This is a genomic window from Shewanella sp. LZH-2, assembly GCF_016859145.1.
GTDB lineage: Bacteria > Pseudomonadota > Gammaproteobacteria > Enterobacterales > Shewanellaceae > Shewanella > Shewanella xiamenensis.
Map to the genome: position 1 here is coordinate 3,321,515 of NZ_CP069350.1, position 461,373 is coordinate 3,782,887.

The 461,373-nt window shown below is 46.4% G+C and carries 391 protein-coding genes, 11 tRNA genes, 3 pseudogenes and 2 riboswitches (2 of these 407 only partly in view); of the genes and pseudogenes, 163 read left to right on the forward strand and 242 right to left on the reverse strand.

Annotation, left to right across the window (positions count from 1 at the left end):
* On the reverse strand, positions 1-1,126 hold the 5' portion of the coding sequence (gene ptsP, locus JM642_RS14640; protein ID WP_144375347.1) for a phosphoenolpyruvate--protein phosphotransferase. 1,109 nt of this gene lie to the left of the window's left edge; 1,126 of the gene's 2,235 nt are visible here — the first part of the coding sequence; the start codon lies at positions 1,124-1,126; the stop codon falls past the left edge of the window.
* Positions 1,127-1,149: 23 nt separating this feature from the next.
* A complete protein-coding gene (gene rppH / locus JM642_RS14645) occupies positions 1,150-1,674 on the reverse strand; it encodes an RNA pyrophosphohydrolase (RefSeq protein ID WP_037415562.1) in 525 nt (174 codons plus the stop codon).
* A gap of 690 nt (positions 1,675-2,364) precedes the next feature.
* On the opposite strand from rppH, the gene mutH reads away from it, so the two are divergent.
* Together mutH and JM642_RS14655 are read left to right on the forward strand one after the other, a co-directional pair.
* The gene (mutH, locus tag JM642_RS14650) at positions 2,365-3,036 is read left to right on the forward strand and encodes a DNA mismatch repair endonuclease MutH (RefSeq protein ID WP_172589447.1); all 672 of its coding nucleotides are present in this window, start codon (positions 2,365-2,367) and stop codon (positions 3,034-3,036) included.
* Between the two features lie 123 nt (positions 3,037-3,159).
* A complete protein-coding gene (locus JM642_RS14655) occupies positions 3,160-4,227 on the forward strand; it encodes an adenylate/guanylate cyclase domain-containing protein (RefSeq protein ID WP_172589446.1) in 1,068 nt (355 codons plus the stop codon).
* A 29-nt stretch (positions 4,228-4,256) separates the two neighbouring features.
* Here JM642_RS14655 and oxyR read toward each other — a convergent pair whose 3' ends face one another.
* The 3 genes from oxyR to JM642_RS14670 form a co-directional block, all read right to left on the reverse strand.
* Complete coding sequence (oxyR, locus tag JM642_RS14660) at positions 4,257-5,168, reverse strand: hydrogen peroxide-inducible genes transcriptional activator OxyR (RefSeq protein ID WP_050991326.1); 912 nt, start codon at positions 5,166-5,168, stop codon at positions 4,257-4,259.
* A gap of 229 nt (positions 5,169-5,397) precedes the next feature.
* Positions 5,398-5,763, reverse strand: a complete 366-nt coding sequence (locus JM642_RS14665; protein WP_037415552.1) for an Hpt domain-containing protein — start codon at positions 5,761-5,763, stop codon at positions 5,398-5,400.
* 185 nt (positions 5,764-5,948) lie between these two features.
* On the reverse strand, positions 5,949-6,878 hold the full coding sequence (locus tag JM642_RS14670; RefSeq protein WP_203432063.1) for a TIGR01212 family radical SAM protein: 930 nt from the start codon (positions 6,876-6,878) through the stop codon (positions 5,949-5,951).
* A gap of 587 nt (positions 6,879-7,465) precedes the next feature.
* Here JM642_RS14670 and gltB point away from each other — a divergent pair.
* From gltB to JM642_RS14710, 8 genes are all read left to right on the forward strand, one after another.
* Positions 7,466-11,914 (forward strand): glutamate synthase large subunit, encoded by a 4,449-nt coding sequence (gene gltB / locus JM642_RS14675; protein ID WP_203432064.1) that lies wholly within the window; start codon positions 7,466-7,468, stop codon positions 11,912-11,914.
* Between the two features lie 6 nt (positions 11,915-11,920).
* The gene (locus JM642_RS14680; protein WP_203432065.1) at positions 11,921-13,327 is read left to right on the forward strand and encodes an FAD-dependent oxidoreductase; all 1,407 of its coding nucleotides are present in this window, start codon (positions 11,921-11,923) and stop codon (positions 13,325-13,327) included.
* Between the two features lie 246 nt (positions 13,328-13,573).
* On the forward strand, positions 13,574-14,284 hold the full coding sequence (locus JM642_RS14685; RefSeq protein WP_203432066.1) for a 5'-methylthioadenosine/adenosylhomocysteine nucleosidase: 711 nt from the start codon (positions 13,574-13,576) through the stop codon (positions 14,282-14,284).
* A 31-nt stretch (positions 14,285-14,315) separates the two neighbouring features.
* Positions 14,316-15,305, forward strand: coding sequence for a cobalamin biosynthesis protein (locus tag JM642_RS14690; RefSeq protein ID WP_203432067.1), 990 nt, complete (start codon positions 14,316-14,318; stop codon positions 15,303-15,305).
* 55 nt (positions 15,306-15,360) lie between these two features.
* Positions 15,361-15,738 carry a DUF2721 domain-containing protein gene (locus JM642_RS14695; protein ID WP_037415657.1) on the forward strand — a complete coding sequence of 126 codons (378 nt, stop codon included), beginning with the start codon at positions 15,361-15,363 and terminating at the stop codon, positions 15,736-15,738.
* Complete coding sequence (locus JM642_RS14700; RefSeq protein WP_037427599.1) at positions 15,735-16,361, forward strand: trimeric intracellular cation channel family protein; 627 nt, start codon at positions 15,735-15,737, stop codon at positions 16,359-16,361. The genes JM642_RS14695 and JM642_RS14700 overlap by 4 nt, the downstream gene beginning before the upstream one ends.
* A gap of 1 nt (position 16,362) precedes the next feature.
* Complete coding sequence (locus tag JM642_RS14705) at positions 16,363-16,854, forward strand: nuclear transport factor 2 family protein (protein WP_203432068.1); 492 nt, start codon at positions 16,363-16,365, stop codon at positions 16,852-16,854.
* A gap of 123 nt (positions 16,855-16,977) precedes the next feature.
* Positions 16,978-17,406, forward strand: a complete 429-nt coding sequence (locus tag JM642_RS14710; RefSeq protein ID WP_037427601.1) for a hypothetical protein — start codon at positions 16,978-16,980, stop codon at positions 17,404-17,406.
* Positions 17,407-17,566: 160 nt separating this feature from the next.
* Here the strand turns inward: JM642_RS14710 and tyrS are convergent, their stop codons facing one another.
* A complete protein-coding gene (gene tyrS / locus JM642_RS14715) occupies positions 17,567-18,763 on the reverse strand; it encodes a tyrosine--tRNA ligase (protein WP_037415520.1) in 1,197 nt (398 codons plus the stop codon).
* A 126-nt stretch (positions 18,764-18,889) separates the two neighbouring features.
* On the opposite strand from tyrS, the gene JM642_RS14720 reads away from it, so the two are divergent.
* The 5 genes from JM642_RS14720 to JM642_RS14740 all read left to right on the forward strand — a co-directional run bounded on the left by JM642_RS14720 (position 18,890) and on the right by JM642_RS14740 (position 23,531).
* Positions 18,890-20,287 (forward strand): peptidoglycan DD-metalloendopeptidase family protein, encoded by a 1,398-nt coding sequence (locus JM642_RS14720; RefSeq protein ID WP_037427603.1) that lies wholly within the window; start codon positions 18,890-18,892, stop codon positions 20,285-20,287.
* A gap of 20 nt (positions 20,288-20,307) precedes the next feature.
* On the forward strand, positions 20,308-21,417 hold the full coding sequence (locus tag JM642_RS14725) for an anhydro-N-acetylmuramic acid kinase (protein WP_203432069.1): 1,110 nt from the start codon (positions 20,308-20,310) through the stop codon (positions 21,415-21,417).
* Between the two features lie 406 nt (positions 21,418-21,823).
* Positions 21,824-22,519, forward strand: a complete 696-nt coding sequence (gene aqpZ / locus JM642_RS14730; protein WP_037427605.1) for an aquaporin Z — start codon at positions 21,824-21,826, stop codon at positions 22,517-22,519.
* Positions 22,520-22,675: 156 nt separating this feature from the next.
* Complete coding sequence (locus tag JM642_RS14735) at positions 22,676-23,056, forward strand: DUF2750 domain-containing protein (RefSeq protein WP_037415505.1); 381 nt, start codon at positions 22,676-22,678, stop codon at positions 23,054-23,056.
* A gap of 19 nt (positions 23,057-23,075) precedes the next feature.
* Positions 23,076-23,531: a hypothetical protein gene (locus JM642_RS14740; RefSeq protein WP_037415501.1), complete on the forward strand. Its 456-nt coding sequence runs from the start codon at positions 23,076-23,078 to the stop codon at positions 23,529-23,531.
* Between the two features lie 104 nt (positions 23,532-23,635).
* On the opposite strand, the gene erpA is transcribed toward JM642_RS14740, so the two are convergent.
* Positions 23,636-23,986: an iron-sulfur cluster insertion protein ErpA gene (gene erpA, locus JM642_RS14745; protein WP_011071517.1), complete on the reverse strand. Its 351-nt coding sequence runs from the start codon at positions 23,984-23,986 to the stop codon at positions 23,636-23,638.
* The gene (locus JM642_RS14750) at positions 23,979-24,785 is read right to left on the reverse strand and encodes a DUF6776 family protein (RefSeq protein WP_047537771.1); all 807 of its coding nucleotides are present in this window, start codon (positions 24,783-24,785) and stop codon (positions 23,979-23,981) included. The genes erpA and JM642_RS14750 overlap by 8 nt, the downstream gene beginning before the upstream one ends.
* A gap of 74 nt (positions 24,786-24,859) precedes the next feature.
* On the opposite strand from JM642_RS14750, the gene JM642_RS14755 reads away from it, so the two are divergent.
* The 3 genes from JM642_RS14755 (at position 24,860) to hemL (ending at position 29,133) form a co-directional block, all read left to right on the forward strand.
* On the forward strand, positions 24,860-26,584 hold the full coding sequence (locus JM642_RS14755; RefSeq protein ID WP_203432070.1) for a chloride channel protein: 1,725 nt from the start codon (positions 24,860-24,862) through the stop codon (positions 26,582-26,584).
* A gap of 210 nt (positions 26,585-26,794) precedes the next feature.
* Positions 26,795-27,814, forward strand: coding sequence for an aspartate carbamoyltransferase (locus JM642_RS14760; protein ID WP_037415482.1), 1,020 nt, complete (start codon positions 26,795-26,797; stop codon positions 27,812-27,814).
* A gap of 26 nt (positions 27,815-27,840) precedes the next feature.
* Positions 27,841-29,133 (forward strand): glutamate-1-semialdehyde 2,1-aminomutase, encoded by a 1,293-nt coding sequence (gene hemL / locus JM642_RS14765; RefSeq protein WP_037415480.1) that lies wholly within the window; start codon positions 27,841-27,843, stop codon positions 29,131-29,133.
* An 87-nt stretch (positions 29,134-29,220) separates the two neighbouring features.
* Here hemL and JM642_RS14770 read toward each other — a convergent pair whose 3' ends face one another.
* Positions 29,221-29,418 (reverse strand): hypothetical protein, encoded by a 198-nt coding sequence (locus JM642_RS14770; protein ID WP_037415478.1) that lies wholly within the window; start codon positions 29,416-29,418, stop codon positions 29,221-29,223.
* Positions 29,419-29,949: 531 nt separating this feature from the next.
* Here JM642_RS14770 and nhaD (JM642_RS14775) point away from each other — a divergent pair.
* The gene (gene nhaD, locus JM642_RS14775) at positions 29,950-31,197 is read left to right on the forward strand and encodes a sodium:proton antiporter NhaD (protein ID WP_037427613.1); all 1,248 of its coding nucleotides are present in this window, start codon (positions 29,950-29,952) and stop codon (positions 31,195-31,197) included.
* A 55-nt stretch (positions 31,198-31,252) separates the two neighbouring features.
* Here the strand turns inward: nhaD (JM642_RS14775) and JM642_RS14780 are convergent, their stop codons facing one another.
* Together JM642_RS14780 and JM642_RS14785 are read right to left on the reverse strand one after the other, a co-directional pair.
* Positions 31,253-32,365 carry a general secretion pathway protein GspB gene (locus JM642_RS14780; protein WP_069454475.1) on the reverse strand — a complete coding sequence of 371 codons (1,113 nt, stop codon included), beginning with the start codon at positions 32,363-32,365 and terminating at the stop codon, positions 31,253-31,255.
* Positions 32,365-34,032 (reverse strand): ExeA family protein, encoded by a 1,668-nt coding sequence (locus tag JM642_RS14785; RefSeq protein WP_088586972.1) that lies wholly within the window; start codon positions 34,030-34,032, stop codon positions 32,365-32,367. The genes JM642_RS14780 and JM642_RS14785 overlap by 1 nt, the downstream gene beginning before the upstream one ends.
* 174 nt (positions 34,033-34,206) lie before the next feature.
* On the opposite strand from JM642_RS14785, the gene JM642_RS14790 reads away from it, so the two are divergent.
* Complete coding sequence (locus tag JM642_RS14790; RefSeq protein ID WP_188869714.1) at positions 34,207-35,457, forward strand: multifunctional CCA addition/repair protein; 1,251 nt, start codon at positions 34,207-34,209, stop codon at positions 35,455-35,457.
* A 235-nt stretch (positions 35,458-35,692) separates the two neighbouring features.
* Positions 35,693-35,959 (forward strand): Lpp/OprI family alanine-zipper lipoprotein, encoded by a 267-nt coding sequence (locus JM642_RS14795; RefSeq protein ID WP_007650000.1) that lies wholly within the window; start codon positions 35,693-35,695, stop codon positions 35,957-35,959.
* Positions 35,960-36,569: 610 nt separating this feature from the next.
* Here the strand turns inward: JM642_RS14795 and JM642_RS14800 are convergent.
* The 4 genes from JM642_RS14800 to folB all read right to left on the reverse strand — a co-directional run bounded on the left by JM642_RS14800 (position 36,570) and on the right by folB (position 39,215).
* The gene (locus JM642_RS14800) at positions 36,570-37,409 is read right to left on the reverse strand and encodes a putative RNA methyltransferase (RefSeq protein WP_037415466.1); all 840 of its coding nucleotides are present in this window, start codon (positions 37,407-37,409) and stop codon (positions 36,570-36,572) included.
* An 84-nt stretch (positions 37,410-37,493) separates the two neighbouring features.
* Positions 37,494-38,294: an undecaprenyl-diphosphate phosphatase gene (locus tag JM642_RS14805; RefSeq protein ID WP_203432071.1), complete on the reverse strand. Its 801-nt coding sequence runs from the start codon at positions 38,292-38,294 to the stop codon at positions 37,494-37,496.
* A gap of 18 nt (positions 38,295-38,312) precedes the next feature.
* The gene (folK, locus tag JM642_RS14810; protein ID WP_203432072.1) at positions 38,313-38,816 is read right to left on the reverse strand and encodes a 2-amino-4-hydroxy-6-hydroxymethyldihydropteridine diphosphokinase; all 504 of its coding nucleotides are present in this window, start codon (positions 38,814-38,816) and stop codon (positions 38,313-38,315) included.
* Positions 38,817-38,864: 48 nt separating this feature from the next.
* Entirely contained in the window at positions 38,865-39,215 is a 351-nt protein-coding gene (gene folB / locus JM642_RS14815; protein WP_037415457.1) for a dihydroneopterin aldolase, read from the reverse strand.
* 261 nt (positions 39,216-39,476) lie between these two features.
* On the opposite strand from folB, the gene plsY reads away from it, so the two are divergent.
* Positions 39,477-40,088, forward strand: a complete 612-nt coding sequence (gene plsY / locus JM642_RS14820; RefSeq protein WP_037415454.1) for a glycerol-3-phosphate 1-O-acyltransferase PlsY — start codon at positions 39,477-39,479, stop codon at positions 40,086-40,088.
* Between the two features lie 76 nt (positions 40,089-40,164).
* Here plsY and tsaD read toward each other — a convergent pair whose 3' ends face one another.
* Positions 40,165-41,181 carry a tRNA (adenosine(37)-N6)-threonylcarbamoyltransferase complex transferase subunit TsaD gene (gene tsaD, locus JM642_RS14825; RefSeq protein WP_037431043.1) on the reverse strand — a complete coding sequence of 339 codons (1,017 nt, stop codon included), beginning with the start codon at positions 41,179-41,181 and terminating at the stop codon, positions 40,165-40,167.
* Between the two features lie 214 nt (positions 41,182-41,395).
* Here tsaD and rpsU point away from each other — a divergent pair, with 214 nt between their 5' ends.
* The 5 genes from rpsU to JM642_RS14850 all read left to right on the forward strand — a co-directional run bounded on the left by rpsU (position 41,396) and on the right by JM642_RS14850 (position 46,224).
* Entirely contained in the window at positions 41,396-41,611 is a 216-nt protein-coding gene (gene rpsU, locus JM642_RS14830) for a 30S ribosomal protein S21 (RefSeq protein WP_006080725.1), read from the forward strand.
* A 6-nt stretch (positions 41,612-41,617) separates the two neighbouring features.
* Positions 41,618-42,061, forward strand: a complete 444-nt coding sequence (locus JM642_RS14835; RefSeq protein WP_011717923.1) for a GatB/YqeY domain-containing protein — start codon at positions 41,618-41,620, stop codon at positions 42,059-42,061.
* Between the two features lie 83 nt (positions 42,062-42,144).
* Positions 42,145-43,869: a DNA primase gene (gene dnaG / locus JM642_RS14840; protein ID WP_037431044.1), complete on the forward strand. Its 1,725-nt coding sequence runs from the start codon at positions 42,145-42,147 to the stop codon at positions 43,867-43,869.
* A 135-nt stretch (positions 43,870-44,004) separates the two neighbouring features.
* Entirely contained in the window at positions 44,005-45,855 is a 1,851-nt protein-coding gene (gene rpoD, locus JM642_RS14845; protein ID WP_086024099.1) for an RNA polymerase sigma factor RpoD, read from the forward strand.
* A gap of 292 nt (positions 45,856-46,147) precedes the next feature.
* Positions 46,148-46,224, forward strand: a tRNA-Ile gene (locus JM642_RS14850).
* Positions 46,225-46,463: 239 nt separating this feature from the next.
* Here JM642_RS14850 and JM642_RS14855 read toward each other — a convergent pair.
* Positions 46,464-48,584 carry a methyl-accepting chemotaxis protein gene (locus JM642_RS14855; RefSeq protein WP_203432073.1) on the reverse strand — a complete coding sequence of 707 codons (2,121 nt, stop codon included), beginning with the start codon at positions 48,582-48,584 and terminating at the stop codon, positions 46,464-46,466.
* A gap of 415 nt (positions 48,585-48,999) precedes the next feature.
* Between JM642_RS14855 and JM642_RS14860 the strand changes: the two genes are divergently transcribed.
* Both JM642_RS14860 and JM642_RS14865 read left to right on the forward strand, forming a co-directional pair.
* On the forward strand, positions 49,000-50,550 hold the full coding sequence (locus JM642_RS14860; RefSeq protein WP_037415432.1) for a peptide MFS transporter: 1,551 nt from the start codon (positions 49,000-49,002) through the stop codon (positions 50,548-50,550).
* 369 nt (positions 50,551-50,919) lie between these two features.
* On the forward strand, positions 50,920-51,978 hold the full coding sequence (locus tag JM642_RS14865; protein WP_239000450.1) for an LLM class flavin-dependent oxidoreductase: 1,059 nt from the start codon (positions 50,920-50,922) through the stop codon (positions 51,976-51,978).
* 52 nt (positions 51,979-52,030) lie between these two features.
* Here JM642_RS14865 and gabT read toward each other — a convergent pair whose 3' ends face one another.
* From gabT to JM642_RS14915, 10 genes are all read right to left on the reverse strand, one after another.
* Positions 52,031-53,308, reverse strand: coding sequence for a 4-aminobutyrate--2-oxoglutarate transaminase (gabT, locus tag JM642_RS14870; protein WP_203432074.1), 1,278 nt, complete (start codon positions 53,306-53,308; stop codon positions 52,031-52,033).
* Positions 53,309-53,371: 63 nt separating this feature from the next.
* On the reverse strand, positions 53,372-54,820 hold the full coding sequence (gene gabD, locus JM642_RS14875) for an NADP-dependent succinate-semialdehyde dehydrogenase (protein ID WP_203432075.1): 1,449 nt from the start codon (positions 54,818-54,820) through the stop codon (positions 53,372-53,374).
* A 53-nt stretch (positions 54,821-54,873) separates the two neighbouring features.
* A complete protein-coding gene (locus tag JM642_RS14880) occupies positions 54,874-56,160 on the reverse strand; it encodes an FAD-binding oxidoreductase (RefSeq protein ID WP_203432076.1) in 1,287 nt (428 codons plus the stop codon).
* A gap of 312 nt (positions 56,161-56,472) precedes the next feature.
* Positions 56,473-57,288: an ABC transporter permease subunit gene (locus JM642_RS14885; RefSeq protein WP_037415420.1), complete on the reverse strand. Its 816-nt coding sequence runs from the start codon at positions 57,286-57,288 to the stop codon at positions 56,473-56,475.
* Positions 57,285-58,190, reverse strand: a complete 906-nt coding sequence (locus tag JM642_RS14890; protein ID WP_037415417.1) for an ABC transporter permease subunit — start codon at positions 58,188-58,190, stop codon at positions 57,285-57,287. Before JM642_RS14890 ends, JM642_RS14885 begins: the two co-directional genes overlap by 4 nt.
* Positions 58,187-59,323 (reverse strand): polyamine ABC transporter ATP-binding protein, encoded by a 1,137-nt coding sequence (potA, locus tag JM642_RS14895; protein ID WP_037428537.1) that lies wholly within the window; start codon positions 59,321-59,323, stop codon positions 58,187-58,189. The genes JM642_RS14890 and potA overlap by 4 nt, the downstream gene beginning before the upstream one ends.
* Positions 59,324-59,483: 160 nt before the next feature.
* Entirely contained in the window at positions 59,484-60,584 is a 1,101-nt protein-coding gene (locus JM642_RS14900; protein WP_037415411.1) for a polyamine ABC transporter substrate-binding protein, read from the reverse strand.
* Positions 60,585-61,206: 622 nt separating this feature from the next.
* Entirely contained in the window at positions 61,207-62,562 is a 1,356-nt protein-coding gene (locus tag JM642_RS14905) for a glutamine synthetase family protein (protein ID WP_037415407.1), read from the reverse strand.
* 1 nt (position 62,563) lies between these two features.
* A complete protein-coding gene (locus JM642_RS14910) occupies positions 62,564-63,325 on the reverse strand; it encodes a gamma-glutamyl-gamma-aminobutyrate hydrolase family protein (protein WP_037415404.1) in 762 nt (253 codons plus the stop codon).
* A gap of 384 nt (positions 63,326-63,709) precedes the next feature.
* Complete coding sequence (locus tag JM642_RS14915; RefSeq protein WP_037415400.1) at positions 63,710-64,258, reverse strand: cupin domain-containing protein; 549 nt, start codon at positions 64,256-64,258, stop codon at positions 63,710-63,712.
* Positions 64,259-64,491: 233 nt separating this feature from the next.
* Here JM642_RS14915 and JM642_RS14920 point away from each other — a divergent pair, with 233 nt between their 5' ends.
* On the forward strand, positions 64,492-65,799 hold the full coding sequence (locus tag JM642_RS14920; RefSeq protein ID WP_188869718.1) for an FAD-binding oxidoreductase: 1,308 nt from the start codon (positions 64,492-64,494) through the stop codon (positions 65,797-65,799).
* Positions 65,800-65,841: 42 nt separating this feature from the next.
* Here the strand turns inward: JM642_RS14920 and JM642_RS14925 are convergent, their stop codons facing one another.
* Together JM642_RS14925 and JM642_RS14930 are read right to left on the reverse strand one after the other, a co-directional pair.
* A complete protein-coding gene (locus tag JM642_RS14925) occupies positions 65,842-66,354 on the reverse strand; it encodes a DUF2937 family protein (protein ID WP_069454462.1) in 513 nt (170 codons plus the stop codon).
* A 92-nt stretch (positions 66,355-66,446) separates the two neighbouring features.
* Complete coding sequence (locus tag JM642_RS14930) at positions 66,447-67,304, reverse strand: sulfurtransferase (protein ID WP_188869721.1); 858 nt, start codon at positions 67,302-67,304, stop codon at positions 66,447-66,449.
* 530 nt (positions 67,305-67,834) lie between these two features.
* Between JM642_RS14930 and JM642_RS14935 the strand changes: the two genes are divergently transcribed.
* Complete coding sequence (locus JM642_RS14935; protein ID WP_203432077.1) at positions 67,835-68,656, forward strand: transporter substrate-binding domain-containing protein; 822 nt, start codon at positions 67,835-67,837, stop codon at positions 68,654-68,656.
* Positions 68,657-68,677: 21 nt separating this feature from the next.
* On the opposite strand, the gene JM642_RS14940 is transcribed toward JM642_RS14935, so the two are convergent.
* A complete protein-coding gene (locus tag JM642_RS14940) occupies positions 68,678-69,583 on the reverse strand; it encodes a LysR family transcriptional regulator (RefSeq protein WP_037415386.1) in 906 nt (301 codons plus the stop codon).
* Positions 69,584-69,718: 135 nt separating this feature from the next.
* Between JM642_RS14940 and JM642_RS14945 the strand changes: the two genes are divergently transcribed.
* On the forward strand, positions 69,719-70,975 hold the full coding sequence (locus JM642_RS14945; RefSeq protein ID WP_037415384.1) for an adenylosuccinate synthase: 1,257 nt from the start codon (positions 69,719-69,721) through the stop codon (positions 70,973-70,975).
* A 173-nt stretch (positions 70,976-71,148) separates the two neighbouring features.
* On the forward strand, positions 71,149-71,562 hold the full coding sequence (locus JM642_RS14950) for a thioesterase family protein (RefSeq protein WP_037415381.1): 414 nt from the start codon (positions 71,149-71,151) through the stop codon (positions 71,560-71,562).
* Here the strand turns inward: JM642_RS14950 and JM642_RS14955 are convergent.
* Positions 71,551-73,080 (reverse strand): bifunctional diguanylate cyclase/phosphodiesterase, encoded by a 1,530-nt coding sequence (locus tag JM642_RS14955; RefSeq protein ID WP_203432078.1) that lies wholly within the window; start codon positions 73,078-73,080, stop codon positions 71,551-71,553. The two genes, JM642_RS14950 and JM642_RS14955, sit on opposite strands and share 12 nt — an antisense overlap.
* A gap of 85 nt (positions 73,081-73,165) precedes the next feature.
* Entirely contained in the window at positions 73,166-74,005 is an 840-nt protein-coding gene (locus JM642_RS14960; protein WP_037415376.1) for an HDOD domain-containing protein, read from the reverse strand.
* 365 nt (positions 74,006-74,370) lie between these two features.
* Between JM642_RS14960 and yegQ the strand changes: the two genes are divergently transcribed.
* Entirely contained in the window at positions 74,371-75,744 is a 1,374-nt protein-coding gene (gene yegQ / locus JM642_RS14965) for a tRNA 5-hydroxyuridine modification protein YegQ (protein WP_037415375.1), read from the forward strand.
* Positions 75,745-75,747: 3 nt separating this feature from the next.
* On the forward strand, positions 75,748-75,999 hold the full coding sequence (locus JM642_RS14970; protein ID WP_011621854.1) for a YfhL family 4Fe-4S dicluster ferredoxin: 252 nt from the start codon (positions 75,748-75,750) through the stop codon (positions 75,997-75,999).
* Between the two features lie 85 nt (positions 76,000-76,084).
* Here JM642_RS14970 and JM642_RS14975 read toward each other — a convergent pair whose 3' ends face one another.
* The gene (locus tag JM642_RS14975) at positions 76,085-76,621 is read right to left on the reverse strand and encodes an SCP2 sterol-binding domain-containing protein (RefSeq protein WP_037428553.1); all 537 of its coding nucleotides are present in this window, start codon (positions 76,619-76,621) and stop codon (positions 76,085-76,087) included.
* Positions 76,622-76,759: 138 nt separating this feature from the next.
* Between JM642_RS14975 and JM642_RS14980 the strand changes: the two genes are divergently transcribed.
* Positions 76,760-77,761: a peptidase U32 family protein gene (locus JM642_RS14980; protein ID WP_169546908.1), complete on the forward strand. Its 1,002-nt coding sequence runs from the start codon at positions 76,760-76,762 to the stop codon at positions 77,759-77,761.
* Between the two features lie 31 nt (positions 77,762-77,792).
* The gene (locus JM642_RS14985; protein ID WP_203433832.1) at positions 77,793-78,665 is read left to right on the forward strand and encodes a U32 family peptidase; all 873 of its coding nucleotides are present in this window, start codon (positions 77,793-77,795) and stop codon (positions 78,663-78,665) included.
* A 15-nt stretch (positions 78,666-78,680) separates the two neighbouring features.
* Here the strand turns inward: JM642_RS14985 and JM642_RS14990 are convergent, their stop codons facing one another.
* Positions 78,681-79,400: a DUF998 domain-containing protein gene (locus JM642_RS14990; RefSeq protein ID WP_203432079.1), complete on the reverse strand. Its 720-nt coding sequence runs from the start codon at positions 79,398-79,400 to the stop codon at positions 78,681-78,683.
* A gap of 702 nt (positions 79,401-80,102) precedes the next feature.
* On the opposite strand from JM642_RS14990, the gene JM642_RS14995 reads away from it, so the two are divergent.
* Positions 80,103-81,461: a YjiH family protein gene (locus JM642_RS14995; RefSeq protein ID WP_037415367.1), complete on the forward strand. Its 1,359-nt coding sequence runs from the start codon at positions 80,103-80,105 to the stop codon at positions 81,459-81,461.
* A 413-nt stretch (positions 81,462-81,874) separates the two neighbouring features.
* Here the strand turns inward: JM642_RS14995 and JM642_RS15000 are convergent, their stop codons facing one another.
* A complete protein-coding gene (locus tag JM642_RS15000; protein WP_172588458.1) occupies positions 81,875-82,501 on the reverse strand; it encodes a TIGR02391 family protein in 627 nt (208 codons plus the stop codon).
* A 114-nt stretch (positions 82,502-82,615) separates the two neighbouring features.
* Positions 82,616-83,098 (reverse strand): hypothetical protein, encoded by a 483-nt coding sequence (locus tag JM642_RS15005; protein ID WP_203432080.1) that lies wholly within the window; start codon positions 83,096-83,098, stop codon positions 82,616-82,618.
* A 668-nt stretch (positions 83,099-83,766) separates the two neighbouring features.
* On the opposite strand from JM642_RS15005, the gene JM642_RS15010 reads away from it, so the two are divergent.
* From JM642_RS15010 to JM642_RS15025, 4 genes are all read left to right on the forward strand, one after another.
* On the forward strand, positions 83,767-84,162 hold the full coding sequence (locus tag JM642_RS15010; RefSeq protein ID WP_203432081.1) for a hypothetical protein: 396 nt from the start codon (positions 83,767-83,769) through the stop codon (positions 84,160-84,162).
* Positions 84,163-84,497: 335 nt separating this feature from the next.
* Positions 84,498-85,580, forward strand: a complete 1,083-nt coding sequence (locus JM642_RS15015; RefSeq protein ID WP_203432082.1) for a UDP-2,3-diacylglucosamine diphosphatase — start codon at positions 84,498-84,500, stop codon at positions 85,578-85,580.
* 2 nt (positions 85,581-85,582) lie between these two features.
* The gene (locus tag JM642_RS15020) at positions 85,583-87,472 is read left to right on the forward strand and encodes a lysophospholipid acyltransferase family protein (RefSeq protein WP_203432083.1); all 1,890 of its coding nucleotides are present in this window, start codon (positions 85,583-85,585) and stop codon (positions 87,470-87,472) included.
* Positions 87,473-87,571: 99 nt separating this feature from the next.
* Positions 87,572-88,003 carry a CBS domain-containing protein gene (locus tag JM642_RS15025; protein WP_203432084.1) on the forward strand — a complete coding sequence of 144 codons (432 nt, stop codon included), beginning with the start codon at positions 87,572-87,574 and terminating at the stop codon, positions 88,001-88,003.
* Positions 88,004-88,302: 299 nt separating this feature from the next.
* Here the strand turns inward: JM642_RS15025 and JM642_RS15030 are convergent, their stop codons facing one another.
* Positions 88,303-89,655 carry an NCS2 family permease gene (locus tag JM642_RS15030; protein ID WP_037415303.1) on the reverse strand — a complete coding sequence of 451 codons (1,353 nt, stop codon included), beginning with the start codon at positions 89,653-89,655 and terminating at the stop codon, positions 88,303-88,305.
* Between the two features lie 517 nt (positions 89,656-90,172).
* Between JM642_RS15030 and torE the strand changes: the two genes are divergently transcribed.
* The 4 genes from torE to torD all read left to right on the forward strand — a co-directional run bounded on the left by torE (position 90,173) and on the right by torD (position 94,774).
* The gene (gene torE, locus JM642_RS15035) at positions 90,173-90,343 is read left to right on the forward strand and encodes a trimethylamine N-oxide reductase system protein TorE (protein WP_011071462.1); all 171 of its coding nucleotides are present in this window, start codon (positions 90,173-90,175) and stop codon (positions 90,341-90,343) included.
* A 26-nt stretch (positions 90,344-90,369) separates the two neighbouring features.
* Entirely contained in the window at positions 90,370-91,548 is a 1,179-nt protein-coding gene (gene torC / locus JM642_RS15040; protein ID WP_140906910.1) for a pentaheme c-type cytochrome TorC, read from the forward strand.
* Positions 91,549-91,563: 15 nt separating this feature from the next.
* Entirely contained in the window at positions 91,564-94,053 is a 2,490-nt protein-coding gene (gene torA, locus JM642_RS15045) for a trimethylamine-N-oxide reductase TorA (protein ID WP_203432085.1), read from the forward strand.
* A gap of 67 nt (positions 94,054-94,120) precedes the next feature.
* On the forward strand, positions 94,121-94,774 hold the full coding sequence (gene torD, locus JM642_RS15050) for a molecular chaperone TorD (protein WP_203432086.1): 654 nt from the start codon (positions 94,121-94,123) through the stop codon (positions 94,772-94,774).
* Positions 94,775-94,861: 87 nt separating this feature from the next.
* Here the strand turns inward: torD and torS are convergent, their stop codons facing one another.
* A complete protein-coding gene (gene torS, locus JM642_RS15055; RefSeq protein ID WP_203432087.1) occupies positions 94,862-97,936 on the reverse strand; it encodes a TMAO reductase system sensor histidine kinase/response regulator TorS in 3,075 nt (1,024 codons plus the stop codon).
* Between the two features lie 56 nt (positions 97,937-97,992).
* Here torS and torT point away from each other — a divergent pair, with 56 nt between their 5' ends.
* Positions 97,993-99,060 carry a TMAO reductase system periplasmic protein TorT gene (gene torT, locus JM642_RS15060; protein ID WP_203432088.1) on the forward strand — a complete coding sequence of 356 codons (1,068 nt, stop codon included), beginning with the start codon at positions 97,993-97,995 and terminating at the stop codon, positions 99,058-99,060.
* Between the two features lie 28 nt (positions 99,061-99,088).
* Here the strand turns inward: torT and torR are convergent, their stop codons facing one another.
* Positions 99,089-99,799: a two-component system response regulator TorR gene (gene torR, locus JM642_RS15065; RefSeq protein WP_037430273.1), complete on the reverse strand. Its 711-nt coding sequence runs from the start codon at positions 99,797-99,799 to the stop codon at positions 99,089-99,091.
* A gap of 179 nt (positions 99,800-99,978) precedes the next feature.
* Between torR and JM642_RS15070 the strand changes: the two genes are divergently transcribed.
* Positions 99,979-100,371, forward strand: coding sequence for a PilZ domain-containing protein (locus JM642_RS15070; protein WP_086024078.1), 393 nt, complete (start codon positions 99,979-99,981; stop codon positions 100,369-100,371).
* Between the two features lie 95 nt (positions 100,372-100,466).
* Here the strand turns inward: JM642_RS15070 and radA are convergent, their stop codons facing one another.
* Entirely contained in the window at positions 100,467-101,831 is a 1,365-nt protein-coding gene (gene radA, locus JM642_RS15075) for a DNA repair protein RadA (protein WP_037415324.1), read from the reverse strand.
* 102 nt (positions 101,832-101,933) lie between these two features.
* On the opposite strand from radA, the gene JM642_RS15080 reads away from it, so the two are divergent.
* Positions 101,934-104,312, forward strand: a complete 2,379-nt coding sequence (locus JM642_RS15080) for a PilZ domain-containing protein (RefSeq protein ID WP_144345724.1) — start codon at positions 101,934-101,936, stop codon at positions 104,310-104,312.
* Between the two features lies 1 nt (position 104,313).
* Here the strand turns inward: JM642_RS15080 and JM642_RS15085 are convergent, their stop codons facing one another.
* Both JM642_RS15085 and serB read right to left on the reverse strand, forming a co-directional pair.
* Complete coding sequence (locus tag JM642_RS15085) at positions 104,314-105,300, reverse strand: alpha/beta hydrolase (protein ID WP_047535378.1); 987 nt, start codon at positions 105,298-105,300, stop codon at positions 104,314-104,316.
* A gap of 104 nt (positions 105,301-105,404) precedes the next feature.
* Positions 105,405-106,397: a phosphoserine phosphatase SerB gene (gene serB, locus JM642_RS15090; RefSeq protein WP_203432089.1), complete on the reverse strand. Its 993-nt coding sequence runs from the start codon at positions 106,395-106,397 to the stop codon at positions 105,405-105,407.
* 43 nt (positions 106,398-106,440) lie between these two features.
* Here serB and JM642_RS15095 point away from each other — a divergent pair, with 43 nt between their 5' ends.
* Positions 106,441-107,652 carry an AhpA/YtjB family protein gene (locus tag JM642_RS15095; protein ID WP_239000451.1) on the forward strand — a complete coding sequence of 404 codons (1,212 nt, stop codon included), beginning with the start codon at positions 106,441-106,443 and terminating at the stop codon, positions 107,650-107,652.
* A gap of 168 nt (positions 107,653-107,820) precedes the next feature.
* Here JM642_RS15095 and deoD read toward each other — a convergent pair whose 3' ends face one another.
* The 11 genes from deoD to pnp all read right to left on the reverse strand — a co-directional run bounded on the left by deoD (position 107,821) and on the right by pnp (position 121,069).
* Positions 107,821-108,531, reverse strand: coding sequence for a purine-nucleoside phosphorylase (deoD, locus tag JM642_RS15100; protein ID WP_011621831.1), 711 nt, complete (start codon positions 108,529-108,531; stop codon positions 107,821-107,823).
* A 91-nt stretch (positions 108,532-108,622) separates the two neighbouring features.
* Positions 108,623-109,837, reverse strand: a complete 1,215-nt coding sequence (locus tag JM642_RS15105; RefSeq protein ID WP_069453334.1) for a phosphopentomutase — start codon at positions 109,835-109,837, stop codon at positions 108,623-108,625.
* A gap of 9 nt (positions 109,838-109,846) precedes the next feature.
* Positions 109,847-111,178, reverse strand: coding sequence for a thymidine phosphorylase (gene deoA / locus JM642_RS15110; RefSeq protein ID WP_047535367.1), 1,332 nt, complete (start codon positions 111,176-111,178; stop codon positions 109,847-109,849).
* Between the two features lie 184 nt (positions 111,179-111,362).
* Positions 111,363-112,133, reverse strand: a complete 771-nt coding sequence (deoC, locus tag JM642_RS15115; RefSeq protein WP_047535365.1) for a deoxyribose-phosphate aldolase — start codon at positions 112,131-112,133, stop codon at positions 111,363-111,365.
* Between the two features lie 411 nt (positions 112,134-112,544).
* Positions 112,545-113,384, reverse strand: coding sequence for an outer membrane protein OmpK (locus JM642_RS15120; protein ID WP_037415346.1), 840 nt, complete (start codon positions 113,382-113,384; stop codon positions 112,545-112,547).
* Between the two features lie 348 nt (positions 113,385-113,732).
* Positions 113,733-114,992: a NupC/NupG family nucleoside CNT transporter gene (locus tag JM642_RS15125; RefSeq protein WP_037415347.1), complete on the reverse strand. Its 1,260-nt coding sequence runs from the start codon at positions 114,990-114,992 to the stop codon at positions 113,733-113,735.
* Positions 114,993-115,168: 176 nt separating this feature from the next.
* A complete protein-coding gene (locus JM642_RS15130) occupies positions 115,169-115,933 on the reverse strand; it encodes a TatD family hydrolase (RefSeq protein ID WP_172587603.1) in 765 nt (254 codons plus the stop codon).
* Positions 115,934-115,943: 10 nt separating this feature from the next.
* On the reverse strand, positions 115,944-116,126 hold the full coding sequence (locus JM642_RS20520) for a hypothetical protein (protein ID WP_313906202.1): 183 nt from the start codon (positions 116,124-116,126) through the stop codon (positions 115,944-115,946).
* Between the two features lie 69 nt (positions 116,127-116,195).
* A complete protein-coding gene (gene prfC, locus JM642_RS15135) occupies positions 116,196-117,776 on the reverse strand; it encodes a peptide chain release factor 3 (protein ID WP_203432090.1) in 1,581 nt (526 codons plus the stop codon).
* Between the two features lie 99 nt (positions 117,777-117,875).
* A complete protein-coding gene (gene nlpI / locus JM642_RS15140; protein ID WP_037415349.1) occupies positions 117,876-118,778 on the reverse strand; it encodes a lipoprotein NlpI in 903 nt (300 codons plus the stop codon).
* Between the two features lie 191 nt (positions 118,779-118,969).
* Positions 118,970-121,069 (reverse strand): polyribonucleotide nucleotidyltransferase, encoded by a 2,100-nt coding sequence (gene pnp / locus JM642_RS15145; protein ID WP_055647284.1) that lies wholly within the window; start codon positions 121,067-121,069, stop codon positions 118,970-118,972.
* A gap of 195 nt (positions 121,070-121,264) precedes the next feature.
* Here pnp and JM642_RS15150 point away from each other — a divergent pair, with 195 nt between their 5' ends.
* Entirely contained in the window at positions 121,265-123,319 is a 2,055-nt protein-coding gene (locus JM642_RS15150) for an EAL domain-containing protein (RefSeq protein WP_203432091.1), read from the forward strand.
* A gap of 86 nt (positions 123,320-123,405) precedes the next feature.
* Here the strand turns inward: JM642_RS15150 and rpsO are convergent, their stop codons facing one another.
* The 14 genes from rpsO to rlmE all read right to left on the reverse strand — a co-directional run bounded on the left by rpsO (position 123,406) and on the right by rlmE (position 136,704).
* Complete coding sequence (gene rpsO / locus JM642_RS15155) at positions 123,406-123,675, reverse strand: 30S ribosomal protein S15 (RefSeq protein ID WP_037415266.1); 270 nt, start codon at positions 123,673-123,675, stop codon at positions 123,406-123,408.
* A gap of 125 nt (positions 123,676-123,800) precedes the next feature.
* Positions 123,801-124,754 carry a tRNA pseudouridine(55) synthase TruB gene (gene truB, locus JM642_RS15160; RefSeq protein WP_203432092.1) on the reverse strand — a complete coding sequence of 318 codons (954 nt, stop codon included), beginning with the start codon at positions 124,752-124,754 and terminating at the stop codon, positions 123,801-123,803.
* Positions 124,754-125,197, reverse strand: coding sequence for a 30S ribosome-binding factor RbfA (gene rbfA, locus JM642_RS15165; RefSeq protein WP_047535354.1), 444 nt, complete (start codon positions 125,195-125,197; stop codon positions 124,754-124,756). Before rbfA ends, truB begins: the two co-directional genes overlap by 1 nt.
* Before the next feature lie 66 nt (positions 125,198-125,263).
* Positions 125,264-127,921, reverse strand: a complete 2,658-nt coding sequence (gene infB, locus JM642_RS15170) for a translation initiation factor IF-2 (protein ID WP_037415258.1) — start codon at positions 127,919-127,921, stop codon at positions 125,264-125,266.
* Positions 127,922-127,946: 25 nt separating this feature from the next.
* Positions 127,947-129,446 (reverse strand): transcription termination factor NusA, encoded by a 1,500-nt coding sequence (nusA, locus tag JM642_RS15175; protein ID WP_037415246.1) that lies wholly within the window; start codon positions 129,444-129,446, stop codon positions 127,947-127,949.
* Positions 129,447-129,475: 29 nt separating this feature from the next.
* Positions 129,476-129,931 (reverse strand): ribosome maturation factor RimP, encoded by a 456-nt coding sequence (gene rimP, locus JM642_RS15180; protein ID WP_047535349.1) that lies wholly within the window; start codon positions 129,929-129,931, stop codon positions 129,476-129,478.
* 168 nt (positions 129,932-130,099) lie between these two features.
* Positions 130,100-130,176: transfer RNA gene (locus tag JM642_RS15185), tRNA-Met, on the reverse strand.
* An 83-nt stretch (positions 130,177-130,259) separates the two neighbouring features.
* A tRNA-Leu gene (locus JM642_RS15190) sits at positions 130,260-130,346 on the reverse strand.
* An 11-nt stretch (positions 130,347-130,357) separates the two neighbouring features.
* A complete protein-coding gene (gene secG / locus JM642_RS15195) occupies positions 130,358-130,690 on the reverse strand; it encodes a preprotein translocase subunit SecG (protein ID WP_011716140.1) in 333 nt (110 codons plus the stop codon).
* A 1-nt stretch (position 130,691) separates the two neighbouring features.
* Positions 130,692-131,474 (reverse strand): triose-phosphate isomerase, encoded by a 783-nt coding sequence (gene tpiA, locus JM642_RS15200; RefSeq protein WP_011071430.1) that lies wholly within the window; start codon positions 131,472-131,474, stop codon positions 130,692-130,694.
* A gap of 193 nt (positions 131,475-131,667) precedes the next feature.
* On the reverse strand, positions 131,668-133,005 hold the full coding sequence (glmM, locus tag JM642_RS15205) for a phosphoglucosamine mutase (protein WP_055647286.1): 1,338 nt from the start codon (positions 133,003-133,005) through the stop codon (positions 131,668-131,670).
* 74 nt (positions 133,006-133,079) lie between these two features.
* Entirely contained in the window at positions 133,080-133,913 is an 834-nt protein-coding gene (gene folP / locus JM642_RS15210) for a dihydropteroate synthase (protein ID WP_203432093.1), read from the reverse strand.
* 158 nt (positions 133,914-134,071) lie between these two features.
* On the reverse strand, positions 134,072-136,045 hold the full coding sequence (gene ftsH / locus JM642_RS15215) for an ATP-dependent zinc metalloprotease FtsH (RefSeq protein WP_037429699.1): 1,974 nt from the start codon (positions 136,043-136,045) through the stop codon (positions 134,072-134,074).
* A gap of 29 nt (positions 136,046-136,074) precedes the next feature.
* Positions 136,075-136,704 carry a 23S rRNA (uridine(2552)-2'-O)-methyltransferase RlmE gene (gene rlmE, locus JM642_RS15220; protein ID WP_011625490.1) on the reverse strand — a complete coding sequence of 210 codons (630 nt, stop codon included), beginning with the start codon at positions 136,702-136,704 and terminating at the stop codon, positions 136,075-136,077.
* Positions 136,705-136,794: 90 nt separating this feature from the next.
* On the opposite strand from rlmE, the gene yhbY reads away from it, so the two are divergent.
* Positions 136,795-137,094, forward strand: coding sequence for a ribosome assembly RNA-binding protein YhbY (yhbY, locus tag JM642_RS15225; RefSeq protein ID WP_011071425.1), 300 nt, complete (start codon positions 136,795-136,797; stop codon positions 137,092-137,094).
* 56 nt (positions 137,095-137,150) lie between these two features.
* Here the strand turns inward: yhbY and secF are convergent, their stop codons facing one another.
* From secF to JM642_RS15260, 7 genes are all read right to left on the reverse strand, one after another.
* Positions 137,151-138,035 (reverse strand): protein translocase subunit SecF, encoded by an 885-nt coding sequence (gene secF, locus JM642_RS15230; RefSeq protein ID WP_037415220.1) that lies wholly within the window; start codon positions 138,033-138,035, stop codon positions 137,151-137,153.
* A 2-nt stretch (positions 138,036-138,037) separates the two neighbouring features.
* Positions 138,038-139,912: a protein translocase subunit SecD gene (gene secD, locus JM642_RS15235; RefSeq protein WP_203432094.1), complete on the reverse strand. Its 1,875-nt coding sequence runs from the start codon at positions 139,910-139,912 to the stop codon at positions 138,038-138,040.
* 377 nt (positions 139,913-140,289) lie between these two features.
* Complete coding sequence (locus JM642_RS15240; RefSeq protein ID WP_203433836.1) at positions 140,290-140,799, reverse strand: hypothetical protein; 510 nt, start codon at positions 140,797-140,799, stop codon at positions 140,290-140,292.
* A 296-nt stretch (positions 140,800-141,095) separates the two neighbouring features.
* On the reverse strand, positions 141,096-141,572 hold the full coding sequence (greA, locus tag JM642_RS15245) for a transcription elongation factor GreA (RefSeq protein WP_011071421.1): 477 nt from the start codon (positions 141,570-141,572) through the stop codon (positions 141,096-141,098).
* Between the two features lie 265 nt (positions 141,573-141,837).
* Positions 141,838-142,656, reverse strand: coding sequence for a DUF4198 domain-containing protein (locus JM642_RS15250; RefSeq protein ID WP_037431543.1), 819 nt, complete (start codon positions 142,654-142,656; stop codon positions 141,838-141,840).
* Between the two features lie 29 nt (positions 142,657-142,685).
* Complete coding sequence (locus JM642_RS15255) at positions 142,686-143,198, reverse strand: DUF2271 domain-containing protein (RefSeq protein ID WP_203433838.1); 513 nt, start codon at positions 143,196-143,198, stop codon at positions 142,686-142,688.
* A gap of 16 nt (positions 143,199-143,214) precedes the next feature.
* On the reverse strand, positions 143,215-143,811 hold the full coding sequence (locus tag JM642_RS15260; RefSeq protein WP_203432095.1) for a PepSY-associated TM helix domain-containing protein: 597 nt from the start codon (positions 143,809-143,811) through the stop codon (positions 143,215-143,217).
* Between the two features lie 411 nt (positions 143,812-144,222).
* Between JM642_RS15260 and JM642_RS15265 the strand changes: the two genes are divergently transcribed.
* On the forward strand, positions 144,223-144,858 hold the full coding sequence (locus JM642_RS15265) for a hypothetical protein (RefSeq protein WP_047540206.1): 636 nt from the start codon (positions 144,223-144,225) through the stop codon (positions 144,856-144,858).
* A 289-nt stretch (positions 144,859-145,147) separates the two neighbouring features.
* On the opposite strand, the gene JM642_RS15270 is transcribed toward JM642_RS15265, so the two are convergent.
* The 10 genes from JM642_RS15270 to JM642_RS15315 form a co-directional block, all read right to left on the reverse strand.
* Positions 145,148-145,222: transfer RNA gene (locus tag JM642_RS15270), tRNA-Gln, on the reverse strand.
* Positions 145,223-145,242: 20 nt separating this feature from the next.
* Positions 145,243-145,327, reverse strand: a tRNA-Leu gene (locus JM642_RS15275).
* Between the two features lie 81 nt (positions 145,328-145,408).
* A tRNA-Met gene (locus JM642_RS15280) sits at positions 145,409-145,485 on the reverse strand.
* Position 145,486: 1 nt separating this feature from the next.
* A tRNA-Gln gene (locus JM642_RS15285) sits at positions 145,487-145,561 on the reverse strand.
* A 22-nt stretch (positions 145,562-145,583) separates the two neighbouring features.
* Positions 145,584-145,658: transfer RNA gene (locus JM642_RS15290), tRNA-Gln, on the reverse strand.
* 45 nt (positions 145,659-145,703) lie between these two features.
* Positions 145,704-145,788, reverse strand: a tRNA-Leu gene (locus tag JM642_RS15295).
* A 54-nt stretch (positions 145,789-145,842) separates the two neighbouring features.
* Positions 145,843-145,919, reverse strand: a tRNA-Met gene (locus JM642_RS15300).
* Between the two features lie 207 nt (positions 145,920-146,126).
* Positions 146,127-147,218 (reverse strand): redox-regulated ATPase YchF, encoded by a 1,092-nt coding sequence (gene ychF / locus JM642_RS15305; RefSeq protein ID WP_203432096.1) that lies wholly within the window; start codon positions 147,216-147,218, stop codon positions 146,127-146,129.
* A 137-nt stretch (positions 147,219-147,355) separates the two neighbouring features.
* Positions 147,356-147,943 carry an aminoacyl-tRNA hydrolase gene (gene pth, locus JM642_RS15310; RefSeq protein WP_037431406.1) on the reverse strand — a complete coding sequence of 196 codons (588 nt, stop codon included), beginning with the start codon at positions 147,941-147,943 and terminating at the stop codon, positions 147,356-147,358.
* A 167-nt stretch (positions 147,944-148,110) separates the two neighbouring features.
* The gene (locus JM642_RS15315) at positions 148,111-149,325 is read right to left on the reverse strand and encodes an FAD-dependent monooxygenase (RefSeq protein ID WP_055648091.1); all 1,215 of its coding nucleotides are present in this window, start codon (positions 149,323-149,325) and stop codon (positions 148,111-148,113) included.
* A gap of 501 nt (positions 149,326-149,826) precedes the next feature.
* On the opposite strand from JM642_RS15315, the gene miaB reads away from it, so the two are divergent.
* The 6 genes from miaB to JM642_RS15345 all read left to right on the forward strand — a co-directional run bounded on the left by miaB (position 149,827) and on the right by JM642_RS15345 (position 156,027).
* Positions 149,827-151,251, forward strand: coding sequence for a tRNA (N6-isopentenyl adenosine(37)-C2)-methylthiotransferase MiaB (gene miaB / locus JM642_RS15320; protein ID WP_055648090.1), 1,425 nt, complete (start codon positions 149,827-149,829; stop codon positions 151,249-151,251).
* Positions 151,252-151,494: 243 nt separating this feature from the next.
* On the forward strand, positions 151,495-152,559 hold the full coding sequence (locus JM642_RS15325; RefSeq protein ID WP_055648089.1) for a PhoH family protein: 1,065 nt from the start codon (positions 151,495-151,497) through the stop codon (positions 152,557-152,559).
* Complete coding sequence (gene ybeY, locus JM642_RS15330) at positions 152,549-153,010, forward strand: rRNA maturation RNase YbeY (protein ID WP_023268295.1); 462 nt, start codon at positions 152,549-152,551, stop codon at positions 153,008-153,010. The genes JM642_RS15325 and ybeY overlap by 11 nt, the downstream gene beginning before the upstream one ends.
* A gap of 39 nt (positions 153,011-153,049) precedes the next feature.
* Positions 153,050-153,925, forward strand: a complete 876-nt coding sequence (gene corC / locus JM642_RS15335) for a CNNM family magnesium/cobalt transport protein CorC (protein WP_055648088.1) — start codon at positions 153,050-153,052, stop codon at positions 153,923-153,925.
* 42 nt (positions 153,926-153,967) lie between these two features.
* Positions 153,968-155,536: an apolipoprotein N-acyltransferase gene (lnt, locus tag JM642_RS15340; RefSeq protein ID WP_099456848.1), complete on the forward strand. Its 1,569-nt coding sequence runs from the start codon at positions 153,968-153,970 to the stop codon at positions 155,534-155,536.
* Positions 155,533-156,027, forward strand: a complete 495-nt coding sequence (locus tag JM642_RS15345; RefSeq protein WP_037431688.1) for a prepilin-type N-terminal cleavage/methylation domain-containing protein — start codon at positions 155,533-155,535, stop codon at positions 156,025-156,027. The genes lnt and JM642_RS15345 overlap by 4 nt, the downstream gene beginning before the upstream one ends.
* 56 nt (positions 156,028-156,083) lie before the next feature.
* On the opposite strand, the gene JM642_RS15350 is transcribed toward JM642_RS15345, so the two are convergent.
* Complete coding sequence (locus JM642_RS15350; protein ID WP_023268299.1) at positions 156,084-156,584, reverse strand: zinc ribbon-containing protein; 501 nt, start codon at positions 156,582-156,584, stop codon at positions 156,084-156,086.
* Between the two features lie 121 nt (positions 156,585-156,705).
* Between JM642_RS15350 and leuS the strand changes: the two genes are divergently transcribed.
* The 14 genes from leuS (at position 156,706) to lipA (ending at position 170,843) form a co-directional block, all read left to right on the forward strand.
* Positions 156,706-159,285: a leucine--tRNA ligase gene (gene leuS / locus JM642_RS15355; RefSeq protein WP_037415179.1), complete on the forward strand. Its 2,580-nt coding sequence runs from the start codon at positions 156,706-156,708 to the stop codon at positions 159,283-159,285.
* Positions 159,286-159,344: 59 nt separating this feature from the next.
* Positions 159,345-159,839: an LPS assembly lipoprotein LptE gene (gene lptE / locus JM642_RS15360; protein WP_037415176.1), complete on the forward strand. Its 495-nt coding sequence runs from the start codon at positions 159,345-159,347 to the stop codon at positions 159,837-159,839.
* Between the two features lie 52 nt (positions 159,840-159,891).
* Positions 159,892-160,923 (forward strand): DNA polymerase III subunit delta, encoded by a 1,032-nt coding sequence (gene holA, locus JM642_RS15365; protein ID WP_099456849.1) that lies wholly within the window; start codon positions 159,892-159,894, stop codon positions 160,921-160,923.
* A 12-nt stretch (positions 160,924-160,935) separates the two neighbouring features.
* Positions 160,936-161,574 (forward strand): nicotinate-nucleotide adenylyltransferase, encoded by a 639-nt coding sequence (gene nadD, locus JM642_RS15370; protein ID WP_047536934.1) that lies wholly within the window; start codon positions 160,936-160,938, stop codon positions 161,572-161,574.
* Positions 161,575-161,691: 117 nt separating this feature from the next.
* Complete coding sequence (rsfS, locus tag JM642_RS15375; RefSeq protein WP_011071401.1) at positions 161,692-162,021, forward strand: ribosome silencing factor; 330 nt, start codon at positions 161,692-161,694, stop codon at positions 162,019-162,021.
* Positions 162,021-162,491, forward strand: coding sequence for a 23S rRNA (pseudouridine(1915)-N(3))-methyltransferase RlmH (gene rlmH, locus JM642_RS15380; protein ID WP_037415165.1), 471 nt, complete (start codon positions 162,021-162,023; stop codon positions 162,489-162,491). Before rsfS ends, rlmH begins: the two co-directional genes overlap by 1 nt.
* Before the next feature lie 60 nt (positions 162,492-162,551).
* Entirely contained in the window at positions 162,552-164,408 is a 1,857-nt protein-coding gene (mrdA, locus tag JM642_RS15385) for a penicillin-binding protein 2 (RefSeq protein ID WP_172587448.1), read from the forward strand.
* Complete coding sequence (gene rodA / locus JM642_RS15390; protein WP_037415160.1) at positions 164,405-165,508, forward strand: rod shape-determining protein RodA; 1,104 nt, start codon at positions 164,405-164,407, stop codon at positions 165,506-165,508. Before mrdA ends, rodA begins: the two co-directional genes overlap by 4 nt.
* A gap of 17 nt (positions 165,509-165,525) precedes the next feature.
* Positions 165,526-166,602 carry a lytic murein transglycosylase B gene (gene mltB / locus JM642_RS15395; protein ID WP_055648082.1) on the forward strand — a complete coding sequence of 359 codons (1,077 nt, stop codon included), beginning with the start codon at positions 165,526-165,528 and terminating at the stop codon, positions 166,600-166,602.
* Positions 166,586-167,428 (forward strand): septal ring lytic transglycosylase RlpA family protein, encoded by an 843-nt coding sequence (locus tag JM642_RS15400; RefSeq protein WP_037415153.1) that lies wholly within the window; start codon positions 166,586-166,588, stop codon positions 167,426-167,428. Before mltB ends, JM642_RS15400 begins: the two co-directional genes overlap by 17 nt.
* A 144-nt stretch (positions 167,429-167,572) precedes the next feature.
* Positions 167,573-168,748: a serine hydrolase gene (locus JM642_RS15405; RefSeq protein WP_037430803.1), complete on the forward strand. Its 1,176-nt coding sequence runs from the start codon at positions 167,573-167,575 to the stop codon at positions 168,746-168,748.
* 120 nt (positions 168,749-168,868) lie between these two features.
* On the forward strand, positions 168,869-169,135 hold the full coding sequence (ybeD, locus tag JM642_RS15410; protein WP_037415150.1) for a DUF493 family protein YbeD: 267 nt from the start codon (positions 168,869-168,871) through the stop codon (positions 169,133-169,135).
* 92 nt (positions 169,136-169,227) lie between these two features.
* Positions 169,228-169,881, forward strand: coding sequence for a lipoyl(octanoyl) transferase LipB (gene lipB, locus JM642_RS15415; RefSeq protein WP_037430802.1), 654 nt, complete (start codon positions 169,228-169,230; stop codon positions 169,879-169,881).
* Positions 169,878-170,843, forward strand: coding sequence for a lipoyl synthase (lipA, locus tag JM642_RS15420; protein WP_023268311.1), 966 nt, complete (start codon positions 169,878-169,880; stop codon positions 170,841-170,843). Before lipB ends, lipA begins: the two co-directional genes overlap by 4 nt.
* Before the next feature lie 70 nt (positions 170,844-170,913).
* Here the strand turns inward: lipA and rimI are convergent, their stop codons facing one another.
* Together rimI and JM642_RS15430 are read right to left on the reverse strand one after the other, a co-directional pair.
* A complete protein-coding gene (gene rimI, locus JM642_RS15425; protein WP_226770112.1) occupies positions 170,914-171,327 on the reverse strand; it encodes a ribosomal protein S18-alanine N-acetyltransferase in 414 nt (137 codons plus the stop codon).
* 125 nt (positions 171,328-171,452) lie between these two features.
* Complete coding sequence (locus JM642_RS15430; protein WP_055648081.1) at positions 171,453-171,803, reverse strand: DNA polymerase III subunit psi; 351 nt, start codon at positions 171,801-171,803, stop codon at positions 171,453-171,455.
* A 215-nt stretch (positions 171,804-172,018) separates the two neighbouring features.
* Here JM642_RS15430 and dpsA point away from each other — a divergent pair, with 215 nt between their 5' ends.
* Complete coding sequence (gene dpsA / locus JM642_RS15435; protein ID WP_055648080.1) at positions 172,019-172,486, forward strand: DNA starvation/stationary phase protection protein DpsA; 468 nt, start codon at positions 172,019-172,021, stop codon at positions 172,484-172,486.
* Between the two features lie 83 nt (positions 172,487-172,569).
* Here dpsA and JM642_RS15440 read toward each other — a convergent pair whose 3' ends face one another.
* The 7 genes from JM642_RS15440 to JM642_RS15470 all read right to left on the reverse strand — a co-directional run bounded on the left by JM642_RS15440 (position 172,570) and on the right by JM642_RS15470 (position 179,748).
* Positions 172,570-173,775, reverse strand: a complete 1,206-nt coding sequence (locus tag JM642_RS15440) for a heparan-alpha-glucosaminide N-acetyltransferase domain-containing protein (RefSeq protein WP_055648079.1) — start codon at positions 173,773-173,775, stop codon at positions 172,570-172,572.
* Complete coding sequence (locus tag JM642_RS15445; RefSeq protein WP_099456853.1) at positions 173,765-175,912, reverse strand: TonB-dependent siderophore receptor; 2,148 nt, start codon at positions 175,910-175,912, stop codon at positions 173,765-173,767. Before JM642_RS15445 ends, JM642_RS15440 begins: the two co-directional genes overlap by 11 nt.
* 84 nt (positions 175,913-175,996) lie before the next feature.
* Entirely contained in the window at positions 175,997-176,287 is a 291-nt protein-coding gene (locus tag JM642_RS15450; protein ID WP_192937891.1) for a DUF2946 domain-containing protein, read from the reverse strand.
* Positions 176,288-176,445: 158 nt separating this feature from the next.
* Positions 176,446-176,522 (reverse strand) — tRNA-Trp (locus JM642_RS15455).
* Positions 176,523-176,829: 307 nt separating this feature from the next.
* Complete coding sequence (locus JM642_RS15460) at positions 176,830-177,798, reverse strand: hypothetical protein (RefSeq protein WP_099456855.1); 969 nt, start codon at positions 177,796-177,798, stop codon at positions 176,830-176,832.
* A 43-nt stretch (positions 177,799-177,841) separates the two neighbouring features.
* Positions 177,842-178,717: a 3'-5' exonuclease gene (locus JM642_RS15465; protein WP_203432097.1), complete on the reverse strand. Its 876-nt coding sequence runs from the start codon at positions 178,715-178,717 to the stop codon at positions 177,842-177,844.
* A 104-nt stretch (positions 178,718-178,821) separates the two neighbouring features.
* Entirely contained in the window at positions 178,822-179,748 is a 927-nt protein-coding gene (locus JM642_RS15470; RefSeq protein WP_099456857.1) for a DUF808 domain-containing protein, read from the reverse strand.
* Between the two features lie 256 nt (positions 179,749-180,004).
* Here JM642_RS15470 and rpiA point away from each other — a divergent pair, with 256 nt between their 5' ends.
* A complete protein-coding gene (gene rpiA / locus JM642_RS15475; RefSeq protein ID WP_099456858.1) occupies positions 180,005-180,664 on the forward strand; it encodes a ribose-5-phosphate isomerase RpiA in 660 nt (219 codons plus the stop codon).
* A gap of 91 nt (positions 180,665-180,755) precedes the next feature.
* Here the strand turns inward: rpiA and JM642_RS15480 are convergent, their stop codons facing one another.
* Positions 180,756-181,946 carry a class I SAM-dependent methyltransferase gene (locus tag JM642_RS15480; protein WP_047536960.1) on the reverse strand — a complete coding sequence of 397 codons (1,191 nt, stop codon included), beginning with the start codon at positions 181,944-181,946 and terminating at the stop codon, positions 180,756-180,758.
* A 271-nt stretch (positions 181,947-182,217) separates the two neighbouring features.
* Complete coding sequence (locus tag JM642_RS15485) at positions 182,218-183,351, reverse strand: endonuclease/exonuclease/phosphatase family protein (protein ID WP_203432098.1); 1,134 nt, start codon at positions 183,349-183,351, stop codon at positions 182,218-182,220.
* A 611-nt stretch (positions 183,352-183,962) separates the two neighbouring features.
* On the opposite strand from JM642_RS15485, the gene JM642_RS15490 reads away from it, so the two are divergent.
* From JM642_RS15490 to JM642_RS15505, 4 genes are all read left to right on the forward strand, one after another.
* Complete coding sequence (locus tag JM642_RS15490) at positions 183,963-184,643, forward strand: hypothetical protein (protein ID WP_037430570.1); 681 nt, start codon at positions 183,963-183,965, stop codon at positions 184,641-184,643.
* A gap of 22 nt (positions 184,644-184,665) precedes the next feature.
* Positions 184,666-186,039 carry a magnesium transporter gene (gene mgtE / locus JM642_RS15495; RefSeq protein ID WP_037430572.1) on the forward strand — a complete coding sequence of 458 codons (1,374 nt, stop codon included), beginning with the start codon at positions 184,666-184,668 and terminating at the stop codon, positions 186,037-186,039.
* Between the two features lie 316 nt (positions 186,040-186,355).
* Positions 186,356-187,444, forward strand: a complete 1,089-nt coding sequence (locus tag JM642_RS15500; protein WP_069453358.1) for a methyl-accepting chemotaxis protein — start codon at positions 186,356-186,358, stop codon at positions 187,442-187,444.
* 335 nt (positions 187,445-187,779) lie between these two features.
* Positions 187,780-188,517 carry an ABC transporter substrate-binding protein gene (locus tag JM642_RS15505; protein ID WP_239000515.1) on the forward strand — a complete coding sequence of 246 codons (738 nt, stop codon included), beginning with the start codon at positions 187,780-187,782 and terminating at the stop codon, positions 188,515-188,517.
* Between the two features lie 71 nt (positions 188,518-188,588).
* Here the strand turns inward: JM642_RS15505 and carB are convergent, their stop codons facing one another.
* The 7 genes from carB to JM642_RS15540 form a co-directional block, all read right to left on the reverse strand.
* Complete coding sequence (gene carB, locus JM642_RS15510; RefSeq protein WP_069453359.1) at positions 188,589-191,813, reverse strand: carbamoyl-phosphate synthase large subunit; 3,225 nt, start codon at positions 191,811-191,813, stop codon at positions 188,589-188,591.
* Positions 191,814-191,840: 27 nt separating this feature from the next.
* The gene (carA, locus tag JM642_RS15515) at positions 191,841-193,016 is read right to left on the reverse strand and encodes a glutamine-hydrolyzing carbamoyl-phosphate synthase small subunit (protein ID WP_203432100.1); all 1,176 of its coding nucleotides are present in this window, start codon (positions 193,014-193,016) and stop codon (positions 191,841-191,843) included.
* Between the two features lie 168 nt (positions 193,017-193,184).
* The gene (gene dapB, locus JM642_RS15520; protein WP_037415093.1) at positions 193,185-193,997 is read right to left on the reverse strand and encodes a 4-hydroxy-tetrahydrodipicolinate reductase; all 813 of its coding nucleotides are present in this window, start codon (positions 193,995-193,997) and stop codon (positions 193,185-193,187) included.
* 70 nt (positions 193,998-194,067) lie between these two features.
* Complete coding sequence (locus JM642_RS15525; protein WP_037415090.1) at positions 194,068-194,685, reverse strand: FKBP-type peptidyl-prolyl cis-trans isomerase; 618 nt, start codon at positions 194,683-194,685, stop codon at positions 194,068-194,070.
* Between the two features lie 192 nt (positions 194,686-194,877).
* The gene (locus JM642_RS15530; protein WP_011621754.1) at positions 194,878-195,687 is read right to left on the reverse strand and encodes a M48 family metallopeptidase; all 810 of its coding nucleotides are present in this window, start codon (positions 195,685-195,687) and stop codon (positions 194,878-194,880) included.
* 134 nt (positions 195,688-195,821) lie between these two features.
* Positions 195,822-196,415, reverse strand: coding sequence for a GNAT family protein (locus JM642_RS15535; RefSeq protein WP_203432101.1), 594 nt, complete (start codon positions 196,413-196,415; stop codon positions 195,822-195,824).
* Between the two features lie 120 nt (positions 196,416-196,535).
* Positions 196,536-197,891 (reverse strand): DEAD/DEAH box helicase, encoded by a 1,356-nt coding sequence (locus tag JM642_RS15540; protein ID WP_203432102.1) that lies wholly within the window; start codon positions 197,889-197,891, stop codon positions 196,536-196,538.
* Between the two features lie 833 nt (positions 197,892-198,724).
* On the opposite strand from JM642_RS15540, the gene JM642_RS15545 reads away from it, so the two are divergent.
* A complete protein-coding gene (locus tag JM642_RS15545) occupies positions 198,725-198,979 on the forward strand; it encodes a hypothetical protein (protein ID WP_203432103.1) in 255 nt (84 codons plus the stop codon).
* A gap of 568 nt (positions 198,980-199,547) precedes the next feature.
* Here JM642_RS15545 and dnaJ read toward each other — a convergent pair.
* Together dnaJ and dnaK are read right to left on the reverse strand one after the other, a co-directional pair.
* Positions 199,548-200,681, reverse strand: a complete 1,134-nt coding sequence (gene dnaJ, locus JM642_RS15555; RefSeq protein ID WP_037414972.1) for a molecular chaperone DnaJ — start codon at positions 200,679-200,681, stop codon at positions 199,548-199,550.
* A gap of 109 nt (positions 200,682-200,790) precedes the next feature.
* Complete coding sequence (dnaK, locus tag JM642_RS15560) at positions 200,791-202,710, reverse strand: molecular chaperone DnaK (RefSeq protein ID WP_047533951.1); 1,920 nt, start codon at positions 202,708-202,710, stop codon at positions 200,791-200,793.
* Positions 202,711-202,996: 286 nt separating this feature from the next.
* On the opposite strand from dnaK, the gene JM642_RS15565 reads away from it, so the two are divergent.
* The 3 genes from JM642_RS15565 to JM642_RS15575 all read left to right on the forward strand — a co-directional run bounded on the left by JM642_RS15565 (position 202,997) and on the right by JM642_RS15575 (position 204,930).
* Entirely contained in the window at positions 202,997-203,917 is a 921-nt protein-coding gene (locus tag JM642_RS15565) for a DMT family transporter (protein ID WP_203432105.1), read from the forward strand.
* A gap of 123 nt (positions 203,918-204,040) precedes the next feature.
* The gene (gene ybaK / locus JM642_RS15570) at positions 204,041-204,517 is read left to right on the forward strand and encodes a Cys-tRNA(Pro) deacylase (protein ID WP_203432106.1); all 477 of its coding nucleotides are present in this window, start codon (positions 204,041-204,043) and stop codon (positions 204,515-204,517) included.
* 110 nt (positions 204,518-204,627) lie between these two features.
* Positions 204,628-204,930 (forward strand): hypothetical protein, encoded by a 303-nt coding sequence (locus JM642_RS15575; protein WP_037414983.1) that lies wholly within the window; start codon positions 204,628-204,630, stop codon positions 204,928-204,930.
* A 58-nt stretch (positions 204,931-204,988) separates the two neighbouring features.
* Here the strand turns inward: JM642_RS15575 and JM642_RS15580 are convergent, their stop codons facing one another.
* The 5 genes from JM642_RS15580 to JM642_RS15600 form a co-directional block, all read right to left on the reverse strand.
* Positions 204,989-206,266: a glutamate-5-semialdehyde dehydrogenase gene (locus tag JM642_RS15580; protein ID WP_203432107.1), complete on the reverse strand. Its 1,278-nt coding sequence runs from the start codon at positions 206,264-206,266 to the stop codon at positions 204,989-204,991.
* A gap of 12 nt (positions 206,267-206,278) precedes the next feature.
* Entirely contained in the window at positions 206,279-207,397 is a 1,119-nt protein-coding gene (gene proB / locus JM642_RS15585) for a glutamate 5-kinase (RefSeq protein ID WP_037414989.1), read from the reverse strand.
* A gap of 177 nt (positions 207,398-207,574) precedes the next feature.
* Entirely contained in the window at positions 207,575-208,864 is a 1,290-nt protein-coding gene (locus tag JM642_RS15590) for an NCS2 family permease (protein ID WP_037414991.1), read from the reverse strand.
* 409 nt (positions 208,865-209,273) lie between these two features.
* Positions 209,274-211,463 carry a TonB-dependent siderophore receptor gene (locus tag JM642_RS15595; RefSeq protein WP_203432108.1) on the reverse strand — a complete coding sequence of 730 codons (2,190 nt, stop codon included), beginning with the start codon at positions 211,461-211,463 and terminating at the stop codon, positions 209,274-209,276.
* 919 nt (positions 211,464-212,382) lie between these two features.
* Positions 212,383-213,921, reverse strand: a complete 1,539-nt coding sequence (locus JM642_RS15600; RefSeq protein ID WP_203432109.1) for a leucyl aminopeptidase family protein — start codon at positions 213,919-213,921, stop codon at positions 212,383-212,385.
* 218 nt (positions 213,922-214,139) lie between these two features.
* On the opposite strand from JM642_RS15600, the gene JM642_RS15605 reads away from it, so the two are divergent.
* The 3 genes from JM642_RS15605 to JM642_RS15615 all read left to right on the forward strand — a co-directional run bounded on the left by JM642_RS15605 (position 214,140) and on the right by JM642_RS15615 (position 218,049).
* On the forward strand, positions 214,140-215,600 hold the full coding sequence (locus tag JM642_RS15605) for an aminoacyl-histidine dipeptidase (protein ID WP_203432110.1): 1,461 nt from the start codon (positions 214,140-214,142) through the stop codon (positions 215,598-215,600).
* A 184-nt stretch (positions 215,601-215,784) separates the two neighbouring features.
* The gene (locus tag JM642_RS15610) at positions 215,785-216,339 is read left to right on the forward strand and encodes a cache domain-containing protein (protein ID WP_047533938.1); all 555 of its coding nucleotides are present in this window, start codon (positions 215,785-215,787) and stop codon (positions 216,337-216,339) included.
* Between the two features lie 63 nt (positions 216,340-216,402).
* A complete protein-coding gene (locus JM642_RS15615; RefSeq protein ID WP_203432111.1) occupies positions 216,403-218,049 on the forward strand; it encodes a methyl-accepting chemotaxis protein in 1,647 nt (548 codons plus the stop codon).
* A gap of 30 nt (positions 218,050-218,079) precedes the next feature.
* Here JM642_RS15615 and dinB read toward each other — a convergent pair whose 3' ends face one another.
* The 17 genes from dinB to JM642_RS15700 all read right to left on the reverse strand — a co-directional run bounded on the left by dinB (position 218,080) and on the right by JM642_RS15700 (position 235,763).
* Positions 218,080-219,153, reverse strand: a complete 1,074-nt coding sequence (gene dinB, locus JM642_RS15620) for a DNA polymerase IV (protein ID WP_203432112.1) — start codon at positions 219,151-219,153, stop codon at positions 218,080-218,082.
* A 174-nt stretch (positions 219,154-219,327) separates the two neighbouring features.
* Positions 219,328-221,331 carry a methyl-accepting chemotaxis protein gene (locus tag JM642_RS15625; protein WP_203432113.1) on the reverse strand — a complete coding sequence of 668 codons (2,004 nt, stop codon included), beginning with the start codon at positions 221,329-221,331 and terminating at the stop codon, positions 219,328-219,330.
* Positions 221,332-221,630: 299 nt separating this feature from the next.
* Positions 221,631-222,098, reverse strand: coding sequence for a bacterioferritin (gene bfr, locus JM642_RS15630; protein WP_047533927.1), 468 nt, complete (start codon positions 222,096-222,098; stop codon positions 221,631-221,633).
* Between the two features lie 9 nt (positions 222,099-222,107).
* Positions 222,108-222,581 carry a bacterioferritin gene (gene bfr, locus JM642_RS15635; protein ID WP_172589313.1) on the reverse strand — a complete coding sequence of 158 codons (474 nt, stop codon included), beginning with the start codon at positions 222,579-222,581 and terminating at the stop codon, positions 222,108-222,110.
* A gap of 238 nt (positions 222,582-222,819) precedes the next feature.
* Positions 222,820-223,044, reverse strand: a complete 225-nt coding sequence (gene nqrM / locus JM642_RS15640) for a (Na+)-NQR maturation NqrM (RefSeq protein ID WP_011071354.1) — start codon at positions 223,042-223,044, stop codon at positions 222,820-222,822.
* An 11-nt stretch (positions 223,045-223,055) separates the two neighbouring features.
* On the reverse strand, positions 223,056-224,114 hold the full coding sequence (locus JM642_RS15645) for an FAD:protein FMN transferase (RefSeq protein WP_037415060.1): 1,059 nt from the start codon (positions 224,112-224,114) through the stop codon (positions 223,056-223,058).
* Positions 224,115-224,212: 98 nt separating this feature from the next.
* The gene (nqrF, locus tag JM642_RS15650) at positions 224,213-225,469 is read right to left on the reverse strand and encodes an NADH:ubiquinone reductase (Na(+)-transporting) subunit F (protein ID WP_037427058.1); all 1,257 of its coding nucleotides are present in this window, start codon (positions 225,467-225,469) and stop codon (positions 224,213-224,215) included.
* A gap of 46 nt (positions 225,470-225,515) precedes the next feature.
* The gene (nqrE, locus tag JM642_RS15655) at positions 225,516-226,124 is read right to left on the reverse strand and encodes an NADH:ubiquinone reductase (Na(+)-transporting) subunit E (protein ID WP_006080469.1); all 609 of its coding nucleotides are present in this window, start codon (positions 226,122-226,124) and stop codon (positions 225,516-225,518) included.
* A 5-nt stretch (positions 226,125-226,129) separates the two neighbouring features.
* Positions 226,130-226,762, reverse strand: a complete 633-nt coding sequence (locus tag JM642_RS15660) for an NADH:ubiquinone reductase (Na(+)-transporting) subunit D (RefSeq protein ID WP_037415013.1) — start codon at positions 226,760-226,762, stop codon at positions 226,130-226,132.
* Complete coding sequence (locus tag JM642_RS15665; RefSeq protein WP_037415022.1) at positions 226,762-227,550, reverse strand: Na(+)-translocating NADH-quinone reductase subunit C; 789 nt, start codon at positions 227,548-227,550, stop codon at positions 226,762-226,764. The genes JM642_RS15660 and JM642_RS15665 overlap by 1 nt, the downstream gene beginning before the upstream one ends.
* A complete protein-coding gene (locus JM642_RS15670; protein WP_037415023.1) occupies positions 227,543-228,742 on the reverse strand; it encodes an NADH:ubiquinone reductase (Na(+)-transporting) subunit B in 1,200 nt (399 codons plus the stop codon). The genes JM642_RS15665 and JM642_RS15670 overlap by 8 nt, the downstream gene beginning before the upstream one ends.
* Positions 228,742-230,076, reverse strand: a complete 1,335-nt coding sequence (locus tag JM642_RS15675; RefSeq protein ID WP_037415063.1) for a Na(+)-translocating NADH-quinone reductase subunit A — start codon at positions 230,074-230,076, stop codon at positions 228,742-228,744. Before JM642_RS15675 ends, JM642_RS15670 begins: the two co-directional genes overlap by 1 nt.
* Positions 230,077-230,479: 403 nt before the next feature.
* Positions 230,480-232,531: a TonB-dependent receptor gene (locus tag JM642_RS15680; protein WP_203432114.1), complete on the reverse strand. Its 2,052-nt coding sequence runs from the start codon at positions 232,529-232,531 to the stop codon at positions 230,480-230,482.
* Positions 232,532-232,661: 130 nt separating this feature from the next.
* Positions 232,662-233,171: an S-ribosylhomocysteine lyase gene (gene luxS, locus JM642_RS15685; RefSeq protein WP_037415025.1), complete on the reverse strand. Its 510-nt coding sequence runs from the start codon at positions 233,169-233,171 to the stop codon at positions 232,662-232,664.
* A 155-nt stretch (positions 233,172-233,326) separates the two neighbouring features.
* Entirely contained in the window at positions 233,327-234,433 is a 1,107-nt protein-coding gene (locus tag JM642_RS15690) for a TRAP transporter substrate-binding protein (RefSeq protein ID WP_188871449.1), read from the reverse strand.
* A 212-nt stretch (positions 234,434-234,645) separates the two neighbouring features.
* On the reverse strand, positions 234,646-234,966 hold the full coding sequence (locus tag JM642_RS15695) for a BolA family protein (protein WP_037415031.1): 321 nt from the start codon (positions 234,964-234,966) through the stop codon (positions 234,646-234,648).
* A 134-nt stretch (positions 234,967-235,100) separates the two neighbouring features.
* Positions 235,101-235,763: an alpha-ketoglutarate-dependent dioxygenase AlkB gene (locus JM642_RS15700; RefSeq protein WP_203432115.1), complete on the reverse strand. Its 663-nt coding sequence runs from the start codon at positions 235,761-235,763 to the stop codon at positions 235,101-235,103.
* A 259-nt stretch (positions 235,764-236,022) separates the two neighbouring features.
* Between JM642_RS15700 and JM642_RS15705 the strand changes: the two genes are divergently transcribed.
* Both JM642_RS15705 and JM642_RS15710 read left to right on the forward strand, forming a co-directional pair.
* Positions 236,023-237,156 carry a methyltransferase gene (locus tag JM642_RS15705; RefSeq protein ID WP_203433840.1) on the forward strand — a complete coding sequence of 378 codons (1,134 nt, stop codon included), beginning with the start codon at positions 236,023-236,025 and terminating at the stop codon, positions 237,154-237,156.
* A gap of 211 nt (positions 237,157-237,367) precedes the next feature.
* On the forward strand, positions 237,368-240,520 hold the full coding sequence (locus JM642_RS15710) for a DUF2339 domain-containing protein (protein WP_203432116.1): 3,153 nt from the start codon (positions 237,368-237,370) through the stop codon (positions 240,518-240,520).
* A 78-nt stretch (positions 240,521-240,598) separates the two neighbouring features.
* On the opposite strand, the gene JM642_RS15715 is transcribed toward JM642_RS15710, so the two are convergent.
* Positions 240,599-241,891: an aminotransferase class I/II-fold pyridoxal phosphate-dependent enzyme gene (locus JM642_RS15715; RefSeq protein WP_203432117.1), complete on the reverse strand. Its 1,293-nt coding sequence runs from the start codon at positions 241,889-241,891 to the stop codon at positions 240,599-240,601.
* Between the two features lie 593 nt (positions 241,892-242,484).
* Here JM642_RS15715 and JM642_RS15720 point away from each other — a divergent pair.
* A complete protein-coding gene (locus tag JM642_RS15720) occupies positions 242,485-242,883 on the forward strand; it encodes a GreA/GreB family elongation factor (protein ID WP_203432118.1) in 399 nt (132 codons plus the stop codon).
* Positions 242,884-243,411: 528 nt separating this feature from the next.
* Here the strand turns inward: JM642_RS15720 and JM642_RS15725 are convergent.
* Positions 243,412-244,191, reverse strand: a complete 780-nt coding sequence (locus JM642_RS15725; protein ID WP_203432119.1) for a helix-turn-helix transcriptional regulator — start codon at positions 244,189-244,191, stop codon at positions 243,412-243,414.
* Positions 244,192-244,377: 186 nt separating this feature from the next.
* On the opposite strand from JM642_RS15725, the gene JM642_RS15730 reads away from it, so the two are divergent.
* Entirely contained in the window at positions 244,378-245,268 is an 891-nt protein-coding gene (locus JM642_RS15730) for a DMT family transporter (RefSeq protein ID WP_203432120.1), read from the forward strand.
* Between the two features lie 134 nt (positions 245,269-245,402).
* Positions 245,403-247,034 (forward strand): methyl-accepting chemotaxis protein, encoded by a 1,632-nt coding sequence (locus JM642_RS15735; protein WP_144374734.1) that lies wholly within the window; start codon positions 245,403-245,405, stop codon positions 247,032-247,034.
* Between the two features lie 149 nt (positions 247,035-247,183).
* Here the strand turns inward: JM642_RS15735 and JM642_RS15740 are convergent, their stop codons facing one another.
* On the reverse strand, positions 247,184-248,023 hold the full coding sequence (locus JM642_RS15740) for an FAD:protein FMN transferase (protein ID WP_037415047.1): 840 nt from the start codon (positions 248,021-248,023) through the stop codon (positions 247,184-247,186).
* Between the two features lie 562 nt (positions 248,024-248,585).
* Here JM642_RS15740 and JM642_RS15745 point away from each other — a divergent pair.
* From JM642_RS15745 to JM642_RS15760, 4 genes are all read left to right on the forward strand, one after another.
* Positions 248,586-249,923: a Na+/H+ antiporter NhaC family protein gene (locus tag JM642_RS15745; protein ID WP_055647033.1), complete on the forward strand. Its 1,338-nt coding sequence runs from the start codon at positions 248,586-248,588 to the stop codon at positions 249,921-249,923.
* 190 nt (positions 249,924-250,113) lie between these two features.
* Positions 250,114-250,809 carry a hypothetical protein gene (locus JM642_RS15750; RefSeq protein ID WP_037415052.1) on the forward strand — a complete coding sequence of 232 codons (696 nt, stop codon included), beginning with the start codon at positions 250,114-250,116 and terminating at the stop codon, positions 250,807-250,809.
* Positions 250,810-250,820: 11 nt separating this feature from the next.
* Positions 250,821-251,576: a 23S rRNA pseudouridine(2604) synthase RluF gene (locus tag JM642_RS15755; protein ID WP_203432121.1), complete on the forward strand. Its 756-nt coding sequence runs from the start codon at positions 250,821-250,823 to the stop codon at positions 251,574-251,576.
* Positions 251,577-251,949: 373 nt separating this feature from the next.
* A complete protein-coding gene (locus tag JM642_RS15760; protein ID WP_169547450.1) occupies positions 251,950-252,219 on the forward strand; it encodes a hypothetical protein in 270 nt (89 codons plus the stop codon).
* Positions 252,220-252,226: 7 nt separating this feature from the next.
* On the opposite strand, the gene JM642_RS15765 is transcribed toward JM642_RS15760, so the two are convergent.
* Positions 252,227-252,847, reverse strand: a complete 621-nt coding sequence (locus tag JM642_RS15765) for a LysE family translocator (protein WP_203432122.1) — start codon at positions 252,845-252,847, stop codon at positions 252,227-252,229.
* Positions 252,848-252,933: 86 nt separating this feature from the next.
* Positions 252,934-254,484 (reverse strand): peptidase S10, encoded by a 1,551-nt coding sequence (locus tag JM642_RS15770; RefSeq protein WP_239000452.1) that lies wholly within the window; start codon positions 254,482-254,484, stop codon positions 252,934-252,936.
* Between the two features lie 203 nt (positions 254,485-254,687).
* Between JM642_RS15770 and JM642_RS15775 the strand changes: the two genes are divergently transcribed.
* The 4 genes from JM642_RS15775 to JM642_RS15790 all read left to right on the forward strand — a co-directional run bounded on the left by JM642_RS15775 (position 254,688) and on the right by JM642_RS15790 (position 260,765).
* Positions 254,688-255,233 carry a thioredoxin family protein gene (locus JM642_RS15775; protein WP_037427092.1) on the forward strand — a complete coding sequence of 182 codons (546 nt, stop codon included), beginning with the start codon at positions 254,688-254,690 and terminating at the stop codon, positions 255,231-255,233.
* Positions 255,234-255,733: 500 nt separating this feature from the next.
* Positions 255,734-257,200, forward strand: a complete 1,467-nt coding sequence (locus JM642_RS15780) for a sigma 54-interacting transcriptional regulator (RefSeq protein WP_203432124.1) — start codon at positions 255,734-255,736, stop codon at positions 257,198-257,200.
* Positions 257,201-257,359: 159 nt separating this feature from the next.
* Positions 257,360-258,793: a cytochrome c oxidase accessory protein CcoG gene (ccoG, locus tag JM642_RS15785; protein WP_144374738.1), complete on the forward strand. Its 1,434-nt coding sequence runs from the start codon at positions 257,360-257,362 to the stop codon at positions 258,791-258,793.
* Positions 258,794-259,160: 367 nt separating this feature from the next.
* The gene (locus JM642_RS15790) at positions 259,161-260,765 is read left to right on the forward strand and encodes a long-chain fatty acid--CoA ligase (protein ID WP_203432125.1); all 1,605 of its coding nucleotides are present in this window, start codon (positions 259,161-259,163) and stop codon (positions 260,763-260,765) included.
* Positions 260,766-260,865: 100 nt separating this feature from the next.
* On the opposite strand, the gene JM642_RS15795 is transcribed toward JM642_RS15790, so the two are convergent.
* The 4 genes from JM642_RS15795 to JM642_RS15810 form a co-directional block, all read right to left on the reverse strand.
* Positions 260,866-262,653, reverse strand: coding sequence for an ABC transporter ATP-binding protein/permease (locus JM642_RS15795; protein ID WP_203432126.1), 1,788 nt, complete (start codon positions 262,651-262,653; stop codon positions 260,866-260,868).
* A 287-nt stretch (positions 262,654-262,940) separates the two neighbouring features.
* Positions 262,941-263,498, reverse strand: coding sequence for a heme utilization protein HutZ (gene hutZ / locus JM642_RS15800; RefSeq protein WP_203432127.1), 558 nt, complete (start codon positions 263,496-263,498; stop codon positions 262,941-262,943).
* A 33-nt stretch (positions 263,499-263,531) separates the two neighbouring features.
* Positions 263,532-264,092, reverse strand: a complete 561-nt coding sequence (gene hutX / locus JM642_RS15805) for a heme utilization cystosolic carrier protein HutX (RefSeq protein ID WP_203432128.1) — start codon at positions 264,090-264,092, stop codon at positions 263,532-263,534.
* Between the two features lie 24 nt (positions 264,093-264,116).
* Positions 264,117-266,210, reverse strand: a complete 2,094-nt coding sequence (locus JM642_RS15810; RefSeq protein ID WP_203432129.1) for a TonB-dependent hemoglobin/transferrin/lactoferrin family receptor — start codon at positions 266,208-266,210, stop codon at positions 264,117-264,119.
* 245 nt (positions 266,211-266,455) lie between these two features.
* On the opposite strand from JM642_RS15810, the gene JM642_RS15815 reads away from it, so the two are divergent.
* The 7 genes from JM642_RS15815 to JM642_RS15845 all read left to right on the forward strand — a co-directional run bounded on the left by JM642_RS15815 (position 266,456) and on the right by JM642_RS15845 (position 271,871).
* Complete coding sequence (locus JM642_RS15815) at positions 266,456-267,274, forward strand: energy transducer TonB (protein ID WP_188871475.1); 819 nt, start codon at positions 266,456-266,458, stop codon at positions 267,272-267,274.
* A 96-nt stretch (positions 267,275-267,370) separates the two neighbouring features.
* Positions 267,371-268,114, forward strand: coding sequence for a MotA/TolQ/ExbB proton channel family protein (locus JM642_RS15820; RefSeq protein ID WP_226871904.1), 744 nt, complete (start codon positions 267,371-267,373; stop codon positions 268,112-268,114).
* The gene (locus tag JM642_RS15825; protein WP_172587419.1) at positions 268,111-268,548 is read left to right on the forward strand and encodes a biopolymer transporter ExbD; all 438 of its coding nucleotides are present in this window, start codon (positions 268,111-268,113) and stop codon (positions 268,546-268,548) included. Before JM642_RS15820 ends, JM642_RS15825 begins: the two co-directional genes overlap by 4 nt.
* Positions 268,549-268,641: 93 nt before the next feature.
* Entirely contained in the window at positions 268,642-269,595 is a 954-nt protein-coding gene (locus JM642_RS15830) for a hemin ABC transporter substrate-binding protein (RefSeq protein ID WP_109277627.1), read from the forward strand.
* A 2-nt stretch (positions 269,596-269,597) separates the two neighbouring features.
* Positions 269,598-270,614 carry an iron ABC transporter permease gene (locus tag JM642_RS15835; RefSeq protein WP_037427112.1) on the forward strand — a complete coding sequence of 339 codons (1,017 nt, stop codon included), beginning with the start codon at positions 269,598-269,600 and terminating at the stop codon, positions 270,612-270,614.
* An 11-nt stretch (positions 270,615-270,625) separates the two neighbouring features.
* Positions 270,626-271,444, forward strand: coding sequence for a heme ABC transporter ATP-binding protein (locus JM642_RS15840; protein WP_050991314.1), 819 nt, complete (start codon positions 270,626-270,628; stop codon positions 271,442-271,444).
* A gap of 85 nt (positions 271,445-271,529) precedes the next feature.
* Entirely contained in the window at positions 271,530-271,871 is a 342-nt protein-coding gene (locus JM642_RS15845; RefSeq protein WP_203432130.1) for a DUF2956 domain-containing protein, read from the forward strand.
* On the opposite strand, the gene JM642_RS15850 is transcribed toward JM642_RS15845, so the two are convergent.
* From JM642_RS15850 to JM642_RS15860, 3 genes are all read right to left on the reverse strand, one after another.
* Positions 271,868-272,236: a hypothetical protein gene (locus tag JM642_RS15850; RefSeq protein WP_239000453.1), complete on the reverse strand. Its 369-nt coding sequence runs from the start codon at positions 272,234-272,236 to the stop codon at positions 271,868-271,870. The two genes, JM642_RS15845 and JM642_RS15850, sit on opposite strands and share 4 nt — an antisense overlap.
* A gap of 114 nt (positions 272,237-272,350) precedes the next feature.
* Positions 272,351-273,820, reverse strand: coding sequence for an FAD-dependent oxidoreductase (locus tag JM642_RS15855; protein ID WP_203432131.1), 1,470 nt, complete (start codon positions 273,818-273,820; stop codon positions 272,351-272,353).
* Positions 273,817-274,149 carry a winged helix-turn-helix domain-containing protein gene (locus JM642_RS15860; RefSeq protein ID WP_037421538.1) on the reverse strand — a complete coding sequence of 111 codons (333 nt, stop codon included), beginning with the start codon at positions 274,147-274,149 and terminating at the stop codon, positions 273,817-273,819. The genes JM642_RS15855 and JM642_RS15860 overlap by 4 nt, the downstream gene beginning before the upstream one ends.
* Positions 274,150-274,347: 198 nt before the next feature.
* Here JM642_RS15860 and JM642_RS15865 point away from each other — a divergent pair, with 198 nt between their 5' ends.
* Positions 274,348-274,899 (forward strand): DUF924 family protein, encoded by a 552-nt coding sequence (locus JM642_RS15865; RefSeq protein WP_203433844.1) that lies wholly within the window; start codon positions 274,348-274,350, stop codon positions 274,897-274,899.
* Between the two features lie 166 nt (positions 274,900-275,065).
* On the forward strand, positions 275,066-275,887 hold the full coding sequence (locus JM642_RS15870) for a transporter substrate-binding domain-containing protein (protein WP_239000516.1): 822 nt from the start codon (positions 275,066-275,068) through the stop codon (positions 275,885-275,887).
* A gap of 5 nt (positions 275,888-275,892) precedes the next feature.
* Here the strand turns inward: JM642_RS15870 and JM642_RS15875 are convergent, their stop codons facing one another.
* The 3 genes from JM642_RS15875 to JM642_RS15885 all read right to left on the reverse strand — a co-directional run bounded on the left by JM642_RS15875 (position 275,893) and on the right by JM642_RS15885 (position 277,352).
* Positions 275,893-276,330 (reverse strand): universal stress protein, encoded by a 438-nt coding sequence (locus tag JM642_RS15875; protein WP_055647015.1) that lies wholly within the window; start codon positions 276,328-276,330, stop codon positions 275,893-275,895.
* 172 nt (positions 276,331-276,502) lie between these two features.
* Entirely contained in the window at positions 276,503-276,934 is a 432-nt protein-coding gene (locus JM642_RS15880) for a universal stress protein (protein WP_037421550.1), read from the reverse strand.
* A gap of 19 nt (positions 276,935-276,953) precedes the next feature.
* Entirely contained in the window at positions 276,954-277,352 is a 399-nt protein-coding gene (locus JM642_RS15885; RefSeq protein ID WP_172587413.1) for an STAS/SEC14 domain-containing protein, read from the reverse strand.
* Positions 277,353-277,548: 196 nt separating this feature from the next.
* Here JM642_RS15885 and JM642_RS15890 point away from each other — a divergent pair, with 196 nt between their 5' ends.
* Both JM642_RS15890 and JM642_RS15895 read left to right on the forward strand, forming a co-directional pair.
* Positions 277,549-278,973, forward strand: a complete 1,425-nt coding sequence (locus JM642_RS15890; protein ID WP_203432132.1) for a coniferyl aldehyde dehydrogenase — start codon at positions 277,549-277,551, stop codon at positions 278,971-278,973.
* A 22-nt stretch (positions 278,974-278,995) separates the two neighbouring features.
* On the forward strand, positions 278,996-279,604 hold the full coding sequence (locus tag JM642_RS15895; RefSeq protein ID WP_037421559.1) for a TetR/AcrR family transcriptional regulator: 609 nt from the start codon (positions 278,996-278,998) through the stop codon (positions 279,602-279,604).
* 88 nt (positions 279,605-279,692) lie between these two features.
* Here the strand turns inward: JM642_RS15895 and JM642_RS15900 are convergent, their stop codons facing one another.
* The 10 genes from JM642_RS15900 to JM642_RS15945 form a co-directional block, all read right to left on the reverse strand.
* Entirely contained in the window at positions 279,693-280,499 is an 807-nt protein-coding gene (locus JM642_RS15900) for a CsgG/HfaB family protein (RefSeq protein ID WP_203432133.1), read from the reverse strand.
* Positions 280,499-280,894, reverse strand: a complete 396-nt coding sequence (locus tag JM642_RS15905; protein WP_023269023.1) for a curli assembly protein CsgF — start codon at positions 280,892-280,894, stop codon at positions 280,499-280,501. Before JM642_RS15905 ends, JM642_RS15900 begins: the two co-directional genes overlap by 1 nt.
* Positions 280,895-280,904: 10 nt before the next feature.
* Positions 280,905-281,315, reverse strand: coding sequence for a curli production assembly/transport protein CsgE (locus JM642_RS15910; protein WP_203432134.1), 411 nt, complete (start codon positions 281,313-281,315; stop codon positions 280,905-280,907).
* Positions 281,316-281,551: 236 nt separating this feature from the next.
* Positions 281,552-283,207, reverse strand: a complete 1,656-nt coding sequence (locus JM642_RS15915) for an ATP-binding protein (RefSeq protein WP_203432135.1) — start codon at positions 283,205-283,207, stop codon at positions 281,552-281,554.
* 40 nt (positions 283,208-283,247) lie between these two features.
* The gene (locus tag JM642_RS15920; protein ID WP_203432136.1) at positions 283,248-284,684 is read right to left on the reverse strand and encodes a sigma-54 dependent transcriptional regulator; all 1,437 of its coding nucleotides are present in this window, start codon (positions 284,682-284,684) and stop codon (positions 283,248-283,250) included.
* A 97-nt stretch (positions 284,685-284,781) separates the two neighbouring features.
* On the reverse strand, positions 284,782-285,981 hold the full coding sequence (locus tag JM642_RS15925; protein WP_037421576.1) for an FtsX-like permease family protein: 1,200 nt from the start codon (positions 285,979-285,981) through the stop codon (positions 284,782-284,784).
* Positions 285,982-285,992: 11 nt separating this feature from the next.
* The gene (locus JM642_RS15930) at positions 285,993-287,297 is read right to left on the reverse strand and encodes an ABC transporter permease (protein ID WP_203432137.1); all 1,305 of its coding nucleotides are present in this window, start codon (positions 287,295-287,297) and stop codon (positions 285,993-285,995) included.
* A gap of 8 nt (positions 287,298-287,305) precedes the next feature.
* Positions 287,306-288,046, reverse strand: a complete 741-nt coding sequence (locus tag JM642_RS15935; protein WP_023269017.1) for an ABC transporter ATP-binding protein — start codon at positions 288,044-288,046, stop codon at positions 287,306-287,308.
* A gap of 108 nt (positions 288,047-288,154) precedes the next feature.
* Complete coding sequence (locus JM642_RS15940; protein WP_037428407.1) at positions 288,155-288,430, reverse strand: hypothetical protein; 276 nt, start codon at positions 288,428-288,430, stop codon at positions 288,155-288,157.
* Between the two features lie 93 nt (positions 288,431-288,523).
* Entirely contained in the window at positions 288,524-289,786 is a 1,263-nt protein-coding gene (locus tag JM642_RS15945) for an HlyD family efflux transporter periplasmic adaptor subunit (protein ID WP_037428408.1), read from the reverse strand.
* Positions 289,787-290,175: 389 nt separating this feature from the next.
* Between JM642_RS15945 and pyrC the strand changes: the two genes are divergently transcribed.
* The 5 genes from pyrC (at position 290,176) to JM642_RS15970 (ending at position 294,312) form a co-directional block, all read left to right on the forward strand.
* Positions 290,176-291,207, forward strand: a complete 1,032-nt coding sequence (gene pyrC, locus JM642_RS15950) for a dihydroorotase (protein ID WP_203432138.1) — start codon at positions 290,176-290,178, stop codon at positions 291,205-291,207.
* 136 nt (positions 291,208-291,343) lie between these two features.
* Complete coding sequence (locus JM642_RS15955; RefSeq protein WP_203432139.1) at positions 291,344-292,390, forward strand: hypothetical protein; 1,047 nt, start codon at positions 291,344-291,346, stop codon at positions 292,388-292,390.
* 131 nt (positions 292,391-292,521) lie between these two features.
* Entirely contained in the window at positions 292,522-292,884 is a 363-nt protein-coding gene (locus tag JM642_RS15960) for a nuclear transport factor 2 family protein (RefSeq protein ID WP_037421594.1), read from the forward strand.
* Between the two features lie 195 nt (positions 292,885-293,079).
* The gene (locus JM642_RS15965) at positions 293,080-293,526 is read left to right on the forward strand and encodes a hypothetical protein (RefSeq protein ID WP_037421597.1); all 447 of its coding nucleotides are present in this window, start codon (positions 293,080-293,082) and stop codon (positions 293,524-293,526) included.
* 492 nt (positions 293,527-294,018) lie between these two features.
* Entirely contained in the window at positions 294,019-294,312 is a 294-nt protein-coding gene (locus JM642_RS15970) for a DUF3144 domain-containing protein (RefSeq protein WP_037428416.1), read from the forward strand.
* Between the two features lie 745 nt (positions 294,313-295,057).
* Here the strand turns inward: JM642_RS15970 and JM642_RS15975 are convergent.
* From JM642_RS15975 to JM642_RS15990, 4 genes are all read right to left on the reverse strand, one after another.
* Positions 295,058-296,194, reverse strand: a complete 1,137-nt coding sequence (locus tag JM642_RS15975) for a glucosaminidase domain-containing protein (protein ID WP_239000454.1) — start codon at positions 296,192-296,194, stop codon at positions 295,058-295,060.
* A gap of 435 nt (positions 296,195-296,629) precedes the next feature.
* On the reverse strand, positions 296,630-297,712 hold the full coding sequence (locus JM642_RS15980; protein ID WP_203432140.1) for an HD domain-containing phosphohydrolase: 1,083 nt from the start codon (positions 297,710-297,712) through the stop codon (positions 296,630-296,632).
* A gap of 77 nt (positions 297,713-297,789) precedes the next feature.
* Positions 297,790-299,325, reverse strand: coding sequence for a methyl-accepting chemotaxis protein (locus JM642_RS15985; RefSeq protein WP_197062286.1), 1,536 nt, complete (start codon positions 299,323-299,325; stop codon positions 297,790-297,792).
* Positions 299,326-299,735: 410 nt separating this feature from the next.
* Positions 299,736-299,954 carry a hypothetical protein gene (locus JM642_RS15990; protein WP_037421608.1) on the reverse strand — a complete coding sequence of 73 codons (219 nt, stop codon included), beginning with the start codon at positions 299,952-299,954 and terminating at the stop codon, positions 299,736-299,738.
* Between the two features lie 833 nt (positions 299,955-300,787).
* Between JM642_RS15990 and JM642_RS15995 the strand changes: the two genes are divergently transcribed.
* The gene (locus JM642_RS15995; protein WP_144345938.1) at positions 300,788-301,573 is read left to right on the forward strand and encodes a 5'-methylthioadenosine/S-adenosylhomocysteine nucleosidase; all 786 of its coding nucleotides are present in this window, start codon (positions 300,788-300,790) and stop codon (positions 301,571-301,573) included.
* Between the two features lie 117 nt (positions 301,574-301,690).
* Positions 301,691-302,959 carry a NupC/NupG family nucleoside CNT transporter gene (locus JM642_RS16000; RefSeq protein WP_037421611.1) on the forward strand — a complete coding sequence of 423 codons (1,269 nt, stop codon included), beginning with the start codon at positions 301,691-301,693 and terminating at the stop codon, positions 302,957-302,959.
* A gap of 187 nt (positions 302,960-303,146) precedes the next feature.
* Here JM642_RS16000 and JM642_RS16005 read toward each other — a convergent pair whose 3' ends face one another.
* The 11 genes from JM642_RS16005 to JM642_RS16055 form a co-directional block, all read right to left on the reverse strand.
* On the reverse strand, positions 303,147-303,530 hold the full coding sequence (locus JM642_RS16005; protein ID WP_144374760.1) for an MAPEG family protein: 384 nt from the start codon (positions 303,528-303,530) through the stop codon (positions 303,147-303,149).
* 91 nt (positions 303,531-303,621) lie between these two features.
* Positions 303,622-304,446, reverse strand: a complete 825-nt coding sequence (locus tag JM642_RS16010; protein WP_203432141.1) for a cobalamin-binding protein — start codon at positions 304,444-304,446, stop codon at positions 303,622-303,624.
* A gap of 15 nt (positions 304,447-304,461) precedes the next feature.
* The gene (locus JM642_RS16015) at positions 304,462-305,487 is read right to left on the reverse strand and encodes a DUF2235 domain-containing protein (RefSeq protein ID WP_203432142.1); all 1,026 of its coding nucleotides are present in this window, start codon (positions 305,485-305,487) and stop codon (positions 304,462-304,464) included.
* 147 nt (positions 305,488-305,634) lie between these two features.
* Entirely contained in the window at positions 305,635-306,258 is a 624-nt protein-coding gene (gene cobO, locus JM642_RS16020; RefSeq protein ID WP_172587401.1) for a cob(I)yrinic acid a,c-diamide adenosyltransferase, read from the reverse strand.
* A gap of 15 nt (positions 306,259-306,273) precedes the next feature.
* Positions 306,274-307,806, reverse strand: coding sequence for a cobyric acid synthase (locus JM642_RS16025; protein ID WP_239000517.1), 1,533 nt, complete (start codon positions 307,804-307,806; stop codon positions 306,274-306,276).
* A gap of 212 nt (positions 307,807-308,018) precedes the next feature.
* Complete coding sequence (cobU, locus tag JM642_RS16030) at positions 308,019-308,618, reverse strand: bifunctional adenosylcobinamide kinase/adenosylcobinamide-phosphate guanylyltransferase (RefSeq protein WP_169547417.1); 600 nt, start codon at positions 308,616-308,618, stop codon at positions 308,019-308,021.
* Entirely contained in the window at positions 308,615-309,403 is a 789-nt protein-coding gene (locus JM642_RS16035; protein ID WP_037414785.1) for an adenosylcobinamide-GDP ribazoletransferase, read from the reverse strand. The genes cobU and JM642_RS16035 overlap by 4 nt, the downstream gene beginning before the upstream one ends.
* Before the next feature lie 91 nt (positions 309,404-309,494).
* A complete protein-coding gene (cobT, locus tag JM642_RS16040; RefSeq protein WP_047538319.1) occupies positions 309,495-310,547 on the reverse strand; it encodes a nicotinate-nucleotide--dimethylbenzimidazole phosphoribosyltransferase in 1,053 nt (350 codons plus the stop codon).
* Positions 310,548-310,691: 144 nt separating this feature from the next.
* On the reverse strand, positions 310,692-311,831 hold the full coding sequence (locus JM642_RS16045) for an iron ABC transporter permease (protein WP_052184009.1): 1,140 nt from the start codon (positions 311,829-311,831) through the stop codon (positions 310,692-310,694).
* Positions 311,828-312,715: an ABC transporter ATP-binding protein gene (locus tag JM642_RS16050; RefSeq protein ID WP_037414795.1), complete on the reverse strand. Its 888-nt coding sequence runs from the start codon at positions 312,713-312,715 to the stop codon at positions 311,828-311,830. Before JM642_RS16050 ends, JM642_RS16045 begins: the two co-directional genes overlap by 4 nt.
* Before the next feature lie 123 nt (positions 312,716-312,838).
* Positions 312,839-313,070, reverse strand: a riboswitch (cobalamin riboswitch).
* A 175-nt stretch (positions 313,071-313,245) separates the two neighbouring features.
* Positions 313,246-313,968, reverse strand: coding sequence for a histidine phosphatase family protein (locus JM642_RS16055; protein WP_203432144.1), 723 nt, complete (start codon positions 313,966-313,968; stop codon positions 313,246-313,248).
* Positions 313,969-314,184: 216 nt separating this feature from the next.
* On the opposite strand from JM642_RS16055, the gene metH reads away from it, so the two are divergent.
* Entirely contained in the window at positions 314,185-317,919 is a 3,735-nt protein-coding gene (gene metH, locus JM642_RS16060; protein WP_037428437.1) for a methionine synthase, read from the forward strand.
* 499 nt (positions 317,920-318,418) lie between these two features.
* Here the strand turns inward: metH and JM642_RS16065 are convergent, their stop codons facing one another.
* From JM642_RS16065 to JM642_RS16095, 7 genes are all read right to left on the reverse strand, one after another.
* Positions 318,419-318,763 (reverse strand): hypothetical protein, encoded by a 345-nt coding sequence (locus JM642_RS16065; protein ID WP_203432145.1) that lies wholly within the window; start codon positions 318,761-318,763, stop codon positions 318,419-318,421.
* Between the two features lie 517 nt (positions 318,764-319,280).
* Positions 319,281-320,297, reverse strand: coding sequence for an IS110 family transposase (locus JM642_RS16070; RefSeq protein WP_037431787.1), 1,017 nt, complete (start codon positions 320,295-320,297; stop codon positions 319,281-319,283).
* Between the two features lie 267 nt (positions 320,298-320,564).
* Positions 320,565-321,302: a hypothetical protein gene (locus JM642_RS16075; RefSeq protein ID WP_047538308.1), complete on the reverse strand. Its 738-nt coding sequence runs from the start codon at positions 321,300-321,302 to the stop codon at positions 320,565-320,567.
* 417 nt (positions 321,303-321,719) lie between these two features.
* Complete coding sequence (locus JM642_RS16080; RefSeq protein ID WP_203432146.1) at positions 321,720-322,697, reverse strand: transposase; 978 nt, start codon at positions 322,695-322,697, stop codon at positions 321,720-321,722.
* A gap of 255 nt (positions 322,698-322,952) precedes the next feature.
* A complete protein-coding gene (locus JM642_RS16085; protein WP_203432147.1) occupies positions 322,953-323,765 on the reverse strand; it encodes an HNH endonuclease signature motif containing protein in 813 nt (270 codons plus the stop codon).
* Positions 323,766-325,048: 1,283 nt separating this feature from the next.
* Positions 325,049-326,629 (reverse strand): Na+/H+ antiporter NhaC family protein, encoded by a 1,581-nt coding sequence (locus tag JM642_RS16090; RefSeq protein WP_203432148.1) that lies wholly within the window; start codon positions 326,627-326,629, stop codon positions 325,049-325,051.
* 83 nt (positions 326,630-326,712) lie between these two features.
* Positions 326,713-326,884: riboswitch (Lysine riboswitch) on the reverse strand.
* 140 nt (positions 326,885-327,024) lie between these two features.
* Positions 327,025-327,987 (reverse strand): dienelactone hydrolase family protein, encoded by a 963-nt coding sequence (locus JM642_RS16095; RefSeq protein WP_203432149.1) that lies wholly within the window; start codon positions 327,985-327,987, stop codon positions 327,025-327,027.
* Positions 327,988-328,269: 282 nt separating this feature from the next.
* On the opposite strand from JM642_RS16095, the gene JM642_RS16100 reads away from it, so the two are divergent.
* From JM642_RS16100 to JM642_RS16115, 4 genes are all read left to right on the forward strand, one after another.
* Positions 328,270-330,543 carry a hypothetical protein gene (locus JM642_RS16100; protein WP_203432150.1) on the forward strand — a complete coding sequence of 758 codons (2,274 nt, stop codon included), beginning with the start codon at positions 328,270-328,272 and terminating at the stop codon, positions 330,541-330,543.
* A 9-nt stretch (positions 330,544-330,552) separates the two neighbouring features.
* A complete protein-coding gene (locus tag JM642_RS16105) occupies positions 330,553-332,286 on the forward strand; it encodes a hypothetical protein (protein WP_088586052.1) in 1,734 nt (577 codons plus the stop codon).
* A gap of 123 nt (positions 332,287-332,409) precedes the next feature.
* The gene (locus JM642_RS16110; protein WP_203432151.1) at positions 332,410-334,722 is read left to right on the forward strand and encodes a toxin-antitoxin system YwqK family antitoxin; all 2,313 of its coding nucleotides are present in this window, start codon (positions 332,410-332,412) and stop codon (positions 334,720-334,722) included.
* Positions 334,723-334,934: 212 nt separating this feature from the next.
* Positions 334,935-336,032 (forward strand): calcium:proton antiporter, encoded by a 1,098-nt coding sequence (locus tag JM642_RS16115; RefSeq protein WP_047538288.1) that lies wholly within the window; start codon positions 334,935-334,937, stop codon positions 336,030-336,032.
* Between the two features lie 62 nt (positions 336,033-336,094).
* Here JM642_RS16115 and JM642_RS16120 read toward each other — a convergent pair whose 3' ends face one another.
* Both JM642_RS16120 and pbpG read right to left on the reverse strand, forming a co-directional pair.
* Positions 336,095-337,651: a rhomboid family intramembrane serine protease gene (locus tag JM642_RS16120; RefSeq protein ID WP_050991360.1), complete on the reverse strand. Its 1,557-nt coding sequence runs from the start codon at positions 337,649-337,651 to the stop codon at positions 336,095-336,097.
* 211 nt (positions 337,652-337,862) lie between these two features.
* Entirely contained in the window at positions 337,863-338,828 is a 966-nt protein-coding gene (gene pbpG / locus JM642_RS16125; protein ID WP_037414829.1) for a D-alanyl-D-alanine endopeptidase, read from the reverse strand.
* Positions 338,829-339,593: 765 nt separating this feature from the next.
* Here pbpG and JM642_RS16130 point away from each other — a divergent pair.
* Positions 339,594-340,034 (forward strand): DUF2846 domain-containing protein, encoded by a 441-nt coding sequence (locus JM642_RS16130; protein ID WP_037428736.1) that lies wholly within the window; start codon positions 339,594-339,596, stop codon positions 340,032-340,034.
* A gap of 109 nt (positions 340,035-340,143) precedes the next feature.
* Here the strand turns inward: JM642_RS16130 and lysS are convergent, their stop codons facing one another.
* Both lysS and prfB read right to left on the reverse strand, forming a co-directional pair.
* Complete coding sequence (lysS, locus tag JM642_RS16135) at positions 340,144-341,646, reverse strand: lysine--tRNA ligase (protein WP_037414843.1); 1,503 nt, start codon at positions 341,644-341,646, stop codon at positions 340,144-340,146.
* Between the two features lie 29 nt (positions 341,647-341,675).
* A protein-coding gene (gene prfB / locus JM642_RS16140) for a peptide chain release factor 2 (RefSeq protein ID WP_164925631.1) occupies positions 341,676-342,774 on the reverse strand; the annotation gives its coding sequence in 2 pieces (ribosomal slippage) (positions 341,676-342,698 and positions 342,700-342,774; 1,098 coding nt in all).
* Between the two features lie 515 nt (positions 342,775-343,289).
* On the opposite strand from prfB, the gene fdhF reads away from it, so the two are divergent.
* On the forward strand, positions 343,290-347,573 hold the full coding sequence (gene fdhF / locus JM642_RS16145; protein WP_203432152.1) for a formate dehydrogenase subunit alpha: 4,284 nt from the start codon (positions 343,290-343,292) through the stop codon (positions 347,571-347,573).
* Between the two features lie 92 nt (positions 347,574-347,665).
* Here fdhF and JM642_RS16150 read toward each other — a convergent pair whose 3' ends face one another.
* The 5 genes from JM642_RS16150 to ohrR all read right to left on the reverse strand — a co-directional run bounded on the left by JM642_RS16150 (position 347,666) and on the right by ohrR (position 353,863).
* Positions 347,666-349,330, reverse strand: a complete 1,665-nt coding sequence (locus JM642_RS16150) for a methyl-accepting chemotaxis protein (protein ID WP_172589510.1) — start codon at positions 349,328-349,330, stop codon at positions 347,666-347,668.
* A 129-nt stretch (positions 349,331-349,459) separates the two neighbouring features.
* A complete protein-coding gene (chrA, locus tag JM642_RS16155) occupies positions 349,460-350,611 on the reverse strand; it encodes a chromate efflux transporter (RefSeq protein WP_172587384.1) in 1,152 nt (383 codons plus the stop codon).
* Between the two features lie 183 nt (positions 350,612-350,794).
* Positions 350,795-351,949 (reverse strand): 23S rRNA (uracil(747)-C(5))-methyltransferase RlmC, encoded by a 1,155-nt coding sequence (rlmC, locus tag JM642_RS16160; protein ID WP_172589508.1) that lies wholly within the window; start codon positions 351,947-351,949, stop codon positions 350,795-350,797.
* Positions 351,950-352,128: 179 nt separating this feature from the next.
* Positions 352,129-353,304: an FAD-dependent oxidoreductase gene (locus tag JM642_RS16165; RefSeq protein ID WP_055647426.1), complete on the reverse strand. Its 1,176-nt coding sequence runs from the start codon at positions 353,302-353,304 to the stop codon at positions 352,129-352,131.
* Between the two features lie 64 nt (positions 353,305-353,368).
* The gene (gene ohrR, locus JM642_RS16170) at positions 353,369-353,863 is read right to left on the reverse strand and encodes a hydroperoxide resistance transcriptional regulator OhrR (protein ID WP_109277516.1); all 495 of its coding nucleotides are present in this window, start codon (positions 353,861-353,863) and stop codon (positions 353,369-353,371) included.
* A gap of 129 nt (positions 353,864-353,992) precedes the next feature.
* Here ohrR and JM642_RS16175 point away from each other — a divergent pair, with 129 nt between their 5' ends.
* From JM642_RS16175 to JM642_RS16185, 3 genes are all read left to right on the forward strand, one after another.
* Positions 353,993-354,418 carry an organic hydroperoxide resistance protein gene (locus tag JM642_RS16175; RefSeq protein WP_069453421.1) on the forward strand — a complete coding sequence of 142 codons (426 nt, stop codon included), beginning with the start codon at positions 353,993-353,995 and terminating at the stop codon, positions 354,416-354,418.
* 215 nt (positions 354,419-354,633) lie between these two features.
* Complete coding sequence (locus JM642_RS16180; RefSeq protein WP_055647425.1) at positions 354,634-356,058, forward strand: hypothetical protein; 1,425 nt, start codon at positions 354,634-354,636, stop codon at positions 356,056-356,058.
* A gap of 100 nt (positions 356,059-356,158) precedes the next feature.
* Positions 356,159-356,344: a hypothetical protein gene (locus JM642_RS16185; protein WP_011621607.1), complete on the forward strand. Its 186-nt coding sequence runs from the start codon at positions 356,159-356,161 to the stop codon at positions 356,342-356,344.
* A gap of 95 nt (positions 356,345-356,439) precedes the next feature.
* Here JM642_RS16185 and JM642_RS16190 read toward each other — a convergent pair whose 3' ends face one another.
* Genes JM642_RS16190 through JM642_RS16200 form a run of 3 tightly spaced genes read right to left on the reverse strand, consistent with a single transcriptional unit; the run spans position 356,440 to position 357,726 of the window.
* Complete coding sequence (locus tag JM642_RS16190; RefSeq protein ID WP_037414668.1) at positions 356,440-356,730, reverse strand: hypothetical protein; 291 nt, start codon at positions 356,728-356,730, stop codon at positions 356,440-356,442.
* Between the two features lie 55 nt (positions 356,731-356,785).
* Positions 356,786-357,319 carry a class I SAM-dependent methyltransferase gene (locus JM642_RS16195; protein WP_203432153.1) on the reverse strand — a complete coding sequence of 178 codons (534 nt, stop codon included), beginning with the start codon at positions 357,317-357,319 and terminating at the stop codon, positions 356,786-356,788.
* The gene (locus JM642_RS16200) at positions 357,316-357,726 is read right to left on the reverse strand and encodes a hypothetical protein (protein ID WP_047538262.1); all 411 of its coding nucleotides are present in this window, start codon (positions 357,724-357,726) and stop codon (positions 357,316-357,318) included. Before JM642_RS16200 ends, JM642_RS16195 begins: the two co-directional genes overlap by 4 nt.
* A gap of 500 nt (positions 357,727-358,226) precedes the next feature.
* Here JM642_RS16200 and fccA point away from each other — a divergent pair, with 500 nt between their 5' ends.
* The 3 genes from fccA (at position 358,227) to JM642_RS16215 (ending at position 362,058) form a co-directional block, all read left to right on the forward strand.
* Positions 358,227-360,017 (forward strand): fumarate reductase flavoprotein subunit FccA, encoded by a 1,791-nt coding sequence (fccA, locus tag JM642_RS16205; RefSeq protein ID WP_037414671.1) that lies wholly within the window; start codon positions 358,227-358,229, stop codon positions 360,015-360,017.
* 244 nt (positions 360,018-360,261) lie between these two features.
* Entirely contained in the window at positions 360,262-361,251 is a 990-nt protein-coding gene (gene ldhA / locus JM642_RS16210) for a lactate dehydrogenase LdhA (protein WP_037414672.1), read from the forward strand.
* A 69-nt stretch (positions 361,252-361,320) separates the two neighbouring features.
* Positions 361,321-362,058, forward strand: coding sequence for a dienelactone hydrolase family protein (locus JM642_RS16215; protein WP_203432154.1), 738 nt, complete (start codon positions 361,321-361,323; stop codon positions 362,056-362,058).
* A gap of 59 nt (positions 362,059-362,117) precedes the next feature.
* On the opposite strand, the gene JM642_RS16220 is transcribed toward JM642_RS16215, so the two are convergent.
* Together JM642_RS16220 and JM642_RS16225 are read right to left on the reverse strand one after the other, a co-directional pair.
* Complete coding sequence (locus JM642_RS16220) at positions 362,118-362,663, reverse strand: DUF3332 domain-containing protein (protein WP_037414674.1); 546 nt, start codon at positions 362,661-362,663, stop codon at positions 362,118-362,120.
* 247 nt (positions 362,664-362,910) lie between these two features.
* Positions 362,911-363,456, reverse strand: coding sequence for a mechanosensitive ion channel family protein (locus tag JM642_RS16225; RefSeq protein ID WP_037414676.1), 546 nt, complete (start codon positions 363,454-363,456; stop codon positions 362,911-362,913).
* Positions 363,457-363,546: 90 nt separating this feature from the next.
* Here JM642_RS16225 and JM642_RS16230 point away from each other — a divergent pair, with 90 nt between their 5' ends.
* From JM642_RS16230 to ahpF, 4 genes are all read left to right on the forward strand, one after another.
* Entirely contained in the window at positions 363,547-364,290 is a 744-nt protein-coding gene (locus JM642_RS16230) for a fused MFS/spermidine synthase (protein ID WP_172587457.1), read from the forward strand.
* An 89-nt stretch (positions 364,291-364,379) separates the two neighbouring features.
* The gene (locus JM642_RS16235; protein WP_069453424.1) at positions 364,380-365,915 is read left to right on the forward strand and encodes a leucyl aminopeptidase; all 1,536 of its coding nucleotides are present in this window, start codon (positions 364,380-364,382) and stop codon (positions 365,913-365,915) included.
* Between the two features lie 312 nt (positions 365,916-366,227).
* Positions 366,228-366,797: an alkyl hydroperoxide reductase subunit C gene (ahpC, locus tag JM642_RS16240; RefSeq protein ID WP_011621596.1), complete on the forward strand. Its 570-nt coding sequence runs from the start codon at positions 366,228-366,230 to the stop codon at positions 366,795-366,797.
* 108 nt (positions 366,798-366,905) lie between these two features.
* Positions 366,906-368,483, forward strand: a complete 1,578-nt coding sequence (ahpF, locus tag JM642_RS16245; RefSeq protein WP_203432155.1) for an alkyl hydroperoxide reductase subunit F — start codon at positions 366,906-366,908, stop codon at positions 368,481-368,483.
* Positions 368,484-368,532: 49 nt separating this feature from the next.
* Here ahpF and JM642_RS16250 read toward each other — a convergent pair whose 3' ends face one another.
* The 6 genes from JM642_RS16250 to brnQ all read right to left on the reverse strand — a co-directional run bounded on the left by JM642_RS16250 (position 368,533) and on the right by brnQ (position 374,461).
* Positions 368,533-368,952 carry a GNAT family N-acetyltransferase gene (locus JM642_RS16250; RefSeq protein WP_037430839.1) on the reverse strand — a complete coding sequence of 140 codons (420 nt, stop codon included), beginning with the start codon at positions 368,950-368,952 and terminating at the stop codon, positions 368,533-368,535.
* 35 nt (positions 368,953-368,987) lie between these two features.
* A complete protein-coding gene (locus JM642_RS16255) occupies positions 368,988-369,365 on the reverse strand; it encodes a hypothetical protein (RefSeq protein ID WP_239000455.1) in 378 nt (125 codons plus the stop codon).
* Positions 369,362-371,086: a single-stranded-DNA-specific exonuclease RecJ gene (recJ, locus tag JM642_RS16260; protein ID WP_203432156.1), complete on the reverse strand. Its 1,725-nt coding sequence runs from the start codon at positions 371,084-371,086 to the stop codon at positions 369,362-369,364. The genes JM642_RS16255 and recJ overlap by 4 nt, the downstream gene beginning before the upstream one ends.
* Positions 371,087-371,184: 98 nt before the next feature.
* Positions 371,185-371,910 (reverse strand): bifunctional protein-disulfide isomerase/oxidoreductase DsbC, encoded by a 726-nt coding sequence (gene dsbC, locus JM642_RS16265; RefSeq protein WP_037414691.1) that lies wholly within the window; start codon positions 371,908-371,910, stop codon positions 371,185-371,187.
* Positions 371,911-372,061: 151 nt separating this feature from the next.
* Positions 372,062-372,964, reverse strand: coding sequence for a site-specific tyrosine recombinase XerD (gene xerD, locus JM642_RS16270; protein ID WP_203432157.1), 903 nt, complete (start codon positions 372,962-372,964; stop codon positions 372,062-372,064).
* An 81-nt stretch (positions 372,965-373,045) separates the two neighbouring features.
* Complete coding sequence (gene brnQ / locus JM642_RS16275) at positions 373,046-374,461, reverse strand: branched-chain amino acid transport system II carrier protein (protein WP_069453432.1); 1,416 nt, start codon at positions 374,459-374,461, stop codon at positions 373,046-373,048.
* Positions 374,462-375,030: 569 nt separating this feature from the next.
* Here brnQ and JM642_RS16280 point away from each other — a divergent pair.
* Positions 375,031-375,741 (forward strand): methyltransferase, encoded by a 711-nt coding sequence (locus JM642_RS16280; RefSeq protein ID WP_037414698.1) that lies wholly within the window; start codon positions 375,031-375,033, stop codon positions 375,739-375,741.
* 32 nt (positions 375,742-375,773) lie between these two features.
* On the opposite strand, the gene JM642_RS16285 is transcribed toward JM642_RS16280, so the two are convergent.
* Together JM642_RS16285 and JM642_RS16290 are read right to left on the reverse strand one after the other, a co-directional pair.
* Complete coding sequence (locus JM642_RS16285) at positions 375,774-376,769, reverse strand: two-component system response regulator (RefSeq protein ID WP_047535039.1); 996 nt, start codon at positions 376,767-376,769, stop codon at positions 375,774-375,776.
* A gap of 2 nt (positions 376,770-376,771) precedes the next feature.
* Positions 376,772-380,098, reverse strand: a complete 3,327-nt coding sequence (locus JM642_RS16290) for an MHYT domain-containing protein (protein ID WP_239000456.1) — start codon at positions 380,096-380,098, stop codon at positions 376,772-376,774.
* A 401-nt stretch (positions 380,099-380,499) separates the two neighbouring features.
* Here JM642_RS16290 and srmB point away from each other — a divergent pair, with 401 nt between their 5' ends.
* The 5 genes from srmB (at position 380,500) to JM642_RS16315 (ending at position 389,722) form a co-directional block, all read left to right on the forward strand.
* Complete coding sequence (gene srmB / locus JM642_RS16295; RefSeq protein ID WP_037414703.1) at positions 380,500-381,762, forward strand: ATP-dependent RNA helicase SrmB; 1,263 nt, start codon at positions 380,500-380,502, stop codon at positions 381,760-381,762.
* Between the two features lie 297 nt (positions 381,763-382,059).
* Positions 382,060-383,271, forward strand: coding sequence for an efflux RND transporter periplasmic adaptor subunit (locus JM642_RS16300; protein ID WP_037414704.1), 1,212 nt, complete (start codon positions 382,060-382,062; stop codon positions 383,269-383,271).
* Complete coding sequence (locus JM642_RS16305) at positions 383,271-386,477, forward strand: efflux RND transporter permease subunit (RefSeq protein ID WP_203432159.1); 3,207 nt, start codon at positions 383,271-383,273, stop codon at positions 386,475-386,477. Before JM642_RS16300 ends, JM642_RS16305 begins: the two co-directional genes overlap by 1 nt.
* A 168-nt stretch (positions 386,478-386,645) precedes the next feature.
* Positions 386,646-387,350: a TatD family nuclease-associated radical SAM protein gene (locus tag JM642_RS16310; RefSeq protein WP_037414706.1), complete on the forward strand. Its 705-nt coding sequence runs from the start codon at positions 386,646-386,648 to the stop codon at positions 387,348-387,350.
* 134 nt (positions 387,351-387,484) lie between these two features.
* Entirely contained in the window at positions 387,485-389,722 is a 2,238-nt protein-coding gene (locus JM642_RS16315; RefSeq protein ID WP_172587376.1) for a PAS domain-containing protein, read from the forward strand.
* Here JM642_RS16315 and JM642_RS16320 read toward each other — a convergent pair.
* From JM642_RS16320 to JM642_RS16330, 3 genes are all read right to left on the reverse strand, one after another.
* The gene (locus JM642_RS16320) at positions 389,703-391,103 is read right to left on the reverse strand and encodes a hypothetical protein (RefSeq protein ID WP_069455325.1); all 1,401 of its coding nucleotides are present in this window, start codon (positions 391,101-391,103) and stop codon (positions 389,703-389,705) included. The two genes, JM642_RS16315 and JM642_RS16320, sit on opposite strands and share 20 nt — an antisense overlap.
* 85 nt (positions 391,104-391,188) lie before the next feature.
* Positions 391,189-391,719 (reverse strand): hypothetical protein, encoded by a 531-nt coding sequence (locus JM642_RS16325; protein WP_037414709.1) that lies wholly within the window; start codon positions 391,717-391,719, stop codon positions 391,189-391,191.
* Positions 391,712-392,455: a helix-turn-helix domain-containing protein gene (locus JM642_RS16330; protein WP_037414710.1), complete on the reverse strand. Its 744-nt coding sequence runs from the start codon at positions 392,453-392,455 to the stop codon at positions 391,712-391,714. The genes JM642_RS16325 and JM642_RS16330 overlap by 8 nt, the downstream gene beginning before the upstream one ends.
* Positions 392,456-392,898: 443 nt before the next feature.
* On the opposite strand from JM642_RS16330, the gene JM642_RS16335 reads away from it, so the two are divergent.
* Entirely contained in the window at positions 392,899-393,720 is an 822-nt protein-coding gene (locus JM642_RS16335; RefSeq protein ID WP_037414755.1) for a hypothetical protein, read from the forward strand.
* A 10-nt stretch (positions 393,721-393,730) separates the two neighbouring features.
* A complete protein-coding gene (locus JM642_RS16340; RefSeq protein ID WP_037430318.1) occupies positions 393,731-394,255 on the forward strand; it encodes a hypothetical protein in 525 nt (174 codons plus the stop codon).
* Between the two features lie 63 nt (positions 394,256-394,318).
* On the opposite strand, the gene JM642_RS16345 is transcribed toward JM642_RS16340, so the two are convergent.
* The 8 genes from JM642_RS16345 to tkt all read right to left on the reverse strand — a co-directional run bounded on the left by JM642_RS16345 (position 394,319) and on the right by tkt (position 404,070).
* Positions 394,319-394,858, reverse strand: coding sequence for a hypothetical protein (locus JM642_RS16345; RefSeq protein WP_172589495.1), 540 nt, complete (start codon positions 394,856-394,858; stop codon positions 394,319-394,321).
* Position 394,859: 1 nt separating this feature from the next.
* On the reverse strand, positions 394,860-395,606 hold the full coding sequence (locus JM642_RS16350; RefSeq protein ID WP_203432160.1) for a winged helix-turn-helix domain-containing protein: 747 nt from the start codon (positions 395,604-395,606) through the stop codon (positions 394,860-394,862).
* 165 nt (positions 395,607-395,771) lie between these two features.
* The gene (gene nhaD, locus JM642_RS16355; protein ID WP_047539845.1) at positions 395,772-397,241 is read right to left on the reverse strand and encodes a sodium:proton antiporter NhaD; all 1,470 of its coding nucleotides are present in this window, start codon (positions 397,239-397,241) and stop codon (positions 395,772-395,774) included.
* A 240-nt stretch (positions 397,242-397,481) separates the two neighbouring features.
* Positions 397,482-398,219: a DUF481 domain-containing protein gene (locus JM642_RS16360; protein ID WP_203432161.1), complete on the reverse strand. Its 738-nt coding sequence runs from the start codon at positions 398,217-398,219 to the stop codon at positions 397,482-397,484.
* 136 nt (positions 398,220-398,355) lie between these two features.
* Positions 398,356-399,423, reverse strand: a complete 1,068-nt coding sequence (gene fba / locus JM642_RS16365; RefSeq protein WP_011071213.1) for a class II fructose-bisphosphate aldolase — start codon at positions 399,421-399,423, stop codon at positions 398,356-398,358.
* A gap of 199 nt (positions 399,424-399,622) precedes the next feature.
* Positions 399,623-400,798 carry a phosphoglycerate kinase gene (locus JM642_RS16370; RefSeq protein WP_047539863.1) on the reverse strand — a complete coding sequence of 392 codons (1,176 nt, stop codon included), beginning with the start codon at positions 400,796-400,798 and terminating at the stop codon, positions 399,623-399,625.
* Positions 400,799-400,930: 132 nt separating this feature from the next.
* Positions 400,931-401,947 carry an erythrose-4-phosphate dehydrogenase gene (gene epd / locus JM642_RS16375; RefSeq protein WP_203432162.1) on the reverse strand — a complete coding sequence of 339 codons (1,017 nt, stop codon included), beginning with the start codon at positions 401,945-401,947 and terminating at the stop codon, positions 400,931-400,933.
* A gap of 128 nt (positions 401,948-402,075) precedes the next feature.
* Complete coding sequence (tkt, locus tag JM642_RS16380; protein ID WP_203432163.1) at positions 402,076-404,070, reverse strand: transketolase; 1,995 nt, start codon at positions 404,068-404,070, stop codon at positions 402,076-402,078.
* A gap of 476 nt (positions 404,071-404,546) precedes the next feature.
* Between tkt and metK the strand changes: the two genes are divergently transcribed.
* Complete coding sequence (metK, locus tag JM642_RS16385) at positions 404,547-405,698, forward strand: methionine adenosyltransferase (protein WP_037414745.1); 1,152 nt, start codon at positions 404,547-404,549, stop codon at positions 405,696-405,698.
* Between the two features lie 150 nt (positions 405,699-405,848).
* Here the strand turns inward: metK and JM642_RS16390 are convergent, their stop codons facing one another.
* The 4 genes from JM642_RS16390 to JM642_RS16405 form a co-directional block, all read right to left on the reverse strand.
* Positions 405,849-406,820 (reverse strand): sensor domain-containing diguanylate cyclase, encoded by a 972-nt coding sequence (locus JM642_RS16390; protein WP_235522154.1) that lies wholly within the window; start codon positions 406,818-406,820, stop codon positions 405,849-405,851.
* 323 nt (positions 406,821-407,143) lie between these two features.
* Positions 407,144-407,488 carry a hypothetical protein gene (locus tag JM642_RS16395; RefSeq protein WP_169547379.1) on the reverse strand — a complete coding sequence of 115 codons (345 nt, stop codon included), beginning with the start codon at positions 407,486-407,488 and terminating at the stop codon, positions 407,144-407,146.
* Positions 407,478-409,490 carry an EAL domain-containing protein gene (locus JM642_RS16400; RefSeq protein ID WP_239000457.1) on the reverse strand — a complete coding sequence of 671 codons (2,013 nt, stop codon included), beginning with the start codon at positions 409,488-409,490 and terminating at the stop codon, positions 407,478-407,480. Before JM642_RS16400 ends, JM642_RS16395 begins: the two co-directional genes overlap by 11 nt.
* 125 nt (positions 409,491-409,615) lie before the next feature.
* Positions 409,616-410,176, reverse strand: coding sequence for a GNAT family N-acetyltransferase (locus tag JM642_RS16405; RefSeq protein WP_186293762.1), 561 nt, complete (start codon positions 410,174-410,176; stop codon positions 409,616-409,618).
* A 153-nt stretch (positions 410,177-410,329) separates the two neighbouring features.
* Between JM642_RS16405 and JM642_RS16410 the strand changes: the two genes are divergently transcribed.
* Positions 410,330-411,343 carry a deoxycytidine triphosphate deaminase gene (locus tag JM642_RS16410; protein WP_037429465.1) on the forward strand — a complete coding sequence of 338 codons (1,014 nt, stop codon included), beginning with the start codon at positions 410,330-410,332 and terminating at the stop codon, positions 411,341-411,343.
* A gap of 15 nt (positions 411,344-411,358) precedes the next feature.
* On the opposite strand, the gene JM642_RS16415 is transcribed toward JM642_RS16410, so the two are convergent.
* Positions 411,359-411,589 carry a hypothetical protein gene (locus JM642_RS16415; protein WP_037414628.1) on the reverse strand — a complete coding sequence of 77 codons (231 nt, stop codon included), beginning with the start codon at positions 411,587-411,589 and terminating at the stop codon, positions 411,359-411,361.
* A gap of 70 nt (positions 411,590-411,659) precedes the next feature.
* Here JM642_RS16415 and JM642_RS16420 point away from each other — a divergent pair, with 70 nt between their 5' ends.
* A complete protein-coding gene (locus JM642_RS16420; protein WP_047539874.1) occupies positions 411,660-412,076 on the forward strand; it encodes an META domain-containing protein in 417 nt (138 codons plus the stop codon).
* A 68-nt stretch (positions 412,077-412,144) separates the two neighbouring features.
* Here the strand turns inward: JM642_RS16420 and JM642_RS16425 are convergent, their stop codons facing one another.
* Both JM642_RS16425 and JM642_RS16430 read right to left on the reverse strand, forming a co-directional pair.
* A complete protein-coding gene (locus JM642_RS16425; RefSeq protein WP_037429470.1) occupies positions 412,145-413,467 on the reverse strand; it encodes a dicarboxylate/amino acid:cation symporter in 1,323 nt (440 codons plus the stop codon).
* Between the two features lie 162 nt (positions 413,468-413,629).
* A complete protein-coding gene (locus JM642_RS16430) occupies positions 413,630-413,926 on the reverse strand; it encodes a DUF4234 domain-containing protein (protein ID WP_037429472.1) in 297 nt (98 codons plus the stop codon).
* A 218-nt stretch (positions 413,927-414,144) separates the two neighbouring features.
* On the opposite strand from JM642_RS16430, the gene JM642_RS16435 reads away from it, so the two are divergent.
* The gene (locus tag JM642_RS16435; RefSeq protein ID WP_037414619.1) at positions 414,145-414,588 is read left to right on the forward strand and encodes a GNAT family N-acetyltransferase; all 444 of its coding nucleotides are present in this window, start codon (positions 414,145-414,147) and stop codon (positions 414,586-414,588) included.
* A 58-nt stretch (positions 414,589-414,646) separates the two neighbouring features.
* Here JM642_RS16435 and JM642_RS16440 read toward each other — a convergent pair whose 3' ends face one another.
* Positions 414,647-415,939: an HAAAP family serine/threonine permease gene (locus JM642_RS16440; protein ID WP_037414617.1), complete on the reverse strand. Its 1,293-nt coding sequence runs from the start codon at positions 415,937-415,939 to the stop codon at positions 414,647-414,649.
* 448 nt (positions 415,940-416,387) lie between these two features.
* Positions 416,388-418,955 (reverse strand): acylase, encoded by a 2,568-nt coding sequence (locus tag JM642_RS16445; RefSeq protein ID WP_203432164.1) that lies wholly within the window; start codon positions 418,953-418,955, stop codon positions 416,388-416,390.
* Positions 418,956-419,223: 268 nt separating this feature from the next.
* On the opposite strand from JM642_RS16445, the gene yjjX reads away from it, so the two are divergent.
* The 3 genes from yjjX to JM642_RS16460 all read left to right on the forward strand — a co-directional run bounded on the left by yjjX (position 419,224) and on the right by JM642_RS16460 (position 423,562).
* Complete coding sequence (gene yjjX, locus JM642_RS16450; RefSeq protein ID WP_055647393.1) at positions 419,224-419,763, forward strand: inosine/xanthosine triphosphatase; 540 nt, start codon at positions 419,224-419,226, stop codon at positions 419,761-419,763.
* Positions 419,764-419,914: 151 nt separating this feature from the next.
* On the forward strand, positions 419,915-420,844 hold the full coding sequence (locus JM642_RS16455) for a bifunctional helix-turn-helix transcriptional regulator/GNAT family N-acetyltransferase (RefSeq protein WP_203432165.1): 930 nt from the start codon (positions 419,915-419,917) through the stop codon (positions 420,842-420,844).
* Positions 420,845-421,111: 267 nt separating this feature from the next.
* Complete coding sequence (locus tag JM642_RS16460; protein WP_203432166.1) at positions 421,112-423,562, forward strand: ankyrin repeat domain-containing protein; 2,451 nt, start codon at positions 421,112-421,114, stop codon at positions 423,560-423,562.
* A 150-nt stretch (positions 423,563-423,712) separates the two neighbouring features.
* On the opposite strand, the gene JM642_RS16465 is transcribed toward JM642_RS16460, so the two are convergent.
* A complete protein-coding gene (locus JM642_RS16465; RefSeq protein WP_203432167.1) occupies positions 423,713-424,906 on the reverse strand; it encodes a serine hydrolase domain-containing protein in 1,194 nt (397 codons plus the stop codon).
* Positions 424,907-425,183: 277 nt separating this feature from the next.
* Between JM642_RS16465 and JM642_RS16470 the strand changes: the two genes are divergently transcribed.
* Genes JM642_RS16470 through JM642_RS16480 form a run of 3 tightly spaced genes read left to right on the forward strand, consistent with a single transcriptional unit; the run spans position 425,184 to position 426,273 of the window.
* Positions 425,184-425,582 carry a hypothetical protein gene (locus JM642_RS16470; protein ID WP_144346605.1) on the forward strand — a complete coding sequence of 133 codons (399 nt, stop codon included), beginning with the start codon at positions 425,184-425,186 and terminating at the stop codon, positions 425,580-425,582.
* A 1-nt stretch (position 425,583) separates the two neighbouring features.
* Entirely contained in the window at positions 425,584-425,934 is a 351-nt protein-coding gene (locus JM642_RS16475; protein WP_203432168.1) for a hypothetical protein, read from the forward strand.
* Positions 425,935-425,955: 21 nt separating this feature from the next.
* On the forward strand, positions 425,956-426,273 hold the full coding sequence (locus JM642_RS16480; RefSeq protein ID WP_239000458.1) for an ankyrin repeat domain-containing protein: 318 nt from the start codon (positions 425,956-425,958) through the stop codon (positions 426,271-426,273).
* A gap of 84 nt (positions 426,274-426,357) precedes the next feature.
* On the opposite strand, the pseudogene JM642_RS16485 reads toward JM642_RS16480, so the two are convergent.
* Positions 426,358-426,537 (reverse strand): annotated as a pseudogene (locus tag JM642_RS16485) (NADH:ubiquinone reductase (Na(+)-transporting) subunit F); the annotation flags it as partial.
* 97 nt (positions 426,538-426,634) lie between these two features.
* Between JM642_RS16485 and JM642_RS16490 the strand changes: the two are divergent.
* From JM642_RS16490 to JM642_RS16500, 3 genes are all read left to right on the forward strand, one after another.
* Positions 426,635-427,669 (forward strand): transposase, encoded by a 1,035-nt coding sequence (locus JM642_RS16490; RefSeq protein ID WP_203432169.1) that lies wholly within the window; start codon positions 426,635-426,637, stop codon positions 427,667-427,669.
* A gap of 463 nt (positions 427,670-428,132) precedes the next feature.
* Positions 428,133-428,639 (forward strand): hypothetical protein, encoded by a 507-nt coding sequence (locus tag JM642_RS16495; RefSeq protein ID WP_239000459.1) that lies wholly within the window; start codon positions 428,133-428,135, stop codon positions 428,637-428,639.
* A 42-nt stretch (positions 428,640-428,681) separates the two neighbouring features.
* Complete coding sequence (locus tag JM642_RS16500) at positions 428,682-428,999, forward strand: ankyrin repeat domain-containing protein (RefSeq protein ID WP_203432170.1); 318 nt, start codon at positions 428,682-428,684, stop codon at positions 428,997-428,999.
* 84 nt (positions 429,000-429,083) lie between these two features.
* Here the strand turns inward: JM642_RS16500 and nqrF (JM642_RS16505) are convergent, their stop codons facing one another.
* The 6 genes from nqrF (JM642_RS16505) to JM642_RS16530 are packed head-to-tail and all read right to left on the reverse strand — an operon-like array spanning position 429,084 to position 434,956.
* On the reverse strand, positions 429,084-430,301 hold the full coding sequence (gene nqrF / locus JM642_RS16505; RefSeq protein ID WP_069453452.1) for an NADH:ubiquinone reductase (Na(+)-transporting) subunit F: 1,218 nt from the start codon (positions 430,299-430,301) through the stop codon (positions 429,084-429,086).
* Positions 430,302-430,352: 51 nt separating this feature from the next.
* A complete protein-coding gene (gene nqrE, locus JM642_RS16510) occupies positions 430,353-430,961 on the reverse strand; it encodes an NADH:ubiquinone reductase (Na(+)-transporting) subunit E (protein WP_011071187.1) in 609 nt (202 codons plus the stop codon).
* A gap of 9 nt (positions 430,962-430,970) precedes the next feature.
* Positions 430,971-431,591 (reverse strand): NADH:ubiquinone reductase (Na(+)-transporting) subunit D, encoded by a 621-nt coding sequence (locus tag JM642_RS16515; RefSeq protein WP_011071186.1) that lies wholly within the window; start codon positions 431,589-431,591, stop codon positions 430,971-430,973.
* Positions 431,588-432,382 carry a Na(+)-translocating NADH-quinone reductase subunit C gene (locus tag JM642_RS16520; protein WP_047539897.1) on the reverse strand — a complete coding sequence of 265 codons (795 nt, stop codon included), beginning with the start codon at positions 432,380-432,382 and terminating at the stop codon, positions 431,588-431,590. The genes JM642_RS16515 and JM642_RS16520 overlap by 4 nt, the downstream gene beginning before the upstream one ends.
* A complete protein-coding gene (locus JM642_RS16525; RefSeq protein ID WP_203432171.1) occupies positions 432,372-433,586 on the reverse strand; it encodes an NADH:ubiquinone reductase (Na(+)-transporting) subunit B in 1,215 nt (404 codons plus the stop codon). Before JM642_RS16525 ends, JM642_RS16520 begins: the two co-directional genes overlap by 11 nt.
* Positions 433,586-434,956: a Na(+)-translocating NADH-quinone reductase subunit A gene (locus JM642_RS16530; RefSeq protein ID WP_203432172.1), complete on the reverse strand. Its 1,371-nt coding sequence runs from the start codon at positions 434,954-434,956 to the stop codon at positions 433,586-433,588. Before JM642_RS16530 ends, JM642_RS16525 begins: the two co-directional genes overlap by 1 nt.
* 453 nt (positions 434,957-435,409) lie before the next feature.
* On the opposite strand from JM642_RS16530, the gene JM642_RS16535 reads away from it, so the two are divergent.
* The 3 genes and pseudogenes from JM642_RS16535 (at position 435,410) to JM642_RS16545 (ending at position 437,994) form a co-directional block, all read left to right on the forward strand.
* Positions 435,410-436,450, forward strand: a complete 1,041-nt coding sequence (locus JM642_RS16535; RefSeq protein ID WP_203432173.1) for an NADP(H)-dependent aldo-keto reductase — start codon at positions 435,410-435,412, stop codon at positions 436,448-436,450.
* Between the two features lie 290 nt (positions 436,451-436,740).
* A pseudogene (gene ompV / locus JM642_RS20525) lies at positions 436,741-437,514 on the forward strand (outer membrane protein OmpV).
* Positions 437,515-437,535: 21 nt separating this feature from the next.
* Positions 437,536-437,994, forward strand: coding sequence for a hypothetical protein (locus tag JM642_RS16545; RefSeq protein ID WP_203432174.1), 459 nt, complete (start codon positions 437,536-437,538; stop codon positions 437,992-437,994).
* A 95-nt stretch (positions 437,995-438,089) separates the two neighbouring features.
* On the opposite strand, the gene JM642_RS16550 is transcribed toward JM642_RS16545, so the two are convergent.
* Genes JM642_RS16550 through JM642_RS16565 form a run of 4 tightly spaced genes read right to left on the reverse strand, consistent with a single transcriptional unit; the run spans position 438,090 to position 441,320 of the window.
* Positions 438,090-439,376 (reverse strand): ATP-binding protein, encoded by a 1,287-nt coding sequence (locus tag JM642_RS16550; protein WP_203432175.1) that lies wholly within the window; start codon positions 439,374-439,376, stop codon positions 438,090-438,092.
* Entirely contained in the window at positions 439,376-440,077 is a 702-nt protein-coding gene (locus tag JM642_RS16555) for a response regulator transcription factor (protein ID WP_172587358.1), read from the reverse strand. Before JM642_RS16555 ends, JM642_RS16550 begins: the two co-directional genes overlap by 1 nt.
* A 1-nt stretch (position 440,078) precedes the next feature.
* Positions 440,079-440,462 carry a DUF3019 domain-containing protein gene (locus JM642_RS16560; RefSeq protein ID WP_144374820.1) on the reverse strand — a complete coding sequence of 128 codons (384 nt, stop codon included), beginning with the start codon at positions 440,460-440,462 and terminating at the stop codon, positions 440,079-440,081.
* A 9-nt stretch (positions 440,463-440,471) separates the two neighbouring features.
* On the reverse strand, positions 440,472-441,320 hold the full coding sequence (locus JM642_RS16565) for a MipA/OmpV family protein (RefSeq protein ID WP_203432176.1): 849 nt from the start codon (positions 441,318-441,320) through the stop codon (positions 440,472-440,474).
* 309 nt (positions 441,321-441,629) lie between these two features.
* Here JM642_RS16565 and JM642_RS16570 point away from each other — a divergent pair, with 309 nt between their 5' ends.
* On the forward strand, positions 441,630-442,052 hold the full coding sequence (locus JM642_RS16570) for a VOC family protein (RefSeq protein WP_037429007.1): 423 nt from the start codon (positions 441,630-441,632) through the stop codon (positions 442,050-442,052).
* Positions 442,053-442,236: 184 nt separating this feature from the next.
* On the opposite strand, the gene JM642_RS16575 is transcribed toward JM642_RS16570, so the two are convergent.
* The 10 genes and pseudogenes from JM642_RS16575 to JM642_RS16620 all read right to left on the reverse strand — a co-directional run bounded on the left by JM642_RS16575 (position 442,237) and on the right by JM642_RS16620 (position 454,018).
* Positions 442,237-442,926: a hypothetical protein gene (locus JM642_RS16575; RefSeq protein ID WP_172587357.1), complete on the reverse strand. Its 690-nt coding sequence runs from the start codon at positions 442,924-442,926 to the stop codon at positions 442,237-442,239.
* A 244-nt stretch (positions 442,927-443,170) separates the two neighbouring features.
* The gene (gene dbpA / locus JM642_RS16580; RefSeq protein WP_170919379.1) at positions 443,171-444,580 is read right to left on the reverse strand and encodes an ATP-dependent RNA helicase DbpA; all 1,410 of its coding nucleotides are present in this window, start codon (positions 444,578-444,580) and stop codon (positions 443,171-443,173) included.
* A gap of 286 nt (positions 444,581-444,866) precedes the next feature.
* Positions 444,867-445,724 carry a pirin family protein gene (locus JM642_RS16585; protein ID WP_172590322.1) on the reverse strand — a complete coding sequence of 286 codons (858 nt, stop codon included), beginning with the start codon at positions 445,722-445,724 and terminating at the stop codon, positions 444,867-444,869.
* Between the two features lie 528 nt (positions 445,725-446,252).
* Positions 446,253-447,572 (reverse strand): hypothetical protein, encoded by a 1,320-nt coding sequence (locus JM642_RS16590; RefSeq protein ID WP_203432177.1) that lies wholly within the window; start codon positions 447,570-447,572, stop codon positions 446,253-446,255.
* Between the two features lie 434 nt (positions 447,573-448,006).
* Positions 448,007-448,984: pseudogene (locus tag JM642_RS16595) on the reverse strand (transposase).
* 125 nt (positions 448,985-449,109) lie between these two features.
* Positions 449,110-449,721 carry a hypothetical protein gene (locus JM642_RS16600; protein ID WP_203432178.1) on the reverse strand — a complete coding sequence of 204 codons (612 nt, stop codon included), beginning with the start codon at positions 449,719-449,721 and terminating at the stop codon, positions 449,110-449,112.
* Positions 449,722-449,780: 59 nt separating this feature from the next.
* Positions 449,781-450,053, reverse strand: a complete 273-nt coding sequence (locus JM642_RS16605) for a hypothetical protein (protein WP_203432179.1) — start codon at positions 450,051-450,053, stop codon at positions 449,781-449,783.
* 699 nt (positions 450,054-450,752) lie between these two features.
* Entirely contained in the window at positions 450,753-452,459 is a 1,707-nt protein-coding gene (locus JM642_RS16610; protein WP_172587717.1) for an amidase, read from the reverse strand.
* Positions 452,460-452,536: 77 nt separating this feature from the next.
* Positions 452,537-453,649, reverse strand: a complete 1,113-nt coding sequence (gene aguA, locus JM642_RS16615; RefSeq protein WP_203432180.1) for an agmatine deiminase — start codon at positions 453,647-453,649, stop codon at positions 452,537-452,539.
* Between the two features lie 168 nt (positions 453,650-453,817).
* Positions 453,818-454,018: a YheV family putative zinc ribbon protein gene (locus tag JM642_RS16620; RefSeq protein WP_011071175.1), complete on the reverse strand. Its 201-nt coding sequence runs from the start codon at positions 454,016-454,018 to the stop codon at positions 453,818-453,820.
* A 276-nt stretch (positions 454,019-454,294) separates the two neighbouring features.
* On the opposite strand from JM642_RS16620, the gene JM642_RS16625 reads away from it, so the two are divergent.
* Complete coding sequence (locus JM642_RS16625) at positions 454,295-456,208, forward strand: ABC transporter ATP-binding protein (protein WP_203432181.1); 1,914 nt, start codon at positions 454,295-454,297, stop codon at positions 456,206-456,208.
* 35 nt (positions 456,209-456,243) lie between these two features.
* A complete protein-coding gene (locus JM642_RS16630; protein ID WP_203432182.1) occupies positions 456,244-456,705 on the forward strand; it encodes a DUF2390 domain-containing protein in 462 nt (153 codons plus the stop codon).
* Positions 456,706-456,722: 17 nt separating this feature from the next.
* Here JM642_RS16630 and JM642_RS16635 read toward each other — a convergent pair whose 3' ends face one another.
* Positions 456,723-457,130, reverse strand: a complete 408-nt coding sequence (locus tag JM642_RS16635; protein WP_203432183.1) for a GFA family protein — start codon at positions 457,128-457,130, stop codon at positions 456,723-456,725.
* An 88-nt stretch (positions 457,131-457,218) separates the two neighbouring features.
* Positions 457,219-457,554, reverse strand: coding sequence for a helix-turn-helix domain-containing protein (locus JM642_RS16640; RefSeq protein WP_203432184.1), 336 nt, complete (start codon positions 457,552-457,554; stop codon positions 457,219-457,221).
* Positions 457,555-457,656: 102 nt separating this feature from the next.
* Between JM642_RS16640 and JM642_RS16645 the strand changes: the two genes are divergently transcribed.
* Both JM642_RS16645 and JM642_RS16650 read left to right on the forward strand, forming a co-directional pair.
* On the forward strand, positions 457,657-458,439 hold the full coding sequence (locus JM642_RS16645; protein ID WP_144346679.1) for an SDR family oxidoreductase: 783 nt from the start codon (positions 457,657-457,659) through the stop codon (positions 458,437-458,439).
* 70 nt (positions 458,440-458,509) lie between these two features.
* The gene (locus tag JM642_RS16650) at positions 458,510-459,169 is read left to right on the forward strand and encodes a cupin domain-containing protein (protein ID WP_055648274.1); all 660 of its coding nucleotides are present in this window, start codon (positions 458,510-458,512) and stop codon (positions 459,167-459,169) included.
* Positions 459,170-459,239: 70 nt separating this feature from the next.
* Here JM642_RS16650 and JM642_RS16655 read toward each other — a convergent pair whose 3' ends face one another.
* Both JM642_RS16655 and JM642_RS16660 read right to left on the reverse strand, forming a co-directional pair.
* Entirely contained in the window at positions 459,240-460,835 is a 1,596-nt protein-coding gene (locus JM642_RS16655; RefSeq protein ID WP_203432185.1) for a GMC family oxidoreductase, read from the reverse strand.
* Between the two features lie 46 nt (positions 460,836-460,881).
* Positions 460,882-461,373, reverse strand: the 3' portion of a protein-coding gene (locus JM642_RS16660) for a hypothetical protein (RefSeq protein ID WP_047539290.1). It continues 15 nt past the right edge of the window; the window shows 492 of its 507 coding nt (coding positions 16-507); its start codon lies beyond the right edge, outside the window — the gene reads right to left on this strand; it ends in the stop codon at positions 460,882-460,884.

Here is a 461,373-nt window from a genome sequence, read left to right on the forward strand (position 1 = left end):
CGGAAAGTAACTGTTCAACGCCTGTAATCGCAGGTACACCAAGCGCACGCGCTAAAATCGCCGCATGGGAGTTAACGCCACCGAGCTCGGTCACAATCCCGGCTAATTTTTGTCGAGGAAATTCAGCCAACATTGTAGCATCGGCTTCTTTCGTCACTAAAATTACAGGTTTATCAGGTTCATGCTCTAATCGCTCAGGCTCAATCAATTGCCTTAGCACCTTTTGCCCCAAATCGCGGATATCACTCGCCCGCTCCTTGAGATAAGGATCTTCCATCGCCAAAAACTGCTGAATATAACGCAACGAAACCCGGCTCACCGCCGATTCAGCCTCCCAGCCCTGCTGTACTTCACGGGTATATTCACCACCGAGGCTGGCATCATCGAGTAGTAACTGTAAGGCATTGAATATTGAGGCGACCTCCTCATCCTGTTCTCGGTCGAAACGCTGAGATAGCGCACCAATCGCCTCTTTACAACGCCCCATTGCCGCGACTAAACGGCTGGATTCAAGGGCAATGTCCTCGCAGCGCACATCGGGCTGTTCGAGGGAAATCTCCCCACCGAGCACTAACGCGTGTGCAATAGCGATCCCACTGGATGCAGATGTCCCTTGGAATAAAATCTGTTGATGGAGTGAACTGACCTGCGCCTTTTGTTTTAATCCTCGGATCGCCATCGCAAGCTGCGCAGCCAAGGTCATTAAAAAGGCTTCTTCGCCTTCGCTAAATTGCCGTGCACTAGCTTGCTGCACCACAATCACACCCACAACCGCTTTTTGATAAATAATAGGGACAGCTAAAAAGGCACGGTATTCTTCTTCTGCAACCTCGGGAAAGAGCTTAAAGCGCGGATGTAAACGTGCATCGGCTAAATTCACCGCCTCCTCACGCTCGGCAGCTAAGCCCACCAAGCCCTGAGTTAAAGGCATGCGCACTCGACCGACAGCGCTCTTTTCGAGACCATCGGTTGCGGATAAAACGAGTTCTTGCTGCTCTAGGATATAGACCGAGCAACATTGGGTTTCCATCGCAGCCTTGGTCGATGAAACTAGGACTTCTAATGCGGTTTCTAAGCTGTGGGCAGAAGCCACAGCTTGGGTAATATCCCTGAGCGTATTTAACACTGTTTTCAATCCTCTTTTGAAAATCAGCCCGTTGTCTTTTGTCTTACCCGCTTCCTCGGTATTTCCTGGGTTTGGAATGACAATGCCGTTACCGCAAATTCTTTCATGACCTTACGATAAACATCACGCTTAAATGAGACAACCTGCCGCACCGGATACCAATAACTTACCCAGCGCCAATCGTCAAACTCAGGGTGGCCTGAAGAACTTAAATTAATCGCACTATCTTGGCTTTTGAGTTGTAACAGAAACCACTTTTGCTTTTGGCCAATACACACAGGCTTACTGTCCTGTCTCACTAAGCGTTTAGGTAAACGGTATCTTAGCCAAGAGCGCGTCGAGGTTAATATAGTGACATGCTCGGGTTTTAAGCCAACTTCCTCATACAATTCACGGTACATAGCCTCTTCGGCCGATTCACCATCATCTACACCGCCTTGGGGAAACTGCCATGAGTGTTGTCCAAACCGTCTGGCCCACATGACTTGGCCATATCTGTTACAAATTATTATGCCCACATTTGCGCGAAAGCCGTCGCTATCAATCACATGGACTCCAAATAAGGATAAATTTTAATAAAGCGATTGTTTCACAAAGCCCGTCTCTCAGCAAACCTCTATTTTCAGCTTATCTTTGGATAAATAGTTTCAACTTACTACTTTATCAACAACTCATCGACTTAATCTAAGGGGATATCCACATTTTCTGTGGATATCTCTGTTTGAAACTAGGGTAAACTAGGTATATCGTTCAAAAAACAACAAATAGAATATACATCACAACGCATACCACATCAAAAAAATAACCTATAAATCATTAAGATAAACCTTAACAATTTACAAAATATCTATCCAAACACACAAACGCTCACTTTTTAACCTAAAATAAATTCTATTATTTAATTAGAGTAATCCTTAAATGTTATACACAGAGCACACCCAAAATTACCCACATCCCTATTTAAAAATGCCACTTACTACCATTGACTCAAAGATTTTATTCAGTTAAAGGCACACGCATTGTGAGTTATCCATAATATCTGTGGATAAATATGTGAGAAACGCAAGGGAAAGCCGAGAGTAACTTTGAACACTTTAACTGACACTTGTCAAAAACCAGATAAAAACAATAAAAATCAAAGCATTAGGCGAAAAAAGTTAGCAATGCGTTTATTCTTATTTTAATGTTCATTTTTTGACCTTGGTTGCTAAGCAGTTATTTTCCAGTAAAATTCGCCTATGAAACCTATTATTCCCCCTCAAAATCTGAGCGAATTGCTCGAACGCGCTAATATGATGGCCGGTGTATCTTTGGCGCAAATTGCTGCCCATCGCGGCATTCGTGTCCCCGACAATCTGAAACGCGATAAAGGTTGGGTGGGACAACTCATTGAAATGGAATTAGGTGCGATAGCAGGTTCGAAACCCGAGCAAGATTTTCTTCACCTCGGAGTAGAGCTAAAAACTATCCCCATTGATCATCAGGGCAAACCGCTAGAAACCACCTATGTATGTGTTGCACCGCTGACTAATATCGAAGGATTAACTTGGCAAGACAGCTTAGTGTGTCACAAGTTACAACGAGTACTGTGGGTACCAGTAGAGGGAGAGCGACATATCCCTGTGGGTGAACGCAGAGTTGGCACACCGATACTGTGGCAGCCCGATCCACAAGAGCAAGCATTACTGCAACAGGATTGGGAAGAAATCATGGAGCTGATTGCTCTTGGTAAAGTCGAAAATCTCACCGCTAGGCACGGTGAAGTTCTCCAATTACGCCCTAAAGCCGCTAATAGTAAAGCATTGACTCAAAGTATTGCCGAGGATGGCAGCCTCAAAATGACCAATCCTCGCGGTTTTTATCTCAAGACCGCCTTTACAGCAATGATATTAAATAAAGTGTTTGGTTAAATTTTCGTAGCTATATAGCGTTGTATTGATCCAGATCACAAATATCACTGGCACTCTAGTGATGATTTTCTATAAACTACGGCATCCTGAAATATATGGCCGTATTCGGATACAAAACCCGTTGTGAGAACTCGTAGACAAGCGAAAAAACTTCTTTTTGCGATATTAGCTTGGGCGATAGCCATGGCTGCATTCGTGTTTTTTCGATATGCCCAATCACCAGAACTGCCGCAATGGGCTGTAGGTTCGGCTGATCTCGCGACACTCGCTGTCTATATGGGGATTATTTTTGGCAGCTTACACTGGATGTCCAATCTGATAGCTGATTTTAGCGCTATCAATCGCCTACCTTATATCTTCTCAGTCATTTTTAAAGGATTGTTCCTGTTATTAGGTGCAACAACCTTAGCTTATATGACCCAATTTCTAAATATGTGGGCCATTGAAAATCACATGTCGACCCTTAGACAAATGCTTACGGCGCATATTCTCTATAGTCCCTCATTCCAAGCCTTAATTGTTTATTTAGTCGTTGTACGAGTGAGTTTAGCCTTTGTGGAGCAGATGGGGCTTTTAGTTGGGCCACGTATTTTACTCAATATTGGTTTAGGCAAATACCATAAGCCAAGATACGAACAGCGTTTATTTCTTTACTTAGATATGGTCGCCTCAACAACTCACGCTGAATCCCTTGGCGATTATCGCTTTAGTCGCCTAATCCAAGATAGTTTTAGCTTACTTTCAGATACTGTGAGTAATAACGAAGCTGAAATCTACCGCTATATGGGTGATGCCGTATTAATCCATTGGCCCTTAGAGGAAGGTGTTGTGCACGACCGCTGCATGAATATCTATTTTGAATTTAGCCAGCAATTAAATTGGCAGAGACGTTACTTTGAAGAACACTATGGTTTTGTGCCTAAATTTAAAGCGGCGGCTCACTGTGGGCAAGTCGTTGCTGCAGTTGTTGGTGTTCAAAAACAAGAAATTAGCTTCTTTAGTGATGTGCTAAATACGTTAGCGAGACTGCAGGATCAATGTAATCCCTTAGGACAGCGTATGTTGATCTCTGGCGCCTTAGCGGGACGACTCGATAATCCTGACAGTGAGTATCGTTTGACTAATCTGGGCCCGATTAAATTAAAAGGGAAACAACACTCGATTGAAGTGTTTGGTGTTTCCCCTTTATAAACCTCACCAAAAGCAAAAATACTCAGTGATTATGCGGTTTCGTTAGCTAACAATTTTTGGATCAATAAACCTAGCGTACGGAAAGTTAAAATTCGGCTGGTTGTTTGTCGCCATACTAAACCGATATCGCGATATGGCGCTTCACCTGGTGGAGTCATGACCACCAGATCGGTATCATTCAAGATCCCTGCATCAATCGCCATTTGCGGTAAGAACGTTGTGCCCAGTTTACTATTTACCATTTGTACTAAGGTATGCAGACTCGTGGCAGCAAAAGGATTGACTTTAGCACTGTCGCCCAACTGACAAGCAGTAATGGCATGGCCAGTAATACAATGCTCACTCTGCAACAGAAAAATACTCTCATCAGGTAATGTCTGATAATCGATCGGCTGATGAATTCCCCCCACTAAATCTTTGTGGATAACCATCTTAAAGGGATCAATACCTACCTTCATGCTGTGGTAGCCACTGGTATCAACGGGTAGAGCAAGAATGAGTATATCTAACTCCCCTTTACCCAACGCATCGAGTAAGCGCTCTGTTGTATCCTCTTTGAGTAATAGGCTCATCGCGGGATAAGCGTGTTGGCACTGTTTGACAACGCGGCTGAGTAAAAATGGAGCAATGGTAGGAATACAACCTAAGCGGATATCCCCCGTCATAGGCTCACCTTGGTTTTTAACCAATTCAACCAAATCATCTACATCCGTGAGGATTTTGCGAGAACGTTGCACCACTTCCTCACCAATAGCGGTGAACATAAAAGACTTGTGATCCCGTTCAATTAACTGGTGGCCAAGCTGTTCTTCAAGATTCTGAATGCCGCTTGACAGAGTCGATTGGCTGACAAAACACACCTTAGCGGCGCGATTAAAATTCTGCTCTTGATGAAGATTCACCAAGTAATATAGATTCTTAAGGCTAGGTAAATTTTTCATTTTATCGATTGCCACTACGGTTATGAATTAATAAATTTAATCAACTCTAGCATAAGTTATCAACTAAAACGCGGCTAAATTACTCAATAGTGTGAGCAAAATCGATTTTCAATCAAGGTAAAACGCATGAGGCGACTCAGAATACAGGAGGGAAAAGCAAAAGAGGGGATAAAACGAGAAGGAAGAAGTTATCGAGGTGCAACCTTTACGCCGCACCTCGCAAACCAAACTAGGCTTTAGCCTGTAAGAATTGCTTTAATTGCTGCAGATCGGCACTCGCAAATTCAACAATTTGCGCAACCCAAGTTGCATGTTCAACTTCCCAACGCGCTTCTTCGCCATGCTGCAGTAATTGGGCAATTTGCTGAATACGTTTTAAACCAACTGAACCCGCTGCACCTTTAAATTTGTGGGCCTCAGAACATAAAGTGTCCTTGTCAGCAGCTTCGTTAGCCTTTACTAGATTCCCAACATATTCAGGCATTAATTGCTCAAATAACACCACGCTCTTTAGCAAAGTACCGGCACCAATCGCGCTGCAATACTGTTCTAACGTATTGAGATCTAGAATTGTCTCTAATTCAACTGTGGCCATCTAGGCCTCCCTTAAGTAGTCCAATGCTTAAAACAAATTTATGACATGATACCCACTAAAATTGTCAGCGCAACTTATAGCAGCATTTGTGGTCAAAAGATGTTTTTATTAACAAAAAATCAACTATATCAAATACTATTAGCGATAAAAAATTACCAAATGAATCCATTCAGCAAATATGGACATTATGGTCGCGCTAATGCCGCGCCTTGTCCACCCTTACGCGCAAGATCCTCAACAATCGCCACTAAGCCATTCCAACGATAACCACACCAATCGGGTGCCAGCAGTATCGGTTTTTTCGCATAGGCGGTCACCCGATGAAATATCACCTCTTTCGGTGTATGCCGAACCAGTTCGCCGACACAAGCCGCATACTCCTCAATACTGAGCAAAGGTAAGCGCCCTGCGCGCCAAGCTTTTGCCATAGTACTGCCCTCAACCACATGTAATGGATGCAGCTTTAAACCATCTACGCCCTGCGTCAGCACGGCCTGAAGGGTCGCCATGTAATCGAGACGAGTTTCACCGGGTAAACCTAAGATAAGGTGAGTACACACCTTTAAACCGCGGCTTCTCGCCCGCAAAACGGTATCGCAATAACAGGCAAAATCATGGCCACGATTAATCTTGTGTAGCGTCTTGTCGTTGGCGGTTTGTAGCCCAAGCTCCAACCACACATCAACGCCTTTTTGCTGGTAACTTGCTAGTAAATCTAACACATTATCTGGCACACAGTCGGGACGAGTGCCAACACACAGGCCCACAATCTCACTGTCTTTGACCGCCTCATCGTATTTAGCCATCAGCACTTGATACTCATCATAAGTGCTCGTATAAGCCTGAAAATAAGCGATAAACTTATCCGCATTCAGCTTGGGTTTCGCCTCTTTATAACGGGCTTTCCCTTGTTCTAGCTGCTCACTGATGCTGAGCGTTTCCGTTTGCTGATAACTAAAGGACGCCACGTTGCAAAAGGTACAACCACCACGTCCAAGCGTGCCGTCACGGTTAGGACAAGTGAATTTGGCATCTATGGTGAGCTTGCGTAATCGCTCACCGTATTTAGCCTTACAAACAGCACCAAATGTGTTTACATATGCATCGAGCCCCATTAGCTCGCCTGCCATATTTCATGTCGTTTCATTAAAAATAACCAAGATAAAATCACAAGAAAGAAGAAATAATGATGTGTAGATAGACGAAAAAACTCATAATAAACAATGCGAGCACACTTTTCTTGTGCGGTAAATCAAACTCTCATAATATTCACCATATCCAAGCTAAAAACCTGAGCAGCCCCTCACAGGGCCTTTACATTCTGTGATAGCACTCACAACCAAACGGAATAACAATTCACTTATTTCATATTTTTATACAAACACTGTATTTGCAATAAAAATCACTATTTCTAAATCAAAAACAATCCGTGCCAATGTTACATTTTGGTAACTTACAAGTTTTTCATTTTTTAAAATTCTTTTTATTCATAACGTTATACAGCACTTTAATCAGTTAACGTTAACGTCAAGCAATTGTGTTTTGTGTATGAAACATGAATTAATACCCATATTTTATGCAAAATTTTGGTTTGACCTTTAGTTAATCTCAGGATAATTTGGGTGGTTCGGGTGCATATCTATAGAAAGTCTTTACATTTCTCCCGAGTAGTAATTTCGTTGAGGTCAAGGGAGGTTTTTGTATGAGCTTATATCATCCCAGTTTTGAGCGGGACAATTGTGGGTTTGGCTTGATTGCACAAATGGATGGCGAAGCCAGTCATCGTATCGTGCGCACAGCTATCCATGGCCTTGATCGCATGAAACACCGTGGCGGTATCGCCTCTGATGGTCGAACTGGGGACGGCTGTGGTTTATTGATGCAGCTACCATTGCAATTCTTTGAGGCCGTAGCCGCAGAAAATGACTGGCACTTGAGCCGCAAATTCGCTGTAGGCATGTTGTTTTTAAGCCAAGATGAGGAATTAGCCGACCAAGCTAAATTCATCCTCGAACGCGAACTCGAGCGTGAAACATTAAGTATCGCTGGTTGGCGTAAAGTCCCTATCAATCCTGAGGTATTGGGTGAGATTGGTAAATCGAGCCTACCGCAAATCTATCAAGTGCTGATTAACGCCCCCATTGGTTGGCGTGAGAAAGATCTTGAGCGACGTCTCTACATGGCTCGCCGCCGTTTAGAGCAACAAATTACTGACGATAAAGACTTTTATGTCGCGAGTCTTTCAGGTCAAGTCATCGTCTACAAAGGCTTAATGATGCCTGCCGACCTGCCCGCATTCTATCCCGACCTTGCCGACATCCGTTTGAAGAGCTCTATTTGTTTATTCCATCAACGCTTTTCAACCAATACGTCACCTAAATGGCCACTCGCTCAGCCCTTTAGGTATCTTGCCCATAACGGCGAGATCAATACGATTACCGGTAACCGCCAATGGGCCCGTGCCCGTGCCTATAAATTTAATTCGCCGCTGCTGCCTGACTTACAGCAGGCGGCACCGTTTGTGAATGAAACGGGTTCTGACTCTTCCTCCCTCGACAATATGCTCGAGATGCTGCTCTCTGGCGGGATGGACTTATACCGCGCCATGCGTTTGCTTATTCCGCCAGCGTGGCAAAGTAACCCAGAGATGGATGACGAGCTAAAAGCCTTCTATGACTTTAACTCCATGCATATGGAGCCATGGGATGGTCCTGCGGGGATCGTAATGACCAACGGTCGCCACGCCGCTTGCGCGGTCGATCGTAACGGTCTGCGCCCATCTCGTTATGTGATCACTAAAGATCGTATCTTAACCCTCGCCTCAGAAGTCGGCATTTGGGACTACGCCGCCGATGAAGTGATTGAAAAAGGCCGTGTCGGCCCTGGCGAGCTGTTAGTGTTAGATACATTAAATGGCCGTCTATATCAGTCATTCGAAATCGATAACGACCTTAAGCGTCGCCACCCCTACAAAGAATGGATGGCGAAAAACAGTCGTACTTTAATTCCTGCCGAGCAGCTAACGACAGAGCAACATGGCGCCAGTGAATTAAGCCCTGAGCAACTACTGCAATACCAAAAGCAGTTTGGTTACACCCGCGAAGAGCTTGAACAAGTGATTTGGGTACTGGCAAAACAAGGCGAAGAAGCGACTGGCTCCATGGGCGATGATACGCCAATGGCCGTATTGTCGAAAAAGTCACGCTCGCTCTATGACTATTTCAGGCAAAAATTCGCTCAAGTCACTAACCCGCCTATCGATCCATTGCGTGAAAAGCACGTGATGTCTCTGGCGACCTGCATTGGCCGCGAACAAAACCTCTTCAACGAAACGACTGGCCATGCCTATCGAGTGATGTTCAACTCACCGATCTTATTATTCAGTGATTTCAATCAATTACTCGGATTAGATAGCACTTACTATCGCGCCAATATCGTCGATTTAAACTACGATCCGAAAGAAGGCTTAGAACAGGCGATTCGCCGCATCACCTCGGAAGCCGAGCGTTTAGCCCGCAGTGGCACTACGCTGCTGATTTTATCCGACCGTGCGATTGATAAATCGGCGCAGGTAATCCCAGCGGCCATGGCAGTCGGCGCAGTACAACAAATGCTGGTGAGTAAGAGCCTGCGCTGCGATACCAACATCATTGTCGAGACCGCCTCGGCGCGAGATCCGCACCACTTTGCAGTGCTACTCGGCTTTGGTGCTACGGCGATTTATCCGTATCTAGTGTATGAATCAATCTCAGATCTAGCGAAACGCCATCAACTGACCGATACCACGGCGTTGATGCTGAACTTCCGCTACGGCATCGAGAAGGGTCTACGTAAGATCATGTCGAAAATGGGGATCAGCACCGTCGGCTCCTACCGTTGTAGCCAGCAGTTTGAAGCCATTGGTATCGCCAGTGATGTGATTGAACTGTGCTTTAAAGGAGTGGTGAGTCGTATCGAAGGCGCAAGCTTTGAGGATATCGCCAACGATCAAGCGCTGCTGCATAAAGCCGCTTACCGCGCCCATGTGCCACTGCCACAAGGCGGTTTACTCAAATACGTGGATGGCGGTGAGTACCACTGCTTCAACCCTGATGTGGTCAACACATTGCAGGCATCCTTAATCGACAAAAATTTTGCGACCTATAAGAAGTTTGCCGAATTAGTGGATAACCGCCCTGTTGCCACCCTAAGGGATTTGATTGGCATTAAGGCTGACCAAGCTGCAATTGAACTGGATAAGGTCGAAGCTGCTAGTAACTTGTTCCCACGTTTTGACAGTGCGGCCATGAGTATCGGTGCCTTAAGCCCCGAGGCTCATGAGGCATTAGCCATTGCAATGAACCGTTTAGGTGGCCGCTCTAACTCGGGTGAAGGTGGTGAGGATGCTCGCCGCTTTAACACCGAGCGTAACTCGGCAATTAAACAAATTGCCTCGGCACGTTTTGGCGTAACCGCCCATTACCTAGTCAATGCCGATGTGTTGCAGATTAAAGTGGCCCAGGGTGCAAAACCCGGTGAAGGCGGACAACTGCCAGGCCATAAGGTGAGTGTAGAAATTGCAGGGCTGCGCCACGCGCGTCCCGGTGTAACCTTGATTTCACCACCGCCACACCATGATATCTATTCTATCGAAGACTTAGCCCAGCTGATTTTCGATTTAAAACAAATCAACACCAAGGCACTGATCTCTGTGAAGTTAGTGTCTGAACCAGGTGTCGGCACTATCGCCACCGGTGTGGCAAAAGCCTATGCCGATATGATCACTATTTCTGGCTACGATGGTGGCACGGGCGCGAGCCCTATCACCTCGGTGAAATACGCTGGCAGCCCATGGGAACTCGGCCTTGCCGAAGTGCATCAATCTCTGGTGGAAAATGGCCTACGCCATAAGATCCGCTTGCAGGTCGATGGCGGCCTAAAAACCGGAACCGACGTCATCAAAGCAGCCTTACTCGGCGCCGAGAGCTTTGGCTTCGGGACTGTGCCCATGATTGCCTTAGGTTGTAAGTACCTGCGTATTTGCCACCTGAACAACTGCGCTACCGGTGTCGCAACTCAGGACAAGAAACTGCGCGATAACCACTACCACGGCTTACCAGAGCGAGTGATGACTTACTTTGAGTTTGTTGCCGAGGAAGTCCGTGAGTGGATGGCGACTTTAGGGGTCAGCAAGTTTGAAGACTTAGTGGGCCGCAGTGAGTGGCTACATACCTTAGAAGGCCAGACCGATAAACAACGCGGACTCGATTTAGCGCCAATCCTGTATCAGCCGAAGGTCAGAGCCAGTACCTCGCGCACCTGGCAGGAAACCAACCCACCAGCAGATTTAGGCTTACTCAACCAACATCTGCTCAACGAGTGCCAGAGTGCGGTCGATAAGGGCGAGTGTTTCGATGCCGCTTACAGTATCAACAACACTGACCGCTCAGTGGGCGCACGCCTGTCGGGCTATATCGCGACTACCCTTGGCGTTAAAGGCACTAAGGCACCGATAAAACTCAGCTTTAACGGCAGCGCCGGCCAAAGCTTTGGGGTATGGAACAGCCCCGGCCTTGAACTCAAGCTCTGCGGTGATGCCAACGACTACGTTGGTAAAGGCATGTCGGGCGGTAAGATTGTGATTTATCCACCGCTGGGTAGCCCATTCCAGAGCGAGCGCAGCGCTATTGTCGGTAACACTTGTCTGTATGGCGCAACTGGCGGACGCTTCTTCGCCGCAGGTCAAGCGGGTGAACGCTTTGCGGTACGTAACTCGGGCGCGATTGCTGTAGTTGAAGGCTTAGGCGATAACGGCTGCGAATACATGACCAGCGGGATTGTGGTCGTGCTCGGTAAAACCGGGGTCAACTTCGGCGCGGGGATGACGGGCGGCTTTGCCTATGTTTTCGACCAATTTGGCCGCTTTAATCGCCGCGTCAATAGCGAACTGGTAGACACCCAAAAACTCGAATCGCCTATTCATCAACAGCATTTGAAAGGCTTGATTGAAGAACATGTGGCCGAAACAGGCAGTGAGCACGCAAAGATGATCTTAAGCGACTTTGCCAACTGGTTAGATTGCTTTGTATTAGTGAAACCGAAAAATATCGCCGTTGCAGATCTGCTCAAATTAGAGCAATCGAGCCCGGAACTGGCAGTAAAAGCGGGGTAATAGCAGATGAGTAACGATTTTCAATTTATTGAAGTGGGTCGTAAAGACCCAACTAAACACCCTGCGGCAAAGCGTTCGACTCAGTTTATTGAGATTTATCAACCCTTTGAGCAAGCACAGGTGAGTGAACAAGCGGACCGTTGTCTCGATTGCGGTAACCCTTATTGTGAGTGGAAATGCCCGCTGCACAACTATATTCCCAACTGGCTGAAACTGGCGCAACAGGGTCGGATCATGGAGGCGGCGGATTTAGTCCATGAGACCAATACCCTGCCCGAGATCTGCGGCCGCGTCTGCCCACAGGACAGACTCTGTGAAGGCGCTTGTACCCTAAACGCCGACTTTGGCGCAGTGACTATCGGTAATGTGGAGAAATACATTACCGATACCGCCATCGCCCAAGGCTGGCGTCCGGATATGAGTAAAGTCACGCCGCGCAAGGAAAAGGTCGCGATTGTGGGCGCAGGCCCTGCTGGTTTAGGCTGTGCCGATATTCTTGCCCGTAATGGGGTTAAGGCTGTGGTGTTTGATAAGTATCCCCAGATTGGTGGCCTGCTGACCTACGGTATTCCCGCCTTTAAACTGGATAAAGCCGTGATGGCAACTCGCCGCACTGTGTTAGAAGGCATGGGAATCGAGTTCAAGCTGGGCGTAACTGTCGGTAAAGACGTCGCCTTTAACCAACTGCTTGAGGAATACGATGCCGTCTTCCTCGGCATGGGCACCTACACCGCCATGAAAGCGGGCCTTGAGGGCGAAGATGCCCAAGGCGTGTACCAAGCCCTGCCCTACTTGATTGGCAATACCCATCACCTGATGGGCAGCAGTAATCCTGACACCCCTTACCTCAATCTTGCCGGTAAGCGCGTTGTGGTCCTCGGTGGTGGTGATACCGCCATGGACTGTGTTCGCACCGCAGTTCGCCAAGGGGCCAGCAGCGTGATTTGTGCCTATCGCCGCGATGAAGCCAACATGCCGGGTTCTCGCCGCGAAGTGCAAAACGCCCGTGAAGAGGGAGTGAACTTCCTGTTTAACCGTCAACCCGTGGCGATTAAAACCCAGGATGGCAAAGTGGTGGGTGTCGAATGCGTTGAAACTCAAATGGGTAAAGCCGATGCGAGTGGCCGTCAACGTGCCGAAGCGATTGAAGGCAGTGAGCAGCTACTCGACGCCGATGCGGTAATTATCGCCTTCGGTTTCCAACCTAGCCCTGCGCCTTGGTTTGCCGATTACGGCATTGAACTCGACCAATGGGGCCGAGTAAAAGCCAGTAAACAGGCCGATAATCCATTCCAAACCACCAATCCAAAGGTATTTGCTGGCGGCGATATGGTCCGTGGCTCGGATCTGGTTGTGACCGCAATTGCCGAAGGACGTGATGCCGCACAAGGCATTCTTAACTACTTAGATTAATGGTTTTTTGTTGTACCGCTGTACCTGTGAGTCTCGGACTCGTACCCACGAGTCCACCATTTGCTTGTGAATTTTGGCGCACCTTCGGGTGCGCATTTTTTTGCCCGACCTGTGTTTTATCCCATCCCAATCAAGCAATCGCAATCCCACAATAACGCCAAAGCATAACTGTGGTATATTAGCCGCCATTCTGTTATCCCACTCTTTAGTGGCATCACACATTCAGTTGAATCAAAAGGGTCTCCCATGAAAATTGGTATTATTGGCGCAATGGAGCCAGAAGTTGCCCATCTTATTGCGGCTATGACAAACGCCTCTTCGCAAACGATTGCAGGTGTTGAATTTATCGCTGGCACCTTAGCGGGTAAAGACGTTGTAGTCACCCGCTCTGGTATTGGTAAAGTTGCCGCCAGTATCGCCACCACACTGCTGATTGAAAAATACGCCCCCGATGCGGTAATTAACACAGGTTCTGCGGGTGGTTTTGTCGATTCACTGTCGATTGGCGATATCGTGATTTCATCCGAAGTGCGCCACCACGACGTGGATGTCACCGCATTTGGTTACGAAATTGGCCAAATGGCGCAGCAACCTGCGGCATTTATTCCGGCGCCATACTTAGTAGAAGCGGCTAATAAGGCCATCGCACAATTAGGAGAAGTGAAAGCGATTGAAGGCTTAATCTGTACTGGCGATAGCTTTATTTGCGACCCAGTACGTACCAAGACCATGTTGGAGCATTTCCCAACCATGGCGGCCTGTGAGATGGAAGGCGCGGCAATTGCTCAAGTGTGCCACCAGTTTGGCGTGCCATTTGTGGTGATTCGCTCGCTCTCTGACAACGCCAACAACGACTCGCCCGTCGATTTTGATTCCTATATTGTGAAAGCGGGCTACCATTCAGCGCTGATGGTGATGTTGCTACTTGAGCAATTAGATCCAAACTCAGTACAGTAATAAACAAAAGCATATTTGTGGAAAGTACCTGATGAACAGCTCTTTTTATCAACAACTTGTCGAAATTGATGGCGCTTTGTTTGAAGGCTTCTTGGTACTTTTCTTAGCTTTATTACTGGCGCGTTTAGCGCCATTACCCAGAGAAATGCAGCCACTGATTTGGTTTAGTCACTTATCCAAACAACTCGCAGCCAAAGTCAATCGCCCCGGGCGCGCGCCCAGCCAACAGGCAACCGCTGGCTTTTTAGCCATGTTGTTACTGGTATTCCCCTTCTGGGCGATTATTACTTTTTTGCTCGAGCTCGCAGCCTTCCCATGGTTTTTTGAGTTTTTAGTGCTGTATCTGTGTTTGAGTGATGCAGGCTTTAGCCAAGTGGCCGACGAAATCGCTAAAGCATTAAACCGCGAGGATAATGCCAGCGCAAAAAAGTTATTACAGCCGTGGGTTATCCGTGATACGGATAATCTGTCGGAAGTAGGCTTAACCAAAGCGACGATAGAAAAACTAGCTACAGCGCCGATTTACGGCACAGCATCGACTATCTTCTTTTTTGCGATCGCGGGCGCGCCTATGGTGCTGGCGGTCAGAATGATTAAACAACTCGAGCTCAGCTGGCCACCTATACAACCTAAATATCAGCATTTTTGCAGCACTGTGAATATTATCTCAACGGTACTACTGGCAATACCCGCTTGGTTATGGAGCCTATCTATTGCGATTCAGGGTGGCCCTAAAGCCTTGGCATTACTGTTTCGCACCTCTAAAAATCATCCCGCCCTACGGGGTTATGTGATGAGTGTGTCCTTAGTGGCGAATATTTTACGGATTGAATTAGGCGGACCGCAGAAGTTTTCGGGGCAACGCATTGATGTGGCGAAGATAGTCTATGGCCCACAGCCGCACCATGAGAGTATTACCCCAGCAGTAAAACTCACCTCACGCGCCTGCGTAATTTGGTTTAGTTTTATCACGCTTCTTCCCTTCCTTTGGGCGGGTTTACGCTGGCTACAAACCCTGTGATATGATGCCTCTCATCTTAACATTAGGTTAAAGGCTGACTATCTTGTTCGAAAACATGCATGTCTCATTAACAACTCCTGCGTTGTTATTTCCGGCAATTTCTTTGCTATTACTTGCTTATACCAACCGATTCTTTGCACTGGCAGCATTGATCCGTCAGTTAAGTAACGGCGACAAACCCGTGCATCAGGATCAGATTAAAAACTTAAGTCAGCGGATCAGGATTATTCGCCGCATGCAGGAAGCTGGTGTATCGAGTTTTGCCCTGTGTGTGCTCTGTATGATTTTTATTTATATCGGTTTTAACAAGACTGGCTCCATCATCTTTGGTGCCAGCTTGTTACTCTTACTTTATTCACTGATTTTATCTGTCATTGAAATTCGTATTTCTGTGGATGCGCTGAATATCCATATCAAAGAGATGAGTAAATGAACCATTGGATTTACTTCTTCGATTTATGTGGCACAGCAGTATTTGCCCTTTCCGGCGCCTTAGCTGCAGGACGTCATCGCATGGACCCCTTTGGGGTGATAGTGCTTGCATCGGTCACTGCTGTAGGTGGTGGCAGTATCCGTGATGCGCTGATTGGTGCCACACCCGTGTTTTGGATCCGCGACCCGAACTACATCATAGTCATACTCGCCACTGTCCTAGCTTGTTTGCTGTTAGTACGCCGACCACGCAAGATGCCGGAGTATACGCTCCCCGTAGCTGATGCCTTAGGTTTAGCCCTGTTCACTGTGATTGGTGCAGAAAAAGCCCTCAATATGGGGCTAAGTGGCATGATTGCCGTCGTGATGGGCTTGATCACAGGCGTTGGAGGAGGCATTATTCGAGACTTACTGTGCCGACAAATCCCTATGGTGTTGCGCACAGAAATCTATGCCACGGCCTCAATTATCGGCGGTATTGGTTATACCGTAAGCTTAGCCTTGGGTATGGGCGAAAAAACGGCACTGTTTTTAGCCATGACCAGTGCATTAATGATCCGCCTATGCGCCATCAAATGGCATTTGTCGTTACCCGCCTTTGATCTCAAAACCAAGAGGGAATAGTTTGCGAATATTGTGTCTTTTAGTCTGCCTTATGTTTATTCCAGCGCTGTTTCCTGTGTCTGTACATGCAAACTCAGGGGAAATGCCTGCGGAACAACAGTTAGCCATCAAATATATGAACGCGCTCACTGAACACGACTATAAAACACTCGGCAAATTCTATAACCGCGATAGTATTTTCTTCGATAAAACTGCCAATCGTAAATACACGGGTGGTCGTTTTATTATCGACTTTTTCGAGCGCGCCCATGAGGGAGTGCTCGAATATGATTTTAATATCGAGCATATGTATAACGCGGGCTCATTAGTGGTGATGATTGGTAACTATCACTTTAAGGGGCCTGGGGAGCAATTTGGTAAGCCCGGCAAAATCATTGATGTCGCTATCCCTGGCGTGACTAGCCTTAAACTTGATATGCGCAACTATAGAGTCGCAGAGCATGTGGATCTGATTGACTATCAGACAATGTCAGACCAATTAGCGATGCAATAATCACAAAATTTCGCTTTGATTGAAACTTGAGCCCTAAAAATGAGTCGAAATCTACAATGAGTCATGCGACTGAACCATGGCGCTGAATGCCTAATTCGTTCGTTTAGTTTCAATGAGGTTTGTATGAAGTTTTTTGGACTGATTGCCCTGCTCGCCCTAAATGCTTTGATACTCGTGCCCAACGCACAAGCGCAGCAGCCGATTATTGTTTCCTATGCGGTGCAACCTGTAAGCCATTTCAATCAACAACTGCGTGTTGCCCAAGCACAACATCAAGCTTGGAGTGAAGATCCCAAAACCATAAGTAACCAATACGCGGGGCAAAAGTTCACCCTAGTTCGGACCCAGCCGACAAAGTATGGAATATTGACCTATCAAGTGAGTGAAATATCTAAACAACATCCACAAATGCTGTTGATTTTATCACTCAAAAAAGATGCCCAACGCTGGCAGGTCGATTCAGCTCAACTAGCTTGGAAGTGTCGTGATGGCCAGCATTTTGGCACCGACAGATGTAATATTGGTGAACATGAGGCCAGTACGGCACCTTAAGCCTGCATCTCACATGTAGCCAGCACCAGATAAAATGCAGATATAAAAAGAGCGCCCTTAGGCGCTCTTTTTACTACTTGGTAAGTACTTATTAACCGTAATAAGCACTTATTCACTGTACTCGAGTCGTGATATTCGATTCAAGCTAAACTCAGATTAGTTAAACCAGAGTCACTTTCGCAAACTTACGCTTACCGACTTGGAATACGGCAACCGTGCCAGCGCTTAAGGTCATACGGCTATCGTCAACCTTCTCACCATCCATCTTCACCGCGCCTTGCTTGATCATACGCATCGCATCGGAAGTCGAACCGACTAAGTCGGCATCTTTAAGTAAGTTAGCAATCGCTAAGCCTTCACCCGCCGCTAGTTCAACCTCTGGGATATCATCTGGGATAGCGCCCTTTTGGAAACGGTCAATAAAGGCTTGATGGGCACTTTCAGCAGCGGCTTCGTCGTGGAAGCGCGCGATGATTTCCTTCGCGAGCGCAATCTTGGTATCACGAGGGTTAGCACCGTTGGCGATATCTTGTTTGAACTGTTCAATCTCGGCCAAGGGACGGAATGACAGCAACTCAAAGTAGCGCCACATTAATTCGTCTGAAATCGACATGATCTTGCCGAACATTTCATTGGCGGGCTCACTCACACCAATGTAGTTGTGCGCCGATTTAGACATTTTCTTCACGCCATCTAAACCTTCAAGCAGTGGCATCATAATCACAGCTTGTGGTTTTTGGCCTTCGGCTTTCTGTAACTCACGACCCATTAATAGGTTGAACTTCTGGTCAGTCCCCCCTAATTCAACGTCGGCCTTGAGCGCTACAGAGTCATATCCTTGCAGTAGCGGATACATAAATTCGTGGATAGCGATTGATTGACCCGATGCATAACGCTTCTTAAAGTCATCACGTTCCATCATACGAGCAACAGTTTGCTGTGAGGCTAAACGAATCATCCCAGCCGCGCCTAATGGCTCTAACCAGCTCGAGTTGAACTCGATACGCGTTTTTGCAGGATCAAGGATTTTATAGACCTGCTCTTTATAGGTCTCGGCATTGGCTAACACTTGCTCACGAGTCAGTGGTGGACGAGTGCTGTTTTTACCACTTGGATCACCCACCATACCGGTAAAGTCACCAATTAAGAAAATGACCTCATGACCTAACTCTTGGAATAATCTTAACTTATTTAAAATTACTGTGTGTCCAAGATGGATATCCGGTGCAGTAGGATCTGCGCCTAACTTGATACGAAGTGGACGTCCTTCTTTGAGTTTTTCCAGCAGATCCGATTCGAGTAGGATCTCGTCGGTACCACGTCTAATTTCTGCTAATACTTGGTCTAAATCAGCCATCTCGGCGGGGACTCCTAAGGCCATAGTCATAAAATGAGGAGACTTATGTTACTTGTTAGCCACCACAATTGAAAGTGTGTACACTAACGGGATTATTCAAGCCTTAGGTTATCGGTATCGGCGTCAATGGGAAAGGTTATAACGTTATTTAAATTGTTGCCTAAAAAGCATCAAATTCTCCTCAGCATTCTTTCTGTTATCACAATGATAACCTTGCTCTTTCCATCTGAAGAAGCCCAAGCTTCAAGACAAACTCAAGGTATTGCAGATCATCAAGTCAACACCCGTTACGATGTGCCCTTAGCCTTTCGCTCACCAGAGCGTCCAGAAGGCATTGAAGGACAAACACAGGATGAGGCAAATCAAGCCACAGCCTTGTCTTCAGTAGACGCGTTAGCTGCGGGTAATCATTCAGCCCCCGAAACCCTAGAGAGCGCCCACCATAGGGATGTTGAGCATTTTAATGTTAAGAATGGCGATACTTTAGCAGCCGTTTTTGAGCGAGCAGGACTCACCAGCAAAGATGTATATGAAATCACTCAGTTACCGCTCGCCAAGCAGAATCTATTAAAAATCATTCCCGGCGAAGAAATTGTGATCTCTAAGGACGTCAATGGTGATTTAACCGAAGTGCGCTACCGTGTTGATGCGATATCAACCTTAGTGATCACTAAAGATCACGACAGGTATTTTGAAAAAATCACCGAAAAAGACATTGAAATTCGCACTCAATTCACCAGCGCGAAAATTAAGAGTAACTTCTGGAACGCTGCCGTAGATGCGGGCTTAAATGCTAACCAAATTATGCAACTCTCGACCGTGTTTGGCTGGGATATCGACTTTGCCTTAGATTTACGCGAGGGCGATAGCTTCGCCATTATCTATGAGCAAGAGTATGCCGAAGGCGAGTTTTTACGTAATGGCAATATCTTAGCTGCGGAGTTTATTAACCAAGATGAGCGCTACACTGCAGTGCGCTACACCGACGGTAACTACTATTCCGAAAATGGTACAAGTATGCGTAAGGCATTCTTACGCTCACCGGTTGACTTTAAATATGTCAGTTCAAACTTTAATCCTAGACGCCTGCATCCAGTGACAGGACAAGTTAAAGCTCATCGTGGTGTTGACTATGTTGCCGCAATTGGCACCCCCATTAAAGCGGCAGGCAATGGACGAGTTATCGAATCCGGCTACAATCAATTTAATGGTAACTATGTGTTCATTAAGCACAACGATACCTACACGACCAAGTATTTACATTTGACCAAGCGTAATGTCAGCAAAGGGGCTAGCGTTAAGCAGGGGCAAATTATTGGCACATTAGGCAAAACAGGACGCGTCACGGGTGCTCACCTACACTATGAATTTATCGTCAATGGGGTGCACCGCAATCCAAGAACAGTGGATTTGCCCAAGGCCGAATCAATCGCCCGTAAAGAAAAATCTCAATTCGATACTATCAGCAAACAGTTGATGGCAAGCATTTCACAGAACAAGCAAACCCAATTGGCGATGCAATAACGACGGATGGATCCCATCAAATGAACAAGGCTTATTATATTGGACTGATGTCAGGCACCAGTATGGATGGTGTCGATGCTGTGCTAGTAGACTTTGCGGGCGAACAGCCGCAGCTGATTGCAACGCATACCGAGGCGATCCCGAGCCATTTGCTCAAAGGATTACAACGCCTGTGTCTGCCAGGCAATGATGAAATCAACCGCCTTGGCCGCCTAGACCGCAGTGTTGGCAAATTATTTGCTCTTGCAGTCAATAACTTGCTCGCCAAAGCCATGATAGCCAAAGAAAACATCATAGCAATTGGTAGCCATGGCCAAACTGTGCGCCATATGCCAAATCTTGAGGTAGGTTTTACCCTGCAAATTGGCGATCCCAACACCATAGCAACCGAAACGGGCATAGATGTGATTGCCGATTTTCGCCGCAAAGACATCGCCTTAGGCGGCCAAGGCGCGCCATTAGTGCCCGCATTTCACCAGCAAACCTTTGCCCAAGTCGGAAAAAAACGCATCATCCTCAATATTGGTGGTATTGCCAATATCACCTATCTGCCGGGTAATAGCGATGAAGTCTTAGGTTTTGATACTGGGCCGGGCAACACCTTAATTGATGCCTGGATTCAGCAAGTAAAGAATGAACCCTATGACAAAAACGGTACTTGGGCAGCATCGGGTAAAACCGATCAACAGCTACTCGCGCAATTGTTGTCGCACCCTTATTTCTCCCTCGCCTATCCCAAGAGCACGGGGCGTGAATTGTTTAATCAGGCTTGGTTAGAGCAGCAATTATCGGCGTTTAATCAATTAGATGAAGAAGATATTCAATCGACACTGCTCGATTTAACCTGTCACAGTATTGCCCGCGACATCCTTAAACTCGCCCAAACAGGGGAATTATTTGTCTGTGGTGGTGGCGCTTTCAATGGCGAGCTAATGCAGCGTTTAGCAGAGTTACTGCCGAATTATCATATCGATACCACCTCAGCACTCGGAGTCGATCCTAAATGGGCCGAAGGCATCGCCTTTGCATGGCTTGCGATGCGCCATCACTTAGGCCTGCCAGCCAATCTACCCGCCGTCACTGGCGCCTCCCGCGAAGCCGTTTTGGGTGGACGTTTTAGCGCTAAGTAACATTAATGGACACAAATGCTCTCGAGTATTTGTGTCCTGATGATTCTCTTCTTCTATCGACTAAATCACTTTTAATAAAGCCAATTCAAAAACACTGCCAACAACCAATATCCCCTCACATTAAAGTTATCTTTGTCTTTGATATTAATCTAAATACTTAAAACCCATCTATGCTTGATCACAGTTGTGTCATACAAACTTGCTAAAGTGGTTGTTAACTAAGCCGTAAACACGCAAAGCCAGGTTGTGATGGTCTACAGAGATCCGAACAATCTGCGGGCACAACACTTCAATTAAGGGAATGGTTATTTATCTAGCTACACTTAACCAGCAAGATAAACAATGGTTTATGCAATGGCGTCAAAAAGCCATACCGGCATCAATCGACTGAATAGGAAATCAATCAATGAATATGTCACAAAAAATGGCGGCAGAATTTTTGGGCACTTTGTGGCTGGTGCTCGGTGGCTGTGGCAGCGCAGTACTGGCAGCAGCTTTTCCTGAGGTGGGGATAGGCTTACTCGGAGTGTCACTCGCCTTTGGCTTAACCGTTCTCACTATGGCCTTCGCGATTGGTCATATCTCAGGTTGCCACCTCAACCCGGCGGTATCATTTGGACTCTGGGCTGGCGGACGTTTTCCAGCATCGGAACTGTTGCCTTATATCATTGCCCAAGTAGCGGGTGGTATTGTCGGTGCAGGAGTATTGTATTTAATCGCCTCAGGGCAAGAAGGTTTTAGTCTCGCGGCAGGTTTTGCTTCTAATGGCTTTGGTGAACATTCTCCAGGCGGCTATAGCATGATATCGGTAATGATCTGCGAAATTGTAATGACCTTATTTTTTCTACTCGTCATTTTAGGCTCAACCGATGAACGAGCGCCTAAAGGCTTTGCCCCGATCGCTATTGGTTTATGCTTAACCCTAATCCACCTCATCAGTATCCCTGTATCTAACACCTCAGTAAACCCTGCCCGCAGCACAGGCCCAGCGCTATTTGTTGGTGATTGGGCCGTCTCACAATTATGGCTATTTTGGGCAGCTCCGATCATTGGTGCCATTTTAGCGGGTGTTATCTACCGTTATTTCAACGCTGCCAAGTAATCCCTCTATGCCAACAGCGCTTTAGCTGCGCTGTTGTGCTTTTTCAAACCCCGCTCTAATGTTACCATCTTGGCAACTGGTGAGTTTTGCTGTGCCCACGTTTTTACTTTTGTGGCACGACAGGCTTCGCCCTATTCACGCATAAGAGATATTTTCATGAGCAAGACTGTTAAAACCTTTGCAGAAGCCGCTGGCATGACTCCAGAAGCGCGTTACGACTACCTCGTTGAACAAATCAAGCAACATAAAGTGTTATGGACGCTTCAAGATCAAGATGGTTGCGTAATGCTAACCACTGAAGATGAAGACTGTATCCCAATGTGGCCAACCGAAGAAGCGGCTGAATCTTGGGCAGTCGATGATTGGAGCGACTGCCAAACCTTAGCGATTCCCTATGATGAATGGCATGAACGATGGGTACCCGGCATGGAAGATGACGATCTGTTCGTTGCCGTATTCCCTGTACAGGACGACTTAGGTGTGGTGATCCCACCCTATGAGTTAGATCAACGTCTAGTCACTAAACAAAGCCACTAATCCACAAGGGCAAACCACAATGTCGCTGAGCGAGCAAGAATCCTCTTTGGCAACGCAGGCTACGCCACCCTTGGCAAAAGCCCGTTTACCTAAACGCTTAATTGCTTTGCTGCTACTTTATGTCGCAGCATCGGTAAGCGGTTTAATCGCCAAACAAGGGGTACTTTTCTGCCTGTTAACCCTATTGATGGTGCTCGGGATTATAGGTCGCCAAAAGGCTGGGCTAATTATGCTAAGAGGTTATACCTTAGTGCAGTTAGCATTAGTAAGTATGCTGCCAGTACTGTTATACGATCCTGACAACCTCGTCGCAGGACCAACCACAGTGCACCTTGGTCAGTGGCAGGGAAAACTACCTGACTATGTGATTTTTACTGTGTTGATTGTCTTATCTTTATTGCAGGTTTGGATTGCATTCGATAAGGACGTTAAAGCTTGGTTTAAACCCAAGTTAAACCTCAATATTATGAACTAACGGCCTATACCAACGCAGCTCAGTAGATCATTACCAATAAAAAAGCCGTCTTCTCGACGGCTTTTTTATTTTCTATATCAGCTAACTACATTTGTAACACAAGCTTATACAGAGAAACTTGCACCACAGCCACAGGTGGTTGTGGCATTAGGGTTCTTCACAAAGAAACGCGAACCTTCGAGACCTGAAGTGTAATCCACTTCACCGCCAACGAGGTATTGTAAGCTCATGGGATCGACGACCAATTGGACGCCTTGTTTCTCAACAGTGAAGTCGCCTTCATTGACCTTTTCATCAAAGGTAAAGCCGTACTGAAATCCAGAACAACCACCGCCAGTAACATACACGCGTAGCTTAAGTGCAGGATTTTGCTCTTCTTCCAACAAGCCTTTTACCTTAGCGGCTGCCGCATCGGTAAATTTAATTGGCATTGTTGCGTCAGCTTGATCAGTCATTACTACCTCTTACATCAGTTTTCTGGGGCAAATTATCCGTTACCTGACTATTTTGTTCAAGTATTACCCGCGGTTCTTTTTCACCCTGTAATAATTCAGGGACACTATAGACATGTTCTGTCTGCGAATTTTTAGTCCAGCGGCTCGAAGGCACCACCACTTTCACTTTGACTTGCACCACATTAAAGCCAGCTGGCACAGTAACTTTGGTATCTATGACCTGAAAATAGCGAAAATCAAATTCAAGCTTAGAACCCGTGAGTTTGTTCACACTTAACTCAACAGATTTACCATCTTGCACACCAATAAGCGTGATTTCGGTGCGGCCTTGAATCGCCTGCTTACGTTTTTGCAGCTGAGTCAAAATCAGTTTGAAATTATATTCATCAACCAAGGCCCCTGGCGTCATTTCAAGGCCATGGATAGCCACACCTTCAGCGTTGTCATCTGGTGACATAATGCTGCGATAAAAGGCTAATTCGTGCTCTAGCTCTTTTTGTTTTTTCATCTGCTGTGCAAACATATCTTGCATTTGCGCATTGGCTTCGCGTTCAACAGATAGCTCTAAATTGCGGGTAGCGAGTTCCTGGGTTTGCAACTCAAGTTCAGCGGTAACACGTTGTAATTTACCCCCACCAATGTGCTTCACGACAGCTTCATCACTGTTTAATACAATAAAGCTCACCCAAGCACCCAATAAAAATGCTACAAAAACTAATAACAATAAATACTTGGTCGATGGACGATACTTTAAATCCATGACTTGCAGCCGGTCTAGCCAACGATGATAATTTGGCATTAGGTAACAGCCCCTTATATAAAATACAATCAACTCAAGAACGAGTTCGATACAATACAACTCAGGCCAATGCAGTGCAATTAACGATAAATAAAGCCGCGATTCAAGACGCTATCAGCACAGCTAAAAAGTACTTAACTAACGAGCTACGTGATCATTTATCTCAAGCCAAGATCAGTGCGCAGCTGTGCTTACTGGCCTTGTTATTCGCCATCTTCGCCTCCTGCGTGATCCTGTTGTTTCGACTCTTACTCCAGTGGGCAAACCATTACACCCAAATCGAGACGCAGGATTTTACGGGTAACATCACCGACTGGCGAGCATTGTTGCCACTTTTTGGCGCCTTGTTGATCTGGATTGTCGCCAAACTCGGCTCTAAACGTTACAAGCGCATGGGGATTGCCTATGTATTACATAGGGTTAAATTGCATTACGGCAAAATCCCCTTGCAATCTGCTGCAGGGCAATTTTTTCAGGCCTTGTTTGCCTTAGGGACTAATTTTTCGGTAGGCCGTGAAGGCCCCGCCATTCACCTTGGCGCCGTAAGTGCCAGTGTTCTAGCCGAAAAATTTAATCTTCCCGATAATAGTGTGCGAATTATGTGCGCCAGCGGCATTGCAGCTGGGATTGCCGCCACCTTTAACGCCCCGCTAGCAGCAGTGATTTTTGTACTCGAAGTGATCGTGCGCGAGTACAAAGTGCATTACTTCTTCCCGATTATGCTATCCGCCATTTGCGGCGCGGTTTCCAGCCAGCTGGTGTTTGGCAATGTGCATGAGTTTGACCGCATTCAGGTGATCCATATTCCATTGGATCACTATCCGATTTTAGCCCTTGGCGGTATTGCACTAGGCTGCGCCGCCGCCTTCTTCAATTACACGCTCCTTAAAGTCACTGCCACGGGGCAAAACTGGCCACTGATTTATCGGCTCTTGCTGGCGGGAGGTATCACCACCCTGATTGGCTTAATCTTGCCGCAGGCGCTGGGCACTGGAGATTTAGCGATCAGTGAAGCCATTAGCGAGCATCCCAGTTTATTGCTGTTAATCGCCCTGCTTGCCGCAAAGATTATCGCCACCATTGCGGCGATAGGGCTTGGGATCCCGGGCGGATTGATTGGCCCGCTCTACGGCATCGGCGCCTTAATCGGTGCCATCTTAGCCTTAGTCAGTGCGATGTTATTCCCTTCGATTGCGCCTTACGTTGGCCTCTATACAGTGATAGGCATGACTGCCATGATGGGCGTTTGCCTAAGTGCGCCGCTCGCTGCATTAGTCGCGCTGCTCGAAATGACCAACGATGCCAGTATTATTCTGCCCGCGATGTTTGTCACAGCTCCCGCATTTTTGATTGCCTATCAAGGTTTTAAAACTAACTCTATCTTCTTCAAGCAGTTAGAAATTATGGGCTTAGGCTATAAAGTGGCCCCAGTGAATTTGGCGCTACAGAAAAAAGGCGTGCGCGCCCTGATGGATAAGCGCTTCGTTATCGTCAACAACAACGATGAGCTACTGCTCGAGGTGTTAAAACGCGCCGAAGGTCGCCCTGTGTTAGTACGTAATGCCGATGGGGTAATAGAAATGCTCAGCCTTGAGATGCAATCCTTTGATGACAACATCACCCTCTCACGCCATCCCATGCAGGGACTGAGTGATACCAAAACCTTAGATGAGGTCTATTCAATACTGTCACCCAAGCGCAGCGGTGAAGTCTTTATCTATCAAGACACGCCAGATAACGTGGTAGGGGTGATTAGTTGGCCGAACCTACAGCAAGAAATTCGCTCAGGCCAAGTCTAAGCCAAGTCACAGACTAAACAGTCAACCAAGAGTGGATTGGATTCACAAAATCCTGTTGTTTCACTGTAAAAATACACTACAGAGGCAAGGGTACTATTTCGCTGCCTTGGTGCATCTGTTACAATCGCGCCTCAGCCACCCTACATAACATTAGGGCTACGAGCGCAATATCTGCACTTGAACGCCCCCTAGCAATTGGAAAACAGGCTGATGAACCAGTTCGAAGGATCCCACATCCTCTCCGTAAACCAGTTAGATCTTGATTCAATCCAAACTATTTTTAATGTCGCCCACCGCATGATGCCCTATGCACTTCGTGAGAAGCGCACAAAAGTGCTCGAAGGCGCCATTTTAGGTAACCTGTTTTTCGAGCCAAGTACCCGTACCCGCGTCAGTTTTGGCTGTGCCTTTAACTTACTCGGCGGCCATGTGCGTGAAACCACTGGTATGGCCTCTTCGTCCTTATCTAAGGGTGAATCCCTGTACGATACCGCCCGCGTACTCTCAACCTATTCCGATGTGATTGCGATGCGCCACCCTGACTCTTACTCTGTCAAAGAGTTTGCCGAAGGTAGCCGCGTCCCCGTAATCAATGGCGGTGATGGTTCGAACGAGCACCCAACCCAAGCATTGCTCGATTTGTTTACCATTCAAAAAGAGTTAGGTCATGCTGGCCGCGGTATCGATGGCATGCATATCGCTATGGTCGGTGATTTAAAGTTTGGCCGCACCGTGCATTCATTGTCGCGTTTGCTGTGCATGTATAAGAACATCAGCTTCACACTGATTTCACCAGCTGAATTAGCTATGCCTGATTATGTGATCTCAGACATTGAAAATGCTGGCCATAGCATCAAAATAACAGACCAGCTTGAAGGCCACTTAGATAAAGCAGATATTCTTTATCTGACCCGCATTCAAGAAGAGCGCTTCCCATCCCAGGAAGAAGCAAACAAATACCGCGGTAAATTCCGTTTGAATCGCAGTATTTACACCCAACATTGCAAATCTAACACAGTGATCATGCACCCGCTGCCACGGGATTCGCGTGCGCAAGCTAATGAGTTAGATAATGATTTAAACAGCCATCCTAATCTCGCTATCTTCAGACAGGCGGACAATGGACTGTTAATTCGTATGGCACTGTTTGCATTGACACTCGGGGTTGACACACAACTCGAAAAATATGAGTGTCCCGTTAATTGGTATTCACGTAAAGCCGATCGCTAATCGGCTACATACTTTAAGGACTTAACATGACCCGTTCCGAAGCGCTATTTGAACAGGCTAAAAAAACCATCCCCGGCGGTGTTAACTCTCCGGTTCGTGCATTTAACGGTGTAGGTGGCTCACCCCTGTTTATTGAAAAAGCTGATGGCGCTTATATTTACGATGCCGATGGTAAAGCTTATATCGACTATGTAGGCTCTTGGGGCCCGATGATCCTCGGCCACAACCATCCGAAGATCCGTGAAGCCGTATTGGCTGCGGTACATAATGGTCTGTCTTTTGGCGCGCCAACTGAGCTTGAAGTGCAAATGGCTGAGAAAGTGATCGCCATGGTACCTTCTATCGAGCAAGTCCGTATGGTGAGCTCAGGTACTGAAGCGACCATGAGTGCAATTCGCTTAGCGCGCGGTTTTACTAATCGTGACAAGATCTTAAAATTTGAAGGCTGTTACCACGGCCACGCCGATTGCCTATTAGTGAAAGCAGGTTCCGGTGCATTAACCTTAGGCCAACCCAGCTCTCCTGGTATTCCTGAAGATTTCGCAAAGCACACCTTAACTGCTGTGTATAACGATCTGGATTCTGTTCGTTCGCTGTTCGAGCAATATCCAACTGAGATTTCTTGCATCATCATCGAGCCCGTTGCTGGCAACATGAACTGCATTCCACCTATCCCAGGCTTCCTCGAAGGTCTGCGTAGCCTGTGTGATGAGTTTGGTGCGCTGCTGATTATCGACGAAGTGATGACAGGTTTCCGTGTATCAAGAAGTGGCGCTCAAGGTCACTATGGCGTTAAACCAGACTTAACCACACTCGGTAAAGTCATCGGTGGCGGTATGCCTGTAGGTGCATTTGGTGGCCGTAAAGATGTGATGCAGTTTATCGCACCAACTGGCCCTGTATACCAAGCAGGCACGCTTTCAGGTAACCCTATTGCGATGTCAGCGGGTCTAGCACAAATGGAAGCTCTGTGTGAAGAAGGTCTGTACGAAGCGCTGAGCGCTAAAACCAAGCGCATCGCCGAAGGCTTTAAAGCGGCGGCTGATAAGCACGGCATCCCAATGGCGATCAACTATGTTGGCGGTATGTTCGGCTTCTTCTTTACTGAGCAAGAGCAGATCACTCGCTTCGACCAGGTGACTAAGTGCAATATTGAGCACTTCCGCACTTTCTACCATGGCATGTTAGATGAAGGCGTTTACTTAGCACCGAGTGCTTATGAAGCTGGCTTCCTGTCGATGGCCCATGGCGAAGAAGAATTGCGCCTCACGCTTGAAGCGGCTGATCGCGTATTAGCTCGCATGAAAGCGGCAATGTAAGCGAGCGCTTAAAATATCAAGGGACGCATTAGCGTCCCTTTTTCTTACTTAGCTTTTGAAAGTAATATTGTGCAAATCTTAGCCCAATCAATAGCTATCGGACTTTTTTGAACCTAAGGCCGACTTAAAGATAATCGCTGCGACTAAGGCTTGTAGAGTTAACGTGATGTGATCAATCACTAAGCTAGGATTGTGGAATATACCCAAAGCAAGTAATTGTTTACCACTGTAGATCAGCCAAACCAAAGAGCCTAAGAGTAAGAGACTCCGGAGTACAAAGTTCATTTTGCATCATCCTCAAAATACAACATCCAGTGTCCTAACGATAAAAGAGGCACAAGATACCGCTCACTTTCTGTTCGGTCAATATTTCGACGTGGCCATATCTGTGACTCACTCAGCACATTCCGTACAATTGTCGGTAATAAACTCAAATCCAGCATCTATTTGAACCATTGAATTTTCAATCAGAATTTTCTCTCTAAAGAAAAATTAATTGCAGGATCGATAAAATAACGGTTTAGACTTTAATCGTAGATCTTACTTTACACTCAATAACCAACCCGAAACAAACAACATAAAAAACCAATAGCAAACCACAATACAGTATTAAAAACTAAAAATGCACCCAAACAGCTGAGACACACATCACAAAGCAACACAAAACTGAGTTACAGCTAACAGTTGCGTTATTCGCGCCATTATGTTCTGATCCGCACGCGTTAACACGGCAAACTTAATTAAGCCTTGATAATGCCACTCAATAGCTCGCCTTTGGCCTGCCACGACATTAAAACAGCAGTTGGAATTGCAGTTATGCTATATACCTTTCTGATCATACTGGCACTGCTTGCATTGCTCAGTATTATTTTTGAAGAAGTAACCCACCTTAATAAAGCAAAAACCACCTTATTCTTTGGCTGTATTTCATGGGTAGCACTATTCATGGCTGCTGGAGATCCTAGCCATGAGAAGTTAGTTGCTCATCAACTCAATGAAAACTTGCTTGAAATTGCCACCTTGTGGCTATTTTTAATGTCGACAATGACCTTTGTGGCCTATCTTAACGCCAAAGGTATGATTCAAATCATGGTGCAGAAGCTCTTTCCACAAAAGGTTTCTGTTCGGTTATTGATGATACAAGTCGCATTATTCTCGCTAATTCTGTCCGCCTTTTGTGATAACGTCACCGCTACATTGGTTTCTTTGGGCTTATTAACCACCTTCAAACTCGATAAACAGATGCGTCGCAGAATGGCGGTGTTGATTATTTTCGCAGTGAACTCAGGTGGTGTAGCATTGATCACTGGTGACGTCACCACCCTGATGATCTTCCTCGCGGGTCACGTGCATATATCCGAACTGTTAATGCTGTTCATCCCATCAGCCGTGAGTGTCGTTTTACTGGCAACGCTCTTTTCGCTAAAAGCTGAAGGTATCGTCTCAACAACCCCAATTAAACATAGTTATCAAACGGTTGATCTACTGATTGCCCTCGTGTTCTTCTGCACGATTTTAATGACCATGTTACTCAACATTTTGTTTGGCATCCCTCCAGTACTGACCTTCTTAACCGGTCTGTCCATCATGTTCCTGATTGGTCATACAACGCGCAGCGATAAAGAAGAAATCAAGATCCTTGAATATATCCGCCAAGTTGAATATGACACTTTGTTATTCTTCTTAGGGATTTTATTGCTAGTTGGCATGCTTAAAGAAATCGGCACCTTAGATATGCTGACCGAGGCCTATGCCCTATTTAATCCAAATATCTCAAACTTTGTCACAGGCATGGGTTCAGCTCTTATCGATAACGTGCCACTCACTGCTGCCCTATTAAAAGCAGAACCTGTACTCAACACTCCAGAATGGTTAGGCTTAACCTATAGCGTGGGCGTAGGTGGTTCATTATTAGTGATTGGTTCAGCCGCGGGTATCGTCGCCATGAGCAAAGTAAAAGAGCTCACTTTTGTAAGCTACTTGAAATATGTACCTGCACTATTCCTATGCTACTGTGTTGGCTATGGCTTAACTTTATTCCTCGCATATAACTTCTTTGCTTAATTTAAAACGATAAACAAAAGGCGCCAACAGGCGCCTTTTGTCTTAAGAGAATGCCTTACATCGCCGGAACCCTAAACTGTGTTCCTTGAATGTCTAAAACGACATCCCGCGGACGAATGGCAATGATCTTTAACTTACCACCAATCATATCGCCTTCCTGTAACTCGGCACCGTCAACGTTTAACCAACGCTGACTCGCATCCGTCGAATAAACATGGGCAACAATATTAAATTCCGGTACTTGTAGTTGTAATCCCGCAGGCAGTTGCCCGTATTTAGGAATATCGCCATTTTCCGTTTTAGGGATAGGATCAAGCTTAGGCTCTGTCACAGGTGTTTTAGCCGCTTTGACATATTCCACCTCTTTCAGTGCATCTTGGAAGGTCGCGACCAATTCATCATCTTGACGACTCTGCGCCGTATCCAAGCCAACATCCGTCGCCGCAGCATTAACTTGTTGACGCAGCGCCTCAAGTGTTGCTAACCCTTGACGATTAGCATTCGCCCCCAACATTATTGGTTCAGGATCGGCAAACTCTTGCGCCAGCTCCCCATTTTCGGCAGATGATGGCTGGGCGCGAGTTGTTTCATCTAAGGCCGCTGACGTCGCAAGATAGTCATCATAACTAGGATCAGCATTTGAGGAGGTATTTGTAGCGACAACCTGTGACGAATCTACGCTCGGATAAGCTTGGGCGCTTAAAGGCACATCATTTAATACCTGCTCCCTGGGCAAAGCGACTTTCCCAGCTAATCGAAATCCTGCGGCGTTCCCCTGAGTAACAGTATCTTCCTGTGTGGCAACCGTAGTGGCTGCACTTACTGGGTCATTTAAGGATGCGGTCCGGTTAGCCTGACTCGTTGAGACAGAGCTATCAGAACCTGTATTTGAAGCATGCTGAGTTATCACTGTGCCCGTTTGAAGATCACTTCTACTATCATCATTAGCCTTCAAGGGCATCATTGAATTGACCTGTTGCCAATGCGCAACGCCCCATGCCACACCGATACCAAGAGTAATCGCAACGGCAAGCAGCGACAATTTTGCAGCAGGGAAAGAAGCCTTGCGTGGCGCAGGATAACTTGCCCTCGGCGTTAGTACCGCATCGGGTAAAGGTGAAGCTTGCTGTTGTTTATTACGGGTTACCGCGTCGAGTAAAATGGACATTAACTCTGGGCTCCATTATCGGTTAGGCGCGGCCCTTGATCACTTAAGTACAAATTCAGTCTCACTAACGTTTGATTGCCTGCAATACCGTCAGCCTTCAATCCATGTTGGCTTTGAAAGGCTTTAAGATCATTCTCCAACTTAAGATCAAATTGGCTGACTCGGCGTGAAGGTCGTTTAGCCACATGGGCAAGCGCATTCTCCAGCCACTGTAATTGCCCAGGGCTCGATTTTTGGCTAATTTCCAGCATAGGTAAATTGGGGGCCTGCCAGAGAATTTCAAAGGTGCCGCTAAAGTGTTGATTGAACCAAGCTCTATCAACCCAAAGCTGCTGCTCGCCCAATTGCATCAATAGCTGATCACTATCAACTGCAATGACAGCACCATAAAAATCTTGTTGATTATCATCAACTAAATATACAACGGCAGGATAATTTAGCCGCGTAATCGACATCCAATTTCCCTGCTGTTGATAACATGACAGCCCCTGTTCCCGTGCAGACTGACAGGCAGTGAGGCCTTTAAATGGGACTTTGCCCCACACATTAAAAAGACCTGCAAAGGCGGTATCAATACTTCGACTTTGTTTGATAGCCTCCTGTAATACCCGCAGACTTGGGTCAGCCGCCACAACAGTATTTTGCACTTGAGTGAGTGCTGGTTCAGTATTATTTACTGGCGTTTGGCTTTGCTGAACAGAACTGTCAGTTACAACTGTTTGTTTGGCGTGGATAACAGGCTCAGTCGTCACATTGGCAACCGCGAGTTTATCCGTAAACAACCAATAGGATACTCCAAAAGCTAGTACCAATGCGGCGGCGATAGCACTTGGCCACAGATACTTATGCTGCTGCGGTTCTTCCTCCCCTAATACTTCAGCAGCCGCTTGTCTCACCATATGGTGATCAATGGGCACCTTAGATTGAGCATACCCAGCCATAAGGGCTCGCTCGCACAATAAGTTGATGAGACGAGGAATACCACCACTGTATTTATGCAGTACCTTAATGGCTTTTCGCGTAAATAAAGGTTCAAAACGACCAGCAACCTGCAAACGATGCAATACGTAAAGGGCAATTTCATCTTCATTTAGCGGCAATAAATGATAACGAGCAGTGATCCGCTGGGCTAATTGCCGCAGTTCTTGTCGTTTGAGTAGCAGTTGGAGTTCAGGTTGGCCAATCAAAATGACTTGCAGCAGTTTTTTCGTATCGGTCTCGAGATTGGTGAGCAACCTTAATTGCTCTAATACTTCGGCACGCAGATGCTGCGCCTCATCGATGATGAGAACGGTATTGCGGCCCTTCTCATGATTGGCGAGTAAAAAACGGCTCAGATGGTCAGTCAGTTGCTTGAGCGTTGGATTTTCACCATAACTAATCTTCAACTCATCGCATAGGGTGGCGAGTAACTCCAACTCAGTCAGCGAAGGATTTAAAATAAATGCTGTATCAGTATTGTCAGGTAATTGTCCTAGTAAACAACGAGATACTGTTGTCTTCCCTGTGCCGACCTCTCCCGTTAGTAACACAAAGCCACCCGTCTCACCCAACCCGTAGGTTAAATGGGCTAAGGCTTCTCTGTGTCTGTCACTCAAGAATAAATAATGTGGATTGGGTGCAATCGAAAAAGGGTTATCACTGAGTCCATAAAAGGCCTTGTACATACCACCAATCATCCTAAGCTAAAAATAACGCCCCACGTTAAAACGTCCAAAGGATATTGTCAAAGCATCAGCAACATGGATGTGACATTCTAATAAATATCTACACTCTAGTTCGCCTTGCAATGGCATCATCATGATAAGCTATGCCTATGGCACACTCGCTAAAATAATCCTGTGAAAATTTACTTAGTTGGCGGCGCTGTACGAGACAGCCTGCTAAACCTTCCAATAAAAGATAAAGATTATATGGTTGTCGGCGCTACTCCTGAGCAAATGCAGCAATTGGGCTATCGCCAAGTAGGTAAAGACTTCCCGGTCTTTTTACACCCTAAAACCCAGCAAGAATATGCGTTAGCGCGTACGGAGCGTAAAGTGGGTTTGGGTTATGGTGGTTTTAGCTGTTATGCCAGTCCCGATGTTACCCTAGAGCAAGATTTGCTAAGACGCGATCTCACCATTAACGCGATTGCCCAAGATGAAGAAGGCAATTTGTATGATCCCTATAATGGTGTCGCGGACATACAGGCACGGCAACTGCGGCATGTGTCAACAGCCTTTGCAGAAGATCCTTTAAGGGTGTTACGAGTGGCACGCTTTGCCGCACGTTTTCATAGTTTAGGTTTCAAGATTGCCAAAGAAACCATGTCCTTGATGCAGCATATGAGCCAAACCGAGGAGTTAACGGCGCTTACGCCTGAGCGCGTTTGGCAAGAAGTCGATAAAAGTCTCGGCGGCCCCAATACAGAGATTTTTTTCCAAGTGCTGCGTCAATGTGGTGCATTGAAAATCCTATTCCCCGAAATTGATGCACTTTTTGGCATCCCACAACCGGAAAAGTGGCACCCTGAGATAGATACAGGTCTGCACACTCTGATGGTGTTAACACAGGCAACATTACTGACTCAAGACAAAGCCGTACGCTTTGCAGCCTTAGTGCACGATCTGGGTAAGGCATTAAGCCCCAAAGAACACTGGCCTAAACACCATGGCCATGGACAAAAAGGATTACCCATCATTAAAAAACTGTGTGAACGGTTACGAGTCCCTAACGAGTATCGCGACCTCGCTCTATTGGTTAGTGATCAGCACCAAAACGTGCACCAAGCATTTGAATTAAGAGCGGAGACAATTGTTAAAGTCTTCGATAAAGCCGATTTTTGGCGTAAACCAGAACGACTAAATCAACTCCTATTGGCTTGTATCGCCGATATGCGAGGACGCACAGGCTTCGAGCATCAAGCCTACCCGCAAAGTGACTACCTTAATGCGTGTTTTTTAGCCGCTAATAATGTGGATATAAAAGCCATCATCGCAGCAGGATTTCAGGGAGGACAGATAAAACAAGCGCTCAATTTGAGGCGGATTGATAACGTCGAGCAAGTGAAACTCAACTGGCCACACCAACAAGCCAAACTGACGCCATAAAATTGTAATTTTTTTGTAAACACATAAACACTTTCTAGTAAATGGGACACCATTTTTCGATGAGAGATGACGATATAACCGGGAAAAAACGCTTTTAAAAAAAAATTTATATGTCTATAGTGGTTAAACGCATTAATATTCGTAGCAAATTAAAATAGCTATGTCATAATTAGGCAGTTTCGATTACCAAGTGACGAAACATTCAAATCCAACCTATTTTAAGGGATTTTTTACAATGAACAAAAAAGTACTGATGATTGCTGGTTTAGCAATGACTGCCCTACTAGGTGGTTGTGCAAACACTACTGCTCTGGAAGAAAGCGTTGCAACTCTGGGCAACAAAGTTGATCAATTGTCAGCTGATGTTGGCTCTCTGAAATCAGAGCAAAGCAAACTGTCTGCAGACGTTAAAGATGCTAAAGCAGCAGCTATGGACGCACAAGCAGAAGCTAAACGCGCTAACGACCGTCTAGACAACGTTGCTTCTCGTTACAAGAAGTAATGATAGGTAATTAACCTGTAATTCATCAGGTTAAGATCAAAGGCTTGAGAGAGATGAAAGCGAATAGCACATCGATCCAAGCCTTTTTTTATGGTTGATTGTCAGCTTTCACAAGCTAATTCCGTAATAAGTCAAGCTGTGTTGAATAGCTGAAATTTAGCTAATGCTTATTAGCTTCACAAACCAAACTCTCAGCTTGACATCAAGATAAACTCTTATCGAAAGAAAACGACTTTCCAGTATTAATCATTCTTAAACTGGTATATCCATCGTAAAATCGATTTTTCACTTTTCATAATCCTCTCCCCTGTTCTCACTAAAAACGTTATTTTTATTAAATCTCTTAACGGGTATTTTAATGAAAGTACAACAGCGCAAACTCAAGCAATTTGCGAGACAAAAGCAGTTAAAAGGTTATATCTGTAATGAACGACGGCTGAATAAATACAAACTTCAAGGCATGCAGTCTTGGGTTAACATGAAAGCAACATAAAAGCTCGATTATTATCATGCACTTGCATTATTCACCCTACAGAAGCATCAAGAAATAGAATACCTAAGCTTATGAATAGGTTAAAAAACACCCAATACGATTATTTATTTTAGCGAGTTAAGATCTGATTAAAGACTTTTGTGCTAAGACTAAAATAAAGTCAATTTCTAGATTATTGAATACTTGAGTCCGAATAAGATGTTTGACTTTATCCGATGCACGCCACGCATAAGGTGTCATATCAAGCAATACCAAAACTTGTTCACCTGTTATCGATAAACTAAATTGCACTCGCTGCTGCTCTTTTACGATTAACCCAGTAGGTAAATTTATTTGGACTGATTTTTCAATGAGTTCTGGATAAATGAGTGTCTTGAGTTGCCATAAATGCCGAGCACCTGGGATCACCTGCAACATAAGCCCTTGCTCTTTAAGCACGCGGACGCATTCTTTTCCCTTCAACGGCTTATCGACAACAGTAATAAAATCGAAGCAATTATCTGCAAAGGGTAACGCTTTGGATGTACTGAGATAGAGCGATGCTGGCGTTTGCGCTTTAGCTGCAGCAAAAATAGTATTTTCTGCATCCGAAACGCCACTGTAGTGGACGTTCATCCCATTTGTCAGCCTTGACAGCAACGAAGATAACGCACGTAAATAAAAGCCCTCAGCACACTCGTAGTCCAACAAACAATCATCAGCCTGCAAATGCGCAGCAATCATCTCACCCATTTTGTCGATTAAAGGCGTAAAAATCCCCGACTCGAGTAAGAAACGTTTAGCTCTGACCTGTTGACGACTATCCCCCGTCGGCTTTTGACGAGCAGGCTTGGTGAACACCCAATATCCAGCTTCATTCTTATCAAAGTGGTGCTTATTGGCACAATAAAAACCTTGGGACGCCTGATGTTGCATCAGTGGCAAACTACATGTAGGACATTGATATTGAAGGCTCATAAACAACTCCAAATACGAAAATTCATGCCTAAAAACACAAAAATCGGGTACTTGACCCGATTTTTTGGCAAAAGAGCGAGTGCATTATAAGAAGATAAATCCACACAACACAGCACCAAGGGCAAGACGATAAATAACGAAAGGCGTCATACCCATGCGGCTAATGATTTTCAAGAAATAATGTATACACAGATAAGCCGCAGCGAAAGAAATCACAGTGCCTAGTGTAAGCGCTTGATAGTCAATGGGAAGCGGGCTTTCAGCCAAATCTTTACCCACTAAAATAGCCGCGCCTAAGCTGACAGGTACAGACATCAAAAACGAGAAACGCGCAGCAGCATCGCGGCTAAGACCTAACATCAGCGCGGCGGTCATCGTCGCACCTGAGCGAGATGTCCCCGGGATTAACGCCAGCGCCTGAGCAAAACCAATTAATAATGCCTTGCGCCACCCCGTTTGATAAACCGTCAAATCACGGCGTGATATCTTATCCGCCCACCAAAGCAGCAAACCAAAGACCACTGTTGTCACAGCAATAACGCCGGCATTGCGTAAATGGGTTTCGATAAAGTCTTTGGCCATAAAACCAAAAAATACAGCAGGTAAAGTAGCAAGAATAATCCACCATGCCAGTTTGCTATCGTCAGAATGCTGACCTTTAACCATGCTGGCAATCCACGCCTTAAACATAGCCCAAAGTTCATGCCTAAAATAAATCACTACGGCAAACAATGAACCTGTATTCACGGCAACATCGAAGGATAACCCTTGATCTTCCCAGCCTAAAAGCTGTGCAGGTAGGATAAGGTGCGCCGAACTTGAAATGGGGAGGAACTCTGTTAATCCTTGAATTAACGCTAAAATAATTACCTGAAACGTATCCATGACAATCCTATCAATCAATTAAAAAGTCAGTCCAAAAGGCCATTCAAAGGCCACCGGCCACAGCTTTTGTGACGTTTTATCATATTCATCCCACATTGCGGCATAGGTTTTTAGCTGCAATGGGTGAATCAAATTGGGGGCGATTTCCGCTAAAGGCCAAAGCACAAACGCATTGCTGACGATTTCAGCTCGGGGCAGTATCACAGGGATTTGACAAACAACATCATCATAAAGCAACAGATCAATATCTAAGGTTCTTGGACTAAACTTTTTGGCCCCCACCAACCGGCCGTGATTTTGCTCGATTTGCTTAAACTGCGCAACTACCTCAGCAATATTCAGACTCGTTTGTGCACAGACCACCATGTTTAAAAAGTTGGTACCATTAAATCCAACCGCTTCACTCTCGTACATTGAGGAGAGTTGCAGCGGGCCAAAGTATTCCCGTAAGGACAGCAAGCCCGCCTTAAGGTAGCGAGTGGGTTCTATATTACTACCTAAACTAATGTATATACGTGCCATACGAATGTCCGAACCGTCCAAACCGAAAACCCGAATCTAAAGATTCAATTAACGTGAGCGCTCAATCTCAACCCCAACAGAAGCGGCTGAAGGGACAGCACCTGGCTTCATCACCACCACTTTTACCCAACTCACCTTAAACTCGGTCAGCAAACACTGGGCAACCCGCTCGGCAACCGTCTCAATCAACTCAATGGGCTTTTCGGTAATGAGCTGAGTCAGGCGATTCGATACCGTCTCATAGCAGAGCGCGTATTGATAATCGTCTGTTACCGCTGCGGCCTTATTATCCCAAGCCATATCCAGATCTAAAAACAAGCTTTGGTGAATTTTCTTTTCCCATTCATAGACGCCAATCACAGTATCAATACGTAATTGTCGAATAAGCACTTTATCCATATTAATTCCTACTCACTCATACCAATGAGGTCTGATAAGCTAAACGCCATAGAGTCTGTATAATCCACCGTTCAATTGAACGACTAATTTACTTTCTACTCGGGCCAATCCGAAGTAGGATAACGCCCAAAAGGATTTGTTCGTTCAGAAACTATCGCAACCGGATAAGTTGCGTAATCGCCATCGCTTATGACTGAATGCTTGCCAAGTGGCCGTTAAATTGTGGCGCGATAATACCTTAAGACGTGTAAGGAAACCAATGTGAGTCAATTAACACTGACACTTTTGATGATTGTGGCCGCCTATTTAGCCGGTTCTGTCTCAAGTGCTGTGCTAGTGTGTAGGATAAGAGGCCTTCCCGACCCAAGAACGCAGGGATCGGGCAACCCCGGAGCAACCAATGTGCTGCGCATTGGCGGCGCAAGTTCGGCTGCCATGGTGTTATTTTTCGACATGCTGAAGGGTGCTCTACCAACGTATCTTGCCTATTTAATGGGAATTGACGCCATTTCCCTCGGCCTTATCGCAATCGCCGCCTGTCTTGGCCATATCTATCCGATCTTTTTTGGTTTTAAAGGTGGCAAAGGCGTTGCAACAGCATTTGGAGCCATGGCGCCAATTGGTGATGACTTGGCCATCTGCTTGATGGCTTCCTGGGTCGTCTTAGTCTTGATTAGCCGCTACTCTTCCCTTGCTGCCATTATTACCGCATTGCTTGCACCACTTTATACTTGGTGGCTTGACGATAGGTTTACCATTCCAGTTGCGATGCTCTCGACCCTGATAATCATTCGCCATAAAGAGAATATTCAGCGACTTCTCAAAGGGGAAGAATCTAAGGTATCACGTAAAAAGCGTCCTCCTCCGCCCTAAGCCATTTGAGCATTATCATACATAAATAAAAACAGTGCTTAATGCACTGTTTTTATTTAGATTAACTCGCAGAATATCAAGCAACAGGCGGCAAAGTATCGAGCGGCCATCGCGGTTGACCTTTTACTGCTAAGTCTTCCTGCTGCCCAGCCTTCAAACGCTGTAATCCAGCAAAGGCAATCATGGCGCCATTATCAGTACAAAATTCACCACGAGGATAATAAACGCGACCACCAATAGAGGTCATCATCTCAGCCAGCGTTTCCCGTAAGCGGGTATTGGCACTCACGCCACCGGCAATCACTAAACGGTTATAACCGGTCTGTTTTAAGGCGCGGCGACATTTAATCGCTAAGGTATCTACAACCGCTTCTTCAAAAGCTCGGGCGATGTTGGCGCGGGTTTGCTCATCATCAGGTTCAGCGGCAATGGTATTGGCGGTAAAGGTTTTAAGGCCGGAGAAACTAAAATCAAGCCCAGGCCTATCTGTCATTGGACGCGGGAACTGATAACCAGCAGGCTCGCCTTTGGCGGCAAGTTTGGCTAAGCGTGGGCCACCAGGATAATCCAGCCCCATTAACTTGGCCGTTTTATCGAAGGCTTCACCGGCAGCGTCATCTACCGACTCACCTAATACTTCATAAAGGCCAATACCATCGACTTTGACCAACATGGAATGACCGCCTGACACCAACAGTGCAACAAAAGGAAACTCCGGAGCATCTTCCTCAAGCATAGGTGCCAGCAAATGCCCTTCCATATGATGAACACCGATGGCGGGCTTGTTCCATGCAAAGGCTAGCGAGCGACCAACACAGGCGCCCACTAATAAAGCCCCAATTAATCCAGGGCCCTTGGTATAAGCGATACCGTCGATGTCGGCAATGTCGGTATTGGCGTTTTTCAACGCTTGGCGGATCAGCGGGACAATTTTGCGCACATGGTCGCGGGAGGCTAGTTCAGGCACCACGCCACCATAATCCGCATGCAACTTAACCTGACTATATAACGCATGGGAAAGTAACCCCAGCTTATCGTCATAAACGGCAATACCTGTCTCGTCACAGGATGTCTCAATACCTAGAACCCGCATGGTGCCTCAAATCAAAACGTTTAAAGGGCGCTAATTCTACCTGTATGATGACAATTACTCCAGCCGACAATCACGTTATTCAGCCCCCCAAACCAAGCTGAAATGATTAGGGCTTTACAAGCCTAGTGGTCTCGGTATAAAATTCCGCACCATTTTAAATACACTTGGTTCAAGTCATTGAACCAGACAACCTACACCTAAGGGGTGATGGCGTATGCCAATTATTAAAGTACGTGAAAACGAACCATTCGACGTAGCTCTGCGTCGTTTCAAGCGCTCTTGTGAAAAAGCTGGTATTTTAGCCGACGTGCGTGCTCGTGAATTCTACGAGAAGCCAACTACTGCTCGTAAGCGCGCAAAAGCAGCTGCAGTTAAACGTTTAGCTAAAAAGCTTTCTCGCGAAAACGCACGTCGCGTACGTTTATACTAATCTCTTATGAGCCTAATTGATCAGCTAAAAGACCATATGAAACAGGCCATGATCGCCAAAGAGAAGGCGAGACTGAGCACTATTCGTATGGCACTTGCAGCCATCAAACAGATTGAAGTGGATACCCGCGAAACTCTGAATGATGAGCAGGTTATAGCTGTCTTAACCAAAATGGTGAAACAACGTCGCGATTCGATTGCTCAATATGAAGCAGCGGGTCGTAGCGAGTTGGCCGCAGCAGAAGCAGAAGAGATTCAAGTTATTGAAACTTTCCTGCCTACTCCCCTCTCTGAGGCGGAAATTGCCGCGTTCATCGATGCTGCTATTGCTGAAATAGGCGCATCCTCCATGGCGGATATGGGCAAAGTAATGGGAGCATTAAAACCTAAAGTTCAAGGACGTGCAGACATGGGCGCTATCGGCGCTATGATCCGTGCAAAATTGCAATAATTAGCGTTTCAATGTATGAACAAGCCGTGCCTATGCGCGGCTTGTTTGTTTAAATTCGCGCAAGGCGAGATTTTAAGCACTCAATGGCAATACCTCGTGATTTTATCAATGAGCTAATCGCTCGCACCGACATCGTCGAACTTATCGACCGCAAGGTGCCCTTGAAAAAGGCGGGTAAAAACTACTCGGCCTGTTGTCCTTTTCATAGTGAAAAATCACCTTCGTTTACCGTTAGCCGCGATAAACAGTTTTATCATTGTTTTGGCTGCGGCGCCCACGGCAATGCCATCGATTTTGTGATGGAGTACGACAGACTCGATTTTATCGATGCTATTGAAGATCTTGCCGGACAACTGGGCTTAGAAGTCCCAAGAGAACAAGGCACGGGTAAACGCCAAGACGATGGCCTAAGCCGTGATCTCTACCAATTAATGGAAGAAGCGAGTCGCTTTTTTCAAACCCAGTTAAGACAACACCAAGACAAACAAAAAGTCATCGACTACCTCGCCTATCGCGGATTATCCGATGATATTGTTGAGCATTTTGGGATTGGTTTTGCACCCGACGGTTGGGATGGCTTATTAAGCCGCTACCGACACAGTCAAGATGCACAGGATAAACTCCTGACCGCTGGCATGCTGATCAGCAATGACAGCGGTAAAAGATACGACAGATTCCGTGACCGCCTGATGTTTCCCATTCGCGACCGCCGTGGTCGTGTGATTGGATTTGGTGGCAGAGTATTGGGAGATGGCACCCCCAAGTACTTGAATTCGCCAGAAACGCCCATATTTCATAAGGGCAATGAACTCTACGGGCTATACGAGCTAAAGCAACGTCATCGTGATCCAGACAAAATACTGATTGTCGAAGGCTATATGGACGTCGTTGCCCTAGCCCAATATGGTGTTGATTATGCGGTTGCATCGCTTGGCACCTCGACGACAGCTGAACAATTTCAATTGTTGCTGCGTAGTGCTAAAGAAGTCATTTGCTGCTACGACGGCGATAGAGCCGGTAATGAGGCCGCCTGGCGCGCCTTAGAAACTGCCTTGCCCCTGTTAAAACCCGGGGATAAAGTACGTTTTATGTTTTTATCGCAATCTGAAGATCCAGATTCTATGGTTCGCAAGATTGGTAAAGACGCATTCGAGCAACTGATGGACAGTGCTATCAGCCTGCCCGAATTTTTGTTTGATACATTAACGACGAAATACGGTACCGATAAAGGTAATTTAGCCAAACAAGCCTTTGGCCTAATTGAAAAAATTCAAGACACTGTGCTGCAAAACCTCCTACTTGAGAGCTTAGCTCATAAGTTAGGAATGAACAGCTCAGACGATATGAAGAAAAAACTGGGTTTTAGTGTCAAACAAACTAAGCCCACAGCATCAACGGGACTCAAAGGACGCGGTACACCATTACGACTTGCCATCGCCTTGTTAGTACAGCATCCCGAGCTGGGACTGGGGTTATCTCCGCAACCAGCATTAAACCATCTGCAAATGCCAGGCATCGACTTGCTGCCATTGCTGTTGGCGTTAACTCGAGAGCATAAGTTAAACAGCGCACAACTACTTGAGCAATTCAGAGACAGCCCCCACAGCGGGACGCTGCATAAATTAGCCCAATGGGACCATCAAGTGGCGGAAGAAAACTTGCTCGAAAAGTTTAAACAGACCCTGGTTTGGTTGAACAATCAATATATTGAACAACGATATCAGGAATTGAGTCTAAAACAGACCCATACTAAGGAAGAAAAGATCCAGCTGCAGAAGCTGATCTCAGTCATGAAAGGACTAAACTGAGGCAAAAATGTCCTCATTCAGTATCCCAGTGACTAGCACAGGTAAGTGCACATGGCTATAATTGACGATTTGCGCGGCACTTAGCACGAGCTAACTGTCCGTCGTTGTAACAGTTTCCCAACTTGGATGATATCTATGGATCATACTCCGCAGTCGCAACTCAAGCTGTTGCTTGCCAAAGGTAAAGAGCAAGGTTACTTAACCTATGCAGAAGTGAACGATCACTTACCTGCAGACATGGTCGATTCTGACCAGATCGAAGATATTATCCAGATGATAAATGACATGGGTATTCGGGTATTCGAAGAGGCTCCCGATGCCGATGACATGATGATGTCGGAAGACAACACAGACGAAGATGCAGCAGAAGAAGCAGCCGCCGCCCTTGCCACGGTAGAAAGTGAGCTTGGCCGCACCACGGATCCTGTGCGTATGTACATGCGCGAAATGGGTACCGTTGAACTGCTGACCCGTGAAGGCGAAATCGTTATCGCCAAACGCATCGAAGAAGGCATTAACACAGTTCAAAGCTCAGTAGCCGAATACCCACAAGCGATCGCCATGATCCTTGAGCAATACGACCAGTATGAAGCCGATGAACTGCGCCTGTCTGATATTATCTCTGGATTTGTTAACCCTGACGAAGAAGACTTAGGCCCAACCGCTACTCACATCGGTTCTGAATTATCAGAAGAAGATCTTGAAGATGAAGATGATGAGGAAGACGAGGAAGACGAAGACGGTGATGCCGACGGCGATGATGATGGTAATAAAGGTCCCGATCCTGAAGAGGCTCGTGAACGCTTTAGCCAGTTAAGAACCGCCTACGAAAACGCGCTCAAAATCATCGAAGCCAAAGGCCGTGAACATCCAGAATCGATCAAAGCACTGTTTGAGATCGGTGAGATTTTTAAAGAGTTCCGCCTAGTACCTAAGCAATTTGACCGCTTAGTGAAAAGTATGCGTTCGATGATGGACCGTGTTCGCGTGCAAGAGCGTCTCCTGATGAAGCTTTGCGTCGAACAAGCCAAAATGCCAAAGAAAAACTTTGTAAAGTTCTTCACTGGTAACGAAACCAACCTCGATTGGTTTAATGCAGAAAAAACCTCAAACAAACCTTATGCCGAAGGCTTAAGAATGGTTGAGGATGACGTGCAGCGCTGCCGTAGCAAACTGGCCGCCATCGAAGAAGAAACAGGCTTAGTTATTGCCGCGATTAAAGATATTAACCGCCGTATGTCAATCGGTGAGGCTAAAGCTCGTCGTGCGAAGAAAGAAATGGTTGAGGCAAACTTACGTCTGGTAATTTCTATCGCTAAGAAATACACCAACCGCGGTCTGCAATTCTTGGACTTAATCCAAGAAGGTAACATCGGTCTGATGAAGGCTGTTGATAAATTTGAATATCGCCGTGGTTACAAATTCTCGACCTATGCGACTTGGTGGATCCGTCAGGCAATCACCCGCTCAATCGCGGACCAAGCCCGTACGATCCGTATTCCAGTACACATGATCGAAACCATCAACAAGCTGAACCGTATCTCTCGCCAAATGCTACAGGAAATGGGCCGCGAACCCTCACCTGAAGAATTGGCAGAGCGAATGATGATGCCGGAAGACAAAATCCGTAAGGTACTGAAAATCGCTAAAGAACCGATCTCCATGGAAACCCCAATCGGTGACGATGAAGATTCGCATTTAGGCGATTTTATCGAGGATACCACCCTCGAATTACCTCTGGACAGCGCCACCAGCGAAAGCTTGAAGAGCGCTACCCATGAGGTATTAGCAGGCTTAACAGCCCGTGAAGCCAAAGTACTGCGCATGCGTTTTGGTATCGACATGAACACCGACCACACGCTAGAAGAAGTGGGCAAACAATTTGACGTAACCCGTGAACGTATCCGTCAAATTGAAGCAAAAGCGCTGCGTAAACTGCGTCACCCTTCACGCTCAGAAATCTTAAAGTCCTTCTTAGACGAATAGATAAGTGTCAAATATTAAGCCTAAGCCCCGCACTGCGGGGCTTTTTTCGCCATCATTCAGTTAACGAGTAACAAACCAGCACAATATACAGCTCAACCCCCTTTCAAAATCAGAGAGTTAAATTACCTTGCACCATGAATCGCACGGCAAAAAACCTTTGCAGAAACAACTGTTGATTAACAGATAACCAATTGAATCAATTCGGTGAATTTCATCGAAAAACACGGGTGACAAGCGCAAACAAGCTTAGTATACTGCCACTCGCTTTAGGTGATGACGATTGCCTTTAGTAGGCCCCTTAGCTCAGTTGGTTAGAGCACACGACTCATAATCGTTAGGTCCACGGTTCAAGTCCGTGAGGGGCCACCACCAAATTCAACAAAAAAGCCCATTTAATAATGGGCTTTTTTGTTTCTGCAATCTGTCGACACTCACTCATACCAACGCGACTCATTCCCGATAACTAACTCAAACGCGATTTCGATTTGTCCCTTTAGGTAATGGCCCAATTAAAGCAAAAACAAAGGCGCTAACTGATAACCACGTTAGCGCCTTGATAAGGTTAGAAAGCCTGTCAGACCTTAAATAGCAGGAGGCTGACCATCTGGTTAGGTTTTTAACTTACCTAATTGCTGATGTTGTTGTTTCACCAGCTCGGCGAGAACGACGCTGCTTTGCTGTGCTTCGCCTGCAAGACGAGCGAGTTCAGAGGCTGAGTCGGATATGCCAGTAATATTTCGATTAACCTCTTCAGTAACGGCACTTTGCTCCTCTGCCGCCGCAGCAATATGGGTCACTTGCGCTGAAATCTCCTCAATCTGGCTAACCATAGAATTAAGGGAGGTAAGCGCTTGCTCCGTTTGCGAAACGGCCATTTGTGCACGCTCAGCACCTTTATCAATAATCCCCGATGCACTAAGAACCTCTTTTTGGAGCGCATCAATCAGCACGCTAATATCGTCAGTGGAGCTTTGGGTTTTGGAGGCAAGTGCCCTTACTTCATCGGCAACCACCGCAAAACCCCGTCCTTGCTCACCTGCGCGAGCAGCCTCAATAGCCGCATTTAAAGCGAGTAAGTTTGTTTGCGCGGCAATGGAGCTAATCACTTCGAGGATACGGCTAATATTAGTGCTACTTTCAGCCACTTTACTGACGGCGACTTTAGCCTGCATAGACTCTTGCGACATAGTAGTCACATAATCCATCGCTTTAGTCAGACTCTCTTCACTGAGACGCACATTGCGTGACATAGCCTCCGTTTCGGCAGCGGTTTGTTCAGAAGCTTTGGCAACCTCAAGGGCTGTAGCACTCATTTCATTAACCGCAGTCACAACACTCTCAATCTCACCATATTGACGATGTACGCTATCGCGGGTTAATTCTGCAATTTTTGCAGAGGATAAACTTTCCTCCTGTGTCCGCCCTGCCAACGCTTTAAGCTCGGAGATTAAATCCTTAAGTTTATTGATAAAGGAATTAAATCCTTTACCCAGAGCGATAAGTTCTGCGTGTGAATCGACTTCAATCGATTGAGTTAAATCGCCATCGGCACTGGCTAAATTTTCAACGCGGCCCTGAATGACTTTGAGTGGTGCAATCACGCTGCGGATCACTATGCTGATGGTAACAACCGCTAGAATGGAAACCGCTAGGCCAACAATCAATAAGATGCTGCCAAGTGATGTTGCCATTTCGTCCATTGTTTCATTTAGTTGAATCGAACTCTTGAGTGCCATTGATTTAGGGACTTGAATCGCAAGTGACCACTCTGCGTTGGCAAGGGGAATATTAATCGGATAGGCGACGATAATTTCATCGTCATTTGCCATGTAACCGCCATTTTTATGCAATCCAACAATTTGTGTTGCCAATTTGGGGTCAATAGACTCGGCTAACGGACGCGCCTTTTTACTGTAGTGGCTTGCGGCAACCACTAAACCACGGGTACTGAGCAAAGTCACTTTAGCTTGGCCGTCATAAAGGCTTTTAGACAGTTTATCAATTAACACTTGGAATACTGGTAGGTTGAGATCCACCCCAACCACACCAATAAATTGTTTATGCTTAAGTACAGGAACCGTTAACGACGTCATTAACGCTGTATTGCCAGGGGTGATTTCGTAGAGATAAGGTTCCATTAAACAAGGCTTTAAGGTCTCCTTTGCACATAAAAACCATTCAGCATCTCGTATACCAAATTCGTTGAGAGTTGTTTTATATTTTTCCGATGAATCATCAACTTGGTTATGTTCAACTGTGCCATCATCATTGCGAGTGTAATACACCTCCAATGCCCCAGATGAAGCAACACTATGGCTGACATTAACATTTAAAAATTCACTGTCGAGTCCATCATACCCATTAGCTTCGAACTGGGCATACATTGACGAGATTTGCGTATTTTTCTTTAACACAGCAGCCACAGCGAGTTCTAAACGATCACGCTTGAGTGGCAATTCTTCTGACGTGCTTTCAAGTATGCCTGAAAAGGAATAAGGGATCCGGTAAGCTTCGTTGATAAAACCTGCGACCATTTCGCCATATTCGCCCGCTCGCGCTTCAAGCTTATCGTGGGTCTCCTTTTGCAATGTTTCTTGAACCTGATAGGAAAGTTCAGCATTTTGATCCGAGAGGGTCCACCATAGACTGATGGAGAGAATAGCCACTATTGAGAGAAATAAGGCGGAAGTGATCCACAACAACTTAGTACTGATGGACAAATGCTTCATCGAGTAAACTCCAAATATAAGGTCAAGAGCCTAATTATTTTGATCTAGTTCATTTTTATTTTTGCTGACTAATTTAAAAAATAGCACTCTGCGTCGGGATTACCAGTCTTTAAGATAGTGAATTGTTAACTATAAGTAAAACTTTTCACCGACAGATTTAGGGCCAATTGCGACCTTTATCCCAATAGGTGGCAATTTGATATTTATCCCAAATCGATGAACGCAAATATGACCAAACTCACAAACCACAAAGATTAGCGAGCCACACTTTTTTACAAAAATTAATTCCAGATTAAAAACCCCTATTTCATTTGTAACAAAGTCTATTCTTTGGCGTTGTGGCATTGGTTTGCGCAGGCTATCGCCTTATACTCTTGGCCTTAAACACAAAACAACAATAACGGAAGCAAGCTTTATGACTCTTGGTACCAATCAGGTAAGCAAGACACATTCGTTTATGACTGTGTCACTTATCGAATTATGGGAACGTTTTGGTTATTACGGCATGCAAGCGCTGATCGTGTACTTTATGGTGCAGCGTCTTGGCTTTGATGACTCCCGTGCAAACTTAGTTTGGAGTGCCTGTGCGGCGCTGATTTACGTGTCGCCAGCCATCGGTGGTTGGGTTGGGGATAAAATTCTCGGCACCAAACGCACTATGTTGCTCGGTGCGGGGATTTTATCTGTCGGCTATGCCCTGATGACAGTGCCGACCGAAAACACTTGGTTTATGTTCTCCGCTCTTGGGGTGATTGTGGTCGGTAACGGCCTATTTAAACCCAATGCCGGTAACTTAGTCCGTAAGATTTACGAAGGTGATGACTCTAAGATCGACAGCGCCTTTACCATCTACTACATGGCGGTAAACGTAGGTTCGACTTTCTCTATGCTGTTAACGCCTTGGATTAAGGACTATGTTAACGCGCAATATGGTAACGAATTTGGCTGGCATGCCGCTTTTGCCGTGTGCTGTGTGGGCCTAATCGTCGGCTTAGGTAACTATGCCCTGATGTATAAGAGCCTCGCCAACTATGGTTCAGAGCCTGATACTCGCCCCGTCAACAAAAAGAATCTTGCGATCGTATTGATATTAGCGGCACTTTCCGTTGTTGCTTCGGCCATCATTCTTGAATATGAAGATGTTGCCCGAGTATTCGTGTATGCCGCGGGTGTGGCAGTATTAGGGATTTTCTTCCACTTAATTCGTACCAGTGAGCCAAGTGAGCGTGCAGGCCTTATCGCAGCGCTTATCCTCACAGTGCAAACCGTCTTCTTCTTTATCTTCTATCAACAAATGTCGACTTCGCTGGCCCTGTTTGCGCTGCGTAACGTCGATTGGGATTTCCAAGTCTTTGGTACCCATTTATGGACTTGGTCTCCTGCACAGTTCCAAGCACTGAACCCAATCTGGATCATGGTGTTAAGCCCAGTTTTAGCTTGGAGTTATTCTTGGGCTGGTCGCAATAATAAAGACTTTTCGATTGCCGCTAAGTTTGCCTTAGGTTTTGCGGTTGTCGCGATTGGCTTCTTTATCTATGGATTTGCAGGTCAATTTGCCGTTGAGGGTAAAACCTCTTCTTGGGTAATGATTTGGGGTTACGCTTCTTACTCTTTGGGTGAATTACTGGTCAGTGGTCTTGGTTTAGCCATGATCGCTCGCTACGTACCGGCTCGTATGGGCGGCTTTATGATGGGCGCGTATTTCGTGGCATCGGGGATTTCCCAGTACTTGGGCGGCGTTGTGGCTAACTTTGCCAGCGTGCCACAGGACTTAGTCGATCCACTGCAAACTCTGCCCGTCTATACCAATCTATTCAATAAATTAGGTATTGCGGCCGTGGTCTGTACTTTTATCGCCTTAGCCGTATTACCACTGATGCGCCGTTTGACAGAAAGTCATCACGCCCATAACAGCATTGAAGATAACGCGGCGGCATCACTACGTGATGTGAAAGCCGAGCAATAATCCTTCATTCACATAAGTGATATGTGAGCGATAAAAACTGCCGACAAGCCCCGCTTGCGGCAGTTTTTTTATACCTTTAGGTTACTGCTCATCACCAAACAATCTGAACTTTCTGTGCTGATTTTTCATGCATCGGCTTGGGATAAGGCTTTCACCCCTGTTTGCAAAACTAAGATGTTCGGTTCCAATTTTAACTCAGTGTTAAGCTAAAGCCTTGAGCTTGTTTATCGTTGATACGTCACCATATCCTAGGGTAAGACTCAATCAGCACTGACAGAACAATCGCTTTAGCGCCCACCACATTCATCCGTGGGACACCAAATAAGGCCGTTGCGACAGAGCTGACACACGCAAAGAGGCGCTTAATTTATGGCTACATCATCCACATCCACATCATCTGTCATCCCATCGCAGGCTGTGCCCGCGGCTAAATCTCCCCTGGCGGATATTCCCTTTTCACTGTTAGAACTTGCCCCTGTTCGCTATGGCACCAGTATCAGAGACACGCTACGCGCCAGCCTGCAATACGCTAAGGTGGCCGATGACTTAGGCTTTAATCGTTTCTGGTTTGCCGAGCACCACAATATGCCCGGTATCGCCAGCGCCGCGACATCAGTACTAATTGGCTTTATTGCTGAAAATACTAAACGCATTCGCGTCGGCGCGGGCGGGATTATGCTGCCCAACCATGCGCCCCTAGTGGTTGCCGAGCAGTTTGGTACGCTCGAGAGTCTTTATCCTGGGCGTATCGATTTAGGGCTTGGCCGCGCCCCTGGGAGCGATCAAATCACCAGTCGCGCCCTTAACCGCGATATGAGCCGTGCGGAGCAATTTCCCGCCGAGGTGAGCGAGTTACAAAACCTACTCGGCGACTACAATGGCCATCATCCCGTGAGAGCGATTCCCGGCGAAGGCACCCATGTACCGATTTGGCTACTCGGCTCTAGCCTGTTTAGCGCCCAGCTTGCGGCACAGCGCGGCTTACCCTATGTCTTTGCAGGGCATTTTGCGCCAAGGTTCCTCTACGATGCGATTGAGATTTACCGCCGCGACTTTAAGCCATCTAAGGTGTTGGATAAGCCCTATGTCATGCTTGGCCTGCCGCTTATCGCCGCCGAGACAGACGCCGAAGCCGAATACTTGAGTACCACCTCCAAGCAACGGGTACTTGCGCTAATCCGTGGTGAGGCGCTTTGGTTAAAGCCCCCCGTGCATAGCATGGATGGCCTATGGAGCGAGCAGGAAAAAACCTATGTCGATAACTTCTTAGGCTTATCCGTCACCGGTGGCCCCACCACCATCAAGCACCGCTTAGAGATGATAGTGAAGGAGCTGGGTGTCGATGAGTTTATCTTTACCAACGATTTGTATGATCAGGACAAACGTGAGCGAGCACTGCAAATCCTGATGGAAATGAAAGGAAATTAAGCGTTAAACCACGCCATAAAAAATCCCGCCTAAGCGGGATTTTTTATCTCTGTTAACCTTTTAACACGGCATCGAAGCAGGCTTTAAGAATGCCCAGCCCCGCTCCAAGCTGCTCGTCTGGCACTGTCAATGGCACCAAAATCCGCAGCACGTTTCCGTAGGTGCCGCAGGAGAGGAGAATCAATCCTCGGTTTCTTGCTTCGGCTAAGATTTGAGCACAGTACTGAGGTGCAGGTTTGCCCTCTTCCATTAATTCAATGGCGATCATCGCCCCTAGACCACGCACATCGGCAATTTGTGGATGTTCGACTTGCATGGTATTTAACGCCGACTTAATCCGCTCGCCAATCGCATTGGCACGCTCAAGCAGTTTTTCCTCTTCAAACACCTCAAGTACGGCAAGCGCCGCCGCACAGGCCAGTGGGTTACCGCCGTAGGTGCCGCCAAGGCCACCGGGACCAATAGCATCCATGACTTCAGCTTTACCCGTAATACCTGAGAGTGGGAAACCACCAGCAATGGATTTAGCAAAGGTGGTGATATCGGCGCTCACGCCCATTTGCTCCATCGCGAAGAAGGTCCCCGTGCGACCCGCCCCCGTTTGCACTTCATCGGCGATAAGCATAATGCCTTCGCGGTCACACAGTGCGCGTAAACGTTGCATAAAGGCTGGCGAAGCGGCATAAAACCCGCCTTCGCCCTGCACAGGTTCGAGAATAATTGCGGCAATATCGCTCGGCTCGGCATCATTTTTAAAGATACGTTCGATAGAGGCCATCGCATCATCATCGGACACGCCGTGTAGCGCACAGGGAAACTCAGCGCGGAACACATTCGCCGACATTAACCCCATGCCTTTACTGTAAGGCGCGATCTTTCCCGTTAACGCCAGTGCCGCCATAGTGCGACCATGATAACCCGAGGTAAAGGCAATCACGCCCGCCCGCTTAGTATATGCTCGAGCAACTTTAACTGCATTTTCAACCGCTTCTGAGCCGCTGGTGAATAAGGCCGTCTTCTTGGCAAAATCCCCCGGCACTAACTGATTCAGTTTTTCACAGACTTGAATATAGCTTTCATAACCCAGCACCATAAAACAGGTGTGGGAGAAGTCCTCAAGCTGCGCCGCAACAGCCGCCTTAACCTTAGGATGTAAATGCCCAGTGTTGAGCACAGCAATACCACCTGCAAAGTCGATAAACTCTCGACCTTCAACATCCCACACACTCGCGTTTTCAGCGCGGGCAGTAAAAATTGGGTGAATTTGACCCACTCCACCAGCTACAGCGGCTTGGCGACGTGCCATTAATGAATCATTAGTTGTGCTCATTTTGTGTTCCTTACTTGCATTCCCAACTTGCTGAAGTCGCATTGCCTGTCAAGCGTCAGTCACTTAAACAGACATACAGATATATTTGATTTCTAAATATTCTTCGATACCGAACTTAGAGCCTTCTCGGCCGAGCCCTGAGGATTTCATTCCGCCAAACGGCGCGACTTCGGTGGAGATCAACCCAGTGTTGACACCTACCATGCCGTATTCCAATGCCTCGGCCACTTTCCACACTAAGGAGATATCACGGCCATAAAAATAAGCCGCTAACCCAAACTCGGTATCATTGGCTTGCTTAATCACATCGTCCACATCGGTAAACTTAAACAGCGGCGCCAGTGGGCCAAAGGTTTCTTCACGGGCCACGCGCATACTGCTATCGACATGCGTCAGTACCGTGGGCTCGAAGAAGTTGCCGCCTAAGCTATGGGGCTTACCGCCCGCGACTACTGTCGCCCCTTTACTGAGCGCATCCTCAAGGTGGCTCTGGACTTTTTCTACCGCCGCGCGATTGATAAGCGGTCCCGTAGTGACGCCTTCAGTAATCCCCTCGCCCACCTTTAATTTGCCCACGGCAATGCTGAGCTTGCGAGCAAATTCATCATACACGCCCTCCTGAACATAAATGCGGTTAGCGCAGACACAGGTTTGCCCCGCATTGCGATACTTAGCGATCATGGCGCCTTCAACCGCCGCATCGATATTGGCATCATCGAATACGATAAATGGCGCGTTGCCGCCTAATTCTAAAGATAATTTCTTCAGCGTCGGCGCGCATTGCTCCATCAACTTAATGCCCACTTGGGTCGAGCCGGTGAAAGACAACTTACGCACGATTGGGTTACTGCACATCTCATTACCAATGCCGATAGCATCACCGGTGATCACACTGAATACCCCAGCGGGGATCCCGGCGCGCTCGGCCAGCACGGCTAAGGCTAATGCGGTAAAAGGCGTTTGCGGCGCAGGTTTCACCACCATAGTACAACCCGCAGCCAGTGCTGGCGCGGCTTTACGGGTAATCATCGCCGCTGGGAAGTTCCAAGGGGTAATAGCCGCGGTCACGCCCACGGGCTGCTTGATCACCATGATGCGTTTATCGCCCTGATGCCCAGGAATCGTATCGCCATAGACGCGTTTCGCTTCTTCGGCGAACCATTCGATAAAGGAGGCGGCGTAGGTGACTTCCCCCTTAGCTTCGGCAAGGGGTTTGCCCTGCTCAGTGGTCATCATTAACGCTAAGTCATCACTGTTTTCATTGAGTAATTCAAACCAGCGACGCAGCTTGGCACCACGCTCTTTTGCAGTAAGTGCTCGCCATGCAGGCAACGCCGCTTCAGCTGCCGCAATCGCCGCTTGCGTTTCGGCTTGCCCCATCACAGGGACGCTTGCGATCACCGCGCCCGTCGCGGGATTAGCGATAGCGACAGTTTCTTTTGACTGCGCATCGCACCACTGACCATTGATATAACATTGCTGACGCAGCAGACTCGGGTCTTTTAACAACACTGGAAATTCCTCTCGCTGCGAGGTAATGCCTTACCTCGTATAAAAAATTCAAATTAAATACCTAATTTGTCTCTTAGACTGTAATACCATGCCCCCAACGCACTAAAAGGCACACGTAAGGCGTGTCCGCCGGGGAAGGGATAATGAGGCAGCGCCGCAAAAGCATCGAAACGCTTGGCTTGACCATTGAGCATTTCGGCAATTAACTTGCCTGCCAAGTGGGTATAAGTAACGCCATGGCCGCTACAACCCTGTGAGTAATAGATATTTTTACCAATACGACCGACCTGTGGTAGACGCGATAAGGTCAATAAAAAGTTACCCGTCCAAGCATAATCAACCTTAACCCCTTTTAACTGTGGGAAGGTTTTGAGCATATTCGGGATAATCAGGGATTCAATATCCGCAGGATCGCGGGCACCATACACTACACCACCGCCGTAGATCAGGCGCTTGTCGCCAGACAGCCTAAAATAATCAAGCAGATAGTTACAATCTTCGACGCAGTAGTCTTGGGGCAACAGACTTGCAGCTAGCTCTTCATCCAAGGGCTCTGTGGTGATCACTTGTGTACCGCAAGGCATTGATTTAGCTTGCAATTCAGACATAAGTTTACCGAGGTAAGCGTTACCTGCCACCACCACAAACTTGGCTTTTACACTGCCCTTAGCGGTGTGTACGACAGGGCTATCGCCTTCATCGACCCGCAGCACCGCTGAGTCTTCAAAAATCTTGCCGCCGAGGGATTCTACTGCACGGGCTTCACCCAAGGCTAAATTCAGCGGGTGAATATGACCGCCGCTCTTGTCCAACATACCGCCGACATAGCGCTCAGTATTTACCACAGTTCGAATGCCGTTTGCATCGAGCATCTCAAGCTTGCCAACATGGCCATGGCTTTCCCATAACTGCTTTTGATGGCGTAAATGTCCCATCTGCTTTTCGTTCATCGCCGCAAATACGCCGCCATCTTTGAGATCGCAGTCAATGTTGTACTTAGCAATACGTTCACGGATGATGCGTCCGCCCTCGAAGGCCATTTGACCAAAGAGCTTGGCTTGTTCTTTGCCAACGGTTTTTTCAATGGTATCAATGTCACGGCTATAGCTGTTGACGATTTGTCCGCCATTACGCCCCGAGGCTCCCCAACCAATTCGCGCCGCTTCGAGCACCACAACACTAAAACCCGATTCGAGTAAATGCAGTGCGGCAGACAGGCCTGTATACCCCGCACCAATCACACAAACATCGGCTTCAATCGATTCCTGTAAACGCGCGCGCTCAACCTTATCGTTGGCCGATGCCGCATAATATGATCCAGTGTGAGGTATGGCTGACATGATGTTCCCTTGATTTTTATGTTCATTATTTTAAACAACTATCACATCCTACACCTTCAAATCGGGAAACACTAGCCATAAAAGCACAATAATTTACACAATGTTTGATATTTCAAACAAAGTATCCTTGATGCCTTAAACAGATTTGAAAATTGAGTGTAGAGGTACAGATAAGAAGACTTGGCGGGCAGGGAGAAGGATGGCCTTTGGTATCAAGGCCATCCTTTTTCACGCGAGATTTCGACTCAGTGCTTGCTCACTCTGCTCTTGAATCTCAGCACTGGAATCCTCATTTGGGCATGTTAGTACACGTTAGTTAAGCGGCATTCGTTCACGTTTTTCGGCGCGTCTTGCCATATACCACGACAGGAAAGCGATTAACGACACACACAGAATGATAAGTGTTGCCAAGGCGTTGATCTTAGGCGATACCCCCAAGCGCACCGAGGAGAACACCACCATAGGTAAGGTCGTCGCACCGGGGCCTGAGGCAAAGCTTGCAATCACTAAGTCATCGAGTGACAGACTAAAGGATAACAACCACCCCGCCACTAATGCCGGCGAAATCATAGGCACAGTGATCAGGAAGAAGGTCTTAAGCGGCGTTGCACCAAGATCCATTGCCGCCTCTTCGATTGACATGTCTAACTCACGCAATCTTGAAGACACCACCACAGCCACATAGGCCGCACAGAAGGTCGAATGGGCAATCCATACGGTCACCATGCCGCGCTCTTTCGGCCACCCCAAAAGATCTGCCAAATGCACAAATAGCAGCAGTAATGACAAACCCGTGATGACCTCGGGCATAACCAAAGGCGCTGTGATCATATTCGACAAGGTGAGCTTGGCCCATGAACGCTTAAACCGCGTCATCACAAAGGCAGCCATAGTGCCGATAATCACCGCCATAGTGGAGCTGTAAAACGCAATTCTTAGGCTGGTCCACACGGCATCGAGGATCTGCTGATCGGCAAATAGCTCGCCGTACCACTTAGGTGAAAAACCGCCCCACACTGTCACAAGCTTGGATTCGTTAAAAGAATAGATCACTAGAATCAGCATAGGCGCGTATAAAAAGAACAACCCAAACCACAGCATTACAGAAGAAAAACTCAGCTTTTTCATAGGTCTTTCTCCAAACTACGTGCTTGATAGCGATGGAATAAGGTAATAGGAATAATCAGTAGTGCCAGCATCACAATCGCCAGTGATGAGGCCATAGGCCAATCACGGTTATTGAAGAATTCCTGCCACAACACTTTACCTATCATTAACGAATCTGGTCCGCCGAGCAGTTCAGGGATCACAAACTCGCCTACTGCCGGAATAAATACCAACATCGATCCAGCAATCACCCCACTTTTGGATAAAGGAAAAGTAATTTTCCAGAAAGTGTTAATCCGGCTTGATCCTAAATCCGAAGCAGCCTCAATCAAGCTCATATCTAACTTCACTAAGGTCGCATACAGCGGCAAGATCATAAAGGGCAAATAGGCATAGATAATCCCGATATAGACGGCGATATTGGTGTTCAAGATTTGCAATGGCTCAGAAATGACTCCTAACCACATCAATGTGTTATTGATAATCCCCGTGTTACTTAAGATCCCCATCCAGGCATAAACGCGGATTAAGAACGAGGTCCAGGAAGGTAGCATCACCAATAACAACAGCACGGTTTGCAACCTTGCTGGCGCACGGGCAATGGCATAGGCCATAGGATAACCAATGATCAAACAGCCAATGGTTGAAATGAGCGCCATTTTTAATGAGCTGAGATACGCAGTGTAATACAGCGAATCATCTAGCAACATCAAATAGTTACCCAAATGCAGGAAGATATTTAGTACATCATCTGCATATTGAAAAGTCGCCTCATAGGGCGGAATTGAAATCGCCGCCGTAGAGAAACTAATTTTAAGGACAATGGCAAAGGGCAAGGCGAAGAACAGCAATAGCCATGTATAAGGTAGACTTATCGTCCAGAAGCGTCCTTTAAGCCATTTAAGTTTGGACTTTATCTTCATGATCTTAACACCACGCCACTGGTGTCCTCCCAACTGATAAACACTTCATCATCCCAGGTTGCATGGTCGGCGCGGCGTTCACGGTTTGTCATACTGCATTGCACAATCTGACCATTTTCAAGGCGAATGTAGTACACCGAGATCCCACCTAAATAGGCAATATCATGCACTATGCCCTTAGCCCAGTTGTATTCACCTTCAGGTTGTTCACGGCTGATAATGGTTTTCTCTGGGCGGACAGCTAGCCATACGTGCTTTTCTTCAACACTGGTGGTTACCCCGTAACCCACATAGAAAGGCTGTACTAAATCATTGGGTTTAATGATGAGGTGGTCGACTTCGTCCACTTCAATCTCACCGCCAAAGAGGTTCACTGAACCGATAAATTCGGCAATCATGCGACTATTTGGACTCTCGTAGATATCCATAGGAGAGCCGGTTTGAGCTATCCAACCATCACTCATAATCGAGATCCGGCCCGCCATGGTCATGGCCTCTTCCTGATCATGGGTCACCATCACACAGGTCACACCAACACGTTCGAGGATTTCAACCACTTCTAACTGCATCTGAGTACGTAGTTTTTTATCTAGTGCACCCATTGGCTCGTCAAGCAATAATAATTTCGGACGTTTTGCCAAAGATCGAGCAAGGGCGACCCGTTGGCGCTGACCACCAGAAAGCTGATGCGGTTTACGTTTCCCGTATTGCTCCATATGTACCAACTTGAGCATTTCCTGTACGCGTTGCTCAATTTCAGCTTTCGGTAACTTGTCTTGCTTTAAACCAAAGGCGATATTTTGTGCCACCGTCATATGGGGAAATAGCGCATAGGATTGGAACATCATATTGATCGGACGTTCATAAGGCGGTAGATCGGTAATATCTTCACCATCGAGAAAAATCCGCCCAGATGTCGGTCTTTCGAACCCCGCGAGCATACGCAACAAGGTAGACTTACCCGAGCCTGAGCCTCCAAGTAAGGCAAAAATTTCGCCTTTATTGATCGTCAATGATACGTCGTCAACTGCACGCACATCATCAAACAGCTTACTGACCCGCTCAATCTTAAGCAGGACTTTTTCTTGCGTCTTTGTAGTGGGTTTATTGGTGACGCCCGAGGTGCTTGCCATAGTACTTCTCCACCCGAGTATTGATGTGATAACACATTCAACACTTGAGATTTACACAATGAATTAATGAATAGAGATTTAATCTTGCAGACTTAATGCCCAAAGGAGCTGCCATTGTCTTGTTTATCAAAAGGGGCAAGCTGTGCTTGCCCAATGTCGATTATTGGCCAGATTTCACTTTGGTCCAGACGCGAGTTAATACACGTTGGATTTTCAATGGACGAATTTCGCCAATATACAATTTATCCAACACTTCTTTTGGTGGATAAATCGCTGGGTCATTGCGAATCGCTTCATCGACTAAGGGCTGCGCAGGATCGTTAGGATTTGCGTAAGCCACATAGTTAGAGATAGGTGCAATCACCTCAGGGCGAAGTAAGTAGTTGATAAGCTTGTGAGCATTTTCCACGTTAGTGGCGTCTGCTGGGATGGCTAACATATCAAACCACAGGTTGGCGCCTTCTTTAGGAATAGAGTAACCAATCTTATTGCCATTACCCGCTTCATCGGCGCGGGCAGCAGCTTGGAACACATCACCAGAGAAACCATAAGCCACGCAAATATCACCATTGGCGAGATCAGAGATATAACGTGATGAATGGAAATACGTCACATAGGGACGAATCTTTTCGAGTAACTCACCGGCTTTTTCGTAATCTTCGGCCTTAGTACTATTAGGATCGAGCCCAAGATAAATCATCGCCTGTGGCACCATATCATCGGCCGAATCTAACATGGCAAAGCCACATTTAGAGATTTTTTCAGCATATTTTGGGTTAAAGATCAGCTCCATAGAATTTAATGGTGCATCTTCACCCACAGCCGCTTTCACTTTATTGATGTTGTAACCAATACCATTCGTTCCCCACAGATAAGGGACTGCATATTGATTACCTGGATCGGCCTTCTCTAACAGCTTCATCAGGTCAGCATTGAGGTTTTTAAAATTGGTGAGTTTAGAGCGGTCTAGTGGCTTGAATGCACCGGCCTTAATCTGTTTAGCGAGGAAATGGTTAGATGGGACAACGATGTCATAGCCGCTGCGACCAGATAATAACTTAGCTTCGACGACTTCGTTGCTATCAAACACATCGTAAATCACCCGAATCCCAGTTTCCTTTTTGAAGTTTTCTAAGGTGTCTTCTGCAATATAATCAGACCAATTATATACACGCACAACTTCTTCAGCTTGAGCAGCTACGCTGGCAAGTGATCCTGCGGTTACTAGCGCCAAAGTCGTCATCTTATTAAATAGCTTCATGCTTTCTCCTTTCTCGGGTAGCAGAATTGCCTTTAACAATTCTGAAATTGTGTCACCGACCATCTGCTCGGTTATTGTTGTTATTCTCGACCAATGCTACACCTTAAAAACCGCATCGGCAGTCTCTACAGCACCATAATGCCTTCATCTCTAGGTCGCTGCAATGAATGGGATTATCAGATTTCATGCCAAATTTATCTATATCTATATTTGCATTAACAAGCATAAAAATAGACTAGTTATCGTAACACCATACATCTTGCAATATTAAGGCAAATGCCTCAAGCCCCTAGGGAAACCGCTGCAACCATCTTACAAAGTTATTAACTAACAGCCAGTTAAAACCAAACTTACAGGTTCAACTTTATGTATTTACTCTTAGGACCCAAGCACCGCACACAGAGACACTAAATGAATGAGCACTCAAAAGAGCAGATAAATCTTCCCTTTATCCAAAGTTAGCACTTAAGGTTAAAAGCACTCTGCACCAAAGTTAAGCAAGCAACCCAAAATGGTGCAGAGAGTTTTTAATCACTGTTTGAATGTTCTCATTGTCAGGCGTTATAATCCGTTAACAAAATGACAACATTGAACAAAAACAGTGCAACCTATGTAAAACATTTTATACACTGAGTAATAAAAATTCTCGCTCCCACGAACTCACCACTCTGCGGAAATTTTCAAGCTCGGCCTGTTTGACGGCCACAAAGCCCGTGGTAAAGGACTCACCTAAATATTCCTTACAGGCATCACTTTCTTCCATCGCGGCTAACGCCTCTTCCAAGGTTAATGGTAAGCAGTGTGGGTTATTGCTCCGGCTTTCATTGGATTTACCTTGAACGGGTGTGGAGGGTTTGAGTCCCTCGACCATACCGATATAACCACAGAGTAAACTCGCAGCAATGGCTAAGTAGCAGTTAGCATCCGCACCAGGAATGCGGTTTTCAATACGACGATTTTGAGGTGAAGATTCCGGAATACGTAAACCACAGGTCCTATTTTCAACACCCCATTCCAAGTTAACGGGCGCAGAGGTTCCCGGTAAGAATCGACGGAACGAGTTAGCATTTGGCGCCATCAAAGGTAGGAGTTCAGGGATAAATTTCTGTAGCCCTGCGATATAGCTCAAAAACAACGCACTTTGCGTACCATCTTCGTTGGTAAATATATTTTTACCGGTTTCTTTGTTAATCACACTTTGATGAATATGCATAGCACTACCCGGCTCATCGGTTACGGGTTTTGCCATAAAGGTAGCGCAAACATTATGCTTTAGTGCCGCTTCACGTAGAGTGCGCTTAAACACAAACACCTGATCCGCTAGTGATAACGGGTTGCCGTGACTGAAGTTAATCTCCATCTGTGCTGGGCCATCTTCATGGATAAGCGTATCAATATCTAAACCCTGAATTTCGCACCAGTCATACATGTCTTCAAACAGAGGATCGTATTCGTTGGCGGCATCAATTGAAAAAGACTGACGCCCCGCTTCCGGTCTGCCTGAGCGACCAATAGGCGGCTTGAGGGGTAAATCGTGATCATCGCTGCGGCTGGTCAGGTAAAACTCCATCTCAGGTGCAATAACAGGCTCCCAGCCTTTTTCATCATAAAGAGACAGCACTTTTTTCAAGACGTTACGAGGTGATAATTCGATAGGATTGCCCATTCTGTCGTAACAATCGTGGATCACCTGTGCCGTAGCTTCAATCGTCCAAGGCAGCATAAATACTGCATTTTCATCGGGAACGCAGACAAAATCGATATCGGCATCATCGAGCAAACTGTAATAGATATCATCGTCGACAAAGTCACCGGTGACGGTTTGCAGCAACACGCTTTCGGGTAAGCGCATACCTTTTTCATCGAGAAATTTATCTACTGGGGCAATTTTGCCACGGGCGATACCAGTCATATCGCTGATAACACATTCGACTTCTGTGATTTTTCGTTCTTTTAAAAAAGCGATTAGCTTATTCATTTTATTTCACTCGAGTTGTAGCCCTACGACGACACGCATCGCCAAAGGCATTGAATATTGAGAGGTAAAATGGGTTTTCACTTACTTTCCATTCAGGATGCCATTGCACACCGAGGGCAAATTCAGTGGCATCGATCACGGAGAAAGCCTCCACAAGACCATCAGGAGCACAAGCTTCTGGCCGCAACCCCATCCCAAGGCGCTCCACGCCTTGAGTATGCACAGAGTTAACCTCTGCAGAGTTACGGCCCCAAGCCTCGTAAATGACCCCCCCAGGCTCCACAGTAATACTGTGGGATGGCCCATATTGCACCTCTAACGAGGCCTCTTTATCTTCTCTATGTTCAATAAAACCGCCCACTTCGTGTAACTTCTGGTGCAGACTGCCACCAAAAGCCACGTTCATTTCTTGAAAACCGCGACAAATCCCAAGCACGGGGACTCCCGCAGCAATGGCAGCTCGAATAAGTGGTAGTGTCGTAGCGTCTCGCTTAGGATCGTGGTGAGTACCCGCTTCACTCGGTACCCCCGCATAAAGGTGTGGCTCAACGTTAGAGGGCGAACCCGTAAACAGAATACCGTCAAGTCTTGCCAGAATGGCTTCGATAGGTTGGTCCGCGCCTAAGGATGGGATCACAAGTGGCCACCCCTTAGCACCATTTACCACACCTAATAGGTATTTTTCGCCAACAATATTAAAAGGGTGTGAACCCAATCGTTGGTTACACGCAATAACACCAATAAGGGGTAACAGGGTAGACATAACTCACCTTCCAAGCATTTATTCACGAGTACAATGAACAAGTTAATTTTTAATGTTCATTTTTTCACACAGTACACCGAAATTTAACCCCAGGCAAGAGGTTAAACACTTGTTAATGACAGTTTGATTTTAATGCGTAATTTTTAGTTTTAATACAGAAACTTAAACTAACAATCTTTGTTTTTTGATGATAAAACAACCACCAGCAGTATTGTTAGGATAAAAATTAGCCAAAGATAAAGACTGAAAACCTAAGTTCATTTGAAAAATATTATTTACACTTTGAATGATATATTACAATCCAAAGCCGGACTAACATGGTGAGTAACTGGTGGGTTCTCAAAGAGAACGCTACCCTAGGCAATCTAGGACAGCGTTACGCAATTAGAAATTAGCAGGGGTTGTAGCACTGATCAGCCGACAAGGCTCATCGAAGGGATTGCGAAATCGATGGGGTAGCTCACTATTAAAGTAATAGCTATCACCCGCTTCTAAGATATATACCTCGTCGCCAACGGTAAGCTCGAACTTACCTTCAATCACCATGGCAGCTTCTTCACCTTCGTGTTTCAGCATTTCCTCGCCCGTATCCGAACCCGGTGGATAGGTTTCACTCATCACCGACATGGCACGATTGGGAAAATCACGACCAATCAATTTGAATTCTAATGGCCCTGTACCTATGTTGAGGAGTTCATCGGAGCGATATACCACTTTTTGCTCACACTCAATTGAAGCTTCAATTGAGAAAAAATCGACTAAAGACATAGGGATACCCGACAATACTTTTTTCAAAGAACTGACGGATGGGCTAACACTGTTTTTTTCGATCATTGAAATCGTACTGTTAGTCACACCAGCACGCTTAGCCAACTCGCGTTGAGATAAGCCTTTCATTTTTCGAACAGTTCTGAGACTGGCTCCAATATCCAAATTTCACATCTCCCCAAAGGATCGGTCGCCCCGATAGATGAAGAACGGTTGTTCAGGATAAACACCATCCCAAACACATTTTAGCCCTAAAAGCGTGAGTTTAATCGCTTCCGTTGTATTCTAGCTAAAAAGTGTGTTAAATAAAACGAACACTTTAAAGCAGTATCACAAAAGTGTGATGAGTATACTGAGACAAGCCCAATTTACAATAAAAACAATTTTTTGGAGCCCTAATGGCCACTAAACCTCCAGTGCATAGTGAACAATACCCTCACTCTTATTATCTTGATACTGCTAAAGAAATTTACGCTCACCCTCAACTTGAAGGCAGCATAACGGCAGATGTTTGTATTGTGGGTGGCGGCTTTAGCGGCATTAACACAGCGATTGAGCTAAGACAGCGAGGCTTAAGTGTGGTGTTGCTTGAGGCAAAACGAATTGGCTGGGGCGCTTCAGGACGCAATGGCGGCGAGCTGATCCGAGGTATTGGCCATGACCCAGCGCAATTTATAAACGAAATTGGACAAGAAGGTGTTAGTGCGATCCAGCAAATGGGCTTTGAAGCCGTGGAGATCGTTAGAAATCGGATACAGACCCATGATATCGATTGTGACTTACAAATGGGCTATTGCGATCTTGCAGTGAAGCCTCGACATATGATTGAGCTTCAAGACGAATTCGACAGTCTTAAAAGCCTAGGATATCAGCATGAAATAAAGCTGCTGACCCAATCCCAACTCAGTGAAGTTATCGGCTCAGAATTTTACCAAGGTGCCCTAGTGGATATGGGAAGTGGCCATTTACATCCACTTAACTTGGCCTTGGGTGAGGCTCGTGTTGCCCGTGAATTAGGTGCGCAATTATTTGAATACAGCGCCGTAGAAAAGATTATTTCAGGCAATAAACCGCGAGTATTAACGGCAAAAGGCGAAGTGACTTGCCAATATCTCGTACTCGCAGGCAACGCCTATATTGGCCATAAATTAAATAGCTACATCGGCGGTAAGGTGCTTCCTGCGGGGAGTTATCTACTTGCAACTGAACCACTCACAGAAGCGCAATGCCAAAGCCTTATCCCGCAAAACATGGCATTTGCAGATATGCGAATCGCCCTAGATTACTTCCACTTATCAGCGGATAGACGCTTACTGTTTGGTGGCCTTTGTACTTATTCAGGCAAAGACCCAAAGGATATAGAGGCAGCGCTTAGGCCCAATCTTGAAAAGGTATTCCCACAATTAAAAGGCGTACGCATCGATTACGAATGGGGCGGCATGATAGGCATTGGCGCCAACCGTATGCCGCAAATTGGTCGCCTACCCGATGCGAGTAATATTTTTTACGCCCAAGCCTATGCAGGTCATGGCGTAAATGCCACCCACATGGCAGCAAAACTCCTAGCCGAAGCCATTTGTCAGCAAGCAGGATATTTTGATGTATTCGCCAAGATTAAGCATATGACCTTCCCTGGCGGCCCCACATTCCGCTCGCCTATGCTGGCTGCAGGTATGCTGTACCACAGGTTTAAGGACTTATTCTAAGGTTTGCTCTGTCGTTGGATAAACGCGCAAGTATCCAACGACCTATAGGGCGCGGGTTAATTTAATCCGCCTACGCCGCCTTGCCCACAGAATAAAAGGCAGTGAACCAAGATAATGCACGATTAACGCCACCAACACGCCAAAACCGATACCACTGGCGGTTAACGGGATGCCAGGCTTAAAGTTAACAATAGTCTGCTCTAAATATTCAAAACGAGCGGGATTGAACATATAGGCGGTTTTCTCGAAGAGATTGCCCTGCTCAAAAGTCTGCATTCCCTGTTGAAGTGTTTGCAGCAGAGCCAACGTCTGGCGCTTTTGCTCGGCATCCGCCCTAACGCTAGGCTCTTCATTTTGCAAATGGCGGGCGATCATGGTTTCCACATCGCTGAAGTGATACGCCTTAGCCGTGGCCTTATAGCCCTCAACTTGCCATTGAGTCGAAGTATAGAGCCCCGCCAAAAATTGCTGATAATGATCGGCTAATTGGGGGAGTTGCAGCGCCATCACTAAGATAAAGCCAAAGATCAATTTATCGAACAATCTGGTTATCATGACAAACTCCTTGATAAGTCAAAGGACATATCACCGTCAATTGATTGCGGCAAGGTTAGCATTCCGAAGGACTGCACTCCACCTAATATCGTTTAACGCTCGATGGGTAAATCGTTGCGACTGCCCCAGTCCGCCCAAGAACCATCGTAAAGTACAGCATCAGTATGCCCCGCAGCGACCGAGGCTAAGATTAAAATACAGGCGGTAATACCCGAGCCACAGCTAAAAATCCTTAACGGTTTATCGCTAACAAGCCCTTGAAACAGCTTAACCAATTCGGCCACATCTTTGATTTTGAAGCCATTGAGCACGTCACCAAAGGGGAGATTGACCGAATGGGGAATATGCCCGCTGCGCACTCCAGGTCGCGGCTCACTCACTTGGCCTAAAAAGCGCGCCGATCCCCGTGCATCAATAATTGCACTATCGCTATCATCAAGTTTGGCTAACACAGCCTCAGCATCCATCACCTTCGCAGGCTGATATTCCAGTACAGCAGTCAGTTCCTCACTATCGCTTGCGCCATAATCTATCCCTTCTTCCTGGTAGCGAGATGAGGTGACTCTATCTTCAGCCATCCATTGAGGTAAGCCACCATCGAGCACATACACACGGTGAAATCCCATTACTTTGAAAATCCACCAAGCGCGCGGAGATGAATAAATACCTTGATTATCATAGATAACAACCACGCTGTTCGGGCTAATACCAAGCTTGGCAATTCCTTCTACAAACTGTTCAAATTTGGGTAACGCATGGGTTTGAGAAGACGTTTTATCGCAAAAATCCTCTTCCACATCAAAGCACCTCGAGCGAGGAATACATACAGGCTCTGAATAGACAATCGGCTCTTTGCCCAAAACCACGGCCATACTGGCGTCGAGTAACACTAAATCAGGCGAGGTAAGATGCGCTTCGAGCCATTGAGTACTGACGAGAGGATATTCCATTGGTTGTCCTTATTGTTGTTTTATTGATTCAAATTCAACACCCCATCGCGATTATCTTGCATTAATGGCGTATTGAAGTTTCGAGGTATTTTGACAGCAATTTAACCTGAAAACGCCCCCTAAATACTTTCAAAATGATTTAGGCTTTGTGGTGATTCACCTCCACTAAACCAGCTATTTTCTACAGGTGCAACAAGCATTTTTCGATAACCTTGATACTTAACGGCCTATAATCGCTGAATCAAAACTAAGCCAATACATTGAATAACAATATAAAAAACACGCTCAACTTTAGTTATTGAAAAGGGTAAACCGAGGTAGCGCCAGATAAACCATCTTATCTTTAACCCTAGCTCATCAGCTAGCCATCTTCGCCTTCACGACTTCTAGTCTCATAGGTACCGTTTACTCGTTATCTGTAGGTAAAGTGAGAGTCACAATTGTATGTGCACAGCTCAAAATAATTGGCCTCATAATAAAGACTTATGCTATAAGTTACCCCATTAGGAATAGGCTAATATGGACATAAAATGCGTGTTTGCGGTGAGACTAAGGCTAAAATTGAGCAGCGACGTTTTTCGACACTGTTTTTTTTACTGAGTACCTCACTATTATTGTCATTCTTAGTGAGCCATCAAACTAAAGCTCAAGAAAGTCAAAATGTTACACAAAAATCCTCATATCAGACTGTTACCTTAGCAGCCGAAGACAGTTGGCCCCCATTTGCAAACCAGTTTGGCCAAGGCATTTCTCATCGACTGATCGAAGCCGCATTTAAACAAGCTCACATTGAGGTCAATAGTCTTGTTGTGCCCTACAGCCGAGCCTTGATGATGGCCGAAAAAGGGGCTGTCGATGGAGTATTTAATGTCACCAGAGAAGCCAGCACAGAGCAACGTTTCGTCTTTGGGGATATGCCATTATTTGTCGCAAAAGCCTCATTCTATCAACGAAAGCAACGTTCTTTACTTGCTGAAAACAAATGGCAAATACCAAAAGGCAGCAATGTTGGAGTAATAAAAAGCTATGAATATGGGGACGAATTTCCTGAATTAGTCAAACAACGTCAATTGAACATCGTCACGGTCGCCACCCAACAGCAACTTATCAATTTACTGCTGATTGGCCGAATCGATGCGGCTGTTATGTTTGATCTTGTCGCACAAGAAAACCTGCAAAAAATGGGTGTAAGCGATGAAGTCATCGCCGCCTTTGACAACCACAGCAGTCAGATTTATTTAGCGTTCTCGAAGGAAAACCCTAAAGCTGCGTTATTGGCTAAAGCCCTCGATCAAGGCTTATCCATGCTGAAAGAAAATGGCCAATATCAGCAATTGTTGAGTGCTAATTAATTACCTAATCCAGCCTTGAAGTTAGCTCCCCACACTCTGTCCTTGAATGCGGATAATCTCTTGATTGACCCACTGCAATAACTGTTTAATGGCTTTAGATAAAATCTGATTTTGGCGCACAATATAGCCTAGGCTTGTACTTGGAAAATCCGGCAGTGGTGTCACCTTACTCTTTAAGTTTGTCTTAGTGTAAATGGAAAACTCAGGCACAATAGCCACCCCAAAGCCAGCCTCCGCCCAATCGATTTGGGCATCAACACTGCCGACTTCCATAATCCGATAGCGAGGCAAATTTAAGCTAGGTAAGGCGGGATCGAGCAGCTCGCGAGTACGGGTATCGTGCCCAAGTAAAATCAAGGTAGGTTGCTCCGCTAATGGCATATCATCACGCCCTTGACTCTGCTGCCATAGCGCTAAATTATTCCCAAGTGCGCACCATTTGATTTGCTGCAACTCAGTAAAATGTAGCGGCTGACTTTCTTTCTGTGCGATGACAAAACCTAAATCCGCCTCGGCATTAGTGACCAGTTCCGAGGCTTGAAACGAAGTCGTATTAAGCAGGGAAAAATCAATCCCGGGGAATTCCGCTTTAAACAATTGAAAAGGCTGAATTAACAACAAGCGAGAAATGATGTCGCTAGCCGCTATGGTTAAGGTACCTTGGCTAAGATCGTTGATGGCATTGAGATCCGCCTGACACACTTGCAACTCCATCAAGGTCTTCTGACTGCTCTCGAGCAAACGGAACCCCGCCTGAGTTAACCTAAACGGATTACGTTCAATCAACTTCACCCGCGTGTTCTGCTCAAGTTGTTTGATATGCAGGCTGACATTGGGCTGTGTCATATGCAGCGCCGCAGCTGCCTTACCAAAGTGTTTACACTCAGCCAATGTCACAAAGGTTTTTAGCCAATGAAGTTCGAGCATTGCTTTTATCTCCATCCATCATTCCCAATGGCGTCATGATATATGACTTTCTTATCGATGCGATAACTATAATTAATTTCTCTTATTCGATAACGGGGTCTAGCATAACCGCTTAATTCCTGTGGAGATGATGTTATGCCGTCTATCGTAGTTGTGGGTGCAAATTGGGGTGATGAAGGCAAAGGCCGCATCGTAGATTATTTAGCCGCAGATGCTGCTGCGAGTGTTCGCTTTCAAGGCGGTAACAACGCAGGCCATACAGTCGTAAACGACTATGGCACCTTTAAATTACACCAATTACCTAGCGGTATTTTCAATCCAAACTGCGTTGCAGTACTTGGCCCTGGCATGGTGATCAGCCCTGAAAAACTCAGTGTTGAGATCGCCGAAGTCGAAGCGGCTGGCATTGAAGTTAAATTATGCATTTCTGACCGCGCAACCCTTTGCTTACCGATCCACGCACTGGAAGATACCTTAGAAGAACAACGATTAGGCGATCTGGCCTACGGTTCAACCCGTCAAGGTATCGCTCCAGCCTATGGCGATCGCGTGATGAAAAAAGGCATTCTGGTTGGTTGGTTAAAGCAACCCGAAGTGCTGCAAGAGCGCATTCAATTTATGCTTGATTGGAAGCTACCACAATTAAAGGCGCTCTATCCAAGCTGTGACTTTTCCCAAACTGCCGCCGAAATGACTCAGTGGTTATTAGATGTCACCGCGCCATGGCGTCCCTTTATCTGTAACGTGACAGAGCCATTAAAAGCGCTGCAAAAACAAGATGCTAACTTACTGTTTGAAGCGCAATTAGGCGCAGGTCGTGACTTAATTTACGGTGAATATCCGTACACAACCTCTTCTAACGTAACAGCGGCTTTCGCAGGTTTAGGCAGTGGCTTACCCGCGCTGCGCCCAGAGCGCATCATTGCCGTAGCCAAAGCCTTTAGCTCATCTGTCGGTACAGGTACTTTAGTTACCGCGATGGAAGAGCAAGATGACTTCCGTAAAAACGCCAACGAGTTTGGGGCTACTACGGGTCGTCCACGTGATATGGGTTACTTCGATGCCGTTGCTACTCGTAATGGTGTTGAGCTGCAAGCAGCAACTGAAATCGCCCTGACCAAGATTGACTGCCTGACAGGCATGAAAGATCTCAAGATTTGTGTTGCCTACGACGGTGAGCACACTGAGAACCCAATTTGGCCACAAACGGCTGCATTAAGCCCAGTGTATGAGCAAATGGAAAGCTGGAGTGAAGACATCACCACTTGCCGCACCTTCGAAAGTCTGCCAAAGGCTGCACAACATTATGTTGAACGCATCGAAGCCCTCATGGGCGTGCGCGTCAGCATGGTGTCAGTTGGACCTGAGCGCGATCAAATGATCATTCGCTAACGCATCGATTACCCTACAAAAAAGCCATATTCGTTTCGGCGAATATGGCTTTTTACTTTTGCTTTTTATACTCATCCCCCATTCCAATGGGACTGAGCGACTCTCTTGGGTTTTGTTTCACAAAATAAACCGCTAGACTGCGCTCAAATGAATAATCCTATATCGATGATTTTATGCCGCAATTTAGCCCGACTTATTCTTTTCCTGTGCAAATTTACTACGAAGATACCGACTTTTCTGGTGTGGTGTATCACCCGAACTTTTTGAAATACTTCGAGCGTGCCCGTGAGCATGTGATTGGCGCCGAGCGTTTACGCGAGCTCTGGCAACAGCAACAATTAGGTTTCGCCGTGTATCGCAGTGATATGTTGTGCCACGAAGGCGTGGAATTTGCCGACATCATCGATATCCGCACTAAGTTCTACTTTGAGAGTAAATACCGCACTGTATGGCAGCAGGAAATTTGGCGACCCAACGGCAAAAAACCTGCGGTCACGGCCACCATTGAAATGGTCTGTATGAATCAAGCGCGACAACTCGCGCCGATGCCAGCAGAGTTAATCACTCAATTAAGCTTAGGAATGTGACCCCATATTGACGCAAAGCATTTTGGGGGCAGGACGGAGTCGATGCCAGTGCATCTCAAGCTCTACTGCCCGCATTGGCTTGGCGTAGCATATGCCTTGAATCCGATCGACGCCCATCTTGACTAAGAAATTAAGCACCTCTTGGGTTTCAACGCCTTCGACCGTTACTTCATAACCGAGTTTTTTAGCAATATTAATGCTGGCCTCAAGGATATATTCAGAGGGTTCGTTCGGTTTCAGATCCTCAAGAAATGCTTTATCAATCTTCACTTCGTTTGCAGGTAAATGTTTTAAATAAGCGAGGGAAGAATGACCAGTACCAAAATCATCGATGGCCAGTTTTACCCCAAGGCTGCGGATTTGCGCTAAGGTATCAACGGCTTTATTTAAATCTGCCATCAAAGTACTCTCAGTAATTTCAATCATTAAGCATTCTGGCGGTAACTGGTAATGCTTTAGGCGCGCATCGATTTCATGGGGTAAGGTTTCACTATCGAGATCGCGAGTCGATAAATTCAACGCAACACAAACAGAAATCCCCGCTAATCGCCATTTTACCTGCTGCTGGAGCACTTGTTCTAAGGCCCAATGGCTAACGAGATCGATCATACCCGCGCATTCGGCAAGTGGGATAAATTCCCCAGGAGAAACCAATCCTAGCTCTTCATGTTCCCAGCGGATTAATGCCTCGACCTGAGTGCATCCCCCTGAGGAAACATCCTGCTTAGGTTGGTAAACCATGTATAAATGATTGCGTTGTAAACCATTAGGCAAGCTATCAATAATCTTTAATTCTCGCAGCTGGCGAATATCGTCATTCTCACTGTAACAGGCAATTTCGATTCGAGTTGAACGGGCTTTTTTGAGTGCCAAATCGAGTCTTCTGAGCATATTACTCACGTCGGCATGGTGCTGCGCTAATTGCAAACAGCCAATTTGTAGGCGCACACTGACTGGCGTATCCTTAATTTTAAAGGGTACCTGCAAGCGACCACGTAAATGCAGCAACGACTCCTGCGACAAACTCTGCTCATAATAGAGAAAAAACTCATCACCATTTAAGCGGGCAATCAGTTTCGGCTTTAGGCTTAAGCCAGTTAACCGCTCGGCAAACTGTTTTAGCAAAATATCGCCAAACACAAACCCAAAAAGATCGTTCACATAGCGAAAACGATAAATATCAATAAGTACTAAAGTACCTTGTGTGATAGGCATTAGCGAAGCCAGTGCGCGTTTAAGCCCAACACGATTATTTAAGCCTGTCAGCTTATCTTTGCCCATCCCCGCGGGTAACGCGGCTAACATCTCATTTAAGGAATGATACAGGGACGCATACTCTTGCGGCACGTCTGTAATGTTAAGTGGGCTTCGGTCCGTCTTTTGCTTTTCAAGTTGAGGGCATAACTGTGCTAAGAATTGCTGCTGTTGGCGCAATGCTTGGGATCTTGTGCGTAAAAGAAACAGCACGGCGATCAAAACGATAACCAACGCTAAACTGATAAACTCCAGAATAACCATATCTAGGCCTCAATCTTACAGCGTAAGCTAATGACCAATATTTCCTCACCATAGGACAAGATTAATTTCCTTCTAAGCCCTAGGATTACTGGTAACTTTCTTTGATTGAATGGAATTTATCCATAAATTCATCACTTGCTAAGTCATTCGCCGAGACGGGTAATCCACGGCTAACAAACACATCCATCCGCTGCTCAAAATCAGCTCCTGCGCGTAACTCGCCAGTGTAGAATGCCGCGGCACGGATAAAATCTAAGTAGGTAACATGGTCGGGTAAATAGGGCAAATCAGCCCATCGCTCAACTACTTCCATCACCTCAGGGGCAAAATCCCAACTTTTTAACACGGCACGACCTAAAGGGCCTTGCATTTTACGTACTAAAGAACGCAATTGCTCAATACTGGTAAATAACTCAGGATGGGCCTCCGCCTCGGTGAGCACAGGCAAAGCACCGATATTATGGACTAAACCTGCAAGGGTTAAAGTGTCTAAATTTAACTGGCTAGGACGACGCTTATTGTACATCTGCAATATGGCACAAGCCGCGGCCGTCACATCGATAGAAGTACGCCAAACCTCATCCATCACTTCCCACACCATTTCATTGGTGGAAATAAATAGCTGCTCCATCGCCACTGATGTCGCAATACTCTTAATTTGGATTAAGCCAATGCGGGAGACTGCGCTATTAATACTCTCGGCGGGAATCCCACGACTATACAAGGCACTGTTGGCCACTTTAATAATACGCGCCGAAATGGCCGCATCTTGACCAATCACCTCAGCCACTTGCTTAAGACTTGCATCTGAGCGGCTCACCACTTCTTGCACCCGCATGGCGACTTCAGGCAAGGTTGGCAATACTAAGGCATCATCTTTTAATTTTTTAAGTAATCCGACTAACAGTAGATGTTCAGTAGACATCTTCGCTCCCATCAATCTGCAAACATAAAGCGGTAATAGTTGGAGTATATCAGTTGACGATCATTTGATGGGCAGAAAAAAGCATCAGACGTTAATTATTTGTATGACGCTGTTATCAATTTAGTCTCACGACAAAACATTTTACGCTTTGATATCTCAGATTAAGTTAAAGGTGAAAATCAATGGAAACACACAAATGGATTCATGGTCTCGCGCGATCGTCAGAGCAAGAATGGTAGGTATATTCGTAAAACGCGAACTATACCTAATCTTAGACGTAGCAATTTGCATAACCCTACTTTGATTGTGTAAAATGCCGCCCCCGCGCACTGCGCCTCCATCTACCAACCAATTCGAGAGTCATTATGTTTAAACCAGAGTTGTTATCTCCCGCTGGGACGCTGAAAAACATGCGTTACGCCTTTGCCTATGGTGCAGATGCCGTGTATGCCGGTCAGCCGAGATACAGCCTAAGGGTACGTAATAACGACTTTAAAATGGAAAACCTCGCAACGGGTATCGAAGAAGCCCATGCGTTAGGTAAAAAGCTTTATGTAGTGAGTAACATTGCCCCCCACAATGCCAAGCTCAAAACCTATATCAAAGATATGGAACCCGTGGTAGCGATGAAGCCCGATGCGCTGATCATGTCAGACCCAGGTTTAATCATGATGGTACGTGAGGCCTTCCCTGAGCAGGTGGTGCATTTATCGGTACAAGCCAACGCCATTAACTGGGCATCGGTCAAATTCTGGCAGACCCAAGGCATTAAACGGGTGATTTTATCCCGCGAATTATCCTTAGATGAAATCGAAGAAATTCGCCAACGTTGCCCCGATATCGAGTTAGAAGTGTTTGTCCACGGCGCCCTGTGTATGGCCTACTCAGGCCGTTGTTTGCTGTCGGGTTACATCAACAAACGCGATCCAAACCAAGGCACTTGCACTAACGCCTGCCGTTGGAAATACGATGTGCATGAAGCGCAGCAAACCGACTCGGGCGATATCATCGCTCTGTCGCCACAAGCTAATGCGGTGCAAATCGAGACGCCGACCCTAGGCGCGGGTCCTGCGACCGATCAAATCTTCCTGCTGCAAGAAGCCAATCGCCCCGGCGAATACATGCCAGCGTTTGAAGATGAGCATGGCACTTATATCATGAACTCTAAGGACTTGCGCGCAATCCAACACGTTGAGCGTTTGGCCAAAATGGGCATCGACTCGCTGAAGATCGAAGGCCGTACTAAGTCTTTCTACTATGTGGCCCGTACCGCACAGCTATACCGTCAGGCCATCGACGATGCCGCCTCAGGCAAGAGCTTCGATCGCAGCTTGATGAACCAACTCGAAGGCTTAGCGCACCGCGGTTATACCGAAGGCTTCTTACGTCGCCACGTGCATGATGAATACCAAAACTACGACTATGGCTACTCGGTCAGCGATACCCAACAATTTGTGGGTGAATTAACAGGTAAACGCAATCTGGCTGGCCTTGCCGAAATCGAAGTGAAGAACAAATTCTCTGTCGGTGATAGTGTTGAATTAATGACGCCGCAGGGCAATATCAGCCTCACTATCGAACAACTCGAAAACCGCAAAGCCGAAGCGGTTGAAGCGGGATTAGGTTCGGGCCATACCGTTTACTTGCCCGTGCCGAAAGAGGTTGATCTGAACCACGGCATTTTACTGCGTAACCTGCCTCAAGGTCAGGATACCCGTAACCCACACGAAGCAGGCTAAGGCATGGCATTACTGATCGACGACAGCTGCATCAATTGCGACATGTGTGAACCTGAATGCCCAAATCAGGCCATCACCATGGGGGAAGAAATCTATGAAATCGACCCAGACCGCTGCACCGAATGCGTAGGCCACTACGATAAGCCGACCTGCGTCTCCGTCTGTCCGATTGATTGTATTGACCCAGACCCTAACCGCGTCGAGTCCCACGACGAGCTGTTGGTCAAATTTGCCATTCTCACGCAAAAAATTTGAGTGAGTGTCAGCCGTTTAAACTTAACAAAAAGCCCCGCAATGTAAGCGGGGCTTTGTTTATCAGTTAATTACAACCACGTTCGCATCAGCTTAAGCTTGGGGATTTAGCTAAAATCACCGTCGGTTTTGCCTCAAGCTGCAAATGCACAATGGCATCGGCCAGCTTTTCAACGCTTAAGCGGATCGGCGCAGGTAAGCTAGCAAACTCGATACTGAGCAGCAGATTTTTCACCTCAAGCCCTAACTCGGTATCGCCTTCAATGCTCAGTTTACGCTGGAAAAACAGCGTATCAGGGTCTTCTTTCGCCGCCGCAACCAACAATAATTCCGCAGACTTGGCACTAAACGTCACTTGGGCATCGGTCAGTTCACGCACCTGCCAACGGCCATCGAAACTCACTTCAAAATGCAGATTTAGATCTTCAACTCGAATCGCAACCCACTTACCTGCCAAAAAATCTAACTCGCCATCTTCGGCCTGCGATGCCAGCAACTGTGTTAGTAGCTGGCTTAGCACCTTAGCCTTGAGGCTAAAGGGCACTTTAGAGAGTGGTAAACGGATCAGTTTTGGGGTGAGTTCTAACAATTGTTTAGCAAGATTAGCTGAAAAAACAGCGGACATAAGCAGTTACCTAAGGATAAAAAACACTATATCTCCCAGTTTACCGAGATTTTATGATCTTAAACCTGTTTTAAATCAATTCACCGCCATTCAATCTTCCCTACACTCTGCCCCTGTTATTTTATCGGGAGCACCATTATGGAGTTGTTGTGTCCAGCAGGAAACCTGGCCTCGCTAAAGTCGGCGCTGCAGGCCGGAGCCGATGCTGTCTACCTTGGGTTAAAGGATGATACCAATGCACGTTCATTCGCGGGCTTAAACTTCACCCCTGCAAAATTACAGGAAGCCGCCGAGCTCACCCATCAGCGGGGCAAGAAAATCTTCCTCACCTTAAATACCTTTCCTAAGCCGAATGAGGAGCACCGTTGGTATCAAGCTATCGACTTGGCGGCCAGTATTGGCGTTGATGCCTTAATCGTCGCCGATCTGTCGCTGCTCGACTATGCCCATAGGCAATATCCGCATATTCCGCTGCATTTATCGGTACAAGCGAGCGCCACCAACTTGGGCGCACTGAGCTTTTATAAAGAGGCTTTTAATATCGCGCGGGTGGTGTTACCCAGAGTGCTATCGATGAAACAAGTGCGTGACTTAGCCAAGGTCAGCCCTGTCGATTTAGAGGTCTTCGCCTTTGGCAGTCTGTGCATTATGGCCGAAGGCCGCTGCCACTTATCCTCCTATGTTACCGGTCAATCACCCAACACTGGTGGCTCTTGCTCGCCTGCAAAACACGTGCGCTGGCAGGAACAGGGCCAAGACAGGCTGACTCGCCTCAACGAGGTCTTAATTGATAAATCAGGGCTCGATGAACAAATGGGCTACCCCGTGGTCTGTAAAGGCCGTTATCTCACCCAAGACGATGATAAACCGCAATATCTGCTCGAGTCTCCCACCAGCTTAAATACCCTTAGCTTGCTGCCTGAGCTTGCCAAGGCGGGCATAGTGTCACTCAAGATTGAAGGGCGTCAGCGCAGCCCTGCCTATGTAGAACAGGTGACTAAGGTTTGGCGCCAAGCGATTGATACCTATCTTCATCAGCCAGATAAATTCCAGACTCAGGCCCATTGGGAGCAAGCCCTCGCGAAAGTCTCCGAAGGCCAAATTACCACCTTAGGCGCCTACGAGCGTGACTGGCAGTAGCCCTAGCGATAACCACGAAGAAGAAACGATTATGAAAATTTCCCTCGGCCCACTGCTCTATTGCTGGGAAAAACAACAGGTCATCGACTTTTACCAGCAGGTGGCCAATAGTCAGATCCCGTTAGTTTATTTGGGTGAAGCCGTCTGTAGCCGTCGACGCGAACTCAAATTTGGTGACTATCTCGAACTGGCCAAAATGCTGAAATCTGCGGGTAAAGAGGTGGTGCTGTCAACGCTCGCCCTTATCGAAGCGCCCTCGGAATACACAGAGCTTAAACGTCAGGTCGATAATGGCGAATTTAGTATTGAGGCCAACGACATGGCGGCTGTGTATCTCGCCAAGGAGCACAAGCTGCCCTTTGTCTGCGGCGCCAGCATCAACAACTACAACCGCGCCAGTTTAGATATTTTGCAGCGCTTTGGCATGCAGCGCTTTGTGATGCCAGTAGAACTGTCAAAGGCTTGGCTGAGCCAAGTGGTCGCGCAAAAGCCCGTATTCGAAGTCGAAGTGCTCGGCCATGGCTACTTGCCGCTCGCCCACTCGGCGCGTTGCTTTACCGCTAGGCATCAACATTTGTCGAAGGACAGCTGCGAAACCGTTTGCCGCCAATACAGCAAGGGTTTACTAGCACAAACCCAAGAAGCTCAACCTTTGCTGAGGTTAAATGGCATTCAAACCCAGTCGGCCAGCTGTGTCGATTTGCGCAGCGAAATCAATGAAATGATAAAGGTTGGCGTAGATGTGTTTCGGGTTTCGCCCAGCAGCGTAGCTTGTATCACTCAGGCCGATACGCTGGTCGAGGCATTAACTAGCGAGGCAACGGACGCTCAGTTTTCTCTTAGCGATGAGCACTGTAACGGTTACTGGTTTGGCGAAGCAGGGCTAAAATCCTTCGTCAGATAAAAGACATAGCCTACTTCACTCAAGCGTTGGCTGCTGGGTGAATGTGGGGATACATGATGGTGGCGTTAATAGCAGCGCCACCGTCCAACTTAATAGACTCCCAAGCCCAATCCATTCCAGCAATGCAGGCCACCATAAATCGGGCCTTGGCAATTGCAGTATCATTTCTTGATAGAAAGGTCTGTCTCCTTCCGTTAAGCCCAATGCTAACAGCGGCACATAGAGAAAAGTCATCATACTGAGCAATACCAACAGCGCTAATAATATCGTCAAGCGCTGACGGTGCTGCGAGCCGAATCCCACCCATAGTAGATAACAAATTGCACTTAAGCTGCCAAAGTAGAAAAACCATTTAAGTGCGAGGATATGCAAGTGATACACATTGACCGGAAATAGCCCAACACAGGCCAAGGCTAAAAACGTCAGTGCTAAAGCGCAAAAGAAAGGATACCCCCAAAACCCGCTTACAGTCTGTAGGGAGGAAAGACAATAAAAAACAACGCTTAAACTGCCAAAAAATAAACCGCCATTGAGCACCACGGCAAAGCTAGAATGGCCATAGGTACCCAATTCACTCAGTGTATGATTTAAAAAATTGAAGGAGCGTGTTTCAGAATAATCAAATCCGAATACCGCCACACAGATCCCCAGCATCAATCCAAAAATACCAAGAAAACCAAACTTAGTGGCAAGTGCCGAGCCCCTTGTTGCCATATTCATTTTTATAACAGTCATGGATAATTTAGCCAAACCAAAGTAGTACTAACTTACATGGAATTACAAAGAATTAAAGCGGCCCCTATCCTCTTTAGCGTAATATTTTATTTCATCACTATTCGCGATTTTTTAGTCATCGCAAAAACACTCGGCATTTAGTCATTTTTCAATAAAATATATGCAAATCCAAAGTCAAAAATGAATAAATAATCACAATAAATTCAATTATCACTGTATCGTGCCCAAAGGTTAACCCATCATTGCCACCAGTGTTAGTTCGCTCACATTAAGTTAGCAACAACTGAAGCCCCGATACGATTCATGGACAAAAAAGCATCTAAAAGTGTATTTAGTGAAGATCCATTGAGAAAATTTTGAACAAAATATCACAAAAAAACCAATAACCCCAAGAGCAAAACAACTCAATAAATAATTCGCAACACCATTCTATAATTATTTGATTAAATTAAAATAAATCGCATCAAAACGCTATTTTACGCCCAAATCATTCATTAGAAACCGCCCAAATAACTATGCTATTTTGCTGCTTATCTCAAACAAATTTCCGAATCGTTTTACATGGCGGCGCTAAGCGAGTAATCTTCCCCCTTCTCGATTTTGAGTTGAATGAAAATGCACCTCACCCCAGCAAAGAATGCGGTTTTGAGAGAGCATTGATTCAAGTTTATTTGTGCGACTCGTACTTTAAGGTGTACACCATTGGCTACTGAACATAAAAACCGCAACATTAAGACGATACTCACCTTTATCGTCCCTTCGCTGATCGGTCTGCTGCTGTTTATGACCCCTATCAGCTATAACGATGCGATAACTATTCCCATCGCAATCATCTCTAAAGCACTGCAAAGCGTGTTAAGCGATGTATTAACCTTAATCGTAACTGTGATTGTTGTCGCCATGGCCTTTGCCTCTGTGCTGACAAAGTTACTCAAACCTAAGTTTGTGCTGAACAATCACTTCCTCAATGGTTTACTCAACATCAGCCCGCTATGGCTTACCACCCGTGTCGTTGGCGCTGTCTTTATCGTGCTGACCTACTTTGGCATTGGCCCCGAAGCGATTAACTCTTCAAGTACCGGTGCCTTAGTGCTGAACGACCTGTTACCCGTACTCTTCTCGGTGTTTATCTTCGCCGGTATGTTGCTGCCACTGCTATTAAACTTCGGTCTATTAGAGCTATTTGGCACCCTGCTGACTAAAGTGATGCGCCCAGTGTTTAACCTGCCAGGTCGCAGCGCCATCGACTGTATGGCCTCTTGGTTAGGTGATGGTAGCGTTGGGATCCTGCTGACCAGCAAGCAATACGAAGCACGTTTTTACACCCAAAGGGAAGCCGCAGTTATCGGTACCACCTTCTCGGCGGTGTCAATTACCTTCAGCTTAGTGGTGATCTCACAGGTAAAGTTAGAGCATATGTTTGTGCCCTTCTACCTGACCGTGTGTTTAGCGGGTTTTGCGGCGGCCGTGATTGTACCTAAGTTACCGCCACTGTCGTGGAAGAAGGATAACTATATCGACGATACGCCACGTCAACCCGATGATGAGATGATCCCCGCAGGACACGGCGCACTCTCTTGGGGCTTTGATAAGGCGCTCGAGAAAGCAGCCAGTGCTGGTGGTATCAAAGCCGTCTTAAATGAAGGTATTAAAAACGTTATCGATATGATATTTGGCATTCTCCCTGTAGTAATGGCCATTGGTACCACGGCGCTGATCATCGCCGAGCATACGTCCATCTTCAATTACTTAGGTATGCCGTTTATTCCGTTACTGGAACTGCTGCATATCCCTGAAGCGACCGAAGCCTCTAAAACCATCGTTGTCGGCTTTGCCGATATGTTTATCCCTTCGATTTTAGCCAGCTCTATCGAATCGGATATGACCCGCTTTGTGATTGCCGCCTTATCAGTAACCCAGCTGATTTACATGAGTGAAGTCGGCGCGCTGCTGATTGGCAGTAAGATCCCAGTGAATTTTGTTGAGCTATTTGTCGTGTTCGTACTGCGCACCTTAGTGACTCTGCCAGTAATTGCCGGCGTGGCTCATTTACTGTTCTAAGCGCAACATCACCTAAAATATCAAGGGGAGTCAGATTAACTGACTCCCCTTTTTTATACTGTCCAAACTCCACTCGTAACCACACAACTCAGTTTAAGAATAAAAGCAAAATAGCCATTTGATCTGCTCAACGAGTTTATTGTCATTGTTTCCCCAGTGACTCGCCGTGAATATATCCCTATAGGCTCGACGGCGACATCCATGTCGCCAACGGTCACTGATGCCCCAATGCCAATTTTAACTACCCATTTGCCGTATGTACGCAAAAAGCTAAGGGACAAAAGCGAGTTAGGTCGTTAGCTCTAACAGGTGAGTTTCGGGTTAAAATATCTATGGGCTAACGCCGCCAGCAAGCGCGGCTTTGTAGTGAAGCCGAAGGTGGAACGAAAAAGCCGTCGGCTTGACTGGCATTGTTATACGTTTGGTTCGGCATCTTCGATAGCTTTTATTAAATCACTAGCAACAACAATTCTGTCAAATGCTGACACAAAATCCAGCTCTATATCACGGTGTGAGCTAGAGTTACGATAAAAGCTAAACGCCCCTGTTATGTAGTTTAAAAAAGCACACCTTTCCGATTTCGGTAGGCTCTTATTGGTTAGAACGCCATCATCAGGGTTGAATGCTTTTTTTAGCAAACGTTCTCCAAACATATCTGCTGGAGCACCAATTTTTTCTCTTGTGGTCACTTCTATTGCCTTAAACGCTTGTATAACCGCACTATCAAATTCACCGCTATTTAATAGAGCAAAGCACTTTTGGACGATAGTTGGGTGTACGTAGCTTTCAGGCATTAACGCATATTTCTCTACCACCCGACGAAACTCACGCTCTGGAAACCTAAAGCCAACTTTTGTAGGGAAATATTGCTCCTCACCTTCATCATCGTAACCACGCTGAAAACGCCTAATGTCTATGTGGGCAGTAGGACTTGCTTTGTATTTGACACGCGAGAATTTGACTGGCTGATAACCTCCAGGGTTAGCCTCACCAATTTCTTCTTGAAATTCAATTTTTGCTTCGATTTCTACTTTTGACATTGGATTCCAATTTTACGTATAACGCCCAACTAACCGGTGAGGTTTGCTGGCACGTTGTTTTGCGTATTTTTGCAAAACACGTGACCGTAAACCGAATCCGCGTTTAGTTGCTTGTTAGTTTTCAATTTTAACCTCTGGAACACACATTTCCATGAAAGGGTCGAGTTTATTTTCAATAAAGCCGGATATGTGAACAAATAAAAACCACAACGATAGTTCAAATGTTTCTTGTTCATTTGAGCCAGGCCAATCAGCTGGCACCAATTTTACAAAGTCCTCAATTTTATGAGACAAACCACTATAGCTTGTCACATGGGCAATTTTATTTCTTAGTTCATTAAGTTTTCTAGCTGCAACCCAGAATCGTTCATCCGTAGATGAAGGCATAAGCGCCTTAGCCAAGTAAAGCCTTTGTTCAAAGTCAAAACGCGCTTTTTTTATGGCCGAAGGATTCTCTAATCTTGAATATATAATGGCATTAATCTGCTCTTCAATAAGTAAATGTGCCTTCAGAATTATTAATTCTATATCTTTCCCATGCGGTAATATTTCCAAGAATCGACGAAAAGCTTGAACTTGTCTCTCAGTTGGCTCCATACACTCACCGTGAAAACTAACATTTTATTAGTGCGCATGCGCTTTTATCACGCTAGACCAGTGAAAACGCGCACAGTTAACTATCTGTATGCAAAGAACTTATCAGCATTCTATTAAATATACCATCTGGAAAAACGCGCATGCGCGTTTCCCAAACCTATTAACTAAAAATCTGTCACCATAGTTAATTGATTTGATAGAATTTTATTTATTGCGGATGTAATTAGTGCGCACTGATTTTGTCTAAAAATCATACCAAAAACCTAAATTTAAATACGACTGTATACCCATGCATTGTTAGCCGATTTATGGTAGGGCCAAACATAGGTAACTAGACGAGAATTTGTATGGCAACAGGAGTAGGAATTTTCGGTTGAGCTAACGAGCCGAAACACGGAATGGGGCAAAAGCTTGTCAAAGCGCCATCAAAATCCGTTTGTCCCCTCTTGATCTCTACCTCTTTACTTAAGTCTTTAGCTGCATTCCCTCGACAGGACAATTCTACATCATTAAAAAGACATAGAATTAACATAGAATTAAATTCTATTGACCATTTGACACGCTTTTAATTTTAACCTATGATGTCATAGCATAGAACAATATAGATTACTCATAGAAGACTCTTCTATATTCAATCTGTTTCCATTTTTTATCTTATAGGAGGTTGTATGGCTATAGAACTACTCATTAGGCTCAGTGGTGAAGACTTATCTCATGTTACGCTGCTCGCAAATAAGCTAGGAGTATCTATTGAAGAGGCATTAAGTTTGTCTCTTCAAAATCAGGTTAAAGCGCAAGTAGCGAAAGATGAGGAGGTGAAAAAAGTGGATCAAAGTCGCTTAATGAACGCAGCATTGCATAATGCATTTATGTTAGATGAGGGCGCTGAGTTTTCTCTTACAGAATTACTTGGTGAAGCGTGGGCTCAAGTGGAGAGCCCTAGAGCTTTTGGTCGTAGTTTCAGAAAGGAGTTAGAATCACTGGGAATTGGTCTGTTATCACATAAGACAGTAGATAATAAGGCTATTTATAAGCGGACAGACAGAGGTGAAAAACCGGAGTAAAAGCCTTAATTCACTTAACAGTCGCTCTATGCACCACGAAGAAGGTCTGCCAGTTGCAGACCTTCTTCGTTGTTCAGTGCAGAAATTTAGATTAGAAAATATATAGCGAATTGTCATTCACGTACTGTGAAGGAGCTTTAACTCTAACGCGAAAAGGGGCAAAAATGAGTTAACTCAATCTATCGACAGTCAATGCACCCAGAACGGAATCTTGTTGGATTAACTCCAGCCTAATCCACCTAGCTGTCATCTGCATGTCACTTAAGCTTCATCATTCAGTCAAAGCCCGTCACTAATCTCTAAGGCAGTCAACAGCCGCATAGGGTGAATATGAGATGACTGGAGCTAATTACAGGGGACTTGATCGCACGCTTATCGACGCACTTAAGACTCCCCGCAATTCTTCCCGTAACACTCCTTCCAACTCTTCCGACAATGCTCCATCCAGTGTTAACGCCACTTCCTTCTCAACCCCACATATTGCCAACGCCAGCAATGCCGCAAATAACCAAGCCATCACAGTTAACGCCCTCTGGTTATCGGATATCCATCTAGGTTGTAAGGATTGCAAAGCCGACTATCTGTTAAGCCTATTAAATACCGTGCGTTGTCAGCACTTGTATCTGGTCGGCGATATTGTGGATTTATGGGCGCTCAAACGCCGCCTGCACTGGCCCGAGAGCCACAATAAGGTATTGCAAAAGCTGATTGAACTGGCACAAAACGGCACTCAGGTGATGTATCTGCCGGGTAACCACGATGAGCTAATCAAGCCCTATGCCGAACTGACGCTGCTGAACATCAAAATTGCCCGCCAACATATTCATCAGGGGGTTGGCGGCCACAAACTGTTAATGCTGCATGGCGATCAGTTCGATGCAGATGTTTGCGTTGGCCGCTTCTACGCTAGCTTGGGCGATCACCTCTACGACTTACTGCTGTTTCTCAACCGCAACCTCCATCGCCTGCGTGAGCGTTTAGGTTACCCGTATTGGTCACTTGCCAGCTATATGAAATCACGCGTTGGCAAGGCGCAGACGGCTATCGCCCGTTTTCGCCAAGCCGTGGTGAATTATGCCCAGCACTATGATGTGGATGGCGTGATCTGCGGCCATATCCACCAGCCAGAGCTATCGATTCACGCTCGAGATAACCAATACAGTACGCCGGATAAACGCCAAATAGTCTATGCCAATGATGGTGACTGGGTAGAAAACTGTAGCCTGATCACCGAAACCTTAAACGGGGAATTACAACTCTGCCGCTGGAATGAGCAACACTTAAATCTCGATATTCTGAGCAGTATTGTGCTGGCAAAAACTCCGCCCAAAGCGCCTGTTAACGCCCCAAAACCTATTCCACAAACGGCCACACACAGCCCCAAACAAGCAGAAATCCAACCAAGGGATGTTGCCTAATCATGAACCCATTAACACCTCATAACCCAAACGCTGATTCATTAAGCCCTAACACATTAAGCGCCAACGCATTAACGCAGGACGCAGCCATGCTAATGCCTACCTTAAAAGCCTGTTCGATGATCTTTACCGTCGATAATGTGGTGGAGCAAAACCTGCCCGCCCTCAAGGACAAACCTTGGTTAGCCAAGCCGACTAAGGCCATGCTGCGCTACCTGTTGAATGAAAAACAATGTAACGAGATAGCCAATCAATTTGCCTATCTGCAAGGGGTCGATTTTGTCGAGCAAGTGCTCGCCAGCTTCGATTTTAGCTTTACCGTGCCCGCCAACGAGGTCGAAAATATTCCCTGCGAGGGCCGCGTGGTGATCTTCGCCAATCATCCGATTGGCTCCCTCGATGCCCTCGCCCTGATTAAACTCGTCAGCGAAATCCGCCCCGATATCAAGGTTGTGGCGAACGAGCTCCTGATGGCGCTCGAACCTTTGCATTCAATCCTGCTGCCAGTGCGTAATATGACGGGCGGCACACCGAAACAGCACCTCGAAAAAATCCACCAGCATCTGCGCAATGAAGGCGCGGTACTGATTTTCCCGTCGGGGGAAGTCTCTCGCCTGCGTCCGAGCGGCGTGCGCGATACCCAGTGGCACTCGGGCTTTTTAAAGATGGCGATTTCCTGTAATGCGCCGCTGCTGCCGATTTTTTTGGATGCCAAAAATTCTGCCACCTTCTACGGCGCCTCGATGATTTACAAACCCTTAGCTACATTGCTACTGGTCAAGGAGATGTTTAAACAGGCCAAGCGCAATATGCCTATTCGCATCGGCGAGCTTATTCCGAATGAAGCCGTGCGCTCAATGGATTTCCCGCTAAAGACCAAGATAAAACTGCTTAAAAATCATCTGTATTGCATCGGTAAAGATAAAGACCCGCTGTTTATCACCCAAAGCGCCATCGCCCACCCTGAGTCGCGCCGAGAGTTGCAGGCCGCGCTACAACAATGTGAACTCCTCGGTGAAACCCAAGATAACAAGCTGATTTATTTGTATCAGCATCAGGACAGTAACCCCATCATGCGCGAAATTGGTCGCCTGCGGGAAATTGCCTTTCGCGCCGTCGGCGAAGGCACGGGCAAGCGCCGCGATATCGATAAATACGATTCCTACTACCAACATCTGGTGCTGTGGGATAAAGAACAGTTTGAAATTGTCGGCGCCTATCGTTTCGCCAGCGGCGAGCAAGTGCTAAATCGCTACGGCGACAACGCCCTCTACAGCCAATCCCTGTTCCAATATGCCGACGACTTTATGCCCTACGTCAAACAAGGCTTAGAACTTGGCCGCAGTTTTGTGCAGCCCAAATATTGGGGCAAGCGCAGTCTCGACTACCTCTGGTTTGGCATTGGCGCCTTCCTCGCTAAACACCCAGAATACCGCTACCTGTTTGGCCCAGTTTCCATCAGCAATCAACTGCCTGGCAGCGCGCGGGAGATGCTAGTGCATTTCTACTCCAAGGAGTTTGCGCCAGCAGAGCCGCTCGCGGTATCCATGTCACCCTTTGGACTATCCAAGCAGCGCAAATTGCAGTTGGATGAAATCTATTCGGGCGAGGATTACCAAAGCCACTTTAAGCAGCTAAAACAAATGCTGGCGAGTATGGGCGCCGCGGTGCCAACCCTGTACAAGCAGTATGGCGAGCTGTGTAAGCAGGATGGGGTGAAGTTTCTCGCCTTTGGTATCGATGCCGATTTTGGCGACTGTGTCGATGGTTTGGTTCTGGTCGATACCCATAAACTGAAAGGGAAAAAGTACCAACGTTATATCGGCGCCCATTTACCCGAAGACTTACGCAATCCTTTGATGGCTGAAGATGGATCAGACAAGCAGGATTAAGCATAATCCTGTTTAAGGTATTGGCTAAATAAACATCGGTCTGTTATAAGTATCTGTAATACAGTGCATTAAGGATACACATCCTTGTAAGGGTTTATCATGCCGATCATTATCGCCGATATTATGCGTACCCGAGTCGTCACAGTCGAAATGGACGATCGTTTAACCGTGGCGAAGGAGATTTTCGAGCAGGCAAACTTCCACCATCTGCTGGTGGTGGATGAATATAAACTCGAAGGCGTGTTGTCGGAGCGCGACTTGCTGCGTGCTATCAGTCCGAATCTGGGCAGCAGCGCCGAAACCGCGAAAGATCTCGAAACCCTGCAAAAACGCGTCCATCAAGTAATGACCCGCAATCCGGTAACCGTAGCGCCACATGTGTCGCTCGATGTCGCCAGCCGTACCTTGCTGGAACACAATATTGGTTGTTTACCCGTACTGGAAAACGGCGATCTGGTGGGGATAGTGACCTGGAAGGATTTACTACGAGCCTATTGTGAACACAATGAGGTGAATGAAAGCGAGTGCTAACGGCACTCGCTTTCGACTTTATAGAGTAATACCAATCGTATCAAATATCTGTTCATTCAGCGGGAGTTAAACGGGCTTTAGACAAGGCGAAGGCTTGAAGGCATAGTGGTGCTCTGTCGAAAGCCTTAAACGCAGTATAAAGCCCGTTCAACCCCGCCCTTCGGGAGTCTCACAGGCATCTCACTCCCGTGTTACATTGACTTAAAAGGGAATAACCATTTCTTCGTCAATGCGCCTTGGATTGAGATGTCTGTGAGGCTCTGAACTGATTAGATATTTAATGTGATTGGTATAAAAAACTAGATTGCCCAGCCGCCCATATAGAAGGCAACAAGGCCCAGCGTAATGGCGAGTACACCTAACTTAAGCTGACGGATTTCACCACTAAAAATACGGCCAACCACTAAAGTCACAAACCCGAGCATAATACCCGTCACAATGTTACAACTAAGGATGATGAACACAGCACAGGTTAAGCCCGCCATCGCATCGACCTTGTCATTAAAGTCCAGCTTAGTCACATTGCTGAGCATCAATAGCCCGACATACATCAGCGCAGGCGCAGTGGCATAAGCCGGCACCAAATAGCTGAGCGGAGCAAGGAATACCATTAGCAGGAATAATCCGCCCACTATGGTCGCGGTTAAACCCGTCTTACCGCCCGCCGCCGTACCCGCTGCCGATTCGATATACACGGCCGCAGGTGCGCCGCCGACGATACCCGCAAACATGCTGCTGACAGAATCCGACGTTAATGCCTTGCCACCGCCGACGATATTATCGTCTTTATCCAGCAGATTAGCTTGACCCGCTACCGCGCGGATGGTGCCCGTGGCATCAAAAATCGCCGTCATCACCAGCGCTAGTACAATCGGTAATACCACTGGATTTAAGGCGCCCATAATATCCATTTGGCCAATCAGCGAGTGCTCAGAGGTAAAATCAGGCACGGCGAATAAACCTTGGAATTTCACGCTTGGATCAAACACTAACCCGAACAGGGATAGGCCGATAATCACCAGTAAAATCCCGCCGGGTACGCCGCGACGCTCTAAACCAATCGTCGCTGCTAAACCCAGCACGGTCGCGATAACGGGCAGGCTGTTAATGTCGCCTAACTTCACGGGCAGACCCGCGTCATTGGCCACAATCAACTGCACACTGTTAGTGGCAATTAAGAGTAAAAACAAGCCAATACCGATACCTGTACCATGGGCAATCCCCTTGGGTAGGTTAGCCAGCACCCATTGACGCACACCCGTAACGCTCACGATGGTAAAAATCACGCCCATCCAAAAGATGGCGCCTAAGGTGACAGGGATACTCATGCCCTGACCTAACACCAAGCCGAAGGCGGTAAAGGCGGTGAGTGAAATCGCACAACCAATGGCCATGGGCAGATTCGCCCAGAGTCCCATCAGCAGCGAGCCAAAGGAGGCAATTAAACAGGTAGCGACGAACACGGCACCGGGGTCGAATCCGGCTTTACCTAACATATTGGGTACCACAATCACTGAGTACACCATAGCGAGGAAGGTGGTTAACCCTGCAATCACTTCTTGGCGAACTGTGCTACCACGTTGTTGAATTGAAAAAAAACGGTTCAGAAATGAACCAGAGGGTACGGCTGTTGAACTCAATTGCTCAGACATATCTTGTTATACCTTGTGATCTCTTAAAATAGGGTCGATACCAATTGGCTTTACCATTGGCGACGCCGGCTGCGGCAGATTAGAGCCCCAAATCCAATGACTTGGGTGAGAGATCCACATCATTCTCCTACATCGGGAAAAATCCATGATCTGCAAGCAGTGACGCTTTGCCCAGTTAAAATCACTTTAACCATGCAAACGCAGCCTTTGTTGGCCGCGGATAATACTGTAAACGCCGCCAGATAGCTAAGACCTCGCCTGCACTTCAGTAAATAATTAGCCAAAAAAGTCAAAATCAGTGTTTAAAAAAACACCTAAACTGCATATCAAACTGCCGATAGCGATCACAGAAATAAGATTAACGCTCTGTCAGTAAAACAAAAAATGATGGGATTTTTAAAATTTTCATAATTTTTCATATATTGTCAAAGCCCATTCATCCCAACAGGCAAGTCCATTCACATCTACCCTTTATAGTGCTCCCATCAAAAATCGCTTTCGAACGGAGCTCTTCCCAATGACAAAGCCCACCATGCAAACATCGGATAAGTCCTCACGCAGCAATGAGTTAAAGGCGCTGGGATTCATCATTTTCATACTCTTTCCCGCACTGACTATCGCGGGGATCAGTCTCTACGGTTTCATCATTTGGATGATCCAAGCCTTCGGCGGCGTTGTCGGCCACTAATTCACTGAAACTTTGAGGACGCTATTATGAAGTGGTTAATCAACCTCTGGCGCACACTAAACAAACCCACAAAAGCTCTCACCTTAGGCGCTGTCAGCATCAGTGCTTTTATCATGGGCATCATCTTCTGGGGCGGATTTAACACCGCATTGGAAGCCACCAACACCGAAGCCTTCTGTATTAGCTGCCACAGTATGGAAAGCAAGCCTTACCAAGAGTTACAGGAAACTGTGCATTGGTCGAATCATTCAGGTGTGCGCGCCACCTGCCCCGACTGTCACGTGCCCCACAACTGGAGCCGTAAGATTGCCCGTAAGATGGAAGCTTCCCACGATGTTTGGGGCTGGTTATTCAACACGGTCAACACCCCTGAAAAATTTGAAGCTAAACGTCTCGAAATGGCGAGCCGCGAATGGAAACGTTTCGATCGCGACAATTCACTGGCCTGTAAGAACTGCCACAACTACAACTCGATGAAGTGGGAAAGCATGTCACCACTGGCGCAAAAACAGATGAAACGTGCCGCCGAAATCGACCAAAGCTGTATCGATTGCCACAAAGGCATTGCCCACCATCTACCTGAAATGGGCACGGCCCGTGCACCTGAACTCATCGCCGAAGTCGGCGCTGGCGTCAGCTCAGTCGAAACCAACCAAACCTACTACAGTGCCCTAACTAAGCCTCTGTTCTTTAGTGAAAAAGGTGATGTTGAAGCCGGTACCTTAAACGTCGCCACTAAAGTCAAAGTGCTCGAAACTAAAGGTAAGCGCATCAAAATTGCTATCGATGGCTGGCGTAAGAAAATCGGTGCAGGCCGCGTCATCTACATGGACTTTGGCGTAAACATTCTGTCGGCGCAGTTAAGCAAAGATGCAGCAGAAACCGAAGGTGTTATCCAAACCTTTGAAGAGAAAGAAGACCCAATGACAGGCCTGAAATGGCAACGGGTTGAAGCCCAAATCTGGACCGATAAGGATTACCTGCTCACCGAGCTGCAACCACTCTGGGGCTATGCCCGCGATACGTTTCGCTCAAGCTGTAGCGTGTGCCACACCCAGCCAGATGAAGCGCATTTCGATGCCAATACTTGGCCAGGCATGTTCCAAGGCATGTTGGCCTTCGTGAACATGGACCAAGACACCCAAGCGCTGGTGCAGAAATATCTGCAAGAACATTCGTCAACCTTCGTGAAAAAAGAGCACTAATTCGGGAGTAATACCATGAACAGAAGAGACTTTTTAAAAGGCTTAGCCTCAACCTCTTTCGTTGCTTTAGGTGGCAGCTCAGTGTTAGCGCCCTTAAATGCGCTGGCCAGCACAGGTTTAAATGAAGACGAATGGCTGACCACAGGCTCACACTTTGGCGCCTTTAAAATCAAACGTAAAAACGGTGTGATTGCCGAGGTCAAAGCCTTCGATTTAGATAAATATCCAACGGATATGATTAACGGTATCCGCGGTATGGTCTACAACCCATCCCGCGTGCGTTACCCTATGGTTCGCTTAGATTTTTTACTCAAAGGCCATAAGAGCAATACCCAGCAACGGGGAGATTTCCGCTTCGTTCGCGTGACCTGGGATAAAGCATTAAAGCTGTTTAAACACTCACTCGATGAAATCCAAACCCAATACGGTCCATCGGGCTTACACGCAGGACAAACAGGTTGGCGCGCAACCGGGCAACTGCATTCCAGCACCAGCCATATGCAGCGCGCGGTGGGGATGCACGGCAACTATGTGAAGAAAATCGGAGACTACTCCACCGGTGCAGGCCAAACCATTCTGCCCTATGTGTTAGGTTCAACTGAAGTGTATGCCCAAGGCACCTCTTGGCCGCTGATCTTAGAAAACAGCAACACTATCGTGCTCTGGTCAAACGATCCTTACAAAAACCTGCAAGTGGGTTGGAACGCCGAAACCCATGAGGCCTTCGCTTACCTCGCGCAGCTAAAAGAGAAGGTAAAACAGGGCAAGATCCGCGTAATAAGTATCGACCCTGTGGTCACCAAAACTCAGGCTTACCTTGGCTGTGAACAGTTGTATGTCAACCCACAGACTGACGTGACGCTGATGCTGGCCATCGCCCATGAGATGATCACCCAAAAACTTTACGATGATAAATTCATCCAAGGCTACAGCTTAGGCTTCGAAGAGTTTGTGCCTTACGTGATGGGCACTAAAGATGGTATCGCCAAAACACCAGAGTGGGCAGCGCCAATCTGTGGGATTGAGCCACACATCATCCGCGATCTGGCGAAAACCTTAGTTAAGGGCCGCACCCAAATCATGATGGGTTGGTGTATTCAGCGCCAACAACACGGGGAGCAACCTTACTGGATGGCCGCAGTCCTCGCGACCATGATAGGTCAAATCGGCTTACCCGGCGGCGGCATCAGCTATGGTCACCACTACTCCAGTATTGGTGTACCTGCAACCAATGCGGCGGCGCCAGGCGCCTTCCCGCGTAACTTAGACGAGAACCAAAAACCCCTGTTCGATAGCACCGACTTTAAAGGCGCGAGCAGCACCATTCCCGTCGCCCGTTGGATTGATGCGATCCTCGAACCCGGCAAAACCATTGATGCCAACGGTTCGAAAGTGGTGTATCCCGATATTAAGATGATGATTTTCTCGGGCAATAACCCATGGAACCACCATCAAGACCGTAACCGCATGAAGCAAGCCTTCCATAAGTTGGAATGCGTGGTCACTATCGATGTGAACTGGACGGCGACTTGCCGCTTCTCCGACATAGTGCTGCCCGCTTGCACCACCTATGAGCGCAACGATATCGACGTATACGGCGCCTATGCTAACCGCGGTATTTTGGCGATGCAGAAGATGGTGGAGCCGCTGTTTGAGAGTTTGTCAGACTTTGAAATCTTCACTCGCTTTGCCGCATTGATGGGTAAAGAGAAAGAATACACCCGTAATATGAGCGAAATGGAGTGGATAGAAACCCTCTATAACGAGTGTAAAGCCGCGAACGCGGGTAAGTATGAGATGCCAGATTTTGCCACCTTCTGGAAGCAAGGTTATGTGCACTTTGGTGATGGAGAGCTGTGGACACGCCACGCCGACTTTAGAAACGATCCTGAAATCAATCCATTAGGTACGCCGTCTGGCTTAATTGAAATCTTCAGCCGTAAGATTGAACAGTTCGGTTATGACGACTGCCAAGGCCATCCAATTTGGATGGAAAAAGCCGAGCGTAGCCATGGTGGCCCGGGTTCGGACAAATACCCTGTGTGGTTACAATCTTGCCACCCGGATAAACGTCTGCACTCACAGATGTGTGAGTCGAAAGAATACCGCGAAACCTACACAGTCAATGGCCGCGAACCCATCTATATCAGCCCTGTGGATGCCAAAGCGCGCGGCATTAAAGATGGCGATATAGTGCGTGTCTTTAACGACCGTGGCCAACTGTTAGCGGGCGCAGTGGTATCGGATCGCTTCCCTAAAGGTGTAGTGCGAATTCATGAAGGCGCATGGTATGGCCCAGTGGGTAAAGATGGCAGCGTTGAAGGCGGCGCCGAAATCGGTGCCCTGTGTAGCTATGGCGACCCGAATACTCTGACCTTAGACATTGGCACCTCTAAGTTGGCTCAAGCCTGCTCAGCCTATACTTGTCTGGTCGAGTTTGATAAATACCAAGGCAAAGTCCCTAAGGTCAGCTCCTTCGATGGTCCTATCGAAGTCGAAATCTAACCGAACCCACAAGGCGATGCGCCTAGTCAACTAGGCGCATTCCACTGTTATTCTTGAGGAACATGCGATGAGCAACGTCGATATCAATCATGCCAGAGCCTTAGTGTATCAGCTGCTGTCTTCTCTGTTTGCCCGTGAAATTGATGAGCAGCGCCTTAAGCAACTCACCAGTGAGCAAGCGCAGCAATTCTGGACACAACTGGGTTATGCGCCCGAGTTTAGTGCGCCAGTCGTCAGCATACAGAAGGTACTGAATGACTTAACGAGCGATGAAGCCTTGCTCGAACTTGCCGCCGATTATTGCGGTTTATTCCTCGTAGGCACAAAGCACAGCGCCTCGCCCTATGCCAGCTTGTACTTGAGTCGCGAGGAAGAACCCTTGCTATTTGGGCAGCAGCATCAACAAATGAGCGAGTTTTTACACCAGAGTAAACTGCAAGTTCAGAGTCACTTCCCTGAACCTGCCGATCACTTAGCCGTGATCCTCGCCTATATGGGACACTTAGCTTGCCACAGTGAAGATGCTGCCCAGTTAAGCTTCCTAAACGCTTGTATAGATTCATGGTTATCAAAGTTTGTCGCCAAGGTCGTTGAGTGCGATAGCAAGCACAGCAATGGCTTTTACAGTGCTCTTGCTTCGCTGACTCTTGCTTGGGTCAAGCAAGATAAACAACTATTGGAACAGACAATCAACTCATCAGTAGAACAAGTCTTAAGCTAATTGTTTTTTGATGCGGTTGAACGAAAGCGGCTCCTACTCTTGGGAGCCGCTTTTTTATGTATTTCGTTGAGCGTTGATACTTAAGCACTATTCCACTGTGACTAACCATTGTTCGAATGCCGTCATCGATGCCAGCCAGCAGGCTCTCAGTTCATTGGCCGACTGTATTTCAAGCTTTTGGGCGTCTGTGGTTTTAAGCTGCTTTTCCCATACCTGACAACACTGAGTCAGTGCTTTTAGTCCCATGCTGGCACTGCTACCCTTAAGCGCGTGCAATAGTTTTGCGCCCTCGCTGAAATGTGTCACAGAAGTTAGCTTAGAGAGTCGCTCAATTTGCTCGGCACTGGAGGTTCGATAGAGCGCCAACATATCGCTCAATGTTTTCACGCCTAACACCTCGAGATCTTGCTGTAACTGATTAAGATCTAATAAGGTTTTAGCCGATTGAGCCAATGACTCCGAAGATGCGAAGGTTAAGGAAGGACTCGCTGGCAACGCAGGACTCTCACTCCCCGAAGAAGATGGCACACACGCTGGCAACGAAGCAACGCCCAGCCATTCTGTCAGGGTTTGCAGGCTCAAGGGTTTGGCTAACACAGTATCAAACCCCGCCTCCCGATAGAGGCTAAGATCCTCCGTCTGCATCTGCGCGGTAAAGGCGGCAAACTTAATACTCTCATTAACACTCTCATTAACAATGTCATTTGTCAGTAATGCCTTTAGCTGTGGTAATAATGCTAGCCCAGAACCATCACTCAGTTGAATATCGAGCATCACAGCATCGAATGCCTTATCCGTTCTCACACACTCCAGCGCCTGCTGGCAACTGACGGCCAAGCTGGAACTGTGGCCTAAATGCGCCAAAAACCCTTGCGCGACCATGGCATTGACCTTGTTGTCTTCGATCACTAACACCCGTAGGGGATTAACCCGTTTTTGCACCTGAGTTTGCGTATCGAATGCCTTATCACACTGGGAAAAACTCAGCTCAAAACCAAACTCGCTGCCCTTGCCGGGCTCACTCTTGACCCAAATTCCTGGCCCCTGTGCATCCATCAGTTCAACTAACTGTTTGCAAATGGCAAGCCCCAAACCAGTCCCACGGCTGCGCCCCTGATTAGGCAATACGCAGTAAGGCATAAATAATTGCTCGCGCACCTCGGGCGCAATCCCCACGCCGGTATCTGCCACCACAAAAGCGAGTTTATCGCCCCGCACGCTGACATTCAGACTCACGCCGCCTTCGGGGGTGAATTTTATGCCGTTACCAATCAAGTTAAACAGCACTTGCCTCAACTTAGGGCCATCGATCTGAATACACGCGGGTAACTGGGGACGATTCAGCCTTAGGCTCAATCCCGCCAAATTGGCGCCCGCCACCATGATCGCCAGCACTTCATCGAGCAGAGCGTTGATATCCGTTGGCCGCGGCTCATTGGTTAAATTGCCCTGCTCGAGGCGGGAAAAATCGAGAATATCGCTCAGCACGGTTTGCAGCAGCGTGCCGCTGTATTGCGACAACGCGAGCATCTGTTGCTGCGCGGGCGGTAACTGACTATGGCCGAGCAAGGTAAGCGTCCCGAGTAAGCCGTTGAGCGGGGTGCGAATCTCATGGCTCATGGTCGCTAGGAATTGGGATTTTGCCTGACTCGCCTCCTCGGCAACGATTCTTGCCTTAGCATGGCCTTTGGCCTCCGCATCAAGGCGCAGGTTGGCTTCGGCCAATTCCTGTGTGCGCGTGGCCACGGTTTGTTCAAGGGCCTTTTTATGCTCGGTCAGCTCATCGGCGACCTGACGTAAATCCGCCTGCAATTTCAGGTTGTGGGCGGTTTTTCGCTTAAATGCCTCGATGGCATTGGCCATGGCGGTCAACTCATCGTCGCCGTGGGCATCGAGGCTCACATTGGTGTCCCCTAAACTTAAGCGCGACATGGCTTCGGTCGCCTGATTTAACCTCAAGGCAATGCCGCGATAGATCACCCGATAAACCACGACGGCTATGATAACCAACATTAATATGCCCGTGCCCCACAATCCCAAGCGAGCGTAAGACAACTGCATTAAATAATCACTACGCGCCAGCTCAGCCCGCTGTTGCTGTTGATTAAGCGCACTATCCACCAGCGTATTGAGGCTATAGAGTTTTTCCGCTAACTCCTGCTGCTGCCGCTGTTGCCGCTGCAAACTTTGACTCAGGTCTCGCTGTAATTTAATAATTTTGGGGGTATGGAGAAGAACAGCCAGTTCCGCCTTTAGCGCATTGAGCCTGCCGGGATCGCGTATCAGCTCAGAAACTGTCGTTAGCGCCATTAAATCGATACCCACCTCTGCCGCAGGCGAATCTGTGTTTGCGCTCGATGCCTGATCGATAGCCGTCCCTTGTTTTGGATGATTCTGCGCCATGGGGTGCGATGATGCAGTGCTGGCAAAGGTTGCCAATAAACGGGGAACACTCAATTGCAGCTCGGACTGTAATTCAGATGCCTCAAATAACTGACTGAGCAGCGCAATTTGATGCACTAACTTGAGCGCGCGATTGAGCTGTTCTTGGATATCTAGCTCACGTTCAATCACATCATCAAGCAGTTGCCCACTGCGTTTATTCCCCGCCATATCCGGGTAGGCTTGGCTGAGTTTTGCTAAAATCGCCGAGTCGACTACCGCTAATTCGGATTGCAATAACTCAGAGGCATGGGCTGCGGCAAGTGATAACTCACGGGCCCTAAGCTGCAACTCATCCCCTAAGGTAATGCGCTGGCCCACACTCTTACCCAATAAGGTTAATTGCTCGATGATTTGCCCAGCTAATACGGATAAATGATTATCTTCGTTCACATCAAGAGTTAGTAACACTTTGATGCTATTTAACATTGTGGCGCTTTCAAGGCTGAGCTTACGGCCGATAAATTCCCGCTGCCGCTCATCCTCCACTTGGCCTAACTGGGTCACGCCATCGGATAAGGCATTAGAGGCCTGCACTAATTGGCGCGCGGCTTGAGAGGCGGGTAAGGATTCTTCATACAGATAACTGTCGGCCTGCTTGAGCCAATGTAAACTCAGGCTACCTAAGCTAACCAGTAGCAACAGCAATACCCCAAGCACACCGAAGGCGAGCATGAGTCTGCCAGTTAAACTACTTCGCGATAAAGATAAAGGCGCCACACTTGTTCCTTCTGTTACAATGCCTTCGAAATGATCACTGTGGATGATACGAGACAATGGGAAAATTTTGGCAAGCTTTGCTCACACTCACCACTTTTGGCCTGTTATGTTTATCGCCTGCCAATGCCAACAGCCAAAATTGGCCATTAGAGCAACGCCATCCCTTTAATGCCAAAATTCAGCAGGCGCAGGCGCTTGATTATCATCCTCTCACTAAAGCCCAACAAGCTTGGCGTCTATGTGTCCTCGTCCCTCACCTGAAGGACGCTTATTGGATTGGCATAGATTATGGCCTAATCCAACATGCCAAATTCCTTGGCGTATCTTTAGATCTGTTCGAAGCGGGCAGCTACTACCATCAGGATAAGCAACTCGAACAGTTACGCACCTGCATGAGCGGTGACTACGACGCAATTTTACTCGGCGCAGTGAGCCCTAATCTGCTCGAACAGTTTTCCGAGCCGCTAACCAAACCCGTGCTCGCCCTAGTGAATAAACTCAATTCAGACCAAGTGCAGACCCATATCGGCGTTAACTGGTATCAAATGGGGCTAAGCGCGGGCCATTTTATTAAGGCGGATGCCAAGGCACATACGCCAACCCAGCCGACCACCTTGGCCCTCTTAGCCGGCCCTGAAAACCTCGGCGGCACCGATTTAGTCGAGCAAGGGATTCGTCATGCGCTTGAAGGGAGCAATGTTAGCATCAGTGCGATTCAGCACGCCGATAACAATCGCAATCTCTACCGCGATCAATTACAGATACTGCTAAAAGCCCAGCAGCCTAACTATATTCTAGGTAGTGCGGTGGCGATAGAAGCCGCCGTTAGCACCCTCAAACAAAAACAGCTGACGCAAGATATCAAGCTGGTGAGCAGTTACTTATCTCCCGCGATTCTGCGCGGCTTGATGCGGCAAAAAGTGGTCTACAGCAATGATGATTTGGTCGTGTTGCAGGGCAAACTCGCCATCGATGTTACGGTAAAACAGCTCGAAGGCGCCGCGCCTTTTGGCGATATAGGTCCAGCTATCGTTGAGCGCACCACCTCAAAAAATACCCTGTCGGCACTTGGCTTTAGCCTTGCCGAAGCGGATTTTTATCCCTTGTATCAAGTGCGCCCTTGAGCGCTTAACACAAGATCTAAGTTAGAGATCAGTCATCCACCTTAGCGGCAAATAAATACCCCTCACCATGGACAGTGACAAAGAGCTCAGGATTGAGCTTATTACGTAGGCGGCGGATAATGACATCTATGGTTCTGTCATTCACATCATGATTGCGATGACTGGTTTGCTGCATTAAGCGCTCGCGAGAAAGTACCTGCTGCGGATGCAAAGCAAAGGCGGTTAATAACTCAAATTCGGCCTTAGTGAGCTTGATAAGCTCCTCCCCTTGCCGCAGCTTACGACTATTTAATTCAAGCTGATAGCCTTCAAAACTTATCAAATCATCGGGCTGTGATAATTCCTGCACCAGCGCCTGTTCGGCTTGTTTTACCAAAGAAATCCGCCAAAGCAGGTTTTTTACCCTAACCAATAGTTCCCGCAGTTCGAAGGGCTTAGTCACATAATCATCGGCGCCCATCTCCAGGCCAACGATTTTATCAATCGATTCATCACGGCCAGAGACTAAGATAATCCCCACATGGGAGCGGCTGCGTAACTCGCGGGTTAAACTTAAGCCATCGACCCCAGGCAGGTTAATATCTAACATAATTAAATCGATATGTTGACGATTAAACTCGTACCACATTTGCTCGCCATCGGCAGCCTCAATCACACGATAACCTTCCTTTTCAAAGTATCCCTTCAATCGCGCACGAATAACTGCTTCATCATCGACAACGAGCACACTATAGGCCATGTTTTACTTCTCTTATTTTGCTTAACTGAATTATTCATACTTTTTCATATTTGCATATGAAGGAAAGATAAAATATGCGATCTGCATTACTTTATTGCACAAAAATCTGCCGAGCTTTTACACTCTCCTCAATATGACATATGCTTAGGCATATTGATTGGTGTGGGCGCTAACAAACTATGAAAGATAAAGAATTAGTGATTGATGAAAGACGACATTTTTCACGGATCCTCTTTGCCGCAAGTGCGTCAATACACCAAGGCGAAAAGCAATGGCAAACCTCAATATTGGATCTCAGCCTAAATGGCGCTTTAGTGGAAGAACCCGCAGGATTTAGCCATTCAGATGAGCCTATCATCCTTAACTTTACTCTGCAGGGCTCGGATATTGAGCTGCAAATGGAAACTGAGTTGGTGCATCAACGTAATCACCAACTAGGGCTTAAATGTAACATTATCGATGTCGACAGTATAAGCCACCTCAAACGCATCGTTGAGCTTAACTTAGGCGATGCCTCAATTCTGAACCGTGAATTGGCGCTCTTTGTCGAAAAACATCATTCCGCCGATTAAACACCACGGATAGTGATTGCACGGATAGTGATTGGGTACGGGCTTGACTCCCGAGAAAAAACAAACAGCGCTTAAGGCGCTGTTTGTTTTTTAGATTAGATTGCTTCAAGGGCTTCTGATAGCTTGGAAACGCCCACCACTTCCATTCCCACTGGCGGTTTTTTCGGCACGTTCGCTCGAGGTACTATTGCTCGTTTAAAACCATGCTTAGCGGCTTCGACTAAACGTTCTTGCCCATTTGGCACAGGTCGAATTTCGCCAGATAAGCCCACTTCACCAAACACCACTAAATCACTCGGTAAAATATCGCCACGAAAACTCGATACCATAGCCAGTAGCAGGGTTAAGTCGGCACTGGTTTCGGTTACTTTAACCCCGCCGACCACGTTCACAAACACGTCCTGATCCGACATTTGTAAGCCACCGTGGCGATGCATCACCGCAAGCAACATGGCCAAACGGTTTGCATCCATCCCCACTGCCACGCGGCGCGGATTGGACATGGCAGAATTATCCACAAGCACTTGCAGTTCAACCAGTAACGGGCGCGTACCTTCCCACACCACCATAACCAAGGAGCCCGAGGATTCTTCCTCGCCGCGGGAGAGGAAAATTGCTGATGGATTAGCCACTTCCTTCAGGCCACGTTCCGTCATGGCAAATACGCCCAGCTCGTTGATCGCCCCGAAGCGGTTCTTGTGGGAGCGCAAAGTGCGATAACGACTGTCGCTATCCCCTTCAAACATCACCGAGCAATCGATACAGTGCTCGAGCACTTTTGGCCCGGCGAGGCTGCCATCTTTGGTGACATGACCCACCATAATAACAGCAATGCCATTTTGCTTGGCGAAACGGGTTAGATAGGAGGCTGATTCACGTACCTGCGACACGCTGCCGGGACTCGACGCTACATCGCTCATATGCATAACTTGAATAGAGTCGACAACGATGACTTTTGGTGATTCTTTCAGGGCGACTTCGCAGATCAACTCCACACTGGTTTCGGATAACATCCTCAGTTTATTGGTCGGTAAGCCAAGACGATGGGCCCGCATCGCCACCTGCTGGAGCGATTCTTCCCCAGTAACATAAAGCGCGGGCATTTGCTCGGCTAAATGGCATAAGGTCTGAAGCAGCAAAGTACTCTTACCAGCTCCGGGATGACCGCCAATCAAAATCGCCGATCCAGGCACAATGCCGCCTCCAAGTACCCGGTCGAGTTCACCAAAGTGGCTCACTATACGTGGCAAAGCATTGAGATCAATTTGGTCTAAGGTTTTGACTTCGCTACTGCCTGCACCAGCGTAACCGGCAAACTGAGTCCCCCGTCCGGGCGAGGCAGCACCTAAGCGCACTTCAGTTATCGTATTCCACTCGTGACAAGCACTGCATTGCCCTTGCCAACGGGGAAAATCCTGTCCACACTCATTGCACACGTACGCGGTTTTATTCTTTGCCATAACTTATTAAAATCTGTATAAAATCAATTTAAGTAACTGTGAATACTGCCGACATTAGACTAACACAGCACGCATAAAATCAGCATTAGAAAAGACCACTACATGAGTTTAGATAACCATAGTGCACTCATAGAACAACTCAAGCCGCTGCTCATGGAACCTAACTTCCAGGAGATTTTCCAGCAGCTGACTGTCGATGAAAACAATTCCACCCGTTTTTTATTAAAAATGGAGTTGAATCGTTTAGCTTCGCCCTGCACGCGGATTATTGACCTTAGGGATAAGTCAGAGTTGCCCTGTAGTGAAGTCATGCTGGGTCAGCAGCGCCATTTTCTCGATGAGCCAGCTAAACATAGCCTGCAAGAGGCCATGTCCTTATACCGTAACAAATACACTTTAGGCGTATATGAATACGTCATCGCCGCCCATCAACTTCGACGACAAAAATTACGCCAGGTGACACAACAAAGCGATACCGTCGAACTCGAACCCTTTATGGTGCCAGGCGTTGTACTCGGCAGTTATTTTAATCGCACTGAAGAGCGGATGAATTACAGTATCCGCATTGCCGTTTCCCAACCTGGCAGACCTGAAATGCCGGGGATCACCGTTGATTTATCCATTGGTGGTGCGCGCATTCGCTTGGCGGCGAATCATCCTTTTGACCTCGATAAACCGCTAAAGGTAAAGCTTCTCGAGCTAAGTGAAGAATATTATTACCCCGATCTACAACTTGGAGTCGATTACCACATTGTTGATAGCCAAACTAATGGTGAATTTATTTGGTTAAGATTGAAGCGTATTGGTGGCACTGATGCGCTAGGCGAAATGCTGGGCAATTTGATTCGAGGCTATAAACTCCGTTATAAACTCGATGTTAATGACGTATTAGTAACCGCATCCGGCCTTGGATTCGAGCGTCATTATCTGCCGCATTTGCCACATTTACCGTTATTTTTGAATCAACAAACCCAATCAATTAGCCATATGCTGCTGAGTCGAGATAATCAGCAGATAGTGCATTATTTTCAAGATGAGAACGATATCAGCCAGTTACCAGCAATGCTGACATCAGCACGGCTTTCTGCGCTACTTAGCCATCCCGAAAATCCTGACTATGGGTTATTTTTTACGTTTACCTACAACGCCCAAGGCTGCTTGTATTTTTATTCGGCAACCTTAGCCGAATTAAAAGTTAAGGGCTTGGTATCATTGTTTTTAGGTTTTGCTTCAACCAAACCAAGCTGGCGTATTTTTAAACTGGTTCCAGATAAAATTTACCATGCTAAAGGCTATCGCCGAGCGACCTTGCCAGGGGATGAAGCTAAATACAGCCCGCTGGTGGAGCAACAATTAGCCCAGTTCAGCCATATGCTGCAACTTATCGATCTGACCAATGAGGATGAAAGAGCGACCTATAAAGCTTGGCAGGATGATAGCAATGCCAATGCCCTAAAAGCTTTCGGCCAGCAACGGCTCAGCACCCACCAAATCAAACCGATTGCAATGCAATTTAGTGAACGGCGGCAGGAAGCGCGTTTCGCCTTTAAAACCTTAGTCAATGTCTCGCAGGGTGGCCTAAAAGCAACAGGAATCACCTTAGATATCTCAGGTCGTGGCATGCAGCTCACACTCGACAATCCCACGGCGTTTGTAACCAATAAACCCTTAATGATCAGTTTACCTAAACTGCAAACCATTGCCGGCAAAACTCAACTCGAGAATTTACCCTACCGCTTAGTTCGAACCCGTAAGAATGGCGTCACGTTACATTTAGCCGCTGTCATGGGCCATACGCCCCATGTCGGTGTCGAGTTTTTAAACAAATTAATCGCCCACAATAAAGAAAAGCTAGAACAACTCACTGAAAATAATAGTGAAGCAAACGAGCTTGCTGATGGACTTAAAAATATCCTATTACGCGAACTCCATTCTGTACCCTACTTCGTTGAAAAAACGACTAAATCAGCACAAGTGGCTTGCTTAGGCGTCAGTACTGAACATGATGAAATTAGTGATATTTTTGCCGCGGGTTCTTCAGATACGTTGCAATATAACCTCGCTCCGTTGCTCAAGGATGGCTTTTTTAAACGGGATATTCTCGACCCCATCCGCCAAATGAAACCCCAGCAGGATATGGATTTTATTGAAGTCTTTATTCAACTGACGCGTCAGTCCCGCGGCCGATTCCATTTAAAATGTATACCCGCTATTGAAGTCGGTGATGCTCAAGCTAAAGTCGCGTTTATCACCCAAAGTAAATTGGCCGGACGTTTTATGGCACTGCGAATTTACCGAGGAGCCACCGAAAAACCAGATATGGGGTATTTGCGCCGCGAATTGGAATATATCAATATCCATGCAAATCACAGGGCAAAACAACTTGAAGATCAGCTCTGGCGTATTATCGGTGTAGGTGAATTGCTGGATATCACCCAAGAAGTGGAATTAAGATACCCAGTGTTACATAAACAGGCCTAACTTATTCCTCGTCTTTTAATACCGCGAGTTCAAAGCCTAAATACCAATCGCGGATCAGCGGAAAATGGTCACTCATCGCATCCAGATGAGTCAGCATATCCGCATGGCCATAGTCGTGTTTAAAGCCGTTCGCCTTTGAGAGCAAAGTGAATTTCACTTGGCGAAAGCCACACTCAGAGACCATATCGGCGACATCTTCAGGATGCCCAAGCACAGTATCGTTTTGCCCCGCTATAAACCAAGCGACGGGCCAGTTGGCTACCTTCGCCGCCTTGGCATAATCAAAACCGTCATCGTGATCGCGCCACTCACCTCGCACCCAATCGATACTTTGATTCAATGACGCCCGGCTCTCGTTATCCATACCGACACGCAGTTTATCGGCGGCGAGATATCCCTGCCCAACCGCTAAACTTGGGGCAAGGCGATTCCAAAACACATCGACCATCAACCATTTTTTGAAAGATTTGACGCAAATAGTGCGTTTACTGCCGAAGGTGAGTAGTGAACGCACACTTTGCTGCAGTTCAGGGTAACGCGCTAAGGCGCTCGCCATCAACACTCCGCCCCAGGAATGGGCGCACCAATGCACACGTGAGGGGGATATTTTCCCCTGTTCCTGACAGGCCTGATTATGAATATTCAAAATAGACTGCTGTACTAATGGCAATTGCTCACGGATCACCTCACCTTGTCCTAAGGTAAAATCTCGACTGATTTTTGGTAAACTTAATCCTCGTCCAGCGGTATCGAGCACATAAACCACAAAACCCGCCTTAGCAAGAAAACATCCCAAACCACGACCGCTCTGGCTGTAAAAAACTCGGCCATTTGACATAGCGCCATGCAACATCAGGATCGGCGGTTTAGAAAAATCAGCAGTAATAGGCAACAACTGGCGCAGGTGTAACTGTCCATCCCGATAAGGAAGATAGAGGGAGGTTTGTGAAAGTGTTTGAGCAGAATGCTCATCTGGAGTTGAAGTCAAAGTCAGTCACTGGTAGTCCATTAATGAACACTAAACTACCAGTTAAGCCTCAAAAAACAAGAGTCATTACTCTAATGTCACCACATAGTCGACTGAGTCACTTATTAAAACTGCAACAGATAAGGCAATACTCTAAGGTCCAAACTACGGATCCGAGCATCTGCTGCGGCGGCAAGTTTGGGTTTGGCATGGAAGGCAATCCCAAAGTCAGCCGCCTGCACCATAGGAATATCGTTAGCACCATCACCTATCGCCACACGTTGCCCCACTGGGATTTGCCATTCTTGGCTACAACGGTTAACCACATCGGCCTTAAACTGGGCATCGACGACTTTTCCGGTGACGGCTCCCGCCAGCTGACCGTCCGTTATGACTAATTCATTGGCAAAGGCCGCATCTAAATTCAGCAGCTGTTTTAAGTGACCAACAAACGGCGTGAAGCCTCCTGAAGCCACAACGAGGCGCCAATGATGCGACTTAAGCTCGGTCAACATGGCCTCAAGACCCGGCATCAATGGCAAAGTGTCACACAAGGTTTGAATAATCTTGGCATCGGCGCCCTGAAGCTGGGCAACCCTTTGGCGCAGACTCTGCTCAAAATCCAACTCGCCCTGCATCGCGCGCTCAGTGATCGCCGCCACTTGCTCGCCGACCCCAGCCATCGCGGCAAGTTCATCGATACATTCAATTTGGATCGCGGTAGAATCCATGTCCATCACCAGTAAACCGGGCTCGCTCAGTTTAGGTAATGGGCCGTGAATTAAATGTGACTCTACCTGAGATGGACAGGTTGCTAACAATTCGGCACAGGGTTCTACAGGCAGCGCTAATTCGACGCAATGCAGTGCCACTTGACGACGAATAGGTGCGATGGAGAGCGTGGTTAATTTGAGACTTTCAGCCAGAGAAACAATCCAAGTCGCAAGAGAGTCTTCAAGACTTAAATCTTCGTAAATCAGACGCATAGCAAATCCACTTTGGGATGGCCGCGTAAACGATTCCTGATAAGCCTCGAAACTGAGCCCCTGATATTCAAAACGAGGTAAAGGGTTAGCTGCTAACCATACAAACAGCGGATTTTGGTTCAAGCTTTCCATAGGACTCGTGTTCTCCAGCTATCGGGCTCACGCAGAATCAATTATGATTAGGCAAGCGCTCTCATTATTAAGGGTCAAAGTGTTATATCTTAAAGGGCTAAAGAAAAGCCATAAAATCAGTAGACTGCTCCAAATCGCCATCGCCTTGACCTTGATGGTCGGCTTAGTGCAATTGTGGCAAACAAGCCTACTACAAGGTCAGCTGCTTCTAAAGTCCCAAACGCAAAAGATGGCCAGATTACTAGTGCAGCAAACAGCCTATAGCGCCGCGCCCGCCCTACAATTACAAAATGATGAGCAACTCCAGTGGCTCGCCAGCGCCCTAGTTGAAGATCCTAAGGTGATGTCGGCTGCAATATTTAGCGATCAAGGAATACGCTTAGCCTTTGCTCAAAGCCTGACTAAAGATGCCTTAGATCCCGAATCAGAAGAAATGAGTCTGCTACTGAGCAAATATCCGCCCTATGTTGAACCCGTGACTCAGGATGGCAAGAATTTAGGTTATGTCGAGGTTAGGCTCGATACCAAACTATTTTTTAATGAAATCAAAGAAGCGCATAACCTGAATATGGAGCAGCAACAAATAATGCTGCTGGTTGCAGGCCTAATAGGCATGTTGTTATCCCGCGCTTTATCTTTTAAACGCGCCGATTTTGACCGTCGCCGCACCCGCGCCAAATTGCGTAAAAACCCTAAAAAGAATAAAGCGATAAAAGCCCCTGAAGCGGCTGAGGAATCGAAGTCTGCGGGTCATCAGGATGAGCAGTTGGATGAAGTCATCGCGAGTGATACAGAGGCCGCTCAAAAGCCGACAGAAAATAAAGAAACCGAAGAAAATAAACAAACTACAGATACTTTGCCTTTAGGAAAAATCACAGAAAACGCTAAAGTGCCGGATGAAAACAGTAATCAAGCCAGTATTCAGCCTAAAGTGAAGAAGGCCAAAGCCATTACAGAAACAAAAACTGAGTCTGAGCAAATGCCAGAGCAAGTGTCTGATCTGAAAACTGAGTTGAAACCAGAAACAGCACCTGAGATAGGAGCAAAGGATGATTCATCATCCAACACTATGCATCAGTCTAAAACGCAGTCGACGCAAGCTGTTGCGTCGGCCACAGAGCCACAAACCTCAGTGTCCACACCGAATAAACCAAAGGTTAAATCGGTCCGCCGCGTGAAGACCAATACCTCGAAATCCTCCGCTGAGAAAGTCCCTGTTCAACCGAGCGATTTAGACACAGACTCAACGGGTTAACTGAAGCGTCTCAGGTCAAACGGAGGCTTCTTTGGTCTGCGCCGCATTACAGGATTTTATCCATCGAACATTTGGCAGCACGGTTTAGCAGGCTAATCTAAAAGAAGACAGGGTAATAAAAAGGGTTCGCAATGCGAACCCTTTTCTTATGACTGCATTAGCGACACATTACAGCGTAATTGCAGCGTCTAATGTCATCACGATCATATCGTTGAACGTGGTTTGACGCTCATCAGAAGTGGTTTTTTCGCCAGTACGGATATGGTCAGATACCGTTACCACACACAGTGCACGGGCACCGAATTCATGGGCAACACCGTATAAACCAGCGGCTTCCATCTCTACGCCTAACACGCCCATTTTTTCCATCACGTCAAACATTTGTGGATCAGGAGTGTAGAACAGGTCGGCAGAGAAAACGTTACCAACACGGATCTTAGTGCCTTTCACTTTGGCAGACTCGATCACGGCATTCATCAGCTCGTAGTTCGCGATAGCTGCGAAATCTTGGCCTTTGAAACGTAAACGGTTAACTTGCGAATCGGTACAAGCACCCATGCCGATGATCACATCGCGCACTTTAACGTCAGTGCTGATCGCGCCACAAGTACCCACGCGGATCAGGTTCTTAACGCCGTAGTCTTTAATTAATTCGGTTGCATAGATTGAGCATGAAGGAATACCCATGCCTGAACCCATAACAGAAATACGTTTACCTTTGTAAGTACCGGTAAAACCTAGCATGTTTCGAACGTCAGTCACTTGCTCAACATTTTCTAAGAATGTTTCAGCGATATATTTTGCACGTAATGGATCGCCTGGAAACAGAACTGTCTCAGCGAATGCGCCCTCTACAGCATTAATGTGTGGTGTTGCCATCGAAATAACCCCTGTTTATTTTATTAAGACTTAAGTCTTTGTTTACTGGCGGCCCAATGTTGGCCGCCAAATCGAGATCTTGCACGTTTACTTAGATAAACGACTCACCGTATTCCATCGGCTCAAGCTTGAAGTAGCTTGCGATAGATTGGCCGATATCGGCGAAACTGTTACGGCGACCGAGTGAACCGGCTTTCAGCCCTGCGCCATAGGCCAATACAGGCACATATTCACGAGTATGGTCCGTACCTTGCCATGTTGGGTCGCAACCATGGTCAGCGGTGAGGATTAACAGATCGTCCTCATCCAGCAGCGCCAGCATTTCAGGTAAACGCGAGTCGAAATACTCGAGCCCTTTAGCATAACCTGCCACATCACGGCGGTGGCCATAGTGGGAGTCAAAATCAACAAAGTTAGTGAATACGATAGTATTTTCACCCGCTGATTTCACTTCGGCTAACGTTGCATCAAATAACGCTTCTAAACCGTTTGCCTTCACCTTTTTGGTGATGCCACAGTAAGCGTAAATGTCGGCAATCTTGCCCACACTCACCACTTCACCACCAGCGGCTTTTAACTTATCTAATACTGTCTTCGCTGGCGGCTCGAGGGAGTAATCCTTACGGTTACCAGTACGAGCAAAGTCGCTTGGGCCAGTGCCATCGAATGGACGCGCAATCACGCGGCCAATGTTATAAGGCTCTAACTCTTCACGGGCGATTTCGCAAAGACGATATAAATTTTCTAAGCCAAATGTGCCTTCATGGCAGGCAATCTGGAATACAGAATCTGCCGAGGTGTAAAAAATTGGCTTGCCAGAACGCATGTGCTCTTCGCCTAATTCTTCCAGAATAGTAGTACCAGAAGCATGGCAGTTACCTAAAAAGCCATCGAGTCCCGCACGGGCCAAAATCTTATCGGTCAGCTCTTTAGGGAATGAGTTTTGGTGCTCGCTAAAATAGCCCCATTCGAATAATACGGGTACTCCCGCCATTTCCCAGTGACCGCTCGGGGTATCTTTACCCGAACTTAATTCCTGAGCATGGCCATAGGCACCAATCAGCTCAACATTGTCCGCAAAGCCTGGTGCAAACGCCCCAGTACTCTCCATCGCGGCATGGGCTAACCCTAAACGGGCCAGGTTTGGCAGAGCTAATGGGCCTTTACGACCAGTATCCGCTTTACCTTCGGCGCAGGCTTTGGCGATATGGCCAAATGTGTCAGAACCTAGATCCCCAAACTTAGCGGCGTCACCAGCAGCGCCCACGCCAAAGGAATCCAACATCATTATAACTGTACGTTTCATAATTCTTCCTTAAAGATCCGAAGCTCGAATATAAGCATAGATCTCAGGTGTTTTTTCTGGAGCGACTTCATCGATATGAATCGCTTTTTTCACCGCTTCTTCTGCCTGCGCAAAGGCTTCTTCAGATTGCGCGTGGATCACAGCAATCGGCGTAGAAGCATCAATTTTATCGCCAAGGGCACAGACTTGCGTCAAACCAACACTGTAGTCGAGTGCATCACCAGGTTTGCGACGACCACCACCTAAGGTAACCACGGCTAAACCGAGTTCGCGGGTATCCATGCTGTAGGCATAACCTTGGGTATCCGCAAAGACAGGGCGAATAATTTGCGATTGCGGTAAGTACTTACTGTAATTTTCGACAAAATCGACGGGGCCACCGAGGCCTGAAACCATCTTGCCAAAGATCTCGGCAGCACGGCCATTATCGAGTACACGGTTTAACTTGGCACGGGCATCCGCTTCATCGGTCGCTAAGCCACCAAGGAGTAACATCTCGGCGCAAAGACCCATAGTCACAGCGTACAGACGAGGATTACGGTAAGCACCGGTTAAGAAGTCGATGGCTTCTTTCACTTCAACCGCATTACCCGCACATGAGGCTAATACTTGGTTCATGTCGGTGAGTAAGGCCGTCGTTTTAGTACCTGCGCCATTGGCTACCGCCGCAATGCTGCGAGCAAGCTCTTCAGAGGCTTCGTAAGTTGGCATAAATGCGCCGCTACCGACTTTAACGTCCATCGCCAATGCATCGAGACTACAAGCTAATTTCTTAGAGAGAATAGAGGCGGTAATGAGGGAGATGGATTCGACGGTCGCAGTGTTGTCACGGATGGAGTAGAAACGTTTATCGGCGGGGACCAGATCGCCAGTTTGGCCAATAATCGCCACACCAACGTCTTTAACCACTTTGCGGAACAATTCACTCGAAGGTTCGGTTTGATAACCGGGAATAGCGTCGAACTTATCGAGCGTACCGCCTGTATGTCCGAGTCCGCGACCCGAAATCATCGGCACATAACCACCGCAGGCAGCGGCCATAGGGCCGAGCATAAGACTAATCACATCACCGACACCACCTGTACTGTGTTTATCGATGACTGGGCCATTAAGGCCAAGTGATTGCCAATTGAGTACAGTGCCAGAATCGCGCATTGCCGTAGTCAAAGCGATTCTTTCATCCATATTCATGTCATTAAAATACACTGCCATGCCTAATGCGGCGATCTGACCTTCCGACACTGCATTAGTGGTTATGCCCTTAACGAAGAACTGGATCTCTTCGGCACTTAAGGCTAACCCATTGCGTTTCTTACGTATAATTTCTTGAGCTAGAAACATGATACTGCCTCCAAGCTAAATACTAATACAACATATCCGTTATTTAGCTTTGCAATGAAACATCAAAACTGTAGCAATATTACAATTGCATGCTATCGAAGTTTTGATGTTTCCAACTAGATTTAGGTCACACTTAATTAGTTTCGATATACGATTTTGGTATTAATCGAGATGCAATGTTCGATTAATAGCCTTGAGTCGGCTTAGGCGCATCGGCTAATTCTAATGTGTGTAACAAGCTGTTGAGTAAGCTTGAAGCACCAAATCTAAAGGTACGTGGAGAAACCCAATCCGCACCGAGAATACGCTCAGCCACACCTAAAAACTCTGCTGCTTGAGCAGCATCACGTACGCCGCCAGCAGGCTTAAAGCCTACTTTGGTGTTCTTCTCATTGATCACGGTCAGCATGATTTCAGCCGCTTCAAGGGTCGCGTTGACTGGCACTTTACCGGTAGACGTCTTAATAAAATCAGCTCCGGCATCGATAGACAGTTCAGAGGCGCGGCGAATAAGCGCAGGATCGGCTAATACACCCGATTCAATGATGACTTTCAGCAATACTTCGCCACAGGCTTCTTTACAGGCTTTGACTAACTCATAGCCGACTGTTTCGTTGCCTTCCATCAGCGCGCGGTATGGAAATACCACATCCACTTCATCGGCGCCATAGGCAACCGCTGCACGGGTTTCTAATACCGCAATAGCGATATCGTCGTTACCGTGTGGGAAGTTGGTTACTGTCGCGATTTGAATGTCTTCGGCGCCCAATTCATCGAGGGTCTTACGTGCGATAGGAATGAAGCGAGGATAGATACAGATGGCAGCAGTATTACCCGCTGGCGTCACAGCTTTGTGACACAGGTCGATCACCTTCTGATCGGTATCGTCATCATTTAAGGTGGTTAAATCCATAAGTTCGATGGCGCGTTGTGCTGCTTTTTTTAAATCAGTCATAATAGCTCTCCAAAAGAAAAAACAAATAAATAGAAATCAGTCGCTTATAAGCAACGCTTAGAGGTGGCATTATTTTGATTATTTTTATATGGCCGGGCCTTCAGGCGATGCCGAGTAATTTGTGTAGGGCAAATTACATATTTATTAGGTATTCAATCTTGCCTATACATAACTAGGCATCCTGACACTTAAATTGACTATAAGTGATCACGACTTGAATCCTTGAAGACCGGAAGAGAGGAGACGAATAATATCTTGTTCCTACTTTTCCGCGAAAAATCCGTTTTAGCGCGAGAAAAACACAAACCTTTATATAAACGCACTGCTCAAATTATAAATGGGTTTAGATAAAGATTCATGACACATAAAAGATGGAGCCGCCATCGCGGCTCCAACGGCTCTTACAAGAAATTAAAACTTGTAAGTAGCAGACAGGTAGTGTGACCAACCTGTTGATTCTAGAGCCAGTGCACCAGCACCGTCTTCTAACAGGTAAACGTCTTTGAAGCCTTTCAGGCCATAGCCCAGAGCGTAACGATCTGAGTGCCAGTATAGACCGAAGAAGATGTTACCACCGTTAGAGGTTTTTGGTACGAAAGCAGTCTTGTCTTCGTCAGCACCGAATTGGTAATCGATATAACCTTGGAATGACAGGAAGCTCTTGTTGTCGAAGAAGTAGAAAGGCTTGAACCAGTTAGCAGAGAATTGGTAACCGTTCCACTCTTTAGCGTTCATGTCGTAGAAACCGTACAGGTTCATACCTGTTTTGCCTAACCAAGGCACGTTTACGTCAGCACCAACACCCCAGAAAGTAGAGTTAACGCCTTCACCGTTCAGACCATCCCAGTTGAACAGAGTAGAGAAGTAAACTTCTTGTACTGGGCCGAAAGATAAATCTTTACCCGTTAATGCATCGATAGAAACACGTGGAGCAAATTTCATGAACAGTTTACTAGTGCCAGAACCTGGGTTCTTGTCACCGTTGCTGCTTGATTGGTTTGCTAAGTTGAATACGTCAACATAACCATAGAGATCGAATACACCAGAACGGCCGCCGAACTCCATTTCTAAGTAGTTGTGTTGGTCGCCAGTAGCTGGGTTATCAGGCTTTTCGCCGATAGAGTACATAGCGTTGAACTGCATCCACTTGTAGTCAGAACCGTGAAGGTCAGTACGGTCTGCAGCAAATGCGTTGCCAGAGATTGCTGCTACTGCTGTAGCGGCTAAAGCTAAAGTTTTAACGTTTTTCATCATCAACCCCATTATTTTGGTTGCTACCGTCTAGGGTAGCGTTCTTTTTGTGGCGCTCGCATTTTACCTCGATTAAAAAAAATCTCAATAATCTTGCGTAAAATCACGAACACAAAATTCTTAATTGTGAACAAAGTCGCGACTTATTGTTTACGACTAATTAACTTAACCGTACGTCACGACCGTAAGACAGCATCACAGCTAAAGTTTAGTTGTAATCTGACCTATACAATCGGAGAAACTATTCACTACAGGAATCACTACTGGAAAATGGTTGAATTAACTTAGGTCCTGCCCTGCATGGTCAGGACCTAGTTAGTGGGAAATCTCTCCCCAACGTTTCTGTGCTTAGATAGCTAAGAACAGACCCGCAATTGTTGCACTCATTAAGTTAGCTAACGAGCCTGCGATAACCGCACGAATACCCATTTTAGCTAAATCGTGACGACGGTTAGGAGCCATAGCACCTAAACCACCCAACAGAATTGCGATAGAAGACAAGTTCGCAAAACCACACAGTGCAAACGAAACAATCGCTTTGGTTCTGTCGGTCATAGCTAAACCAGTTTCAGCCACAACCATACCGCCATCAGCGATGTCTTTTAAGTATGGAGCAAAGTTCAGGTAAGCTACGAATTCGTTAACAATGATCTTTTGACCAATGAAAGAACCAGCAACTAATGCTTCATTCCAAGGCACACCGATAAGGAATGCTAAAGGCATGAACACATAGCCAAGGATCAGTTCCAGTGTTAAACCTTCAACACCAAACCAACCACCTACACCACCGATGATGCCGTTGATCATAGCGATCAAGCCAACGAAGGCTAACAGCATTGCACCTACGTTCAGCGCTAAATGCATACCAGATGAAGCACCCGCAGCAGCAGCGTCTAATACGTTAGCTGGCTTATCAGGATCTTCTGGTAATTCATCCATGTCGTTTTTAGCAACTTCAGTTTCTGGGTGCATCAGTTTAGCCATTAATAGACCACCTGGTGCCGCCATGAATGACGCAGCAACTAAGTACTCAATAGGCACGCCCATTTGCGCGTAACCAGCCAGTACTGAACCTGCAATAGAAGCTAAACCACCCACCATGATCGCAAACAGTTCTGATTGAGTCATAGTAGGAATGAATGGACGAACAACTAACGGCGCTTCAGTTTGACCAACGAAGATGTTAGCAGTCGCAGACATAGATTCAGTACGGCTTGTGCCTAATGCTTTTTGCAGACCACCACCGATGATACGGATGATCCACTGCATTACGCCTAAATAGTACAGAACGGCGATTAGAGAAGAGAAGAACACAATAACTGGCAACACGTTTACCGCGAAGATAAAGCCAAGTTTGAAGTTAGCTAAATCACCGAACAGGAAACCGATACCGTTTTGTGCATAACCGATAACGCTAGATACGGCGTCAGATACACCTTTCAGGATATCTTTACCGACAGGAACGTACAGTACAAAACCACCGAAGGCGGCTTGGATGGCTAATGCCCCACCCACAGTACGCAAGTTAATTGCTTTTTTGTTATTCGATAGGAGGAAACCTATCGCAAGTAGGACGACCACCCCTACTAAGCTCATCAATATATTCATTAACCATCACCCTATTGTTAACACTTTTTAATTATGTTGTTAATCAACCTATTTCCGAGTCAGATTATACCCGAGAGAAAGTCGAAAATCGTCGTTTTGATCAAAATTTTGGAGTTTAATTTCAATCGCTTAGAGCAAAATGCTATTGCGACATACACCTGTTTAACCAAAAACAACTAAAGGTCAAACAGTTGCATTGCATTCGACACCAAGTGTTCTGATATTAGAACACTAGATTTTTTTTGCAAAGTTGCAATTTTGTCTATAAAAAGTACAGCATTAGCGGGTTGATTGCGTTTTTCTGTAACATTTAGCGGAGTCATGGCTGGAGAATCAGTCTCAAGTAGGAAACTTTCTAAGGGTAATTCACTGACAGTTTTGAGCAGTTTTTTCGCATTCGGATTCATCACTAAACCACCAATGCCTAGTTTAAAACCTAGCTTAGTGTATTCGAGTGCAATATCAGGACTGCCAGAAAAGGCGTGTATTACGCCCGCTTTTGGGAGTTTATGGCGCTTTAAATGGAATAGCACCTCTTGATGTGCCTTTACCGCATGGACGATAACGGGCAAATTCTGCTCATAAGCAAGCGCCAACTGAGCGTCAAAAAATGCTAACTGGTTGCTCCAATTGTCAGCATAAAGTTTGTCTAACCCACACTCACCAATGGCAACAAAACGGGGACATTCTCGTAACTGAGCAACCTGTAATGTTAATTCTGTGATGGCCTTATCAACATCTTCCGGGCAAAACCAAGGGTGGATCCCTAAGGCAAAATAACACTGGTATTGCTCAGCAATGGCCAATTGTTTAGTCCAGTGTTGTGGTGATACTCCTGGGATAATCAGATTATCGATGCCCGCATGATGCATACGCTGTATGACTTGATCGCGGTCACTATCAAACTCGACAAAATCGAGGTGCGCGTGAGTATCTAGCATCATCAATCTGTCACTCCGTTTTTGTGTCTCCATTCGATGATTGCACTTTTATTTGACAATCAGCTTTAGTTCGAATTAGTGGCGGATCTTCTAATCTTGGCATGCAACAACGACGATTCTCTGGCGTCAGCCCCATCTTGTCGCACCAACGGATATAAGCCTGCCACGCGCGAGTTATCCAACTTATCATCAGTCACCTCACAAATTTTAGATACAAAAAAGGCGGTGAATCACCGCCTTTAACCCTAGAGCTACTTACCTGTTAGTGCTCGCGCGTTTTAGCGAACTCGATATCAGGGTATCTTTCCATTGAAAGATTTAAGTTAACCATAGTTGGCGCAATGTAAGTTAAGTTATCACCACCATCGAGCGCCAAGTTTTGGCTACACTTGCGGCGGAACTCTTCTAGCTTACGCTCATCTTTACAATAAACCCAGCGCGCAGTTGAAACGCTAATACCTTCGTAAATTGCCTCAACGTTGTACTCGCTCTTTAAGCGGCCAACAACCACTTCAAACTGGAGTACACCCACGGCTCCCACGATCAAGTCATTGGTATCTAAGGGACGAAACACCTGCACAGCCCCTTCTTCAGATAGCTGAACTAAGCCCTTAAGTAATTGCTTTTGCTTGAGTGGATCGCGCAGACGAATACGGCGGAACATTTCAGGCGCAAAGTTAGGTACACCGGTAAAGCGGAACTTTTCACCTTGAGTGAACGTATCGCCGATACGAATGGTTCCGTGGTTATGTAAACCAATAATATCACCAGGATACGCCACTTCAGCGCGCTCACGGTCGCCCGCCATAAAGGTCAACGCATCGCTGACGTTAACATCTTTGCCGATGCGTACATGGTGCATCTTCATGCCTTGCTCATAGCGACCAGAGCAAACACGCATAAAGGCAACGCGGTCACGGTGTTTAGGATCCATGTTTGCTTGAATTTTAAACACAAAACCGGTGAATTTTTCTTCGTCAGGCATGATCATCCGTACATCGCTTTCACGAGGTAGCGGTTTAGGCGCCCACTCCACAATACCATCGAGGATATGGTCAACACCGAAGTTACCTAATGCGGTACCGAAGAACACTGGCGTAAGCTCACCCTTTAAGAAGGCTTGATGATCAAACTCGTTTGATGCTCCGCGAACCAGTTCCATTTCATCACGCAGATCAGCGGCATAGCTACCAATCGCTTTATCCAGATCAGGGTTATCGATACCTTCAATCACCCGGCGGTCTTGAATTGTGTGTCCCAAACCGCTTTGGTATAGCACCACTTCATCGCGCAGAATATGGTAAACACCCTTAAATTCTTTACCGCTGCCAATAGGCCAAGTAATAGGCGCACAGGCGATATTAAGTACGTTCTCGACCTCATCCATCAATTCGATAGGATCGCGAATATCACGGTCGAGTTTGTTCATAAAGGTCACGATGGGTGTATCGCGCAGACGGGTCACTTCCATCAATTTGATGGTACGATCTTCAACACCCTTTGCCGAGTCGATAACCATCAAGCAAGAGTCGACCGCCGTTAAGGTGCGGTAAGTATCTTCCGAGAAGTCTTCGTGGCCAGGGGTGTCGAGTAGGTTAACGAGCGCGCCACCATAGGGAAACTGCATGACAGACGTTGTAATCGAAATACCACGGTCTTTTTCCATTTCCATCCAGTCAGACTTAGCGTGCTGACCCGACTTTTTGCCCTTAACGGTACCCGCTTTCTGCAGCGCGTTTCCGAATAACAGCACTTTTTCGGTAATGGTGGTTTTACCCGCGTCGGGGTGCGATATAATCGCGAAGGTGCGACGTTTATCGACCTCTACTTTATTGTCTGACATTTAACCTATGCACTCGTATCGCTAAAAAAGGCGCAAATTATAGCGCCTCAGTGCGTGCTTGGCTAGGCAAAGCCCAAGATGAGCCTCGGGCGATAAGACTTATTTTGTGCCTTCGAGTAACCCTTTGACCTTTGCCAGCTCAATTCGCGCATATCTGTGCTCAACAAAGTCATAAATATTAGTCGCAAGGGCGAGGCGGAAATAATTTGCAGCTTCTTGATATTGCTTATTGGCAATGGCCATTTTGGCAAGATAGAAATAAGCTTCACATAAACGTTCAGCATATTCTTTAGGATGAGTGAGGCCTAACTTGGCATCGGCAAATACCTGTTCACGACTCTTAACGCCCAGATAATAATCAACAATCACTGTTGACCATGCATCCGCTTCAAGCCCCTTACGGTGTTCCTGTAGCTGGCGTTTAGCCTCAACGGCATCATCCTTTGATTGGATCAAATACAACCATAATGCTCGGTAACCATCTTTATTATCGGCAGCATAGAAGGATTGCATATCTTTTAAGGCAAGATCGTTACGGTCACCATAATAAAGCGCGATACCACGATTCAAGTAGGCATAATCATAGTTTGGCGATAACTCTAATACGCCATCAAACGCCTCATAGGCACTATCGTATTCCCCCTCTTGGGTATAATAAATACCAAGGAAATTATAGGCATCGGCTAAGTCGGGTTGCAATTTTAGCGCTTGCATAAAATCGATGCGCGCCATTAAACGCAAGCCCACGCTGTCGTAAATTACCCCACGATCGTAATGGAAACGAGCGCGCTGCTCGTTGGTCAATTCAACAGCTGATAAAATCTCATTGAGCTTGGCAAGGGTCACCTCGACTTTATAATCAGTCATCACCGGGGCGATAACCAATTTACCTTCAACGTCATTTTGGTTGTCTAAGGGGGATTGAGTGGTCGCACATCCAGCCAACATCAAGCTGGCACCCGCCAGCACAGCAACAACAGCGGTTCTAATTTTAAGACTCATCCATTTCTACCTTTTTAGATTCCCAACTCACGCAGAAGAATGTTCATGATAGCAATCCCACAACTGGACTGCTATTGAGGAATAGCATTAAACACAACTTTATTAAACCCAAACAAACAAAAAGGAGATCAATTGATCTCCTTTTAGTCACGTCATGTCAAAACTGACGCCAATAATGTCTATTTAGACCATTATTCAGCAGCAGGCTCTTTAGTCTGTGCTTCTTTGATTGACAGTCTTACACGGCCTTGACGATCCACTTCCATCACTTTAACGGTGACATCTTGGTTCAGTTCAAGGTGGTCAGAGACATTAGCAACACGCTCATCGCTGATTTGCGAAATGTGCACTAAACCATCTTTACCTGGCAGAATGTTAACGAAGGCACCGAAGTCAACGATACGGATAACTTTACCGTTGTAGATACGACCCACTTCAACTTCTGAAGTGATTTCTTCGATACGACGGATAGCTTCTTTGGTGGCTTCACCATTAGAAGAAGCAATTCTTACTGTACCGTCATCTTCAAGCTCGATAGTAGTGCCGGTTTCTTCAGTCAGTGCACGAATTACCGCGCCGCCTTTACCGATAACATCACGGATCTTCTCTGGGTTGATCTTGATAGTTGTGATACGTGGAGCATGGTCAGAGATATCATCACGGTGCGAACCAATCGCTTGATCCATCACGTTTAGGATATGTACACGTGCGCCATAGGCTTGTTGCAGTGCAATTTCCATGATTTCTTTGGTAATACCTTCGATCTTGATATCCATCTGCAGTGCAGTCACACCGTCACGGGTACCGGCTACTTTGAAGTCCATGTCACCTAAGTGGTCTTCATCACCTAAGATGTCAGACAGAACCACAAAGTCATCGCCTTCTTTCACTAGACCCATAGCGATACCCGCTACAGAAGTCTTGATAGGTACACCCGCATCCATCAGCGCAAGAGACGTACCACAGACTGATGCCATAGAGCTTGAACCGTTAGATTCAGTGATTTCAGAAACCACACGTACACTGTATGGGAACTCTTCAGCAGAAGGCATTACTGCGTTGATACCGCGCCATGCTAACTTGCCGTGGCCGATTTCACGACGCTTAGGTGAACCCACCATACCTGTCTCACCAACAGAATAAGGAGGGAAGTTGTAGTGCAGCATGAAGCGGCTAGTACGCTCGCCCATAATGCTATCAATCTTCTGTGCGTCACGCTCAGTACCTAAAGTACAAGTCACCAGCGCTTGGGTTTCGCCACGGGTAAACAGTGCACTACCGTGAGTACGTGGTAATACGCCTGCCAATACGCTTAATGCGCGAATCATATCTGGCTCACGACCATCGATACGCGGCTCACCACGGATGATGCGACCACGAACCACTTTCTTCTCTAAGCTACCGAGCAGACCGTCAACTTCACGTAAATCAATATTAGGATTGCTTGCTAATAACGCTTCTTTCGTTGCAGCTTTAACAACAGCAACTTGAGCATAACGATCTTGCTTTACTTGGATTTTATACGCATCGCCTAAACCCGCTTCAGCAAGCGCTTTGATTTGAGCAACCAGCGTTTCATCTTGTACTGGAGCTGTCCAATTCCAAGCTGGTTTACCGGCTTCTGCTTTGAATTCAGCAATCGCTTTGATAACCACTTGTTGTTGGTCGTGACCATAAACTACTGAGCCTAACATCACTTCTTCTGGTAAGGCTTGAGCTTCTGACTCAACCATCAATACCGCGCTCTCAGTACCTGCAACAACCAAGTTTAGTTGGCTGCTTTCTAACTGAGTCACTGTTGGGTTCAGTACGTATTCGCCATTGATGTAACCCACACGCGCCGCACCTAATGGGCCGCTGAATGGAATACCCGAAATGGCAAGCGCCGCCGAAGTACCGATCATCGAAATAATATCGGGCTCGATTTGTGGATCGACAGATACCACAGTGATGATAACTTGAACTTCGTTGGTGAAACCATTAGGGAAAAGAGGACGAATTGGACGGTCAATCAGGCGAGCGATTAATGTCTCATCTTCTGAAGGACGGCCTTCACGCTTAAAGAAACCACCAGGAATTTTACCCGCTGCGTAGCTCTTTTCTTGATAGTTAACAGTCAGAGGAAAGAAGTCACGGCCTGCATCGGCTTCTTTTTTACCTACAACAGTGACTAACACTGTCGTGTCACCCATACTCGCTAACACGGCTGCATCAGCTTGACGCGCTATAACGCCTGTTTCCAGGGTGACTGTATGTTGACCATACTCAAAACTCTTTACAATTGGATTCACGTGACCCATTCCTTAATTAATGACCTTGAATTACGCGCGTAAGTATACTGCAATTATGAACCATAGATAAAGAGCAGATAATGATGACAAACTGCTATCTTTTCACTAAAGTGGTTAAATCAACAAAGAGTTATGCTCTACAGTGATATAGGCAATCCCCTCTGGTGAAAAATAACAATTAAAAGGAAGATCTGAATGACGGGTCGTTTTAAATCCCTAACTTGGAAACAGACTAACCTCGTCGTTTTTACTGCGTTATTTTTTGCTATCGCTATTTTTATTGTTGAAATTGCCCTTGTGGTGGTATCCACCAAACATCAACTCACGACCACTCAACAGGAATTACTCGATTCGGTAGAACAACCTTCTGCTAACGCCGTTTGGGCACTGGATGATAATCTCGCTAGACAAACCCTAGAAGGTGCAATAAAAGTTGAGCATGTCGGCTCTGCAGTCATCGAACTCGATGATGGTTCCATGTTTGTGTCTGTGAGTAATAATCAGAAAACTAGCTCACAAACTTTTATAAGCCTCAGTAATAAACTGTTTGATGATCTTAAAGAAATTTCACGCCCACTGTATCGTCCCTTCTATTTCGAAGGCACACAAAAACAACAGCTTATTGGCACATTGACCATTTTCTATGACACCCAGGAACTGACTAATACCCTCTTTAGCCAACTCAGCTTTAGTTTTTTTGCAACCTTAGCCCGTGCACTTTTGCTCACCTTGGTATTATCTGTCGTCTTCCACCGCTTCTTAACCCAGCCGATAGCCCGGATAAGTGAAGCAATCGATAAAATCACACCCGATTCGCCTGACGAAAACCTACTGCCCATGTCCAATGCCCATAAGGATGATGAATTGGGACTGGTAACGTCGAAATTTAATCAGATCTTAATTCAATTTAGTCAAACTCAGTCAAAACTTCGAAAAATGGCAACACGAGATCCACTCACCGGATTGCCTAATCGTACTTTACTGCTCGAAACAATTGCCGTCACAATCCAACGCTCTAGAGTGCACAAACGTAGCTTTGCCCTGATGTTTATCGACCTAGATCGCTTTAAAAATATTAATGACTCCCTAGGACACGCCCTTGGCGATCAATTCCTCGCCCGTATCGCTCGCATCCTCGAACGTGTAGTGGGTGATAAAGGCACAGTATCTCGCCTAGGCGGTGATGAATTCGTTATTTTAGCCGACTCAGTTCACTCTCCTGACCAAGCTGCTGACTTTGTCGATAAACTCTTAGTGCAACTCAATGTCCCCATCCAATTAAATGAACATGCGATTCATCCTGCGGCTTCTATCGGAATATCTATCTATCCTGAGGATGGAAATAGCGCCGAAGATCTTATCCGCCATGCCGATATTGCGATGTACAGTGCAAAAGCGGCAGGTTCTAATCAATGGGCTTTCTTCAAACAGCAAATGACAGAACGAGCTGCGGTTAGACTACGGACAGAAGCATCACTACATGATGCACTGAAAAATAATGAATTTCTACTCTACTTCCAGCCTAAGCTTGATCTACAAACAGGTAAAATTACCGGATGTGAAGCCTTAATCCGTTGGCAAAAAGATGGCCGCTTAATTAGTCCCATATCCTTTATTCCGGTGGCAGAGGAAACCGGCATTATTATCCCTATCGGTCGCTGGGTGATAGAGCAGAGTTGCCGAGTACTGCGTGAGTGGCAGAAGAAATATAACTATGCCATTCCTATCGCAATTAACGTCGCCTCACAACAATTTGCCGACGCAAGCTTAGTCTCTGATATCAAACAAATGGCGCTACGATACCAAATTCAACCAGAGTTATTAGAAATAGAGATTACTGAAACCTCATTAATGAATGATATAGAACTTGCTATCAACAAATTAGAACAACTTAAATCGGCAGGATTTGGTATCGCGGTAGATGATTTTGGTACTGGTTATTCCTCCCTATCCTACTTACGCCATCTGCCAATCACCACCATGAAAATTGATCGCTGCTTTGTTTCCGATCTTCCCAAGGATAGTGCAATTGCATCAACAATCTTGATGTTAGGTAAGCAATTAAACCTAACTATTGTGGCTGAAGGGATTGAGAACGAGCTGCAACTCGATTGGCTTAAGAGTAATGAGTGCCAGATAGGTCAAGGCTTTTACTTTAGCCAACCTTTACCACAGGCTGAATTTGAGACGCTATATATTGCCAGTCAAACAGCAACCATTAGTAAGATTGATGGATTACGTGGTGCCTAATGTACTGAGGATATAGTTCAACATACTGAATTTTAGGCAATAAAAAAGGAGGCTAAGCCTCCTTTTTTACGTTAATCGACGAGAGATTAACGACGTAAACCTAACTTTTGGATCAGCTCATTGTAACGTGTAGCTTCGGTACGCTTCAGGTAAGCTAATAACTTACGACGAGCGCTAACCATACGTAACAGACCACGACGTGAGTGGTGATCGTGAATGTGCTCTTTGAAGTGATCTTGCAAATGGTTGATTTGAGCAGTTAACAGCGCAACTTGAACTTCAGTTGAACCAGTGTCGTTTGCGCCACGGCCAAATTCAGCCAGGATTTTTGCTTTCGCTTCAGTACTTAGTGACATGTGTCTCTCCAAATATAAAATGTGAATCCCTAGCCGATCACTAACTCAGCCAGAGGGCGCGCTATTCTACCCATAATCTTTGGCATGCGCAATAAAAGCGGTGGAATAATATCCGAGCAAATCCATTAAGATGCTTTAGGTTCGTCGTGAATAACGACTAAACGCTTCGGGGCCAGTAAGCCATCATCATTCATCTCACCGATACCAACAAAACGACGTGCAGTCCCTAAGGTAATCCGTACCAGCTTATTTGCTTCTAAGTTCGCGACTCGCACCGCTTGACCTTGCATTAAGTAAGCTGCACTCGCATCAGGGACATTGACCTCAGGAAAATCGGCAACTGCCGTATCCATAGGTAACAGTAACGAATCTAGCAAACTGCTTGGATCAAGTTGTTGTTCCTGTGCTTTAGCGATTAAGGCTTCTAGCTGCTCAAGAGTGACCATTTTATCGTAGGGATAATGTGCAACTTGAGTACGGCGCAGCATGATCACATGGGCACCACAACCGAGCATTTCGCCTAAATCGTCAATAATAGTGCGAATATAAGTACCCTTAGAGCAATGAATATCTAAGGTAAGCTCATCACCTTCAAGACCGATGAAGTTCAGTTCAAAGACAGTGATTGGACGCGCCTCACGCGGCACTTCAATCCCCTCACGGGCATACTTATACAAGGGTTGACCTTGATATTTGAGCGCTGAATACATGGATGGCACTTGCAAAGTATCGCCACGGAAATGTTCTAAGGCGGACATTAACTGCGCCTTTGTAAACTCGAGCGGGCGTGTTTGTACGACTTCGCCGTCTGAGTCACTGGTATCAGTACGTTGCCCTAGTTTTGCCGTGACCAGATAACGCTTATCCGAATCGAGCAAATGCTGGGAAAACTTAGTCGCTTCACCTAAACAGATTGGCAGCATGCCCGTCGCCAGTGGATCGAGCGCCCCCGTATGCCCCGCTTTGTTGGCATTAAAAAAGCGCTTTACTCGCTGTAATGCAAAGTTGGAGCTCATGCCAGTGGCCTTGTCCAACAATACAATACCGTCAATAAAGCGGCCCTTTGAACGTCTTGCCATTACGCTTTACCTTCGGTGTCATCGCTCTCGTCAATGTCATTATCAACAACATCATCTTCAGCGCTACCAAACTGTTGTTGTTTGGCTTTATCGCTGTTGATGACTTGGCTGACAAGATTAGACATACGCATGCCTTCAACCAATGAGCTGTCGTAAACAAAGCGAATTTCTGGCATCACGCGCAATTTCATGCGGCCTGCCACTAAGGTGCGAATATAAGGAGCGGCAGCAATCAGCGCGTTCAGCTTTTCTTGCACAACTTCTTTGTCTTCTTCAAAGAAGGTGACAAAGACTTTGGCGTAACTTAAATCGCGAGAAACATCAACGTCATTGACGGTCACAAAACCAATACGGGGATCTTTCATGTCGCGTTGTAGGACAACAGCCAGCTCTTGCTGTAACTGCTGGCCTATACGACGTGTACGACTGAATTCTTTTGCCATAATAGAGTTACCATAATAGCTAATGTCATTAAATTGAAAGGGCGGCTAATGCCGCCCTCTTTATCGTTACAGTGTACGTGCCACTTCGACGGTTTCGAATACTTCGATTTGGTCACCCACGCGGACATCGTTGTAGTTCTTAACACCGATACCACATTCCATGCCATTGCGAACTTCGTTAACGTCATCTTTAAAGCGACGTAATGATTCGAGTTCACCTTCGAAGATCACCACGTTATCACGCAGAACGCGAATTGGTGCGCTACGCTTGATGGTGCCTTCAGTCACCATACAACCAGCGATTGCGCCCAGTTTTGGTGATTTGAACACGTCACGAACTTCAGCCAGACCGATAATCTGTTGTTTGAACTCAGGTGACAGCATACCTGTCATCGCCGCTTTCACTTCATCAATCAGATTATAGATAACGCTGTAGTAACGTAAGTCAACACTTTCGTTTTCGATAGTCTTACGCGCTTGCGCATCGGCACGCACGTTAAAGCCAACCATAATCGCGTTAGAAGCCGCAGCTAAGGTCGCGTCGGTTTCAGTCAGTGCACCTACACCACGAGCGATGATGTTTACTTTCACTTCGTCGGTAGACAGACCCATTAAGGAGTCGGTAATCGCTTCGAGTGAACCTTGAACGTCTGCCTTCAGAACGATGTTCAGTTCTTTTACTTCGCCTTCGGTCATGTTCGCGAACATGTTTTCCAGCTTAGACTTCTGCTGACGCGCTAATTTCACATCACGGAACTTGCCTTGACGGTACAGCGCAACTTCACGGGCTTTACGCTCATCACGCACCACGGTTGCTTCATCACCAGCTGATGGCACACCTGACAGACCTAAAATCTCAACAGGGATTGATGGGCCAGCTTCTGTGATTGAACGGCCGTTCTCGTCTTTCATCGCACGGATTTTACCGTACTCTAAACCACATAGAACGATGTCACCTTGGCGCAGTGTACCTTCTTGAACCAGAATCGTTGCTACAGGGCCGCGACCTTTATCCAGTTGAGACTCAATAACCACACCAGCAGCCATACCATCACGAACAGCTTTGAGTTCAAGTACTTCAGCTTGGAGTAAGATACCCTCAAGCAAATCATCAACGCCTTCACCCGTCTTAGCAGATACGAAGGCAAACATGTTGTCTCCGCCCCATTCTTCAGACATCACGCCGTGCTGAGACAATTCGCTCTTCACGCGGTCGATATCGGCTTCTGGCTTGTCCATCTTGTTAACTGCAACAATTAATGGCACGTTACCCGCTTTAGCATGTTGAATCGCTTCAATGGTTTGCGGCATAACACCGTCATCGGCAGCCACAACGAGTACAACGATATCCGTCGCCTTAGCACCACGAGCACGCATTGCGGTAAACGCGGCGTGACCAGGGGTATCTAAGAAAGTGATCATGCCGTTTTCGGTCTCAACATGGTATGCACCAATATGCTGAGTAATACCACCGGCCTCACCCGCTGCCACTTTCGCGCGGCGGATATAGTCAAGGAGCGATGTTTTACCGTGGTCAACGTGACCCATAATGGTTACAACAGGTGCACGAGGCTCAAGCTTCACGCCGCCTTCTTCGTCACGCTCAGAAAGTACTTGTTGTTCTAATTCGTTTTCACGAATAAGTACCACTTTATGGCCCATTTCTTCAGCAACTAACTGGGCGGTTTCTTGATCTAACACTTGGTTGATCGTAACCATTGAGCCCATCTTCATCATTTGCTTGATGATTTCAGTCGCTTTAACTGCCATTAAGTGAGCAAGTTCTGCCACTGTAACTGTTTCACCGATACGCACATCACGGTTAACGGCTGCAACTGGCTTATTGAAGCCATGAGCCATTGATTCTGGCGCTGTGCTGCGGTTACGCATGTGTTTTTCGCGACCATCGCGAGCATCTTTACCACCACGTTTGGTTTTGGCGGTATTTTTGTTACGCGCACGGCGGCCACGTTTTTCTTCATCCATATCCGACGAATCTTCAGCAGCGCGAGCCACTTTAGAGGTAGTGATATGGTGATCGCTATAGCGCTCAGCTTCTAAACGTTGACGCTCTTCTTCGGCCCAACGCTTAGAGTTTTCTTCTGCTAACAAACGCGCTTTTTCTGCCGCTTTGGCGGCTTCTTCGTCTTGTTTACGTTTAGTAGCAGCTTCTTGTACTGCTTTTAAACGTTCAGCTTCCAAACGAGCTGCTTCAGCTTCTGGTGACATATCTTTGGCTACTTTCACTTCCGCTGCTGCTTTCGCTTTTGCTTTCGCTTCAGCTTCTGCCTTCGCTTTCGCCTCTGCTTCCACTTTAGCCTTAGCTTCGGCTTCTGCCTTCGCTTTCGCTTCAGCTTCTGCTTTGGCCTTCGCTTCGGCTTCTGCTTTGGCTTTAGCCTCTTCTTCCGCTTTAAGCACTGCGTCACTCACATCACGTTTAACAAAAGTACGGGTTTTACGCACTTCAACTTTAACGTCTTTAGATTGACCACCATTACCGGCCACACTCAGGGTCGATACGGTTTTACGTTGCAGCGTCATTTTAGTCGGCGCATTATCGGCGCCATGTTGCTTCTTCAGATAATCCAGTAACTGCTGCTTCTCAGCTTCAGACACGTTATCAGTGTGGCCTTTCTTAATTCCGGCCTGAGAGAATTGCTCAATCAGACGTTCAACACTTTTACCCACTTCCGTGGCCAATTTCTCTACGGTAGTATCTGCCATCAGTTAAATCCCCCTGTTGATCGACTTATGCTTCTTCGCCAAACCAACAGATGTTGCGGGCAGCCATGATCAGCTCACCTGCTTTTTCTTCTGTCAATTCTTCAATTTCGATCAAATCATCAATGCCTTGTTCAGCCAAGTCTTCTAGAGTCACGATACCTTTGCTCGCTAAAACATAGGCTAAGTGTCTTTCAACACCTTCAAGTGCTAATAACTCTTCACTTGGCTCCACACCATCTAGTGCTTCTTCGGATGCGAGCGCTCGAGTTGAGATCGCAGCCTTAGCACGTTCACGTAATGCTTCGACGAGATCCTCATCAAAGCCATCAATTGCCAATAATTCTGACACAGGTACATAAGCCACTTCTTCGAGCGAAGTAAAACCTTCATCAGCCAGTACTTGTGCAAAATCTTCATCTACATCCAGAGATTTCATAAATAAGCTCTTCACCTTAGCGCTTTCGGCTTGGTGTTTCTTATTCATGTCTTCCACTGTCATCACGTTCAGTTCCCAGCCTGTTAACTGAGTCGCTAAACGCACGTTTTGACCATTGCGACCAATGGCCTGAGCTAAACTTTCCGCTTCAACAGCGATATCCATTGAGTGATTGTCTTCATCAACGATGATAGAAGCCACATCAGCTGGCGCCATGGCGTTGATCACATATTGTGCTGGATTATCATCCCACAATACGATATCAACACGCTCACCACCGAGTTCATTCGATACCGCTTGCACACGTGCCCCACGCATACCAACGCAAGCACCAATTGGGTCGATACGACGATCGTTCGATTTCACTGCGATCTTAGCGCGAGCACCAGGGTCACGCGCCGCGCCCATCACTTCGATCAGTTCATCGGCAATTTCCGGCACTTCAACACGGAACAGCTCAATCAGCATGTCAGGCTTAGTGCGAGTTAAAAATAACTGCGCACCACGCGCTTCAGGACGAACAGAGTAAAGCAATGCACGAACACGATCACCAGGACGGAAAGATTCGCGTGAAATCAAGTCTTCACGGAATAATACGCCATCAGCATTGTTGCCTAAGTCCACAACTACACTTTCGCGGGTTGCTTTCTTAACGACACCAGTGATCAGCTCACCTTCTTTATCTTGGAACTGCTCAACCACTTGCGCACGCTCAGCTTCACGTACTTTTTGTACGATCACTTGCTTAGCGGTTTGGGTAGTAATGCGATCGAACGCCACTGATTCAATTTGGTCTTCAATAAATTCACCTGGTTGAATCTCTGGATCTTCGAAACGTGCTGCTTCCAGCGTAATCTCACGGTATGGATTTTCTAACGCAACACCGTTGTCATCAATTACCATCCAACGGCGGAAAGTTTCATAAGCGCCAGTTTTACGGTCGATAGCAACACGAACGTCGATATCACCTTCGTATTTTTTCTTGGTAGCGGTAGCCAGAGCAGTCTCCAGCGCTTCAAAAATCTTCTCGCGTGGAACGGCCTTTTCATTTGAAACCGCTTCAGCGACTAGCAGAATCTCTTTATTCATTTTGTCTTGCCTCGTTCACCTTGAAACCATCAAAACTTTGCGATGATGTTGCCTTTACGGATATTATCCAAGGCGACAACCAGCTCTTTACCATTTACTTTCACCGACAGCATTTGACCGTCAACCTGAGTAATGGCGCCTTTTAAATTACGACTGCCCGCGACAGGCATAGTCAGTTGAAGCTTGACATCCTCGCCGATATAGGACGCATATTGCTCAGCAGTGAACAGCGGTCTATCTACACCAGGCGAAGAAACCTCTAAGGTATATTCAGTAGAAATAGGGTCTTCAACATCGAGCACAGCACTGACTTGGCGACTTACGTTGGCACAATCTTCGATATTGATGCCATTCTCACCATCAATGAACACGCGCAGGACTGAATGGTTACCCGCTTGAACATATTCAATGCCCCAAAGTTGGAAGCCGAGTGCTTCCACAGGCACTGTGAGCATGTCTGCCAGTCTGGATTCTAATGTTGCCAAATTTGACCCCCGAAAAAACAAAAAAGGGCTTAATAGCCCTAGTAAAACGCCGTAAACAATACGACAAATTTAAAAGTCCCAGACAACAAAAAACCCCGTAATGACGAGGTTATTAGCTTCAAGAACCTGTAAACCATAATGAATTAAACAACATTCATTACTAGGAGCTGGTTGCGGGGGCCGGATTTGAACCGACGACCTTCGGGTTATGAGCCCGACGAGCTACCAAGCTGCTCCACCCCGCGTCAACTGTGTGCAAGTATATTGACTATCGTCTTTGCTTGCAATAACTAAGTCAGTTCTTGTTTGGACTTACTTAGTTTAATTATGGTGCCGAGAGCGGGACTTGAACCCGCACGTCCGTTAGGACACAGCCACCTCAAGGCTGCGCGTCTACCAATTTCACCACCTCGGCGACACCTTTTACTAGTCAGGAATTTTGGTTTCTGACTTTTCGGTTGCTTGATCAACTGGCTGGGTAACCTGTTCATCAGCACCTAAATTTTTCCATGCATCTTCATTTTTTGCGTGGTTTGCACTTAAGTTGCCGATCAGCAGACTCAACGTGAAAAACGCAATGGCAAGAATCGCCGTTGTCCGTGTCAGGAAGTTACCTGAACCGCTTGAACCGAATAAGGTACCTGATGCACCGGCACCAAAAGAGGCACCCATATCAGCTCCTTTACCTTGCTGGATTAAGATTAGGCCAATTAAACCTAATGCAACCAACAAGTAAACAACCACTAAAACTTCATACATATTATGCGCTCATCGCTATGGTACACAGACTTAAAAACTCGGTAGAGTTTAAACTGGCACCGCCAATCAGTCCACCATCAACATCAGGTTGGGCAAATAAATCTGCTGCATTACTCGGTGTCACACTGCCACCGTACAAAATCCTGATATTTTCTCCGATAAACGGAGACACTTCAGAGAGACGCTTGCGTATAAACGCATGTACTTCTTGTGCCTGCTCTGGTGTCGCACTCTTACCAGTCCCTACAGCCCATAATGGCTCGTAAGCGATAATGGCGTTATCAAAAGCCATAGTGCCATTTTTCTGGATCACTATGTCCAGCTCTTCTGCAATCACCTCAAAGGTACGTCTTGCTTCACGTGCTGGACCCGATTCACCCACACATAAGATGGGGGTTAAACCGTGCTTTTGTGCAGCGGCAAATTTCTCCGCTACGATATTACTCGTCTCTCCGTACATACGGCGACGTTCTGAATGCCCGATAATCACATATCGGCATCCGCAATCTTTAAGCATCTGACCCGAAACTTCTCCGGTATAAGCGCCAAAGTCATGTTGACTTAAATTTTGAGCGCCCATCCTAACAAGTGAACCGTCTAACGCTTCCTTGTTTGCTTCTAGCAGTTGCCTGACGCTTTCTAGATAGATAGAAGGCGGGCATAAAACCACTTCAGCTGAATCATTTTGGAGCTTTGAGGCAAACTTCTTGAACAACTCTTGGGCTAGTGCCGCACTGCCGTTCATTTTCCAATTGCCAGCTACCATAGGACGTCTGAGTGCCATCACTGTCTCCTCTGAAAGCGGCGTGAATAATAGCGAACCACTTATTAAGTTACAATAGCTAAATTCGAAATTTTTCAGATATTAGGTTGGAATGCTTACTTTTTACACGCCAAACCCTGTTCCTGCTCATTAATGCAGCTAACACCTTCATTTTTAATCGGTATCAGCTGCACTCGACTAAAGATTGGTTTGATTAGCTCGCCGATTTTACCGCATCTGCAATCAAATTAGCGTGCGCTAACACAGCATTGTGATCATCACCTTCAACCATCACGCGAATTAACGGTTCAGTACCTGATTTGCGTAGCAATACGCGACCTCGAGCGCCCAGTTGTGATTCAACCAGAGCTTGAGCAGCTTTAACTTTATCAGAGCTTAATGGATCGTGTTCACCTTCAAAACGCACATTCACCAACACCTGTGGCAACATTTCCATTGGCGCAGTTAACTGCTCTAAGGTTGCGTTTTGACGACGCATGGCCGCCAGCACCAAAATACCAGCAACAATACCATCACCGGTCGTGCCATGGTCGAGGTTAAGAATATGCCCCGAGTTTTCACCACCGATGCGCCAATCGAGTTCTTTGAGTAACTCCATCACATAACGGTCGCCCACTTTAGAGCGAGCAAAGGGAATATCCAACGCCTGAAGTGCCAAATCAAGGCCAAGGTTAGACATTAACGTCCCCACCACACCTCCGCGTAACACACCACGGGCCTTGGCATCACAGGCTAGGATATAAAGAATTTGATCGCCATCGATAACTTCACCGCGGCTGTTGACCATCATAATTCGGTCACCATCGCCATCGAGCGCAATCCCTAAATCGGCACTTTCGGCCAAAACAGTTTCGCAAATCTTCGCCATGGACGTTGCGCCGACTTTGTCATTAATATTGACTCCGTTTGGTTTATCACCAATGGCAATGACTTCAGCGCCTAACTCGCGAAATACCGCTGGTGCGATGTGATAAGTAGCACCATGGGCACAATCGACGACAATTTTTAACCCTGTTAATGTGTGATCTGCAGGGAAATTACCTTTACAGTATTCGATGTAACGACCGCGAGCATCTTCAATTCGTGACACTTTGCCCAACAGATGTGATTCAACACACTCTAAGGGCTTTTCTAATTCGGCTTCAATTTCAAGCTCAAGATTATCATCAAGCTTACTGCCATCAGTTGAGAAAAACTTAATGCCGTTATCATAGTAAGGGTTGTGGGAAGCACTAATTACCACACCAGCTTCGGCGCGAAAAGTACGAGTCAAATAAGCCACCGCTGGCGTTGGCATCGGCCCCATCAGCATCACATTCAAACCCGCTGCCGAAAGGCCCGCCTCTAAAGCTGATTCAAACATATACCCCGAGATACGGGTATCTTTACCAATAATCACTTTCTTAGTGCCGCTACGGGATAACACCCGTCCAGCAGCCCAACCCAACTTTAATGCCAGCTCGGGTGTCATCTGGCCTGAACCTACCTTGCCACGAATACCATCGGTTCCAAAAAATTTACGTTCGCTCATATCGCCCCACAAACTTCAATGTGTCCCTTCGATTGGGATCATAATATTAATGAAATACTTAACAAAAATAGCCTCTATAGATATGCCTGTGTCGCTTGTAACACTTTCAGCATATCGACAGTTTCAGGGACATCATGGACACGAATAATATGTGCCCCTTTCTGGGCCGCTATCATGGCGCCAGCAAGGCTCCCAGCTAAACGCTCAGAGGTCGGCCTAGCAAGGAGGTTTCCTATCATGCTCTTACGGGATAAACCTATCAATATCGGCAGTTCGAACTGCGCAAAACACTCTAACTTTGCTAGCAGTTCATAGTTATGTTCTAAGGTTTTACCAAAGCCAAAACCTGGGTCGATTAACAACCGTTCCCGCGGGATCCCAGCCTCCAAACAGGCTTGAATACGCTCATTGAAAAATTTAAAGACATCGGCAATAACGTCTTGATATTCGGGCGCCGATTGCATAGTACGCGGCGCGCCCTGCATGTGCATCAAACAAATGGGCACATTCAACTGCGCCGCAGTTTCTAGTGCCCCTGGCTCCAATAACGCCCGAACATCGTTGATTAAGTGCGCGCCAGCATTTACCGCCTGTCGCATCACTTCTGGTTTACTGGTATCAACCGAAATCCACACATCATGGTGTTTCGCGACATATTCTACCAAAGGGACCACTCGTGCGAGTTCATCATCAGTACTCACATCGGCCGCCCCAGGCCTTGTCGACTCGCCACCGATATCGATGATGAGCGCTCCTTGAGCAACCATTTCATCGGCATGCTGGCAAGCCAGTTCAAAAGAAGAAAACTTTCCACCGTCGGAAAAGGAATCGGGAGTGACATTCAGAATGCCCATGACTACGGGCGAGGCTAAGGATAAGCGTTTGGTTCCAGCAATTAATTCAAACACGCATTGACTCCATTTGGGACTGCTTGCTAGCGCGTTTAATCTGTATTCTGCGCAGTTCACTCATGTAACTGATTTATATTGAATGACAGCGCAGTCAATTTTCTAGCAAGATAAAACAAGAAAACCCCTTAACGGGGTTCTCTTTCAATTAACAAACGTTATTTAGCGGGTGACTCATCGGCATCTTTCAGCTCTGACTCAACAGGCGCTGACTTAACCACTTCGTCGACTTTAACCGCAGGTTCACCTTTGCCATTGCCTTTGTCATTTGAACCATTGTCATCTGCTTGCCAATCAGCAGGCTGACGCACTTCACGACGGTTCATCAAATCGTCAATTTGCAGTGAATCAATGGTTTCATACTTCATCAGCGCGTCTTTCATCGAATGCAGAATATCGATGTTATCCAGCAGAATTTGCTTGGCACGGCCGTAGTTTTTGTCGATAAAGGCCTTCACTTCAGCATCGATAAGCGTCGCAGTCTCATCGGACATCGCCTTGGCTTTACCCATGCTACGACCTAAGAACACTTCACCTTCTTCCTCGGCATAGAGTAATGGACCAAGCTTGTCGGAGAAGCCCCATTGGGTCACCATATTACGGGCAATCGATGTGGCGTATTTAATGTCTTGCGAAGCACCTGTAGACACTTTTTCGCTACCGTAGATCAGCTCTTCGGCTAAACGACCACCGTAGGCAACCGAAATCTGGCTTTCTAACTTACGACGGCTTTGGCTAATCGCATCGGCCTCAGGTAAGAAGAAGGTCACGCCGAGTGCACGACCACGTGGAATAATGGTGACCTTGTGCACAGGGTCATGCTCTGGCACTAAACAGCCCACAATCGCGTGGCCCGCTTCGTGGTATGCCGTCATTTCTTTTTCGGCTTCCGACATCACCATAGAGCGGCGCTCAGCACCCATCATGATCTTGTCTTTTGCACGCTCGAATTCTTCCATACCGACCACACGGCGGTTACCGCGCGCCGCAAACAGTGCAGCCTCGTTAACTAAGTTGGCTAAATCGGCACCGGAGAAACCTGGCGTACCACGGGCAATCACGCTCGCTTTAACATCTTCAGAAAGTGGCACTTTACGCATATGCACTTTAAGGATTTGCTCACGACCGCGAACATCTGGCAAGCCAACAACCACTTGACGGTCGAAACGACCTGGACGCAGCAGCGCAGAGTCCAATACGTCAGGGCGGTTGGTCGCCGCAATCACGATAATCCCTTCGTTACCTTCGAAGCCATCCATCTCAACCAGCATCTGGTTAAGGGTTTGCTCACGCTCATCGTGACCACCACCTAAGCCTGCGCCACGTTGGCGACCTACGGCATCGATTTCGTCGATGAAGATGATACAAGGGGCTGATTTCTTCGCTTGTTCAAACATATCACGCACACGAGATGCACCGACACCGACGAACATTTCTACGAAGTCAGAACCTGAAATGGTAAAGAAAGGTACCTTTGACTCGCCCGCAATCGCTTTAGCCAGTAAGGTTTTACCTGTACCTGGCGGGCCAACCATGAGCACGCCCGTTGGAATACGGCCACCCAGTTTTTGGAATTTGGTTGGATCACGCAGGTAATCGACCAGCTCTTTCACTTCTTCTTTGGCTTCATCACAGCCAGCAACGTCAGCAAAAGTGGTCTTGATTTGATCTTCGCTCATCAGCTTGGCTTTGCTCTTGCCAAAGGACATAGCGCCTTTGCCACCGCCGCCCTGCATTTGACGCATAAAGAAAATCCATACCCCAATCAGCAGCAACATCGGGAACCAAGAAATAAAGATCTGGGTTAAGAACCCCGATTCTTCGGCTTCTTGGCCTTTCATGGTGATGCCTTTACGGTCAAGATCATTAATTAAATCTTGGTCATACAGTGGCATGATGGTCGTGAATTTTTCGCCAGTGCGCTTAGAACCTTCGATAGTACGTTGGTCACTTTTCACTTCAACGCTGGCGACTTGTCCATCACGAACATTGTCTAGGAAAGTAGAATAATCCATCTTCTGCGATGACGAAGAAGAGGGGGAGTAACCCTGAAACACTGACATCAGCACAACGGCGATGACAACCCAGAGTATTAGATTTTTTGCCATGTCACTCAAATTACTAGACCTCATAAAGTCTTGCGATGATTAACGCTAGAGTACTACAACTTGTACCCTGTCGCCACAAGATAGACCTCACGGGAGCGTGCCCGCGACGAGTCCGGTTTACGTGTTTTTACGACTTTGAATGCCTCTTTAACCGCTTTCATATATTCGTCAAACCCCTCCCCCTGAAAGACTTTGACCGCAAAACTGCCGTTAGGTGCCAACACTTGATGACACATATCTAACGCCAACTCGACTAAATACATGGCGCGCGGCTGATCGACACCATCTGAACCACTCATGTTGGGCGCCATATCAGACAATACAACGTCAACCTTATCCGCACCGACGCGAGTTAGCAATGCTTCGAGCACTTTCTCTTCACGAAAGTCCCCTTGCAAGAAATCCACGCCAACGATGGGATCCATCGGTAAAATATCACAGGCGATGACTTTACCTTTGTCTCCAGCTAGCTTAACAGCAACCTGTGACCAACCACCTGGAGCGGCCCCTAAGTCAACAACCGTCATACCTGGGCGGATCAATTGATCCTTTTGCTGAAGCTCTTCAAGCTTAAACGCAGCGCGAGAACGCAATCCCCGTTTCTGTGCTAGTTTGACATAATGATCATCAAAGTGTTCCAGCATCCAGCGATTGGAACTGGCCGTACGTTTTTTACCTGACATTTAAAATCCGCAACAATTGAGAGTTACACAAAGGCTATATAAGGGTAGAATAGCGGTTTTTCAACAGTAACTCAGCAAAAGTTGGTAGAAATGAACTTAACAACCAAACAAAAACAGCATTTAAAAGGTCTGGCGCATAATTTAAAGCCAGTGGTGCTGCTTGGTGCCAATGGATTGACTGAAGGTGTACTCGCTGAAATTGAAAGCGCACTCGCTTATCATGAATTGATTAAAGTGAAAGTAGCCTCTGCTGACAGAGAGCTAAAAAATGCCATCGTTGATGCCATAGTACGTGAAACTCAATCTGCAAAAGTGCAACTTATTGGTCATATTCTGGTGATTTATCGTCAATCACCAGAAATGAAAATTGCTTTGCCAAGAGCGAAATAATTTTCCAGCCTTAAACAAAACGGCCACTCAAATGAGTGGCCGTTTTGTTTTAACGTCTACGGTGTATCGCTAATGGGTTTAACTTGATAGTGCTCAGGGGCTAAGCCGAGAAACTCTGGCAAGGAGGTCCCGACTGATATCGAGGAGAACGTGCCGGTCAAAATGCCGATAAACATGGCTATCGAGAATCCTTCTAGCGGCCCACCGCCCATTATCCATAGTGCTCCAACCGTCATCAGAGTGGTCCCCGAGGTCACCATAGTGCGCGAAAATGTCGCGACAATCGCTTGGTTGTTAATCTCCTGAATCGCAAGTTTGGGTTTTGCAATCAATAGCTCACGAATACGATCGGCAATAATGATTGAGTCATTCAGTGAGTAGCCAAGGATAGCCAGCACCGCCGCGAGCACAGTTAGATTAAATTCCATCTGTGTCAGCGCAAAAAACGCGAGTACAAAAATGACGTCGTGTACTAACGCAAATAGCGCACCAGAGGCGAGGCGCCATTCAAAGCGATAACTCAAATAGCCTAGGATAGCTAACATAGCGACTAATAACGCGAGTCCCCCCTGCTCTGCCAGCTCTTTACCCACCTGCGGGCCGACAATACTGGTATTTAGCACTTGCACTTCGCCCAGTGGCGCTAAGGTTTGCGCAATATCCACATTGCTTTGTGCAGTGTCGGCATAACGCAATACCCAGCGACCAGGCTCACTGGCAGATATCACAGTCACTTCTTGCTGATAAGCCGCGTTCAGTAATGGCTGCAATTCGCTAGTGGTGATTCTTTTATCAAGTTGTACTTCGGTTACCACCCCGCCAGTAAAATCTAAGCCCCAATTAAAACCCTTCACGCCGATGATAGTAAGTGAGGCCAGCATTAAAAAGATCGAGATAGCGCTCGAAATATAACGCCATTTAGTCAGATTAATATTCTTCATTTTTATACCCTCACATGACGGCGCGCATCACGCCCATAAACAAGGTTAATCAAGGCTCTTGAAGCAAAAATACCGGTAAACATACTGGTCAGAAGACCTAAGCCTAAGGTCAAGGCAAAACCTTGGATCGGACCATTACCGATGGAATAGAGCACAACTGCGGTGATCATCGTAGTGAAGTTGGCGTCGAAAATGGTTGAAAATGCACTATCAAAACCAGTATCGATGGCAAGGGCAAAGCTTCGTCCTTCCTTTAACTTATCTTTTATCCGTTCGAATATCAGCACGTTAGTATCGACCGCCATGCCGACAGTCAATACTAGACCTGCAATACCAGGTAAGGTCAGTACTGCACCAGGAATAAGCGCTAGTAGGCCAAACAGGATCACCATATTAGAAATCAGTGCCACGTTTGCCACCCAACCGAGGCGGCGATACCAGAGCGCCATAAACAGCAAGGTAATTCCCATACCAAGACCGAGTGCGGCAAAGCCGTTTTCAATATTTTCAGCACCAAGTGTTGGGCCTATCGTGCGTTCTTCAACGATTGTTACAGGCGCCGTCATTGAACCTGCACGTAGCAGCAGCGCTAATTGCTGCGCCTCTTGATAGGTTCCGGCACCAGTGATACGGAAACGATCACCTAGTTGGGATTGAATGGTCGCGACGCTAATGATCTGTTGTGTTTGCTTAGCTTTGCCCTGCTCATCCAGGCTATATTCGCTATAGGATGTTGCCATCGGCTTACCGATATTGGCGCGGGAAAACTCCGACATCTTCTGCCCGCCAATACGGTCGAGGTGAATGTTCACTTCGGCCATGCCCATTTCACCAATATTGGCACGGGCATCGACAATATGATCGCCACCTAATACGGGCGTGCGTGCCACATAAACGGGATTGCCAGATTTATCCTTCAGCACCTGCGCGTTCACTGAACCCGATTCTTTAACCTCAAAAAAGGCGAGGCTTGCCGTCGCGCCTATTACGTTTTTAGCGGCTGCTGGGTCTTGTACACCAGGCAGCTCGATGCGGATACGGTGTTCACCCTGACGCTGCACTAGAGCCTCAGTGATCCCCAACTCTTCAATACGGCTACGCATGATTTGCAGGTTTTGCTGCACCGTTAAATTACGTAACTTAATTTGCTCATCTTGAGCAAGTTTGACCACTAAGCCATTATCCCCATTGGTTAATTGCCAAGTTGGATAGCTTTGCTGGATAAACTGACGTATGGCAGCACGGGCGTTATTGTCTGATGCTGAAGCATCCGTTAATGCAATCGCTATTTGTAATCCGGCATCATCGTGCGTGTTGTCAATACGCACACTGGCGCCACGGATTTGCTGTTCACGTAAAAATTGTCTTAAGGATTCGACTAGGGCATCTGCTTGGGCTTGGTAGACAGGTTGCACATCCACATCCAGCAAAAATTGCACCCCGCCGCGTAAATCGAGCCCGAGCTTAATCGGTTCAAAACCCATATTTTGCAGCCAACTCGGCGCAGCACTCACCAATGCCAGCGTGAGTTCTTTCGGCTCACTCACCATGGATGACACTAAGGTCTTCACTAAGGTTTGCTCGCTGTCATCATTCAGTACAATAAGGATTTGCCCATCTTCTGAGCTATTGGCGTTGCCATGTTGGGCATGCTTAACTTCGATACGCTTCACCTCAACGCCCTGCGCTTTTAATTTATCCCGCAGTTCAATAGGGGTTAAGTTAAGCCCTGCTTTAGCGCCCACCTGCACGGCGGCGTCTTCACCATACCAAGTCGGTAAAGCACTAAATAACATCACAATAATCGTGACAATTAGCACAACGTATTTCCAAGCTGAATAATGATTTAGCAGCTTTTTACTCTGAATTTTATCCATAGATATCACTCGCATAGTTTTGCACGCTCGGATAGTAATCAGTGGCGTATTAACGCCTTCAAACATGAGCGCACAATCACTGTATGTACGGTGAAACCTGTAAACACGAATTCAACAAAGAGTACGCTAAACGCAGCAAACTCAGTGGTGATAACCGATTCAAATCCGTCTAAACCGAATGCGTTTAATCCAATGCAATTCAGTCATATCAGCGGCTATCATTCCGCAGGCTTTGAGGCTAGGTTATCGGGTACAGGTTTCGGATGACAAAATGCAAAGTTAATCAAAGGCATCCTTAACGACCTATGCTTCAGATGACAAACTCAAACGGTATCGTTATGGATAAGCCTTGCTAACTTGCAACAGGGAGCGGTGAATTAAGCGGCTTGCTGACTAAAGCGATATTGGAGGTTGGAGACTTTCCAGCCGGAGATCCGCGCGGGTGAAGATTCGGCTAAGAGGGTCCAATCCGGGCGAGCATCGAGGCGAATATTTTCCCCTAATGCGGGCGCAGGCTCGGGTTCGAACTCAAAGGCCAACAGGTAAACAGGCTTCACTTCGCGCATATCATGCTGAACAAGATTGATAAAGCGCTGGGAGTTAACCGGGGCAAAATTAAAATCGTCAGAATGACTAACGAATTCAGGCTCGGAACAATCGGAGGCTTGCACCTTATCAGAAGCAATGCAAACCGCTTGACTCTCGTTCGCAGTCGATTGTTCAGTTGAATGGCGCGATGTCGTATTTTCTTGTGCTGCGATTGACGGCGTATCCGCTGTCAGCACAGTTGTCACCACTGTTTTAGGCGCAAAATGCTGAGCGGTTAAGCTGCGCGGCGCATAGCCACTCGTATGGGCGATCAAAATGATCGACACACAGAGTAACATTAATCCTTGGCGCCAAAACTTAATCAAACTCAGATCCTAAAAGGTACACGCAGCAATTTACGTGAAAAATGTTTACAGGAAAAACAACGCTTTCTTGAATAGCTTTCTTAAAAACATAGAAAGTTCCAAGCATGCAGCTTAAGTAACTGCCAACTCAGAGGCAAATTAAACTTTATCCATCTTGCTAAGTTCGCACTGCAAAGAGACTTATTGCGCAACGTGTTAAGTATCAAAAAGACATAAAAAAAGCCGCTAAAAGCGGCTTTCAATGGTAAATAACCTGATGATATAAAGGCTTAGATATATTGCACCGAAATAATTTCGTAGTCGGTCAAACCACCGGGGGTCGTGATAGACACTTCATCCCCTTCATTTTTACCCACTAATCCTCGGGCGATCGGAGAGTTGACTGAAATCAGGTTTTCTTTGATGTTGGCTTCATCGTCACCTACGATTCGGTAGGTAACTTCAGCATCGGTATCGAGATTTAAGATAGTCACAGTCGCGCCAAAAATAATACGACCGTTGTTCACCATCTTAGTCACATCGATGATCTGCGCGTTAGAAAGTTTGCCTTCAATATCACGGATACGCGCTTCACAAATACCTTGCTCTTCACGGGCTGCGTGGTATTCAGCGTTTTCCTTCAGATCGCCTAATTCTCTCGCTGAGGCAATCGCTTCAGTGATTTTAGGGCGACGTTCAAACTTGAGCATATCTAACTCTTTACGCAGCTGTTCTGCACCGACAACTGTCATAGGAACCTTAGTCATAACTTCTTTCGTCTCCTTTAAACAAAAGCAACCCGTGCCGACGCTAAGGTCAACACAGTAAAATCAGGGTGGAATTGCGCTATTCTAATCGTTATGCGCGTGGGATGCATCAAGAACTGTGCACCCTTGCAGCTTACTGAAGCTAGCGCCCAGATGCTAGTAGTAAAGAATGATAGTGCGATCTTAATTACGGCAAGAGCTAAAAACAAAAATGCCCACAAACTAAGTTTGTGGGCATTAATCACTTTAGTAATAAAGTGTTAGCTTATTCAAGCCCTGCTTCGAAGGTCAAAAAGATTTCGCTTACCGTCTTATCGGCAAGGGATTTATCTGGGCTTGGACGCTCGATAGAGGCATGTAATAAATAACGGCCAGCGGCAGGTAACGTCATCGCCACTTTACCTTCTTTATCAGAGGTTAAGCTAATTTCCTCTGGCTTGTTACGATATAGGCTACCGTCCTTCATAATGGCTACGCTGACGCCTTCAACGGGCTTTCCATCATAAACAAATTGCAGTGTTGCAGGTTCATTCTCAACAATATCAGCAGGATGCGTGATAGGTACTAATTCTAAGTATTCACCTTTAGGTGCCAGTACCTTATCGGTTGGTTTATTGCGAGTCACATAGGTTTCAACCCTAGCAACGGTTAATGAGCCTTTAAGATCATAGGCATCCTTTGGCATGACAGCTGCGGTCGCTTTTTTATCAAGACGACTACGCACTACCTCTTCTTTTCCTTTGACTTTGTAAACCGAAAAATACCGAGGCGTAACTTCTTTCTCGAACTTATAGGTGCCGTCTTGTAAGAGCTGCACATCAAAAACTGATTTACGGCCGCCAGTGTAGCTCGAACTTGGTGAACTCGACTTGCCATCGGGTAAATACACTTTCACATCGCTAGCCGTAACAGGCTTATCAACCATAAACACTTGGTTACTAGCGGAAACATCAGAAGTAATCCAAACTGCCTCATTACTTTCTGCCGACACATTGTAGTGGCTAGGTAGAATCCAGCGGTCATGGCTGCTGGCAAATGGGCTGATGCACAGTGCGCTAACTAAGGCAACAAAACGTAATTTCATCTTCACATCCTTTTCGTTAAATACTAGGCTTAGCGAGTCATGCCGCTTAAGCGAATATCAATGACGCCAGTTTCAGTGGTGGCGGGTAATTGGGCTGTAAAATCCCCCGCCGATAAATCAAAGTTTTGTCTGACCAAATCACGGCCACCATGCTCACGCACCACTTCGATAAACACCGTGTAGGAGGCAGGAACAAGAAGTTTACCTGCATCATCTTTTAAGTCCCAATCAATTTTGTAGTGGCCAGCAGGACGTGTTGCTGAGGCGATACCATCGACAAAGCTCATATCCTCACGTCCGGCTTTACGCCACCAACGACGAATATCCTTGAGCCATTTATGGCCTTCATCCCATACCCATAGGCTTATGGTTTTAACGGTTTGGCCCTTGGCATCCTCAACCCATACAGCCACATAGGGTCTGTGATACTGGCCCTCGGTAATTTCTGGCAAGGTTAAATCTACGGTCATTTTCGGTGCGGCCAATACCGCAGAACTCACAAACAACGCACCGATAGCAGTGGTGCGAATAAGATGACGCATCATCAATCGGCTCTCCCTATGGAACAAAATAAACATAAACAAGTGCGCAGCCAGAGCTGACGATCACCATATAAAACAACGATTTTTTTAGTCTTTTGGTTTGAGGTAACAGTAAATAAGCACCCGTGAGTGAGAACAAAATAATCAACAGCGCACAAAGATCGAGTACCCAAGCCCAGACACTTCCAGTATTACGGCCCTTGTGCAGATCATTTAGCACTGCGACAACGCCATAATCTAAGGTCTCGATATAGGCTTTGCCGTCGAGCAGATCGAGGGTGACTGTGCGATAGGTACCAGGCCCCTTACTCATTAGGCTGATTTCATCCTCATCGATATCGGCAGTGGTAATATCCATATCCCATTGACTTTTAAGCCAATGCCCCGCAGCTAAACGCCACTCGGGCTCCTGCGACGCAGCGGGAATTAAATAACTGGGAATATCAAACTGCTCGCGCAGTGGCTCTTGATCCGCAGACGAAAACCAATTGGGGTGATTTAAGGTGATCCCCGTAATCGCGAAAAATAGCATTAACAAAAGCAACGCCATTGAGACGTAGACATGGATAATGCGTGCGTAGGAAAGAGATGATTTACTGACTTTAAATTTCAACGACTGACTCTCAAAAAAGGTATTTCAGGGATTGCTGCCTAAAATCGCCAAAACACAGCAGAACTTAGTGCCTGTATGAAATAAAATTAATGGGCTGATAGTAAATGATATTTATTATCAAAAAGCACCAAGTTTACAATCTTTACATACTCAATACGGTAGCGTTAGATAAAAGCAGCGCTGGTATAACTTGAAGGGAGACAAACTCTCGAATAAAGATACTTTGCAACATTTGGAGAATTACAATTAATTCATATAGATAAAAAGCAACATTTGGACTTAAAATCACACTTAAAATTTACCCTATTCCCCCTCTCGTTTACAGAATCACAATCGGCTACAATCCGCCGCCGGCGACTTGCTGGTACTTCCAAAGGAAATATCATCTTGGGTACAACTCTGCTCAAAAAAATGCGTTGCCTTAACATTATTTGGCTCGCATTAATGCTAAACGCCTGTGTTGCTCCACTGCTGTTAATGTCACCTCAAGGCCAACTGATGTGGGCACTGCTAAAACCCCTCGTAGGATTAAATCCTAATGATGTCGGGCTATTCGAACAGCCTCTCATTAAAGATCGTATGAAGTCGCTACTCGGTGATAACTATGAGACCACAGTATCTCTGTTAAAAACTGCCGACAAAATTCAACAGGAAGGCCCCTTATTTTATATGGTGTCGACTTATACTCCCGTGCCTGAAATGGCCGAAAAAGCCGGATTTGTATGGAATTCAGAAACCAACCAAATGGCAGTGATGTTATTAACGGGTGGCTCGCCAAAAATTATCTCTGAGCAGTTTACCAATCAAGCAGAGAAACTCGTTCCAAGCTGGCCAAAAGAACTGGCTGACTATACGGATCCGCAAAAACTGCAGCAAAAGGCCATAGAAGCTGGCACGGAAAAACTGCAAGAACAAATCCCAGCAGCTGCGCCCCTAAAAGCGGTTGCCACAGGCGATGTAAAAGCTACACAGGAAACGGTGCTTGAAAAAGCGGTGAACGAAGTCGCAGCTCCCACAGCAGTTAAAGAAGTAAAACCCGTACAATAACCACTACTCAACGCTCGGCGAGCTTTTTAGTCGCATTTCACTTTTATCGGTGTTAGCCACAGTGTTTATTGAACACTGTGGCTTTTATTTCTATAAACACCTATCTAAGCCAATTAAGCGCATCTTAGCCATTAGTCATTCTCATATCGCCAAAACACTCAGCAATGCCATAACACACTAACAATGGAGAAGTAGATTGAAAAATAGCGAAGTAACCAGAGGATGATTCGACAAGCATATACAAAAGACAGAAAGCAAAAAGCCCGTCGTAGGACGGGCTTTTTAACTATGGCTGGGGTACTAGGATTCGAACCTAGGTATGCCGGGATCAAAACCCGGTGCCTTACCGCTTGGCGATACCCCAATTAACTTGTTTCACTTTGATGGTACGGGAAGAGAGACTTGAACTCTCACACCTCGCGGCACCAGAACCTAAATCTGGCGTGTCTACCAATTTCACCATTCCCGCATCAAAATGTACCAGATTCACTCATACAAGCATCTCTGGATTTTTACCAGATAAACCAATTGATTTACGTGGATTTAAATATGGTAGCAATGGCGGGACTTGAACCTGCGACCCCAGCATTATGAGTGCTGTGCTCTAACCAGCTGAGCTACATTGCCATGGCTGGGGTACTAGGATTCGAACCTAGGTATGCCGGGATCAAAACCCGGTGCCTTACCGCTTGGCGATACCCCAAAAACTGAGAAACATGAAATGATGGCTGGGGTACTAGGATTCGAACCTAGGTATGCCGGGATCAAAACCCGGTGCCTTACCGCTTGGCGATACCCCAACTAAAACTTGTTTCATCACCCGCTAACGCAGATGTTTAAAATAATGGTACGGGAAGAGAGACTTGAACTCTCACACCTTGCGGCACCAGAACCTAAATCTGGCGTGTCTACCAATTTCACCATTCCCGCACAGTTTCAATTTTACATCCTGAAGCGATGCTAGCAAAAGCTAGTATAACGAAATGGTAGCAATGGCGGGACTTGAACCTGCGACCCCAGCATTATGAGTGCTGTGCTCTAACCAGCTGAGCTACATTGCCACTTCGTTATTGCGCGCCCCTCGTAGCGAGGAACGGGGCGTATTATGCTTATTCGAGGTATCGAGGTCAACAGCTTTTTTTCGCTATTTTCCTTGATACAAACCGTTCGGCTATTACTTCACCAAACTGAGCAACAGATGCACTAAATCAGCCTCTGTTGCCCGTATTTTGCCTAACTTTCTACAGCTTAGCCCAATAATGACTAACTTATACGTTAAACAGGAAGTGCATCACATCGCCATCTTGAACGATATAAGTCTTGCCTTCTACACGTAATTTACCCGCTTCTTTGGCGCCAGCTTCACCTTTATAGGCAATAAAGTCGTCAAATGCCACCACTTGTGCACGGATAAACCCACGTTCGAAGTCGGTATGAATAACGCCCGCCGCCTGTGGTGCAGTCGCGCCTACAGAAACGGTCCAAGCACGCACTTCTTTTACGCCCGCAGTGAAGTAAGTTTGCAGGTTCAATAACTGGTAACCCGCACGGATTACGCGATCCAACCCAGGCTCTTCTAACCCAAGGTCTGCCATAAACTCATCGCGTTCTTCAACATCCATTTCAGCCAATTCTGATTCAATTGCAGCGCACACTGAAACCACAATGGCGTTTTCTTTTTCAGCAATGGCACGCACTGCATCTAAGTGTGGGTTATTGTCAAACCCATCTTCAGCCACGTTGGCAATGTACATGGTTGGCTTTAAGGTTAAGAAATTTAAGTAAGCAACAGCTTCTAATTCTTCCTTAGAAAGATCCATCGAGCGCAGCATTTTGGCTTCATCGAGCACTGGACGCATTTTCTCAAGGACTTCAACCTCAAACTTAGCGTCTTTATCGCCACCCTTAGCACGTTTTTGCTGACGAATAACGGCGCTCTCTAAGCTATCTAAGTCGGCAAGCGCCAACTCGGTATTGATCACTTCGATGTCGCGAGCAGGATCCACTTTGTTTGCAACGTGAACGATGTTGTCATCGTCAAAACAACGTACCACATGACCAATAGCATCGGTTTCACGGATGTTAGCAAGGAACTTGTTCCCTAAACCTTCACCTTTAGAAGCACCTGCAACTAGGCCTGCGATATCCACGAACTCCATGGTGGTTGGCAGTATACGTTGAGGATTAACAATTGCCGCCAGCGCATCTAAACGAGGATCCGGCACAGGCACTACACCAGTGTTTGGCTCAATGGTACAAAACGGGAAGTTTGCCGCTTCGATGCCAGCCTTAGTTAACGCATTAAAAAGCGTTGATTTACCTACGTTAGGAAGACCAACAATGCCGCATTTAAAACCCATATTCTTACCTTTCTCTCGATGATTGGCTGGCAAGTCACACTCACCAGCAAGTTTTAGTCGCACTGCCCCTTGGCAGCACATTGATAAATCGTCTTGACGTTTGAATAGCGACCTATAACAAAGCGCCTACCCAAACATTACTCCGCTTTAAAGGAGTGTAATCGAGTCATGGCTTTCACCATGTCCTCTTTAAATAAAATTTCAGTTGAGCGCACGGCTTCGTCTACGGCAGCATTGATCAGCTCTTGCTCTTTCGCGGGAGCCTTACCCAATACGTAGCCACTGACTTTATTTTTATCGCCGGGATGACCAATCCCAATCCGTAAACGATAGAAGTTTTTATCATTCGCTAATTTGGCAATAATGTCTTTTAAGCCGTTATGACCACCATGGCCGCCACCGAGTTTAAATTTAGCCACGCCAGGTGGCATATCCAGCTCATCGTGGGCCACCAGAATTTCTTCAGGTGTAATACGAAAGAAATTAGCTAAAGCACCTACGGCTTTACCACTTAAGTTCATATACGTAGTCGGTATGAGTAAACGCACATCTTTACCGTGTAATACGGCTCTGGCTGTCAAGCCAAAATACTTGCTATCGGCGACTAAGCTCACACCACAAATACGGGCTAATTCTTCCACATACCAAGCACCCGCATTATGGCGAGTCTGGGCATATTCAGTACCCGGATTGGCAAGCCCTACGATTAATTTAATTTCGCTCATGACACTCACTAATGGCACTCAATACTGCGTTAATTGGTCGATGGCAAAGCACACAGGTCGACCATATTGAGCTAATAATGCCGCTTATACTCGTTAAAAACGCGGCATTTTAGCACTCAATGCGTAAGTCAACAAATACCGAGTAAGCAAGTGCTCACAACGAGGAACTAATTGAGCCCCATCGCATACTTAAGTACAGTTTGTTTGATGGGAGAATTGATATTGGCCAATTTTAATGCGCCATTGCGAAGTAATTTAAGCGGCAAAATATCATTACTAAAGCTAGCGTAAAACACATCCATAGTGGTCATCATCAGCTGATTATCAAGGTAACGTTTTGCTTGATATTGGCTTAATACCTCGGTTGACCACCATGGTTTATCCTCAGTTAATGCCGTCTTGATGGCTGTCAATAAAGCTCCAACATCTTTAAATCCAAGGTTAACCCCTTGACCAGCAAGCGGATTAATGGTGTGCGCTGCATCCCCTAAAATCACCACATTTGGCTTAAAATAAGCCTGAGCATGCCGGCGCGTGAGCGCAAAGCTGCCCTTGGCCTCAACCGTAAAATCACTGTCTAAACGAGATGGAAAATGCTGGCGAATTTGGTCGGCCAACTGTTTATTATTCAGTTGCATTAACTGTTTGATGCGATTGGCATCATCATACCAAACTAACGAGGCATGATTACCGGGTAAAGGTAACAAGGAACGTGGGCCGCTAGGTGTAAATTGCTGCCAAGTCACATCTTGTTGACCTTGGGCGGTTTGGATATTAATCAGCATGGCCGATTGAGCATAGTCCCAACCCGAAATCCCAATGCCCGCCCATTGGCGTACTTGAGAATTCGCACCGTCAGCGCCAACCAACAGCTTAGCCTCAAGTGAATAACCGGATTGTAAGTGCACGCTTACCGTATCAACGCCACGCGCAAAGTGGGCAACGCGCTCAGGGCAAAAGAGTTGAATATTTTCCCATTGCTGCATTTGCTCCCACAGGGCGAGCTGCACTAAACGGTTTTCAACGATATGGCCTAAATGGCTAGCGCCGATTTGTGAGCTATGGAATTGGGTAATACAGCCATCAAGCTCCCAAGTCTCTAAGCCAAGATAAGGCACATTACGCATCTTAAGTAAGCTGTCTAATGCGCCTAACTGCTCAAGTAAATGTTCAGAGGCAACGCTTATTGCCGAAACCCTCACATCTAATGCCTGCTCTGGAGAATAAGCCTCGGGCGTAAAGGACTCAACTACAGCAACGTTAAGTCCTTGCTGTGCAAGACCAATCGCCGTTGCCGCGCCCACCATGCCGCTACCGACTAAAACCACATCAAAGGATTGAGTCTCTGATGTTATCGGTGCAGATTGCTGTGTTTGGCTCATTGTTCGGCTCATCTTAATTACCACTCATATTGTTGTTTAGACTTGTCAAATGCACCTTGTCACACCATCGCCATTCGCAACAGCTGCGCTATAAATAATGCATTGGCTGCCACACCAACCATGTAAACGTTACCGTCAGTTACCGCAACAGGCTCGATTATGCCCTATATCACTACACCACGGAAATGTTGAACGTATTTCGACTCTAAATCCGTGAAGACATTGGCATTTGCTCCAGCAATAGCTTGTTGCCAATGGCAAATGCTGCACTAAGTCACCAAGAATAAATCACCTAAAACCCATCAATAGCGATAAACCTAGCTTCTTTGTGGGTATCATAATCCGATAGGATTAGCGAGTAAAAATGTGGACAACGCTGGTCAGCAGCCACAACTGCGGGTAAAATGTCGCGCTATTTTGACTGGGCGGTCTGTTGGTCTTTTTACAAGGCAACGACGGCTCGGGACTCTTTTTACAGGGCAGCGTAGGGCAACACAACTGATGAGCAAAAAACTCCATATTAAAACTTGGGGCTGTCAAATGAATGAGTACGACTCATCTAAGATGGCGGATCTTTTAGGCGAATACCAAGGTTACACCTTAACTGAAGAAGCAGAAGAAGCAGATATTCTGCTGCTGAACACTTGTTCTATCCGTGAAAAAGCACAGGAAAAAGTGTTCCATCAGTTAGGTCGTTGGAAAACACTCAAAGATAAAAATCCTGACCTGATTATTGGTGTGGGTGGCTGTGTTGCATCTCAAGAAGGTAAAGCGATTAAAGACCGAGCTCATTGTGTTGACATCATCTTTGGCCCACAGACGCTTCACCGTCTACCGGAGATGATCGAACAAGTACGCCGCGGCGATAAAGCAGTGATCGATGTGAGTTTTCCTGAGATCGAAAAATTTGACCGTCTTCCCGAACCACGCGCCGAAGGCCCAACGGCGTTTGTGTCAATTATGGAAGGTTGTAGCAAATACTGTTCATTCTGCGTGGTACCTTATACCCGTGGTGAAGAAGTCAGCCGCCCATCGGACGACATCATTCTTGAAATTGCCCAACTGGCAGAACAAGGTGTGCGCGAAGTTAACCTGCTCGGTCAAAACGTCAATGCCTACCGTGGCGCAACCCACGATGGCGGGATCTGTACCTTTGCCGAGCTATTACGCTATGTTGCCGCTATCGACGGCATCGACCGTATTCGCTTCACCACCAGTCACCCGATTGAATTTACCCAGGATATCATCGACGTTTACGAAGATACGCCTGAATTAGTGAGTTTCTTGCACTTACCCGTGCAGTCAGGTTCTGACCGCATTCTCACCGCAATGAAGCGTGGCCATATGGCGATTGAGTACAAGTCAATCATCCGCCGTCTGCGTAAAGCCCGCCCTGATATCCAAATCAGCTCCGACTTTATTATTGGTTTCCCTGGTGAAACGAAAGAAGACTTCGCCGATACCATGAAGCTGATTGAAGATGTAGGTTTTGACCACAGCTTTAGCTTTATCTACAGTGCGCGCCCAGGCACGCCAGCGGCAGATTTACCCGATGACGTTGATATGGAAGAGAAAAAGCAACGTCTGGCGATTCTACAAGACCGTATCACTCAACAGGCCATGCGTTACAGCCGCCATATGATGGGTACAGTGCAACGCATTCTGGTTGAAGGCCCCTCGGTGAAAAACCCGATGGAACTGCGCGGTCGCACCGAAAACAACCGTGTGGTGAACTTTGAAGGCTTACCAAAACACATTGGTACCTTTGTGGATGTCGAGATTGTCGACGTTTACACTAACTCGCTACGCGGTAAATTTATCCGCGGTGAAGATGAAATGGATCTGCGCCGTAACCTGCGCCCATCGGATATTCTGGCGAAGCATAAGCAAGATGATGATCTCGGTGTCACTCAATTTAAACCTTAAGGGTTTAAATCTTGGGTGAGTGTACCTATATAAAGAGGGCGACAATGTCGCCCTCTTATTTTATGGCCTTAACAACTGCTGTAATTGATGATTTTCCGTTAGCAATTATGATAGATGGCTCGTAAACTGAAATTATCTTCTGATAAGAGGCAGCGATAGCAAACTGACATCGCACTTGACTTTCACTCAGCACTTTGCTTGGTATTTGATAATTTGCTTGTTATTTGACAATAGGAGCACTGTTTGTCCAGTAAATTAACCACAATGAATTTGTATCTCGAACCAGCAGAAACCCGCCGTTTGGCTTCACTGTGCGGTCCCTTCGATGACAATATCAAACAGATTGAGCGTCGCGTTGGCGTTGAGATAGTCCGTAAGAACAACCATTTCCAAATTACCGGATTACCACGTCACTGTTTAAGTGCCAATAACTTACTTAAGCAGCTCTATATTGAAACTCAAACGGTCAAGGGCAGCACGCCGGATCTCGACCCTGAACAAGTGCATTTGGCAATTCAAGAAGCCATTGCCCTAGAGCAGGACGACAGCGGTGACGATAAAGCCTTATTTATCAAAACCCGCCGTGGCGTGATAAAACCGCGCAACCCCAACCAAAGCACCTATGTGGCCAACATTGTGCGCCATGATATTACCTTTGGTATTGGGCCTGCGGGAACGGGTAAAACCTACTTAGCGGTGGCCGCCGCGGTTGATGCACTAGAGCGTCAAGAAGTGCGCCGTATTCTGCTCACCCGCCCCGCGGTTGAAGCGGGGGAAAAACTCGGCTTCTTACCGGGCGATTTAAGCCAGAAGGTCGACCCCTATCTGCGCCCGCTCTATGATGCCTTGTTTGAAATGCTCGGCTTTGAAAAGGTCGAGCGCTTAATCGAGAAAAACGTTATCGAAGTAGCGCCTTTGGCCTACATGCGCGGCCGCACCTTAAACGATGCCTTTATTATTCTCGATGAGAGCCAAAACACCACGGTTGAGCAGATGAAAATGTTCTTAACCCGTATTGGCTTTAACTCACGCGCGGTGATCACGGGTGACATCACCCAAACCGACTTACCCAAACATGTTAAGTCAGGTCTGCGCCACGCCATTGAAGTATTAAGCCAAGTGGAAGAGATCAGCTTCAACTTCTTCGTGTCTCAAGACGTTGTGCGTCATCCTGTGGTTGCTCGCATTGTCGAAGCCTATGAGGCTTTTGATCGTAAAGAGCAGGCATTAAAGGCCGAAAAAGAGCGCCGCGACAATCAACAAGCGCACCCACAAACGCAACAGGAAGTTATAAAGCATGAGTCTTGATTTAGCCTTAGATGTGCAATACGCCACGGCGAGTGACTATCTTCCTAGTGAAGAACAATTTGCCCTCTGGGTAAAAACCGCCATTGGTAATAGCATGGAACAGGCGGAGCTGACGATCCGTATCGTCGATGCCCGTGAAAGCCAAATGCTAAACAGCACTTACAGAGGGAAAGACAAGCCCACTAATGTGTTGTCGTTTCCCTTTGAAGCACCGCCAGAAATTGAACTTCCGCTGCTTGGAGATCTTGTCATTTGTGCCGCAGTCGTTGAAAATGAAGCGCGTGAACAAGATAAAACTCTAGAAGCCCATTGGGCACACATGGTTGTACATGGTTGCCTGCATCTGCTAGGTTATGATCACATTGAAGACGAAGAAGCCGAAGAGATGGAGTCTTTAGAGACTCAACTCATTGAAAGCTTAGGTTTTACTGACCCATATAAGGAACAATAATTAACTGAGATACTCTCTATCAAGGTTAATGAGAAAACTATGAGTGACGATATCCCCCCGAGTACGAACGCCCAAAAGAAAAGCTGGTTTGACAGAGTAAGTCAGTTATTTCAGGGCGAACCTCAAAATCGCGAAGACTTAGTTGATGTAATTGATGGCGCAGAACAGCGCGAACTGATATCAGAAGACACCCGCGAAATGATTAAAGGTGTATTGGAAGTTTCCGATATGCGTGTTCGGGACATTATGATCCCACGAGCTCAAATTGTCGCGATTCAAATCGACAATACCGTTGAAGAGTTGCTCGCAACTGTTATCGGTTCAGGCCATTCTCGCTTCCCAGTGGTTAACGAAGACAAAGACCATATCGAAGGCATTTTACTGGCTAAAGATTTGATCCCTTATGGTTTCTCAAACAGTGAAGAACCCTTTTCCCTTGAGCGCGTGATCCGCCCAGCGGTTGTTGTGCCAGAGAGTAAACGCGTCGATGTGTTACTCAAAGAATTCCGCTCCCAGCGTTACCATATGGCGATTGTCGTCGATGAATACGGTGGCGTATCCGGTCTGGTAACTATTGAAGATATTCTCGAAGAAATCGTCGGTGAGATTGAAGATGAATTCGATCACGATAGCCCTGAAGACACCGAAATCCGCAAAGTCGGCAATACTGTCTATATGGTGAAGGCGCTTACGCCTATCGAAGATTTTAACGAAGAATTCAACACCCATTTCAGCGATGAAGAGTTTGATACCGTTGGTGGCTTGGTGTCCCATGCCTTTGGCCACTTGCCGGAGCGCAATGAGAGCATCATGATCGAAGGTATTGAATTTAAAGTTATCAACGCCGATACCCGACGTTTAATCCAACTCAGAGTAAAACTCCCCGATCCCAATATCGGTGAAGACGTAGAATAACCCTCTGCGTAAGAATAACTCTCCTTGTAAGAAGAATGATCCGTGCTAACTAACATTCGGGCTTTTGCCCAACAAAAGTCTCGATTGAGTGCGTTACGCCTCGTACTGGCGTTTATTTTAGGCGCCAGTACAGCGCTTTCCTTTGCCCCGTATTCCTTCTGGATCATCTATCCTATCGCCATGGCGTTAGCCCTTTGGCAGAGTGAATCCTTAAGCCCTAAAGCAAGCTTTTTCCATTGGTTAAGCTTTGGTTTTGGCTGTTTTGCCGTTGGGATCAGTTGGGTGCATGTCAGTATGGACACCTTCGGTGGCCTCCCCTTAGCCGCTTCAGTAGGGCTAATGGCGCTGTTAGCACTCTATTTAGCCCTCTATCCAGCCTTAACGGGTCTGGGTTTAGCGTGGTTGACTCGCACTAATACTCCCTCGCTATGGCGTAACCTGCTCTTCTTCCCCGCGCTTTGGGTCTTAACCGAATGGGCCAGAGGCTGGGTGATGACAGGGTTTCCCTGGATCTGGGCCGGCTATTCCCAAACTGAAGGCCCATTAAAGGAACTCGCGAGTATTATTGGCGCCTTAGGATTAAGTTTCATTATCGCCATGGTTGCGGGCGCATTGGCCTTGTGTTTTAGCAAGCGCTACAAAAGTCTGTTGATTTTACTGCCCATCATCGCAGCCGCTACTTGGGTCGCGCCTAAGCTTTCACAAATTAAGCCGACAGGCGAGTCGGTCAAGGTCGCGCTTGTGCAAGGCAATATTCCGCAAAGTATGAAATGGGAACCCGATGCACTCTGGCCAACCCTGTTGAAATACATGGATTTGTCCCGTGAACACTTTGATGCTGACATTATCGTCTGGCCAGAAGCAGCGATCCCAGCGCCTGACTACCAAGTGCAAGACTTTTTGGATAATGCCAATAAAGTGGCCAACCTTAACCACACCTCCATCATTACCGGGATTATTAGTCGTCAACATGACGATTTTTATAATTCACTGATTGTATTAGGTAACCATAATCTGAAACAGCAAGATAGCCCAGATTATGAAAGCGATGGCAGCAACCAGTTTAAAAAGCATCATCTGTTGCCAATTGGTGAATTTGTGCCCTTTCAAGCCTTACTGCGGCCGATTGCGCCTTTCTTTAATCTGCCCATGTCCTCTTTTGCGCGTGGCGATTATCAACAACCGAACTTGAGCGCGGTAGGCCATAAAATTGCGCCGGCAATTTGTTATGAAATAGCCTTCCCTGAACAATTGCGTGACAGCGTTAATCTCGGGACGGATCTGCTGTTAACCGTCTCCAACGATGCCTGGTTTGGCACCTCAAATGGTCCATTACAACATATGGAAATTGCTCAAATGCGCGCCATTGAGTTAGGTCGTCCTCTGGTACGCGCCACCAATAATGGTGTAACCGCCGTTGTCGATGAGCATGGCAAAATCACAGCTTCTCTGCCGCAATTTGAAACTGGTGTATTGCGAGCCACAATTCCACTGGTTACAGGCCAAACTTGGTTTGCTAAAATCGGCCAAACACCACTGTTAGCCTTATGTGGAGCTCTGCTGTTACTCGGTTTTATCCGTCGTCAAAAGCAGCAACAGAATTTGAAATGATTAATCAGAAACGCACTCAAGGTTTTACCTTAATCGAACTCGTGGTCGTTATCATAGTGCTCGGGATTTTAGCGGTTATCGCCGCGCCGAAATTTATCGGCCTGAGCAAAGAGGCGCGGGAAAAAAGTCTGCTGCAACTCCATGCCAGTGTAAAAGCCGCAAATACCTTAGCCTATTCCAAGACCCAAATGCCCAGCTTACAGAGTCAAGCCGTCGCAGGCCGTGATGATATTATTGACATCGACCTCAATGGTGATGGTGTGGCAGAAACCCGCCTAAAGTGGGGTTATCTGGACAATACCGATATCGAAAAATGGATAGAGAAAGATGATAAACTCGTCATTCAATATCAAGGTATTGATATTACATATATTGGCTACGACTTGGATGCTAATACCTTAGTCAACGATGACCAATGTTATTTCCGCTATACCCAAGCAGCCGATGCCAACACACCACCGCTTTACGATATCAATGTCCAAGGCTGTTGATGGCTAATAAAAAACGACGCTAAGCGTCGTTTTTTATTTCTGGCGCATCCACAAGGCTAAGGTGTTAAAGCCTCACGGGTAAACTCTTCATGGTCACACTCGGGGCAATCGGGGATCACGCCCGGAAACTCAATACTCATTTCATGGCCGCAGTTAGTGCACACCATCACCCCTTGGCTAACAATATCACCACTCTGGTAATAGCCGTGGTGTTTAAAGTCTTGAGCCAGTTCATGCCATTCCACTTGGCTGCGGTCGGTGATTTCACTTAACCAATGCCAAAGGGTGTTTTCTAGAGTGATCACCGTTGGGCTGTGGCTTAAGCTGTCGGCATTTTGCTCACGCAAAAAGCTGGCGATATCACGCTTTAAGAATTGCTCAACTAACGCGAGCTCATCTTCCCCCGCTTGTTCTTTGAGGCGTAAGAACTCCTTCCCTTGAGTGACAGACTTAAATAAATTCTTTGCAGTCAGCGAGTTATCTTCCGCAAATTGCGCTTTCACTTCGTTAATTAAGGCTTGATACAGTCCTAGTAGCGCACTACTTCTATCATTCATAACCAATACTCCTTCATAGAACCTTTTTAATGCATCGCTTCTAGTTTATTCTATGCAGATCTTATTCGCGTCGATATGGCGTTAGATCAAATAAATAGGCGGCACTGCCGGAAATAGCGTGATGCAAGAGCAATATAATCCCTCAGAAATTGAAGCCTTAGTGCAAAAGCACTGGCACGACAACAAAACCTTTGAAGTTACTGAAGATGCAAACAAAGAAAAGTTTTATTGCCTTTCGATGTTTCCGTACCCTTCAGGTCGACTCCACATGGGACACGTTCGCAACTATACCATAGGCGATGTGGTTGCCCGCTTCCAGCGTCTTCAAGGCAAAAACGTGCTACAACCTATCGGTTGGGACTCTTTCGGTTTGCCTGCAGAAAACGCCGCAATCAACAACAAAACGGCACCAGCACCATGGACTTATCAAAATATTGAGTACATGAAAAACCAGCTAAAATTGCTGGGTTTTGGCTATGACTGGAGCCGTGAAATCGCCACTTGTACCCCAGAATATTACCGCTGGGAACAATGGTTCTTCACTAAACTGTACGAAAAAGGCTTAGTTTACAAGAAAACAGCTTCTGTTAACTGGTGCCCTAATGATGAAACCGTACTGGCAAACGAGCAGGTACAAGACGGTTGCTGCTGGCGTTGTGATACCCCTGTAGAACAAAAAGAAATTCCACAGTGGTTCATTAAGATCACCGCCTACGCCGAAGAACTATTAAACGATATCGACACCTTAGACGGTTGGCCTGAGCAAGTTAAGACCATGCAGCGCAACTGGATTGGTCGCAGCGAAGGCGTGGAAATGACCTTTGGTGTAGCGGGTAGTGACAAGTCATTCGACATCTACACAACCCGCCCCGATACCCTGATGGGTGTCACCTATGTAGCGATTGCTGCGGGTCACCCATTAGCAGAATTAGCGGCGCAAACTAACCCTGAGCTGGCTGCCTTTATCGATGAGTGCAAAAACAGCACCACGTCAGAAGCCGATTTAGCCACCATGGAAAAACGTGGCGTCGCGACAGGTCTATACGCGATTCACCCCATCACTGGCAAGCAAGTACCCATTTGGGCGGCTAACTTCGTACTAATGAACTATGGCACCGGCGCTGTGATGTCAGTTCCAGGCCACGACCAACGCGATTACGAATTTGCGAAAAAGTACAATCTGCCAATCGAAGCGGTTATCAAACCTGTTGACGGGGAGTTAGACATCAGCGAAGCGGCTTACACCGAAAAAGGCGTGCTGTTTAACTCTGGCGAGTTCGACGGTTTAGACTTTGACGGCGCCTTCAATGCCATCGCCGACAAATTAGTGGCTGAAGGTAAAGGCAAACGCCAAGTAAACTACCGTCTGCGTGACTGGGGTGTATCACGTCAACGTTACTGGGGCGCACCAATTCCTATGGTGACCTTAGCCGACGGTACTGTTATTCCAACACCTGAAGATCAACTGCCGGTGATCCTGCCAGAAGATGTGGTGATGGACGGGATCCAAAGCCCAATCAAGGCCGATAAAGAATGGGCGAAAACCCAAGTTAACGGCCAAGACGCGCTGCGCGAAACCGATACCTTTGATACCTTTATGGAATCTTCATGGTATTACGCCCGTTATTGCAGCCCACAGGCTGATCAAATGTTAGATCCAACCAAGGCTAACTACTGGTTGCCAGTGGATCAGTACATTGGTGGTATCGAACACGCCTGTATGCACTTGTTATATTTCCGCTTCTTCCACAAGTTGCTGCGTGATGCGGGTCTAGTAAACACTAACGAGCCAGCAAAACAACTGCTGACCCAAGGCATGGTTCTGGCCGATGCCTACTACTACACCAACGATAAAGGTGCCCGTGTATGGGTGTCTCCGCTGGATGTAGTCACTACCGAAAAAGACGACAAGGGCCGAGTGACTAAAGCTATCGATAAAGACGGCAACGAACTGGTTTACACCGGTATGTGCAAAATGTCTAAGTCGAAAAACAACGGTATCGACCCACAGGTAATGGTCGAAAAATACGGTGCCGACACTGTGCGTCTGTTTATGATGTTCGCATCACCACCAGAATTAACGCTGGAATGGCAAGAGTCTGGCGTTGAAGGCGCGCACCGCTTTATCAAACGTCTGTGGAAACTGGCCAGCGATTATGTGGCGCAGGACAACAGCGAAGCACTAGACGTCAGCAAATTAACAAGCGAGCAAAAAGCACTGCGCCGTGAAGTGCACAAGACTATCGCTAAGGTGACCGATGATATCGGCCGTCGTCAGATGTTCAATACTGCGGTTGCCGCCGTGATGGAACTGATGAACCACCTGCAAAAAGCGCCGCAAACCACAGGCCAAGACCGAGCCATCATCGGCGAAGCCTTAACTGCGGTAGTGCGTTTACTATACCCCATCATCCCACACGTGAGCTTCACCCTGTGGAATGAGCTGGGCAACACCAACAGTATCGAAGACAGCCAATGGCCTGTTGTGGATGAATCTGCTCTGGTTGAAGACAGTAAACTCATCGTGGTGCAAGTGAACGGTAAAGTGCGCGCTAAAATCACAGTCGCGGCCGATGCTGACCAAGCGTCTGTTGAAGCACTGGGTATGGCGGACGAGCAAGTCATCAAGTACTTAGATGGCGTTACGGTTCGTAAAGTGATCTATGTACCCGGTAAACTGCTCAGCATCGTTGCCAACTAACATCGTTGATGTGATAAACAGATGCTGTCCACACGACAAACAGGAAACCGCGAAAACTTATGCTAATTAAACGCTTAGCTTTCGCAATCATGGCGCTGGTCATTATGACCAGCGCAGGTTGCGGTTTTAAGCTTCAACGTAGCTACCAAATCCCCGAGCAGCTCAATCAACTCAGTTTGAGCAGCTCGGATGAATACAGTGAACTCACCCGTTTGGTGCGTGAGCGGTTACGTTTGAACAACGTCAAGATTGTCGATGCCGCCAATGATGTGCCAGTGTTAAGGCTTATCACCGACTCCTTAGAGCGTTCGACCCTGTCGCTTTACCCTACGGGCAATGTGGCCGAGTATGAGCTTATCTATTTCGTCGAGTTTGCTGTGGCCTTGCCGGGCAAAGAGGCACAGCCTTTCAAGATTGAAATTCGCCGCGATTACTTAGACGATCCTCGCACCGCACTGGCGAAAAGCCGTGAGATGGAACTGTTAGTCAAAGAAATGCGTATTCAAGCGGCCGATAGGATTTTGCAATCCCTGGCTAGCACAGAGGTGAATTAATGCAGGGTCCAAATTAATGTGGCACTGCAATAAAATGTGGAGAGTGGTTTAAATGCGTGTTTATCCTGATCAACTCTCCCGCCATCTCAATCCGCTTCACGCTTGTTACCTGATTTTTGGTGATGATCCTTGGTTGCTCGAAACCTCCAAGGATCAGATCCGCCAAGCCGCCAAACGCCAAGGGTTTGAAGAGCGCGTTCAGTTAATTCAAGAAACAGGTTTTAACTGGGGTGACTTGACCCAGGAATGGCAGTCCATGAGCCTGTTTTCTAGCCGGCGCATCATTGAGCTAACTCTCCCCAACGCAAAACCCGGTGCAGATGGTTCGGCGGCGCTACAAGCGTTACTGCAAACGCCGAATCCCGATGTGTTGCTGATCCTTGAAGGCCCAAAACTCGCCAGCGAGCAGACCAATAGCAAGTGGTTCAAAACCTTAGATAGCTTAGGAATTTATTTACCCTGCACTACGCCAGAGGGCGACCAATTCAGACGTTGGCTCGACTCACGCATTACGCACTTTAAGCTGAATTTACAACCCGATGCGCGCGCTATGTTGTACACACTCTACGAAGGGAATTTACTCGCCGCCGATCAGGCCATGCAGTTGCTACAACTGTTAAGCCCAAGCCAGCCTATCGGTGCCGACGAATTAAGCCATTACTTTGAAGATCAATCCCGCTTTACCGTGTTTCAGCTCACCGATGCACTGCTGAATAATCGCCAAGACAGTGCTCAGCATATGCTTGCCCAACTCAACGGTGAGGGTACGGCCATGCCCATTTTACTCTGGGCCTTGTTTAAAGAGCTGCAGTTGCTGCTCAGCCTCAAGAGTGAACAGGCGCAAGGCGTGCCTTTAAATAGTCTCTTTGGTAAATATCGAATTTGGGATAAGCGTAAACCGCTGTACCAAACCGCGTTGCAGCGCTTAAGCCTCACCCAAATCGAACATATGCTTGCCTTCGCGTCCAAGCTGGAATTGAACTTAAAGCAATTAGGCCATGAAGATTGGACAGGGCTCAGCCACCTGTGCTTATTATTCGACCCCAAGGCCCACGGCCATTTGGCCCATATCAGCTTAGATTAAGGCACTGACTGGATGCGTATCGGTATTTTAGGTGGCACCTTTGACCCCATACATTACGGCCATATTCGCCCCGCGATGGAAGTCAAAGCCAGTCTCAAGCTGGATAAAATCCTGCTGATGCCCAACCATATTCCGCCACACAAAAACACTACCCACTCTACCACAGCGCAGCGGCTCGAAATGGTCGCGCAGGTATGTGAGGCATTAACAGGTTTCGAGCTATGTGATATCGAAGCTAAACGCGACAGCCCATCCTATACCGTTGTCACCCTTAAGCAGTTAACTCGACTTTATCCCAATGACGAACTGTTTTTTATTATGGGGATGGATTCGTTTATTCACCTGCAAAGCTGGCACCAATGGCAGCAATTGTTTGAATTAGCCAATATCGTAGTATGTCAGCGCCCGGGCTGGCATTTAGCCGAAGGGCACCCGATGCTACATGAGTTAAACGTACGCCACGCGTCGCTTGAAGCGTTAAGTCACTCAAATGAACCACAACATGGGCGCATCTTTACCGTTGATATCAGCCCACAGGATATTTCGTCCACCCAAATTCGCTCACAACTGGCCATGGGAGAAATTCCACAGGACGCCCTCCTGCCCGTCACTTTAAATTACATTCAAAAACAACGGCTTTATTTTTCTTAGGCCGAAAATCAAGCGCTAATAGTACAAACTCAGCAGCTAAGATCGCTAAGAGAATGTATTCCCCCGCTTAAGACTGATATACTAGCGCGCTATTTAAAATGAATGAGGTACATCAGCGTGCAGAGCGCCGAATTAAAACAGTTTGTTGTCGATAAAATCGACGATTTAAAAGCCCGTGACGTCGTGGTTATCGATGTCAGCAACCAATCTAACATCACCGACTACATGGTGATTTGTTCTGGTACATCTAAAACTCACGTTAAAGCGATCGCCGAAAATCTCGTGATCGAAGCGAAAGCCGCAGGCATTCCACCTATCGGTATCGAAGGCCGCGACAGCAGCGAATGGGTATTGGTGGATATGGGCAACGTGATCCTGCATGTTATGCAAGATCAAACCCGTGATTTCTACCAGCTTGAAAAACTCTGGTCAGAAAAGCAAGCCTAATGAAGTTGCAACTTATCGCAGTGGGGACACGGATGCCCGATTGGGTTACCCGCGGTTTTGAAGAGTATCAACGCCGCTTTCCTCGGGATATGGCGCTGGAACTTATCGAAATCCCTGCTGGTAAACGCGGAAAAAATGCTGACATCGCACGCATCCTGCAAAAGGAAGGCGAGCAAATGTTAGCGGCGATTCCTAAGGGCAATCACATTGTTACCTTAGATCTTCCCGGCAAAAACTGGACTACGCCAGAATTAGCGACAGCCATGAATAAATGGCAACTCGATGGTCGTGATGTGAGCTTACTGGTCGGCGGCCCCGAAGGCTTAGCGCCCGCCTGTAAGGAAGCCGCCCATCAGAGTTGGTGCCTGTCGGCATTGACCCTGCCCCATCCTCTGGTGCGGATTGTGGTTGCCGAAAGCTTATACCGCGCGTGGAGCGTGAACACTAATCACCCTTATCACAGAGAATAGCGGGATCTTGATGTTAACGAGTGTCAACCACCCGGATGGGATCAGCTGGAGATAGCCTAAGTGTCGCCAAAAAAGCGGATAACCATGCACGACCACGCCGCCGAGGCGTCACTGTTTAAGCGTCGTGCGCTGTTCACTTTTGTTTGTGTTGTCGCCCTCCTTAGTGTGTTGGTGACCAATCTTTATCATCTTCAGGTTGAATCCTATAAAGATTATGAAACGCGCTCTAATGATAACCGCATTCGTGTCGTGCCTATCGCCCCAAGCCGTGGCTTGATTTACGACAGAAACGGCGTGTTACTCGCCGAGAACCAACCCTTTTATTCTCTCGACTTAGTGCCGGAGAAAATTGCCAATATGTCCGAGACCTTGGACGAATTAGGCAAGTTAATCGAAATCACTCCCGATGAGCGTGAAACCTTTACCGAAGCGCTAAAGTTTCACCGCCGCTTTAAGCCCTTAACCCTTAAAAATCAGTTGACCGAAGAACAGGTCGCCATTTTTAGTGTTAACCAACATCGCTTTCCTGGGATTTCCGTTGAGGCGGGTTTAAAGCGTAACTACCCCTATGCGAGCCAGCTCACCCATGTGCTGGGCTATGTAGGTAAAATCAACACTCGAGATCGCGCTCAATTGGAGCGTAACGATCAGTGGAAAAACTATGCAGCCACCAAGGATATTGGTAAGCAAGGCATTGAAAAATATTATGAATCACTCCTTCACGGTACACCAGGTCATCTCGAAGAAGAAGTAAACAACCGCGGCCGAACTATCCGTACGCTTAAAATTGTACCGCCGGAGCCGGGGCAAGATATTTACTTAACTCTCGATTTACAATTACAGCAAAAAGCCGTGGAACTACTCCAAGGCCATAAAGGCTCAATCGTCGCTATCGATCCAAGGGATGGCGGGATTTTAGCTTTAGTGTCGAGCCCAAGTTACGATCCCAACCAGTTCGTGCAAGGGATTAACAGCAAGGATTACAGTGATTTATTGAACGACAAATCACGTCCGCTGATTAACCGCGCCACCCAAGGCCAATATGCGCCAGCATCAACGATTAAACCCATTATTGCCTTACTGGGACTTGATGAAAAAGCCGTGACCGAACACACCCGTATTTGGGACCCTGGTTTTTGGCAAATCCCAGGGGTTGAGCGTAAATATCGCGACTGGAAACGCTGGGGCCATGGCTGGGTTAACGTCTATAGTGCTATCGTGGAATCCTGCGATACCTATTTCTATGAATTAGCTTATAAAATCGGTGTTGATCCCATCGCCCGTTTTATGGAGCAATTCGGCTTTGGCCAAAATACTGGTGTCGATATTTTTGAAGAGTCGGCGGGTAATATGCCGTCGAAAGAATGGAAGCGCTTAAAATACAATCAAGCTTGGTACATAGGAGACACCATTTCAGTCGGTATCGGCCAAGGTTACTGGACCGCAACCCCGTTACAACTGGCCAATGCTACCGCTATTCTCGCCAATAAGGGCCGCCGTTTTCCGCCGCACTTATTAAGATCGATTAAAGATAATACGGCCAAAATTGACTCGCCGATTAACGAGTTACCACCGATTGAGCTTAAAAATCCGCGCAACTGGAATATCATTAACGAAGCCATGCGCCAAACCGCCCATAAGTCTCGCTTCACCGACGCAAGCTATACCGCGGCGATGAAAACCGGTACGGCGCAGGTGATTGGCGTGGCCGAAAACACGAAATACGATGCTAATAAGATTGCAGAGCATTTCCGCGATAACGCACTCGTCGTCGCCTACGCGCCCTTTGAAGATCCGAAAATCGTGCTGGCTGTGGTAATGGAAAACGCCGGCTGGGGTGGCGCAAACGCTGGCCCCGTCGCTCGCGCTATGCTCGATGAATATATGCTCAGAGACACTTGGAAACCAACGCCATGAGTGCCCATCAACGTCAAAATATCTGGCAACGATTACATATCGACCTGCCCCTGTTGCTCGGCCTATTGGCTGTAATGGGCTTTGGCCTATTTGTTATCTATTCCGCCAGTGGTGAAGATCTTGGCATGATGGAACGCCAACTGTTTAGGATGTTTTTATCCCTAGGCATCATGTTTACCATGGCGCAAATTAATCCTGAGGCGCTAAAACGCTGGGCATTACCCATTTACCTCGCAGGCATTGTGTTACTGCTTGGGGTGCATTTTTTTGGGGAGATTAACAAAGGGGCACAACGCTGGTTGAACCTAGGCTTTATGGAGTTTCAACCATCTGAACTGATTAAGCTCGCCTTCCCCATAACTATGGCTTGGTATATCAGTAAATTCCCACTACCGCCCAAAAAACGCTATCTAGCGGGCGCAGGTGTCATTCTACTGATACCCACATTATTAATTGCTAAACAACCCGATCTCGGCACTTCTATTTTAGTTGCGGCATCAGGTATTTTCGTACTGTTTTTATCGGGTATGAGCTGGGTGATTGTGGGCGGTTTTATTGCCGCCGTGTTGGCATTTTTGCCTATTCTCTGGTACTTCCTAATGCACGATTACCAAAGAACCCGCGTCTTGACCCTACTCGATCCAGAACAAGATCCCCTCGGTGCGGGTTACCACATTATCCAATCGAAAATTGCTATTGGCTCAGGTGGCCTCTGGGGTAAAGGTTGGCTCGATGGCACTCAATCCCAATTAGAATTTATCCCCGAACGTCACACCGACTTTATCTTTGCGGTGATCGGTGAAGAATTTGGTCTGATAGGTAGCATTATCCTGCTCCTGATGTATCTCTACATCATCGGACGCGGCTTAGTCATTGCCTCTCGGGCGCAAACCAGCTTTGCCAGACTCCTTGCCGGCAGTATCACATTGACTTTCTTCGTTTATGTTTTTGTGAATATTGGTATGGTTTCAGGTATCCTGCCTGTGGTGGGTGTACCTTTACCCCTTGTCAGTTATGGTGGCACATCAATGCTGACATTGATGACAGGGTTTGGCATTCTTATGAGCATTCATACCCATAGACGTTTTGTAGATAGATAATTTTTAGGGACTTCTTAATGCCGATTCTTCGAGCTTGTTTGGCTCCACTGGCAATGCTTTGCCTCAGTTCATACCTTATTGGTTGTTCAACCGCTAACGAGTCCGCGACAACACAGCCAAGTGCCGCCGTGACCACACAGGCTCCCACACCGGTATTAACCGAGGCACCAGTATTACCTGAGGCCTTAAAGGCTGAGTTTATCAAAACCCAAATGGCACAAGGCTTTACCCAAGCCGAAGTCGAAAATTTCTTGGCCAAAGCCAACTACAACCAAGCCGTTATCGATGCGATTTCGCGTCCTTGGGAAGCGAAACCTTGGCATCAGTATTATCCGATTTTCTTAACCGAAAAACGCCTCAACGCAGGTCTGGCCTTCTGGAAAAAACACGAGGCGACGATTGCCAAAGCCGCCACTAAGTACCAAGTCGAACCACAAATTATTGTGGCTATTATTGGTATCGAAACTTTCTATGGCCAGTACACGGGTAATTATCCGGTTATCGACGCACTCTATACCTTAGGATTTTATTACGAGCCAAGAGCCACCTTCTTCCGCAAGGAATTTGGTGAATTAATGAGGCTGGTAAAAGAAGAACACTTAGATATCAATAACCTCAAAGGCTCCTACGCTGGCGCCATGGGCTTTGGTCAGTTTATTCCTTCAAGTTACCGCCACTATGCTGTGGATTTTGATGGCAGCGGCAACCGTGATTTACTCCAGAGTCCAGAGGACGCCATTGGCAGTGTTGCCAATTACTTCCATGAACATGGCTGGCAATTGCATGCCCCCGTTGCTTTACCCTTAGTGAATAGCAGTGCCAATGCACCTAAAGCCAAAGTGTGGGCAGGCGAGAAGTTACAATACAAGGTCTCTGATATTCTCTCCCCGAGCTTATCGCTAGTCAACGCCCGCGATTTAGATGCCTCGCAAAAAGCCATGCTTATCGAGCTAGAACAAGTGGGAAGTAAAGATTACTGGTTAGGGCTCAATAACTTTTATGTAATCACCCGTTATAATCGTAGCCCCTTGTATTCCATGGCTGTTTATCAATTTAGCCAACAACTGAAGCAACAACATGACGCTAAAAAATAATCTTTTATCGCTTTTGATGCTCGGCTGCTGTTTTGCGCTCGCGGCCTGCTCCAGTTCTAACTCTGGCTCAGCCAGCGTGAAGAATAAGAATATGGATCCCAATAAGGGCCGCTACGCGCTTAAAAACGATAAGATGCCCCTTAATCCACCCAATGTAGATCATGTACCGAATGCGACCCCCAAATATGAACCCTATAGCCGCCGCGGTAACAAACCCTATACGGTTTATGGTGAGTCCTATACGGTATTAGACTCGGGGGAAGGCTTTTCCGAAATGGGTCGCGCCTCATGGTACGGCGAAAAATTCCACGGTTATGAGACATCCAATGGTGAACCCTACGATATGTTCGGCATGTCTGGAGCCCATAAGACCCTCCCCCTACCAAGCTACGCTCGCGTCACTAACTTAGATAACAATAAGCAGGTGATTATTCGTATTAATGATCGCGGTCCGTTCCACTCTGACCGGATTTTAGACTTATCCTATGCCGCCGCCTATAAGCTTGGTATGCTAGGCACAGGTACGGCACGCATAAAACTGGATGTCATCTATATTGGCAATAAAACCGCAACCCAATCGGCAATAGCCAATATTCAATCCTCAGGAAACCACTATATACAGTTAGTGGCTTCGAAGGATAAACAGCGACTCCATAAAATAGCGAAGGATCTGGAGAAGAAATATCAGGTCAAGACTCGTGTACAACCGGCAAACAATATGTTTAGACTACAGCTCGGTCCGATTGGTCAAACGGAGCTTGCCGACCGATTACTCATTAAAGTGAAACAAGATGGCTATCCCGAAGGCTATATGGTTTTGGAATAGTGAACACTCACATTATGGAGTCAATTTAGCTTAAAAATACCGCAGATGAAGGAACCTTCACTGAAAACCTTTGTCGAAGGGTGGTATACTCGCGAAACTATTTTGCCTTTTCTTTCAATACAACCAAAAAGACGTGCTAAGTTAATGATGAATTTTGTAAAAAGTCCCATTAAGACATTGCTGCTAATTTCGAGTGTTTCTCTTCCTGTTTATGCTGCGCAGCCGATTGTTACCCCTGATGCACCAACCGTGGCCGCCAAGGCTTACATCTTGATGGATTATAATTCAGGCCAAATCATTGCCGAAGAAAATGCATACGAGAGTTTAAACCCCGCCAGCTTAACGAAGATGATGACCAGCTATGTGATTGGTCAGGAAATTAAAGCCGGTAACGTATCTCCCGATGATGATGTCACCATCAGTAAAAATGCTTGGTCGAAGAACTTCTCTGACTCATCGAAAATGTTTATCGAAGTGGGTAAAACCGTAAAAGTTTCTGACTTAAACCGCGGCATCATCATTCAATCCGGTAACGATGCTTGTGTCGCGATGGCCGAACATATTGCGGGTACTGAAGGCGCCTTTGTTGACATGATGAACTCGTGGGCAAAGCAGCTTGGTATGCGTGATAGCTACTTTGAAAACTCCCATGGCCTAGATTCAGAGAACCATAAAACGACGGCCTATGATATGGCACTTTTAGGTGCAGCACTCATTCGTGACGTGCCAGAAGAATACCGTGTCTACAGCGAAAAATACTATACCTTCAACGGTATCAAACAATATAACCGTAATGGTCTGCTGTGGGATAACAGCATGAATGTGGATGGTATCAAAACCGGCCACACTTCTGGAGCAGGTTATAACTTAGTCGCTTCTGCAACTAAGGACGGTATGCGTTTGATTTCAGTGGTATTAGGCACTCAAAGTGAAGCAGCTCGTAAAGCCGAAAGTAAAAAACTGCTGACCTATGGTTTCCGCTTCTTCGAAACAGTGACCCCTTACAAGGCCGGCGACAGCTTCGTGACGCAAAAAATTTGGTACGGTGATAAGAGTACCGTCGATTTAGGTGTCGCTACAGATGCACCAGTTACCGTCAGCCGTGGCCGTGCAAAAGACTTAAAAGCCAACTTCGAACTGACTAAGCCACTGGACGCACCACTGAAAAAAGGTGAAACAGTGGGACGCTTATACTTCCAGTTAGATGGCAAAGATATTGCGCAATTCCCGCTAGTTACCTTACAAGAAGTCAACGAAGGCAGCTGGTTCAGCAAATTAGTTGATTACTTTAAGCAACTGTTTTCTGGTTGGTTTAGCTAATCCGGCTCACAAAACTCAGCCACCTTCGGGTGGCTTTGTTGTTTTTGGGGGAGTATCACCCTTGAATCGGGTATAATCGCCACCATATAGTTCCTATTAAAATGGTTATTGAGCACGACTATGTTAAACACAAAATTTGATGAACTCATGGAGTTTCCCTGCGCCTTCCCATTCAAAGTGGTTGGCGATGCCCACGAAACCTTAACGGATAGAGTGGTTGCGGTAGTGCAAAAACACGCTCCAGGTGATTATTCACCAACAGTTAAAGCCTCGAGCAAAGGGAGCTACTATTCAGTCACTATCCGTGTCACTGTGACCAGCAAAGATCATATCGAAATACTGTACACTGAGCTTGCCGGTATCGAAGGCGTTCGCCGCGTACTATAAGTATTCCTCAAGGCTATAAAATGTGATCTATCTTACATTTATGGCCAAGAGGCGTATAATAGCGCCACTCAATTATAGGGGAGAGGTTGCCCTTGCAAGACACCACTTTGCATATTCGGCATCTGGGACAGCAGGATTATGAGTCTGTGTGGCATGCAATGCAGCATTACACCGACACTCGTAACAGCGACAGTCCAGACGAACTGTGGATCGTTGAACATCCACCCGTATTTACCCAAGGCCAAGCAGGTAAAAGCGAACATATTTTGAATCCGGGCGATATTCCCGTGATCCAAGTGGATCGTGGTGGTCAAGTCACTTACCACGGACCAGGGCAATTAGTTGTCTACCCTCTCCTCGATATTAAACGCAGTAAAGTGGGTGTCCGCCAACTTGTGACCCATATCGAGCAAAGCATTATCGATATGCTTGCCAAATACGCTATCACTGCCTACGCCAAGGCCGATGCACCGGGGGTGTATGTGGATGAGCGCAAAATTGCCTCTTTGGGTCTAAGGATCCGTAAAGGCTGTTCATTCCATGGCTTAGCACTGAATGTGGATATGGATTTGGCCCCATTTCGACGCATTAATCCCTGCGGTTATGCAGGGCTTGAGATGGTGCAATGTAAAGAACTTGGCGGCCCACAAACCGTGATTGAAGCAGGCGAGCAACTCATTATTACCTTTAGCCAACTACTGGGCTACCAACATCTAGTTCATCATCAAGGATTAGCAGCGTCATGAATAGGCCTGAACGTTTACAACCCGGAGTCAAATTAAGAGATGCCGATAAAGTCTCGCGCATTCCGGTTAAAATCGTGCCCTCTGAGCGCGAAACCATGTTACGCAAACCCGATTGGTTAAGGGTTAAACTGCCCGCGTCTAACCAACGCATTCTCGATATTAAGCAAGCGTTACGCGCTAACGGCCTGCACTCGGTCTGTGAAGAAGCTTCTTGTCCTAACTTGGCAGAATGTTTTAACCACGGCACTGCGACCTTTATGATTTTGGGCGCAATTTGTACTCGCCGCTGCCCATTCTGCGACGTGGCCCATGGTCGTCCACTCAAGCCCGATGCGGAAGAGCCTGTTAAATTGGCTCAAACCATCCGTGATATGAAGCTAAAATACGTGGTAATCACCTCGGTTGACCGCGATGACCTGCGTGATGGCGGTGCCCAGCACTTTGCCGACTGTATCCGTGAGATCCGTAAGCTCAATCCCGAGATTAAGATTGAGATCTTAGTGCCCGATTTCCGTGGTCGTATCGATGCCGCTCTCGATATTCTGTCGACTGAGCCGCCTGATGTGTTCAACCACAACCTTGAAACTGCGCCTATGCATTACCGCAAAGCGCGTCCGGGTGCGAACTATCAATGGTCACTCGACCTACTGAAGCGCTTTAAAGAGCGTCACCCCAACGTGCCGACAAAATCGGGGCTGATGATGGGTCTAGGTGAAACCAACGAAGAAATCGCTCAAGTGCTGCGTGATTTACGTGAGCACAAGGTTGAAATGTTGACCTTAGGTCAATATCTGCAACCGTCTAAGTTCCACCTGCCGGTTGAGCGTTACGTGTCACCAGCCGAGTTTGATGAGCTTAAAGCCCTTGCCGATGAGCTAGGCTTTACCCATGCTGCTTGTGGTCCATTAGTGCGTTCAAGCTACCATGCAGACTTGCAAGCTCAAGGTAAAGAAGTGAAGTAACCTTCGCTTTATTAACTCCATAAAAAAACAGCGCTAATGCGCTGTTTTTTTTATATCTACTTTTAAAAACTTAAACCGTTTCGCTTAAGGCTAAATCCATCAAAATCGCATCTTCTTTGCCCTCTTCCAAAGGGTAATAGCCTTTGCGCCGACCGGTTTCGACAAAGCCCCGCTTCTGATAGAGTGCGCGCGCGGCAAGGTTTGATTCGCGAACCTCCAGCATCAGCACCACGGCCTTGGCAGCCTTAGCGACGTCGATAACCGCCGTGAGTAGCAGATGCCCATATCCTCGCCCTTGTTGTTCTGGCGGCAAACAAATATCCAGCAGCGTTGCCTCATCGACAATCTGCTGCACAATCGCGAAGCCGAGCAACTTGCCATTGCTTTGCATTAATCCAATAACGCGGTACAAGTGGCCAAAACAATCGGCAAGGTTATTCTCACTCATAGGATGGGAATGAGCACTCGCTTCAATGCGCGCCATTTGACTCACATCCGTTGGCGTCAGAAGTACGATTTGCAATGATTCGTTAAGGGTATTAAGGACTTGATGACTCACGGGAAAATCCAAATTAAAAGGTAACTCACGATAATGTGTACTGGACACGACTAGGCCGTTAATTGCTGCTCACGCCACTGGCAAATCTGCCCCCACAAGGCACGCTTTGCCTCACTGTGTGACAGCAAGTCCGCAAGGGGATCCGACACTAACCAAGCCACTCTCGGTCTAACCCTGTGGCGGCGTAAATCCCAAACTATGGTTTTGCCCTTATGTGGCTCAGTGTTGAACTCGCAGTCATCCTTACTGATCCCAATTAAGCCAAGGACCGTATCAATCAGTGGCTCAGCGGCAGACGACATATCATCAACATCCAAAACCACTTGATAAGTTCGCACTTTAGTATCGCGAAGCTGCCAAGGAGTTATCTCCATCGCGGCTAAATAGGCAGATTTATTCATAGGGTTATTGGGGTTTCATTAGGCACTGACACCGCATAAGGATACCAGCTAAATGGGCCGAATGTTATTGCCAAGATACGGTTCATGACTCAAGCCAAACGTTTGCTTACGCTTTAATCTATAAAATCGATTTTATGAATCTATTTTAACCGCTTTATATGTTTAGCTTATTTGATAAGCTATCTCCATTGAGTAGGACAATAGGAGGAATTTCCATGATTAACATCGGCATCAACCAAGCTCATAGAGAAGAAATCGCCGCTGGGTTAAATCAGTTATTGGCCGACAGCTATAGCCTTTACCTTAAAACCCACAGCTTCCACTGGAACGTCACAGGCCCCATGTTCACTAGCTTGCACTTATTGTTTGAACAGCAATATACCGAGCTTGCCTTAGCGGTCGATTTAATCGCCGAGCGAGTTCGTGCATTGGGCGCAAGGGCATTAGGCTCCTATTCGGCCTATGCCAAGTTGACCGAAATCCGTGAAGACCAAGGTGTCACTAAAGCTGAAACCATGATCCGTGAACTGTTAAGCGACCAAGAAGTAGTGATTAGAAATGCCCGTGCGCTCTATCCCTTGGTTAGCCAAGCCAACGACGAGGCCACGGCAGATTTACTCACCCAGCGCATTCAACTCCATGAGAAAAATGCGTGGATGCTACGTAGCTTATTAAGCGAATAACCTTTTCATCATCCCCAAGCCAAATGGCCGAGCAGTCACGCGCTCGGCCATTTTATTGGGCATTTATCGATGCTAAAGCCAATTTAGAGATACTTAAGCCAAGCCTGCTGACTCTGTCCTTTGTAACGGCTAAACCAGCGCACGGGATAATAGAGCAAAGGAATTAAGACTACGCTTATCAGCCATACCCACCCCATATGCGCTACGCCAAACAGCTCACCATGGTTGGCGCCAAATATCCCTTTAGCCAGCGAATACAGCAACAGCAGCACATATAAGTGCAAGATATAGAAGAACATAGGTACAGAGCCAAACACTGCTAACCTCTGCCCCATCCAACCTAATACTCTGCCTGCCGCAAAATAGCGCTCAAACACCACTAAGCAATAGAACATCCCGCCCAAGGTCACCAACAAAAAACTCAGTGATGGCGGATACTTAGTTAGATTAAATACTGACATTAAGGTTTGGCCTAAGGTATCGCCAAACTGCCAAGGCAGCGTCTCGCCGTAGAGATTAAACCCACGCAGCAAGCCAAACAGCAGAGCGCAGCCAAGTCCTAACAGTATTAATTTTTGCTGACGCAGCCCCGCATCACTCCCTCTGCCAAATAAGGGGCCAGCCACATAGCCCAATAAAATCACGCCAATCCAAGGTAGCGCTGGGTAACTTATCTTCAGCTTAAGCTCGCCCTCGGCAATCAAATAACCTCGGTCATGCAGTATCGTCCACAGACTATAGCCCCACTCGTCTGGCGTAAAATGAATAGGCGACAATAGGTTATGGCCAAAGATAATCAATAGTCCGAGTAATGCCATCCACAACCTCGGGAGGTTGATTAATGCCGCAAGGGCCAACATGCTCAGCCCTATCACCCAAATCACCTGCAACCACAGGGTGTTATAATTGCCCATCCATGAGAAATTTATCACCAGCACCTCGAGGGCGATTAAGAATAGTCCGCGCTTAATTAAAAACTCGCGCGCAGAGCGTGGTTCACCATAACCGCGATTGGCGTAAAGCCAAGCCGAGACCCCAGTTAAAAAAACGAACACAGGCGCACAAAAGTGCGCCGCAAAACGGCTGACAAACAGCGCCCAGTTTGTTGTGCTCAAATCCATAGGATCGCTCACCTGCATATGCAGGAAAAACCGCTCCCGCACATGGTCGAGCAACATAATCAGCATCACTAAGCCGCGCATCATGTCGATGCTATTGATCCGCTGACGCCCTTGCAGTTTAGGCGCAACAGTCGAAGCCATGGGTGTCACTGTGACATTAGAATTCATAGCTAACACTCACTTTAACGTTACGTGGCTCACCCGGTACAGCCCACAGCGCCGAGTAACTGCTGGCGATATAGTGCTCATCCAGTAGGTTATCGACATTGAGGGCGAGACTTAAGTTGTCAGCAAGCCGAGTCGTGAAGAACATTCCAAGTAACTGATAATTCGGTAATTGAAAACTCGGTTCGGCCGAATCGCCCAAGCGTGAGTCCACATAACGCCAACTCAGCCCTAAATGACCGTCGATAGAAAGCTCATTTAAGTCCTGCTTGAGGATGACACTGCCCGTGTGTTTTGGCACATTGACCAGCGGACTCCCCGCCGGAATTAACACGCCCCAATCCAGATTCAGGCTGTCGTTCGCCGTGCGGGTATTAAGGTAGGCATAGGACAAGGTTGCTTGTAAGCTTTCAGTTAACTCGGCCGCGACATCCAATTCAATCCCCGTGCTCTTGGCTTCACCAAGGGTCGCAGAAAAGCCGACATTGACGGGATCTGAGGTCAAGATATTGCTCTTTTGCGCATCAAACCAAGCCAAGCTGCCATTAACGGGTAACTCAAACCAAGTGTTGTTGAACTTAACCCCTAACTCGACGGATTTACTCTCCTCTGGCTCGAAGGGATTACCTGCAAAATCAGTGCCTGAAAGCGGTAAAAAACCTTCCGAATAGGAGCCGTAAACACTTAACGCCTCAGACCATTGATACACTAATCCGACTTTCGGACTGACCCTGTGATCGCGTTGATCCGACAGACTCGCGTTGACCTGCTCTGCAATTTCTTGGGAATAACGGTCAAACCTTAAACCCAAATGCAGTTTCCAGTGCTCGGTTAACTCCAATTGATCCTGTAAATAGGCGCCCCAGGCATCTTGAGTCTCTCGGTTTTCATATAGCAGACTGACCTCCGGCTGAGCCGCGCCATATTGGGGGGCAAAGATGTCGATAGCATAGGCGCCCTTCTTGCCTCGATAACGGTAGAGTCCCGTTTTTAGTCGATAATGATAGGCATCCGTTCCGAGCAGCAGATTGTGCCTTATGTTGCCAGTATCAAACTGGCCGCTGAGTTCGGTACGCACTGAATGGTCTTCAGAAGAGTAATCTCGATAGCGATGCTGCCGCGTCAGAGTACGGCCATCGTCATATAAGGATTGACGTCCCTTTGCTAATTCGGCATCCGATGAGTAGCCATTTAGACTCGAATCGCGGTAGTTATAACCCGCAGTAAGCGACCAATCCTCATTCAATTCATACTCATAGGTAAGCTGATGCCCAGTCGCATCCACCTTAGTTGGCCCATCGTTGGGCTCGCCCAAGTAACGCGAACGGGGCACGGTATTAAAGTCGTTATGGAGCACCACTACGCCACGGTCAAATAACTGTTCCTGCCTAAGAAATTCAACCTCATACAGAAGCGATGACTTATCGGACAGTTGCCAGCGCAGCGATGGCGTGACGATTTTTTTATCGCTAAACACGTAATCGCGAAAACTGTCATGCTCCTGCCAAGCACCATTGATCCTAAAGGCCAAGGTATCGGTCAGCCCCGAGGTAAAATCCCCCTCCAACCGATATTGATCGAAACTCCCTGAGGAGGCTTTTAAATAGCCTTGCGCCTCGTACTGCGGCTTTTTGGTCACAATATTCACTGTGCCGCCCGGCTCCGAGCGTCCATAAAGCGCCGAGCCTGGGCCTTTGAGGATTTCCACATAGGCCACATTCGATAGGTCTCTATGACCACTAAAGCCTCGACCACCATTAAAACCATTGATTAAATAGCCCGATGGCATGTTTTCATTCCCTGGAAAGCCCCGTAATGAAAAACTATCCCACAGCCCACCACCGTTATTTTGCCGCGCGACACTGGCGGAATAATCCAATAAGTCTTGAAAACGCGTCAGTCCAGTATCTTTAATCAGTTGCTCATCCAGCACAGTAATCGCTTGGGGTAACTCAGTCGCCGACACATTGCCGCGGTAGGCCTGTCGATAATGAATGCTTAAACGCTCGATATCGTCATTAAGTCCAGCGGTATCAGTTTGCACAGCCTCGGCGGCCAATAGGGGTACACTCGTATCCAACGCCAATAACGCCACGCCCAGCAGTAATACCGAGCGCTTTTGAATGACATAAGTAGCCATTTTTTACTCCCAAAATAAACAGCATCGGGCACCTTGGTTAAGCCAAAGCGCTCGAAAATAAGAGAAATAGATAAAAAGCAGGAGTTAGGCTGTTAGCGGGGGCGCACGGCTATGGAAGTTGCGCCTAAATGGCGTCTTAAAGGAAATAACATCAAACTCAACCGAGATAACACCCTGTTGAGAAACTTGAAAATCTAACGGAGAGTATGAGAGTGCATGCTGCAATTGATGCTGATGCAAACACAGCGCGCAGTGGGCCTTGGTATCATCATTGAGGTGGGAAACACTGTGCACCGCAAACGCAACAGATAGCAACACTAAGATGGCTGCAAGCCATAGTGCTAATCTGCGCCTTGTTTGTATCACAGAGCTCAAACCATACATCCTCAAACCAAAGGGATTGCGATTGTATGTTAGACACTACGAAAGTTGCAAATACCTTTACTTAACAAATGTAAGCAAATGCGGTGAGAAAATTTATCGCGCGCAAAATAAAACGGCTCGCATATTTCTATGCAAGCCGTTGTTTTATTTGGCAGGGGTGGCAGGACTCGAACCCGCAACCATCGGTTTTGGAGACCGCTGTTCTACCAATTGGAACTACACCCCTGTTGACGTGGGGCATTATGCTAAAAGCACTCTCAAAGGTAAAGGACTTTTTATGACAAACTTAATTAACTGAGGAATTTTCAAACAAGTTTTGCATCTACTGTTGATTTAATTGGCATAAAGCTGAAAAAGTCGGCATGTAAGCTCAGTGCAGAGCGTTAAAAAACCGTTGGCAACGGCGTAAACGGTGAAACCTGATGCTCTGTCTATGGCCCAGAAACTCACAAAAGAGTCGTGAAAACGCCTTAAAGGATAAATTTAAGCACAGTACATCCCATACACTAGCGACTAAATTCCCTCGCTGATGGTTAATCATCAAGGGTTGAGATAAAAATTCGCCGCAAATCATTGTCCCAAAGCTGGATAATTTTGCGGGTCTTATCCTTATTCCAAAAACACTTACCAAACAGGATAAGCCCTGCGCCCTCTAAATCCCGCTTATCTTCGATATTAAAGCGCTTAAACAGTTTGGTTTTGACGGCCTCAATTGGAATGCCTATGTCTTTACTGTCGGCGGGATTGAGCCAAGATAACGTCGGGTCGCTGTGTGAGATAGTACCCCAGTACATATGGGGTTTGTTATCCGTCGGATCCGCATCGGCAAAATTCACAAACAAATTCTTCGCCCGCCAGCGGTACTTACGCTCATCATCGGTGTAAACCCAAAGATCCGAAGTCGCCAGATCGGAGCCTCGCAGCAGGCTATGGAGTAACTTTTCTAGCCCTTGGCTCGGAGTACGCTTTGCCGTGATGGTTATTTCTGGCTTATCGGCCGCTACCTGATAGTCAGCTTTGGGCTCCTGTACTGACTCTAATTGCTCGGTATCATTTTCAATTTCACTTTTGGCCACAACCTCTTGCTCTTGGGGAGCGTTGATTTTGTGCGCTGAGTTAGAGGGTCTCTTATTACTGGGATTAAGCGAAAAATCGATTACCAAAGCATCGGCGTCGAGCAATTGTTGCTGCACTTCGAGGGCATCTTGTTCTTCACGGGACTTTTGCGCCGACGGATTAAATTCGATGCAATCTAACTCATGATAACGGGAGCCAAAACAGGCGGCCTTACCATCCTTAGATGCTTTACGAAAATAGGCTTTGCCGTAGCAGGCGGGGCAATATAAATGCTGGCGCAAACGCTCAATCTCAGCCTCGGGTAACTGCTGAAACTTGAACACACTGTAGGTGACACCAGCCTGAGCATGAGGATTGAGTCGTAATGGTGACGAAGCCTGCTCTGCCGCAGCCTCGGTTGTGAGTACACAAATCGCATCCAACATCTCTTGCTCCCTAATCCTTATCTTCGCGACCTTATCTCAAGTCTTAAGCTGGAAGAAAATAGCTCGCTAATCGTGCAGCTAAGCTCGGCGGCAATAAGGGTTTATTAGCGACTGTCGTTTTGCCATAAAAACCTTGCAGCTTGTCGATTAACTGCCAAAAACAGAGGTTCGCCGCCAATGCATCGAGGGCGGCGTACTGAATTTGCGCTTGGGATAAAGGCACTTGTTGCCAATTCGAGAGAGTCAATTTTTTAGGTTTATCGATGCGTTTATGCAGTAATGCCGCCACCAATTGCCGCGTGCCCACTTCCTTCCCAGCCCCGAGCTGCGCCATCGCCCAATTCAAATCGAGTCGAGGGGAGACCTGAATATCCCAATCCCGTTTCAGTGCTTGGCCATCGCCCCTTAATCCAATCCCCACTTTGAGGATCTGCTCATTTTCGAGTAAAGGTTTAAGCTCGGCGAGCCTCTCACCCAATACCGCCCGCTGAAATAAATAACAGGTATCGGAGGTCGCCAATTGCACTAAGCTCAAGGGATGTTGAACACCCGGCTCAAAGCTTGCCCGCGTTTCGGTATCAAACCCCAGCACGGATTCACTGCTAAGTTGTTGTAAGGCGGCGGTAAGCTTATCAGACGAAACTAACTCGACCCGCACATCCACCAGCGACAGTGGCGTAAGATTAGCCAGGTCGGCATCTGTTAAGCGCGTGGTTAAGGCAAGCTTTTGTTGAAACCATGCAAACTTGAGTTGCGAATCGCCTGCCGATAAATCCCCCGCTTGGAGCTCGGTTAACTCCGCCAGATATTGACTCCCAGCTTTATCCATCGCCGCCAGCAGTTTGTCGGCATGTTCGCCTAATTCCTCACGCAGCCAAGCCAACTTATTGGGGGAAAGGCAATAACGCATTAATTGCATAATTCGTCCTTGAGCGCTGAAATAATCGCGGCGAGCACCTTTGCACTCGCACAGCTCGGATTAGCTGACGCTATAATCGCCAGCAATAAAAGGATGAAAACGGATCAGCTACGCAGCTTTTGGAATCCGGTCATCACCAATACCGCTAGGGCGCCCGCCGCAATACCAAAGAGCGCATTAAGCACACTCGGCGTCAGTAAACCAAGCATGGGGCCGACTAGGGCAAAGGTTTCCACAAATTGCTCGGCATGGTGAATTTGCTCGCCGACCCAATGTAAACCATGAGTCAGAATGCCGCCCCCCACCATAAACATGGCGGCAGTACCAATAATGGTTAGGCTCTTCATCAACACGGGCGCCGCGCTCAGTAAGCCAAACCCCAACTTACGATTAAAGCGAGTGAAGCCCGACTCGCCCTGACGCTGGCTCAGATACAGACCCGCATCGTCCATTTTGACAATCGCTGCCACCAAACCATAAACGCCTATGGTCATCACGATACCAATAATAGCGAGGGTAAAAAATTGCGTTGAGAGCGACTTATCCGCAACTATGCCTAAGGTGATGGCGATAATCTCAGCCGAGAGAACAAAGTCGGTGCGGATAGCACCCTTCACTTTTTCCTTTTCATAGGCCGCAAGATCGCTTATCTCGGGTAAGTCAGATTCAGCCTGCTCCGCGTGTTTGTCTTTGCGGTGGCTATAGCTGTGGTGTAATTTCTCAAAGCCTTCAAAACATAAAAACAAGCCGCCGAACATCAATAAGGGGGTCACCGCCCAAGGAATAAAGGCGCTGATCAACATGGCTGCGGGCACTAAAATCAATTTATTGCGAAACGAGCCTAACGCGACCGCCCAGACCACAGGTAATTCGCGGTCGGCACTCACGCCCGTGACTTGCTGGGCGTTTAAGGCCAAATCGTCCCCTAACACCCCAGCGGTTTTCTTGGCCGCAACCTTACTCATCACTGCCACATCATCCAAAATGGATGCAATATCGTCGAGTAAGGTTAATAAACTTGCCCCTGCCATACACACTCCCTTAAACCAATGTTTTATTTTGCCGATTCTGCTTTGGCAATAGTAACTTAGTTAGATTAAGCCCGCATAGAGCATTGTCTCTATCCAGATGTACTTTATCTTAAAGCACTTCCCTTTATACACAGATTAAATCAGTGCGGGCTGTAAGCAAGATCACAGCCATAGTGCAATAGCACCACACTATTTGGTGGAAAAGAGTATACTAAGCGCAGAATTTTTTACTCATTTGCCATTACAGGATGTCAACATGACTCAAGATGAAATGAAAAAAGCCGCAGGCTGGGCTGCACTCAAATACGTTGAGAAGGACAGCATTGTAGGTGTGGGCACAGGCTCAACCGTTAACCACTTTATCGATGCTTTGGCGACCATGAAGGCCGATATTGAAGGTGCGGTATCAAGCTCAGAAGCCTCTACCCAAAAGATGAAAGCCCTTGGCATCCCAGTTTATGACTTAAACAGCGTCGATAAATTATCCGTGTATGTTGATGGTGCCGATGAAATCAACGGCCATATGGACATGATCAAAGGCGGCGGCGCGGCATTAACCCGCGAGAAAATCGTTGCGGCTGTGGCTGAAAAGTTTATCTGTATCGTGGATAACACTAAACAAGTGGATATTTTGGGTGAATTCCCACTCCCCATCGAAGTGATCCCAATGGCGCGTTCTTACGTGGCCCGTGAACTCGTCAAACTCGGCGGCGACCCAGTGTACCGTGAAGGCGTTATCACGGATAACGGCAACGTGATCCTCGACGTTTATAATCTTAAGATCATCAATCCTAAGGAATTAGAAGATAAGATCAACGCCATCGTCGGCGTAGTGACCAACGGTCTATTCGCAAAACGCGGCGCCGATGTGTTACTGGTTGGCACCCCTGAAGGCGTGAAAACCTTTACCGCTTAAGGCAAGGTGAGTCGAAAGACTCCCATGCGAGAAACAAAAATGCCGCTGCAACTGCACCGGCATTTTTTATAACCCTAAAACGATTAAGTGATTACCACACTCGAGCCACTAAGCCCTTGAGGTAAAAACCTTCGGGGAAGGCGCTGCCAATCGGGTGATCGCTCGCCTGGCTTAAACGCTCGATAAATTGGATCTCACGTTTGGCATCCAGTGCGGCATCGGCAACGATTTTTTGGAACAGATCCGCAGGCATTAATCCCGAGCAAGAGAAGGTCAGCAGCACCCCGCCCGGATTTAATAATTGCAGCGCAATCATATTGATATCTTTATAGCCACGACAGGCACCGTTGAGCTGCGACTTATTGTCGGCAAACTTTGGCGGGTCGAGTACGATTACATCGAAGGTTTTACCCTCATCGCGATACTGACGTAACAGCTTAAACACATCGGCTTCGTTGTAATGCACATTGTCATCATTTAACCCATTGACTCGCATATTCAAACGCGCAGTATCGAGGGCAAGTGATGAGACATCGACGTTCTCAATGCTGGCCGCGCCCGCCTTAGCAGCATAGAGGCCAAAGGTGCCGGTGTAGCAAAAACAGTTCAGTACCGATTTGCCTTTCACAAAACGGGCGGCGATGGCGCGGTTATCGCGCTGGTCGAGGTAGAAACCGGTTTTATGACCCTTAGTCACATCAACGGCGATTTTGATACCGTTTTCTTCAATAATGACGGGCATTTCAGGCAGCGTGCCATGGAGTAAACCCATGGTAGAGGCTAAGCCTTCTTTCTTACGGGAATCGACGTCTGAGCGCTCATAAATCGCGCAATCGGGATACAGCTCGGCGAGTACATCGACAATAGTGTCACGCCATACATCGGCGCCCATGCTCAGCAATTGGCAGACCAACACATTGGCGTATTTATCAATGGTAATACCGGGCAAACCATCGGACTCGGCGGCAATTAAGCGGTAGCCGGTTAAGCCTTGCTCACGAATAAGATCATCGCGTCCCGCTTGTGCACGCAGAATACGACGCTTAAAAAACTCACGGTCAATTTCTTCTTCGCGATCAAAAGTCCAAATTCGTACTTGGATTTGAGACTCAGGAGACCAAGCACCACGGCCCAACCAATGACCATCGTGGGCAACCACATCGACGGTCTGCCCCGGTTCAGGCTTACCTTTAACGTTGTGGATCCCGTTGGAAAAGACCCAAGGATGACGACGCTCAAGGGACTTTTCGCGACCGGGTTTAAGTTTGATTCTGATAGCCATAGTACCGCCTTTGATAATTGTACCGCCTGTGTGTTGTACCACCGTAATCAATAGTACCGTTCGAACACTAGGCGCCGCCCTCTAAAAATGGAAGCGGATAATATACCTAATAGGGTTCGAGTGCGAGCCATCTGTCCAAAACATCAGCTCTCCATTCCCATGGTCTGCGATCATACTCCAGTTTCGCGGGTAAAACCCTGGGCCGAGGGCGTGTTAACGATTCAAGATGAGATGTTGTTCTTGATGGCATCCTCGACAGTTATTTTACTTGCTAACGCCGCAGCGCCAATTCCACCCATACCGGTGCATGATCGGTACTGTAAGCATCACGCTCATATTCGGGCCTGACTAAGTGTCTATCGCAGGTTTGATAATCCACCACCTGAGCCAAACTGCGACTATCACTGGCATCAAACTCATTGGAAAGCAAAATATAATCGAGTACCGAACCTTTAGGGCCGTAGTAATGGGTTGCAGCTCGATGCTCCCGAGAATGGACTAGGTTATCGGGCATATTCGCCGCAATAAATAACTCGTAAGCATCTTGCAGTCGATATTGTGCAAACACAGCCGAACGTGCAGTATCAGACAAATGCCCAAGTCCCGCGGCCTTGATATCATTGCTGTGAAGATGCTCGCCTTGGAGCGTTAATGCATCCAACGCCCCCATGGACAAACTATCGTTAAAATCACCCATCAGGATCACCGGATATCTTATGCTTTGCCGCCGCGCGAGAATAGCATGGAACAACAATGCCGCCTCTGCGCCCCGCTGCATGGTCGATGCCCAGCGACCTAGGGCTTGCTCAGTTAATAACTTAGTCTCAGAGTGCAACGCAAGCGTGGGCGGCGCACTTAAGGTTAAGCCTAAGGGATGTGGCTCTAACGCAAGTCCCGGGCGCTTAGATTTAAAATGCACCACATAGCAATCACAAGCGCCAATTTGCGGTATATCCACCGTCGCCCGCAGCACTTTACGACTAAAGGTAAATTGGCTCGATAACCCCATCGCAGCAACTAAATGTGCATCGGGTTCAATCGCATGCACCTCAAGGATAGGAAAGCGCGATGCTAGTGCAACCACTGGGCTTTGATAAATGTAATCGCTGACCAAGGCCGCACTGTCGACTATGGCAAAATGTGTTAACCCTTGCTGCGCCGCAAGTTGTTTTAATGGCTCAGGGCTAAACACTTCCTGAAACCCGACAATATCCGGATGATATTGGTTTAAAAGCTCGCCAAACCACTGACACTTCTTTTGCCATTGACCATGGCTATAGATATTTTCAAAATCGTAAAAGGCTAAAGGTGGTTCAATAAAATTAAATAGATTGATAGTCGCAATACGAATATTCGAATGGCAGTTTTCAGCCGAAATGGACTGCTGTTGGGAAGCAAATGTCACAGGTGATTCCTCTTTAGCCAAACCGTTGTGCTAATTAAACTCGGTTCTTAACTGATTGCGACAAATCGATTTTATCATTAAATACATCCATTAACTGGCGCAGAACAACAGCAATTAATAAATATCAAACCTTATAAAAATACAGCCAGCCCCCAAGGCAACCTACTGCACACCAAAATGCAACACAGCAAAAACCTAAAACAAAAATCAACTCAAGAATAAAAGCAAAATTGAAACATAAACATAGGTAATTGCCTATTGGGTTGACTTTCATTGTCAGCGGTTTAGAATCTAGCCGATTTTACCATTAGGAGACCCACTGTGGGCACACACATAAGCGACAGTAGATGCCCTGTCCAAAAGACAGGATTTAACGCCTAGCACTAGCCCGCAATATTTTGCTGCTACCTGCTAAGCAGGGTAGTAGCGTGACACATCTCACCCCACACCCGTACATTCAATTTCAGACCTTAATATTAGCCAGTCATGCTAGCGTTAGCGCTCGCCTATTGGTTTTTCCGGCATTGAGCCGGAGGATAAGTGCTGCCTATTGAATACATCTTCACGCCTATTTTGCCCCAGTTGGCTCCCCACACTCAGGGAGTTAAACCATGGCGTACACAAACAAGCCATTCACCTTTGCTTTTCAGTCTTGGGCATTTTTGGGACTATGCATTAGCGTCGCAACACATGCCTCTCAACTCGATGTGGATGATCCCAGCATCGCCGAACACTGCGAGTTACAGCTAGGTTGGCAACAGCCGAGATCCGATCATAGCGCAAAACAGATAAATGGCAGTGGCACCTGCAACTCAGGCCAGTGGGAATGGCACTTAGGCATTGAACAACAAAGTAATAATGCTATCAATGAGCAGCAAACCGAGCTGGGATTCAAATTGCCATTAAATGCAGACTATGCCCCTTGGCAAAGTGCGCTGGCTGTTAATTTGCAAAAAAATCATCAAGGCAGCCACCCTCTAACAACGCAAATTGTAGGGATTTTGGGATATGACTTGGCAGCTCAGAATTTACGCCTCTATAGCAACCTAGGTATAGATCAGTATGGCGCTCAATCGCCCCAGCTTATTGCAGGAGTTGCTATCGCCTTCGAATACGACACTGAGCAGCAATGGATAGCCGAATTTTATCGCCATGAGTCCCATGAACGAGCCTACAAACTCGCATATCAATATTTACTTAAAAGACAGTTACAACTTCAACTAAGCCTAGGCAACAGCCTAAAAGGAAACACACAACAGCTGGGCGCTGACTTTACCTTTTTCTTTAATTAATAGATCGTTGGGAGAATGAACTATGAACATGAACAACAACCAAAAAAATACTAAGCAAATCGTCGTAGCTATCCAAAATATTTTAGAGCAGCGCGATACAGCAGGCATTACGGCTTTAGCGAAAGAGCGTCACCCCGCAGATATTGCCGCTGTAGTTGGTAGCTTTACTCAGCCACAGCAATTACGGTTTTTGCAACTTGCGCCCGCCAAAATTGCGGCGGATTTATTTCGTTATTTACGTGATGAATTACAAACAGAATTAGTGCAGCAGTTAGATAAAACCACGCTGTCATCGCTGTTGCTCACTATGGCAGCGGACGAGCGCGCCGATCTTTATAACCTGCTCGAACCTGAACAACAAAAACGACTATTGCCCGTGTTAGCACAGGCAAAACGAGAGGATATGCGCACTTTAGCCGCCTACGATAAAACCAAGGTCGGTGCGGCGATGACATCGGATTACACTCTGCTCAATAGCCGTCATACCGCCGCCCAGGCGATTGAAATGCTGCGCACGGAAACCGCCGATAAAGAGACGATTTATCAAGCCTATGTGGTCGATATGTTAGGCCGTTTAATTGGAACGGTATCACTTAGACAATTACTTTTAGCGCAGCCAGAAGAGCGAGTGGTCGACTTTATGAAACCCAACCCCATCGCCTTAGATGCCAACGCCCTTTGCCAAGAGGCAGTACAGATGATCGCCCATTACGATTTGTTGGCTCTCCCCATCATCAATGGCAAGGGACAGTTAGTCGGTATTGTCACCTATGACGATGCGATGGACATTGCCAGTTCACAGGTTGATGTTGAATTTACTAAAACTGCGGCCATCGGCAATATTGATCACAATTTAAAAACCGCCAGCATAGGCTTGCTCTATCGTAAACGAGTCGTTTGGTTGGTCATTTTGGTGTTTGGTAATATTTTCTCAGGCGCTGGCATCGCCTTTTTTGAAGATACCATTGCCAGTTATGTTTCTTTGGTGTTCTTTCTTCCCCTGCTCATCGATAGCGGCGGTAATGCGGGTTCACAATCAGCCACCTTGATGGTGCGAGCCTTAGCCACTGGCGAAGTGATACTCAAGGATTGGCTCTCATTACTGGGGCGTGAATTAGGGGTAGCAGGATTACTCGGTGCCAGCATGGCCTTGGCAGTATCGCTACTTGGGTTTTGGCGCGGTGGTCCAGAGATTGCTCTAGTTGTCGCGCTGACCATGCAGATCGTAGTGATCATTGGCAGCCTGATTGGCATGTCACTACCCTTTTTACTCAGCAAGTTAAAAATGGATCCGGCTTCAGCCAGCGCACCACTTATCACCTCAATTGCCGATATCATTGGTGTGCTCGTTTACTTTAGTATTGCTACAATGATTTTAGATTTACCTGTGGCTTAAAAGAGTTACAACGCTTTTGCTGCGATGCTGATGAAAAGCGTTAACACTCAAACTAGCAAGCTCAATTAAGGTTGAATCACAATTTGTAGAAATACAGTACGAGATATTCACTTGTTACCCAAAATGGACTTGGGCAATTTATTTGCTCAAGTTCATAAATTCATTGTTATTCAATAAAAAAGTAAGATTATGGCATTGATATACGTTAATATTTTCTTACCACACTTTCCTACTTACCCTAATACCGCAGGGATTGCACCTTAGACGTTATTAATTCAGTGGCCATAACAATATCAATAAAAGTTTAGAGGTTTTTATGTGGTTTAATTCAAGACTCAAAGCAGAAAACGAAGCGCTGAAGCAAAAGCTCATTGATCAACAAGATAGATACGAAGTTGAAATCGAAGAGCTAAAAAATATGGCCCGCGAAAATGAAGCCATGCAACAACAGTCCCGCCAAAATACCGATCATTATAGTGCGGTGATTGCCTGCCAAAATCAGGGCGGCGAGATGTTAAATGCAGTGAGAGATGGCCTTGCCAGCAGTGCAGAGCTACTCACTGAAGAAAAAGAAGCACTGTCCGAATTAGATAAAATTTTTGATCAAACGCGGGTAGCCATTATTAATTTAGGTAATAGAGCAACCTATATAAATGAACAAGCCACCAGTAGCATGACTGCTGTAACCGAGCTCGATAGTACCACTTCTTCTATTAACCAGTTTGTTGCCGCCATTCAAGGGATCTCTGAGCAAACCAACCTACTCGCCCTCAACGCAGCAATTGAAGCCGCCCGAGCGGGCGAAGCTGGACGAGGTTTTGCGGTTGTTGCCGATGAAGTCAGACAATTAGCCAGTAAAGCTCACGAAGCGAGCAGCCAAATCGAAAAACTAGTAAAACAGATTGTTACACAAGCCTCTAATATTAAAGAGATTGTCCATAATAACCAAAACAGCGCTCTTGATGTTGCCTCATCTTCAACACAAATAGGGCAAGTCGTTGAAGATGTACTGCAACGTTCTAATAAAATGCAGCAGGTAATTCATAATGCCGCGACAGCCTCATTCTTAAATACCACTAAACTCGACCACGCCGTTTGGAAGAGTAATGTGTATCAACTTATTGAAAAGAATCAGCACAGCCATGGTGTGAACTCCCATACTGAATGCCGTTTAGGCCAATGGTATTTTAAAGGCTTTGGTGCTGAAAATTATCAACATTTGAGTAACTTTAAGGCCTTGGATGCTCCCCACAAAGCGGTACACGATGCAGGTAAAGCAGCACTCGCGGCAAGGCAACAGGGCAATTTACCCGAAATGGTTAGGCAACTACGTTTGATGGAAGACTCAAGTATGCGGGTCGTCAATTGTCTCGATAATCTACTACGTGATGTTTATCGCCAGTAACAGCAATATATACCCATGAATAGCGCGCTTTTTAAGTGACCTATTCATGGGTCATCAATTAGCAACCTCACTCATCTAAAGCTCACTAAAACAGATATAGCGCATCGGCAGCCTCCTTTGCACAACAAGGAGGCAACTCTATCTTGCCTCAATGACCAATATGATTTATCGATAATTTTCTAACCCAAGAGTACAGATCACAAAATAACCCTAAAGTGGCTTGCGAGCTTAAGAATTGTCATCTTTAATTCAATATGAGCACGCCGTGAGACTCGCATATAACATTCTAATTCCTAGGGTTATTAATGACATTTTTTACCCATTTAGTGCGCGTTATGCTTCTCTGCGTTATCCCGCACACAGCTCAGGCCACACTCAATATTTATACAGAAGAATGGGCTCCGATTAGCTTTTCGGTTGATGGCCAACCCGATGGATTAGCTGTACAAGTCGTGCAAGAAATCCAAAAACGTATCGATAACCAAGATCCTATCAAGATTGTGCCCTGGGCTCGTGGCTGGAAAATTATCACCGAACAACCCAACACGGTGTTATTCACAATGACACGTACCGCAGAGCGGGAGCGTATGTTTAGTTTGATAGGTCCTGTCGCGGTTGGCACAACAAACTTTTATGCTCTAAAAAGTAGCAAGCTTAACATTGACTCAATTGAAGGTGCTAAGCAGGCAAAAGCAATTGGGGTGTATCGTTCCTCTGTCGAAGAACAATTATTAATGGATCATGGGTTTACAAATCTCGCCCCCTCATCAACACCACTACTAAGCGCAAAGCAGTTAATGAAGCAGCGAATCGTTCTCTGGTGCAACGCTAATCTCACGGCGCCAAGTATTCTTGCAGAAGCCGGAGCCAGTATTGATGATGTAAAATCCCTCTACACCATCAGCGCGAATCATCTCTATATTGCGTTTTCTCAAGGCACACCAACGGAGGAAGTTGATAAATGGAAAGAGGCACTAGTCAGCATCAAGGCCGATGGCACCTTTGCACAAATTTATCACCGCTGGCTGCCCAATGATGCGCCGCCAATGGAAACCGAGCGTATCGGTTTATAAACCTTTTACCCCTTAAAAACAAAGGCCGGATAACAACGTTATCCGGCCTTTTGATTGCAGAGGCTTATGGCTTATTTAGCCAATACGCGCTGATGCAGCTCTTGCACTGAAGTCACGTTAGTGCGATCGTCCGCAGCGTGTGCCATGCAAGTGGCAAATGCCGCGTTCATCGTCGTGGTGTAGTTCACTTTGTAACGCAGTGCACCGCGACGTAATTGACGCGAGTCTTCAATCGCTTGACGGCCTTCGGTGGTGTTCACGATATAGGTGTACTCACCGTTCTTGATGCGGTCAAGAATGTGTGGACGGCCTTCGTGTACCTTGTTGACTAAGCGTGGGTTGATACCCGCTTCACCTAGGATTACCGCAGTACCGTGGGTGGCATCGATTTGATAACCCAGCTCAATCAACTTAGCGGCTAAGTCGGCAACACGTTTCTTATCGCTGTTACGCACAGATAGCAGCGCACGACCAGACTTAGGCACTTCAGAAGTCGCACCTAACTGCGCCTTAGCATAGGCTTCGGCGAAGGTATCGCCCACGCCCATCACTTCACCTGTTGAGCGCATTTCTGGGCCTAACAGTGGGTCAACGCCAGGGAACTTGTTAAATGGCAGTACCACTTCTTTCACAGAGTAGAAAGGTGGAATCACTTCTTCAGTGAAGTTTTGCGCTTTTAAGCTTTGACCTGCCATCACACGGGCGGCAATCTTCGCTAACGGCACACCAGTGGCTTTCGACACAAATGGCACAGTACGCGCTGCACGTGGGTTAACTTCAATCATGTAGATTTCGTTATTCTTCACGGCAAACTGCACGTTCATCAGACCGACAACACCCAGCTCCATCGCCAACTTGCCGACTTGTACGCGCATGCGATCTTGGATTTCTTGGCTTAGGGTGTAAGGAGGCAGAGAACAACCTGAGTCACCTGAGTGAACACCCGCCTGCTCGATATGCTCCATAATCGCGCCGATAACTACGGTTTCACCGTCACATACTGCGTCGATATCCACTTCGATAGCATCGTCTAGGAAGTGGTCTAGCAGTACTGGTGATGCGTTAGATACGCTTACCGCTTCGTTGAAGTAGCGCAGTAAATCCTGTTGGTCGTAAACGATTTCCATCGCACGGCCGCCCAGTACGTAGGATGGACGCACCACTAACGGATAACCAATACGCTCGGCGGCAATTACCGCACCTTCAACCGTGGTGACGGTATCGTTTTCAGGCTGCTTCATTTCCAGGCGTTGAATCGCTTGCTGGAAACGCTCACGGTCTTCAGCACGGTCAATCGCATCTGGGCTAGTACCGATAATCGGCACACCCGCCGCCTCAAGGGCGCGAGCCAGTTTCAGCGGAGTTTGACCACCGTACTGCACGATAACGCCCTTTGGCTTCTCGATACGGACGATTTCTAGCACGTCTTCTAGGGTAACAGGCTCGAAGTACAGACGATCTGAGGTGTCGTAGTCAGTAGAAACGGTTTCAGGGTTACAGTTCACCATGATGGTTTCATAACCGTCTTCACGCAGTGCTAATGCCGCGTGCACACAGCAGTAATCGAATTCAATACCTTGACCGATACGGTTTGGACCACCACCTAACACCATGATTTTGTCACGGTTAGATGGGTTAGCTTCACACTCTTCCTCATAGGTTGAGTACATATAAGCGGTGTCAGTGGCAAATTCAGCCGCGCAGGTATCTACGCGCTTGTAAACAGGGTGGATGTCGAAACGGTCACGCAGTTTACGGACTTCAGTCTCGTTTACGCCAAGGACCGCCGCCAGACGCGCATCGGCAAAGCCTTTACGCTTAAGCTTACGCAGCAGTTCTTCGTTAAGACCGGCTAAACCGCCTTCGGCCACTTGGCCTTCCAGCTTAATCAGCTCTTCAATCTGGACTAAGAACCATGGGTCGATGTTGGTTAAACGGAAGATTTCATCCAAGGTTAAACCCGCACGCATCGCATCGGCGATGTACCAAATACGGTCACAGCCAGGCTCTTTTAGCTCGAGGCGGATACGGGCTAACGCATCAGGCTTAGACATGTCAGTAATCGGGTCTAAACCGTGACGGCTTACTTCTAAACCGCGCAGTGCTTTTTGCAGTGACTCTTGGAAAGTACGGCCAATCGCCATTACTTCACCTACAGACTTCATCTGAGTAGTTAAGCGGTCGTTAGAACCAGCGAACTTTTCAAAGTTAAAGCGAGGTACTTTAGTCACAACATAGTCAATTGCAGGCTCGAACGACGCTGGCGTACGGCCGCCAGTAATGTCGTTCATCAGCTCATCGAGGGTGAACCCCACCGCTAACTTGGCCGCAATTTTTGCAATTGGGAAGCCAGTTGCTTTTGATGCCAATGCCGATGAACGCGATACCCGTGGGTTCATCTCGATGATCACCATACGGCCATCTTTCGGGTTGATACCAAACTGTACGTTCGAACCGCCCGTTTCAACCCCAATCTCACGCAGTACGGCCATAGAGGCATTACGCATGATTTGGTATTCTTTGTCAGTCAGAGTTTGTGCGGGTGCTACTGTGATAGAGTCGCCAGTATGCACGCCCATTGGGTCGAAGTTTTCGATAGAGCACACGATGATGCAGTTGTCGTTACGGTCACGAACCACTTCCATCTCGTATTCTTTCCAACCGATTAAGCTCTCGTCGATGAGCAGCTCTTTGGTTGGCGATAAATCTAAACCTTGAGAACAGATTTCTTCGAACTCTTCCTTGTTATAGGCGATACCACCGCCCGAGCCACCCATAGTGAATGATGGACGGATAATACAAGGGAAACCCACTTGTTCAAGCACGCCATAGGCTTCTTCCATACTGTGGGCGATGCCCGCGCGTGGACACTCTAAACCAATGCTCTTCATGGCTTTGTCGAAGCGGCTACGGTCTTCTGCTTTATCAATCGCGTCGGCAGTCGCGCCGATCATTTCAACGTTAAATTCAGCCAGCACGCCTTTAGCCTCAAGCTCAAGCGCGCAGTTTAGAGCGGTTTGACCGCCCATGGTAGGCAGAATCGCATCAGGACGTTCTTTGGCGATAATGTTACGTACTACTTCCCATTGGATTGGCTCGATGTAAGTGGCATCGGCCATTTCGGGGTCGGTCATAATGGTGGCAGGGTTAGAGTTCACCAGAATGACGCGATAACCTTCTTCACGCAGGGCTTTACAGGCTTGAGCGCCTGAATAGTCAAACTCACATGCCTGACCAATGACAATCGGGCCTGCACCTAGGATAAGAATACTCTTTATATCTGTACGTTTTGGCATTGCTTCTCTCTTCTCCTAGCTTGCGTATTACTTAGCGTTCTGACTTTTCGTTACAAGACGATAGTGTTCAATAAGCTCGATAAAGTGATCGAACAGTGGGGCCGCATCGTTCGGACCTGGGCTCGCTTCAGGGTGACCTTGGAAGCTGAACGCAGGTTTGTCCGTCAGATGGATACCTTGCAGTGAACCATCGAACAGTGACTTGTGGGTCACTTTGATATTGGCAGGTAATGTGGCTTCATCGGCAGCAAAACCGTGGTTTTGGCTGGTGATCATCACGTTACCTTTTTCGATATTGCTCACTGGGTGGTTAGCACCGTGGTGACCAAATTTCATCTTTAAGGTTTTCGCGCCTGATGCCAATGCCAGTAATTGGTGGCCTAAACAGATACCGAAAATCGGCGTATCGGTTTTCAGGATTTGTTGAATCGCTTCAATCGCGTAGTCGCATGGCTCTGGGTCACCAGGGCCGTTAGAGAGGAACACACCGTCTGGGTTCATTGCTAACACGTCAGCAGCGGGTGTTTTTGCAGGAACAACCGTCACATCACAGCCACGGTCAACCAACATACGCAGGATGTTTTGCTTAACGCCGTAGTCGTAGGCAACCACTTTGTATTTAAGCGCTTCTGCTGGAGTATCTTCAGGCAAACCGCCCACTAAACGCCAGCTACCTTTACGCCATGGGTAGGCTTTGTCAGTCGTGACTTCTTTCGCTAAATCCATGCCCTTTAAACCAGGGAAGGCTTTAGCAGCTGCAAGCGCTTTGGCTTCATCCAAGTCAGCACCCGCCATGATGCAACCCGCTTGGGCACCTTTTTCACGGAGGATTCGAGTTAATTTACGAGTATCGATATCTGCGATGCCAACAACATTGTTTGCTTTGAGATAATCGCTAAGGGTTTGTTGATTACGGAAACTACTTGCTATGAGCGGAAGATCGCGAATGATTAAACCACAAGCATGAACCCCATTGGATTCGACATCTTCATTATTGGTACCAGTATTACCAATGTGGGGGTAGGTTAAAGTTACTATCTGGCGTGAATAAGAGGGATCAGTTAAAATTTCTTGGTACCCCGTCATCGAAGTGTTAAAAACAACTTCACCAACTGAGAGACCATCGGCACCTATTGCTGTGCCAGTGAATACGGTTCCATCTTCGAGTACGAGTAAGGCAGACTTTGTCAACGCGACCTCCATAAAGAGCCAAGCCACTGAAATATAATGTTTTTATGTTATGTTAAGATACCAATTTCCGCTGATTTACGAAATTTTGACAAATTCCAGCGAGTTTACAGGATAAACTCAAACTCGTCTATACATTGGTCTCTGAGTGCAAAAAAAAACGCCAAATGGCGTTTTTTAATTTTAATGTAAACCTAATACCTGCTGCATATCATACAGACCCGGTTTCTGCTCCACCAACCAATGAGCGGCACGCATAGCGCCGTTGGCAAAGGTCATACGGCTAGAGGCTTTATGGGTGATCTCTAAACGTTCACCAATATCGGCAAACATGGCGGTATGCTCGCCCACTAAGTCGCCTGCGCGCACAGTCGCAAAACCGATAGTTTCACGGTCGCGCTCGCCAGTGATCCCTTCGCGGCCATAGACGGCGCATTTTTCAAGATCACGACCTAAGGTCTTGGCAATCACTTCACCCATTTTTAGTGCCGTGCCAGATGGCGCATCTTTCTTATATCTGTGGTGACCTTCGATAATCTCGATATCAGTGTAATCACCCATGACCTCAGCGGCCAACTCAAGCAATTTCCACATCAGATTGACACCCACAGACATATTCGGCGCCATCACCACCGGCGTTTGCTCGGCAAAGGCATTGATTTGTTCTTTTTGAGCATGATTGAAACCAGTTGTGCCGATCACCATGGCTTTCTTATGGCGTACGCACCAATCTAAATGGACAATACTGGCCTCTGGCGCAGTAAAATCAATCAGCACATCAAAGTCATCGGTCGCATAGTCGAGCGAATCCATGATAATGACATTTAACTTACCCACACCGACAAGCTCGCCCGCATCCACGCCAATTAAGCTTGAACCTGAACGCTCAATCGCCGCGCCTAAGCGAATGTGCTCTTGATGATAAGCCGATTCAATAAGAGTCCGTCCCATGCGTCCACCCGCACCGACAATTGCAACTCTCACTTGTCCACTCATTTCAATCTCCTCAATCTTTTTTGTCTTCCATACAAAAACGCCTAAGACTGGCTTAGGCGTTTCAATCACATTAGACGATGTCTAATAACTCGACTTCAAACACTAAGGTTGAGTATGGAGGAATAGAAGCACCCGCACCACGCTCACCGTAAGCTAAGTGATGTGGAACGAATAATTTTAACTTAGTGCCTACTGGCATAAGTTGCAGTGCTTCAGTCCAGCCAGCGATAACGCCAGATACTGGGAATTCAGCAGGTTGACCACGAACAACAGAGCTGTCGAACACGTCACCATTGATGAAAGAACCATGGTAGTGAGTACGAACAGTATCTTCGTAGGTTGGTTTTGCACCGCTACCTTGAACTAATACTTCGTATTGCAGACCAGAGTCAGTCACGATCACGCCTGCACGTTTAGCGTTTTCCACTAAAAACGCTTCACCTTCAGCAGAAGCCGCAGCAGCTGCTTGCTCTTGAGCCGCTTGAATACGACGGCTGATCTCAGTGAATGCAACTTGCATATCTTGCATAGATACAGCGCTTTCAACGCCAGCAAACGCATCGGCTAAGCCTGCTTGAACGGCAGCAATATCTACACCGTCAAAAGAATTGGCAGCCAGTTGCTCGCCCATTTGACGACCAACACCATAGCTTGCTTGCTGTTCAACAGTACTGAATTTATCAGACATAATTAACGACTCTCAATGTTCAATGGAATTTTGCGCGCCAGTTTACCATAGTTCCACGCCCTATGCTGATAAACTGACTGCTTATTTAACTTTGGCGGCGATTTTACGTAACCGATGCGTATTTATCCAGCAATAGCGCCTAATTGCGGCAAGATAAGGCCTGCATCTAAACGATCGCCACGCTCTGAATGACTATTTAGGCAACACACATTGGTTTTTGATACTCGCCTTTGCGCTCTGATACAAAGGCTGCATTTGCCCCTGTAATTGCTCGAGTTGGGCGATGCGATTGCTGTTGGATGGATGCGTAGATAACAGCTCTGGCCCTTGGCTACCACCCGCTTTCGACATGTTGTGCCACAGCACCACGCTCTGGGCAGGGTCGAACCCTGCCCGCGCCATCAACTCCAGCCCCATCACATCCGCCTCACTCTCCTGAGCGCGGCCAAAGGGTAAAATCACCCCGACCTGCGCACCCAGCCCTAAGGCCGACATATATAAGTCACGGTTTGAAACGCCGCTCGCGCCAAGGGCGGCATCGGCGATTTGCATCCCCATCCCCGTCATCTGCGCCCGTGAGACCTGTTCATTACCATGCTGCGCTAATACGTGGGCCACTTCATGGCCTAAGACGGTCGCCAGTTGATCCGGCGTGCTCGCGACTTTTAATAATCCGGTATACACGCCAATGTGCCCGCCAGGCAATGCAAAGGCGTTCACTTGCTCGGAGTTGAATAACACGACATCCCACTTCTGGCTTTGATCGGGTAGCACAGCGGTGACGCGATTCGCCACACAATTTACATACTGGGTGAGCTTTTTATCGCTGCTGATCTTTTGCTGCTTTTTCATTTCTTCAAAAGAAGCATCCCCCATTTGCTGCATTTGCGATGCCGAATACAGCAAGGTTTGGCCACGCCCCGTAGGCGATTTCGTGGTCGCGCAGCCCGATAATCCTAACGTGAGTCCAATCGCCACTAAGGCGAGTGATGTTGCTTTCATAGGGAACTCCTTAATCCGAACGAGGCTGAAGCTAGCAGACTCAACTAATCATGATTAAGATTTTACTGAGATAGTAAGCAGAAGCCAAACGAGATTCAGAACTTGCATGGCAAGCATAAATGAGCCTAGCGCCATTAACGTGCAATATAGTCTTCCCTTAACATAGCATAGAGGTACTCATCGCCCCATGCGCCCTTAAAGAAGATGTTTTTGACATAATGGGCTTCGCGCCGAAAGCCGAGTTTTTCGAGTAATCTACAGCAGGCAAGATTGTCTACATCGGTTATTGCAATAACACGATGCTTATCTAATTCCACAAAGAGATAACCCAGCAATGCGCTGACGGCCTCAAACGCAACCTGCTGGCCTTGATACTCAGGCGCAATCGTAAAGCCGATTTCCATTTGCTGCTCATCGATAAAATGCAGCGCCAAATCGCCCACTAAGGTGGCAGGCGTCGCAGCCGATGCCGCAGTGACAATCGCCAATTGAAACCAAGTGTCCGCCGCGCCAAATTGTGCGTAATTCATGTTCTCGAATAACGCGACAGCATCGCTATAAGAGTAATCCGTCCAGCTTTGATATTTGGCGATCTTAGGCTTGGATCGATAAGCGGTAAAAGCTTCAAGATCCGCTCGCTGAAATGGCCGAAGCGTAAAACGTTGGGTCGTTAAACCATGAGTTACCATGTGGTGAAGTGCTTTACCTATCGCCAATGTCGACGCCATGCCTGATCCTGTAAAAGTAGTAATCCACGTTCCGAGGTTAACTATATAGTTCACCCAGCGGAAACCGGTAAACAGTACCAATAAGTGCTAGCAGTTTATGGATAGCAGCGCGGGCTTATCTCAACGCTTGCCTTTAAAGGCTTTGACGCTGTGCTTATTAATACTGCGACGATTCGCCTGTTTATCCCGAGGTGGACGCTTAGGTACAACCTTATTCTCGGCCCCATCTTCTCTAGCTCTTTCGCTCGGCTTATCGGTCACCGGAAAGTCTGCCAATGATGCTAACGGTAACTCACGCGCCGTCAAGTTGCGGATCGCGGTTAAGCTTGGCATTTCACCATGGCACACCAAAGAGATAGCGAGCCCTTTGGCGCCCGCCCTTGCGGTGCGGCCAATACGGTGCACATATACAGGCGCACTGGTGGGTAAATCTAAATTGATCACCACTGGTAAGGCATCAACATGAATACCTCGGGCCATCAAATCTGTCGCCACCACCACTTGAATACGATTGGCTTTAAAGTCGGCCAAGGTTTGGCTGCGCACGGTTTGATCTTTTTCACCGTGCAGCGCAGCAGCATTTATCCCCGCCTTAACGAGTCGTTTCGCTATCGCATCAGCATCATCGCGGGCACTGATAAACACTAGCACTTGCGGCCATTGATATTGTTTGAGTAACGCAATCAATGCCTGCGCCTTACTGCCCTTATTGACTAAATACAGTTGCTCTTCGATTTCGGCGGCGACAGCATTGCGTGTACTGGCTTCAACCCGCAGGGGATTATTGCTCAGCAATTTACCCACCAAGGAATCCAACGCCTCTGGCAAGGTGGCTGAAAACAGTAAGGTTTGCTTACGCTTAGGCATCATGGTCATCAGCTTTTGCACATCGGGCCAAAATCCCATTTCCAGTAAGCGGTCGGCTTCGTCTAGCACTAGATATTTTATCGAATCGAGACGGATATAGGACTGCGTGCATAAATCCAATAAGCGCCCAGGGGTTGCCACCACAAACTGCGGTTTAGCGGCAAGTTCGGCTAATTGCTCTTCCTGCGCGATACCGCCACAGAGGAGCTGAATATTCAAAGAAGACGATAACTTACTCGCCAGCGCTTGCAGCGCCATAGTTACCTGCTGCGCTAACTCCCGTGTCGGCACGAGCACTAAGGCCTGCACATTGCTGGCCGAGGATGACACAGACTCAGCCCCCGCTAATACGACTTGCTGCTGAAGTTGTTGGTAAATTGCTTGCAGTAAGGGCAAACCAAAAGCCAAGGTCTTACCGCTACCGGTTTGCGACAGCGCTAACACATCTCGCCCCGCAAGAATCGCCGGAATCGCTAATTGCTGCACCCGTGTCGGATGCTTGAGCGCGGTAGGCAATACTGAACATAACGCCACATTGACGCCAAGCTCGGCAAAGGTTAACGACTCTGGGTAAGACTCTGTGGAAGGGAAAGGCTTAGGAATGGTCATCGCAACACCAATAAAAACATGGGAGCGAAAGTTTACGCAGAGTTGGCTGCTAATACCAATGTTGTTTCGGCTTTGACTAAAGCCTTGGGCTAGTTTGCAACGGTAGATTTCACTTTTTCACGTTACGTAAGCCCAAAGCCTAATTTTCAAACCTCATTTAAATTCTTAAATCAAAGTCGTGGGGCTTCACCCCACACCCGACCAAAAGGGGAAAAACGCCTGTTCCCCTTTTTGCCTTGTTCGTAAAACGTGGCCCCGGCACCCCTAGCGAAGTACATGCATTGGTTCGTGGTCTCATACTCCAATAAAAATCGCCTAACGGCTCAGATGGCACATCCATGTGCCCCCGAGCCTGCGCCATCATCCATGATGTCGCCACGGCCCCACCCAAACAACTAAGAACTATCTCCATATTTCGACAACTTCGCAGGGAAAAGCGAACTCCTGTAGTTGCAGTCTTAGCTGTTAGTCTCAAAAGAAATCTGCCTGTTCTTCTTTTAAGTTGTTTAATCAAATTTTCGGTATAACTTAAAGAAATGACACAGAAATTTGAACACTACTCTAATTAGGACATTGACCTTGCTAAACCCGAGGTGACCATATATATCCTTTCTTTTTCTTATTGTGGGGATTTATTTACTAATACTTTAAAATCGAGTATGTTATTTCTCTATACGGTAAGAGATTGTATTCCCCATTAATATATGGGATTTAAACCTTTGAAAAATATGCATCAAACTCATGGAGCGAGTATCAAAACAATTCCCTCTATAGTGTTAGTTATCGTACATTGATTTTTACTAAAAACATAAACGCTTAAAAAGGAGCAAAGCATGAGTTTTTGGAAATCCGTTGGTGATCTAGCAATGAAAGCTGGTAGTGCAGTAGCAAGTGAAGCTAAAGCAGCAGGTCAGCGTGCTAATGAATATAAAGAACAGATGCAAGGTGAATCAGATAGCTCACTAAAAAACATTATGGTGCGAGATTTTAAACATTCCCCATTAAAAGCTGGTGCGGCAAGGAGAGAGTTGTTAAATCGTGGCTACACTGAAGATGAATTACGTACCCACATGCAAATGAATCGATAAAACTATTTGAGGAGTACTCTTTTGTCTTGTAGTAATTGTGGTGCAGGTAATCACACTGCGCGAAATTGTCCAAATGTTAATAGGTGTTCAGTTTGTGGCAAGTCTGGACATAATGCTCAAACTTGCCCTGATGCTAGACGATGTAGCATTTGTAATGGCCGGAATCATGATGCCCGCAATTGTCCGATGAACAAAACTAGTTAATAACTAAATAGTATGTACTCATAATCTTGATGAATATTAGTACTGTACTTTAAATACCTCTTTCTTTCAGGACAAGCATAACACTTCAAAAGACCGGACAGGCATAGCATTGATCAGGTATACGCTGGACTTAAAAGGAGTTAAGCACTGCCATGGAAGTGACCGTTGACGGCATGGATGCCGTCGTCGAGCCCTCAGGGATGAGTTCATGGCGAGTCACTGAAATGACTGTGCTTAGTTTATTGCTGGGGACAGAGTTTCAAATTTGAGCATGCAATCAAGCATAAAAAAGCCCCGCTAGTGCTAAACACTGCGAGGCTTTATTTATCTAGTGCGCAGCTAACCGCTACGCCACCAAACCTAATTAGCTATTTAGGTCTTGGAAGAACTTCTTCACGCCATCGAAAAAGCCCTCAGCCTTTGGGCTATGCTTCTTTGATTCGCCGGTTAAGGTCGCTTCAAACTCGCGCAGTAATTCTTTCTGACGCTCGTTTAGATTGACTGGCGTTTCCATCACGACTTTGCAGAGCAAGTCGCCAACGGCATGGCTGCGAACCGATTTAACCCCTTTGCCACGTAAACGGAACATACGGCCAGTTTGAGTTTCGGCTGGGATCTTCAGGCTGACTTTACCGTCCAGTGTTGGCACTTCAATCTCGCCGCCGAGCGCCGCTTTGCTGAATGAAATCGGCACTTCGCAGTAGAGGTTGTTGCCATCGCGAACAAAGATGGCATGTTCACGCACACTGACCTGAACGTATAAATCGCCCGCTGGCGCGCCAAACTCGCCCGCTTCACCTTCACCCGCTAAACGAATACGGTCGCCAGTGTCGACACCTGCTGGGATCTTAACTGACAGTGTCTTGGTTTTCTCGACACGGCCATCGCCATGGCACTTAGTGCAAGGATCTTTAATGATCTTGCCGCGACCATGGCAGGTTGGACAAGGCTGTTGCACGGTAAAGAAACCTTGGCGCATTTGCACTTGGCCTTGACCATGACAGGTTGTACAGGTGGTCGCCGACGTGCCTTTTTTCGCACCGCTGCCGTCACACACATCACAGCTGGCTAAGGTTGGAATACGCAGTTCTTTGGTGAGGCCTTTTACAGCTTCTTCCAGTGATAACTCTAGGTTGTAACGTAAATCTGAGCCGCGGGCTGCTTGGCGTTGACCGCCACGACGTCCACCGCCGAAAATATCGCCAAAGACATCACCGAAAATATCACCGAAATCGCCCGCGCCGCCGTAGCCACCACCGCCGCCGCGATTGGGATCCACACCCGCATGACCAAATTGGTCATAGGCCGCTTTTTTGTTGGCATCGGTAAGGATTTCGTAGGCTTCTTTGACTTCTTTGAAGCTCGCTTCGGCAGCTTTATCGCCAGGGTTGCGGTCGGGGTGAAACTTCATCGCCAAACGCTTGTAGGCTTTTTTAATTTCACGTTCGCTGGCGTCACGACCAACGCCTAATACTTCGTAATAATCTCGCTTTGACATAATCTCATGCTTCTCAGCTTAAGTTGAACGAACGGGCGTTAGGGTTTCCCCGTAACGCCCGCCTAGAAATTAACTATTTGAAATCAATCAATTTGATTGAAAGCAAATGTTATTTCTTGTCGTCTTTCACTTCTTCAAATTCAGCATCGACAACGTCATCGGCAGTCGCGTTAGACTGTTTAGCAGCACCTTCTTGTGCGCCGCCTTGAGTTTGAGCTTTAGCCTGAGCGATTTCCATCAGCTTAGCAGACGCTTCAATCAGCGCTTGAGTCGCTTTTTCAATGGCTTCTTTGTCGTTGCCTTTTACAGCAGTTTCAACCGCGCTCATTGCCGCTTCAATCTTAGCTTTGTCTTCACTTGGCAGTGCATCGCCCGCTTCTTCAACTTGTTTCTTAGTTGCGTGAACTAAGCCGTCAGCTTGGTTGCGAGATTGCACTAACTCTTCAAACTTCTTGTCTTCTTCAGCGTGTGCTTCAGCGTCACGTACCATTTGCGCCACTTCTTCTTCGCTTAAGCCAGAAGAAGCTTTGATGGTGATGTTTTGTTTCTTACCGGTTTTCTTATCGGTTGCAGAAACATGCAGAATACCGTCAGCGTCGATATCGAACATCACTTCGATTTGTGGCATGCCACGTGGTGCTGGCTCAATACCGTCTAAGTTAAATTGACCTAATGACTTGTTCGCGCTCGCTTGCTTACGCTCACCTTGCAGTACGTGAATGGTTACTGCACTTTGGTTGTCATCGGCTGTTGAGAACACTTGCTGTGCCTTAGTCGGAATAGTAGTGTTTTTCTCAATCAGCTTGGTCATTACGCTGCCCATGGTTTCAATACCCAGAGACAGTGGTGTTACGTCTAACAGCAGAACGTCTTTCACGTCGCCTGACAGTACGCCCGCTTGAATCGCAGCACCTACGGCTACGGCTTCGTCTGGGTTTACGTCTTTACGAGGTTCTTTACCGAAGAAGTTAGAAACCGCTTCTTGAACCTTAGGCATACGGGTTTGACCGCCCACTAAAATCACTTCGTTAATGTCTGATACTGATAAGTCAGCGTCAGCCAGTGCCACTTTTAATGGCTCTAAAGTACGAATGATTAAGTCTTCAACCAGTGACTCTAACTTAGCACGGGTGATTTTCACCACTAAGTGCTTAGGACCTGTTGCATCGGCAGTGATGTATGGCAGGTTCACTTCAGTTTGGTTGGTGCTTGAAAGCTCAATCTTCGCCTTTTCAGCCGCTTCTTTCAGACGTTGCATTGCTAATGGATCTTTACGCAGATCTAAGCCTTGCTCTTTCTTGAATTCGTCAGCTAAGTAGTTGATTAAACGGTTGTCAAAGTCTTCACCACCTAAGTGAGTGTCACCGTTAGTCGCTAATACTTCGAAGGTTTGGTCGCCGTCGTTGCTGTCGATTTCGATGATAGAGATATCGAATGTACCACCACCTAAGTCATACACTGCAACGATGTTGTCGCCTTGCTTCTTGTCGATACCGTAGGCCAGAGCTGCAGCCGTTGGTTCGTTGATAATACGTTTAACTTCAAGACCTGCGATGCGGCCAGCATCTTTAGTGGCTTGACGTTGTGAATCGTTAAAGTATGCAGGTACGGTAATTACCGCTTCTGTCACTTCTTCACCTAAGAAGTCTTCTGCTGTTTTCTTCATCTTTTTCAAGATTTCAGCAGAAACTTGTGGTGGAGCCATTTTGTTGCCACGTGATTCAACCCAAGCATCACCGTTGTCGGCTTGGATAATTTTGAATGGCATGATGTTCACGTCACGTTGAACTTCGTCATCTTTGAAGCGACGACCGATCAAACGCTTGATCGCGAAGAATGTGTTATTTGGGTTAGTTACAGCTTGGCGTTTTGCTGGCTGACCCACGATGGTCTCATCATCGGTGTAAGCGATGATAGACGGAGTTGTGCGATCGCCTTCAGCATTCTCTAATACGCGTGCTTTGCCACCATCGAGGACAGCTACACAAGAGTTTGTTGTGCCTAAGTCGATACCAATAATTTTACCCATGAGGTCCTCCGAAAAATTTCTGTCAAACTAAATTAATAAGTTGGTTTTGATATGGGGCCGGACGCATTTTTTTCAAGTCCACTGTTGGCCACCTTCTCAGCCTTAACACCTATATTGGGACAGGGAATTTAATTACAAGGGCCATACAAAAAATTTTCTGATTTATCTTTTCGAAAAACTCAGCTGTATAAAATATTCAAAACGGTAAAATCCGCTTGCATATCAACAATAGCTGTTATTCAATCTGCGCACATTGAGTGGCGGTTTAAGTGCATAAGGTAAGAGTGTGAAATCTTCAAATTTGGCGTATGTGTACGGCATGGGTGCGGTATTCCTCTGGTCGACGGTGGCAACCGCCTTTAAGATTGCCCTCGGATTTTATAGCCCGTTGCAACTGGTGTTTGTGGCGGTACTCACCTCTATCGTCGCCCTTGGCGCCATTCTCGCTTGGCAAAAAAAGCTACCGCTACTTAAAGCGCAGCTGTTGCGTCGCCCGACTTTTTATCTGATCACTGGGCTGATTAATCCCTTTCTTTATTATGTGGTGCTGTTTAAAGCCTATTCACTGTTACCCGCCCAGCAGGCACTGTCACTTAATTATACCTGGGCGGTATTGCTACCGCTGTTAGCTGCGCCACTGCTAAAACAACATTTGCGTAAGAGCGATATGATTGCGGCACTGATTGCCTACTCTGGGGTATTTATTATTGCCACCGGCGGCGATATCAGCGGTTTTCGCTTCGACAGTCCACTCGGGATTGGGCTTGCATTAACCAGCACTTTGCTCTGGTGCCTATATTGGATTGTGAACACTAAAGATCAAGGTGACCCAGTGGTCAGCCTGCTATTAAGCTTTTTAATCGGTTTACCCTTTATTACCATCACGCTGTTACTTACCGATGCGCTCCCTAGCTTTAGCATTAAAGCCGTAATGGCGGGGATGTATGTAGGCTTATTTGAAATGGGGATTACCTTTGTACTCTGGTTAATGGCGCTTAAAACTGCGACTCGCACCGCCAATATCAGCACCTTAGTATTTTTATCGCCGGTGATGTCCATTGGTTTTATCGCTTGGATTTTGCAAGAAACCATCGCCACCGCAACCTACATTGGCCTAGGCTTTATTTTAAGCGGCATGATGTTGCAGCAATTATTCCCGCGCTATCTGGAGCGCAAAACCAAACTCAATACCAAACTTGCGGACTAAGCAACGGATAAGGTGCCTTACTCGGGTATAGATAATTTATGCCCGAGCTAACATTTTAAACGCCAATAAAGAGCTACTATGGCGGACTTTTATTGCCCCAGAAATTGACGCAAGGAGTAAAGCATGACACCTGCCGTACAAATGGCAAAGAAAGCCAAAATCCCCTTTGAAATCTTAGAATACAGCCACGACCCACACTGCGCCGCCTACGGCGAAGAAGCCGCCAATGTGTTAGGCCTCGCTCCCGCGCAGGTATTTAAAACCTTACTGGTCGCGACCGATAAAGCTCATCCGCCGCTTGCAGTTGCGCTCGTTCCAGTTGATCATCAACTCAATTTAAAAGCCGTAGCCAAATGTTTAGGCCAGAAAAAACTGCAAATGGCCGATGCGGATTTAGCGCAAAAGTCTTCCGGCTATTTGGTTGGAGGGATTAGCCCCTTAGCGCAAAAAAAGCTGCTGCCAACGATCATTGATGAAAGTGCGAAGCAATTTGACAAAATCTATGTCAGTGCTGGTCGCCGTGGGCTTGAGATATGTCTCGCTGCAAATGACTTAGCGAAGTTGTGCCGCGGAACATTTGCCGATATTAAAACCCTATAACTTAAACTCGGTCTAGAAAATTCTTTTACACGCTATCCATAAAATCATTGAAAAGCCCCCCTTAACCGTCTATAAATTAAACAATCGGTTAAGTGACTAAGGATAGTCATATGGAAAAATCAACCCATTGGAATCAAGAAGATGGCATAACCCCTATCGGTTGGGTTGCCATGCTGGTGTGTATCGCCCTTTTTATCTACGAGCATTTTTGGGGGAATGGTTTTACCACCATGGTGGTGATGCTCTATTGCAGCTTTTTACTTCCGTCGGTATTACTGACTCGCAAAGTGCAAGAGAAGTATTTTCTCTATACCTTGGAATATATCCGGCCCTTTCGAAAATTCACCACAGTGATGTCAATCGCTTTTGTATGTTTATGGCTGATTGCCACCTATACCCCACTTATCCACTAAGATAAAGATTTACCACTAAAAAGCCGCTTTTCAGCGGCTTTTTAGTGTACCAATCAGGCTATGAACGACTCGTATAATCGCCCCACGCTAACCACTTATAGGTGGTTAGCGCCTCAAGCCCCATTGGGCCACGGGCATGGAGCTTTTGCGTGCTCACTGCCACCTCGGCACCTAGGCCAAATTGGCCGCCATCGGTAAAGCGGGTACTGGCATTTACATACACAGCGGCCGAATTAACCTCATTCATAAAATACGTTGCAGCATGGATATCATCGGTCAGAATCGCCTCAGAGTGCCCACTGGAATAGGTACGGATATGGGCAATTGCTGCATCAATATCACTCACCACTTTAATGCCTAAGGTCAAAGATAACCATTCGGTCGCAAAGCTTTGCTCCGTTGCCGGGGAAATATCAAACCCCAACCCATCGAGCAGTGTATAGCTTTGTTCACACACCGAAAAACGCACACCTAAACGATGTAAATACTCGGCAATTTGTGGCACAAAGCGCTCGGCAACGGCGTTATCCACCAGCAAGGTATCCAGAGCATTGCATACCGTTGGGCGCTGCACTTTTGCGTTGGCAATCACCTCAAGAGCCCGCTCAAGATCGGCATGTTTATCGACATACAGATGGCAGATCCCAATGCCACCTAAAATCACCGGAATTGTCGCTTGCTCGGCACAAAGGCGCTGTAAGGCTTGTCCGCCACGGGGAACAATCATATCGACATATTGGTCGAGCTTAAGTAGCTCTGTGACTAAGGCTCTATCGGGAGAATCAATCAGCTGCACCGCATCGATAGGCAGCCCTTGGCTTGCAATCGCTCCACGGATCACTTCACTAATCAGTTTGTTGGATTCGAGGGTCTCTTTTCCGCCACGTAAAATCACCGCATTACCGGTTTTAAGTGCCAACACCGCAATATCGACCGTCACATTCGGCCGTGCCTCATAGATAACCCCTATCACACCAAGCGGTACGCGGCGGCGCGTGAGCCTTAAGCCATTGTCCAACACTCGGCTACCGAACTCTTCGCCAACGGGATCGGCAAGGCGAACCACATCGCTAATGTCACCGATAATCCCCGCTAGGCGCGACTCGGTCAGTAATAGACGGTCGATCATCGCATCACTCAAACCATCAGCCTTTGCGGCTACAACGTCTTTGGCGTTCGCCGCAAGAATAGCCTGAGTGTTCTGCGTCAAGGCCTCGGCAATCGCCTCGAGTAAATCCGCTTTCTGTGCGGCGCTAAGATTAGCCAAGGCATAGCTGGCTTGCTTAGCTTGACTACCCAGTTGTTGTAAATATTGCGCTTGATTAGTTTGACTCAAAACAGACCTCGCTTATAAGACGACCATGTCGTTGCGGTGCACTATTGCGTCACCATAATCGTAACCGAGTACAGACTCGATTTCGTCGGAATGTTTACCTGCGATTAACCCTAAGGCCTCACCACAGTAACGGGTTATGCCTCTGGCAATGATTTTGCCTTTTTGGTCAACCAATTGCAGGGTTGCCCCGCGTTCAAATTCCCCTTTAACGCCAATAATGCCCTTCGATAACAGGCTGCGACCTTTTTCGGTCACGGCTTTAACGGCGCCCGCATCGAGCACCAGTGAACCTTGGGCGGCGGGTCCCGCTAAAATCCACTGTTTACGGCTCTCTAACGGATTTTCGATCGCACTAAAATGGGTGCCAATGGATTCTTTAGCGACCACCTTTTTAATCACATCAGGATGATGGCCCGAGGCAATGACCACTTCAATCCCCGCACGACGAGCGATATCGGCCGCTTCGAGCTTAGTCGACATCCCCCCGGTGCCTAACCCCGAGACCGAACCACCCGCTAACAGACGCAAACTGTCATCAATTTTCTCAACCTGCGAAATCAATTTGGCATTGGGATTGGTGCGTGGATCAGCATCGAATAAGCCCTTTTGATCCGTCAACAAAATCAACAGATCAGCATCACACAGCAATGCTGCGCGCGCTGACAAGTTGTCGTTGTCACCCACTTTGATTTCGTTAGTTGCAACCGCATCATTTTCATTGATGATGGGGATAATATTGTGTGCCAGCAAAGCATTAAGCGTATCGCGGGCATTCAAATAGCGCTCTCTATCGTGTAGGTCTGCACGGGTCAACAGCAATTGCCCCACATGTAAACCGTAGATGCTAAAGAGTTGCGCCCAAGCAAGAATAAGCTGACTCTGCCCGACAGCGGCTAATAACTGTTTGTTAGCCATAGTGTCGGGCAATACCGGGTATTGGAGATGTTCGCGTCCTGCGGCAATTGCCCCAGAAGTACATAATACGACTTCGACCCCTGATCTCATCAGTGCGGCCATTTGACGAGCAAGCTCAACCATATGGGCTTTATCTAGCTGTTTACTGCCAGAAGTCAGCACACTCGTCCCCAACTTCACCACCACGCGGCGATACGCTATCTCACTTAAGTTCATTATTCATTTGTAGAAAATAACCGGACAATCCTTATACCTAATCCGCTAGATAATTGGTAGTCAGAGGGCTGGATGCGGGTAGAAATTTTCAATTCTGCTTGGGATCGCGCATTAAAAAGGGCCATCGATTAGATGACCCTCAAAAAATATCCCTTAAACGGCAACTCGTTCTAAGTATCAGCCGTAAATAAATTTGGCAATAAACATCGCTGCGAGCACCAGCACACCGATATTTAAATCGCTAAACCGACCCGTTAACAGTTTGATGGCCGCATAGGAAATAATTCCCAGTGCAATCCCCGTCGCAATCGAGAAGGTCAGCGGCATCAAGATACACACCACGACTACAGGCGCAGCCTCAGTTAAGTCTTCCCATTCAACGTGAACCAACCCTGACATCATCAGAATAGCCACATAGAACAGTGTACCTGCCGTGGCATAGGCGGGGATCATCCCTGCTAAAGGCGATAAAAATAATGCCAAGATAAACAGCAAACCAACCACGACCGCCGTTAAGCCAGTTCGACCGCCCGCACTCACCCCAGCGGTACTTTCGATATAACTGGTGGTGGTTGAAGTCCCTAAGGCTGCACCTGCAATCGTCGCTAAACTGTCAGCGGTTAAGGCACGATTTAATCGAGGTAAACGGCCCTTTTCATCGAGAAAGCCACCACGCTGTGCAACCGCAACCAAGGTGCCTGAAGTATCAAACAAATCCACAAATAAGAAGGCAAACACCACTGAGAGCATCGTTACTTCAAACACTTGGGATAAATCCATCGCCATAAACGTGGGCGCAATTGAAGGCGGCATAGAGACGATGCCGTTGTAATGCACATCGCCAAACACCAATCCAAGCCCAGTAATGATCAGGATACTTAAAATCACCGCTGACTTCATGCCACGCTGCACCATAGCAATAATCAGGAAGAAACCTAATACAGCCATCACCGCCGGAAACGCAGTAATATCGCCCATGGTCACTAAGGTTGCAGGGCTTGCCACTACAATGCCTGCACTCTTAAGGCCGATCAGCGCTAAGAACAGACCAATACCCGCAGCAATACCAATACGCAGCGACATAGGAATACTGTTAACAATCCACTCGCGAATACGCACTAAAGATAGGATTAGAAAGCAGATCCCCGATAAGAAAACCGCACCGAGTGCCGTTTCCCAGCTGTAGCCCATCTCACCCACCACAGTGTAGGTAAAAAAGGCATTGAGTCCCATACCTGGGGCGAGCGCGATAGGATAATTCGCCATCAGACCCATCACGATACAACCTACGGCCGCAGCTAAACAGGTAGCCACAAACACGGCGCCATGATCCATACCCGCATCGGCTAACATCATGGGATTCACAAAAATGATGTAGGCCATCGTCATAAATGTTGTCAAACCTGCTATCGCTTCCTGCTTGAGGCTCGTTTGATTTTGTTTCAGTTTGAACAGCTTTTCTAACATGGAACTGGGTTCCTTTTATTTTTAAGTAGGTAGGGTCTAAAAATGTAAACACTATGTAGCAGTGTTTTTCGCAGGGGATTATAGGGAGTTTGTGCTGGTCAGGCCAGAAAATTGATAGGGATTTTATTGATAGAAATCGCTAAACAGAACAAAAAACCACCGCACTTAATTTACATTAAAGTTCACTGTAAATAGGGGTTAGCATACCAGTCTTAATCTAGGAAAAATTCAAACGTCGTTCAGGATTAACAGCGTATTGTTTTTAAAGCGAAATAATCACAAAACAGTACAATGGTTTTCCCATACAGGCATATTAGGCTGCATCTGCGCAGCCAATGGGATTGAAGTCGATAGCAAAAAGCCGGCGCCATTAAGGGCACCGGCTTTTTGAGTTCAACGGGGAAAATGCTTAAAAGCGATAGTTAAAGCTGACGGTAAAGTTACGTGGAGCACCGTAGTGATACACACTGTAAGCTTCTGGCAAATAATTAGAGGTTGACATATAAGCGTAATATTTCTCATCCAGCAAATTCTCTACGTTAAACTGCAAATCCATGTTTTCAGCCAGATCGTAGCGCGCCATTAGATTCACCAAAGAATAGGCATCCTGCGTGATAGTGACATTGCCACCTGTAGAATAACTGTCGCTTTGCCAATTCACTCCACCACCAATGGTTAACTCTGGCAATAAATCCACAAATTGATAGGTAGTAAACAGTTTAAATTGCTTACGTGGACTGGTTGTATCCAACTTATTTCCTTCAGCATCTTCGGCTTTAAATTGTGAATAGCCAGCTGAAATATTCCAACCGTCGATAAACTCCCCAACCACTTCTAACTCGAAGCCCTTACTTTCCGTACCTTGGATAGCATAGTATGCGGTCGTTTGGCCGTTGGCGATTTGCTCTTCAGTCGGTACAAAGTCCGGGTCTTGTTTACCAAAGTTATCCTGATCGATTTTAAACAATGCTAACGATGTATGCAGACGGTCATCTAAATACGCACTTTTTAAACCAATCTCATATGCTTTCCCCTCTAATGGCTCAAGATAATCGCCACTTGCATCCTGTTTATTCTGCGGATTAAAAATCCCGGTATAGCTGGCGTAAATCCGGTGCTCTTTATTGATATCGTATAAAGCGCCAACATAGGGCACAAATACGCCATCATCGCCAAAGTTAGTATCGGTACCATAGCTCACGCCTTCACGGTTCCAGCTTGAAATACGTCCACCGGCAATCAGTTTAAAATCATCGGTAATGGTCAAGCGGGTCGCCGCGTAGAAACCTTTTTGCTCGGTATCCATATTGAGCTGACGGTTCGCGTTGCTCGACCATTCAGGCTCGGCAAACTGATTTTGTTGCCATTCGTAGAAGTTATCGACCACTTGTGAGTCCCAACCCGTCATATTGTCACGGATAGGCTCATAGGTATCAGCGTAAGATTTTTGCTTACTATACAAAGCTCCCGTCACAAACTCATGGGTTTGACCAAAGAGGTCATAGTCGCCTTTAAGCTGCACATCAAAGTTATTCGAGTTACTTTCACCATGGCTGTGATAACGCTGACCACTAAGCCCCGCCCCCGTGTCTTTATCGAGTAAACCCGACATGTAAATCATCTTAGTGGTGGTTTCATATTCCATGCGGTTGTAGTTAGCCACCAATTGCCAGCCATTGCTAAAGTAATGATTTAGGTTAGCAAAGTAGTTAATGTTTTTAGTTTCCCAGCGGCTCCAATCGGCGGCTGTAGTGGTCGATGTATCCCAATCTGTGGCAGAACCATCGCTAAAGACGGCGGGCAACGCGCCCCACATCGCCCCTTTCGGATCGTTGTGGTTATAGCTACCACCGACACGCAGTAAAGTGTTGGCGGTGATATCGCTATCGACAACACCATAGAGAATGGTTTTACGGTCTTGATATAGATCTTGATAGGAATCGCTATTCACATACTTAGCGACCAAACGGCCACGCACACTGCCGTCTTCATTCAGACCATTAGACACATCCGCGGTGACTTGTTTTTTATCCCAACTTCCAGTGGCGACATCCACATAACCTTTAAGATCAGAACTGTCAGCATGCTTACGCACTAAGTTAATCGAGGCAGAAGGATCGCCAGCACCCGTTAATAATCCGGTAGCGCCACGCACGACTTCAACGCGCTCGTAGATAGACACATCTGATACCGTTTCGCCAGCATCACCGCCTAAACTCCAAGATAAAGGCACACCATCAATTTGATAGTTTTGCACGGTAAAACCGCGGGCCGAAAAACCGTTACGCACATTGTCGGTTTTTGAAGATGATAAACCCACAGTGTTGTTGACCACATCGACCACAGTATTTAACGCCTGATCTTCAATTCGATCTGCCGTCATGATGCTGACCGACTGAGGCGTTTCTCGTAATGTGAGTCCTAGACCTGTCGCGGTATCAATATTGCGACTCACAGTGTATTTACCCATCACTGTGATTTTTTCGATATTTTGATCTTGTGCCTCTGTTTTAGAAGAGGTTTGTTCTTCGGCCATCAATGCCAAAGGATTCAAGGCTAGTGTGACCGCAGCCGCCAGAGGAAGTAGATTAAAACGCATAGTCGTTCAGCAAGTTTCGTCAAGGTGCGCATACGGTAACACCATTGAGAACGATTTGCATTTGTATTTTATGTGACAAATGTAACAAATTCATCATTCTTAAGTCGTACAAAAAGATGAATAGATTAATGACAAGGTTTTATGTTTTAAAAACAACTAATTAAATTAACTATTGCGAAGAGTAGTCATCGCAAGATGGCCGCAAAAAATTTTACGTTTATGGGAAGAAATGAGAGTCATTGCGTCATAACGACAGAAAAAAGCTAAAAAAAAGCCTGCTCAATGAGCAGGCAAGACATGTTTCAAGCGTCCCTTTCGGGGAAGTACATTACCGCGCTAGCGGGAAAAACCTGGCATACCCATGCAAAAACACCGATATGCTACTTGAGTCTAAACACGCCCAAAAAGGCGATACAAAGGTTGATGGATGATGGAAACTAGATTTAAAGGGATAGTTAGCCCTTAAAGCTCATAGCGAATAAACCGCCACGCAAAACATCAGTGTTAAACCAAGTATTTTGCCAATAAAAATGGTTGTTGCCTGTATAAGACATAGTCAATTACTCCTAAGTAAAGTTGAGATTAAGTACTCTAGTAAAGCTTGGCTCGGTTCCTTGGAACTAGAGATTCTCAAATCCGTTGAGACGACTTGTCACTCGGGTCCTTGGAGAAGGGTATCCATCCTGGATAGACTAGAGGGGAAAGGCTTAATGCCCTGTCCACGAAAACTATTATATGTTTTCGTAGTTTTATTACAAGCTTTTTTTGTATTTATTTTGATTAAGGCTTTTTAATGTAATTAAATTACACAAACCATCAAAAATATTGGCGACCTGCATCACATAAAAACAGGAATAATCCTGTAACCACCTAATAAATAAGATATTACAGAATTATTTCCATTTGTTACATTATTTCGTTAACGATTGATCAGATATTGATACAAACTAACCAAGGGGCTGGCAGTGGGTTTACCGTAGAGCGGATCGCCCTCTGTGGCACTGCCCGCAATATCTAAGTGTGTGTAAGCTAAAGGAATAGCGGCATTAACACTGTGTTCAAACAGACCTGACGCCTTAAGTAGAAAGGCTGCAGGATATTGATGCCCGCGGGCAGTTACTGAAGACGGCGCATTGTTTGAAGATAAAATATCAGCCGCCCCAGACACTTCGCGGATCTTGGCAAAATCCTCACGGCGTAATGTGGAAACCTCAAAGGGTTCGCCCCAGTGGCTCGCTTGTGACGCAAGTGTCTGCGCGCACAGTGCACCACTGGCGACCGCATTTTCAACCGCCGCGGGATAATTACCGTAGCAGCGCACCACATGTCCCGTGAGCGTCGCAACCGAAAACAGCTCAGGCTTAACAGCCGTTACCGCTTTAATACGCAGATGACTGAGCAAATCAGCCAGCACTAAACGACCTTCAGCGTCGGTATTACCAATGCGTACCCGCACGCCCGCATGGCTGGTGATAATTTCATCGGTGACAAACGCTTCGCTGCCAATGCTATTACGCACTAAACCCAGTTCGGCAATCACCCGGATCCCTTTAGGCTTAAGCATAGACAAGGTTTTAAATAACCCAGCCACAGCAGCGGCGCCGCCTTTATCGCGGCTCATGCCGGCCATTGCGCCGCCGACTTTCAGATCGGCGCCGCCAGTATCGTAGACCACACCTTTGCCAGCAAATAAGAAGGTACGGGTGATTTCGCCCTCGGGCAAATACTCGAGTTTCACCACCCGCGGTTGATGCCGCCCAACAGCAAAGGAAGAACGCGCCACCGCACTTAATAGTGGATAATCTCGCTCGAGGATATCCCGATCTTCAACTACTGCTGTTTTGATCACACTGCCTTTAAAGGCTTGCAAACAGTATTCGGCAAAGGCCTTCGCCGACATACGCTCAGGTTCAGTGCCACATAAATCCCGCGCTAATACGCGGCCTGCTTCTAATGCGTTGAGCAATTGACTCTTTTCAGATGATAACGACAATAAACCTATCGCTTCAAAGGCCGGCGTTAAGCCTGTCGCCTCACGTAACTCTAAGGTTTGCCATAATTCTTGACCACAGGCCAACGCCGCGACTTCGGTCGCAAAACCAAACTTAGGGGTTGCTGAAGGAACAACATAAAGCAGCGGACGCTTAGCCCCCGCGTCTTTGGCGATAGCAATCGCGGCTCTTGCCGCATCGCCATAAATACGCACATCGGCATAATCATCAGTCACTTGAGTGACGGGCGCAATGATTAAACGGCCACCGGCTAAACCCGGTGCAAATAGTAACGTCGGGCTCTTACCAACCCGCTTATCGACCTTAGCACCGTGCTCAGCCAACAAACTGATCTCATCAATTCCGATAGAAACGAGATCCGGTGTGACCACCACAACCGCATCCCAACCTTCGCCATCAAAAATGGCATTTTCTGCTTGTACATCAATAAAGTTAACTTGAAACATGACCCATCCTTTTTCATTATTGTGCCAGCATTATTCCCGCTATAACGCTTAATTACCAATCAAAAAATCGCTTTGCCACTATCGAAAATACAGAGGGTGGCAACTTTCGCTGCCACAAACGCACACGGAGTTATCGAGATGATTAATCGCCCGAGCAGAATGTGTTAGGATTAGCCAAAATTTGCCCCATACCCACAAGACCTGATGAGGGACCTTCTGTGACAGCGTTAAGTCAGTTATACCCACAGCCTTTATGGCAATGGTTCGAACAAATCTGTGCGATTCCCCACCCTTCCAAATATGAACAAGCACTCAGCCAACACATCCAAGCCTGGGCTAAGAGCAAACAACTCGATGTAGTAGAAGATGCCGTCGGTAATTTAATCATTCGCAAACCCGCAACGGCTGGAATGGAAGATCGCAAAATCGTCGTGATCCAAGCTCACATCGATATGGTGCCGCAAAAGAATGCCGACAAAGTGCATGACTTTATCAAAGATCCTATCGAAGCCTATGTTGACGGTGACTGGGTAAAAGCCAAAGGCACAACCTTAGGCGCCGACAATGGCATTGGTATGGCATCGGCCTTAGCGATTTTAGGCTCAGATGACATCAAACACGGTCCACTCGAAGTACTGCTCACCATTGACGAAGAAGCCGGTATGACAGGCGCCTTTGGACTACAAGCAGGTATGCTCGATGCTGAAATTTTGATCAATACAGACTCAGAGCAAGAAGGTGAGATCTACATGGGCTGCGCTGGCGGCGTCGATGCTCAGATCACTTTGCCTATGGTATGGCAAGCGTCGGAGCAAAGTTATGCATCATTTAGCCTGCATTTATCGGGCTTAAAAGGTGGTCACTCTGGGGTAAACATCCATTTGGGTCGTGGCAACGCCAACAAGATTTTGGCGCGCTTCCTGTTCGAAAATGCCGATGAGTTAGCCCTAGAGTTAACCCAATTTACCGGTGGTTCACTGCGTAATGCTATCCCACGCGAAGCCAATATCAGCTTTATGTTACCTGCTGAAAATGTCGATGCACTGAATGAAAAAGTCCGGGCTTTTGAAGCCTTAGTCCGCGCCGAACTGGCCATTGCCGACCCAGATATGCGCTTAGTATTGAGCGAAATCCCAACGCCAAAACGCGTGATGAGCGAAAACAGCCAAAATACCCTTATCGACTTATTGCATGTTTGCCCTAACGGGGTAATGCGCATGAGTGATGAAGTAACTGGCGTAACCGAAACCTCACTCAACGTTGGTGTGATCAGCACTAACGATGAAGAAGTCAGCATTCTTTGCTTAATTCGCTCGCTCATCGATTCTGGCCGTAGCCAAGTTGAAGGCATGCTTACTGCGTTAACCAACTTAGCGGGTGCAGATATTGAACTTAGCGGCGCTTACCCGGGTTGGAAGCCAGACAACACTTCGCCGGTGATGGCAATTGTGCGTGAAACCTATGAGTCAATCTACAACAAAGAACCCGTTATCATGGTGATCCACGCTGGCCTTGAATGTGGTCTGTTTAAAAAGCCCTATCCAGAAATGGACATGGTGTCGATTGGCCCGACCATCCGTTATCCGCACGGCCCGGATGAAATGGTCAATATCACCACCGTAGGTCAGTACTGGGATCTACTATTAGCCGTGCTAGAGCGCATTCCTGCTAAGGCCTAAGTAAACTCTCCTCAGACTCAACCGCGCATAGTATGCGCGGTTTTTTTATTGTTTTTTCAGATAGAAATAAGGTGTTAATTCCCATCAACAATTTTGATTCTCTACTATAGTTGTTTAGCAACCCCATAAAACTAGTGGCATTTAGCTACATCTTTATAAACTTGCTAGCTTAAGGAAAGAGATCATGAAACTAGGAAAAATTGTTTCTGCCGCCCTATTAGTTTTCATCAGTCACATGAGTTTTGCCGAAGAAGTGCCGCAAGAAGTCATAGATTTAACAAACACCTTAATGCCATTAGGAAGAGAGCCTGTACTTGTTACAGCAGTAAAAGCACAAAATGCTCAGGGAAAAAGTTTAGATTCCATCAAAGAACTCGACCAAAAGTGGATAGCCACTGAAGGTATCGATCCCTTTATGTCATCATTGATGAGTAATGATGCAGCCAAATTCTTAACAACCTTCGAAGCAAGTAAGCCTTATTACCAAGAAATTTTCCTAATGGATAATCAAGGGGCTAACGTCGCTATGACAGCTAAAACCTCTGACTATTGGCAGGGTGATGAAGATAAGTGGCAAAAATCCTTCGCAAATGGAAAAGGGGACAAACATATTGGCCCCGTTAAATTTGATACCAGCTCACAAGCCTATTTAGTGCAAATATCTATCCCTGTTATGGATGGTGACACTGCCATTGGCGCAATAACGATAGGGATTAACCTTGATGAATTTGGCAAGTAAGTACTAACGGCAACATTGATTTTAATACGCTACTCATCCTAGCTGATCTCAAGGAAATCATATATGCGTTGGTATAAGGATCTATCAATAAACCAAAAACTTATCTACCCGAGTCTACTACTTGCTGGGGTCGTTATTTTTGCATCTTTCACAGGGATTGTGGGCCTAAAAGCACTAAAACAAAGTGCAGATAAACTGGCATTAGAATATTTACCTAGTCAATCCCTGCTGCTACAAGCGGATAAAGAGTTATACCAAGCGCAAGTGGCAGAAAGAAGTCTAATGTTTGTTAATGTTGGAACAGACTCCTACAACCAACTTTTGAAGCAACACAACCAAAGTATTGAGCTAGTCAACCAACACTTAACACATTTTGCCAAGGTAACAACAAGCCAGCAGGCTCTAAATCAACTCACAGAGTTAACCCAAACCTTTAATGAATGGCAAAAAATAACCAATGAAATTAGTAATCAACGCACTAACAATGGCCGAAATGGTCGCACCACAGCAATAGATTTAAGCTTTGGTCAAGGTGCAACCCTCTTTGATAAGCTCCATGTACAAATCAGTCATTTGACCGATGAGCTAAATAGCCATACAAAGGGTGCCGTAGAACAAGTTGAAGCTGATGCCCTAGAAGGACAAAAACTACAACTTGTCGCCCTTGCAATCAGCATTATTATTTGCGCCATCTATGTCATAGCATTACCTAAATTAATTAGTCGGCCACTCGCTGTTTTATTGGCGAAAATTCATGATATTACCGATGGTGATGGAGACTTAAGAGCAAGGATTAACTTAACCTCCAAGGATGAGCTTGGAGACTTAGCCCGTGCCTTTAATCATTTCCTGGACAATCTGCATAGTATTATTTCGCAGTTTAAAGACTCGACCGCCAGGCTTACGCTATCAGCACAAGGGCTTGCCCACGCCAGCGAAATGGCCAAGCAAACCTTAAGGACACAGGAAGAAACGACTCGGAAAGTGGCTGATGCAAGCGACCATATCGCAGCCTCTGTGCAAGAGGTTTCAAGCAGCGCTAACCATGCAGCAGAGGCGGCTAAACAGGCTGACAACTATACCGCCACAGGCCAAGAAAAAGTACAAAACACCATAGCTGTTATCCGACAACTCGCCCAAGATGTTAGCCAAGCAGAAAACCAAATTAACAAGCTAGAGCTCGAAGGGCAGCACATAGGAAAAGTACTTGAAGTGATTCAAGCTATCGCCGAACAAACCAATTTACTTGCCCTAAATGCTGCTATTGAAGCCGCTCGTGCAGGAGAACAAGGCCGAGGTTTTGCCGTCGTGGCCGATGAAGTGCGCTCTCTCGCCTCCAAAACCCATCAATCAACGGAGGAAATAAAACTGATGATAGCGAATGTCCAAAATGGCACTCAAAGTGCCGTTGCAGCTATCAATATAGGTAATCAAAAAGCGATTGCTAGTGTGGAAGCCGCCAGCAATGCTGGAGAAGCTTTGGCTCATATTGCGGAAATGGTGAGCGAAATCAGCGAAATGAATAATCAAATCGCGCTTGCCGCGAAAGCACAGTCAATAATGGAAAACGAAAGCCATCACAATATTCAGCATATTGCAGAGCAATCAGAAGAGAGTCGACATACAACAGACGAAATCCATGCTGCAAGTATCCAACTTTCAACCATGGCGAATGAACTAACAGCCTTAGTCAGCCGCTTTAAGTTATAGCGATTGATAACGTGTAAGGGATGAGATTGATTAAATTGATAACGCGAGTTGGGTTTGCAATGGATCAACCTTCGCAATCGGTGATTTATCAGTAAGTCCCACAGCCACGCCGAGTAGCCGAATCCCCCTCCCTTCTTGCCTTGTCATTGCCTGGGATAATAATTCGTAAAACATCATCACAGACACATCATTACTGCGATGTTCAATGGTTGTTTGTTTAAAGTCACTGAATTTAAGCTTCACCACCTGCTTATGGATTTGTCGATCCTTGGCACTACGACTTAGGCGAGTTGATAACTCTTGTATTAATCCAGACATCACTTGCTGGCACTGCTCGAGGGTATAAATATCCTGCGCCAACGTAGTTTCAACGCCGACAGATTTACGCTCGCGACTCACTGATAACCCACGCTCATCAATCCCATGGGATCTTTCAATTAATACGGCACCAAATTTGCCAAAACGAGTAATAAGGTCTTGTTTTGGATAAGTTTGTATATCTCCGCAAGTATTTAACCCCAAAGAGGAAAGTTTTTCTGCGGTGACTTTCCCCACACCGGGGATCTTGCGTAGGGATAAGGTTTTAATGAACTCAGGAACCTTGTCGGGCGAAATAACATACAAACCATTAGGTTTATTTAAGTCAGAGGCCACCTTGGCGAGGAATTTAACAGGAGCAACGCCAGCCGAAGCAGTAAGCCCTGTTTCGGCCAAAATATCATGGCGAATCGCTTCAGCAATCAGAGTTGCAGAGCCCTTAAACAGCTTGCAATCGCTAACATCTAAGTAGGCTTCATCGAGGGAGAGGGGTTCAATCAATTCAGTGTATCGAGAGAAGATTGCGCGAATTTGTTGCGATACATCCTTATAGACCTGCATTCGACCGGGGACAAGAATTAAGTCTGGGCACAGTTTAAGCGCATAAGCTGTTGCCATAGCAGAGCGCACACCAAATCGGCGCGCTTCGTAATTACAGGTGCTGATAACCCCTCGCCGCTCACGGCTCCCACCAACGGCCAGCGGTTTACCACGGTATTCGGGAAAGTCTCGCATTTCCACCGCAGCAAAGTAGCAATCCATATCAACATGAATGATTTTTCGCACTAAAGGTTCCTCCAACACCCAAAATACTGTATATAAAAACAGTAATCAAGTATCTAGGACATATTTACGCAGTCGCGAAGTTCATCTATCGACTCAAGCATCCTTATCCAAGCATAACATTCCCAAAAAAACCAAAGGAGTGCTAAGGCTCCTTTGGTTTTAAAACAACAGCGTTTAAATTTTAAATTGACCAATATTACGTGTCAGTTCTCGAGTTGCTTGCTCAAATCCTTGTAGACTTTGGGAGAGATCTTGGCTCGACAATAGGGATTGATCGGATAAACCACGCACGCTCACCACGTTTTGCGCCACTTCATCGGCAACCACTGCCTGCTGGCCTATCGCCACGGTAATTTCCACCGTTTGCTGCTGGATAGACGTAATCGCACTGGCAATGTCACTGAGGGCTTGTTCGACTTGCGTGGTTAAGTCTTGCCCTACTCTTGCCTGCTCAACCCCTGATTCCATCACTTGTTCAGCCTGAAGCGCACTCTGTTGCAAGGTTTGGATAATGCCTTGAATATTGGCGGTAGAATCTTGGGTACGCAAAGCCAGCGTGCGCACTTCGTCAGCAACAACGGCGAAGCCTCGGCCTTGATCACCCGCTCGCGCCGCCTCAATGGCCGCATTAAGCGCCAGCAAGTTAGTTTGGTCGGCAATATTGCGGATCACGCTCAAGACTTCACCAATTTGCTCTGAGCTGCTTCGTAACCGCTTAATCACATTAGCCGCTTCGATGACTTGAACCGATAATGCCTTCATCCCTTCGGTCGCACGGGACACGATTTGCGTACCGCCAAGGGCCTGAGTCTGTGCCTTTTCGGCAAAATCATTTGCGCGTTGAGCACTTATCGCCATTTCTTGGCTCGTCTGCGCCATTTGAGTTGCTGCCGTGGCGACAGAATCGATTTGTTGTTTTTGCGATGATACCGACGAGACAGCTAAATCACACACTTGGCGCGCATCCATCACTCCAGTGCCGACCTCTTGGGTTAAGCTACGGGTATGCAGCAACATTTGCTGAACCTTTTCAGCAAAACGATTGAAAGCATCACCCAGTTTACCTAGCTCATCTTCCCGTTCCATTAAAATGCGTTGGGATAAGTCACTGTCACCCTCGGCAATGTCTTCCATCGCATCGAGTAACTTGCTGAGCTGGCGTCTAAAAGGCAATAACATCAGCCAGACAGTAATGCCGACCAAAAGCATAATCCCCAAGGCAACAAAACAAGCATTCCAAAAGGCTTTGGTAACAGGCGCTTCAATTACTTCATGGGGCAACATAAAGGCTAAGTGCCATTTCTGCTTAGGATAATCACCGCCTACAGTCACAAAGGTCACTCGCTGTGATACGCCATTAAAACTGACCTCGGCAAACCCCTGAGGCTCGCGCTGCATTTGTTGCATTAATGCTGTAAAACCGGAGGTATCTTTAAATTGGCTATCAACCTGATTAGCAAGTGAGCCCGGCGGGAATTTATCCGAGAATCCAGGGAAATACACAAGCTTACCTTCATCCGTCATCAGGAAGGCTTGGCCATAGTTGCGGTATTTAATCGGTGCTAACAGGTTTTTACCAATGGTATCGATCAGAATATCCATACCACCAATGCCAATAAGTTCGCCATTAGCACTATAGACTGGGGTTTTAACCGTTGCAGAAATAGAACCATCGTTGGCATCGACCGCAGGATCGCCCACAAACAAGCTACGCTGGTCAATCGCCTCCTGCCACCAAGGACGCTTATTAGTGTAATAATCAGGATCGCCATCGAAGCGTCCATTAAGATCAAAATACTCAAAGGTGTTTGCCGAACCAAAGAATACTGATTTCACATCGCTATCACGGTCGGAAAACGAGCGAAAATAACGAATAATATCTTGATATTGCTGATCCTGCGCCAGATTACTGCCCCGGGCATGATACTGACTAAACCAGTTGATAAGCCTAGGCTCGGCAAATACCGAGTGGATTACTTGCCCCTTGGCAACAAAGTAACCACCAATCTCATTCGCCTTGAGAGCTACAAGTGCCGAAATGTCGGCATCCACCTGCTTACGTGTATTATTACTTTCTTTATTCACGAGCAAAGCAGCAACTAAAGTAAGCAGTACAGCGAGGGCACCGACGATAGTTACCACTAACTGCAAACTTAGAGAACGTTTTATATATCTCATTCATCTTCCCGTCTGGTTAACCAACCACTTAACATAAAAGCCTGCAAAAACAGCTTCACACGGTAACAATTTTTACCCGCCAACAACAGCCAAAATGATGAGAAAAAACGTAAACAAGTATTTGTAAAGAATAGATATTAATGAAATAACAGGAATCGCTAAACAATCCACCTCAAACAGAACATCTCATTACTACAGCTAATTTTTACAGAGTGTTAGACTAAATACTCAAAATCCCAAAACAAAGGCCAGTCATAAAATGACTGGCCTTTATGCTTGAGCCGCGCAATCGGATATTGTTACATCTTAGTTTGCAGATAATTCGCTAAACCAATGCGGTCAATTAAACCGAGCTGCTTCTCAAGCCAATACATATGGTCAGACTCAGTATCGTCGAGTAACACTTCCAAGATCTCACGGGTTTGATAATCTTTTTTCTGCTCACACAACGCGATGACTTTGCGTAAATCATCGGCAACTTTATATTCATAGGCAAGATCGTTACGCAGCATCTCTTCGACAGTCGAGCCAATATTGAGCGCTTCCCTTGCAGCCACATTGGGCACACCTTCGAGGAATAAGATACGCTGCACCAGTTTTGCGGCATGGGCTTTCTCATCATCCGACTCATGGGCAATACGCTCATAAAGTTCGTTGAGTCCCCAATCTTCGTACATATGAGCATGGACAAAATACTGATCCATCGCCGATAACTCCCCTGTTAGGAGTCGATTTAACGCATCGATGACGTCTTTATCACCTTTCATATTCTGCTCCTATGACTCACTAATTTGCGATTGTAGGTAATTTTGAATACCCGTTAAGCCAATTAATTCTTGCTGCGATTCAAGCCAATCTAAATGCTCTTCTTCATCTTCAAGGATATCTTCCAGCAGATCACGGCTGACATAATCTTGCTCAGCTTCGCATAACGTAATGGCATCCCGCAGCAATGTAAGTTGCTCTTGTACCATGGCTAAATCGCAATCGAGCATCTCTTGGGCATGCTCACCAATACGAAGCTTTTCAAGCTGTTGCAGATTGGGTAATCCCTCCAAAAATAACACTCGCTCGATAAGCTTATCGGCGTGTTTCATGTCTTGGATGGATTTCTTGTATTCGACGTGATTAAGCTTCTCCAGCCCCCAATGTTTAAACATTCTAGCGTGGAGAAAATATTGGTTAATGGCCGTTAACTCACAGGTAAGCACCCGATTGAGTTGTCCCACCACTTTTGGATGACCTTTCATAAGTTACGATCCTTGATATGAGTGAAAGATTGATCTAAATCAAGCTTCTAGCCTAGTACAGTTTTCAAGCTAACTCAAATTTTCTTTATTTTTCACAAACTTAAGGATAAAAAGCATTCTCATTATCGCTTAGATTAGCCTGCTATCCTCCTCATAAATCAAGGATTAATTTTAACGATGCTAAATTTGAGGCAAAAAAATAGCCTCCAGAGGAGGCTATTTTAGTTGAAGCGGATAATTAAATGATCCGGTCTTTGGTTAACTTCGCTCGGCGCGCTTCTTCAGCGGCCATACGACGCTTACGCTTGTCGCAGGGATCATCACAATCGCAGGCTTTTTCAATCCCTAATACACCTAAACCGCCACAGCTTCCTTCAACGGCTTTGCGCTTGATGAGATAACCTATCGACATAAGCAAAAAGAACAGTAATAAAATCACAAATGCCGCGATAAAAGTGCTCATGTTAACTCCAACTACTTAAGGAAAGGCTTGAAGGCGTCACTGTAGTAGACTTTAAATCCTTCGCCTTGCTTTTCTATTAGCATTATCGCCAAGTGTTCTTTCTTGGCAAGCTCCAATGACGCTTCTGTGCCTAAAACCATCATCGCCGTCGCAAAACCATCGGCCGTCATACATTCTTTATGCAAAACGGTCACAGATGCTAACTTATGATTGATAGGCAAACCGGTACGCGGATCGATTATATGGGTAAAACGTTGACCTTCTTCCTCATAATAATTGCGGTAATCCCCAGACGTCGCCATGGCCATAGTGCCCGGTTCAATCACCTGCTGTACCGCCATGCCCTCATCGGTCGGCTTCTCTATGGCGACACGCCACGAACTGCCATCGCCTTTGGTGCCTTTAATGCTCAGCTCGCCACCAATTTCAACTAAGTAACCCGTTGCGTGATATTTATCTAAAATAGTAGCCACTTTATCCACGCCAAAGCCCTTGGCGATAGATGACAAATCCACGTACAAATGGGCGTTATGCTTGCTTAAGCGATTGCCTTCGATAGAAAGCTCACTGATACCCGTTTTAGCCTTAGCTGCATCAATCTCGGCTTGAGTCGGCACTTTGGTTGGGCGCTTATCGGGGCCAAATCCCCATAAGTTCACCAGCGGCCCTAAGGTAATGTCTAAGGCTTTGTCTGTCACGTGATACAAACGCATGCCTTCTTTAACCACTTTGACAGTATCCGGCGACACTTCGACACTTTGCTCAAGCGGTAACTGGTTGAAACGGGACAATTCTGAATTAGGTCGATAGGTCGACATCTGGTTATTGACTTGCTCTAGGGCTAGGTCAATTTCGGCCTGCAATAGCTGGGCCGTGGGCATTTGCTCATTAGGAACCACTTTAATGTGGTAAGTCGTGCCCATTGTGCTACCCGCGAGGGAGATAACCTCATCCTGTTTGCTACAGGCTGAAATAAAAAAGGCTAGACCTACAAGGACCAGCCAGTTCACTGAATGCTTCAACACTGAGGTTTTTAACACAGGGGTTTTTAACGCTAGGGTTTTAAACATAGTGACTAACAACTCTTTTGGATGCCCTTTAATGCAAAAGTTGCAGATGAGAGCTTTACTCCACATCTGCAACTCTTCTCACCTTGGGCTAATTCACATTAGCCGCCGAAGTCATCCAATAGGATGTTTTCGTCTTCGACACCAAGATTTTTCAACATACCGATCACGGCCGCGTTCATCATTGGAGGTCCACACATGTAGAACTCACAATCTTCTGGCGCTTCATGGTCTTTCAGGTAGTTTTCATACAATACGTTATGGATGAAACCTGTGTAACCATCCCAGTTATCCTCAGGTTGAGGATCGGACAGGGCCACATGCCATACGAAGTTGTCGTTTTCAGCCGCTAAGCCGTCAAAGTCTTCTACGTAGAACATTTCACGCTTAGAACGTGCACCGTACCAGAAGCTCATCTTACGCTTAGACTTCAGACGCTTCAGTTGGTCGAAAATGTGTGAACGCATTGGTGCCATACCCGCACCACCACCGATAAACACCATTTCTGCATTGGTATCTTTCGCGAAGAATTCACCGAATGGACCAGAAATAGTCACTTTATCGCCAGCCTTTAGGCTCCAAATGTAAGATGACATCTTACCACATGGTAAGCTCAAGTTACGTGGAGGTGGCGTTGCGATACGCACGTTTAACATGATGATGCCGAACTCTTCTGGGTAGTTAGCCATTGAGTAAGCACGGATCGTTTCTTCGTCAACTTTAGATTCAAGATTGAAGAAACCAAAGTGCTCCCAGTCACCACGGTATTTTGCTGGTACGTCGAAATCAGCATATTTAACATGGTGTGCAGGCGCTTCGATCTGGATGTAACCACCCGCACGGAACGGAACAGATTCACCATCAGGAATTTGCAGCTTCAGTTCTTTAATGAAGGTCGCCTTGTTATCGTTAGAGATAACAGTACATTCCCACTTCTTGATACCGAAGATTTCTTCGTCAAGCTCGATTTCCATGTCGTTCTTAACGTTCACCTGGCAAGACAGACGACAACCTTTACGGGCGTCACCCTTGCTGATGTGGTCCAATTCTGTTGGCAGAATATCACCGCCGCCAGACTTAACCACTACGCGACATTGGCCACAAGAACCACCGCCACCACAGGCACTCGATACGAAGATACCGTTGTTCGCCAGCACGCCTAACAGCTTGCCACCAGCACCGGTTGTAATCGCTTTTTCAGGATCGTCGTTGATGCCGATCGTGATGTCACCGCTAGACACTAGCTTAGATTTAGCAAATAAAATCACTAACACTAAGACTAGGACGATAGCAGTAAACATACTCACACCGAGGTAAACCTCAAGCGGAGTAGATTTAAAAATACCAAGAATATCCATTAACTTATCCTTAGAAGGTCCAATTCAAGAAGCCGTTTGGTGTCTCTTACAGAGACACACCAGAAAACGACATGAAACCTAAGGCCATTAAACCAGCGGTGATAAAGGTAATACCTAAACCACGCAGGCCATTGGGCACATCGGCATACTTCAGCTTCTCACGGATACCGGCCATCAATACGATAGCTAATGCCCAACCTACTCCAGAGCCGAAACCAAACACCACACTTTCGCCCAGTTTGTAGTCACGCTCAACCATGAATGATACCGCACCGAAAATCGCACAGTTCACAGTGATCAGAGGTAAAAAGATACCTAACGCGTTGTACAAAGGAGGAAAGTACTTATCCAGTGCCATTTCCAGAATTTGAACTAAAGCCGCAATCACACCGATAAAGGTAATGAATTTCAAGAAGCTTAAGTCAGCTTCAGGTGCACCAGCCCAAGCCAGTGCGCCAGGCGCTAACAGCCCTTGGTAAATAACTTGGTTAGCAGGAACAGAGATAGTTAACACTACAACTACCGCAATCCCTAGGCCCATCGCGGTAGTCACTTTCTTTGATACCGCTAAGAAAGTACACATACCTAAGAAGAAGGCCAGTGCCATGTTTTCAATGAAAACAGAGCGAATTAACAGGCTAATATAATGTTCCATCTCAATTACCCTTTTGCTTCAACTTGCTCTGGCTTATAGGTACGAATAATCCAAATCAGCATACCGATTAGGAAGAACGCACTTGGCGGCAGTAATAGCAAACCATTTGGTTGATACCAACCACCATCAGAGATCTTGTGCAGGATTTCAACACCGAACAGAGAACCGTTACCAAACAGTTCACGCACGAAGCCAACGGCTAACAGAATCGCACCGTAACCTAAACCGTTACCGATACCATCCATAAAGCTCATCATTGGTGGTGTTTTCATCGCATAGGCTTCAGCGCGTCCCATTACGATACAGTTCGTAATGATAAGACCCACGAATACTGATAACTGCTTAGAAATCTGATAAGCATAAGCCTGCAGCAATTGGTCAACCACAATTACCAGAGAGGCAATAATGGTCATCTGCACAATAATGCGTACGCTGCTAGGAATATGATTACGGATCATTGAGATAAACAGGTTCGAAAACGCTGTTACCGCAGTTAATGCCAACGCCATTACCAGCGCAGTTTCGAGCTTGCTCGTTACCGCTAACGCACTACATACACCAAGGACTTGTAATGCAATCGGGTTGTTGTTGACGATAGGTCCAGTCAGAACCTGTTTCAGTTCTTTAGCGTCAGACATTAGCTGAGACCTCCATTGCGTGCTTTTTCAATGAAACTCGCAAAACCTTCTTTACCTAACCAGAACGTCAGAGAGTGTTGAACACCGTTACTGGTCAGAGTCGCGCCGGATAATGCATCTACACCGTATTCAGTGCTAGCAACAGCGGGGTTTTTGGTTACGCTGATCGCAATATTACCTTGCGCATCAAATAACTTTTTACCATGCCATTTCGCTTTCCACTGAGCGTTTTGGACTTCACCACCCAGACCAGGGGTTTCGCCTTGCTCGTAGTAAACTAAGCTTTGAATCGTGTTCAGATCAGCATCTAACGCGAGGAAAGCATACATAGTCGACCACAGGCCATAACCATGGATAGGCAGGATCACACTGGTTAGCTTACCTTGATCGTCGCGAACCAGATAAACCACTGCATCTTCTGAAACACGCTTAACTGAAGCGATATCGTTTTCAGGTACAAATGAGGTTTTCACATCGCGAGACGCTTTGCGTTGATCAAATGTATTGGCGTCAACACCTTCAACCCAATCACCGGTTTTTAAGTTAACTAACTTAGCTTCGATATGCTTACCGTAAGTTTCCAAAATTTGCGCTTTGGTCACTTTACCGGCTTTAGTGTCAATCAGACCCGCAGCTTCCAGAATGTACTTTTGCTTATCAAGCAGTTTGTTTTCTGCTTGAGTTGGGCGCAGTAATACTGCCGCAGTCGACACAAATATCGCACAAATTAGACATAAGCCAACGACGATAAATAGCGTTCTTCCGAACGAATCTCTATTACTAGCCACGAGCAATCCTCCGCTTGATATTTGCCTGAACCACGAAGTGGTCGAACAATGGCGCGAACAAGTTAGCAAACAGAATCGCTAACATCATGCCTTCTGGGAACGCAGGGTTAATCACGCGGATAAACACAGCCATTGCACCAATCAAGATACCGTATGCCCATTTAGCTTGGTTAGTGAATGACGCAGACACTGGGTCAGTCGCCATAAACATCATGCCAAATGCAAAACCACCTAACACTAAGTGCCAGTACCAAGGCATTGCAAACATTGGGTTAGTGTCGCTACCCACAACGTTAAGCAGCGTAGAAATGGCAATCATACCCAGCATTACACCACCCACGATGCGCCATGATGCGATACGGGTATAGATGATGACCAAACCACCTAAAAGAATCGCTAGCGTAGACACTTCACCAACAGAACCTGGAATGAAACCGAAGAACGCATCCCACCAGTTTTGGTTGAAGGCATAATCCAAATTGCCCGCAGCAGCTTGACTCAGTGCAGTCGCACCAGAGTAACCGTCAGCCACAACCCATGTAGTGTCACCAGACATGTTCAATGGGTAAGCGAAGAACAGGAATGCACGACCGGCCAGCGCTGGGTTTAAGAAGTTACGCCCTGTACCACCGAACACTTCCTTAGCCACAACCACACCGAAGGTGATACCTAGTGCCACCATCCATAATGGAATAGTTGCTGGCAAAGTTAAGGCGAACAGGATAGAGGTAACGAAGAAACCCTCGTTAACTTCATGACCGCGGATAGAGGCAAACAACACTTCCCAAATACCACCGACAGCAAACGTCACCGCGTAGATAGGTAGGAAGAAACAGGCGCCATACCACATTAATGCAGGCCAACCAGAGTTTGCTGTCAGTTCAGTACCGAACATGCCAAACAAGCTCACTTGCCATACATCTGGGGTCGCAAAACCGGCAATTAATGCGAGTTGTGCTTGTAAACCTACGTTGTACATACCGACGAACATCGCGGGAAATGCACAGGCCCAAACCGTAATCATCATACGTTTTAGGTCAAGGTTATCGCGAACATGGGTTTTTCCCTTGTTCACTTTACCTGGCGTATAAAAAATGGTGTATGCCGCTTCGAAGAGGGCATAAAACTTTTCGTATTTACCGCCTTTCTCGAAGTCGGGTTCAATACGTTCGAAAAAATCTTTCAAGCTCATTAGCCTTCCCTCTCGATCGTATCTAAACAGTCACGCAGATATGAACCGTAGTCATATTTGCCTGGACATACGAACGTACACAGTGCGAGATCTTCTTCATCTAACTCTAACGCGCCTAGGGTAGCCGCACCGTCAAAGTCACCCGAAATCAGGTCACGCAGTAACATTGTAGGAAGAATATCCAGAGGCATTACACGCTCAAAGTTACCGATTGGCACCATTGCACGGTCCGAGCCACCAGTGCTCGTTGTCATATTGAACAAACGAGAAGAGCTTAAGTGACCAAGGAATGCGCGAGTGATAGAGAACTTGTTGGCGCCAGGCAATACCCAACCCAAAAATTCTTTTTCAGTACCTTCTTCAAGCAGACTGACCTGCATATGGTAACGGCCTAAATATCCTTGAGGACCAACTGCAGTACGGCCATTCAGCACAGAGCCTGAAATGAAACGCACGTTACCATCTAAGGTTTCGCCAGCAGTCAACTCAGTCATGCTTGCACCTAAAACAGTGCGAACCAAACGTGGCTTAGCTGCTTTAGGACCGGCAATTGCAACCACACGTTCGGTATTCAGTTGACCCGTCGTAAATAGCTGACCAATGGCTATTACATCTTGGTAACCGACATGCCAAACAGTACGTTTTGCAGAAGCTGGAAGTAGGAAATGGATATGAGTACCAACAAGACCTGCTGGGTGAACACCGGCAAATTCTTCAACTTGGGCATTAGCAGCAGGAATATCGGCGCCAGGCGCTTTGCAAAGGTAAACTTTACCTTCGGTAAGTCTTGCTAAGACTTTAAGACCATTAGCAAAATCTTCTTTATGCTCGCGGATCACCACTACGGGATCGGCAGCATGGGGTTGCGTATCAATGGCGGTTACAAATATACCCGCAGCAGAAGAATCTACGGCTGGTACTTTGCTGAAAGGACGAGTACGCAATGCAGTCCATAAACCTGACTCAATCAGGTTGTCACGGACCAGTTGCGAGTCAAGCGTATCAAGAGCAGTGGCGTCATACTTAGCAAAGGAAACGCTTTCGTTACCTTCCACTTGAATAACAACAGACTGCAGCACACGCTGGGCGCCCCGGTTAATGTCTAATATAGTACCACTGGCTAAAGCCGTATATTTTACGCCAGGATTTTTCTTATCTTCGAAAATCACCTGACCTTTTTGTACTTTATCGCCCACTTTGATCTTCATCGTTGGACGTAAGCCAATATACTCTTCACCCAAAGTAGCTACATGTTTAATGGCTGGGCCATTATGGATAACTTGCTCTGGTCCGCCTGCTATAGGCAGTTCCAATCCTTTCTTAATTGTAATCATATCCACAAGCACTACGTTTTGAAGGAAAGACAATGCGCCGCGTTCCTGCTAAATACGTAGGTTTTAAACAAAACCTACTGCATTGAGCTAGCGCAGATTTATCACAGAAATGCGATCGCAATCACGCTGGTCGCGCGCATTTTACCCCAATTGCCGTGCCATCGCCACGAAAATTATAGGTGTTTTCAAACCTAAAATAAGGATTTAAAAGAATCATGCACTACAGCGTTCACCTTCCGACCGAGTGAGGGCTCAGAAAGAGAGAGTATTACGGTCACTAAATACTATAACATTAATTTTAAAAGAATTAATTTAGCAAAAGGTCGATATATCAAGATAACCAGAAATATAAATACCTTTTCGCTTTCTTGCTGAACAAACGTCAAACAAGATTTAACTCAGTTTAGAAACGCCATTGATAGCCCAAATAGCTGATCCGTCCATTTTCTACTCGAATTCCGCTATTTGATGCTGAGGTTACCAAGGACTCATCAAGTAGATTTTCGACCCGAACATACAATCGATGGTGCTTATCAATATCGTAATTAGCCGCTATATCGGCACGCCATTGACCGTCAACACGCTGCAACTCACTACCATACTGACTGAAATCACGCTCAGATTGATAAGCAGCAACAAGGTTTAATTGATATTGGGCGTATTCAATCCCCGCACTCAATTGCAATTGATGCTCGGGTAACCAAGCCAGTTTGTCGCCCTCCAGGACGCAACCTTGGATATCGGTGCAGGTGCTCGTCTGATATTCAGCGCTAAGATACTGATAGCTTAAGCCTAAGGGCAATTCAAATTCACCCAGCATCCACTGATAACCTAGGCCGAGTTCAATCCCATAGCTGAGCACATCAGGAATATTCTCTTGGGTGAGTAGACGACTATCAACACACATGGAATAGCTATCACAATCAACATGTAGATTATCAAATTCTTGCACATAGGCGCGCAAATCGGCCTTAATCCCTTCGCTCGCATATTGGGCGCTGACTTGATAATGGAGTGACTCCTGTGCTTCCTGAGTAAGATTGCCTGCACTCGCGGCTGCCCACGCTCGGCGGATATCAGTACTAAAGCGCCAATCGCCAGCGTCATACAGCACACCAAATTGTGGCATCCAATCGCTATCAGAAAAGTCCGCTTCATCAAGCCCTGCAAAGACTAAGCTAAGCTCACGATTGACACTGACATGCTCGTAAGTAAGCCCTAACTTGATTTGCATACCTTGCCAACGCCATAAAGAGTCGATTGCCGACGTCAGCGCAGTGGCATCATCGATGTAGGCTAACACCGCATTAGACTCATCACGCACTATACTTCTGTCCGCTTGCCACAAAGCCGTTTGATCACCGAAACGCATTTCGGCTTTATCGGTATGATAACGAGCACTGTAGGTAATTTGATGCTCTCCATATTGGTTTATCGCCTGAGTCTGAGCACCAAACGCACTGTAATCATTATCTTGTACCAACATATTGATATCGGCACCATTAACACTGGGATTTCGGTCAAAGGCGGCAATGTCGTAAAGCGTTCCCAAGCCAATATTTTGCCCATTAAACGCGCCAAGCTGATCCAGTTGTTGTGAATATGATTGATAGTAAAAGTCGCTAATCACTCGACTGTCACCCAAATCCACTTGATGTGATAACTGGTATTTATGCTGTCTCCCTTGGTGGTTATCTTGTGCTGTAGCGGAATATAGCTGTAATGGATCTTGCTGCCAGTCGGCAGCCGTTATCCCAAGCAATGAGCGATAACTATCGTCATCGATAAATTGATAGGTAAATTCAGTTTGCTGTGGACTGCGAGCACCAAGCAAGCTCGTGGCGTTGACCTTAAATAAGATATCCGTTTTTTTTCTGTCAGCATCACTGCCGTTTAAAAAATTCGCATCGCCTTGTTGTTTTAAATAATTGGCGGCAAATAAGGCTCCGTATTCTTTTTGCTTAACGCCCCAACGCAGGCCAGCATTTACATCGGAATCCGTTGTCCCCTCAATTTGAACACTGCCGGATTGCGGGCGCTCAATAATGTTAAGGCTTTGATAATCCACAACCCCAAACGCTCCCTGACCACCAACAGCCATATTGGCCAGTGGTGTAGTCGTCACACTTTGCTGTAATAAAAGATGGGGTAAGAGTTGCAGTTGAGGGGCTGAGTAAGGCGCTGGTGAGAAATACACCCGATCTTGCATTACAGCGACACCTTGGCTGGCAGAACGCATACTGATATTGGCGGAATTGCCACTATGGTCGGCTCGAAGCAAGGTTAAGCTATTAAGATTGCTTAATTGCATCGCATCATCGCTGGAATGGTACTGATCATTGAGCTTGGCTAAATCGAGCGTTTGAGAATAAAGGGGATTTGCATTGAGTGAGTTAGCGTAAATACAGGAAACCGCCAGCGCGGTCAGCGACATGACAAAATAGCGACTTGGCATACCAAGCTCCCAAAATTTTTGTTAGCGTACGGCGTTTGTTGTTATTTTGTAAAATAGCGGAATTAGTTCGAAAAAAAAAGCGACTAATGTCGCTTTCTTGACGCTTTCGCGTTAAGCCCATATTTGCGGCTTAGAGTTTACCTAAAATCTCATCACTGAGTTTTAAATCATCGTTGCGGTTAACACTCACACCAGCAGCGATAATATTGCGTGCAATTTCCTGTGCTTGCTCCAAAGAGTGCATCTCGTAGGTACCGCATTGATATTCGTTCAGCTCAGGAATTTCAGATTGTTCAACGACTTTCAGCACATCTTCCATAGAAGCAAGCCAAGCATCCGCCACTTGATGTTCAGTGGGCACACCAATCAGGCTCATATAAAACCCAGTGCGACAGCCCATTGGCGAAATATCAATAATTTCCACATCATTGCCATTTAGATGGTCACGCATAAAGCCTGCAAATAAATGTTCCAAAGTGTGAATACCACGCTCGCTAAGGATATCTTTATTCGGCGCGCAAAAACGTAGATCAAATACTGTGATCGCATCACCTTTGGGGGTAGTCATATGTTTGGCGACACGCACAGCAGGTGCATTCATTCGAGTATGGTCAACAGTAAAGCTATCAAGTAATGGCATAGGGATCTCCAAATTATCAGGGCGATACAACGCCACTGTCGCTATCTATTTATATGAGTGCAAGCATAACACCAAACAGTAACAAGTTAACGCAAGATGAAATCATCTCATATCAGTAAGGTGCTAATATGAACATTTTGGGTAAATAGCCATCATTAATGCTGTCGTTGTTGGCTGTAGGCATCTTCAGAAATCTTATGGTATTCACGCACGCCTTGCTCATAAGCATGATAAGCCCTATAGACTTTGTCCATCATGGGATCTTGTTGCGCCTGCTCTGCAATCACCTGTTGTGAGATCCGTTCAAGTTCAGTTAACACGGCAGACGGAAACGCCTTAAGCTCTACCCCTTCCTCTTTTACGAGAGTTTCAAGTGCACTGACATTACGCGTGGTGTATTCATCCAACATATCTTGATTAATGGCACGCGCAGCCGTCTTAACGATGGCTTGCAAATCTTTAGGCAGATTCTCAAAAGCGTCCTTGTTAATTAAAAACTCCATATTGGAACCTGGTTCATGCCAACCGGGATAGTAATAATATTTAGCCACTTTATGTAAGCCAAAGGCGAGATCATTCACAGGCCCAACCCACTCAGCCGCATCGATTGAACCAGTTTGCAGAGCACCATAGAGTTCTCTTCCTGGCATATTGACGGGCACAGCACCGGCACGTTTGAGCACCTCACCACCGAGTCCTGGCATGCGGATCTTCAATCCTTTAAAGTCAGCTATAGTATTAATGGGTTTATTAAACCAACCACCCATTTGCATTCCCGTATTACCACCAGCCAGAGGGATAATGCCAAAGGGACGATAGACTTCCTCCCACAGCGCCATACCACCACCATAATGTAACCAGCCGTTCATCTCTTGTGCTGTCATCCCAAAGGGAATTGAAGAAAAAAACTGGGAGGCGGGGGCTTTGCCCTTCCAATAATAGGAGGCTGCATGCGCCATCTGGATTTTACCTTGGCTAACGCCATCGAATACAGCAAAGGCAGGCATTAATTCTCCCGCGCCGTAGACGCTAATGTGCAATCGGCCGTGGGACATCTCATCGACAAGCGTGGCAAAACGCTCAGGGGCCATGCCTAACCCAGGAAAATTTTTTGGCCAAGAAGTGGCTAAACGCCATTCAATCACCTCTTTAACAGGAGGCCCTTCAGCAACGGAAATAGACTCCGCATGTTGAGATGAGGGATTACAGCCAGTCACGCCAAAAAACAATACCGCAAATAACAGCCCCCCCAAATAACGCATCACGCACTCCCCGCAACAAAAACTGTTAACCACATGAAAAATAGCACTCTTTTTGTAGAAAATAGGCGCTTAACTCGATAAATAGAACATATTGTTAACACAGAATATTCGACAGGGGAACCTAAGAATGAGACCAATTTGACTTAAAACAAAAAGCCACTTTAATAAAGTGGCTTTTTGTTTTAAGCATGACCCGTCCTAAATAGCGTTAATTAGCCGCGACAATTGGGGGTTTTAGGCACCTCGACGTTCGTCGCCCATTCACTTTGAGTAAAGGTATGAATAGATAGCGCGTGGACACCATTAGCTAACTCATCGGCTAAACAGTTGTTCACTAAGCGATGACGGGCAAGCAAACGGAGCCCTTCAAATTCATCGCTGACCACCACAACTTTAAAGTGAGTCTCTGAATTAGGAGGTACATGATGACGATGGCTTTCGTTTAGCACTTCTAAATAGGTTGGTGAGAAGCTCTCAGTTAACTTCTGATTGATGGTCTCAGCCACTGTGCTCTGCACTTGGGTATTGGACATATTCAACTCTCAATATGGGTAAATCCAGTGGCCGCAGAGTACTGCTTCAAGTATAAAAGATCAAATTTCAGCGCCCGTTTTGCAACTTAAAACCTAACAAATCCGACAACATTTTGAAATCAATAACCTTTCAATTATCCATGATAATTAACGATAAGTTGCCTAAATGTGTAGTTCCAACGAGGCTCTGTGATCTTTAGGCGCTTAGGTACACTGTGCAACCAGTCACGTTGCATAGGCCAGTGCATAATTAATAAATCACCACTATGTAAACTAATCGTGTATTTAAGCTTGCTATGTTTATGTTTCATCACAAAATCACGAGTCGCACCTAAGCTGATGGAGGCAATATCGCTGCCGTGGGCAATTTCAGGTTCATCATCACTATGGGCCCCCATACAATCCTGGCCATCGGCGTAACGGTTAACTAACACCCCATTACTGTCAAGGCTAAAATCTCGCTGCAATTTATCGCGTAATTTTTGCAGATAATGAGGCCAAGGCAAGGCGCGAATAAATAGCCCCGAATACATATAGTCACATCCCAAATCGCCATACCAAACCTGCTGGCGAGGGATCGAATGGTATCGTCCAAACACTTGAATTTGCGGGCGAGTAAGCGGATATGATTGCGCCTCATTAATCAACGCATTTTGCTGCGCCTTACCTAGATAATCCCGCACTAAGGTGATAGGTGGTTCGAGTTGTCCAATATCGAGGCTTTCGATGGCAAGCACATCATCAGGTGTATCCAAAGGATAATCCTCAAATTCGAATCCTAATTCAGCTTGTTTCATACCCCCACCTTATTCACAGTTCGCTCTTTCGACAATCAGCCTAACGCCAATGATAGTAGTGTTTTACGTAGGTTTGCGCAGCGTTGCGAGTCAACAGTGTATCCAGCCTCAGTCTGAGGATTCAAATTTGACCAGTAAACTTGGCTGCCATGGTACGGCATCAAAGACATACTTCAAGGTATACAAACTAAGGCAAACATCGCAAGCGGCCATGAAATCTGCGATAATCAGCGCCTTATTTTTATTGGCACAACACAACATGACGACACAATTTTCAGTAGCAGGAATAGAACTCGCACTATTTCGCTATCCCGCATCGCAGGAATCGAATCTTCAAGCGTGGGATGCCGCAGACGAGCATTTAATCAATAGTTTGATTGAAGGTGAACAACCAGCTGTGCCAACGGCCATTATTAACGATAGTTTTGGCGCCTTAAGTTGCGCCCTCTCGCGTATCAATCCCAACTGGCCGCTTCGCGTTGAAACCGATGCCAGAACCAGTTTTTTAGGTGCCGAGCAAAATCATCATCACAATCAGTTGCCGATGGATAACCTGCAATGGTTTACCAGTCGCGACACCTTGCCTCAAGATGTCGCCTTAGTGTTGATGAAATTACCGAAGAATCTCACCTACTTTGCCCACCAGCTCATGCGCCTGTCGCAGGTATTACCCGCTGGCTGTCGCGTCTTAGTTGGCGCAAAAGCCAAATCAATCAACGCGAGTTTACTGGCATTATTTGCTAAACACTTGGGGCCAGCGAGCGCCAGCCTTGCTTGGAAGAAAACCCGCGTGATCACTTGTATTAGTGATGGTAAGCCAAGAACACTGCCAAATGAAATCATTTGGGATATTCCAGAGTTTAACCTGAAAATCAGCAATTTAAGCAATGTCTTTGCCGCCAACAAGCTCGATATTGGCGCACGAATTATGCTCGATAATCTGCCAAAAGGTGAATTTAACACGGTTGTCGACCTTGGCTGTGGTAATGGCGTGCTCGGACTTCGTGCCGCCCAATTATATCCCAATGCCGATATCCATTTTATCGATGACTCCGAAATGGCTGTTGCCTCGGCAAAGGCCAATTGGACAACCAATCAACTCCCCGAAGGCAAAGGACATTTTCATTGGGATGATTGCATGAGCCACTTTCCCGATAATGTAGAGCCTGATTTAGTGCTGTGTAATCCGCCCTTCCATCAAGGTGAGGCCATTACCGATCATATTGCTTGGCAAATGTTTTTAGATGCCCGTCGTCGGTTAAAAAATGGTGGGATTTTACATATAGTGGGCAATCGTCACTTGGCTTACCATGTGAAATTACAACGCTTATTTAAAAACTGCACCACCGTTGCCTCAAATGGCAAATTTGTCATCCTGCAAGCCCAAAAATAGTCCTTTCTACACCGCGAAACTGGCGCTAGCGATTAGCGCTGTTTTCGCAAAATTAGCTCAGATGCTCATCATCAGAATGTTCTGAACAGCGGCTTTTAACTAGCCGCCGCCCGAAGTTGTCAGTACAATCCGCGAAAGCAAATACATAAAACTAAACAACTTAGACTTTTATGTACCTGATTTATATGGATAGCGTATTTAGGATACTGATATGCAGTTAAAGGATGACGTAGAGCAACTCAAGGCAGAATTGACGCAATTAACGTTGCAGCACCTCGCGCAGCAATCTTCACTTGACCGCCAACTAGCTGAGTTCTCAGCCAAACTCGATTCCTTAAGCTTAAAGCTTGAACAGCAAAATAATGGTTTTATTCACACGAGCAGCATAACTGAGCAATCTGCTACCGAGTCATCCCCGATTGCGATCACAACAGATACCCACGCAATGGCGAGCCATGCCGCTCTGCAGTCCGAAACGGTTTCACATCCTATTGAGTCACAAGCACCAGCCACGTCACCTTGGCAGGATGATCCATGGCAGCGCCAAACTAACCCGCGCTCTCGCGAGCAACATGATTCGCCACAAGCCACTGATTTCGAGCTGATAAAGCAAACTCGGGTAGAACTAGGTGTTCAAGCAACAAGCCAAGTTGAAGCCCAAGTAGAAGCCTTTTTATCGCAAGGCGTTGCCGCAATAATGACTCCCTTTGTGGCCATAAAAGAACAGCTAAAAGGCTTCTATCAACATTATCAAGCGAAGGGCTTGGGGCCAGTGTTTTTAATGACTGTGGCCGGCATTATTACCCTCACCCTAGGTTTTGGTTATCTGCTGCAATATTCCATCAATCACTGGTTTTCTGAACTCGGTAAAGCATTACTCGGTTTTGGCTGTGCAAATGCGATTATCGCTGGCGGCATTTTTATCCGTCAAAAACGCCAAGGTATGACCGACTTTGGCTCGGGAATCGTTGGATTAGGGCTGATCTTAAACTACCTATGCGCTTATTTTATTGGCCCCTATTTTGAGATTATTCCCAACGGCGCCAGCTTTATTCTATTGCTGTTGATTACCTTAGCGGGCTATGGCCTTTCAATGCGCCTCGATGCCAAAGTCATTGCGGTCATCGCCTTAATTGGTGGCTCAACGGCACCAATGATGCTGTTATCCCAAAGCTATGCGCCGCTGCTATATATTCCCTACTTACTGCTGATTGGTACTGGGGCATTAGCACAAAGCCGCAAATTGCAGTGGCCATTACTGCTTGAAATGACCGCCTTATTACATATCGCTTGTATTGAAGCCTTCAGCTATTTTGTCGATTTACCACTCCAGCATTGGCACGGCGAAGCTGTGCTGGCCGTTTTGAGTCTTAACGCGCTCTTTTATCTCTATGGGCTAGCTGGGCTTATCGTTAACTCATCGACAACATCACTAAGCCATAGGGTATTGGCACTGCCGATTGCGTTATTGGCTTTTGTGATCTTTGAACTGACACAATTTACTGAGTTTGCAGGGGAAATCTTTATCGCTAACGCACTAGTCTGCGTAGGGCTATACCTTAAACTTAACAATCGGCTCGCTAAATCCCAATCTAGCCTCTTGCTAGTGTTTGGCGGAAGCTTTGCCGCCTTTGCGGCACTTTATCTGGTAAGGCATGATTTCTTAGGATTAGTATTGCTACTCGAGGCAATATTACTGTTGTGGATTGGGCTCAACGAAAAACTGATTTCAGTGCGCGCCGAAGCCTATGTCTTGCTAGTGATGGGACTGGCGCTCAATGCCTACAGCCTACTATCGGGCTTGACCTTACTCGAACTCGGCGGCTTATCGCCAGTGGGTGCCCTTGGCTTCCCTCTTATCGCATTAGCTTTAAGTGCTGGCGGATTGTTATTTACAATCAATCAATTAAAAACTAATGAATCAACACTCTCCACCTTAGAAGGGCAACTCTGTTATCTGCTAAAAGAAAGCCTCAGCGGGTTTTATGTCGCGACGCTATTGATTACAGCTTATCTTGTTAGCAGTGATTACTACCTCGCCATTGTGCCACTCCTTAGCCTGTTACTCTTATATTTAAGTAGCAAAGACAAACTGGTGGTCAGTGAGTTTGCCGCCTGGCTATTGCTGCTACCATTGTTGTTTGCTGTAATCGAAGGCGTTACCCTCTCCGGCAGCATGAGTTTTAGTGCACAACCACTGATGGCCAAACTAGCACGGATTGAATTGTTCGCCGCCCTATTGTTGGGTCATTATTGGTATCGTAGATGCTATCCAGAATCCTTATTCGCTCAGGCCGCTAAACAGATACAAATCGGCTGTTATCTTCTTTTACCACTGCTTTTATTACCTAAAGTCATCCGCAGTTATTGGGAGTTTACCGCCGCCGCATTCTGGCTTAGCAGCCTATTCAGCCTTGGACTTGCCTATGTGGTTAGACACAAAGCCCTTGAGATTGAAACTAAAATTCTGACCTGGCTTGCCGTACTCACCACAGCGAGCTTATGTCTGATTGAAATCTGGCAAGGGCTTATTGCGCTGCTGATTGGCATGCTTGTTATGGGATTTGTACTCATTCGTTATCGCACTCTCCCCGACAGATGGCGTCTGCTATTAACCCTTCAATGGCAACTGAGTCCCTATTACTTTGCACTGCCGCTGGCTGTACTTGTCTATGGATTAAATCGCACTGATGTGGTGGCTTGGTCGATGACGGCTTTAGCGCTCAGTGGCTACTTTGCACTATTACTCCAAAGAGGAGCTAACCATACGGGCGAAAAGACTAGCTTATTCGGTCACATTGCCTGTGAAATCCAAGCCGCAGTGCGCTCAAGCTACAGTCTTGCCTACGGTCTTTGCCTTGGCCTAGCGCTGCTGCCTATCCTGCTGCATTTTGAGATATCGTTGAGAGTAGATTTAAATAATGCGTTACTGATCCTCTGCGAATTTACCGCCTTAGCATTGCTTGCCACGCTGATATTATGCCGCGGCGTTGCTATCCGTTTACATAGACGCTTCTTACCGCTGCAATGGTTGAAATGGGGTTGGCATGGATTACTTGCGCTCAGCTATCTCACCTGGAGTTATGTATTTGATAACATGATTGCCGCGCCGCTCAGTGCGATTTTATTAGTGGTGCATGGCAGTGTATTGATGTTTATCAGCTTAAAACCCCAACATGCGGATATGATCCGCCTCGCCGCAGGGCTCTTTACCTTAGCCACGCTCAAGGTGTTATTACTGGATATGGCGTCCTTTGAACTGGTGCAAAAAGTGATCGCCTTTATGTTAATTGGAGTCATTTTACTGAGCGTATCTTACTTTTATCAAAAGGCGCGTAACCGCCTACAACAAGTAAATGAGTAAGAGACGTTTATCCTTCAAACGCAAAAGGCCGCTTCTACTAGCGGCCTTTTTCAAACACATACGATGATATGACAAACTTTACATCAAAGCTTTTTCCAGCGCCTGCGAAACATCGGCGATAATATCGTCGATATGTTCAATGCCGACGGAAATACGAATGAGATCTTCAGACACCCCAGCTCTAGCAAGTTCATTCGCATCCAGCTGTCTGTGGGTGGTGCTGGCAGGATGACAAGCTAACGATTTCGCATCACCAATGTTCACTAAGCGCAAAACCATCTTCAGGGCATCAATAAACTTACCTCCCGCGATTTTACCTTCCTCTGGCGTTACCGCTTTAATACCAAAACTGATGATCCCAGAGGCTTTACCGCCAGTGAACTTTTCACAATTCTCACGGTAAGGACTGCTCGGCAAAGCACCATAATTGACCCAGCTAACGGAAGGATGCAGTATCAAGTATTCGGCCAATGCCAACGCATTTGAGCAATGGCGCTCCATTCTAAGGCTTAAGGTTTCAAGCCCCTGCAACAGTAAAAAAGCACTGTGGGGTGAAAGTGCCGCCCCCGTATTACGCAGCGGCACCACACGGCAACGTCCGATAAAGGCCGCAGGGCCAAAGGCTTCGGTGTAGACCACGCCGTGGTAGGAAGGATCGGCCTGATTTAGCAAGGAAAAACGTTCTTTATTCGCCATCCAATCGAATTTACCCGAATCGATAATCACACCGCCAATGGTTGTACCATGGCCGCCAATGTATTTAGTGAGGGAATGAATAACGATATCGGCACCATGCTCAAACGGGCGACATAGGACTGGCGTGGCGACAGTGTTATCGACAATTAAAGGCACACCGTGTTTATGGGCAATCTCGGCTAAACGTTTAAGGTCGACAATATTACCGGCGGGGTTACCGATAGACTCACAAAATAACGCCTTGGTTTTGGCATCGATTAAAGCTTCAAGTCCTTCAAAATCATCAAAGGCCGCCATCCGCACTTCGACTCCTTGGCGCGGCAGCGTATGGGCAAACAGATTGTAAGTACCGCCATAGAGCTGGCTGGTGCTGACGATATTATCGCCAACCTGAGTTAGAGCTTGAATCGCATAGGTAATAGCCGCCATGCCAGACGCCACAGCAAGCGCACCGATCCCACCTTCAATGGCGGCAAGACGCTGCTCAAGTACGCTGGTCGTTGGATTCATAATCCGCGTATAAATATTCCCAGCAACTTTTAAGTCAAATAAATCAGCACCATGCTGGGTATCATCGAAGGTATAGGACGTCGTTTGATAAATAGGTACCGCAGCAGCTTTAGTCGTTGCCTCTGATTCATATCCGTGGTGTAACGCCAGTGATTCAAGTTTCATTTTTGCTTCCTTCCCCTGAAAAATTCCCAACCATTGCGCCTAAGCCAACACAAACATTGGGGGCACTTTGCGAAAATAGACACTAAAACCGCACAAGATTTGTGCACTGCACCCAAGCTACCAGACGGCCATCTAGAAGTCTAAACATTTTTATACATAGTGCTTTAAAATTTAACAGCTGCAATTAAAGAACAAGTATTTTGAGTAAAATAAGTTTTACCCATTTATCCGTTATTATATTGTTATTAATATGACAATCATTTTCAGGCTTGCTTTATTTTTTTAGTTGGCCTATGGTATGGACAGTTTATTAGTCATTAATCATTAACTCTGTTAGATGATTAATTTAATCTTAAATTTATATGGAGATGTAGCCTATGTTAAAAAATGCATTTTCATTACTCAGACTTAAGTCAGCTTGGTTAATGCTGAATACACTTGATTATTTATCCCGCGCGGTACGCCTGTCTCTTAAATTCCCAGTTTAAGCCGAGTGCTACTCGCACTCGGCATCTGATTACCCACATTTCAATTTATTGCTCCTATTTTTATGCTGGGGCTTAGCTGTTATCTAGCTCATATTTGGGGTAGCTATGTTTTATTCTTTTTTTAGTAATATATTTCAGTCTTTTATGTTGAAAACAGAAACCTATTACTTGCAAAACAGTTTTAATGCCTCATTACGCCCCACCGCACTGGCGGCGGTGATAGCAAAGCTCGATCAACTTAAAAGTGAAGAAACCCTAGATAAAGTGACCGTTGGGCGTGAAGTCCTCCTCGTTAATCAACAGGATCAGCAGGAGTATCGTATAGAACTGGTATACCCACCTAGACACAAACCAAGAGCGGGTCGCTACTCTGTCATTTCCGATTTAGGTGTGAGCTTACTGGGCCGTACCAAAGGCGAATATGCTGAGGTAAATATTTTAGGTAAGCCAGTGCTGTTTATGGTGAAGGATATTTCTCTTAGCAAGAGACAACCTAAAAATTAACGGCAAAAATAACAACTTTAGAATAAAGCATGTTCAAATTTCAGTGGCAACATGCTTTTAGGTCGCTATTTGCGGCGGCATCTAGCACAGGCATAAAATATATTGGAGGATACGATTTTGAAGTTATTTACTGGCCGCGAAATAAATTAATAGCAGAGAGCTAACACTTACTCCTCTTAAAAACTTACTAAGTATGGCAGCGCTTATGTATAAACCATAAAGAGGTCAAAGTGTTTTATCTCGCTCAGAATGCTTTAAATTATTCAAATTTATCGATAGATTAATTTGAACTAACTGTCGGTGAGAATGCGGCGCTACACTCGATAGTTTGACTTTACTTAATCTCATTTTAGTTAGGAGTATTTTCCATGAGTAAAGAAAAAGCGAAAAAACCGCCGATGAAAACCTTAAAAGAGAAGCGACAGGATAAGCGGAATCGCCAAAAAGCCTCCGATTAATGCCTGTTATAAAAATCCCTTAAATCCTCTCTTTTATGACATAGGGTGCGGCGATAGCCGCGCCCTATTTTTATGCCAGCTGGCGGCGATATTGCTCGGGTGAGTATTGAGCATATTTTTTAAACATCACAATATAGGGTGAAGTTTGGTTATAGCCCAATGTCAGGGCAACGTCTTTGATTGATAAGCCTTCACGTAGCAATTGCAACGAATAAATAAACTTATGCCGCTGACGCAATTCAGTAAAACTCATTCCAAGGCGGTCTTGGCAACGCCGAGCGAGTGTGCGTTCTGTGGTATGTAATTCACTCGCCCAGCTTTTAAGGCTTATTTGACTGGCTGGCTCGAGTTCAAGTTGCTGCAAAATAGGTTGCAACAGTTTATCGGTACTCGAAGGCAAAAATTGTGGCTGCGCCTGACCTAAGATTAACTGGTCAATTAACACCTCAACCAAACGTTTATCCGCATCCGTTTGTGCAACACGCACCTGCCGCTGGCGGAGATCGTTCACTATTGCCTGCGCTATCGGCGTCACCACAAGTAAACAAGTTTCATCAGGAAAAACCTGCGCCCGACAGGCAACAATATTCAATGAGCAATAATGGATACTGCGGCGGGTGTAACTCTCATGCTCTACGCCTGCTGGCACCCAAATCGCATATTGGGATGGCGACAAAAATCGTTGTCCAGCCGCATGCAACTCCATAATGCCACCGCTGATCAGCTGTAATTGCCCCCAAATGTGGCTATGTTTTGGTGTAATGGTATTGGGCAGAAAGGCTTCATAGTTGAAGAAAATATCTGCCACTGGCGCTTGCTCAGAATTAAGTGGATGGTAAATAGGGTGCATCGTACTCCTAAAACTCGACTTTACATCCAATCAAAACATCGATTGATGCGGTGGTTGTCTATCGAGGAACTGACATTGTCTTTTAAGCAATATTTATATCATAAAAGACCAGCAATAATAGCGACTATCTATGACAGCACGTTTGCCACTTGGCATCGGCTCGTTTCCTCCAATGAAGACTGACCTATGTTGTATTTATTTCCACTACTCGCCGTAATGATTTGGGCGGGTAACGCCATTGTTAACAAACTTTCCTTTGGAATTATAGCTCCCGAAGCCATTGCCTTTTATCGCTGGTTTTTTGCCATGCTTGTGCTTACCCCTTTTATGCTCAAACCCGTCTTGAAAAAACGTAGAACAATCATTCCTCTACTACCGAAATTAGCGACCTTAGCCTCCTTAGGAATGGTATTAAACCAAAGCCTTGCCTATTTTGCCGCCGCGACGACAACCGCCACCAATATGGCATTAATCAACTCGTTAGTACCTATGATAAGCCTGTTTTTAGCGGTACCTTTACTCAAGCAAAGGCTCTCGCCATTAGTTTTTGCTGGCAGCCTAATCTCACTGCTGGGCTTAGTGTTTATGCTAAGCCACGGGGATATGGCTAATCTGGCGATAGGGGTTACTGAGGGGGATTTATTATTACTTATCAGTGCGTTTGTGTACGCCCTTTATGGGGTACTGCTAAAACGCTGGCAGCTACCGATATCGACGTGGGAATCAGTGTATATTCAGGGCATTATCGCTGTGTTGATGTTAACTCCGCTGCTGTTTAGTGCGCCAAGCGTCACGATTAGCAGCCAAGCTGCACCACTTATTGTGTACGCCGCCCTTGGCGCATCACTCATCGCCCCTTGGGCGTGGATTAATGGCATTAGCAAATTGGGCGCCGAACGCACCAGTATTTTCTTCAATCTAATGCCAATTCTGGCGGCTATATTTGCGGCGATAATCTTAAATGAGACCTTAGCCGTTTATCACTACCTTGGCGGTTCAATGGTTATCTTGGGGGTAATGTTAGTGCAGATAAAGCCCAAACCTAAAATATCAGCCCTAAGCGCCTGTGCTGATTAAATCGACTCAATAGCCCCATATCAGTGGGGCTTTCCTACGATGATTCTCCTTAATTGTCTGTTGTTACTGCAAACCACAAAATAGCGACTAAGCTATTTAATAAGCAATTTTGTCAGTACGTTATGGAGTACCCTATGTTTAATAGTATTCGAGTAAAGTTTTCGCTGATGTTTGCCATTATGGCGACCGCCTTGATCGTTATGGCAATTACTGATGCTATGCAAAGCCGCTCAACTCTTAAGCAAATGCAGGAGTTTAGTCAGTTATTTAATCCTGCGATTTCAGCCATTCTCAACGCTGACCGCGATCTCTACCAAGCACAGCTAAGTGAAGAAGTGTTACTCAGATCCGATCTGGGTAGTGACAGCCGTAAAAGCGAAATAGATAACTGGCAAGAGAATGTCGATCAGGCCCGCGATCGAATGGGGGAGTTTAAAAAACTCTTGCAGGATCATGCCCAAGTATTGCAATCCACCAATGGCTTTGAAGCACAGTTTTCGCTCTGGTATCAAGCCTCATCTGACGTGATAAATGCAGTAAAAAATAGTCAGTTTGACCTAGCAAGACAACTACACGAAAGCAAATCCAAAAAAGAGTTTAAAGCCCTAAGAAACATCTACAATACCGCAGGTGAAGCCGCCGACAATCGCGTTAAAGAACTGGATTTACAAGCCACCGAGCAGGCTACAGCCCAAACTCAAATGTCAGTTACGATCGCTACGCTTGTCGCTATTGTCGCCCTCGTGATTGCCTACTTTGGCCCTAAGATTATTGTCAACGCGATTCAAGACATTACTAATAGAATTAATGACATAGTCGATGGTGATGGCAACTTAACCCAACGAATTCCTATCACTCGCCAAGATGAAATTGGCGAACTGGCCAATGCTTTTAACTTGTTCGTTGCCCAGCTGCAACAGATGGTAATCGCCATTATCAGCCAAACCAAAGATGTGAGCCATACTGTTGAAAACCTAGCGACTAAATCAGCTACTACCATAGGGATCAGCCACGAGCAGGAACAATTTGTCGACACCATAGTTACAGCCGTAAATGAAATGAGTGCAGCGGTAAGGGAAGTGGCCAGCAACGCCCTGCATACTGCTACCGAAATCACTAAGGTCAATGATCAGACTATTGAGGGGAAAAAAATCCTCACGCAATCGGTGCATCATATTCAGCAATTGTCTGAATCGGTTAAAAATGCAGTCGCTGTTATCGAAAAGCTCTCCGTCAACTCCGCTAATATTGCCTCGGTACTAGATGTGATCCGCTCAATTGCGGAGCAAACTAATCTGCTCGCTCTTAATGCTGCCATTGAGGCTGCTCGTGCTGGTGAACAAGGGCGTGGTTTTGCGGTGGTCGCCGATGAAGTACGTACTCTGGCGAGTCGTACCGAAACGTCGACTCAAGATATTCAGAGCATGATCGAAGAATTGCAGCGGGGCGTTAATGATGCGGTGAAGAGTATTGAATCAGGCGCCAGCCTCACCCATTCGACGGTTACCCTTGCCAGTCAGACACAAGATGCCTTAGATCAGATCCTAAATTCCACTTCTAAAGTCAGTGAGATGTCGACTCAAACCGCGACCGCAACAGAAGAACAAACCCACGTCACTGAGGAAATCAATCGTAACTTGACCGAACTGTCTGATAAAACAAGATATTGCAATATAGTGATCCAAGAAACACAGCAAATAGTGGTCAATACCCGAGCCATTTGTAGCAATCTACAAAAAGAAGTCTCACGCTTTAAAGTCGCTTAAAGAGAGGCATTTGAGATACTGGCCAAGCCCAAAAGGATTGGCCTGTTTTCATTTAAAACAATGGCTTGAAGAGAATAATCCGATAGGTACATCAAACTGCGGCACGTCAACCACACCGCCTTAGTACCGAGCATGTTTAAATATAACGGTTAACAGACTAACTGGCCGCCGAGCTGATTAATTTTATCTTTTGCAGCTTTAGCTGAAAGATAACCAGCCACCTTGGTTAGTGCATCTGCACGCCATGCGAAAGGCGCTTGAACGCTAACAACACGCTCATTAGACGCATCAAAGCTCATCATATCGACATTACCTGTCGGCAGTAATAATGCTGGACAACCTAGGCTCAATTGCTGCGAAACTCGTGAGCTTGCCAGAGCCATATTGCGGACTGTTATCTTCTGGCTTAATCCATTTGAGCCTCGACAAAGCACATCCAAGGAGGCAGAACCAAATACTCGCAAGTCCCCTCCCGCATTGACCCAACCACCAGAAACCCCTGCACGACGTAACTCACTTACTGCCATATCAACCGCATACCCCTTGGCGATACCGTCAAAAGTAACAATTAATGGCCGAGCTAACCGCGCTTGGTTCCCTTTAATTTCAATATCTTGCCAATCGCCCTGCAAAAGTAGCGGCATACCAAGGTAGCAAGGTAACGCCCCGCGAGACATCATTTCACCACCAATGGTGCAATTAAATAAGTTGTCGCTAGCTTTACCAAACCACTTGGCTAATTTAAATACCCTTAGACTATCTTGGCTTAGGGTGACCCAATGGCCAGGCTGACGGTTTAGAAGATTTAACTCACTATCTTGCTGATGAAAACTTAATAAACGTCCAATTTGTGCAATGCGAGAAAAAGCCGCAGTAATCGCAGCTTGAATGGCTTGCTCATCGAGTGTTGGTTGGCTGGGTTCTTCAACTACCGATTCGACTGCAATTTCAATTAACGTGCCCAGTAATGGCTTAGCTCTTCGTATCACGATGCTGCTGGCTATGTGAGGTGTGGATGAAGGATCACCGTTTTACCGCATCTGGTTACTAACAGCAAGAGTGGCCTTAGTATGTTATGCGAAAAGATACCCGCAAAATTAAAATGTTAAAAACTAACATAACTCCTCACACTCTCAGCACGTAGTACCGTGTCAAAAACAACAGAAAACCTAACAACACCGAATCGTACACCAACTTAAGATCCACTAAACTGTATCAGCGGTGGAGGAAGAAATAGCCCCCTATTGCTATATTACTGAGTAATCCACATTTAGCATTGGCTAACAACAACCAGTAAATCATTAATAGAATAGTTTTAATATACTGTTTATTAAGATTAAAAATTAAGACAAACCACGATTTAAACCTCTTTTTAACGAACAGATTACAACGGAAGTAAAAACATCTAGACGTCTAGATTGACAGTAAATTGGCAATCCAATATGCTTGGCACCAAGTTGCTAGGATATGATGCCAAGGCGACATAGATTTAGAGCGAGTTTGACTGCCAAGGAGCACGCAGACAACCCGCCGAGTAAAAGAGAAATTACATTGAGTCAATCAACCCAAACCACTGCACCGAGTAACCCGGCATCATTTGTTGCCCTGTTACCCTTATTCGTTTTTTTAAGTCTGTTTATTGGCGCAGGCGTCTATTTCCAAAGCCAAGGTGTGGACTTTGCTTTCTATCAATTACCGAGTGTGATTGCTATTTTGCCGGCCATTATTCTGGCTTTGGTGTTATCAAAGCAAAAATTAAATCAAGCCATTGATACCTTTATTGGTGGAATTGGCCATAGCAATATTATTGCCATGTGTTTAATTTACTTGCTGGCTGGCGGCTTTGCGGCGGTAGCGAAAGCCACTGGCGGTGTCGATGCAACCGTAGCCTTAGGTTTATCTCTTATTCCCTCAAACCTATTACTGCCAGGCTTTTTTGTGATTGCCGCCTTTATTGCAACGGCCATGGGTACCTCTATGGGTACAATCGCCGCCGTGGCACCTATCGCCTTAGGCGTTGCCGACCAGGCACAAATTGATTATGCCCTGATGGCAGGTGCCGTGATGTCTGGCGCCCTGTTTGGTGATAACCTCTCAATTATTTCGGATACCACGATTGCGGCCACTCGAACTCAAGGCTGTGATATGAAAGATAAATTCCGCGAGAACCTGATTTTTGCTATCCCAGCTTCACTGCTGACCTTTGTTGCCTTTGTCATCGCAGGACAAGGCCAAGCCGATCTAGCCGCTCAAGATATCGACTTTATTAAGGTGATTCCTTACCTGACGATTCTAGTATTAGCAGTTGCAGGGCTAAACGTGTTTGTCGTCTTAACCTTAGGCATACTGCTTGCGGGAGCCACTGGTTTGCTGACGATGGACTATGGCGTGATCCAATTTGGTAAGGATATCTACGCGGGCTTTAGCAATATGCAGGAAATTTTTATCCTGTCGATGTTAGTCGGTGGTTTAGCCGCGCTGATGCAGCAACAAGGTGGTTTAGCCTTTGTGAGCAAACAGATTGAAAAGCTCATCACCCGTTTCTCAAAAGCCCAAGGCGAAGCCTCATGCCGCGCGGCCGAATTAGGGATGGCGGGAATTGTAGCCGTGACCAATAGCTGCGTTGCTAACAATACGGTGTCGATTGTTGTCACTGGTGACATTGCGAAAGATCTCGCAGAAAAACACGGCGTAACACCTAAACGAGCTGCCAGTGTACTCGATATTTTTGCCTGTATTATCCAAGGGTTAATACCCTATGGTGCACAAGCGCTGTTAATCGCCTCGACATTTAGCATCACACCGCTAGCAGCCGTGTCCCATGCATGGTATTGCATGATCCTCGCAGCAGTAGCCATTGCAATTGTCATTTTCCGTAAACGCCACTGATGTAGTTAAGTATCACAAGGTTTATTGAAAGCAACACAAAACAAAGGGAGCCACTTGACTGGCTCCCTTTGTTTTAAAGGTTAAATGCAGCGCTATTTAGAATACTTGCCTTCATGAAGGGATTCAGGCAAGTTACACCCGATTATTCAACCTTGCCCCTTAACCCACACCACTATTCATTAAAAGCCAAATGAATCCAAGACAGCGTGAACCCAGTTTTTACGATTTACATCGCCTAATCACTTGGTTGATTGTGGGAGCCGCACTGCTCAGTGCGATAGGAGTGATGGTTGCTCTGTATGGACAATACCAAACCATGGGCGTTAGCGCCCTATTTATCCGCGCCGATTTTTTAGGGGACTATACCCACTCGCCCCTTGCCTATGTGTTTAATTTAGGATTATTGGCCGCAGGGATTTGCATGCTGATCTCTATGGCTGGGCTGTACTTACTCAAGCTCGATAGCTTTAGCCAATATATTGCACTCACAGGAGTTTGGGTTGGCACTTCGGTGATTTTGATGGGCATTTTTCCGATTAACTTTTTAACCATGCATAGACTGGTTTCCACTAGCTATCTCTTAAGCACGCTAACCTTGCATGCCTTAGTGATTATTGCCGGAGTCGTTCCTAAACTTATCTGCCCAAGGCCATTGTTTTACTTGAGTTTATTAAGTTTTATCAGCGCTATTAGCCTGAGTTTACAACTGGATTGGAGCCAACTGGATTTTCCGCCCTGTGATATAGACAATCATTTCTGTTTGGTTAGTACCAATATGTGGCTGCAAACGAACCTCAATATTATTTGGTGCTTAAGCCTTGCATTTGCGATGCGTCGTTTATCCAAAATCCTGTATTATCGCGCCCAAGTCCATCACCCGTTTTAACTTAATCATTTATGCGTCTAGCTAAATACCTTGCCCAATGTGGCATCAGTTCACGCCGAGAGGCCTGCCGCTTAATTGAGGCTGGACGCATTACACGAAATGGTAAGATTGCCACACATCACGACCCAGTCCAGCTCGATACAGATGGTCAATGCCTTGATAGTATTTGCTTGGATGCAAAACCTGTATTAGGCAGCGAAATTCTTACCTATTGGCTATTCAATAAGGCCGTAGGTACAGATTGCCGTTTACTCAAAGACGATAAATCCAGCTTGATCCACTTACTGCCGCCAACACCAAGACTCTACCCCGTCGGCAGATTAGATAAGGATTCCCGCGGATTATTGCTGCTCACTAACGATGGCGAACTCACCCACAAACTGATGCACCCCAGTTTTGCCCACAGTAAAACCTATCATGTGCAGCTAGAGAGGGCCTTCACCGATGAGTTTATTAAGCTAATGGCCAGCGGCGTAAAGTACAAAGAGGTAGATACTCTCCCCTGTAAAGTTCGTAGGCTTAGTGAAGATAAATTTGAAATAGTGCTGATCCAAGGCTTAAATCGGCAAATTAGGCGGATGTCCAGCGCCTTAGGTTATAAGGTTATCGATTTACAACGGGTGGCCTTAATGACACTCAGCCTTGAAACAGTAAGCGAAGATAATTGCACAGAAAGCAAAGCAGCAACAAACACACTACCAGAGGGAGAAATGCGACCGCTAACACCCACTGAAATTACAACGCTAAAAGCCGCACTGGCGATATAGTCAGATGAGGTGTGGTAACGAATCTCAGACCAATGTGACGTTACGCCCCATAAACCATTTATTCAGCTAAAAGATTTTACACTGTGCAGCGCTAACTAGGTAACCTGAGCTCGGGATAGATAGAGCCGCTGAATAGGCATCTTTTCGGGCCTCTGTGCGTTGCTCTGTCTAACCATAGCTCGCTATCGTGTACGACTGAGCGCCTTGATATGCGCGAAAATCTGCGTACTCAGTCAGAAAGAAAAGATTTTTCCTTTCAAAAAAAATCATTTATGACATTGATTTAGTTTATTAAATTTAGATTTTTCGACACTCGTTACCCCGAGTTCAGGTAAGGTAAATTATTATGCTTTCAACATGTGAGTGGTTTATTGTGAATTTAGGTGATGCGCTTATTTCACAATCAACATTAAGCGCACATCAATATCACCTAACCAAAGTTTATCAACAAGCTGGTAGCCCTGAGAATCTGCTGGCAGTATTTAAGCACGAATCCCAAGATCTCCATTGCCACATAAAGCTATTTCTTACTTCGGAATTTCAAGAATTAGCAATGTTAGATGGCGCCGTCAGATGCGTGAAACCTAATTTTAGCGGTACTAGCTATTTGGCGGGCAATCCAAGTTATATGCTCAAAAAATAGTGAACAACTACACATAGAGGCTATACAGCACCCGTATTGCCAGCAGAATCAATACCACACCAGAAAGTTTATCAATCAAGCCCGCCTTTTCCCGCAACTTAGGCAATACACTCGAATGGGACAACACTAACGCAATTAAGGTGTACCAGAGCCCATCAACTACCAGTGGTGTTAGTACGATAAGTGCTTGACCCGTCAAGCTATCTGCAACCATCACAAACTGGCTAAACAGCGCTAAAAAGAACAGCATAATCTTAGGATTGAACAGGGAAATCGCGATACCATCGCGCGCCGCCGTGAGCGTATCCGTCGCCTCCCCCGCTGTAAGTTTTGCCTGCATGCCACCGTTTGAGCGTAATGCTTGGAGCCCCATCCATGCCAGATAGAGCGCGCCTAAAATCGCTATCCCATTAAAAACCAAAGGCGCATTTTTCAGCATTACCGCAAGACCAAGTAGCGTGACTAGCGCATAGACCCCTATGCCAATCGAGTGCGCCCAAGCACACACAATCCCTTTCCCGCGACCACCGCCTAAGGTATGACGCACGACCATCGCCAAACTCGGCCCAGGGGACATAGCGCCCAAGCAACAAATCGCCAATAGTCCCAACCAAGTACTAAAGCTCATTTTCAACCCTTTAAAGCATAAAAAGGCCCTCAAAAGGGCCCTCATAGGAGTTGCAGTTTAACACTGGCCTAGCAATACGGTCACTCTCATTTCACCCCGTTGGGATGATAAAAAGCGCGAATATCTTGCACCAGTTGCGCAAGCGATGCAGGCTCTACATACATCATATGACCCGCCTTGTAGTAATGCATAGTGACGCGGCTATTATCAATGCCGTTATCGGCAAAGGTATTTTCAGTCGCAAAGAAGGGCGTTGCGAAATCAAAATATCCGTTACCGACAAAAATACGCAAGTCTTTATTCTCGCGCTGCGCCTGCCCTAAATAGGGTGCCACATTCACATAATGCATTTGTTTACCGCTAATATTCCAGTTCCAGCCACGGTTAACATCGGTGGAAAGTACGTTGAAGGGGCGTGATAATTTAACCCCTAAATCCTCATACAGATATTGATGGATAGCCGCTGTATAAGCACCATCAATACCATATCCTGACGGGTCGTTATCGGTCGAGTCACCACCACTATCGTAATCTTTGCCAGTATAGCGACTGTCTAACCGCCCGATGGTCAAATCCTGATCCCTGAGCAATTCCTTGGTATAGCGACTCGCACTCACACGTAAATTTACTCTGTCGAGGTAGGACTCACTCAGGCCCGTAAAACGCGCCAACTGTTTGCGTACAGCTTTATAATCACTTTGCGCTAAACGGCTGCCCTGTAATAGGGCTAAGGCGTAATCCTTAATAGCAAATTGACGCGCCTGTTCGACAAATGCTTCGAGCCCCAAGGCCTTATCGGCATCACTGACCTTGTTATGATAAAACGCAGTCGCCGCCATGGTCGGTAAAAAACCAATGTAGGGTTGGTTGTTGCCCGGTTGATAGCGAGCGTGACTAAAGTCGAGAATCGATGAAATCAGCATCACGCCATTGACAGAGATATCGGTCCAGCCGCCTTGAAGTTCATCCACTAATGCCGCGGCTCGCGTCGTACCATAGCTTTCACCGGCAAGGTATTTGGGCGAATTCCAACGCTTATGTTCAATCAACCAACGGCGCATAAACTCGGCAATGGATTGGGCATCTTCTTTTACTCCCCAAAAATCGGTGCCTTTCTTCTCACCCAGGGCGCGGCTAAAACCGGTACCCACAGGATCGATAAACACTAAGTCAGATTCATCGAGTAATGAGTAATCGTTTGCTTCAATCCGATAAGGTGCCGCACCATCATCTTTGGCATCACTGGGCACAATCACGCGTTTGGGCCCAAAGAGTCCCATGTGCAGCCAAAGCGAGGCTGAACCTGGGCCACCGTTAAAAATAAACGTGACTGGGCGTTTACTGCTGTCCTGCACATCATCCCTTAAATAAGTAATAGAAAAGATACTAGCCTGAGGCTCCCCCTTATCATCCTCTAAAATGGTCTCACCACTAATGGCTTGATAACTGATCTTCTGATTTTGAATCGTCATTTTATGCTTAGTGGTCACCACCTCTGGCACTAACTTATCCACTTTGGCTTCGCTTTTTTGCGCGGGCTCGGCATGACCGACTATGGAGACAGTGAATAACAAGGGCAGCAGCACACTTGCCCATTTCAGTTTTGAGGGCGTTTGCTTCTCTGTTAGCGCTCGCATCAATTATTCTTCCCTTCTGTAGTGGTTATTTTGTGATCTTTTTATTGGTGCACCAGCTTACAAAGACTGTGCACTCGGCGCAAAAGCACAATTGCAACCGAATGCGTCAAAGCTTTAATCGGCTTTTAAAGCATAAATTCACGCAGATTTAAGCTGTTAGCCGCTAAGATAGATTGGATTATCGGAAACTCATGTAGGCATCTATGGGCACTATCACTCTTATCAGTCTGGTCATTCTCGCATTACTTGTGGGCGCGATTGGTCTGTTAATCTGGCAACGTAGCAAAGGTAAGCGCATTCCACTGGCGGTGATTTTTGTGTTGGGATTTTTCGCCGTTGGCCTAGGCGGAATTATCGGTTTTGTGCATAAAGGCGAAGATTATCAAGCCTATCAAAAGCTACAGTGGCGCACGCTGGCCCCCGAAAAAATCGCCCCACTGGTCGCCCAAGGCTACACAGTGTTTGTGGATATCACCTCAGACTGGTGCAGCATTTGCCAAACCAATAAGGCTGAAGTCACCCATAGGGAGCAAGTGGTGAATGCACTGATGGCCGACAAGATTATTTTGATGCAGGGAAATTGGAGCGAAGCCGATTCCACCATCGCGAACTACATGCAACATGAAGGAGTACCGGGTACACCTTACAATAAGGTCTATGGTCCAAGAGCGCCTAACGGCATAGTACTACCGTCAAAACTCACCATCGATGCCGTGCTTAATGGCTTAGCCCAGGCTAAAGCCTTGTAATCTATTTTGCTTATTTGGCTTAATCTTCAAAAATGGAGTATTGAGAGCGCAATAAAAAAGGCTGCATCGCAGCCTTTTTGCACACTTCAAATCAGTAGAAAGCAATTTTCCGGAAAGGTGGGCAGAAAATCACTCCGTACTCTCAACAGCCGTCTAACCCCAAAACACTATAAAAATAGTTTTATAACTAGCGAGTTACTTAAATATCTTAGCGAAGTAATGCATATTCCCATATAAGGGTAAGCGTACTGGTCTATTTCAACCTTGCCAATAATATTCATGAAACATTTTTATAACAATTTAGCAATTTAAGCCAGCACTAAATAAAACTTTCTATTGATTAAAATATAAGCTTTTTATTATCAACAAGTTAATGGTCAGACCTCTAAGCTAGCCTCTAAACCATTCTATTCAAACATGACAAAGTAACTCGCGATATATCGCGACACGACTCAAGGGGTTATACTCAGGGCACTCATTCGTATTAAGGAATCAACGGAATGACATCAACACAGCCCGCCGCAATGCCCTTGGATAAACATTTTCTGCCAGAGAATCAGTTACTGCTCAATGCCGTGGGTGAAGGCATTTATGGGTTTGATTTAAATGGTAATGCTGTCTTTATCAATCCCGCCGCCGAGCGCATGACGGGCTGGAAGAATGAAGAATTACTCGGCAAAAATATCCATAATTGCCATCATCATAGCCATGCGGATGGCAGTCATTATCCCCAAGAAGATTGCCCCATCTACAACACCTTGAAGGATGGGATAGCAAGGGAAATTACCCACGATGTGTTTTGGCGTAAGGATGGCAGCAGCTTTCCAGTGCATTACAGCTCTACGCCAGTCTATCGGGACAACAAGCTTATCGGCGTAGTCGCGATATTTCGCGACATCAGTATTCAAAAACAAACCGAGCAGTCGCTACGCCAGGCTTTAGCACAGGTTCAAGCTCTGTCGGAGCAACTGGCCAGTGAGAATCATTATCTCCAAGCCGAGTTAGCCGATAAGACTGGCGATGTGGATATTTCGGGCAGTAGCGCGGTGATCCGCCATATGATCCAGCAACTGCATATGGTGGCCAATACCGACAGTACCGTATTGATTTGTGGCGAGAATGGCACAGGCAAAGAGCTGGTTGCCCGCAACTTACATCAACTGAGTCGCCGCAAAGATAAGCCCATGATCAGCGTTAACTGTGCGGCATTTTCAGCCTCACTGTTAGAGAGTGAGTTGTTTGGCCATGAGAAAGGCGCCTTTACGGGTGCGACTCAACAGCGCAAGGGCCGCTTCGAACTCGCCCATCAAGGTACACTGTTTCTCGATGAGGTGGCCGAATTAAGTTTGGAGGCGCAATCTAAGTTACTGCGAGTGATCCAAGAGCAATCCTTTGAACGACTCGGCGGCAGCGAAACCATCAAGGTCGATATTCGATTAGTCGCCGCCAGTCATCATGATTTACTCAAACGCGTTGAACAGGGCTTATTTCGAATGGATCTCTATTACCGCTTGAATGTCTTCCCAATCCAAGTGCCACCGCTCAGGGCGAGACTGGAGGATATGCCCGAGCTTGTCAGCCATATACTGCACTCCCTTAACCGTAAGCTGGGTAAAAAAATCCGAGGGGTAAGTCAAAAAGGCCTAAAAAAATTAATGGCCTACAGCTGGCCTGGTAATGTACGCGAATTGCAGAATATCCTTGAGCGTGAGGCTATATTATCTCAAACGGATATTTTACATATCCATGCCATGCCCACGAATCACCTACAGACTCAAACCGCGGCTTCACCATTACAAACCTTGGCCGAGGCAGAAGCACAGCATATTGAGCAAACATTAAAACTGCTGAACTGGCGTATTTCGGGCACAAACGGCGCAGCCAGGGTACTCGGCGTCCCGCCAAGTACCCTCAGATCGCGAATGAAGAAGCTCGGGATTACACGTCAAATCACTAATGATGAATAGTCTCAAAAACGCGATATATCGCCAATTGACGATATATCGCGACACACATAAAAACCAATCTAATTTAAATCAATAAATATCAAATAGTTAAATGCAAATTATTTTGGCCTAACGCTTGCTATAGGGAGCCGAATCTTATTTAAGCCGTTAGGACAGCATATGCCCAAGAGTGACACCCAACACAGAGAGAACGCCAAACATCCCTCTGCCGAGCAATTTATCCCGGTAAAAAATATCCAGGCGGAAGATAAGCCTGCACACAAAAGCAGTGGCCAGATTCATTTCCGAGAGCAGAAAGGCTATTTTCAGCGTCTCAGAACCACAATGAATAGCCTGTTAGTACTGCTGTTTTTTGCACTGCCGTTTATTTCATTTGATGGTCGGCAAGCGATACTGCTGGATGTGAGTCAGCAACAATTCTTCTTTTTTGGCCTCACGCTCTGGCCACAGGATTTCACCTTACTCGCTTGGGTGTTTATTGCCGCGGCTTTTGGCCTCTTTTTTATAACCGTGTTTTGGGGACGGGTCTGGTGCGGCTATCTTTGCCCACAAACCGCGTGGACCTTTATGTTTGTCTGGCTCGAAAGCCAAATTGAGGGTAACAGCAATAAACGCAAGTTGCTCGATAAGGCGCCATGGTCTGCGAGTAAACTCAGTAAAAGAACGCTCAAACACAGCCTGTGGGGATTAGCCGCCTTGATTACTGGCTGTGGATTTATCAGTTACTTCATCCCAGCCCGTGAACTCTACTTGGATATTTTTACTGGCAACGCCGGCTTTTGGACAACCTGCTGGGTATGGTTTTTCGCGATTTGCACTTACTTAAACGCTGGCTGGATGCGCGAACAAATGTGCTTACACTGCTGTCCTTATGCGCGCTTTCAGGCCGTGATGTTCGATGCCAACACCAAAACCGTGACCTATGATGCCACACGCGGCGAAGCACGCGGCCCCCGTAAACGCAAGCAACAAACCGAACTCGGTGATTGTGTTGACTGTAATTTATGTGTTGAGGTCTGCCCGACGGGGATTGATATTCGCCAAGGCCTTCAATACGAGTGCATTAACTGCGGCGCCTGTGTCGATGCCTGTAATGAAACCATGCAAAAATTCGACTACAAACAAAACCTAATTAGCTATGTCAGCGAGAATGAATTAAAGGGCATCACCCATTCCAATTTGCGCTCGCCACGCTTTTTAGGTTACGGCGCTGCCGTTGTTATTATGTTGGTTGTAATAGGTTTAGATCTCTCCAGTCGCAGTGAGATTCAGCTTAACGTCATTCGCGACAGACAGAGTCTGTACCGCGAAACCGCCGATAATAAAGTTGAAAATACCTACCAGCTGAAGATCCGTAACAAGACTCAACAAACCAAGCAATACCAACTCGCGGTCAACAGCGAAATGCCATTCAGCTTAATTGCCGACCCGGTAATCACCCTCGCGGCGGGTGAACAAGCAGATTACCCCGTGACAGTATTAGCCGATAAGAATGCTATCCCTGCGGGACGCAAACTTATCGAATTCTCGGTAACCGATGTCAGCGAACCCAAACAAAGCGTCAGCCAAGAAACCGGCTTCTTTAGCCCTTAATTCATAGCCTCAACGCTCCCATTTAGCTGTAGACAACCAATAAGACGCCATCGATTGAGCGTCTTATTGGTTTTTAAAATGGCCACATCCTATTGCGCGCCCTTTCTTTCCCCCAATTCACCTACCAATTGCTATAAAAATGCCCCTAAAACATCAACACGCCCTAATATACCCAAGTTAATAAAGACTTAACTCTACTCCGCCCATATAGAGTAAAAACACTATTTTTAACATAAAGATAGTAGCAATCTTTGGATAGAATTATTTGGCGATAAACATTGACCTTATAGGTTGAATCCTTCTAATCTAAACACTCGTTTGATTTTAAAATAATAATAACGACTAAACCGATTTGAGGTAGTTAGGCATGGCATACGATCAAGAGTCACAACTCGAACTTGGCAAATACTCTTCACTCATAGACTTAATCGAACGCACTAGCCAACGCTTTGGCGATAAAACCGCATATGCTTGCTTAGGTAAAAGCAGTAGCTTCAATGAGATAGAACGCGATTCACGCTATTTTGCCGCCTATTTGCAGAATAACACTAACCTAAAACCTGGCGATCGGATCGCGATTCAATTACCCAATATTACCCAATTCGTCATCGCCGCCTATGGTGCACTACGAGCAGGCCTGATTCTCGTCAACACTAACCCGCTTTATACTGAACGTGAGCTTATCCATCAGTTTAATGACTCAGGCGCTAAGGCCTTAGTGGTATTGTCAGATCTGTTGCCAACCCTCGCCAAAGTGGTTGCAACCACACCAATTGAATTGGTGATTTCGACCCACCCGTTAGATCTTATCGATCCGCAAGTTCAGCCCAAAACGGGGCTTAAAAATGTCGAGTTCTGTCACGTATTAAAACAAGGTGCAGAGCTACCGTTTACGCGCTTTATGCCCGCCTTAGGCGATTTAGCCGCGCTGCAATATACCGGTGGCACAACGGGTCTTTCTAAGGGTGCCATGTTGACCCACGGCAATATGCTCGCCAATGCGGCGCAGGTAAAATCCCGCATCGGCAGTGTTATCACCGAAGGTGAAGATATTTTTGTCGCGCCACTGCCGATTTACCATATCTACGCCTTTATGGTGAACTTGGTGCTGTATTTTGAATGTGGTGGTTGCTCGGTATTAATCCCAAATCCCCGTGATATTAATGGCTTAATCAAGACGCTGGCGAAATACCCCTTTACCGGTTTTGCAGGGCTTAACACCTTATTTGTCGCCCTGTGCCATCAACCCGAATTTAAGGCGCTAGATTTTAGCCATTTAAAAATCACTATTTCTGGCGGTACAGCGCTGACCGCTGCCGCAGCCAATCTATGGCAGCAAACCACAGGCAATACCATCAGTGAAGGTTATGGCTTATCCGAGACCTCGCCAGTGATCTCGCTCAATGCACCGGGATATCAAAAGATTGGCACTATCGGTAAGCCCGTTCTCGGCACTGAGGTCAAACTGTTAGACGAAAACGGTAATGAAGTCGCGCAAGGGGAAGCTGGTGAGCTCGCCGCCCGTGGCCCACAGGTGATGCTAGGTTATTGGAATAATCCCCAAGAAACGGCCAATGTGATGACGGCTGATGGTTTCTTTAAAACGGGGGATATTGCGATTCTGAACGAGGAAGGCTTCCATCAAATCGTTGATCGTAAAAAGGATATGATTATTGTCTCCGGCTTTAACGTCTATCCTAATGAAGTCGAAAACGTGCTTGCTAGCCACCCAAATATCATCGAATGCGCCGTAGTTGGCGTAAAGGATGAGCACTCTGGAGAAGCAGTCAAAGCCTGTATCGTGCTCAAGGATGACAGCCAAGACCCTGAACTGATGAAAACCGCCATTCTCAACTTCTGCCGAGAGCAACTCACTGCCTACAAGCTACCTAAGTTGATTGAATTTATGCCGCAGTTGCCTAAGAGTACCGTGGGTAAAATTCTGCGCAGAGAGCTTAAAAATCAGCCTTAAACTTGGGTAAACATCAGTTAATTTGAGCAGTCTTAAATCCAAAATAAAACCCCAGGTAGCACTCTGGGGTTTTATTTGAGCCTTTTACCCAATCCAAGTCTTACTCGCTCAATGGGTTAACCTCATCCGTTAGCAGCTGCAAACTGGCAAACTCTCGATATAGATCATTGGTTTGCATTAGAGTTTGATGCTTACCACTGGCAACAATTCGCCCCTTATCAAACACAATAATTCGATCGGCATTAATTACGGTTGCAAGCCGATGGGCGATGATCAGCGTAGTTTTGCCCGCCATTAACTCATCAAGCGCCTGCTTCACTTTTTGCTCACTCAAGGCATCGAGTGCACTGGTGGCCTCATCGAGTAATAGGATAGGTCTGTCGGCTAAAATGGCCCTCGCAATGGCAATGCGTTGTTTTTGCCCGCCGGATAAACGCACACCGCGCTCACCCAAATAGGTTTGATAACCTTCATTAAATTCACTGATAAACTCATGGGCACGGGCCGCAATACAGGCATCAATCACTTCCTGCTCGCTGGCATCGACGCGGCCATAGCGCACATTTTCCAGCACACTGGTGGCAAAAATCACTGAGTCCTGCGGCACCAGCGCAAACTGCGCCCGCAAATCCGGTGGTGAAAGCGCAGCAATATCAATCCCATCTAATAAGATACTGCCCGATGAAGGCACATAAAACCGCTGTAATAACTGAAATAGCGTGCTCTTGCCGGCACCACTCGGGCCGACCAAAGCCACCCGCTCGCCGGCATTTATTACAAGGTCTAAGTCGCTGAGCACTAACTGAGTTTGCTCGGGATAATGGAAGTCAAGTTGTTGCAGTTGCAACTCGCCGCGTACTTTATCTGGCAGAGTTTTAGGCACCAGTGGCGCCGGAATATCGACCTCAGTTTCGGCTAATTCGATTAAGCGTTCTGCGGCGCCCGAGGCGCGTTGGATTTCCCCGACCACTTCACTAATGGTCGCAACCGCGCCTGCCACCATCACGGCATAAAACATAAAGGCTGAGAGTTCGCCGCCCGTCATCTTACCTGACATCACATCGTGGGCGCCGACCCAAGTCACTAGCGCAATGGCAGCAATACTGAGGAACATCACTGAAGAAATCAGCAGCGCGCGGTAACGAATGCGGCCGCTGGCGGCGGTCATCACATCTTCGACACGGCCATTGAACAGGCTGCGGTCCTTATCCTCATGGCCATAGGCCTGCACAGTGTGGATCTCATGCAAGGTTTCATCCACATAAGCCCCCAAATCCGCCACCCTATCTTGGCTTTCGCGCGCTAAGGTTCGCACTTTTCGGCCAAAGAAACCGACAGGCCCCAACACCAAAGGCACGGCCAGTAGCACCAGCAGCGTCATTTTCACGCTGGTGATCCCCATCATCGCCAGCCCACCAATAACCGTCACGCCGGAGCGTAGTGCCATAGAGAGACTCGAACCGACAACGGTTTGCAGTAAGGTTGAATCGGCGGTAAAACGTGAAATCACCTCACCAGTGCGCACCTTGGCATAAAATGCCGGAGATAATTTAAGTAATTGATTATAAACTGCAAGCCGAATATCGGCACTGACACGCTCCCCAAGCCATGTCATCAGATAAAAACGGCAAAACACCGCAGTGCCACTCACTGCGGTGATGAGCAACACCAATAGAATAATTTCATTCAGCCGCTGGGCGTTATCCTTAATAAAACCTTCGTCCACCATCAGCCGCACGCCTTGGCCGAGGGATAACCAGGCCAAAGAACCGATCAATAAAAATACAATCGCCGCGACAACTCGCAAACGATAGGGCTTAAGAAATTGCCAAATCCATGGCAATACTGCCCGTTGGCGAACCGAGGTGTGTGAAGATTGTTGAGACACAATGGACTCCAATAATGGTCGAAGAGGTGGAATGCTCGAATCGGTGGGCTCTATGAGCGGTTTGTTCACTCTTGTTATCCTTCGGCTTTATTTGTCATTCAACTTAGCACAAATGACAATGAACTGAGCACACAAGAAAGCGCACACGATAACCAAAGTGATGCTAGCAAAGCAAAAATTCAAGGCTAAGAATATAAAAGCCAAAAATAAACCCGCATTGATAGCGGGTTTATGATTGCGCCTTGAGTAGGGCAAGATCAAAGTACAGAAGTGTAAAACACAGATATCTAAGCTACCTGCATATCTTCAGGCGTTTTTGGGGTGCCATGGTGACCATCACGCTTCCAGTTCACATCGAGTAATTCACTGCCTGTAAGAGTAAAGGCTTGGCCAAAGCCTTTGACATACAATCCTTGATGGGGCGCTAACTTGTACAGGTTAAAGTCCGTCAGCGCTGCCAAATTATCCGACATGTCGCCAAAACGTTTGGATAACAGGCTGACTCCTTTGCTAAACGAGGGCGTATCACGTGCAACCGCTTGAGCCATGGCATCAAAGGTTAATCGTTTGCGGGCGAATACAGATTTTGCTTCAGCTTCATCCTCCACCAGCATCACAGACACTTTAGTAGACTGTTTAAGATTATGGCCGTGGCGCGCTAAGTCACTCACCAAGATATAAAAACCATCGTCTGCTAAGGCAAATGGCGCATAACTGGCATTAGGTTGACCATCGGTATCGACGGTGGCGAGTTGTAAGGTTTTACGTTGCAGTTTAAAGACCTCAATTTCAGGTAACAGTTTGTCCCTTAAACGCTGTTCTTGCTCGGAAATGTCAGGCTTCATATTGGTTTCCTCAATAAATTACGTTCATCAATGTTAATCAGCAAAGGTAGCGGCCAGCGCTTTAAAACGGCGCACTTGCTCAGGAAAAAGCACTCTTTGCTTGTCACGTCCTAAATAAACTTTAAATACCACTTCACCCTGAGGTCCAAAAAAGTTAATGGAATGGCTCTCGCTGCCCCTAAAAGGTCTGCTGATCAAGGCTATCGCCCGCATGCCATCCAATTTAAGATGGCCATGTAAGCCATCCCCTTTGCTGTAGAGGTTGTAGTAACCATGGGCAAATTTTCCTTGGGGAAAATCGCCTTTAAATTCAAATACACTGCCCGAAAGCATCACTATGGTGGTTAACGAACCCCACTCGGGTAAGCTTTGTAGTAACTCGTCCATATGGGCCAAAGGTAAAAACACTCGCTGCGCTTGAGGTAAGGCGGTAACCACCTCAAGCTCGGCAATCCCTAACTCACTGGCCAATTGTGCAGGCATTAAATCTGGTTGAGTTTCAAATCGTTGCCGCAATATTTGCTGGGTTTCAGCATTTGAATCTCGGCGACTCAACACGTTATCCGTGTTTTCAATGTCGACTGTTTGGGTCATTTCGTAGATCCTCAATCCCAAGGCTTAGAACATGTAGCGTGCAGACAGTTTCATATTACGGCCGGGCTGATACAAGGTTTGCCATGCCTGCAGATACTTCTCATCACCAATGTTTTCAATGGCAAAATCAACTCTCAGGCCCGACATCACGCCCATCGCGGGCTCCCATGCAAGGTAAACATCCCAAAGGGTGTATTCATCATACTTAGCAACACTGTAGCCTGTAGGAGTATTCGTTTGGCTGGCAACATAGGTCACTCGCGTGCCTAGCTTCATATCGCCTTCCATAATCCCTTGGGACAAGTCGACATTAAACTTATTGGCTGGCATCCCTTCGATATAATCGCCAGTATTACGGTCTTCTCCGCGGGTTTGACTATAATTCATCGCTAAACGCGTTTGTCCGATGCGATAACGACCGCTGAGCTCAAAGCCCGTTAATTGAGCGTCTTCCACGTTGTTCCACGAGGTTGTTTGCTCGAGTCCTGGTATCCCCCGATATGGATTAGAGACTTGCTGAACAATAAAATCGTCCACATCATTACGGAAGATGTTTAAGGTAATGGCTAACTCATCATCACCAGCTAAGTCATTGAAGCGAAGGTCAGCTTTAAGCTCTTTATTACGCGCCACTTCTGACTTTAGGCTAGGATTCGTCGCAAAGGTGTTACATAACCCTTTGGGTAAAAAACCCGGTATTGGCGGAATACAGTAATGGGTACCGCTAGAGAACATTTCTTCCACTGTCGGCGCTCGGAAGGCCTGATCATAGCGCGCACTTAAGGTCAGCCATGGCTGCGTTTGCCAACTTAATCCAAGTGAAGGAGATAGCTCAGTATCATCAGCAGATGCATTCAGGTTATGACTCTCGTTTTTAAAACTGTCATAACGCAAAGCAGCATCGAGGTTTACCGTTTGTGTCAGTTGCACATCCGCCCGAGTAAAAGCTCCCCATACTGTTGTTTCGCCATTTATATCCTCAGGACGCTGCCCAACCTGTCCCTTATCGTCTCTGACAGTTTTAAGGGTATCGCGATAGCCATCCACACCGTAGGTCAACTTAGTGTTACCGAGTTGAGAACTATTGTTCAAATTAATGCCAACGGTGCGGTATTCAGTACTATCTAATTGGCCTTTAGTGACACGGTCTTCGTCGTAATCTGTGCTATTCCAATAAACCTGCACATGAGTATCCAAATAAGGATTATTGGCTGGCGCTAAGCTGTAATTGAGGGTGATATTTTGATCGTCAGTTTTGCGGCGCACTAAAGGCACTGAGCTACTCACAGCGGCAGAAGGATTACTTGGCACCAATTCATTAATCTTGTTAACTCTTGCCGATAACGCTAAGCGCGAGGCTTCATCAGCCTGCCAGCCGAATTTAGCCAGTCCACTGCTTCCTGAAGAAGCGCTGTTGACTAAGGTTTCATCATTGCCGGTATTAATATTGTTGGAATCAACATAACTGCCATTGAGCAACCAATCGACAGTTGCTTGCTGGCCATAGACTGCGGCGCTGGTTTTAGTGCGATCGCCATTGGTGTCATAGCCTTGCTTGACATAACCACCAAAGGTTTCATTTGGCGCTAAAAAATCCTGAGCAGACTTAGTATTTTGTGCAACAACACCGCCAAGGGCACCACTGCCCCACAAACTACTGGCAGGGCCACGGATCACCTCGATAGATTTAAGTAGTTCAGGGTCCATAAAATAGGAACCGCGATGACCCGAACTAGTATTTTGCCTTGCACCATCGATCGTTTGTAAAACACGATCACCGCTTAAACCACGAATCTCGACGCCCTGAGAGGTCGCTCTTGGGCCATTTGTTAAGTTAATATTCGCTTCGTTTTTTAATACTTCGGCAACCGATGAAGCCTGTGAAACGTTAAGCTGCTCTTCTGCGACAACAGCAACACTTCGACTGGTTTCAGACACTTTCTCACTCAAACGCGTCGCACTCACTAACACTTCATCAAATTCAGTTTCGACAACCCCCTGTTCAGCACTCTTCTGAACCGCAGAGGGTTTGACGCCTTCTTCAGCCGCTAACGCAAAACTTAGCGCCGTACTACTTAGTGCCATCGCAACGGCGATCACTAACGGCTTTTTGTTCATATTATCTTCCTCAAATTATTAATTTTATTAATCAATTAGTATCTAAAAAGACTCGTAACAGTCATTCGCCTACCTTGGCATTTTGCTAGTTTTTTGAGCATTCACTTTAGCAATTGCAGGCACTCTAACTGAGAATATAAAATTGATCAAATGAAAATCATTATCATTTGCGATCTTATTTATATTTGTGTATCTTAATTAGCAATGATTGATGAGTGAATGCTTTGAGAATGGGAAGGTTTGCCGTGACACCAAAACGATATTTAGCTTTTGGCGCATTAACTGTTGCGATTCAAACGGGGGTTATAGCTTCGCAACCTACGCCTGCTCAGCTTAAAATAGTCAATTCACCGACCATTCAGGGTGAATCACATCAACGTGTTACCTTAAACCCTGTTACCTTAAACTTTGCTAAACCCCAAATAGCTGCGGCATCGGATGCTGCTGGTAACACTGTAAACAAAACCCATCACGCATCATTGGTACAGACTGTTACTACACCATCGACACGAACTGCTCAACCAAAGCTGACAACATCTACACCTAAAAAAAACGTTCAAAGTAAGACTGAGCAAAAACAAAGTATTACTGCATCAATTGATAAAAAAACCATCGCGCAGCCAAAGTCTAAACAGTCGCAGGAGCATCACTACACCGCCAACACTGACAATCTAAAATCCACAGAAAAAATGGCGCCACACGCCGAGTTAGTGCCAACCAAACCAACACCAAGCTTGAATGAGCAACAGAATTCAATGGATAGCAATATGGCGCCTCATCAAACCGTGGTTGAACTCACATCCCCCACTTTTGCCAGTCAACCACCCCAACCAACATACCCGCGTATGGCGCGCAAAAAAGGCTTGGAAGGAACCGCAACAATTGAAGTGATGTTTAACGAATTTGGACAACAGCTCGCCCTCACGTTAGTCAAAAGCTCTGGTGTCAGCCTGCTGGATCAAGCGGCACTAGAGGCGGTAGAGACTTGGCAGTTTGAGGCGCCAAGCCCAAAACTGGCGAGCCATTACAAGGTGAGGGTACCGATTCGCTTCGCCTTAAATTGATCCTGTGGCGATGCAATCGCTTAACCACGCTAATCCTATTGCAACGAATTTGGCTGAATGCTTGATAACAGATCTAACTATAGAGACTCACCGCTTATGACTGACTTTTCTACCCTACATGGCCAGCTCGGTTCACTCACCTGGCCTTTGCTGATATGTGCATTCCTTGCCTTGATGATTTGCCTTGAGCGTAGCGCACTGTTTTTACAACAATCCGTAGCGTCAATCTCCCCAAAAAAACAAGCTTGGGTTAAAGAGCTACGCCACTCTGATGCCAAACCGACAAGCGAAAACATTCAAGCTTTACTCTCTAAAACCAGCCATCAGCAGGATTTACTGGCCAGTGGCGCAACACTGCTGTTAGCGCAAGCACATCAACCCAAACCACTCAGGGAAGAATTACTCAGTCTATGGCTGAATAAACAACAAAGGGAGCTGCAAGCGGGCCTTAAGATTTTGCAAGTGATAGGGATTATTAGTCCGCTACTGGGGTTACTCGGCACAGTACTTGGGTTAATTGACATGTTTGCCCAACTTGGCCAGTCCCAAGGGCCAGTCACACCCGCGCAACTCAGTGCGGGGCTTGGGCTGGCGATGAATACTACCGCAGCAGGCCTTATTATTGCGGTGCCGACTATTACCGCCGCCCATTTATTCGGGATCTGGGCGCATAGCCAATGCTTAAAAGCGAGCCATGTGCTGAATCAAATTAACTTATGGTTATCCGGTGTAGACAAGCAGCCACTTGAGCAGGACTTATATCAGGCATTCGCTCTAGGAAATCAGGCGAATCAAACACCTAACACTCCACACGCAGCATCTCTTGAGTCTCAGCCATGATAAGCACTCACCACACGTCGTTACCCCAAGCAGGGATCAGTGCCTTAGAGCCACTGCCCAGCGTCGATCTTACGGCATTGATTGATATTATTTTTATTGTTTTAGTGTTTCTGTTGCTCACCGCAAATAGCCGTTTGCTGAGCTTACCCGTTGATGTACCTCAAAGCCCAAGCAACGCCATTACTGCATTCGAGCATAAGCAATCGATAGCCATCAATATTATGGCGACTTCACCCTACTGGGCGATTAATGGCGAAAAATTTGCTGATTTAACCGCGTTTACTACAGCCTTTGAAGCGCAGTTAACGGCTCAACCACAGGCCACCGTCATTATTGCTGCCGATAAAGCCGCGCCAGTTGAACCGCTAATGCAGCTACTGGCACTTTTGCAGGGCAACGCCATTAATCAAACCCAAATTTTGATGGAACATTAACCCTAAACCTTAACTCAATCGTGTTTTAACCCGTTTACCCTGCAAGGTTGATAACACCTCGACCTTGCTTTTAGATGGATCAGGAGTTTACCCATGTTGTTTCAAGCTGTGCGTTATAGATTTAATAAACTCAGTCAACCGACCGATAGCAATGCATTCAATAAATGGTTGTGTCTACTCCCCGCAGTCACAGCACTCTTTTCATTTAATGCTTGGAGTACAACTCAGGATATAAAGTTGGTGAGCGCAGGTGCGGGTGTCACCGAGTTAGTGCTGGCGTTAGATGCGGCCGATGAGTTAGTGGCTGTCGATGCCACCAGCTATGTGCCTGAACAATTAAGCTCAGTCGCCAAACTGGGGTACCACCGCATGCTTTCCGCTGAAGGCATTATGGCACTCAGCCCTACACTGGTTGTGGGGTCCGATGTAATGGGCCCAGAAACCACCCTTAACGTACTAAAACAAGCCAATATCAAGGTAGTGCAATTACCCTCAAGCGCCGATGAGCAACAATTAATGAGCAATATCGATACGCTGGCACAATCGCTTAATCGAACAGACAAAGCGGCCCCGCTAAAGCAGGAGTTGCATCAAAGGCTAGATAAATTAAATAAGCAAAAACAACAACTCAGCCAACATAATGCTCAGCCAAAAATCCTCTTTATGTTATTACAGGAAGGACGAGGAGCCAGAGTCGGTGGCAAAGGTACCGCTGCCGATACCATTATTGCGCTATCGGGCGCAAAGAATATTGCAGACTTTGAAGGTTACAAGACATTGTCCCAAGAGGGCATTCTCGCCTTACAACCGGATGTGATTTTACTGTCTAACCGCAGCGAAAAAACTGACTCGCAAACCAACACTCAAACAACCCAGGCTCTATTAAAGGAGATGCCGCTGCTAGCGCATACTCCCGCAGGCCAAAATGGCCATATCCAAACCCTTGCCCCGCAAGCTTTACTGGGAGGTTTAGGTATTAGCGCCATTGGTGCTGCCGAAACGCTTGCAGATACCCTACTCACTCAAGGTAAAACGGCGGGAAAATAACCATGTTACAGTATCGCTGGCTTTGGCCCACAATGATGATGCTCCTCATCCTGAGCAGTATACTCTCGGTGAGTGTAGGTCCTGTAAGCATTAGTCTTATGGACTCCCTCAGTGCGGTATTTAATTGGGCAACCCAGCAAAGCATTGGCAATCTTGCACCCCATGAGCAACTGGTGGTAAGTAACGTGCGTCTACCCAGGACCTTGTTAGCCCTTACGGTAGGCGCAATTCTTGCTCAATGTGGCGCTGTGATGCAGGGATTATTCCGTAATCCACTGGCAGACCCAGGTATTATCGGGGTGTCATCGGGAGCTGCATTAGGTGCGGCCATCTGTATCGTGTTATTTCCCGACGTGGGATCTTTTATGATTTCCCTTGGCGCCTTTCTCTGTGGGTTAGCCACAACCCTGATCGTTTATCGTCTGGCGAGTAACGGTTTAGGCACATCTGTGGTGTTATTGCTGCTTTCCGGCGTGGCAATTGCAGCGCTAGCAGGAGCGGGCATAGGCGTACTGACTTATCTCGCTAATGATATGGCATTACGTGACTTAACCCTTTGGCAAATGGGCAGTATTGCGGGAGCTCAATGGCAATATGTCGGCCTGTGTTTACTGGTATTAGTGCTGCTGAGTTGGCGTTTTCAGCGTGATGCCATGGCACTTAATGCCCTGCTACTGGGTGAAGCTGAAGCCAGACATTTAGGGATTGATGTCGACCGTCTTAAGTTAAGACTCATCCTACTCTGTGCATTAGGCGTAGGCGTGAGTGTGGCCGCAACAGGGATTATCGGTTTTATTGGTCTAGTGGTTCCCCATTTAGTGCGGATGATTTTGGGGCCAGATCATAAACGACTTTTACCCATGAGCGCCCTCTTGGGCGCTGCGCTTTTAGCCTTAGCTGACATAGGTGCGCGGGCATTTTTACCCCCCGCAGAATTACCCGTCGGCTTAGTCACAGCACTTATCGGTGCACCTTTCTTTATCTTTTTACTCCTGCAACAACGCAGCAAATTAATCTAAACGAGAACTTCATGGCTATGAGCTTATCGGCTGCGCCCGTCGCTAAACAACATTTTGAACGTACCCAATTAACCGTGGATAGGCTCAGCTACGCTATCGGCGATAAGGCGGTGTTGAACAACATTCGCGTGCAATTTCAACCGGGCAGTGTCACCGCACTTTTAGGGCCTAATGGGGCAGGCAAATCCACACTGTTAAAGGCACTGTGCCAAGAGATCCCCACTGCGCAAGGCAGCATCAAGCTTGGCCACTGCCAACTGGTGGATTGGCCAAGGGCTGAACTGGCAAAATCCCTCGCCGTTCTGCCTCAACATGCCAGCTTAACCTTCCCCTTTACCGTGGATGAAGTGGTGGCAATGGGGCTTTATCCCTTAACCTTGAGTCAAAAAGAAGGCCAGCAGTTAGTCACAAAATGGCTTGCCGAAGTGGGTGTATTGCATTTAGCCCGACGCAGTTACCCCACGCTTTCTGGGGGAGAAAAACAAAGGGTGCAACTGGCGAGGGTGTTAACGCAGTTAAGCCAATCCCCCTTCCCGCCGATTTTACTGTTAGATGAGCCAACCTCAGCACTGGATCTGGCGCAGCAACACAAAGTATTAGCGCTAGCAAAAAATCTCGCCCACAAGCACGCCTACACTGTGATTGTGGTATTGCACGATCTCAATCAGGCAGCCCGTTACAGCGACAGAGTTATCGTCCTCAAACAGGGTGAAATCGTCAGTGAAGGTACACCTAACGATGCATTATCGATTGATATAATTCGCCAAGTATGGGATTACGAACCTGAGTTTATTCCTGCACCACAGGGTGGTTACCCACTGATTTTTTAATGCAAAATTGACTTCACTAGCGCCTTTAGCGGCACAGTTGTGGGTATAATCCCTGCAATCGACACCTAAGTCACAGTGTGAACAGATGAAAACCACTATCTCAACCGAAACCCAGCAAGATGCCTTAGCCATGGCGAAGGCCACTCAAAAACCAGGACAAACCAAAGAACAAACTAAACTGATTGCCCAGGGGATTGAAAAGGGCATTGCCGAATATAAAAAACTGCAAAAAGCTAAAGCTCGCGAGCGGGATAAACAGAGAAAGCAACAGTTAAGGGCAAAAAACCAACAAGTAAGCGCGGCTGGCGAGATGGATGACGGCGAAGATTTTCCGCTACCACAGACTCAATTTACTCCCATTGCTTGGGCTGCCATCGCCCTGTTAGTCCTTAGCTGGCTGGGTTTTGGGGCATATATCTTCCTTTAACAGATGAGATTCGCGCGTATCGTATCAAAGTAGCCAGTCAGCTCCTGTGGTAGAAACTCTTGTACAATTAGCGCCTTAGTGTCGATATTGCCAGCCCTTAGCTGGACTCGCCCCGTATCGGGTAAAAAGGCCAACTCAAGCCAGTTGGCTCTATCGGGGTAGCCATCGAGTGTTAGGCAAAGCGCGTTATCCCGCTCAATCGCAGACTGACAATCCCAGCATTGGCCGATAAGATCGAGCAACACTTGTCCGCTTTTCATATCGGTTAATCTGGGCGCGTACACCCAATGGGACATACGCATTTCGTGGGGAATAATCTCAAGCTTAACGCGGCCCTGTAGGAAAAACTGTTCGGTTAACATCATCGGATCATCAAAGTACTTATCGTGTATGAATAAATCGTGTATGAATAGAAATGACTCAGCAATGGCCTGATTAACTCTCTGGTTTACTGATTAACTATCTGGTTTATAAGTAGATTAACTCATTAAGCCTTCTAATCGATTCGCAAGCCGCTTGGCTAAGCCTTTTTGCCAAGCTGCACTCTTTGGACGGCTGTAAAGCCTATCTTCCCATGCAAAAATCTTGTTCATGCCATGATAAGCGAGCCACGGTAAAGGTTCAGGTTCCCAAGGCGTTAATACTTGCTGAACGGGGGCATTAAACGCCCAAGGCATAGTGGTAAGCGGCGTATCACGCGCTAAGATCAAGTCCACCAGCGTGCGGGCAAAAAGATTGGCAGCCCCAACACCTTCGCCGCCGTAACCACCAATAAGCCCCAATCCTACATTTTTATCGTAAATAGCGTGGGGCGCAAACTGCCGTGCTAAAGCTAAGGTACCGCCCCAACCATGAGTAATTTGCACATCCGCCAATTGCGGAAATAACGCCAACAATAGCTGATAGCGAAAGCCAAATTCCCCTTTAAAAGCCGATTGACGATGGCTAGCGGGAGATTGGGCATTAAAGCACTCGGGATTAAATCCAAATTCAGTCCGCACTTTAGCGCCAAATCCGTAGCCGCCACGGGCGCCAAATATCAAACGGTTATCAGGACTTCGCTGACCATAGGTAACGATGCGGCTAGCATCACTAAAGGTCGCGCGATTAGCTAAACCAATGTCCTGCCACATTTCATCCGTTAACGGCTCAGTGGCGATCAGTAAACTCTGAACTGGTAAGGTAAATCGTCCCAACTCACCCAATTGGCGAAGATAGCCTTCAACGGCGGGCACCACAATCGCCGCACGAACATTTCCTTGTGGCGTCTGTAATTGGGTTTGCGCATCACCGAGATACGCCATGTGATTTACTGGGGTATGCTCGTAAATCTTCACCCCTAAACTTTGCACCAGATCAGCCAAACCACAGACGAGTTTCGCCGGATGTATTCGCGCACAATGGGGCGTAAAAAGCGCCGCTTGGCCGTAGGCCATGGAGACTTGTTTATCGAGTTCGGTTTTATCTAGCCAGCGAATATCCGCTTCGCCAAAACCTTGCCGACGCCACTGTGCTAATTCGGCTTGAATATTGGCTAATTGCTCAGGATAACGGGCGGCTACCCGTAAATTGCCGCCATGGTGTAAATCACAGTCGATATGATACTTGGCGCAAACTGCGGCAACTTCAGCAATAGTTTGTTGGATCAAGGCTTTTGCTATTAAGCGCGACTCACCTTGAAGCTTATTAAGATAGGCTACATCGCCACTAAAACCGCTCATCAACCAACCGCCATTTCGCCCCGAAGCGCCTTGGCCAATGGTGCCAGCCTCAAGAATCACTACGGATAAATTCGGCTGGTATTGCTTAAGATAATAGGCCGTCCATAGTCCTGAATAGCCCGCGCCAATAATGGCGATGTCTGCGGCAATATCATGTTGTAGCGCAGCTAAAATAGTTCTTTGACTTAATTTAACTTCGGTATCAAACCAAAATCCGCGCTCTTTCACGCCACGGATTCACTTAATGGACTGATACCGATAATTGAGGCAATTTCCTCGAAATGTGTATCAACCCACGCACTGCTAATTGGCCCCCAGGTCAAAATGCGATAATAACCTGCATTGTTTCGACTGCCATCTTGGATAAACTCGACACGGATGCCGATATCTTCAAACGCGGCGATAGCATCCTGCAACGTTCGCCTCGGCATTCCAGTCAACTTATTGAGTGATAACAAGTTATGCCGATCATCGTCCATTAAATGCGCTAAATATAGCTTACGTAAAAACGCCTTATGTTGTTTCGATATTGACTGAGTAGCAGATTCGAGGGGCATAAAAAATCAATCCAAATATTGACCAAGTGAATATAAAACTACTTGATATTCAGTGAATAAGAAATAGCCTTCATTCAAATTATTCGAGCAAATTGACCCGTTTGACATCTGTTCCCACAGATACATTTTCGCATTTGCTTGTATAAGCTCTCCATCACTGTTATTTGTAAAAAAGATTAATCAATGGGAGAGCCAACGATGGGCCAAATGATGACCGCACAGCAAGTGCTACATTTCTGGTTTGAGGAAATTTCACCTCAATCTTGGTGGATAAAAGACCCAACATTTGATGCACAAATCCAATCTCGCTTTGAAGACCTATTAAAACAAGCCAAGCGCGGTGAGCTTGCGCATTGGCGCGTGACACCTCAAGGTCGTTTAGCCGAAATCATCGTACTGGATCAATTCTCGCGAAATATCTATCGCGACACGCCAGCAGCGTTTGAGGCCGACACTATTGCGCTGGTCCTTGCCCAAGAGGCTGTTGCACTCCAAATTGATAAGGAGCTTTCTCCCAAACAAGTACCCTTTTTGTTTATGCCTTTTATGCATAGCGAATCCCCAGCCATCCATCAAGTTGCTGTAAAATTGTTCAATCGAGAGGCTGCAATCGCTAATCTCGAATTTGAACTAAAACACAAGGCTATTATCGACAGATTCGGTCGTTATCCTCATAGAAACAAAATATTAGCTAGAGAGTCGACAGCAGAAGAAATCGCTTTTTTACGCCAGCCGAACTCGTCATTTTGAATATAAACAAGCTTTATTCAGATAAAAATAACTGTGGCTGTAGATTAACAAACTACACTTACAATGATATGTCAGGGGACAACTCTGGGCATCATGAGATGGCCAATGGTGCGAAAGGTAACAGTGCGTAATGAAACAAACTAACCATATTTCCTGCGTCTCTAGAATGACCTGTATTCGCTACCCATTGCTAGCAGTAATTGCATTATTGTATCCCCAATTAATCCAAGCGGCGGAACTGAAAATTGGCGTGAGCCTCTCCATTCCTCCCTATGTCATCCAAGAATCTGATAGCGGCCTAGAACTCGATTTGCTGTATCAAGCACTTGCAGTCAAAGGGCATACCGCCAATATTGAATATTTGCCTTTAGCACGCACTTTCCATGAACTTAGGGAGGGTAAACTAGACGGCATAATCAACGTAAAAGAAGGCATGATCGAAAACGTTTTCTACTCTAATGTGGCGATTCGTTATCAAAATTGCGCAATCAGCCTAGAGAAAAATAACTTTTCGATTAATAGCATTAAAGACTTAACGGATAAAAAAGTCGTTTCCTTTCAACGTGCAGCAAGCTTCTTAGGTGATGAATTTACTCAAATGACTAAAGCTAATCCTAGTTACCAAGAACAAGCTCGGCAAATACAGCAGGTTTACATGCTGATGAAACACAGGGCTGATGTCGTGGTTATGGATAAGAACATTTTCACTTACTATCTTAGACAGGCATTTATTGAGGGAAAACTCACCGAAGTAGAGAGTAAACAGGTGGCGGTATGTCATCGTATTTTTCCACCGACTGAGTATAAATTTGCGTTTTTAAGCGAGCAAATCCGTGACGACTTTAACCTTGGGTTAAAACAAATTACCGAAGATGGGACACTGATCGCCTTACAAGAAAAATATCGGCAACTCATGTCCCTAGAGAATGAAGCTGAAGCCTCAAATACCATTGTGGATCAATCAAAACTCAAGCAAGATCCTTTATAAGTTAACTACTTAACTACTAATACTGGGCATTTCGCCAATCTAACAATATCTTGACTCACATGGTGCTTTAAAAAATCCACTAAGCCGCTGCTGCCATGGCTTGCAATCACAATCATACCCGCATCGGCTGACTCAGCTAAAATCTCTTCGCTCGCATCACCATGACGAACAATACATTTAATCTTTAGTCCAGCCGCTAATCCCTGCTGCATTTGCAGCTGTAGACTCTGCATTTTTGTCTCCACAAACTCGGCTAACTGTTGCTCAAGTGTCGCGGGAGTATCTACCGCAATACCATAACAATGGGCACTTCTTGCAGGGCTGACAACATGCAGCAAACGGATATCTACGTGATATAGATTAGCCATTTCAACCGCATAATTAAGCGCATGGGCGGCAGTTGCCGAAAAATCCGTAGGGCATAACACTTCTTGAGTACGCATAATTTTATCCATCACTTAGGTTGTTGCGCCCCATATTAGGGCAAATGGCATTGCTTATAATCTGTATTTTATCGCAGTAACTCGAGACAAGCAGCTAGGCCGTAAAATTAATTATGCTTTAGCAATCAAAAACAAAGGGCGCCTTAGCGCCCTGTTATCTACCCAATACAGACTATTTCACTACCAATACAGGGCATGCCGCGCCATTGGCAACAGCTTCGGCAACATTCGTATGTAAAAAGTGCGAAATTCCGGTTCGTCCATGGCTAGCAATCACCACCATACCAACGTCCTTACTATTTGCCTCCTCGAGGATTTGATCGACGGGATCGCCTCGGCGAATAAGTGTTGTAATCGGTAATTCGGTCTTGAGTCCCTCGAGTAACGCCTGCATTTTAGTTGCTGCGGCCTCCTCCATGCTTTTAGCGAGTTCCTCAGGGGTAATCGCTAAAATCATAAAGTTTTCATCACCAATAGGTTGCTCAACAACGTGTAAAATCTTTAGCCCTACATGGTATAGATTTGCCATTTCAATAGCATAACGTAGCGCATGGGCCGCAGTTTCCGAAAAATCTGTGGGCCAGAGTATTTGACCTGAACGCATAATCTGTTCTCCTTAATGGCTAGTCATCGTGAAGCTCATCTTTGAGCCAAGTAATGGCATCCAGTTTGTCGACAAAAAACTTAACCTCGGCCGGAGTAAACCAGTTTGCCAGCTTTGCCATCACCTCCTGTAGAGTCGTTTTACCGACAATAGCAATCCGTTCAAAGTGGCGAACATGCCTAACCCCTAGTTTTAGATCGTCCCAAGCGGCTTGAAGTTCCCAACCTTCAAGCTCAGTCACATCGACTAAGGCATAAATATCGGGATCTTTCACCCCAGCTAACGCGGCTTCGAGCACGGGTACCATCACCTCATAATCTTGATGAGTTAAGGTACCTATAGCTTTAAAGGCAACAAAAAAATCATCATCACCATAACGCTCGATCCCAACTGAAATTCCATGCTTTAACAAAGTCATACATACTCCTTGTCTAACAAATGTCCTGTTAAGTGTAAAAGCTAAGTCTCTATCAGGCCGTGATCTTGCTCATAAATGCATCAGTATGCTTGCGCAAAATCACGCTAACCGCTAGGATAAACCGACTAATCAGTCGGTTTGTGTATTGAGCAACAAACGGCTTTATTTTATTAAGACTTGCACTCAAGGGACCACGATGAACATGGCAACAGACGCAGCAAAAATCTCGCCGTTAACCGAGTTACTCCAACGTCAGCGTGCAAGTTACTTAGCCGCACCGAATCCTGATTATGCGATCCGTAAAGAACGCTTAATCCGCCTTAAAGCCGCCTTGCTAAAATTCCAGCAGCCGCTCGTCGAAGCGTTATCACAGGACTATGGCCATCGTTCGGTCGATGACAGTCTGATTTCCGACATTATGCCTGTGGTCAATAACATCAATTACAGCTTGAAAAACCTCAAAAAATGGCTCAAGCCAAGCCGCCGCCATGCGGGCATCTTACTCGCCCCCGCCCAAGTCAAAGTGCATTATCAGCCACTAGGCGTTATTGGGATAATCGTGCCTTGGAACTTCCCCGTCATGCTCTCCATTGGGCCATTAGTCACGGCGATTGCTGCGGGCAACCATGCCATGCTCAAACTTTCGGAATTTACTCCAGCAACTAACAGCGTTATCAAACAGTTGCTAGCCGAAGTATTTGATGAATCCCATGTTGCCGTTGTCGAAGGTGAAGCTGATGTCGCGGCGCAGTTTTCAGCACTGCCCTTCGATCATCTCCTATTTACTGGTTCAACCACGGTTGGCCGCCATGTGATGCGCGCCGCGGCCAATAATCTCACCCCCGTTACCCTTGAACTCGGAGGTAAATCGCCAGTAATTATCGCCCCCGATATACCACTAGAGATAGCGGTAGAACGAATGATTTATGGTAAGTGTTTGAATGCTGGACAAATCTGTGTAGCGCCTGATTATGTGCTTTGCCCTAACGCTAAAGTGAGCGATTTTATTCAAGCCTATCAAGCAAAATTCCAAGCCATGTACGGCGCAATTGCCCAAAATAAGGACTACGGCAGCATTATTAATGCCCGCCAGTTTGAGCGCTTGATGACAGTACTCGAGGATGCCAAAACCAAAGGTGCCAAGATTATCTCTGCCTCAAATGAAGCGATAGACAGCCAGAATCGTAAACTCGCCACTCAGCTGATTACTAATACCACCGAAGATATGCTATTGATGCAAGAGGAAATCTTTGGGCCGCTATTACCCGTTATCGGTTACGACTCTTTAGATGAAGCCATTAGCTACGTAAACCGTCGCGCCAGACCCTTAGCGCTCTATGTGATGAGTTTTGATGAGGCGAGCCAACAAAAAATCCTCAAGCAAACTCACTCTGGCGGTGTTTGTATCAATGAAACGGTATTCCATGTAGCAGCCGATGATGCGCCCTTTGGCGGCATAGGCCCATCAGGTATGGGGCATTACCATGGTAAAGAAGGATTCCTCACCTTTAGCCACGCCAAAACCGTGCTGAGCCGTGGTCGCTTCAACACGGGTAAGTTTGTCCATCCTCCCTATGGCACTTTTATCCAACGTATGTTGATGAAGCTGTTTTTACGCTAATACGGGCCGCTTAGGAGTAGTTATGTCGAGCTTATTACCAACAGATACAGATACTAAGCCCATGACAGATAAACGTCAGGCGATACTCGATACCGCCTTATCGTTATTTGTCAGCCAAGGCTTTCATGCCACCTCGACCGCTTCAATTGCCAAGCAGGCTGGCGTAGCGACAGGCACACTGTTTCATCATTTCCCAACCAAAGAAGTGTTGATGGAAAGCCTGTTTCTCACGATTAAACAAGAGTTTGCTAATGCATTATTGTTAAATATCAAAGAAGGGAGCGATCTTAAAGAGCATGCAGAAATCCTCTGGCAGAGCGCGATTGACTGGTCGATTGATAATCCAATCAAGCAATTATTTTTTCAGCAATATTCAATGTCACCTATGATTGCGGCTTCTATCCGCGAACAAGCAATGAATAGCATCTTAGGGTTTATCGCCCAGTTGATAAAAAAAGGGCAGCTAATGGGATTAATTGCCCACTATCCCATTGAATTAATGCTTGAAAATTGCCACGGACAATACTTAGCAGCCACACGATTTTTTATAGATAACCCCGAATTGGGCAGAGATAAACATTATCGTGATGCCAGCTTTGCGCTGTTTTGGAAGGCGTTACGGGCTGACTAAACCTAAAAGCAATCGAGCCAGACTTATATCTGGCTCGATTGTGGCGATGTTTAACTGAATGAACAGATATTTAATACGATTAGTATAATCAGCTTTGGCTTAATTCAGGTTGTTTTTCTATAGGTTGCGACAACTGCGAAGCACTCCAATAACCTTGTTTTACACCCTTTTCGATAAGCTCAGCGACTGCTAACTCAATGGCTTGTAGTACACAAAACTGCACTGGTTCATTGGTGGTAAAACCGACTTCGGCTTCGGCCAAACGATTCAAACTGGTATAACGGAACAGGCCTGCACGCATTTCCTGTGAAAGTACCCTTTTACTTGTAGATACAGACATCATCACTTTGCCTGTGTGAACATCAACAGCACGCAGATAGATAGTGACCAGATCTTCACGGTACATTTCCGAGGCGCCGATACCATAATATTCAACCCCTGTACCGCCTGTGCTGGTGTTAGTCTCGTAACTGATAATGCCGCCTTCTAACAGCAATCTCGCCGTCGATAACACGGGGATATCATCGCCCTTTGAGCCATTTTGTTTATTGCTGATTTTGCGCTCAGTTAATAAATTTTGTAGGCCTTCACGTTCAACGGGCGTAAACCATTTAGAGTCGATCAAGGTTTGCATCAGCATAGATGTCGCCCCTTGTGTGACCGCGGTGGAGAATGAACTCACGTTCGCCTGAGGCTTATACTGGCCTGTTTGGTCGCGAAACGAATAGACAGCTACCGGAATAGGAAACTTAGGCCCAGGCTGACTCTGTAGTTCCTTCATCACCTCACTCATCGGATTAACTTGAGCAGGAGTAATATTTAAGTCAGGCTTTGGGATCAAGCTACAGGCGGACATACTCAGCAGCATAGAAGCGATAAGGATGGAACGTGCCATTAGTTTCCGCCTCCAAAAGTTGGCATTTCAATCACAGTCACTTCACCGGTTTCAATGTTAGTGATGGTCAACATCACCCCGGTACCAGTAGAAGCGACTTCGATACGAAAATCGCCCGTATCGTACACCCCATCGGTGATCTCACCATCGGCAACGCCGCGGGTGATGGAGTTAATGATGTTACGTTCCAATGATTCCTTAAAACGAGTAACAAAGTCCTTCTCAGTAGAGCTGGCTTTATTATCGTTTTGAGCCTGCGCTTTATTGAGTAAAAAGGAGCCATTCGCTGGATTGCCCCCAAAGCTTGGGTTGACGGGGGTATAGATTAATTCGGTTGCTTGGCTAGTGTGAGCTATGCAAAGCACAGCAAGAGAAAGTAACGTCCTGAATGTCATTATTGTTATCCTACAAATCGTCCGATGTTCCTGAAAAATCACCCGTAATCGCATTAGCCCTGACTTGAGCTAAGTAATCAATCGTCAACAAAATGGCCTGCTCTGCGCTCTCCTTAATCGGGTTCGCCCGACGACCAAAGTGTGTGGTGTAAATACGAGTTCCATTCACTTCTAAATTCAAAACTGTCCCCGCCTGTGGAAATACAGTTTCATACAAGGTCACGTTAAACCCTTGAGTAAACGGCAATTCGCGCCAATAACTTGAGTAGTAAAAACCAAAATCCTTACCAAAACGCGTTAAGGTTCTATCTATCACAAGCCCACTGATTTCAATATCATCATCGGCTAACGCGCCGGAAGCGCTTATAAACAAGAATGGACATAAGAAACTGAACAACAACCGCTGAATTAACGATTTCACAGGTCCCTCCTTACCTTAAGATGCCGCTTTAGCGTAAACGCATACTACGCCATGTTGTGCATGTAACATTTCACGCTTATTTTCATTAAAGAAAGGTTAACAGGATTGAAGATCGCTAGTCATTAGACTGAGACCTAAATTAGCCCAAAAAGCTAAGGTAAAAACCGCAAAATAGCCCATTTGGGTAATACGTTAGAATGAGTAATGAAAACTCTTGATACACTCTTAAACGCAGATTATTGCGGTAACCAAAGTTGTACTGATAGCCCGCCGTCGCTGCGATTATGCATGCTAATACTGCCTTCGTGGGCCTCAATGATTTCGCGGCAAAGTGGTAAGCCTAAGCCTGTACCCGATTGTTTAGTTGAGTAAAAGGGCAATAGGGCTTGCTCTAACACTTCCTCGGACATACCGCTGCCGCGGTCCTCGATTTTGATACTAAAGCCCGCTCCATCCACCAGCGTTTGAAAGCGAATCGATAGCGTGACCTCATCGGGATTAGAACCTGATTCATGGGCATTTTTCAGTAAATTCAGCAGGACTTGTTCCATTTGCCCTTGGTCGAAATAACCCATTTCAGCGGGCAACTCATTGGCTAAGGTAAAAGGATAATGCTGGGTTAAATGCTCGACAAGCTGCTGCCATGGCACCTCACGTCGCTGTGGTAAAGGCAGTTTAGCAAAGCGCGCATAATTGAAAATAAACTGACTTAAGTGATTCGTGCGACTCTCTATGGTGTCAAATATCAGCTTAAGCTTAGGATTATCGAGATCTTTCGTCAGTAAACGCCCCGAGTTCACCATGGAGGCGATTGGCGCAACGGAATTATTTAGCTCATGGCTGATAATGCGGATCACCTTCTTCCATACCGCCACTTCCTGACGATTGAGCTCTCGAGTCATCTGCTTGAGCAAAATTAAGTTATGCTGCTGGTTATTCAGTAAAAACTGGCCACGACTCAGATACCAAGTCTCAGTATCATCCTCACCCATGGTAAACAGGCCGCTCTTTTCTTGCTTAAGGGCCAAGGCAAGTGCTTCGGGTAAGTCTTGCAGCAACTCGTCGAGGCTCAATCCTTCCATCTTGCCTTTGATATGAAAAAGATGCCGCGCCGCATCGTTGGCATACATGAGTTTTTGGTGGTCGTTAAACAGCAACATCACATTCGGAGAGCTTTGAATCACCTTATCCAATAGCAATTCGCGCTGGTAAATGTATTGCCGCTCTTGGCGCAGCTTAGCCGCCGAATCATTGAATAACTCAGCCAATGCTTTCAACTGCCCCTCACCATTTGCAGGAATGCTGACGCTAAAGTCATTGTCATTAAAGTTGAGTAAACCAACCTCTAAGGCATTGAGACTGCGAGCTAAATGGCGGGTAAACCAAGCCACACCTAAGGCACAGATTCCGCAGGCAAACAGTAATATGAATAGCCATTGAGTAATTGGCGGTGTGGACACAGCCTCGTGTTCTAACTTCAACTTAGGCAGCGAGATAGATTCAGCGGGTGGCGCTATGGGGGGCACCTCAGGATGGACTGAAGGACTAAAGAGCCCGTCTTTAAGCCGCTCGAGTTTATAGAGCTTTATTTGCAGCTGTTCTTGCTTAAGTTGCTCCAACTTTTGCAGCTCATGCTTAATCTGTTCCGCCCTTAAACGCTCCTGCAATGGCAGAGTTTGTTGTAATTGCTCGTTATTTTTTATCGCTGCCTCGACAGTCTCTTGCAGCTTATCTATATCGAAGGGCGGTATAGTGATATCGGGGATCTTGATGAGCTCAGCGACTTCAACGGGCGAGATAGACGGACGATAGCTCACAGCACCTAAGGTCAAGAGCACACCTAAGGCGCAACAAACGGTTGAATAAATGATTAATTTTGTTCGCAGTTGCACCTAAAATTCCGCCTAATGCTCAGTGTTTATCATGCTATGGTTATTTTTCTAGACCAAACTTATCCATGCGGCGATACAAAGCCTGTCGACTCAAGCCTAGGGATTTCGCCACACGCGCAATCACGCCCTTGTGTTGCCTTAGGGCCATTTCAATCTGCTCACGGCTAACGTCCATAGCGTCGCTGGAGTCCGATTGAGCAGGCACGTCATGATGCAAACTCTTCATCTGCGGTTCAATCGGTGTTATTGCGGACAAGGTTCGCCCAAATGTCGTAGTGTTTATTGCACTGGAATGACTTCCATGGGCAGGGGGCAAACCAAAATCGGCTTCGGTTAACACTCGGCTTTGGGCCAACAGTGCCGCACGTTTGCAGGCGTTTTCCAACTCCCGCACATTGCCCGGCCAGCGGTGCTGTAATAGGGCTTGCTGCGCAGGTTTACTCAGGCTAAAGCTCTCGCCTACAAAATGTTTCACTAAAGGTAAGATATCATCAACACGTTGATTCAGCGGCGGTAAGGCCAATTCAATCACATTCAAGCGGTAGAATAAGTCCTCACGGAAACGCCCTTCGGCAATATCTTGGGCAAGGTCGGCGTTAGTCGCACTGATCACTCTCACCTTCACCTTTAAGGTTTTATGGCTGCCTAAGCGCTCGAATTCTCCGGTTTGTAATACCCGCAGCAATTTCACTTGGCCCGACAGGGGTAAATTACCTATTTCGTCCAAAAACAGCGTGCCGCCATCGGCCGCTTCAAAGCGACCAATGCGCGCCTTGTTAGCCCCCGTAAACGCCCCCGCCTCGGCACCAAAGAGTTCGGCTTCGAGCAACTCCATTGGCAAAGCCCCCACATTAACCTTAATAAAGGGTTTGTTTTTTAAGGGAGAATTGGCATGGATAATATCGGCAAGCTTATCTTTACCGGCACCGTTAGGGCCTGTGATCAATACAGATACATCGGAGCGTGCCAGTTGTAAGGCTAAGTCAATACAACGCTGCATCGCACCACTACCAAAAACAATCCCGCACAGATCCGCATCGGCAATCGCGACTTGGCGTTGTGAATTAACTCGCTCGAGCTGATGATTTGTACGTGCAAGCTTATAGAGAGCAATTAAATTCGTAATGCTGTTTAGTAATTTAGCATCATCCCACGGTTTGCCCATGTAATCAGCGGCGCCGGCTTTAACCAACTCAACAGCGGTTTCGAGCTGCGTCCAAGCCGTCATTAAAATGATCGGCAAATCCGGCTGCCTATCACGCAATGCATAAAACAACTGCCGCCCTTCTTCCCCAGAGGTGGTATCGCGGGTGAAGTTCATATCTTGGATAACAAGATCAATATCATGGGTCGCGATCAGACCAAGGGCATCATCTGGTGTATGGCAAGTTAACACCTGATAACCATTGATCTCCAGCATTAAGCCCAAGGCCTGGCAGATGGCGTGGTTATCGTCGACAATCAGAATTGTGTCCATGTGGCAAAGTATATCCCGAGTAAAACTATTAACCTTAAAGTAACAAAAAGTGCAATAACATCCTACTGTTATCGCACTTTATGCCGCTCAGCTTATGTTACACAGTACGCGTCGCTGTCGCCGGAGATATCTTGGCAGCCTTGCGTGCAGGTAAGTACACCGCAAGGGTGGTCACCACAAATAATCCAACAACGGTGAATAATGGATAGGAAAGCGCCAGCATAGGTAAGCTATACAGGCTCATCAATTGCTGGCCTAACTGAATCGCTAACAGCACACCCAAAGTGCCACCTAACAGACATAGCAGATAGTTTTCCACTAGGAAGTAGCTGATAATATCGCGCTTTTTAGCACCTAACGCGCGGCGAGTGCCAATCTGCTTGGTGCGACGCTGGATATTGAACATCACCATCCCTGTCACCCCAAGTGAGGTAATCAACAACAGCAATACCACCATCATGGTTAGTACGGTTGCCATTAATTCATGGTCACGATATGCCTCGATACGGCGCTCGCTCATGGTTGTAAAGCCTTCGACTACCCGGCTAGGATATTCTTTATGCAGGGCTTCGGGGATGACCTCTTTTAAGCGCTCAATATCAGCTGGCTTAGCTCTTACTAAATAACGTTTATAGTCAGCGGGATAATTCACCGACAACACAGAACTAAACTCAAGGTTACTATTATCAACCCATGCCGTTTGTAAGCGCTCCAGCACTCCAATCACCACAAAGTGCTGTGTGCCCATATATACGCTCTTGCCAAGCGCTGATTCATTCGGCCACACCTTATCGACAAAGGCTTTAGTGACGATCATCTTGCCCCCATCTTCCAGCAACTCTGTGGTGATTTCCTGGGGATAAAAATTACGTCCTTCAACTAACTTCAGCCCTAAGGAGTCGATAAAATGCTCATCACTCATATACATGCCGGTATTGGGCGTAGATTTAGCGCGCTCCTCAGGCCCTAGGGTAAAGTTACTCGACCAACCGCCGCCGCTCAGGGGAGCCATAGAGGTAGGTGCAACATCGATAACGCCAGGGATCGCACGAATGATCTCTAAATCTCGTTTATCCTGCGCGACTAAATCTGTCGATTTATCAAAATGATAAATACTGAAATCAAAGACTTCACTTTCAACAATCCCCGACTCACGCGCCATTAAATTTAATCGTTCGGCGATAATAAAGCTGGCATTAGCGACGATAGCCACAGACAGAATAATCTGTAATAACAATAGTAAGGGGCCGCTTTTACTGCGTAATAAACTGCTGAGAATAGGTTTGATATGTAACATATTGCCCCCGATTATTGGCTCTTAAGATAAACACTTGGGTTAGTGGTACACACACGCCACGCAGGATAAATACCCGCCACAATCGCTGCAAAAATGGCAATAACAGGCGCAATGAGCCACATGCTGGCGTCGAGATGAGTAATCGAAGCCTCAAGTTGAAACTTCTTTGTGAGCAACGCAAGTGAGCCCCAAGCCCAAGCCAAGCCGAGTAAGCCACCGAATAATCCCATCAAAGACACTTCCACCATATGTTGGGCAAAGATCTGCCCTTGGCTGGCGCCGATGGCGCGGCGCACGCCAATTTCGGGAGCTCGGCGTAAAAACTTAGACAGCAACAGACCTAACATATTGACTAAGCAAACAATGAGGAAGAGTGCACTGAGGCCCACCAGCACCTTGTTATCCTCTGGCACCACTTTATTAATGACTAGCCATTGGTCAATATCGGACAATTGCACATCGGCCTTAGGTGAGCTAAAGCGACCTAATTTCTTTTGTTGTTCAATATATTGGCGAACCCACTGACGGTACTCAGCGACTTGTTCAGGCGTATCGAGTTGTACCCAAAATTGTGTCCAATGCTTTTCGGAGGTTAAACGCTGCGCGTAGTTGTTGATGCTCTCATAGTTCCAGCCATTGGTATTTCCCCAACTGCCATATTCCTCAATCGGCGCTAAGCTGTAGGGCACAAACAAGGTATCCACATTGCCAAAGGCGCCGTTGTTAAGGTCATAATAGTTTGGACTCGGCGCCCAAGGCTTAAGCACGCCAACCACCTGATAAGGCTTAGCATTGAAATAAATTGTCTTGCCGACACTATTTTGGCCCGCAAACAGCGTCTTATTCAGCTCATCGGTCAGTACCACTTCGTAGCGAGCATCTTTATCGACGCTGTCATCCCATGCCTGACCGTATTGAAACTCAAGTCCAAACAGTGGGAAAAAGTCGTTATTGGTCACCCTAACCCGAGATTGCAGTACAGGTAAAAAAGCCGGATCTTCGGTTTGCACCGCGCCGCCCGTGCGAAACATGGGGGTTTGCAGGCTCGGAATATCACTCTTAAGTAAGTTCATCCCGTCTTGATAGGTGATCTGTTGATCGAAGCGATCCCAAGCATCTGGACCTTGGCTCCACAGTTGCACCGCAAACAATTGGCTGGACTTCTCCCCCGCAGGGTTAGTGGACATCATTTTGTAAATGTTAAGAGTGGTAATCGTGATGCCTATGCCGATGGAAATCGCCATGATCATCAATGCCGACAACATGGGCGTTTTTTTAATGCTACGCCAAGCTAAATCTAAGTAATAGAAGAACATAACCGCTCCTAGCCTTGGGCGTTAGCAACCAGTTTATCGACACTGCTGTGGCTTGCACTGCGGGCCGCATTGGGTTGATACATGGTAAAGTCGCAGACTTGTCCATCGACAATTTGAATATTGCGCTGGGCGCGGCGAGCCAGTTCAGGATCGTGGGTCACCATGATGATGGTGGTGCCAGATTGGTTAATATTCTCTAATAATTCCATCACTTGGCGGGCCATTAAGCTGTCGAGGTTACCCGTAGGTTCGTCGGCGAGCAGAAAACGGGGTTCCCCCGCTAAAGCACGGGCAATCGCTACCCTTTGCTGTTGACCGCCGGATAATTGAGTCGGCAAATGCTTCATCCGCGCACCTAAGCCCACTTGCTCTAATGCTTGCTCCACACGGCGTTTACGCTCCTTGGCACTAAAACCACGGTAGCGCAGCGGTACTTCAATGTTTTCCGCGAGGTTAAGATCGGGGATCAAGTTAAAGCCTTGGAAGATAAAGCCAATCTTCTCATTGCGTACGGCAGCACTCTTGTTATCACTGAGGTTGGAGACATTAATCCCATCTAAAAAATAATCCCCATGGGTGAAGCCTTCGAGCAAGCCAGCAATATTTAAGAAGGTGGTTTTGCCTGAACCCGAAGGGCCTGTGACCGCCACAAACTCGCCCTCGTTTACCTCAAGGTTGAAATCCCGCAGTGCGTGGGTTTCTACTAAGTCCGTTTTAAAAACTTTACTGATATTCTTCATTGATAACATTTTAATTTCCTTAATTAATTTTTATCTTTGCGCGTAAACGGCTAATAAAACGCGCGGGACTTCAATGTAACTTGAGCATGTAACAGACGAAGCAGAGGCAACCGCTTATCAGCCCAGAAAAGCACCCATAATGAACTCACTCAACTTACCGAACAGCCCATTTAGGCAAGAGAATATCAAGCTCACACTTTCCATCGAGACATCACCAATCTGGCGCATTTCGTCTAAGGGATTGGTCCATTCCAAAATATTTAAGCCAAGGAAAAACCAACTATTAGCCTCTCCAATCCCCAGCTCTACCGCCACAACTAACAGGGCCAAAGCGAATACGCCAAACAGCTTGGAGGACATCAACACACTGATATCAACATTTTTATGACTCATTATTGGCTCCTATTTACTTATCGCCGCAGTATTTTTAACCATGGCTATTTCCAATCCATCAACTTGATTAATAACTATTTTTACCACACAACATCAATGCATCTTAACCTGTTCCGCATGGTTGAAGGGCTCAACACTCGAGATCACCCATTCGTCACCCGCTTTACCGCCTTCAATCACTTCCACCTGGCTCATACTGGTGCTACCAAGTTTAATCTGGCGGCGGGTAGCGATATCGCCTTCGACTTGATAAGCCTCCTCCCCGCCACCGCTGGTCATAAAGGCACCACGTTTGACCATCAACACATTTTCCCGATGTTCGAGTAGCACTCGGGCAGAAATGCGTTGGTTTTGGCGCAGCTTAAGGCTTTCGCTCTGGGCAAATTGCACTCTTGCGGTCACTTCACGGTTACGCACTTCGGGAGAAATCGAGGATAACTTGCCCATGAGTTTGACTTCGCCAAAGCTCAGCTCAACCTCCATGCCAAGTCCAAGTTCATCAGCGTAAGACTCAGGCACCGCAAGCTCGGCCTCATAGGCACTTAAATCGACCACAGTTAGAATCGGTTGATTGGCACTCAAACGCGTTTTTTGCTCTGTCAGCCAGTTACCAATAATGCCGCCAACCGGCGCTTTAATATTTAAGGCTTCAACTTGGCGCTCTAATTCACCTACCGCTAACTGCTGGCGTTCAACTTCAAGCGCTTTATTCTTTACTTCAAAGGTCAAGGTATCCTTAGTTAATGCAGCGTCTTGCAACGCATGCTCAAATTTAAGCTTGGCTTTATGCAGATCATCTTTGCCCTTTTCATAGTCAATCTGCCCAATCAGCTGACTTTGAATAAGCTGCTCACCACGGCGACGTTCACGCTCAGCCGCCTCGAGATCAACCTTGGCCATATCTAAGGTTTGGTTGACTTGTAATTGGTTGCGTCTAGCGTCCAGCTTGGCACGCTCAAGAGCACCCTCCAAACCCGCTAATAAGGATTTCGCCTGTTCTAATTGATTGGTCAGTCTTGGACTATCTAGCTTGGCTACCACATCGCCTTTATTAACTGTATCGCCAGGATTGCTCAGTAGCGTCACTGTACCTTCTTCAGTGCTGTAGAGGATCGGTGCATTGGCCGCGACGATTTTACCTGTAGTCGCGATATCCCGAGTCAGCGTACCTACATATAAAGTCGCAGTGGTTAACTCACTACGGCTAATGGATTTGCTCACATTATCGCTACTGAAACTGGCCCATACTAAGGCGCTCACTAATAAGGTGCAGCCGCCAATAATCAAGGGCACTTTGAGACGTTTAGCGTTTGATGGCGCAAGGAGAGTATCTTGGCCGCTGGTATCTTTAATCATGGCGTTTCTCGCTTCCCTGTCGGAGGGCTGGATATGCCCATCGCTACGGACACTATTAAAAATCGATATCCAGTAATAGCAACACCTATGCCAATTCCATTAAAGAATTTATTTTCATTGTGTTAGATAAGATTTAAGATAAAAGTGTCCGCGGACACCACAGTTGAAAACTAAAAGTGTCCGCCTAAATTTCGCAAAAGTGTCCGCTTGATATGAGAAAAGGCTGCTTGTAGGTGTACGGTACTCAGCAAAGAACAAGCCTGCAGTCGCTCAACATGCGCTAACACTTTTATTCGCCAAATGACAGAGTTTCCCTTTACAGCTAAAACCTTGCCACATAAGATCCTGCCACCCTCGCAGCAGACATATCCAATAAGATGAATCGCCCTATGAAAACACTCACTATTACGCGTCCTGACGACTGGCATATTCACCTAAGAGATGGCGCCCAATTAACAGATACGGTTCGCGATATCAGCCGCTATATGGGCCGCGCTATCGTCATGCCTAACCTGGTTCCTCCCGCCATCGATACCGAAACCGCCTTGGCTTATTACGATCGTATCAAGGCGCAAGTGCCCGCAGGCTCGCAATTCGAACCCTTAATGGTGTTGTATCTCACCGACAAAACCAGCCCAGAGGAAATCCGTAAAGCTAAAGCCTCAGGCAAAATCGTTGCAGCTAAGCTCTATCCCGCAGGCGCGACCACCAACTCGGATTCTGGCGTCACCGATTTGAAGAATATCTACCCCGCCCTCGAAGCGATGCAAGAAGTGGGCATGTTGTTCCTAGTGCATGGTGAAGTGACTGATTCATCGATTGATATTTTCGACCGTGAGCGCGTGTTTATTGAGAATATCCTCAGCAAGATCGTGGCCGATTTCCCGAAGCTTAAAATCGTTCTCGAGCATATCACCACTAAGGATGCAGTCGATTTTGTCACTCAAGCCTCTGACAACGTGGCTGCCACAATCACCGCGCACCATTTACTTTATAACCGCAACCATATGTTGGCGGGCGGTATTCGTCCGCACTTCTATTGCCTGCCGATTTTAAAGCGCAATACCCACCAGCAAGCGCTGTTAGGCGCCGCAGCCAGTGGCAATAAAAAGTTTTTCCTCGGTACCGACTCTGCGCCACATGCTAAAGATCGTAAAGAAGCCGCCTGTGGCTGCGCGGGTTCTTATACTGCCCATGCCGCCATTGAGCTGTACGCCGAAGCCTTTGAATCGGTTAATGCGCTGGATAAATTAGAAGCCTTTGCCAGCTTCAACGGCCCAGATTTTTACAATCTGCCTCGCAACAGCGATAGCATCACCCTAGTGAAAAAATCTTGGGATGTGCCCGTCAGTTACCCACTTGGCGACAACAATGTCGTACCTATTCGCGCTGGCGAACAAATCGATTGGCAGGTTGAATAAACAGGTCATTTGACGCGATGAACGGCTAGCTAAGCCTGCCGCTTATCGTGCTCGAAACCGTTAAGAGTCGCCTTAGGGCGACTTTTTTATAACCAACACGTAAAACCATAACCTATTATCTTTTAAGAGAAAAAGTATGCATACACGGAAGTTACTAACGCTATTGTCCTCAAGCCTATTACTTACCACTACACTGCCACTCTGCACGTTTGCCGCCGATGAACTCACAGGCGTTTGGCAGGGACAACTGGGTAAAAGCAAGATCAGAGTCTGCTTTAACCAATATGGCACTGGCAGTTATTACTATCAAAAATACCTCACCCCAATTCGACTCGAGCTGCAAGACGGCATCTGGAAAGAAGAAAACAACACCGGAAACTGGCAGTTTGATACCGCAACACCACAAACACTGAGTGGCCAGTGGTTTAAAGACAGCGCCAGCAAGTCACTACCAATACAACTTGAGCGGCAAATCAGCCCAGATAACAATGATGATTGCAGCGCCGATGCCTACAATCTGCCGCTTGAAACTAAGCCTTCGGTGAGCCGTGGAAAATGGCAACGCTTTCAAACCATTGAATACCGTCCGCTGACCTTTGGCACTGATGTCGGCATCGAATTTAACGGCCCACAAAAAGGCATTCCGGCAATTAATCACTGGTTTGAGAGAAAGCTCACCGATGATGCGCAGCTGGCACAAACCTTTGAGACTCGCCGCAGAATGTTGGCTCAAATGGGCAGCTTTGTGGCTGACGAAACCTTTGCAGAACCCATTTTCCTCAACCAACATTGGCTTAGTGTGCGCTTGTATCGCTGGGCAGCGGGTTATGGTGCCAATGGGATCAGCCAAGAGTTTGTTAGCTTCTCGCTTGCAGATGGAAAACCTTTCCATCCATGGCAATGGTTTATCGAAAATGAACAGCCTCAAGCGATGCCTGAGAGTATGAGTTTTCCGTTACCACAAGCACTTAAGCAAAAGCTGTTTGCCGATATTCCGCCAAACGCAGAATGCCCCACCTCCGACGGCTCTGGCTATTATCAACTGACTCTTGAGGCAACTGGAATGAAGTTTTGGGAAATGCCCCGTGGTGACGGCTGCGAGCAGGAGTTTACCTTAACCCCTCAAGAAGCCATGCCCTTTGCCACTCAATGGGGTAAAACACAACTTAAACTATTGGAATAAATTACGTATTACAAAACTACGGTATTGGGAAAGTAGGCTGTAATGGTGATAAATATGATGACACCAAACGCGCTTTCCCATCCAACACAGCAACGCATTTCAAACTTACCCGTTTCAGTAAGGGATCATCCTTGAGCAATTTAACCGTAAACAGCGTGACACCCGAAGCCTTAGTGCAAGCCCAGTTAGTTGCCTATAACCAACACGACCTTGCAAGCTTTGTGGCACTCTTTAGCGACAACGTTTGTATTTACCGTCCACCCGCCACAGAGCCCGTTATTCGGGGTAAAGCCGCATTTCGCGATTTCTATCAAAATGAACGCTTTAACTTGCCGCATTTACATGCCGAAATCCTCAATCGTATGGTTGTTGGCAATAAGGTCGTGGATCACGAACGGATCAGCGGCATACACGACGAACCTTTTGAAGTGATGGTGGTATTTGAGGTAATCGATGGGCTAATCCAAAATATGTGGAGTTTTGCGACTAACTGATGGGTTATCGGGCTTTATTTGATGCAAGATTGAACCGCTATATTCACTCCGCATCTTCCGAGTAAAGCATTGCCTGAACAGCATCGTATCTCAATACGTCAACATGCCCGAGTAGAAAATGGCTAAAGACCCACTACACTTAACCATCTAAATTCGCCATAAACAAGGCACACTTCAATAGCAACGAGGGAACACATGAACGCTAAAATCATCTTCACAGCCAGTATTGCACTATTACTATCCGCAAATTGCCACGCCATTAACGATGAGTATCGCAAGTTACTTGAGCGTTCAGGCTGTACCCAAGTGTCTGAAATGCAAGGGTGCGATATCCACAAAACCAAAGAAGAAAATGCCAAAGCAATGGCTTCTCCCAAAGCCGCTGCTGACGCCATCATTCCCAATGCCCAACAATGGATAGCAACAGCCAGCTCAGGAGCAACGGTTGCAAATATTCAAATCGATGATAAACATCAGGTTTGGGTTAACGGTAAACACGTAAAATCCAGTCAAAGTGGTGGAGCCATCAAATTCAAAGACGGTATGGTGGAATTCACCATTTATCCCGATGCCAGCTCGAATAAAGAGAGTATGTGGATTGATAACGATGCAGGATCAAAAGGCCCGATTACGGCCAAGTAACGCCTAGTAACAACCTACACTTGCCATCCCGCAAAAATAGGGGCTTACGCTTACAGCAGATAAAGTTCGCTAGCATACGCGATGAGCCCTTTAATACTATGGTCGTTTTGAAAGTATCGAATGGGCTCATTCAAGCGAGACTGCCTTTACAGCCAACAGAAGACATTTCATATCCCTGAACCTCAAAACGCCCTTTACAGCATGAATCAATCACGGGCTTCTAACATTGGCCTATGATGCTTACACAGGCCCGTTAACCCTATTAGGATTAACTTTACTAGAATGGTTAACCTACCAATGTTTATCAGAAAAGTGTTACACCTATCCCAGATTTACTTTCGACAACTCATTTTAACGTGAAATCAACGGATTCTGTGAGATGGATGACTGTCCCTTGGCCGCAAAATGCCTTAGGGTTAGTAGCAATTGCCAAAAGGGTAAAGCCAAGCGCCCTTTTTCTTTAACCATTTTGCCTAACAACAGGAATTGCTGATGTCTGATAACCAAAATGCCTTTTACGCCCGCGCCACTGAGTTGATTAAGCTCGCTAACCAGCAAAACCAAAACACTGAAATCCAAACCGGTGAAGTCAGTGCTTCATTTATGTGGGCCCTCGCCCGCTACAACGCTTGGTTTGGCTCCACCAGCTTTGAAAACAAAGAGCAAATGCAGGCCAAAAAACAAGAAATGATGGACTACTACATGGAGCGTTATAAAGAAATGCTCGACGCCAATCTCGAGGACTATATCGAAAACTTCGACCACTACCGCGCAACGCAAAAGTAATCGTTTACGCAACGCCCGATAGCCTAAGGTTATCAGGGCGTCTAATTTTTAGCTTAAGTGGTGATGACTCTCATTCCTCAACACTTAGCTACATCGTTATCCAATATTGATTAATTCTCGTCACGACAAGCCAGTATTTGCGACCGAATGTCTGCCTTAAGCACTAACATCTTGCTGTCAGTTGAATACTAACAGAAATATTAACATAGGCTCTTTTTAGCTACTCATGTTGGTTTTAATCCATAAATAAGCAACATAAATAACCACCGAAGTATATCCAGCCGATATCACTAGATTACATTTCCAAAGAGTTAACCAAAAAGATCCTCTGAAATAAGTACGCTTTCTGACCTCATGATTAAACAATGCAATTGAAGAAAATATCAACATCAGTGCGGAGCATCCCAGCATAGGTAACAACAGAAACATGATACCCAAACCTGCCGCTCCTAAAGATGCGTTAGATGTTTCATTACCAATGGGGGCGAGCATCATAAAGCCCAAAGCTATCCCGGCTATTGTAAGTATCAATCCCAAAAGTTGGAGTGTTCTCATCATCGTCCTTAAGATTAAATCCGCACATACTAGGACTATGTATGCAAAGAGCGCCAACAACATCCTATCTACGCTATCTTTAACAATACCTAATTTATGTCGTCTCTACGATTGTTAAATCTACAAAATGGCGCTTGTAATAGTGTGTAAGCGGAGCAACTAAAACCAATCTCATGTTAAACATGAATTATTAGTGGGTTCTTGTGAGCAAATGCAACGGCATATCATCATCTAAATAGGCCTCATCTGCCAGATAGAGCTTATTAGTACGGATCATCTTCTGGATCATCTCAACATAGGCGTAGCCGCGCTCTGAATATCGATCCAAGGTACCAGCAAGTGCAACACCCGTAATTGTTTGATTGGCTTGCCTTGATTCGGCACGAAGCTGACGCATTTTGTGGTAAGCACTATGGGTATTTAAATTCAATAAGTATCCTTCAACGGAGGCTAAGGGAGTCTCAAATCGCGCCAGCCCATACTGCCCCATCCCATGGCGCTTTTGCTTAGGCTCCATACCATTACCATTAAAATCCCACTGACCAAACAAGGCATTCCCCTCAAGTGTAAAGCGCGATGTCCCCCAACCACTTTCCTTTGCCGCCTGGGCCAATACTAGAGATGGAGGCAAAATATCTACCCGTTCAAGCATGGCTTGCCTGTGGGACGATGATAACGACGGTATTGGATTACTGATAACTTTGTACTTAACCGCTAAAGCAACCAAGCCAGTGTCGTTGAGGGGCGCAGAGATTACCTGTTGCCGTTCTTGTAACACTTTTTCATTCGCTAATAATACTAAGGGGGTCATCAATCTAAAAAACACCATCTTCTTTTGCTTCACAGGCAATTGCTCTGATACCGACCGCCATCCTTTACCTACGGCATCAAAGGTTAATCTCGGAACCGATTTATTCCCCCCGTGGAAATTTTCAGCAGTGTAATTAAGGGATTCAAAAAATAGCATCAAATCATCAATGGAGTGAATACTTACAGTGACAGGTTGAAGTTCAGCCTGCTGCACAGACCGTTGCTCACGCTCTGGTTGAAATATAATGCCGCCAATACGATGTTCACCTTGAGTATCTTGATTATTCACTTGGGTATAGGAAGGCTGAATTAAGGCTGATAATCCCATAATAGGTGGTTTTGTTGACTGACAATTTGCAAGCGGATAGCAAGTCTTTTCAGTTGTAAACGCCGTAGACAAGAGCTGATTAAACACCAATTTGTTGTCGGTCATTTCTGCTGCGGCGAATAGAGGTGAAGGCATAGACATTAGGAATAGCATAAGCATTGCTAAGGGCAGTTTACAGTTTATCAACATGGAATCTCTCTGGAGAAAAACAATCGCAGTCCAACTAGCCAAAACACAGGGCACGAAAGATAACAATAAAATCCTGACAATTTGCTTAATAGCTAGGCAACTAGGTTTGTAATACTGAGTTGACTGCGGAAATATCGCATGTGTCGAGCAGTTGAGGCGGCTTTTGATAAAATGACCCGCGGGCATGCCATGTTCGTTCAGTAAATTCCATCGTAAAAATGGGAACATGTAGAGATGCAAACGCGATAGACTATCGGCTTCACTACATAAGTCATCTTAGCGATCAGAAGACTGGTTGAAATGGTTAAGAATCAAGACTGAATAAAACTAAGTATTTCGGCTTGCACATATAAAAATACTTTGCACGACTTATTATTTTTAATAAATCGAAAATAGTATGGTTACATTGAAAGGCACCAATAAATAATGACCATTTTATAGATCAACATATTGATTATGAATTGTAATAAATTCAGGCTTATTATTGAGCACAGCCATAACACACTTGGGATCAAACTGTTGACCCGCATTATCCTCAAGATAAGCAAATGCATCCTCAAATGACCATGCCTCTTTGTATGGTCGTTTACTTGTTAAAGCATCCAGAACATCTGCAACAGTGACTATTCTTGCTTCTAACGGAATATCCTCTCCTTTTAATCCCTCAGGGTATCCCTTACCATCGAAACGTTCATGATGGTAGTTGATAATATTTTTTAACATCTCCGTATGGTGTATCCCATTGAGACTAAACTCATTAATCATCAAATTAATCATCTCACTACCTTTAATGGTATGAGTTTTCATCACCTCAAATTCTTCAGCGGTTAATTTCCCTGGCTTCAATAGTATTGCATCTGGCACGGCGATTTTACCTATATCATGTAACTCAGAAAATAGATAAATAAACTCAACTTCCTCATCACTTAATCCTAACTCTTTTGCGACTGTTTTAGCGATGATGCGCGAATATGAAGACATTCGGTGTAAATGATTTGCCGTTTCTTCATCACGATAACGACCAAAGGCTCTGGCAGTAATAAGTGCTCCATTAAATGTCTGAATAGAAAGAAATTCAACTGCAATGATACCTGCCAGAATTTGTGCATATGCGGAAAGCTCAGCACGTATTGCATCATCAAAATAACTACTCTCTTTAGAGTTACAAAATAAAAAACCAACAAAACGATCATTAAAATACAATGGTTCGGTATAACTAGATTCGTAGCCCGCCTCAAGCACTTTTCGACTATGTTCAGAACTATATATAAGTTGAGTACATAAATTATCTAATACCCTAGCTTGGCGGCTTTCCACTATATGTTGGAGAGAAGGTGTTTCGCTCAATTTTGCCTCATATAAACTCAACGGCGGCTTACCATCTGTACTATGCACAAAGGTTTTAATTTTATCTGTATGTTGATCATATATAGCAATTGCGATTCTAGTTAATTTGTCAAAATTTTTACGGAGTCGTGCATGAACATAATGCACACGTTCATTTATTGTCCTATCCATGATTCACTCCGCAATTAAATCTCAACAATTACAATACAAACATATTCGTTAGCGATAAAAACAACTGTTTATTATCGCTAACCAAAGGTTTGACTTAAGTTTTTAAGTTGATTTGCTCTATTCAATAAATTTTTACTCGTCGCACTAACGCCTTCAACTTTCATACTATTGTCATGGGATATTGATGAAATAAGATTAATATTTCTATTAATATCTTCAATCACGGCTTGTTGCTCAGTTGCAGCTGAAGATATTTGGCTGGAAAAAGCGGATACTTTATCTATTTCAACCGTAATATGATTTAAATATTCCGCTCCAATTCGAGTGCTAGAAAGGCAAGTATTCGTTCTACCAACATTCAAATGCATCAACTCTTTCCATTCATTCAGTGTACGCTGAATATGCCCTATACTTGTTTGAATTTGCTCTGTCGCTTTATGAGTACGAGTAGATAGATTACGAACTTCATCGGCAACAACTGCAAATCCTCGCCCCTGCTCACCGGCGCGAGCCGCTTCAATTGCAGCATTGAGTGCTAACAAATTCGTTTGATTAGCAATCCCTTGTATTTCAGACATGATAGTGTCTATTCGTTCTGACTCACTGGACAACGCTACCGCAGAATCAAAAGCTTGTTCAGCTTGGGTCGCTAATGAGGCAACTTCAGTTTCAACATTTTTAAGTTGCTGACTGGTCACCTGACAATGACGACGGGCTTCTTCAATCTGTAGATTACTCGCTTGGATATTACGATTAATTTCTTCTGCTGCGGATGCCATTTCAGTCACCGCAGTAGCAACTTGTTGGATCTGTAGATCTTGGGAGGTGATATCATTGCTCGTGGTAGACATAGACGTACTAATCTGATCCGCAATAGATTTCAATGAATGGGTTGCGTCATCAACTCTTCCTAAAACAGTCCGAATTCGCGCCTGCCCAAGTTTGATATGAAAATCTGCAATACTGTGGGGGGCGTCACCAGAAAAAATCAGCCGGCTAATGCTATCGTAGTCATTCTCTAATCGCTGCAAGTATCTAGGCGTTAAAAATAACTGCTGTCGATTTAAGGCAATGATAGCAAGTAAGGGCAAGATCACTAAGAGTGATTGAGGAAAGGTTAGCCACCAAATACTACAGACAATGGCTATGGATAATAAAAGAAAACTGACTAGATGATTTGATAGTAACTTATTGCCCCAAAATATATTTTTCTTGTTTTCAAGCGCTCTTAACTCCTTATACATCACACTAGCACGCGCTTTATGTTCAGGCGTAGGGCAACAACGGACTGATTGATAACCTGAGATCCGGCCATCCTCATAGATGGGGGTAACATAGGCATCGACCCAATAATAACTACCATCTTTACAACGGTTTTTAACCATGCCACGCCAAGGCTTGCCTTGCTTTAAATGTTTCCATAAATCGGCAAAGGCAGCTTTCGGCATATCTGGATGTCTAACTAAATTATGATGCTGACCAATCATTTCATCGAGTTGGTATCCAGCCACTTGGCAAAAGCCGGGGTTAGCGTAGGTAATTACGCCATTAAGATCGGTTGTGGAAACGAGCTGTAGATCTTCAGAAAATTTGACTTCACTATCTTTAGTCACTACATCCTTGTGTACCATGATCACAATCCCTGATTTACGGTTGGATTAGTGTAAAAGTATAGTAAGGTTTTCCTTAATTGCACTTTTATGAAACAACACGACTAGGGCGTGCGAGGTTTCAGGGTTATTTTGCAGCATTTGACTGACACTTATACAAAGCAAAGTCCGTGCGATGTCATGACTCAATCTAAACAGGCGATAACATAGCAGACACGCCAACACGTCCTAAATCCCCAAAGCCCGCAGCATATAGAATGCATTCAAAGCAAACAAATTTCTCATCTGTCGTTTATGCAAGCACCTAAAATCAAAGAGGGGCAAACAATCCTATTTGCCCCTCTGATGCAGTGACACTGTGGCGAATCAGTTGCTTACTTATGCGCAGCAAGAACAAACTTGATACATCGCCATTATTGAGTACATGTTTTTGTCGTTTGGCAATCAACCTGCTGCTTAAGTTGCTGTGCATATTGCTCCGCTGCTGCTTTTGCCTTTCGGGCTTCCACTTTTTGCTGCACATCTTCAGCTAATGCCTTATCAAAGGTCTCCATGCCAAAATAGTCGGCAACATCCAAATAAATAAACCAAGCGCCAGCGGCAACGAGGCCATAGGTCAGTAGACGTAACATGGTATTTAAACCTCAATAATTGTATCGACATCTGCAATATAGCTGAGGTTTTATCTAAAGAAAACTGTCAATTTAATGACCAAAAAATGTCAAATAAATACCATTAATCAATGAGATACAAAAACACAAAAACCTTAAATTACAGAGTTTTAGCAGTTTAAGATTAAAGTTGGTTCTAAGCTGTCAAAATTAACAGTTTACCAAGAAGAATGATCGATTATTTGACAAGAGCCCTTAGGTGACAAAAAATCACAACTCACTTAACTAACGTCAGAAAATCGGCGATAAAATCATCAATTCATATTTTTGACATAACACGCTAACGCCAAAGAGATCCTCTCTCGGCTTCATTGCGGTAATAGCCTTTGCGCCAATAACCAAAGCTAAATAACCTGAGCTCCCCCCTTGCTTATTGGCACTTTTTAAAAACTGGAAAAGTAGCTTTGCGCGGCATTTATAGCTTAATGATTGAGCAATTCACCTCGATTTACTGTGGCGAATAACACCATCAATTGCTACTCAAAGGCTTAAAAAGCCTCAGCACCAAAATGTTCGACTGATTAAAGCTTACTCACTCGCGTAATTAACTAACCTAATATTCTAAAAACAGTTTTTTGAATTATTTAGTTTGTTAATTTATCGTTTTTTAGCCTTAAGACGCGCGCTACTGAATCTTCTTAAAAAACAACTGCAACGGCCTTTAACATCAAAATATGCTTATATTTCAATCGGCTCATCATCTTGAACATAACAATTTACTCACAGTCCCCTTGTTTGTTCCACAAAGTGAGGATTGCTAACATTCCCGCACCGCCCCTTTTTAAAACATCAATATGCAAAATCCCCTACAAGTATCAGCCAGCAATACAATTTCCCCTATTTTGGTTCAAGGAGCGATGGACATTGAAGTTGAGACCTTAATTGCCGCTCTTGGCAAGGTCACTATCAACACGTTTGGATCATGGACGTTCTGGGAGGGTGAACTGAGTGGCCACCCTGTCGTGGTATCCCGCACTGAAATAGGTTTAGCAAACGCGGCGGCGGCGACCACACTGGCCATTGCCCACTATCGACCCAAACTAATCATCAATCAGGGCACCGCTGGCGGCCATGATCCTAAGCTGTATCGCGGTGATATCGTCATCGGTGAAACCAGTTTTAATATGGGTTCGTATCTCACCAAGTTAACGCCAAAGGGTCAGGGTATTCACCCTACCCAATGGCAAAACTTCGATATGACCATGTACCTGCGTGAACACGGCGAAGTGGTCAAGCATAACCACTTTAAAGCTGATCCAGCCTTAGTGGAGGTGGCATTATCCCAAGCACATCAATACACCAAGGGAAAAGTTGTGAAGGGAATAATAGGTACTGGTGATGAATGGAATCGCGAGCTCGACCGTATCAATTGGCTACACCACACCTTCGGCACCGCAGTCGAAGAAATGGAAACGTCCGCGGCGGCGTTAGTGGCAGAGGCTTATAAACTCCCCTTTGTCAGCATTCGCATATTGTCAAATACCGATCAACACAATCAGGACTTTGACCCGCAGACCGCAGTGGATTGCCAGCAATTTGTGCTGAACATCATCCAACAACTGATAGGCACTACTAAATGAGTGACTAGGGCGGGATAAAGCCAACGCTAGCTTATCGCCCATCCACAGTGAGCTTGGCCTGCGCTTTTGCATCGCCAAGCCTGCGTTTGTTTCGCAATTCCAATGTAGATTAAATCCATGCAAATCTTAGTTAGCCTCTTAGGCATCATCACCTTACTTGCTGTTGCATACCTGGCCTCGGAAAACCGTCGAGCCATTAACTACCGCACTGTCGGCCTCGCCTTTTTACTGCAATTGGCCCTAGGGGCATTTGTGATGTACTCCGCACTGGGGCAATCGATGATCTTCTCGATGGCTGCAGCCGTCTCCAACGTCATCAGCTACAGCAATGACGGCATGTCTTTTATGTTTGGCGGCCTTGTTAGCGATAAAATGTATGAGCTATTTGGCGCAGGCGGTTTTGTCATAGCTTTTAAGGTATTGCCAATTATTGTGTTTTTCTCAGCATTGTCGGCGGTGCTTTATTATCTGGGGATAATGCAACTGGTGGTCAAAGCCGTTGGCGGGGCGCTGCAAAAACTGCTCAACACCAGTAAGGCAGAATCCATGTCAGCCAGTGCCAACATCTTTTTAGGGGTAACTGAAGCGCCACTACTCATTAAACCCTATATGCCGCGTATGACTCGCTCAGAGTTATTTGCAGTAATGTGCGGCGGTTTAGCCTCCATCGCGGGCACTATGCTCGCGGGCTACGCCCAATTAGGTATAAAGATGGAGTACCTGCTCGCGGCCTCGTTTATGGCGGCCCCCGGCGGCCTTCTGTTTGCAAAGCTTTTGATCCCACAAACAGAAACAATCAACGATGCGCATCTACAGCTCACAGAGGAAAATCAACCTCGCAATCTGCTTGATGCCGCCACCACAGGCACCATGAGCGGACTTTCACTCGCCCTCGCGGTAGGCGCAATGTTGTTTTCATTTATCAGTTTAGTTGCCTTATTTAATGGGATGCTCGGTGGTATTGGCGCTTGGTTTGGCCTCGAAGGTCTCACACTACAACAAATCCTTGGCTACCTATTTGCACCACTGGCTTGGTTAATGGGCGTCTCTTGGGATGAAGCCATGCTGGCGGGCTCTTTTATTGGCCAAAAGATTGTGATCAATGAATTTTTTGCCTACATCAACTTAGCGCCTTACCTGTCAGGCGATACCTTAGTCGCAACCACTGGGCTGCCAATGTCTGAGCGCACCCAAGTGATTTTATCTTTTGCGCTGTGTGGTTTTGCCAATATTGGTACTGTGGCTATCGCAATTGCTGGGATTGGCGGCCTAGTGCCAGAGCGCCGCTCCGAAATCGCCTCCCTCGGGCTAAAGGCCTTGGCTGCGGGGATTTTATCTAATCTTATGGCGGCGACTATCGCAGGATTATTTATGAGCTTAAGCTAACGCGGCCATCAATGCGGCGGCCCTAGCTGCCGCATTGATATCAAACTGCCTCGAGACCAAGGCTAGGCAGATAGTGGGGAATCTAGCACTTATCAACAAACGCTTGCCAACCAATTACCTTTGAGATGTTGATGCTGAGCTGTTAATGCTCAGCAGTGTCCAGTACTTATTTGTAAAATGGCGAGCATTAAAAAGCTTGAAAGAAAATCCCAAAGGCACTGAAAATCGCCACAAACCAAGAGAGGGAGCGTAAGGTGCCTTTATTTAATAGATATAAAATCTGATACCCAAAGCGCGCCACAATATGCACAATGGCTAACCATTCGGCCGTAGGTGTCACCTTGCCGGTTGCGATTACAGTCAGCACCGCCAAGCCAAATATTAGCAGTGATTCAAACGCATTTTGATGCCCCGCTAACGCCCGAGCACCAAATCCCGTTAACTGCGCCTGCTGGCTGCGAGGATGATGGTTATCATAACCACCCGCTTTGGCCATCGCCCAGGCCACAGGACCTTTGGCTAAGTACGGCAATAACATGGCGATAAACAAACAAGTCAGTAGTGTATTCATAGGATTTCCTTATTGCTTAGAACAATAAATGCATCTCAAACAGTGCGTTGTAGCGCTTATAACAGTGAATTTACCAGCAAAAGGCGATTGATTAACGTGCCTTATCTAAGGCATCGCAAACGGCCTTTACACCAAGTAAAGCTCTAGGCGTCGCGCGGTGTAATAAATCGGCATTTAATTGATAAATATGCTGGTTTTTAACGGCGGGGATTTCGGTCCATTTACGCCAATCAATCCCTTTAACATTGCCTTCTTCTTCGCTTTGTAAAATCACCTCGGGCAAGGTCAGTAGCACATTCTCAAGACTCACCTGCGGATAATCACTCGCCGCATCATAGAAGACATTTTGCCCATGGCACACGCCAATAATCTGCTGGATCCAACTGTTTTTCGCAACCGTCATTAAGGGCGTCGACCACAACTGATAAAACACTTTAGGCTCAGATTTAGCGGCGTTTTCATTGCGGAGTCGAAGCAGCTCGCGGCGATAATCCGTTGCCACTTGATTAGCCTGCTCCTCATGCCCCGTTAATTGGCCTAACTCTTCAATTTCTTTGGCAACATCTTCAAGGGTGTTTGGGGAGCTGCTGTACAGTTTAAAACCTAAGCTTTTGAGTTGATTGATATCCTCGGCTTTATTGCCCGTATCCCACACCACGATCAGATCGGGATTAAGTTCTAATACGCGCTCAATCTGAATACCATAATAACCACCAATACTAGGAATTTTTTTCGCCGCTTCGGGATAATCCGCATAATCTGTGGCGGCCACAATCGCCTCTCCCGCACCAATGGCATAGAGCATTTCAACCGCGTGGGGAGACAACGCAATAATACGTTTTGCTGGCTCTGCCATAGCAGATATAGGTAACAGGGCAAGACTGACACCTAGGATAATAATGCGTCGAATTAACATGAAATTCCTTATGATTTAATCGATTAACTTTTCTGGCCAGCCATATTTTTCAAGGTAGGTCTGCAAGTTTTTAGGGCGATACTGAGGATCTTGATCCCAACGCACCTTGACCGAATGATGCAACAATACCGGCGCAACATTCGGGTCAAGCGGCCGCAAATACGGCTGCTTAATCCGATAAAAACTACGGCGTGAATCGTGCAGCGTCGCCAAGGGATTAGGGGTTAAATGTGGCTCGAGACTTAAATTAAACCGCTCAGCCTCAGCGATCATCCACGCAAGGGCATTATCCGACAATAAAGAGCCATCTTTATCCGGCTGATAACTGCCGCCAATATTGCTATGGGCCCCCGCAAACCACACTTGCTGCATATCCATATTGTCGCGCAATTGCCAGATAGTGGGCTCAAAGTCGCTGCGGTGTTCGTCTATCGCCAAGGCATGGCGGGCAACCCGCACATTGCGACCAATTTTAGTGTCGTAAAACTCATCTTTATCTTCAAATAAGCCAAGGAAAGAAATCGGGATCCCCATAGCGCCTACCGTATCCCACACCCCAACAAACTTAATCTCCCGTGATTCGTGGCTGTGCTTTTGTCTAAACTCAACGGATTTATCGCCGCTTGGAGCAAAGGGTGCGCTGCTTTTTTTATAGTGGTCAAAGGCTTGTTGGATAAGCCTCGCATCGGGGCGCTTAAGAATACCGCAGTTATTGATAAGGCCACACAGGCAACGCACTGTGTATGCGCCTCGGCTAAAGCCAAAGAGATAAATCTCATCGCCAGGGGAGTAGTTCTGCACGATATAGCGGTAACCATCCATGATATTTTTATGCAGCCCACGCCCTGTCGCGCCGCCAATCACTTCATCGTAATAGGAGCCCACACCCCAATCGTAAAACACCTGCTGGGGTTTTCCATCGGCCGCCATCGGGCTAATGGCCCGCGCCAGACGTAGCACATTGGTGGGAAAATCCACCTTAAGGTCTTTCTCGGGTCGATTCCAAGTCCCGTCAGCACAAATCACAATACGTTTATTCATCGCATCATCCTTGAGTTATCCATGCCCACAAAAGCGCTCGATAGAACGCTAACGGATTTTATCTCGGAACAACAGCCTTAATTAGTGTTGAAGCACTGCTTACGGCGTTTGCTCACTCACCAAACTCACTAAGCTTATTCACTCTGCTTAATAATCAAATCCAGGCTGCGCTTTAATGCCCGCTTCGAAGGCATGTTTAATGGGTTGCACTTCACTCACCGTATCGGCCAGCTCGATAATCGCTCGGTGGCAGGCGCGGCCAGTGATAATCACATGCTGCATGGGTGGACGGTTTTTAAGTGCAGTCAGTACCCGCTCGACATCAAGATAGTGATAACTCACCATATAGGTCAGCTCATCGAGCATCACGCAATCAATGCTCTCGTCTTGCAGTAAAGCTTCGGCAGCTTCCCAAGCGACAAGAGCGGCTGCGGTATCCTTTTCTTTATCTTGGGTTTCCCAGGTAAAGCCTGTGCCCATTACATGAAAAGTCACGCCTGCACCTTCAAGCAGATTACGCTCGCCACATTCCCAAGTGCCCTTGATAAATTGCACTACCGCCGCTTTTTTGCCATGGCCCACCGCGCGGGCAACCGTGCCAAAACCAGAGGTTGACTTACCTTTGCCATTGCCCGTTAAGACTAACAAAATACCCTTTTCATCCTGAGCGGCGGCAATTTTTGCATCGACTCCCGCTTTGAGTTTTTGTTGGCGCGCTTTGTGGCGTTCAGCCTTTAATTGTTCTTGGTTATTATCGTTTGCTGTTGTCATGGTTTGGTATTCATCCTACGGCTTAACTGATGCGGTTAAGATTGCCTGTAATTGTGGTAAATCTAGATGTTCGGCTAGCACATCAGCCAAACGATTCAACTGTTGTTCGCGAATTTCATTGATATCAATTGCTTGTGCGTCTTCTAATCCCGCCCAGCGCAGAATTAACTGGCACGCCTCAGGGCTGTCGAATAGCCCGTGTAAATAAGTGCCTAGTACTTGCCCGTCCTCACTTAAGCAGCCGTCAGCAAAAGACTTTTCCGCCTGTTCATCGGAAGTTAGCTCATTGTTCAAGCGTAATGGTGCGCCCTTGGCGGCATCACTGGAGGTGAGATATTGGGACTCACCGCAGTGGATCTCATAACCTTTGACCGCCACAGTCTGCCCTAACAATCTCAACTCACCTGCGACGCTACGTAACTGCTTTTCAGCTTTAAATTCGGTGGTTATGGGTAAATAACCCAACCCTTGGCTAGTCCCGAGCACATCTTCAATCCCTAACGGATCGGCAATGCGCTCACCCAGCATTTGATAACCACCGCAAATTCCCAGCACTTTACCGCCGTAGCGTAAATGCTTAGTAATTTGCTTATCCCAGCCTTGCTCCCGCAAAAAAGTCAGATCGGCTCGGACATTCTTACTGCCGGGTAAAATAAGTAGATCGGCGTCGATCTCCGGCGTCTGAGCTAAGGCTTGCGTCTGGAGTGACACATAATCAAAATCGATATCGGGATGCAGCCTGAGGGGATCAACATCCGTGTGATTGCTGGTGCGTGGATACACCAGCACTCGCACCTTAAAACGACTCTTGGCCTGCTTTGTTGGCGAGTCAGTGAGCGCATCCTCGGCGTCTAAGTGCAAATCATGCAAATAGGGCAGCACGCCTAATACTGGCTTTTGCGTATACGTCTCAAGCCAATCAATACCAGGCTGCAACAGGCTGATATCACCGCGAAAGCGATTGATCACAAACCCCTTTACCCGCGCCTGTTCTGACTCGGATAACAGCGCCAAGGTCCCGACCAAATGGGCAAAGACGCCGCCTTTGTCGATATCGGCAATAATAATCACCGGGCAGTCAACCGCTTCAGCAAAACCCATATTGGCAATATCCCCTGCACGCAGGTTGATTTCAGCCGGGCTCCCCGCCCCTTCAACCACAATGGTGTGATATTGCTGACCTAGGCGTTTAAAGGAGTCCAGCACGGCATTAAGGGCCATGGCTTTATAAGCTTTCGATTTTTCTCCAAAAAAAGCCGAGGCTTCGAGTGTCGTTAACGCTTTACCCTGCACAATAATTTGGGCGCCCGTATCTGAACTGGGTTTGAGTAAAATCGGATTAAAATCAGTATGTGGCGCTAAATAACAGGCCGCAGCTTGCAGCGCCTGTGCGCGGCCAATCTCGCCACCATCAACAGTCACAGCACTATTAAGCGCCATATTCTGTGGTTTAAAAGGCGCGACGTTGACCCCCTGACGGACTAGCAATCGGCAAATTCCCGCCACCAACGTACTTTTACCCGCATCAGAGGTGGTGCCCTGCACCATTAATACTTTGACGCCTTGGGACGGTGTTTTAGGCAAACTAGCGGTTGACGTTTGATTGGTTGCCGTGGGATCAGCAACGTTATGTGAATGCATGGGCAAGGACAAGGACATCACTCAATAGAGGAAATAAGATAAAAGGCGCATCTTTTTATACGAACTAAATGCAAAAGCGGCTCAAAATAACATTCACAACTCGATTTAAATGCACCAGCTCATTTAAGCGTCAGCGGTAAACCCGCCACCACTAAGGTCACATTATCCGCAACCGCAGCAACATCTTGGTTTAACCAGCCAGCTTCATCCACAAATTGGCGACTCAGTTCCCCCAAGGGCACAATGCCTGAGCCTACTTCATTACTGATTAAAATCACCACACCTTCAAGTGTATTTAACGCACTGACAAAATCCGTTTTTGCCTGTCGCCAGTGGACTAACACATCGTGTTGAGATGATGTCGCAACCGCTAGGGCAAAATCTGATTCGGTCGAAGCTGGCTCAGCCTGTGGCTGGACTGCAAGTAATTGATTAGTTAACCAAAGCGTTAAGCAATCCACCATAATCACCCGCCCCGGCTTAGCTAAATGCTTAAGCTTGGCGGTTAATGCCAAGGGTTCTTCAATCAACTGCCAGTCGATATCGTCCTGGGCACGACCATCTTGATGCAAACGGATCCGACTGGCCATTTCAGCATCGAGTGCCTGCGCGGTTGCGACGTAGCAGGCATCGAATCCTAAAGCCGTATACTGGCGTACTAAGGTTTCACCGTAACGGCTCTTACCGCTACGAGCGCCGCCCAGCACTAAATGGATCACAGAATGCTACCTACAACGAGCAGCACGAAGTAACACACAATTTCACAAATTTGCTGCGCAGCGCCTAAGGTATCGCCTGTATAGCCGCCAATTTGACGTCTAAAGATCACCACGATCAAACGGCGCAATCCGATCATAATCAACAACAGCGACAGTGCAGCAATCCCCTTTAACACCAACAGCACTAACACACCACTGGCGATCAAAATAAACAGTTCATTAATGCCTTGGTGCTGCGCTAACGGCTTAGATTTACTGGACTCATCGTCGCGCACATATTTTTCGGTGAAAATAAGGCTCGCGGCCACCACACGGCTCACAGTATGGGCGACAATCATCGCCGAACCAGCAACTACAGGGTCATAAAGCGCTAATTCCACCAATAATTGCCATTTAAGCATCAAGACAATAATCAAGGCCAAGGCACCATAACTACCAAGGCGCGAATCCTTCATAATGCGCAGCTTGTCTTCAGCCGTCCAACCGCCACCAAACCCATCGAAGGTATCGGCTAACCCATCTTCGTGGAAACCACCCGTTAACAGTACGCCCGTTAACATCGACAGCAATACCGACACCCCAGCGGGTAACCAATTTTGGGTCAGCCAAAAAACGATGGCGCTTAACAGTCCCACTAGTAAACCCACTAAGCCAAAGTAACGGCTGGCTTTATTGAGTTTATCGGCATCGACTTCGACCCATTTGGGCATAGGAATACGGGTAAAATAGCCCATGGCCACAAAAAATAAATCTATCTCTTTGTGCCAGCTTTCGCGTTCTGACATAAAGCATCCTTAGTGAATACACACTTGCTGCAGGGTTTAAAGTTAAAACGATTGGCTAAACGTTATTATTTTAAATAAGTTAGCAGGCACATCATACAACAGCCTCAATCCCTGCATCACTAAAACTCGCCATTTGATTGTAAAAATTTACTGCGGCTTGAATTAACGGCAATGCTAAGGCTGCACCCGTGCCTTCACCTAATCTAAGCCCCAAAGATAACAAGGGTTTAGCTTGCAAATATTCCAACATACGTTGATGGCCTTGCTCCTCGGAGCAATGGGCGAAAATCAGATAATCCCGTACATTAGCATTGATCGTCACCGCCACTAATGCGGCGGCTGTCGCAATAAAACCATCCACAACCACCAACATCTTGCGCTCAGCAGCAGCCAGCATGGCACCTGTCATTTGCACAATTTCAAACCCGCCAAGACAAGCAAGCACTTGTTTTGGCCCACTAAGCGCACTTTGATGCGATAGCAACGCCAGCTCTACCAAGGTTAACTTACGCGCTAAAGTGTCGCTATTAATGCCTGTACCGCGCCCCACACATTCAGCCACATCTAGCTGCATAATCGCCGCCATAATTGCCGCGGCAGAGGACGTGTTGCCAATCCCCATTTCACCAAACGCAACCAGATTACAGCCCGCTTGATGGTGACGCTCAATAAGCTCCCGCGCCATATCAAAGCCCTTATCCACACTCGTTAAAGGCATGGCGGGTTCCAAATGAATAGCAGCAGTACCCGCGCCAAGACGTTGATCGATAATCCCTTCTAGCCCCTCAACGGGTGTCAAAATACCGCAATCGATCACTTCAAGCGTAAAACCTAATTGGCGACAAAACACATTAATGGCCGCGCCGCCGTGGGCAAAGTTTTGCACCATTTGGTGGGTGACTTCACTTGGGGCAATCGAAACCCCTTCAGCAGCAATGCCGTGATCCCCTGCAAATACCAACATGGTCGGTTTGACTATCTGCAATTGTTGTGGCCCTTGAATGCGAGCAATTTGTAATGCTAAGGATTCGAGTTGTCCCAAGGCACCTGGCGGCTTGGTCTTAAGATCGATTTTTTGTTGAATAACCTGATCCTGCGCTTTACTCACAGGCTCGATTTGAAATGACAGGCTTGATTGAGACATTCACACTCCAGTGACTAATTCGATTTCAATAACTCGTTCGATTTCAATAACTCGTTCGATAACAACTACGACGCATACAGCGGCTATTTTCCATACGCACTTAGTACTAAATTAGCTAATCCTCTGCGAAAAACGCGAGTTCGATTAGTTGCGCCGACGCAAAATCAGCAAAAAGAAAAAACTGCCTATCGAGGCGGTGATAATCCCAACGGGCAGTTCTTGATTGCCCAGCAAACATCTCGCGAGCACATCAATCCACACCATAAACAAGCCGCCCACTAACGCGGTGAGCAAAATGGGCTGACGCCCGGGAAATAACAAGCGCACCGTATGGGGGATCATTAATCCAACAAAACCTATGCCACCACAGGTCGCCACTAAAACGGCGGTAATTAGCGAGCAGAGCAATAACATATTGAGGCGTAATTTAGGTACATTCACCCCTAAGGTGTGGGCCGTTTCATCCCCCGCCTGCAGGGCCATAATCTGCCGCTTCCAACCGAGGATGATAAAAAAACTCACCAATACAACGATGGATGGCAAAATTAAGAGCGGCCAACTGGCCTTAGCAAAACTGCCCAAACTCCAAAAAAGCACTGATGCCGTGGCCTGCGGGCTGGCAAAATACAACAGCAGGCTGGTTAATGCGCCAAACATAAACGATGTTGCCACCCCAGAGAGCAGCATGCGCTCAACTTGGCTGTTGAGCCCAAGCCCTGACAAGGCGAGAACAATAAGAACGGATAAACTGGCACCAATAAAAGCGCCGAAAGGCAAACTAAACCACAGGAGCCCAGCAAACATTCCCGAGCCACTAAAAATCCCCGAATTGGCAATAACGCCCGCATTACCGAATAGACCAGAGCCAGTAAACAAGGTCAGCATCACCACAGCGCCAAAGGAGGCACCTGAACTAATGCCAAATAAATAAGGGTCAGCAAGGGGATTGCGCGTTACGGTTTGCAGCACACTGCCCGCTAAAGACAGCCCCGCCCCCGCCACAAACGCGAGCAATATCCGTGGCAACCTTAATTCCATCACAATCCGCTCCGTCATCGAGGCGGCAGTTGACGCATCGTCGTTGGCGAAAAATTGATTGAATAATTTAATAAACACATGCAGCACATCTAAAAAGCTGATATTTGCCGCGCCAAAACTGGCGGCCGCAATCGGGGTCAGCAGAGCAAAACCCACCAAGCCAAGAATCAGCCATTGCTGGCGGGTTAATGGCGTTAAAATATGGGTTAAAAGATTCATCATTATCAGCTTAAACGTGTGAATCATGGCGTGTTTATCTCCCCGTTGATGTTATGGGGAGCGGATACAACCACATCATCCGTCGGTGATTTTTGATAACCATAAAAGTAATTAATTAAAGGATTGGCATGTTGTGGATGGGGCATCACTTGAGCGCAAACACCAAAAACTTGGGCAATGCGCTCCTCTGTTAATACCTCACTCGGCGTGCCCATGGCGCTCACTTGCCCCTTATCCAGTAGCAGCAAACTATCACACAGGGCACTTGCTAAATTCAGATCATGAATAGAGGCAATGACACTAATGCCAAGGCTTCGAACCAACTCCAAAATTTGTATTTGATAGCGCACATCGAGGTGGTTTGTGGGTTCATCTAAAATCAGTAACTGAGGTTGTTGCACAATAGCGCGGGCAATCAGTGCCCGTTGTTTCTCGCCACCGGAGAGCCGCTCATATTGCTGATAGCGCTTATGGCTAAGACCTACCTTTTCAAGCGCCTTGATAATTTTTTCACTATCACCGCTGGAATTAGTATCGAACATCCCTTTGTGGGGCGTGAGCCCCATAGCAACGAGTTGCTCTGTGGTCATATCAAAATAGTGCGGCGTATCCTGCTGCACCACAGCTACTTTGCAGGCAAATGCCTTGGGCGAAAGCTCGTTAATGTCCTGCGAAAACAAACTGATTTGCCCCAGAGTTGGGCGAATAAAACGATATATACAACGCAGTAAACTGGATTTACCCGCACCGTTAGGGCCGATTAATCCCAGCATTTCACCGCGTTGTAGGGCAAAGTTAATCCCTGAAAGAATGGTTTTGCCTTCGATGGTCCAACTTAATTGGCTGACATTGAGTGCCACATTAGCTAGCACCGCCGAAGATTGCACATCTGTTGACGTGGAAGGCTTCATTTAAAGCAGCTCCCACAGGCATATTTTGTACCCAAACCCAGTAGCACCATGGGCCACAGGGCGAAACGTATCAATATCATTTTCTGCTCCCTCGAGTCACCCGCTCGAGAACTAAGGCTGCACGCAGCGAAAACAGAAATAGGCAGGTCTCCTGACTTGTAGCAAAGAAGGTTCTAGGTTCTAGGTTCTAGGTTCTAGGTTCTAGGTTCTAGATTCTAGGCTCTAGGTTCTAGGCACTTCTTTTAACTACTCACAGTTGCGGGTACAGTTCGGGCAGGCTGACGGGCAGCACCCCGATTCCCTATTATGTTTGGGTTGATTCGGCGTTTATAACGACTATTGCCTTAAGCGAATAGCGCAGGATAAAGCGAAATTCCCAACACCTATTTCTGCGACATTTAAACTTAGCGAACACAATGTGCTATCTGGCTCAAACGTCAGGGAAAAGCATTATCCTATATCTTGCTCATTAGGCAATGCAGTTTAAATCAGAAAATGTTCATCATCCCATTTAGCATAAGATTTCAAACTCAATCAGCATGGCCCGATGGCCAGTCTAAGCGCCAGTATCGAGTCCCATGTTTATCTTCGAGTACATTAATCGTCACCACCGCGGCAACCGGTAAAGTCAGTTGACTGTAAAACCCTACCGTTCTCACCGCCCCCAATGCTCTTGCCATTAAATGACGGATCACCCCGCCGTGGGTCAAAACCCAGATATTGGCTGTGGGTGCATCGGCATTACACTCGCCGTGGGCCTGTTCATCATCCAACGCCAGCAGGGCAAACTCTTTATTGAGGATCTGCTCTATTGCGCCATCGATACGAGCCTCAAAACTTGCCATCGTTTCACCATTGGGCGGCGACACGGTCCAAGGATCTTGCCAATAGGCCGCCATGCGCTCACCATCCTGTTGATATAACTCATCGAGCAAGCGACCATCCCAATCGCCAAAATCCATTTCCTGTAGATCCTCCAGCAGGTTGACCTCAAGCGGCGAAGGCGTTGGTGCAGCTAAATGTGAACTCCCAGACAAGCTGGAATGCGGCTCCAGCGCCAACACCTTGGCAAATTCAGCGCAGCGCCTTGAGGTAGAGCTGTAAATACCGTGGCACTCTCTGGCCTGCAAAGTGACTGCCGCTGACATCTGCCGCCAGCCCTTCTCGCTCAGTGGAACATCGACTCTGCCACGTAAAATCGCCCCGCCTTCGCATTCCCCGTGGCGTAACAGTAATAAGCGAACTTGTTTCATATATGCCTTTTAAAAATCTTAGGATCTAGATTCTAGATTCTAGATTCTCGCTCCTAATGACTTTCACCTTGCCCTGACAATCCGATGTCGCGTATTATGGACGTCTATACGTATAAATGTCCAAATCATAACGAACGACATTCAATAATAAAATGCAATTTACCGCAGAATTGCATATTTTTGGACTCAACTTAGCTGTAGTAAAGGTAATCATTTATGGCGATATCTCTCCATCGAGCCAGCCAAACACTGGCAGACATTCGCAACCAGTTGTCAAAGCGCATTCTAATTTTAGACGGCGCCATGGGCACTATGATCCAAGGCTACAAGCTAGAAGAAGCCGATTACCGTGGCGAGCGTTTCAAGGATTGGCATACCGACGTTAAGGGCAATAACGATCTCTTAGTGCTCACACAGCCACACATCATCAAACAAATTCACACCGACTACCTATTAGCTGGTGCCGATATTATTGAAACCAACACTTTCAACGCCACCACTATCGCCATGGCCGACTACGATATGCAGTCGCTGTCCGCCGAAATTAACCGTGAAGGTGCGCGCCTCGCCCGTGAGGCCTGTGATGAAATCGAAAAAGCCACGGGTAAACCACGTTATGTCGCCGGTGTGTTAGGACCCACTAACCGTACCTGCTCTATCAGCCCCGATGTTAACGATCCCGGATATCGTAATATCCACTTTGATGAGTTAGTGACCGCTTACTGCGAATCGACCCGCGCCCTGATTGAAGGCGGCGCCGATATCATTATGGTCGAGACCATCTTCGATACCTTAAACGCTAAGGCCGCATTATTTGCCATCGAAACCGTGTTCGATGAACTCTTTGGCGCTAACTCGCCAGCACGTTTGCCAGTGATGATCTCCGGCACTATTACCGATGCCTCGGGCCGAACCCTTACCGGACAAACCACCGAAGCCTTTTATAACTCCCTTCGCCATATCAAGCCGTTATCTATCGGCCTTAACTGCGCCCTTGGGCCAAAAGAGCTGCGTCCCTACGTTGAAGAACTGTCACGCATCGCCGAATGTTATGTGTCGGCGCACCCTAACGCGGGTCTACCAAACGAGTTTGGCGGTTACGATGAAACCCCAAAAGACATGGCCAGCGTTATCCAAGAATGGGCCCGTGAAGGCATGCTCAACATTATTGGCGGCTGCTGTGGTAGCACACCCGAGCATATTAAGGTCATTCGCGAAGCGGTGGAACCGTTTGCCCCGCGCGTATTACCCGAGATCCCCGTCGCCTGCCGTTTAGCAGGTTTGGAACCGCTCACTATCGACGCCCAAACCCTGTTTGTGAACGTGGGTGAGCGCACCAACGTTACTGGCTCGGCCAAATTTTTAAAGCTGATCAAAGAAGGCAAGTTCGAACAGGCGCTCGATGTCGCCCGTGAACAGGTAGAAAGCGGCGCGCAGATCATCGACATCAACATGGACGAAGGCATGCTCGATGGCGTGGAGGTGATGCATAAGTTCTTAAATCTTATCGCCTCTGAGCCAGATATCAGCCGCGTGCCGATTATGATCGACTCCTCGAAGTGGGAAGTGATTGAAGCGGGCCTCAAATGTATTCAAGGCAAGGGTATTGTTAACTCTATCTCCCTCAAAGAAGGCGAAGAGAAGTTTATCGAGCAGGCAACCCTCGTTAAACGCTACGGCGCGGCGGCCATTATTATGGCGTTCGACGAGCAAGGCCAAGCCGATACGAAGGCGCGCAAAGTCGAAATCTGTACCCGCGCCTACCGCGTGCTGGTCGATAAGGTCGGCTTTCCGCCCGAAGACATTATCTTCGACCCGAACATCTTCGCCATTGCCACGGGTATCGATGAGCACGATAACTATGCTGTCGATTTTATTGATGCCATTAAAGAAATTAAGGCCACCCTGCCCCACGCGATGATTTCGGGCGGGGTATCGAACGTGTCGTTCTCCTTCCGCGGTAACAACCCAGTGCGTGAGGCGATTCACGCAGTATTCCTGTACCACGCGATTAAAGTCGGTATGGATATGGGGATTGTCAACGCGGGCCAGTTAGCGATTTTTGACGATATCGACCCAGAGCTTAAAGTACGGGTCGAGAACGTGGTGCTCAACCTGCCTTGCCCGGTTGAAGGCTCGAGCAATACCGAGCAATTGCTTGATATTGCTGAAAAATTCCGTGGCGATGGCTCAAGTGCCGCTAAAAAAGAAGATTTAGAATGGCGCTCATGGCCAGTTAATCAACGTCTCGCCCATGCGCTGGTGAAAGGCATCACCGAATTTATCGACGAAGATACTGAAGCGGCTCGCCAAGCTGCCTCCCGTCCGCTGGATGTGATTGAAGGCCCGCTAATGGACGGTATGAATATCGTCGGCGACCTGTTTGGCTCGGGTAAAATGTTCCTGCCACAGGTGGTCAAATCCGCGCGGGTGATGAAAAAGGCCGTGGCCTACCTCAATCCCTTTATTGAAAAAGAAAAAGTCGCAGGTCAGTCGAACGGTAAGATTTTGATGGTGACCGTAAAAGGCGATGTGCACGATATCGGCAAGAATATTGTCGGCGTGGTGCTTGCCTGCAATGGCTTTGAAGTGTTCGATTTAGGCGTGATGGTGTCAGTAGAGCGCATTCTTGAGGCGGTGAAAGAACACAATATCGATATTATCGGCATGTCAGGGCTTATCACCCCAAGCCTCGATGAGATGGTGCACAATGTGAAAACCTTCCACCGTGAAGGGCTCACCATTCCAGCGATTATCGGCGGCGCTACCTGCTCGAAAATCCATACTGCGGTGAAGATTGCGCCGCATTATCCCCATGGCGCGATTTACATTGCCGATGCCTCGCGCGCAGTGCCTATGGTCAGCAAGCTAGTCAGCAATGAAACTCGCCAAGCGACCATTGATGAAACCTACGCCGAGTATGACGATATGCGCACCAAGCGTTTATCCCAAGCTAAGCGTAAGGAAATCGTCTCGCTAGAGGCCGCCCGTCAAAACCGCTGCCAGCACGATTGGGCCAACTACACCCCATTCAAACCTAACGTGCTCGGTCGCCAAGTATTTGAAGACTATCCATTAACCGATTTAGTCGACCGCATCGACTGGACGCCCTTCTTCCGCGCATGGGAGCTGCACGGTCATTACCCTGAAATCTTAACCGACAAAGTAGTCGGCGTTGAGGCGCAAAAGCTGTTCGCCGATGGTCAGGCGATGCTTACAAAAATCATCGAAGAAAAATGGCTCACCGCCAAGGGCGTGATTGGGCTATTCCCCGCCAATACCGTCAACTTCGATGATATTGAGCTGTACACAGATGAGACTCGCACAGAGGTTGAGCTGACCACCCATCACCTGCGGATGCAACTTGAGCGGGTCGGTAACGATAACTTCTGTCTGGCCGATTTTGTCGCGCCCAAAGACTCAGGCGTTGCCGACTATATGGGCGGCTTTGCGGTTACCGCAGGCCATGGGATTGATGAGCATATCGCCCGCTTTGAGGCGAACCATGATGACTACAACGCCATTATGCTCAAGTGTTTAGCCGACCGTTTAGCCGAAGCCTTTGCCGAGCGGATGCACGAGCGCGTACGTAAAGAGTTTTGGGGTTATGCCGCCGATGAGCAGCTCGATAACGAGGCGTTAATTCGCGAAAAATACAAGGGCATTCGCCCTGCACCGGGTTACCCCGCTTGCCCGGATCACACCGAAAAAGGCCTGTTGTGGGAACTGTTAAAGCCGAATGAAACCATCGACTTAAACATTACCGAAAGCTACGCCATGTTCCCTACCGCCGCAGTATCGGGCTGGTACTTTGCCCACCCGAAATCCCGCTACTTTGGCGTGAGTAATATTGGTCGCGATCAGGTGGAGGATTACGCGAAGCGTAAAGGGATGACTGTTGCAGAGACGGAGAAGTGGCTAGCGCCAGTGCTTGACTATGATCCCGAGTAATCGGGATTTAGATTACGCTAACGCGGTTTGAGATCTAAGATCGGTCTTGCGACCGAAAAGGTCGTGGGGCTTCACCCCACACCCGATGTTGCTGGTTCGTTTTGCATTGCGAACTAGCAACAATATCGCTGTAAAGTAATGGTGCAACTCATTGCCTGCCGCAGGCTTTCGCACTGTTACCCCAGTGACACGCCGTACTTATGCTTTAAAAAAAGTATCCTTGTAGGCTCTACTAAAACATCCATGTTTTAGAAGGTCACTGGTGCAACAGTGCCCTATCTGGTGTACCCATCAGTTTCAGCATATATTTTGTGGGCAAATTAATTCAAATATTAGTCACAAGAAGAGTGGCTTCATACTAATCAGTAACTTCGCAGGGGATGGGTGAACTTCTGTAAGAGTAGAGTTAACTTTTTGCATTCAAAAAGCTATGCATGTCCTGTTATTTCTCCTTAAGATAAAAATCGTGGAATTCCATTTCACACAAGGATAAATAGAGTTAACGAGGGGGATTAAAATGTGACTGAAGTTGCTTGATTCGCTCTGGGATCAAATCCATTTTATTGTCGGTGTTAAAGTCATCACAGTTTTCAGCGACAACCCGTTCTACGCCAGTTTTATCAGTAAAATAGAGTTTTTCGCAGTCGCATCTCAGTTTAGCGATGAGCGGCTTTTCCGCTTTAGCTTGGCGAACCTCGGCAACCCAGCAGGAATCAGCACAACCGCAGGAATGATAAGTCAGTGCCTCGCCTGAGACAGGCCAATCCAGCCGATATTCGCCAGCCAGCGCATCACCCACACATGTCACAAGAGCAAAGAATATGAATAATAGATATCGAATCATTTTTAATCATCCAAAGCTTATCTGAGTTCCTTAGGACTAAGCATTAAACCACCTTGTTTAATGCTTAACCCAAAAAGTCGCGGGGCTTCACCCCACACCCGACCAAGGAGGACTGCTCGTCCTATCCTCCTTGGATGCTCCAAGACGCCCCTAGCGAAGTTACATGCATTAGAGACTGGCCTTGGTCTTATGGATAAATTGCTATCGCTTCCGAAGGCAACGTCCATGTACCTACGGAAGCTAGCCGGTCATATATGGACCCATCCGGTTTGCAAGACATTCGATAACGATTTTGAGAAGAGTTCATTGCACCCATATATCCGGCCTGTTATTGAGGGATCCCTCTGGCCCTGATGGATATCTGCTTCTACAGTCCTTATCATCCCTGCGGCTTCGTAATGAGCCTATGCCCGACTAAGGTTTTTAGTAGATCAGTCTGACTGTCTCATCATCAAATCAAGTGTCTTAGCAACTTGCTGGTTGGTTAATTATTCACGTTTATTGAATCTATTCAGTACTATACTGGAAGCCGATACTCTTCCTCACGCGCCGCGATAACCCATGCCATTCTCGCGAGTTTATTGGCGACGGCCACACAGGCTCGATTAAAACCTCGGCGCTCTGCTAACTGTATTGCCCAGCAGCTAAATTTATCCTGTTTATGACAACTGTGCTGCAACACCGCTCTGGCGCCGTGAATAAACAGGGTACGTAAATACGCATTTCCCCGCTTGCTTATCCCAAGGAGGTTATCTTTACCTCCGCTGCTGTGTTGCTTGGGAACCAAGCCACACCAAGCTGAAAAGTGTCTACCATTACTGAAGTCTTTACCCTCTCCAGCAGCCGCATAAAAGGCCGTAGCGGTGACGGGACCAATACCTGGGATAGTCTCTAAACGCTGGCAAATCACATTGTTTTTCGTTTCAGTGAGTACTTGGGTATCACAATCCTTAAGCCGTCTTTCTATATCTGTAAACTCTTCATATAACTGATAAAAAATTGTTCGACCTTTGGTAGTCAGCGCATTGGTTTCGTTAGTCAAAATCTCAGGAAACTGTACTTTAAAAGCCGATTTACTTTTGGCTATCACGATGCCGTATTCAGCTAACATACCTCGCACTTGGTTGATTAAGGCTGTTGATTGCTTAGTTAATCGTTCGCGCATTCGGTGGAGCAGTTGCACATCTTGCTGCTCGACGCTTTTGGGTTTTACAAACCGCATGTTGGGTCGCTGCGCAGCCTCCGCGATGGCTAAAGCATCATTGTAGTCATTTTTGTTACCTTGCCGAAAAGGCACGACAAATTGAGGAGCAATTAACTTGACGCTGTGGCCCAACAGCTCAAATTCTCTGGTCCAGTAATTTGCGCCACTACAGGCTTCCATCACAATCAGACAAGGCTCAATTTGAGCGACAAAGGGCAGCAAGTCTTTGCGTCTAAGCATTTTCTTTTTAATTAACTTGCCTGCTTTATCGACGCCAACAGCATGAAAAACAGACTTTGCGATATCTAAACCGATTGTAGTAATCTTCATAGGTGGACCCGTCCTCTTTCTGATGAGTTTTAGCGACTACATCGTGGCCCATTGCGAGGCCGATTTAAAGTGGATGGGTCCATTCCATTATCCATGACCGGACTCACACAATTTATTCCAACGCCCCGCGGCAACTTCGCAGGGGATGGAGAACTTCTGCTGCTTTTGTGTTGCTCGCTAGCCATGCAAAGTATGCCGAGTAATGTTTACTACCAATTTTAGAAATTTAGCAATCGATTTCCAATTAAACCTTAAAGCAATGAGGATTTAATCTCTAGGATAAATATCATTTTTCTTAAACCATTTTTCTACAGGTGTAGTAATCCAATTTAAGCAATCTCCATTATTATTTCGCTGTGTGCATTGGCTATCATTTGTCTGTACTTTTACTATATTTTCTTTTACTTCTATAATAATACCAACTGAAGAATCATCACCTACAGATAAGTTAGATCTAAAAGAGCGAACCTTATCTTCATAAGCATTAATTTTTTTACTCTCTTTCATTTTCCAAGCTTTGAACTCTTTTATAGACGTCACATCTGATGGTGCTGATTCAATTAATTTTCCATCTTCAAACAATCCGTGATCTGTACAACGTTGGCAACCAATAAACTTACAGTTACAACGGTAAGAAAACGTACCAAATCCATTAAACTTACTATTCAGCCATTCTCCCTCATAGTAGTCACAACCAGAGGCTGGACCACATTCTTGCCATTTGCCTTTCCCTGTCCGCTTCCCATCGACCCAATCCCCTTCATATACCCTACCACTTTGCCATGTGTAGGTACCTTTTCCATGTAAATACCCATCTTTAAATTCACCTTTATAGGTATCCTTTCCTGTTGAAACTCCAAAACCATTAGCTTTACCAGCTACACAATCTCCCTCATAAGTTCCTTGAACATCAGGATCTTCAACCCAACATTCTGAAGGGTTTGAATAAGCAGATTTTGATATAAAAAGTGCTAAACCAATTAGCAAAGCCTGTTTCAATTTCATTTATCGCCATACTCCATGCAAATTATTGTTAGATTTTTATATTATTAGTCTATCGGCAGTTAATTAGGTAAAAATGACAATATCTCTAAATTTTCATACCAATTTGCTGATTCTAAATTTACTTTTTTAGTTCTCTTCCACTACAAATAAATCAGGCAGCGATACATCAGGCCACCAGCGATACATCAGGCCACCCAAAATAAAACAAGAACATAATGTACTTTATGAGGGTATTCAAGTGACGAAAAGTCACTTAGCCGTTAAAAGGGTAGCGAAGTAGGGTTACAAAGGATGATGACTGACTAAATTGACCTATTTGGCTGAAAAAACGATATTTTTAGTAAAACAAGCCCAACCCATTGCCTCGTTGGAGGTGTTGGAGCTTTTGAAGGAACGAGCAATGAAACAGGCTTGAAATCAGCCTGTGTTAAGGTAACGACAGCATTTAGCAAAGTGCCGTCGTCGCATCTCTAAATGCTCGCAGTAATCGGTCAGTTCTTGCAACGTACCGACTGGGCCATGAAATAGCTTGCCAAACTCGGTGGTCAGTTTAAGCCAATTGTCTTGGGATATATTTAATCTGGTCAGTAACTTGTTGCTATTTCCACTTATTGCACCACGCTTATCGTTGCGGATGATCCGCCCTGTATCCTCAACTAACTCAAGATAATCCTTGAGCGTAAACGCGATTCCATTAGGTTGGTTATCGCGTTCATTACCAATGAAAGGCAGTAAATTGTTAGGCTGTTCACCTTTCAATGCAGCCCGAATGCGTAGCTGAATGCTGGTATGGTCTGATTGTTCTGGCGTGTTAGCTATTTTGGCTCTGATGGGATTCAAATCAACATAGGTCATACAGGCTAAAACCGCAGCTTCATCAAGTAGAGCCTGTGACTTAAAGCGACCTTCCCAGAAACGACCACTACAGTTATCTTCTTGATTTGCTTGTCTTGCTATTGGTTCGTTTAAGCAACGCATGAACCAACTGATATCACATAAACGGCTACGGTAAATTGCTATTGCATGTTTTAGCCTGAGGACTTGGTGAGGTTCAACCAACTCACCTTTAGCGAATTTTTGCGTTAATTCATCACCTTTAAATAGCTTATGCCACTGCTCAAGCACTTCGCGATCAGTCCAACGATTAGCACGGTCGATATCCACCCGTAACACCACATGCAAATGATTCGACATTACCGCAAAGGCCGCTATATCAATAGAAAAAACTGCTTCAAGTTCAAACAGTAGCGATTCAACCCAAGCGCGGCGATGGTCATAGTTTTTACCTGAATAAGTATCATCGCCGCATAAAAATGCACGCCGAACAACGCGACTACAACAGTGATAGAAGGGCGTGTCTTCAACACTAATCTGAGTTCTTCTAGGCCTCGGCATAGCAACTCCTCCACATAAACACTTTTACTGAGTCTAGTAGAGGAGCCTAAATAACGCGATTTGTAATGGGTGGCTAGATTTTATTTCAACACCACAATAAGGGCATGTAAGATTCTTTAGTCGCACAGATTGATGTCTGCTCATATCGCATAACAATTTTTCAATCATTACGGCATTCTCCAAAATGCATAACGCCGCAAATAACCGGAGCAATGCGAGCGCCAGCGAGTATTACGTCCGCGTTGATTTGCCTTGTTAGCTGACATTTTTGCGACGCCACCTTTTATAGTGCGTCATTAGGAATTGTGGGTCTGGCATCGCTTCCGTTTTTAAAGGTAGAACGGCTTCTTTTCCCTCCAGATCTCCATATGCTTCCACAAGCTCGGATGCTAAAACCACCTTTCCTGTTGCTGGATCAACTGACAACAAGTAGAGATCGAAAAGTGTATGGATATCAGCCCTGAGCAACAATCCATGCTTTGGTTCGTACGATTGATGCTCGGAATGCGGGACTATATGAGCAGCCTCCAAGGCTGCAACTGCGTTACACCCGGTCAACGCACAGCGACTGTTGTAGGCATCCAGCAATCTTGTGCGGAATTCGGCTTGACCACGCCTCCGTAGAATCTCGGCTAAGGTGCGGCTGTCTGGATCGATCTCATTTCGATCATCGCCACCCGAATTTTTGTCGTCCATGTTCTGCGCGCTTTCCCGAACGCCTAAAAATTCCCCAAGCGCATCTAAAACAGCCTTCAACTGTTCTATGCTTTGAACCGACACTCGGGGCAATCGGTATTGAGTTTTAGGAGTGGCGAATTCCGCTACCTCATTCTGTAACTTTGCAATCAAATTAGCGGCATCAGCCTGACTCCGCCCAGTAAGCGCTGAAATATTTTTTGGATCGAATGCCACCTCGATAGCACCGGGTTTATCGGTATTAGAAGAATATGCAGAGATTGTCGTTTTGCTACCTGCTTGATAATTTTTGCCATGTACCAAGTTGCGCGAGCGCCATCTGCATTCCTTGGCTAAGGCATCAATCATCTCGAAGGCTTTATTTGTGTTCAATCTGTGTCCTCCTTAACATGCCAGTTAACGTCTTAGTATTTATGCGCTGCGCTGTTTGCAGGCCATAAATCGCTTGTTGGACTTGGCCGCTGCCACATCCGTGTAAATGGGTATGAATGATGCTATAGGAATTTGTTTTTTTGCGGTAGCGGTTTTTTATACAGTCTGGTTGGTAATCACTTGATATCGTTTTAGCTTTCTCATGCTTTGCGCTCACTTGCGACTGATTGTTGACCTTGGTTGACAGCATTTTGGCCCCAGATTCAGGCTGACACTCACACCCTATCCCCTCATCGGCTTAACCCCATAAGGCTGGCTGCTTTTCGCTATCGGTTATTACGCTACGTCTCGAAGGAGTCGTTATCCTGACATTCGTACCGGCTGACTTTGGTTGTTAATCATCACCAATCCCTGCTGTCTTATCAGCCCAATAAACTGTAAATGACCTAGCTGGCATTGCGGCAAAAGATCGGACTGACACTTTATGCCTTAACAATCGACTAATAACACCTGAGCCAAAGGAATACACCATCCCCTCGGAGTTGCCGCAGGGCGAATAGGCAAATTGCGTGAGTCTCGCCATGGATGGCGAGCTAGCTTTCGCAGGTGCAGGGACGCATCCTTCGGAAGCGATAGCAAATTTGCCACTGAGCACAAGGGGCTTTCAACTCCGTTAGGGGCGGCAAGGGAGATCCAAGAGGGAATTGCTGTTGATCCCCTCTTGGTCGGGTGTGGGTTGAAGACCCACGACCTTGATTCACCTCGGCCGAAAGGCCGCTAAATAACCAGTTCACTACTTTGTGAACCGACAAAAATCTTTCCATGGCTACCGCACTTGGCCAACACCCATTAGCCAAGGGATTGCACTGCTGTAATGCTTTTATAAAATCTAGCACCTAGCACCTAGCACCTAGCACCTAGCACCTAGCACCTAGCACCTAGCACCTAGCACCTAGCACCTAGCACCTAGCACCTAGCACCTAGCACCTAGCATCTAGCATCTAGCACCTAGAGTCTTATCGCATATTGTTCAGGAGGTGTTCTCGCGAAATAAAGATACATCTTCCTGATGCAAGTGAACTGAATCGAGGTCACGATTAAGTTTCATCCTTGTTAAAAACGTAAGATAACGTTCTGTTTAACATATGTCTACCACTTTCACATTACAAATTAGATAGTTAAGTGATGACTAACATAAATTAACTTAGATGGCTATGGGCTTGAGTAAGCCCACAAAAAAGCAAGGGGCCCGTGGCCCCTAGTTGATAGCGTGTAAAAGTGCCTTATGCCGTAGCTAACAAAGGCTGATTTTTCGTTTTACGCAGATGATAAGCAGTGAAAAGCACAAACCACAGGGCGCTTACGGCGAATCCAGCTAAGGTTGAATGCATAATCCCCATGGCCAAATAGCCTAAGGTGGCGCCAAAGGCGATGGCTAACGCATAGGGTAGCTGGGTCATCACATGGTCAATATGGTGGCAACCTGCCCCCGTGGCCGACAAAATACTGGTGCTGGAAATCGGCGAGCTATGATCGCCAAACACTGAACCCGCAAGCACTGCGGCAAGCATTGGCAGCATTAACGCGATATCACTGGCAGCGGCCATGTCGCCAGCCAGTGGCAACATAATACCAAAGGTGCCCCAACTGGTTCCGGTGGCAAATGCCATGGCGCAGGACAACACAAACACCACCGCAGGCAACACTTCCATTGGCAAGTTACCGTTGGCGAGGGAGGCCAGATATTTGCCTGTCTCAACATCGCGAACAACCGCACCAATCGCCCAGGCAAACAGCAAAATATTAATGGCGGGTAACATGGCCATCACGCCTTGCGGGGCGGCTTTAAGCCAGTTTTTAGCGCCCAATTTTAACCGCAGCGCAAGCACAATTGACACCGCCAAGCTGCACAGTGCGCCATACACTAGCGAGGAGCCCACATTGGTGTTTTCAAAAGAGCCAAGTACGCTAAATGGCAGCCCTTTTTCATCCAACACTGCCGCACCAGAGGAGATCATAAAATACACGGTCGCGCCGGTGAGGGTTAGGATCGGCAATACCATATCGATCATGCCACCGTTACTTTCTTCAGGGCTTTCCATATCTAAGCCGATTGGACGAGGCTTAGACGGATCCCAAAGCTTTCCCTCCAGCGCCCATGCTTCATGTTTACGCATCGGGCCGATATCCATTTGAAAGATAATCACCACCAGCACCATCAACAGGGTAAACACTGCATACAGATTCATCGGGATCATCTCAACAAAGGCTGAGATAGGGCTTTGATCGCTAATGCCGTGGGCGGCCATAATGCCACCGATAAGCGCGATAATATAAGCGCCCCAAGAGGAGATGGGCATCAATACGCACACGGGCGCAGCGGTAGAATCTAAAAGATAAGCCAGTTTGGCGCGGGAGATTTGAAAGCGATCAGTCACCGGACGGCAAATGGCGCCAACCGACAAACTATGAAAAAAGTCGTCAATAAAAAACGCAAACACCATCACACCAGTTAAGCCTTTTGCGCCGCGACGGGTCTTAGCGCGCTTAGCCGCCCACTCGGCAAAGGCGCGGGTGGCGCCAGAAACCGTCATCAGACTAATGAGTCCGCCAAGCAACAACATAAACAGCAACATATTGATATTGTCGCGATTAAGTGCGCCATCGACCCAAAAAATCTTCAGCACGGTATTGAACATATAGTGCAATGAATCAAGGGGAGAAAACTGATTGAGTAACAAACTGCCGGCCACAATCCCTACGCCAAGGGATAACAGTACGCGACGTGTGATGATCGCCAAGGCGACGGCTAACAAAGGGGGAAGTACTGACCAACCTGAGTCAGCAAAATGACTAATGTCCATGATCTCTTTTCACCAAAAAACGGGTGGAGATCTACCGAGAGGATAAAGAAACAAAACCTATAGGGAGGTATTACTCCTCAGCCCCTTCAGGTAGCGCTCCATAGTGGATGACTATGGCAGTCTTGCACCTATTTGATGCAAAACCAGCAGCTCGGTTTGATGACCTGGCTACTTCGGCGCTGACTCCTTTCCTTGTACATCTGCGGCATCACCCTCCGCACAAGTAGTCATAGGCAGCGCGCCTCTACTTAAAGGTATTCGAGCGGGCATTCTAGCGAGATGGGAACTGATAGCAAGTATTTTGATCCCACTCGCGTATAAAACAATGAATCACCTACAAGTTGGTAACACAAGAAACATCAAGCTTTCAAGCGTTGCAATAGCGCCAAATGGACTTATACGAGTAAATGTTTACCAAAAAAATCTAAGGTTCTTGTCCATGCGAGCTCAGCCGTTGGCTCATCATAACGGGCGGTGGAGTCATTATGGAAACCATGATTCACATTCGGGTAAAGATAAGCGACATAATCGGCTTTATTAGCCTTTAGCTGGGCTTCATACTCGGCCCATGTATCGTTAATCCGTTGATCTAATGCGGCAAATTGCAACATCAACGGGCCTTTCACGCGGCTACGCAGCTCAGTTGCTGCGGGTGTGCCATAAAAAGGCACGCCTGCCGCAAGCTCATCGGGAATGGTGGCGGCGAGCATATTGACGATATAACCACCAAAGCAGAAACCGACGGCACCGAGTTTGCCATTACTCTGCGGGTGCGCCCTTAAAAAACGCGCCGCGGCGATAAAGTCCTGCTCGATTTTGGCTCTATCAAGGCTCGCTTGCATGGCGCGGCCCGCATCATCATTACCCGGATATCCACCAAGGCTGTAAAGCGCATCGGGGGCAAAGGCGATATAACCCTTGGCCGCTAAGCGGCGGGCCACATCTTCGATATAGGGATTTAAGCCTCGGTTCTCGTGCACCACTAATACCACGGGGGCTTTTTTACTGAGATCTAAGGTCTTAGGATCGCCCGCCTTTTGGCCTGGGATCAGCAACGCGTTTGGCAAGACTAAATAACCGCGACCTTCACCATAGCCATCGGGGGATGGAAATTTCACATAACTGGCTTGAATGCTGGGATCGTTAAAGGAGACTTGCTCGGCTAAGGCGTAATTAGGCATTAGTGCGCCCGTCAGCGTGGTCATGGTAAAACCCAGTGCCACTAGGCCCGCAAGGCGAGCCATAAACTCACGGCGGTCGATAATGCCGTGGGCATATTCGTCATACCAGTCAAAGGCTTCCTGAGGAATGACAGGGAAAGGTGGTGTGGTTAGTTCTGGCTTATGATCTGGGCTCATCGTTCTTTCTCCATTAAACAAGCTAACCACTGGTTTATATTCCCTAGCTTGTGAGTTATCTAGCGGCCTTACCAAGAGTAAAGGATGAGAGCTTGTCAGGGCAATTAGCTTTATGCCGCCCATTTAATAATTCTCCACTCATCAATAGCCAATTTATGGTTGATCATGCGCCCAAATTGGCGTGAGCTTTTTATTCCCTAGGGGCATTTTTGTGTATAATGTCGCCAAACAACATATTAATATCATTACATTTCAATAACATAAGTTACCAATGGAGTTCAAATGGCTATAGGGATATGCAGGGTACTTTGTACCACTGTCACGCTCACGCTTGGGTTAACGGCTTGCGATAATCAGGTTTCTGATAAGTCAGCAAGCATTCCCGCTTCGCGCGAGTATCAGATTATTTCTACTTCACACCTCAACGATGGTTTCGAAACCCGTAAAGTGTTGCAGGCACGATTGCTGCTGGATTACCAGTTACAAGATACAGAAGGTAAGGCGGCCAGCTTAACCACACCACTAACCCATAATGCCCGCTTTTTTATCCAACCTAATCTGCTGCAAATTAGCGATTATGGCATGCCGATCCCAGTGAGTAATATCGACCCAAAAGCCAAATCCAATGAAATCGCTCAGTTGGTTAAAGATGGCTTTAATGTGGAATTTAACAATGGTGAAGTCCGTCTATTAAACCCCATTGCCAAGATGGATCAAAAAGATATCAAGGAGTTATTTGAGCGCTGGCAAAATCTTAATAACTTGTTTAAACAAGCCCCAACCTTGCCTGTGGCGCTTGAGCCTCGCGTCGGTTATAGCACAAGCGCCCCGATGGATGGGCGCTTAACTTGGACGGTTGAGCAGGTCAGTGAAGATAAATTAATCGCCGTGTTACAAGGTGAAAAAGGCAAGTATAAGGCCTATGGCAAGTTCGAAGTTAACCGTAAAACCGGTTGGTTAGAGAGCATGGCGTTTTTTCAACGGGAAGAGCGCCAAGGCAGTACTTTCACCCACCGTACCGTGATGGCGCCTAAGGATAGGCCGTATATCATGAGCACGCTTTGGCATGCCGATGATAGATTTGATGCTGAGCGCGATAGGGATGATCGGCAAAAGGAGCTATACCGCATTAGCGAGGTACCGCAGGAGTATCGCCCCAATAATGAGGCATTTATAAAATCCTTATTACCAGACCAACAAGGTATTTTAGATAATGTTGGCCCTTGGGGTACTGATACCCCCGAAGATCTGCAATTGCGCTTTGTCCACAATATGAGCCCGCAATATGTGGAAGCCGATGTGCGTTATGAGGACTTAAGCGCTTTTGATGCTAACGGTAAACCGATTGACATTCACTTCTGGCAACACGGTAAAGGTTGGGCGAGGAATTATAATCCCTCGATTGAATCTGCAACCGATATTATTGCGACGGGGTGGGATAACACTGCGAATAAACTCAAGCAGATAGACCATATTAATGCCAAGTTAACGCTTATCCCACAGACGAATAAGATCGTCGAAAAGTCGTGGGATGAATTGCTGGCAACACCTTACACCTTTGGCGATGCCAGCCTAACAATCCAGGTGCTCGATGCCGAGGCGAAACTGTTTAAAGTCATATCAAAACAGAGTGAGGATCAGAGTATTAATCTGCCTTTCCAGCAGTTTAAAGGCATGATCGCAGAGGCCCGTCGCGAAGGTAATTATCCCTCCTGGTTAACGGCGACCGAAAAGGAACTGCTAGAACAATTAATTGGGGCCGATGAGCCACATCACCTCACCAGCAACGCACTGTTACTCAAGCTCGATGAGACCCCAAAAACCGTGGTGTTAATCGAGAAACAACCCCAGCCGGAGTTGACTCAAACCAAGACGATTCGCTTTGTACAATTTACCGAGTACAACAAAAATCTGGCGAATCCTCCCACCGAATTTGGTAACGCCAGCCTAGGTAGCTTCACCAATCCGACGCTAGATAGCGCTAAAAATGAGGTCAATACGATCCAAGGGATAAAACCTGTGTCTGACAATGGCCATAATTTATCTATTCCCATGTCAGCGGCTTTGGCGACCGCCTGTAAACCTGAAATAGAACAGGGTTTTAATGAGGGTAAAAATCCCGTCACTTGGCAGTTTGTTCCCAATGCCCTAAGCGGCAGTGCCTATATGTTGATGACTCCGGATCATGTGCGGCAGTTTTTCTACGATAAACAGATCAAGGGTAAGATCCGTTGCCAAGGTGATATCCATTGGCAGCCTTTAGAACTGGCCGCGACAGACCGCCCTTGGTTAATCGATTTACAATCTTGGCTGGCGCAAACGGGATATGGCAATGAGCCGAGTAGCAATCTTAACAATTACTTTAAGGTCGAAGATGCCCAAGGCAATCTGTTAAGCATTCGACTCCCCGAAAATACTGAGCTGCCGATTAACGAGGTGCTAGTCGATGGGCGCTATTTGAGTATTGCAGGCCCAGCCGCCAAGGTGAGTTATATGACGATCGCCAAAGAACCCAGCGATATCCCCTATGAATTCACCTTTAAACCTTTGCCTTAAGGAGCGGTTATGCGTCCATTTACTGTAAAACTGCTCCTAGGAGCACTCGTACTTATCAGTACCCATGCCAGTGCACAAAAGGTGTTACTCGATGCCCATTGGAAGGTTGTCAAAGATGAAAAACAGGCTCAGTACTATCTAAAACAATCGACCGAAGTGATCGACGGCCATTATAAGGCTGAGGTTTATTACAAAAACAAAGATATGCTTTTTTGCGCCAGTGCCCTCGCCGATAACAAGATCGGTAACAAACTCACCAGCGAACAATTTCGCGGTGCATATCAATGTTACTTTGAGGATGGCAAGCCGTACGAGCAAGGCTTTCGTAACGAGCAAGGCCAACTTCATGGCTTGCTTAAAAAATACATTGCCACTGGCCAACTGTATGTTGAATCGCACTATGAAAATGGTGTGAAACAAGGTCTAGAAACGGGTTATTGGAATGGTGGCAATATCCGCTACAAAACCACCTTTAAAGATGGCCAAGAAGTCGGCATCAGCGAACATTTTGGCCCCGAAGGTGAAGTCACCGCCAAGATCTGCAATGACCCAACCTGCGTGAGTCAATATTTTAATCTTGGCAAACTTAACCGTGAAGAGCATCGCGTTGATGGTCTATTGCAAGGAACTGAGACCACTTGGGGCCTAAATGGGCAAGTCATCTCGACCCAAGAGTATGTTAAAGACAAAAGACACGGTGACTATTTTGAGTATTTTGACAATGGCAACGTCAAACGCCATTACCAATATCAAGCTGATTATAAGGTTGGTGAGCAACTGACTTACTATGAAAATGGCCAAATCCAATTAAAGGAACTGACTAACGATAAAGGTGATGCCCTCCAAGCCATTGAATACGATGAACAAGGGCAAATTAAAAAAACCACCGATAGCAAATACCAAGGTAATCGCTGGGTTTATCGTAAACAGCAGCGCTTTAGTAAAGGCCAACTGATTGAGAGCACAGAAAACGACCTACTCAAAAATTGGTCACTTAGCGAAGACTACGAGCAAGGCGAATTAGTGAATCGTCGCGAGGAACTCGATAAAAAATTAACAGGCTTGTATGTCGAATCCGTCAAGAGCCGAAGTGGCACAGACGTTATCACCCGCGAGCATTTTAACGCAGGCAAGCGTGAAGGCCCCTATGAAATGGTGAAATTCGACCATGAAACGGGTAAGCGTTGGGTGGCTGAACAGGGTCAATATACCAATGACAAGCCCTCGGGCAAATGGAAGAAGCAGCAAGAGGATGCCAGCCTCACCTTTAGCTATGATGACAATGGTGAACTCCATGGCGAGTTTCGTAATGAGACAAGTTCAGGGCAACTGCTTGAATTAATAAATTTTAACCATGGCAACCCCGACGGCTTAGTGCAACGTTACGCCAACAATGGTCAATTGTATGAAAAAGGCGTATACCGCAATGGTCAACAGGATGGCGATTGGATATTTACCGATGGTGAGTACGGTTTCCGCCCAATACCCAACCCTGAAAGACGTTATTGGTATGGTCGCTTCGATCAAGGTAAACAAGTCGGCCATTGGGAACTGCGCTCATCTGAGGATTATGTGCTCCAAATCGCCAATTATGACGATCAGGGCAGGCTTGATGGTAAGCAATACGAGTTTGAGGAGCATGGCTGGATAGAGGTGATTAATCGCTACAATCATGGGCAGTTTTTAAATCAGGAAACACCGCCGCCGGTAGTGACTCCTGACCCTGTTTTCTCAACGTTTTAGCTTAATTAAGGTAAACCTTGGCGCAGGGCACTGCATTATGTCCTGCGCCAAAGACATAAATTCAACAGAGTAATTATATAGGCCGCAAAGGCGCTGCCTTAAGACCCAGAGCAAGGAATCAGCATGTTTTATACGCCATTTCGCTTTATCAGCCTCTCGACTGCCGCAGCCAGCCTAGTCAGTGTCCATGCTCTGGCAGCGCAAAATCTATCTTCCATGATGGTCGAAATCCGCCAGCAGAACGGGATCCCCAGCTATTACAATCTGGCCACTGGTATGCCGTTAAATGGTGATATCGCCATTGTTCGCGATAACCAAGGCTATACCTTAGGGCAATTTTCTCAGGGAATACCTAATGGGAAATGGCAAGTATTTCATACTAATAACAGCAGAATCGTTGAAGGTAATTACCAACAGGGCTACCAAGATGGTACTTGGCGGCTGTTCGACTTAGATGGCACGATAACCGAAGAACAACAATTTGCTAAGGGCGTCCCCGTTGGCGAATGGAAAGAATTTAGCCCCAACGGCCATGTTAACCAAAGCACTGTCTACCAAAATGGCCAAAAATCCCAAGTTAAGCGCTTCTTCCCCAGCGGTAAATTGCAGGCACAAGAAAGTTATCTTGATAACCTGCGCCATGGTAAATGGGAAAGCTTTTATGAAAACGGCACCCTCTCCCAAAGCCAAACCTACGCCAATAACCAACTCACCGGCCCCTATCTTGAACAAAACTCCGAAGGCCAAGTGGTCGTAAGCGGCCGTTTTGATGCTGATGGTCGTCGCCAAGGATTATGGGAAACCTTTTTCGACGATGGCATCAAAGCCAGTGCCAGCCAATTTAATCTTGATAAACTTGAGGGTGAAGAACGCACCTTCTACCCCAGTGGTGAACTGGCGAGCCTGTGCCACTATCAAGCGGGGCTTCGCCACGGTAAGTGCCAGCAATTTAATGAACTTGGCAAACTCCAAGTCGAAGAGCAATACCTCAACGATGTGCTAGAGGGGCGCCAGCAATACTTTAACCTTGAGGGTGTGCTCACCAGCGATTTGAACTACAAGCAGGATATGCTCGCAGGCGTGCAAAAGTACTTTCACCCTAATGGCCAACTTAAAGAACTGCGCACCTACCAGGACTCGCAACTGGCTGATAATGGTCAATATCCCTTGCATGGCCCTTCTGAGCGTTATGATGCGGACGGTAATCTTATCGAAAAAAGCAGCTACAACATGGGCTTAAAGGATGGATTGTTTGAGCGTTATAACGGCGGCAAACTGCAAACCGCAGAGGTATGGAAACAAGGCCAACGTGACGGAGAATTTCGCCGTTACCACACCAATGGCCAGCTCCGCAGCTTAGATGTCTATGTGAATGGCAAACTCACTGGCCGCTCCGAATCCTTTTACCAAGATGGTACAGTCAATGAGCGCGGCGAGCGTATCGAGGGCGCTTGGGTCGGTAAATACGAGTCTTTTTATGATAATGGCAAACCGAAAGAACTTGCTCACTATGCCCGCAGCAAAGCGGATAACAGCAATAGTTATCCCCTCGACGGCCACTTTAGCCGTTGGTACTACAATGGCGATCTTAATGAAGAAGGCGAATATAAAGCAGGCTTAAAAGAAGGCCTTTGGGTCCAATATGCTTCTGGCCTTAAGCAAAAAGAACAAACCTTTGTTAACGGCAAACTCAATGGCGATTACGCCGAATATTACCAAGGTCGCCGCCGCGTCACCGGCCAATACGAGGATAATCAAAAAACCGGCCTCTGGATTGATTACCGCTATGAAGCCAAAGATCCAACCTACGGCGCGATTCCCGAGGGCAATATCAGCCAGAAAACCCATTGGAAGGACAATAAACGCCACGGCACTAGCGAGTACTACAGCTTTAAACAAGTGGTTTATCGCTTAGAAACCTATGATAATAATGATAAAACGGGCTCCTATGCCGAATATTATCCCAATAATGGCCAGCTTAAACTTAGCGGCACTATGGATAAAGGCCTGCAAACTGGATTATGGGAAAGCTGGTATGAGGATGGCATTTTAGCCGCCAGCAGCGAATTTTTAGATAATCAGCAGCATGGCAGCAGCAAAGAGTATTACAGCAATGGCCAGCTCAAACTCGAAGCCCAATACACTAAAGGCCAGTTCGACGGCGAGCGCAGGGAATACCACCAAAATGGTAACCCTAAACTGAATGAAACTTGGCTAAAGGGTCAAAAAGAAGGCGAAGCTAGCTATTACCATGTTAATGGCAAACTCGCCGAACAAGGCACTTATCTGAAGGATCGCAGGGAAGGTTTATGGCAACAGTTTTGGCCCAATGGCGAAAAACGCAGTGAAGGCAGCTATATCGCCGATCGCCAAGCGGGGGATTGGAATCATTACGATCAGCTCGGCAAGTTGATTAATACCGAGCACCATGGCTAAGAAATTACGTTAGCTTGCATGCAGTTTGCCTAGTTTGTGACTCGCAAAATCGGCTAAGCAAAAGGTATTAATCGATAACTGGGGTTTTGAATAAAAAAGCGATCTCGCTCAAAATTTTATGCCTAACCCCAAATCTAAAAGAATATTCATGCAAAGTGTGCCATAACCAATGTCTATACTAACGGCATTTTTCCGCTTTGGATCAACTGCCTATGAAGACATTTATCAAAGACGAATTTGCCCTGCTACTCGGAATACTCACATTAGTATTCTTCAAGACTGGCGGTGATAGTTTGCTCGCCGATGGCACGGCTCTCTCAACCTATATTCCCGTTTCACTCGCCCTACTCGGAGTGGTAACTTGGGCGATTTTCTCCGTGGTGCGTCACTCGGATGCGCTTGCCATCAAGCTCGGCGACCCTTACGGTACCTTGATTTTAACCCTGTCGGTAATTTCGCTCGAAGTGGTGATGATTTCTTCGGTGATGTTAACGGGCGAGCCAAATCCAGTGATGGCAAGGGATACCATGTTTGCCGTAGTCATGATTATTACCAATGGCTTAGTTGGTATCACTCTGCTACTTGGTGGCTGGCGCTATCATACTCAGCACTTTAATTTAGATGGGGTGAAATCCTATTTAGTGGCGATTATTCCCCTCGCCCTGCTCTGTTTAGTGCTACCTAACTTTACCGAGGGCGGCACCATTGGCAGCATGTCCAAGCCCATGTCTTGGATGCTCATCATCATCTCGATTTTGCTCTATGGCATCTTTTTGGTGATCCAAACTAAGAGCCATAGCCACTTCTTTGTCGATGCCGACCACGAGGACCACGAAGAGCATCACGGCATACTGCGCAGTAATATCTACCACACTATGCTGTTGATTGGTTATTTGCTGGTGGTGATTCTGCTCGCCAAAACCCTTGCTATGCCCATTAATTACAGCGTGGCCTCTCTCGGGGCGCCGCCAGCACTGGGCGGCTTTATTGTCGCCTGTTTGATCTTATCTCCAGAGGCCGTAGGTGGCTTTAAGGCTGCACTCAATAATCAACTGCAACGGGCGATGAACCTCTATTTTGGTTCAGTGCTCGCCACCATAGCTCTCACCGTGCCCTCAGTATTGATTGTCGGAAGTGTGATAAATCAAGAGGTACACTTAGGCCTTTCTGCGGCGGATATGGTGCTTTTAGCCACCAGTTTAATGGTCTGCAAAGTCAGTTTCAGCAGCGGTAGAACCAATGCACTCCATGGTGCGACCCATATAGTGCTGTTTATTGTGTACCTTTTCCTGATGTTTGAGCACGCCTAAATACCGCTTACATTTAATAGTAAAACCCATTAGCCGAGGATTTACCTCGGCTTTTTATTGGCCTACGGTTGCATCTTATTTGGCCGTAGCAGGCTCCCAAGCAATAATCCACAGCCCAAACCGCCAAGATGCGCGGCATTATCCACGCCGCCAAAGAGCCCCATCACAAGACTTGCAGTAACAAATAGGGTCAGATTCAGGGCGAGTGGCATATTGTCCGCCAAGGGCAATAAGCCCAACCAAATCCACATGATCAACACCCCAAATAATCCCATAATGGCGCCCGAGGCACCGATACTGATCATCGCCTCATACCAGCTAATACTGGCAATGCTCGCCACTAAACCACAACATAAATAGACCCCGAGTAAACGCCATTTACCCAGCAGTGGCTCCAAAAACATCCCCGCAAAAAACAGTCCGTATAAGTTAAAAACCAAATGCATCAAGCCGCCATGTAAAAACACATTGCTGATCAACCGCCAAACTTGTTGATCCAAAACCAACTGGCGAAGGTTTGCGCCCCAATCGAGCAACAGACTGTTTGGAAAGGCGATAACGTGCTGGCTGGCAAAGGCCATCAACATAAATATCAAGCTATTGATATAAAGCAAGATTGGCGTGATAACAAAACCCTGCCGAGGTTTAAATTCAGCCAAAAAGCCATAAAGCTCTGCCTTAGGTTTTTCTATGCTTAGCTGCGCCACCAAAGCCTGAGATGCCTGTGTCTCGTCCAGTTTTAGCATCAAGCTCATCAGTAACCACACAATGGCAGCAAAGCTTAACCAGGCGATAATCCACGCTAATTTATGGCCATTACGCGCCTCGAAGGGCTTATTCACTGGCATCAAGACAGTTTGATAACCATCGAAATACACTGAGCTTTTTTGAGCAGCGGTCAGTAGCTGAGTGTAGCGGGTCGACGGGCCGATACGGTCAAGATAGACAAAGTCTTCAGGCTTAAAGGCATTAAAATCCTGCTGGCTCTGATGAATAAACTCTTGAAATAGCGCTTCTTTCTGCTGAGGTTCGAGTCTATTACTGATCGTTTTCTCATAAACTTTGCCATACCATGCCAAGGCTTTAGCACCGACCAACCAACTCTCGTTACGTTTAGCAAAAATCGGCATCGCAATATACAGGCTCATACGCAACTCACTATTACCCTTGCCAATCGGCTCAATATTGCGCTGTACGCCGATATGTTTTTTATCGATATAAAACTGATTTAATTGGTAATACTTGGTTTGCGGCTGGTGCAATAGTGCATTGATGGACTCGAGTTGAGTCAACTTGCCCGTTGCGCTATTAAGGTATTCCTGCGCCACGATAGTGGGCACGGCTAGCAACAGCACGGCAATCACAAAATAGATAAAACGGCTATTACTCTTGGTAAAGCGGAATAACTTAAGCCGAGGTCTTAAGTAGAAAAACAGCAAGGGCCAAGGCAATATCAGCGGCAGCCAAAAATTGATAATCGATTCGTCAATGCTCAGCAGTTGGAACTCGATAATCAACAGCCAATGGAGCAAGCTGTAGCCTGAGACAAATATCAGGCAGAGCAGTATAAAGGGCACATAGATCAACTGGAGTTTTTTTAAGACTAACGCCACACGCATATCATCCTTGAGAGAAAAAACCTGCCAATAATACGGTGTATCGCCACACAACGCACCCTCTACGGGGTGATTAATTGACTTTTAGTTAAGCCTATCAATCATCTACAACACAAGTGCTAGAAAAATGACAATAAAAAGGCCAGAACGATTCTGGCCTAAAAACGGTCAACCTATCCTGTGACGGGACATGGATAAGCAGGAAACGCCTGCCTTAGGTCTCGCTGACCTTAGCAAATTGCTGCTGATTGCGCTGCTTCTTATATTGCTTAGCATCCGCGGGGATCGGAGTGACTTTGCCTGTTTCTAACCAAGTACGTAAACGGTTAGCATCGGCCATATGGGTATACTTACCATAGGCATCGAGCACAACAAAGGCCACTTGGCGTTTGGCCATTTCGGTACGCATCACTAAGCAGTGCCCTGCTTCATTGGTAAAGCCCGTTTTAGTGAGGTGGATATTCCAGTTATCTTTATAAACCAAGCGATTGGTATTTCTAAAATCGAGGCTGTACTTTGGTTTGCCAAAGGTTACGGTTTTCTTTTCGGTCGAGCTTAACTGGCCTAACATGGGATAGCCTTCGCTAGCCTTTAGTAACACCACCAAATCCCGCGCGCTCGAGACGTTCTTCTCTGACAATCCAGTAGGCTCTACATAGCGAGTGTTTTTCATCCCTAGGGCTTTCGCCTTAGCATTCATCGCTTTAATAAAAGCTTTATGGCCACCGGGATAATGGTGGGCAAGACTTGCGGCGGCACGGTTTTCAGATGACATTAATGTCAGCAATAACATTTCTTTACGGCTAATTTCACTGCCAATACGCACCCGCGAATATACGCCGCGCATTTCCTTAGTATCATTGATATTGATAGTAAGCTTTTCATCCATAGGTAACTTAGCATCTAGGGTTACCATCGCGGTCATTAGCTTAGTCACGGAGGCAATGGGCCTTACGGCATCGGGATTACTGGAATAGAGAATTTCATTAGTTTTAAGATCAACGACTAATGCACTATTAGCTGCCACCTCCTGCTTAGCAGGGGCTTTTTTAGCAGAAGTTGCTTTAGTGGCGGTGCTTTTTGTAGTGACAGAGGCCGAATCGGCTGAATGCGCTGTCGCGGCAACAGTTAAACTGCTGCATACCAAGATAAAACTACCAAGCAGAGAAGGGATCTTCATGTAGAATTCACTGAGTCGTTAATAAGTCGAATGTGCTACGGCACAGGGTTGAGGCTAAGTATAAGAGGTATATGCCGAAAGGAATAGAACTGAACACGACTTTTATCAGCAATATCAGCACTTTTTACACTCACTTTATGAGAAAAATCTTAGTTTTGAGCCAACAAACACATCAGAGTAAAAGTGCCTATTAACAAACAATCGTAAATCGGCAATCATAAAAGCTAAAAAACACTTAATATTCAGAATGATAAACCAAATACATTTGGCTTGTCGAGATTATTAATCACCTATTCATTGATGTGCAGACAAGCCGCCATTTCGATAAAAGCCTTCGCAAATGATCCGAATGGAAGATAGAGCTACCCTTCTTAATTTCCTCAAGCTCTATAGCCATAACATTAATGAGTTTAAAACACCTCAATAGTGAAAAATGAAATATTGCCAATGAAGCTCATCACAAAAACCAACAACTGGCGCAACAAAATCACACTTTAAATTACAAACAGATAGCGGGCCGATACAAGTTAAGCTATATTGCGCAACATCAAGGATAGTAGGTTTAGCTTACTGATTAAATAGCACTTTTTACTAATCATTTGCCATATGAAATCACGTAGGCTTGTGTCAGGATGATGTTTTTTCTGTTCATCCCCCGCCCCCCCTTTCCTTGAAAACAGGAGTTAATACCGAGCTAATCAGTATTAATGGATATAGAGAGCCGACTCCACAGGCTTGTTATTATTTTTAAATTAGGGATTGATGATGTTAAAAAAACTACTTACCCCCATGTTAGCTATTTGCCTATTTCTGACTGGTTGTGCTTCAGTGCCGATGGCATCACAGGAAGAAGATGCCAAATTAAAAACATTCCAAAAACCAGCTGACAATAAAAGCGGTATCTATGTTTACCGTAATAGCTTTGCTGGACAAGCACTAAAGAAAAATATCTACATTAACGGCAATCTAATTGGTGAGTCAGCAAACAAAGTTTATTTTTACAAAGAAGTTGATCCCGGTGAGCAAAAGTTATCGACCGAATCTGAATTCAGCGAAAATGATTTAACAGTGAAAACAGAAGGGGGTAAAAACTACTTCTTCGAGCAATATATCAAGATGGGTGTATTTGTGGGTGGTGCAGGACTAAAAGCAGTCTCAGATACCGAAGGCATGAAAAACGTTCAAGAATGTAAACTGGCAAAATAGCTATTGCTCCCCCCTTGAATCGCCCATAAAAAACCAGCCAAAAGGCTGGTTTTTTAAATTCATCCAATGCCATTGGGTCGCAGGTTTTATCTGCAACCCGATACAGCAATTAAGCCTGTGGGCGCATCGCTGGGAACAGGATCACATCACGGATAGTGTGAGTGTTAGTGAATAACATCACTAAACGGTCGATACCAATACCTTGACCTGCTGTTGGCGGTAAACCGTGTTCCAGCGCAGTGATGTAGTCTGCATCGTAGAACATGGCTTCGTCGTCACCTGCGTCTTTGGCGTCAACCTGCGCTTTAAAGCGGCTGTCTTGGTCTTCAGCATCGTTTAACTCGCTGAAACCGTTAGCCACTTCACGGCCACCGATGAAGAATTCAAAACGGTCGGTAATGAAGTGATTGTCATCGTTACGACGTGCCAGTGGCGAAATGTCCGCTGGGTAGCCAGTGATGAAGGTCGGTTGCATTAACTGCCATTCAGCGGTTTCACCGAAGATTTCTTCTAATAGTTGACCACAGGTCCAGAACTTCTCGATCTTGATGCCTAGGCTGATAGCCAGTTCACGCATGAATTCAAGATCTTTCACTTGCTCGTAAGTCATGGCTTGGATAGTCGCGTTGTCAGGATTGTACTTCTGAATCGCTTCTAACATGCTTAAACGGGCATATGGGCCACCGAAATCAACGGTGTGCTCGCCGTATGGCATTTGCGCGCTGCCTAATAACTCAATGGCGATAGAGCTTAACAGTTCTTCGGTTAAGTCCATCAGATCTTTGTAGTCTGCATAGGCCATATAGAATTCCATCATAGTGAATTCTGGGTTATGGCGTGGCGACAGACCTTCGTTACGGAAGTTACGGTTGATTTCGAACACACGCTCAAAACCACCTACCACTAAACGCTTGAGGTATAACTCTGGCGCGATACGCAGGTACATTGGCATGTCCAGCGCATTGTGGTGAGTGATAAATGGACGCGCTGAAGCGCCGCCTGGGATCACGTGCATCATTGGGGTTTCAACTTCCATGAACTCTTTTTTGATCATGAAGTTACGGATTGCAGCAACCACTTTTGAACGCATTACGAAGGCTTGACGAGATTCTTCGTTAACGATTAAGTCAACATAACGTTGGCGGTAACGGGTTTCTTGGTCAGTTAAGCCGTGGAATTTTTCTGGCAGAGGACGCAGTGCTTTGGTCAGCAGTTGGTACTCTTCCATGTTCACGTACAGATCGCCTTTACCAGACAAGTGCAACTGACCCGTTACGCCGATGATGTCACCGATATCCAGACCTTGGTATTTATCCTTCAGATCCGCTTGAACGCCCTTTTCAGCATAAGCTTGGATACGACCAGACACGTCTTGGATCACCAGGAATGGGCCACGTTTTGCCATGATACGGCCAGCTATGCTGGTTCTAAAACCTAAGGCTTCGAGTTCTTCCTTAGTGTTTTGACCGTATTTTTCCTGCAACTCAGCCGCTTTATGGGTGCGACGGAACGTATTAGGGTGAGCATTCGCGCTGCAGTTCGGGCGAATGCTGTCTAGCTTGGCACGACGCTCGGCAATCAGTTTGTTTTCATCTTGTACTTGTTCAGTCATGTTATTTCTCGTCTATACCTTTGAATTAATTACAGCCCTGATTTCAAACTGGCTTCGATAAACTTGTCCAGATCGCCATCGAGTACCGCTTGGGTATTGCGCGTCTCCACGCTAGTGCGTAAGTCTTTAATACGGGAGTCATCCAATACATAAGAACGGATCTGGCTACCCCAACCGATGTCGGACTTGGCATCTTCGGCGGCTTGCTTTTCGGCATTTTGCTTATGCATTTCTAATTCGAACAGTTTGGCTTTTAACTGTTTCATCGCCGAATCTTTGTTCTTGTGCTGTGAACGGTCGTTCTGGCACTGCACTACCGTGTTGGTCGGTAAGTGGGTAATACGTACCGCAGATTCGGTTCGGTTTACGTGCTGACCACCGGCACCCGAGGCGCGGTATACGTCGATACGTAAGTCAGCAGGGTTGATATCGATGGTGATATCGTCATCAATCTCAGGGTAAACGAATACCGAGCAGAAAGACGTGTGGCGACGACCCGATGAGTCAAATGGCGATTTACGCACTAAGCGGTGCACGCCAGTTTCGGTACGTAACCAACCAAAGGCATACTCACCGGTAAACTTAATGGTCGCGCCCTTAATACCAGCCACGTCACCGTCGGTCACTTCCATCAGCTCAGGACTAAATCCGTGGGCTTCACCCCAACGCAGATACATACGCAGTACCATGTTGGCCCAATCTTGCGCCTCTGTACCACCACTGCCCGACTGAATGTCTAAGTAACAGTTTGAGGCGTCCTGTGGACCAGAGAACATACGGCGGAATTCGAGTTCGGCCAAACGGCTCTCTAAATAATCCAGCTCTTTGGTGGTTTCATTGAAGGTGTCTTCGTCTTCTTCTTCGATGGCAAGCTCAAGTAGACCTTCAACGTCTTCAAGACCAGAGTCCATATCATCGATAGTTTTTACGACGGCTTCGAGGCTGGCGCGCTCTTTACCTAGGGCTTGAGCACGTTCTGGCTCGTTCCACACCTCAGAACTTTCAAGTTCACGGCTGACTTCTTCTAGACGCTCATGCTTAGCATCGTAGTCAAAGATACCCCCTAAGAAGCTGCGTACGCTCGGCAAGCTCCTTAATTTTGAATTTTACTGGATTAACTTCAAACATGGATTTTTAACTTCGCTTATTTTTGCCGTTTTAATGGGTTTCCCATCAAAGCAGGCGGCGCTTAACGGTAATTGCAACCGCGCATTTTAACCTAACAACGCTGGTAAACCTAGGGCGTGATAGCGTTTCACTGCGATTTTATCAGCATAAAAAGCACCGTTAGGGTCGGCAGATTAACAAACAAAGCCGAGTTAAGACTGTGATCTTACATGAAATTGCCAGCTTGACGCCCCAATTCAATTAAAAATTGAGTTTACTAAACAGTGATAATCACTAAAAACCGCATAGAATTAAACAAGATACAGATAAAACACATATAAAATGCTGAGATAATCACAGTATTCCACCAATAAACTTTCATCAGCGCACAGTCTGACACCTGTTTGTGATGACAGCAGCAATTTAGCATCAAACTTCCCTCGACCATAAGCGTCTTCTAAAGCGCTCTAGTTATACTCAAATCCACCTTAAGCCTGCCATGCAGCAAGCACCCTACAAATATAAAAGGCCATGGGATGATAGAACTTCGAATCGATAATCAGATAGTCTCGGCCGAGCCGAGCGATAACCTATTACACGCAGCCCGTAAGGCGGGTATTGCTATTCCCAGCCTGTGCGATCCCACTGACGCCTCACGGCAATTGGACACGCAAGCCCATGCCGAAAAGCAGGACTGTAACCTTTGTCTAGTACAAATCGAAAATAGCGATGCCAGTCTGCGCTGCGTTAAAGCCTGTGAAACCCCTGCCCAAACAGGCATGAAGGTCATCACCCAATCGGCGTTTTTAACCAAACAGCGCCAAGCGGCACTGAACACCATCTTGAGTGATCACTTTGCCGATTGTGAAGCGCCCTGCCAACAGGCCTGCCCTGCGGGGGTCGATGTACAAAGTTATCTCAACCACATTGCCCAAGGTGACCACACCCAAGCGATTAAAGTCATTAAAGACACTCTGCCACTGCCGCTGTCGATTGGCCGTGTCTGCCCCGCGTTTTGCGAAACCGAATGCCGCCGCGGCCTCGTCGACGACCCTATTGCCATCCGCCAACTCAAGCGCCACGCTGCCGATTTAGATTTAGCCGATGACGAGCACGGCAATAGCTATCAACCGCCACGCCTCGCTGACACGGGTAAGAAAATTGCCATTATAGGCGCAGGTCCTGCGGGCTTAAGTGCGGGTTATTATCTTTCGAATCAAGGGCATAATGTCGAGATATTTGAAGCCATGCCCAAGGCGGGCGGTTGGCTGCGCTACGGTATTCCCGAATACCGTTTACCCAAGGCGATTCTCGATAAAGAAATCGAGCTGCTGTGTCGTAATGGGTTAATCATTCATACCCAGACTCGCCTCGGCCATGAGGTTCACTTAGCCCAGTTGGTCACCGACTTCGATGCGGTGTGCCTTGCGATCGGCGCCCAAAAAGCAGTGCCGATGAATTATAAAGGCTCGGAGCTGGCGGGCTGCTATCTAGGGGTAGATTTTCTTAAGGATCATTGCCTCGATAAGCAATTGAAGTTGGGTAAAAAAGTCGCAGTCATCGGCGGCGGCAATACCGCCATCGATTGTGCTCGTACAGCGGTACGTGAAGGCTGCGATGTTACTTTAATCTACCGCCGTACCCGCGCCGAAATGCCCGCCGAAGCTTACGAAGTACACGAGGCCGAAGTCGAAGGAGTAAAATTCCACTTCTTAACCAATCCCATTGAAAATCATAGTGATGCCAATGGACATGTACAGTCGGTCACCTTCAGCAAAATGGCGCTCGGCGAAGCCGATGCTTCAGGCAGACGCGCCCCCGTGGACACAGGGGAAACCTTTACCGAAGCCTTCGATACCGTTATCGCCGCAGTATCCCAAGCACCAGACCTGAGCTTTATGCAAGATTCCATGGGGCAACTCAGCCATGGCGAGCTGGCACTCAGTCGCTGGAACACCCTCATTGGTTGTGAGCAAACCATGTCATCGGGTGTGGAAAAACTGTTTGTGATGGGCGATGCCCGCCGCGGCCCAGCCACCGCGGTTGCCGCCATTGGTGATGGCCGAAAAGCGGCAAAAGCCATTGATAAAATGCTTCAAATTGGCCTTAGCTGTGATTTACATGCCCACGATTTTAACTCGGTAAAAACCATTCCAAGCGCCCTTAAGCAAGCAAAAACAACATCAGAAGCCGCACCAACGCTTTATCCCCATACGCCACGTCAGCCCCGCTTGAAAATGCCCGAATTAACAGCACTACAACGGCTGCTGAATTACAGTGAAGTCGAATTGGGCTTTCCCGCAGATGCCGCTATGCAAGAGGCGGCGCGTTGCCTTGAGTGCGCCTGCCAGGCCAATACCGACTGTAAACTGAGGGATTACGCTACGGATTACGGTGTTGAGAGCAAAAGCTTAGCCACTGAAAATGCACGGCATTTCAGCGTAGATAAGAGTTCACCCTTTATTCAATTTGATGCTAACCGTTGTATTAGCTGCGGCAAATGCGTTGATGTGTGCCAGCAGCAGAGCGGCCACTGCGCCATCCAATTTACCGAAGATTCCTATCAGGCGCTGCCACAGGAAATCAGTCAAAGCCTCGTGCGCCGCGCGCCGAGAGTTGGCTTTAGCGCGAGCATGGCCGATAGTCGCTGTGTACAATGTGGCAACTGCGTGCAGGTGTGTCCCACTGGCGCACTGGTCGATGCGCGGGACAAACGCCAAGGCGATAAAACAGCACTTAAAACCGCCTCGACGATTTGTACTTACTGCGGTGTAGGCTGTCGTCTGGATCTTAAAATTGACCCTAACACCAGTCGCATTCGCCATATCGAAGGCAATAAAGACTCGGTTGTTAACCAAGGCATGTTATGTGTTAAAGGGCGTTTTGGTTTCGATTTTATTCACAGCGACAAACGCCTCACGACACCATTAATCCGTAAAAATGGCGAACTACAACCTTGTAGTTGGCCCGAAGCCATCGCCTATGTGGCGAAACGCTTAACCGAGATAAAACAGCAAGATGGCAGCAACGCGATCGCTAGTCTCGCCTCTGCCAAAGCGACTAACGAAGATAACTTTGTGCTGCAAAAGTTTGTCCGCAGCGTTCTTGGTACCAATAATATCGATCACTGCGCCCGCCTATGCCACTCATCGACGGTAACGGGCTTACAGCAGAGTATTGGTAGTGGCGCGATGACCAATGATATTCCAAGTATTAAGGACTCGGATGTTATCTTTATCATCGGTTCAGACACCACCTGCGCCCATCCGATTATTGCCTCAAAAATCCAGCAGGCGATAATGCAGCACGGCGCACGATTAATCGTGGCCGATCCTAAACGCGTAGGCATAGCAGAAAAGGCCGAATTCTATGTTGCCCACAGACCGGGCACGGATGTGATGCTATTAAACGCCATTATGGCGGAAATTATTCGCCACGATTGGCAAGATAAAGCCTATATCGCCGAGCGTACTGAAGGGATCGAGGGCCTCTATGCGGAATTAGCGAAGGAGGATTACTCCCTCGAAAACGCCGCCCTAATCACAGGTGTTAAAGCTGAGGATATCGCCCGCATCGCGCGTACCATAGGCACTGCACAAAAAACGGCAGTTTACTACGCCATGGGCATCACTCAGCATACGACAGGCCACGATAACGTCACCGCCATTTCTAACCTGCAACTACTCTGCGGCAATATCGGAGTATCAGGGGCGGGTATCAATCCGCTACGCGGCCAGAGTAATGTGCAAGGGGCTTGTGATATGGGTGCATTACCCAACTACTTCACAGGCTATCAAAAGGTCACGGATATTCATGCCAGAATGCGCTTCGAAAACCACTGGCAAACGCCGTTATCGGGGGAAATTGGCGTCACGGCAACCCACATGATGCACGACATTGCCAAGGGCAAAATCAAAGCCTTATATGTGATGGGTGAAAATCCAGTGCTGAGCGATCCCGATCAAGCTCATGTGCTTAATGCACTGAGTCAAATCGAGTTTCTGGTAGTGCAGGATATCTTTTTAACCGAGACGGCCGAGCTTGCCCATGTGGTCTTGCCCGCCGCCGCTTTTGTAGAAAAACGCGGTCACTTTACCAATACCGAGCGTCGGGTGCAGCGACTCGAGCAAGCACTTGCCTCACCGGGGGAAGCCTTACCCGATTGGCAGATCGTACAAGCGCTGGCTAATGCCATGGGCGCAAACTGGGATTACAAAGATGAAGAGGCTATTTGGTCTGAAATCAATGTATTAACACCCCAGTATCGCGGTATTCGTTGGGAAAGATTAACCACAAGTGCAGAGGGTAAAGTGCCTCAGGGTATTCAATGGCCCTGTCCGGATGAAAATCATCCGGGAACACCGATTATGCACCAGAGTCAATTCACCCGCGGTTTAGGCTTATTTACGCCCGTCAGTTATCGTCTTCCCGCCGAAATGCCCTGCAACGAGTACCCACTGACGCTATCAACGGGGCGGCTCTTAGAACAATTCCACACAGGTACACTCACCCGTAAAACACCGGGACTGGATTTACTCGGCGCACCTAAAGTGATGATTTCAGTCTATGATGCCGAGCAACTCGGGATAAATAATGGCGACAAAATTAGCCTTATCACCCGCCGCGGCGAGATTGAGATAGATGCCTTTGTGACTAAACGCGCCCAAGCCGGTGTACTGTTCTTGCCGTTCCATTTTGTCGAAGCCGCAGCGAACAAACTCACCATCAATGCCTTAGATCCCGTGGCTTATATCCCTGAATATAAGGTTTGCGCAGTAAGAGTTGAAAAGGTGACTAAGCGGGTTATCGAACCAGCCTAAACAGATATTTAGGGATACGACTCAATAAATGGATATAAAAAACGGGAGATGTTATCTCCCGTTTTATTTTATAACTCAATAATAAATCAGTATTAAATTTTAAACTGCCCAACTAACTTGCCAAGATTGGTCCCTTCCTGCGACACAGTCTGACTCACCCTTGCCGCATCTTCACTGGAATGCAGCAGCTCATTCACAATTTCTTGGATAGCATAAACGTTACGGTTGATTTCCTCGGTCACAGAGCTTTGCTCGGTCGCCGCGGTGGCAATTTGGGTACTCATATCGTTAATCGCCGTTACCGCCGAGGTAACCGAACCTAAGCTTTCAGAAATAGCACGGGAAGATTCAACCGAGCGCACACAACTCTGCTGACTCTCGTCCATGGTTTTCACCGCCTGCGAGACCAGCTTATGCAGTTCTGATAGCATTTCATTAATTTCTAAGGTGCTTGCCTGAGTTCGGCTGGCTAAGTTACGTACCTCATCGGCTACCACGGCAAAACCCCGTCCCTGTTCACCGGCTCGGGCAGCTTCAATGGCTGCGTTAAGAGCGAGCAAATTGGTTTGCTCGGCAATGCCACCAATCACCGACAATACGCTGTTAATCTTCTGCGATTGTTCACTCAACGATTTGATACTGCCCGCGGCATTATTAATTTGCGCCATCAATCCAGCAATTTCTTCCAATGATGCATCAACACAGCGCTGAGCGTTAGCTACATCACCTGTCGCCGCTTGAGTAGCTTCGGCCACTTGGGTGGTGTTTTGCGCGACTTCACTCGCGGTAGATGACATTTCAGTAATCGCGGTAACGACTTGGTCAGTCTCATTGTTGTGACTGAGCAGTTGGTGTGACATCACTTTCGTTTGGTCATGAATCGCATTGGCAGCCGTTTTGACTTTGGCGGTCGCATTCGCCACATCACCGATAATGGTTTGTAGCTTATCGACAAACAAGTTAAAAGCTCGACCTAATTGAGCAATCTCGTCTTCACCTTTAACCATTAAGCGCTTAGTTAAATCCCCTTCACCCTTAGCAATATCATTAAGATTATCAGCCATATTTTTGATCGGCACGACCATTCGATGGGCGGCGACCATAATGATAAACGCCGTAATCCCCGTTAACACAATGGCGATTAGGAGGATCATAAACGATTTCTCAGCCATCTGTTCAGTCACAGTTTGACGATAATCTTCAACTACGGCTTCAATATCATCAATATAAGCGCCAGTTCCTAACATCCAGTCAGTACCTGGAACCATCATCACGTAGCTTATCTTCTCAATTTGCTCATTGGTATTAGGCTTCTGATAATAGTAAGAAAAGTTACCATCCCCCCGTTTAGCCGCATCCAGCAAACCAACAATAATTTTGGTGCCGCGCGGGTCGGTCATATCGATTTTGTTTTGCCCTTCTAAATTAGGCATTAAGGCATGGAATATATTTTTACCTTGAGAATCATACATAAAGAAGTAACCCGCACTGCCAAAACGAATATCTCGCAATGCTTGATTCACATTACCTTGCTCCTTTAAGGACAATTGGTATTGCACTATTCCCGCGGCAATTTCGGTCGCTTCTTTAATTTGTTGTTTACGTTCGCCCACTAATTTTGTTCTAAAGGTCACAACCTCTTCCGCGAGAGATTCCTGTTCGACATAGTAGGAAACGGTCATTAACACTAATAAGGTCAAGATGAGGGGAAACAAAGATAACAGCAGTAATTTATTACGCAGGCTTAAATTCGACATGCTTGCTTACTCCAGAGTGATGTAATTTATATTTTTTATATGGTCGAAGTATAGCCAAAAAGGTGCATCCACTTAGCGCTTGGGTTAACAAAATTTTCTATAGAGGATAAAAATTATACTCAACTGATTTTAAGCTAATAATATCAGTCCTATGCCACATAGGCTAAAACCTAAGACCAGTAACAACATCTGCGGTTTAAAGAGTTTTAATGCACCAAAACCAAGCAAGACAACAGCCATATCCACCGCAGATAACACCCCTTGGGTAAATACAGGTTGGTACAGCGCAGCCGCCAATAATCCCACCACACAGGCATTTATGCCCGAGAGCATGCCGGCAATCTTGGGCCTTGCGGCAATCGCATGCCAACTTTTTAAGCCCACCAGCATCAATAAAAATCCCGGTAAGAATATTGCTACAGTTGCGATGGCCGCACCGACAAAGGGATTGTCTAGCATCATCTCAGCGCCAAGGAAGGTGGCAAAGGTAAACATAGGCCCAGGCACTGCTTGGGCAAAGGCGTATCCGGTGAGAAAACGATCGCCGCTCATCGTATCACCCACAGCGGTTTCAAGCAGTGGCAGCACCACATGGCCGCCACCAAAGACTAAACTCCCGACACGAAAAAACTCACTAAAAATCCCTGCTTCAATCCCCAGATTTAAGGCAAAAAAACTCGCCACAAATAAGACAAAGAATAATCCTAAGCTCAGGTAATTTAACCTAATCGGTTCATTTTTACTGGACTCGGTCTCAGTCGCACTCAGGAATGACATACCTAAAATGGCAGCAAGCAACAGTAAGGTGATTTGTGTCCATAAGAAAGGCAGAATGAGTATCGCAGCGGCACTACCGAGCATGAGTAAACGCGCCGTTTGCCGTTGACAAAATTGCTTAAACATCGCCAATACCGCATCTGCGACAACCACGACGGCCAGCAGTTTTAAGCCATGCACAATGCCTTGCATGTACTCGTTACCTAACCAAGCGGCAGTCGTCACCGCCAACAAATACATCAGCACGAAGGAAGGCAAGGTAAATCCAGCAAAGGCGGCTATCGCCCCTAAAAGCCCACCACGATGATAACCAATGGCAAACCCCACCTGACTCGATCCCGGCCCCGGCATAAATTGGCTTAAGGCTACAAAACTGGCATAACGTTTATCATCAAGCCAGGCGAGTTCGTTGACAAAGGTCTGGCGAAAATAACCAATATGCGCCGCTGGCCCACCAAAGCTCATCAGACCAAGAGAAAAAAAACGTAAGAATATCTGTAGCATAAACTTTGCCCTTCGACGCATAAAGTGAACAAGATTATGTCACTAAAAAGACAGTTTAATGAAAGCTAAATCAGCAAGACACAAAAATACTCAACCAAAGGTAAAATGAGCAAAATTCCTTTTTATCGACTTCTAAATTGACTATAGCGATCTACTGCTCAGGAGATCATTCATTTAGATCGCTTAATCTTTTACCAACATGGCTAAGACTTCGAAATGATCCGAATGGGGAAAGAGATCGAATAACTGCACCTTAGTTAATCGATAGCCACGAATATGGGCGAGATCTTTAGCAAGGGTTTTGGGATTACAACTGGAATACAACATCGCCCTAGGGGCAAATTCACTTAAGGCGTGACACAGGGACTCACCAATCCCACGACGCGGCGGATTAACAATAATCAAATCGGGCTTTGTTTGCGCCTCATCACCCTTGGCAAAATCGGTGGAATCGAGCGCCATAAACTGCACGTTATTCAGCCCCATCATTTGCGCCGACATCTTCGCGCAAGCAATTGCCTCAGCTTCGATTTCAATCCCAGTTAATGGGATATCTTTGGAGGCACAGTGCAAACCAAAACCGCCCACACCACAAAATAAATCCCACAGCGAGTTTGGCGCAAATTCGCCAACCCACTCACGGGCGGTTTGATACAGTTTTGCAGCAACCTGTGGATTCGTTTGAAAAAAGCTTTTTGGGCGAATAAATAACGGCACATCGTTAAAGCGCTCTTCAAGACGAGTATTTTCAGTTAAGAAAATTTCCTCATCCCCTTCAAGGATCGCCATATGAATGGGCTGAATATTTACCGATACGACGCTGATTTGTGGATATTCAGCCAGCAACGCGGGTAATTCCCGTTCAATACGGGCAATGGCATCGGATGAGCGCAGCACAAAACGCAGCATATATTCGCCGCGCACTTGGCTGCGCGTCAGTAGAATAAACTTAAGCTCGCCCTTGGCTTTATCGATACGATACGGCGGGATACCCGCTTGCTGCACAAAACGCTCCAGACGGTGGAGCAACGCTTGCATATCAGCAGGGTACAGCAAGCAGTCACAGAGACTTACCGCCTCACCGCTTGGACTGACAATCCCCAGTACAGGCGCATGAGCCGCGCCAAGCACCACCATTTTCGCCTTGTTACGAAAACCTTGGTCTTCACCCACTACGGGCGGCAAAAATTGGGTATTAGTATGCTCAACAAATGGGGCTAACAATTGCTGTAATTCTTGGGTTTTCGCCGCTAATTGCATCGACATAGGGAGCTTAATATGACGACAGGATTGGCATTGGCCTTGTTCAAAATACCCACATTGCACTAATGTACTCACAGCATCGTACCCACAGCAGTTCCCGTCTATCTTATCTATTGAGATGGCGAGTGAAATTGAGATAACAACTGAAGCATAACAAATACCGTAACGGCCTCAGTTAAAAAGCGCCACACTTTAGCGTTTTTATGCCGAAAGATCATCTTCAACCACAGCATCACGCCCAATGTTAGACAGAATTAAGTTAATCTGAGGCTGTCTACATCGGCGATTGGTGGACGTTTTCCTAACTTTTGTTCAATCCATTCAATTACTTCAGCAGAAGTGCTTCTAAAGGTCGTGAGTTTGCCACCATATAAACTCAGCAGCCTTGGATGTGAAACTGAGGTTTGCATTAAGGTATCCCGAGGCCGCTCAAAAGCGGAGCTTGCCTGTTTAGGTAGCACTCGCACGCCGCAATAGGTTTGCACTATCTTAGCCTTAAGCTCCTCAATCGATGGGGAAAGTGGAAAGTAATGACGATAAATACCTAAGAGGTAATGAGTTTCAGATTCCGTTACTTGGGGAGGGGTATCAATGGATGTCAGCACTGTTTCAGTGGTGCCGATGAGCATTTGGCCATACCAAGGCATCACAAAAATCACCCGCTTATCGAAGCAGGATTCTAAATATAAAATCCCCTCTGGTGCAGGCAAGTCGAGCAATAAATGTGCACCCTGTACCCAATCGATTTCAACACCCGCAAGAGGCGGCTCAACGTTAGCTAATACCTGATTAACCCAAGGGCCAGCGGCATTTATCACCAGCTTGGCATCAATTTGTTGTACTTGGCCGCAATGGCGAAAGCTAAGCTCAATATGTTCCCGTAAATGATTGAGCTGCAAAAACTCTGCCTCGGCATAGATATGCGCGCCAAGTGCTTGAGCGCTTCGCGCCACTGCTTGAGTGAGTAATTTATCGTCGGTTTGTGCATCCCAGTATTGGAATACCGCTTTTAACCCAGTGAGTTTAAGCCCGTTAAAACGATGCCAATGCACTGCGGGAATAGAGACAAAACGCCCAAGCGGATCAAATTCACTCAACAATGCATATAAACTCAGCCCAGCACGTATCGTCAACGGATTGCGTTGACTGTCCTGATAGACGGGAATGTAGAAAGGAACAGGTTTGACTAAGCTAGGCGCCAGATCCAGTAAATTTCGCCGCTCAAGCAGTGACTTACGCACGAGATTAACTTGCCCACTCTCAAGGTAACGTAGGCCACCGTGGATAAGCTTACTGGAATTGGCTGAGGTTTGGCCGCCAATCTCACCTTTTTCAATAAGTAAAGTTGAATACCCTGCCGCTGCGGCATATTGGGCAATGCCGACACCGCTGATGCCACCACCGATAATAGCAATATCGAATGAACTCATAGAGGTTTTATCCATCCTGACGTGCTTCTGGCTAACGTATCCCAATTCTTTCGAATAGAGATACCTAATCTACACTGTGCAACTGTGCCAATGCTTTATCACACATGGCTTTTAGCGCTTTAAGATCATCAATCTCAGCCCCAATTTTACAGCGCATTAAATGCGGGATCTCACTGGCCTGTTGCTTTAACGCCTGACCAGCAGAAGTCAAACTGAGCACCCGAACCCTTTCATCCTGTTCGCTACGACCGCGACTCACTAATCCCTTTGACTCTAAACGTTTAAGTAACGGCGTCAATGTACCCGAATCGAGGAACAATTTATCTCCTAAGGTCTTCACGCTAATCCCCTGCTCCTGCCACAACACTAACATGACCAAATATTGGGGATAGGTTAAATCTAGCTTATCAAGCATAGGACGATAAGCTCGCACCATGGCATTTGCTGCACTGTATAGAGAAAAACAAACTTGATTCTCTAGGCATAACACATTGTCTGTATTGGTGGTTTCAGACATTTCTAACGCCTTTTCCATTGAAGTTAACTCAGAGCTTGGCATAGTCATTCCAAAAAACTTAAATATATTGCGCACAATATACTTGCATTCACACTAAAGATCGAACTATAGTTTATCACAATTAAATTGCACACAACTTAAATTAACTATTTAAACACTGAGGATCTAAACATGAAAACATTGTATGAAACCCGAGCAACCGCCAGAGCAGGTCGTCAAGGCCAAGTCAGTACCGATGATGGGTTACTCGATGTAGCACTCGCCTATCCAAAGGCAATGGGCGGAAGTGGATTAGCAACGAACCCTGAGCAACTGTTTGCAGCAGGTTATGCGGCTTGTTTCTCTAATGCGGTTTTGCACGTTGCCAAAATCGGCAAAGTGGCCATTACTGAAGCGCCTGTCAGTGCTGTGGTTGGCATTGGCGCCAATGATGCGGGAGGTTTTGCCTTAACTGTCGCCCTAGAAGTCAATCTTGACCTGCCGCAAGCTGAAGCCGAAGCCTTAGTACAACATGCCCATCAAGTGTGTCCATATTCTAACGCTACACGTAATAATATCGATGTAAAACTGAGTGTTAATGGTACAGCGTTAAACTAAGCGCTTAACCATAGACTGAAAAGCACCTTGGGGTGCTTTTCAGTTATTCGCAGCTTATTTCCCCAACAGTAAACCTGCCTCACTTCCCAAAAACCAGTTAATCGCGAGTTAACTAACATTTCTTAATGCTTAATTTAATCAAAAGGATTGAATTCAGTAGAGTAATAGTCAGAAATCCATTTAAAACACATCTTGTCCACAATTGTGGAGGCACTATGACTAAATACTTAACCCAATTCGCTCTGCTATGCTCTCTCGCATTAGCAATGCTCAGTGCACCTAGTTGGGCCGACACCCCAAATACTTCCGATCAAACGTGGCATTACGTCAACGCCCAAGGTGAGCTTAAGATTAAACTCTACTTTTTTTGGTCGAAAACCTGTCCACACTGCGCACAAGCTCACCCTTTTATTGATTCACTACCGCAAAAATATCCGTGGATAGAACTTGAATCCCATATGGTTTCTGCACCTGGCGTACAGGATATTTGGCAAAATATTGCCGCCAAAACTGCCACAGAAGCCCGCTCAGTTCCTTATATGGCGAGCTGCGAAAAAGCCATTATCGGTTATTCCAGCGAGGCGGTTACTGGCGAGTTCCTCGTTAATCGTTTGAAGAATTGTTACTTATCCTTAGGTGGTCAGCTAAGCGAAGCGGATATGCCAACAAAGGGAGCTGCGTCTGCTGCACCGACCAATAGTGAACCTCTGTTTGGCACTTGCGGAACCGACTCAGGTGAAGGCACCTGTGATGCAACTAGCCTGGCAAGTACCGACCAAGCTGAAGTACAACCCGTTGAATTACCACTTGTCGGAGTGGTCACTCCCGAGACGATGTCACTCCCGCTGCTAACGTTAGTACTTGCTGGCGTCGATGCCTTTAACCCTTGCGCCTTCTTCGTATTGCTGTTTTTACTGTCGATTATGGTTAATGCGAAGAGCCGTAGCCGTATGCTGTTAGTCGGCGGTATCTTCGTGTTCTTCTCTGGCTTTATTTATTTCCTGTTTATGACGGCATGGCTGAATATCTTCAAACTGCTAGGAGCAGGTAGTGATGGTGGAATGATCATCTTAGCGGCCGGGGTCTTAGCCTTGATCGCAGGCACCATTAACGTAAAAGACTACTTCTTTACTAAAGGAGAAGTCACCCTCTCAATGTCAGCTGAAAACCGTACGAGCCTGATCAAACGCATGGGGAAACTCTCTAATTCCAGTAGTTTAGGCGCCTTAATTCTGGGGTCGACTGTACTAGCGATTTTAGCCAATGCCTATGAGCTGCTCTGCACCGCAGGCTTCCCAATGATTTATACCAGCGTACTATCCATGCATAACCTGCCTGAGATTGAGCGCTATATGTATCTGGTTTTATACAATATTGTCTATGTGATCCCACTGGCAATTATTGTGATTGTGTTTAGTGCGACCTTAGGCAAACGTAAACTGACCGAAAAAGAAGGCCAGGCACTCAAGCTTATGTCGGGTGTGATGATGTTTGGTATGGGGGTTGCGCTAGTGATTGATCCCACTGCGCTACAGAGTGTTGGGCTGGCACTGGGGTTAATCCTAGGCTCTTTAGGGCTCACCTTCATCATAGTACTAAGTCGCAAGTTACTGACGGCAAAAGCCAACAAGGCAGTATAAGCATTAACGCTCGGCTTTGGATTGGCAAACTTGGGATAACGGACTAAAGTAAAACCTGAGCTTGCCGATACAAAGACTCAGCTTACAATTGAGGTTAGTTATGTCTATTTCACTGAACACCCAAGCTATCACGCCCAACTTAGAAAACGGTGCCGTTGGCGTTAAAGTGGCGCAGTTAGCCAAAGAGCAGCAAAAGGCAGAAGGTCAAATTGCCGTTGATTTAATTAACGCTGCAACACCTCAACCCGTGGGAAATACCGGCCACAATATCAACACTACGGCCTAATCCTAGCTCAATGTGTAACCAAAAAACGCCCCGAAGTTCGGGGCGTTTTTATTTACAATTTTTAATGCACTGATGCTGAGGGGAACCAATCAAGCTTAAGAAAAGGCATTACCATTCACATGCATAATAGTGAAAGTCCACACAACAAACGCCAGAGGAATATGCACTAAGGCATAAAAACATTGGTCGAGTCGACTCATCCCTTTGGCAAGCCAAATCAAATATAAATGCAGCCCAATAACAGCTGGAAACAAGGTAAACAGTGGATACAAGGCAAAAGGGCTAGCATCGGCTAACAAGCTGTGGCTTAACAGGGCCCAAGCCACCATTAGTGCCGTGGTTATAGGTGGCATGGCAACACGATACTGCTCTGGATACGGAAACATCCTTGGCCTCTTACACTTATTTAATACTTATGGTGGCAGTTGACCCCAAATGGGATCACTGGAGCGGTTTTCGCGCGATCAACTGCGCCTTAGCACTTTCAATACCCGTAACAGCATCGCTTAACCGCCCTTCAAAGTAATGCAAAGGTTGCCAGTTAGCAAATACGGATTGTAGTTCGTGTTCTTTGAGTAAAAAATCGGGATTGCGAGGGCGGCCAATTTCCGCCTGTTGCCACGTAAAGGTCTCATAGACAATGAGTCCCCCGTGCTTAAGGCTAGCGGCAATTTGCGGGAATAGTGGCCGATGTAAGTAATTAAAGACTAGCACTATATCAAAAGTGTCTTGGGGTAACAGAGAGGCGCTGCCATCTTCTAAATTCCACTGCCATTGATGTGCTTTGTCGTGTGTTAGCTTGACCAATGTACTCAAATCCTGGTCGATAAAGGTCACTTCACAGCCTTGATTCAGAAACCACAATCCATTTCGCCCAGAACCACAGGCTAAATCCAATACCTTAAGCCCTGCAAGCTCGGGCCATTGAAACTGGATAATTAAGCTCGAAGCGGTGCTGAGTGTAGCGTGTGTCATCCCTTTATCTCTTTTTTAGTGTCTATCTGTTTGCGATGCACTATCGAATAGTGTCTGAGTCCAGACGGGCCATGAGAGACTATCACAGATAAAAATAACACCAAGATAAACAACTCTGGCTTGTAATTGGCAAGGGGGATAAACAGACAAAGCAAACCTAATTTTCCAAGGGTTAACACACCCTTAAGTTGAATTAACCAACGCCAATCCCGCATAATTTCCCACAACATTAATATGCTGCCGGTGCTCATGGCGAGATACCAATAATTTAACCAAAGGGATTTATCAATGTTTAATAATATCCCTCCACCCGCACCTGCAATGCCTAATATATGTAAAGCCCTTAAGGCTGTTTTACTAAGTCGCTGTACCCAAAAACGTTTTTCAGAAATCTGCTGCCTAGGCATAAATTTAACCCCTCAACACCACTTAAATAACATTTTGGAAAAATATAATATATTTATTCAAAAAACACTGGTGGAATTTAATTATTTATAGAATACTCACATTATAAATTCTCGCACATTCACGACCAAGAGCAAAATCAAAAATAAGCCATTAAAATCAAAGATATAACAACAAAAAACTGACTATACCCACGCTAAAAAACAATTATTAAATTATAATTAAGCCCACCAAAATATGTTAACTCACGCAAGTTATACCGTATTCTCTAAGTGATTAACTTCAATTTCAGTAATATTTTCAGCCATATTGCACATTTCAATTATGTAATTCTCACTGTAACAATCGTTATGTGACCTAAGTACGCATATACCTCTTTAGATAGTGGTAACTTTGTTCATGGAGAATACTCTAAAAGCGCGTGAGCCACGTAAAATATAAATATCACGCCATGATGAATAACCCTTATTAAGTAGATGAAATGTACGGCGGAGGAACAATTATGTTCACAAGAAAGATTCAAAAAACAGCACTAGCCATGCTGATCTCTGGTGCAATGGCTGGCACAGCCTATGCTGCACCAGAAGTACTAGCCGATTTTCACGGTGAAATGGGTGGCTGCGATAGCTGCCACGTATCAGACAAAGGTGGCGTAACCAACGACAACCTGACTCATGAAAATGGCCAATGTGTTAGCTGCCACGGTGATCTAAAAGAACTGGCTGCTGCAGCGCCAAAAGATAAAGTTTCTCCGCACAAATCTCACTTAATCGGTGAAATCGCTTGTACCAGCTGCCACAAAGGCCACGAAAAATCAGTAACCTACTGTGATGCTTGCCATAGCTTCGGCTTTGATATGCCATTTGGCGGCAAGTGGGAACGTAAGTTTGTTCCTGTTGATGCAGACAAGGCGGCTCAAGATAAAGCCATTGCCGCAGGCGTGAAAGAAACAACTGACGTTGTCGTTATCGGCTCTGGTGGTGCAGGTCTTGCTGCTGCCGTTTCAGCCCGTGACGCTGGCGCAAAAGTGATCCTGTTAGAAAAAGAACCTATCCCAGGTGGTAACACTAAACTGGCTGCTGGTGGTATGAACGCCGCAGAAACTAAGCCACAAGCTAAGTTAGGTATCCAAGATAAGAAACAAATCATGATCGACGACACCATGAAAGGTGGTCGTAACATTAACGATCCTGAATTAGTGAAAGTCCTGGCCAACAACTCTTCAGACTCTATTGATTGGTTAACCTCTATGGGTGCCGACATGACTGACGTGGGCCGTATGGGTGGCGCAAGCGTTAACCGTAGCCACCGCCCAACGGGTGGTGCAGGTGTTGGTGCTCACGTTGCACAAGTACTGTGGGACAACGCCGTTAAACGTGGTACTGATATTCGTTTAAACAGCCGTGTTGTACGTATCCTTGAGGATGCGAGCGGTAAAGTGACCGGCGTTCTAGTGAAAGGTGAATACACTGGTTACTATGTGATCAAAGCCGATGCGGTAGTCATTGCTGCTGGTGGTTTCGCGAAAAACAACGACCGAGTTGCTAAGTATGATCCTAAATTAAAAGGCTTTAAAGCAACTAACCACCCAGGTGCTACCGGTGACGGCTTAGACGTCGCTCTGCAAGCTGGCGCAGCAACACGTGACTTAGAATACATCCAAGCTCACCCAACTTACTCACCAGCCGGCGGTGTGATGATCACCGAAGCCGTACGTGGTAACGGTGCTATCGTGGTTAACCGTGATGGTGACCGTTTCATGAACGAAATCACTACCCGTGACAAAGCATCTGCTGCGATCCTGAAACAAAAAGGTGAAAGTGCTTACCTCGTATTCGATGACTCTATCCGTAAGAGCTTGAAAGCCATCGAAGGTTATGTTCACTTGAACATCGTTAAAGAAGGTAAAACCATCGAAGAGTTAGCGAAACAACTCGATATACCAGCAGCTGAACTGGCAAAAACAGTGACTGCTTATAATGGTTTCGTGAAATCAGGTAAAGACACTCAATTCGAACGTCCTGATTTACCACGTGAGTTAGTTGTCGCACCTTTCTATGCCTTAGAAATCGCGCCAGCGGTTCACCACACTATGGGCGGTATCGTGATTGATACTAAAGCCGAAGTGAAGAGTGAAAAAACTGGTAAACCTATTGAAGGTTTATACGCTGCGGGCGAAGTCACTGGTGGTGTGCATGGTGCTAACCGCTTAGGTGGTAACGCTATCTCTGATATCGTGACCTATGGCCGTATCGCAGGTGCATCTGCCGCTAAATTCGCGAAAGATCACTAATATAAATCCTTTCTAGGTTAATGGACTAACCTTAGGCTCACATAGCACGACCATGAGAGCCAAGCTTGAACACTCAAGCTTATCGATACAAGCGAGCCGTCAGGGGCTCGCTTTTTTTATGCTTTTTTGAGCAATTGATGACTAAGCTCACTCTTTTTACGGGGTAAATTCATCACCAGAGGACAAATGTCGCCGAGTCACATACACTCAGTGCCAGTAACAATGTAACCCTTAGGTGATTGAAATGAGAATTGGATTTTTTAGCGCAAAACATTATGACATGCAGCATTTTAACCGTACTAATGCCGCATTTGGTGCGCAAATTGAGTATTTCGATTATCGTCTCTGCATGCAAACGGTAAAGCTTGCCGAAGGTTTTGAGGTGGTATGCGCCTTTGTTAACGACTCTCTCTGTGAAGAAGTGTTGGTCGAACTCGCTAACGGCGGAACAAAAATCATCGCCATGCGCTGTGCAGGCTTTAACAATGTCGATTTAGTCGCCGCAAAACGTTTAGGTATGCAAGTGGTCAACGTGCCCGCCTATTCCCCCGAATCCGTGGCCGAGCACACGGTCGCCTTGATGCTGACCCTAAACCGCAAAATCCACAAAGCCTACCAACGCACCCGTGATGCGAATTTCTCCCTTGAAGGGTTAGTCGGCTTTAACATGTTTGGCAAAACTGTTGGTGTAATTGGCACAGGTAAGATTGGGGTCGCCACCATTAAGGTATTGCTCGGTTTTGGCTGTAAAGTGATTGCCTTTGACCCCTACCCAAATCCTGCGGTAGAAGCGCTCAATGTGGAATATTTAGATCTCGATACCATTTACGCCACCAGCGATATTATCAGCCTGCATTGCCCATTAACCGCCGATAACCACCATCTGCTGAATAAAGAAAGTTTTGCTAAGATGAAACCCGGCGTCATGGTAATCAACACTAGCCGCGGCGGTCTGCTCAATGCCTTCGATGCGATGGAAGCCTTAAAGCTCGGCCAAATTGGCTCCTTAGGGTTAGATGTGTATGAAAACGAAAAAGAACTGTTTTTCGAGGATAAGTCGAACCAAATCATTCAGGACGATGTTTTCCGTCGCTTATCCGCCTGTCACAACGTGATTTTTACCGGTCACCAAGCCTTCCTTACCGAAGAAGCATTGGGCGCGATCGCCAACACAACGCTGAGCAATGTGAAAGCCGTGCTCGCGGGCGAGCGCTGTGGTAATGAACTGTTTTAACTGACAGATTAATACCTGACTGCTAAAGTGAGGCTTCAACGTTTGAAGCCTCACAGAGAGAATCTCAATATGTTAGTCACTCAGGAAACTCAGGATATCTCCACGCCTTCAGGGCTAATGCGTACTTACCTCTACCGCCCAGATGCCACCGGGCAATTCCCTTGTATCATTTTTTACTCGGAGATATTTCAGCAAACCGCGCCCATCGCCCGCACCGCAACAATACTCGCAGGTCACGGTTTTGTGGTGTTAGTGCCAGAGGTATTTCACGAGCTTAATCCGATAGGCACAGTGCTGGCCTACGATGATATGGGTAAAGACAAAGGCAATGCCGATAAATTTGCCAAGCCCTTAGAGCAGCACGACAGCGACACCCAAGCCCTTATCGATTTTGCCCGTCAGCAGAGTTATTGCTCCGGTAAAGTCGGCAGTATGGGCGTGTGTATTGGTGGCCATTTAGCTTACCGCGCAGCTCTCAATCCCGAGATTTTGGGCGCGTTTTGCCTCTATCCCACCGACATTCATTCCAATACCCTGCCCTGTGCCTATGGCAATGATTCACTGAGTCGCACAGGCGAAATTCAAGGGGAATTAGTGTTAGTGTTTGGTAAGCAAGATCCCCATGTATCGCCCGAGGGGCGGGTATTGATCCACCAACAGTTGATGGCTAAAAACCGCAATTTCAGTTGGCTTGAGGTGAATGCTCAGCATGCCTTTATGCGTGATGAGGGCGAGCGATACGATCCCGCGCTAGCACTGCAGATGTATCAGCAAGCTGTGGCGTTTTTCCAGAGGGTACTGCGATAATATTGTTATTATCCAACCCATAAATCTAAACCATTTTATGGGTTGGATAATTCAAAAGCTTAAGCAGCAGGTGTTGCTGGCGCATGTAAACGGCTTTGGCTATAAGCAACAAGTTCTTGGTTACTCACTCGCGTGATAAAAGCACCATCGAGGAAAAAGTCCACATCTTCGCCAACTTTACGGCCCGATAATAACTGGGTGCTACCGTCTTCGTAGGCTAAGGTCATAGTCACAGTGTGCTCATCGGGGTAGGCAATTTGCGCCTGAGTCAGCTTCACTGGCGCAGATCTAAGCTCATCACTCACATGGGGATTAATCTTAAAAATCGCCTCAACTGGCATATCAACCACAGCGGGTGATTTATCGGTAATCGGATTCTTGCCAGTCCAAAACTCAATGGTATTAAAGATGAACAGATCGCCTGTCGCCGCGATGCCATACACTGGGCTTAACAGCATAAACAAGCCTGCACGACCATAACGGTTATCCACCGCACTTAAATTTCCCTTAGTCACCATTTGGCTTAAACCCATTTGTCCCATACAACCGGTTAACTGGGTCGCGAGTAGCGTGCCAATCGTCACAGCTAAAAGTTTAGATTTCATTAAATTAGATCCATTAGGTAAAAACAAAAGCGCGGATTCTACGGATTCGTGAGCACTAAACCGTGCAACAGGGCACAATCTAAGGTAAACAAATGGAGGGAAATGTAATCAATAACACTGATTTTGTTATACAAAACAGATTAAGCAACGAAAGCTAACGCCAAGATAATAAAACTAAGTGCTTGCGAGTGCGCCGACAACAGTTTGCTAATAAATGTACATCGATGGCGCACATACAGGAGAATGATTACTCGAGGTCGAGTTTCTTTTTGCCATCCTGCAACGCTTGGCGCTCGGCAAGCGGTGACTGATCGGCCAGCTTTAACACCGCCTTCTGCAGCATCAAGTTGTTGGGATAGGTGATGGTATCGCCATTATCCCTGAGGATAAGTACATGAAACAGCGCGATTTCAATAATCACTCCACTGATATCTTCATCCTTATCCACCACCCGAATACGTTCACCGATCCGATACGGGAACACGAAAAAAATCAGCACACCAGCCGTTAAGTTGCTCAAGATCGACCATTGAGCGACTAAAGCGACACCCATCACCGCAAACGCGGAGGAAACAAACAGCGACACATCTTGATAACCTAATCCAAGTGAAACCGCCATTAACGACAAAGTGATAAAAAACATCACATAGGAAATAAACCGCGTGACTAGGCTGGTACGGGCCGCACTCACCTGCTTCATTAATGAGAGTTTTTTCACCCATTGAGTTAATGCTCGCTGCAAAAAGATAAACACCACAAGATAAATACAGGCAAGCAGGATTTGATTTGTCATAATAGCCACTTAAAAAACGAAACCAGCTGAATTCTAACTTTTTTATACCTGCACGCAAATCAGCTCAACGCAAATAGAGTAATAATGACCATGGCCGACGCAATTTTGTTACACGAAACTCACGATACATTCGGGCCAATCCGCGTGCTCGACTATGGAGATTCGCGCGTGCTCTCCTTCGGTGACAACGATGAACAAAGCAAAATCCTAAAAACCGCTCCCCATATTCCACAGCATACCTATGTACAGGGCATGATGCTGGTTCTGTTATTTTGTAAACCCAAAAGTGCGATAGTACTGGGTCTGGGTGGCGGTGCACTTATCCATGTGCTGCGCCGATTTGACGCAGCCATCAAGCTAACCGCAGTAGAGCTTCGTCCCACGGTTATCGAACTGGCCAAGCGTTACTTCCAACTCCCAATAGGTAAAAAGCTGAATGTTATCAATGATGATGCCCTCGTCTTTATGGCATCGGCCGAGCATAAAAAAGTCGATGTGATTTTTGCTGATATCTACAGCGCCAAAGGCGTTAACACCGGGCAACTCTCGGCGACCTTCCTTGAGCAATGTACTCAACGGATTAAACCCGATGGCTATTTAGTGCTTAACTGCTGGAAGGAACATAGCCAAAATCGGGAGTTACTTGCCGATTTGCAGCACCATTTTGCCCACGTGCATGCCTGCCTCACCAGTGGCGGAAACTGGGTGATTTTTGCTAGCCAAATACCGCAATCACTCGGCGCCAGCGCACTTAAGAGCCAAGCCCAAACCCTGTCACAGCAATTGGATTTTGCCCTTGAACGCTCACTAACACGGTTTGGCCCTTGGAATTAAGATTAATCTCAGTCAAATGGCGTAAATTAGTTAACCCTAAGACTCAGCTTTGCTATGCTTCTCACTCTCCACAGATATGAGTTGTCACCATGAAAAATAAGAATAAATTTTTGTTAAGCGTTATGGCTCTGGCGTGCCTTAACTCTCTCAATGCTAACGCCGAAACCTTTAGTTTTGACACTCGTAATTCACTTAATTCAGATACCTTAGTACTGTTCCAAAGTACTGATTCGACAACCTATAGTCTTGATTTTTTGCCCCAGTCGACTCAGGATCAACTCAATCTTGCGGTAGCTGATAATAGTTTTTCGGGTAAACGTGGTGAAATTTTAGAGATTTTAGTCCCGAGCGAAATCGACGCTAAACGAGTATTACTGGTTGGGATTGGCGATGCTAAAACCCTAACACCTGGTGAAATCAATACTTTAGGTGGCAACATTGCCGCCAAACTTGAAACCGTGCCACAAGCCACGGTACGCGTGCTGACCCAAGGCCTCAGTAACGCACCTCTCTTTGGTTCAGAGCTCGCCCACGGCATTGAGCTGCGTAGCTACCGCTACACTCAATTTAAAACCAGCAATCGCGCCGAGAAGAACTATCAAATCGGCGTTGATGACTTAAGCAAAAACCAAAAACATCATAAGAATCTGCAAGCTATCGAAGCGGGTGTGTTTTTAGCGCGCGATCTTACCAATGCCCCAGCGGGAAACATGTATCCCGAAAGCTTTGCTAACGAGGCGCGTAAACTCAAAGCCCTCGGCGTAAAAGTCACAGTACTCGAAGCCAAAGATATTGAACGCTTAAACCTCGGCGCCTTAGCGGCCGTAGGTAAAGGCAGTGAGCGCCCACCTAAGCTGGTTGTCGCCCACTGGCCCGGCAGCAAAGAAGCACCTATCGCCCTCGTCGGAAAAGGTATTACTTTCGACTCTGGCGGTTACAACATTAAAGCAACAGGCACCTCCATCGCGCGGATGAAGTCCGATATGGCGGGCGCGGCAACTGTACTCGGCACAGTCAAGGCGATGGCGATTCAAAAGGCGCCAGTTAACCTTGTCGCCATTATGCCGATGGCTGAAAATATGGTGTCGGGCCATGCGATGATCCCAGGCGATGTGATTAAAACCGCCCAAGGCCTTACGGTTGAGGTGCTCAACACCGATGCCGAAGGCCGTTTAGTGCTCGCCGATGGTCTCTGGTATGCCCGTGAAAACTACCGCCCATCAGTCATCATTGATGTTGCCACCCTTACAGGCTCAAAAGTCAGTGCGCTAGGCACCGTTTATGCGGGGTTATTTACCGATTCAGAGCCGCTAGTGCAGCAACTCACCTTTGCGGGTCAACAGGTGGGTGAAAAGGTCTGGCGCTTGCCGTTAGATCAAGCCTACGACGACGAGCTAAAATCCACCATCGCCGACTTAAAGAATACCGGTAAAGAAGGCAGCGCGGGAGCATCGTCTGCCGCCATGTTCCTCAAACGCTTTGCGGGTGAGCAACCTTGGGCTCACCTCGATATCGCTGGTAATGCCTTAACTGCCACCGATACCGCCGTTGTGCCCGCAGGTGCCACAGGCTATGGTGTGCGCCTGCTCAGTACCTGGTTAACTCAGCCTAAGGCGCAAAACTAGAACCTAGAACTTCAGTGGTTTGTTGCAACCGTTTTATGTTTAAAGGGATATCGTCGATATCCCTTTTTTATTGCCCTTCCCTAACGCTACATAACCAAATTAAACAATCGATTAGCCGCTAAGACACGCCAGTACTGAAAAATCGATTAATCCATCATATCAAACCCAATGAATTCGATAAAATCGATTAGGATGATAGTTTTTATCCGTTATATTTATCGTCGTTAGGTCAGTAATATACTTCTCATCGACGGGGGAACAAGCTAATGCCCGTCACTAAATTCACCATAATCAACTAAATGGAAGCATAAAATGACTCAATCAATTATCAACAGCACCATCAAACCATTCAAAGCCACTGCTTACCACAATGGTGAGTTCGTGCCTGTAACAGAACAAGATCTGTTAGGTAAATGGTCAGTTGTATTCTTCTATCCAGCAGACTTCACTTTCGTATGTCCAACTGAATTAGGCGACATGGCGGATCACTACGCTAAGTTACAATCTATGGGTGTTGAAGTTTACTCAGTATCGACTGACACTCACTTCACTCACAAAGCATGGCACGATACTTCTGACACTATTAAGAAGATCAACTTCCCAATGCTGGCAGACCCTACTGGCGTGATCAGCCGTAACTTCGGTGTGATGATCGAAGAAGAAGGTTTAGCACTCCGTGGTACTTTCGTTATCAACCCAGAAGGCCAAGTGAAAGTTGCTGAAATCCATGACTTAGGTATCGGCCGTAGCGCTCAAGAACTGGTTCGTAAGATCCAAGCGGCTCAATACGTTGCGACTCACGATGGTGAAGTTTGCCCAGCTAAATGGCAACCAGGTGACGAAACCTTAGCACCATCTTTAGACCTCGTTGGCAAAATCTAATCTCGCCTAAAGGTCAACCCCGCCAATCTGACTCCCCCCTGCATGAGTCAGATTGGCCCCCTCGCGTTTTTCAATATTTTTCAATTTTTACGCTGATTTGGAGTCATCATGTTAGATGCGAATTTAAAAAATCAACTGCAAACCTATCTGCAAAACCTCAAGAGACCAGTTGAACTTGTCGTGTCAGCAGATGAAAGCAAGAAGTCTCAAGAATTAAAAAGCTTAGCCAATGACATCGTTAGCCTTTCCTCTTTAGTGAGCCTCAAAGAAGCTCAAGGCCAACGCACGCCAGCGATGACAGTGGTTAACCCTGCACTCAATACTCAGATTAGCTTTGCTGGTCTGCCTATGGGTCACGAATTTACCTCACTCGTGCTAGCCCTGCTGCACACGGGTGGACACCCAATAAAACTCAGCGATGACATCATCGAGCAGATCCGTAATCTGCCAGGCAAATATGAGTTTGAAACCTATGTGTCACTCACCTGCCAGAACTGCCCTGATGTGATTCAGGCGCTGAATATGATGGCGGCGATTAACCCGAACATCACCAACGTGATGATCGACGGCGCCCTGTTCCAGGATGAAGTTGCCAGCCGCAATATCATGGCCGTACCGTCTGTGTACTTGAACGGTGAAGTGTTTGCTGCGGGTCGCATCAGCATTGGTGAGATTTTAAATAAACTCGATACTGGCGCGGCCAGCCGCAAAGCGGAAGAACTTAGCCAAAAAGCCCCATACGAAGTCTTAGTCGTCGGTGGTGGCCCCGCTGGTGCTGCGGCAGCAATTTACGCTGCCCGTAAAGGCCTGCGTACAGGTATTGTTGCCGACAAATTCGGTGGTCAAGTCGCCGAAACCGTTGGTATCGAAAACTTTATATCGGTTAAAGCGACTGAAGGTCCAAAACTGGTGGCAAACCTTGAAGCCCATGTGCGTGACTACGAAGTCGATATCATGGATAACCAAAAAGCCGTTAAACTGGCGAGCGATGGTTTATTCGAGCTCGAGTTAGCAAGCGGCGCGAAACTGCGCAGCCGTACCATACTACTGGCAACCGGTGCCCGCTGGCGCGAAATGAACGTACCAGGCGAGAAAGAATACCGTGGTAAGGGTGTGGCTTATTGCCCACACTGTGACGGCCCATTATTTAAAGGCAAACGTGTAGCAGTGATCGGTGGCGGTAACTCAGGTATCGAAGCGGCTATCGACTTAGCTAACATTGTTGAGCATGTCACAGTACTCGAATTTGATAGCAAACTGCGCGCTGACGATGTATTGCAACGTAAAGCGGCCTCTATGGGTAACATCAAAATCATTACTCAGGCGATGACCACAGAAGTGACAGGCGATGGTACTCGGGTGAATGGCCTAAACTACACCGACCGCGCAACGGGTGAAAGCCACCATATCGCGCTGGCAGGGATCTTCGTACAGATCGGTTTAGTGCCAAACGCTGAATGGTTAAAAGGCACTGTGGATTTGACTCCTCGCGGCGAAATCATTGTCGATGAGCGCGGCCAAACCTCTGTACCAGGCGTATTTGCCGCAGGTGACGTGACTAACTCACCATACAAGCAAATCATCATCGCCATGGGTAGTGGTGCCAATGCCTCACTGGGTGCATTTGATTACTTAATTCGCCATAGCGATGACAGTACCGAGACCACAGCGACTAAAGCGGCTTAATCTTTAATAATTAACCGCCCAATAAAATAGCCAGCTTACGCTGGCTATTTTATTGATAAGGATTCTCAAACCGAATTTGCATTAGTGTTTCAGGATGATCCACAGCGCCAAAACCAAATTGCGCATAAAGTCCATGGGCATCGCGGGTGGCGAGCATTATGCGTCTTAATCCTTGCAGATCAGGATGTTCCATAATTGCTGCCATCATCATCTTACTTAAACCTAAGCCGCGGTGTGATTCGAGGACAAACACATCGGCAAGGTAGGCAAAGGTGGCTTTATCGGTAATCAGTCGCGCAAAGGCAAGCTGTTGATTATCCCTATCAAATACTCCAAAACATAAACTGTTGCTAAGCGCCTTTTGCAGCAGCGCGGCAGGCATGCCCTGCGCCCAATAACTATTGGAAATAAAACCATGAATAACATCAAAATCCATTTCCGATAGCTCACTGCTGACTCGATATTCCATTTATCGCTCCAATATAGCGTTAAATACCGTTTAATCTAGGTATGTTTTGCACTCATAAATATCATCAACACCATGCCTAATAACACCACTTTTGCTAATGAATACATAGCTCCAGCAAAGGAGCCACCACCGTGATAGCTAAAAGCAAGATGGCGATTGATCTCAAATCGAAAAGAGTTAGCCAAGTGGCGATAAGCAAGAAAATAAAATAATGAGGCCGCGGGCCAAATGCCAATAATCAAGGTTTGGCCCTGAGCCTTCGTAGTCAAGACAGCAGAAACCCAGGGAATACAAAGGCAAACCGCATATATCCAAGCAAAACGCTTAAGTAACTGGCGAATCTTTTTGTCTGATAGTGACTTCAATCTAAAATTCCTTTTCACCTTTATTTGCCCGCTATCAGCGCGGATCACATCGGCTCAATTTGCTCAACCATCAACTGTAGGGTGAAATTACCTCGATATTCGTTCACATCGAGCTTATAGACGATACGCGCATGCTGAATTGTCGCATCGGGCCAAATGTGCAAATCCACATTAAAGGCAATCGCATCCAACATCACAGTGCCGCATTGAGTTTCAAGCACTAATTTAAGGTGGCGCTCCCCCACTATCCGCTGCTGGATAATCTTAAAATAGCCATCAAATAATGGCTCTTCGAAGGACTGGCCCCAAGGGCCCGCATTGCGAAGCAATTGGGCAATTTCGAGGGAAAGTTCCGTCGGCGTTAATTCGCCATCGGACCATAGTTCCCCCGTAAGCTGCTCAGGCTTTAATAGTTCACGCACCGCATCATCATAGGCTTTGGCAAAGGTAGCAAAACCACCTGACTTTAAGGTTAAGCCTGCCGCCATTGCATGGCCGCCAAATTTGCTGATAAGCCCAGGATGGCGGGAGTTAACCAACTCCAGCAGATCGCGCATATGCAAACCTTTGATGGAGCGCGCCGAGCCTTTAATTTCACCATTACCTGCGTCGGCAAAGGCGATCACGGGTCTGTGGTATTTATCTTTAATTCGCGAGGCCAGAATACCGATAACCCCTTGGTGCCAATCCTCTTGAAAGAGGGCAATGCCCCATGGGAGCTGTTCTTCATTAAGCTTTAGATATTCAAGACTTTTCAGCGCCTCTTGCTGCATCCCCACCTCAAGCTCGCGTCGCTCTTGGTTGAGGCTATCGAGCTCTGCCGCCATCCGCCTTGCATACATGATGTCTTCGCACAGCAGGGTTTCGACCCCGAGCGCCATTTCATCCAGCCTGCCGGCGGCATTGAGCCTTGGCCCTACGGCAAAGCCAAAGTCCGAGGCGACAATCCGAGCTGGATTACGTTTTGCGACTTCAAGTAGAGCAGTAATGCCCACACGGCAACGGCCACTGCGTACCCGCTGCAATCCCACCTCGACCAGAATACGATTGTTGGCATCGAGCGATACCACGTCGGCCACAGTGCCAAGGGCGACAATATCCAGCAGAGTGCCAAGGTTAGGCTCGGCAATACCGCGAGCTTGATACCAGTGACGAGCGCGCAGCTCTGCCCTTAGCGCCGTCATCAGATAAAAGGCGACCCCGACGCCAGCGATGGATTTACTGGCAAACTGACAACCGGGCTGATTGGGATTCACTATGGCATCGGCCGCCGGTAACTCATGGCCGGGTAAGTGATGGTCGGTGATCACCACCTGCATGCCAAAGGCCTTGGCGGCAGCTACGCCTTCAATGGAGGAAATACCGTTATCAACAGTAATAAGTAATTCTGCCTGTTTGGTTGCCGCCACGGCGACAATCTCAGGGCTCAGGCCATAACCGTAGTCAAAGCGATTGGGGATCAGATAATCGACTTTACTCGCGCCCATCATTCGTAGCGCGAGGATACACACACTTGTCGAGGTGGCGCCATCGGCATCAAAATCGCCAACGATCAGAATCGACTTATCAAGCTGCATCGCATCGGCAATCAACTTGGCGGCGTGATCTAAGCCCTTCATGGTATCGGGCCTTAACAAGCCTTTAAGTACCAGTTCACACTCGGCGGGCATGACTCCACGGCGAGCATAGAGCTGTCTTAACAGCGGCGGAAGGTGAGCGGGTAAATGGCTATCATCAACAGTTGGACGACGGATTATTTTATGGATCAAGGGAACAAACTCTTAAACAATCATGGGGCTAAGATAACAAAAAGGTGAGCTTTAGGCTCACCTTTAATGGTAATGGGATAAGTTTAGCCGAATTGCAGCTATTGGCGCGCTTCTAAAGTACGTAATAAATCCGCAGGTGGTTGATATCCTGGGATCATATTGCCATCTTCTAACACGATAGCAGGCGTGCCGTTAACACCAAAGCTGGTACCTAATTCGTATTGTTCGGCGATTTTAGCATCACAGGTCGCGGCAGAGACTTTTTTACCCGCCTTGGCTTCAGTCATGGCTTTTAATGGATCCTTAGCACACCAAATGGCCTGCATTTCATCGGCATTGGCAGATGGCACACCCGCACGTGGGAAGGCTAAGTAACGTACGGTAATACCCAACTTGTTATACTCGGCCATTTGGCTATGTAACTTGCGGCAATAACCACAGCTCACATCGGTAAACACAGTTACAACGTGTTTTTCATCTTTCGCTTTATACACCAACATATGATCTTCAAGCGGCTTCATCATCGCCAAACGAGGGCCTGCAAGTGCCGCTTCAGTCAGGTTTTTCATCCCTTTATCAAGATCGTATAAATTACCGTGGAACATTTTTGAACCATCACGGCTGATATAGAGCACGCCGCGATTAGTCATAGCTTGATATAAACCTTCGATGGGCGAATCCTGCATTGAAATCACTTCAACATCTAACATTTCACTGAGTTTTTGCTTAATCGCAGCAGTGTCTGGAGTGGTCGCCGTTGCGGCGCTGGCCAGAGGCGCAACAACAAGCGCGAAAACTAAAGATAATGCTCGGGTCAACTTCATGGGGACTTCCTATTAAGTAAATCGCTACTGCGACATATGGGTCAGGCTAATAGACCCTGTATGGGGGCAAAAAGTTACAGACAAGCCAAATAGAATGCAAATTTATACTGTAACTAAATTCAACCATTCACGGTTTTGTGATCCACAAAGCCTATCCCCGTGGATGATGCTGCTGATGTAACTCTTGTAATCTCGCTCGGGCCACATGGGTATAGATTTGAGTTGTCGATAAGTCACTGTGACCTAAAAGTAATTGTACAACCCTAAGATCGGCGCCATGGTTGAGTAAATGGGTGGCGAAGGCATGACGCAAGGTATGGGGTGAAAGTTCAGTTTCAATTCCAGCTCGGCTCGCGTAGAGCTTAATACGATGCCAAAAGGTTTGCCGCGTCATCATCTGCGATCGCTTTGAAGGGAACACCACGTCAGATTGAACATAGCCTAAGAGTTCATGCCGCGCCAAAGTTAAGTAATGTTCTACGGCGGCTATTGCTACCTCACCCATTGGCACTAAACGCTCTTTACCGCCCTTACCCACAATCCGCACTAAGCCTTGGCGCAAGCTCATCTGCTCCATGGTTAATCCCACCAGCTCGCTCACCCGCAGTCCGGTGGCATATAACAACTCAAGCATAGCTTTATCGCGGCATTCAACGGGGTCGTCCACATTGGGCTCACCCAGTAACCTATCAACCTGTGACTCGCTTAGAGAATCAGGTAAATGCCGACTTAACTTAGGCGATTCAATCAGTGCCATGGGATCGCCTGCAATCTGCTTGGCCTGCAATAAATAGGTGTAAAAACGCCGTAAACTACTCAGCAAACGTGCACTACTAGTGCGGGCAAATTGTTGCTCGACCCGATAAGCTAAGTAAGCACGAACGTCAGCTTGACCCACATCGCACAAACCCAATCCTTGGCTTTGCAGATAGCGATCAAAATGGCGTAAATCGGTGCGATAGGCACTCAAGGTATTGTCACTTAAGCCCTTACTAGACCAAAGATCATCAAGAAATGCATCAATAAGCGGATCACACTGATAGGTTTTAGCCACGAAAACTCCATAAAAAACGGCGTATGGTAGATACGCCGTTGATATTAACTTAATTTCTCCGCGACTGGCAGTCGCCTTTATTTAGGCGGCAGTGACTGCTTTTGCACCGCCACCGCGAATCATTAAACACAGCACAATGACCACTAAGGTTGGCAATAACCACGCCATTCCCTCTTCATACAGCGGTAGGAGAGACAGGGTGGGAGACATACCACTGACGAGATCGATAAAGCTCTGCGCCGCTTCAGTCACGCCTTTACCGTCTTCACCCGTGAGGCTTTTTGCGGCAACCTTCATACCGTCAAAGATGCCAAACAGGAGTGCCACAGACAGGGTCGCACGGTGAGCAAACTGCGGACGAGGGAAATATTCAGTTAAAAAGGTTACCGCGACCAGTGCAATAGCCACAGGGTAAACCGTCATTAATACCGGAATGCTGATATTAATCAGTTGTGACAGCCCAACGTTCGCAATCACAGCACAGATAGCGCTTAATATAATCACCAGAAAACGATAAGACAGCTTTGGCATTAGCTCATTGAAAAACTCAGAGCACGCACTCACTAATCCCACCGCCGTAGTTAAACAAGCTAACGTTACCACTGCCGATAACAACACAGTGCCTAAATTGCCAAACTCACGGGTCACATAGTTAGTTAAAATTTCACCGCCATTTTTAGCACCTGCGGCAATATCACCCGCCGTGGCACCTAAAAAGAACAATGACACATAAACAAAGGCAAGACCCGCTGCGGCAATAAAGGCAGCGCGAATAAGGTACTTAGTCTGTGCGCTAGGCTGCTCGATGCCCTTTTTACGCAGCAGATCGATAATCAACATACCGAACATCAAAGATGCCAAAGTATCCATAGTGTTATAGCCTTCAAGGATACCTTTAGTCAGCGGATGGTTTTTGTAATCACCTACGGCCGCGCCAACATCAGAAGCGGGTAAAAACACCACAGATAAGGCTAAACCTACTAGTAATAACAATAGGATAGGGGTTAATACTTTACCGACGCTGTCGAGTAATTTCCCGGGGAACAATGCCAGCAGCATAGTCACAGTAAAGAAGCACAAGGTATAAATTAGTTGCGACAGATTAAGCGATAAACTGCCAAGCATAATGGTTGCTGTGGTGTTATCAATAAAGGGCTTAGCACCGATTTCATAGGCCACTAGACCGGTACGCGGCGCTGCAAATGCAGGCCCGATGATGATATAAATCGCAATGGCTAATGCCGTTGCCGCAAACACAGGCAACATCGCCATAACCTTACCTTGAGCCTTAGCAACAGCAATGAGCCCGACCAAAGGTAAACCTACGGCAGTGATGAGAAACCCTAGCATCGCAAGGAGCATGTTCTCCCCAGCTAACATCCCCGCAAAGGGAGGAAAAATTAAGTTACCTGCCCCCAAAAAAAATGCGAAGGTCATAAAACCTAAGCCTAATGTATCCCCAATACTCATCTGATTGTCTTGCACGGAAAGCCCCATCTTGTCTTATTGTTTTTAATAAACTTAAGTGATTATGTGTCGATTAGCCATAGCTAAAACAAAGCCCATCCGGAGTGCAAATCTATGTTTACACAATTCCGTGGTAAATATGTGCGATATCTGCTGAGTTTATAAACAAAAATGAACTAAAAATTGGCTTCATTGCCGATTTATTCACCTAAAAACCCGTTCACCTATCCGTTAATCATAAAATTGATTAAAAATGGGGGCGAAACTAATATCAGAATTCAAAAATCAATACAACAGGTAAGATAGTTTTTATCGAAAAAAGCGTTCCAATGCTAATTAACTGCTAACAATGAGTTACCAAGGTAATAAATTAAACCGCCAATTAAGTGAACTTAGACTCAAAACAGCACAAAAATACACAAACGCGATCTCATTGGAAGAATAGAGCGATTAGGGTATGTTGGGGTTTCAGGACGAATCTTTAAACATCAATGCGCCCGACTCATAACCATAAAAATCTTAGCGAAAGCACAACTCGCCCTTTAAAATAGCCACGATCTTAAATCGCATTCCCTTATTCATCGGATAAATGAGTTTTCATGGCTTTTACCTTTAAACAATTCCACATTGATGATCTTAATTGTGGCATGCCCGTTAGCACCGACGGCGTGATATTAGGCGCATGGGCACCGCTTGCTCAGGCAAAACACATTCTAGATATAGGGGCCGGAAGTGGATTATTGAGTTTAATGGCAGCGCAGCGAAGCCTTGGGCAGATCACCGCGGTGGAGCTTGAGGAAAAAGCCGCCGCCGCATGCCAATTCAATATGGTGCAAAGTCCTTGGGCGGACAGGCTCAGTATTATCCATAGCGATATTCAAGACTTTTGCCAGCAAACTCAGTATTACGGATATTTTGATCATATCATCTGCAACCCGCCTTATTTCGAACATGGCCCCAAGGCGAACGACCAGCATAGAGCGATGGCGCGCCATACCGATACCTTAGGATTTGAGCCATTGCTAAAAGCAATCTCCCAATGCTTATCACCTGAGGGTTCTGCAAGCCTTATATTGCCGATTCAAAGTCTTATACGCTTTAAAGTCTGCCTAAATCAGTTCGCACTTTATCTCAGGCAAGAGGTACAGGTTAAAAGTGTGGAGAATAAAGCCGCCAATCGCGTTTTGCTGTTATTGACTAAAACACAGGGGAGCCAGTGCCTGCAAACCGTATTCACCATCCGTGGATTAGAGGGAAGTTACACGAATCAAATGGTCGAACTGACAAAGGATTTCTATCTTAAGCTATAGGCATGCTAGTTAGGCGCCTGATAAACCAATGGCTACTTATCTATCCATTTATTTTTAATTTCAATCACTTTATCTAAATTTTCGGTAAATAACTGCACTAACTCAGGGTCAAAATGGGAGCCACTCTGTTCATGAAGATACGCCATCGTTTCTGCAATCGACCAAGCTTCTTTGTAAGGACGTTTGCTAGTGAGCGCATCAAACACATCAGCAAGGGCAACGATGCGCCCCTCAAGCGGGATGTCTTTTCCCTTTAGGCCATTTGGATAACCCGTACCATCCCATTTTTCGTGATGGGTAAGTGCCACTGATTTTGCTAACCGTAACAACTCAGAATCGGCTTCACCGATAATTTCAGCACCGATATGGGGGTGAGTTTTCATAATAGCAAACTCGTCTTTGGTGAGTTTAGCAGGCTTAAGCATAATGCTATCGGGAATACCAATCTTACCAATATCATGCATAGGTGCTGCATGTAATAAGTCATCCGCCTGTGCCTCACTAAGACCATAGGCCAACGCCAAGATTTGAGCATAGTGGCTCATGCGCATTACATGGGTGCCGGTTTCGTTGTCCTTATATTCGGCGGCGCGACCTAAGCGTTGAATAACTTGCAGACGTGTTCGACGTAATTCATCTGCCTGCACAAGGGAGAGATGGGTTTTAACGCGAGCCTTAACTATGGTTGGTGACACAGGTTTGACTATGTAATCAACACCACCTACGTCAAAACCTGCCGCCTCATCATGCTCGTCGTTAAGCGCAGTCACAAAGATCACTGGAATCGGCAGGGTTTCAGGCATGCTTTTAAGTGCTTGGCATACTTCTAAACCCGTCATATCAGGCATCATGATGTCGAGTAAAATTAAAGCCGGCAGCTCAACCTTGGCAAGATGCAATGCTTCTTCACCACTTTTAGCAAAAATCAAACGATAGTCTTGATGCAATATTTGTTTCAAAACCCGCAAATTAACTGGCTCATCGTCTACCAGTAATAAGGTCTTCTTATCGTCAGTCGCAATCTGCATAGCTATTCCTTATTTGAGCTAATGACAAGCCGCAACTTAACTAATTCAGTATGGGCAATATCAAAATCAAAATTATCGAGGGCATCAACAATGGTGTTTACCATGGGTTGATGGACCGATAGATTTTCAATGGCGGTTAAATCAGCTTCTTCAAAGGAGTGGTGTTGTACTGCCGCAATTAAAGCATCAATATGCGGTAAAGCTTGGTTTGGATCAGTCTGAGGATTAGATATCTGCACGTCTTTATAGTGAGCGAGTTGCTGCACATAACGAGTGATCTGCACTATGGTTGATTCAAGTTCATTGAATAACTGCTGTCTAGCCACTAAAACCTGTGGCTCTGAGTCAGCCATTTGTTCTAATGCCGCAAACAAGGCCATGCATCGGAATAAGCCTAAATTGCCAGAAATGCCTTTTAATCCATGACCTTGCTGGACAATCGCATCCCGATCCGATTGGTTAATTGCCTGCTCAAGCTGCCGAGACTTTTCGGGCCATTGAGCGATAAACTTTTCTAATTCTTGGATAAACTTTGCTTTACTTCCCCAGAGTTGTATCCCTCTTTGCTCATCGATGATGGCATTGAGATCGGGCTCATTTTTATTGAATGACTGTGTAGAAAGTTCAAGGTTTAATACGCGGGCGATTTCGACATTTAATAAATAAAAATCAATGGGTTTATTAGCAAAACCATCCATTCCTACTTGTTTTGTCTCGAGTTTATCCTGTTCAAGCACACTCGCTGTTAACGCAATCATCGGCATGTAGGTTAACCCGGATTCAAGCTCCTGTTGGCGTCTACGCCTTGCTGCGGTTAAGCCATCCATTACTGGCATCTGTAAGTCAATTAAGGTGATATCAATATCATGCCTTTGCATTCGTAATAGAGCCTGCTCACCATCACGGGCAGTAATCACTCGATGTCCATGTCGAGTTAAATATACTGAAAGCAGATCAATATTTTGTTGAATATCATCAACTACCAGTATTGTTAATGGAGGCAGTGACACCTTGTCATAACTCGGTAGAGTCAAGTTTTCAACACTTTGAATGAGAGGAATTGTAAATCGGAAGGTACTACCCAAACCTAAGCGGCTTTCAACCTCAATATGCCCGCCCATTAACTCTACTAATTGTTTGCTGATAGTAGTACCTAAGCCAGTACCACCGTATTTACGGCTCATAGAGGCATCCGCCTGGGAAAAAGCATCAAACACTCGCTCAAGCTGCTCTGGCGACATACCAATCCCAGTATCAATAACTTCAAATGTCACTTGATTGTCTAACGGAGAGAAGACTCTTACGGTCACTTTTCCTTCTGCGGTGAATTTAACAGCATTACCTATTAAGTTGAGCAGCACTTGGCGTATCCGCTCAGGCGACCCCATAAAGTGGGTTCCCATCGTTGGCGCGATATCCACTTCCAGTAATAAATGCTGCTTTTGGGCCTGCAACCACAAGGTTGAGATAACAGTATCGATCTCAGCCGTTAAAGAAAAAACGCGGGTTTCAAGTTCCAGCTTGCCTTTGTCGAGTTTGGCACTGTCTAAAACATCATTGAGTAAATGCAATAATGATTTGGCCGAACGATTAATGGTTGATAATTGCTTTTGTTGCTCATAATCCAAGGATGACTCTAACAAAATATCGCTAAAACCTATGATGGCATTCATTGGGGTACGGATCTCATGGCTCATATTGGCCAAGAAGGCTGAGCGAGCGGCGGCAGCTTGTTCCGCAGTATTCTTCGCGGCCACCAGATCCTGCTCCATTACCTTACGTTCAGTAATATCCATGATAAAACCATCAATCCACCCGTCTGGATTTTGCTCATCAAAAATATAATTTCCATGCTCAAACAGCCAACGCACCTCACCATCGGCACGGATAATACGGTATTCCATTGAAAAGGTTGGTGGCTGTGCTTGTGCGTAAATAGTATCGACATCATCGGGATAATAAAGCGAAGAGAATAAACGTTTAGCGTTAGGAAGCTCAAAATCTGAAGCCGGGTATCCCGTGATATTAAATACCGCATCGCTGATGTAAACCATGGGCCAGCCTTGAGTATTCATACAGCGATAGGCCACCCCGGGGATATTACTGATCAACGATCTCAGCTTGGCCTCATTATTTTTCAGCTCTTGCTCCATCTCATTTCGCTGGCTGAGATCGGAAATAAAACCGACAAAGTAATGGGATTTGCCTTGCATCATATGCCCAATACCGAGGCGGACGGGCACTAAATGGCCATTTTTATGCTGCGCCAGCACCTCTCGCCCCGTACCAATAATCTGTGCCTCACGGGTTTTAACATATTGAGCGATATAACTATCATGCTGGGGGCGAATGGAGGCAGGCACAATTTTTTTGACATTGCTACCAAGTAACTCTGTCGAGGGCCACCCCAAGATACGCGTCACCGCTTGGTTTACGCTAACGATAATACCTTGACCATCGATGGTGATAATGCCATCCACTGCGGTATCCATCATAGCCAGCATTCGATCTTCGTTTGATTTAGCGAGTAAAGACAGATCTTTATATTTAAAGATCACATTCACAATCAGCACTAAGCAGATAATGACGACGGTAATAATCGATACCCCGAGCGCAAGATAAAACGAAATTTCAGACGTTTGTTCGCTAAGCTCTAGTCCAGCGGGTTTAACAAAACGTGCCGCCGCCATACCCGTGTAATGCATACCAGCAATCGCCAATCCCATCACGATACTGGCAATAAAATTACTCGTAATAGTGCTCATGCTGGATGAGATAAACTGATTCAGTCCAGTACGAACCCAAAGTGCAATAATGGCTAAAATCACCGCAACGATAATCGACAGAGCAAATATTAGAGGGTCGTAACGCAATAATGGCGCCATATCCATGGCAGCCATCCCCACATAATGCATTACCCCAATACCGACACCCACTAAAACACCGCCAATCAATACTTGGGGAAACCGAATACGTGGTTGAGATAGTAGGCTAAGCGCCACCCACGAGGCTGCAATACTGGGTAACACCGATAAGGCAGTAAGACCAAACTGATAAGAAACTGGAGTGCATAAATTAAAGGCCAGCATGCCAATAAAATGCATTGACCACACGCCCCCACCGAGGACAAGACTGCCAGTGAATAACATGATTTGCTGTCGCGATTTAGATTGGGTTCGTGCGGCTTGTGTCGCAACCTGAAACGCCATAAAGGCAGAAAAAATAGCAATAAAAATAGAAATAGCGACCAATAAAGGGTCGTAATAAACATTGAGTAACAGGCTATCTTGAGATGAAGTAAAAAAAGATGATAACCAATTAAAAATCATAATATTCAAGCCCATATTAAATAAATAGAATCACGCCGAAATGGTTTGCCAATTCAACTAGGGCTAACGCTTAGGGGCCATAAAATGATGAGTATGGTCTATAAATGGCATCGATTTATTGCTTAAACGCCAAACCACGCGGATACAATCCATCAAACACTCTGAATAAACGCCAGACATTTGTTACAAAAATCACTTTTATCTTATACAAGTTTTACCAATTGTCTGCCTCAAAATGCGACAAATCACATTATCACTGCGAATTTATCCGTGGGGTTCAGAGTAAAAGAGGCCTTTCTATCAACCCCGTCACCGAAAAGCGAAGCCATTGGGATTAAGTTATTTAAGTTAACAGGCATAAGCTTTATAATGCTGGGCTATTATTCGTCGAGACGCTGCGCATGCAATTTGAAGATTTCCAGCTTGACCCTAGCTTATTAGAGTCACTTAAAGCCATGGGGCACAATACGCCCACCACAATCCAACAAGAAACGTTGCCGCATGCTTTAGAGCAACGGGATATTTTGGCGCGCGCCCCGACGGGTACAGGTAAAACCGCCAGTTTCTTATTACCCGCGCTACAACATTTAATCGACTTCCCGCGTCGTTACTCGGGTCAAGCGCGTGTATTAATTCTTACCCCAACCCGTGAATTGGCGAGCCAAATTCACCGCTATGCCTGCCATTTAGCCACAGACCAAGGGCTAAATATTGCCATTATCACGGGTGGAGTGCCCTATGCACCTCAAGAAGAAGCGCTAAAGGGCAATATCGATATTCTGGTCGCGACACCGGGTCGCCTGATGGAATATTTAGATAAAGGTAAATTCAGTGCAGAATCCGTCGACATACTGATCATCGATGAAGCTGACCGTATGCTCGATATGGGATTCTCTGCCGTGGTTAAAGCCATCGCACTCGAAGCCCAAGGCCGCAAGCAGAATATGCTGTTTTCAGCCACCCTTGAAGGCAGTGGTGTTATCCGCTTTGCCCGCGAAGTGCTTAATGATCCTATCGAAATCGATGTTGATGCACCGCGCAAAGAGAAAGCCAAGATCCACCAATGGATCCATCTCGCCGATGATAAAGACCATAAATTTGCCCTGCTTTGCCACCTGTTAAAACAGGAAGAAGTAAAACGCGCCATCGTATTCGTGAAGACTCGCGATGTGGTCTCTAGCCTCGAAGGTCAGTTACTTCAAGCCGGCATCCCTTGTGCTTTTATGCGCGGAGATATGGAACAGAAGAAACGTTTCCAAGCTTTAAGTCGTTTTACTAAGGGCGAAGTGAATGTATTGCTGGCGACCGATGTGGCTGCCCGCGGTATCGATATTGATGATATCACCCACGTGATTAACTTCGATATGCCACGTTCAGCCGATACCTACATCCACCGTATTGGTCGTACTGGCCGCGCGGGTGCCAAAGGTACGGCAATTTCTCTGGCTGAGGCCCATGATATGCGCATCGTTGGTAAGATTGAGCGCTATATTGAGCAACCCCTTAAACGCCGAATCATTGAGGAATTACGTCCTAAGCACAAAGAGGCGCGAGTTCCATCCAAGAAAAAGGCAAAAGTAAAAGCCAAAGAAGCGGCGAAAAAAACCAGCAAAAAAGAAGCGGCAAAAAAAGCGAGCAAAATTGCCCGCAAAAAACAGTCCTAGGTTTTCTAATCTTGGAATAAGCTGATACTTACCTCCGCCTAAAAGCCGCAAAATTGCGGCTTTTTTTATGCTCATTGACCTAGCAAATATTTTTGTACGGGGTGGAACCCTATATGACAAAAAACACTCTACTCCTACGCAATTGTATCCTCAGCAAACTAAACCGACGCGGTAACAGGACACAAACTCGATAGCATCATCTTTAGACACATTTTATTTACAAAAATAAATTTATTGCGCAGCCTGACTCTGATACTTTAGGCGCATTAAGCGATTTAGCACGGATGTAACAATCATATGATCAAAACCTTACTGAGGAGATTATCTCCTTTTTTTATCTTACTGCTCTTTATTGTTGGCGCTGGTTTGCTGATGAAAACCAAGGAGACACCTGAGCAGAAACCCGAAGAAATGCCGATCCCGATAGTGGATGTCACCCAGGTTGAGCAACAAACGGTTTCGCTTAACTTACCCTCCTACGGTGTTGTCACGCCCAAATATAAAACGCAACTGGTGACTGAAGTCCAAGGGCGGATGCTGACGATTTCACCTCAATTTGTTGCCGGTGGCATAGTGAAAAAAGGCGACCAACTTGCCCAGATCGAACCTTCAGATTACGAAGCCGACTTAATGCAAGCCGAAGCGACATTGGCTCAAGCAACCGCAGCACTCAATGAGGAAATCGCCCGCGGCGAAGTTGCCAAAATTGAGTTTAAGGGTTACGACAAAGGATTGCCGCCTGAACTCGGTTTGCGCATCCCTCAATTGAAAAAAGAACAAGCTAACGTTAAATATGCGCAGGCGGCTTTAGCTCGCGCCCAGCGTAACTTAGAACGTACCGTTATTCGTGCGCCCTTTGATGGCATTATCAAGGCAAGAAATGTCGACTTAGGACAATACGTTACCCTAGGTACAAATCTTGGTGAACTGTATGACACCCGCATTGCAGAAATTCGCCTACCTATCTCTAACGATGATTTGGCCTATTTGGAATCCGTCGATAATCCCGATACCCAAGTCACCTTAAGCGCCTCATTGGCAGGCAAGGAAAATACCTGGATAGGCAATATCATCCGCAGCGAAGGGGTGATTGATGCCGATAACCGCATGGTTTACCTCGTCGCCGAGATAAAAGATCCTTACCTGCGAGAGCACAAAACCCAAGGCAGTTTACCACTGAAATACGGCAGTTTTGTCAACGCCGTGATTAAGGGCCGCACCGTCGATGGTATAGTCAAACTGCCTCGCCATGTGGTACGCAATGAGCATGTCGCCTTGATTAACAATAACAATATCGTCGAAATGCGCCATGTGAATGTCGTGCGTAGCGATCTTGAAAACGTATTTATCAAGGACAGCTTAAAAACCGGTGAGCGAGTTGCTATCACTCACTTTAATAACATGGCCAATGGCCAATTAGTCAAAGTGATAGGCGAAGAAACAAAACCAGTGCAGACGCCTAAGGAAGATGCTCCTGAGTCGAGTCTTGCGGCCACTGGAGTAAAATAATGGATACGCAAAAAGGGATCTTAGCTTGGTTTGCCCGCAATAGCGTGGCAGCGAACCTGTTAATGTGGGCACTGCTGATTGGCGGGATGTTTAGCACAGTGCTGATCAATAAAGAGGTATTTCCCTCTTTCAACCTGAATTTATTGAGTATTACCGTTGCTTACCCAGGTGCTGCGCCACAGGAAATCGAAGAAGGCATCAACATCAAGATTGAAGAAGCCATTCAAGATATCAACGGCATTAAAAAAGTCACCTCGGTTGCCAGTGAAGGTGTTGGTTCAATCACGGTAGAAGTGGAAGACGACTACGACGTCCAAATCGTACTCGATGAAGCCAAGTTACGACTGGATGCGATTTCCACCTTCCCGGTTAACATCGAAAAACCACAAATCTTTAAAATCGAGCCCGAAAACAACGTGATTTGGGTGTCGGTGTACGGAGATATGTCACTGCACGATATGAAGGAGCTAGCCAAATCGGTGCGTGATGATTTGACCCAGCTCCCCGCCGTAACCCGTGCTAAAGTCACGGGAGTTCGCGACTATGAAATCGGTATCGAAGTCTCGGAAGATAAGCTGCGGGAATACGGCTTAACTTTCTCACAAGTCGCAACGGCAGTACAAAACTCCTCCATCGACTTACCAGGCGGCTCGATACGCGCCGAAGATGGCGACATTCTGCTGCGCACTAAAGGTCAAGCCTATACAGGCGATGATTTTGCCAATATCGTTGTCACTACCCGTGCCGACGGTAGCCGGGTGATGTTACCGCAAGTTGCCACCATTAAGGACGATTTTGAAGAGCGTCTAGAGTACACCCGTTTTAACGGCAAACCCGCCGCGATTATCGAAGTCACCAGCGTCAACGATCAAAATGCCCTCGATATTGCTCAGCAGGTAAAAGACTACGTCGAGAAACGTCGTGCAACCCTACCTGCGAATGCTCAATTGGATACTTGGGGCGACTTAACTCATTACCTCAAGGGCCGTTTAAACATGATGATGTCGAACATGTTTTATGGCGCACTGTTAGTGTTTGTGATTTTGGCGTTGTTCCTCGATCTTAAACTCGCCTTCTGGGTGATGATGGGCATCCCCGTGTGCTTCCTCGGTACAATGCTGATCATGCCGCTTGAACCTTTCTCCATGACCATCAACATGCTGACACTGTTTGCCTTTATTTTGGTCTTGGGGATAGTGGTCGATGACGCAATTGTTATAGGGGAAAGCGCTTACAGTGAGGTCGAACGCCACGGACATTCGATTGACAATGTGATCCGCGGTGCGCAAAAGGTCGCCATGCCCGCCACCTTTGGGGTATTAACCACCATAGCCGCCTTTATCCCTATGCTAATGGTTTCAGGTCCGATGGGAATTATTTGGAAATCCATCGGCATGATCGTCATCATGTGTCTGGCATTTTCACTGGTTGAATCTAAATTTATTCTCCCAGCACACTTGGCCCATATGAAGTTTAAAAAACCAGGGGAACCTACGGGTTTCTTTGGGCGCTTTAAAGAAAAATTTAACAATCGTGTTCAACACTTTATTCACCACAGTTACCGCAATTTCCTCGAGCGCTGTATCCAACATCGCTACAACGTTGTCGCAGCCTTTATAGGTGTGCTGATTTTGTCTGTCGCTTTAGTGGCAAGCGGGAAAGTGCGCTGGGTGTTCTTCCCTGATATTCCTTCCGACTTTATCCAAGTTCAATTAGAAATGGATGAGGGAAGCTCAGAACAAAACACCCTCAAGGTGGTACAGGAGATTGAAGAAGCCCTGTACAAAATGAACGCAAAAATGGAGAAAGATAACGGCAGCGAAGTGGTGAAGCACAGCTTTATCAACATGAGCTCACGCACCTCTGCCTTTATTTTTGCCGAACTAACTAAGGGTGAAGATCGGAATGTCGACGGTGAAACCATTGCTACCGAGTGGCGTGAACAATTGCCCGAGTTATTGTCAGTCAAGAAACTCGACTTTAACGCTAGAGGTAACGGTGGTGGCGGTGGTGGCGATATTTCTTTTAGATTAACCTCAAGTGATTTAGATGAATTATCAGCTGCGGCTCGCGATCTTAAGCAAAAGCTAGCGACCTACGAGGGAGTGTATGATATCGCCGATAACTTTTCCTCGGGCAGCCATGAGATCCGTTTAAAAATCCGCCCCGAGGCGGAAGCATTAGGTTTAACCTTATCCGATTTAGCACGCCAAGTCCGTTACGGCTTCTACGGTTATGAAGCACAACGTATTTTACGTAATAAAGAAGAAATCAAAGTCATGGTTCGCTATCCCTTAGAACAGCGCCGTACCGTTGGCTATCTGGAGAATATGTTGATCCGAACGCCGCAAGGTAAGTCGGTACCTTTCTCCACCGTTGCTGAAGTCGAAAAGGGTGAATCTTATGCGTCTATTACCCGTGTCGATGGTAAGCGAGCAATAACCATTAACGCTAACGCGAATAAAAACAAGGTTGAACCTTCTAAAGTCGTTAATGAAATCCAGAAAGATTACTTGCCGCAACTTCAGGCAAAATATCCTAAGATTCAAACGGCTCTCGATGGTGGCAGTTTGGATGAACAGAATGCCATGGTCGGATTGATACAAGGTTTCTTCTTTGCACTGTTTACCATCTATGCCTTGATGGCTGTGCCGCTTAAATCCTACAGCCAGCCACTGATCATTATGTCAGTGATCCCTTTTGGGATTATCGGCGCCCTGTTTGGGCATTTGATCCAAGGGCTTGCCATGAGTGTGTTGAGTCTTTGTGGTATCGTTGCACTTGCAGGGGTCGTGGTGAACGATTCGCTGATCTTAGTTGACTTTGTTAACCGAGCTCGTGAACAAGGTCAATCGGTGAGGCAAGCAGCGGTCGATTCAGGATGTTATCGTTTTAGGGCGATTATCTTGACCTCATTGACCACCTTTGTCGGTCTAGTGCCTATTATTCTTGAGCGCAGCTTACAGGCGCAGATAGTGATCCCCATGGCGACTTCGCTCGCCTTTGGTATCCTATTCTCAACAGTCGTCACCTTAATCTTAGTGCCGCTGCTGTATATCATACTCGATGATGTTAAGCGCCTTGGTAGCCGCTTCTACCATTGGTGGTGGCGTCCGAAAAAAACACAGGATACTCCATTGCATATCAACGAGAGCCACAGTATCTCCTTGGATGCCATACATGAGTCAGACTATAAGCGGGATTAGTTATCGTCTGTAATCTATGCGAATCCCATAAAAAGAGAGCTTAGGCTCTCTTTTGCTTTTACAGTGCGCCATCCTAAAACCCGTAGTGCGATCTAAGTGGCAGTTATCCCTGTGGGCATTGGTTACACTCACCTTAAGTTATCGCTTAGACCCAAATAAAGTCGTTGTATGCCAAACTCACACACAGCTAGAGCCAAACCTGAACCGCTCATCGCCACTGAGACCTTAGCCAATGGCCATACTACCGCAGAAGTCTGTACCAATGAGACCTGCGCAACCGAAACCTTGGTCTACGACATTCGTAAAAGCCGTTATCTCAACATCACTGGCCGCTGTACTCTGCGTTGTGTCTTTTGTCCGAAACACAATGGCAGCAAGCAAATCCATGAATATCAATTGGCACTAACCCACCAGCCCAAACCGGAGGAAATTATCCCGCTGTTAGGCAATGTGGAAGACTTTGAGGAATATGTGTTTTGTGGCTATGGCGAGCCGACTATGAATCTTCCAACGCTGCTTGCCGTCGCCAAGGAAATTAAACGTCGAGGCGGTCGAGTTCGGGTAAATACCGATGGATTGGGTAATCTTGTGCATCGACGTAACATCCTGCCCGAACTGGCTGAATGTGTTGATGGCTTATCTATCTCACTCAATGCCGATAATGAAGCGGCCTATAACCAACATTGCCGACCTAAACTTGCAGACTCCTACGCCGCGGTAAATGCCTTTATCGCCCTCGCACCCCACTATATTGAGCGAGTGCAAGTCTCAGCGATTGAAGGATTAGACGGAGTAGATATCGACCTTTGCCGTGAGCAAGTGCTCGCAACTGGCTGCGAGTTTAAACACAGAGTACTCGGCACACTCGGCTAGCAAGCTCCTTGACTCTCCACTAGATTGAATCTCTTGCTCGGGATAACGCCATCACCGAGCAACTTGCCACTGTCGTAACATTTCATTCGTGTTAACATAGCCAAATTAACAGATCATCAACTCAAAATCGGCCCATGCTGAAGAACAAACCAAGCCTACATCCACTCGCACCATTACTTTCATTGACCCAAGGGCTGCATTGGTCTCACCAACGCCTGTTGGCTGTTGCGAGTCAGTTATCGATGCTTGTGATAGGTATGATCATCTTAACTAATTTAATCATTACCTTAGGTGAGCGTAGGTTACAGGAAGAATGGGCAACTCAAAGATATAGCGAATTACAAACAATAGGCACGCTGATCACAGATAAGGTTGCCTTTCAGCAGTTTCGCACTCAGTTGTTCGCCAAGGATGAACTACTCAATCAATATCTTAAAAATCCAACTCCTGCAGCAGAGCAAAAATTACAGGCAAGTTGGCAAGAACTCGTTGAGCATATTCCAGAACTACTAGGGATTGCCCTCTTCGACCCTCAGGGAAATTATAAATTTGCAACACCGGCTAACTTTAGTCAGGATGCACTTCCGGCAACCCTTCTTGGTTCTAGCCGTAATTTAGGTGGAAAAGAAGTGTTCACCTCACCTTTAGAGTTTGTGCCACTCAATGGCATGCTCGAACCCTACATGTATCAAATGACCTGGTTAGAAAAACCCGATCAAAGCTCTTTAGGTTATCTCGTTACCTACAATTCAATGGTACAGATGTTAGAGGCGATAAAACCTGCTTTCTCAAGCAATAAATCCCCCATGTTAGTACTGGATACCCAAGGATTACTCTATGCAGGGGTAAGCGATCTTGCACCGTTAACCCATATTCCTGATACCTTAGGCGCGAGTTTACGCCAAAGTTATCCGGCACTATGGCGCGAAATGTCGATGAGCAACTTTGGCCAGTTTCACGGTGAAGATGCGACGTTTGTTTACCTTAAAGTTGAACTCACTAACCAACCCGAGCTGCGCCGGGAATATTTTTTACTCTCTTATATCCGTAACGACGATATTGCCTCAAAGTTTTCGCAGTGGCAGAACATCGTTATCGTCGCTTCTTTAGTTCTGACGTTACTGGCCGCTTGGGTCATTCTACTTAGCCACATGTATCGGTTACAGTATCGCTCACGCCAATACAGCATTGACGTTGCAAACTCACTGTTTAACAGTGAAATAGGCTTTATATTAGCCAATGAACAGGCGCGCATTATCAGTGCCAACCCTAAAGCGGCCGAAGCGACTCGAGTTCCCCAAGATGAACTAACCGATCGAAGTCTGCAACGTGCCTTAAATCTCGATGATCTAACGCACACGCAAATCCTCGAACAAGTGCACCGATTGGGAGAATGGTCTGGTCACTTGTCGCTCGACAATGAAACGGGTTCAACACTAAGAGTCAACGTACGACAAGCCCCGCGATTAGGGCGAGGTTTACCCCATATGTTGATCACGCTTGAAGATATCAGCGCCATTATTAACAGTCAGAACCAGGCATTCTTAAGTGAGCTGTTGTGTGATACCACGGTGGCGACCGCACTGACGGATGCCAATGGTAAGTTGATAAAAATTAACCCCGTATTTGATCAACTCATGCAACTCAACGGCGATCTGAATCATGATTTAGCGTCATTGCTGTCTAACGATTTAGGTAATCAATGGCAACGGATCACTGCCCAAATCAGCATGCAAGGCCAATGGCAAGGCCAGATCCTTTGCTCACCCAATCTACGTCACTCCAATTGTTTACAGGCCACCCTCAAGGGGCATGTCGCGACTGACGGTGAGATTGATTACATCATCTGTACCTTAGAACAAGCTGTCGATGGCCAACGTGGCGCAGAACCCCGCAGTTTTGTGCCACATCGCAGCACGATTTTGCAGCACCTGTCAGATTTAGAACGCTATTTTGCTTCACTTTCGCCCCAAAGCCGCAACCACTCGAGTCTACTCGTGATGGACATTAATCCAGAGGGATTACTGAGCCACATGAGCGATATCGATCAACTCGAAAATCGCCAGCAAGAAGTGGAAATTCAGCTATTACTTGAGATACCAACCCACTATCAAATACTCCATTGGCAACTGGGTAAGCTGTTGTTATTACTTCCAGATACTGATGCAACAGCGGCACATCACTTTGCCCTTAATACCATAGAAAAGCTTAACAGCAACGGTTTAGGTGAAGGGATCAGCATTGGCATAGCTAGCTATCAAGAAGGACAAAGTCTGGAGCAATACCTCAGCAATGCCGAGGTTGCACTCAAACGGGCAAAACAGAATAACGACCAGAATATCGGCCAGGCTTTTACTCGCCATCCGTCTTAACGGGCGGATTAAAAGAATCTGGCAGTTGGCTTTGGGTGATTTCGATAATCGCAGAGCGGTTCATCGTGATTTTATAGCGGGCATATTCCGGTTCTTCACGGCCATCACGTAGCACTAAAATCAGATTAACCTGGTAACGACGCTCGACCGACTCATGGCTGATTTTGCCCTCAAGCTCCTTGTAAATCTTGGCTTTGCCCCGCTCTAAGTAGCGGGCAAACGGCACAAAACTAAAGTTGACTTGCTCTTGAATTGTTGAATAGCCCGCCTGAAACTCGCCTTGGTTTACCCGAGTCGCAATTTTGTAATGGAGGATCTCGGCATCGACTTTGTTCTGGCTATGTCGGTGTTTTAGGATTTCATTTACCTTTTCGGGTAAATCCTGTGGTCGCATAAACTCCAACCACACCAATTGTTTAGCAATAACAGCCTGGCTAGTGGTATCCCTTAAGATACGGCTCCACCGCGGCCGACCACGCTGAATAAAGCGCCAAAGAGCATTACGCACATCGTCCTTAAAGATTTCCCTAAATCCGTATATCACCGCTAAGGTCAATACGAGGGCAATAGTAAAACCGCTAAAAACGCCCTGTGCCTCAATAATCAGCGCCGACACCACCAACATCACTAATGCCGTGGCAAGCCCCGTTGTGAACTTTTTAAGGCCGATCCCCAGCGGTTTTAACTCTTCTTTAAGTACGACCCCTTGCTGAATCAAACGCCGTAATAACAGCATCTTATTCGAAATTCGATTAGGATCTTGTTTTGTCTGTGCCGAGTTATAGTTATTGGCATCACGATAGGCTGATTCATTTCGACAAAGAGTCAACACTCGCTCTTGAATGTCGGAAAAGTCGCTGGTACGGGTAGCGTGGGCTAATACTTTTAGCAGTTGCTGCTCACAAAACCAAGACAGATAGTTATCCGCATTTTCAAAATAGGATTTCCATTTAGCATCGCCTGGTTCATTACGGCGAAACTTTTTCAGCAATTGGGTTATCTGTTCACACAACTCATCGAGCGCGAGATAAAAATGCTCAACATCAGCAATCCGATTGAGCTCTTTGACATCGTTTTCAACCGCTACCGCAAATTGGTAGGCAAACAAGTTTAAGTACAGCCTAAACTCTTCCACAGTGCGGCGATTCATACTGGCAAAACGGCCTTGTACGAGCGGTAAATGCAAACCTTCGGAATAGTAAGAACGGCGGCCAACAATGGCGCTATGATAATATTCTTCTTCGTTTAAGGTGTGCGCACCTATGCCCATTTCCTTAGGTAAAAAGAAATAGAGGTCAAGCTGACGATTATCGCCCTTTTCCATCTGGTGGCTGAACTTAATCGACAGGGATTCTTCTTGTTTGACACGTATCTTAAACACAAAAACCTTAATGATTGGAGCCAAAGAATCAGCATTAACACCATCGAAAATACAATCTAAACCGAAAGCGCGCTAAATTCACTGATTAAATTCGGCTATTGACGATTCGACAACCACAAACCGTATTACTGGGCTGAAACAATACCACGGCGTAGTCTTGGTCTGGGTCACTATCAAGCACCTCAATGCTAAGGTTATGTCTGCCTGACTCACTAAAATGTAAGCTACTAATATAAGACAGATACTTCATATGCTCTGGCCAATGTTTTTTATCGACCTCCTCAGATTCTGTCTTGGTCTTAACCGACACGTTGTAGGCCATACGATTGAGTTCCATATTTTGCACTTCGCCCTGCATCAGAATGGTGCCTGCACTGGAGCCATCGAGGTTAAAATATCGATAATTAATCTGTGCATTGCCCGCAGAGATCAGTACATCGACTAAGAGATAGTATTTACCATCTTCAACCCGTTGAGCATGACGATCAAAAAGTTCGGAGCTGCAATTGAGGATCACCGCCTTATTTGAGACTGATTGCAGATAAATCACCCCGCAAGCCACAATCAGCGCAGTGAGAATCGTGAGATTTATCGTCCACTTTAGCCACTTAGCCACAGATCCCAATCTCCTGTAGCCACTGTGCATCAATAAACTCTTTAGGGCGTCTAAAATCACTTATCTTTAAGTTTCGAATAACGGACTGCCCGAGCTTATGGCCGCGCAAAGTAATGTTAAGCACTTGTTTATCATGTGAAAGAGAAGAATAAACCTCGGACCAATCACTCTGTCCGCAGCGGCTTAGTCCCTGGCCCAATCGATCGCCTAACTCAAACAATATGGTATTGTTCGTTTTAGAATTAGCGTAAAGGTGCAAGCGAATATGTTGTCCTGATGCCAAAGGAAGTTCTGTCGATAACAAGGGTTCAGTCGGCACACTATGATCAATTCGGCTAAGATAAAAACCCGAAATCGCTAGCATAAAACCAAAAACCAGTAGCGCACTCCACCAAGGTAGTGACTGTAATCGAGGATAATGAAAGCTTTTTAACCGCTGCCCTTGGGTATTGTGTAGCAAATAACCTTGGCCTTTGACGGTTTCAATCAGCCCTTCATACTGCGGACCAAGAAACGAGCGGATCATAAATACTGCGCGAGCGAGTGAAGTATCTGTTAGCGGTGGGTGCTCACCATCACCAGTCTTAAGCTCATGCTTTGAGACCAGTTTACCTTGATGTTCAACCAATAAGGTCAACACCTGTAACTCAGCACGAGGAAGGTGCCAAGATTCATTCCGAGCTTGTTCGACGAGCAAACCACGCTCTTTGTCAAACCAACAGCTCCCCACTTGCATAAAGAAAACCCCAAGCCTATAAAATCATGGAATTAAGTCTATGCAAGGCTTCTAATGATTACTGTGATCCTGTTAACCCAAGGCGGCAAATAATTACATTTCGTGAGATAAGCCGCAGGTTGGGTGTATAAAATAAAAATCTGCTTTAGTTCACAGATGTAAATGGTATTTGCAAACAATAGCGTTGGCTGATAAATGCTTACAAATTTACATAAATATCACAAATTATGTGTGTCGGCACAAATTACAATCTAAAAAAGCGAATTATTACCCAAAATTCAACCTTATAAAGCAATTAAAAATTCAACGACACCTTCTTCACTAATAAGGGAAATATCCTCTCTGGCAAATCACATTATTTATCTTTTAGCTCCCTAGAATGGCTTTCATCAAACCAGTTTTCTGATTGATAAATAAAAGCAATTACTAAAGAGGAATTTATGATGAGCATTAATCGACGCCAAGCATTAACTCGTATTATCGGTATCAGCACAGCGGCAGCGGGCGCAACATTAATGGGTACGTCAGCCTTTGCGGCGACCAATGCCGACGGTCAATATCAATTAGCACTCGGCGAAAAACTCAAATACGCACCACTAGACCCCATGGCAACCGCTAAACTCGCCTACGAGACAGGTGGTGGCTGTATGCACCAAGTCTTTCACTCTGTCGTCACTATGCTAGCGCAATCTAATAGTGCCGATGCTGATAAGTTTAAAACTATCCCAACCGCGCTTGCTGGTTATGGTTTTGCAGGGGTCACAGGCCAAGGTACCTTATGTGGTAACCTCAACGCTATCGGTATGTTAGTCAATATCTTAGATGATATTAATGGTCAGAACAGCGCCGTGATTGCTAACACATTCCGTTATTATGAAAATACAACGTTACCTTTATCTTCCCCTGAATTTATTGCAGGCATAGGCTCAACCGCAGAAAAAACAGCTCTGGTTGGTAGTTCATCAAAAGCCATGAGCGTATTGTGCCACTCTTCTATTAGTAACTGGTCTAGGGCATCAGGCCTACCCTTTGCTAAAAAAGGTGAACGCTGTTATCGCCTATCAGCTTCCATGGCGTATTACCTGGTCGAACTGCTAAACCGTGCCCATCAAGGAGAGAATATCGGAGCCTTACCAGGTAGCAAACCTTCACTTGAGGCTCAGGATTGCCAAGTTTGTCATGGCAGCACAGGAACATTAGGCTCGGCAGCAAGCGTTAAAACGGATATGGAATGTACCACTTGCCACACTGGACATTTTAATTAAGGAGGCAGTGATGAAATACCCATTACTTGCGTTAACCCTAGCTTCGTTTACCCTTGCTGGCTGTGGTAGTGACGATAACAAGTCAGAGGAAATCACACCTCCGCCACCACCTCCGCCCGTCGAAAAAACCGTGAGTATTGACGAGGCGACGCAAATTAATCTGGCAGTAAAGCAATTTGATCCCAATACCGGCACGTTGTTATTTACATTGGCTGATGCGTCACAAGCGGCAATCACTGCGGCTAAAAACTACGATATTTACTATTTTGGCTTTCCTGACAAGAATAAATCGTCGTCAAATGCTAAAGCATGGAAACGTTGGCATGTCACTCAAAGCTATCGTTGCCAAAGCAAAGGTGAATGCAGCGGTAAATTAACCGAGGTAAAAAATGGTCAATATCAGTTTGAAATAGCAGGACTTGATTGGCAGCAACAGGACCCAAGTGGCGCCGTGGCGCAAATTAAAGTCGCGATTCAAATTTATGGTACCAAAGCCAATAATGAACTGACCTTAGTTCCAGTCGTTCCGTTGTAATCCTTTTCATCGACTCCTAATCAAATAGGCATCCACCTCTAGGTTTGGATGCCTATTTTGTTATTAGCGACTACTACACGCCCATAAATTACCACTGGGCATAAATTTAATCAGGGTATAGTCATCAATACGATTAATATCCACAATCTGCATATTAAAGCTCATGGTTCCCAGCGCGATTAAAGCAGCCCTTGAGCGTTGCACATCTTCTCGAATCGGCTCAGGGAGCTCTGTTTGCAGCAGATCCATTTTGATATTCGCTTGAGCTAAATCAAATTGATAGGTCATAGTGCCAATGTCAAAATGTTTAACCTCACCAGAATAGTTGATGGACGCAAGCTCCTTATTATCAATGCCATAACTATAATCTAAAGCCGCCTTTTGCCCCTGCACTTGGACCGAAAGCGATAAAGAATGGCGCAATAATGACGAAGATGCATCGGAAAAAGGTGGCTGGAATAACTGAGCATGACAATCTAAGTGTAAACTTTTATGGCTAACACTCTGCCCATATCCATATAGCAGCCCCCCCAATCCGAGCATAATGATTAACAGGAGTTGCCATGGTTTTAAACGGCTTAACGCAAAAATGCTGGATGCCATCTTAGCTACATATCCCCGCAAGTGTTAACCAATCAGGTTGCGAAGTATCACTCATAAAATTGTCAGACATTAATTTTATCGTCTGAAACTTAAGCCCATTCTCACGGTTATCCCGTAAAATAAAGCTGATTAACTTGCGATCAATAGAAATATTCGCCGCCACAGATTGCCAAGGAAACACGGCACACGCTTCAATTTGCCCCATCATTTGTTCGACGAGGGACTTCATCTCCGTACAGTAGTATTGCCCAGTGTAGAACTTAACCTCTGACGCCAAACCATTTGGCTTCTGGATCTGCTGGCTATAATTTGGTGCAATTTGCGTTGGATGGCTAATATGAGCCCCAATCCCACATAGGGCTATTAGGGTCACAAGTATGATCAGTGCGAACTGTAGCGGATTGATTTGATATGTTGGGGAGTCAAGCAGCTTATGATTAATCGACACTGATGAAGGATATAAAATAAACCCCTCACCCCGTACCGTATCGAGTAAAGAATATGGCTTTTTTCCTAATATAGAACGCAACCGCTTGATAACATCATCGAGAGCATCATCACACCGACGGGCACCCTTAACATAGGATGACAATAACTGCGTTAATTCAAAGCGGGAAACCACCTTACCTCGATGCTTAGCCAATACACTCAGTACTTGATATTCATCGCTACTCAGTATCCAGCGACAGCCAGAGGCATCGACTAACAAATGTTCTTGGGCATCAAACCAACAATCACCAATTTGCATCTCGGCTCCTAGCATTACTTAACTTGAAGCCGAGTATACAATTTGAACTTTAATAACGCAGTAATCTGAGGACATCTACTCCCATCAGATGAATAATCTGTGAATTACATCAATAAAAAATTTAATGCTAAAAATAAACGAAGATACATTATGTTTCATTTGTTTTTAGAACATTGCAGCATTGAGCCACATATGTACTAAAATACTCGCCACATATCCCAACGCAATGACAGGAGTCCAACGTAAATGTGATCCGAAGGTGTAAATCCCCCTTGCCTGACCCATTAATGCTACCCCTGCCGCACTGCCGATGGACAATAAACTGCCACCCACCCCTGCGGTTAACGTCACCAGTAACCACTGACCTAAGGCCATATCTGGATTCATAGTCAACACCGCAAACATCACCGGAATATTATCCACGACTGAAGACAACAAACCGATGGCTACGTTGGCAAAGGTCGCATCCCAATGGGAATACAAGGCCTCAGAAACGAGACTTAAATACCCCATAAAACCAAGACCACCTACGCATAACACTACCCCGTAGAAAAACAGCAATGTATCCCACTCAGCACGGGAGATCCGATTAAACACATCGAACGGCACGACACTACCTAACTGTTGAAGACGCTGTTTATCCTGACGTAACTCCGCCTTTGCTCGTTCACGAGCAACGGAGCGATCAAAGGTTTTACGCAGGTAATAACCAAAGAATTGCAAGAAGCCAAGACCTGTCATCATCCCCAGTACTGGTGGCATACCAAGGAAAGAGTGAGCACATACTGCAGTAGCAATCGTCAGTAGGAAGAGCGCCACAATACGTTTAGCGCCAGGTTTAGTGTAAACCTGCTCTTTTTCAGGCTCAGGGATATAATGCGGAATAAATATACTCATAATTGCCGCTGGCACGACAAAGTTGACTAATGCAGGAATAAATAGATGGAAAAAATCGGCAAAGTGCACTAACCCTTTTTGCCATACCATCAGGGTCGTGATATCACCAAATGGACTAAATGCGCCGCCCGCATTGGCCGCCACCACGATATTGATACAAGCGAGGGTAATAAATTTTCGCTGTCCAGCGCCAACTTTCATGACCACAGCGCACATTAATAATGCGGTGGTTAAATTATCAGCCACGGGCGAAATAAAGAAAGCCATAAAGCCTGTCAACCAAAAAACGGTTCGTAAGCTAAAACCACGTCCCACTAACCAACCGCGAATGGCATCGAATAAATTACGTTCTTCCATGGCATTGATATAGGTCATCGCTACCAATAGGAAGAGTAATAACTCAGCATATTCCAATAAATTATGCTTAAAAGCTGCTTCAGAGACCTCTGACATACCATTTTGCACATACACAAAACCTATCATGCCCCAAATAATGCCGGCTGCGACCAATACGGGTTTGGATTTACGCAGGTGCAGCGCCTCTTCGGCCATCACCAAAATATAGGCAAGTACGAAGACGCATACGGCAATATACCCCACTGATGCAGCGGTTAAATCGAGCCGTTCTGTTCCTTCGGTCATTGCCCAAACTGCTGGTGAGAATCCGCTCAATATTGCAACACAGAATAGGCTAAATAATGCCATTCCACTGTTTCTAAACCACCGCTGTAATTTCATCTAAATTCATCTCTGCAAGGGAAATCAGTTCGCAAATTACCATAGCTCGGGTTCTGTAAATTTTGATAAAACGCAACTTTCTATGCATTTCCCGATAACCAAAGGCACTTAGAACATTAATTTTTGTATAACTACAGACGAAACTAATAAAGATTTAACTAACTTTGTTTCAAGTTAGTCTAAAAACAGCCAATAAAAAAGCACCTCTCGGTGCTTTTATGTTGATATCAATCACATTGATTAGAACGAATAGAGCAAGGTCATATTGGTTTCAGTATCGGTGCTCTTTTTATCGTCCAGTGGCTCACTGTTATAACGCACGATAATGGCAAACTTCATCGCCAAGGCGCCAATAATATTGGCAGTGAGTGAAGTTTCAGAGCGCGCGTCTAATTTGTCACCATAGTCGGCCACAAAACGTTGCTGGAACTTTGAGGTCTCAGTGATTTCAGTTTCGAAGTTAATCACACCGTGGGCAACCACACTGTCATTCGAATCAGTGCCTTCTAGCAAGGCTTGCTCTGAATCAAGGCGCTGGTAAATGTAACCGGGACCGATTTCAACATCTAAGAAAGTTTTGCTGGTGTCCAAAAGTCTATGACCATAACCCGTTGCACCCGAGAGGGTGTAGTCATAACCGGTAAAAGGGTCAACTTCGTAATTGGCATTGGCAAACCAATAACTAGTGTCATTCATCCTATAGTTGCCTTGCAACCCTGCTAAATAACGCTTAGCGGTCACAGCACCCGTATCTTCTTTATATAAGCCTTCTAAAAGATATTGGTTTTCCCAATCACCTAATTCGTGTTTGAAGTTTAAGCGACCTTTGTAAGATGAGGTATCTGTGTTGCCTGTGGTTAAGGTTGCACCTAGCTCGGCTTCGCCCGCGAATGTTTTATCGCCTTTAACAAAATCGGCTCCCGCATTCGCCATAAATGGCGCCGTCATCAATAGTGCAGCGGTCAGTACTTTCTTCATGTTTATCCGTTCCTGTTCCGTTTAATCCCCTAAAAATCTGCGTAATACTAACATTTACGATTGAAAAATAAAAATTCATCGATTTTTTGCATAAAAAAGCCCGCTAATCAGCGGGCTTTGAAAAGTGATTTAAAGCTTACAGATTGATCTTAGGATCTAAGGCACCTGATTGATACGCTTTGTACATTGCTTGTAAAGACAAAGGCTTAATCTTAGAAGCTTGACCCGCACAACCAAAGGCTTCGTAGCGAACGGTACAGATGTCTGCCATCGCTTCCATAGAGGCTTTCAGGAACTTACGTGGGTCGAACTCGCTTGGATGTTCGGCTAAGTATTTACGTACCGCACCGGTAGAGGCTAAACGCAGGTCAGTATCGATGTTCACTTTACGCACGCCGTGTTTGATACCTTCAACGATTTCTTCTAATGGCACGCCGTAAGTTTCAGGAATTTGACCACCGTATTGGTTGATGATCTTAAGCCATTCTTGTGGCACTGAAGATGAACCGTGCATAACTAAGTGAGTGTTAGGAATGCGGGCATGGATTTCTTTGATGCGGTCGATACGCAGAACATCGCCAGTTGGTTTACGGCTGAACTTGTATGCACCGTGGCTGGTACCAATTGCAATCGCAAGCGCGTCAACATGGGTATCAGCAACGAAGCGTGCCGCTTCTTCTGGGCTGGTCAGCAGTTGGTCGTGGCTTAATACGCCTTCAGCGCCCACACCGTCTTCTTCACCGGCAGTACCGGTTTCTAAGCTGCCTAAACAACCGATTTCGCCCTCGACAGACACACCACACGCGTGGGCGAATGCAACAGTTCTGCGAGTCACATCAACGTTGTACTCGTAAGACGCTGGGGTTTTACCGTCGGCCATTAATGAGCCGTCCATCATTACTGATGACATACCTAATTGGATAGAACGCTGACAAATATCAGGGTCAGTACCATGGTCTTGGTGGATACAAACTGGGATATCGGGATACTGCTCAAGTGCAGCCGTCATCAGGTATTTTAAGAATTGTGGACGCGCATATTTACGCGCACCCGCAGAGGCTTGCACGATAACAGGGCTGTCGGTGGCTTCTGCGGCCTGCATGATGGCGCGCATTTGCTCAAGGTTGTTTACGTTGAACGCTGGCACACCGTATCCATGTTCTGCCGCGTGATCGAGTAGTTGTCGTAGGGAAATTAACGCCATTTTTTTAACTCCAATAATAGGGTGACTTCACATTAACGCTGGGTCACCGAGGTCGCTATCGTTTGGATGGATTTTTATGCTCAATCGCTCTAGTGATGTGTAAATCCCTTTAGAGAAGGAGCGGTTTTTTTTATAATTTTTTATCATTTTTTGTGCTGTCGCGGCGCAGTGCCGCGACAGCGCAATACCTAACTCAATGTTAGGCACCGCGTTTTTTCAACATAGCTACAGCGGGTAACTCTTTACCTTCGAGGAACTCGAGGAAAGCACCACCACCAGTAGAGATGTAAGAGACTTTATCGGCGATACCGTATTTATCGACCGCCGCTAAGGTGTCACCACCGCCAGCGATAGAGAAGGCTTTAGAATCAGCGATAGCTTGCGCGATACGCTTAGTGCCTTCACCGAATTGGTCGAACTCGAACACGCCCACAGGGCCGTTCCATACGATAGTGCCAGCAGACTCAATGATTTTCGCTAAGGCTTCGGCGCTGTCGGGACCGATGTCGAAAATCATGTCGCTATCGCCTACTTCATTGACCGCTTTTAAGGTCGCAGCAGCTGTAGGGCTAAACTCACCCGCAACAACCACATCAGTAGGCACAGGAATGTCGCCACCGCGGCTTTGGGCGTTCGCCACTAAGCGCTTAGCTTCATCAATTAAATCCGCTTCGTATAAGGATTTACCTACATTGTGGCCCGCCGCAGCGATAAAGGTATTGGCGATACCACCGCCAACCACTAATTGATCCACAATACCGGATAAACTTTCTAGCACAGTCAGCTTAGTTGACACTTTAGAGCCGCCAACAATTGCCACTAATGGACGCGCTGGATTATCTAACGCCTTACCTAAAGCATCTAACTCTTGGGCCAGTAATGGACCAGCACAGGCGATTGGCGCGTATAAACCAACGCCATTGGTTGAGGCTTCTGCGCGGTGAGCCGTGCCAAAAGCATCCATCACATACACATCACATAAGGCTGCCATTTTCTTTGACAGCACTTCATCGTTTTTCTTCTCGCCTTTGTTAAAGCGAACGTTTTCAAACACAACCACTTCGCCTACCGCAACTTCAACGCCGTCTAAATAGTCGGTCGCTAAACGGACGGTGCAAGACAGGGCTTTGGCCAAGTAATCGACTACAGGTTGCATGGAGAATTCACTGTTGTACTCACCTTCGGTTGGACGACCTAAGTGAGACATCACCATTACCGCCGCGCCTTTAGCAAGGGCTAACTCGATAGTAGGGAGTGAGGCACGCAGACGTGCATCACTGGTGACGACGCCGTTGCTGACAGGCACATTGAGATCTTCACGAATAAGCACTCGCTTACCTTGGAGATCTAAATCTGACATATTGATAATTGCCATGGTAACGCTTCCTTTTATAATCAAAAAACAAACTGGTTTTTCATCAATCGGTTAGTGTAGATGGCGATTCGGCACTCGACATCCCGTCGAATTGGCCACTACGCTTTAACCCATTGGTATCAATTCTTATCTTCAGCTTTGTTTAGCTGCAATCATCGCCAAACTGGTATCTAACATGCGATTGGCAAAGCCCCACTCGTTATCGCACCACAGTAACAGTTTAACCAACTGCCCTGCGCTCACTCGAGTCTGGGTGCCATCAACAATACTGGAGCGTGGATCATGGTTAAAATCACAGGATACCAACGGCTCGTCAGTATAGCCTAAGATGCCGTTAAATCGTCCATTGGCGGCCAATTCTAACACTTGATTGACGGTCGCAATATCCACTGTTTTATCTAATGTTACCGAAAGATCGATGGCGGTTACGTTGATCGTGGGAACGCGCACTGAAATCGCCTCAAATTTGTCCTTCATGTGCGGCAAAATCCGCTCAATACCGCGGGCAAGTTTAGTATCGACGGGAATAATCGACTGCCCAGCCGCTCGGGTGCGGCGTAAGTCATCATGATAGGCATCAATCACTTGCTGATCGTTCATCGCCGAATGAATGGTGGTAATCGCGCCACTTTTCACGCCAAAGTGTTTATCGAGTACATCAATCACAGGCACGATACAGTTGGTGGTACAAGAGGCATTGGAGACCACTGTATGCTCGGCGCGCAGTAAGTCTTGATTCACACCATAAACGATTGTGCCGTCGACATCGGCCGATGAAGGATGACTGATTAAGACTTGTTTGGCACCTGCGTGGATATGGGCCTCGCAGCTTTGGCGATCTAAAATGGCACCTGTCGCTTCATAGACAATATCGATGTCCATCTCGCGCCAAGGTAGCTTGGCTGGATCAGGTTCATGGAGAATTTTGATGACGTCATCGCCGATCAGCATCTGATCATCGACTAATTTGACTCTGGGCTGAAATCGACCGTGGGTAGTATCGTACTGGGTCAAATGGACAATGGCTTCAGGCTTAGCCAACTCATTGATTGCGACAATTTGGATTTGCTGGCGTTTTCCGGACTCATATAAAGCGCGAAGGATTGAGCGGCCAATACGACCATAACCATTGATTGCGACTCGGATCATTGAGGTCTTTATTTCCTCTTAACAATACTGCATATACAAAAACGGCCTGCAAACGATTGCAGGCCGCATTATACAGATTAACCTTTCAAAAGTTTAACCTTTTGTCGGTAATCCCATCACCTAAACAATTAGCCTAGTGATTTTGCAGCGTTCAGCACATTTTCAACGGTGAAACCGAAGTGCTTCAGCAGCACGTTGCCTGGCGCAGACTCACCAAAAGTAGTCATGCCCACAACTGTGCCTTCGAAACCAACATACTTGTACCAGAAGTCAGTATGGGCCGCTTCGATAGCAATACGTTTAGTCACGGCTTTTGGCAGTACAGATTCTTTGTAAGCAGCATCTTGCTTATCAAACTCAGTGTTTGATGGCATTGAAACAACGCGAACTTGTTTGCCTTGTTCAGTCAGGGCCGCAGCAGCTTCTACCGCCAATTGCACTTCACTACCAGTAGCGATCAGAATGTACTCAGGTGTACCTGCACAGTCTTGCAGTACGTAAGCGCCTTTTGCCACATTGGCTAATTGCTCAGCAGTACGTGCTTGAGCCTTCAGGTTTTGACGGCTGAAGATCAGTGATGTTGGAGCATGGCGACGTTCGATAGCCGCTTTCCACGCTACTGCGGTTTCAGCCGCGTCACATGGGCGCCATACGGCCATGTTTGGCGTCATACGCAGGTTAGCTAATTGCTCAACGGGTTGGTGAGTTGGGCCGTCTTCACCTTGACCGATAGAGTCATGGGTGTAAACGAAGATGTTTTGAATTCCCATCAGTGCAGACATACGTACAGCGTTGCGTGCGTATTCCATGAACATCATGAACGTCGCGCCGTAGTTGATAAAACCACCGTGCAGAGACACACCGTTCATGATGCCGCTCATACCGAATTCACGCACACCGTAGTACACGTAGTTACCCGCTGGATCGTCTTGAATCCCTTTAGAACCTGCCCACAAGGTGAGGTTAGAACCCGCTAAGTCTGCTGAACCGCCTAACAGTTCAGGCAGTATAGCGCCAAAGGCTGCAATCGCGTTTTGTGATGCTTTACGGCTCGCAATACCTTCGCCTTTGGCTTGGCATTCTTGGATAAAGGCTTGTGCTTTTTCTTCGAAATCGGCTGGTAATTCGCCTTTCAGTACACGGCGCTCATATTCTGCTGCCAGTTCTGGGTAAGCTTTAGCGTAAGCGGCGAATTTTTCGTTCCATGCCGCTTCACGGGCTGCCCCCACTTCTTTAGCATCCCAACCAGCGTATACATCGGCAGGGATTTCGAATGGCGCATGTGGCCAGCCTAAGAATTCACGGGCCGCGGCGATTTCCGCATCACCTAATGGCGCGCCGTGGCAATCGTGGCTGCCAGATTTGTTTGGCGAACCAAAACCGATAATGGTTTTGCAGCAGATCATGGTTGGTTTGTCGGTGACCGCTTTAGCCGCTTCGATAGCAGCGCGAATCGCATCGCTATCGTGACCATCTACGTTAGCAATCACATGCCAGCCGTATGATTCGAAACGTTTTGGCGTGTCATCGGTAAACCAGCCTTCAACATGACCGTCGATAGAGATGCCGTTGTCATCCCAAAATGCGATCAGTTTGCCTAGGCCTAAGGTACCAGCCAGAGAACACGCTTCGTGGGAAATACCTTCCATCAAGCAGCCATCGCCGAGGAAGCAGTAAGTGTAGTGGTCAACAATCTCGTGACCTTCACGGTTAAACTGTGCCGCTAAGGTTTTTTCTGCAATCGCCATACCCACAGCGTTGCTGATCCCCGCACCTAATGGACCCGTGGTGGTTTCAACACCTGGGGTGTAACCATATTCTGGGTGACCTGGGGTTTTAGAATGTAACTGGCGGAATTGCTTCAGTTCATCCATTGGCAGATCGTAGCCAGTGAGGTGTAATAAAGAGTAGATCAGCATAGAGCCGTGACCATTAGAGAGGATAAAGCGGTCTCTATCTACCCATTTCGGATTGTTCGGGTTGTGCTTAAGGAAATCATTCCACAGCACTTCAGCAATATCTGCCATGCCCATTGGGGCGCCTGGGTGGCCTGAGTTTGCTTTTTGAACTGCATCCATACTTAACGCACGGATTGCGTTGGCGAGTACTTTACGGGAAGACATGCTCTCTCCTGCTTAATTTGTGGGGTCTAGCGGGCAATTTGGACGCATATTTTCCCCTACATAGCGAAGCGACGCAAACGAAAATTCATCACAATCTCGCCTTACCATCGCCAATAGAACTTTTTGCGATAAAAAATGGCTTAAGGATGAACTATTCAAGCCAATGATTCGTAGTTTAAGTCGCTATGACAATACTCTGTACAATTTCCCCCAAAGCTCGTCTGGGTGGAAAAGAGGAAATGCCGCCGCGTATCCTTAACGGAATCAGATGGATTTTAAACACTTTTAATTAATTATTTTCAATCAGTTAAATGACTAACATGCTTTTTAGTTCAAATTTTAAAGCTGAGATTTACCTCACTAAGTACAGAAATATTTAGCTTTGGGGGTGTCATGGCGATGAAATTCCACTAAAATAGCCATCTAGATGTAGATGCTTCTACACGTTTGATTGCTAACAACGAGATTTTCCTACTATGGCAAAGCACTTGTTTACTTCTGAGTCGGTCTCAGAAGGTCATCCCGATAAAATTGCAGATCAGATTTCTGATGCTGTGCTAGACGCGATTCTGGCCCAAGATCCTAAAGCACGTGTCGCGTGCGAAACGTATGTCAAAACTGGCATGGTATTAGTAGGTGGCGAAGTGACCACCTCTGCCTGGGTTGATATTGAAGAGCTGACCCGTAAAACGGTTCGTGAAATTGGTTATATCCATTCTGATATGGGCTTCGATGCCGATTCTTGCGCCGTATTAAACGCGATTGGTAAACAGTCTCCAGACATCAACCAAGGTGTCGACCGCGCAGATCCAAAAGAGCAAGGTGCCGGCGACCAAGGGTTAATGTTTGGTTATGCCAGCAACGAAACTGACATTCTGATGCCAGCGCCTATTACTTATGCCCACGCATTAGTGAAGCGTCAATCAGAAGTGCGTAAAAACGGCACCCTGCCATGGCTACGCCCAGATGCGAAAAGCCAAGTGACCTTCGCTTACGAAGACAACAAGATTGTTGGTATCGATGCGATCGTACTGTCTACCCAACACAGCCCTGATATCGCCCAAGCGGATTTGATTGAAGGCGTGATGGAAACCATCATCAAACCAGTTCTGCCAGCACAATGGCTGAGCAAGGACACTAAATACTTCATCAACCCAACTGGCCGTTTCGTTATCGGTGGCCCGATGGGTGACTGTGGTTTAACCGGTCGTAAGATCATCGTAGATACCTACGGCGGTATGGCGCGTCACGGTGGTGGTGCATTCTCTGGTAAAGACCCATCAAAAGTAGACCGTAGTGCTGCTTACGCTGCCCGTTACGTTGCGAAAAACATCGTAGCAGCGGGTCTGGCAGACCGTTGTGAGATCCAAGTGTCTTACGCTATCGGTGTAGCTGAACCGACTTCTATCAGTGTTGAGACTTTCGGTACGGGTAAAGTATCTGAAGAAGTCTTAATCAAGTTAGTCCGTCAACACTTCGACCTGCGCCCATACGGCCTAACTGAAATGTTGAACTTAGCTCGTCCAATTTATCAAGCGACTGCCGCTTATGGTCACTTTGGCCGCAGCGAGTTCCCATGGGAAGCGACGGATAAAGCTGACGCACTGCGCGCCGATGCAGGTCTATAATCTGCATTATCTCCATGCTTTCGCTTGTAAAAAAACCGCCTAAGGGCGGTTTTTTGTTACCAATGACAAAGGTTACAACCTTTAACTTTTTAAAATGATAAGTACAATCGAATATTAGGTGACGAGTCTAGTATGGAGACTATCTTCCTATTATTCCGTAAAACAAGGCTCTAAATGCACACCATGGCAACAGTCTTTACCTGCCCGCTTAGCAACATATAACGCCGCATCGGCTGCGCTAAGTAACAGAGTTTCAGAATCACGAATTCCTGCACAGAGAGTCGCAACCCCAACACTCGCACTCAATCGAGTATCTCCCTCGATAACAATATCCAATGCTTTAATTGCTTGACAGATCTTCTCAGCAATCTGTTGAGCATTTTCTCTATCCGTATTGCCTAGGATTAACGCAAACTCGTCTCCCCCAAACCGGCAAGGTAAGTCAGCAGGACGTTGGCAGAAAGACTTCAACACTCTTCCCACCATCTGTAACGAATCATCCCCCATCTGATGGCCAAGGTGATCATTACATGCCTTGAAATTATCCAAATCCAGCATAAGAAGGGAAAGCGGGGTTTGCTCTCGCTGACTTCGACGCCACTCGTTGTGCAAAAAACGACTAAATAACCGCCTATTGGCTAAGCCAGTTAATGCATCGTGTTCAGATAAATCCGCTATCTCTAGCTCCAGTAGTTTACGCTCAGTAATATTGGCATGGGAAATAACGTAATAACCGGGTTCAACGCCTTGGCCTTGGACTGAGACAACTCGCATCAGAAAATATCTTAAGATATCAGGACTATGGCAAGGGTACTCCATAGAAAATCGCTCTTGGTCATGCTGAATAACTCGGCGAATACCCTCAAATGCGGTTAGTGCAAGCGGCTCATCAGAACCTGCACACACATTCATATAGTTTGTCCCAATCCAATTATAGCCCTTCGGCATACCATTTTGCTCGGCAAACCGATTCCATGAAAGATTGGTAAATTGTATGACACCTGTACTATCAATTACCGAAATTTGATCCTCCAGAGAATCTAGAAGAGCAGCCAGAAATTTGGCATGTTCGATAAAATGCGATCCATCACACCAATCATCATCCACCATGGCAGTGTACATCCCGCGCTAAAAACAATACAAATTTGATAAATAAGTAGGTTAAGTAAAGCAGCCAAATCCCAATACGCCAAGAATAAATACTCAAAAAGAGGTGCTAAATAACTTAATACTAATGAACAAATGAGCAAGTTATTATCAAGAACACTAAGTAACTAAGTTTACCATTATTAGGGCGTGTTGACGTTTCCACTTTTATAACAATTAGGCGCGATGTTATGCAGTGCAAAGTGCATGACGTGTCGTAATCCCTCGTTTGGCGAAATAAGAAACACAAAGCCACTGCAGAATTTATTATTCTAAGGAATATCAGAATTGTTTATGTTTTAGCAGTGGTCAAAATGGGCGTTTTGCATACACAGCAGATTTATCTGCGCAGCGGATAACAGTGCACACTCTTGTTCGCCAATTATCCTTGCACCTTGAACGACCTCAGGCGTTAAACATACTATAGCCGCACTGTAAGCATTGGTGCGGCCGCAATCGAGCCAACAATCTTCAATCTGTAACCAATAATGGGGGCGACTATCGTCGCAATCGACTTCAAATCCTCGGGCCTCACATTGCTGCAAGGCACACTCGGATAATAATACGCGCAGGTTGTCCCACGCCGATAAACTAGTCTGGGCATAGTTAGTCAACAAGATATTGACCAAGGATTTACTCACCATTTATCTCCAACCAAAAGGCTTTAGCATCGGGTCCTGGCATTGCCTTGGCATATAACCAACCTTGCACATAAGCAACACCAGCTTCTTTTACAAACTCGGCTTCAACACGGGTTTCAACACCCTCAGCTGTTAAGCTAAAACCTAAACTACTACAAAGTTTGCAAATTTGCAGATATAAAGTACGACCTTTAGGCTCACTGGCATTGGCGAGAATACTGCGATCTAGCTTAATACCATCAACATTGATTCGACTCAGTAGACTTAAACTCGAAAACCCAGTACCAAAATCATCCAACCAAAAACGGAAACCACACAGCTTAAGCTGTTTGATACTGCTATCAATGCGGCTTAGATCCAACATGAATGCCGATTCTAACATCTCAATTTCGACCTGATGAGCAACACTACCTAATCTATCATTCATAATCGCTAATAATTGACTATCGGTGATGTTATTGGGGTCAATATTGATACTGACCTTAGGAAAAAAGCCCTCTAATGCCCAACGAGCAAGATCTTCTGCAACGGTATTAATTACAAAACGATCAATAATGTGGGAATAGCCCGCACGTTGAAACGCATCAATAAAATAAGGGCCTTTTAAGGCCCCATACTCATCCCGAAGACGAATAAGAGCCTCAAATCCAACCACTTTACCATCAATTAAAGCAATCTTAGGTTGATAGTGAAGCTGCAATTCACCGGCTAACACCTCTTTGATGGTTTTCTCTAAATTAATTTCAGCCTTTAAAGACTCTGACTGTTTTTTTAGATAATGTGTTTCATTCATCAGCTCAATATCTGCTTGAAATTGAATCCTTTTGATAAGCTCACGATCGAACTCATAGTGTTCACTCATTAAAGAAAATCGCTGTACAAATGGTAGATAAATCAACACACCGATAGCTATCAAAAAGCATTGAAATATTACAGCACTAAAATGCCCACTCGCCATATAAGCATTAATAAATGGAGGTGTTATCCAAGGAAAGCTATGAGCATCAAATTCTAGAATACCTATACTGATGGCGCTATAGGCCAATATAAAATTAACTATGGGTGAGAGTATAAATGGCAATAATAATCTAGGGTTAAAAATAATAGGTAAACCATAAATCAATATTTCATTGATATTGAAAAATGCAAAGGGTGTTGCAATCTTAGCAATATGGCGTGTTGCACTGTCTTTAGAACTAATGAAAATAGCAATAATGAGCGATAAAGTCGCCCCGCTGCCACCGTAAAGAATAAACAAATCCATAAATTGACTAGCGGTTAGATTAGGTACAACCTCAGTCAAGCCATTATCGACACCTATTAACAGTAGATATGCATTATCACCGTGCACTCCGAAGCTCCAGAGCACATGGGTTAATAAAATACGGATAAACAATTGGATCCCAATACTCGCGGTTTGCAAAGTATCAATTAGTGGCGAAAAAAACCAGCTAAGTAAGGCAGATGCTTCAGTAACAAGCATCAATATAACCATAAAACAAATAACTACTGGCAAAAAAATATTCAGATGCTGTTTTAAATATCGACTCAATGCTTTTCCTTTTACTAAGTCTAGCCATCGCCAAGTAACCAATATGCGCAATAGATATGCCGTTAAAATCGGTAATAAAACCACCCGAGGATCACCTAAAACCACATCAACATAATCAATGCTAAGTACTTCCTCTGTGGTTGGCACATGCAAAGCCAGTAAGATGCTAAAGGAGATTGAGCACACAACAATCGCTGAAAGCTGAAGATATTTGGCAAAATGGAAGGAAAGAGAAATAAGCGCAAGCAACGGAAATATCTTTGCAAGCTGCACTGAAAAAAATGTTAAGCCATAAAAAAATGCCGTTGTTTGCCATTCCGGGATCCAACTACTTAATAACGCTATAACCAGTGATAGTAGTGAGTTAACAAGAATAAATGGCAGTAACGCGATAAAGGACTCACGTACAGAGATAAGAAAACTTCTGTCCAGAAAATTTCGAAGTTCAAACATGATATCAGGGTTATTATTGACAACTATTTAATAAAACATAGTCGATCAATCTTTTAGGACACAATCAACCTAAAAAATACTGATTTTTGAAAGCAGAACAACGTAACATATGGCGGGAAAACGAGTTAACGATGAGCGAGTGCATATGAGCGAATATCAACACTCATAATATAATAATCCCTATCAGAAAAAGTAAAAAAATCTGCAACTTGCATTTTAGCTTTACGAGTATGCGCCGCCAAAGAACGCTCATTTTCATCAGCTATAAACGTCACCAGATAAGTAAAACTAGGCGCAACTTCTCGGTAAATGCGAGTAACAAGTGCCTCAAAAACGCCTTGGCCACGATATGCTTTATCAACCCAGATAGGACCGTATTGGCAGCTGTTTTGCACCGTTAATTGAGGACCATCGCCATTGATTCGATTCAATCTTTTCAACAAATTGCGATAAATTGGCCAGGTCTCAAAAAACGACCAACGTCCCGCAATCACATAACCTATAATGCGTCCGTTAATTTCAGCGACCACAATCCAATGCTTATCAATTAGCTGAGTTAATTCATTACGATTAAATGCTTGCCCTTCCAAATTGACACCATTAGACATTAACTCATCATTGAGATGCTGGCGCTCTAACGCGGCCAATATATCAACATCTTGTTTAGTTGCTAATCGCGTTTGCATCAGAGGTATGTCCAAGTTGAGCTTATCGCTAGATTTTAAGCGCGTCAGTATACTTAAATAAATACTAAAGACTTTATCTTTTAGGAAAAAATTTGCTAATAACGCTATTGTTTCCCACACTTATTGAATTGTAGGTCATTCACTCGCCATTTTATGCTGCCAGAGACTATCAATCCCCAAATCAGTGTGCTTGACAACGATCTACTTCAAGTCAATTTAGGTCGTTGGATGCAACAATGCGAATTAATAAAAAGTTACTACAGCGCTACCCACGTGTTTGTATTACAGATAACGCAATCGGGTTTTGAAGTGATCGTCAGTTCTGTCAGCGAAACGCCGCTTTTTACTTCTGGCACGCTTTTTCCAAATAACTTCCCGCTCTTTGAAGCATTAAAAAATAGCAACATAGACGGAGATTATCTCAATTTAAGCCGCTTTATGCTCGATGAACTTCCAAGAGATTTTGACGGAATTCAATACATTCTGTCCCGCCCTATTGCATGGCCAGATGGCAGTCAATTTGGTTCACTATGCGTGTTAAACCCCCATATGGCCGATCCTTTAAGCAACAGCGCCATGCTTGAACCTTTCCAAATCCTGCTTCAGCAGGAATTATCCCTGTTATGTCAAAACCATAGAATCGAATCGCTATCAATGCGCGATCAAGAGACCGGCATGCTCAACCATTACGGCTTTATGATGATGGCTCCTAGGCAACTCAATCTTGGACGACGCTTTGGCGCCCATGCGGGGATTCTTTTCTTCGAATTGATTGAAGCTGACTCGCCGGAAAAACGCTTAGAAGAGAAACATCACAGGCTCCTCGGTAATTTGGTTCAAGATACCATTCGCACAGCCGATGTTGCAGCCCATTTCAGCGCGACTCAGTTTGTGGTGTTAGCCTTTGTCGATAGCGAACGCGATATATTGCACATTATAAAGCGGGTCGAAAAACAATTAGAACAGCAAAATCATCACCTTAAACTCGATTCCAGTTACAGTTTCTTTACCCCTGAATCGACGGCTAAGTTAGCGCCCATGATGGAAGATGCTCGCTGTAAACTAAAATCTATGTTGCAAGAGCCAACACAATCGAGCAGTAATCAGGCAAAAGGGATCAATGCCGAGCTTTATAACAACCCCGCTGCAGACTCGGCCGAGTTGTAAAAGTCGCAAACGCTATTATTTTGGCAACTCATCCTGACGCTTCGCCCATTGGATAAATAACACCACAGGATAAGGTGACATCAACACTAAGCCTAAGCCAATTAAGCTTGCGATCAATAACATCCCACTGATTTCTAGACTCCATTGAGTCAACATATAAAACCCAAGTCCACAAACTAACATCAAAACCCCTAACCAATGTAAAAACTTCAACAAATTCATAGTGCTTTTAATACTATCTTGCATATAAACCTCTTTTTATCTCTCGCTAAACTTGTACACTATTGCCATGAATATCGAAAAAGGAACTGAGACAATGTTAAAACAAACATTTCTATTAAGCGCATTACTTTTTGGCTTAACGGCTTGTCAGAGTACTGACGTCGCCCATCAAGACACTGTGTCATTACAGGGAAGCTGGCATATTGAAGCAGTCCAAGGACAACCGACTGTTGATTACAGCCCAGCTCAAATCACCTTCGATGCAGAAGGTAAGCTTTCTGGCAATAACAGCTGCAATAACTTTTTTGGCCAATATAACCAGCAAGGGCAAGAGCTGAAAATCATCCCTGGTGGCAGCACCATGAAAGCCTGTGTCGATTCATTGATGCAGCAAGAGCATAAAGTCATGCAAGCACTACCACTGGTCGCTAAAGCCAAATTAGTGCAAGGACGTCTGACATTACTCAGCAGCGACGATAAACCTGTTTTAGTGTTAACCCAACTGAAATAAAAGTGTATCGATAATAAAAAACCGCCGATTGGCGGTTTTTTATTCGAATCAAATCTTAACTCGATCGATTAACTCTTAGTCGCAGCACTTTCGTTTGCGGCATTTTGCTCTGCAATCACGGCGCTCTGCACCATATCAGCATTGTAATGCTCAACGTCGAGTTCATCTTCCGATTTGGCAATTACAGTCGTCGCCACTAAGTCACCAGAGACGTTCACAACAGTTCGCGCCATATCCAAAATGCGGTCAATCCCCGCAATCAAGGCTACACCTTCTAAGGGTAAGCCCACAGTCGAGAGCACTAGAGTCAACATCACTAAGCCTGCGCCCGGTACCCCCGCGGTGCCGATTGAGGCTAACGTCGCGGTTAAAATAATCGTTAGATAGTCGACCCACGTTAAATCAATCCCAAAGGCCTGCGCCACAAACAGCGCGGTCACGCCTTGGTATAGGGCTGTACCATCCATATTGATGGTGGTGCCTAAGGGCAATACAAAACTGGAGATCTTCTTGTTTACCCCAAGATATTCGCTCGCACATTTCATACTTGCAGGTAAAGTGCCTGCCGAACTTGAGGTGGTAAATGCCACCGCCATCGCATTGCTGATCCCCTTAAAAAAATGCAACGGATTAAGCTTGGCAAATAGGCGCAGCACTATGCTGTAGAAACCTAACACATGGATAATACAGCCAATATAAACGGCAATAATGACTTTAATCAGTGGCCATAGCATATCGATGCCATACTCACCCGCAACCCATGCCATTAGACCAAACACACCATAGGGCGCAAGCTTCATCACCATATCGGTCAACTTGTACATGGCCTCAGCAAGGCTCTCAAACACCTTAATCGCAGGTTTGCCATGGTCGCCAATCAATACCAATGCAATCCCAAGTGCCACGGCAAACACAATGACTTGTAGGATCTGGCCACTCGCCAATGCAGCTACGGGGTTGGTGGGCACTATATCAATAAGCGTTTGCATCACCGAGGGTACTTCTTTGGCCGTACTTACCGCCTCGTGTTGCAACAAAGGAACACCCGCACCAGGCTGAATCACATAGCCCACCACTAAGCCTAGGCTTATCGCAATCGCCGTCGTACAGAGATAAAACGCAAAGGATTTAAAACCAATCCGGCCCATTTTGGCGGTATCTTCCATTGAGGTGACACCAACAATCAAGGAACAAAAGACTAAAGGCACAATCAGCATTTTGATGGTATTCACAAACAGCGTGCCAATAGGTTTTAGGTAGGAAGCCTGCTCGCCTAAAGTGACCCCCACCAGAATCCCGAGCACCATACCAACGAAAATTTGTAGCCACAGGGGCACTGACATCCAAGAAGACCAGATCCGGCCTAAGGCTGATGACCTTTGTTTTGACATGTTTATAACCTTGAATTTGAAATGATGATAGGGCAAAGCCTTATCCTTGGCGGGACTAACCTTCAATTAGCCAGCCGCCGAGTCTACCATAAGCAATAAAACTTTAAGGATGATCTATATCACGTTGATATCAACCGCGGCAAAATCCAGCTAAAGCATCGCTTAGGCCTCGAATTGCGCCGTATTGTCTGACGGAGCAAAACGTTGACGATACAACGATGCAGGCGGCTGCTCGCGCTCAATAAGGTAGCTCCAGTAGTCATCATCGAAACCGCTAAAGAGTGACTGATTTTCCCCCTGAGATTTGAGGATCAAATACCACCAAACCAACCCCCATAAGCCAAAGGTAACTAAAGTTAGCATAAAGTGCATCCCATGGTTAACTTGAAAATCTTTATGAGCATCATAAGGTTGTAAGAATATTGGTTTAAACCGACGAGTTGATTTAACGAATCCCATAATCGCGCCACTTCTGCTAGTGAAAACCTTATTCAAGCCTAGCAGATTAGACTTTAGTCGTACAAAATTTAACCGCAATTAAAGGGCGATAGGGATCTGTGCTCACTCGTTCTGATGGGGGGGTCCGTGCTACAGTGTATGCCTAACTCATCCCGACACATCAGCGTCATCCCAAACACAAGAGCGGTAAATGCCATTAACCGCCGAGGAGTTGTTAAATGTTGATCCGTAAAGCTAAAGTGCAAGATCTTAGCGCCCTAGTCCAATTTAATCAGGCAATGGCGCAAGAGACAGAAGGTCTTGCCTTAGATGAAACCACGCTTATCAAAGGCGTCAATACCCTACTTAATCATCCCGAAAAAGGCTTTTATCTGGTGGCTGAAATCGAAGGAGAAATTGTCGGTTCGCTGATGGTGACCTTCGAGTGGAGCGACTGGCGAGCCAAAGATTACTACTGGATCCAAAGCGTATATATTCGCCCGCAAAATCGCCGTCAGGGGATTTATGGCAGACTCTATGCTGAGGTAAAACAATTGGCCGAGGCCAATGGTGGCGCCGCCAGCTTCCGTTTATATGTCGAGCAGGAAAACCTCGCAGCTCAGCAAACCTACCAAGCCTTAGGGATGAAGCAAAGTTACTATCTAATGTACGAAGAAAAGTAATAAAAAAGGATCGGGTATTGCCCGATCCTTTCATTTAAAACGCTTATATATCTCAGTCTTAACTGAGTAGACCAAATAGAATCGCCGTCATCGCCAGTAAACCCGCAATCACCACAAACACATTGCTGATACGGTGACGATAAGCTTTTAGCGCAGGCACTTTATACACAGCATACATTGGCATTAAGTACAAAATCGCCGCAATCACTGGGCCGCCTAGCGCCTCAATCATTCCCAGAATACTTGGGTTTTTAATCGCAACGCCCCAAATGGTGGCAAACATAAACACGAGGATAAACTTGTTCAGCTTATTGTCACAGACTTGCTTATTGCTTGAGCGTAATTGCTTAACAATAATGCCCTTCATACCTTCAGTTGCGCCCATATAGTGACCAAAGAAGGAAGAAACAATCGCGATAAAGGCAATGAAAGGCCCGAAATAACTGACAAAACCGCTATCATGCACGTTTGCTAAATAGGACAAAATCGGCAGGTTCTTTGCCTTCGCTTCGGCCAATTGTTCAGGCGACAATGACAACACGCAGGAGAACACAAATAGCATCACAAAGCCGACTAACATCATCGAGGTATTACGCAGGATCACATCGGCCTTACGTGCAGCATTGCCGCCATGGTCGCGCTTAAGGGAAACCGAAAATTGCGAAATCGCCGGAGAATGGTTAAAGGCAAACACCAGTACAGGGATGGTTAGCCATACTGTGCCTAAAAAGGCGCCGGTTTCAGGCACAACTTGCAGTGCATCCATTTTCCATTCAGGAATAAGATACAAAGACATAAAGGCCAAAATTCCTACCAGCGGATATACCAGCAGTTGAGTCACCTTCAACATAAATTGCTCACCGGCTACCATCACGGCCATCATGCCGAAAATCAAGATACCAGAAAGCAGAAAACGCGGCGGTGATGCCATGCCCAATTGGTTGACGATAAAACTATCAACAGTATTAGTGATCCCCACGCCATAGATCAGCACAATCGGATAGATCGCTAAAAAATAGAGCAGCGTAATCGCCTTGCCCGCGCCAATCCCAAAGTGTTCTTCAACCACTTGGGTAATGTCACTGCCAGGAATGCTCGACGAACAAACAAAGCGTGAAAGACCACGGTGGGCCAAATAGGTCATAGGTCCGATGATGATGGCCATCAAGACTAAGGGCCAAAAACCACCCATACCCGCATTGATAGGTAGAAAGAGAATGCCCGCCCCCACAGCGGTACCAAATAAACTCAGCATCCAAGTAGTATCTTGGCGCGTCCAAGGTAAGCGTCTTGTTGTGCTTTCTTGCGTGCTTTGAGGTGTTTCTAAAACACTGATCGCATCTTTTTGCATAGTAAAATTACCTTACGGTGAAACCGCATAAAAAATTCGGCGTAAGGATAGCGAAAAAGCTTAAGCAAAAGTTGATCTAAAACCATTTTAAGTAATGGAATTTCAAATAAAGCTGGGATTGAGATCTAGATCTATGAATTTATGTAATAAATTTTCAATGGCGCATCAAAGTGATCACAATTAATCACCAAGAAAGTACAGTAAATTTACCCTTAAGCCTAAATGGCGACATTACTCTGTCGTCGATAAAAGCCACAAAAACGCGCTAAGTCGCAAAAAACCGATAAATACAACAAAGCTCAAACAACCACTATAAAAACTTGAACTAGATCACTAGCGGCATTGTTAAATTTTTACATTTTGTAACGTTGAACAACCTATAAAAAGCCCACCCAATAAAAAGGCCCACCTAAGTGGGCCAATGAATCACCACCCGACTAGCGCAGCATTATTGGGCTTTTTGCAGCACCAACTCAGTGGTTGAGACTACGGCTGGCGCAATATCAGCTTCCTTAAACAGTAAAGGACGGAAACTCTTACTGCTGGAATACAGATTGCTTTGGTCGGTAAACGAAGGCGACAGTATATTGCTCGACTCAGAATAAGTGAGTATGCCGCGCGCAACAGGGCCCTCATCGGTAAAGCTCACCGCCATCATCCAACTTGAACCATAACGTATTTGATATCCCTTCGCCGTTAAGCCAGAACCCATGGCTTTGCCTGTAACGACGTCCATCAGAGGCGCATATTTATGTTGTGGAATTAACGTATCGTCGCCTGATAAGCTAGTTGAAAACACGTTAAAACCACCCTCAGCGTTGTGACTCCCTGGCCAAGGTAGACGCGCTCCGCTGGCAGTGCCATCGGGAAGAGACTTCTCGACAAACTGCACATCACCTAGCGGTGCATCTAAAGCAAAACCTGCGGCTTCTAAATTCAGCGCCGCATGAGCAAGCGCCACTAATGCACCGCCGTCGGTAGCCAGTGTATTCGGAGTGGTCGCCGCATTCGCGGGATCAAATCTCTTGGTCAGCATCGTCTTTTGATTAAACTGATGGGCAAATTCGCGCAGTAAGGCGCCGCCTTTGCTGTCATTATCTTGCTTACCATTCCAGGCTTTTAACGCCGCACAAGCTGAGGTGAGATCTTTTGATAAACTGGCAGACACTACCACAGGCGTACTGCCTTGTGCCTCACATTGGGCAATTAATGCCGGCAAGACCAGTTCAGCCAAGTAACTACGATTTGATAATACGGCAGCCTCCAACTCTTGGAGATTGAACTTACCATCGCTGCCTGCCGCATCCTGCATTAGCGTTAATCCCATACGGGTGCGCAGTGATAATTGCCCTGCTTCTGGGCCATACATAGGCGAGAAGTACGTCAGGGGCTCATTCAAGTTTGTTGACCAGAAGGAGTCATTGGAGTTTTGCACAAAGTCACTACGCTCCAGCTTAGGCGCACGTTCATAGGGCGTGGGGCCACTAAAGCTAAACAAGGAAGTATTACCCGGCAAAATAGTAAAGCCTGCTTTCTCTTTTGCCGCCTTAATATCGGGCGAAGTCTTTAACAGCACAACGGCAGACTCGGACAAACCGGGTACTGTCGAGTCGTCGATATAGAAGGCATTGCCCTCTTTATCGGCATACATGGTGTTGTTGAAAATAACCCCGTCATAGTCTTTAAAGGCTTGTTGGAATTCATCTTTATTGGTCGCTAGGTTCATGGCGAGCCAGTGATCGACAGGATCCATTGTCGCCATATTGGCATCTTGGAGCATAAAGGCACTGCCATCATCCCAACCAAAGGGCGCGAGCGTAGGTGGCGCTTCGACCATAGGGCCTTTCGCCGTGGTGTAAATATCCTTTTCAGCCACTAACATGCCCGCAGGACCAGCGTTCACTATGATAGAAACCGTCTCTTTATTGATCGGCATGGGCTTACCATCAAACAGATATTGCAATCTATCGCCCGAGACCAACTCAAGGTTGTACATCACAAAATGCTCAGCAGTTGAGAAGGTATGAGTCCAAGCTAAGTCTTTGTTAAAACCTATATTAATCGGGCCAGGCATCCCCACCAGCGAGCCCCCCATCATATCTAAATGCCCAGGGATGGTAATATGGGATTGCCAAAAACGCAGGTTACCCGTGTGCGGGAAATGCGGGTTGCCCAGCACCATACCGCGACCATTTTCGGTCTTATCTTTACCCAGTCCCCAGCCGTTAGATCCTAAATCCCGAGGATTGGTTTCTGGCGTGGTAATACGGGCTGCACGGGCTATCAATTTAGACTGCATATCGCTAACAAACGCGGTCTGCTCTTGGCTTGGCACAGGCCCCACGATACGTGGCATATATTCCTGCGCATCCCCAGGATTAGCGTAGAAAATCAAATCGAGGAAGTTAGCCGCTCCGGGTAACAATGCAATGGAAAACAAATAAGTGACCACATCTTCAGGCACGATAGGTTTTACCCAAGGTTGGCCGCCACAGAAAGGTTCTGCTGTTTGTTTACCCGCCTCCACATCCGCAAGATACTGGTTATAACCCGCGGTAAAACCTTGGATTAATGCACGAGAGCGTTCACTAAACTGCGGCCACTTAGCTTCGGCTTGCGCACGGATTTTTAAGGCTTTGTAGGCAAAATCGGAGATTAAGTTGCCATTATCTTCGGCGGTAGGTAGCCCTGTGGTGAAATCTATCGACGCATGGGGGCCAAAGTACATAGAGCGCTGGGAATTCGCCTTAATAAAACCATCGGCGAGTACACAGAGGTTGTCCTGCGCTTGTGCGTAACCGCTACCAAAACCTAGGCTTTCTAAATTGTCGGCTTGGATATGGGGTACGCCGTAGGTGGTTCGTCGGATATTGGCTTTGAGTAAGCCATTAGGGGCAAAGGTTTGCAGTTGGGTTTCAGGTTCGGTAGGTGGAGTACTATCTTCGCTATCGTTACAGCCTGTGAGCATCACCCCGCAGGCCATCCCCATCGCGATCATGAGTTTGTTGAATTTCATTATTATTATCTCTTAATTTTGGTTCCTTCAATGACATCGCTTTACTGCTTAAATCAGCTAACTTACTGAAGGAGCAATAATGGCATGTCGCTTCCTGATGCTCGGCTATGGCTATTTGCTCCCCAAACATTTGCTTTTACTGAGCTCTTTTTACTGAGTCATAGCAATGAATATGGCAGAATAGAAAACCCATAGGCGAGACACCTCCGACCATTTAAGCAATGATCCATATGAGCGTCCACTTTAAAAATCAAAATAAATAACTTATATGCAACAAAATATTATCAAGGTAATCGTTGGGTCGAAAAACCCCGTCAAAGTGAATGCTGCGACCAATGCGATGAAGCTGCTGTTTCCTGAATACCAGATTGAAACCCTCAGCATGGACGCACCTTCTGGCGTCCCCGCCCAGCCCATGACAGATAGCGATACCCGCCAAGGTGCAGTGAATCGCGTTAACTATTGCCAACGGCATACCGAAGCTGATTATTATTTTGCGATGGAAGGCGGCGTCGACCATTTCGAGTTTGGCCCAGCAACCTTTGCCTATATTGCGATTGCTCACCAGCAACGCTTAAGCATTGGCCGTGGCGCTCTGTTACCGCTGCCGATGCAGGTCTATCAAGCACTTGAAGCGGGTGAAGAGTTGGGTCATGTGATGGATAGACTGTTTAATACTGTCAATATCAAACAAAAAGGTGGCGCAATAGGCCTGCTCACCCACGGCCACGCTACTCGTGAAAGCAATTATACCCAAGCGATCATTCTCGCGATGGCGCCGTTTTTAAATCCCGAGATTTACCCATAAATTTGTTAATAAAATATTGCAAAACAACGTAAAGCCCGCTAATTTAGTTGTAACTTGCAACTAAATTATGCGATATAAGCCTAGCTAGCCCACCGGCTTGCAATACTCGTCAGGCTCAACGTTGCATAACGTAAAGGCGTTTAATTAAACTATGGCAAATGATTTAGACTCATCTAGCCAACTCCGGCAGCTCTCTCGCTATATGGTGAGGCATCTAGGCATGCTTAACGCAGCAGTCGGTGATTTACCTCTCTCCCCCGTGCAAGCCCATGCTTTGCTTGAGATCGGTAATCAACCGCAAACCATTAAAGATCTCGCCAGTAAACTAAGCATTGATAAATCCAATGCTAGCCGAGCAATAAAGCACTTAATCGATAAGCATCTCGCCCAGAGCCAAATGCACCCTAAGGATAGTCGTTGCCTTGTCGTACAACTGACGCCTATAGGTAAAAAGTTACTCGCAAAACTCAATAGCCAACAAAATCAGCTTTTTCAAGAAATCTTAGCGCAACTCACCTCTGATCAAATTCACCATATTGAGCAAGCCCTCATGCAGTACAACCAAGCAATAGATAAAGCCAAACAACAGTCAGGCTGCATAATTCGTGCAGCCTCAGCCGCCGATGATGCCGCCATAGCCCAAGTTATCCGCGATGTATCTGCCGAATATGGTTTAACCGCAGATAAAGGCTATAGCGTGGCTGACCCGACCTTAGATTGTCTAAGCCAGATTTATTCGCAAGCGGGTGCTCAATATTGGGTTGTTGAATATGAAGGTAGAGTCGTTGGTGGTGCAGGCATTGCCCCACTTGCCAATAATGCAGGCATTTGTGAACTACAAAAAATGTACTTTATGCCCGAAATCCGCGGTAAAGGCTTAGCTAAACGTTTAGCATTACTCGCTCTCGACTTTGCCCGTCAAACGGGTTACCAAAGCTGCTACTTAGAAACGACTGCGATATTAAAAGAAGCACTCAAGCTCTATGAACACTTAGGTTTTTCCCCTCTGAGCGCACCACTAGGAAATACCGGCCACGATGCCTGTGAGATCCCGATGTTATTACCATTGCAACCTAAATAATTCCATTTAGCAGACCACGGATGGTCTGCCAACCGAGTAAATCCTCGCTATATTCTTCGCTAAACATCCTGCCTGATAATAAGCGGCAATCAATGCCAACCAACACAGTTAATCACTTATTCAACTAAAATCAGTCTTTAATTCTCCTTATTAGCATAGAGTTTTAGTGGCTAACCATATTAAAATACACATAAAATCATTCAGTTAAATGATGTTTATTTGAAATAATTTTGCTGCATTATTGTTAAGCATTAAATAGGGAAGCATATGCTAAATTGGATTTTTGGTGATAATAATCTCACCCTGCGGGAAATATGTGTTAATAACGAGCTGTCTACAGCCAAGAAAATTCAAAAAATTAATAAGTACCTCGCCAATGGCGGTGATATTAATTTTATTGACCCAGATATTTCCCCCTGTAATGTGTTAGTCCCGCTTTCTCGTAGCCCTGAATCCGACCTCGAATTGATACAATATCTGCTGGATAATGGCGCTCAAATTGAATGCAATGGCTTTAGTGCCCTGCACGCAGCAATTGAGTTTAATAATCCTGAGTTGGTAAAGCTCTACCTCAAGGCTGGTGCTAACATTTACTATCAAAATCAATTTAATAACTGCTGGTTAAACTACTTATTTCATCCAAATCCTCAGTATATCTATCAAGATAATCAGCGTATTGCCATGATCGACCTCTTGCTTGAACTGGGGTTGGATATCAATCATTCAGTGAGTTTTTGGACCAATGGCGAGTTAAATCATCCCTTAGAAATCCTTTATGCTGAGCGCAGTAAAGATGTCTTTTTACATCTCATTAATAAAGACATTTATTTGGACATTGGCCAATTAAGCCTGATTGAAGAGATTATTTTTTCCAGCGACTTTTGGGGAGTTGAAGCCTTCGCGCCATTAGTAAAACGCTATCCTGAGTTTAAAAAGTCCCGTTATATTATGGCCAACGATAGCAGCTTTTGGGATGACGCCAATTTACTCGAACTCTGTGTCTATGCTAAATCACAACAATACACTGAATATCTGCTAGATCATTATCCGCAGCTCAAAGCCGACTCCCACGCAAAAAGTTTGCTCTATGCGGCATTGACCTCAGAATTTGACCTCAGAATTATCGAAAAATTGATTAAGGCGACCGTCGATATCAATCGCATCTATAGGATGACACCGCCTGACGCCGACCATTCCCCCGTGCTCAACCAATTTATTAATAACGCCCAATTTACCGATGTGAATCAACGGGAGTATATCTATCAAGCACTAGAGCTGTTGCTCAAATATGGCGCGGATCCCAATTCTGTATTTATGAATGCGGGTAAACCCTACGAAATGTTGGCCTGGTCGAACTTGCGACTATTGGTTTATCCGATGGTCGAGAAGAAAACCTTTCTACCTGAGTTTCTCGACCTCTTCATAAAATATGGTATGGATATCAATAAAAAATTTGGTGCGGTGGATGAACCAAGCTTGCTGACTATCTGCCAACGTGGTTCGGGTAAAGAAGAGCAAGCCACACTTATCCAAGTGATGGAATATCTGCTCACCAAGGGACTCGATTTAAGCCTTACCAATATCTACAACACTAACTATGTGTCCGCTGCGGCCATCGCCTGTCGAACCCAAGTACTTGAATGGCTGATTAACCAAGGCGGGGATATTTTTACCCATTGCGGCCATGATAATTCGCCTATTCTGCACAAGGCGATTTCGACCTACTGGTGGGACCAAATCACTGGCCCGATGCGGCGTAATACCGTGGAACTATTACTACGCCACGGAGCCAAAATTGAAGAGTTCTCTGTAGATGAACAATTTACACCACTGATGTGTGCCTGCTATTACGGCGCGCAGTCCTGCGTTGAAGTGTTACTCGAACATGGCGCCAACCCCAATGCCATCAATGCCGAAGACACCACCCCCGCCCTTTGCGCCGTGATGGGCGGCAGTTCAATTGAGTTTCCTCGCTTTGAGTCAACGGCGGTGCGGATCTTAAGACTATTGCAGCAATATGGCGCTGACTTAACCGTAACTAATAGTGTCGGTAATAACCCGCTAAACGTGACTATGGAGCAGGAATATAAAGAGATTTTCGAAGTACTACTGCAAATCGTCCCCTACAGTGAGTCCCAACTTGAGCAAGCTCTGAGTAAAGCTCAGCCACAAAGTTATTTCCAACGTCGGCTATTACAGAAACTAGGGCGTGAAATACCAGCAGCACCAACAGTTATCGACCATCACGTAGCGAAGCCAGAAGTCGCATCGCTTACTTCTGAATATGGCACAACCCATGTGGAGGCGCCAAAACCTGCACATACTCATAAAGCCAGATTAGAAGTCAGTGATGCGGCGGTGGATAGAAGCCAAATCCCGACGCTATTTGATCTCAAAAACAAAGTGCTGCATTTCTTTAAGCCGATGGCCAGCGATCCAAGCATCACGGCTCAACAGTTAAACTCGGTTAAAGAACAGGTGGAACTATTGATTGAAAAGCTCGACAACTTTAGCTTTTTCCGCAATCAAGCGACAAAAGCCGAATTTGAAGAAGGGGTTCAGGACTATCTCGATGAAATAGTTAATGAAATCAACAAAATTATCGGGGATGATTATCCCGCACTTACCGAAGCCTTAGTCGATTCCGTCTGGACGATTTTGCAATACTTTAGAGTAGAGATTGAAATCGAAACTGCGCTAAGAAAGCGCTTTTGGTAACAGTTAGCACCTTAGCAACCAACTAAACCAAGCATAAAGCCCCTACTTTGGGGCTTTATGCTTTCGAGGTTAAGCCTAACCGCGCATCAGCAGACTTAGCCGTCTATTCGCCAACATAATGGCTAAAGCTAAGGTTTAAGCATCAGAGGCTTAAACATTAGAGGCTTTAGCAAGCAGCAACTGGCTACGGATAATTTGACGGATCTGATTATGCAGTTCAAATACTCGAGCGCGATCATTAAGATTTAGCGATAGATTTTCCAGCATCACCAAATCCAAATTAAATTCGGGATAATGCAGCGTCATCGACATATAACCGGTTAAATAACCCGTATGACTGTATTCGACGATGCCATCGTCCTTATTGATCCTTATTCCATAACCATAACGCATATTCGGCCACAAAAATTGGATCTCGGTATACGCCGTTGTCATCCGCTGATAACTCTCTGGACTCAACAACTTGCCAGCATGTAATTGCTGCTGAAAGTCGGCATAAGTGGCCGCCGAGGCAATTAATCCACCAGCGGGCAATAACGCTTCATCAATTACCAGCTCAGCTGGTGCAATCACTTCGCTTTCCTGTAAACCAACGGCGAGTGAAGGCACTTTGGTGTGAATCACCTCAAGACTACCCAGCTCTGCACTCAAACCATTAAGCTGGTATCGCGCAGCAAATTGCGTCACCTGCTCGGCAAAGGGTTGGTGATTGACCTTTTCAAGCACTTGCCCAAGCAGTGAATAACCAAAGTTGGAGTATTCAAATTGGCTACCCGGTTCAAATCGATTGGCCTTACCTAGCTTATCGACACCCGATGTATGCGTCAGCAGTTGATGCAGCGTAATCCGCGCGTCATAACGACTGGGATTTAAAGCGTTTGCACTTGAATTTGTGCCCGCCACAACGGCTTTTAGTGCCTTGTTATCTCCCTTCGCATCACCAAAAAGGTAATGATTAAGCGTTTGAGTTAAATCGAGTTTCCCCGCATCAACCGCCTGTAATATCAAGGTTGCAGTGATTTGTTTAGAGAGCGATGCCATCACAAAGCGCGAATCTTTACTAATACCTTCACCCTTTTGCAATTCAAACAGCGGCTTACCCCGCTCAAGCAGGATAACACTGCCACTCAATGGCTGCGGCGAATCCTTGATCGCGGCTTGGATTAAGCTCTTAATCTCCCCAAGCTTAGATTCTGAAGATGCAGTTTGGCTTTCAAGCTTAACTGACTGACCGCCTTGCGCGCTTTCCGACACAATCGCAGTTTCAAACGACTCACCAACACTATTGGCACTTGGGAATAATAACAACCCCGATAGCAGGGAGCCGATAACACTCAAACGCATGGGTTATCCTTAACTTAATTAGGCAAATATTGCCTGATTAGAAAGCGGCCAGCTTATCATAAGTTTTCATAGTGTTGCGGCGTTTGAGATGAGCAATCAAAGTATGGATTGAGTTTTAAATATAAAGTCATTCACAAACCTTGATTGCCACTCGGCACCTATCTTTAGAGCAACCTCAATAACTATTCGCTTGAACGTAAGTATAAAACAGATTATGTTGTTGATTTTAAATGACAGGTAAAGATTTCAATTTGAATATTTGTTCTAAGGAGAGAGCATGTTTTTTACATTACTGTTTATTACCTTTGCACTATCTATAACTGTTTCATTGCTGGTTGTTTCAATTTTTAAAAAACCATTAGGCGAAATATTTTCTCGAATTATTCAAGATTCAATCAGTGCCGCTTGGCAAAAATACATCATTTTTGCCACATATGTTGTGGGCATCTCTGGTGGCGTTAGGATTTATGATTTAGAGCGTTACATTACCGCTCGACATAAAGATGTAGAGATTCTTCAGTTAACACTAGAACGTTGGACTATTGAGATTTATCGGACGATTATTGAAACGTTGCAAAGTATTGCATGGATGTACCTTATCGTATTTATATTTGCCCTTATCGCATATGTCATTGTTAGAGGCTTTGAACATAAAAATACTAACAAGCAAGTGTGACATGGCTACCAAGCAGAAAATTAATCAATCGCAAATTAAAAATTTATATATTGCACGATTAAAAAGAATGTTTACGGTGATATTCATAGTCACGGCATATGTTCTTATCGTTCGCGGTGCTATCAGTTTTTTTCACCCAAAACTTGGTGAATTACTTCTATTGGCAGACTATCTAGCAGATAAAGATGCCATGATTTGGCTAGTGGTACACATATCAATGCCAACTTATGATTTTCTAACTCAATCGATATGGGGCAATTCAACCACATTTTATACTCTGCTTTTATATGTATTCTTATTGGCTGTTTTTTTTACAAAAAATCGCACCATCAAAGACTCGAATAACCAATAAATCATTAGGTTAAATATCCCTATGAGCACTGAACTTATCCATGCAGTTAAAGCCAAGGATACACTTGCGGTTAAGCGCATTATTGCCAATGGCGCTGATCTTCAAGAGGTTGACGAGAATGGGATGACGGCACTGTTGCATGCCTGTGAGCTACAGTCTTTTGAATTGCTCAAACTATTGGTTGATGCGGGTGCCGATGTGAATCATCCAAATGCGCTGGGGTATCGTCCGCTCGATATTGCTTACTGGCAAGGAGAGTTTCGCATGGGATGCTATACCGCTGAGAGTCAGCGTATGATGAGCTATTTAAGCCGCCATGGCGGTAAATCCTTTAGCTAGATATCAAAAGCCCTATAAACAAAAATCGCGTTGGACTCCGCTGTACTAGCTTTGCCAAACGCGATTTTGTATTCAACTTACCGCTTAATCACCAAAGTCATCGAGCAGGATATTTTCAGGCTCGACCCCTAAGCTTTCAAGCATACGGATCACCGAGGAGTTCATGATTGGAGGGCCACACATGTAGTACTCGCAATCCTCTGGTGCCTTATGATGTTTAAGGTAATTTTCGTAAATCACATTATGGATAAAGCCAGTGTAACCCGTCCTGAAATAGCAAGGACAGCCACATCTTTTTGTGTTTTTCGGCACCTTCACCTAGGCTTTAAATTATCCTGATTTTGTCTGTGTGGAGTTTGCTATGACTTCGGCCAGAAGACAGTTAATTGATGCTAATGCAACGCCCTTCTATCATGTGATAAATCGCTGTGTCAGAAGGGCTTTTTTGTGCGGTGATGATAAGTTATCTGGGCGTAGTTACGAGCATCGACGTGGCTGGATTGTTGATAAAATCAAAGCCTTGTCCGCGATATTTTGTATCGATATTTGCGCCTACGCGGTGATGAGCAATCATTACCACTTAGTGCTTAAAATAGATGTCGATAAGGCCAAATCGTTAACGCAAAAAGACATTATCAGCCGTTGGTGCCAAATCACTAAAGGCCATGCTGTCGCGACTAAGTATATGAATGGCGATGCTTTAATCGAAGGTGAACGCATGTTACTCGATGGCTTAATTACCGAATGGCATGAGCGATTAAGTAGTATTTCTTGGTTTATGCGCTGTTTAAACGAAGAAATTGCCCGCAAGGCTAATCGTGAAGATGAGTGCAAGGGCGCGTTTTGGGAGGGGCGTTTTAAGTCGCAAGCGCTGCTAGATGAGCAAGCCCTGCTCGCGTGCATGATGTATGTCGATTTAAATCCTATCAGAGCAGGCATTGCTGACTCTTTGCAATCCTCTGATTTTACATCGATTCAGGAGCGAATTAACTCGCTAGATTCACCCAATAGTTCATTAGCCATCTCAACGCCACAAACTGACTCCGCAACCAATCAAGCTCATATTCTCCGCAAATCGTTGGTCCAATTCGATGGCGCAGCTCACCTGAATGCGCAAGTGGGCATCCCCTTTCATTTTGCCGATTATCTCGAACTGATTGATTGGACGGGTCGCGCCATCCGCCTTGATAAGAAAGGCTATATCGATAATCAACGGCCGAAACTACTCAATGAATTAGGTATTGCACCCGATGCGTGGCTCACGTCAGCCAAAGAGTTTCGTCGTCAATACAGTGGCATAAGTGGTCGATGGGATAGCATGTGCGCGTTTAAAAAGCAGCACAACAGCGGTAAATGGTGTAAAGGTAAAGCCTCAAGCCAAGCGTTACATCCTTAAGTTCATCACTACTCAGCGTTTAGGGCTATTTTTGTTTATCCGAAATAAGATAATTTTGCACAAAACATAGCTCGCTTTTGTCCCAAAACGAGCAACATATCTGCTTTAAAATAAACAGGCGACACCGATGTTAAACAGGTGAGTCATGGTGATTAGCGAGACGACCGTCCGCCCCCATGGCCGCTTTTTGGCATCCATGCCATCGCGGCATTCGTGAATCCATTCACATCAGACGGGGCGGTCGAGCATCCAAGGACGGACTTGCTGCGTGTCGGTGAGTCAATGCCATGGCGAGCCTATTCACATTGACTAATGTTAACAGCCACTTTTGCCACGTCTTTAAAGCAATCTCAATCACTATTCGCTTGAGGGGAAGCCGAAAGCAGATTATGTTGTTGATTTAAAATGGCAGATAGAATTATTGGTTGCCGTTTTCAATGGCTAAAGGCGTGTAGTAACTGAAATGGACAACTTTGACTATAAATTGGGTACGTTAAACGGGATACTCACAGGGCTATCCTATGTAAACAATAAAGCGAATCACGGCTATACGTTTGAAATCATTAAAATTGATGCATCAAAACCATTAGAGATTGCAACGGAAAATTATCTTAAGGGTTTTTATAAGGATGCCACGGTTAGCTTTAGTGAAATCATAGACTGGCGTAGTGAGATCAATGCAGCACTTCATGATTGGCTTTTTTCCTATCTCCTACCTACAACACCGAGCGGTTGCGGCTCAGCTTTTGCTTCTCTTAAGGATGTCGATAACGCCTTTTCAATGTCCATAAAAAGCTTTAGAGACGAATTTATCAAACAGATAAGTGATCAACTTGATGCGCTGCTAGAGGTCAAAAGGGTTTTAGCTGTTTCATTGATAACGGATGAATGGTATGAGATGGAATGGGTTGATTTTGCTATCGAGGGCAAGAAAGGAGTTGTATTGCTTCACTTGGGCGTTTCTGATTGATCTCCTTTAAATTTGCTTCACAGGAACAGGTTAAATATCCCTATGAGCACTGAACTTATCCATGCAGTTAAAGCCAAGGATACACATGCGGTTAAGCGCATTATTGCTAATGGCGCTGATCTTCAAGAGGTTGACGAGAATGGGATGACGGCACTGTTGCATGCCTGTGAGCTACAGTCTTTTGAATTGCTCAAACTATTGGTTGATGCGGGTGCCGATGTGAATCATCCAAATGCGCTGGGGTATCGTCCGCTCGATATTGCTTACTGGCAAGGAGAGTTTCGCATGGGATGCTATACCGCTGAGAGTCAGCGTATGATGAGCTATTTAAGCCGCCATGGCGGTAAATCCTTTAGCTAGATATCAAAAGCCCTATAAACAAAAATCGCGTTGGACTCCGCTGTACTAGCTTTGCCAAACGCGATTTTGTATTCAACTTACCGCTTAATCACCAAAGTCATCGAGCAGGATATTTTCAGGCTCGACCCCTAAGCTTTCAAGCATACGGATCACCGAGGAGTTCATGATTGGAGGGCCACACATGTAGTACTCGCAATCCTCTGGTGCCTTATGATGTTTAAGGTAATTTTCGTAAATCACATTATGGATAAAGCCAGTGTAACCCGTCCAGTTATCCTCTGGTAACGGCTCCGACAGCGCCACATGCCAAACAAAGTTGTCATTCTCAGCCGCTAATGCATCGAAATCATGTTGGTAAAACACCTCACGGGTCGAACGGGCACCGTACCAAAAACTCATCTTACGCTTGGTCTTTTTACTCTTTAGCTGATCGAAAATATGTGAGCGCATCGGTGCCATGCCCGCACCACCGCCGATAAATACCATTTCTGCATCGGTATCCTTCACAAAGAACTCACCGAATGGGCCAGAAATAGTCACCTTATCCCCCGCCTTGAGGTTAAAGATATAAGAAGACATCTTACCCGGTGGCACATTGGCCGATGGTGGCGTGGCAATCCGCACGTTAAGCATAATGCGGCCCTTTTCATCGGGATAGTTCGCCATTGAATAGGCGCGCAGCACATCTTCATTAACGGTGGAGACTAAGTCGAACAGGCCGTATTTTTCCCAATCGTCGCGGTACTTAGCCGGAATATCAAAGTCGGCGTACTTCACCACATGGGCTGGCGCTTCAATTTGAATATAGCCACCCGCCTTAAAGTGCACGTCTTCACCTTCGGGCAGTTTTAGCAATAACTCTTTGATAAAGGTGGCCTTGTTATCGTTTGAGATCACCTCACATTGCCACTTCTTCACACCGAAGATTTCTTCCTCTAGCTCAAGTTCCATATCGGTTTTCACCGCGACTTGGCAGGCGAGACGACAACCTTCTTTGGCTTCTTTTTTAGTGATATGCCCTTGTTCTGTTGGCAGAATATCACCACCGCCCGATTTGACTTTCACTCGGCACTGGCCGCAAGTACCGCCGCCACCACAGGCCGAGGGAATAAAAATATTCTTGCTCGCCAAGGCGCCAAGCAGCTTGTCGCCCGCGGCAACTTTAATGCTTTTCTCGGCGTCGTCGTTAATCCCGATAGTGATCTCACCGGTAGTCACTAATTTCTTTTTGGCGATAAGGATTACTATCACCAGTAGGCACACCACTAAGGTGAACATGCCTATGCCTATTGCCATTTCCATTCGATAACCCTTTTTCTAAACAGAATGCGGTTTTACTTTCTCAGCCACGCGTTACAGCGAGATCCCCGAGAAAGACATAAAGCCAAGTGCCATCAACCCTGTGGTAATAAAGGTGATACCAATCCCCTGTAAGCCTTCAGGAATCGCATGAAACTTCATCCGCTCACGCAGCCCTGCCAGCATCACAATCGCCAGCGCCCAACCCGTGCCCGAACCCATGGCAAACACCGCCGATTCGGCAAAGTTGTAATCACGGTTAGCCATAAAAATCACCCCGGCAAAAATCGCGCAGTTTACGGTGAGCAGTGGCAGGAAGATCCCGAGGGAGTCATACAGGCTTGGAATGTATTTATCTAAAAACATTTCAAGGATTTGCACTAAGGCCGCAATCACACCGATAAAGGTGATCAGTTGCAGGTAACTTAAGTCGATGCCAGGCATGCCCGCCCAAGCCAATGCGCCCGGTGCTAGTACCTTCGCATAGATCAGTTGGTTTAAGGGCACAGCTAAGGTCATCACCACGATAACCGCAACGCCTAAGCCGAAAGCGGTCGACACCTTTTTAGACACAGCTAAGAAGGTACACATACCGAGGAAGAACGACAGCGCCATGTTGTCTAAGAAAGTGGCCTGTATAAACAGATTAATATAGTGTTCCATATCCGCTCCTTAACCGCGTTTACGCTGGATCACGTTAATGCTCCAGATCAGCAGGCCAATCAGGAAGAAGGCGCTTGGGGGCAACTTAAACATCTCGTTAGGTAAGTACCAGCCGCCGTTTTCAACCGTAGTCAACACGCTATGGCCAAACAGATTGCCCGTGCCTAATAGCTCACGCACAAAGGCCACACTGATCAGCACCAAGCCATAACCCGCCGCGTTACCCACGGCATCGACCACAGCTAAGTGCGGTGGATACTTCATCGCAAAGGCTTCTGCGCGGCCCATGATGATACAGTTAGTGATAATTAACCCAACAAATACAGAGAGTTGCTTAGATAGTTCGTAAGCCACATCCTGCAATACCATGTCGACGATAATCACCAAGGAGGCAATCACCGTCATCTGGGCAATAATCCGCACACTGTTAGGGATAAAGTTGCGAATGGCGGAGATAATCAGGTTAGAGAACACCAGTACGAAGGTTACCGCCAGTGTCATCACCACGGCCGTCTGCATGGAGTTACTCACCGCCAGCGCCGAACATACGCCCAGCACTTGCATCGCCACTGGGTTATTGGCAAATACAGGGCCTGCTAGCATGTCCCGCATGGATAAACTGTTGCTCATTTTGCACCTCCCAACTCACCTTGCTCAGCCGATGCCTTTAATTGGTTGAAGAAGGTTTGGAAACCCTCGACGCCAAACCAAAACTCCATTGCGCGCTGTACGCCACGGCCTGTCATGGTCGCGCCACTCACAGCATCAACACCGTGGATATCACCCTCTTTGGCGCCGCCTTTCACGAGGCGCATCGCAAACTTGCCTTTTTCATCAAAGAGTTGTTTACCCTTCCACAGGGATAACCAATGTGGGTCAGTCACAAAGTCACCGATACCAGGGGTTTCACCGTGCTCGTAAACCACCATGCCTTTAATAGTATTAAAGTCAGGCTCGACGGCCACGTAACCGTAGATCATCGACCATAGCCCTTTACCGTAGAAAGGCACTACGACGCTGGTTAATTTGCCGCTATCATCGAATACTTTAAACACACGGGCATCGTTAGCACGGGTTTTAATCTTAGCGATATCCTTTTTAGGAGCGCTTGAGGTTTCTGGGTTAATCGCTGCCATACGCTCGTCAAAGTCGAGTACATTGGCATCAGAGTCCACTTTGCCTGTGTCGAGATTAATCAATAATGGCTTAACGGATTTAGCAAAAATCTCTCTAAACTCATTACCTTGGCCAATATTCACATCGGCCGCCATCAACACATAACGTTGTAACTCATCGCGTTTTTTTGCGAGCTTACGCTCTTTCAATACACCTGCGGTACCGGTGATCATAAAGGAGCACAAAAGGCAGAGCGTGATGGTGAAGATCATGGTCCCCACCACAGTATCTTTCTTAAATACCATGACGTTTTACTCTCCGTTTGATGTTGGCACGGGCCACCAGATAATCGAACAGCGGCGCCCACAGGTTGGCGAACAGGATGGCTAACATCACGCCTTCTGGCATTTTGGGGTTAGCCACACGGATAAGGATTGTCATAAAACCAATCAAGGCGCCGTAGGCGAACTTGCCTTGGCGGGTATAAGAGGTCGTCACTGGATCGGTCGCCATAAACATCATCGCGATAGCAAAACCGCCCGTGACTAAGTGCCATGTCCAAGGCATTGCCATCATCTGGTTAGTGCTTGAACCAATCACATTGAACAAGGTTGCAGTGGCAATCATGCCCAGCATTACACCAGCCACGATGCGCCAGTCGGCTAAACGGGTAATAAGCAGCAATAACCCACCGAGCAACACGGCGAGCGTGCTGGTTTCACCAATCGCGCCCACGGTAAAGCCGAAGAAATTATTCCACCAGTTAGGGTCGCTAAAGGCGCTGTACCAAGCGTAATCGGCAAATTGCAGCTTACCGGCAGCGGCTTGCGCTAGGGCTGTCGCGCCAGAAAAACCATCCACGGCAACCAGTTGCTTAACGGTTGTCACTTCTGAAGGATAGGCAAAATAGATAAAGGCCAAGCCAGCTAATGCGGGGTTAAGGAAGTTATATCCCATACCACCAAACAGCTCTTTGGCTATCACTACCCCAAAGCTAATCCCCATTACCACCAGCCAAAGCGGAATCGAAACAGGTAAAATCAGCGTAAATAACAAGGCTGTGACGAAGAAACCTTCGTGCAATTCTTGGCGACGCACCTTGGCAAACACCACTTCCCAAAACAGGCCTGTCAGCAATGCCGTTAAGTAAATCGGCAGATAAAAACTTAAGCCGTAGAGGAATAAACCAATCACGCCCGTCTCGGCACTTAAGCCACCGCTTAAAGCGTTAAACAGCGCGAGTTTCCAGGTTTCTGGCGTCGTTAAGCCGCTTGCTAGTGCGAGCTGAGCCTGTAAGCCCACGTTATATAAGCCAAATAAAATGGCGGGTAATAAACAAAGGCCCACTAAGGTCATGGTACGTTTTACGTCAATGGCGTCACGCACGTGCACTTGTCCCTTAGTGCTGCGACCACTGGCGATCACCAATGAGCGCACAAAGCCCTTCATCGATTTACCCGTGGCGTAGTAGTCGTCCTGTAAATCAGGTTTTTTAGGTTGTGTCGTCATTAACCTTCCCTCTCGATAACATCTAGACAAGCACGTAGCTCTTTACCGAAGTCATACTTGCCAGGGCACACAAAAGTACACAGGGCCAAATCTTCTTCATCTAACTCCAATGCGCCTAACGCCTGCGCCTCATCGGTATCTCGCACCACTAAGTCACGCACTAGCAGAGTAGGTAAAATATCCAGCGGCATTACGCGATCGAGCTGACCAAAGGCCATCATGGCGCGCTGAGAGCCGCCTTGATGGGTGGTAAATTCGAAGGATTTAGTCAGGCCAAATAAACGGGAAGTCACTGCGCGAGTGATAGAGAATTTGTCCGAACCGCCACGCACCCAAGGCAATACTTGGTGCTGTGCATCTTCGGCGAGAACCGATACCTGGTTGTGGAAGCGGCCTAAAAAGTCATGTACGCCTTGGGCGGTATGGCCCGATAACACTGAGCCTGACACCACACGGTTATTACCGGGTTTAATCTCATCGACCACTAAGGCGCTCAGCTCTGCCCCTAACTGAGTGCGCAGTAAACGTGGATTAAGCACACTTGGACCACCTAAAGCCACCACGCGGTCGGTATAGAGTTCACCTGTTTGGAACAGCTTGCCGTAAGCGATCACATCTTGATAGCCGATGTGCCATACCTGACGCTCAATGCTCACGGGCAAGGTAAAGTGAATATGAGTTCCGGCTAATCCGGCTGGATGCACGCCAGCAAAACGGCGCACTTCAACCTTTGGTAAATCAGTACCGACTAAGGCTTCGCCCTTATCTTGGCAAAGGTAAACCTTGCCTTCGGTTAAATGACTCAGTACCGCTAAGCCTGCCTTAAAGGCATCGCGCTGCTCGGCAATAATCAACCTAGGATCGGCGGCGAGTGGATTGGTATCCATCGCCGTCACGAAAATACCTGCAGGTTTGCTATCTAACGCGGGAACACGGGAGAAAGGACGGGTACGCAGCGCAGTCCACAGACCACTGTTAACCAATTGCGCCTGAACCACCTCGGCAGAAAGTGCCTGTAAATCGGTGTGGATATCGAAACGGATCTGCTCATCGGCGTCTAAGCCATTGCAGCGGATCACCACGGATTGTAAGACTCGACGCTCGCCACGGTTAATTGCCACAATCTCGCCACTGGCGGGAGCGGTAAACAGTACGCCCTTTGTTTTTTTATCTTCAAACAAAGGTTGGCCTTTTTTGACCTTATCGCCGACTTCCACCAACATCGTCGGTTTTAAGCCAACATACTCCTCACCCAACAGGGCCACTTGGGATGGCCTATTACCGGGTTCGATGATAGGCCTAGGCTCACCCGAAATCGGCAAGTCGAGGCCTTTTTTGATCGTTATAACTTGGTTTGAAAAATCTGCCATCACAAATATCAACCATGAAAATTTTTAGATAAATTTAGGGTAGATGTTTGTTAACAGATAATCCGATAGTGGCGTCACATTCCGCTGCAATTTCGTAAGTAATATACGTAAAATTGCATTATTTTGTGATAAAGATCGAGTCAGATTCTGAACAAAAACTTCAAATGTAGTTTTATAACAAATAATTCATAATTACGTCATAACTGTTTTAGAAATAACTTAACTATATAAAAACAGACAAAAATCCCCCTCTTAGACCACGAATCGGGGCAAAGGCACAAAACCCAGAGTCAGTGGCGAGTTAGTGCACAATATGTCGCAATAAACCTAGCAAAATCCCCACAAGGCATTGGTTATTTTTAACCCACTAACATTCTTAGCGCCGCATTAACCTTTGCTTTACAGCAAAAGCTTGATAGCCTCGAACTAAGATAGTTTCCGTAGGAGAAATAGATGGAATACAGACGCATACCGCATTCTAATCTCGAGGTGAGCAAAATCTGTTTAGGCACCATGACTTGGGGCGAACAAAATACCCAAGCCGAGGCCTTTGCACAGCTAGACTACGCCATCGGCAGTGGCATCAACTTTATTGATACTGCGGAAATGTACCCTGTGCCGCCAAAGCCGGAAACCCAAGGCGAAACCGAACGCATTTTGGGCCAATATATCAAGGCCCGTGGCAACCGTGATGACCTAGTGATCGCCACTAAGATTGCCGCGCCAGGTGGCAAGAGTGACTATATTCGCAAAAACATGGCGCTAGACTGGAACAACATTCACCAAGCAGTTGATGCCTCGCTCGAACGCCTGCAAATCGATACTATCGATCTCTATCAAGTGCATTGGCCGGATCGCAATACCAACTTTTTCGGGGAATTATTTTACGACGAGCAAGAGATTGAGCAGCAAACGCCGATCCTCGAAACCCTCGAAGCCCTCGCCGAAGTCATTCGCCAAGGTAAAGTGCGCTATATCGGTGTATCGAACGAAACCCCTTGGGGACTGATGAAGTATCTGCAACTGGCGGAAAAACACGGCCTGCCGCGCATTGTCACAGTGCAAAACCCCTATAACCTGCTCAACCGCAGTTTTGAGGTGGGCATGAGTGAAATCAGCCACCGCGAAGAGTTGCCACTACTGGCCTACTCGCCCTTGGCCTTTGGTGCCCTGAGCGGCAAATATTGTAACAACCAATGGCCCGAAGGCGCGCGCTTAACCCTGTTTAAACGCTTCGCCCGTTATACTGGTTCGCAAATGGCACTCGATGCCACAGCGGCCTACGTAGACTTAGCCCACGAGTTTAATCTATCCCCCGCGCAAATGGCGCTAGCCTTTGTTAATTCACGTAAATTTGTTGGCTCAAACATTATTGGCGCAACAGATTTATACCAACTGAAAGAAAATATCGACAGCTTAAAAGTCACCCTATCGCCCGAGTTACTCGTACGACTAAACCAACTATCCGATCAATTTAGATTACCTTGCCCTTAGTCGATAAGCAGGTTCAATAATGGAACGATGGCATCAGGTAAATACACCTGATGCCATTGATTTAATTGCAATAAACTCTAAGCCGTTATGCATTCCTTTTCTCGCTGTACCTATCTGGATATAGCTTAATTGAAACCTTATTCCTCTCTCACTGACGCTGCGTCATTAACCTCCCAAGCCACACCCTCAACGCAATCCCCAATCCTAGGTTACATTCGGATACAAAGTCCTTTTAAGAACTGAAATATAGTGACCCCACAGTCACTAGACAGCTATTTTAAGGATAGAAAATGAAAAAATTCTGCATTGTCATTACAAGTATTTTGATCTCCAGCCATGCTTTTGCAGAAAGCAATACTTACATTCGTAACGGTAATGTTTATAGTCATCAAAATCAGTTTTTTGCAGGAGTTGGTGTCGCAACTGGCAGCAAGTTTTACAAAGGACAAGATCACCAAACGGGTGCCTACCTCAATGGAGGCTACCATGGTGAGGACTTCAACGCCGATCTATCCGGAATTAACTATCGCTTTTTAGGAACAAATGATAGTGCTATCAATTTCAGCGTATTTGCGGTTGCTAACCCAGGGTTTGATGCCGATGATGCCGATATTTTAACTGGCATGAAGGATCGCAAATTCAGCGGCGATTAAGGCTTAAATGCGGACGTTCATTTAGGTGTGGGTACGCTATCAACCAAATTCCAACACGATGTGACAAATGTTTATAATGGTTTTCAGGCTGATATTACCTATTACCATCCCATTAATCTTGGCTTTGGGGATCTCGTTCCTTATGCGGGCGTGCATTACTTTAGTAAAGACTTTGCTAACTACTACACGGGTGTCAACTCATCCGAAGCAACTGTATTGCGCCCTGATTATCAGGCTGAAGGTACCTTCGCATATAAGCTAGGCTACACCTTGGTCATGCCTGTCACTCAGCATTTAGATATTACACAAGCCACAGGTTACTCGCTCATAGGTGCCAACATGGCCAATTCTCCGCTCATCAGCAGTCGTAATCAGTTGGCGACATACCTTGGTATTAGCTATAGCTTCTAAGTAATCTGACGAGACAAGACCATGATATCTATTAACAAAACGTTTTTATGTGCAGGATTAGCTCTGATGCTTTCAGCTTGTGCCACTTCCTATGATACCGAAAAGCAATTTTGGTCTTTCGGTAAGGGATTTGAAACCATACAAATTGCGCCCGATGGCTGGCAGATAAGCTTTGTTGGTAATACCAACACTGACCGTACATTAGCTCGTAAATACGTTATGCGTAAGTCGGCAGAGTTATGTAAGCAAGCGGGTTATCGCTACTTCACGTTTACTCACGAGCAAACAGATCGTGACGCCGTAGGCCAGTTTGGTGTAGGTGCAACCGCGAGTAAGGATATCCTGTGGGGAACATCGACAATGAATCACGAGACCTCTGTCATGGTCGAAGTCACAGGTTTACAAAGCAAGCCTGAAAATCCCCGTTCACGTATCTACGAAACGGATTACATACTGAATAATGTCGATGTAAACAGTTAATTGCCCATCCAAAGTGCATCAGCTCATGCTGGTGCACTTTAATCCCCATTATCCCCTATGCCCCCCCATACGCACACCCTGCTAAGGCATCGTTCCTAAAGCGTAAACGTTAGTGACATGCGAGCACCACCAAGCTTAGCAGAGCGCCCAATGCTTAATGGCGTGCCCATCCAACAGCCAATTCTATCGACAATCGCTAACCCCATACCATGACCTGCATTACCACGGCTATGCTGACCACGCACAAAAGGTTTAATCACTTGCAAAGACTCATGTTCATCAATCCCCGGACCATCATCTTCAACATGTAACCAAGTCGCGCCCTGCTCTACATCCAAGCTCAGCCGGATCGTCGATTTACCAAAACGCAGTGCATTACTGAGTAAATTATTAACCTGCATGGACAAGTAGTTAGGATCTGTTTTGACAACAAGTGGTGTGCAATAGGTAACCACTTCGACCGAAAAACCTGGATATTCTTGGCCTTGGTATGTGTCGAGCAACCATGCATTTAGCTCAATCGACTGCCAATCTGGCTCGATATTCGCTTCATCAAGGCGGGCATAGCTTAGCAATGTCATTACCAAGTCTTCCATCGTGTCCAAATCGCGGTTCAAGCGCTGGAAATACTTGACTCTAAGCTGCTCGCTTTGGGTTTCTTCCAATGCCTCAATACCAAATCTGAGCCGCGCAATCGGGGTTTTTAAATCGTGAGAAACGGCTCGACTGAGCAATTTGTTGTCATCAATCAACTGCTGAATGCGATCAGCCATGCGGTTGAATTCGTTTTCAATATTGCCTATATAAGAGGTTTTTTGGACTGGAATTCGCTGTTGTAAATCCCCCATGCCAAACGCTTGAGTCACTTTACTAAGATTAACTAGCTGACGGATTAAAGGAGATACCCACACCAACAAAATCACCACCAAACCACCATAAAAAAGCATGGTGTATAGCTTATTCAAGTCAAAGCTGACATCCGTCGGCGTAACAATATCAGTATTGATGTTCAATACTTGCCCTGTTTTAGGCAGTAAATAATGCAAGGAGATGCCGTCATCGGACTCGAGCAGAAGTGATTTTCCCGCATAAAACTCCGCTTTAAGGGCTGAGGGTAAGACGAAATCGGCTTCACTCACTAAAGACAGTTGCTCTGAATTTAGCTGGTTCCAATTTTCTATGACGCGATGCTGACTGGCACTGTCTTCATCTAGGGTTTTAGCCAACGTGCCGCCTAGCAGCTTTAATGCGGCGAGCTGAGTGGCTGGGATTTGCGTGTCATTATCAGGATCTAAAAGGCTGGCAAACTCACTTATCGACCATCCTAAGCTTGCAATAGAAACCAACACGACCAATACCAGAGAAGTGATTAATTTCTTCATCACTCCAGCTCAGCCTCGTCGCGGCAAAAAAGGTATCCCTTGCCACGGATGGTTTTCACTTTGTAGGGCAGGCTTGAAGCTTCCTGCAATTTTTTGCGTAAACGGGATATACGAATATCTACCGAACGATCCAAGCCATCGTATTCAAAGCCTCGCAACTCAGCGACTAACTCATTGCGACTGACAATCGTGCCCGCCTTGAGAGCCAGCAGCCACAATACATCGAACTCATTAGCGTTTAAATCCAGCAGCAGCTTATCAATAGTGACCGTTTTTGCCGTTGCATTAAGTAACATAGAATCAAACACTAACTGTTGTTTTTGTTCTTCATCCCCCACGCGACGTAATAGGGCTTTTATCCGCGCTAACAACACCTGCGGCCGGATCGGTTTAGTGAGATAATCATCAGCCCCTGCATCTAACCCGCGGATCTCATCACCGTCCTCAATACACGCCGTCATAAATAAAATCGGCCCAGAGTAAAATGCCCTCGCCTCCTTACACACATCGAAACCATTCTTAACGGGCATCATCACATCGAGTAATACTAAGTCCGGTGTTTCTTCAGCAATCATCTCCAAGGCAAAATCACCTTGGCTGGCGACCGTTACCCCATAGCCATGATCCAGTAAATAATCACTGATCCACTCTGCCAGTGAGATATCGTCTTCAACCACTAAAATGTGCTTTTCAGCTGACATATTAGAATAACCTCCAACCTGACTGGCTCTGCTTAGGGGCCTTATAAACCCATGTGACCACCACTTTGACTTGAGCGAGCGCTTGCACGTCATCATTGCGGATCAGAGTGAAAGTCGCCGTTTTATCCCCTTCAAAACTATATTGGTATTCCTGCAACCTATTACCACTCCAACAAATTAGCTGTTGCTGGCGATCCGTGAGGATAAGGCAATACTCACCACTCGCGGGTGTCTGCCAGCGAAATAAGACGTCTTGATAGCAGGTTTGCCCTTTATGTAGTGCAATACAACGCTCGGGAGTGGCAGTAAACATCACCGAATCGTCCTGACTCCAAGCAAAAAAAGGCGCATTCAGTAACACAAGCCATAGAAAGAATCGCTTCATGCTTTCTCCCTAAAACACATAGCTGATAGAGGCATTAAAGTACGATGCATAGCTAGCTTGATTAAAGGGACTGTCGGTTACCTCTTGGGACAACAGGTTGAAGCGATACATAGCTCGAAAGACAACATTCTCACTGATAGGATAGGCAACGCCTAGCTCCATACCATAGCTAAAAGAACTACTCGGACGATATTCGGGAAATTGCTCAGTAGCCTCTTCTTTACTGATACCAAAAAGATAGCGATTTAAGGTGGCAGAAGAATAGCCAACGCTCCCCAATACGTGAAAATTCCAGTTACGAACCTGCCAAGATTTACCCAATCTGGCAGTACTCTGAATACCTTGATCATCATAATAATCAGACACTAATCTGTACTGGAAAACGTAGTTATCACCCCAATAACGCGTGGCACGAAACCCTGCGCCAATGTAGAGAGAATCCTCTGAGAGTAAATAAGCATTGCGACCCGCTTCATCGAGCGTGCTGGGGTCCACATCTGACGGACGAGCCCATGACCCCTGTAAGTTCGCCAGTAACAGTTCTAAGGACCAATCCTCAGAGCTCCAAAGATTAACTCCAAGATTCACACCATCCTGAGATTGGTGAATCATCTCAATAAACAACCCTTTATACTGATACATACCACTGACCAACAGTGATAACTGCGCAGTACCGCCTTCTGCTTGTCGGACATCAACTTGATTGACCCCATAAACACTCATACCCAGCTCAAAATCACCTCCGTCATCGAAGCGATTTGCGACGCCATTCACGCTACTAGCAATATCTGATGCGGCAACGGTACCGGGAAGAATGCTCAGTATTAATATAAGAAGCCAATGAATATGCATGCCCATTTAATTCACATTTTTACTCGTTACGTTGCGCTACATATTACAACAGTTTGTTAGAAAGTGTGGGTTTTAGGAATATTTGGGTAACCATTTGACTGATTTTTTAGGTAACACAAAGTACGTCTAATCCCCTTATTTTGCATAAGCTGGCTAAACCGCACTGCAAGCTAAGCCTATGCGGCCCTGAGGGAATATAGTGCAACTCATTGAACTGTTTTTCTTTCATTAAATCCTTTGTACGCATATCGATACATTACCCGACCAGCTTGCTACCATAGCTTATACGATTGGGCTCAACATCAAGGAACAAAGATGAAACAGACTATTGTCCATATCGCACTCGTAGTAAGAGACTACGATGAGGCGATTGATTTTTATGTTAATAAACTCAAATTTGAATTGATTGAAGACAGTTATCAACCCGAGCAAGATAAACGCTGGGTTGTGGTTGCGCCGCCTAATTCCCATGGTACCGCCCTACTATTAGCCAAAGCCTCCAAACCCGAGCAGGAATCATTTATCGGTAATCAAGCCGGAGGACGGGTGTTTTTATTCTTAAATACCGATGATTTTTGGCGCGATTATGAGCATATGCGGTCAATAGGAATTCACTTTATTCGCGAGCCACAAGTGCAAGATTACGGCACTGTAGCCGTATTTGAAGATCTCTATGGCAACCGTTGGGATTTATTGCAGCTCAGCCCTCATCACCCCATGGCGAAAAGATGTCAGTAACTATGTGATTGAATAAAAAGTAAATCAGCCTTTCCCTCATTTAGCAATCATACTCTGCATCGACACCGATGCAGTAATGGTAAGTATCGCTAGTTACGACCAAATACTCGGATTTCGATGCAATAAAAACAAAAAAGCGAAGCCATTTGGCTTCGCTTTTCCCCAGAAACTAGCTGAGACTAAGTTACCAAAATTTCCACCATGGCTTTTCACGCTGCAAAGGCATAGGAGCTTGAGTCTCTTTAGTCGCCGGAGTCTCAGGCATTGGCACCCAAGAAGAGGTATCGACACCTTTAATCCCCATATCCAAAGAGGAGGAATTTCGACACCTGTATCTGTCACTCAAATAAGGGTTAGCATATAACTCAACTAAACCGTATGGCACTAAATTTTTATCATAAAAGGAGAGTTCCGCAATACCTGAAAATGATTCCGCCGTTCGGGTAAAACATTGATTAAAGGTAATGGCGTCCTCATCCGGATCATTTAAGAAAAATACCTCTAAAGGATGCATTGAAAGGTAGGGATATTTTAAGTCTTGTAGATCACTAACGGCTTTGGCCCAATATTCTTCTGCTATTGCTTCATGTCCACAAAACTCAACAAACAAGTGCTTGCTAGCAATAATATTTGCTAAGGCTCTTTCTTTGGTTGTACAAGGAGCCATAAATTTAAATACACCGGGCTCATCTTCATCACTGGTGTAATTGTATTCAGCAGGTTGGAGATCCGCTGCCTCAAAACAAAAAAACCAAGCCGCAGGAATTTGATTACTACCAGTAGCAACAACATCGTAAGGTTCTGCTTTTTCGATTAAAGTTTCGACACAACCACTCATTAACTCAGAGTTAATTAGGTAAGCATTATTTGCCATTTATTATTTCCATAATACAAAATATTTTATCATCAGCTGAAAATCAGCTTATTTATAAAGCAAAGAAAATTATTAAATTTACAGAATTAAAGACTTATAAAACCATTCAATTAATCACTTTTAATTTGTATTTATAATATGCCAAGGCATTGATTGAAAATAGTATTCAGAACTCACATTTATGAACTATAAAAAGTAAAAAGCGAAGCCATTTGGCTTCGCTTTTTGTTTACTTAATAACCGTTTATTTCATCAGCCATGCGCGGTAAGACTTACCCTTAATGCGGCCGCTGGTGATCTTGCTCAGTGCCTTTTTAGCCACTTTACGGTTTACCGCCACATAAGCGCGGTAGTCGGTCACGAGGATCTTGCCCACCTGCGTACCCTCAATGCCATTATCACCCGTCAGGGCGCCAAGAATATCACCAGGGCGAAGCTTCTCTTTTTTACCGCCATCGATTTGCAGAGTGATCATGGTTGGTGCATTAGGCGCACTGCCAAGCAAGCTTAATGATGGCAGTGATTCACTGGTAATTTCTCGATCTAAGTACTCTTCTAGCAAGGCAATCTTGTAGCCGTCTTGATCGTTATAAAAGGTATAAGCAGCGCCTTTACTGCCCGCACGGCCAGTACGGCCGATACGGTGAATGTGCACTTCGGTATCGTAGGCCACATGGTAGTTAAATACGGCATCTAGCGCATCGATATCTAAACCACGGGCGGCCACGTCGGTAGCCACCAGCACGCATGCGCTCTTGTTAGCAAATTGCAACAGGGTTTCGTCCCTATCGCGCTGTTCTAAATCGCCGTGCAAGGCCAAAACACTAAAGCCTAAACCCTCGAGTTCGTCGGCCACTTTTTGCGTTTCACGCTTGGTATTACAAAACACCACTGCGCTTTCTGGCTTATGTTCTAACAGTAATAATTGCAGCGCTTGCATGCGCGACTTATCGTCATCTAACTGATAAAAATGCTGTTCGATGGTATTTTTTTCATGGGTAACCGCGGCCTTAACCATCACAGGGTTATACATGATTTGTTTAGCAATCGATTGAATTTGCTCAGGGAATGTCGCACTAAACAGCAGCGTTTGGCGCTCGCGTGGTGACTGTTCAATAATGGCATCGAGCTGAGGTTGGAACCCCATTTCGAGCATGCGGTCAGCTTCATCAAGCACTAACATATTCAGATGACTTAAATCTAAACGATTGCGGTCTAAGTGATCGACAATCCGACCTGGGGTTCCCACAATAATATGGGCACCATGCTCTAAAGAGCCAATTTGTGGCCCCATTGGCACACCACCACACAGGGTTAATACTTTCACGTTGTGTATACCGCGGGCCAGAGTACGGATCTCCTGCGCCACTTGGTCGGCCAACTCGCGGGTTGGGCATAGCACTAAGGTTTGAATGCGAAAACGCTTAACGTCTAATTTATTTAGTAAACCTAGACCAAAGGCCGCCGTTTTACCTGACCCCGTTTTACCCTGACCTATCACATCCTCACCCGCTAAAATAGCTGGCAAGCTTTGCGCCTGAATGGGCGTCATCTCGTTGTAGCCCATAGAAGAAAGGTTCTCAAGCAGTTCGGTTTTTAGCTTAAGGGTCGAGAAAGCCAGTGATGGAGTTGGCTTAGTATCTGAATTGCTCAAGGCGAATATCCTGTGGTGGGTAACGAAGCGGCTGCTAGGTTACTAAAATTGCGTTACTTATCGATTAAACGGGTTTATCAAGATTCAGGTTTACGTAAGGCAAGAATTCAATTCTGCGCTCGCTCAACCCAAAAGTACCGCTATTGTAGCAACAACGAGCAGCTTTTACCTCAAGTCCTTAAACTCAAGTCCTTAAACAATCGAAATCGTCTGCGTAAACCGCAATAAAAAAAGCCCTGCAAGGATACAGGGCTTTGGTTTTAATCAGCACGGCAAACTTAACAGATTAAGCGATTTGGCCAAAACGCCCTTCTTGATAATCGCGAATCGCCTGCTGAATTTCCGCTTGGGTGTTCATCACAAAGGGGCCCATCTGCACAATTTTTTCACGAATCGGTTTACCCACAAACAGTAACATGCCCGCACCGCGATCATCGGCCTTAAGCTGCAATGGCGTTTGGCTATCGAGCACTAAAAACTGGCCTTCATTGAATGACCACTGTGAGCCTTCGCCCTTACTCAAGCCACCTTGGTAAAGATAGAGGGCGGCAAACTCATGCTTGGATAAATCGAGCAGCGCTTCACCATTAGCGTTAATCATCAAGTCGGCAATCGCCGCTTCGCCCGCTAATCCTTGGATGGTGGCACAGATGGCGCTCTTACCCGCAAAAGCCCAATCACCCGCCAAGGCTTTAAGGGTTGCGCCTGTGTCATTAGTGGTTTCAACGCTTGGGATTGAAGCCGTATCCTGATACGTCGCGGGGCGCAGTTTATCTTTCGCGGGCATATTGACCCAAATTTGGAAGCCATGCAGACCATTGAGTGCATCGGCCAGCGGCATTTCGGAATGCACCACGCCGTAACCAGTGCTCATCCACTGCACATCGCCAGCACGAATCGCTTTGACGTTACCCATCTGATCGCGATGCTCAAATCCGCCCTTACGGATATAGGTAAAGGTCTCCATCCCACGGTGCGGATGCGGTGGAAAGCCACCAATAAAATCCTGTTTATCATCGGATTTAATCTCATCCATCATCAAAAACGGATCAAAATGGGTAGTGACAAAGTCCGCCACACGGCGAATATTCACCCCGTCGCCATCCATCGCAGGTTTAGCAGAAAACTGGCCTAAGACTTTCATTTCATGCTCCTAACTCGTAAGGCATTAGCCTGTGCACTCGCTATCTCTTGGCTCCCAAAATGACAGGGTGAAACTGTGGCAATGCTGATGGTGGCAGAATAACAAGGAAATTTGCAAAAGAATAACGCGAAATCACGGTCTAAACATTCGAAAAAATGGAACGGTAGGTTGCTGATACCCACTCATACAGGCTTGCCATGATGTTTACTCACCGACACGGTGAATAGAAACCTAGGTTTTCTGAGATTATGAACGAGAACCATGGATGGCGAACTGGACTTTAAACACAGATGTTGTTCAAGTCCGTTTGTGGATGCAGGGCCGCCCCGTCCATGGGGCGGACGGTCGTCTCGCTAATCACCATGGCTCACCTTTTGACATTAGCGTAACCTGTAGATTTAAAAGCCTTACGCAACATGCTTTGGGACAGAAAGCGTCATAGACCCTTTGCTCTAACTCTTCAGTTTTGGATTAAAATTTCTATAGAGATAACTCCGCATTTAGTGACTTGTCCACAGCAATGCTTTGTTAGCTTGACGAATTTCCACCAATGGCAAGAGTTTCAACAACTTTTTCTTGATAAGATTTAATTGAGGGAAAACTATCGACATTAATAAATAGTTTCATTAATTCTTCTTTCTTTAAATTTTCTATGTTTGATCCTCTGTAAATAATCGGTGAAATTTTACTTTTATTTTCTCCATCGGAGAGCATTAAATTTAATTTTATTACGCGAGAAAGCTCTTCTTGATAAAGAAAAAACTGCCTCAAGTGCGTATCCATAACTTCAGCCTTACCGGCTTGATTTACTGTTAAGACCTCATCAATGAGTCGGTTTAGCCTAGAGCGTGACTTAACTGCATCATCCATAACATCAATCCAACTTTCTTTTGATTCAGAAAGCAAGTTTATAAAATACAAAGTCCTAGCCTTGTTATAATTAATAAATCCAGGCCACATTACATCCTCGCACGATATCTTAAGCGCCCGATCAAACTGTTCACATGCAGATCTCAAATACATTAGCAATTCTTCAATAACTGAAGGCGATAAAGAATCAATATTTGATCTAACAGAATCAAGTCCATCAATCGAAAGGATATCCCTAGCCCCCATGCTCAAAGACTCTTTAAGCAAGTGCATGCCTTTTTTATTGTAATACAAACCTAGGTAGTTATGATAAATAGTTTTTGTGACCGGATTTCTCAGAATAGGACCTCGCACATGAAGAAGATCTGCATGGATGTTGAAGTTGCCATTAGCTACAAAACTTTGATAAGAAACTACGGCTTTGAAAAGCTTGATAGTTTCAATAATTTGTATGGAGTTACCTTTACTAATAGATTGTAGAATATCACGTTGCTTATCTATGTCTTTTAATATCTTATCCATTCGCTTTTTATAGCGTTTTTTGTCAGTGTCAGCAGCATTGAAAACTGCGGGAAACAATACGATTAGATCAATTAAATACTGCAATGTGTCTGCGAAAAGCACTGCCGTATTGGAGTCTCTTTTTAATTTTCGCTCTATCGATTCAAACAACTTCTCATCTAAATCCTTTTCGTTTTTAGATTTATATTGACTTATAAGTTCTGGCAGAGAAGTTACATATCTTTCGTTATCCAGAATATTGCCATCCATCTTGCTTATATTGTTTACACTGTCGATGGAGGTGTACGTGCGAACAGCGATAAATAAGGCCAACAATGCAATACAAAACCCCACAATTGATATAGTGAAATTCAGTAGGTCCTTGCCTTCCCTCAAGTAATATACCCATATTGCTAGACAGCCCGAAAACAGGACAAGCAAAAAAATGGTTATGTATAAGATATTGGTTCTTTTCATTAATGACCTAATGCATTGAGAGTATTATGAGATATCAAGCTTACGCTGTGGTTTGGGATAGGAACGAAAGTAAATCCAGCCACCCAATATAAACCAATAACATAATGCACTTTCAGTTTGCATACAACCTGCTCGGGCTCAAATGGTTTGAATGGGAGTAATCAACAATCGCGAGAAAGCATCTAAGGCAATAAATTGCGCAGTTAAATCTGGCCACCCATTTTAAATCAATAACATAATGTACTTTCGGTTTGCCTACAACTTGTACGAGCTAAAATGACTTGAGTGGGAGTCATCAACGTCGTAGGGACTGCATGTAAGACAATAAATTGCGCTAATCTCTTTCAAAAATGGTGTATTTCAGACGAGGTAAGTCATCCCATAGCGCTTGGGAAGTGTTCTGGATGGGGCTTTTGAAATGATGTCAGTCGTTGTCAGTTACTGTTAAAGTGCTGGCAGCATTTAGCAAAATGCCGTCGTCGCTTTTCTAAGTGTTCGCAGTAATCGGTCAGTTCTTGCAGTGTGCCCACAGGGCCATGAAATAACTTGCCAAATTCGGTTGTCAGTTTGAGCCAATTGTCACGGGGAATATTTAATCTGTTCAGTATCTTGGCGCTATTTTCACTGATGTGTCCACGTTTATCATTGCGAATAATTCGGCCGGTATCATCTACCAATTCGAGGTAGTCCGTTAATGAAAACGCAATGCCATTGGGTTGGTTGTCGCACTCGTTACCAATAAAAGGCAGGAGATTGCTTGGCTGCTCACCTTTTAATGCGGCCCGAATACGTAGTTGAATACTGGTATGGTCGGATTGTTCTGGTGTATCAGTCAGTTGCGCTCTGATGGGATTCAAATCAACATAAGTCATACAGGCTAAAACGGCAGCGTCATCAAGTAAAGCCTGTGACTTAAAGCGACCTTCCCAGAAACGACCTGTGCAGTTATCTTCTTGATTTGCTTGCCTTGCTATCGGTTCATTAAGGCAGCGCATAAACCATGAAATATCACATAATCGACTGCGATAAATGGCGATTGAATGCTTTAACCTACTAACCTCATGGGCCTCGACCAACTCACCTTTAGCGAATTTTTGCGTTAATTCATCACCTTTAAAGAACTTATGCCATTGCTCAAGCACCTTCCTACCGCTCCAGCGGTTTGCTGTCTCTATATCAATACGTAACACCACATGCAGATGATTGGACATCACCGCAAAGGCCTCAACATCAATAGCAAAAACTGCTTCTAGTTCAAACAGTAGCTATTCTACCCAAGCGCGACGATGGTCATAATTTTTTCCAGAATAAACATCATCGCCGCATAAAAAGGCACGCCGAACAACGCGGCTACAACAATGGTAATAAGGTGTGTCTTCAAGACTTATCTGAGTTCTGCGAGGGCGCGGCATACAAACCTCCTTGTTTAATGCTTAACCAAAGCATAGTCGGAGGTTTATTGAAACGCCATTAAGGTTGGGTGTCCGAGTTAAATTTGGGTGTCCGAGTTAAATTTCGAGGTGAAGGTTTATATGTGTCAGGATGGAGTGATTTTCATGAATTTACCATTGATGTATTTATAAAGATGAATGACATCAAGGTGCTGGTGTTGATGAAAACATTTCCAAAATGAATAAAGTCCCTTCTTTTCTTGTTTTGGTGATGGCCAAAAGCCTAAATAAAAATTATTGGTTTCATAAGCATTTGATTTTAATATGGACTCCGCATATTCAAGACGACCTGCTATATATTTATTAATGCCTCCGGTAGTCGTTTGGTTTAGGCCGTTAAGGTATAGCTTTACGTCAGAGTTGATGTGTAAGATTTTCGCAAAATCTTCGTCAAAAGATTTTTTACTTGTATTACTTTCTGACTCTAAGGCAAATGCTATTTTTTGTATGAAGGAGTTTTTTGTTTTTACAATGCAGCAATCTAGTAGCCATTCACCAGGTTTCTTTACGAAATAATCATCCACTTCTATGGTTTTTAATGCGTGCTCTGCATCAAAAATAGTTTGGTGTATGGACTTAGAAACCTCATGAACAAAAATTGTTGATATGAGTTGATTGGATATTGTTTCCTGTTTGTGGAATTTTTCCTTCGCGTTATAGAAGCCAGCGTTTATAGCTTGTAATAATTTTTGGTCCATCGTTGTCTCGGTATTTTGGAAAGAGCTTAATGCGAAAAAATTTGGCCATCCATTTTAGATCAACAACATAATGCACTTTCGGTTTGTCTACAACTTATACGAACTAAAATGGGGTAAATGAGAGTCATCAAAAGTTGAAGGGCTAAAGCTAAGGCATAAAATTGAGCTAATTCATTAAAAAATGGTGTATTTGGCACTGGGCCAAAAGGCGTCATCCAACCAAATCTAAAACTTGGATAGCCCTTAAATACTTCGTCAATCGAAAAGGCCGGTGGCAATTTCACGGTTGGCAGAAGCTCTTGGGGATGGATTGTCAGTTCAATCTCTTCCAAATAGCCAAAGTGCCTATCGAGAGACATGTGAAAATCCGAAGTTCAGCAACCCCATTTGACCCTCAATACCAAGAATACTTGGCGAAGAGAAAGTCCAAAAGGCTAGCTCGCAACTCTTGGAATGAACCTGCTCTGACTGCTTTATAAGTTGCTGGGTATCAAACGATGCTTTTGTGGAGGCTTGAGCCGTATGCAGTGAAAGTTGCACGTACGGTTCTTAGGGAGACTGCACTTGGTAACAAGTGTCGTCCACCCGACAATAGCTTTTTTAGCTAAACGACCAGCAGAAGTGTTAGTTAAGATTGGCATTGTTGCACCAGTGACCGTTGGCGACATGGATGTCGCCGTCGAGCCTATATGGATATATTCACGGCGTGTCACTGGGGAAGCAATGACAATTAATGCGTAATGCGCGTAGCTCAACTGTCTTGCTTTGGGGCAAAAACATTTTATCAAAGGCTGCGTATTGATGGGATTGCTGCCATTTAGTGTGATTCTTAATTGCTTGGTATAAGACTGTATTACTCTCTAACAGTAGCAAACAGCAGCAAATGGCGAAATCTCGTATCAGGCTTTTGTTAGCATAAAAAACGGGATTGGCATATTAAGGCCCATCCCGTTTTTATGACTCTACACTTTGCCGTTATAAGGGGCTAAATCTCTAAGACTAAGCTAAGTCTATATTTGTCAGTTTAACGCTTATTGACTCAGTTTTGGTGTGCGCGGCGGAATAATGCGCCTGTTACCTGTTGACTCAAATGCACCGGCAAATTTAAGCAGATTATTATCGTCGTAGGCACGGCCCGCAAAGGTCAAACCCACTGGCATGCCAATATCAGCCATCACGCCCATAGGCACAGTCACAGTTGGTACGCCTAAGTGGCGAATCGCTAAGTTACCATTTGCCACCCAAACCCCGTTACTCCACGCAATATCGGCAGAAGCTGGATTCACATGGGCATCGGCTGGCCCCACATCGGCCACCGTTGGGAACAGCACGGCATCAAGCTGTAGTTCGTCCATCCAGTCTTCAAGATCCAGCTTACGGGTCTTTTCTAAACCACGCAGACCATCGGGAATACTGTCGATCTGATCGAAGGATTTAAGGCCACGCTTAGCCATGTTGACGTACTCTTCCATACCTGCCGCTAAGTCACCTTCACGATTTGGCAAGGTGCCAAGATCATGGGGGAATATCAAATGCCCCACCACATCTTCAAGCTTGTTGAGTTTAGGGTCGTTGTTAGCCCGCAGGAATTCATCGAACGCCCAACCTGAGAGTTCCCATAACTCATCATGCAGGAACTGAGGTGTAACGATACCACGGTTAAACACCGTCGGCGCACCAGGGCGGTCGCCTTCGCAATTGGAAACCAGCGGAAAATCCACTTCAACAACTTCGGCGCCAGCGGCTTCCAAGGCTTTACGCGCGGCTTCCCACAGATCGATCACCGATTGGCGGGTATGGATCCGTTGACCCGTTGGGCCGCCAATACCCGGGTTTTCGCTGGTGCCAGCCAATTCATCTTTATTGATGTACATGCGCGGCACACCAAAACGCTTACCCTTAAGCGTATCGGCGCTAGCCGCCAGCGCTAGATAGGATTCTGGGCGAACTGTCGATGCTTTAGGGATTTTAACCCAAGGTTGTAGACGCCAGAGATCGCCACGGGTGATTGGGTCGTCGGCCACAATCACATCGAGCACTTCGAGCATATCCGCCATTGTGCGGGTATAGGGCACAACCACATCCATGGTCGGGGTTAGCGGCCAGTTACCACGCACGGAAATCACGCCGCGAGACGGCGTATAGGCGCATAAACCATTATTGGACGCAGGGCCACGACCGCTCGACCAAGTTTCTTCGGCAAGACCGAAAGCTGAATAACTTGCCGCAGTGCCCGTGCCCGCCCCATTGGAAGAACCCGAAGCAAAGGGTGCAGTAAGATAATCAGCATTGTATGGACTTTCGGCGCGGCCATAGTGACCACGCTGCATGCCGCCATTAGCCATAGGTGGCATATTGGTTTTGCCTAGGCAAATGGCACCCGCGGCGCGTAGGCGCTCGACGGCAAAGGCATCGTACTGGGCCACTAAATCTTTAAAGGCTGGGCTGCCAGACGCCGCCGTCAGTCCCTTCACCAAATAGCTATCCTTAGCGGTGTAAGGAATACCATCGAGCGGGCTTAAGGTTTCACCTCGAGCGCGGCGCGCATCTGAGGCTTCAGCTTCTTTCAGCGCATCGGGATTGTGCACCACTAACGCATTGAGCTTAGTTTTTGTCGCAGGGCCGTCATAGGCCTCAACCCGCGCGAGATACGATTTCACCAACTCCACTGCGGTAGTACGGCCAGATTCGAGCGCTGCACGCAGCTCGGCAATGGAAACTTCAGTCACTTCAAACATCTTACGCCCTCCAGCAGAAAACCAATTGTGGTGCAATAACAGTGACATCAAGCGTCATTCTGTTCTCCTTGGTGTACTTACTTTCCAGAAGGGATCTGCTGGGTAATACAGTGGATATTGCCGCCACCTAATAAAATCTCCCGCGCGGGCACACCCACAATCTTGTGCTCAGGGAAAATGTCCTGCAGTTTTTGCGCGGCGATATCATCGGTTGCAGGGTCAAGCAGCGGGAATACGATGCGATGATTGGTGATTAAAAAGTTCACATAAGAACCCGCTAAACGCTCACCTGCCGTACGTGGCACACCAGTGCCTTCAGTAACACCTTTTGATTCTTCTTCGCTGCAATACAGCGGCCCTGGTTGTGGCAACAGATGGATTTTTAACTTACGACCTTGGGCATCCACGGTATTTTGCAGCACTTCGAGCGCGGCTTTTGAACGTGGATATTGTGGATCCGATTCATCATCAGTCCAGTGCAGAATAACCTCACCAGGACGGGCAAAACAGCACATATTGTCGATATGGCCATCGGTCTCATCCATATAAACGCCATCTTGTAACCAGATAAACTGCTTAACATTCAAATAGTCACGCAGTAAGGCTTCAATCTGTTCTTTTGTCAGTTCAGGGTTACGATTGGCGTTGAGTAAACATTCGGCACTCGTCATACAGGTGCCTTCACCATCGACATGGATGGAGCCACCTTCAAGGATCAGCGGCGCGCGATAACGGGCAAAGCCATGCTGTGCAAGCATTTGCTGCGCGACTTGCTCGTCCTTATCCCATGGAAAGTACAAACCACCGTTATGGCCGCCCCAAGCATTAAAGCCCCAGTCAACACCGCGGCATTCGCCCTCGGCATTAACGACCACAGTAGGTCCTGTATCGCGAGCCCAGCAATCGTTACTGTCCATTTCAACCAAGGTGACGTGGGATGGCATAACCGTTTTGGCTTGTGCTAAAAAGGCTTCAGGGACACCCATATACACTGGCGTTGCCGCGCCAATCGCATCGGCCACCTTAGCGAAAGTCGCCTGAGCATACGCACCCGCAGCGCGCCAGTTATCAGGACGATAGGGCCAAATCATCCACACAGCTTGCTGCGCCGCCCATTCGGCGGGCATATAAAAACCATCTTGTGATGGCTTAGTCGTTAACGGCGTGACATCCACATTCACGTTTGTCATGAGTTTTGTCTCCAGTAATGCTGAAATCGATAAGGGTGTACGCCCCTAAAATAGGACGACAGAATACAGTTATATCAGCCCCACAACGATGCGAGGGCCATTGGCAGCGGTTAATAAAATCTCTTACATACTTTGGCAGTACGTGTTTGGCGCTTCATAAAGATGAGCCTAGTCGGGTTTAAACACCCCAATGACAGCGCCCGTGGCTTTTTCGGTCACTTTGATATCGGTTTGCTGCTCACGATAATCACAGTCAGTACATTCTACGGTTTCGATACCGTTTTCTTTAAACAGCAAAATGCTGTCTTTCGCGCCGCACTTAGGGCATTTTGCGCCAGCAACAAAGCGTTTTTTTATTTTAGTGGTCATGATACAAACCTATAAATGGCTACGCGCCCAGCGATAAGCGAATCATCGGCGTTAAGGCGAAAATGTGGCGCTATTTTGCCATACTGCCCAGCTATTGCCAGTCCTTGAATAAACTTGTGCTGCCATACTCCCTGACCACGCGGTAGATCGCTATCGCACTAGGCCATAAAAAGTCGAAGAAATACGCAGCAACTCGGCCTAAGTTGTGGTTTGCCATGAGCTTGTACGTTATCATCACAACCCTTACTCATTCATGATATGACCAAGTTGTAGTTAATGATCAGCATCAACCAAGCACAATTAATCCGTGGTAGCAAAACCCTGCTCGACGAAGCCTCTCTGACCATTTATCCCGGCCATAAGGTCGGCCTAGTGGGCGCCAACGGCACGGGTAAATCCTCACTGCTCGCATTAATTATGGGTCACCTGAGCTTAGATAAAGGCGAGTTTAGTATGCCTTCGGGTTGGCAGATTGCCAGCGTCGCCCAGGAAACCCCTGCACTCGAAATGTCTGCACTTGAATATGTGCTTGATGGCGATAAAGAATATCGCCAGCTTGAGGCTGATCTGCACATTGCACAGGAACATAATGATGGCCATGCCATTGCGACCTTGCACGGTAAAATCGATGCCATTGGCGGTTATGCTATTCGCGCCCGCGCCGGAGCCCTGCTTGCAGGTTTAGGCTTTAGCGAAGCAGAGCAAAATAACCCAGTGAAAAGCTTTTCGGGCGGTTGGCGGATGCGCTTAAACCTTGCCCAAGCACTGCTATGCCGCTCGGACTTACTGCTGCTCGACGAACCGACCAACCACTTAGACTTAGATACCATGTATTGGCTCGAAGGTTGGATTAAGTCCTATCAAGGCACGCTGATTTTAATCAGCCACGATAGGGATTTTATCGATGAAATCGTTGATGAAATCGTTCATGTCGAAAATCAAAAACTCAACTTCTACAAAGGCAACTACAGTGCCTTTGAACGCATCCGTGCTGAACGTATGGCACAGCAACAGGTCGCCTTTGAACGCCAACAAAAAGAACGGGCGCATATGCAGTCTTTTGTTGACCGCTTCCGCTACAAGGCCAGTAAAGCCAAGCAAGCGCAGAGCCGCTTAAAGGCGCTAGAGCGGATGACTGAGCTGTTACCATCTCAAGCAGATAGCCCGTTTTATATGGAGTTTCGCCCGCCTGAAGCCTTGCCCAATCCGCTGATTAAGATGGAGCAAGTGGCCGTTGGCTATGGCGATAAGCAAATCCTCAGCAAAGTGCATTTAAACTTAGTGCCCGGTGCGCGCATTGGGTTGCTCGGCCGTAACGGTGCGGGTAAATCAACCCTAATCAAGCTGTTATCGGGCCAGTTATCACCGATGACCGGATTGTATGAGCCCAATCCCGGCCTGAATATCGGTTACTTTGCCCAGCATCAAATTGAATTTTTACGCTTAGACGATACGCCGCTGCAACATTTAGTGCGCCTTGCGCCTAATGCCCGCGAGCAGGAATTGCGTAACTTCCTCGGTGGTTTTGGCTTTAATGGCGATATGGCACTCTCGCCAGTGCGCCCCTTCTCTGGTGGCGAAAAAGCCCGTTTAGTGTTGGCATTATTGGTATGGCAACGGCCCAATCTGTTGCTGCTTGACGAACCAACCAACCATTTAGATTTAGAGATGCGCCATGCGCTCACTATGGCATTGCAAACCTTTGAAGGTGCTATGGTGATTGTATCGCACGACCGCCATTTATTGCGCTTAACCTGTAGCGACTACTATTTGGTTGACCAAGGTGAAGTACAAGCCTTTGATGGCGATCTTGACGATTACCACCAATGGTTGCTCGACGCCGCGAAAGCAGCCAATGCCAACCAAGCAGCCAACAGCGATGACACCAAACCCGCTGTCGATAAGAAGCAGCAAAAGCGCTTAGAGGCTGAGCTACGCCAAAAAGTGTCGCCCCTTAAACGGAAACAAGCCAAGTTAGAAATTGATCAACAAAAACTCAGTGAGCGCCTTGCCGAGTTAGAACACCTGCTCGCCGATGGCGAGTTATATGATCAAGACAATAAAGCCAAGCTCACCTCGGTACTGAATGAGCGCACCAGCTTGACACAGACGCTAGAAGAAAGTGAAATGCAATGGCTTGAGCTACAAGAAGAAATTGATGCAATGGAACTTGAGTTAATGGGCCAATAATCGGTCTGCTGTCGCCTAATAGACAAGTAAGCCGTATGTCGGATGTAACCCCGCTAGACTGCCAAATTTGGCATTGGTGTGATATGAGCTATGGGCAAAACAAAGTGCTTTGCCTTGAGCTTCAAGATAATTGTCAGGTAAATGTGAATCTATTACTGCTAGCGCAGTATTTAGATCTCACCAGTGATGTGGCGGGACCTCGGGAATATTCAACCGAGCAATGGCAACAACTCGTCAATGCAGTATGGGAATGGGATGAAAAGTTTCTCACCCCCTATCGCCGTCTGCGTCGTCTCGCCAAAGCCAGCCTGAATGCAGCAGAATATCAGCAAATGCTCGATGTTGAGTTGATGATGGAACGCAAGGCGCAGCGCACCATTTTACATGCCATCAATGATTTATCGCCTAGCGGTCAACAAACTAATCTCGTGAGTTACCTCGCGCTATTTGGTTTATCCGCTGCGGATGTTACTGCGCTAGATCTTATCGCACCTTAACTGGCCTCACGCACAGCCTACTTAGTGCGAGCTTGAGGATAACGCTGGCAGTTATCCTCAATGTTAAGCCAGCTCAGCTGCTGCTCAGTATAAATATGGTAATTAGGCTGCACTGAATTTGGATCATCTAAGCTGGCGATCGTTAGGGTGAGATAGTTGGGATACTCAGTGTGCCTAAAGGTCAGTGAGCAGCCACATTGGGCGCAAAATCCGCGTCTTACATATTCTGATGAGGCAAACTCAGTGATGTTGCCCTTAAGCCATGTCACCTGCGACACGTTAAAATCCATCCAAGCACCAAAGGCTGCCCCAATACTCTTTTGGCACATGCGGCAGTGACAATAATCCGCATCGAAGGGCTTGCCCTCAATCCGATAACGAATCGCTCCGCATAAACAACCGCCCTCTTGCAAGATCTTAGACATATCCATTAACCCTCATCAAACAGAGCAAAAACCTAATACATTAAGTTACCTTGATTATCTTGTATAACTGACCAGTCAAGACAGCTCATTACGCATCAATTTCTTGCTGCAATTTTTCCAGCTCATCTAAAATATGCAGAAATTTTTGGCCAAACTCCGTCACTTGATATTCGACCCGCGGTGGTAATTCGTTATAAATGACCTTATCTAAAATGCCAAATTCAATGTTCTTTTTTAAACATTGATTCAATACCTTAGTGGAGAGTCCCTCGACTGAGCGCACCATTTCTCCAGGCCTTTGGATCCCATTGGCCAACAACTGATAAACCGTTAATGACCATTTGCAACCATAAATCGTCTCGACCATTCGGGCTGAGCGCTCAGGCGGCGATTTGCGAGAAATAATTTTTTCATTGTTACTCATAAAGATGTACCAAAAAGTACCTGCCTAACCAATTTGTACTTACTGTTCAGATAGTTATTGAGTCCATAAGATTACCACCTTGATAATACATAGGAGTAGCAAATGCAATTTAATACCTCAAATCTGGCCATTATTATTGGCGGTAGTAGCGGCATCGGTTTTGAAACCGCTAAACAACTGGTCAAGCAAGGCGTACCAGTGCTTATCGTGGGTAATCAACAAGAAAAACTCACCGCCGCCGTCGCTGCACTCAAACAGGAAAATACAATCCCCGAGTTACAGGTCGAGGGGTTTCAAGCCAACCTTTACCAAGCGGCGGATCTTAATCGACTCATTACACACATCAACCAACTCGAGCATAAGGTCGGCTATCTCGTCAATGCGGCGGGGTATTTCAATCCCAAATCCTTTATTGACCACACTGAAGCCGATTACGAACTGTATATGGGGTTAAATAAAGCGCTGTTCAGGATTACCCAAGCCGTGACCCACAAGATGATCGATGCTGGCGGTGGTAGTATAGTGAACATAGGGTCGATGTGGGCAAAACAAGCGGTTAAAGCCACGCCTTCGTCGGCGTATTCGATGGCCAAAGCCGGGTTACACGCATTAACCCAACACTTAGCGATGGAACTGGCGGACAAGCATATTCGCGTCAATGCGGTTTCACCTGCGGTGGTCAATACGCCAATCTATAACGCTTTTATTCCAAAGGAAGAGCGAGACCAAGTGCTTGCAAGCTTTGATGCTTTTCATCCAATTGGACGAGTCGGCACTCCTGCCGATGTGGCAAATAGCGTGTGCTTTTTGTTATCCAATGATACCAGCTGGGTAACAGGTGCAATTTGGGATGTTGATGGCGGCGTGATGGCAGGACGCAACTAAATTCGCGAGTTAATGCATTGCGAGCGACACATAACTAATCATTAGAAAAGGTTAAATCAGGTCTAACACCATGCTTAATATGAACTTTAGTGAACGTATCGTTATTGATACTGAGCAGCAACCTTGGTTGCCAAGCCCTGCTCAAGGGGTGTGGCGTAAACCACTGGAGCGGGAGGCTAAGGAATCAGGGCACACCACCAGCATAGTCAAATATGACGCGGGCTCGCAGTTTACGACCCACCAGCATCCGCAGGGCGAAGAAATCCTTGTGCTCGAAGGGGTATTTTCCGATGAAAATGGTGATTATCCCGCGGGCAGTTATCTTCGCCATCCCCCCGGGAGCCAACATGCTCCCTTTAGCCAAACAGGTTGCGTGATTTTCGTAAAACTTAACCAATTCGATCCGCGGGATCTCGAACTGATCAGAATGAATACTCAGCAGACACCATGGTTACCGGGTATTGGTGGCTTACAAGTCATGCCGTTACACGAGTTCGAGCACCAACATACCGCATTAGTGAAATGGCCTAAGGGAGAAAAATTTCAACCCCATCGGCATTTTGGTGGCGAAGAAATCTTAGTGTTATCGGGCAAGTTTCAAGATGAGCTAGGTGAATATCCACGCCACACATGGATACGCAGCCCCCATATGAGCGGCCATTTTCCTTTTGTCGAAGAGGAAACCATTATCTTAGTAAAAACTGGCCATTTACCCATTAGCGCCATGTAACGCTAGCAGACGACTCATTAGGCTTAGACCGCATAAGTGTTAGCGACTGACTTATGCGGCCAAGGAAATATCAGCCTTTGCCATCGGTGAGCTTTTGCGCCAGCGCGGTGGCATTGCGAGCGGTAATACCATAAATCGACAACTGTGGGTTTGCACCTAAGCTGGTCGGGAAGATAGAACCGTCCATCACCGACAGATTATCCAAATAATGTGACTGCCCATAGCTATTGACCATAGAGAGCTTTTCATCTTCGCCGAATGGACAGCCACCCATCACATGGGCCGAGGCCACTACCGTCTTTAGCGGCGCTAAGTCCATTTGGGCTATGCTCTCTTTCGCTTCCTTCCATGACGACAAATAGGGCATACCATCGCTGATAGGCAGCACTTTTAATGCGCCTGCCGAAAATTGCAATTCGGCCATGCTGGTATAGGCTCGCCGCACAGCCCGCCAAAAGGCGTCGGTTAGTGGATAGTCCAAACTAAAGCCCGTTGGGGTTAAATGCACTTGTCCACCTTGACTGTCGGGATGATAACCGTCGCGAACCAAGGCGATAGTCACCTGCAACTGATTAAACTGCGCCATCAACTCAGCATGGCTTAATCCATAACCTATGGTCTTAGAGGCGATCAAAATCGGATGCACTGGCGGCACTTCGAGCTTGTAACCTAACTCGCCATCTGCGCCATTTTTCCAAACAAACTCATCGGAATAGATAGATTGAGGTGCGCCGCTGTGGGCATTAATCGCATCGGCAAATACGCCGCCAGAAAGCACAGTGGGATGTAAAAAGGTTCGTTTGCCCAATAACTGGTAGGGATCGGGCACCTCAGAGCGCATCATTAAGGTCGGCGTGTGGATAGCGCCAGCGCTCAAAATATAGTGTTTGGCTTTAAACAGCAGCTCAACCGCAGTCGGCCTTAAATTAACGTCGAGCGCCTGTGCCTTGAGGGCAAAGACTTGGCCATTATGATGTTCAATCTTAACGACTTTGGCACGGCTAATCAGCTGTGCGCCTTTCTCTAATGCACTCGGAATTGTCGTTACTAGCATCGACTGTTTGGCATTGACTGGGCAGCCCATCCCGCAATAGCCAGTATTCCAGCAGCCCGCCACATTGCGTTTAATGACGGTATAATCCCAACCTAGATTGATACAGCCTTGCTTGAGTGCGCCGTTATTACGGTTAGGTTCATAATTCCATTCGTGGATATTGAGCCGCTGCTCCATCTGCTCGAACCAAGGCGCGAGGGTTTCAGGATCGAGTCCGGCTACCGATTTATGCTGTGCCCAAAAGGCTAAGGCTTCCTTTGGTGTACGAATGGAGGTGGTCCAATTGATGGTCGTCGAGCCCCCCACGGCGCGACCTTGGAAAATACCAATCGCTTTATCGGCGGTTTTCATCGCCGCCGCCTGTTGATACAAATTCGGATACGCGACCCGCTCCTCCATATTAAAATCGCTGGAGGATTTAAGCGGTCCCGCTTCAATCATGATCACACTGAGCCCAGCTTGGGTGAGGATCTCCGCCGCTACGCCGCCGCCTGCGCCCGTGCCCACAATCACCACATCGGCTTCAAATTGTTGGTTTTCTTGCAGCTGACTGGCATCGGTATGTAACCAACCGGAATTTAAGCCTGTCACTATGGGATCTATGATTGCCACTTGGAATACTCCATCTTCACATTATTGTTATTATTAGAAATTTGGCCTATTTGAACAACTCAGGCTTGGCGTAGTGGAGTCGGCTCCAATGCTCAGGACAGGCGTAATAACTGGCCATCACTAATTCTCGCAGGCCTAAATAAGCCGTTTGCAATAACGCAAAGTAGCTGTGACGCCAAGTCTCGAGCATTTGGGTCAACTCGGCGGGAGAGCGCATTAACAGTGGCGTCATGCTTGAGGTAAGTAGCAATAATCCAAGGCGATTCTCGAGCATATCGAGTAGTTCAAATAACTCGGACTGCTGTTCATCTGGCAACACAGCGATCGATTGTTTAATGGCATCTAAGGTGCGATTTTGCGCCGCCACCTTATGGGTTGCCACATCAGGCAAAGCCCCATCAAGCATCACAGGCAACAGCACACTGAATAATAAGCGGTAGTCTTTCCCCTCGCCTTCATCGGGTAGACTAAATTCGGGAGAATAAAGATTCACCCCTAGGGCTATCGCCGCTGTACCAGCAAACGCGCCCAGTAAAAA

Coding starts and splice junctions, on each gene's coding strand:
- mutH (WP_172589447.1), top strand. CDS start 2,365: ATGAAACCTATTATTCCCCCTCAAAATCTGAGCGAATTGCTCGAACGC.
- oxyR (WP_050991326.1), bottom strand. CDS start 5,168: ATGAAAAATTTACCTAGCCTTAAGAATCTATATTACTTGGTGAATCTT.
- JM642_RS14665 (WP_037415552.1), bottom strand. CDS start 5,763: ATGGCCACAGTTGAATTAGAGACAATTCTAGATCTCAATACGTTAGAA.
- JM642_RS14670 (WP_203432063.1), bottom strand. CDS start 6,878: ATGGGGCTCGATGCATATGTAAACACATTTGGTGCTGTTTGTAAGGCT.
- gltB (WP_203432064.1), top strand. CDS start 7,466: ATGAGCTTATATCATCCCAGTTTTGAGCGGGACAATTGTGGGTTTGGC.
- JM642_RS14680 (WP_203432065.1), top strand. CDS start 11,921: ATGAGTAACGATTTTCAATTTATTGAAGTGGGTCGTAAAGACCCAACT.
- JM642_RS14685 (WP_203432066.1), top strand. CDS start 13,574: ATGAAAATTGGTATTATTGGCGCAATGGAGCCAGAAGTTGCCCATCTT.
- JM642_RS14690 (WP_203432067.1), top strand. CDS start 14,316: ATGAACAGCTCTTTTTATCAACAACTTGTCGAAATTGATGGCGCTTTG.
- JM642_RS14695 (WP_037415657.1), top strand. CDS start 15,361: ATGCATGTCTCATTAACAACTCCTGCGTTGTTATTTCCGGCAATTTCT.
- JM642_RS14700 (WP_037427599.1), top strand. CDS start 15,735: ATGAACCATTGGATTTACTTCTTCGATTTATGTGGCACAGCAGTATTT.
- JM642_RS14710 (WP_037427601.1), top strand. CDS start 16,978: ATGAAGTTTTTTGGACTGATTGCCCTGCTCGCCCTAAATGCTTTGATA.
- tyrS (WP_037415520.1), bottom strand. CDS start 18,763: ATGGCTGATTTAGACCAAGTATTAGCAGAAATTAGACGTGGTACCGAC.
- JM642_RS14720 (WP_037427603.1), top strand. CDS start 18,890: ATGGGAAAGGTTATAACGTTATTTAAATTGTTGCCTAAAAAGCATCAA.
- JM642_RS14725 (WP_203432069.1), top strand. CDS start 20,308: ATGAACAAGGCTTATTATATTGGACTGATGTCAGGCACCAGTATGGAT.
- aqpZ (WP_037427605.1), top strand. CDS start 21,824: ATGAATATGTCACAAAAAATGGCGGCAGAATTTTTGGGCACTTTGTGG.
- JM642_RS14735 (WP_037415505.1), top strand. CDS start 22,676: ATGAGCAAGACTGTTAAAACCTTTGCAGAAGCCGCTGGCATGACTCCA.
- JM642_RS14740 (WP_037415501.1), top strand. CDS start 23,076: ATGTCGCTGAGCGAGCAAGAATCCTCTTTGGCAACGCAGGCTACGCCA.
- erpA (WP_011071517.1), bottom strand. CDS start 23,986: ATGACTGATCAAGCTGACGCAACAATGCCAATTAAATTTACCGATGCG.
- JM642_RS14750 (WP_047537771.1), bottom strand. CDS start 24,785: ATGCCAAATTATCATCGTTGGCTAGACCGGCTGCAAGTCATGGATTTA.
- JM642_RS14760 (WP_037415482.1), top strand. CDS start 26,795: ATGAACCAGTTCGAAGGATCCCACATCCTCTCCGTAAACCAGTTAGAT.
- hemL (WP_037415480.1), top strand. CDS start 27,841: ATGACCCGTTCCGAAGCGCTATTTGAACAGGCTAAAAAAACCATCCCC.
- JM642_RS14770 (WP_037415478.1), bottom strand. CDS start 29,418: ATGAACTTTGTACTCCGGAGTCTCTTACTCTTAGGCTCTTTGGTTTGG.
- nhaD (WP_037427613.1), top strand. CDS start 29,950: ATGCTATATACCTTTCTGATCATACTGGCACTGCTTGCATTGCTCAGT.
- JM642_RS14780 (WP_069454475.1), bottom strand. CDS start 32,365: ATGTCCATTTTACTCGACGCGGTAACCCGTAATAAACAACAGCAAGCT.
- JM642_RS14785 (WP_088586972.1), bottom strand. CDS start 34,032: ATGTACAAGGCCTTTTATGGACTCAGTGATAACCCTTTTTCGATTGCA.
- JM642_RS14795 (WP_007650000.1), top strand. CDS start 35,693: ATGAACAAAAAAGTACTGATGATTGCTGGTTTAGCAATGACTGCCCTA.
- JM642_RS14800 (WP_037415466.1), bottom strand. CDS start 37,409: ATGAGCCTTCAATATCAATGTCCTACATGTAGTTTGCCACTGATGCAA.
- JM642_RS14805 (WP_203432071.1), bottom strand. CDS start 38,294: ATGGATACGTTTCAGGTAATTATTTTAGCGTTAATTCAAGGATTAACA.
- folK (WP_203432072.1), bottom strand. CDS start 38,816: ATGGCACGTATATACATTAGTTTAGGTAGTAATATAGAACCCACTCGC.
- folB (WP_037415457.1), bottom strand. CDS start 39,215: ATGGATAAAGTGCTTATTCGACAATTACGTATTGATACTGTGATTGGC.
- tsaD (WP_037431043.1), bottom strand. CDS start 41,181: ATGCGGGTTCTAGGTATTGAGACATCCTGTGACGAGACAGGTATTGCC.
- rpsU (WP_006080725.1), top strand. CDS start 41,396: ATGCCAATTATTAAAGTACGTGAAAACGAACCATTCGACGTAGCTCTG.
- JM642_RS14835 (WP_011717923.1), top strand. CDS start 41,618: ATGAGCCTAATTGATCAGCTAAAAGACCATATGAAACAGGCCATGATC.
- dnaG (WP_037431044.1), top strand. CDS start 42,145: ATGGCAATACCTCGTGATTTTATCAATGAGCTAATCGCTCGCACCGAC.
- rpoD (WP_086024099.1), top strand. CDS start 44,005: ATGGATCATACTCCGCAGTCGCAACTCAAGCTGTTGCTTGCCAAAGGT.
- JM642_RS14855 (WP_203432073.1), bottom strand. CDS start 48,584: ATGAAGCATTTGTCCATCAGTACTAAGTTGTTGTGGATCACTTCCGCC.
- JM642_RS14860 (WP_037415432.1), top strand. CDS start 49,000: ATGACTCTTGGTACCAATCAGGTAAGCAAGACACATTCGTTTATGACT.
- JM642_RS14865 (WP_239000450.1), top strand. CDS start 50,920: ATGGCTACATCATCCACATCCACATCATCTGTCATCCCATCGCAGGCT.
- gabT (WP_203432074.1), bottom strand. CDS start 53,308: ATGAGCACAACTAATGATTCATTAATGGCACGTCGCCAAGCCGCTGTA.
- JM642_RS14880 (WP_203432076.1), bottom strand. CDS start 56,160: ATGTCAGCCATACCTCACACTGGATCATATTATGCGGCATCGGCCAAC.
- JM642_RS14885 (WP_037415420.1), bottom strand. CDS start 57,288: ATGAAAAAGCTGAGTTTTTCTTCTGTAATGCTGTGGTTTGGGTTGTTC.
- JM642_RS14890 (WP_037415417.1), bottom strand. CDS start 58,190: ATGAAGATAAAGTCCAAACTTAAATGGCTTAAAGGACGCTTCTGGACG.
- potA (WP_037428537.1), bottom strand. CDS start 59,323: ATGGCAAGCACCTCGGGCGTCACCAATAAACCCACTACAAAGACGCAA.
- JM642_RS14900 (WP_037415411.1), bottom strand. CDS start 60,584: ATGAAGCTATTTAATAAGATGACGACTTTGGCGCTAGTAACCGCAGGA.
- JM642_RS14905 (WP_037415407.1), bottom strand. CDS start 62,562: ATGAATAAGCTAATCGCTTTTTTAAAAGAACGAAAAATCACAGAAGTC.
- JM642_RS14910 (WP_037415404.1), bottom strand. CDS start 63,325: ATGTCTACCCTGTTACCCCTTATTGGTGTTATTGCGTGTAACCAACGA.
- JM642_RS14920 (WP_188869718.1), top strand. CDS start 64,492: ATGGCCACTAAACCTCCAGTGCATAGTGAACAATACCCTCACTCTTAT.
- JM642_RS14925 (WP_069454462.1), bottom strand. CDS start 66,354: ATGATAACCAGATTGTTCGATAAATTGATCTTTGGCTTTATCTTAGTG.
- JM642_RS14930 (WP_188869721.1), bottom strand. CDS start 67,304: ATGGAATATCCTCTCGTCAGTACTCAATGGCTCGAAGCGCATCTTACC.
- JM642_RS14935 (WP_203432077.1), top strand. CDS start 67,835: ATGCGTGTTTGCGGTGAGACTAAGGCTAAAATTGAGCAGCGACGTTTT.
- JM642_RS14940 (WP_037415386.1), bottom strand. CDS start 69,583: ATGCTCGAACTTCATTGGCTAAAAACCTTTGTGACATTGGCTGAGTGT.
- JM642_RS14945 (WP_037415384.1), top strand. CDS start 69,719: ATGCCGTCTATCGTAGTTGTGGGTGCAAATTGGGGTGATGAAGGCAAA.
- JM642_RS14950 (WP_037415381.1), top strand. CDS start 71,149: ATGCCGCAATTTAGCCCGACTTATTCTTTTCCTGTGCAAATTTACTAC.
- JM642_RS14955 (WP_203432078.1), bottom strand. CDS start 73,080: ATGGTTATTCTGGAGTTTATCAGTTTAGCGTTGGTTATCGTTTTGATC.
- JM642_RS14960 (WP_037415376.1), bottom strand. CDS start 74,005: ATGTCTACTGAACATCTACTGTTAGTCGGATTACTTAAAAAATTAAAA.
- yegQ (WP_037415375.1), top strand. CDS start 74,371: ATGTTTAAACCAGAGTTGTTATCTCCCGCTGGGACGCTGAAAAACATG.
- JM642_RS14970 (WP_011621854.1), top strand. CDS start 75,748: ATGGCATTACTGATCGACGACAGCTGCATCAATTGCGACATGTGTGAA.
- JM642_RS14975 (WP_037428553.1), bottom strand. CDS start 76,621: ATGTCCGCTGTTTTTTCAGCTAATCTTGCTAAACAATTGTTAGAACTC.
- JM642_RS14980 (WP_169546908.1), top strand. CDS start 76,760: ATGGAGTTGTTGTGTCCAGCAGGAAACCTGGCCTCGCTAAAGTCGGCG.
- JM642_RS14985 (WP_203433832.1), top strand. CDS start 77,793: ATGAAAATTTCCCTCGGCCCACTGCTCTATTGCTGGGAAAAACAACAG.
- JM642_RS14990 (WP_203432079.1), bottom strand. CDS start 79,400: ATGACTGTTATAAAAATGAATATGGCAACAAGGGGCTCGGCACTTGCC.
- JM642_RS15000 (WP_172588458.1), bottom strand. CDS start 82,501: ATGTCAAAAGTAGAAATCGAAGCAAAAATTGAATTTCAAGAAGAAATT.
- JM642_RS15005 (WP_203432080.1), bottom strand. CDS start 83,098: ATGGAGCCAACTGAGAGACAAGTTCAAGCTTTTCGTCGATTCTTGGAA.
- JM642_RS15010 (WP_203432081.1), top strand. CDS start 83,767: ATGGCTATAGAACTACTCATTAGGCTCAGTGGTGAAGACTTATCTCAT.
- JM642_RS15015 (WP_203432082.1), top strand. CDS start 84,498: ATGACTGGAGCTAATTACAGGGGACTTGATCGCACGCTTATCGACGCA.
- JM642_RS15020 (WP_203432083.1), top strand. CDS start 85,583: ATGAACCCATTAACACCTCATAACCCAAACGCTGATTCATTAAGCCCT.
- JM642_RS15025 (WP_203432084.1), top strand. CDS start 87,572: ATGCCGATCATTATCGCCGATATTATGCGTACCCGAGTCGTCACAGTC.
- JM642_RS15030 (WP_037415303.1), bottom strand. CDS start 89,655: ATGTCTGAGCAATTGAGTTCAACAGCCGTACCCTCTGGTTCATTTCTG.
- torE (WP_011071462.1), top strand. CDS start 90,173: ATGACAAAGCCCACCATGCAAACATCGGATAAGTCCTCACGCAGCAAT.
- torC (WP_140906910.1), top strand. CDS start 90,370: ATGAAGTGGTTAATCAACCTCTGGCGCACACTAAACAAACCCACAAAA.
- torA (WP_203432085.1), top strand. CDS start 91,564: ATGAACAGAAGAGACTTTTTAAAAGGCTTAGCCTCAACCTCTTTCGTT.
- torD (WP_203432086.1), top strand. CDS start 94,121: ATGAGCAACGTCGATATCAATCATGCCAGAGCCTTAGTGTATCAGCTG.
- torT (WP_203432088.1), top strand. CDS start 97,993: ATGGGAAAATTTTGGCAAGCTTTGCTCACACTCACCACTTTTGGCCTG.
- torR (WP_037430273.1), bottom strand. CDS start 99,799: ATGGCCTATAGTGTGCTCGTTGTCGATGATGAAGCAGTTATTCGTGCG.
- JM642_RS15070 (WP_086024078.1), top strand. CDS start 99,979: ATGAAAGATAAAGAATTAGTGATTGATGAAAGACGACATTTTTCACGG.
- radA (WP_037415324.1), bottom strand. CDS start 101,831: ATGGCAAAGAATAAAACCGCGTACGTGTGCAATGAGTGTGGACAGGAT.
- JM642_RS15080 (WP_144345724.1), top strand. CDS start 101,934: ATGAGTTTAGATAACCATAGTGCACTCATAGAACAACTCAAGCCGCTG.
- serB (WP_203432089.1), bottom strand. CDS start 106,397: ATGGAAAGCTTGAACCAAAATCCGCTGTTTGTATGGTTAGCAGCTAAC.
- JM642_RS15095 (WP_239000451.1), top strand. CDS start 106,441: ATGATTAGGCAAGCGCTCTCATTATTAAGGGTCAAAGTGTTATATCTT.
- deoD (WP_011621831.1), bottom strand. CDS start 108,531: ATGGCAACACCACACATTAATGCTGTAGAGGGCGCATTCGCTGAGACA.
- JM642_RS15105 (WP_069453334.1), bottom strand. CDS start 109,837: ATGAAACGTACAGTTATAATGATGTTGGATTCCTTTGGCGTGGGCGCT.
- deoA (WP_047535367.1), bottom strand. CDS start 111,178: ATGTTTCTAGCTCAAGAAATTATACGTAAGAAACGCAATGGGTTAGCC.
- deoC (WP_047535365.1), bottom strand. CDS start 112,133: ATGACTGATTTAAAAAAAGCAGCACAACGCGCCATCGAACTTATGGAT.
- JM642_RS15120 (WP_037415346.1), bottom strand. CDS start 113,384: ATGAAAAACGTTAAAACTTTAGCTTTAGCCGCTACAGCAGTAGCAGCA.
- JM642_RS15125 (WP_037415347.1), bottom strand. CDS start 114,992: ATGAATATATTGATGAGCTTAGTAGGGGTGGTCGTCCTACTTGCGATA.
- JM642_RS15130 (WP_172587603.1), bottom strand. CDS start 115,933: ATGCTAGATACTCACGCGCACCTCGATTTTGTCGAGTTTGATAGTGAC.
- prfC (WP_203432090.1), bottom strand. CDS start 117,776: ATGTCAGACAATAAAGTAGAGGTCGATAAACGTCGCACCTTCGCGATT.
- nlpI (WP_037415349.1), bottom strand. CDS start 118,778: ATGAGTCTTAAAATTAGAACCGCTGTTGTTGCTGTGCTGGCGGGTGCC.
- JM642_RS15150 (WP_203432091.1), top strand. CDS start 121,265: ATGACGGGTCGTTTTAAATCCCTAACTTGGAAACAGACTAACCTCGTC.
- rpsO (WP_037415266.1), bottom strand. CDS start 123,675: ATGTCACTAAGTACTGAAGCGAAAGCAAAAATCCTGGCTGAATTTGGC.
- truB (WP_203432092.1), bottom strand. CDS start 124,754: ATGGCAAGACGTTCAAAGGGCCGCTTTATTGACGGTATTGTATTGTTG.
- rbfA (WP_047535354.1), bottom strand. CDS start 125,197: ATGGCAAAAGAATTCAGTCGTACACGTCGTATAGGCCAGCAGTTACAG.
- infB (WP_037415258.1), bottom strand. CDS start 127,921: ATGGCAGATACTACCGTAGAGAAATTGGCCACGGAAGTGGGTAAAAGT.
- nusA (WP_037415246.1), bottom strand. CDS start 129,446: ATGAATAAAGAGATTCTGCTAGTCGCTGAAGCGGTTTCAAATGAAAAG.
- secG (WP_011716140.1), bottom strand. CDS start 130,690: ATGTATGAAGTTTTAGTGGTTGTTTACTTGTTGGTTGCATTAGGTTTA.
- tpiA (WP_011071430.1), bottom strand. CDS start 131,474: ATGGCACTCAGACGTCCTATGGTAGCTGGCAATTGGAAAATGAACGGC.
- glmM (WP_055647286.1), bottom strand. CDS start 133,005: ATGAGCGAACGTAAATTTTTTGGAACCGATGGTATTCGTGGCAAGGTA.
- ftsH (WP_037429699.1), bottom strand. CDS start 136,045: ATGAGGTCTAGTAATTTGAGTGACATGGCAAAAAATCTAATACTCTGG.
- rlmE (WP_011625490.1), bottom strand. CDS start 136,704: ATGTCAGGTAAAAAACGTACGGCCAGTTCCAATCGCTGGATGCTGGAA.
- yhbY (WP_011071425.1), top strand. CDS start 136,795: ATGAACTTAACAACCAAACAAAAACAGCATTTAAAAGGTCTGGCGCAT.
- secF (WP_037415220.1), bottom strand. CDS start 138,035: ATGAAGAATATTAATCTGACTAAATGGCGTTATATTTCGAGCGCTATC.
- secD (WP_203432094.1), bottom strand. CDS start 139,912: ATGGATAAAATTCAGAGTAAAAAGCTGCTAAATCATTATTCAGCTTGG.
- JM642_RS15240 (WP_203433836.1), bottom strand. CDS start 140,799: ATGTTACTCTGTGTGTCGATCATTTTGATCGCCCATACGAGTGGCTAT.
- greA (WP_011071421.1), bottom strand. CDS start 141,572: ATGACTAAGGTTCCTATGACAGTTGTCGGTGCAGAACAGCTGCGTAAA.
- JM642_RS15250 (WP_037431543.1), bottom strand. CDS start 142,656: ATGAAATTACGTTTTGTTGCCTTAGTTAGCGCACTGTGCATCAGCCCA.
- JM642_RS15255 (WP_203433838.1), bottom strand. CDS start 143,198: ATGCGTCATCTTATTCGCACCACTGCTATCGGTGCGTTGTTTGTGAGT.
- JM642_RS15265 (WP_047540206.1), top strand. CDS start 144,223: ATGCGTTGCCTTAACATTATTTGGCTCGCATTAATGCTAAACGCCTGT.
- ychF (WP_203432096.1), bottom strand. CDS start 147,218: ATGGGTTTTAAATGCGGCATTGTTGGTCTTCCTAACGTAGGTAAATCA.
- pth (WP_037431406.1), bottom strand. CDS start 147,943: ATGAGCGAAATTAAATTAATCGTAGGGCTTGCCAATCCGGGTACTGAA.
- JM642_RS15315 (WP_055648091.1), bottom strand. CDS start 149,325: ATGAGCCAAACACAGCAATCTGCACCGATAACATCAGAGACTCAATCC.
- miaB (WP_055648090.1), top strand. CDS start 149,827: ATGAGCAAAAAACTCCATATTAAAACTTGGGGCTGTCAAATGAATGAG.
- ybeY (WP_023268295.1), top strand. CDS start 152,549: ATGAGTCTTGATTTAGCCTTAGATGTGCAATACGCCACGGCGAGTGAC.
- corC (WP_055648088.1), top strand. CDS start 153,050: ATGAGTGACGATATCCCCCCGAGTACGAACGCCCAAAAGAAAAGCTGG.
- JM642_RS15345 (WP_037431688.1), top strand. CDS start 155,533: ATGATTAATCAGAAACGCACTCAAGGTTTTACCTTAATCGAACTCGTG.
- JM642_RS15350 (WP_023268299.1), bottom strand. CDS start 156,584: ATGAATGATAGAAGTAGTGCGCTACTAGGACTGTATCAAGCCTTAATT.
- leuS (WP_037415179.1), top strand. CDS start 156,706: ATGCAAGAGCAATATAATCCCTCAGAAATTGAAGCCTTAGTGCAAAAG.
- lptE (WP_037415176.1), top strand. CDS start 159,345: ATGCTAATTAAACGCTTAGCTTTCGCAATCATGGCGCTGGTCATTATG.
- holA (WP_099456849.1), top strand. CDS start 159,892: ATGCGTGTTTATCCTGATCAACTCTCCCGCCATCTCAATCCGCTTCAC.
- nadD (WP_047536934.1), top strand. CDS start 160,936: ATGCGTATCGGTATTTTAGGTGGCACCTTTGACCCCATACATTACGGC.
- rlmH (WP_037415165.1), top strand. CDS start 162,021: ATGAAGTTGCAACTTATCGCAGTGGGGACACGGATGCCCGATTGGGTT.
- rodA (WP_037415160.1), top strand. CDS start 164,405: ATGAGTGCCCATCAACGTCAAAATATCTGGCAACGATTACATATCGAC.
- mltB (WP_055648082.1), top strand. CDS start 165,526: ATGCCGATTCTTCGAGCTTGTTTGGCTCCACTGGCAATGCTTTGCCTC.
- JM642_RS15400 (WP_037415153.1), top strand. CDS start 166,586: ATGACGCTAAAAAATAATCTTTTATCGCTTTTGATGCTCGGCTGCTGT.
- JM642_RS15405 (WP_037430803.1), top strand. CDS start 167,573: ATGATGAATTTTGTAAAAAGTCCCATTAAGACATTGCTGCTAATTTCG.
- ybeD (WP_037415150.1), top strand. CDS start 168,869: ATGTTAAACACAAAATTTGATGAACTCATGGAGTTTCCCTGCGCCTTC.
- lipA (WP_023268311.1), top strand. CDS start 169,878: ATGAATAGGCCTGAACGTTTACAACCCGGAGTCAAATTAAGAGATGCC.
- rimI (WP_226770112.1), bottom strand. CDS start 171,327: ATGGCGCGCATTGAAGCGAGTGCTCATTCCCATCCTATGAGTGAGAAT.
- JM642_RS15430 (WP_055648081.1), bottom strand. CDS start 171,803: ATGAATAAATCTGCCTATTTAGCCGCGATGGAGATAACTCCTTGGCAG.
- dpsA (WP_055648080.1), top strand. CDS start 172,019: ATGATTAACATCGGCATCAACCAAGCTCATAGAGAAGAAATCGCCGCT.
- JM642_RS15440 (WP_055648079.1), bottom strand. CDS start 173,775: ATGAATTCTAATGTCACAGTGACACCCATGGCTTCGACTGTTGCGCCT.
- JM642_RS15445 (WP_099456853.1), bottom strand. CDS start 175,912: ATGGCTACTTATGTCATTCAAAAGCGCTCGGTATTACTGCTGGGCGTG.
- JM642_RS15460 (WP_099456855.1), bottom strand. CDS start 177,798: ATGTTGGATGCGATTTGTGTACTCACAACCGAGGCTGCGGCAGAGCAG.
- JM642_RS15465 (WP_203432097.1), bottom strand. CDS start 178,717: ATGCAATTAATGCGTTATTGCCTTTCCCCCAATAAGTTGGCTTGGCTG.
- JM642_RS15470 (WP_099456857.1), bottom strand. CDS start 179,748: ATGGCAGGGGCAAGTTTATTAACCTTACTCGACGATATTGCATCCATT.
- rpiA (WP_099456858.1), top strand. CDS start 180,005: ATGACTCAAGATGAAATGAAAAAAGCCGCAGGCTGGGCTGCACTCAAA.
- JM642_RS15480 (WP_047536960.1), bottom strand. CDS start 181,946: ATGGCTATCAGAATCAAACTTAAACCCGGTCGCGAAAAGTCCCTTGAG.
- JM642_RS15490 (WP_037430570.1), top strand. CDS start 183,963: ATGGCGTACACAAACAAGCCATTCACCTTTGCTTTTCAGTCTTGGGCA.
- mgtE (WP_037430572.1), top strand. CDS start 184,666: ATGAACATGAACAACAACCAAAAAAATACTAAGCAAATCGTCGTAGCT.
- JM642_RS15500 (WP_069453358.1), top strand. CDS start 186,356: ATGTGGTTTAATTCAAGACTCAAAGCAGAAAACGAAGCGCTGAAGCAA.
- JM642_RS15505 (WP_239000515.1), top strand. CDS start 187,780: ATGCTTCTCTGCGTTATCCCGCACACAGCTCAGGCCACACTCAATATT.
- carB (WP_069453359.1), bottom strand. CDS start 191,813: ATGCCAAAACGTACAGATATAAAGAGTATTCTTATCCTAGGTGCAGGC.
- carA (WP_203432100.1), bottom strand. CDS start 193,016: ATGGAGGTCGCGTTGACAAAGTCTGCCTTACTCGTACTCGAAGATGGA.
- dapB (WP_037415093.1), bottom strand. CDS start 193,997: ATGAGTGGACAAGTGAGAGTTGCAATTGTCGGTGCGGGTGGACGCATG.
- JM642_RS15525 (WP_037415090.1), bottom strand. CDS start 194,685: ATGTCTGATAAATTCAGTACTGTTGAACAGCAAGCAAGCTATGGTGTT.
- JM642_RS15530 (WP_011621754.1), bottom strand. CDS start 195,687: ATGAAAGCAACATCACTCGCCTTAGTGGCGATTGGACTCACGTTAGGA.
- JM642_RS15535 (WP_203432101.1), bottom strand. CDS start 196,415: ATGGCGTCGACATTGGCGATAGGTAAAGCACTTCACCACATGGTAACT.
- JM642_RS15540 (WP_203432102.1), bottom strand. CDS start 197,891: ATGACCATTCCTAAGCCTTTCCCTTCCACAGAGTCTTACCCAGAGTCG.
- JM642_RS15545 (WP_203432103.1), top strand. CDS start 198,725: ATGAGTTTTTGGAAATCCGTTGGTGATCTAGCAATGAAAGCTGGTAGT.
- dnaJ (WP_037414972.1), bottom strand. CDS start 200,681: ATGTCAAAGCGAGATTATTACGAAGTATTAGGCGTTGGTCGTGACGCC.
- dnaK (WP_047533951.1), bottom strand. CDS start 202,710: ATGGGTAAAATTATTGGTATCGACTTAGGCACAACAAACTCTTGTGTA.
- ybaK (WP_203432106.1), top strand. CDS start 204,041: ATGACACCTGCCGTACAAATGGCAAAGAAAGCCAAAATCCCCTTTGAA.
- JM642_RS15575 (WP_037414983.1), top strand. CDS start 204,628: ATGGAAAAATCAACCCATTGGAATCAAGAAGATGGCATAACCCCTATC.
- proB (WP_037414989.1), bottom strand. CDS start 207,397: ATGAACTTAAGTGAGATAGCGTATCGCCGCGTGGTGGTGAAGTTGGGG.
- JM642_RS15590 (WP_037414991.1), bottom strand. CDS start 208,864: ATGTTAGAAAAGCTGTTCAAACTGAAACAAAATCAAACGAGCCTCAAG.
- JM642_RS15595 (WP_203432108.1), bottom strand. CDS start 211,463: ATGCGTTTTAATCTACTTCCTCTGGCGGCTGCGGTCACACTAGCCTTG.
- JM642_RS15600 (WP_203432109.1), bottom strand. CDS start 213,921: ATGTTTCAAGTTAACTTTATTGATGTACAAGCAGAAAATGCCATTTTT.
- JM642_RS15610 (WP_047533938.1), top strand. CDS start 215,785: ATGAAACTAGGAAAAATTGTTTCTGCCGCCCTATTAGTTTTCATCAGT.
- JM642_RS15615 (WP_203432111.1), top strand. CDS start 216,403: ATGCGTTGGTATAAGGATCTATCAATAAACCAAAAACTTATCTACCCG.
- JM642_RS15625 (WP_203432113.1), bottom strand. CDS start 221,331: ATGAGATATATAAAACGTTCTCTAAGTTTGCAGTTAGTGGTAACTATC.
- bfr (WP_047533927.1), bottom strand. CDS start 222,098: ATGAAAGGTGATAAAGACGTCATCGATGCGTTAAATCGACTCCTAACA.
- bfr (WP_172589313.1), bottom strand. CDS start 222,581: ATGAAAGGTCATCCAAAAGTGGTGGGACAACTCAATCGGGTGCTTACC.
- nqrM (WP_011071354.1), bottom strand. CDS start 223,044: ATGAGCACTTTTATCGCGGCATTTGTGATTTTATTACTGTTCTTTTTG.
- JM642_RS15645 (WP_037415060.1), bottom strand. CDS start 224,114: ATGTTTAAAACCCTAGCGTTAAAAACCCCTGTGTTAAAAACCTCAGTG.
- nqrF (WP_037427058.1), bottom strand. CDS start 225,469: ATGGATATTCTTGGTATTTTTAAATCTACTCCGCTTGAGGTTTACCTC.
- nqrE (WP_006080469.1), bottom strand. CDS start 226,124: ATGGAACATTATATTAGCCTGTTAATTCGCTCTGTTTTCATTGAAAAC.
- JM642_RS15660 (WP_037415013.1), bottom strand. CDS start 226,762: ATGTCTGACGCTAAAGAACTGAAACAGGTTCTGACTGGACCTATCGTC.
- JM642_RS15670 (WP_037415023.1), bottom strand. CDS start 228,742: ATGAGCTTGAAAGATTTTTTCGAACGTATTGAACCCGACTTCGAGAAA.
- JM642_RS15675 (WP_037415063.1), bottom strand. CDS start 230,076: ATGATTACAATTAAGAAAGGATTGGAACTGCCTATAGCAGGCGGACCA.
- JM642_RS15680 (WP_203432114.1), bottom strand. CDS start 232,531: ATGCCAAGTCGCTATTTTGTCATGTCGCTGACCGCGCTGGCGGTTTCC.
- luxS (WP_037415025.1), bottom strand. CDS start 233,171: ATGCCATTACTTGATAGCTTTACTGTTGACCATACTCGAATGAATGCA.
- JM642_RS15690 (WP_188871449.1), bottom strand. CDS start 234,433: ATGCGTTATTTGGGGGGGCTGTTATTTGCGGTATTGTTTTTTGGCGTG.
- JM642_RS15695 (WP_037415031.1), bottom strand. CDS start 234,966: ATGTCCAATACCCAAGTGCAGAGCACAGTGGCTGAGACCATCAATCAG.
- JM642_RS15700 (WP_203432115.1), bottom strand. CDS start 235,763: ATGAAACAAGCTGAATTAGGATTCGAATTTGAGGATTATCCTTTGGAT.
- JM642_RS15705 (WP_203433840.1), top strand. CDS start 236,023: ATGACGACACAATTTTCAGTAGCAGGAATAGAACTCGCACTATTTCGC.
- JM642_RS15710 (WP_203432116.1), top strand. CDS start 237,368: ATGCAGTTAAAGGATGACGTAGAGCAACTCAAGGCAGAATTGACGCAA.
- JM642_RS15715 (WP_203432117.1), bottom strand. CDS start 241,891: ATGAAACTTGAATCACTGGCGTTACACCACGGATATGAATCAGAGGCA.
- JM642_RS15720 (WP_203432118.1), top strand. CDS start 242,485: ATGTTTTATTCTTTTTTTAGTAATATATTTCAGTCTTTTATGTTGAAA.
- JM642_RS15725 (WP_203432119.1), bottom strand. CDS start 244,191: ATGCACCCTATTTACCATCCACTTAATTCTGAGCAAGCGCCAGTGGCA.
- JM642_RS15730 (WP_203432120.1), top strand. CDS start 244,378: ATGTTGTATTTATTTCCACTACTCGCCGTAATGATTTGGGCGGGTAAC.
- JM642_RS15735 (WP_144374734.1), top strand. CDS start 245,403: ATGTTTAATAGTATTCGAGTAAAGTTTTCGCTGATGTTTGCCATTATG.
- JM642_RS15750 (WP_037415052.1), top strand. CDS start 250,114: ATGAATCCAAGACAGCGTGAACCCAGTTTTTACGATTTACATCGCCTA.
- JM642_RS15755 (WP_203432121.1), top strand. CDS start 250,821: ATGCGTCTAGCTAAATACCTTGCCCAATGTGGCATCAGTTCACGCCGA.
- JM642_RS15765 (WP_203432122.1), bottom strand. CDS start 252,847: ATGAGCTTTAGTACTTGGTTGGGACTATTGGCGATTTGTTGCTTGGGC.
- JM642_RS15770 (WP_239000452.1), bottom strand. CDS start 254,484: ATGCGAGCGCTAACAGAGAAGCAAACGCCCTCAAAACTGAAATGGGCA.
- JM642_RS15775 (WP_037427092.1), top strand. CDS start 254,688: ATGGGCACTATCACTCTTATCAGTCTGGTCATTCTCGCATTACTTGTG.
- JM642_RS15780 (WP_203432124.1), top strand. CDS start 255,734: ATGACATCAACACAGCCCGCCGCAATGCCCTTGGATAAACATTTTCTG.
- ccoG (WP_144374738.1), top strand. CDS start 257,360: ATGCCCAAGAGTGACACCCAACACAGAGAGAACGCCAAACATCCCTCT.
- JM642_RS15790 (WP_203432125.1), top strand. CDS start 259,161: ATGGCATACGATCAAGAGTCACAACTCGAACTTGGCAAATACTCTTCA.
- hutZ (WP_203432127.1), bottom strand. CDS start 263,498: ATGAAGCCTGACATTTCCGAGCAAGAACAGCGTTTAAGGGACAAACTG.
- hutX (WP_203432128.1), bottom strand. CDS start 264,092: ATGACCCAAACAGTCGACATTGAAAACACGGATAACGTGTTGAGTCGC.
- JM642_RS15810 (WP_203432129.1), bottom strand. CDS start 266,210: ATGAACAAAAAGCCGTTAGTGATCGCCGTTGCGATGGCACTAAGTAGT.
- JM642_RS15820 (WP_226871904.1), top strand. CDS start 267,371: ATGACTGACTTTTCTACCCTACATGGCCAGCTCGGTTCACTCACCTGG.
- JM642_RS15825 (WP_172587419.1), top strand. CDS start 268,111: ATGATAAGCACTCACCACACGTCGTTACCCCAAGCAGGGATCAGTGCC.
- JM642_RS15830 (WP_109277627.1), top strand. CDS start 268,642: ATGTTGTTTCAAGCTGTGCGTTATAGATTTAATAAACTCAGTCAACCG.
- JM642_RS15835 (WP_037427112.1), top strand. CDS start 269,598: ATGTTACAGTATCGCTGGCTTTGGCCCACAATGATGATGCTCCTCATC.
- JM642_RS15840 (WP_050991314.1), top strand. CDS start 270,626: ATGGCTATGAGCTTATCGGCTGCGCCCGTCGCTAAACAACATTTTGAA.
- JM642_RS15845 (WP_203432130.1), top strand. CDS start 271,530: ATGAAAACCACTATCTCAACCGAAACCCAGCAAGATGCCTTAGCCATG.
- JM642_RS15850 (WP_239000453.1), bottom strand. CDS start 272,236: ATGATGTTAACCGAACAGTTTTTCCTACAGGGCCGCGTTAAGCTTGAG.
- JM642_RS15860 (WP_037421538.1), bottom strand. CDS start 274,149: ATGCCCCTCGAATCTGCTACTCAGTCAATATCGAAACAACATAAGGCG.
- JM642_RS15865 (WP_203433844.1), top strand. CDS start 274,348: ATGGGCCAAATGATGACCGCACAGCAAGTGCTACATTTCTGGTTTGAG.
- JM642_RS15870 (WP_239000516.1), top strand. CDS start 275,066: ATGACCTGTATTCGCTACCCATTGCTAGCAGTAATTGCATTATTGTAT.
- JM642_RS15875 (WP_055647015.1), bottom strand. CDS start 276,330: ATGCGTACTCAAGAAGTGTTATGCCCTACGGATTTTTCGGCAACTGCC.
- JM642_RS15880 (WP_037421550.1), bottom strand. CDS start 276,934: ATGCGTTCAGGTCAAATACTCTGGCCCACAGATTTTTCGGAAACTGCG.
- JM642_RS15885 (WP_172587413.1), bottom strand. CDS start 277,352: ATGACTTTGTTAAAGCATGGAATTTCAGTTGGGATCGAGCGTTATGGT.
- JM642_RS15890 (WP_203432132.1), top strand. CDS start 277,549: ATGAACATGGCAACAGACGCAGCAAAAATCTCGCCGTTAACCGAGTTA.
- JM642_RS15895 (WP_037421559.1), top strand. CDS start 278,996: ATGTCGAGCTTATTACCAACAGATACAGATACTAAGCCCATGACAGAT.
- JM642_RS15900 (WP_203432133.1), bottom strand. CDS start 280,499: ATGGCACGTTCCATCCTTATCGCTTCTATGCTGCTGAGTATGTCCGCC.
- JM642_RS15905 (WP_023269023.1), bottom strand. CDS start 280,894: ATGACATTCAGGACGTTACTTTCTCTTGCTGTGCTTTGCATAGCTCAC.
- JM642_RS15920 (WP_203432136.1), bottom strand. CDS start 284,684: ATGGACACAATTCTGATTGTCGACGATAACCACGCCATCTGCCAGGCC.
- JM642_RS15925 (WP_037421576.1), bottom strand. CDS start 285,981: ATGTTACATATCAAACCTATTCTCAGCAGTTTATTACGCAGTAAAAGC.
- JM642_RS15930 (WP_203432137.1), bottom strand. CDS start 287,297: ATGTTCTTCTATTACTTAGATTTAGCTTGGCGTAGCATTAAAAAAACG.
- JM642_RS15935 (WP_023269017.1), bottom strand. CDS start 288,046: ATGTTATCAATGAAGAATATCAGTAAAGTTTTTAAAACGGACTTAGTA.
- JM642_RS15940 (WP_037428407.1), bottom strand. CDS start 288,430: ATGAGTCATAAAAATGTTGATATCAGTGTGTTGATGTCCTCCAAGCTG.
- JM642_RS15945 (WP_037428408.1), bottom strand. CDS start 289,786: ATGATTAAAGATACCAGCGGCCAAGATACTCTCCTTGCGCCATCAAAC.
- pyrC (WP_203432138.1), top strand. CDS start 290,176: ATGAAAACACTCACTATTACGCGTCCTGACGACTGGCATATTCACCTA.
- JM642_RS15955 (WP_203432139.1), top strand. CDS start 291,344: ATGCATACACGGAAGTTACTAACGCTATTGTCCTCAAGCCTATTACTT.
- JM642_RS15965 (WP_037421597.1), top strand. CDS start 293,080: ATGAACGCTAAAATCATCTTCACAGCCAGTATTGCACTATTACTATCC.
- JM642_RS15970 (WP_037428416.1), top strand. CDS start 294,019: ATGTCTGATAACCAAAATGCCTTTTACGCCCGCGCCACTGAGTTGATT.
- JM642_RS15975 (WP_239000454.1), bottom strand. CDS start 296,194: ATGTTGATAAACTGTAAACTGCCCTTAGCAATGCTTATGCTATTCCTA.
- JM642_RS15980 (WP_203432140.1), bottom strand. CDS start 297,712: ATGGATAGGACAATAAATGAACGTGTGCATTATGTTCATGCACGACTC.
- JM642_RS15990 (WP_037421608.1), bottom strand. CDS start 299,954: ATGTTACGTCTACTGACCTATGGCCTCGTTGCCGCTGGCGCTTGGTTT.
- JM642_RS15995 (WP_144345938.1), top strand. CDS start 300,788: ATGCAAAATCCCCTACAAGTATCAGCCAGCAATACAATTTCCCCTATT.
- JM642_RS16000 (WP_037421611.1), top strand. CDS start 301,691: ATGCAAATCTTAGTTAGCCTCTTAGGCATCATCACCTTACTTGCTGTT.
- JM642_RS16005 (WP_144374760.1), bottom strand. CDS start 303,530: ATGAATACACTACTGACTTGTTTGTTTATCGCCATGTTATTGCCGTAC.
- JM642_RS16010 (WP_203432141.1), bottom strand. CDS start 304,446: ATGTTAATTCGACGCATTATTATCCTAGGTGTCAGTCTTGCCCTGTTA.
- JM642_RS16015 (WP_203432142.1), bottom strand. CDS start 305,487: ATGAATAAACGTATTGTGATTTGTGCTGACGGGACTTGGAATCGACCC.
- cobO (WP_172587401.1), bottom strand. CDS start 306,258: ATGACAACAGCAAACGATAATAACCAAGAACAATTAAAGGCTGAACGC.
- JM642_RS16025 (WP_239000517.1), bottom strand. CDS start 307,806: ATGGTGCAGGGCACCACCTCTGATGCGGGTAAAAGTACGTTGGTGGCG.
- JM642_RS16035 (WP_037414785.1), bottom strand. CDS start 309,403: ATGTCAGAACGCGAAAGCTGGCACAAAGAGATAGATTTATTTTTTGTG.
- cobT (WP_047538319.1), bottom strand. CDS start 310,547: ATGTCTCAATCAAGCCTGTCATTTCAAATCGAGCCTGTGAGTAAAGCG.
- JM642_RS16045 (WP_052184009.1), bottom strand. CDS start 311,831: ATGATTCACACGTTTAAGCTGATAATGATGAATCTTTTAACCCATATT.
- JM642_RS16050 (WP_037414795.1), bottom strand. CDS start 312,715: ATGAAGCCTTCCACGTCAACAGATGTGCAATCTTCGGCGGTGCTAGCT.
- JM642_RS16055 (WP_203432144.1), bottom strand. CDS start 313,968: ATGAAACAAGTTCGCTTATTACTGTTACGCCACGGGGAATGCGAAGGC.
- metH (WP_037428437.1), top strand. CDS start 314,185: ATGGCGATATCTCTCCATCGAGCCAGCCAAACACTGGCAGACATTCGC.
- JM642_RS16065 (WP_203432145.1), bottom strand. CDS start 318,763: ATGATTCGATATCTATTATTCATATTCTTTGCTCTTGTGACATGTGTG.
- JM642_RS16070 (WP_037431787.1), bottom strand. CDS start 320,297: ATGAAGATTACTACAATCGGTTTAGATATCGCAAAGTCTGTTTTTCAT.
- JM642_RS16075 (WP_047538308.1), bottom strand. CDS start 321,302: ATGAAATTGAAACAGGCTTTGCTAATTGGTTTAGCACTTTTTATATCA.
- JM642_RS16080 (WP_203432146.1), bottom strand. CDS start 322,697: ATGCCGAGGCCTAGAAGAACTCAGATTAGTGTTGAAGACACGCCCTTC.
- JM642_RS16090 (WP_203432148.1), bottom strand. CDS start 326,629: ATGGACATTAGTCATTTTGCTGACTCAGGTTGGTCAGTACTTCCCCCT.
- JM642_RS16095 (WP_203432149.1), bottom strand. CDS start 327,987: ATGAGCCCAGATCATAAGCCAGAACTAACCACACCACCTTTCCCTGTC.
- JM642_RS16100 (WP_203432150.1), top strand. CDS start 328,270: ATGGCTATAGGGATATGCAGGGTACTTTGTACCACTGTCACGCTCACG.
- JM642_RS16105 (WP_088586052.1), top strand. CDS start 330,553: ATGCGTCCATTTACTGTAAAACTGCTCCTAGGAGCACTCGTACTTATC.
- JM642_RS16110 (WP_203432151.1), top strand. CDS start 332,410: ATGTTTTATACGCCATTTCGCTTTATCAGCCTCTCGACTGCCGCAGCC.
- JM642_RS16115 (WP_047538288.1), top strand. CDS start 334,935: ATGAAGACATTTATCAAAGACGAATTTGCCCTGCTACTCGGAATACTC.
- JM642_RS16120 (WP_050991360.1), bottom strand. CDS start 337,651: ATGCGTGTGGCGTTAGTCTTAAAAAAACTCCAGTTGATCTATGTGCCC.
- pbpG (WP_037414829.1), bottom strand. CDS start 338,828: ATGAAGATCCCTTCTCTGCTTGGTAGTTTTATCTTGGTATGCAGCAGT.
- JM642_RS16130 (WP_037428736.1), top strand. CDS start 339,594: ATGTTAAAAAAACTACTTACCCCCATGTTAGCTATTTGCCTATTTCTG.
- lysS (WP_037414843.1), bottom strand. CDS start 341,646: ATGACTGAACAAGTACAAGATGAAAACAAACTGATTGCCGAGCGTCGT.
- fdhF (WP_203432152.1), top strand. CDS start 343,290: ATGATAGAACTTCGAATCGATAATCAGATAGTCTCGGCCGAGCCGAGC.
- JM642_RS16150 (WP_172589510.1), bottom strand. CDS start 349,330: ATGTCGAATTTAAGCCTGCGTAATAAATTACTGCTGTTATCTTTGTTT.
- chrA (WP_172587384.1), bottom strand. CDS start 350,611: ATGCTACAGATATTCTTACGTTTTTTTTCTCTTGGTCTGATGAGCTTT.
- JM642_RS16165 (WP_055647426.1), bottom strand. CDS start 353,304: ATGAGTTCATTCGATATTGCTATTATCGGTGGTGGCATCAGCGGTGTC.
- ohrR (WP_109277516.1), bottom strand. CDS start 353,863: ATGCCAAGCTCTGAGTTAACTTCAATGGAAAAGGCGTTAGAAATGTCT.
- JM642_RS16175 (WP_069453421.1), top strand. CDS start 353,993: ATGAAAACATTGTATGAAACCCGAGCAACCGCCAGAGCAGGTCGTCAA.
- JM642_RS16180 (WP_055647425.1), top strand. CDS start 354,634: ATGACTAAATACTTAACCCAATTCGCTCTGCTATGCTCTCTCGCATTA.
- JM642_RS16185 (WP_011621607.1), top strand. CDS start 356,159: ATGTCTATTTCACTGAACACCCAAGCTATCACGCCCAACTTAGAAAAC.
- JM642_RS16190 (WP_037414668.1), bottom strand. CDS start 356,730: ATGTTTCCGTATCCAGAGCAGTATCGTGTTGCCATGCCACCTATAACC.
- JM642_RS16195 (WP_203432153.1), bottom strand. CDS start 357,319: ATGACACACGCTACACTCAGCACCGCTTCGAGCTTAATTATCCAGTTT.
- JM642_RS16200 (WP_047538262.1), bottom strand. CDS start 357,726: ATGCCTAGGCAGCAGATTTCTGAAAAACGTTTTTGGGTACAGCGACTT.
- fccA (WP_037414671.1), top strand. CDS start 358,227: ATGTTCACAAGAAAGATTCAAAAAACAGCACTAGCCATGCTGATCTCT.
- ldhA (WP_037414672.1), top strand. CDS start 360,262: ATGAGAATTGGATTTTTTAGCGCAAAACATTATGACATGCAGCATTTT.
- JM642_RS16215 (WP_203432154.1), top strand. CDS start 361,321: ATGTTAGTCACTCAGGAAACTCAGGATATCTCCACGCCTTCAGGGCTA.
- JM642_RS16220 (WP_037414674.1), bottom strand. CDS start 362,663: ATGAAATCTAAACTTTTAGCTGTGACGATTGGCACGCTACTCGCGACC.
- JM642_RS16225 (WP_037414676.1), bottom strand. CDS start 363,456: ATGACAAATCAAATCCTGCTTGCCTGTATTTATCTTGTGGTGTTTATC.
- JM642_RS16230 (WP_172587457.1), top strand. CDS start 363,547: ATGGCCGACGCAATTTTGTTACACGAAACTCACGATACATTCGGGCCA.
- JM642_RS16235 (WP_069453424.1), top strand. CDS start 364,380: ATGAAAAATAAGAATAAATTTTTGTTAAGCGTTATGGCTCTGGCGTGC.
- ahpC (WP_011621596.1), top strand. CDS start 366,228: ATGACTCAATCAATTATCAACAGCACCATCAAACCATTCAAAGCCACT.
- ahpF (WP_203432155.1), top strand. CDS start 366,906: ATGTTAGATGCGAATTTAAAAAATCAACTGCAAACCTATCTGCAAAAC.
- JM642_RS16250 (WP_037430839.1), bottom strand. CDS start 368,952: ATGGAATATCGAGTCAGCAGTGAGCTATCGGAAATGGATTTTGATGTT.
- dsbC (WP_037414691.1), bottom strand. CDS start 371,910: ATGAAGTTGACCCGAGCATTATCTTTAGTTTTCGCGCTTGTTGTTGCG.
- brnQ (WP_069453432.1), bottom strand. CDS start 374,461: ATGGGGCTTTCCGTGCAAGACAATCAGATGAGTATTGGGGATACATTA.
- JM642_RS16280 (WP_037414698.1), top strand. CDS start 375,031: ATGGCTTTTACCTTTAAACAATTCCACATTGATGATCTTAATTGTGGC.
- JM642_RS16285 (WP_047535039.1), bottom strand. CDS start 376,769: ATGCAGATTGCGACTGACGATAAGAAGACCTTATTACTGGTAGACGAT.
- JM642_RS16290 (WP_239000456.1), bottom strand. CDS start 380,098: ATGATTTTTAATTGGTTATCATCTTTTTTTACTTCATCTCAAGATAGC.
- srmB (WP_037414703.1), top strand. CDS start 380,500: ATGCAATTTGAAGATTTCCAGCTTGACCCTAGCTTATTAGAGTCACTT.
- JM642_RS16300 (WP_037414704.1), top strand. CDS start 382,060: ATGATCAAAACCTTACTGAGGAGATTATCTCCTTTTTTTATCTTACTG.
- JM642_RS16305 (WP_203432159.1), top strand. CDS start 383,271: ATGGATACGCAAAAAGGGATCTTAGCTTGGTTTGCCCGCAATAGCGTG.
- JM642_RS16310 (WP_037414706.1), top strand. CDS start 386,646: ATGCCAAACTCACACACAGCTAGAGCCAAACCTGAACCGCTCATCGCC.
- JM642_RS16315 (WP_172587376.1), top strand. CDS start 387,485: ATGCTGAAGAACAAACCAAGCCTACATCCACTCGCACCATTACTTTCA.
- JM642_RS16330 (WP_037414710.1), bottom strand. CDS start 392,455: ATGCAAGTGGGGAGCTGTTGGTTTGACAAAGAGCGTGGTTTGCTCGTC.
- JM642_RS16335 (WP_037414755.1), top strand. CDS start 392,899: ATGAGCATTAATCGACGCCAAGCATTAACTCGTATTATCGGTATCAGC.
- JM642_RS16340 (WP_037430318.1), top strand. CDS start 393,731: ATGAAATACCCATTACTTGCGTTAACCCTAGCTTCGTTTACCCTTGCT.
- JM642_RS16345 (WP_172589495.1), bottom strand. CDS start 394,858: ATGGCATCCAGCATTTTTGCGTTAAGCCGTTTAAAACCATGGCAACTC.
- JM642_RS16350 (WP_203432160.1), bottom strand. CDS start 395,606: ATGCAAATTGGTGATTGTTGGTTTGATGCCCAAGAACATTTGTTAGTC.
- nhaD (WP_047539845.1), bottom strand. CDS start 397,241: ATGAAATTACAGCGGTGGTTTAGAAACAGTGGAATGGCATTATTTAGC.
- JM642_RS16360 (WP_203432161.1), bottom strand. CDS start 398,219: ATGAAGAAAGTACTGACCGCTGCACTATTGATGACGGCGCCATTTATG.
- fba (WP_011071213.1), bottom strand. CDS start 399,423: ATGGCGTTAATTTCCCTACGACAACTACTCGATCACGCGGCAGAACAT.
- JM642_RS16370 (WP_047539863.1), bottom strand. CDS start 400,798: ATGGCAATTATCAATATGTCAGATTTAGATCTCCAAGGTAAGCGAGTG.
- epd (WP_203432162.1), bottom strand. CDS start 401,947: ATGATCCGAGTCGCAATCAATGGTTATGGTCGTATTGGCCGCTCAATC.
- tkt (WP_203432163.1), bottom strand. CDS start 404,070: ATGTCTTCCCGTAAAGTACTCGCCAACGCAATCCGTGCGTTAAGTATG.
- metK (WP_037414745.1), top strand. CDS start 404,547: ATGGCAAAGCACTTGTTTACTTCTGAGTCGGTCTCAGAAGGTCATCCC.
- JM642_RS16390 (WP_235522154.1), bottom strand. CDS start 406,820: ATGTACACTGCCATGGTGGATGATGATTGGTGTGATGGATCGCATTTT.
- JM642_RS16395 (WP_169547379.1), bottom strand. CDS start 407,488: ATGGTGAGTAAATCCTTGGTCAATATCTTGTTGACTAACTATGCCCAG.
- JM642_RS16400 (WP_239000457.1), bottom strand. CDS start 409,490: ATGTTTGAACTTCGAAATTTTCTGGACAGAAGTTTTCTTATCTCTGTA.
- JM642_RS16405 (WP_186293762.1), bottom strand. CDS start 410,176: ATGCAAACGCGATTAGCAACTAAACAAGATGTTGATATATTGGCCGCG.
- JM642_RS16410 (WP_037429465.1), top strand. CDS start 410,330: ATGCTGCCAGAGACTATCAATCCCCAAATCAGTGTGCTTGACAACGAT.
- JM642_RS16415 (WP_037414628.1), bottom strand. CDS start 411,589: ATGCAAGATAGTATTAAAAGCACTATGAATTTGTTGAAGTTTTTACAT.
- JM642_RS16420 (WP_047539874.1), top strand. CDS start 411,660: ATGTTAAAACAAACATTTCTATTAAGCGCATTACTTTTTGGCTTAACG.
- JM642_RS16425 (WP_037429470.1), bottom strand. CDS start 413,467: ATGTCAAAACAAAGGTCATCAGCCTTAGGCCGGATCTGGTCTTCTTGG.
- JM642_RS16430 (WP_037429472.1), bottom strand. CDS start 413,926: ATGGGATTCGTTAAATCAACTCGTCGGTTTAAACCAATATTCTTACAA.
- JM642_RS16435 (WP_037414619.1), top strand. CDS start 414,145: ATGTTGATCCGTAAAGCTAAAGTGCAAGATCTTAGCGCCCTAGTCCAA.
- JM642_RS16440 (WP_037414617.1), bottom strand. CDS start 415,939: ATGCAAAAAGATGCGATCAGTGTTTTAGAAACACCTCAAAGCACGCAA.
- JM642_RS16445 (WP_203432164.1), bottom strand. CDS start 418,955: ATGAAATTCAACAAACTCATGATCGCGATGGGGATGGCCTGCGGGGTG.
- yjjX (WP_055647393.1), top strand. CDS start 419,224: ATGCAACAAAATATTATCAAGGTAATCGTTGGGTCGAAAAACCCCGTC.
- JM642_RS16455 (WP_203432165.1), top strand. CDS start 419,915: ATGGCAAATGATTTAGACTCATCTAGCCAACTCCGGCAGCTCTCTCGC.
- JM642_RS16460 (WP_203432166.1), top strand. CDS start 421,112: ATGCTAAATTGGATTTTTGGTGATAATAATCTCACCCTGCGGGAAATA.
- JM642_RS16465 (WP_203432167.1), bottom strand. CDS start 424,906: ATGCGTTTGAGTGTTATCGGCTCCCTGCTATCGGGGTTGTTATTATTC.
- JM642_RS16470 (WP_144346605.1), top strand. CDS start 425,184: ATGTTTTTTACATTACTGTTTATTACCTTTGCACTATCTATAACTGTT.
- JM642_RS16475 (WP_203432168.1), top strand. CDS start 425,584: ATGGCTACCAAGCAGAAAATTAATCAATCGCAAATTAAAAATTTATAT.
- JM642_RS16480 (WP_239000458.1), top strand. CDS start 425,956: ATGAGCACTGAACTTATCCATGCAGTTAAAGCCAAGGATACACTTGCG.
- JM642_RS16490 (WP_203432169.1), top strand. CDS start 426,635: ATGACTTCGGCCAGAAGACAGTTAATTGATGCTAATGCAACGCCCTTC.
- JM642_RS16495 (WP_239000459.1), top strand. CDS start 428,133: ATGGACAACTTTGACTATAAATTGGGTACGTTAAACGGGATACTCACA.
- JM642_RS16500 (WP_203432170.1), top strand. CDS start 428,682: ATGAGCACTGAACTTATCCATGCAGTTAAAGCCAAGGATACACATGCG.
- nqrF (WP_069453452.1), bottom strand. CDS start 430,301: ATGGAAATGGCAATAGGCATAGGCATGTTCACCTTAGTGGTGTGCCTA.
- nqrE (WP_011071187.1), bottom strand. CDS start 430,961: ATGGAACACTATATTAATCTGTTTATACAGGCCACTTTCTTAGACAAC.
- JM642_RS16515 (WP_011071186.1), bottom strand. CDS start 431,591: ATGAGCAACAGTTTATCCATGCGGGACATGCTAGCAGGCCCTGTATTT.
- JM642_RS16520 (WP_047539897.1), bottom strand. CDS start 432,382: ATGGTATTTAAGAAAGATACTGTGGTGGGGACCATGATCTTCACCATC.
- JM642_RS16525 (WP_203432171.1), bottom strand. CDS start 433,586: ATGACGACACAACCTAAAAAACCTGATTTACAGGACGACTACTACGCC.
- JM642_RS16530 (WP_203432172.1), bottom strand. CDS start 434,956: ATGGCAGATTTTTCAAACCAAGTTATAACGATCAAAAAAGGCCTCGAC.
- JM642_RS16535 (WP_203432173.1), top strand. CDS start 435,410: ATGGAATACAGACGCATACCGCATTCTAATCTCGAGGTGAGCAAAATC.
- JM642_RS16545 (WP_203432174.1), top strand. CDS start 437,536: ATGATATCTATTAACAAAACGTTTTTATGTGCAGGATTAGCTCTGATG.
- JM642_RS16550 (WP_203432175.1), bottom strand. CDS start 439,376: ATGAAGAAATTAATCACTTCTCTGGTATTGGTCGTGTTGGTTTCTATT.
- JM642_RS16555 (WP_172587358.1), bottom strand. CDS start 440,077: ATGTCAGCTGAAAAGCACATTTTAGTGGTTGAAGACGATATCTCACTG.
- JM642_RS16560 (WP_144374820.1), bottom strand. CDS start 440,462: ATGAAGCGATTCTTTCTATGGCTTGTGTTACTGAATGCGCCTTTTTTT.
- JM642_RS16565 (WP_203432176.1), bottom strand. CDS start 441,320: ATGGGCATGCATATTCATTGGCTTCTTATATTAATACTGAGCATTCTT.
- JM642_RS16570 (WP_037429007.1), top strand. CDS start 441,630: ATGAAACAGACTATTGTCCATATCGCACTCGTAGTAAGAGACTACGAT.
- JM642_RS16575 (WP_172587357.1), bottom strand. CDS start 442,926: ATGGCAAATAATGCTTACCTAATTAACTCTGAGTTAATGAGTGGTTGT.
- JM642_RS16585 (WP_172590322.1), bottom strand. CDS start 445,724: ATGAAAGTCTTAGGCCAGTTTTCTGCTAAACCTGCGATGGATGGCGAC.
- JM642_RS16590 (WP_203432177.1), bottom strand. CDS start 447,572: ATGAAAAGAACCAATATCTTATACATAACCATTTTTTTGCTTGTCCTG.
- JM642_RS16600 (WP_203432178.1), bottom strand. CDS start 449,721: ATGGACCAAAAATTATTACAAGCTATAAACGCTGGCTTCTATAACGCG.
- JM642_RS16610 (WP_172587717.1), bottom strand. CDS start 452,459: ATGTTTGAAGTGACTGAAGTTTCCATTGCCGAGCTGCGTGCAGCGCTC.
- aguA (WP_203432180.1), bottom strand. CDS start 453,649: ATGACAAACGTGAATGTGGATGTCACGCCGTTAACGACTAAGCCATCA.
- JM642_RS16620 (WP_011071175.1), bottom strand. CDS start 454,018: ATGACCACTAAAATAAAAAAACGCTTTGTTGCTGGCGCAAAATGCCCT.
- JM642_RS16625 (WP_203432181.1), top strand. CDS start 454,295: ATGATCAGCATCAACCAAGCACAATTAATCCGTGGTAGCAAAACCCTG.
- JM642_RS16630 (WP_203432182.1), top strand. CDS start 456,244: ATGTCGGATGTAACCCCGCTAGACTGCCAAATTTGGCATTGGTGTGAT.
- JM642_RS16635 (WP_203432183.1), bottom strand. CDS start 457,130: ATGTCTAAGATCTTGCAAGAGGGCGGTTGTTTATGCGGAGCGATTCGT.
- JM642_RS16640 (WP_203432184.1), bottom strand. CDS start 457,554: ATGAGTAACAATGAAAAAATTATTTCTCGCAAATCGCCGCCTGAGCGC.
- JM642_RS16645 (WP_144346679.1), top strand. CDS start 457,657: ATGCAATTTAATACCTCAAATCTGGCCATTATTATTGGCGGTAGTAGC.
- JM642_RS16650 (WP_055648274.1), top strand. CDS start 458,510: ATGCTTAATATGAACTTTAGTGAACGTATCGTTATTGATACTGAGCAG.